At 68.0% G+C, this 421,106-nt stretch carries 383 protein-coding genes, 3 tRNA genes, 3 pseudogenes and 1 riboswitch (1 of these 390 running past the window's edge); of the genes and pseudogenes, 238 read left to right on the top strand and 151 right to left on the bottom strand.

The features are described from left to right. The 3 genes from NVU01S_RS08950 to NVU01S_RS08940 all read right to left on the bottom strand — a co-directional run. The coding region (locus tag NVU01S_RS08950; protein WP_156522221.1) for an ATP-dependent DNA helicase at nt 1-1,177 on the bottom strand (1,177 nt) is incomplete at its 3' end. A 55-nt stretch (nt 1,178-1,232) separates the two neighbouring features. Continuing rightward, nucleotides 1,233-1,799, bottom strand: a complete 567-nt coding sequence (gene pncA / locus NVU01S_RS08945; protein WP_043663566.1) for a pyrazinamidase PncA — start codon at nt 1,797-1,799, stop codon at nt 1,233-1,235. 122 nt (nt 1,800-1,921) lie between these two features. Next, nucleotides 1,922-3,274 (bottom strand): nicotinate phosphoribosyltransferase, encoded by a 1,353-nt coding sequence (locus tag NVU01S_RS08940; protein WP_043663567.1) that lies wholly within the window; start codon nt 3,272-3,274, stop codon nt 1,922-1,924. A gap of 94 nt (nt 3,275-3,368) precedes the next feature. Between NVU01S_RS08940 and clpS the strand changes: the two genes are divergently transcribed. The 10 genes from clpS (at nt 3,369) to rdgB (ending at nt 10,303) form a co-directional block, all read left to right on the top strand. Beyond that, entirely contained in the window at nt 3,369-3,719 is a 351-nt protein-coding gene (gene clpS / locus NVU01S_RS08935) for an ATP-dependent Clp protease adapter ClpS (RefSeq protein WP_014982109.1), read from the top strand. A gap of 22 nt (nt 3,720-3,741) precedes the next feature. Then, nucleotides 3,742-4,311 (top strand): oxidative stress transcriptional regulator AosR, encoded by a 570-nt coding sequence (aosR, locus tag NVU01S_RS08930; protein WP_043663000.1) that lies wholly within the window; start codon nt 3,742-3,744, stop codon nt 4,309-4,311. A 31-nt stretch (nt 4,312-4,342) separates the two neighbouring features. Further along, complete coding sequence (locus NVU01S_RS08925) at nt 4,343-5,410, top strand: P1 family peptidase (protein ID WP_043663003.1); 1,068 nt, start codon at nt 4,343-4,345, stop codon at nt 5,408-5,410. Between the two features lie 128 nt (nt 5,411-5,538). Then, complete coding sequence (locus NVU01S_RS08920) at nt 5,539-5,961, top strand: M67 family metallopeptidase (protein WP_029892194.1); 423 nt, start codon at nt 5,539-5,541, stop codon at nt 5,959-5,961. A 33-nt stretch (nt 5,962-5,994) separates the two neighbouring features. Beyond that, nucleotides 5,995-6,267: a MoaD/ThiS family protein gene (locus tag NVU01S_RS08915; RefSeq protein ID WP_029892195.1), complete on the top strand. Its 273-nt coding sequence runs from the start codon at nt 5,995-5,997 to the stop codon at nt 6,265-6,267. An 8-nt stretch (nt 6,268-6,275) separates the two neighbouring features. Further along, nucleotides 6,276-7,238 carry a PLP-dependent cysteine synthase family protein gene (locus NVU01S_RS08910; protein ID WP_043663007.1) on the top strand — a complete coding sequence of 321 codons (963 nt, stop codon included), beginning with the start codon at nt 6,276-6,278 and terminating at the stop codon, nt 7,236-7,238. Between the two features lie 79 nt (nt 7,239-7,317). Further along, complete coding sequence (locus NVU01S_RS08905; protein WP_175068874.1) at nt 7,318-8,043, top strand: rhomboid family intramembrane serine protease; 726 nt, start codon at nt 7,318-7,320, stop codon at nt 8,041-8,043. A 69-nt stretch (nt 8,044-8,112) separates the two neighbouring features. Next, nucleotides 8,113-8,877: a cyclic nucleotide-degrading phosphodiesterase gene (locus tag NVU01S_RS08900; RefSeq protein WP_081593905.1), complete on the top strand. Its 765-nt coding sequence runs from the start codon at nt 8,113-8,115 to the stop codon at nt 8,875-8,877. Nucleotides 8,878-8,924: 47 nt separating this feature from the next. Then, a complete protein-coding gene (rph, locus tag NVU01S_RS08895; protein ID WP_042261437.1) occupies nt 8,925-9,695 on the top strand; it encodes a ribonuclease PH in 771 nt (256 codons plus the stop codon). Continuing rightward, complete coding sequence (gene rdgB / locus NVU01S_RS08890) at nt 9,695-10,303, top strand: RdgB/HAM1 family non-canonical purine NTP pyrophosphatase (RefSeq protein WP_043663011.1); 609 nt, start codon at nt 9,695-9,697, stop codon at nt 10,301-10,303. The genes rph and rdgB overlap by 1 nt, the downstream gene beginning before the upstream one ends. A gap of 3 nt (nt 10,304-10,306) precedes the next feature. On the opposite strand, the gene NVU01S_RS08885 is transcribed toward rdgB, so the two are convergent. The 4 genes from NVU01S_RS08885 to NVU01S_RS08870 all read right to left on the bottom strand — a co-directional run bounded on the left by NVU01S_RS08885 (nt 10,307) and on the right by NVU01S_RS08870 (nt 13,812). After that, the gene (locus tag NVU01S_RS08885; protein ID WP_043663574.1) at nt 10,307-10,675 is read right to left on the bottom strand and encodes a DUF3817 domain-containing protein; all 369 of its coding nucleotides are present in this window, start codon (nt 10,673-10,675) and stop codon (nt 10,307-10,309) included. Between the two features lie 182 nt (nt 10,676-10,857). Continuing rightward, entirely contained in the window at nt 10,858-11,307 is a 450-nt protein-coding gene (locus tag NVU01S_RS08880) for a glucitol operon activator (RefSeq protein WP_043663014.1), read from the bottom strand. Between the two features lie 100 nt (nt 11,308-11,407). Next, the gene (locus NVU01S_RS08875; RefSeq protein ID WP_043663017.1) at nt 11,408-12,283 is read right to left on the bottom strand and encodes an oxidoreductase; all 876 of its coding nucleotides are present in this window, start codon (nt 12,281-12,283) and stop codon (nt 11,408-11,410) included. A gap of 146 nt (nt 12,284-12,429) precedes the next feature. Continuing rightward, nucleotides 12,430-13,812, bottom strand: a complete 1,383-nt coding sequence (locus tag NVU01S_RS08870) for a lipase family protein (protein WP_043663018.1) — start codon at nt 13,810-13,812, stop codon at nt 12,430-12,432. A 184-nt stretch (nt 13,813-13,996) separates the two neighbouring features. Between NVU01S_RS08870 and NVU01S_RS08865 the strand changes: the two genes are divergently transcribed. Next, nucleotides 13,997-14,641, top strand: coding sequence for a TetR/AcrR family transcriptional regulator (locus tag NVU01S_RS08865; protein WP_043663020.1), 645 nt, complete (start codon nt 13,997-13,999; stop codon nt 14,639-14,641). Here the strand turns inward: NVU01S_RS08865 and NVU01S_RS08860 are convergent. Continuing rightward, nucleotides 14,626-15,261, bottom strand: coding sequence for a TetR/AcrR family transcriptional regulator (locus tag NVU01S_RS08860; RefSeq protein ID WP_043663023.1), 636 nt, complete (start codon nt 15,259-15,261; stop codon nt 14,626-14,628). The two genes, NVU01S_RS08865 and NVU01S_RS08860, sit on opposite strands and share 16 nt — an antisense overlap. A 173-nt stretch (nt 15,262-15,434) precedes the next feature. Between NVU01S_RS08860 and NVU01S_RS08855 the strand changes: the two genes are divergently transcribed. The 8 genes from NVU01S_RS08855 to NVU01S_RS08820 all read left to right on the top strand — a co-directional run bounded on the left by NVU01S_RS08855 (nt 15,435) and on the right by NVU01S_RS08820 (nt 24,372). Further along, nucleotides 15,435-15,647, top strand: a complete 213-nt coding sequence (locus NVU01S_RS08855; protein ID WP_043663026.1) for a hypothetical protein — start codon at nt 15,435-15,437, stop codon at nt 15,645-15,647. 147 nt (nt 15,648-15,794) lie between these two features. Then, complete coding sequence (locus NVU01S_RS08850) at nt 15,795-16,745, top strand: sigma-70 family RNA polymerase sigma factor (protein ID WP_043663028.1); 951 nt, start codon at nt 15,795-15,797, stop codon at nt 16,743-16,745. 90 nt (nt 16,746-16,835) lie between these two features. Next, nucleotides 16,836-18,866 (top strand): MDR family MFS transporter, encoded by a 2,031-nt coding sequence (locus NVU01S_RS08845; RefSeq protein WP_373864188.1) that lies wholly within the window; start codon nt 16,836-16,838, stop codon nt 18,864-18,866. An 80-nt stretch (nt 18,867-18,946) separates the two neighbouring features. Then, nucleotides 18,947-19,600, top strand: coding sequence for a PadR family transcriptional regulator (locus tag NVU01S_RS08840; protein WP_043663031.1), 654 nt, complete (start codon nt 18,947-18,949; stop codon nt 19,598-19,600). A 181-nt stretch (nt 19,601-19,781) separates the two neighbouring features. Continuing rightward, nucleotides 19,782-20,987: an FAD-dependent monooxygenase gene (locus NVU01S_RS08835; protein WP_043663034.1), complete on the top strand. Its 1,206-nt coding sequence runs from the start codon at nt 19,782-19,784 to the stop codon at nt 20,985-20,987. A gap of 67 nt (nt 20,988-21,054) precedes the next feature. After that, on the top strand, nt 21,055-21,822 hold the full coding sequence (locus NVU01S_RS08830; protein WP_043663037.1) for an ABC transporter ATP-binding protein: 768 nt from the start codon (nt 21,055-21,057) through the stop codon (nt 21,820-21,822). After that, nucleotides 21,807-23,372 (top strand): hypothetical protein, encoded by a 1,566-nt coding sequence (locus tag NVU01S_RS08825; protein WP_043663041.1) that lies wholly within the window; start codon nt 21,807-21,809, stop codon nt 23,370-23,372. The genes NVU01S_RS08830 and NVU01S_RS08825 overlap by 16 nt, the downstream gene beginning before the upstream one ends. A 79-nt stretch (nt 23,373-23,451) precedes the next feature. Further along, complete coding sequence (locus NVU01S_RS08820; protein WP_043663044.1) at nt 23,452-24,372, top strand: LysR family transcriptional regulator; 921 nt, start codon at nt 23,452-23,454, stop codon at nt 24,370-24,372. A gap of 11 nt (nt 24,373-24,383) precedes the next feature. Here the strand turns inward: NVU01S_RS08820 and NVU01S_RS08815 are convergent, their stop codons facing one another. After that, nucleotides 24,384-25,187: a helix-turn-helix domain-containing protein gene (locus NVU01S_RS08815; protein ID WP_043663047.1), complete on the bottom strand. Its 804-nt coding sequence runs from the start codon at nt 25,185-25,187 to the stop codon at nt 24,384-24,386. A 130-nt stretch (nt 25,188-25,317) separates the two neighbouring features. Here NVU01S_RS08815 and NVU01S_RS08810 point away from each other — a divergent pair, with 130 nt between their 5' ends. Further along, nucleotides 25,318-25,764 (top strand): hypothetical protein, encoded by a 447-nt coding sequence (locus tag NVU01S_RS08810; protein WP_082031769.1) that lies wholly within the window; start codon nt 25,318-25,320, stop codon nt 25,762-25,764. A gap of 35 nt (nt 25,765-25,799) precedes the next feature. Here NVU01S_RS08810 and NVU01S_RS08805 read toward each other — a convergent pair whose 3' ends face one another. Continuing rightward, nucleotides 25,800-26,531 (bottom strand): HNH endonuclease family protein, encoded by a 732-nt coding sequence (locus NVU01S_RS08805; RefSeq protein WP_043663050.1) that lies wholly within the window; start codon nt 26,529-26,531, stop codon nt 25,800-25,802. Between the two features lie 582 nt (nt 26,532-27,113). On the opposite strand from NVU01S_RS08805, the gene NVU01S_RS08800 reads away from it, so the two are divergent. Then, the gene (locus tag NVU01S_RS08800; RefSeq protein WP_043663053.1) at nt 27,114-27,986 is read left to right on the top strand and encodes a haloalkane dehalogenase; all 873 of its coding nucleotides are present in this window, start codon (nt 27,114-27,116) and stop codon (nt 27,984-27,986) included. Between the two features lie 84 nt (nt 27,987-28,070). Then, nucleotides 28,071-28,934, top strand: coding sequence for an RNA polymerase sigma factor (locus NVU01S_RS08795; RefSeq protein WP_043663056.1), 864 nt, complete (start codon nt 28,071-28,073; stop codon nt 28,932-28,934). On the opposite strand, the gene NVU01S_RS08790 is transcribed toward NVU01S_RS08795, so the two are convergent. Beyond that, nucleotides 28,888-30,081, bottom strand: coding sequence for a TDT family transporter (locus NVU01S_RS08790; protein ID WP_043663059.1), 1,194 nt, complete (start codon nt 30,079-30,081; stop codon nt 28,888-28,890). The genes NVU01S_RS08795 and NVU01S_RS08790 overlap by 47 nt on opposite strands. Nucleotides 30,082-30,151: 70 nt before the next feature. Here NVU01S_RS08790 and NVU01S_RS08785 point away from each other — a divergent pair, with 70 nt between their 5' ends. Further along, the gene (locus NVU01S_RS08785) at nt 30,152-31,060 is read left to right on the top strand and encodes a LysR family transcriptional regulator (RefSeq protein WP_043663063.1); all 909 of its coding nucleotides are present in this window, start codon (nt 30,152-30,154) and stop codon (nt 31,058-31,060) included. 18 nt (nt 31,061-31,078) lie between these two features. Here the strand turns inward: NVU01S_RS08785 and NVU01S_RS08780 are convergent, their stop codons facing one another. Next, nucleotides 31,079-31,744 carry a phosphate signaling complex PhoU family protein gene (locus NVU01S_RS08780; RefSeq protein WP_226887054.1) on the bottom strand — a complete coding sequence of 222 codons (666 nt, stop codon included), beginning with the start codon at nt 31,742-31,744 and terminating at the stop codon, nt 31,079-31,081. A gap of 142 nt (nt 31,745-31,886) precedes the next feature. On the opposite strand from NVU01S_RS08780, the gene NVU01S_RS08775 reads away from it, so the two are divergent. Further along, a complete protein-coding gene (locus NVU01S_RS08775) occupies nt 31,887-32,690 on the top strand; it encodes a transglutaminase-like domain-containing protein (protein ID WP_043663067.1) in 804 nt (267 codons plus the stop codon). Nucleotides 32,691-32,696: 6 nt separating this feature from the next. Here NVU01S_RS08775 and NVU01S_RS08770 read toward each other — a convergent pair whose 3' ends face one another. After that, nucleotides 32,697-33,842 (bottom strand): FG-GAP repeat domain-containing protein, encoded by a 1,146-nt coding sequence (locus NVU01S_RS08770; protein ID WP_167829337.1) that lies wholly within the window; start codon nt 33,840-33,842, stop codon nt 32,697-32,699. 255 nt (nt 33,843-34,097) lie between these two features. After that, nucleotides 34,098-35,177 carry a DUF4189 domain-containing protein gene (locus NVU01S_RS08765; protein ID WP_156161371.1) on the bottom strand — a complete coding sequence of 360 codons (1,080 nt, stop codon included), beginning with the start codon at nt 35,175-35,177 and terminating at the stop codon, nt 34,098-34,100. A gap of 242 nt (nt 35,178-35,419) precedes the next feature. Here NVU01S_RS08765 and NVU01S_RS08760 point away from each other — a divergent pair, with 242 nt between their 5' ends. The 13 genes from NVU01S_RS08760 (at nt 35,420) to NVU01S_RS08700 (ending at nt 47,701) form a co-directional block, all read left to right on the top strand. Next, nucleotides 35,420-35,827, top strand: a complete 408-nt coding sequence (locus NVU01S_RS08760) for a PPOX class F420-dependent oxidoreductase (RefSeq protein WP_043663075.1) — start codon at nt 35,420-35,422, stop codon at nt 35,825-35,827. A gap of 114 nt (nt 35,828-35,941) precedes the next feature. After that, a complete protein-coding gene (locus tag NVU01S_RS08755) occupies nt 35,942-37,033 on the top strand; it encodes a calcium:cation antiporter (protein ID WP_043663077.1) in 1,092 nt (363 codons plus the stop codon). Between the two features lie 450 nt (nt 37,034-37,483). Further along, the gene (locus NVU01S_RS08750; RefSeq protein WP_014982145.1) at nt 37,484-38,329 is read left to right on the top strand and encodes an ABC transporter permease; all 846 of its coding nucleotides are present in this window, start codon (nt 37,484-37,486) and stop codon (nt 38,327-38,329) included. A 3-nt stretch (nt 38,330-38,332) separates the two neighbouring features. After that, nucleotides 38,333-39,199, top strand: a complete 867-nt coding sequence (locus NVU01S_RS08745) for an ABC transporter permease (RefSeq protein ID WP_014982146.1) — start codon at nt 38,333-38,335, stop codon at nt 39,197-39,199. A 6-nt stretch (nt 39,200-39,205) separates the two neighbouring features. Beyond that, nucleotides 39,206-40,231: an MlaD family protein gene (locus tag NVU01S_RS08740; protein ID WP_043663082.1), complete on the top strand. Its 1,026-nt coding sequence runs from the start codon at nt 39,206-39,208 to the stop codon at nt 40,229-40,231. Next, a complete protein-coding gene (locus NVU01S_RS08735) occupies nt 40,228-41,229 on the top strand; it encodes an MlaD family protein (protein WP_043663084.1) in 1,002 nt (333 codons plus the stop codon). Before NVU01S_RS08740 ends, NVU01S_RS08735 begins: the two co-directional genes overlap by 4 nt. Continuing rightward, nucleotides 41,217-42,251 (top strand): MlaD family protein, encoded by a 1,035-nt coding sequence (locus NVU01S_RS08730; RefSeq protein WP_043663086.1) that lies wholly within the window; start codon nt 41,217-41,219, stop codon nt 42,249-42,251. Before NVU01S_RS08735 ends, NVU01S_RS08730 begins: the two co-directional genes overlap by 13 nt. Next, nucleotides 42,251-43,336 (top strand): MlaD family protein, encoded by a 1,086-nt coding sequence (locus NVU01S_RS08725; protein WP_043663586.1) that lies wholly within the window; start codon nt 42,251-42,253, stop codon nt 43,334-43,336. The genes NVU01S_RS08730 and NVU01S_RS08725 overlap by 1 nt, the downstream gene beginning before the upstream one ends. Further along, nucleotides 43,333-44,463 (top strand): MlaD family protein, encoded by a 1,131-nt coding sequence (locus NVU01S_RS08720; RefSeq protein ID WP_052280077.1) that lies wholly within the window; start codon nt 43,333-43,335, stop codon nt 44,461-44,463. The genes NVU01S_RS08725 and NVU01S_RS08720 overlap by 4 nt, the downstream gene beginning before the upstream one ends. Next, nucleotides 44,460-45,416 carry an MlaD family protein gene (locus tag NVU01S_RS08715; protein WP_043663088.1) on the top strand — a complete coding sequence of 319 codons (957 nt, stop codon included), beginning with the start codon at nt 44,460-44,462 and terminating at the stop codon, nt 45,414-45,416. The genes NVU01S_RS08720 and NVU01S_RS08715 overlap by 4 nt, the downstream gene beginning before the upstream one ends. A 14-nt stretch (nt 45,417-45,430) precedes the next feature. Continuing rightward, nucleotides 45,431-46,030: a hypothetical protein gene (locus tag NVU01S_RS08710; protein ID WP_043663090.1), complete on the top strand. Its 600-nt coding sequence runs from the start codon at nt 45,431-45,433 to the stop codon at nt 46,028-46,030. A 95-nt stretch (nt 46,031-46,125) separates the two neighbouring features. Further along, nucleotides 46,126-46,776 (top strand): hypothetical protein, encoded by a 651-nt coding sequence (locus tag NVU01S_RS43290; RefSeq protein WP_156161372.1) that lies wholly within the window; start codon nt 46,126-46,128, stop codon nt 46,774-46,776. Nucleotides 46,777-46,816: 40 nt separating this feature from the next. Then, the gene (locus NVU01S_RS08700; protein ID WP_043663092.1) at nt 46,817-47,701 is read left to right on the top strand and encodes an aminoglycoside phosphotransferase family protein; all 885 of its coding nucleotides are present in this window, start codon (nt 46,817-46,819) and stop codon (nt 47,699-47,701) included. Nucleotides 47,702-47,706: 5 nt separating this feature from the next. On the opposite strand, the gene NVU01S_RS08695 is transcribed toward NVU01S_RS08700, so the two are convergent. Then, complete coding sequence (locus NVU01S_RS08695; RefSeq protein WP_043663094.1) at nt 47,707-48,261, bottom strand: TetR/AcrR family transcriptional regulator; 555 nt, start codon at nt 48,259-48,261, stop codon at nt 47,707-47,709. A gap of 227 nt (nt 48,262-48,488) precedes the next feature. On the opposite strand from NVU01S_RS08695, the gene NVU01S_RS08690 reads away from it, so the two are divergent. Continuing rightward, the gene (locus NVU01S_RS08690; protein ID WP_043663096.1) at nt 48,489-49,718 is read left to right on the top strand and encodes a cytochrome P450; all 1,230 of its coding nucleotides are present in this window, start codon (nt 48,489-48,491) and stop codon (nt 49,716-49,718) included. A 4-nt stretch (nt 49,719-49,722) separates the two neighbouring features. On the opposite strand, the gene NVU01S_RS08685 is transcribed toward NVU01S_RS08690, so the two are convergent. Next, the gene (locus NVU01S_RS08685) at nt 49,723-50,103 is read right to left on the bottom strand and encodes a DUF5313 family protein (protein WP_043663099.1); all 381 of its coding nucleotides are present in this window, start codon (nt 50,101-50,103) and stop codon (nt 49,723-49,725) included. A 31-nt stretch (nt 50,104-50,134) separates the two neighbouring features. After that, on the bottom strand, nt 50,135-50,581 hold the full coding sequence (locus NVU01S_RS08680) for a MarR family winged helix-turn-helix transcriptional regulator (protein WP_043663102.1): 447 nt from the start codon (nt 50,579-50,581) through the stop codon (nt 50,135-50,137). A gap of 122 nt (nt 50,582-50,703) precedes the next feature. Between NVU01S_RS08680 and NVU01S_RS08675 the strand changes: the two genes are divergently transcribed. Then, entirely contained in the window at nt 50,704-51,702 is a 999-nt protein-coding gene (locus NVU01S_RS08675; protein WP_043663105.1) for a DUF418 domain-containing protein, read from the top strand. On the opposite strand, the gene NVU01S_RS08670 is transcribed toward NVU01S_RS08675, so the two are convergent. Further along, a complete protein-coding gene (locus NVU01S_RS08670) occupies nt 51,703-52,875 on the bottom strand; it encodes a cytochrome P450 (RefSeq protein WP_063775906.1) in 1,173 nt (390 codons plus the stop codon). Between the two features lie 150 nt (nt 52,876-53,025). On the opposite strand from NVU01S_RS08670, the gene NVU01S_RS08665 reads away from it, so the two are divergent. Beyond that, nucleotides 53,026-54,603 (top strand): Na+/H+ antiporter, encoded by a 1,578-nt coding sequence (locus tag NVU01S_RS08665; RefSeq protein ID WP_043663107.1) that lies wholly within the window; start codon nt 53,026-53,028, stop codon nt 54,601-54,603. Between the two features lie 43 nt (nt 54,604-54,646). Here NVU01S_RS08665 and NVU01S_RS08660 read toward each other — a convergent pair whose 3' ends face one another. Next, nucleotides 54,647-54,838 (bottom strand): cation transporter, encoded by a 192-nt coding sequence (locus NVU01S_RS08660; RefSeq protein ID WP_029892241.1) that lies wholly within the window; start codon nt 54,836-54,838, stop codon nt 54,647-54,649. A gap of 166 nt (nt 54,839-55,004) precedes the next feature. Here NVU01S_RS08660 and NVU01S_RS08655 point away from each other — a divergent pair, with 166 nt between their 5' ends. From NVU01S_RS08655 to NVU01S_RS42365, 3 genes are read left to right on the top strand one after another with little or no spacing between them, the layout of a single operon-like run. Continuing rightward, nucleotides 55,005-55,442, top strand: a complete 438-nt coding sequence (locus NVU01S_RS08655) for a hypothetical protein (RefSeq protein ID WP_156161374.1) — start codon at nt 55,005-55,007, stop codon at nt 55,440-55,442. Nucleotides 55,443-55,466: 24 nt separating this feature from the next. Next, entirely contained in the window at nt 55,467-55,622 is a 156-nt protein-coding gene (locus NVU01S_RS44155) for a DUF6131 family protein (RefSeq protein WP_014982167.1), read from the top strand. 9 nt (nt 55,623-55,631) lie between these two features. Then, nucleotides 55,632-55,805, top strand: coding sequence for a CsbD family protein (locus NVU01S_RS42365; RefSeq protein ID WP_082031774.1), 174 nt, complete (start codon nt 55,632-55,634; stop codon nt 55,803-55,805). A gap of 62 nt (nt 55,806-55,867) precedes the next feature. Here NVU01S_RS42365 and NVU01S_RS08650 read toward each other — a convergent pair whose 3' ends face one another. Beyond that, nucleotides 55,868-56,494: a TetR/AcrR family transcriptional regulator gene (locus NVU01S_RS08650; protein WP_043663109.1), complete on the bottom strand. Its 627-nt coding sequence runs from the start codon at nt 56,492-56,494 to the stop codon at nt 55,868-55,870. A 109-nt stretch (nt 56,495-56,603) separates the two neighbouring features. Here NVU01S_RS08650 and NVU01S_RS08645 point away from each other — a divergent pair, with 109 nt between their 5' ends. Continuing rightward, nucleotides 56,604-57,806, top strand: coding sequence for an alpha/beta hydrolase family protein (locus tag NVU01S_RS08645; protein WP_043663112.1), 1,203 nt, complete (start codon nt 56,604-56,606; stop codon nt 57,804-57,806). Between the two features lie 54 nt (nt 57,807-57,860). On the opposite strand, the gene NVU01S_RS08640 is transcribed toward NVU01S_RS08645, so the two are convergent. Both NVU01S_RS08640 and NVU01S_RS08635 read right to left on the bottom strand, forming a co-directional pair. Further along, the gene (locus NVU01S_RS08640; protein WP_043663116.1) at nt 57,861-58,586 is read right to left on the bottom strand and encodes a VIT1/CCC1 transporter family protein; all 726 of its coding nucleotides are present in this window, start codon (nt 58,584-58,586) and stop codon (nt 57,861-57,863) included. Nucleotides 58,587-58,623: 37 nt separating this feature from the next. Beyond that, nucleotides 58,624-59,112 carry a YdcF family protein gene (locus NVU01S_RS08635; RefSeq protein ID WP_043663597.1) on the bottom strand — a complete coding sequence of 163 codons (489 nt, stop codon included), beginning with the start codon at nt 59,110-59,112 and terminating at the stop codon, nt 58,624-58,626. 129 nt (nt 59,113-59,241) lie between these two features. Between NVU01S_RS08635 and NVU01S_RS08630 the strand changes: the two genes are divergently transcribed. Next, on the top strand, nt 59,242-60,246 hold the full coding sequence (locus tag NVU01S_RS08630) for an RNA polymerase subunit sigma-70 (protein WP_052280080.1): 1,005 nt from the start codon (nt 59,242-59,244) through the stop codon (nt 60,244-60,246). Here the strand turns inward: NVU01S_RS08630 and NVU01S_RS08625 are convergent. Then, nucleotides 60,155-60,757: a TetR/AcrR family transcriptional regulator gene (locus tag NVU01S_RS08625; protein ID WP_063825202.1), complete on the bottom strand. Its 603-nt coding sequence runs from the start codon at nt 60,755-60,757 to the stop codon at nt 60,155-60,157. The two genes, NVU01S_RS08630 and NVU01S_RS08625, sit on opposite strands and share 92 nt — an antisense overlap. 71 nt (nt 60,758-60,828) lie before the next feature. On the opposite strand from NVU01S_RS08625, the gene NVU01S_RS08620 reads away from it, so the two are divergent. The 3 genes from NVU01S_RS08620 to NVU01S_RS08610 all read left to right on the top strand — a co-directional run bounded on the left by NVU01S_RS08620 (nt 60,829) and on the right by NVU01S_RS08610 (nt 65,089). Next, entirely contained in the window at nt 60,829-62,268 is a 1,440-nt protein-coding gene (locus NVU01S_RS08620; RefSeq protein ID WP_052280081.1) for an alpha/beta hydrolase, read from the top strand. 1,367 nt (nt 62,269-63,635) lie between these two features. Then, complete coding sequence (locus tag NVU01S_RS08615; protein ID WP_043663122.1) at nt 63,636-64,094, top strand: MarR family winged helix-turn-helix transcriptional regulator; 459 nt, start codon at nt 63,636-63,638, stop codon at nt 64,092-64,094. 5 nt (nt 64,095-64,099) lie between these two features. After that, the gene (locus NVU01S_RS08610) at nt 64,100-65,089 is read left to right on the top strand and encodes a zinc-binding alcohol dehydrogenase family protein (RefSeq protein WP_209444742.1); all 990 of its coding nucleotides are present in this window, start codon (nt 64,100-64,102) and stop codon (nt 65,087-65,089) included. A gap of 246 nt (nt 65,090-65,335) precedes the next feature. On the opposite strand, the gene NVU01S_RS08605 is transcribed toward NVU01S_RS08610, so the two are convergent. Continuing rightward, nucleotides 65,336-68,296: an AfsR/SARP family transcriptional regulator gene (locus NVU01S_RS08605; RefSeq protein ID WP_052280082.1), complete on the bottom strand. Its 2,961-nt coding sequence runs from the start codon at nt 68,294-68,296 to the stop codon at nt 65,336-65,338. 142 nt (nt 68,297-68,438) lie between these two features. Then, the gene (locus tag NVU01S_RS08600) at nt 68,439-69,869 is read right to left on the bottom strand and encodes an MFS transporter (protein ID WP_244467072.1); all 1,431 of its coding nucleotides are present in this window, start codon (nt 69,867-69,869) and stop codon (nt 68,439-68,441) included. A 126-nt stretch (nt 69,870-69,995) separates the two neighbouring features. On the opposite strand from NVU01S_RS08600, the gene NVU01S_RS08595 reads away from it, so the two are divergent. Next, nucleotides 69,996-70,565, top strand: a complete 570-nt coding sequence (locus tag NVU01S_RS08595) for a TetR/AcrR family transcriptional regulator (RefSeq protein ID WP_043663125.1) — start codon at nt 69,996-69,998, stop codon at nt 70,563-70,565. A 20-nt stretch (nt 70,566-70,585) separates the two neighbouring features. On the opposite strand, the gene NVU01S_RS08590 is transcribed toward NVU01S_RS08595, so the two are convergent. Next, nucleotides 70,586-71,662 (bottom strand): AraC family transcriptional regulator, encoded by a 1,077-nt coding sequence (locus NVU01S_RS08590; RefSeq protein WP_244467073.1) that lies wholly within the window; start codon nt 71,660-71,662, stop codon nt 70,586-70,588. A 9-nt stretch (nt 71,663-71,671) separates the two neighbouring features. Here NVU01S_RS08590 and NVU01S_RS08585 point away from each other — a divergent pair, with 9 nt between their 5' ends. Both NVU01S_RS08585 and NVU01S_RS08580 read left to right on the top strand, forming a co-directional pair. Continuing rightward, nucleotides 71,672-73,183 carry a flavin-containing monooxygenase gene (locus NVU01S_RS08585; protein WP_043663128.1) on the top strand — a complete coding sequence of 504 codons (1,512 nt, stop codon included), beginning with the start codon at nt 71,672-71,674 and terminating at the stop codon, nt 73,181-73,183. A gap of 43 nt (nt 73,184-73,226) precedes the next feature. Further along, complete coding sequence (locus tag NVU01S_RS08580; RefSeq protein WP_244467074.1) at nt 73,227-73,715, top strand: shikimate kinase; 489 nt, start codon at nt 73,227-73,229, stop codon at nt 73,713-73,715. Between the two features lie 44 nt (nt 73,716-73,759). Here the strand turns inward: NVU01S_RS08580 and NVU01S_RS08575 are convergent, their stop codons facing one another. Beyond that, nucleotides 73,760-74,704, bottom strand: coding sequence for an alpha/beta hydrolase (locus NVU01S_RS08575; RefSeq protein WP_043663131.1), 945 nt, complete (start codon nt 74,702-74,704; stop codon nt 73,760-73,762). A gap of 202 nt (nt 74,705-74,906) precedes the next feature. Between NVU01S_RS08575 and NVU01S_RS08570 the strand changes: the two genes are divergently transcribed. The 7 genes from NVU01S_RS08570 (at nt 74,907) to NVU01S_RS08540 (ending at nt 82,429) form a co-directional block, all read left to right on the top strand. Next, nucleotides 74,907-75,503: an NAD(P)H-dependent oxidoreductase gene (locus tag NVU01S_RS08570; RefSeq protein ID WP_043663134.1), complete on the top strand. Its 597-nt coding sequence runs from the start codon at nt 74,907-74,909 to the stop codon at nt 75,501-75,503. A 175-nt stretch (nt 75,504-75,678) separates the two neighbouring features. Continuing rightward, nucleotides 75,679-76,755 carry a sugar ABC transporter substrate-binding protein gene (locus NVU01S_RS08565; RefSeq protein ID WP_042261546.1) on the top strand — a complete coding sequence of 359 codons (1,077 nt, stop codon included), beginning with the start codon at nt 75,679-75,681 and terminating at the stop codon, nt 76,753-76,755. A 110-nt stretch (nt 76,756-76,865) separates the two neighbouring features. Beyond that, on the top strand, nt 76,866-77,648 hold the full coding sequence (locus tag NVU01S_RS08560; RefSeq protein ID WP_043663138.1) for an ATP-binding cassette domain-containing protein: 783 nt from the start codon (nt 76,866-76,868) through the stop codon (nt 77,646-77,648). Next, nucleotides 77,645-78,880 (top strand): sugar ABC transporter permease, encoded by a 1,236-nt coding sequence (locus tag NVU01S_RS08555; RefSeq protein WP_043663141.1) that lies wholly within the window; start codon nt 77,645-77,647, stop codon nt 78,878-78,880. The genes NVU01S_RS08560 and NVU01S_RS08555 overlap by 4 nt, the downstream gene beginning before the upstream one ends. A 43-nt stretch (nt 78,881-78,923) precedes the next feature. Beyond that, nucleotides 78,924-80,132 carry an ROK family protein gene (locus NVU01S_RS08550; RefSeq protein ID WP_043663615.1) on the top strand — a complete coding sequence of 403 codons (1,209 nt, stop codon included), beginning with the start codon at nt 78,924-78,926 and terminating at the stop codon, nt 80,130-80,132. 162 nt (nt 80,133-80,294) lie between these two features. Beyond that, complete coding sequence (locus NVU01S_RS08545; RefSeq protein ID WP_043663142.1) at nt 80,295-81,104, top strand: SAM-dependent methyltransferase; 810 nt, start codon at nt 80,295-80,297, stop codon at nt 81,102-81,104. Between the two features lie 53 nt (nt 81,105-81,157). After that, on the top strand, nt 81,158-82,429 hold the full coding sequence (locus tag NVU01S_RS08540; protein WP_082031779.1) for a sensor domain-containing diguanylate cyclase: 1,272 nt from the start codon (nt 81,158-81,160) through the stop codon (nt 82,427-82,429). 7 nt (nt 82,430-82,436) lie between these two features. On the opposite strand, the gene NVU01S_RS08535 is transcribed toward NVU01S_RS08540, so the two are convergent. The 4 genes and pseudogenes from NVU01S_RS08535 to NVU01S_RS08520 form a co-directional block, all read right to left on the bottom strand. Then, a complete protein-coding gene (locus tag NVU01S_RS08535; RefSeq protein ID WP_043663147.1) occupies nt 82,437-82,757 on the bottom strand; it encodes a DUF4873 domain-containing protein in 321 nt (106 codons plus the stop codon). 7 nt (nt 82,758-82,764) lie between these two features. Further along, nucleotides 82,765-83,849, bottom strand: a pseudogene (locus tag NVU01S_RS08530) (2Fe-2S iron-sulfur cluster-binding protein). A gap of 2 nt (nt 83,850-83,851) precedes the next feature. Continuing rightward, nucleotides 83,852-84,841, bottom strand: coding sequence for an AurF N-oxygenase family protein (locus NVU01S_RS08525; RefSeq protein WP_043663617.1), 990 nt, complete (start codon nt 84,839-84,841; stop codon nt 83,852-83,854). Then, nucleotides 84,838-85,830 carry a diiron oxygenase gene (locus NVU01S_RS08520; RefSeq protein WP_052280083.1) on the bottom strand — a complete coding sequence of 331 codons (993 nt, stop codon included), beginning with the start codon at nt 85,828-85,830 and terminating at the stop codon, nt 84,838-84,840. The genes NVU01S_RS08525 and NVU01S_RS08520 overlap by 4 nt, the downstream gene beginning before the upstream one ends. 178 nt (nt 85,831-86,008) lie before the next feature. On the opposite strand from NVU01S_RS08520, the gene NVU01S_RS08515 reads away from it, so the two are divergent. From NVU01S_RS08515 to NVU01S_RS08505, 3 genes are all read left to right on the top strand, one after another. Further along, complete coding sequence (locus tag NVU01S_RS08515) at nt 86,009-86,329, top strand: DUF4873 domain-containing protein (protein ID WP_043663149.1); 321 nt, start codon at nt 86,009-86,011, stop codon at nt 86,327-86,329. Nucleotides 86,330-86,360: 31 nt separating this feature from the next. After that, on the top strand, nt 86,361-87,086 hold the full coding sequence (locus NVU01S_RS42075; protein ID WP_043663152.1) for an NIPSNAP family protein: 726 nt from the start codon (nt 86,361-86,363) through the stop codon (nt 87,084-87,086). 157 nt (nt 87,087-87,243) lie between these two features. Next, nucleotides 87,244-88,338 (top strand): CSLREA domain-containing protein, encoded by a 1,095-nt coding sequence (locus NVU01S_RS08505; protein WP_052280084.1) that lies wholly within the window; start codon nt 87,244-87,246, stop codon nt 88,336-88,338. A 137-nt stretch (nt 88,339-88,475) separates the two neighbouring features. On the opposite strand, the gene NVU01S_RS08500 is transcribed toward NVU01S_RS08505, so the two are convergent. From NVU01S_RS08500 to NVU01S_RS08490, 4 genes are all read right to left on the bottom strand, one after another. Then, nucleotides 88,476-89,381, bottom strand: a complete 906-nt coding sequence (locus tag NVU01S_RS08500; RefSeq protein WP_082031781.1) for an AfsR/SARP family transcriptional regulator — start codon at nt 89,379-89,381, stop codon at nt 88,476-88,478. 206 nt (nt 89,382-89,587) lie between these two features. Further along, nucleotides 89,588-90,895, bottom strand: a complete 1,308-nt coding sequence (locus NVU01S_RS08495; RefSeq protein WP_082031782.1) for a phthiocerol/phthiodiolone dimycocerosyl transferase family protein — start codon at nt 90,893-90,895, stop codon at nt 89,588-89,590. Nucleotides 90,896-91,035: 140 nt separating this feature from the next. Continuing rightward, nucleotides 91,036-91,170 carry a cytochrome P450 gene (locus NVU01S_RS44565; protein ID WP_218023626.1) on the bottom strand — a complete coding sequence of 45 codons (135 nt, stop codon included), beginning with the start codon at nt 91,168-91,170 and terminating at the stop codon, nt 91,036-91,038. Between the two features lie 7 nt (nt 91,171-91,177). Then, nucleotides 91,178-92,428 carry a phthiocerol/phthiodiolone dimycocerosyl transferase family protein gene (locus NVU01S_RS08490; protein WP_052280087.1) on the bottom strand — a complete coding sequence of 417 codons (1,251 nt, stop codon included), beginning with the start codon at nt 92,426-92,428 and terminating at the stop codon, nt 91,178-91,180. 275 nt (nt 92,429-92,703) lie between these two features. Here NVU01S_RS08490 and NVU01S_RS08485 point away from each other — a divergent pair, with 275 nt between their 5' ends. After that, nucleotides 92,704-93,204 (top strand): CGNR zinc finger domain-containing protein, encoded by a 501-nt coding sequence (locus NVU01S_RS08485; protein WP_043663155.1) that lies wholly within the window; start codon nt 92,704-92,706, stop codon nt 93,202-93,204. 580 nt (nt 93,205-93,784) lie between these two features. Here NVU01S_RS08485 and NVU01S_RS08480 read toward each other — a convergent pair. After that, nucleotides 93,785-95,128 (bottom strand): DUF2252 domain-containing protein, encoded by a 1,344-nt coding sequence (locus tag NVU01S_RS08480; protein ID WP_043663157.1) that lies wholly within the window; start codon nt 95,126-95,128, stop codon nt 93,785-93,787. A gap of 186 nt (nt 95,129-95,314) precedes the next feature. Here NVU01S_RS08480 and NVU01S_RS08475 point away from each other — a divergent pair, with 186 nt between their 5' ends. From NVU01S_RS08475 to NVU01S_RS08450, 6 genes are all read left to right on the top strand, one after another. Continuing rightward, complete coding sequence (locus NVU01S_RS08475; RefSeq protein ID WP_043663637.1) at nt 95,315-96,649, top strand: flavin monoamine oxidase family protein; 1,335 nt, start codon at nt 95,315-95,317, stop codon at nt 96,647-96,649. Between the two features lie 238 nt (nt 96,650-96,887). Then, nucleotides 96,888-97,223: a hypothetical protein gene (locus NVU01S_RS08470; protein WP_244467075.1), complete on the top strand. Its 336-nt coding sequence runs from the start codon at nt 96,888-96,890 to the stop codon at nt 97,221-97,223. A gap of 118 nt (nt 97,224-97,341) precedes the next feature. After that, nucleotides 97,342-102,252, top strand: a complete 4,911-nt coding sequence (locus NVU01S_RS08465; protein WP_156161376.1) for an MnhB domain-containing protein — start codon at nt 97,342-97,344, stop codon at nt 102,250-102,252. 46 nt (nt 102,253-102,298) lie between these two features. After that, entirely contained in the window at nt 102,299-102,829 is a 531-nt protein-coding gene (locus tag NVU01S_RS08460) for a hypothetical protein (protein ID WP_043663163.1), read from the top strand. A gap of 34 nt (nt 102,830-102,863) precedes the next feature. Beyond that, on the top strand, nt 102,864-103,148 hold the full coding sequence (locus NVU01S_RS08455; RefSeq protein WP_042264180.1) for a hypothetical protein: 285 nt from the start codon (nt 102,864-102,866) through the stop codon (nt 103,146-103,148). Next, the gene (locus NVU01S_RS08450) at nt 103,138-103,725 is read left to right on the top strand and encodes a hypothetical protein (RefSeq protein ID WP_043663167.1); all 588 of its coding nucleotides are present in this window, start codon (nt 103,138-103,140) and stop codon (nt 103,723-103,725) included. The genes NVU01S_RS08455 and NVU01S_RS08450 overlap by 11 nt, the downstream gene beginning before the upstream one ends. A 4-nt stretch (nt 103,726-103,729) precedes the next feature. Here the strand turns inward: NVU01S_RS08450 and NVU01S_RS08445 are convergent, their stop codons facing one another. Continuing rightward, nucleotides 103,730-104,905 (bottom strand): ROK family transcriptional regulator, encoded by a 1,176-nt coding sequence (locus NVU01S_RS08445; protein ID WP_043663169.1) that lies wholly within the window; start codon nt 104,903-104,905, stop codon nt 103,730-103,732. 168 nt (nt 104,906-105,073) lie between these two features. Here NVU01S_RS08445 and NVU01S_RS08440 point away from each other — a divergent pair, with 168 nt between their 5' ends. The 5 genes from NVU01S_RS08440 to NVU01S_RS08420 all read left to right on the top strand — a co-directional run bounded on the left by NVU01S_RS08440 (nt 105,074) and on the right by NVU01S_RS08420 (nt 110,560). Further along, nucleotides 105,074-106,156, top strand: coding sequence for a sugar ABC transporter substrate-binding protein (locus NVU01S_RS08440; protein WP_043663172.1), 1,083 nt, complete (start codon nt 105,074-105,076; stop codon nt 106,154-106,156). Beyond that, nucleotides 106,153-106,890 carry an ATP-binding cassette domain-containing protein gene (locus NVU01S_RS08435; RefSeq protein ID WP_052280089.1) on the top strand — a complete coding sequence of 246 codons (738 nt, stop codon included), beginning with the start codon at nt 106,153-106,155 and terminating at the stop codon, nt 106,888-106,890. Before NVU01S_RS08440 ends, NVU01S_RS08435 begins: the two co-directional genes overlap by 4 nt. A 58-nt stretch (nt 106,891-106,948) precedes the next feature. Then, nucleotides 106,949-108,148, top strand: a complete 1,200-nt coding sequence (locus tag NVU01S_RS08430; protein ID WP_244467076.1) for a sugar ABC transporter permease — start codon at nt 106,949-106,951, stop codon at nt 108,146-108,148. 217 nt (nt 108,149-108,365) lie between these two features. Next, a complete protein-coding gene (locus NVU01S_RS08425; protein ID WP_373864187.1) occupies nt 108,366-109,418 on the top strand; it encodes an alpha/beta hydrolase in 1,053 nt (350 codons plus the stop codon). Between the two features lie 122 nt (nt 109,419-109,540). Continuing rightward, a complete protein-coding gene (locus NVU01S_RS08420) occupies nt 109,541-110,560 on the top strand; it encodes a cation diffusion facilitator family transporter (RefSeq protein ID WP_373864191.1) in 1,020 nt (339 codons plus the stop codon). Here the strand turns inward: NVU01S_RS08420 and NVU01S_RS08415 are convergent. Next, nucleotides 110,557-111,966: an amidase gene (locus NVU01S_RS08415; RefSeq protein ID WP_043663178.1), complete on the bottom strand. Its 1,410-nt coding sequence runs from the start codon at nt 111,964-111,966 to the stop codon at nt 110,557-110,559. The two genes, NVU01S_RS08420 and NVU01S_RS08415, sit on opposite strands and share 4 nt — an antisense overlap. A gap of 110 nt (nt 111,967-112,076) precedes the next feature. Between NVU01S_RS08415 and NVU01S_RS08410 the strand changes: the two genes are divergently transcribed. Beyond that, nucleotides 112,077-113,735, top strand: a complete 1,659-nt coding sequence (locus NVU01S_RS08410; RefSeq protein ID WP_043663181.1) for an FUSC family protein — start codon at nt 112,077-112,079, stop codon at nt 113,733-113,735. A 31-nt stretch (nt 113,736-113,766) separates the two neighbouring features. Continuing rightward, the gene (locus NVU01S_RS08405) at nt 113,767-114,219 is read left to right on the top strand and encodes an SRPBCC family protein (protein WP_014982225.1); all 453 of its coding nucleotides are present in this window, start codon (nt 113,767-113,769) and stop codon (nt 114,217-114,219) included. 1 nt (nt 114,220) lies between these two features. Here NVU01S_RS08405 and NVU01S_RS08400 read toward each other — a convergent pair whose 3' ends face one another. After that, nucleotides 114,221-115,747 (bottom strand): LCP family protein, encoded by a 1,527-nt coding sequence (locus NVU01S_RS08400; protein WP_043663643.1) that lies wholly within the window; start codon nt 115,745-115,747, stop codon nt 114,221-114,223. Between the two features lie 728 nt (nt 115,748-116,475). On the opposite strand from NVU01S_RS08400, the gene NVU01S_RS08395 reads away from it, so the two are divergent. Further along, entirely contained in the window at nt 116,476-117,129 is a 654-nt protein-coding gene (locus NVU01S_RS08395; protein ID WP_043663185.1) for an SDR family NAD(P)-dependent oxidoreductase, read from the top strand. A gap of 234 nt (nt 117,130-117,363) precedes the next feature. Here the strand turns inward: NVU01S_RS08395 and NVU01S_RS08390 are convergent, their stop codons facing one another. Further along, nucleotides 117,364-118,614: a cytochrome P450 gene (locus tag NVU01S_RS08390; RefSeq protein ID WP_043663189.1), complete on the bottom strand. Its 1,251-nt coding sequence runs from the start codon at nt 118,612-118,614 to the stop codon at nt 117,364-117,366. Between the two features lie 130 nt (nt 118,615-118,744). Here NVU01S_RS08390 and NVU01S_RS08385 point away from each other — a divergent pair, with 130 nt between their 5' ends. Next, the gene (locus NVU01S_RS08385) at nt 118,745-119,215 is read left to right on the top strand and encodes a winged helix-turn-helix transcriptional regulator (protein WP_043663192.1); all 471 of its coding nucleotides are present in this window, start codon (nt 118,745-118,747) and stop codon (nt 119,213-119,215) included. Nucleotides 119,216-119,218: 3 nt separating this feature from the next. On the opposite strand, the gene NVU01S_RS08380 is transcribed toward NVU01S_RS08385, so the two are convergent. From NVU01S_RS08380 to NVU01S_RS08370, 3 genes are all read right to left on the bottom strand, one after another. Further along, nucleotides 119,219-120,610: a pyridoxal phosphate-dependent decarboxylase family protein gene (locus NVU01S_RS08380; protein WP_043663195.1), complete on the bottom strand. Its 1,392-nt coding sequence runs from the start codon at nt 120,608-120,610 to the stop codon at nt 119,219-119,221. Nucleotides 120,611-120,699: 89 nt separating this feature from the next. After that, on the bottom strand, nt 120,700-121,914 hold the full coding sequence (locus NVU01S_RS08375) for a L,D-transpeptidase (RefSeq protein ID WP_043663647.1): 1,215 nt from the start codon (nt 121,912-121,914) through the stop codon (nt 120,700-120,702). Between the two features lie 370 nt (nt 121,915-122,284). Next, entirely contained in the window at nt 122,285-123,247 is a 963-nt protein-coding gene (locus NVU01S_RS08370; RefSeq protein ID WP_043663198.1) for a GlxA family transcriptional regulator, read from the bottom strand. Between the two features lie 98 nt (nt 123,248-123,345). Here NVU01S_RS08370 and NVU01S_RS44150 point away from each other — a divergent pair, with 98 nt between their 5' ends. From NVU01S_RS44150 to NVU01S_RS08355, 3 genes are all read left to right on the top strand, one after another. Then, nucleotides 123,346-123,906: a nuclear transport factor 2 family protein gene (locus NVU01S_RS44150; protein ID WP_043663201.1), complete on the top strand. Its 561-nt coding sequence runs from the start codon at nt 123,346-123,348 to the stop codon at nt 123,904-123,906. Nucleotides 123,907-123,974: 68 nt separating this feature from the next. Continuing rightward, entirely contained in the window at nt 123,975-124,424 is a 450-nt protein-coding gene (locus tag NVU01S_RS44145) for an SRPBCC family protein (RefSeq protein ID WP_043663204.1), read from the top strand. 9 nt (nt 124,425-124,433) lie between these two features. Beyond that, on the top strand, nt 124,434-125,216 hold the full coding sequence (locus NVU01S_RS08355) for an SDR family oxidoreductase (RefSeq protein WP_043663207.1): 783 nt from the start codon (nt 124,434-124,436) through the stop codon (nt 125,214-125,216). Nucleotides 125,217-125,224: 8 nt separating this feature from the next. Here NVU01S_RS08355 and NVU01S_RS08350 read toward each other — a convergent pair whose 3' ends face one another. Continuing rightward, nucleotides 125,225-125,938, bottom strand: a complete 714-nt coding sequence (locus tag NVU01S_RS08350; RefSeq protein ID WP_043663210.1) for a M24 family metallopeptidase — start codon at nt 125,936-125,938, stop codon at nt 125,225-125,227. Between the two features lie 170 nt (nt 125,939-126,108). On the opposite strand from NVU01S_RS08350, the gene NVU01S_RS43285 reads away from it, so the two are divergent. Then, nucleotides 126,109-126,273, top strand: a complete 165-nt coding sequence (locus tag NVU01S_RS43285; protein ID WP_156161378.1) for a hypothetical protein — start codon at nt 126,109-126,111, stop codon at nt 126,271-126,273. Here NVU01S_RS43285 and NVU01S_RS08345 read toward each other — a convergent pair. After that, a complete protein-coding gene (locus NVU01S_RS08345) occupies nt 126,270-126,920 on the bottom strand; it encodes an SAM-dependent methyltransferase (RefSeq protein ID WP_043663213.1) in 651 nt (216 codons plus the stop codon). The genes NVU01S_RS43285 and NVU01S_RS08345 overlap by 4 nt on opposite strands. A gap of 89 nt (nt 126,921-127,009) precedes the next feature. Between NVU01S_RS08345 and NVU01S_RS08340 the strand changes: the two genes are divergently transcribed. Then, complete coding sequence (locus NVU01S_RS08340) at nt 127,010-127,894, top strand: class I SAM-dependent methyltransferase (RefSeq protein WP_043663217.1); 885 nt, start codon at nt 127,010-127,012, stop codon at nt 127,892-127,894. Between the two features lie 76 nt (nt 127,895-127,970). On the opposite strand, the gene glpD is transcribed toward NVU01S_RS08340, so the two are convergent. From glpD to NVU01S_RS08325, 3 genes are read right to left on the bottom strand one after another with little or no spacing between them, the layout of a single operon-like run. Further along, a complete protein-coding gene (gene glpD, locus NVU01S_RS08335; RefSeq protein WP_043663221.1) occupies nt 127,971-129,650 on the bottom strand; it encodes a glycerol-3-phosphate dehydrogenase in 1,680 nt (559 codons plus the stop codon). Between the two features lie 43 nt (nt 129,651-129,693). Next, a complete protein-coding gene (gene glpK / locus NVU01S_RS08330) occupies nt 129,694-131,214 on the bottom strand; it encodes a glycerol kinase GlpK (RefSeq protein ID WP_043663224.1) in 1,521 nt (506 codons plus the stop codon). A gap of 41 nt (nt 131,215-131,255) precedes the next feature. Beyond that, nucleotides 131,256-132,077 (bottom strand): MIP/aquaporin family protein, encoded by an 822-nt coding sequence (locus tag NVU01S_RS08325; RefSeq protein ID WP_043663228.1) that lies wholly within the window; start codon nt 132,075-132,077, stop codon nt 131,256-131,258. 251 nt (nt 132,078-132,328) lie between these two features. Between NVU01S_RS08325 and NVU01S_RS08320 the strand changes: the two genes are divergently transcribed. The 8 genes from NVU01S_RS08320 (at nt 132,329) to NVU01S_RS08285 (ending at nt 140,820) form a co-directional block, all read left to right on the top strand. After that, nucleotides 132,329-133,093, top strand: coding sequence for an IclR family transcriptional regulator (locus NVU01S_RS08320; protein WP_042264222.1), 765 nt, complete (start codon nt 132,329-132,331; stop codon nt 133,091-133,093). Nucleotides 133,094-133,123: 30 nt separating this feature from the next. After that, nucleotides 133,124-134,656 carry a glycerol kinase GlpK gene (gene glpK, locus NVU01S_RS08315; protein WP_043663232.1) on the top strand — a complete coding sequence of 511 codons (1,533 nt, stop codon included), beginning with the start codon at nt 133,124-133,126 and terminating at the stop codon, nt 134,654-134,656. 491 nt (nt 134,657-135,147) lie between these two features. Then, a complete protein-coding gene (locus NVU01S_RS08310; RefSeq protein WP_043663235.1) occupies nt 135,148-136,335 on the top strand; it encodes a lipid-transfer protein in 1,188 nt (395 codons plus the stop codon). A 4-nt stretch (nt 136,336-136,339) separates the two neighbouring features. Continuing rightward, a complete protein-coding gene (locus NVU01S_RS08305; protein WP_043663238.1) occupies nt 136,340-136,801 on the top strand; it encodes a MaoC family dehydratase N-terminal domain-containing protein in 462 nt (153 codons plus the stop codon). Further along, complete coding sequence (locus tag NVU01S_RS08300) at nt 136,798-137,208, top strand: MaoC/PaaZ C-terminal domain-containing protein (RefSeq protein WP_043663241.1); 411 nt, start codon at nt 136,798-136,800, stop codon at nt 137,206-137,208. The genes NVU01S_RS08305 and NVU01S_RS08300 overlap by 4 nt, the downstream gene beginning before the upstream one ends. A 15-nt stretch (nt 137,209-137,223) precedes the next feature. Continuing rightward, nucleotides 137,224-138,054 carry an SDR family NAD(P)-dependent oxidoreductase gene (locus NVU01S_RS08295; protein ID WP_043663244.1) on the top strand — a complete coding sequence of 277 codons (831 nt, stop codon included), beginning with the start codon at nt 137,224-137,226 and terminating at the stop codon, nt 138,052-138,054. Between the two features lie 7 nt (nt 138,055-138,061). Then, nucleotides 138,062-139,609 carry a long-chain-fatty-acid--CoA ligase gene (locus tag NVU01S_RS08290; RefSeq protein WP_043663246.1) on the top strand — a complete coding sequence of 516 codons (1,548 nt, stop codon included), beginning with the start codon at nt 138,062-138,064 and terminating at the stop codon, nt 139,607-139,609. 14 nt (nt 139,610-139,623) lie between these two features. Further along, nucleotides 139,624-140,820 carry a TetR/AcrR family transcriptional regulator gene (locus tag NVU01S_RS08285; protein WP_043663248.1) on the top strand — a complete coding sequence of 399 codons (1,197 nt, stop codon included), beginning with the start codon at nt 139,624-139,626 and terminating at the stop codon, nt 140,818-140,820. A gap of 421 nt (nt 140,821-141,241) precedes the next feature. Here NVU01S_RS08285 and NVU01S_RS08280 read toward each other — a convergent pair whose 3' ends face one another. Further along, nucleotides 141,242-141,664 (bottom strand): PPOX class F420-dependent oxidoreductase, encoded by a 423-nt coding sequence (locus NVU01S_RS08280; protein WP_014982251.1) that lies wholly within the window; start codon nt 141,662-141,664, stop codon nt 141,242-141,244. 59 nt (nt 141,665-141,723) lie between these two features. Here NVU01S_RS08280 and NVU01S_RS08275 point away from each other — a divergent pair, with 59 nt between their 5' ends. Beyond that, nucleotides 141,724-142,563, top strand: a complete 840-nt coding sequence (locus tag NVU01S_RS08275) for a DUF72 domain-containing protein (protein WP_043663251.1) — start codon at nt 141,724-141,726, stop codon at nt 142,561-142,563. A 49-nt stretch (nt 142,564-142,612) separates the two neighbouring features. Further along, on the top strand, nt 142,613-142,768 hold the full coding sequence (locus tag NVU01S_RS08270; RefSeq protein WP_156161380.1) for a hypothetical protein: 156 nt from the start codon (nt 142,613-142,615) through the stop codon (nt 142,766-142,768). 59 nt (nt 142,769-142,827) lie between these two features. Here the strand turns inward: NVU01S_RS08270 and NVU01S_RS08265 are convergent, their stop codons facing one another. Together NVU01S_RS08265 and NVU01S_RS08260 are read right to left on the bottom strand one after the other, a co-directional pair. Further along, nucleotides 142,828-143,319: a DUF4254 domain-containing protein gene (locus NVU01S_RS08265; protein ID WP_373864190.1), complete on the bottom strand. Its 492-nt coding sequence runs from the start codon at nt 143,317-143,319 to the stop codon at nt 142,828-142,830. 419 nt (nt 143,320-143,738) lie between these two features. Beyond that, the gene (locus NVU01S_RS08260) at nt 143,739-144,683 is read right to left on the bottom strand and encodes a glycoside hydrolase family protein (protein WP_052280131.1); all 945 of its coding nucleotides are present in this window, start codon (nt 144,681-144,683) and stop codon (nt 143,739-143,741) included. A 1,020-nt stretch (nt 144,684-145,703) separates the two neighbouring features. On the opposite strand from NVU01S_RS08260, the gene NVU01S_RS08255 reads away from it, so the two are divergent. Next, nucleotides 145,704-146,192, top strand: coding sequence for a hypothetical protein (locus tag NVU01S_RS08255; RefSeq protein ID WP_156161382.1), 489 nt, complete (start codon nt 145,704-145,706; stop codon nt 146,190-146,192). A gap of 82 nt (nt 146,193-146,274) precedes the next feature. Continuing rightward, complete coding sequence (locus NVU01S_RS08250; RefSeq protein ID WP_043663256.1) at nt 146,275-147,606, top strand: family 1 glycosylhydrolase; 1,332 nt, start codon at nt 146,275-146,277, stop codon at nt 147,604-147,606. Between the two features lie 6 nt (nt 147,607-147,612). Here the strand turns inward: NVU01S_RS08250 and NVU01S_RS08245 are convergent, their stop codons facing one another. From NVU01S_RS08245 to NVU01S_RS08235, 3 genes are all read right to left on the bottom strand, one after another. Continuing rightward, entirely contained in the window at nt 147,613-147,984 is a 372-nt protein-coding gene (locus NVU01S_RS08245; RefSeq protein WP_043663260.1) for a DUF1304 domain-containing protein, read from the bottom strand. A gap of 105 nt (nt 147,985-148,089) precedes the next feature. Continuing rightward, nucleotides 148,090-148,608: a L,D-transpeptidase gene (locus NVU01S_RS08240; RefSeq protein WP_228833295.1), complete on the bottom strand. Its 519-nt coding sequence runs from the start codon at nt 148,606-148,608 to the stop codon at nt 148,090-148,092. A gap of 168 nt (nt 148,609-148,776) precedes the next feature. Beyond that, nucleotides 148,777-150,201, bottom strand: coding sequence for an AIM24 family protein (locus NVU01S_RS08235; protein ID WP_043663266.1), 1,425 nt, complete (start codon nt 150,199-150,201; stop codon nt 148,777-148,779). A gap of 138 nt (nt 150,202-150,339) precedes the next feature. Between NVU01S_RS08235 and NVU01S_RS08230 the strand changes: the two genes are divergently transcribed. The 4 genes from NVU01S_RS08230 to NVU01S_RS08215 all read left to right on the top strand — a co-directional run bounded on the left by NVU01S_RS08230 (nt 150,340) and on the right by NVU01S_RS08215 (nt 154,900). Continuing rightward, entirely contained in the window at nt 150,340-152,085 is a 1,746-nt protein-coding gene (locus NVU01S_RS08230) for an N-acyl-D-amino-acid deacylase family protein (RefSeq protein ID WP_043663270.1), read from the top strand. Beyond that, complete coding sequence (locus NVU01S_RS08225) at nt 152,082-152,729, top strand: TetR/AcrR family transcriptional regulator (RefSeq protein WP_043663273.1); 648 nt, start codon at nt 152,082-152,084, stop codon at nt 152,727-152,729. Before NVU01S_RS08230 ends, NVU01S_RS08225 begins: the two co-directional genes overlap by 4 nt. A gap of 134 nt (nt 152,730-152,863) precedes the next feature. Further along, nucleotides 152,864-154,075 (top strand): phthiocerol/phthiodiolone dimycocerosyl transferase family protein, encoded by a 1,212-nt coding sequence (locus NVU01S_RS08220; protein WP_082031785.1) that lies wholly within the window; start codon nt 152,864-152,866, stop codon nt 154,073-154,075. Between the two features lie 42 nt (nt 154,076-154,117). After that, nucleotides 154,118-154,900 (top strand): crotonase/enoyl-CoA hydratase family protein, encoded by a 783-nt coding sequence (locus tag NVU01S_RS08215; protein ID WP_014982261.1) that lies wholly within the window; start codon nt 154,118-154,120, stop codon nt 154,898-154,900. Here the strand turns inward: NVU01S_RS08215 and NVU01S_RS08210 are convergent. From NVU01S_RS08210 to NVU01S_RS08200, 3 genes are all read right to left on the bottom strand, one after another. Continuing rightward, on the bottom strand, nt 154,887-155,852 hold the full coding sequence (locus NVU01S_RS08210; RefSeq protein WP_043663657.1) for an anti-sigma factor RsbA family regulatory protein: 966 nt from the start codon (nt 155,850-155,852) through the stop codon (nt 154,887-154,889). The genes NVU01S_RS08215 and NVU01S_RS08210 overlap by 14 nt on opposite strands. A gap of 103 nt (nt 155,853-155,955) precedes the next feature. After that, the gene (locus tag NVU01S_RS08205) at nt 155,956-156,600 is read right to left on the bottom strand and encodes a TetR/AcrR family transcriptional regulator (protein ID WP_043663277.1); all 645 of its coding nucleotides are present in this window, start codon (nt 156,598-156,600) and stop codon (nt 155,956-155,958) included. A gap of 52 nt (nt 156,601-156,652) precedes the next feature. Continuing rightward, entirely contained in the window at nt 156,653-157,123 is a 471-nt protein-coding gene (locus NVU01S_RS08200; protein WP_052280092.1) for a hypothetical protein, read from the bottom strand. 137 nt (nt 157,124-157,260) lie between these two features. On the opposite strand from NVU01S_RS08200, the gene NVU01S_RS08195 reads away from it, so the two are divergent. Continuing rightward, complete coding sequence (locus NVU01S_RS08195; protein WP_043663280.1) at nt 157,261-158,676, top strand: cytochrome P450; 1,416 nt, start codon at nt 157,261-157,263, stop codon at nt 158,674-158,676. A 2-nt stretch (nt 158,677-158,678) separates the two neighbouring features. On the opposite strand, the gene NVU01S_RS08190 is transcribed toward NVU01S_RS08195, so the two are convergent. Then, a complete protein-coding gene (locus tag NVU01S_RS08190; protein WP_029901418.1) occupies nt 158,679-159,083 on the bottom strand; it encodes an aggregation-promoting factor C-terminal-like domain-containing protein in 405 nt (134 codons plus the stop codon). 342 nt (nt 159,084-159,425) lie between these two features. Between NVU01S_RS08190 and NVU01S_RS08185 the strand changes: the two genes are divergently transcribed. Beyond that, nucleotides 159,426-160,397 (top strand): G1 family glutamic endopeptidase, encoded by a 972-nt coding sequence (locus NVU01S_RS08185; RefSeq protein WP_156161383.1) that lies wholly within the window; start codon nt 159,426-159,428, stop codon nt 160,395-160,397. Nucleotides 160,398-160,444: 47 nt separating this feature from the next. Here NVU01S_RS08185 and NVU01S_RS08180 read toward each other — a convergent pair whose 3' ends face one another. Continuing rightward, nucleotides 160,445-160,918, bottom strand: coding sequence for an NUDIX hydrolase (locus tag NVU01S_RS08180; RefSeq protein ID WP_014982268.1), 474 nt, complete (start codon nt 160,916-160,918; stop codon nt 160,445-160,447). Nucleotides 160,919-161,155: 237 nt separating this feature from the next. On the opposite strand from NVU01S_RS08180, the gene NVU01S_RS08175 reads away from it, so the two are divergent. The 3 genes from NVU01S_RS08175 to NVU01S_RS08165 all read left to right on the top strand — a co-directional run bounded on the left by NVU01S_RS08175 (nt 161,156) and on the right by NVU01S_RS08165 (nt 163,450). Next, a complete protein-coding gene (locus tag NVU01S_RS08175; RefSeq protein WP_052280093.1) occupies nt 161,156-161,695 on the top strand; it encodes a C40 family peptidase in 540 nt (179 codons plus the stop codon). A gap of 243 nt (nt 161,696-161,938) precedes the next feature. Further along, on the top strand, nt 161,939-162,496 hold the full coding sequence (locus NVU01S_RS08170) for a TerD family protein (RefSeq protein WP_043663289.1): 558 nt from the start codon (nt 161,939-161,941) through the stop codon (nt 162,494-162,496). Nucleotides 162,497-162,523: 27 nt separating this feature from the next. After that, entirely contained in the window at nt 162,524-163,450 is a 927-nt protein-coding gene (locus NVU01S_RS08165) for a carbon-nitrogen hydrolase family protein (protein ID WP_043663292.1), read from the top strand. Between the two features lie 10 nt (nt 163,451-163,460). On the opposite strand, the gene NVU01S_RS08160 is transcribed toward NVU01S_RS08165, so the two are convergent. The 5 genes from NVU01S_RS08160 to NVU01S_RS08140 form a co-directional block, all read right to left on the bottom strand. Continuing rightward, nucleotides 163,461-164,180 (bottom strand): S1 family peptidase, encoded by a 720-nt coding sequence (locus NVU01S_RS08160; RefSeq protein WP_043663666.1) that lies wholly within the window; start codon nt 164,178-164,180, stop codon nt 163,461-163,463. Nucleotides 164,181-164,285: 105 nt separating this feature from the next. Then, nucleotides 164,286-165,182: an alpha/beta fold hydrolase gene (locus NVU01S_RS08155; protein ID WP_043663295.1), complete on the bottom strand. Its 897-nt coding sequence runs from the start codon at nt 165,180-165,182 to the stop codon at nt 164,286-164,288. A gap of 70 nt (nt 165,183-165,252) precedes the next feature. Next, the gene (locus NVU01S_RS08150; RefSeq protein WP_244467078.1) at nt 165,253-166,101 is read right to left on the bottom strand and encodes a GNAT family N-acetyltransferase; all 849 of its coding nucleotides are present in this window, start codon (nt 166,099-166,101) and stop codon (nt 165,253-165,255) included. A gap of 76 nt (nt 166,102-166,177) precedes the next feature. Beyond that, nucleotides 166,178-168,229 carry a M3 family metallopeptidase gene (locus tag NVU01S_RS08145; protein WP_043663298.1) on the bottom strand — a complete coding sequence of 684 codons (2,052 nt, stop codon included), beginning with the start codon at nt 168,227-168,229 and terminating at the stop codon, nt 166,178-166,180. 26 nt (nt 168,230-168,255) lie between these two features. Next, the gene (locus NVU01S_RS08140; RefSeq protein ID WP_052280095.1) at nt 168,256-168,792 is read right to left on the bottom strand and encodes a TetR/AcrR family transcriptional regulator; all 537 of its coding nucleotides are present in this window, start codon (nt 168,790-168,792) and stop codon (nt 168,256-168,258) included. Between the two features lie 155 nt (nt 168,793-168,947). On the opposite strand from NVU01S_RS08140, the gene NVU01S_RS08135 reads away from it, so the two are divergent. Beyond that, nucleotides 168,948-169,907, top strand: a complete 960-nt coding sequence (locus NVU01S_RS08135) for an alpha/beta fold hydrolase (protein ID WP_052280096.1) — start codon at nt 168,948-168,950, stop codon at nt 169,905-169,907. 11 nt (nt 169,908-169,918) lie between these two features. Here the strand turns inward: NVU01S_RS08135 and NVU01S_RS08130 are convergent, their stop codons facing one another. From NVU01S_RS08130 to NVU01S_RS08110, 5 genes are all read right to left on the bottom strand, one after another. Beyond that, the gene (locus tag NVU01S_RS08130; protein WP_043663307.1) at nt 169,919-171,118 is read right to left on the bottom strand and encodes a cation:proton antiporter; all 1,200 of its coding nucleotides are present in this window, start codon (nt 171,116-171,118) and stop codon (nt 169,919-169,921) included. Between the two features lie 4 nt (nt 171,119-171,122). Further along, complete coding sequence (locus NVU01S_RS08125) at nt 171,123-171,605, bottom strand: cation:proton antiporter regulatory subunit (protein ID WP_043663310.1); 483 nt, start codon at nt 171,603-171,605, stop codon at nt 171,123-171,125. A gap of 90 nt (nt 171,606-171,695) precedes the next feature. Beyond that, on the bottom strand, nt 171,696-172,094 hold the full coding sequence (locus NVU01S_RS08120) for a hypothetical protein (protein ID WP_052280097.1): 399 nt from the start codon (nt 172,092-172,094) through the stop codon (nt 171,696-171,698). 69 nt (nt 172,095-172,163) lie between these two features. Then, a complete protein-coding gene (locus NVU01S_RS08115; RefSeq protein WP_063775897.1) occupies nt 172,164-174,329 on the bottom strand; it encodes a hypothetical protein in 2,166 nt (721 codons plus the stop codon). 129 nt (nt 174,330-174,458) lie between these two features. After that, nucleotides 174,459-176,123: a lytic transglycosylase domain-containing protein gene (locus tag NVU01S_RS08110; protein WP_063048084.1), complete on the bottom strand. Its 1,665-nt coding sequence runs from the start codon at nt 176,121-176,123 to the stop codon at nt 174,459-174,461. A 464-nt stretch (nt 176,124-176,587) separates the two neighbouring features. Between NVU01S_RS08110 and NVU01S_RS08105 the strand changes: the two genes are divergently transcribed. The 5 genes from NVU01S_RS08105 (at nt 176,588) to NVU01S_RS08085 (ending at nt 182,853) form a co-directional block, all read left to right on the top strand. Continuing rightward, entirely contained in the window at nt 176,588-178,174 is a 1,587-nt protein-coding gene (locus NVU01S_RS08105; RefSeq protein ID WP_043663317.1) for a beta-N-acetylhexosaminidase, read from the top strand. A 24-nt stretch (nt 178,175-178,198) separates the two neighbouring features. Beyond that, nucleotides 178,199-179,344, top strand: a complete 1,146-nt coding sequence (locus NVU01S_RS08100) for a hypothetical protein (protein WP_043663320.1) — start codon at nt 178,199-178,201, stop codon at nt 179,342-179,344. A gap of 162 nt (nt 179,345-179,506) precedes the next feature. After that, a complete protein-coding gene (locus tag NVU01S_RS08095) occupies nt 179,507-179,965 on the top strand; it encodes a helix-turn-helix transcriptional regulator (RefSeq protein WP_043663323.1) in 459 nt (152 codons plus the stop codon). A gap of 5 nt (nt 179,966-179,970) precedes the next feature. Then, nucleotides 179,971-180,381 carry a VOC family protein gene (locus NVU01S_RS08090; RefSeq protein ID WP_043663679.1) on the top strand — a complete coding sequence of 137 codons (411 nt, stop codon included), beginning with the start codon at nt 179,971-179,973 and terminating at the stop codon, nt 180,379-180,381. 78 nt (nt 180,382-180,459) lie between these two features. Then, entirely contained in the window at nt 180,460-182,853 is a 2,394-nt protein-coding gene (locus tag NVU01S_RS08085; protein WP_043663325.1) for an ATP-binding cassette domain-containing protein, read from the top strand. Nucleotides 182,854-182,965: 112 nt separating this feature from the next. Here the strand turns inward: NVU01S_RS08085 and NVU01S_RS08080 are convergent, their stop codons facing one another. Next, nucleotides 182,966-183,997 carry an alpha/beta hydrolase gene (locus NVU01S_RS08080; RefSeq protein ID WP_175068873.1) on the bottom strand — a complete coding sequence of 344 codons (1,032 nt, stop codon included), beginning with the start codon at nt 183,995-183,997 and terminating at the stop codon, nt 182,966-182,968. A gap of 810 nt (nt 183,998-184,807) precedes the next feature. Here NVU01S_RS08080 and NVU01S_RS08075 point away from each other — a divergent pair. Then, nucleotides 184,808-191,515 (top strand): non-ribosomal peptide synthetase, encoded by a 6,708-nt coding sequence (locus NVU01S_RS08075; protein WP_244467086.1) that lies wholly within the window; start codon nt 184,808-184,810, stop codon nt 191,513-191,515. A gap of 606 nt (nt 191,516-192,121) precedes the next feature. Here NVU01S_RS08075 and NVU01S_RS08070 read toward each other — a convergent pair. Then, nucleotides 192,122-192,856 (bottom strand): MerR family transcriptional regulator, encoded by a 735-nt coding sequence (locus NVU01S_RS08070; RefSeq protein WP_043663331.1) that lies wholly within the window; start codon nt 192,854-192,856, stop codon nt 192,122-192,124. 98 nt (nt 192,857-192,954) lie between these two features. Between NVU01S_RS08070 and NVU01S_RS08065 the strand changes: the two genes are divergently transcribed. Then, on the top strand, nt 192,955-194,871 hold the full coding sequence (locus NVU01S_RS08065) for a S9 family peptidase (RefSeq protein WP_043663334.1): 1,917 nt from the start codon (nt 192,955-192,957) through the stop codon (nt 194,869-194,871). A gap of 1 nt (nt 194,872) precedes the next feature. Here NVU01S_RS08065 and NVU01S_RS08060 read toward each other — a convergent pair whose 3' ends face one another. Next, a complete protein-coding gene (locus tag NVU01S_RS08060) occupies nt 194,873-197,086 on the bottom strand; it encodes an MMPL family transporter (protein ID WP_052280100.1) in 2,214 nt (737 codons plus the stop codon). A 73-nt stretch (nt 197,087-197,159) separates the two neighbouring features. On the opposite strand from NVU01S_RS08060, the gene NVU01S_RS08055 reads away from it, so the two are divergent. Then, the gene (locus NVU01S_RS08055; protein WP_063775898.1) at nt 197,160-198,149 is read left to right on the top strand and encodes a sigma-70 family RNA polymerase sigma factor; all 990 of its coding nucleotides are present in this window, start codon (nt 197,160-197,162) and stop codon (nt 198,147-198,149) included. 69 nt (nt 198,150-198,218) lie between these two features. On the opposite strand, the gene NVU01S_RS08050 is transcribed toward NVU01S_RS08055, so the two are convergent. From NVU01S_RS08050 to idi, 5 genes are all read right to left on the bottom strand, one after another. Next, a complete protein-coding gene (locus tag NVU01S_RS08050; protein ID WP_043663337.1) occupies nt 198,219-199,559 on the bottom strand; it encodes a cytochrome P450 in 1,341 nt (446 codons plus the stop codon). Nucleotides 199,560-199,580: 21 nt separating this feature from the next. After that, nucleotides 199,581-200,504: a UbiA family prenyltransferase gene (locus NVU01S_RS08045; protein WP_156161385.1), complete on the bottom strand. Its 924-nt coding sequence runs from the start codon at nt 200,502-200,504 to the stop codon at nt 199,581-199,583. 132 nt (nt 200,505-200,636) lie between these two features. Further along, nucleotides 200,637-201,446: a TauD/TfdA dioxygenase family protein gene (locus NVU01S_RS08040; RefSeq protein ID WP_052280101.1), complete on the bottom strand. Its 810-nt coding sequence runs from the start codon at nt 201,444-201,446 to the stop codon at nt 200,637-200,639. Further along, on the bottom strand, nt 201,443-202,474 hold the full coding sequence (locus tag NVU01S_RS08035; protein WP_043663343.1) for an L-tyrosine/L-tryptophan isonitrile synthase family protein: 1,032 nt from the start codon (nt 202,472-202,474) through the stop codon (nt 201,443-201,445). The genes NVU01S_RS08040 and NVU01S_RS08035 overlap by 4 nt, the downstream gene beginning before the upstream one ends. Next, the gene (gene idi / locus NVU01S_RS08030) at nt 202,474-203,097 is read right to left on the bottom strand and encodes an isopentenyl-diphosphate Delta-isomerase (protein ID WP_043663346.1); all 624 of its coding nucleotides are present in this window, start codon (nt 203,095-203,097) and stop codon (nt 202,474-202,476) included. The genes NVU01S_RS08035 and idi overlap by 1 nt, the downstream gene beginning before the upstream one ends. A gap of 530 nt (nt 203,098-203,627) precedes the next feature. Between idi and NVU01S_RS08025 the strand changes: the two genes are divergently transcribed. The 3 genes from NVU01S_RS08025 to NVU01S_RS08015 all read left to right on the top strand — a co-directional run bounded on the left by NVU01S_RS08025 (nt 203,628) and on the right by NVU01S_RS08015 (nt 209,053). Next, entirely contained in the window at nt 203,628-205,313 is a 1,686-nt protein-coding gene (locus tag NVU01S_RS08025; protein ID WP_043663349.1) for an MFS transporter, read from the top strand. Between the two features lie 41 nt (nt 205,314-205,354). Next, nucleotides 205,355-207,517 (top strand): winged helix-turn-helix domain-containing protein, encoded by a 2,163-nt coding sequence (locus NVU01S_RS08020; RefSeq protein ID WP_043663352.1) that lies wholly within the window; start codon nt 205,355-205,357, stop codon nt 207,515-207,517. Between the two features lie 363 nt (nt 207,518-207,880). Further along, nucleotides 207,881-209,053, top strand: coding sequence for an IS701 family transposase (locus NVU01S_RS08015; protein ID WP_082031791.1), 1,173 nt, complete (start codon nt 207,881-207,883; stop codon nt 209,051-209,053). On the opposite strand, the gene NVU01S_RS08010 is transcribed toward NVU01S_RS08015, so the two are convergent. The 6 genes from NVU01S_RS08010 to NVU01S_RS07985 form a co-directional block, all read right to left on the bottom strand. Continuing rightward, entirely contained in the window at nt 209,054-210,034 is a 981-nt protein-coding gene (locus NVU01S_RS08010) for an acyltransferase domain-containing protein (RefSeq protein ID WP_052280103.1), read from the bottom strand. Then, nucleotides 210,027-211,079 carry a ketoacyl-ACP synthase III family protein gene (locus tag NVU01S_RS08005; RefSeq protein ID WP_043663355.1) on the bottom strand — a complete coding sequence of 351 codons (1,053 nt, stop codon included), beginning with the start codon at nt 211,077-211,079 and terminating at the stop codon, nt 210,027-210,029. Before NVU01S_RS08005 ends, NVU01S_RS08010 begins: the two co-directional genes overlap by 8 nt. Before the next feature lie 16 nt (nt 211,080-211,095). Next, nucleotides 211,096-212,091 (bottom strand): LLM class flavin-dependent oxidoreductase, encoded by a 996-nt coding sequence (locus NVU01S_RS08000; protein ID WP_043663358.1) that lies wholly within the window; start codon nt 212,089-212,091, stop codon nt 211,096-211,098. A gap of 66 nt (nt 212,092-212,157) precedes the next feature. Beyond that, nucleotides 212,158-213,162 (bottom strand): NAD-dependent epimerase/dehydratase family protein, encoded by a 1,005-nt coding sequence (locus NVU01S_RS07995; RefSeq protein WP_043663361.1) that lies wholly within the window; start codon nt 213,160-213,162, stop codon nt 212,158-212,160. Then, complete coding sequence (locus NVU01S_RS07990) at nt 213,153-213,770, bottom strand: dTDP-4-dehydrorhamnose 3,5-epimerase family protein (protein ID WP_043663364.1); 618 nt, start codon at nt 213,768-213,770, stop codon at nt 213,153-213,155. The genes NVU01S_RS07995 and NVU01S_RS07990 overlap by 10 nt, the downstream gene beginning before the upstream one ends. Then, on the bottom strand, nt 213,770-214,957 hold the full coding sequence (locus tag NVU01S_RS07985) for a nucleotide disphospho-sugar-binding domain-containing protein (RefSeq protein WP_043663365.1): 1,188 nt from the start codon (nt 214,955-214,957) through the stop codon (nt 213,770-213,772). The genes NVU01S_RS07990 and NVU01S_RS07985 overlap by 1 nt, the downstream gene beginning before the upstream one ends. Before the next feature lie 443 nt (nt 214,958-215,400). On the opposite strand from NVU01S_RS07985, the gene NVU01S_RS07980 reads away from it, so the two are divergent. Genes NVU01S_RS07980 through NVU01S_RS07920 form a run of 13 tightly spaced genes read left to right on the top strand, consistent with a single transcriptional unit; the run spans nt 215,401 to nt 228,012 of the window. After that, nucleotides 215,401-215,727, top strand: a complete 327-nt coding sequence (locus tag NVU01S_RS07980; protein WP_042264331.1) for a TcmI family type II polyketide cyclase — start codon at nt 215,401-215,403, stop codon at nt 215,725-215,727. Further along, nucleotides 215,724-216,995 carry a beta-ketoacyl-[acyl-carrier-protein] synthase family protein gene (locus NVU01S_RS07975; protein WP_043663370.1) on the top strand — a complete coding sequence of 424 codons (1,272 nt, stop codon included), beginning with the start codon at nt 215,724-215,726 and terminating at the stop codon, nt 216,993-216,995. The genes NVU01S_RS07980 and NVU01S_RS07975 overlap by 4 nt, the downstream gene beginning before the upstream one ends. Next, complete coding sequence (locus NVU01S_RS07970; protein ID WP_043663372.1) at nt 216,992-218,191, top strand: ketosynthase chain-length factor; 1,200 nt, start codon at nt 216,992-216,994, stop codon at nt 218,189-218,191. The genes NVU01S_RS07975 and NVU01S_RS07970 overlap by 4 nt, the downstream gene beginning before the upstream one ends. Nucleotides 218,192-218,203: 12 nt before the next feature. Continuing rightward, the gene (locus tag NVU01S_RS07965) at nt 218,204-218,461 is read left to right on the top strand and encodes an acyl carrier protein (RefSeq protein ID WP_014982309.1); all 258 of its coding nucleotides are present in this window, start codon (nt 218,204-218,206) and stop codon (nt 218,459-218,461) included. Nucleotides 218,462-218,473: 12 nt separating this feature from the next. After that, a complete protein-coding gene (fabG, locus tag NVU01S_RS07960) occupies nt 218,474-219,259 on the top strand; it encodes a 3-oxoacyl-ACP reductase FabG (protein WP_043663376.1) in 786 nt (261 codons plus the stop codon). A 21-nt stretch (nt 219,260-219,280) separates the two neighbouring features. Beyond that, nucleotides 219,281-220,225 carry an aromatase/cyclase gene (locus NVU01S_RS07955; protein ID WP_043663379.1) on the top strand — a complete coding sequence of 315 codons (945 nt, stop codon included), beginning with the start codon at nt 219,281-219,283 and terminating at the stop codon, nt 220,223-220,225. A 4-nt stretch (nt 220,226-220,229) separates the two neighbouring features. Then, entirely contained in the window at nt 220,230-221,684 is a 1,455-nt protein-coding gene (locus NVU01S_RS07950) for an FAD-dependent monooxygenase (RefSeq protein WP_043663381.1), read from the top strand. Between the two features lie 33 nt (nt 221,685-221,717). Then, the gene (locus NVU01S_RS07945; RefSeq protein ID WP_043663384.1) at nt 221,718-223,220 is read left to right on the top strand and encodes an FAD-dependent monooxygenase; all 1,503 of its coding nucleotides are present in this window, start codon (nt 221,718-221,720) and stop codon (nt 223,218-223,220) included. Next, complete coding sequence (locus NVU01S_RS07940; protein ID WP_052280104.1) at nt 223,217-224,128, top strand: alpha/beta hydrolase; 912 nt, start codon at nt 223,217-223,219, stop codon at nt 224,126-224,128. Before NVU01S_RS07945 ends, NVU01S_RS07940 begins: the two co-directional genes overlap by 4 nt. A 31-nt stretch (nt 224,129-224,159) precedes the next feature. After that, entirely contained in the window at nt 224,160-225,029 is an 870-nt protein-coding gene (rfbA, locus tag NVU01S_RS07935; protein ID WP_043663704.1) for a glucose-1-phosphate thymidylyltransferase RfbA, read from the top strand. 58 nt (nt 225,030-225,087) lie between these two features. Continuing rightward, the gene (locus NVU01S_RS07930; protein WP_043663387.1) at nt 225,088-226,209 is read left to right on the top strand and encodes a DegT/DnrJ/EryC1/StrS family aminotransferase; all 1,122 of its coding nucleotides are present in this window, start codon (nt 225,088-225,090) and stop codon (nt 226,207-226,209) included. Further along, nucleotides 226,206-227,588 (top strand): NDP-hexose 2,3-dehydratase family protein, encoded by a 1,383-nt coding sequence (locus NVU01S_RS07925; protein WP_043663390.1) that lies wholly within the window; start codon nt 226,206-226,208, stop codon nt 227,586-227,588. Before NVU01S_RS07930 ends, NVU01S_RS07925 begins: the two co-directional genes overlap by 4 nt. Continuing rightward, entirely contained in the window at nt 227,581-228,012 is a 432-nt protein-coding gene (locus NVU01S_RS07920) for a nuclear transport factor 2 family protein (protein ID WP_043663393.1), read from the top strand. Before NVU01S_RS07925 ends, NVU01S_RS07920 begins: the two co-directional genes overlap by 8 nt. A gap of 5 nt (nt 228,013-228,017) precedes the next feature. Here the strand turns inward: NVU01S_RS07920 and NVU01S_RS07915 are convergent, their stop codons facing one another. Continuing rightward, nucleotides 228,018-228,749: a response regulator transcription factor gene (locus tag NVU01S_RS07915; protein ID WP_043663396.1), complete on the bottom strand. Its 732-nt coding sequence runs from the start codon at nt 228,747-228,749 to the stop codon at nt 228,018-228,020. A 676-nt stretch (nt 228,750-229,425) separates the two neighbouring features. On the opposite strand from NVU01S_RS07915, the gene NVU01S_RS07910 reads away from it, so the two are divergent. Then, complete coding sequence (locus NVU01S_RS07910) at nt 229,426-230,139, top strand: response regulator transcription factor (RefSeq protein ID WP_081593917.1); 714 nt, start codon at nt 229,426-229,428, stop codon at nt 230,137-230,139. Nucleotides 230,140-230,172: 33 nt separating this feature from the next. On the opposite strand, the gene NVU01S_RS07905 is transcribed toward NVU01S_RS07910, so the two are convergent. Continuing rightward, complete coding sequence (locus tag NVU01S_RS07905; RefSeq protein WP_043663399.1) at nt 230,173-230,856, bottom strand: NAD(P)-dependent oxidoreductase; 684 nt, start codon at nt 230,854-230,856, stop codon at nt 230,173-230,175. Between the two features lie 26 nt (nt 230,857-230,882). Beyond that, nucleotides 230,883-231,527, bottom strand: coding sequence for a TetR-like C-terminal domain-containing protein (locus NVU01S_RS07900; RefSeq protein ID WP_052280105.1), 645 nt, complete (start codon nt 231,525-231,527; stop codon nt 230,883-230,885). Nucleotides 231,528-231,637: 110 nt separating this feature from the next. On the opposite strand from NVU01S_RS07900, the gene NVU01S_RS07895 reads away from it, so the two are divergent. The 6 genes from NVU01S_RS07895 to NVU01S_RS07870 all read left to right on the top strand — a co-directional run bounded on the left by NVU01S_RS07895 (nt 231,638) and on the right by NVU01S_RS07870 (nt 242,466). Continuing rightward, complete coding sequence (locus tag NVU01S_RS07895; RefSeq protein ID WP_209444743.1) at nt 231,638-233,086, top strand: FAD-binding oxidoreductase; 1,449 nt, start codon at nt 231,638-231,640, stop codon at nt 233,084-233,086. Between the two features lie 91 nt (nt 233,087-233,177). Further along, nucleotides 233,178-234,149 carry a pyridoxamine 5'-phosphate oxidase family protein gene (locus tag NVU01S_RS07890; RefSeq protein WP_052280133.1) on the top strand — a complete coding sequence of 324 codons (972 nt, stop codon included), beginning with the start codon at nt 233,178-233,180 and terminating at the stop codon, nt 234,147-234,149. Nucleotides 234,150-234,270: 121 nt separating this feature from the next. Next, nucleotides 234,271-237,291, top strand: coding sequence for an alpha-mannosidase (locus tag NVU01S_RS07885; RefSeq protein ID WP_043663716.1), 3,021 nt, complete (start codon nt 234,271-234,273; stop codon nt 237,289-237,291). 154 nt (nt 237,292-237,445) lie between these two features. Continuing rightward, nucleotides 237,446-237,631, top strand: a riboswitch (cobalamin riboswitch). Between the two features lie 16 nt (nt 237,632-237,647). Continuing rightward, complete coding sequence (locus NVU01S_RS07880; RefSeq protein WP_043663718.1) at nt 237,648-239,234, top strand: ABC transporter substrate-binding protein; 1,587 nt, start codon at nt 237,648-237,650, stop codon at nt 239,232-239,234. Between the two features lie 5 nt (nt 239,235-239,239). Beyond that, entirely contained in the window at nt 239,240-240,211 is a 972-nt protein-coding gene (locus NVU01S_RS07875) for an ABC transporter permease (protein WP_244467079.1), read from the top strand. Then, nucleotides 240,208-242,466 (top strand): ABC transporter ATP-binding protein/permease, encoded by a 2,259-nt coding sequence (locus NVU01S_RS07870; RefSeq protein ID WP_052280106.1) that lies wholly within the window; start codon nt 240,208-240,210, stop codon nt 242,464-242,466. The genes NVU01S_RS07875 and NVU01S_RS07870 overlap by 4 nt, the downstream gene beginning before the upstream one ends. A 4-nt stretch (nt 242,467-242,470) precedes the next feature. On the opposite strand, the gene NVU01S_RS07865 is transcribed toward NVU01S_RS07870, so the two are convergent. Both NVU01S_RS07865 and NVU01S_RS07860 read right to left on the bottom strand, forming a co-directional pair. After that, entirely contained in the window at nt 242,471-243,241 is a 771-nt protein-coding gene (locus tag NVU01S_RS07865) for a MerR family transcriptional regulator (RefSeq protein WP_043663405.1), read from the bottom strand. A 34-nt stretch (nt 243,242-243,275) separates the two neighbouring features. Next, nucleotides 243,276-244,409 (bottom strand): serine hydrolase domain-containing protein, encoded by a 1,134-nt coding sequence (locus tag NVU01S_RS07860; protein ID WP_043663407.1) that lies wholly within the window; start codon nt 244,407-244,409, stop codon nt 243,276-243,278. Nucleotides 244,410-244,568: 159 nt separating this feature from the next. On the opposite strand from NVU01S_RS07860, the gene NVU01S_RS07855 reads away from it, so the two are divergent. Continuing rightward, on the top strand, nt 244,569-244,961 hold the full coding sequence (locus NVU01S_RS07855) for a HEAT repeat domain-containing protein (protein WP_052280107.1): 393 nt from the start codon (nt 244,569-244,571) through the stop codon (nt 244,959-244,961). Between the two features lie 85 nt (nt 244,962-245,046). Then, on the top strand, nt 245,047-246,198 hold the full coding sequence (locus NVU01S_RS07850) for a serine hydrolase domain-containing protein (protein ID WP_043663410.1): 1,152 nt from the start codon (nt 245,047-245,049) through the stop codon (nt 246,196-246,198). A 9-nt stretch (nt 246,199-246,207) separates the two neighbouring features. Here NVU01S_RS07850 and NVU01S_RS07845 read toward each other — a convergent pair whose 3' ends face one another. From NVU01S_RS07845 to NVU01S_RS07830, 4 genes are all read right to left on the bottom strand, one after another. After that, nucleotides 246,208-246,873 carry a dioxygenase family protein gene (locus tag NVU01S_RS07845; protein ID WP_043663413.1) on the bottom strand — a complete coding sequence of 222 codons (666 nt, stop codon included), beginning with the start codon at nt 246,871-246,873 and terminating at the stop codon, nt 246,208-246,210. A 476-nt stretch (nt 246,874-247,349) separates the two neighbouring features. Further along, nucleotides 247,350-247,718: a putative quinol monooxygenase gene (locus NVU01S_RS07840; protein ID WP_043663416.1), complete on the bottom strand. Its 369-nt coding sequence runs from the start codon at nt 247,716-247,718 to the stop codon at nt 247,350-247,352. Next, nucleotides 247,715-249,475 (bottom strand): CocE/NonD family hydrolase, encoded by a 1,761-nt coding sequence (locus NVU01S_RS07835; protein ID WP_043663420.1) that lies wholly within the window; start codon nt 249,473-249,475, stop codon nt 247,715-247,717. The genes NVU01S_RS07840 and NVU01S_RS07835 overlap by 4 nt, the downstream gene beginning before the upstream one ends. Nucleotides 249,476-249,541: 66 nt before the next feature. Beyond that, nucleotides 249,542-250,435, bottom strand: a complete 894-nt coding sequence (locus NVU01S_RS07830; protein WP_043663424.1) for an NADP-dependent oxidoreductase — start codon at nt 250,433-250,435, stop codon at nt 249,542-249,544. A gap of 311 nt (nt 250,436-250,746) precedes the next feature. Here NVU01S_RS07830 and NVU01S_RS07825 point away from each other — a divergent pair, with 311 nt between their 5' ends. The 4 genes from NVU01S_RS07825 (at nt 250,747) to NVU01S_RS07810 (ending at nt 255,208) form a co-directional block, all read left to right on the top strand. Then, nucleotides 250,747-252,465: a serine/threonine-protein kinase gene (locus tag NVU01S_RS07825; protein WP_156161386.1), complete on the top strand. Its 1,719-nt coding sequence runs from the start codon at nt 250,747-250,749 to the stop codon at nt 252,463-252,465. A 61-nt stretch (nt 252,466-252,526) separates the two neighbouring features. Beyond that, nucleotides 252,527-253,351 (top strand): hypothetical protein, encoded by an 825-nt coding sequence (locus NVU01S_RS07820; RefSeq protein ID WP_209444744.1) that lies wholly within the window; start codon nt 252,527-252,529, stop codon nt 253,349-253,351. A 178-nt stretch (nt 253,352-253,529) separates the two neighbouring features. Beyond that, nucleotides 253,530-253,820, top strand: coding sequence for a hypothetical protein (locus NVU01S_RS07815; protein WP_043663430.1), 291 nt, complete (start codon nt 253,530-253,532; stop codon nt 253,818-253,820). Nucleotides 253,821-253,831: 11 nt separating this feature from the next. Continuing rightward, nucleotides 253,832-255,208, top strand: coding sequence for a hypothetical protein (locus NVU01S_RS07810; RefSeq protein ID WP_052280109.1), 1,377 nt, complete (start codon nt 253,832-253,834; stop codon nt 255,206-255,208). 242 nt (nt 255,209-255,450) lie between these two features. Here the strand turns inward: NVU01S_RS07810 and NVU01S_RS07805 are convergent. After that, nucleotides 255,451-255,837 (bottom strand): annotated as a pseudogene (locus NVU01S_RS07805) (YybH family protein); the annotation flags it as partial. 70 nt (nt 255,838-255,907) lie between these two features. After that, a complete protein-coding gene (locus NVU01S_RS07800) occupies nt 255,908-256,951 on the bottom strand; it encodes a sigma-70 family RNA polymerase sigma factor (protein WP_052280110.1) in 1,044 nt (347 codons plus the stop codon). Nucleotides 256,952-257,405: 454 nt separating this feature from the next. On the opposite strand from NVU01S_RS07800, the gene NVU01S_RS07795 reads away from it, so the two are divergent. Further along, complete coding sequence (locus NVU01S_RS07795; RefSeq protein ID WP_244467080.1) at nt 257,406-259,088, top strand: hypothetical protein; 1,683 nt, start codon at nt 257,406-257,408, stop codon at nt 259,086-259,088. Between the two features lie 83 nt (nt 259,089-259,171). Here NVU01S_RS07795 and NVU01S_RS42350 read toward each other — a convergent pair whose 3' ends face one another. Both NVU01S_RS42350 and NVU01S_RS07785 read right to left on the bottom strand, forming a co-directional pair. Then, the gene (locus NVU01S_RS42350) at nt 259,172-260,098 is read right to left on the bottom strand and encodes a helix-turn-helix domain-containing protein (protein ID WP_043663433.1); all 927 of its coding nucleotides are present in this window, start codon (nt 260,096-260,098) and stop codon (nt 259,172-259,174) included. A gap of 39 nt (nt 260,099-260,137) precedes the next feature. Continuing rightward, entirely contained in the window at nt 260,138-261,532 is a 1,395-nt protein-coding gene (locus NVU01S_RS07785; RefSeq protein ID WP_052280112.1) for a lipase family protein, read from the bottom strand. A 274-nt stretch (nt 261,533-261,806) separates the two neighbouring features. Between NVU01S_RS07785 and NVU01S_RS07780 the strand changes: the two genes are divergently transcribed. Continuing rightward, nucleotides 261,807-262,463: a TetR/AcrR family transcriptional regulator gene (locus tag NVU01S_RS07780; RefSeq protein WP_082031794.1), complete on the top strand. Its 657-nt coding sequence runs from the start codon at nt 261,807-261,809 to the stop codon at nt 262,461-262,463. Between the two features lie 52 nt (nt 262,464-262,515). Here NVU01S_RS07780 and NVU01S_RS07775 read toward each other — a convergent pair whose 3' ends face one another. Beyond that, nucleotides 262,516-263,517, bottom strand: coding sequence for a helix-turn-helix transcriptional regulator (locus tag NVU01S_RS07775; protein WP_043663435.1), 1,002 nt, complete (start codon nt 263,515-263,517; stop codon nt 262,516-262,518). Between the two features lie 96 nt (nt 263,518-263,613). Here NVU01S_RS07775 and NVU01S_RS07770 point away from each other — a divergent pair, with 96 nt between their 5' ends. Genes NVU01S_RS07770 through NVU01S_RS07760 form a run of 3 tightly spaced genes read left to right on the top strand, consistent with a single transcriptional unit; the run spans nt 263,614 to nt 265,284 of the window. Then, nucleotides 263,614-263,961 (top strand): TfoX/Sxy family protein, encoded by a 348-nt coding sequence (locus NVU01S_RS07770; RefSeq protein ID WP_043663437.1) that lies wholly within the window; start codon nt 263,614-263,616, stop codon nt 263,959-263,961. 35 nt (nt 263,962-263,996) lie between these two features. Beyond that, nucleotides 263,997-264,407: a VOC family protein gene (locus tag NVU01S_RS07765; protein WP_043663439.1), complete on the top strand. Its 411-nt coding sequence runs from the start codon at nt 263,997-263,999 to the stop codon at nt 264,405-264,407. A gap of 58 nt (nt 264,408-264,465) precedes the next feature. Next, nucleotides 264,466-265,284: an MBL fold metallo-hydrolase gene (locus NVU01S_RS07760; RefSeq protein WP_043663747.1), complete on the top strand. Its 819-nt coding sequence runs from the start codon at nt 264,466-264,468 to the stop codon at nt 265,282-265,284. Between the two features lie 70 nt (nt 265,285-265,354). Here NVU01S_RS07760 and NVU01S_RS07755 read toward each other — a convergent pair whose 3' ends face one another. Further along, complete coding sequence (locus NVU01S_RS07755) at nt 265,355-266,440, bottom strand: protein kinase family protein (protein WP_043663440.1); 1,086 nt, start codon at nt 266,438-266,440, stop codon at nt 265,355-265,357. A gap of 244 nt (nt 266,441-266,684) precedes the next feature. On the opposite strand from NVU01S_RS07755, the gene NVU01S_RS07750 reads away from it, so the two are divergent. After that, a complete protein-coding gene (locus NVU01S_RS07750) occupies nt 266,685-267,902 on the top strand; it encodes an FAD-dependent monooxygenase (RefSeq protein WP_052280135.1) in 1,218 nt (405 codons plus the stop codon). A gap of 18 nt (nt 267,903-267,920) precedes the next feature. Here the strand turns inward: NVU01S_RS07750 and NVU01S_RS07745 are convergent, their stop codons facing one another. The 5 genes from NVU01S_RS07745 to NVU01S_RS07725 all read right to left on the bottom strand — a co-directional run bounded on the left by NVU01S_RS07745 (nt 267,921) and on the right by NVU01S_RS07725 (nt 275,061). Continuing rightward, complete coding sequence (locus tag NVU01S_RS07745; protein ID WP_244467081.1) at nt 267,921-269,762, bottom strand: CocE/NonD family hydrolase; 1,842 nt, start codon at nt 269,760-269,762, stop codon at nt 267,921-267,923. Nucleotides 269,763-270,131: 369 nt separating this feature from the next. Next, nucleotides 270,132-271,583, bottom strand: coding sequence for an amidase (locus NVU01S_RS07740; protein WP_043663442.1), 1,452 nt, complete (start codon nt 271,581-271,583; stop codon nt 270,132-270,134). A 192-nt stretch (nt 271,584-271,775) separates the two neighbouring features. Further along, nucleotides 271,776-272,909, bottom strand: a complete 1,134-nt coding sequence (locus tag NVU01S_RS07735) for an NAD(P)/FAD-dependent oxidoreductase (protein WP_043663444.1) — start codon at nt 272,907-272,909, stop codon at nt 271,776-271,778. A gap of 135 nt (nt 272,910-273,044) precedes the next feature. Beyond that, nucleotides 273,045-273,722, bottom strand: a complete 678-nt coding sequence (locus NVU01S_RS43280; RefSeq protein ID WP_156161387.1) for a hypothetical protein — start codon at nt 273,720-273,722, stop codon at nt 273,045-273,047. Nucleotides 273,723-273,918: 196 nt separating this feature from the next. After that, nucleotides 273,919-275,061 carry an FAD-dependent monooxygenase gene (locus NVU01S_RS07725; RefSeq protein WP_043663447.1) on the bottom strand — a complete coding sequence of 381 codons (1,143 nt, stop codon included), beginning with the start codon at nt 275,059-275,061 and terminating at the stop codon, nt 273,919-273,921. Nucleotides 275,062-275,223: 162 nt separating this feature from the next. Between NVU01S_RS07725 and NVU01S_RS07720 the strand changes: the two genes are divergently transcribed. Then, entirely contained in the window at nt 275,224-275,547 is a 324-nt protein-coding gene (locus NVU01S_RS07720) for an ArsR/SmtB family transcription factor (RefSeq protein WP_043663450.1), read from the top strand. Between the two features lie 18 nt (nt 275,548-275,565). Here the strand turns inward: NVU01S_RS07720 and NVU01S_RS07715 are convergent, their stop codons facing one another. Further along, entirely contained in the window at nt 275,566-275,958 is a 393-nt protein-coding gene (locus NVU01S_RS07715; RefSeq protein ID WP_043663452.1) for a nuclear transport factor 2 family protein, read from the bottom strand. Between the two features lie 99 nt (nt 275,959-276,057). Between NVU01S_RS07715 and NVU01S_RS07710 the strand changes: the two genes are divergently transcribed. The 12 genes from NVU01S_RS07710 to NVU01S_RS07655 all read left to right on the top strand — a co-directional run bounded on the left by NVU01S_RS07710 (nt 276,058) and on the right by NVU01S_RS07655 (nt 289,393). Further along, nucleotides 276,058-276,501 carry a MarR family winged helix-turn-helix transcriptional regulator gene (locus NVU01S_RS07710; RefSeq protein ID WP_043663455.1) on the top strand — a complete coding sequence of 148 codons (444 nt, stop codon included), beginning with the start codon at nt 276,058-276,060 and terminating at the stop codon, nt 276,499-276,501. 802 nt (nt 276,502-277,303) lie between these two features. Continuing rightward, nucleotides 277,304-278,164, top strand: a complete 861-nt coding sequence (locus NVU01S_RS07705; RefSeq protein WP_043663753.1) for an SDR family NAD(P)-dependent oxidoreductase — start codon at nt 277,304-277,306, stop codon at nt 278,162-278,164. Continuing rightward, nucleotides 278,161-279,024, top strand: coding sequence for an SDR family NAD(P)-dependent oxidoreductase (locus NVU01S_RS07700; RefSeq protein ID WP_043663457.1), 864 nt, complete (start codon nt 278,161-278,163; stop codon nt 279,022-279,024). Before NVU01S_RS07705 ends, NVU01S_RS07700 begins: the two co-directional genes overlap by 4 nt. An 11-nt stretch (nt 279,025-279,035) precedes the next feature. Then, nucleotides 279,036-280,583 (top strand): flavin-containing monooxygenase, encoded by a 1,548-nt coding sequence (locus NVU01S_RS07695; protein ID WP_043663755.1) that lies wholly within the window; start codon nt 279,036-279,038, stop codon nt 280,581-280,583. Continuing rightward, nucleotides 280,580-281,554, top strand: a complete 975-nt coding sequence (locus NVU01S_RS07690; RefSeq protein ID WP_052280114.1) for an SDR family NAD(P)-dependent oxidoreductase — start codon at nt 280,580-280,582, stop codon at nt 281,552-281,554. Before NVU01S_RS07695 ends, NVU01S_RS07690 begins: the two co-directional genes overlap by 4 nt. Further along, a complete protein-coding gene (locus NVU01S_RS07685) occupies nt 281,544-283,115 on the top strand; it encodes a flavin-containing monooxygenase (RefSeq protein WP_043663459.1) in 1,572 nt (523 codons plus the stop codon). Before NVU01S_RS07690 ends, NVU01S_RS07685 begins: the two co-directional genes overlap by 11 nt. A gap of 99 nt (nt 283,116-283,214) precedes the next feature. Further along, nucleotides 283,215-284,051, top strand: coding sequence for a metal-dependent hydrolase (locus NVU01S_RS07680; RefSeq protein WP_052280136.1), 837 nt, complete (start codon nt 283,215-283,217; stop codon nt 284,049-284,051). Further along, entirely contained in the window at nt 284,048-285,304 is a 1,257-nt protein-coding gene (locus tag NVU01S_RS07675; protein ID WP_043663464.1) for a saccharopine dehydrogenase family protein, read from the top strand. Before NVU01S_RS07680 ends, NVU01S_RS07675 begins: the two co-directional genes overlap by 4 nt. Before the next feature lie 53 nt (nt 285,305-285,357). Next, complete coding sequence (locus NVU01S_RS07670; protein WP_043663466.1) at nt 285,358-286,413, top strand: alpha/beta hydrolase; 1,056 nt, start codon at nt 285,358-285,360, stop codon at nt 286,411-286,413. Nucleotides 286,414-286,474: 61 nt separating this feature from the next. After that, complete coding sequence (locus tag NVU01S_RS07665; protein WP_043663469.1) at nt 286,475-287,155, top strand: hypothetical protein; 681 nt, start codon at nt 286,475-286,477, stop codon at nt 287,153-287,155. A gap of 33 nt (nt 287,156-287,188) precedes the next feature. After that, nucleotides 287,189-287,767 carry an SRPBCC family protein gene (locus NVU01S_RS07660; RefSeq protein WP_052280115.1) on the top strand — a complete coding sequence of 193 codons (579 nt, stop codon included), beginning with the start codon at nt 287,189-287,191 and terminating at the stop codon, nt 287,765-287,767. Between the two features lie 48 nt (nt 287,768-287,815). Beyond that, nucleotides 287,816-289,393, top strand: coding sequence for a flavin-containing monooxygenase (locus NVU01S_RS07655; RefSeq protein WP_052280116.1), 1,578 nt, complete (start codon nt 287,816-287,818; stop codon nt 289,391-289,393). A 6-nt stretch (nt 289,394-289,399) separates the two neighbouring features. Here the strand turns inward: NVU01S_RS07655 and NVU01S_RS07650 are convergent, their stop codons facing one another. After that, nucleotides 289,400-290,023: a TetR/AcrR family transcriptional regulator gene (locus tag NVU01S_RS07650; RefSeq protein WP_043663471.1), complete on the bottom strand. Its 624-nt coding sequence runs from the start codon at nt 290,021-290,023 to the stop codon at nt 289,400-289,402. Between the two features lie 144 nt (nt 290,024-290,167). Between NVU01S_RS07650 and NVU01S_RS07645 the strand changes: the two genes are divergently transcribed. Further along, complete coding sequence (locus NVU01S_RS07645) at nt 290,168-291,544, top strand: ABC1 kinase family protein (protein WP_043663474.1); 1,377 nt, start codon at nt 290,168-290,170, stop codon at nt 291,542-291,544. Nucleotides 291,545-291,679: 135 nt separating this feature from the next. Next, a complete protein-coding gene (locus tag NVU01S_RS07640; protein WP_043663476.1) occupies nt 291,680-292,318 on the top strand; it encodes a TetR/AcrR family transcriptional regulator in 639 nt (212 codons plus the stop codon). On the opposite strand, the gene NVU01S_RS07635 is transcribed toward NVU01S_RS07640, so the two are convergent. Both NVU01S_RS07635 and NVU01S_RS07630 read right to left on the bottom strand, forming a co-directional pair. After that, nucleotides 292,311-292,877: a hypothetical protein gene (locus NVU01S_RS07635; RefSeq protein ID WP_052280118.1), complete on the bottom strand. Its 567-nt coding sequence runs from the start codon at nt 292,875-292,877 to the stop codon at nt 292,311-292,313. The two genes, NVU01S_RS07640 and NVU01S_RS07635, sit on opposite strands and share 8 nt — an antisense overlap. Further along, nucleotides 292,874-293,695, bottom strand: a complete 822-nt coding sequence (locus tag NVU01S_RS07630) for a methyltransferase domain-containing protein (protein ID WP_052280119.1) — start codon at nt 293,693-293,695, stop codon at nt 292,874-292,876. The genes NVU01S_RS07635 and NVU01S_RS07630 overlap by 4 nt, the downstream gene beginning before the upstream one ends. 197 nt (nt 293,696-293,892) lie before the next feature. On the opposite strand from NVU01S_RS07630, the gene NVU01S_RS07625 reads away from it, so the two are divergent. From NVU01S_RS07625 to NVU01S_RS07580, 10 genes are read left to right on the top strand one after another with little or no spacing between them, the layout of a single operon-like run. Continuing rightward, complete coding sequence (locus NVU01S_RS07625; RefSeq protein WP_043663479.1) at nt 293,893-295,290, top strand: ABC1 kinase family protein; 1,398 nt, start codon at nt 293,893-293,895, stop codon at nt 295,288-295,290. 34 nt (nt 295,291-295,324) lie between these two features. Then, nucleotides 295,325-295,675: a hypothetical protein gene (locus NVU01S_RS07620; RefSeq protein ID WP_156161388.1), complete on the top strand. Its 351-nt coding sequence runs from the start codon at nt 295,325-295,327 to the stop codon at nt 295,673-295,675. Continuing rightward, a complete protein-coding gene (locus NVU01S_RS07615) occupies nt 295,672-296,511 on the top strand; it encodes an MlaE family ABC transporter permease (protein ID WP_043663767.1) in 840 nt (279 codons plus the stop codon). The genes NVU01S_RS07620 and NVU01S_RS07615 overlap by 4 nt, the downstream gene beginning before the upstream one ends. After that, nucleotides 296,508-297,371 (top strand): ABC transporter permease, encoded by an 864-nt coding sequence (locus NVU01S_RS07610; protein WP_043663482.1) that lies wholly within the window; start codon nt 296,508-296,510, stop codon nt 297,369-297,371. The genes NVU01S_RS07615 and NVU01S_RS07610 overlap by 4 nt, the downstream gene beginning before the upstream one ends. After that, nucleotides 297,368-298,420: an MlaD family protein gene (locus NVU01S_RS07605; RefSeq protein ID WP_156161389.1), complete on the top strand. Its 1,053-nt coding sequence runs from the start codon at nt 297,368-297,370 to the stop codon at nt 298,418-298,420. The genes NVU01S_RS07610 and NVU01S_RS07605 overlap by 4 nt, the downstream gene beginning before the upstream one ends. Continuing rightward, a complete protein-coding gene (locus NVU01S_RS07600) occupies nt 298,417-299,433 on the top strand; it encodes an MlaD family protein (protein WP_063775901.1) in 1,017 nt (338 codons plus the stop codon). The genes NVU01S_RS07605 and NVU01S_RS07600 overlap by 4 nt, the downstream gene beginning before the upstream one ends. Continuing rightward, nucleotides 299,421-300,446 (top strand): MlaD family protein, encoded by a 1,026-nt coding sequence (locus NVU01S_RS07595; protein ID WP_082031797.1) that lies wholly within the window; start codon nt 299,421-299,423, stop codon nt 300,444-300,446. Before NVU01S_RS07600 ends, NVU01S_RS07595 begins: the two co-directional genes overlap by 13 nt. After that, the gene (locus NVU01S_RS07590; RefSeq protein ID WP_043663488.1) at nt 300,447-301,547 is read left to right on the top strand and encodes an MlaD family protein; all 1,101 of its coding nucleotides are present in this window, start codon (nt 300,447-300,449) and stop codon (nt 301,545-301,547) included. After that, complete coding sequence (locus tag NVU01S_RS07585) at nt 301,544-302,617, top strand: MlaD family protein (RefSeq protein WP_052280122.1); 1,074 nt, start codon at nt 301,544-301,546, stop codon at nt 302,615-302,617. The genes NVU01S_RS07590 and NVU01S_RS07585 overlap by 4 nt, the downstream gene beginning before the upstream one ends. Then, nucleotides 302,614-303,594: an MlaD family protein gene (locus tag NVU01S_RS07580; RefSeq protein WP_043663491.1), complete on the top strand. Its 981-nt coding sequence runs from the start codon at nt 302,614-302,616 to the stop codon at nt 303,592-303,594. The genes NVU01S_RS07585 and NVU01S_RS07580 overlap by 4 nt, the downstream gene beginning before the upstream one ends. Before the next feature lie 7 nt (nt 303,595-303,601). Here NVU01S_RS07580 and NVU01S_RS07575 read toward each other — a convergent pair whose 3' ends face one another. Continuing rightward, nucleotides 303,602-303,883, bottom strand: a complete 282-nt coding sequence (locus NVU01S_RS07575) for a hypothetical protein (RefSeq protein WP_043663494.1) — start codon at nt 303,881-303,883, stop codon at nt 303,602-303,604. Between the two features lie 142 nt (nt 303,884-304,025). On the opposite strand from NVU01S_RS07575, the gene NVU01S_RS07570 reads away from it, so the two are divergent. Then, nucleotides 304,026-305,066, top strand: coding sequence for a ferredoxin--NADP reductase (locus tag NVU01S_RS07570; RefSeq protein WP_043663498.1), 1,041 nt, complete (start codon nt 304,026-304,028; stop codon nt 305,064-305,066). A 451-nt stretch (nt 305,067-305,517) separates the two neighbouring features. Here the strand turns inward: NVU01S_RS07570 and NVU01S_RS07565 are convergent. Further along, nucleotides 305,518-305,602: transfer RNA gene (locus tag NVU01S_RS07565), tRNA-Leu, on the bottom strand. Nucleotides 305,603-305,988: 386 nt separating this feature from the next. Between NVU01S_RS07565 and NVU01S_RS07560 the strand changes: the two genes are divergently transcribed. Together NVU01S_RS07560 and acpS are read left to right on the top strand one after the other, a co-directional pair. Continuing rightward, a complete protein-coding gene (locus tag NVU01S_RS07560) occupies nt 305,989-315,366 on the top strand; it encodes a type I polyketide synthase (protein WP_043663500.1) in 9,378 nt (3,125 codons plus the stop codon). Nucleotides 315,367-315,377: 11 nt separating this feature from the next. After that, a complete protein-coding gene (gene acpS / locus NVU01S_RS07555) occupies nt 315,378-315,815 on the top strand; it encodes a holo-ACP synthase AcpS (protein ID WP_014982362.1) in 438 nt (145 codons plus the stop codon). Between the two features lie 3 nt (nt 315,816-315,818). Here acpS and NVU01S_RS07550 read toward each other — a convergent pair whose 3' ends face one another. Together NVU01S_RS07550 and NVU01S_RS07545 are read right to left on the bottom strand one after the other, a co-directional pair. Continuing rightward, nucleotides 315,819-316,973, bottom strand: coding sequence for a PucR family transcriptional regulator (locus NVU01S_RS07550; RefSeq protein ID WP_043663502.1), 1,155 nt, complete (start codon nt 316,971-316,973; stop codon nt 315,819-315,821). 130 nt (nt 316,974-317,103) lie between these two features. Continuing rightward, nucleotides 317,104-317,724 carry a TetR/AcrR family transcriptional regulator gene (locus NVU01S_RS07545; RefSeq protein WP_226887505.1) on the bottom strand — a complete coding sequence of 207 codons (621 nt, stop codon included), beginning with the start codon at nt 317,722-317,724 and terminating at the stop codon, nt 317,104-317,106. Nucleotides 317,725-317,964: 240 nt separating this feature from the next. Between NVU01S_RS07545 and NVU01S_RS07540 the strand changes: the two genes are divergently transcribed. Beyond that, nucleotides 317,965-319,242 carry a DUF7159 family protein gene (locus NVU01S_RS07540; RefSeq protein WP_156161390.1) on the top strand — a complete coding sequence of 426 codons (1,278 nt, stop codon included), beginning with the start codon at nt 317,965-317,967 and terminating at the stop codon, nt 319,240-319,242. Between the two features lie 70 nt (nt 319,243-319,312). On the opposite strand, the gene NVU01S_RS07535 is transcribed toward NVU01S_RS07540, so the two are convergent. Both NVU01S_RS07535 and NVU01S_RS07530 read right to left on the bottom strand, forming a co-directional pair. Continuing rightward, on the bottom strand, nt 319,313-320,071 hold the full coding sequence (locus NVU01S_RS07535) for an ABC transporter permease (RefSeq protein ID WP_043663772.1): 759 nt from the start codon (nt 320,069-320,071) through the stop codon (nt 319,313-319,315). 2 nt (nt 320,072-320,073) lie between these two features. Beyond that, on the bottom strand, nt 320,074-321,030 hold the full coding sequence (locus tag NVU01S_RS07530) for a daunorubicin resistance protein DrrA family ABC transporter ATP-binding protein (protein ID WP_043663508.1): 957 nt from the start codon (nt 321,028-321,030) through the stop codon (nt 320,074-320,076). Between the two features lie 100 nt (nt 321,031-321,130). Here NVU01S_RS07530 and NVU01S_RS07525 point away from each other — a divergent pair, with 100 nt between their 5' ends. Further along, a complete protein-coding gene (locus tag NVU01S_RS07525) occupies nt 321,131-321,874 on the top strand; it encodes a TetR/AcrR family transcriptional regulator (protein ID WP_082031798.1) in 744 nt (247 codons plus the stop codon). A gap of 62 nt (nt 321,875-321,936) precedes the next feature. On the opposite strand, the gene NVU01S_RS07520 is transcribed toward NVU01S_RS07525, so the two are convergent. Beyond that, nucleotides 321,937-322,374, bottom strand: coding sequence for a hypothetical protein (locus NVU01S_RS07520; protein ID WP_043663511.1), 438 nt, complete (start codon nt 322,372-322,374; stop codon nt 321,937-321,939). 9 nt (nt 322,375-322,383) lie between these two features. Next, the gene (bcp, locus tag NVU01S_RS07515) at nt 322,384-322,857 is read right to left on the bottom strand and encodes a thioredoxin-dependent thiol peroxidase (RefSeq protein WP_014982371.1); all 474 of its coding nucleotides are present in this window, start codon (nt 322,855-322,857) and stop codon (nt 322,384-322,386) included. Nucleotides 322,858-323,098: 241 nt separating this feature from the next. Between bcp and NVU01S_RS07510 the strand changes: the two genes are divergently transcribed. Beyond that, the gene (locus tag NVU01S_RS07510; RefSeq protein WP_014982372.1) at nt 323,099-323,320 is read left to right on the top strand and encodes a DUF3618 domain-containing protein; all 222 of its coding nucleotides are present in this window, start codon (nt 323,099-323,101) and stop codon (nt 323,318-323,320) included. Between the two features lie 68 nt (nt 323,321-323,388). On the opposite strand, the gene NVU01S_RS07505 is transcribed toward NVU01S_RS07510, so the two are convergent. Together NVU01S_RS07505 and NVU01S_RS07500 are read right to left on the bottom strand one after the other, a co-directional pair. Then, nucleotides 323,389-323,685 carry an excalibur calcium-binding domain-containing protein gene (locus NVU01S_RS07505; protein ID WP_014982373.1) on the bottom strand — a complete coding sequence of 99 codons (297 nt, stop codon included), beginning with the start codon at nt 323,683-323,685 and terminating at the stop codon, nt 323,389-323,391. 133 nt (nt 323,686-323,818) lie between these two features. After that, a complete protein-coding gene (locus NVU01S_RS07500) occupies nt 323,819-324,796 on the bottom strand; it encodes a pirin family protein (protein ID WP_043663514.1) in 978 nt (325 codons plus the stop codon). Nucleotides 324,797-324,855: 59 nt separating this feature from the next. Here NVU01S_RS07500 and NVU01S_RS07495 point away from each other — a divergent pair, with 59 nt between their 5' ends. Next, nucleotides 324,856-325,326: a MarR family winged helix-turn-helix transcriptional regulator gene (locus NVU01S_RS07495; RefSeq protein ID WP_043663515.1), complete on the top strand. Its 471-nt coding sequence runs from the start codon at nt 324,856-324,858 to the stop codon at nt 325,324-325,326. Here NVU01S_RS07495 and NVU01S_RS07490 read toward each other — a convergent pair. From NVU01S_RS07490 to NVU01S_RS07480, 3 genes are all read right to left on the bottom strand, one after another. After that, nucleotides 325,323-325,802, bottom strand: a complete 480-nt coding sequence (locus NVU01S_RS07490; RefSeq protein WP_043663518.1) for a DnaJ family domain-containing protein — start codon at nt 325,800-325,802, stop codon at nt 325,323-325,325. The two genes, NVU01S_RS07495 and NVU01S_RS07490, sit on opposite strands and share 4 nt — an antisense overlap. A 100-nt stretch (nt 325,803-325,902) precedes the next feature. Continuing rightward, nucleotides 325,903-326,217, bottom strand: a complete 315-nt coding sequence (locus NVU01S_RS07485) for a hypothetical protein (RefSeq protein WP_043663521.1) — start codon at nt 326,215-326,217, stop codon at nt 325,903-325,905. Nucleotides 326,218-326,323: 106 nt separating this feature from the next. Further along, complete coding sequence (locus NVU01S_RS07480) at nt 326,324-326,911, bottom strand: transglycosylase SLT domain-containing protein (RefSeq protein WP_043663524.1); 588 nt, start codon at nt 326,909-326,911, stop codon at nt 326,324-326,326. A 731-nt stretch (nt 326,912-327,642) separates the two neighbouring features. On the opposite strand from NVU01S_RS07480, the gene NVU01S_RS07475 reads away from it, so the two are divergent. Together NVU01S_RS07475 and NVU01S_RS07470 are read left to right on the top strand one after the other, a co-directional pair. Next, nucleotides 327,643-328,011, top strand: coding sequence for a chitin-binding domain-containing protein (locus tag NVU01S_RS07475; RefSeq protein ID WP_029894316.1), 369 nt, complete (start codon nt 327,643-327,645; stop codon nt 328,009-328,011). Nucleotides 328,012-328,155: 144 nt separating this feature from the next. Then, the gene (locus NVU01S_RS07470; RefSeq protein ID WP_043663527.1) at nt 328,156-328,920 is read left to right on the top strand and encodes a class I SAM-dependent methyltransferase; all 765 of its coding nucleotides are present in this window, start codon (nt 328,156-328,158) and stop codon (nt 328,918-328,920) included. Here NVU01S_RS07470 and NVU01S_RS07465 read toward each other — a convergent pair. Further along, nucleotides 328,894-329,700 carry a class I SAM-dependent methyltransferase gene (locus NVU01S_RS07465; RefSeq protein ID WP_244467087.1) on the bottom strand — a complete coding sequence of 269 codons (807 nt, stop codon included), beginning with the start codon at nt 329,698-329,700 and terminating at the stop codon, nt 328,894-328,896. The two genes, NVU01S_RS07470 and NVU01S_RS07465, sit on opposite strands and share 27 nt — an antisense overlap. A 161-nt stretch (nt 329,701-329,861) precedes the next feature. On the opposite strand from NVU01S_RS07465, the gene NVU01S_RS07460 reads away from it, so the two are divergent. Next, on the top strand, nt 329,862-330,473 hold the full coding sequence (locus NVU01S_RS07460) for a class I SAM-dependent methyltransferase (protein WP_052280139.1): 612 nt from the start codon (nt 329,862-329,864) through the stop codon (nt 330,471-330,473). A 123-nt stretch (nt 330,474-330,596) separates the two neighbouring features. Here the strand turns inward: NVU01S_RS07460 and NVU01S_RS07455 are convergent, their stop codons facing one another. Further along, nucleotides 330,597-331,055 (bottom strand): nitroreductase family deazaflavin-dependent oxidoreductase, encoded by a 459-nt coding sequence (locus NVU01S_RS07455; protein WP_043663532.1) that lies wholly within the window; start codon nt 331,053-331,055, stop codon nt 330,597-330,599. Nucleotides 331,056-331,074: 19 nt separating this feature from the next. Then, a complete protein-coding gene (locus tag NVU01S_RS07450; RefSeq protein WP_043663534.1) occupies nt 331,075-333,312 on the bottom strand; it encodes a hypothetical protein in 2,238 nt (745 codons plus the stop codon). Between the two features lie 150 nt (nt 333,313-333,462). Between NVU01S_RS07450 and NVU01S_RS07445 the strand changes: the two genes are divergently transcribed. From NVU01S_RS07445 to NVU01S_RS07415, 7 genes are all read left to right on the top strand, one after another. Beyond that, nucleotides 333,463-333,942 (top strand): MarR family winged helix-turn-helix transcriptional regulator, encoded by a 480-nt coding sequence (locus NVU01S_RS07445; RefSeq protein ID WP_043663537.1) that lies wholly within the window; start codon nt 333,463-333,465, stop codon nt 333,940-333,942. Between the two features lie 256 nt (nt 333,943-334,198). Then, entirely contained in the window at nt 334,199-334,636 is a 438-nt protein-coding gene (locus NVU01S_RS07440) for a hypothetical protein (protein ID WP_043663539.1), read from the top strand. A gap of 73 nt (nt 334,637-334,709) precedes the next feature. Then, on the top strand, nt 334,710-335,114 hold the full coding sequence (locus tag NVU01S_RS07435) for a hypothetical protein (protein ID WP_043663542.1): 405 nt from the start codon (nt 334,710-334,712) through the stop codon (nt 335,112-335,114). Between the two features lie 415 nt (nt 335,115-335,529). Continuing rightward, nucleotides 335,530-337,644, top strand: coding sequence for a CocE/NonD family hydrolase (locus tag NVU01S_RS07430; protein WP_082031799.1), 2,115 nt, complete (start codon nt 335,530-335,532; stop codon nt 337,642-337,644). 464 nt (nt 337,645-338,108) lie between these two features. Next, nucleotides 338,109-339,278, top strand: coding sequence for a ParB/RepB/Spo0J family partition protein (locus NVU01S_RS07425; protein ID WP_244467083.1), 1,170 nt, complete (start codon nt 338,109-338,111; stop codon nt 339,276-339,278). A 146-nt stretch (nt 339,279-339,424) separates the two neighbouring features. Continuing rightward, entirely contained in the window at nt 339,425-340,438 is a 1,014-nt protein-coding gene (locus NVU01S_RS07420) for a polyprenyl synthetase family protein (protein WP_043663548.1), read from the top strand. A gap of 18 nt (nt 340,439-340,456) precedes the next feature. Further along, nucleotides 340,457-341,545: a hypothetical protein gene (locus NVU01S_RS07415; RefSeq protein ID WP_043663549.1), complete on the top strand. Its 1,089-nt coding sequence runs from the start codon at nt 340,457-340,459 to the stop codon at nt 341,543-341,545. A gap of 5 nt (nt 341,546-341,550) precedes the next feature. Here NVU01S_RS07415 and NVU01S_RS07410 read toward each other — a convergent pair whose 3' ends face one another. Continuing rightward, a complete protein-coding gene (locus NVU01S_RS07410; RefSeq protein WP_052280123.1) occupies nt 341,551-342,294 on the bottom strand; it encodes a siderophore-interacting protein in 744 nt (247 codons plus the stop codon). Nucleotides 342,295-342,460: 166 nt separating this feature from the next. After that, the gene (locus NVU01S_RS07405; RefSeq protein ID WP_043663779.1) at nt 342,461-343,486 is read right to left on the bottom strand and encodes a ketoacyl-ACP synthase III family protein; all 1,026 of its coding nucleotides are present in this window, start codon (nt 343,484-343,486) and stop codon (nt 342,461-342,463) included. Between the two features lie 301 nt (nt 343,487-343,787). Between NVU01S_RS07405 and NVU01S_RS07400 the strand changes: the two genes are divergently transcribed. The 19 genes from NVU01S_RS07400 (at nt 343,788) to NVU01S_RS07310 (ending at nt 365,923) form a co-directional block, all read left to right on the top strand. Then, on the top strand, nt 343,788-344,117 hold the full coding sequence (locus NVU01S_RS07400) for a 4Fe-4S dicluster domain-containing protein (RefSeq protein WP_041562481.1): 330 nt from the start codon (nt 343,788-343,790) through the stop codon (nt 344,115-344,117). Then, entirely contained in the window at nt 344,117-346,042 is a 1,926-nt protein-coding gene (locus NVU01S_RS07395; protein ID WP_043663550.1) for a hypothetical protein, read from the top strand. Before NVU01S_RS07400 ends, NVU01S_RS07395 begins: the two co-directional genes overlap by 1 nt. Next, complete coding sequence (locus tag NVU01S_RS07390; RefSeq protein WP_063775903.1) at nt 346,039-347,223, top strand: 3-deoxy-7-phosphoheptulonate synthase; 1,185 nt, start codon at nt 346,039-346,041, stop codon at nt 347,221-347,223. Before NVU01S_RS07395 ends, NVU01S_RS07390 begins: the two co-directional genes overlap by 4 nt. Further along, nucleotides 347,220-348,887: a (2,3-dihydroxybenzoyl)adenylate synthase gene (locus NVU01S_RS07385; RefSeq protein ID WP_043663552.1), complete on the top strand. Its 1,668-nt coding sequence runs from the start codon at nt 347,220-347,222 to the stop codon at nt 348,885-348,887. The genes NVU01S_RS07390 and NVU01S_RS07385 overlap by 4 nt, the downstream gene beginning before the upstream one ends. Before the next feature lie 5 nt (nt 348,888-348,892). Next, nucleotides 348,893-349,141, top strand: coding sequence for a phosphopantetheine-binding protein (locus NVU01S_RS07380; RefSeq protein WP_043663554.1), 249 nt, complete (start codon nt 348,893-348,895; stop codon nt 349,139-349,141). Next, on the top strand, nt 349,138-351,336 hold the full coding sequence (locus NVU01S_RS07375; protein ID WP_063048080.1) for a penicillin acylase family protein: 2,199 nt from the start codon (nt 349,138-349,140) through the stop codon (nt 351,334-351,336). The genes NVU01S_RS07380 and NVU01S_RS07375 overlap by 4 nt, the downstream gene beginning before the upstream one ends. Further along, nucleotides 351,333-352,616, top strand: coding sequence for an adenylosuccinate lyase (gene purB / locus NVU01S_RS07370; RefSeq protein ID WP_082032025.1), 1,284 nt, complete (start codon nt 351,333-351,335; stop codon nt 352,614-352,616). The genes NVU01S_RS07375 and purB overlap by 4 nt, the downstream gene beginning before the upstream one ends. A gap of 24 nt (nt 352,617-352,640) precedes the next feature. Beyond that, the gene (locus NVU01S_RS07365) at nt 352,641-353,273 is read left to right on the top strand and encodes a GNAT family N-acetyltransferase (protein WP_043669886.1); all 633 of its coding nucleotides are present in this window, start codon (nt 352,641-352,643) and stop codon (nt 353,271-353,273) included. A 23-nt stretch (nt 353,274-353,296) separates the two neighbouring features. After that, nucleotides 353,297-354,280, top strand: coding sequence for a mevalonate kinase (gene mvk, locus NVU01S_RS07360; protein ID WP_052280548.1), 984 nt, complete (start codon nt 353,297-353,299; stop codon nt 354,278-354,280). After that, complete coding sequence (gene mvaD, locus NVU01S_RS07355; RefSeq protein WP_156161561.1) at nt 354,277-355,284, top strand: diphosphomevalonate decarboxylase; 1,008 nt, start codon at nt 354,277-354,279, stop codon at nt 355,282-355,284. Before mvk ends, mvaD begins: the two co-directional genes overlap by 4 nt. Beyond that, entirely contained in the window at nt 355,281-356,372 is a 1,092-nt protein-coding gene (locus NVU01S_RS07350; RefSeq protein WP_043669883.1) for a phosphomevalonate kinase, read from the top strand. Before mvaD ends, NVU01S_RS07350 begins: the two co-directional genes overlap by 4 nt. Continuing rightward, nucleotides 356,369-357,448: a type 2 isopentenyl-diphosphate Delta-isomerase gene (gene fni, locus NVU01S_RS07345; protein ID WP_043669880.1), complete on the top strand. Its 1,080-nt coding sequence runs from the start codon at nt 356,369-356,371 to the stop codon at nt 357,446-357,448. Before NVU01S_RS07350 ends, fni begins: the two co-directional genes overlap by 4 nt. 44 nt (nt 357,449-357,492) lie before the next feature. Continuing rightward, entirely contained in the window at nt 357,493-358,551 is a 1,059-nt protein-coding gene (locus NVU01S_RS07340) for a hydroxymethylglutaryl-coenzyme A reductase family protein (RefSeq protein ID WP_156161560.1), read from the top strand. A gap of 7 nt (nt 358,552-358,558) precedes the next feature. Then, entirely contained in the window at nt 358,559-359,749 is a 1,191-nt protein-coding gene (locus NVU01S_RS07335) for a hydroxymethylglutaryl-CoA synthase (RefSeq protein WP_043669878.1), read from the top strand. 217 nt (nt 359,750-359,966) lie between these two features. Then, on the top strand, nt 359,967-362,228 hold the full coding sequence (locus NVU01S_RS07330; RefSeq protein ID WP_052280558.1) for an MMPL family transporter: 2,262 nt from the start codon (nt 359,967-359,969) through the stop codon (nt 362,226-362,228). Between the two features lie 124 nt (nt 362,229-362,352). Further along, a complete protein-coding gene (locus NVU01S_RS07325; RefSeq protein ID WP_043669872.1) occupies nt 362,353-363,309 on the top strand; it encodes a UbiA family prenyltransferase in 957 nt (318 codons plus the stop codon). Between the two features lie 36 nt (nt 363,310-363,345). Further along, the gene (locus tag NVU01S_RS07320) at nt 363,346-364,029 is read left to right on the top strand and encodes an isochorismatase family protein (RefSeq protein ID WP_043669869.1); all 684 of its coding nucleotides are present in this window, start codon (nt 363,346-363,348) and stop codon (nt 364,027-364,029) included. Beyond that, nucleotides 364,017-365,123, top strand: coding sequence for an isochorismate synthase (locus NVU01S_RS07315; protein WP_043669864.1), 1,107 nt, complete (start codon nt 364,017-364,019; stop codon nt 365,121-365,123). The genes NVU01S_RS07320 and NVU01S_RS07315 overlap by 13 nt, the downstream gene beginning before the upstream one ends. Then, the gene (locus tag NVU01S_RS07310) at nt 365,120-365,923 is read left to right on the top strand and encodes an SDR family oxidoreductase (RefSeq protein ID WP_052280547.1); all 804 of its coding nucleotides are present in this window, start codon (nt 365,120-365,122) and stop codon (nt 365,921-365,923) included. The genes NVU01S_RS07315 and NVU01S_RS07310 overlap by 4 nt, the downstream gene beginning before the upstream one ends. Before the next feature lie 10 nt (nt 365,924-365,933). Here NVU01S_RS07310 and NVU01S_RS07305 read toward each other — a convergent pair whose 3' ends face one another. Next, nucleotides 365,934-366,527 (bottom strand): TetR/AcrR family transcriptional regulator, encoded by a 594-nt coding sequence (locus NVU01S_RS07305; protein ID WP_014982415.1) that lies wholly within the window; start codon nt 366,525-366,527, stop codon nt 365,934-365,936. Between the two features lie 76 nt (nt 366,528-366,603). Here NVU01S_RS07305 and NVU01S_RS07300 point away from each other — a divergent pair, with 76 nt between their 5' ends. Further along, a complete protein-coding gene (locus tag NVU01S_RS07300) occupies nt 366,604-367,047 on the top strand; it encodes a DUF1707 SHOCT-like domain-containing protein (protein WP_052280546.1) in 444 nt (147 codons plus the stop codon). Nucleotides 367,048-367,470: 423 nt separating this feature from the next. On the opposite strand, the gene NVU01S_RS07295 is transcribed toward NVU01S_RS07300, so the two are convergent. After that, nucleotides 367,471-369,411 (bottom strand): FAD/NAD(P)-binding protein, encoded by a 1,941-nt coding sequence (locus NVU01S_RS07295; protein WP_280140753.1) that lies wholly within the window; start codon nt 369,409-369,411, stop codon nt 367,471-367,473. Between the two features lie 209 nt (nt 369,412-369,620). Between NVU01S_RS07295 and NVU01S_RS07290 the strand changes: the two genes are divergently transcribed. After that, nucleotides 369,621-370,145 (top strand): hypothetical protein, encoded by a 525-nt coding sequence (locus tag NVU01S_RS07290; protein ID WP_043669861.1) that lies wholly within the window; start codon nt 369,621-369,623, stop codon nt 370,143-370,145. A gap of 74 nt (nt 370,146-370,219) precedes the next feature. Here the strand turns inward: NVU01S_RS07290 and NVU01S_RS07285 are convergent. Beyond that, nucleotides 370,220-370,292 (bottom strand) — tRNA-Lys (locus tag NVU01S_RS07285). Nucleotides 370,293-370,566: 274 nt separating this feature from the next. Here NVU01S_RS07285 and NVU01S_RS07280 point away from each other — a divergent pair. Next, the gene (locus NVU01S_RS07280) at nt 370,567-371,781 is read left to right on the top strand and encodes a L,D-transpeptidase (protein ID WP_043669858.1); all 1,215 of its coding nucleotides are present in this window, start codon (nt 370,567-370,569) and stop codon (nt 371,779-371,781) included. A gap of 46 nt (nt 371,782-371,827) precedes the next feature. Here the strand turns inward: NVU01S_RS07280 and NVU01S_RS07275 are convergent, their stop codons facing one another. Further along, on the bottom strand, nt 371,828-373,495 hold the full coding sequence (locus NVU01S_RS07275; RefSeq protein WP_043669856.1) for a bifunctional 3'-5' exonuclease/DNA polymerase: 1,668 nt from the start codon (nt 373,493-373,495) through the stop codon (nt 371,828-371,830). Between the two features lie 119 nt (nt 373,496-373,614). Between NVU01S_RS07275 and NVU01S_RS07270 the strand changes: the two genes are divergently transcribed. Further along, nucleotides 373,615-374,148, top strand: coding sequence for a GNAT family N-acetyltransferase (locus tag NVU01S_RS07270; RefSeq protein ID WP_043669853.1), 534 nt, complete (start codon nt 373,615-373,617; stop codon nt 374,146-374,148). A 222-nt stretch (nt 374,149-374,370) separates the two neighbouring features. Further along, entirely contained in the window at nt 374,371-375,219 is an 849-nt protein-coding gene (locus NVU01S_RS07265; protein ID WP_043669851.1) for a CoA transferase, read from the top strand. Nucleotides 375,220-376,595: 1,376 nt separating this feature from the next. On the opposite strand, the gene NVU01S_RS07260 is transcribed toward NVU01S_RS07265, so the two are convergent. Together NVU01S_RS07260 and orn are read right to left on the bottom strand one after the other, a co-directional pair. Next, nucleotides 376,596-376,668, bottom strand: a tRNA-His gene (locus tag NVU01S_RS07260). Nucleotides 376,669-376,724: 56 nt separating this feature from the next. Then, complete coding sequence (orn, locus tag NVU01S_RS07255) at nt 376,725-377,375, bottom strand: oligoribonuclease (RefSeq protein WP_043669848.1); 651 nt, start codon at nt 377,373-377,375, stop codon at nt 376,725-376,727. A gap of 247 nt (nt 377,376-377,622) precedes the next feature. On the opposite strand from orn, the gene NVU01S_RS07250 reads away from it, so the two are divergent. Next, entirely contained in the window at nt 377,623-379,413 is a 1,791-nt protein-coding gene (locus NVU01S_RS07250; RefSeq protein ID WP_043669951.1) for a helicase HerA-like domain-containing protein, read from the top strand. 50 nt (nt 379,414-379,463) lie between these two features. Here NVU01S_RS07250 and NVU01S_RS07245 read toward each other — a convergent pair whose 3' ends face one another. The 4 genes from NVU01S_RS07245 to NVU01S_RS07230 form a co-directional block, all read right to left on the bottom strand. Then, a complete protein-coding gene (locus NVU01S_RS07245) occupies nt 379,464-380,738 on the bottom strand; it encodes a diaminopimelate decarboxylase family protein (RefSeq protein WP_043669845.1) in 1,275 nt (424 codons plus the stop codon). Between the two features lie 193 nt (nt 380,739-380,931). After that, nucleotides 380,932-382,275 (bottom strand): diaminopimelate decarboxylase, encoded by a 1,344-nt coding sequence (lysA, locus tag NVU01S_RS07240; protein ID WP_043669842.1) that lies wholly within the window; start codon nt 382,273-382,275, stop codon nt 380,932-380,934. Between the two features lie 150 nt (nt 382,276-382,425). Then, nucleotides 382,426-383,229, bottom strand: coding sequence for a mycolate reductase (cmrA, locus tag NVU01S_RS07235; protein WP_014982429.1), 804 nt, complete (start codon nt 383,227-383,229; stop codon nt 382,426-382,428). A 58-nt stretch (nt 383,230-383,287) separates the two neighbouring features. Beyond that, on the bottom strand, nt 383,288-384,646 hold the full coding sequence (locus NVU01S_RS07230; protein WP_043669838.1) for an MFS transporter: 1,359 nt from the start codon (nt 384,644-384,646) through the stop codon (nt 383,288-383,290). Nucleotides 384,647-384,824: 178 nt separating this feature from the next. Between NVU01S_RS07230 and NVU01S_RS07225 the strand changes: the two genes are divergently transcribed. The 5 genes from NVU01S_RS07225 (at nt 384,825) to NVU01S_RS07205 (ending at nt 388,710) form a co-directional block, all read left to right on the top strand. Then, a complete protein-coding gene (locus tag NVU01S_RS07225; RefSeq protein ID WP_043669835.1) occupies nt 384,825-385,382 on the top strand; it encodes a PadR family transcriptional regulator in 558 nt (185 codons plus the stop codon). Between the two features lie 19 nt (nt 385,383-385,401). Continuing rightward, complete coding sequence (locus NVU01S_RS07220; RefSeq protein WP_043669833.1) at nt 385,402-387,432, top strand: NADPH-dependent 2,4-dienoyl-CoA reductase; 2,031 nt, start codon at nt 385,402-385,404, stop codon at nt 387,430-387,432. 115 nt (nt 387,433-387,547) lie between these two features. After that, on the top strand, nt 387,548-387,811 hold the full coding sequence (locus NVU01S_RS07215; protein ID WP_043669831.1) for a hypothetical protein: 264 nt from the start codon (nt 387,548-387,550) through the stop codon (nt 387,809-387,811). Between the two features lie 189 nt (nt 387,812-388,000). Continuing rightward, on the top strand, nt 388,001-388,474 hold the full coding sequence (locus tag NVU01S_RS07210) for a hypothetical protein (protein ID WP_156161558.1): 474 nt from the start codon (nt 388,001-388,003) through the stop codon (nt 388,472-388,474). Between the two features lie 26 nt (nt 388,475-388,500). Then, nucleotides 388,501-388,710, top strand: coding sequence for a hypothetical protein (locus NVU01S_RS07205; RefSeq protein ID WP_043669826.1), 210 nt, complete (start codon nt 388,501-388,503; stop codon nt 388,708-388,710). Nucleotides 388,711-388,735: 25 nt separating this feature from the next. On the opposite strand, the gene NVU01S_RS07200 is transcribed toward NVU01S_RS07205, so the two are convergent. Both NVU01S_RS07200 and NVU01S_RS07195 read right to left on the bottom strand, forming a co-directional pair. Continuing rightward, complete coding sequence (locus tag NVU01S_RS07200) at nt 388,736-389,071, bottom strand: YnfA family protein (protein WP_043669823.1); 336 nt, start codon at nt 389,069-389,071, stop codon at nt 388,736-388,738. A 63-nt stretch (nt 389,072-389,134) separates the two neighbouring features. Continuing rightward, nucleotides 389,135-389,512 carry a hypothetical protein gene (locus NVU01S_RS07195; protein ID WP_082032023.1) on the bottom strand — a complete coding sequence of 126 codons (378 nt, stop codon included), beginning with the start codon at nt 389,510-389,512 and terminating at the stop codon, nt 389,135-389,137. A 286-nt stretch (nt 389,513-389,798) separates the two neighbouring features. On the opposite strand from NVU01S_RS07195, the gene thrS reads away from it, so the two are divergent. From thrS to NVU01S_RS07180, 3 genes are all read left to right on the top strand, one after another. Continuing rightward, on the top strand, nt 389,799-391,016 hold the full coding sequence (thrS, locus tag NVU01S_RS07190; RefSeq protein ID WP_043669818.1) for a threonine--tRNA ligase: 1,218 nt from the start codon (nt 389,799-389,801) through the stop codon (nt 391,014-391,016). Between the two features lie 91 nt (nt 391,017-391,107). Then, nucleotides 391,108-391,752, top strand: a complete 645-nt coding sequence (locus NVU01S_RS07185) for a VOC family protein (protein WP_043669816.1) — start codon at nt 391,108-391,110, stop codon at nt 391,750-391,752. A gap of 158 nt (nt 391,753-391,910) precedes the next feature. Further along, nucleotides 391,911-392,756 (top strand): alkylmercury lyase family protein, encoded by an 846-nt coding sequence (locus NVU01S_RS07180; RefSeq protein ID WP_043669813.1) that lies wholly within the window; start codon nt 391,911-391,913, stop codon nt 392,754-392,756. 23 nt (nt 392,757-392,779) lie between these two features. On the opposite strand, the gene NVU01S_RS07175 is transcribed toward NVU01S_RS07180, so the two are convergent. Together NVU01S_RS07175 and NVU01S_RS07170 are read right to left on the bottom strand one after the other, a co-directional pair. Continuing rightward, nucleotides 392,780-393,379 (bottom strand): TetR family transcriptional regulator, encoded by a 600-nt coding sequence (locus NVU01S_RS07175; protein WP_043669811.1) that lies wholly within the window; start codon nt 393,377-393,379, stop codon nt 392,780-392,782. 36 nt (nt 393,380-393,415) lie between these two features. Further along, entirely contained in the window at nt 393,416-395,200 is a 1,785-nt protein-coding gene (locus NVU01S_RS07170) for an N-acyl-D-amino-acid deacylase family protein (protein ID WP_043669808.1), read from the bottom strand. A 110-nt stretch (nt 395,201-395,310) separates the two neighbouring features. Between NVU01S_RS07170 and NVU01S_RS07165 the strand changes: the two genes are divergently transcribed. Then, on the top strand, nt 395,311-395,838 hold the full coding sequence (locus tag NVU01S_RS07165; protein ID WP_043669804.1) for a DinB family protein: 528 nt from the start codon (nt 395,311-395,313) through the stop codon (nt 395,836-395,838). Nucleotides 395,839-395,854: 16 nt separating this feature from the next. Here the strand turns inward: NVU01S_RS07165 and NVU01S_RS07160 are convergent, their stop codons facing one another. Further along, complete coding sequence (locus NVU01S_RS07160) at nt 395,855-396,463, bottom strand: TetR/AcrR family transcriptional regulator (protein ID WP_043669801.1); 609 nt, start codon at nt 396,461-396,463, stop codon at nt 395,855-395,857. A 102-nt stretch (nt 396,464-396,565) separates the two neighbouring features. Here NVU01S_RS07160 and NVU01S_RS07155 point away from each other — a divergent pair, with 102 nt between their 5' ends. After that, nucleotides 396,566-396,961, top strand: coding sequence for a nuclear transport factor 2 family protein (locus NVU01S_RS07155; protein WP_043669799.1), 396 nt, complete (start codon nt 396,566-396,568; stop codon nt 396,959-396,961). Nucleotides 396,962-397,005: 44 nt separating this feature from the next. Here the strand turns inward: NVU01S_RS07155 and NVU01S_RS07150 are convergent. Beyond that, nucleotides 397,006-397,161 (bottom strand): annotated as a pseudogene (locus NVU01S_RS07150) (VOC family protein); the annotation flags it as partial. Between the two features lie 120 nt (nt 397,162-397,281). Between NVU01S_RS07150 and NVU01S_RS07145 the strand changes: the two are divergent. Beyond that, on the top strand, nt 397,282-399,024 hold the full coding sequence (locus NVU01S_RS07145; protein ID WP_043669796.1) for a flavin monoamine oxidase family protein: 1,743 nt from the start codon (nt 397,282-397,284) through the stop codon (nt 399,022-399,024). 16 nt (nt 399,025-399,040) lie between these two features. On the opposite strand, the gene NVU01S_RS07140 is transcribed toward NVU01S_RS07145, so the two are convergent. Both NVU01S_RS07140 and NVU01S_RS07135 read right to left on the bottom strand, forming a co-directional pair. Further along, nucleotides 399,041-399,460, bottom strand: a complete 420-nt coding sequence (locus NVU01S_RS07140) for a nitroreductase family deazaflavin-dependent oxidoreductase (RefSeq protein WP_043669793.1) — start codon at nt 399,458-399,460, stop codon at nt 399,041-399,043. A 160-nt stretch (nt 399,461-399,620) separates the two neighbouring features. After that, entirely contained in the window at nt 399,621-400,241 is a 621-nt protein-coding gene (locus NVU01S_RS07135) for a TetR family transcriptional regulator (protein WP_041563527.1), read from the bottom strand. Nucleotides 400,242-400,443: 202 nt separating this feature from the next. On the opposite strand from NVU01S_RS07135, the gene NVU01S_RS07130 reads away from it, so the two are divergent. From NVU01S_RS07130 to NVU01S_RS07120, 3 genes are read left to right on the top strand one after another with little or no spacing between them, the layout of a single operon-like run. Then, complete coding sequence (locus NVU01S_RS07130) at nt 400,444-401,559, top strand: ferredoxin reductase (RefSeq protein ID WP_043669790.1); 1,116 nt, start codon at nt 400,444-400,446, stop codon at nt 401,557-401,559. Nucleotides 401,560-401,579: 20 nt separating this feature from the next. Then, nucleotides 401,580-402,728, top strand: a complete 1,149-nt coding sequence (locus NVU01S_RS07125; protein WP_043669787.1) for a fatty acid desaturase family protein — start codon at nt 401,580-401,582, stop codon at nt 402,726-402,728. Then, entirely contained in the window at nt 402,729-403,058 is a 330-nt protein-coding gene (locus NVU01S_RS07120; protein WP_043669784.1) for a hypothetical protein, read from the top strand. 17 nt (nt 403,059-403,075) lie between these two features. Here the strand turns inward: NVU01S_RS07120 and NVU01S_RS07115 are convergent, their stop codons facing one another. Further along, entirely contained in the window at nt 403,076-403,600 is a 525-nt protein-coding gene (locus NVU01S_RS07115; protein ID WP_052280543.1) for a DUF4254 domain-containing protein, read from the bottom strand. A gap of 393 nt (nt 403,601-403,993) precedes the next feature. Here NVU01S_RS07115 and NVU01S_RS07110 point away from each other — a divergent pair, with 393 nt between their 5' ends. Further along, the gene (locus NVU01S_RS07110; RefSeq protein WP_029894591.1) at nt 403,994-404,314 is read left to right on the top strand and encodes a hypothetical protein; all 321 of its coding nucleotides are present in this window, start codon (nt 403,994-403,996) and stop codon (nt 404,312-404,314) included. On the opposite strand, the gene NVU01S_RS07105 is transcribed toward NVU01S_RS07110, so the two are convergent. Continuing rightward, entirely contained in the window at nt 404,311-404,976 is a 666-nt protein-coding gene (locus NVU01S_RS07105; protein ID WP_043669776.1) for a TetR/AcrR family transcriptional regulator, read from the bottom strand. The genes NVU01S_RS07110 and NVU01S_RS07105 overlap by 4 nt on opposite strands. 126 nt (nt 404,977-405,102) lie before the next feature. Between NVU01S_RS07105 and NVU01S_RS07100 the strand changes: the two genes are divergently transcribed. Beyond that, complete coding sequence (locus NVU01S_RS07100) at nt 405,103-407,166, top strand: CocE/NonD family hydrolase (protein ID WP_244467224.1); 2,064 nt, start codon at nt 405,103-405,105, stop codon at nt 407,164-407,166. A gap of 226 nt (nt 407,167-407,392) precedes the next feature. Further along, entirely contained in the window at nt 407,393-408,091 is a 699-nt protein-coding gene (locus NVU01S_RS07095; protein WP_052280554.1) for a DUF4389 domain-containing protein, read from the top strand. A gap of 36 nt (nt 408,092-408,127) precedes the next feature. On the opposite strand, the gene NVU01S_RS07090 is transcribed toward NVU01S_RS07095, so the two are convergent. Genes NVU01S_RS07090 through NVU01S_RS07080 form a run of 3 tightly spaced genes read right to left on the bottom strand, consistent with a single transcriptional unit; the run spans nt 408,128 to nt 410,790 of the window. Further along, nucleotides 408,128-409,117 (bottom strand): ABC transporter ATP-binding protein, encoded by a 990-nt coding sequence (locus tag NVU01S_RS07090; RefSeq protein ID WP_043669771.1) that lies wholly within the window; start codon nt 409,115-409,117, stop codon nt 408,128-408,130. Between the two features lies 1 nt (nt 409,118). Beyond that, nucleotides 409,119-409,943: an ABC transporter permease gene (locus tag NVU01S_RS07085; RefSeq protein ID WP_043669768.1), complete on the bottom strand. Its 825-nt coding sequence runs from the start codon at nt 409,941-409,943 to the stop codon at nt 409,119-409,121. Continuing rightward, nucleotides 409,936-410,790 (bottom strand): ABC transporter permease, encoded by an 855-nt coding sequence (locus NVU01S_RS07080; protein ID WP_082032022.1) that lies wholly within the window; start codon nt 410,788-410,790, stop codon nt 409,936-409,938. The genes NVU01S_RS07085 and NVU01S_RS07080 overlap by 8 nt, the downstream gene beginning before the upstream one ends. A 213-nt stretch (nt 410,791-411,003) precedes the next feature. Between NVU01S_RS07080 and NVU01S_RS07075 the strand changes: the two genes are divergently transcribed. The 5 genes from NVU01S_RS07075 to NVU01S_RS07055 all read left to right on the top strand — a co-directional run bounded on the left by NVU01S_RS07075 (nt 411,004) and on the right by NVU01S_RS07055 (nt 416,300). Beyond that, nucleotides 411,004-411,327 (top strand): hypothetical protein, encoded by a 324-nt coding sequence (locus NVU01S_RS07075; RefSeq protein WP_014982463.1) that lies wholly within the window; start codon nt 411,004-411,006, stop codon nt 411,325-411,327. Beyond that, nucleotides 411,324-412,703 (top strand): hypothetical protein, encoded by a 1,380-nt coding sequence (locus tag NVU01S_RS07070; protein WP_043669764.1) that lies wholly within the window; start codon nt 411,324-411,326, stop codon nt 412,701-412,703. Before NVU01S_RS07075 ends, NVU01S_RS07070 begins: the two co-directional genes overlap by 4 nt. After that, nucleotides 412,690-413,700 (top strand): DUF8176 domain-containing protein, encoded by a 1,011-nt coding sequence (locus tag NVU01S_RS07065; protein WP_156161556.1) that lies wholly within the window; start codon nt 412,690-412,692, stop codon nt 413,698-413,700. The genes NVU01S_RS07070 and NVU01S_RS07065 overlap by 14 nt, the downstream gene beginning before the upstream one ends. 354 nt (nt 413,701-414,054) lie before the next feature. Beyond that, the gene (locus NVU01S_RS07060) at nt 414,055-414,753 is read left to right on the top strand and encodes a respiratory nitrate reductase subunit gamma (protein ID WP_043669761.1); all 699 of its coding nucleotides are present in this window, start codon (nt 414,055-414,057) and stop codon (nt 414,751-414,753) included. Nucleotides 414,754-414,875: 122 nt separating this feature from the next. Then, on the top strand, nt 414,876-416,300 hold the full coding sequence (locus NVU01S_RS07055; RefSeq protein ID WP_043669758.1) for a purine-cytosine permease family protein: 1,425 nt from the start codon (nt 414,876-414,878) through the stop codon (nt 416,298-416,300). Between the two features lie 50 nt (nt 416,301-416,350). Here the strand turns inward: NVU01S_RS07055 and NVU01S_RS07050 are convergent, their stop codons facing one another. Beyond that, complete coding sequence (locus NVU01S_RS07050; protein WP_043669755.1) at nt 416,351-418,513, bottom strand: putative bifunctional diguanylate cyclase/phosphodiesterase; 2,163 nt, start codon at nt 418,511-418,513, stop codon at nt 416,351-416,353. Between the two features lie 129 nt (nt 418,514-418,642). Here NVU01S_RS07050 and NVU01S_RS07045 point away from each other — a divergent pair, with 129 nt between their 5' ends. Further along, complete coding sequence (locus tag NVU01S_RS07045; RefSeq protein ID WP_043669752.1) at nt 418,643-419,449, top strand: SAM-dependent methyltransferase; 807 nt, start codon at nt 418,643-418,645, stop codon at nt 419,447-419,449. A 7-nt stretch (nt 419,450-419,456) separates the two neighbouring features. Here NVU01S_RS07045 and NVU01S_RS07040 read toward each other — a convergent pair whose 3' ends face one another. Both NVU01S_RS07040 and NVU01S_RS07035 read right to left on the bottom strand, forming a co-directional pair. Further along, on the bottom strand, nt 419,457-419,996 hold the full coding sequence (locus NVU01S_RS07040; protein WP_043669749.1) for a hypothetical protein: 540 nt from the start codon (nt 419,994-419,996) through the stop codon (nt 419,457-419,459). A gap of 171 nt (nt 419,997-420,167) precedes the next feature. Continuing rightward, the gene (locus NVU01S_RS07035) at nt 420,168-421,007 is read right to left on the bottom strand and encodes a M15 family metallopeptidase (protein ID WP_063048079.1); all 840 of its coding nucleotides are present in this window, start codon (nt 421,005-421,007) and stop codon (nt 420,168-420,170) included. Between the two features lie 79 nt (nt 421,008-421,086). Between NVU01S_RS07035 and NVU01S_RS07030 the strand changes: the two genes are divergently transcribed. Then, nucleotides 421,087-421,106, top strand: partial view of a PAS and ANTAR domain-containing protein gene (locus NVU01S_RS07030; RefSeq protein ID WP_043669742.1) — the beginning only. The gene runs 664 nt beyond the window's last position; the window shows 20 of its 684 coding nt (coding positions 1-20); the start codon lies at nt 421,087-421,089; its stop codon lies beyond the right edge, outside the window.

Raw genomic sequence — 421,106 nt, 5'->3', positions numbered from 1 at the left:
CCATCCGCAGCGAGCGCCGGGTGACCCCGCGCATCTCGTCGGCGGACAACCAGATGACGTCGCGCCGGTTCGCCGGGTCGGGCTCGTCGAACGCGGTGAGCGCGCGCACGGCGCTGTCGTGCACCTCGTCGATGGCGGCCAGCGCCTGGGTGCGCGCGGCCGCGGACTCCGGGTCGCCCTGTTGGGTGGTGCCGCCCTGCGGCGCGAGCGCGGTGCGCGCGTTCCACGCCGCGTCCCGAACGAGCGCGAGCACCGGCGCGACGCCGCTGGGCAGCTGTTCCCAGCGGGCCGCGGGCAGTTCTTCGAGCACTTCGTGCCAGGCTTCGGCGGCGCCTTCGAGGCGGTCGACCTCTTGTTCGTCGATGAGTTTGGCGCAGCGGCGCGCGGCCGCGCTGATCGCGGTGGAGGCCAGCTCCGCGGTGGCCACGCCGGTGACCCGGTCGACCAGCTCGTGCGCCTCGTCGATGACCACGACGTCGTGTTCGGGCAGCACCTGGATGCCGCTGATCGCGTCGATGGCGAGCAGGGCGTGGTTGGTCACCACCACATCGGCCTGCGCCGACTCGGCCCTGGCTCGTTCGGCGAAACAGTCCTGCCCGAACGGGCAGCGCGATTTGCCGAGGCATTCGCGCGAGGAGACGCTCACCTGCCGCCAGGCGCGATCGGTGACGCCGGGCACCAGTTCGTCGCGGTCGCCGGTCTCGGTATCGGAGGCCCACTCGTTGAGTCGCTGCACCTCGCGCCCGAGGCGGGAGATCGCGAACGCGTCGAACAGCTCGGCCTCGGCGGGCTCGTCCGGGATCACACTGTTGATCTTGTTCAAGCACAGATAGTTGTTGCGGCCCTTGAGGATCGCGAACTTCGCCGCGCGCCCGAGCGGCTTGCTCAGCGCCTCGGACAGCCGCGGCAGGTCCCGGTCGACGAGCTGGCGCTGCAGCGCGATCGTCGCGGTCGACACCACCACCGTGCGCCCGGTGCGCACCGCGTGGCGCAGGCTCGGCACCAGGTAGGCCAGCGACTTGCCGGTGCCCGTGCCCGCCTGCACCGCGAGGTGCTCCTTGGTGTCGATGGCGTGGTCCACGGCGGTGGCCATGGTCAGCTGTCCGACACGCTCTTTTCCGCCGAGCGCCTGTACAGCGGTGGCCAAAAGTTCGGGTACGGGCGGCAGTTCGGGCACGCGAGCAGCCTACTGCGCGCCACCGACAGGGGGCGCGGGCCCAGCGGCGATCGCGCTACCCGCAGACGCTTCCTTCGAGGTCGACGCCCGCGGTGCGCATCCGATCCAGTGCGGCGTCGGTCGTGTCGCGCGCGACGCCCGCGGTCAGATCGAGCAGGACGCGGGTGTCGAAGCCCTCGATCCGGGCGTCCAGCGCGGTCGCGCGCACGCAGTGGTCGGTGGCGATGCCGACCACGTCGACCGCCTCGATGCCGCGCCCGCGCAGCCAGTCGGCCAGGACGGTGCCGTCTGCGGCTGTGCCTTCGAAACCCGAATACGCGGCCGAATACGCGCCCTTGGAGAAGATCTCCTCGACCGATTTCGTGTCCAGGTTCGGGTGGAAGTCGGCGCCCGGCGTCCCCGCGCGGCAGTGCGGCGGCCAGGAGTCGACGTAGTCGGGGTGCGCGGAGAAATGGTCACCGGGATCGATGTGGAAGTCGCGGGTGGCCACGACGGCGGTGTAGTCCGCGGACGTGAGGTGCTCGCTGATCCGGGACGCGACCGCCGCCCCGCCGGTGACGGCGAGCGATCCGCCCTCGCAGAAGTCGTTCTGCACGTCGACGATGATCAAGGCTCGGGTCACGGTGACCTCCCGCGGTATGAACTGTGTCCCTGTACTGCATTCTGCCGCTCGGTGCGCCACCTCGACCACGCGGGCACGACGCAATCGCGCTACGCGCCCACCGAATCGAACGGGTAGCCGGATCAGCTCGGGAAGCTGGTCGGGATCGCGGGTTCGCCCGCGGAGAGCTTCAACCCCTCCCACGGCAGGCTGATCAGGCCGCGGGCCACCTGGTCGCGGCTGTCGGAGAGGGTCGGCAGGTCCGTCACCGGTTTGCCGTCGCGCACCAGCGGGACGAGCAACTCCCTGGCCTCGAAGCCGTTCGCCGTCGGTGCCGGCCCGGCGGCCGGATACACGATCTCCTCGACGATCGTCCCGGTCGGCCGGGACAGCCGGATCGCCCGCTTGGTGCCGCCGCGCGACTCCTTGTGGCTGCTGCGCTTGGCGACCGGGACGCCCTCCACCTCGACCAGCTTGTAGACCATGCCCGCGGTCGGCGCGCCCGAGCCGGTGACCAGCGAGGTGCCGACACCGTAGACGTCGACCGGTTCGGCCCGCAGCGCGGCGATCGCGTACTCGTCCAGGTCTCCGGACACCACGATCCGGGTCTTGGTCGCGCCGAGACCGTCGAGCTGATCGCGCACCTGCCTGGCCAGCACGCCGAGATCGCCGGAGTCGATCCGGACGCCACCGAGTTCGGGCCCGGCCACCTCGATGGCGGTGGCCACGCCGCGGGTGATGTCGTAGGTGTCGACCAGCAGCGTGGTGCCGATGCCGAGGGCGGCGACCTGGCTGCGGAACGCCGCCGCCTCGTGTTCGCCGCTGCCGCCGGCCAGGCCGGTGTGCAGCAGCGTGAACGCGTGCGCGCTGGTGCCCGCGCCGGGCACGCCGTAGCGCCGCACCGCCTCCAGGTTGGAGGTGGCGTCGAAGCCGGCCAGATACGCGGCCCGGGAGCTGTCCGGCGCGGCGAGTTCGTGCGTGCGGCGCGAGCCCATCTCGATCATCCGCCGCCCGCCCGACGCGCTGACCATCCGCGCGGCCGCGGACGCGATCGCGCTGTCGTGGTTGAGGATCGACAGGATCAACGTCTCGAGCACGACGCATTCGGCAAAGGTGCCGCGCACCGAGAGGATAGGGGAGCCGGGGAAATACAGCTCACCTTCGGCGTAACCGTCGATCTCGCCGGTGAAGCGGTACGCGCGCAGCCAGTCCACGGTTTCGGCGGGCAGGAACCGCGCGATGACGGACAGTTCGGCCTCGCCGAAATGGAAGTGCTCCAGCGCGTCGAGTACCCGCGCGGTGCCCGCGACCACGCCGTAGCGGCGACCGTGCGGGAGCCGGCGCGCGAACACCTCGAAGGTGCAGCGGCGATGCGCCGACCCGTCGGCCAGCGCGGCCGCGAGCATGGTCAGTTCGTACTGGTCGGTCAGCAGAGCGGTGCTGGTGACGCCATCGCGGATGTCCACGCAGCCACTGTAGACAGCCAGGCCGCGCATCATAGGTCGGTGCCCGGCGGCTGACCTGGAAAATGCGCGAATCCGGGCAGATCGGGGTGTTGCTCATTCGGAGTCGAGTCGTACCCTTGACGTTATGGCCTTGTGCAACATAGTCCGAGGCGGCGTCGTGGTGGACGCCGTGGACGCGACACTGTCGGCGGCACAGGCGACCCCGGAGGCGGTCGAATACACCGAGATCTTGGAGGCGGAGGATCGCCCGTGGGTCACTGTGGTCTGGGACGACCCGGTCAACCTCATGCACTATGTCGCCTACATCTTTCAAAAGCTTTTCGGCTACAGCAAAGCGAAGGCGACCGAGCTGATGCTCCTGGTGCACAACGAGGGCAAAGCGGTGGTTTCCTCCGGTTCCCGGGACAAGATGGAACACGATGTCCAACGCCTGCACGCCGCCGGTCTCTGGGCGACCATGCAGCGGGACGACTGACCAGGACGACTACCCTGACGCCGTGCGGAAGTGGAGCAGGAAGAACTCGCTGAGCGGTCTCAAACTGCGATCCGAGATGGACGCACGCGAGGCCAACGTGCTGCGGTCGCTGGTCGGTGCGGTGTCCGGATTGCTGACCGAACGAGCCGATGCCGCGCCGGAGGACGACCTCGCCGCGTTGACCGGCCTGCGTACGGGTAATACCGCCGCACCGGAGGATCCCCGGTTGCGCCGGCTGCTGCCGGATTTCCATCGGCCCGAGCCCGGTTCACCCGACGCCGATCGCGCCGACCTGAACAGCGCGCTGCGTGGCCTGCACGAGCCGGAGATCATCGACGCCAAACTGGCCGCGGGTTCGGTGATCCTGGAAACGCTGCCCAGCGCGGGCGGCAAGATCGTGCTGACCCCCGAGCAGGCCGACGCGTGGCTGACCGCGCTGACCGATGTCCGGCTGGCCCTGGGCACGGTGCTCGGCATCGACGCGGACACCCCCGATCATCTGAGCCCCGACGATCCGCGCGCGCCGCACCTGGACGTCTACCACTGGCTCACCTGGATGCAGGACTCGTTGCTGCAGGCGCTCGCGCCCTGAGTCCGCCCCACCCCCGAGCAGGAGCCGACGTATGAATGCGCAAGCGGGCAAACGAAATTCGCTGACCGACGTGGCGGGCCTGCTCGTCGGGCAGCAGCACGTCATCGACGCGGACGCCACCCTCGGCACGGGCGCCGCGACCGGCACCACCGTCGTCTACGCGCCGAACGGCGCGGTCGCCGCCGTCGATGTGCGCGGCGCCGGACCGGGCACCCGCGAGACCGATCTGCTCGATCCGTCCAACACGGTCCGCCAGGCCAACGCGATCCTGCTCAGCGGCGGCAGCGCCTACGGGCTCGCCGCCGCCGACGGTGTGATGCGCTGGCTGGAGGAGCAGGGCCAGGGCATTCCGATGGATCCGACCGACGCGAGCCGGGTGGTCCCGATCGTGCCGGGCGCGGTGATCTTCGATCTTCCGGTGGGCGCGTGGAACATTCGGCCCACCGCCGACTTCGGTTACCGGGCCGCGGCGGCCGCGGCGCTCGAATTCGAGCGGGGCACGGTGGGTGCGGGCGTCGGCGCGCGGGCCGGTTCGATCAAGGGCGGCATCGGCACCGCGAGTGTGGTGATCGGCGCCGGCGCCGCGGCGGGTGCGACGGTGTCCGCGCTCGTCGTCGCCAATTGCGCGGGCTCGGTGATCGATCCGCGCACCGGGCTGCCGTGGGGCGTGGGCACCGACGGCCCGGAGTTCTTCGGCCTGCGGCCCGGTACGGCCGAGGAGATCGCGCAGGCGAACGCGTTGCCGGGCAAGCGGATGGCGCTCAACACGACCATCGGCGTGGTGGCCACCGACGCACCCCTGGGTCCCACCGCCTGCAAGCGCCTGGCCGTGGTCGCGCACGACGGACTGGCCCGTGCGGTCCGGCCCGCGCACTCGCCGTTCGACGGCGACACGCTCTTCGCGCTGGCCACCGGGACCTGGGTGCCGCCGGAGGGCATCGCGCTGCCGCCCGCGTTCCCGCCGGACGTGCAGCTCATCGACCAGCTCGGCACCGCCGCCGCGCTGTGCGTGGAGCGGGCCATCGTCGACGCCATTCTGTGTGCGACCTCGGTCGCGGGCGTGCCCGCGTATCGCGATCTCTTCCCGTCCGCGCGCTGATTCCGCGCACCTCGGACGCGCCGGGCCCGAGCGGGCGAACCCGACCGGCCGACCGGTCGCGGGGAATAGCCGAATATTGTGACTGGTTGTCGACTGCGATGGGTCGGCACAGCGGAAAGGTTTGACTCGTGCTGGTGATCAGGGCCGACCTCGTAGCGGCGATGGTGGCGCACGCGCGCGCCGACCACCCCGACGAGGCCTGCGGCGTCATCGCCGGACCGGAGGGCTCGGACCGCCCGGAGCGGTTCGTCGCCATGATCAACGCCGAGCGTTCGCCGACCTTCTACCGTTTCGATTCCGGCGAGCAGCTGCGCGTCTGGCGCGCCATGGACGACGCCGACGAGACGCCGGTGGTGATCTACCACTCGCACACCGCCACCGAGGCCTACCCGAGCCGCACCGATGTGTCCTACGCGTCCGAGCCCTATGCCCACTATGTGCTGATCTCCACCCGTGATCCGGAACAGCACGAGCTGCGCAGCTACCGCATCGTCGACGGCGAGGTCACCGAGGAACCGGTGCGCATCGTCGACGCCTATGAATCCGTCTGAACCGATGCCTGTTCGTGAAACCGAGGAGTTCTCATGCCGGTAACCGTGTCCATCCCGACCATCATGCGTGGCCTCACCGGAGGCGAGAAGCGCGTGCAGGCGCAGGGCGCGACCCTGTCCGCGCTGATCGATGACCTCGAGGCGAACCACCCCGGGCTCGCCGAGCGCCTGCTCAAGGACGGCAAACTGAACCGCTACGTCAACATCTACGTCGACGACGAGGACGTGCGTTTCGCGGGCGGCCTCGCGGCCGAGGTACCCGCCGACGCGAGCGTGACCATCCTGCCTGCCGTCGCCGGAGGCTGACCGACACCGTGGCGCGCTACGAATCGCTGATCGCGACGCTCGGCAACACCCCGCTGGTCGGGCTGCGCAGCCTGTCCCCGCAGTGGGACGGGGAGCACCACGTGCGGCTGTGGGCCAAGCTGGAAGATCGCAATCCCACCGGTTCCATCAAGGACCGGCCTGCCCTGCGGATGATCGAGCAGGCCGAACGGGACGGACTGTTGCGGCCCGGCTGCACCATCCTGGAACCCACCAGCGGCAATACCGGCATCTCGCTGGCGATGGCCGCCAAGCTCAAGGGGTATCAGCTGGTCTGTGTGATGCCGGAGAACACCTCGGTGGAGCGGCGGCAGCTGCTCACCATGTTCGGCGCGCAGATCATCGACTCCCCGGCCGCCGGCGGCTCGAATCAGGCGGTGGCCCGGGCCAAGCAGATCGCGGCCGAGCACCCCGACTGGGTGATGCTCTACCAGTACGGCAACCCGGCCAACGCGCTGGCGCACTACGAGACCACCGGTCCGGAGATCCTGGCCGACCTGCCCGAGATCACCCACTTCGTCGCGGGCCTGGGCACCACGGGCACGCTCATGGGCACCGGCCGATTCCTGCGCGAGAAGGTGCCGGGCATCGAGATCGTCGCCGCCGAGCCGCGCTACGGCGAGCTGGTCTACGGGCTGCGCAACATCGACGAGGGTTTCATCCCCGAGCTGTACGACGAATCGGTGCTGACCACCCGCTTCTCGGTGGGCCCGTTCGACGCGGTGAAACGCACCCGCGAACTGGTCTCGGAGGAAGGCATTTTCGCGGGCATCTCGACCGGTGCGATCCTGCACGCCGCGCTCGGGGTCGCCCGGAAGGCGGCGAAGGCGGGCACCCGCGCCGATATCGCGTTCGTGGTCGCCGACGGTGGCTGGAAGTACCTGTCGACCGGCGCGTACGACGGCACGCTGGAAGAGGCCGAGGAACGCCTCGACGGACAGCTCTGGGCCTGAGCCTTTCCCGCGGTAGCGCGCGGCGCCGGTCGGTACCCTCGAAGGAGCGGGCCGTCGCCCGCGTCCCGAGGAGGTGCCGATGACCGGCGTCGGTTCGTCGTTCGATCCGGATCGGATAGCGCGGATCCGCGCGCAGCCGGCCAAGCCGGGTGCCGCGGCGCCCCGGGTTCCGGGCACGCCTGCGACATCCACGAATTTCGCGGTGCTGCGGCAGCTGTGGTTGCGCGCCGGGATGCTGATCGCCGGATTCGTCGCGCTGCTGTACGGCATCGAGGGCGTCGACACCCTCGACAACAACCAGCTCGACAATGCCGGAATCCATCCTCGCGACGCCGACGGGCTGTGGGGGATCGTGTTCGCGCCGCTGCTGCACAGTGGCTGGCCGCATCTGGTCGGCAACACCCTGCCGGTGCTCCTGCTCGGATTTCTGGCATTGTGCGCGGGGATCGGGCGCGGACTGGTCGCCACCGCGATCATCTGGATCGTGGCCGGCCTCGGCACCTGGCTGACCGGGGCGACCGGCTCGGTACATCTGGGCGCGTCGGTTCTGGTGTTCGGCTGGTTGACATTCTTGATCTCACGCGGCTGGTTCGCCCGCAACGTCGGCCAGATCGTGCTCGGGCTGGTGGTGCTGGCGCTCTACGGGTCGCTGCTGTGGGGGGTATTGCCCGGTCAGCCCGGAATCTCTTGGCAGGGCCATCTTTTCGGGGCGGTGGGTGGATTGCTCGCCGGCTGGGTACTCTCTGGTGATGCACGTCGAAGTCGTCGCGGGGATCAGCAGGGAATCATTGCGTCGCCACGGTGAGCGTGCGGCCCTTCGAGAAATGTGGGGGATAGTTTCTTGAGCGCAGAATCGTCGTGGCAGCATGGGGGAATGCGCCTAACCGTCCTCGGGTGCTCGGGCAGTGTGTCCGGCCCGGACTCCCCAGCGTCGGGGTATTTGCTGACCGGCCCGGATATGCGGCCGGTGGTGATCGATTTCGGACCCGGCGTGCTCGGCGCGTTGCAGCGTTATGCCGACCCCGGTGAGGTCGACATCTTTCTCACCCACCTGCATGCCGACCACTGCCTGGATCTGCCCGGGCTGCTGGTCTGGCGGCGCTACCACCCCACACCCCCGGTCGGCCGGGCCATCGTGCGCGGACCGTCGGACAGCGCGCTGCGGATCGGCAACGCCTCGGCCGAGGTCGGCGGCGAATGCGACGACTGGTCCGACGTGATCGACCACCGCCCGTGGAACGTCGAGGAGACAGTGGAATTCGGGCCGGGGCACACGGTGTCGGCGTTCCGGATGTTCCATCCGCCGGAGTCCTACGGGCTGCGGATCGTCACCGCCGCCGGGCGCACGTTCGTCTACACCGGCGACACCGCGATGTGCGAGTCGGTGCGTGAACTCGCACGCGGCGCCGACATCCTGATGGCCGAGGCGTCCTGGACCCACGACCCCGCGAATCGGCCACCCGGCATTCATCTTTCGGGCACCGAGGCCGGGCAGATCGCGGCCGAGGCCGGCGTGAAAGAGTTGCTGCTCACCCACATCCCGCCGTGGACCTCGCGGGAAGACGTGATCGCGGAAGCCAAGGCACAGTTCACCGGACCGGTGCACGCGGTCGCGCCGGGCGAGACCTTCGATATCTGAGTACACCCACCCCGTCGGCTCCGTCTCCCACCCCTTAGGCTGTCCGCGTGTCTAGACGAGCCGATGGCAGGGCGGACGACGAACTCCGCGAGGTACGGATCACCCGGGGGTTCACCACCCATCCGGCGGGCTCGGTGCTGGTGGAGTTCGGGCAGACGCGAGTGATGTGCACGGCCAGCGTCACCGAGGGGGTGCCGCCGTGGCGGCGCGACTCCGGACTCGGTTGGCTCACCGCCGAATACGCGATGCTGCCCGCCGCGACGCACACCCGCAGCGGCCGTGAATCGGTGAAGGGTCGCGTCGGCGGCCGCACCCAGGAAATCAGCCGGTTGGTCGGCCGTTCGCTGCGCGCCTGCATCGACCTGGCCGCGATCGGCGAGAACACCATCGCGATCGACTGCGACGTGCTCCAGGCCGACGGCGGCACCAGAACCGCTGCGATCACCGGCGCGTACGTCGCGCTGTCCGACGCGGTCACCTACCTGGGGGCCGCGGGCGGTCTGGCCGACCCGCAGCCGATCTCCTGCGCGATCGCCGCCGTCAGCGTCGGCGTGGTGGACGGCCGGGTGCGACTCGACCTGCCCTACGAAGAGGATTCGCGCGCCGAGGTCGATATGAACGTGGTCGCCACCGACACCGGCACCCTGGTCGAGATCCAGGGCACGGGAGAGGGGGCGACCTTCCCGCGCTCCACCTTGGACAAGCTGCTCGACTCCGCGCTCGCCGGTTGCGAGCAACTGTTCGCCATCCAGAAAGAGGCGCTGGCCCTGCCGTATCCCGGTGTGCTGCCGGAGCCGTCCGAGTCGAAGAAGAAGTAATGACGCGTCGCGTGCTGGTCGCAAGCCGTAATGCCAAGAAGCTGAACGAACTGCGTCGCATCCTCGCCGAGGCGGGAATCGCGGGCATCGAGATCGTCGGGCTCGACGATGTCCCCGCCTACGACGAGGCGCCCGAGACCGGCGCGACGTTCGAGGAGAACGCGCTGGCCAAGGCCCGTGACGGCGCCGCGGCCACCGGATTGGCTTGTGTCGCAGACGATTCCGGGATCGAGGTGGACGCGCTCAACGGCATGCCCGGCGTGCTCTCGGCCCGCTGGGCGGGCAAGCACGGCGACGACGCGGCCAACAACGCGCTGCTGCTGGCGCAGCTCGGTGATGTGCCGGACGAGCGCCGCGGCGCCCGGTTCGTCTCCACCTGCGCGCTGGTCGTGCCGGACGGCGCGGAACTCGTGGTGCGCGGTGAATGGCCGGGCACGGTCGGCCGGAAACCGCTGGGCGAGGGCGGTTTCGGCTACGACCCGCTGTTCTTCCCGGACGGTGGCGACACCTCCGCGGCGCAGTTGACGCCGGCGCAGAAGGATGCGGTGTCGCACCGCGGCCGCGCGCTGACCCAGCTGCTGCCCGCGCTCACCGAGCTCGCCGGCTGAGCGTCAGACGCCGAAGTCCTGCTTGACCTTCTTCGCGTTGACGTGCTCGACGAAGAAGGACAGCAGCGGGATGGTGCCGGCGAGCAGCGTGCCGACGGTGCGCAGCACCGGCCAGCGCACCTTGACCGCGAGGTCGGCGGTGACCAGCAGATAGACGAAGTACACCCAGCCGTGCACGACGGCGATCCAGCTCGGGGTGTGCACGTCGAAGCCGTACTTGGCGATCATCTCGCCGGTGAGCAGCAGCAGCCAGAGACCGGTGACCCAGGCCAGGGTGCGGTAGCGCAGCAGCGCGGCCCGGATCTTCTCGGTCTTCTCCGAGCCGGTGGCGGGCGCGGCTTCCTGCTCCTGCGGCGCCTTGCCGCCGCGCAGCGCGGTGGCCAGCGTGCCGTCGGTCGTCGAGGCGACCGCGCGATCGGCCGAGGCCGCGGTGCGATCGGCGGCCGAATTCGCGGCCGAGTCGCCCGCGGTCGCCTCGACGCTGTCCGGCGTCTGCGACAGGTGGGTCTGCTCAGCCGAGCCCGAACCGCCCTCGGTGAAGTTCTCGCTGGTGGTCAACCGGCTTTCCTCTCGGTATCGCGGGCGCCCAGGCCCGCCTCGCGGACCTGATCATCGATGTCTCGAGCGTGCAATTCGGCCAGGTACCGGTTGTATTCGGCGAGCACCGGGTCCTCGTCGCGCACCGGCTGCGGCCGCTCCGGCAGGATTCCGGCCGGAATCTCGCGCGGCGCAACGGGTTTCGGGGTGGCCCCGGGGGCGTCGCCGGACTCGCCGTGCTCCTCGGCCTCCTGTTCCAGCCGGACGAACCGGAAGTAGGCGAACACCGCGAACGCCGCGAACAGCGGCCACTGCAACGCGTAGCCGAGATTCTGGCCGGTGCCGCTGCTCGATTCGAACCGCTGCCACTGCCACCAGGCCAGCGCGAGGCAGCCCAGTGCGGCGACGATCACCAGCACGATGAGGGCCGGGCGATTGTGTGCCGAGCGGCGGGGTGAAGCGGACACGGCTACTACGGTACCCCGTCTACTACACGGTACGTAGGACAGGTTCGACCAGGTGCCGCCCGCGGACTCGCCCACCGGTCGGTGGGCGAGTCGGTCGAGCTCAGAACTTGTAGGTGACGCCGGTCAGTCGCTCGGATTCGGTCCAGAGCCGCTGCCAGAGTTCCTTGTTCTTGGACAGCCGGGTGGACGGCGAGGATTCCACCGGGCCCTGCGTCTGGAAGAACCGGCGCGGACCCCAGTAGACCTCCGGGTCGGCGTCGGGCATGGTGGCCGCGAACAGCGTCGAATGCGCGGCCTTCTTCGGCGGGTGACCGATCAGCGCGACGAACGGTTTGATGATCCGGTCGATCGGCGTTTCGGTCCTGGCGAACAGCTCGGTGGCGGAAACCCCGGGATGCACCCCGTAGGAGCGTTTGCTCGAACCGGACTCGGCGAGGCGGCGTTGCAGTTCCCGCGCGAACATCAGATTCGACAGCTTGGCCTGCGCGTAGGCGAGGTTGCGCTGGTAGCGGCGGTGCTCGTAGTTGAGGTCGTCGACCCAGAGCTTCGGCGTCTGCTTGTGCGCGATGCTGGCCAGCGTGACCACCCGGTCGCCGATCCGGTCCAGCAGCAGGCCGGTCAGCGCGAAGTGCCCGAGATGGTTGACGCCCCACTGGGTTTCGAAGCCGTCCTTGGTGCGCGAGAACGGCACGTTCATCAGGCCGGCGTTGTTGATCAGCACGTCGAACTCGCCCTGCTGCTCGGCGAACGCGCGCACCGAGGACAGGTCGGACAGGTCGAGTTCGGCGACACGCACGTCGCCGGCGATGCCGTCGGCGACCTCCTTGGCCTTGGCCGCGTTGCGGCAGGCCATGACGACGGTCGCGCCTTTGCTCGCGAGGACTTCGGTGGTCACGGCGCCCAACCCGCCGTTCGCCCCGGTGATCACGAAGGTGCGCCCGGTCTGATCCGGGATTTCAGTAGGTTTCCACGCCATGAGCCAACCTTACTCTCGAGTAAGTTCCGAGGGAAGTGAATCGCCCGGATCGTACATCGAGTGTCTCAGACAGGAAGTGATCCCGGTCACTTTCCGGCCCGGCTTCAGTGTCGCCTAACAGGGATTTCAGCGGCGGCTAACGGCCGTCAGCGACCGCTGCCGATCGGTTGCTGGAACGCGGCGGCCAGCACGGTGCCGACCGTCTCGCCCCACACCTGCCAGGTGGCTTGGTCGAGCATCATCGAGCCGACGTCGGTGGTGTGCACGCCGGTCGCCACCGGCTTGCCCGCGAACCGGTCGGCCAGCCACAGCAGGGCCCGGGGCGCGGCGATCGGGTCGAGCGTCAGGTGCTCGCTGAAGTGGTCGCGGACGTACTCGACGCGGGCGTTCGGGTCCCCGGCGTAATAGTCGACGAGTTCGTTGACCGGTCCCACCGGGATCAGCCAGTCCGGGTTGGCCTGGTACATGAACATCGGCATGTCCGGGACGGCCTTGCCCATCTTGGTCTTGTCCAGCACCGCGGTCACCTTCGGATCGGTGAACGGATTCTTGGCGAGCATGCCGATGTTGTTCGCGAACGGGAAGAAGATCGACTGGTAGCTCGCGCAGAGCTGTTCCTTGGCCGCCATCATCAATTTGCCGAGGCCGTTCATGTTCTCGTCCAGGAAATCGCGCAGCTCCGGGTATTCGCGGGAGACGCCGAGCGCGCCGGCGAAGATCAGTCCGGCCGACAGGTTGCCGTTGGCCATCTGCAATGCGGCCGAGAGGTCGGCGGGGATGCCGCCTTCGGCCACGCCGACGACGTTGAGTTCGGGTGCGTAGCTCTGCTTCAGTTCGGCGGCGTGACCGGTGGCGATGGCGCCGCCGGAGTAGCCCATCAAACCGACTCGGGTCGCGGTGCCGGCCAACTGCATCGGGTCGAAGTGCTCCGCCGCGCGGATGCCGTCGAGGGTGATGCGACCCGCCAAAGGTCCTGCGGCATAGGCGGAATCAGGTCCCTGATGGTCTGGTACGACCACGGCCCAGCCCTGTGCCAGCGCTGCCTGCACCTCCAGGAACTGGGCGGCGACCAGCACCGATCCGGTGATCGTCGCCGGGATGGAACCCATCTGCAACTGGTAGGACGGCATGCAGTAGTTGCCGGTGGAGTCCTCCGCGATCTGGTACGAGAACAGCGGCCGATCGGCCACGTAGCCGCGCGGCTTCAGCACGGTGGCCACGGCGGCGATGGGTTCGCCGCGGGTGTTGGTCGAGCGGTACGACAGCTGCCAGGCGTCCACGTTGACCGGGATCAGCGACAGATTCGCCACATGCACCTGCCGGGCGGCGATGAGCTGACCGGGCGCGAGATCGGCGAACTTGTCCGGGGCCGGGCGATAGAACGTGGGATCGAAACCGGGCGGCATCGGCGGGATCGGGAACGGCAGGGCGGGCGCGACCGGGGGAGTGTCCGGTTCGGCGGCGACCTGCCCGGCAAGGGCGATCGGCAGCCCGGCCGCCAGCACGGCGAGGGCCGCGACCACCTTCATCGTGCGCGTGCGCGGAGTAACCACAGACCAACCTCTTTGTTGCTCGGAGTCATATGTGATCCCGATTGGTTTCAGAATGGTGTCGAGTATGCACAGTCATGACCCGGATCACAACCAGCGCGCTATGAGACCTTCCCCGCGCTGGTCACCGCTGGTCCGGTGCGGGCTCGGATACGGTGGCAGGGTGACCATCGTGGGTAGGCAGTACGGCGGACGCGCCGTCACGGAGCGCAAGGCGGAACGGCGTCAGCGCTTCCTCGACGCGGCGACGCGGATCTTCGCCGAACGCGGCTATGCGAACTGCTCGCTGGCCGACGTCTGCACCGCGGCGGCACTGTCCAAGCGGCAGTTCTACGAGGAGTTCCAGACCCGGGAAGACGTGCTGGTCGCCGCCTACGACCGGATTCAGGACGAGGCCGCCGTGGCGCTGCTCCCGGCGCTGGCCGAGCTCGATCCGGGCGCCGATCTGACCGCCGCGATGAACGCGGTGGTCTCGGCCTACCTGGGTTCGATCGGCTCCGACCCGTACCGCGCCAAGGTCGCCTTCATCGAGGTGGTCGGCGTCAGCGACCGGATGGAGCGGCACCGCAGGGAGCGGCGGCACGCGTGGGCCGACTTGCTCGAGGCCGCCGTCGTGCCGCGCGTGGCTCCGGGCGCTCGTATTCGCGGCGGGACCGCTTGGGGCGCAAGCGCGCTCATCGGCGCGATCAACGGTCTCGCCCACGAGTGGGTGCTCGCCGACCCGCGCCCCCCGGTCGGTGAACTGGTGGACGTGCTGGTGCCGATGGCCCTGGCCATGCTGGAGGGGCCGGATCAGCGCACCGCGTAGTCCGCTAGTGACGGCGTGAGCGTGTCGAACGCGATGCCGATGTATTCGAGGAGCGCCGCGGCGATCTCGTCGTTGGACTCCCCGGCGAGGGTGCGCCGCATGGTCTCGTCGAACAGCACCCGGTGCACCCCGCCCAGCTGGGCCGCCGCCACTCGGGGCGTGATATCCGTTGCGGCCACGCCGGTTTCGGCTGCCAAGGTGTCGGCGAGCGCCTGCTGCCGGTCGTCGTGGAATTCGCGGAGCCGGGCGAGCAGCGCCGGGCTGTCGGCGATCATGCCGGCGAACTCGGGGCCGGAGAAGCCCGCCACCGGGTCCTGTTCGGTCGCCGCCGTCAGGTAGGCGGCGCGCAGGGCCGCCAGGGCGGATTGGCCTGGCTCGCGCTCGCGGACGACGCGGGCGAGTTGGTCGACGAACACGTCGCGCAGGTCGAGGGCGAGGTCCTCCTTGCGCGGGAAGTAGTTGGTGACCGTCATCTTGGCGACCTGTGCGGCGGCCGCGACGTCGGCGATCGTGACCTTGTCGAAGCCGTGCTCGAGGAACAGTCTGGTCGCCTGATCGGAGATGTTCTCCCTGGTCTGTAGCTTTTTCCGGTCTCGAAGGCCCATCTGCTCTGTGGTCATGCAGACACCATAACTGATACCGACCAAAATTTATGCTTGACATATTTTTAGGTCTGTTCTAACTTTGTGCTCGTCAACGAGAACGAAGGAGCACCACCGCTGTGAACCATGGACTTGTCGTAGCGACCCCGGCCCGTACCAGCACCACCATCGACCGAAAGGGAACAGCCACCATGGCCGACAAGACCACCGCGCAGACCACCATCGAGGCCGTCCTCCGTCGCTTCGCGCCGACCGAAGCGGCCTCGGGCAAGACGCGAAAGAGCCAGCGCACCAACGGGTTCCCCGGCGCGGCTCGCCTCGACCGAAGGAGCGGACAGCCGCGGCACCAGAGCGCCTTCCGGGCGGCCCCGCAGCGTCCGCTGCGCATTCCCGGTCGCGGCTGAGCGTTCGCAGCACCGCAGGCCCGACTTACTTCGCTGGTTGAACGCCGGAATCGAGCCCCGCTCCGGGAAGTCTCGACTCGATTCCGGCGTTCGCATTGAGGCGGAACGCTCCGCCGACCAGGCACCGCTCCCTCGGAAGGACCCACCGTGACCACGTACTGCACCGCTCGCCCCGCTCCGTTCGGCGGCACCGTCTCCGAGGATCCGATCAAGGACTACCTGCGGCTCATCGGCCGCACCCCGCTGCTCACCGCGACGCAGGAGGTCGAGTTGGCCACCCGCATCGAGGCGGGTGTGCAGGCCGAGCAGCGCCTGGCCGAGCCGGACGAACTCGACGTCGCCGAACGCCGCATGTTGCAGCGCCGGGTGGCCGAGGGGCAGCGGGCCAAGGACCATATGGTCGAGGCGAACCTGCGCCTGGTCGTGTCCATCGCGAAGCGCTACCCGCTGCCCACCGGCCTGTCGCTGCTCGACCTGGTACAGGAGGGCACCCTCGGGATGATGCGCGCGGTGGAGAAGTTCGATCACCATCGCGGGCTCAAGTTCTCCACGTACGCGACCTGGTGGATCAAGCAGGGCATCGGCCGGGCGCTGGCCGACCAGGGCCGCACGATCCGGATTCCGGTGCACGTCGTCGAGGTGCTCAACCGGGTGACGCGGGCCCAGCGTGCGCTGACCCAGCAGCTCGGGCGCGCCGCCACCGCGGCCGAAATCGCGGCCGAGCTGGACTTGACCGAGGACAAGGTGCGTGAGGTGCTCGACCATGCGCGCGAGCCGATTTCGCTGCACACCCCGCTGGGCGACGACGCGGGCGAGTTCGGTGAGCTGATCGCGGACACCGCGCCGGACCCGGCCGAAGTGGCGTTGGCCACGTCGGTCCGCGGTCACCTCGACAAAGTGCTCGCGGGGCTGGCCGGGCGCGAAGCCGAGGTGCTCGCCCTGCGGTTCGGCCTGGACGGCGGCGATCCGAAGTCGCTCGACGAGATCGGCAAGGTCTACGGGGTCTCCCGCGAGCGGGCCCGGCAGATCGAGGCGAAGGGCCTGGCCAAGCTGCGGCAGGCGACCCGCGCGCGGGCACTGGAGGGACTGCTCGGCTGAGCCCCGGCACGCCCGGCGGGGCGAGTTCGCCGGGCGTCGCTGCCGTGTCGCTGGACGGACAGCAGCGGCGTCTCGCCCCATACTGAGGCAATGACCGGTGCAGTCGCTGTCGCCGAGAAAACCCCCGAGCCGATGAGCCGGGCGAAGATCAACCTCGTGTTCGCCACGATTGTGCTCGGCATGCTGCTGGCGGCACTGGATCAGACGATCGTCTCGACGGCGCTGCCGACGATCGTCGCCGACCTCGGCGAAGCCGGGCACATGGCCTGGGTGGTCACGGCCTATCTGCTCGCCGAGGCGGTCGCGACGGCCCTGGCGGGCAAGCTCGGCGACCTGTTCGGACGCAAGCTGATCTTCCAGCTCAGTGCGCTGATCTTCATCGCAGGCTCGATGATCGCGGGCTTGGCCAACGGGATGACCATGCTGATCGTGGCCCGCGGTATCCAGGGCTTCGGCGGCGGCGGGTTGATGGTCACCGCGATGGCCCTGATCGCCGACACCATCCCGCTGCGCCAGCGCGGCAAGTATCAGGGCGCGCTGGGCGCGGTGTTCGGCGTCACCACGGTGATCGGCCCGACCCTCGGCGGGTTGTTCACCGACCACGCGAGCTGGCGCTGGTGCTTCTACGTCAACGTGCCGGTCGCGATCATCATGATCGCGATGTCGGCGCGCACCATCCCGCGGGTGCGCGCCGCCGTCAAGCCGATCATCGACTACGCGGGCATCGGCCTGGTCGCCGTGGCGGTTTCGACGCTGATCCTCGGCTTGGAGTGGGGCGGGCAGGAATACCCGTGGGGCTCGCCGACCATCCTCGGCTTGTTCATCGCCTCGGCGGTGCTGTTTGCGGCGTTCGTGGCCGTCGAGCTGCGCGCGAAGGAACCGATGCTGCCCATGGGCTTGTTCCGCAGCCGGGTCTTCACCGTGTGTTCGATCCTGAGTTTCATCTGCGGCTTCGCCATGCTCGGCTCGATCACCTACCTGCCCGCGTATCTGCAATACGTGGACGGGGTTTCGGCCACCATGTCCGGCGTGCGCTCGTTGCCGCTGGTGGCCGGCCTGCTGGTGACCTCGATTCTGTCCGGGCAGGTGGTCGGCAAGACCGGGCACTATCGGTACTTCCCGATCGTCGGCACGCTGGTGATGGCGCTCGGGCTGTATCTGATGTCGACCATGGGCCGCGACACCGGCATCTGGGAAGAGTCGCTGTACATGATGGTGCTGGGCTTGGGCATCGGCCTGACCATGCAGGTGCTCACCATCGTCGTGCAGAACACCGTCCCGTACGCCCAGCTCGGCACCGCCACCTCCGGCGTCACCTTCTTCCGCACCCTCGGAAGTACTTTCGGCACAGCTATTTTCGGCACCCTGTACAGCAACGAGATCGGCCCGAATCTGCGCGCGGCGCTGCTCGAGGCCAAAGTGGTCCCGCCCGAGGTGGCCGCGAATCCGCAATCGCTGCAAGCGGTTCCGAAAGACGTGGCGGCGCCGATCATCGATGCCTACGCCGACACCATCGATCACGTCTTCGTGTGGGTGGTGCCGGTCGCGCTGGTCGGTTTCGTCGTCGCCTGGTTCCTCAAAGAAGTGCCGCTGCGCGACAGCGCCCGGGTGAGCGCGGGCGATGTGGGCGAAGGTTTTTCGGTGCCGGATTCGGCCGACCGCGTGGTGCAGCTGGAACGCGCGATCGCGGGCACCATGCGCAAGGGCGACGACCGGCCGATCGGGCCGCGGATTCTCGCGGACGCGGGCAGCACGCTGAGTCGCGGCGAGGCGTGGGCGCTCGGCCAGGTCTATCTGCGCGATCGTGCCGGGGGACCCGCCACGCTGGACGCGATCGCGCGGGCGCACAAACTACCCGACGACGTGCTCGAGCCGATCTATCGCAAGGTGGCCGAGCGCGGCTATCTGGTGGACGACGGTCGCGAACTGCGACTGACCGAGAACGGGCAGGCCGAGCTGAACCGGCTCAAAGCGGCTTGGCGCCGCTGGCTCGACACCCGGCTGGTCGACTGGAACAACGACGACCCCGCCGATCGCGCGCTGTTCGACCAGGCGTTGGACAACCTCGCGGGCAAGCTGCTCGAGCAGGAGGCGGCCGAGCACGAGCACACGCGCGCCTGAGCGCCGGCGAAGTCGAGGGGATAGCCTCTTGCCGGGCTAATGCTCGTACACGTATATTCGTAGACGAGTAAGGAGGTGCGATGGCCACGAAGCGCAAGGTGAACAACCTGCTCGCGCTCGCGGTGCTCTCGGTGATGATGGAGCGGCCGATGCACCGCTACGAGATCGCGCAGACGCTTCGCGAACACGGCAAAGACCAGGACATGGCGATCAAGTGGGGCTCGCTCTACACGGTCGTGCAGAGCCTGGAGAAGGCCGGCTTCCTGGAGATCGTCGGCAGCGAGCGCGACGGCGCACGACCGGAACGGGTGATCTATCGCATCACCGAGCCGGGCCGCACCGAACTCACCGACTGGACCCGAGAATTGGTCGCCGAGCCGGAGCCCGAGCAGCACCGGTTCGTCGCGGGTCTCTCCGTGCTCTCGGTGCTGCCCCCGGACGAGGTGGTCGAGTTGCTCGGTCGACGCATCGAAGCGCTCGAGCGCGCCATCGATGGCGTGCGCGGCGAACTCGACAAGCTCGCGACGAGCAAGCTGCCGCGGCTGTTCACCATCGAGACCGAATACGGCGTCGCGATGCTGGAAGCCGAAGTCGCCTGGGCGCGTTCGTTCCGCGACGAGATCCGGGACGGCACCTTCGACGGCGTGGACTGGTGGCGGCGGATCCACGCGGGCGGCTTCTCCGCCGCCGACACCATCGCCGCAGTAAAGGAGCAGCTGGACTGGCAGATCTGATTCCGAGACCGAGCTCGGCGGGGTGCGGCAACACCGCCGCCGAGCCCGATTGAACAGTCTCGAACCGCGCTCGCATGCGCGCACCCGGCTACAAGGCTGGCAACCACAGGATAACCGGGTGCGTGGTGCACGGGTCGGTTCGGGGATTCGAAAAATCCGCGACACAATCCTGGAGACACCCATGTCCGAAACACGAACCGCACTGGTCATCGGCGGCGGCATCGCCGGACCGGTCACCGCGACCGCGCTGCGCAAGGCGGGCATCGACGCCCGCGTCTACGAGGCCTATCCCGGTCCGTCCTACAACATCGGCAGCGGCCTCGCGCTCGCGCCGAACGGCATTGCCGCCCTGGACATCATCGGTGCGGCCGAGGCCGTCCGCGCCATTGCCTACCCCGTGACCGGGCAGAGCCTCTCGGTCGGCGGCAAGCTCTTCACCGTGCCGGGGATTCCCGGTATGGCGTTGCACGTGGTGGACCGCAGCGAGTTGCACCGCGTCCTGCACGATCACGCGGTCGACGCCGGCGTTCCGTTCGAATACAACAAACGTCTGGTCGACGTGGTCGAGGACGAGTCCGGCATCACGGCCCGCTTCACCGACGGCAGTACCGCCACCGCCGATGTGCTGATCGGTGCGGACGGCATCCGCTCGACGGTGCGCGGCCTGATCGATCCGAACGCGCCCGGGCCGGACTACACCGGCATGCTCGGGTTCGGCGCGATCACCGAGTGCAGCGCCGACATCGCACCGGACACGATGACCTTCGCGTTCGGCAAGCGGGCCTACTACCTGTACGGGAAGACACCGGACGGCCGCGTGATGTGGGGCGTCAATCTGCCGAGCAAGCAGTACATGTCGCTCACCGAGGCGCGTGCGCTGCCTGCGGCGCACTGGCTCGGCATCCTGCGCGACGTCTACGGCGACGACACGCCCGGCGGTGAACTTGCGCGCAACACCACCGAGGAACAGTTGGAGATCACCGGGGCGCTGCACATCATGCCGCCGGTGCCGCAGTGGTCGCGCGGCCGCATGGTGCTGGTCGGCGATTCGGTGCATGCGCCGTCCAACAGCTCGGGGCAGGGTGCGTCGCTGGCCATCGAGAGTGCGGTCCAGCTGGCTCGTTGCCTGCGTGACTTGCCCACGCCCAGAGCCGCTTTCGTCGCCTACGAGGAATTGCGCCGGGAACGGGTCGAGCGGATCACGGCGGCCGCGGCGAAGATCAACCACAGCAAGACGCCGGGGCCGGTGGGGCGCAAGATCATGAACCTGCTCATGCCGATCATGGTCCGGACCGTGATGAACCCGGAGAAGACCCAGGGGCTGAATTTCCGGTACCGGATCGACTGGGACGCGCCGGTGCAGCGGGAACTCGCCCCTGCGGCCTGAGCAATTCGAACCGCGCGGGCTGGTGGTCCGTACCCTGGGAAGCCACCGAAACGACCCTGGGGGACCCGTGCAACCTGACCATCAGCCCGCATTACATCTGGCCGGCCTGTGCAAACGCTTCGGCGGACCCTGGGTGGTCGACAACGTGAGTCTCGTGGTGCCGCCCGGTTCGTTCTTCGGCCTGGTCGGCCCCAACGGGGCGGGCAAGACGACGACGCTGTCGATGGCCTGCGGGCTGTTGCGGCCCGACGGCGGGCGGGCCGAGATCTTCGGCGCCGACGTCTGGGGCGACCCGGTGCGCGCGAAAAGCCTGGCCGGTGTGCTGCCGGACGGGCTCGCGCTGCCCGAACGGCTCACCGGGCGCGAATTGCTCACCTACACCGGCCTTTTGCGCGGGATGCCGGAGCGCATCGTCGCCGAGCGCGCCGACGAACTGCTCTCGGTGTTCGAATTGACCGGCGCCGAAGGCACTCTCGTCGTCGACTACTCCGCGGGTATGCGCAAGAAGATCGGGCTGGCCACCGCGCTGCTGCACGGGCCGAAACTGCTGGTACTCGACGAGCCGTTCGAAGCGGTGGATCCGGTGTCGGCGAGCACGATTCGCACGATCCTGCAACGCTTCGTCGGGGCGGGCGGCTCGGTGGTGCTGTCGAGTCACGTGATGGCGCTGGTGGAGAACATGTGCGACCGCGTCGCGGTGATCACCGGGGGACGGGTGGTCGCCGCGGGCACGCTGGACGAGGTGCGCGGCCAGAATACGTTGGAAGAGACCTTTGTTCGCCTGGTCGGCGGGCGGGTCGGGGGAGGGGACGGGCTGTCGTGGCTGGCGTCCTGATCCGGCTGCGGTTGCTGCTCACCAAGCGTTCGCTGAGCAACGGCTGGCAAGGCGTCACGTTCGTCATCGGCCTCGTGATCGGACTCTGCTTCGCGATCATCACCGCGGCCCTGATCGGGTTCGCGGTCCGCGATGGCGAGATCGACCGCGGGATCACCATCGCGGCAACACTTTTCGGGATATGGACGCTCGGCTGGCTGTGCGGGCCGGTGTTGTTCGGCAGCAGTGACGAGACGGTGCAGCCGGAGCATCTGCGCCTGCTGCCGCTCAGTCAGCGGCAACTGGCCACCGGCTTGCTCGCCGCCGCGTTCGCCGGGCCGGCGCCGTTGCTGAACCTCGTCGCGTTCGGTGGCCTCGTGCTGCTCGCGGCTCGAACCGGGGTCGCGGCAACGGTGGTCGCGGTGTTCGGGGTGGTGTTGCACCTCGTGTTCGTCGTGCTGCTGTCCCGGGTGGTGCTCGCCTGGGTCGGGGCCGCGATGCGGTCCCGGCGCGGCAAAGACCTCGGCGTGCTCGTCGCGGGGCTGCTCGGGCTGGCCTACTACCCGATGAGCTGGCTGCTGTCCCATGTCGGTGCGCTGCGCGACGTGCCGCCCGCGGTGGCCGACACGGTGCGCCTGCTTCCGTCGGGCTGGGCCGCCGTCGCGGTCGAGGGTGCGGCCCAAGGGAATTGGGTGCTCGCCGTGCTGCCGTTGCTCGGCCTCGTACTGGTCTCGCTCGGCCTGTGGCAGGCGTGGTCGATGCTGCTCGCGCGGCGGCTCGCCGCGCCGATGAACTCGGTCGGCGGGTCGGCGGGCGGTGGGTTGCTCGGCCGGGTTCGGCAGGGCGGACCCGTCGGCGCGGTGCTCGTGAAGGAACTGCGCGCCTGGTCCCGTGACAGCCGACGGCGCGCCACGCTGCTGCCGGTGCTGGTGGTCGGTGTCCTGATGCCGGTGTTTCCCGCGGTGCAGGGCAGCGGTGCCGGCGGCGTACCGTTCGCCGGCGTCACCTCGGCCGCGTTCGCCGCGCTGGCCGGCGCCAACCTCTACGGCTACGACGGCACCGCGCTGTGGCAGACCCTGATCACGCCCGGCGCGGTGCGGGCCGACGTGCGCGGCAGGTCGCTCGCGTTGCTCGTCGTGATCGGCGTCCCCACGCTGCTGCTCGCCCTCGTCCTGCCCGGTGCCCTCGGCCGCTGGGGCGTCTATCCGTGGGTGCTGTCGCTGTACGCGGCCGCGCTCGGCGTCGGCGTCTGCTCGGCCCTCGTCCTTTCCGTGCTCGCGCCGTACCCGCTGCCGCCCCGGACGGGTAACCCGTTCTCCGGCTCGGGCAATCCCGGTTGCGCGAAGATGCTCGTCCAGGTGGCCATGATCTTCGGCCAGTTCGTCGCCCTGCTGCCGGTGCTGGCCGTCCTGGTCATCGGCTATCTGACCGAGTGGAAACCGGTGGAATGGCTGGCGGTCCCCGTCGGCATCGCGACCGGCCTGGCCGCGATCTTCTTCGGTGCCCGTATCGCCGAGCATCGCCTGACCGCCCGCGGTCCGGAACTCCTCACCACGCTCCGCCCCCGCTGACGCACCCCTGCGGTGTCCCCGCACCGAGCGGGGCGGGACAATGCGGCGGCGCGCATCGGCTCGGCAATAGACTGTCCCGGTGAGCGATAGAGATCCCGATGGCAACTTGGATCTGAATCAGCTCCGCACGTTCCTCGCGGTGCATCGGGCGGGTTCGATCACCGCGGGCGCGCGGCTGGTGGGGTTGTCGCAGCCGACCGTGACCGCCCAGCTGCAGGCGCTGGAGAAGCGACTGGGGCAGCAGCTGTTCGAGCGGCTGCCGCGGGGCGTCGCACCGACCGCGGCGGCCGCCGAACTGGCCGCGCGCATCGCCGAGCCGATGGATGCGCTGACGACCGTCGCCGGGCCCGCCGACCCTGCGGCGTCCGCGCCGCAGCCTCCGGTCCGGCTGGCCGGGCCCGCGGAAATGCTTGCCGTGCAGGCCCTTCCGGCGCTGGCGCCGCTGGTCCAGCGCGGTGTCCGGCTGACCGTGACCGCCGGACTCTCCGACGAGCTGCTGACGGGGTTACGGGCCGGGCACTACGACCTGGTGGTCTCGACGGTCCGCCCGCGGGGGCGCACCGTCCTCGCCGAGCCGTTGATGGACGAGGAATTCCTCCTGGTCGCGGCCCCGGCGCTGGCCGCGCGCATAGATCTCGACCGGCTGCGCGCGGACGGCCCGGCCGCGCTGTCCGGTCTGCCGTTGGTCAGCTATGCCGCCGATCTGCCGATCCTGCGCCGCTATTGGCGGCACGTCTTCGGCCTCCGCCTGACCGCCGCGGCGGCGGTGGTCGTCGCCGACCTGCGTGCCGTCGCCGCCGCGGTCGCGGCGGGTGCGGGCATCAGCGTGCTGCCCCGTTATCTCTGTGCGGCACAACTGCATTCAGGAGCTCTGGTCCCGCTCCTGGAGCCGTCGGACCCGCCGATCAACACCGGCTTCCTCGTCCGGCGGCCGGGCAGCGCCCAGCCCCACGTCGACCTCGTACACACCCACCTTCGTCGCGCGGCCCGCACGTGGTGACCGCCCGGCGCTCAGCGCGGTCCGTACTCCTGGGCCGCGCGCTTGCGCAGGATCTGCGCCGTCTGCTCGTCGGCGGGGAGAAAGGCCTCCAGGTGTAGTTCGGCCAGGGTGATGTCGGTGGCCGTGGCGAACGAGGTCAGCGTGGTGATGAGCCGTAGCTCGCCGTCGGGGCTGCGCAGCCGCAGCGGGACCGCGAAGCCGAGGTGATCGGGGCCCGGTTCGGCCTGCGGGAGATAGCCTTCGAGCTCTTGGACGAGTTCTTCGAGCGCCGGGTCGGGGCTGCGGGCGAGGCGGCCGTTCAGTGCCTCGGTCACGTGTTTGCCCCATTCGGGCAGGTTCACCACGCGTCGCGCGAGCCCGTCGGGATGCAGCGCGAGCCGGAGCACGTTGACCGGCGGCTCCAGCAGTGCCGCCGCCGCGCCCTCGGTGAGCACGGCGAACGCGTCGTTGGCGGCGAGCAGGATGCCGTGCGGGCGCACGACCAGCGCCGGATAGGGCCGATGGCCGTCCAGGATCGTCTTCAGGGCCTCCCGGACCGGACCCAACTCCGGTGTGTCCAGGGCAGATTCGGGAAAGGCGGGCGCGTACCCGGCGGCGAGGAGCAGCGCGTTGCGTTCCCGCAGCGACAATTCCAGCGACTCGGCCAGCCGCACCACCATGGTGCGTCCCGGTCGCGACCGCCCCTGTTCCAGGAAGCTCAGGTGCCGTTGCGTGGTATCCGCCCGGATCGCCAGGTCCAGCTGGCTGACCCGGCGCAGGGTCCGCCAATGCTTCAGCTGCCGGGCGAAGCCCGGCGTCTCGATCGCCGTTGTCATGCGCACAGTCTGGTCTGCGCGCTGCGGGACCGCGATTCCGCGGAAGGTATGACGCGAGCACCTGAGCGAGGATTCGGCTATTCCCTGCCGGGAATCGCGCGGTATCGCCGCGACGGCAAAACTCGGTGCCATGAGCAAGCAGATGAACGAAAAAGAACTGGCTACCTTCGCCGAGCGGTTCGCCGCGCTGTGGAACGAGTCGGACCCCGAAGCCCGGGAGCAGCGCATCCGGGAATTCTTCGCGCCCACCGGAGTTCAGGTGCTGGTCGATCCGCCGATGGAGCTGCGCGAGCAGGTGGAGCGGTTGCAGTTCGCGCTGCCCGCGCTGGAGGTGCGCGGCTATGCGGCGTTGTCGCGCCGGGTGACTCGGGCCTACGAGCTGTTCATCGCGTCCGGTGACTACGAGTTCGCGGTGCCTGCCCCGGCGATCCCGTTGCCCGCCGGGCTGATCGGCGTCAGCTGGGTGATGGTGGCGAAGGCGGACGGCGCGATCGCGGGCGGCGGCTTCGATGTGCTCGGCCTGGACGCCGACGGCCGGATCCTGACCGACCACCAGTTCATCGAGGGCGTGCGATGAGCGGCACCACCGGCTGCGGCGTCGGCATGGCCTGATCAGGGGCAGGTGCCGAGTTCGCGTGTCATGGCGTCCTTCTCGGCCTGGGTCACCCAGAGCTGGTACGCCGCTTTGACCTGGATCTGCCTGGTCAAGTAGGCGCAGCGGTAGCCCTTGCTCGGCGGCAGCCAGCTGGCCGCGTCGGAGTCGCTCTTGGACTGGTTGGTCGGGCCGTCGACGGCCTGCAGGTTCAGCGGGTCGTTGGCCAGGTCGCGGCGGCGCTCGGCGGAAAGCTGTTGCGCGCCTTTCTGCCAGGCGTCCGAGAGGGCGATGATGTGGTCGATCTGCACGTCGTCGGAGGTCTTGGGCCCGCGCACGAATTTGATCGTCTTACCGGTGTAGAGATCGTTGAGGGTGCCGGTGGCCACGACGCAGCGCTTGGTGTCCTTGAAGGTGACATCGATGAGATCACGCTGCAGGATGTCGTCGCGGGTGCCGCAGCCGTTGTGTCCGCCGGGTACTGACACGTCATCGGACCAGGCGGGACCGAATTGTTCACGGGTGTAACCGGTTTTGGGGGCGCGTCCGGCGACGCGGACGGTGTCGAGCAGGGCGAGCGCGTCACGGCTCGGCATACTCGCCGGTGCATCGGCGCAGACCTGGGCGGATCCGGTATCGCACTGCGCGTTCGCCTTCGGCGGTTCCACCCGGTTCACGTAGTAGTAGGAGACTCCGATGAATGTCACGATCGCCAGGACGATCAGAGCGAGTCGCTGTGCTGTGAACTTCATCGAGCTTCCTAACGCCAACCACCTGAACTATAACGGCCGCCAACGTATCCGGCGGCTGAGGTGGTGTAAGTGATTGCCCTATATGACTTTCCGCACAGCGGGGCGGCTAAACAGAAAAAGCCACCCCCGAGTCGCCGTGCCGGCGCCGACTCGGGGGTGGCGGATCACGAGTCACTGCGACCGCGAAGCGCGGCGATGCGGAAGGATGTCCAGTCCCGATTCCGCACACACCGACACCACGGGGCTGATGAGGGAGGTCCCGAGGTGTCGAACCGCGCTGGGCGAGCTAGCTCGTGATGTTCAGGGGGTGTTCTACGTATTAGGACAGTAGATAACGCGGGTTGATCTTGGCAAGTCACGGGCGCTGATTCGGGACTATTCTCAGGATCATTTCAGCCTGGCTGTTATATCTACTGGACGTATACGGATGTGCCGCGCGATGAGCGGTGCGAGCTTCGGCGTGAACGCGGCTCGGGTCTGGCCACTCACGTGACGAGCGTCACTCCGATGCCGGTCACAGCGGGCGGTGTTCGGGTGTCCAACCGGGTGAAGGCAACTCAGCCGGACCCGAAAGGACAGCTCATGGCCACCGTCGACGTTCTCGATTCGTTCATCTCCTACCGCGATGCGGGCACCGGCTCGGTGCCGGTCGTGTTCCTGCACGGCAATCCCACCTCGTCGTATCTGTGGCGGAACGTGATTCCGCACGTCGGCGACCAAACCCGGACGCTGGCACCTGATCTCATCGGCATGGGTGCCTCCGGTAAGCCGGACATCGGTTACCGGTTCGTCGACCATGCGCGCTACCTCGAGGCCTGGTTCGACGCGCTGGAACTGGACCAGGTGGTGCTCGTCGGCCACGACTGGGGCGGCGCGCTCGGCTTGGACTGGGCCGCACGCCATCCCGGCCGGGTGCGCGGCGTCGCCGTGCTCGAGACCTTCCTGCGGCCGCTGCGCTGGTCCGAACTGCCCCCGCGGGGTGCGGAGATCTTCCGCGCCTACCGCGGGCCGGAAGGGGAGCGGATGGTGTTGGTGGAGAACATGTTCCTCGAGTTCAACCTGCCGAATCAGGCGCCGAGCCTGACCCCCGAGGACCACGACGTGTATCGCGCGCCGTACCCGACGCCCGAATCGCGCAGGCCGCTGCTGGCCTGGCCGCGGGAGTTGCCGCTGGACGGCGCGCCCGCCGACGTGGTGGCGATCATCGAGAACTACGGCCGCTGGGCCGCCGCGTCGCCCGAGGTGCCCAAGCTGATCATGGGCCTGGCGAACGGATCGGGCCTCGGCTCGCCCGAGGTGGTCGACTGGGCCGCGACCACCTTCGCGAATGCGGAGACCGCGGTGATTCCCCCGGCCGGACATCACGCGCCGGAGGATCGCCCGGACGAGATCGGGGCCGCGATCGCCGCCTGGCTCCGCCGTCACGCGCTGGTCGGCACGGCCGAGATCGCCTGAATCGCCGGGCATGTGGGTCTGCTCGGTCCCGCAGCCTGACGGGCAACGCTTGCGCAACCGCGCCGGTCATCGAAGGATGGCCGAATGGGTGTGCAGGAGCAGTCACAAGACGGTACGCGGGCCGCGGAGCAGCAACTGGTCGAGCGGGCCGTGGCCGGGGATCGGGACGCGATCACCGAAGTGGTGCGGTTGCTGCAGGATCCGCTGTATCGGCTCGCGCTGCGCATGGTGGGGCGGCCCGCCGAGGCCGAGGACGCGACGCAGGAGATCCTGCTGCGCGTCCTCGGTAACCTCGCGACCTGGCGGGCCGAGGCGGGGCTGCGAACCTGGGCCTACCGGGTCGGCGTGAACTATCTGCTGAACCTGCGGCGCCGGACGCCGCAGGAGGCAGCGCAGTTGAGCCTGGACACTTTTCGGGAGGGACTGGCCGACGGGCTGGCCGAGCAGGACTACCGCGGCCCCGAGGCCACGCTGCTGGTCACCGAACTGCGGCTCAACTGCTCACAGGCCATGCTGCAATGCCTGGCCAGGGACGAGCGGGTCGCCTTCGTCCTCGGCGACGTCTTCGAACTCGGCTCCGCCGAAGCCGCCTGGGTGCTCGACATCACTCCCGCCGCCTACCGAAAGCGTTTGGCGCGCGCCAAGAAACGCCTCGGCGCGTTTCTGTCCGCCAGCTGCGGCTGGGCCGACCCGGCGGCGTTCTGCCGGTGCACGCGCCGGGTGGAGCGCGCGGTCGCCCTGGGCCGGATCGACCCGAGCCGCCCGCACTTCGCCCGGCATCCGGTCACGCCCGGCGGCCGCACCGCAGACCAGGCCGAACAACAGATGATCCAGCTGCACGATGCCGCGGCCATACTCCGCGCCCACCCGGATTACGCTGCGCCGCAGGCGAAGATGGACGTCATCGGTGAGCTGCTCCGGTCCGGGCGGTATCCGCTGCTGCAGTGAGTACCGCGGGACGGAGCAGTGATCCGTCCAGCACGCCGCGGGCGGTGCGCGCCGCGACCACCGCCCACGCGGCGACCAGCACCAGATACAGCAGCACCGCGACGACCGCGAAAAGGTCCGCGCCGGTGTGGCTGTAGAGCACGGTGCTGCCGGTGACGCAGGTGCCGAGCGGGAAGGTGAAGCCCCACCAGGTCAGGTTGAAGGTCAATGCGCCTGCGCGATAGGTCTTTACCGTCACGGCGAGCGCCAGCGTCAGCCAGAGCATCGCGAAACCCCAGACGGCGAGACCGAAGATGACCGAGAACGCCAGCAGCCCTTTGGCGTAGAGGTCGGGCAGCGCGGTCGGGGCGGCGTTGGCGAGCAACCCTGCGGCGGTGACGGATTGGCCGAGCGGACCGAGCACGATCCAGAGGGTGGGCACCATCCCCGCGGCGGGGATGCCGTGGTGTACCAGCCGGGACCAGATCATGGTGATGGTGACCAGGGCGGCGATCAGGCTCAGTCCGAACAGGGTGACGCAGACCAGGATCATGGTCAGCCGCGGCTGACCCGCGGGAGTGTGCGGGACGAGCAAGGCGCCCATCGCCGCCGACACCATGGGCGGTACCACCGGCATCAGCCAGCCGCCGAACGCGGCGTCGGCCTCGACCCGGTGCCGGGTGAACATTCGATAGGGAATGGCCACGGCAGACAGCAGCCCGAGCACGGTGCCCGCGATCCACAGCACCCAGTCGATCGCCAGCGCCGCGGGTAGCCCGATCACGTCGCTGCCGAGCAGCAGGGTGCCGCCGCCGACGGTCAGCAGCGCCATCGGCGGCGCGCCGAAGAACTGCGACATCACCGGATGATCGCGGTGGTCGCGGGCGTTGTCGGGAAACCGCACCCGGTGGGCCAGCCATGCCACGCTCAGCAGCACGAGAAGTGCGGCGGACAGCGCCCACACGACCGTCGCGGCACCCCGCAGGCCGGGAAAACGCAGCGGCACCGTGGCCGCGGCGTTGGCGACGATGCCGGTCCCCATCACGGCGGCGAACCAGTTGGGGCCGAGTTGCCGCAGCGCGGACGGCTGCCGGAGGGACCGGCGCTGGTCGAGCTCGGCGACCACGTGCCGCGCGGCGGCGGGACGGACGGTCAGGGTGGCGGTCATGCCTCCAGACTGGTCGCCGGTTGTCCTGTCAGGTAGCTGCCGTGTTCCTATGCATGCATAGACTCGTTCTATGCCCCTGTCCCCGCGCGTACCCGACCTGGCCGCCCTCGACCTGCTGCTTTCGGTGATCGAGCTGGGCAGCCTCGGCCGCGCCGCGCAGCAGCACGGCATCAGCCAGCCGTCCGCCTCCTCGCGCATCCGGTATCTGGAGCAACTGGTCGGGGTGCCCGTGCTGGAGCGCAGCACGCTCGGTTCCCGGCCCACCCCGGCCGGCTCGCTGATCGCGGAATGGGCCAGGGCCGTGGTGCGCGCGGCCGAGCAACTCGATGCCGGGATCGGCACACTCCGCGCGGAACGTGCGTCGCACCTGCGCGTGGCGGCGAGCCAGACCATCGCCGAATATCTGTTTCCCGGCTGGCTCATGCAACTGCGGGCCGGTGCGCCCGATACCGCCATCGCGCTCGAATCCGGCAACTCGGTCGAGGTCGCGCAGCAGGTGCTCGACAGCAAGGCGGCCATCGGATTCGTCGAGAGCCCACAGAGTTTCCGCGGTCTGGAGTCGCACGCGGTCGCGACCGACCGGCTCGTCGTGGTGGTCGCGCCCGCCCATCGCTGGGCCCGGCGCGGCACGGTCGGCCTCGCCGAACTCGCCGAAACCCCACTGATCCAACGGGAAGCGGGCTCGGGCACCCGAAACTGGTTCGAGCACGCGGTAACTCGGCGGCTACCGGGCTGGACACCGGGCGTCGCCCTGGAGCTGTCGTCGACGACGGCCATCAAGACGGCCGTCGCCTCGGGTGCGGGCCCGGCGGTGCTCAGCACACTGGCCGTCGCCGCCGAACTCGGCGCGGGCACCCTGGTCTCGCCCACGGTCACCGACCTCGACCTGACCCGCACGCTGCGCGCGGTGTGGCCCACCGGCCACCGGCTCACCGGACCCGCACGCGAGCTCTACACGATCGCCCGCCGCAGCGGCTGAGCGCCGGTGCGCGGTAGCTCAGGCCGAGTCGGCGGGTTGGGCGGTCGGCGGCACGCCGGTGTCGAGAAAACGGATCAGCCGATCGATCCGGGCGGTGTGATCGACGCAGCGCTCGAGCTGGTTGGCGAGTAGCGCGAGGGTGATCGCCGAGGTGGTCGGCTGCGCCGACACCGGATCGGCCAGGGCCGTATGCAATTGCTGATGCAGTACTTCCATGGCTTGGCTGCCCGATTCCGGTTCGGTATCCGATTCCTGACGGCCGGTCGCGACGGCCGCGCCGCTCGCCGCGGTCCGGGCGGCCGCGAGCCTGCCCATCGCGGCGAGGATGTCCAGCACCGCTTGCGGCGCAACGTGTCCCGGATGGCTCTGATACACCTGATCGGCGACCTTGCTCACCAGGGTGCCGATGCCGGACAGCTCGGTCGCGATCTGAATGGCGGTGACCACGTGGCGCAGGTCGCGGGCGACCGGCGCCTGCAACGCGAGCAGCACGACGGTTCTCGCCTCGCACGCGCCGTACATCCCCTGTAGTTGTTCGTCGAGTGCGAACACCTCGTAGGTCGCGGTGAGATCGGCCCCGACGAGCGCATCGGTCATCCGCTCGGTAGCGTCGTGCGTGAGGCGGCACATGAGCGTCAGATCATTGGTCAAAGCGACGAGCTCGCGAGTGAACTGGGTTCGCACGCGCAAATTCTCGCCCATATCCACGCGCCGGGGCACATGAATCCCCTGTCGGCCACGAATTGACCGCCTATATGATGCCGACTCGGTACCCGCGGGTCGTGAATACGACCGAGTACTCGACCGCAGCTGGCAGGATTGAGCTGTGCATCGCGATGTGTCGGCTCATCTGGAGGTGGCGATCACCGCGCCGACGACCCTGGAATTCCAGATCGCCGCGGCCCGGCACCCGAATCTGGAATTGAACGAATCGCTGGTGTTCGAGCTCGACGGCCGACCGGTCACGCCGTGGGAGATTTTCGGGCCGCACGGCACCCGGATCCACAAATTCGCGGTCGGACCGGGCACCCTGCGCGCCCATTACACCGCGACCGTGCTCGGCACCGCGCTGCCGGACAGTCCTTCCGATTACGATCTCGCGCTGTATCTGCGTCCCAGCCGATTCGCCGAATCGGACAAGCTGCTCGGCTTCGCCAATACCGAATTCGGTTCGGCCACACCGAGCGCGCAACTGGCCGCCGAGGTGTCGGCATGGGTCGGCCGGCGGATCCGTTACGTCGCGGGCAGCAGCGACCCCATCGACGGTGCGGTGGAGACGCTGCTGTCCGGTGCGGGCGTGTGCCGTGATTTCGCGCATCTGGTGGTCGCGCTGTTACGCGCGGTCAAGGTGCCTGCCCGGGTGGTGTCGGTCTACGCGCCGGGCTGTGTGCCGATGGATTTCCATGCGGTCGCCGAGGCCTACGTCGACGGGACCTGGCGCGCCTTCGACGCCACCGGCCTGGCTCCGCGCTCCACGCTGGTGCGCATCGCCACCGGCCGCGACGCCTCCGATGTGGCCTTCCTCGACAATCACGGCGGCGAGATCGGGGTGAACAGTCTCCAGGTCAACGCGACCGTCGACGGCTTCCTCCCGTTCGACGACAACGTCACCCCGACCTCGGTCTGGTGAGCTCGCTCAGCTGATGTTCTTCAGGAACGACACGGCGTTCGCGCTGCCCGCGACCACGATGTCCAGCTTGCCGTCGCCGTCGTAGTCGGCGACCGCGGGTGTCTGCGGCTGTGACGTGACGTCGAATTCACCGGTCTTGCTGATGGATCCGCCGGTGCCGGCGAAGATCACCATCTTCGAGTTGAGCACCGCCGACATCGCAGCGTCGAGCTTGCCGTCCTTGTCGAAGTCGGCGACCGCGATGCTGGTCGGGCCGAGTCCCGACAGCGCGACCCGGTCGGTCTTCTTGAATCCGCCCTGACCGTTCGACAGCAGCAGCGTGGTGCTGAAGGAGAACGAGTCGGCGGAGATGACATCGTCGATACCGTCGCCGTCGAAGTCGCCGGCCCGGACGTCCTCGGTGATGAGGCCGGAGGTGCTCGCGTCGCGGCGGGCGAAGCTGCCGTCGCCGTTGCCGGTGAAGATCTGCACCTGCTGCAACACGGTGTTGTTGATCGCGATGTCTATCTTGTTGTCCGAGTTGAACTTTCCGACGGTGAAGGCCGACGGGGTGCCCAGGACCGAGCTGGTCGATCCGCCGTCGAGGGTGCCGTCGCCCTTGCCGATCCACGTCTTCACGCCGGTGGGCACCAGGCTGAGCACGTCGGCCTTGCCATCGCCGTTGGCATCGGCGACGATCACTTCCTGTTGTGCGCCTTCGAGTGTCGTGTACTTCTTGGCGGCGGCGAAGGTGCCGTTGCCGTTGTTCAGGAAGGTCGCGATGGTCGTCCAGGCCTGCGCGACGACATCGGGTTTCCCGTCCCCGTTCAGGTCGCCCGCCGCCACCGCGCCGAATCCGATGCCGACATCGCCCACTCTGGTGCCGCTGTTGAAGGTGCCGTCCCCCTTGCCGGTCATCAGGATCGGCCCCGCCCCTTGGAAATCGGCCGCGACGATATCGGCTTTGCCGTCGCCGTTGAAGTCGGCCGTGACCGTGCCGATCGGCGACGGGCCCGGCCCCCATGACGGAAACTGGCCGCCGGAAGGGGAATCCACTTTCGGCGCGAAGTTGATCGCTCCCGCGGCTTGGGCGGAAACGGGAAGGGCTAGGCAGAGTGCTGCTGCGGCCGCGGCGACGACGACGCCGCGCGGACGGAGGGATGCAGTAGGCATGAGATGTCCTGGTGTACTGAGAGTAATGCCGGGGACCAGGACTCTATGGCGCGTATCACAGTCGGAATGCCGCATTTTCGGCAATTCGTGGGATTGCCGGATCCGCGGGTGATCCTTTCCGGCACTGTGCCCAAACCGCTTTGCGCACAGTGCACTACCCGCGGTCGCCGGATCGGACACGATGCCCAATCGCCGTACTGCGTTCGCACACCCGCCGGTGCTACCGTCGCCGCCTGCGACCCGACCTGGACCAGCTCAGCCCGGGTCCTTGGTGCACTTCGACCAGAACTTGAACGGGCCCTGGATGTTCCAGGTGCTCTGCGCCCGGGCGACGGCTTTGTCCTGGGCCTCGTCGATGGTGACGCCCCAGTCCGAACCCCAGCCGTTGTTCTGGCCGAACGCGAACGCGACGCAGCCGTCCTTCGACCACACCGGCTCCTGGCAGGACGGGCCGCAGGCGAGCTGCGCCTTCGCGGCCGCGGCTTCCTGGCTGAGTGTGCTTGTGGCCCAATGCACCTCGCTGGACCCCTCGTTGTAGGTCGCGGCGATCCACGTGGTCGTGGCCTTGGGGGTGGTGGTCGGCGGTGCGGTGGTCGGCGGCGGCACCTTGGCGCTCGGCCGGGTGCTCGGTGTCCCGGACGAGTCGATCGAACCCGCGGCGGACTGGCTGGTGGTGGCGCTCGCGCTTCGCTCGTAGCGGTCTTGCTTCTCGTTGTTCTTCCACACCTTCAGCCCGATGATGCCGGCGATCACGAGCACGGTGAACAGCACCGAACCGATTGCGGCGAGAATCTTTCCGCCACCGCCACCACCGCCCGGCCCGGAACCGCCGGGCCCGTACTGCGGTGGGTATTGACCGGGCGGGGGGCCGGGCGGGAACCCGCCCTGCTGCGGCGCGAACTGCTGCGGCGCCTGCTGATACTGCGGCTGCTGGTATTGCGGGGCTTGCTGCTGGTACTGCGGCACCGACGGATACTGCTGTCCCTGCGGCCCGTAGGGCTGACCGTACTGCGGCTGGCCCATCGGGTTGAGCAGGGTGGGATCGGCGGGCGGCACCTGCTGGTAGGCGGGATCGGCCTGGCTGACGGGGTTCAGCAGGGTCGGATCCGACGGCGGCACCGGGTGGTAGCCGGGATCGGGCCGGCTCATCGGGTTGAGCAGCGTGGGATCTGCGGGTGGTACCTGCTGATATCCCGGACCGGAGTGATGCGCCGGATTCACCATCGTCGGATCCGAACGCTGCTGGTCAGGAGCCTGTTGTCCGCCCTCGGCCGGTTTCGGCTGAGCGTTCGGGTCGTAAGGCTGCCCGGGGTACTGGCCGGGTGGGTATGACATGAGCTCCCGCTGCTGGTCGTCTCGATCAAGGCGGAGCCAGGGTATCGGCTCGCCGCCAGGGAATCTGCCCCCGTCAATGGGGGCACGAATCCTCAGGCCGAGCTGAAAGTACCCGCTGCCGACCCGCGATGCGTAGACCTGGAATGAATGCGCGGGCGGCGCGGAAGAAATCGGTGTCCGCCGATGTCATACCCTCCGGTGACCTGAGCAGGTCGCGCAGACCGCACATGACTGGAGGGTGTATGACGACGTACGAGATCCCGGAGCAGGCCCGCGACCTGCTGGAACGCCCGATCTACGCGAGTCTGGGCACGACCCGGCCGGACGGCGCGCCGCAGGTGAACCCGATGTGGTTCGTGTGGGACGGCGAGTACATCTGGTTCACCCACACCAACTTTCGGCAGAAGTTCAAGAACCTGGCCCAGGAACCGCGCGTCTCGATCTCGATCTTCGACCCCGACAATCCCTACCGCTACATCGAGGTGCGCGGCGTGGTCGACCATGTCGACGACGATCCCGAAGGCGCCCTCTACAGCCGCCTGGCCGAACGCTACGGCCGCGGCCCGGTGGTCCCGCCGGACGCGAAGGACCGGGTGGCCATCGCGGTCCGGCCGACCGGTGCGAGCGGGTACGCCCTGCAGGACCACTGACCCCCGTACCCTCTCGGCCTCGCAGCGGGCCGGGAGGGTGTCGCGAAACCGGCAAATCGCCCACTGACACAGCTCTGACCTGTGTGCGGAGCGTTTGCTGCAACGATGGTTCTCATGATCCGTGTGTTGACCGAACGCTGGACCTTCGTCATTCCACTGCTCGCCGCCGTCGCCTTGGCACTGACCTGGGGGCGAAGTCTGTCCGGTGTGGCGGTGATCGTGGTGGCCGCCGCCCTCATCGGCGCGGTGCTCGCGGCGGTGTATCACGCGGAGGTGGTCGCGCACCGGGTCGGTGAACCGTTCGGGTCGCTGGTGCTCGCGGTCGCGGTGACCGTCATCGAGGTCGCGCTCATCGTCACGCTCATGATCTCCGGCGGCGACAAGGCCGCCTCGCTGGCCAGGGACACCGTGTTCGCCGCGGTGATGATCACCTGCAACGGCATCGTCGGTCTCGCGCTGCTGGTCGGTGCGCTGCGCCGACGGGTCGCGGTGTTCAACGCCGAAGGCACCGGCGCCGCGCTGGCCACCGTGGCGACGCTGGCCACGCTCAGCCTCGTGCTGCCGACCTTCACCACCAGCACGCCGGGGCCGGAGTTCTCCGCCGCGCAGCTGGCCTTCGCCGCGGTCGCCTCGCTCGCGCTGTACGGGTTGTTCGTCATGGTGCAGACGGTCCGGCACCCCGACGACTTCCTCCCGGTCGAGGGCGACGGCGTGGTGACCGACGACGACGCGCACGAAACGCGGCCGACCGCCAAGGCCGCGCTGCTCAGTCTCTTGCTGCTGTTCGTCGCGCTGGTGTGCGTGGTCGGGCTGGCCAAGGTCGTCTCCCCGTCCATCGAATCGGCCGTGGCCTCGGCCGGCCTGCCGCCCTCGGCGGTCGGTGTGGTCATCGCGCTGCTGGTGTTGCTGCCGGAGACGCTCGCCGCGTTCAACGCGGCCCGCCGGGATCGGGTGCAGATCAGCCTTAATCTCGCCCTCGGTTCGGCCATGGCCAGTATCGGCCTGACCATTCCGGTGATCGCGGTGGCGACGATCTGGCTGGACGGTCCGCTGGTGCTCGGACTGGGCGCCACCCAGATGGTGCTGCTCGGCTTGACTGTGGTCGTCGGCACGCTCACCGTGGTGCCCGGCCGGGCCACGCTGCTGCAGGGCGGGGTGCATCTGGCCCTGTTCTCGGCCTTCGTTTTCCTGGCCGCCAGCCCGTAGCGATGTGACTCGACTCACCCGCGGCCGGGCTGCCGCTGCCTCGGATCACCCCGTTCCGGGTTTCGGTCTTTCGCTTCGGGTGTGCTGACTGTTGTCCGACTCGGGCCATTCGGTCGAAGAACCAGACGTCCGGCTTGTCTTTTTCGCTGCACTTCCGGTTCTCGTGACCGTGTCGTGATCTTGCTTAGTGTTAGCTGAGCTAAGTGGCGTGGATCACCGTGATAGCCGATCTATGCTGATAACTCGTTTCAGAATGCGGATTTACTTCCAGGTTGAGCCTTTGACCTGCGGCTGGTGCTAGCTGCCAGCAAGCGTTTTAGAGGCGATGCTCACACCGTGACCGGCTTTACTGTTACCTATCGTCACCGATAGCTTCATGGTGGCAGTGACGCCCATCATGGAGAGTGCGATTTTGAAACTCGAGACACACCTGTTCGGCCGGGGCCCCGCGTGGCACCGGTGACCCGGGCTCGCTCGAGCGCCTCTGCCGTCCGCGTCGTCCGCAAGAACTTCTCCGACACGGTCGTCTCGTCACTGCGTACCTTCGGTCGCGCGGTGGATATCGCACGCGAATCGGCGACCGGCGCGGTCACCGGCATCGTGCGCGGTCAGTTCCAATGGCGGGAGGCGATCACGCAGGCGTGGCGCCTGGTGACCGTCACCGCGATTCCCGCGATCCTGATCGCGATCCCGTTCGGCGTCATCGTCTCGATCCAGGTCGGCAACCTCATCCACACCCTCGGCGCGGATTCGCTGCTCGGCGCGACCGGCGGGCTCGGCGTGATCAAACAGGGTGCGCCGCTGGCCACCGGCTTCCTGCTGGGCGGCGCGGGCGCCGCCGCGATCGCCGCGGACCTGGGCGCGCGCACGATCCGCGAGGAGATCGACGCGCTCAACACCATGGGCATCAGCCCGGTGCCGCGCCTGGTGATTCCGCGGCTGGTCGCGATGATCTTCGTCGCGCCGCTGCTGAACATCCTCATCATCTTCGTCGGCATCGTCGCGGGTTACGCCGTCGCGGTCGGCGGCCAGAACGTCACCCCGGGCAGCTACTGGGCGACCTTCGGCTCGTTCACCACCGTCGCCGACGTGTGGGTGTCGCTGCTCAAGGCGGCGCTGTTCGGCTTCCTGGTGGTGGTCATCGCCTGCCAGCGCGGGCTGGAGGCCAAGGGCGGACCGCGCGGCGTCGCCGACGCGGTGAACGCCGCGGTCGTGCTGTCGGTCGTCTCGATCGCGATCGTCAACCTGGGCGTCACCCAGGTCGTCGAGATGTTCCTGCCCACCAGGCTGGTCTGAGCCATGTCCGCATCGACCTATGTACCCAAGGGGCTGGGCAAACTCTCCCGGTTCTATCGCCGCCGCGGTCTGCTCCTGCGCCGGTTCGAGGCGCTCGGCTTCGTGCTGGCCTTCGTCTGGCAGGTGCTCTCCTCGATCCCCGCGACGCTGCGGCACTATCGCGACGAGACGCTGCGCATCATCTCCGATATGACCTGGGGCCGCGGCTCGGTCATCGTCGGCGGTGGCACGGTCCCGATGATGATCGTGCTCGGCCTGGTGATGGGTGCATCCGTCGCGGTCGAATCGTTCACCATGCTGAACATGCTGGGCATGGGCCCGGTCACCGGCATCGTCTCCGCCTACGCGACCACCCGCGAGCTCGCGCCGATCGCCGCGGCCATCGGCTTCGCCGCCCAGGCCGGCTGCCGGATCACCGCCGAGATCGGCTCCATGCGCATCTCCGAGGAGATCGACGCGCTGGAGGCGATGGGTCTGCGTTCGGTGCCCTTCGTGGTGACCACCCGGGTGATCGCGGGCGCGATCTCGATCGTGCCGACCTTCCTGATCGGGTTGATCCTGGCCTACCTGTCCTGCCGCGGGTTGATCACGCTGGTGCACGGCCAATCCGCGGGCGTGTACGACCACTACTTCTTCCAGTTCGTCTCCGGGTTCGACGTGGTCGCCGCGGTGATCAAGGTGGCCATCTTCGCCACCGTCGTGATCCTCATCCACAGCTACTACGGCTTCTTCGCCACCGGCGGGCCCGAGGGTGTCGGCATCGCGTCCGGGCGTGCGGTGCGCGCCTCGTCGGTGGCGATCGTGGCCATCGACATGGTCCTCACCATCATGCTGTGGGGCTTCAACGCGACGATCAGTTTCACGGGGTAGCGGCCGATGCCTAAGTACGGAATGCCCGGAGTGGCGGTCGACCAGCGCAGGACCCGGTTCCTCGGCGTGGTCGCCTTCGTGGTGCTCGTCGCCGTGCTCGCGGCCGTCGTGCTGTATCGAGAGCTGCGCTCCGACAACGGCTTACAGATCACGTTGCATACCGAGCAGATCGGTGACGGGGTGCTCGCGGGCACCCCGGTGCGGCTGGACGGCGTGCAGGTCGGCACGGTCGAGGCGATCGCGCCGGACGAGCGCGGCACGCAGCGGATCACGCTGCGGTTGAACAGCTCTCAGCTGCACGGCCTGGACGACAGCATGCTGGTCGACTATGCGCCGGCGAACCTGTTCGGCATCAGCGAGATCGGACTGCGGCGCGGGTCGGGCGGCTCGGCCCTGCGCGACGACAGCGTGATCGATCTGACCGGTGCACGGACCGACGCGGTGTTCGACGCGACCATGGGCAGCATGCTGCGCAGCCTGTCGCAGACCGGCGACTCGGTGCTCACCCCGCAGGTGGCCACGGTGATCGACCAGGTCTCGCGGGACATGAAGGCGTTCACCCCGCTCGCGCAGGCGATCATCCAGGTGGCCCAGATCGTCACCGATACCCAGCGGATGCCGCCCTCGCAGCTGGCCGGCGCGCTCGGTCCGGCGTTCTACGGCGCGGGCGATTTCGCGGGCGCCAACGAACTGATGGTGTACGTGCTGCGCAACAACCCACGGCTGCAAAGCAATCGGGAAGCCTTCGACGCGGGCGTGCGGATGCACACCGACCGGCTGCTGCCGGATATCGCGGGGCTCGGCGCGGCGGCGGGCGACGGCCTTTCCGGCGTCACCGACATGCTCGGTCCGGTGCTGGCGCTGCTCACGCAGATGGTCCCGCAGCCGACGCGGTCCGGTGCCGAACTCACCGAACTGCTGCGGCGGCTGCGTGCGGCGATGCCCGACACCCCGAACGGGCCGGTCCTGAACGCCGAGATCGATGTGAGCGGTATGCCGGTGCTGGCGCCGCTGCTGGGAGGTGCCCGATGAAGGTGGGTGCCGCCGCGTGGCGGCTCGGCGTATTCGCCGTGGTGATGATCGCGGTGCTCATCGTCGTCTGCACGGCGATCAAGCGCCCGGTCTCGGGCCCCACCGAACCGCACGCCGCGCTGTTCACCGACGCCAACGGCCTCAAGGTCGGCGACGACGTGCGCATGTACGGCGTGCAGGTGGGCAAGGTCGAGGGCATCGCGCTCACCGGCACGCAGGCCCGGGTCCAGTTGTCGCTGAAAACCGATGCGCCGCTTTACGACAACTCGAAGCTGGCCATCCGCTACCAGAATCTCACCGGCCAGCGCTATCTCGATCTGCAGCAGCAACCGCAACCGGGCAAGCGCCTGGCCAGCGGTGCCACCGTCGGCATCGATCACACGGTGCCCTCGTTCGACGTGACCAGCATGTTCAACGGCCTGAAACCGGTACTGGCGACCATCTCGCCGGAGGAGATCAACCAGTTCAGCGCGAGCATGGTCGCGCTGATCGAGGGGGACGGCAACGGGATCGGGCCCGCGCTCGAGGCGATCGACAAGCTCGCGGCGCATGTCAAGGATCGCCAGCAGGTGATCGACGTGGTGCTGCAGAATCTGTCCGACCTGCACGATGTCGCGGGCGGAAAGATGCACTACATGGTGCCGATCCTGGCCCGCCTCGCCGACATCATCTCCGGTCTGCAAACCAACATGAACGGACTGGCCGACTTCGCGGCGTCCGCGCCCTCGGTGCTGGGTCCGCTGAACAACCTGTTCAACGCGCTCGGTCTGCAGAGCCCCGACGATGTGAACGCGTTGATCCAGCAGATCTTTCCGGATCCGCAGCAGGCCCTCGAGGTGTTCGACAAACTCCCCGGCCTGCTCGCCGGTTTCGATGCGGCAATCCCGAAATCCGGTGCGGCGGGCTGGAAACCGCAGTGCTCCAAAGGACAGGCCGACGTGCCGCAGGTGCTCGGCGTCTTGATCGCAGGACAGCAGGTGGCGGTATGCGCTGGGTGAGCAGGCTTTTCCCGGCCCGCCGGGTGGTCGGCGAGGCGGAGACGACACGGCGCGAGATCCGGCTCGGGCTGATCGGGGTGGTGCTGGTCGCGATCCTCGCCGTCACGGTGGGCGTGCTGTACGTCGTCCCGTTCGGCAAGAAGACCTACACGGCTGATCTCGCCGAGGCGCAGTCGGTGCAGGTCGGTGACGACATCCGGGTCGCCGGGATCAGCGTCGGCACGGTGAAATCATTGGAGCTGCAGCCGGATCGGGTGACCATGCGGTTCACCGTCGACTCCGAGGTGTTCGTCGGCGACCAGTCCACGCTGGACGTGCGGATGCTGACCATCGTCGGCGGCAACTACGTGGCGCTGTTCCCGTCCGGCTCGAAACCGCTGGGCAGCAAGCATATTCCGACCGACCGGGTCCGGCTGCCGTACAGCCTGGTGCAGACCTTCCAGGACGCGGCCGAGCCGCTGCGCAAGATCGACGGCGATACCCTGCGGCGCAACCTGGCCGCGCTGGGCACCTCGGTCGCGCAGGCGCCCGACACCCTGCGTACCACGCTGGACAGCCTCAACAGCTTCGTCGACGACCTGAACCGCCAGCACGTGATGATCTCCAAGGCGATCGCGAACGCCGACGAGTACACGACCATGTACGACGGCGCCAAGAGCTCACTGGGCCGGCTGGTGCAGGCCACCAACCTCCTGGAGGACCTGGTGCTGTCCAAGCGCGCCGAGCTGAGCGAAGCCATCCGCCTGTTGAACCAGGTGCTGGGCAAGGCCGCGGCGATCGCGCCTGCCTACGCGGCGGCGAAGCCGAAGTTGCAGGAGCTCTTCGACGTGCTGCCGCGGATGGAGGAGCTGTTGAACCGGCTGGATCCGGTCGTCGGCTCCGTGCAGGACATGCAGCAGAAGGTGTCCGCGCTGGCCATCCCGGAGGACGGCCTGCGGGTCGATCAGTCCGGTCAGACGATCACCGCGCCCGCGGACGCGCTCGCGCGGGTGTGCGTGCCGGTGCCGGGGAAGGACTGCTGATGCTGCACAAGATCCTCGGCTCCCGCGCGTTCATGTCGGTCTCCGGTGCGGCCGTCGCGGTGCTCCTCGTCGTGGTCGCCTATTTCGTCGCCTTCGATCCGCTGAAGAAGACCGAGAGCTACTGCGCGATCATGCCGGACACCGTCGGCCTGTACACCGGTAACCAGGTGACCATGCGCGGCATCCCGGTCGGCACGGTGACATCGATTGTCCCGCAGGGCAAAGCGATGCGGGTGGAGTTCGCGGTCGAGGCCGACAAGCCGGTCTACGCCGACGCGGGCGCCACCACGCTGGCCGACAGCATCGTCGCCGCGCGGCAGCTGGCCGTGGTGTCCAGCGGAAAGGACACTGCGCGCTGGAATCCCGGGCAGTGCATCACCAAAACGATGACGCCCAAGAGCGTCACCGAGACGCTGAACGCGGTCGCGAAGCTGTCCGCCGAGATCTCGGGCCCGGATGCCAAGACGCCGGACGCGCTGGCCAACGGCTTGGCGCAACTGAACGCGGCCACCGCGGGAACCGGGCCGCAGGTCAACGCGATCATCAAGCAGCTGAGCGGCGCCATGGCCTCGCCCGATGCCGATATCGCGCACCTGGTCGGTGTTTTCGACGCCTTCTCCTCGGTCGGTAAGAAGGTCGAAGAGCATTGGGGCGATATCGAATCCATGTTCACCCGGTTGGCGCCGGTGCTCGTCATCGCGCGCACGACCCTGCTGGAGCCGGGCGCCGAAGTGGTGGACGGTCTGGCGGCGCTGCTTCCGGTGTTGAACGACCTCACCATGGCCTTCGGCGGTCCGCTGACGAAGGCGCTCGATTTCACGGTGCCGCTGGTGAAGTTCCTGCGGGCCCGGGTCGGCTCGCTGGCCCAGGTCGTGTCGATGATGCCGGTGCTGACCGACGCGTTCCGCGCGGTGGGCAACTCCGGAATCGCTTACGCCCCACCGAAGGTCGCCATTCCGCAGGAGCACGCGGATCAGGTCTGCGCCGCGGTGAACGCGCTGGCGCCGGGGCAGTGCACGGCCGACGGCGGTCTGGCGAAGCTCGACCTGGCGGCCCTGGTATTCGGATCGGCGGGTGTGCGATGAAGCTTCGGCGCGACGAAACAGGCCGGTGGGCCCTGTCCTTCCCGCGTGGCGGCCACGAAAGCCGCAGGCGTGGAGCGCGTTTCGCGACCGGTGTCGCCGCGGTGCTCGCGGTGGCGCTGCCCGCCTCGGGCTGCGCCTTCGACCCCTCGTCGGTGCCCGTGCCGGGCGCCGAGGTGTCCGGCCCGACCTACCAGATCCGGATCCAGTTCGAGAACGTGCTGAATCTGCCTGCCCGGGCCAAGATCATGGCCAACGGCGCGCAGGTCGGCACGGTTTCCGGAGTGTCGGTGGTGGATTCGGCCAAGGCGGGCGGCCGCGGCGGCTATGTGGTGGTCGACGCCCGGATCTCTAAGTCCGTGCGGCTGCCCGAGGCGACGCGGGCCGAGCTGCGGCAGAACACGGTGCTCGGCGATATCCACCTCGCGCTGCTCACCCCGACGAACGGTTTCGACAAGCTGCTGCCCGAGGGCGGCACCATCGGGCTGGCGCAGACCAAACCGCCGGTGCAACTGGAGGACACGATGGCCGCGCTGGCCACGTTCACCCAGGGCGGGGCGGTGCAGCAGGTGCAGGACACCATCAAGCAGCTCAACGATGTGCTGCCCAAGGACACCGCCCGCACCGCACAGATCGGCAAGACCATGGCGGACGACGCCGTCGACCTGGGTAATCATCTGGACGAACTCGATTCGCTGCTCGACGGCATCGACAACAATTCGACTGTCCTGCACAAGATCCGGCCCGAACTCGCCGAATTGCTGTCCCAGGAGTCGGTGGATCAGCTCACCGGCATCGCGCCCTCCATCGTCGGCGTGACGAAGATCTTCAAAGAGCTCGGTCCGATCGGCACCTCGCTCACCTGGCTGGCTCCGCTGCTGAACAATGCCGACGGCACGGTACAGGCGTTCCTGCCCCTGCTGGCCTCGGCCCGGCCACTGGACCTGAGTCAGCCGTCGAATCTGCAAGCGCTGGTTTCGCTGTTGCGCGACAAGGTCATCCCGTTCGTCGAGCGCGGCCCGAAGGTGAACATCGTCGGGGTGAAAACCGAAGGCGCGAACGTGGTTTCGGCCCAAGACCAGACGGACCGGATCATCCAGACGCTACGCATGATCGGAGTCGTCCGATGAAACTCGGGCCGCTTGCCTCCCTGGGCGGCATCGCCGCCATCGTCGTGCTCGGCGCGGGCTACCTGACCTTCGGTGTGGTGCAGGTCGATCCGCTGGCCGACTACACGAAGGCGACGATGGTGCTGAAGAATTCCGGTGGGCTCGCCGTCGGATCGCCGGTGCTGCTCACCGGCATGGAGGTGGGCCGCGTCGAGTCGGTGACCAACAGCATCGGCGGCGTCGAGGTGGGGCTGAAGCTCGTCGCCGAGCGCCGGGTGCCCACCGACAGCACGGTCACCATCGAACACCTCTCCGCGCTCGGTGAGCCCTACGTCGAGTTCCGTCCGAATTCCGAAGGCGGACCGTACATCCGGGACGGCCAGCAGCTGCAGACCACCACTGTGCAGACGCCGCTGTCGATTCCGGAGGTCGCCCGGCTGGCCACCCGAACCCTGAACCAGCTCGATCCCAAGGTGGTCAGCTCGCTGGTGAGCACGGCCGAGCAGTCGCTGGTCGGCACCGACAGCGCGATTCCCAATCTGGCCCGCTCCGGCGATCTGCTCGCCGCGGCCGTCATGAGCCGCAACCCGCAAATCGTCTCGCTGCTCAACAGTTTGCAGAGCACGGCGACCAATATGGACTGGGTCGGCCCGTCGTTCAGCGCCGCCGCGCCCGAGTGGCTGAAGTTCGCCGAGGCGGTGAGCAACTTGGTCGACCACGTCGGCACCATGGTCGACAGTCAGCCGATCGACCAGTACACCACCGGCAACGGGGTCGCACCGTTCACCGAGAAGACCATCGCCACGTTGCGGGAGTTGCAGCCGGAGTTGAGCTCGCTGGCTCCGGTGCTGCGTCCCCTGGTCGATGCGATCGTCGCGGCCGCGCCGCGGATCGATATCTCAGCCCTGATCTCCCAGGCCCTCGCCGATGTCGACGCCGACGGCGCCGTCAAGGTGCGGGTCGCGATCAAATAGGAAAGGAGGCCGCGATGTCGAACGACGTTGTGACCGAACCGAAGCCGGCAACCGAGGACAAGGACACCGCGGCTGCACCGGTCAAGGACGCGCGGACCGTCTCGATCCGCCTGTCCACCATCGCGACCGGCGCCGCGCTGGTGGGGCTCGGCGCCGCGACCGTCGTGTTCGCCTCGCTGTGGTTCTCCGCGCGCGGCGATCTCAGTGATCGCGACGCCGCGGCCGCGGCGGACCAGCACGCCGAACAGGTCGCCACCGACTACGCGGTCGGCGCCTCCAACATCAACTTCCAGGACGTGAACTCCTGGGTCGCCAAGCTCAAGACCAACACCACTCCGCAGCTGGCCAACAAATTCGACGCGACCGCGCCGAAGCTGCAGGACATCCTGGTGCCGCTGAAGTGGACCTCGACCTCGACCCCGATCACCGCCAAGGTGATGAATACCGACAACGGGATCTACAAGGTCAACGTCTTCCTGAACGTCACCTCGACCAGCGCCCAGACCCCCGACGGCGCGCAGACCACCGTCACCTACACGGTGAACGTCGACCCGAACAACGGGTGGAAGGTCGCCGACGTCGGCGGAGTGGCGGGCGCGCTGCCCAAGCAGTAATGCTGATTCATTCAGCAAATCTCGGGTAACCTCCCGTTCGGATCAGCTGTGCATTCGTACCGGTATTTCCTGTCCCAGCAGTGAAGGCGGTTTCGATGGCGACACCTGAAGGCGGGCGCGGCGACAACTCCCGCATGCTGGCCATCGCGGCCGTGATCGCCGCGGCGCTCGCTCTGGTGGTCGCGGTCGGTCTGCTGGTGCGATCGAACGGGGACGCCGAGAATCACAAGCCGGGTGCGACGACGGCCCGGACGTCCACGAAGACGAGCCCGACGCCGACCATCACGGTGAGCCGGCTGCCCGCTACCTTGCAGTCACCGAGCCCGCCGCCGGTGGTGCCGCAACCGGCGCGCCGGATCGGCGACGACTGTTCCGCCGGCGGCATCGTCGCACAGTGGGATCTGCGCGAGGGGCAGTGGATGTGCGTCCCGCAGGGACAGGGTCGTGACCCGCACCGGGTAGGCGACGACTGTTCCCACGACGGGATCGTCGCGCAGTGGGGACTGGGTCCCGACGGGCGCTGGATCTGTATCCCGCAGGGACAAGGCGACGATCCGGCGCCGCCACCGGTGCCCGCTCCGCCGGTTGTCCCCGCCCCGCCGGTCGTGCCTGCCCCGCCGCCTGCGCCGGAGCCGCCGCCTGCGCCGGAACCACCGCCCGCGCCCGAGCCGCCCGCTCCGGCTCCGCTTTTCCCGCCACTGCCGGGATTTCCGCCCCCGCCACCCCCGGTTCCTGCCGTGCGCTGACGTGCCGAAAATCAATCGACACAGCTGAGATGCTCGACGGGTGACTGTCGTCCCCGAATTCTTCGCCACTCGCCTCGCCGGGCAGGAGGGTGCGCCCGCGCGTGCCTGGCTCGATGCCCTGCCCGATCTCGCCGCGCGCTACCTCGACCGCTGGCAGCTCACCGTCGACGGACCGTCGATGCACGGTTACGGTGCGCTGGTGCTGCCGGTCCGGCGTGCCGACGGTGCCGCGGCCGTGCTCAAACTCGCCTACCTGACGCCGGAGACCAGGGACGAGCCGGTCGCGCTCGCCGCCTGGGGCGGTGACGGGGCGGTCCTGCTGCTCGACGGCGCGGCCGACGACGGCGTGCTCCTGCTCGAACGATTGACCGCGGACCGGTCCCTCGAAACCGAGCCCATCGACGATGCGGTGCGGATCACCGCCGAACTCATGCGCAGGCTTGCTGTGCCAGCGCCCCAAGGCATTTCGCGTGATCTGCGGGTGGAAGCGGCGGGGTGGGCCGAAGAGCTGCCCCGCGAGTGGGCGCGTCTCGGCGCGCCGTATTCGCGCAAACTGCTCGACGCCGCCGTCGAGGCGTGCACCCAGCTGGGCCCCACCGCGGACCGGCTGCTCGTGAACGAGGACCTGCACTTCGAGAATGTCCTTGCCGCGCAACGGGAACCGTGGCTCGTCATCGATCCGCAGCCGCTGGTGGGCGATCTGGAGTTCAGCACGCTCTCCCTGCTGTGGAGCCGCCGCACCGAATCCACCCTCGACGACCGCTTCGCCGCTTTGGTCGACCTCGCAGGCCTCGACCCCGAACGCGCCCGCGCCTGGACCCTCGTGCAGTGCGCCCGCAACTGGCTCTGGTTCGCCGAGGAAGAAGCCTGCACCGACCCCGGCTACCCCTCGGTCCAAGCCATCGCCCCCTGGGCCCTGCGCTGAGGCGGCTATGGGGCGAAGAGGGGCACGACGAAGCGTTCGACCAGCGCACGTTCCGTGGCGGCAGGGTGGGCGGGCCAGAACAACAGTGACAGCACCACCCGCACGATCCACTGGCCGGCGGCGGGGTCGGCGGCCGCCGCGCCGGTGACCGTCGTCGCGGCGGTGGCCAGGCGTGGATTGTTCGCCAGGAAGCGGTCGACCTCGCGTGGGTCGGCGGTGCGCAGGAAGGCCGCGGCCACGGGGTCGGCGCGTACCGCGGTCAAAGCGGTGAGGATTGCTTCGGTGACGCGCTCGGCGCCGGTCAGCGCCGCCACCGACTGCTCGATGGTGTGCGCGATGCGCGCGGTGGCCGCGGCGAGCACGGCCTCGCGCAGGGCGGATTTGCCGCCCACGTACCGATAGACCGTCGCGCGCGAACAGCCCGCCTGGGCGGCGACGTGGTCGATGGTCAACCGTTGCATGCCGTCGCGGGCGATCAGGGTCGTCGCGGCGGCATGAATGCGGGCCACGGCGAGTTCGCGACGCTCGCCGCCGGCGAGCCAGTCCGGTTGTCCGGTCATCGGAAACCCCCGATTCGGTCGAGATACGGTCGAACAATTTTGTCTCACCATGCGACGAATCCACCTGTTTTGCTCGATAAACCGCTGCTCATCGCGTCCGTTGAGACATCGGACGGACCTGGATGGACCTGGGTCGTCTCACTTTCCCGGAACGGTTGACTTCGCCGGTGACAGCGCGAAATCTGTTGTGCGGAAACAATTGTCGGCGATTGGAAGGGGCGGCGCAGATGCCGGACACGACGGATCGGCTGGACTTCTTCGATCCAGCGCTGGTGAACGACCCGTACCCGCTCTACGCCGCCTTGCGCGCGGGGCCGCCCGTGCATTGGCTCGCCGATACCGGGTTCGCGCTGGTGAGCCGGTCCGATCTGGTGGTCGAGGCCGCAACCCGGACCGCCGAGTTCTCCTCGCACCTGACCGCCGCCCTGGTGCGTGCGCCGGACGGTAACCCGGCGGTCTTCGATCTCGACGGCGGCGGTAACGCCGTGCACGTGCTCGCCACCGGTGACGAGCCGGCGCATCAGCGGCACCGCAAACTGGTGCTGCCGACGTTGGTGGCGAAACGGATCCGCGCCCTGGAGCCCGCCGTCGCGGCCGCCATGGCGCGGCTGTGGGAGCGCGGTTTTCGCGACGGGCGGATCGAATGGGCCGGCGCGGTGGCCGATCGCCTGCCGATGACTCTGGTCGCGGCGCTGATCGGGTTGCCGGACAACGACATCGCGCAACTGGTCCGCTGGGGCTATGCCAGCACCGAACTGCTCGGCGGCCTGATGGCACCGGATCAGCTCGGCGCGACCGTGACCGCCTCCGTCGAACTCGCGGGCTACCTGCACGAGCAGTTCGTCCGCGCGCGGTCCGAGCCGGGCGACGACCTCCTCGGTGATCTGGTTCGTGCTTGCGCCGCAGGCGAATTGACCTCGTCGGTCGCGGTACTGATCCTGGTCCAGCTGGTCGGCGCGGGCGGTGAATCCAGTGCCGGTCTGATCGGTAACGCGGCGCGGCTGCTGGCTACGAATCCTGCTCTCCAGCAGCAGGTTCGGGATGAACCGCGGCTGCTGGAGCCGTTCCTGGAGGAGGCGCTGCGGCTGGAGTCCCCGTTCCGGGCGCATCACCGGCATGTGGTCGCCGATACCACGCTGGGCGGGGCCGAGTTGCCCGCGGGCAGCCATGTGCTGCTGCTGTGGGGTGCCGCCAATCGTGATCCGGCGGTGTTCGACGCGCCGGACGAGATCCGGCTGCACCGTGCTGCCCCGCGCAGTCATCTCGCGTTCGGCAAGGGCATGCACTTCTGTGTCGGTGCGGCGCTGGCCCGATCGGAGGCGCGGATCGCCCTCGGGACTTTGCTGGAGCGCACCGAATCCTTCGAACTGTGCCCGGAAAACGTTGCAGCGCAATGGTTTCCGAGTATCTTCGTGCGCCGGCAGCAGCGTCTCGAGCTGAGCTGCGCAGCGCCGTGAGCGCTCAGTGCGGATGCTGGGCGGTGTATCGCGCGCGTTCCTCGGCGCGGCGACGGGCTCGTTCCGGGTTCTCCAGATCGGCCGGTAATCCGTGCTTGGCCAACCGGTGTGCGCGGTTCATCGGCATGAAGGCCACCGTGTAGAACAGCGCCAGCAGCAGCGCGAGCAGCACCATCGACCCGCGCAGCCACAGTTCCCCGGGGAAGAGCAGGAAGACCGCGAACAGCGGGGTGAACGGGATCAGCCCACGCACCAGATGCCGGGCGACCGCGTGCTTTCCGGTGAGGTCACGGCGCACCCAGTCGATCATCGAATCGGGCAGTCGGCGCCCGAAGGCATAGCCGAGCCACTGAATCGGGTTGGGCCGTCGCTGTTCTCGGGACATGCGCGAACTCCTCGCAGGCGGTCGGGGCGAACTAGGCGGGCACGGCGCGACGGGCCGCGGCGTTGACACGGTGGAGTACGTCACGCAGTTCCTCGAGATCGGTCAGGGTCACGCCGAGCCGCTCGACGACGGCGGGCGGAATTTGCAGGGCCTGCTCGCGCAGGGCGACCCCGGCCGGGGTGAGGTTCACGACGAGGTTGCGCTCGTCGCGGCTGTCTCGTTCCCGGCTGATCAGCCCGGCGCTCTCCAGCCGCTTGAGCAGTGGCGACAGGGTCGGTGAATCCAACTGGATCGCCTCGGCGATCGCTTTGACCGACATCGGCGCCTCGCCCCACAGCGCGAGCATCACCAGGTATTGCGGATGGGTGAGCCCGAGCGGTTCGAGCAGCGGCCGGTAAACGGCGAGCACCGCGCGATTGGCCACGGCCAGCGCGAAGCAGACCTGCCGATCGAGCTGCAGTGGATCCTCGATCTCCATCTGTCCTCCTTGTGGGCTCGTGCCTAAGATTAACGCACAAACAGTTAGTGCATGAAGTATGTGGGCGACATCTCGTCCGCAGATGCACGGTTCCCGCGGGTGCGGTGGTTAATTTGAGACGCATGCACAACGACCCCGGCCGATTACGTATCCACGAACTCGATGCCGTGCGCGGATTCGCCCTGTGCGGGATCCTGGTCGTCAATATCTGGCAGCTCACCGACATGACCGCGGTGAAGGCGCCCGGCGAGATGGTGCCGCTGCGGCACGTCCTCTCGATCCTGTTCGAAGGACGGTTCTTTCCGATCTTCTCGTTCCTGTTCGGACTCAGCTTCGCGCTGTTCCTGGAGAGCGCCGCGGCGCGCACCGATCGTCCTCGACTGGTGCTGATCCGTCGCCTGCTCGCCCTCGGCGTGCTCGGGTTCGTCCATCACCAATTCCAACCCGGCGAGGCCCTGGTGCCTTACGCGATCGTCGGGCTGGTCATCCTGCTGCCCGCCGCGAGCCTGCCGGATTGGCTGGTGCTGCTGCTCGGACTGGTGGCGGTGGGGGTCGCGGTGGCGCTCGGCGGCGGGTTCGGTCTGGTGCCGGGTCTGTTCCTGCTCGGCCTCGCCACCGCCCGCTACGGGGTCGCCGACACACTCGACGAGCGCGGCGGGCAGCTCGCGGTGGCGTTCGCGCTGGCCCTGCCCGCCGCCGTGGCGACGGCGGTGTGGGAGTTCCGTATTCCGTATCTGGACCTGCTGGCCAGCAACATCCCGTCGGTCGCGGGCTTGTGCGGCGCGCTCGCGTATCTGACCGGGTTGCTGCTCGTGCTGCGCACCGAGCTCGGCGAGGTCGTCTCGGAGGTGCTCGAACCCCTCGGCCGGATGGCGCTCACCAACTATGTGTCCGCGACGGCGCTGGTGCTGCTGATCGCACCACGCATCGGACTGACCGGGTCGAACCGGTACGCCCTGCTGCTGGGCCTGGCGGTCGCGATCATCGCGGTCCAGGCGGCATTCAGCTGGGGTTGGCTGAAACTGTTCCGCTACGGCCCGCTGGAATGGTTGTGGCGCTGCGTGACCTGGTGGGAGCTGGTGCCGGCGCGGCGCAAGCCCGAGCCGAGCCGGCGGTGGTGATCAGCCCAGACGCACCGGCAGCGTGAGCGGGCCGCGATGCCGGAAACCGGAGCGCCACGGGATCTCTCGCGCGTCGACCGTCAGCGTGGTGTCCGGCCAGCGGGTGAACAGCTGGTCGAGTGTGGCCGCGCCCAGCGTGCGTACCAGCGCGTTGCCCAGACACGCGTGCGCGCCGTAACCGAGGGCGAGTTGCGCGTGCGGGGCCCGGGTGAGGTCCAATTCGTCCGGGCGGCCGAATGTTTCGGGGTCGCGGTTGGCCGAAGCGAGGCAGAGCAGCACGGTCTGTCCGGCGCGGATGGTCTGCGCGCCGATGGTGAGTTCGGTGGTCGCGTACCGCGGGGCGGCGAGTACCTGCGGCGACAGGTAGCGCAGTAGTTCGTCCACGGCCGAGTGCTTTTCCCGAGTGTCGCGGAGCAGACGTGCCTGATCGGGGAATTCCAGCAAGGCCAGGGTAGCTCCGGTCACCAGATCGACCAGCACTTCGTACCAGACGAAGAGCAGATAGAACAGCAGCCCACCCAGTTCGTCCGCGCTCAACGTCCCCGCCGTGGTGTGCGCGGCGACGAGCCTGCCCAGCAACGAGTCGCCGGGCTCGGCGCGGGCCCGGTCCATCGTGGCTTCGATGATCGCGACCATGGTGCTCAGCGTGTCTCTGGCGCGCGGGGGAGTGGCCGAGGGCAACAGGGTGGCCTCGGCCCAACCGAGCATCGCCGCACGCTCGGAGGCACCCAATCCGAGCAGTTCGCCCAGCACCGCGGCGGGCAGCGGCACGGCCAGTTGCGCGACGAGATCGAGCTCGGCTCCTGAATCCACCTCGCGCAGAAAGGAATCGACCAGCTCGGGGGCCAGTTCCGTCCACTGGGCGAGGCGGCGTGGTGAAAGCTCGCCGGTCACGATCCGGCGTAGGCGCGCATGGTCGGCGGGTTCGGCGTGCTGGTAGGTGTCCAGTGGCCGGGGCAGGGTGAAGCCGCGGTACTCGCCGTCGCCCGCGTGCCGGACGTTCATCGCCAGCCGCTCGTCGAGCAGCCCCGCGCGCACGTCCGCGTACCTGGTCACCAGCCACGCGGGCGGGCCGTCCGGTGTCGTGATCCGGTGTACGCCGCCCGTGTCGCGTAGTCGTGCCAACGTCGCCCACGGGTACGCCGCGAACCCGGCCCCGAACAAGTCCGTCACGGCGTCATCCTCTCGCACTGTGTGGCAGCGCTTCTCGGTGGCCGGGCGGGGTCGGCAGTCGGCAGACGAGGCCATGCGCCGACAGCGGGATCGCGCCGGTACGGCGCGCCGGACCGGCAACCCGTCCGGCGCGCCGCAGACTGGACGGTCATGGACCAGCTGGTGTTGATATTGGTCATCCTGTTCGCCGCGATCCTCGCCGAGCCGCTGGCCAACCGGATCGGCGTCGCCTCGGCCGTGCTGATGACGGTGTTCGGCTGTGTGGTGGCGCTGTTGCCGTTCGCACCCCGGGTCGACGTCGCGCCCGATCTGATCCTGCCGCTGGTGTTGCCGCCGCTGCTGTACGCCGCGGCGCGGCGAACCTCGTGGCGGCAGTTCGCGGAGAACTGGGGACCGATCGCATTGCGCGCCATCGGTCTGGTGATCGCGACCGCGGCGGCGGTGGCCGCGGTCTTCCACGCGTGGTATCCGGGCCTGCCGATCGCGGCCGCCTTCGCATTGGGAGCGCTTGTCGCACCGCCTGATCCGGTCGCCGCGACCGCGCTGGCGGGCAGCCTCGGCCTGCCCCGGCGTCTGGTGGTGGTGCTCGGCGGCGAAGGACTCTTCAACGACGTCACCGCGATCGTGCTCTACGGTGTCGCGATCCAGGCGGTGGTCAGCGGGCATTTCTCCGCACCGCGGGCAGCGGCGGAATTCGTTGTCTCGGCGGTGGTCGCCGTCCTCGTCGGCCTGGTGCTCGGCGTCGCGGGCAGCAAGCTGACCGACTACCTCGGCGAGGCGACATGGCGGGTGGCGCTGAGCCTGCTGTTGCCGTTCGCGGCCTACGGGCTCGCCGAGCAGCTGCACGGTTCCGGCGTGCTCGCCGTGCTGGTCTGCGCGCTGTATCTGACCGACGCGGTCACCGAATTCGGCGATCCGGACTATCGGATGGTCGGCGACTCGTTCTGGGACATCGCCGAAATGCTGTTGAGCGGCTTCGCCTTCGGGCTCATCGGACTGGAACTCGGCGCGGTGCTGGAGGCCACCGGCGACGACTGGCCGCGGTTGCTCGGCGGCGCGGCCGCCGTGGTCGCGGTCGTCGTCGGGCTCCGGCTGGTCTGGCTCTTGACCACGTGGGCCCTCGGACGCACCTGGTGGCGCAAGACCGACGCCGACGAGCCCTACACCTGGCGCGAGACGATCGTGACCTGGTGGGCCGGAATGCGCGGAGTGGCGACCGTGGCACTGGCGCTGGCGATTCCGATCGTCACCGACGACGGCGCCGACTTCCCCGGCCGGACCGAGATACTGTTCACCGCGTTCGTGGTCGTCCTGTTCACCCTGCTGCTCCAGGGCCCGACCCTGCCGTTGGTGGTCCGCCTGACCGGGGTGCACGCCGACACCAAGCGGGAACGTGAACTCGAACGCCAACTGTGGGAGCGAGTCGTCAAAGCGCAACTGTCCCGCTTGAAAGAGATTGCGGCAGAACAGCATCTCCCCGAAGAGTATTACGAGCGATTCCGCGACAGCCTGCGCCAGCGGATGGCGCGCGCCGACCCGCAGGCCGCGGACGCCGATGCCAAAGCCGAGACAGAGCGAAACATGAAGGTGGCCAAGAAATTACGAGCTATCCGCGACGATGTCGTGGAGGCCGGCCGACGCGAGGCGCTCGCCGCGCGCCGGGAGCCCGGGATGCCGCCGGATCTGGTCGACCGGGTGACCAGGCGTCTCGATCTCGGCGGGCGTTGAACGAGGGGTCTCCCTTACGCCGGCAGCAGGCGCCAAGATCGAATCAGCTTGCCGCGACGCCGGTCTGGCGGATCGCGTCGAGTACTTCGCCGTAGGTGAGGGAGGAGTTCACGAGGGCGGTCTCCGACGGAACGTCGATATCGACGGAGTCGACACCGTTGACGCCGCGCAGCTGGGATTCGATGGCCGAAGCGGACTCGCGTGTAACGTTGTGCAGGGTGATCGTGTAGGTCATGTCCTCCGAATAGACCGAATCGAGGCGTGCAAACGCCGTCGAGCGGTCGAGTTCGATTTCCTACGTTTGGTTGTCGCGGCCCCGGGAATAGCCGGTTTGTCAAACAACTCGACGCAACAGGATTGTCATGATCATCATCATAGGGCTCGTCGTCCTGATTGCCGCGGTGGCTGTCGGCGTCGCCGGTGTGGTGGCGAACAGCGGCGAAGGTCATTTACTGCCAGATGATTTCGCGGTTTTCGACTTCCACTTCCACGGCTCCAGCGGTTTGCTGTTCGGCTACGGCATCGTTCTCGGCGCTATCGGGACGATCGGACTAGCCCTGGTACTGACGGGTGCTTGGCGGGTTTCCCGCCGGAGCATGGTGGCGCGACGCGAGCTGAAGCAGTCTCGGCGTGAAATCGCGGCGGTGCGGCGCGATCTCGGCAACACCACGGCACCGGCTCGTAAGGAGCCCCTCGTGCGTCCGTCCACCGAACCCGCGACGCAACCGCCTCGCGAGTCGGTCTGGGGCCGGTTCACTCGTCGACCTGCCACAGCTCCGTCCGGTGACGCAGTACATGCCGGCAGCGCGCCCCGCGCGCAGGCGCCGACGTCGAAATAATCATAGAGAAAAGGAAATACGACAATGATTATTCTCGGACTCATCCTCCTCATCGCCGGGTGGCTGCTCGGAATCGGATTGCTCACCACCGCCGGAATCATCATCCTCATCGTCGGCCTGGTGCTGATGGTCGCGGGTTCGGTGGGCCGCCCCGTCGGTGGTCGTCGCTGGTATTACTAGGGACCGACCATGAAGTTCGAAGACCGGATCGCGCACCAGGTGCAGGCCGCCCGGGGCAACGTCAAGAAAATCTATGGCCGGGCCACGGGAAACCGGCGCCTGGAAGGCGAAGGTCGCCGAGAACAGGCCCGGGGCAACCTGAAACGGGCCGCGGACAAATTCCGGGACGCGTTCAAGCGCTGACCTGAGCACCGACGAAGGCCGAGGGGCGCACCGTACCCCTCGGCCTTCGTCGTGTTTCGCTGTCAAGACTTCTTGTCGGTGGCGCCCGCTCCGGTGAATGCGGTGATGAGTGTGTGCACCAGCTTGTCCAGATAGTCGTCGCCGGTCGGATTGCCGCCCAACAGCTTTCGCCAGAAGAGCGGAGCGATGCACAGGTCCAGGGCGAGTTCGAGATCCAGATCCGCCGGCAGTTCGCCGCGATCGATGGCGCGGTGCAGCAACTCGGCGACCTTCGCCCGGCGACTGTGGCCGACCGACTGCAAGCTTTCGGCGATGGTGGGCGTGCGAACGCCTTCCGCGAGCAGGTCGGGGATGATCCGGGCCGCCAGCGGATGACTGAATCCGCTTGCCGTCGTGGCGAGGAACGCGCGTAGATCGCCGCGCAGCGATCCGGTGTCGGGGACGTCGGCGGCGGCCACCGCGACCCGTTCGACGAGTGCGAGCACCATTTGCTCCTTGGTCGGCCACCTCCGGTACAGCGTCGGCTTGCTGACGCCTGCGCGCCGCGCGACTCCCTCCATCGTCAGCTTCCCGTACCCGAGCTCGGCCAGCTCGGTGAACGCCGCCCGGGTGATCGCGGCGGTGACCTGTGGCTGCATCACCGCGGCGCCGGCCGGGGCGCGTTTGCGGTCGGTCGTCGGCTCCGTCATCGGCTCAGCATAGCAACGACGACACGGTTGCGTTTCGTCGTAGTTCGCCGTACCGTGACGCTTGCACGACGAAACGCAATCGTATCGACGCAAATGCCGAGGTAGAGCCATGAAATTCCTGTTCGACAATGAATCGTTCGACTTCGAGACGCTGCGCTCGGCGGGTTTCGCCCGCCACGACGGCGCCGAGCTCGGCGAGGTGCTGGCGACCGCGCGCCGGATCGACGACGGTGACGAGGCGGCCTGGCTGCGCGAGTGGCGCGCCACCGCCGAGCGGGTGCACGCGATCGGCTCGGACTGCCTGGCCAAGGGACACCGGGTGAGCGCGCGCGAGTCCCTGCTTCGGGCCTCGAACTATTACCGCACCGCCGAGTTCTACCTGCGGGACAACCCGGCCGGTGATGCGGTGGCGCAGGAGCTTTCCCGGCGCTCGCGCGAAACCTTCGCGCAGGCAGCCGAATTGTTCGAGACGCCGGTGCGGCGGGTGGCGATTCCGTTCCAGGACACCGAACTTCCCGGCTACCTCTACCTGGCCGATGATTCCGCCGAGCCGCGGCCGACGGTGATCTTCAACAGCGGCTTCGACTCCACGCTGGAGGAGTCCTGGTTCGTGCTCGCCGCCGCGGCGGTGGCGCGCGGCTACCACGTGCTCGCCTTCGACGGTCCCGGACAGGGACAGGTGATTCGTGAACAGGGCCTGCCGTTCCGGCACGATTGGGAGGCGGTGATCACGCCGGTGGTGGACTTCGCGCGGACTGTGCCCACGATCGACCCGGACCGAATCGCGTTGTACGGCTACAGCTTGGGCGGATATCTGGTCGCGCGCGCCGCGGCGTTCGAACATCGCCTCGCGGCGCTCGTGCTCAATGACGGACTCTTCGACTACCACGGGTCGAACGTGCGCATGATGCCCCCGTTCCTGACCGAGTGGATCGAATCGAATCAGGATGCCGAAGCACTCGCGGTCGCCGGGCTGATGATGGCCTACGACACCACCGTGCGCTGGGCGCTGCGCAACGGCATCTGGACCTTCGGCGCGGAATCGGCGGCCGACTACATCCGCAAGACCAAGCCGTACACGCTGGTCGGGATCGTGCACCGCATCGAATGTCCCACACTGGTGCTCGACGCCGAGAACGATCTGTTCTTCCGTGGCGAGCCGCAGCGCGTCTACAAGGCGCTCGCCTGCCCGAAGGAATTGATCGTCGGCACCGAGGCCGAGGGTGCGGGCGCGCACTGCCACATGGGCGCGACGACGCTCACCAACCAGCGCATCTTCGACTGGCTCGACACCACGCTCGCCGCGCACTGACGGCTCGTCTGCCTGCTGTCTCGCACCGGAACAGCCTGCGCGACAGCAGGGATATCAGATGCCCGCGACGTCCGCCAGCTGACCGATACCGTAGGTGACGGCCATCGCCAGCACACCGCCGAGCACCACGCGCAGCACCGCGCGACCGGGCGCGCTGCCGCCGAGGCGTGCGCTGACCGAGCCGGTGAGCGCCAGCGCGACGATCACCGCGGCGAAGGTCACCGGTATGCGCACCGAGACCGGCGGCAGCAGGATCGCCAGCAGCGGCAGCAGTGCGCCCACGGTGAACGACACCGCCGAGGACAGCGCCGCGTGCCAGGGATTCGTCAGTTCGGTGGGGTCCAGGCCGAGTTCGACTTCGGCGTGCGCGGTGAACGCGTCGTGCGCGGTGAGCTCCGCGGCGACCTGGCGGGCCGTCTCCGGGGACAGGCCCTTGGCCTCGTAGATCCCGGCCAGCTCCGCCAGTTCGTACTCGGGTTCCTCGCGCAGTTCCCGCTGCTCTTTGGCGAGCAGTGCCCGTTCGGAATCGCGTTGCGTGCTGACCGATACGTATTCGCCGACCGCCATCGAGATCGCGCCCGCCGACAGGCCCGCGATGCCCGCGGTGAAGATCGCGCCGGTGCTGGTGGTCGCCGCCGCGACGCCGACCACCAGGCCCGCGGTGGAGACGATCCCGTCGTTTGCGCCGAGCACCCCGGCGCGCAACCAGTTCAGCTTGGACGCCAGCCCTTCAGCGTGGGGTTCGTGCGGGTGTGGTCCCGCGGCGGCGGATTCGGCCATGTGTCGAAGACTAGCCGCGCGCGGGCCGAAATCCGGTTCAGCAACCCGGTGACAGGAACGCCCGCAGGTACCCCGCCGACTGCCGCAGGTACATCCAGGCCCAGAAGCGCAGCCCCGAAGCGCTCGGACTGGCCACCATGGTCACCTCGCCGTCGAAGCACTTCTGCACGATGTAGCGGGCCCGGGAGACGTGCGGCGTGTAGGTCACCACGATGATGTGCCGCCAGCCGAATTGCCGTGCGCGCCGCCGGATCTCCTGCGCCTCGCCCTCGGTCGTCCACGGATCCGGAATGAAGCAGCTGACGGTGAATTCGAAACGGCCCGCGCAGTATTTGTCCATCTCGTGATCGTCCGGGCCGGTAGAGCGCGAGATCAACAGCGTGGGCGCGTATCCGCGCTCGGCCAGCTCCAGCCCGAGATCGAAACGTTCGTACGCGGTGCCGCCGAGCACCACGATGGCATCGGCGCGCCGCAGCGGGTCGAGCTGCGGACGGACGTACACCGGCCACCCCGCGGCCCCGATCATTACCACCAGGGCGAGCAGGGCACCGAAGAAGATCCCCGCTCGTCGCAGGCCGGCCACATCCGCAGACGATACCCAACCCCACGCCCCTGCCGATTTCACGCAGGTGGGAAGGCATACACCCGTTCCGGTGTGATCCGCACGATCAACCGCTCGGCAGCCGGCTCGGTGCACGACGCGGAGGATCTCGTCCGAGAGACGTATCTGCGGGCGTGGCGGTCGTTCGGCACGTTCGAAGGACGGTCCTCGGTGCGTACCTGGCTGTATCGGATCGCCACCAACGCCTGCCTGACCGCATTGGCGGCGGGTGCCCACCGTGTGCTGCCCGCCGGGCTCGGCGCCGCGAGCGACGACCCCTACGCCGAGCCGGCCCTGGCGGCGTCCTGGATCGGCTGGGTGCAGCCGCTGCCCGACGCGCTCGTCACCGACGACGCTGCGGATCCGGCGAGCGTGGCCGTCAGCCGGGACAGTCTGCGGCTCGCACTCATCCACTGTCTGCAATCGCTGACCGAGAACCAGCGTGCGGTGCTGCTGCTCCGCGACGTGCTCGGCATGTCCGCCGCGGAAGTCGCGACGATCCTGGACACCAGCACCGCCGCCGTCAAGAGCACCCTGCCGCGCGCCCGCGCGCGGCTCGACCGAACCGCTGCCGGGGCAGAACACGTCGTGCCGCCGACCGAACCCGCTCAACGCGCGCTCCTGGACGAGTACATCGCCGCATTCGAGCGCTCCGATGCGGTCGCGCTGGAACGGCTGCTGCATCGCGACGCCGTGCTCGAGATGCCGCCCGCGCGGACCTGGTTCCGCGGCAAACACACCTGCATGGCGTATCTCGCGGCCCGGGCGCTCGGTGTGCCGGGGGACTGGGTGCTGTATCCGACCGCCGCGAACGGACAGCCCGCCGCGGTGGCGTATCGGCGCGAAAGCCCGGGGTACTACCGGGCTTTCGGCGTTGCCGTCTTGACGACCACGCCCGACGTCATCCGTCGGATCGTCGCCTTCGGTGACCCTACGCTGGTCCCCGCCTTCGGCTTTCCCGCGGAGCTCAGCGGCACAGTTGATCGAGGTGCTCGCGGAGCAGCGCCCGAACACGTTCCGGGGGAACCTTTTCCGGGCGGATCAGGGCTTGCACGGTGAGGCCGTCGACGAAGACATAGAGCCGTTGGGCTTCCCGTTCGAGATCGAGGCCGGCGCGCAGGACTCCGCTCGCGGCGAGTTCGTCGAGCACCCACGCGACGAGTTCCGCTGTGGCATCGTACAGTTCGTCGCTGCTCTGCCGCAAGGCGGGCTCGGTCAGCACGCGGCCCAGGAAGGCCAGCCAGACCTTGGTCACCGTATGTTGCCGCGGGCCGGTCGGCAGTAGGCCGGTGAGCAGGATCTGCGCCGCTCGGTCGACCGGGTCGGCGGCCAGGTCCAGCTGCCGGATCCGGTCCATCATGCCCTCGCCGACCATGCCGAGCGAGAACGCGAGCAACTCGGACTGGGTGGAGAAGTAGTGCCGCAGGCTGCCCATCGACACCCCGGCCTCGGTGGCGACCTTGCGTACCGAGGCGTGTTCGAGTCCGTCGCGCTGGATCACCCGCCACGCGGCTTCGGCGATCGCGTGCCGTCGCTGCTGGTGCGCCTGCTGGTCCACGGTTCGAGCCACCTCGTATTTGTAACACAACTGTGCTAGCTTTCATTACCAATACAGTCGTGCTGAGAAAGCGGAGAACGGTGATGCGGTGGTTCGGGGCGGTACTCGCGGTCGTGGCGCTCGCCGCCGGGGCCTGTTCGGCAGCGCCGTCCGGCCCGGCCGGGCCCGCGTGGTCGCCGTGTCCGGGCGTCGCGGACGACGGACGGCAGTGGGAATGCACGACGATCGCCGCCGCCCGGGACTATCGCGATCCCGGTGCGGGCACGATCGAGCTCGCGCTGATCCGCACCCGCAGCGCCGATCCGGCGAAGCGGCTCGGCTCGTTGGTCTACAACCCCGGCGGACCCGGCGGTTCCGGCCTGGAAACCGTTGGGGGCGTAGCCACCCGGTTCTCCGCCCTGCTCGACCGGTACGACCTGGTGTCCTGGGATCCGCGCGGGGCGGGTCGCAGCACCCCGGTCGTCTGCACGGAAACCGCACTGCCCGAACGCGTTCCGCGCACAGACGCGGAGTGGGACGCGATCGACGCGAGCAGCAGGCAATTCGCCGACTCGTGCGTTGCTGGTTCCGGGGACCTGCTGCCGCACGTCGGATTGTTCGACTCCGCGCGCGATCTCGATCTCGTCCGGGCCGCGGTGAATGACGACCGGCTCAACTACCTCGGCGTCTCCTACGGCGGGCAGCTCGGTGCCGCGTACGCCACGCTCTTCCCGGAGCGGGTCGGACGCATGCTGCTCGACGCGCCCGGCACCCCGCTGCGCACCTTTCGGCAGAGCTTGCTAGATCAGTCCGCGGGCAGTGAGACAGCACTGCGCGACTTCCTCGCTTTCTGTGTCGCCCAGGGGAATTGCCCACTCGGCGCAACCGTGGCGGAGGCGCTGGACCGGGTCGACGACTTCCTCGCCCGCACGGAGATGTCGCCGCTGCCCACCGGGCGCGGTACACCGCTCACCCGATCGGTCGCGACCGCCGGACTGGGTCTCGGTGCCGCCGCGCCCGAGGCCTGGCCGCACCTGATCACTGCCCTCGCCCAAGCCATCTCCGGCAGCGGCGACGAACTCGTCGGCTACGCCGACCTTTTCGCCGGCCTGCGCCCCGACGGCACCCGCTCCAACTTCGCCGCCATCAACACCGCCGCGAACTGCGCCGACTACCCGGACGTCTATTCCGTCGCCCACGTCCGCGCCCTACTGCCCGAGTTCGCGGCGACAGCACCACGTTTCGGCGAACTGACCGCCCTCCGCCTAGCCGAATGCACCTACTGGCCGGTCCACGGCGTCGGCCGCGCCCCACTGGGCGCCGCAGGCGCACCCCCCATCCTCTTGATCGGCAACACCGGCGACCCAGAAGCCCCCCTCGCCTGGGTAACCGAACTAGCCCAAGCCCTCCCCTCCGCCCTCCTCCTCACCTACCACGGCGTCGGCCACGGCGCCTACGGCGGAGTAGACGCCTGCGTCGACCGAACAGTGAACGCCTACCTGCGCGACGGAGTCGTGCCAGACCGCAGAACAACCTGCCCGTAAGCCCGTCCCCGCAGCCGGGCGGCTCGGTCCAAGCGCGACTGTCCGTGGTGGTGCCCCGCCCCAGGTTCACAGGCCGGACAGGTCTGCTGAGTTCAGCTGGGCCGTAGGGGTTTAGGCGTGATGGCTGCCCGTGATGGTGTGCCCGTCCCAGGCTCTCGCGCGGACTTGGTGTGTCGAGTCTGGTTGGGTGGTGGCAGTTTTGGGCGTGAAGACTACCCGTGAAGGCGTAGCCCGTACCAGGTGTGCGCGTCGGACTTGGCGTGCTGAGTTTGACTGGGCGGTGCGGGTTTTGGGCGTGGCGACTACCCGTGATGTGTAGCCCGTCCCAGGTTTGCACCGGATTATGCTGGGCGCGTCGTGTGCCGTACCCGGCTGTAGGTGCAGGTCAGGTGCGCGGTGTCTGGTTCCGGCGTGGTCATCTGGCTGTGGTTGCGTCTCGAGCGGCTTGGGAAAGGGAGGGTGGTCGGGTTTGTCTGGACCAAGCGGCAGATAGGTGGGTGGGTTCACAGAGTTTCGATGCGGTTCACAGGGGGTGCAGCTGCTGTGAACCGTAGAGACGGTCTGTGGAGCCCCCGGCTGCGCTATCGCGCGCAGCCGATCGCGCCGGAAACCCGCCCCAGGTCGCTGTGTACCAAGCGACAAGTAGTAGGGGTTCACAGAGTTTCCATGCGGTTCACAGGGGGTGCAGCTGCTGTGAACCGTAGAGACGGTCTGTGAAGCCCCCGGCCGCACTATCACGCGCAGCTGATCACGTCAGAAGCCCCGGGTCGGCATGTACCAAGCGACAGCTTGGTGCGTGTCGACACGCGGAAACCCCACAGCTGCACCAATTCTCGGGATCTACACCCTTTCTGGACGCCCACAACCGGTGCAAGTCCCGAGAACTGGTGCAGATCCCAAAGCGCCCGCACACCATCCGCCCGCCCCCGAAAAGAAGCGCTCGAGAACGGCACCACAGCCAGGCGACCACGCCGGGACGCGACACCGCGCACCCGGCGCGCGCCTACAGCCGGGAACGGCACCCGACGCGCCCAGCACTATCCGTGTAACTCCCGCGGCAGGAACACCTGACTGTGCCCGGCGAACTTCGGGAGCCAGCCAACAAGCCCAAACGCAACTTTCTCTCCAGAACCTAACCACCCCGAACGCAACATTCTCTCCGGAACCCCACCACCCCAAACGCAACTCTCTCCAGAACCCCACCCTCGCCTGACGACGCGAGGAACAAACGACACCCCTCTCACGTTCCATTCCATGGAAACAATATCTGCGGAGTCGACGCGGGGTAATCCCGGTAGATCCCATCCGGAGCTGCAAAACCCACAGCCCGAACAGGCAAAGCAACGTGACAGGGAATGGAGTGTCGAATGCCGGAAGCGCGTCTGGTCGAACTGTTCGACCAGCTGGTGCGGGTCGAGATCCTGCTGTGGAACGCCGTGGAGCGTCGGTTGCGGGCCGAGCACGAGCTTCCGGTGCCGTGGTTCGAGATGATGCGCGTCGCGGATCGGCTCGGTGGGGCGCGGGTGCGGGACGTCGCCGAGGCGTTGACGATCACCGAGGGTGGTGCCAGCAAAATCGTGGATCGGGTGCAGGCGGCCGGTTATGCCGAACGTACCCGGGATCCGGCGGACGGCCGATCGCCGCGAATCACGTTGACGCCCAGCGGTACCCGCATGCTTCGCGCCGCCACCGCGACCGCCGAGGCAGAACTCGCCGAACGGGTCGGAGCCGTTCTCGGCCCCGACTCGCTGGAGCGGCTCGACGCCACGTTGCGCCTGCTCCGTTCCGCCAACTCCGCCGCTGCGGCGGAGAACTACAAGGAGTGATTCGAATGTCCGTTGTTCCCGACACCATGCGCGCCGTCGTGCTCGATGGCCCCGGCCCGGTCGAGGCCCTGCACGTGCGGCAGCTGCCGGTTCCTGCGCCCCGGCCGGGTGAGGTGCTGATCCAGGTGAAAGCGTTCGGGCTCAACCGGTCCGAGCTGCACACCAGACTGGGTCTGGCGGAAGGAGTGACGTTTCCGCGGGTGCCGGGCATCGAGGCGACCGGCGTCGTCGCCGCCTGTCCCGGCGGCGAATTCGCGGTCGGCAGTCAGGTGATGGCGATGATGGGCGGTATGGGCCGCACCTTCGACGGTGGGTACGCCGAATACACCTGTGTCCCGGCCGGTCAGGTGCTTTCGTTCACCAGCTCGCTGGCCTGGCCCACCCTCGGCGCGGTCCCGGAGATGCTGCAAACCGCCTACGGTTCTTTGACCATCGGCCTCGATGGTCGGCCGGGGCAGTCGATCCTGATCCGGGGCGGCAGTTCCTCGGTCGGCGCGGCCACCGCCGTGCTGGCCGCTCAGCGCGGCATGACGGTCCTGGCCACCACCCGGAATCCGGCGAAAGCCGAAGCGCTGCACCAGTTCGGCGTCGATCATGTGCTGATCGATGACGGCGCGGTCGCCGCTCGGGTCCGCGAGCTGTTCCCCGACGGCGTCGATACCGCACTCGAACTGGTGGGCACGCCGACACTGCCGGATACCTTGCGCGCCACCAAGGTCCACGGCGTCGTCTGCTTCACCGGGATGCTGTCCAACGAATGGATAGTCGAGAACTTCTATCCCATCGGTTATCTGCCGCAGGGCGTGCGACTCACCGCCTACGGCGGCGACGCGAGCGACCTCCCGGCAGACATCCTGCAGGGTTTCCTCGATGCGGTGGCGGCCGGCCGCAGCACCGTTCCGGTGGATCGCGTTTTCTCGCTCGAGCAGATCCGAGAAGCCCACGCCTACCTGGAATCCGGCGCAGCGACCGGCAAATTGGTTGTCGCGCTGTGAGTTCCGCCTGGAACAGGGAGAAGGGTGGTGGACAGGGGTCGAGTAACGGGCACGCGCTGCGCCTCGCGCACCCCTCGAACGCGAGTGGACGCGGTCCCGGCCCCGCCCTCCCGGTCTCGGTTTCCGGGCGGTCCCAGTTCCGCACGGATCATCCCTGTCCACCACTGGCGATGGTGTGGTCACATCGATAAAGCAGAATGCCAGCTGTTGTTCAGCAACCGATAAATATCGAATAAACGTTCGTTATTATTCGCCCGCCGACTCGGGGTTCTGCCCGCCGGTGCCGAACAGCCGATCGATGGTCGGCGCCGAGAGTCCGGCGCGACGGAAGATCTCGGCCGCCTCGCGGAACTCCTGCTCGGCGCGCGCCCGCCTGCCCTGTGCCGCGAGCGCGGCCGCGTGCAAGGCCATCGCGCGAGCCCGATCGATCGGATCGGCGGCTTTGGTCAGCAGGTGCAGCGCGTCCGCCGCGTTCGCCTGCGCCTCGGCCACATTGCCCGCCCGCAGCTGGATCTGGGCCAGCCTGGTGCGGGCCCAGCCCTCCCACAGGCGTACCCCGTTGCGCTGCGCCGCGTGCACCGCATCGGTGCCGAGCTCGATGGCGCGACCGTGCTCGCCGCGCATCGACAGCGTCGCGGCGAGCTCATGGGTGGCCCAGCCGAGTGCCACCGGGTTCGACGATTCCCGCGCCAGCGCGATCGCCCGGCCCGCCATCCGCACCGCTTCCTCGTATTGCCCTGCCTCGCAGTAGGTCCGGGTGACCAGGGCCAGGCACCACGCCTCCATCGACCGATCGCCGAGCGCGCGCGTGAGTTCGGTCGCGTGCTCGAAATGCCGATGCGACGCGTCGGCATCGCCGAGCCGCCGGGCGGCGACGCCGAGCAATACCGAGGCGAGCACCGAGAGCCTGCGCTCGACATCGCTCGTCGTCGGGCCCGAGACCGCACGCAGATGCGGCAGGCTCGCCTCGACCTCCCCGAGGCCCACCTGGAGCAGCGCGCCGAGCGCCGTCCTGATCCGTCGTTCGGCGCCGTGATTGTCCTCGACAATGGCGGTGTCCAGCAACGACTCCAGCGCGCGGGACAGCTCCCGGGCGCGGGTGCCCGCGTCCATCAGTTCGGCCATCACCCAGGCGAGATCGGCCGCCACCTCCAGCGCGCGTCCACCGATGCGGGCCGCCTGCTGATGCAGCGCGATCACGACGGGGCGCTCGATGTCGTTCCACGCCTGGCCATCCGAGCCGCCGCAGAACGCGCGACCCGCCGCGGTGGTCGGGACGAGCAGGCGGGCCGTGTTGCTGTAGTCGATCGCGCTGAGCAGATTGCGCGCACTCGCGAGGTGGTAGTCGAGCACGCGGACGAGCACGGCCGATTCGTCCTCGTCGGCCAGCCCGCACGCGAAAAGGCGCAGCAGATCATGGAATCGGTAGCGGCCGGGCGTGGTGGTCTCCAAAAGACTGAGATCGACCAGTGATTCGCACACCTGCTCGGCCTCGGGTTCGGTGAGGCCGAGGATCGCCGCGATGCCGTCGACCGAGAGGTCGGGCACCTGCGCGAGCGCCAGCGTGCGAAATGCCTTGGCCTGGCGCTCGGTGAGCTGACCGTAGCCGAGATGGAACGCGGCCTCCACCGCGAGTTCACCGGTCTTGAGCACGTCCAGCCGGTTCTTCTCGTCGGCCAGCCGCGCCGCGAACGACGCGATCGTCCACTGCGGCCGGACCGCGAGCCGAGCCCCGACGATGCGCACCGCCAGCGGCAGGAACCCGCACTGGGCCACCACCTCCCGCGCCGACTCCGCCTCGGCGGCGACCCGATCCGCGCCGAGAATGTGCACGAGCAGCGTCGTCGCCTCCGCCTCGTCGAGCACGTCGAGCCGGGTGCGGGTCACCGCGGGTAGTTCGGTAAGCGCGGATCGGCTGGTGATCAGCACCGCGGACCCGGCGAGCAGCGGCGCCACCTGGCTGTAGTCCCTGGCATTGTCGAGCACCATCAGGATTCGCTTGCCGGACAGCCTGGTTCGCAGCTCGGCGGCACGCTCGTCCACCGTCGAGGGGATATCGCCCTCGGCGACGCCGAGCGCCCGCAGGAAGCCGCCGAGCGCGGCGCCCGGGGGAGTGGGTACCGGGTCGACACCGTGCAGGTTGGCGTACAGCTGCCCGTCCGGGAACCGATCCCGCACCCGATGTGCCACGTGCAGTGCGAGTGTCGTCTTGCCGACCCCGCCCATGCCGCCGACCGCCGAGATCGCCACGGCGCTACCCGCACCGGTCAACTGGTCGGCCAGTTCGGCGACGAGTTGCTCGCGTCCGGTGAAATCGGCGATATCGGGCGGCAATTGCGCGGGTACGGGATCGAGCCCGCGTTCGATGCCCGCACCCGATCGGGTCGTCGATTCGAACGCGGCGGTCCCGCTGGACGAGTCGGACGGCGCGTCGGAGCCGCCGCTCGCGGCGATCGGCGGCATCGCCCCGCGCAGGATCCGCTCGTGCACCACTGACAATTCCGGCCCCGGCTCTACCCCGACCCCGTCGACCAGGGCCCGTCGAGCCTGGGCGTACGCGTGCAGTGCGTCGGACTGCCGTCCGCAGTGATACAGCGCGGTCATCAGCAGCGCCCGGAAGCGTTCGCGCAGTGGGTATTCCTCGATCAGCGGGCCTAGTTCGGCAACGGCGGCCGAGCTGTGACCGGTCTCGATATCGAGGGCGAGCCGATCCTCCAGGATGGCCAGCCGCCACTGCTCGAGCCGGATCCGTTGCCGTTCCGCGAACGGTCCCGGCAGTCCACTCAGCGCATTGCCCTGCCATTTGCTCAGGGCGGCAACCAGTTTCGCGCGGGCCGCGGCGGGATCGCGGTCCCGGACCTGCCCGGCCGCCGCGACGAGCCGTTCCACCTCCGCCACATCGGTGGCCTGGGGCGCGATGCGCAGCGCGTAGCCGTCGCCGACCGAGACCAGCACGGTCGAGGGCGCCCGGGCCGCGCGGCCGGGCTCGAGTGCGCGGCGCAGCTGCGCGACGTGGGTCCGCAGCGCCGCGATCGCGCGCGGCACCGGCCGCTCGCCCCAGATCCCCTCGACCAACTCGGCCGCGGTCACCGCGTTTCCGGCACGCAGCAGCAGGGCCGCGAGCACGGCCCTGCGCTGCGGAGGTCCCAGGTGCAGCGGCGCCTCCCCGCGCCACCCCTTGACCTCGCCCAACACCTCGAAATGCACCAACCGACCTCCCGAACGCTGGGAGTTTACGTGGCGCCGTGGCGCGTTGTCCGGTTCATGCGATCAGTCGCCGCGTGTCCCGTCCGCGCGGGAGGCCGCGGCGGCCGTCGCGGTGTTCTCCTCGGCGCGGTATCCGGCGAGGTCAGGCGGCGAATCGGGTGCTGCGGAAGGTCAGTGCCACGAGGAAGGTCAGGGCGGCTATACCGCACGCCGCGGCGAACGCCGTGGTGATCCCGCTGACCAGAACCTCGTGCGCCGAGCCCGACGCCTCGCGGACCGCGGTGCCGAAGACGGTCACCAGAATCGCCAGGCCGAGCGCCGATCCGGTCTGCTGCAGGGTCTGCATCGCGCCGCCCGCCGCGCCGGCGTCCTCGCCCGGCACGTTGGCCATGATGATCACGCCCAGCGGCGAGAAGGCCAGGCCGATACCGAGTCCCATCAAAACCATCGCGGCGAACAGGAGCGGGAAGTACCCGGATTCGGCGGTCAGCTGGGTGAGCAGGACCAGTCCGGACAGCATCAGCGCCGAACCGAGCATGGTCACCGGCTTCGGGCCGAACCGCGGCAGCAGCCGGGGGATCAGCCTGATCATCGTGAACATCAGCACCGCGGTCGGCAAGAACGCGAAACCTGTTGCCAGCGCGCTCAACCCGCGCACCTCCTGGAGGTATTGAGTGAGGAAGAAGAACATCGACATGCCCGCCATCGGGCCGAAGAAGATATTGGCGTAACCGGCCGCCCGATCGCGGTCCAGGAACAGCCGCAGCGGCAGCAGGGGTTGCGCGGTGCGCAGTTCGATGACCAGGAACGCGGCGAGCAGTAGCAAGCCCGCCGCCAGGGCGATATCGGTGGTCTCGCTGCCCCAGCCGTTGGCCGCGGCGCTGATGAACCCGTAGACCAGCACCGCGACACCGGCGGTCGCCGTCACCGCGCCCGGCAGGTCGAGGCGCGCGGGCCTGCGCGGCGCATCGGGCAGGTACCGCAGCGCGAACACCACGACGGCAAGCCCGAACGGCACGTTGATGAACAGGGCCGAGCGCCAGCTCAGCCATTCGGTGAGCAGCCCGCCGACGATGAGGCCGATCGCGAAGCCCGCGCTCGACATCCCCGAGAACAGTGCGAGCACACGCATCCTGGCCTTCGGTTCGCTGAAGGTGGTGGTGAGCAGCGCGAGGGTGTTCGGCCCCGCCATCGCGGCCCCGATGCCCTGCACGACACGCGCGCCGATCAGCCACGCGGCCGAGGGCGCCAGCCCGCCGGCGAGGGAGGCCACCGTGAACAGGGCCGTCCCGATGATGAACAGCTTGCGCCTGCCGAACAGGTCGCCGGCGCGGCCGCCGAGCAGCAGCAGCCCGCCGAAGGTGAGGGCGTAGACGTTGATGACCCAGGACAACCCGGTCGCGCTGAACTCCAGATCGGTGCGAATGCGCGGCAGCGCGACGTTCATGACGGTGATGTCGAGGACGATCATCAGCTGGCAGGTCAGCAGGGTGACCAGCACCGATCCCGATCGGAACGGCTTGGTTCCGGCGATGGACGCGGGTGTTCCCGCGGTAAGGGTGTTCGTGGACAAAGAATGCTCCGTCGAGTCGTGAGCTAAACGGAGATAGTCTCCGCTTCCGACGGGGCTATCATATGGAGAGTTTCTCCGTTTATGCAAGACTAAGCGGAGAGTCCATCCGTTTCTACTGGAGGGTTCATGGGCGCACCGACGGCGGCACGGCCGATGCGGGCCGATGCGCGGCGCAACTATGAACGGATCATCGAGTGCGCCCGCGAGGCGTTCGCGGCGCACGGTCCGCAGGCACCGCTGGACGACATCGCGCGCCAAGCTCAGGTCGGTCCCGGGACGCTGTACCGGCATTTCCCGAATCGGGACGCGCTGATCGAGGCCGTCTACCGCTCCAGCCTCGAGGGGCTGAGCCGACGCGCCTACGAGCTGCTCGAAAAACACTCTCCCGCCGATGCTTTGGCGCAGTGGATGCAAGCCCTGGTGGAGTACGTGATGGACCGGCACAACCTCGTCACGACCCTGAAAGCGGTGATGGACCACGAGTCGGAGGTCTTCACCCTGTGTCGCGCGACGATCACCGACGCGGCCGCCGCCCTGCTGCAGCCCGCGCAGGCCGCGGGCGCGATCCGCGCCGACGTCGAACCGCGCGATCTACTGCGCTTCGGGCACGGTATCGGCGCCGCGTGCGAGAAAACACCCGAAGCCGCTCCGCGGATGCTCGCGGTCACCTTGGATGGTCTGCGCACGGCGCGATAGTTGTTGCCGGACAGCCGTGTTCACGCGCGAACCACCGAGTGGTCGCGCCGGACCGCGGTCGGCGTCGTGCCCCACCAGCGCCGGCAGCAACGGGTGAAGGTCGCCTGCTCCGAGAGGCCGATCAGCGAGGCGACCTGACTCATCGGCATGTCGGTGGTGGTGAGGTAGCGGCGGGCCTCGGCGCGGCGCACGTCGTCCAGGATCGCGGCGAACGAGGTGTGCTCGGCCGCGAGCCTGCGTTGCAGAGTTCGCGGATGCATGTTGAGAAGTTTTGCGACGGAGCCGATTTCGGGCGGCAGGGTGCCGAGCAGCTGCTGTACCGCGGCATGGACCTGCGGCACCGCGGAGGCGCCGACCCCGCCCGCCTGCTCGGCCAGGAACGCCATCGCCAGCCGGTGCAGCTTCTCGTCCCCGCCGCTCAGTGGCCGGGTCGGCAGATCGCGGGGGACGCGCAGCGCCGCGTAGGGCCGTTTGATCCGCACCGGCGCACCGAAGAACTCTTCGTAGCGGGCGAGTGGCGCCGCGGGCTGATACGGCAACTCGACCGAGCGCAGCCCGTAACTGCCGTCCACCAGGCGCTGAATCGTGCGGTGCACGAACGCGAGTCCCAGATCGGTGGCCTGGGTGGGAATCGCCAGGCCCGGTTGGACGCCGTAGCGCAGGGCGATCACGCCGCGGTCGCCGTACGGGTCCGACTCGCCGGTCAGGGTGAGTGCGCGCGCATGCAGGAACAGATAGCGTGCCGAGCATTCCAGCACGCCGGTCAATGAAGGGGAATTCCGGATGGCCAACGCGAGCGGGCCGAGCATGTCGAGGTCTTGGCGCAGCGAGATGCGCAGGCCGAGGTCGGGGCAGTCCAGCCGGCGCGCCGCCAGTTCCAGCACCGAGGCGAGCGCGTGATCGGGGATGAGCAGGTCGTCGGCGTCGAGCGCGGCGACCGGCAACCCGCAGGCGGCGGCCAGTTGTTCGGCGTCGCCGCCCAGCTCTGCGACGGTCGCGCGGAATCCGCGCAGTCCGGCGGAACGGATGACCGACATGTCGTACAGAATCAAATAGTTGTCGCGCAAAGTCAAGAATGCGGTGTCGCGCCGCAGCACACTGGAACCATGAGTGAGCGCGGCAAGGCCCCGGAACACCTCGATGTCGTCATCGTCGGGGCCGGACTGTCCGGCATCGGCGCGGCGTACCGGTTGCAGACCGAGTGCCCCGGCAAGACCTACGCCATTCTGGAGGCCCGGGCGGCGCTGGGCGGTACCTGGGACCTGTTCCGCTACCCCGGGATCCGCTCGGACTCCGACATGTTCACCCTCGGCTATCCGTTCAAGCCGTGGCGCGACGCGAAGTCGATCGCCGACGGGCCGTCGATCCTGCGCTACATCGACGAAACCGCGGCCGAGAACGGCATCGACCGGCACATCCGCTACGGGACAAAGGTGGTCGCCGCCGACTGGTCGAGCGAAACCGCCCGCTGGACATTGACTCTCGAACAGCGCGACGCCGCCGGTGACACCGTGCGGCGCGAATTGACCTGTGGTTTCCTCTACGCCTGTGCGGGCTACTACAACTACGACCACGGTTATACGCCCGAATTCGCCGGTCTCTCTTCGTTTTCCGGCCAGGTGGTGCACCCGCAGTTCTGGCCCGAGGAGCTCGACTACCGCGGTAAGCGCGTCGTCGTGATCGGCAGCGGCGCCACCGCGGTCACCCTCGTGCCCTCGATGGCCGATGCCGCCGAGCAGGTGACGATGTTGCAGCGCAGCCCGACCTGGATCAGTGCGGTGCCGCGCCGGGACAAGCGCGCGGACAAGATCCGCGAACTGCTGCCGCCGAAGCTGGCGCACCGGGTGATCCGGACCAAGAACATCCTGTTCAGCATCGGTTTCTATCAGTACTGCCGCCGGCGTCCCGAGTCGGCTCGAAACCTGTTGACCCGCTTGAATTTGCGCATTCTCGGGGACAAGCAGATGGTGGCCGAGCACTTCACCCCCAGCTACAACCCGTGGGACCAGCGGTTGTGCGCCGCCCCGAGCGCGGACTTCTTCCGGGCGCTCAAGAAGGGCAAGGCCGAGGTCGTCACCGACCACATCGACACCTTCGTGCCGGAGGGCATCCGGCTACGGTCCGGTCGCGTGCTGCCGGCCGATATCGTGGTCACCGCGACCGGCTTGCAGCTGCTCGCCTTCGGCGGCATCGCGCCCCGCGTCGACGGCGAAACCGTTGCGCTGGCAGATCAATTCGTCTGGCAGGGCACCATGGTGAGCGGTGTGCCCAACTTCGCCGTGTGCATCGGCTACACCAACGCCTCGTGGACGCTGCGAGCCGACCTCACCTCGCGGCTGGTGTGCAAGATCATCAACCACATGGATCGCCGCGGCTCGGCCGCCGTCGTCCCGAAGCCGGACAGTGACCTGGTCGAACAGCCGCTGCTGGAATTGACCTCCGGCTACATCCAGCGCGCGATCGGGGCCTTCCCCCGGCAAGGTGATCGTCGTCCGTGGAAGGTCCGGCAGAACTATCTGCTCGACTCGGTTTTCACGCTGCGCACCGATCTGGACAAGACCCTCGCGGCCACCCCGAAATCGGCGGTGCGGTCTGCTGATCTGGTCACCGCGCCCTGAGCGACGAAACATCCGCCGCCGAATCGGGCTCTAGGCTGAACCGGTGGCGGTGATATTGGTGACGGGGATGTCGGGCACCGGAAAATCGACGGTGCTGCGCGAGCTGGCGGGCCGCGGCTACCAGGTGGTCGACACCGATTACGGCCCGTGGATCGAGGAGCTGCCGCTGCCCGACGGTACCGGCACCGAACGGCAGTGGCGCGAAGACCTGATCGATGCCCTGATCTCCGACCACGAGCGCACCGGCACCCCGCTGTTCCTCGCGGGCACCGTCTACAACCAGGACACCTTCTACCCGCGCTGCGTCGAGGTGGTCCTGTTGACCGCTGCGCTCCCGGTGCTCCTCGACCGCATCGCCACCCGCGCCACCAACCCCTTCGGCAAGACCCCCGAGGAACGGGCCCGCATCGAAGCCGACACCGCCGAAATCGAGCCTCTCCTACGCTCGTCCGCGACCCTTGTGATCGACACGGACAAGCCCCTCGGCGAGGTGGTCGATCAACTCGCCGCCTTGGCCGGTCCCGTCAGCTGATCCCGGCCGACGGGTTGCTGCCGCACGTCGCCTGAGGTGTTCGGTCAGGCGCCGATCGAGGAGAGCAGCATCGGCAGGGCGTTCTGCATCTGCACCTGCCAGGCATCCCAATTGTGGCCCTGGGACGCCACATAGCGCTCGTCTACCTGAGCGCCGACACGCTGGAGTTCGTCGACGAAACGGTAATTCTGTTCGTAGGCGCGCGCTTCGACGGGATCGGCCTTGCCGTACGAGATGAACAGGGGGATGCCGGTGAGCTTCGCGGCCTGGCTGTACGGGTTGTTGGCGACCCAGATCTTGCGCTCCTCGGCGTCGCGGTAGTCACCCCAGACCCGCTCCCACTCGGCGGCACATCCTTGGCCCGGCTTGTCCGGCTCACCTGGCGCGCCCGAGGCGTGCAACGGGTCGACGTTACCGCTGAACGAGGCGGCGGACTTGAACCAACCCTGGTGGGCCGCAGCAAATTTCATCGAGCCGAGCCCGCCCATCGAGTTGCCCGCGACGGCGCGCGTGGTGTTGGCGTGGTAGGTCTGCTCCAGAATGGTGCGGACATCCCCGAGCAGGTACTTCTCCCATGCGGGCGGTCCGCCGCGGCGGTCGTTGTACCAGTCGGAATAGGCGCTGCACCAGCTGGTTTCGGGCAGGACGAAGATCGCGTTCCGGCCCGCCGTCAATGCTTCCAGGTTGCCCTTGGCGGTCCAGGATTTGTGGTCGTCGAAGCCGCCGTGCAGTACCCAGACCGTCGGCCACTTCTTGGTGGTCTCCTTGGTCCAGCCGGGCGGCAGCAGCAGGCGAACGACTTTGACCGACCAGTCCGGGCCTTCGAGATTCGGCGAGGAGATGCCGAGATCGAGAATGCGGTCGCTGACCCGGGTTTCCCAGCGAACCGTGCCCGCCGCGGCCTGCGCCGGTGCGCTGACCACGAAAGGCGCTGTGAGACTTGCGATGACGGTGGCGACAGCCACGAGGAGCCTGCTGAGTCGAGGCATCGGATGTCCTTCCCGCGGGGTCGTCGAACGGTGCGATCCCGTGCCCGAATCTAGAGCAGCCCCGCAACTTCACGAATAGTGTTGTTCGTAAATGCCAGTTTCTTGCTATCCGCCGGGTGTGCCGAATCGCCCTGTTCGCCTGGGCGTCTCGCAGGCATCCACCCATGGTTGACCGGTGCGGGCGCTGCGGCAGAGTTGCCCCATGCGTATTGCGGTGTACCTGGCACATCCCCGGGCCGACGGTTTCAACGGGGCGCTCTTCGACGCGGTGGTCGACGAGCTACGGCAGCGTGGAGTAACGGTCCTCGCGCACGATCTGTACGCCGAGGGCTTCGATCCACTGCTGACCGCGGCGGAGACCGGAACGCTCGTGGGTGCGGTCCCGGGCGATGATCTGGTGCGCCGGCATCAGGAAGAGCTGGCCGAAGTCGATGCGCTGGTCTTCGTGCACCCGAATTGGTGGGGGATGCCGCCCGCCATCCTGACCGGATGGGTGCAGCGCGTGCTCACGCCCGCTGTGGCCTACAAGCTCGACACCGCGGCGGGTGCGCCGGTCGGCCTGCTCCGGGCGCGCCGGGCACTGGTCCTCAACACCTCCGACACCACGGTGGAGCGCGAGCGGGACGTGTTCGGCGATCCGTTGCAACAGATCTGGGCGGCCTGCGTGCTGCCCTACATCGGCGTCGACGATATTCGCCGCAAGGTCTTCCGGACGGTGACCGATTCGACCGCGGATCTCCGCTCCGCCTGGCTGGGCGAGGCGCGCGAGCTGGCCGCGGCGTTGGTGGCCGAGGGCTGAGGCGGGCTGGGGTGAGCGGATGCTCTCGTGTCCTGATTGTTATCTCAAACAACAAAATGGTCGCTCGAGTGGGTTGTGCGCTGGGTCACAGTCGAATATGTTGCAGCGAACAACATTCGCTCGACCTCGACCGCCCAGGCCTTTCCGGGGCGGTGGTTCCACGAAAGGCCCCCTCATGCGTAAGGGCATTCTCGGCGTCGCGGCCGTCTCGGTCGCCTTGCTCACTTCGCTGACTGCTTGCGGCGACGACTCGAAGGATTCAGGGGGTGGGGCCAAGATCGGGGTGATCCTGCCGGACAGCAAGACCTCCGCGCGGTGGGAGACGGCGGACCGCAAGTACCTGCAGCAGGCGTTCGACTCGGCCGGGGTCAAGGCCGACATCCAGAACGCGCAGGGTGACAAGAACGCCTTCCAGACGATCGCCGATCAGATGATGACCAACGGCGCGTCGGTGCTGCTGATGACGAACCTGGACAGCGGCACCGGCAAAGCGGTGATCCAGAAGGCGAAGGCGCAGGGCGTCACGGTGATCGACTACGACCGGCTGACGCTGGGCGGCGGGGCCCAGTTCTACGTGTCCTTCGACAATGTGAAAGTCGGCAGCCTGCTCGGCTCGGGCGTGGAGAAGTGCCTGAGCGACAAGAAGGCGGTCAATCCCGTGGTCGCTTACCTGAACGGCGGCCCGACCGACAACAACGCCACGCTGCTGAAGCAGGGTTACGACTCGGTGCTCAAGCCGAAGTTCGACGCGGGCCAGTTCGTGAAGGGGCCGGATCAGGCTGTGCCGGAATGGGATAACACCCAGGCGGGCACCATTTTCGAGCAGATGCTCACCGGCACGCCGAATATCGGCGGGGTGGTCGCGGCCAACGACGGACTGGCCAACGCCGCGATCGCGGTGCTGAAGAAGCAGAAGCTGAACGGGCAGGTCCCGGTCAGCGGCCAGGACGCCACGGTGCAGGGCCTGCAGAACGTGCTCAAGGGCGATCAGTGCCTGACCGTCTACAAGGCGATCAAGAAGGAAGCCGAGGCCGCGGCCGAGCTGGCCATCGCGCTGACCAAGGGCCAGCAGGGACAGGCGAACGGCTCGGTGAAGGATCCGGAGTCCAAGTCCGACGTGCCCTCGGTGCTGTTGGAGCCCAAGCCGATCTACGCGGCCAACGTCAAGGATGTCGTCGCCGACGGCTACGTCACCAAGGACGAGCTGTGCACCGGTGAGTTCGCGAAACTCTGCGCGGACAACGGCATCTGATCCCGCCACGCCCCTTCCGCCGTTTCGATGAGGGGACGGCGGACGGGGCACCCCTAGGAGCAGTAAATGAGTGAAGCATCGCGCGGCGATTCGATCCGGGTGGTGGTCCGGTGACCGGCGGGAACGGTACGCCGGTAGTCGAATTACGCGGCCTGCAAAAGAGTTTCGGACCGGTGCATGTCCTGCACGACGTGGCCTTTTCCGCCTACGCGGGTGAGGTGACCGCGCTCGTCGGCGACAACGGCGCCGGCAAGTCCACACTCGTCAAATGCATCGGCGGCACGCATCCGATCGATGCGGGGGAATTCCTGTTCGAGGGCAATCCCGTTCAGGTGCACAGCCCGCGCGACGCCGCCGCGCTCGGCATCGAGATCGTGTACCAGGACCTGGCGCTCTGCGACAACCTCGACATCGTGCAGAACATGTTCCTCGGCCGGGAGAAGAAGACCGGCATCGTGCTCGACGAGTACGCGATGGAGGAACTGGCCGGAAAGACGTTGGCCAGCCTGTCCGTTCGCACGGTCAAGAGCGTGCGGCAGCAGGTGTCGAGCCTGTCCGGCGGGCAGCGGCAGACGGTGGCGATCGCCAAAGCCGTGCTGTGGAACAGCAAGGTGGTGATCCTGGACGAGCCGACCGCCGCGCTGGGCGTCGCGCAGACCCAGCAGGTGCTCGAACTGGTGCGCCGACTGGCCGACCGCGGTCTCGCGGTGGTGCTCATCTCACACAACATGAACGACGTTTTCGCGGTATCGGATCGGATCGCGGCGCTGTACCTGGGCCGGATGGCGGCGCAGGTGCGGACCTCCGACGTGACGCACGGCCAAGTCGTGGAACTCATTACGGCAGGGCGCAGCGGCGATCTCGGCCTGGACGCGAACGGAGCCAACCGATGAGCCTGTTGGAGAAGGAAAAGCCCGCCACCGCACCGGTTTCCGAGCTCGTGAACGAGTATGTCGGGCGGGTCCGCAGCGGCGACATGGGCGCGCTGCCGTCGGTGCTCGCGCTGGTGATCCTGTCCTGTGTCTTCTGGGTCGCGCGCCCGGTCTTCATGTCCGAGGCCAACTTCGCGAACCTGTTCACCCAGGGCGCGGCGATTGCGGTGATCGCGATGGGCCTGATCTTCGTGCTGCTGCTCGGCGAGATCGATCTCTCGGCCGGATTCACCAGCGGCGTCTGCGCCGCGGTGCTCGCGGTGCTGCTCACCGATCGCGGCTGGCCCTGGTATGTGGCGGTGCTGGTCTCGCTGCTCACCGGCGTGGTGATCGGCCTGACGATCGGCACCATCGTGGTCAAGATCGGCATTCCGTCGTTCGTGGTGACGCTCGCGGCTTTCCTTGCGCTGCAAGGTGTCGCGCTGAAGATCATGGACAACGGCCGCAATATCTCCATCCGCGACGACACCATCCTGGCCATCGCGAACAAGAACGTCCCGCCGCTGCTCGGCTGGCTGATGTACGTGCTCCTGGTCGCCGGGTTCGCGGTGCTCCAGTATCGAAAACTGCGGGCCCGCAACAAACTCGGGCTGACCGGCGAGACCATGCCGGTGATCGTGGCGCGGATCGTCGCGGTGGCGGTGGTGCTCGGCATCGCGGTGCTGGTGCTCAACGGGGAACGCAGCCGCAACCCGGAGTTGCACTCGCTCAAGGGCATGCCGATCGTCGTTCCGCTGATCGCGGTTCTGTTGCTGCTGTGGACCTTCGTGCTCAACCGCACGTCGTTCGGCAGGCATATCTACGCGGTCGGCGGGAACGCCGAAGCGGCCCGGCGCGCCGGTATCACGGTGGACCGGGTGAAGATCACCGCATTCGTGCTGTGTTCGACGATGGCCGCGGTCGGCGGTCTGGTCGCGGCGTCGCGTGCCAATTCGGTCGACCCCAACACCGGCGGTAGCAGCGTGCTGCTGCTCGCGGTCGGCGCCGCGGTCATCGGCGGTACCAGCCTGTTCGGCGGGCGGGGCCGGATGCTGGACGCGGTACTCGGCGCCGCGGTGGTAGCCGTGATCGACAACGGCATGGGCTTGATGGGCTACAGCGCGGGCACGAAATTCGTTGTGACAGGATTTGTGCTGCTCTTGGCGGCCGGCGTGGACGCGTTGTCGCGCAAACGCACCCGCCTCGGCGGTTAGCTGCCCGGGTACCGAGGACACCAGACGCGGAGAGGCGGTGACCATGCGACCGGCTTCTTCGCCGGAGGAGATCCGCAGGCGGAATCTGGCCGTGCTGCTGCGGCACGTGCACCGGGACGGCCAGGTCTCGCGTGCCACGCTCGCCGAGCGAATGGGGTTGAACCGCAGCACCATCCTGGCCTTGACGGCCGATCTCGCCGCCGCCGGTCTGATCAGGGAGGAACTTCCCGGTCAGACCGGCAAGGCGGGACGCCCGTCGCTGGTGGTGCGCCCGGAGTCGGACCGGGTCTATGTCGTCGCGCTCGATGTCGGCGCCGATCGGCTGGCCGCGGCTCGGGTGGGATTGGGCGGCTCGGTGCTCGATCAGGTCGAAACCGTGCGCCCGACAGGGACTTTCGACCCGGATGACGTGATCGATACGTTGGCGTCGATGGCGCGCGGCTTGATCGGCGGGGCGGCGGGCGAGGCTCGATGCGTCGGTGTCGGGGTGGCGTTCTGCGGCATGGTGCGCGAGGAGGACGGCGTCGTCCGTTACGGCCCGAACATCGGCTGGGTCGATGTCCCCTTCGGGGAGCAGCTGACTCGGCAACTCGATCTCGGCCTGCGGGTGGTGGTCGGCAACAACGCCAATCTCGGCGCACTCGCCGAATGCGAGCGCGGCGTCGGCGCCGGTCTGTCCGATCTGATCTATCTGCACGGTGACGTCGGCATCGGCGGCGGCATCATCATGGGGGGCCAGCTGCTCGGCGGCGAGGGCGGCTACGCGGGCGAGGTCGGCCACATGGTGGTCAACCGGGACGGGCGGCCCTGCGCCTGCGGATCCCGCGGCTGCTTGGAGGCCGAGGCGGGCGAGCTGGGCCTGATCGCGGCCGCGGGCCGCACCGATCCGCCGGGCCGCGCCGCGGTGGAGGCGATCGTGGAGGCCGCGGCCCGCGGCGATTCGACGGCCCGGGACGCGCTGCATCAGGTAGGGGACTGGCTCGGATACGGCGTCGCGAACCTGGTGAACATCTTCAACCCGTCGATGGTCGTCTTCGGCGGGGTGCTGCGGGAGATCTATCTCGCCTCGGCGGCGCAGGTGCGCAGCCGGGTGGCGGTCGAGAGCCTGCTCGCGGTCCGGGAGCGGGTGCGCCTGCGCACCTCGTCCCTGGGCGGTGATGCGACCCTGATCGGCGCGGCCGAGCTGGCCTTCGCCGACGTGCTCACCGACCCGGTGCAGACGCTGGCCCGGATCTCCGCCGCGGGCGCATGAAATCGGGTGTGCGCCAACCCCCGTCGCTTCCGATCTACCCGCAGGCCACCGAACCCGACTATCATTCGCACAGCACTGTCCGGGTGATCAGGCACACGACGCCCGGGTGGGTAGGCCGGTCTGGTGCGGCGAGTTCGATCGTGAGCAAATAAAGGGGTTTCGATGGATAGGCCGGCGTGGGCACCCGAGGGCGTGGATATGCAGCAGGCGAGCCCGGCGCGTATGTACGACGCGTTGCTCGGGGGTTCGCACAATTTCGAGATCGACCGCAAAGCCGCGGAGATGGGCAAGACGCTGGTGCCCGATTTGCCCAGGTTGGCGCTGAGCAACCGGGCATTCCTGCGGCGTGCGGTGCGTTTCCTGGCCGATTCCGGAATTCGCCAATTCCTCGATATCGGGTCGGGGATTCCGACAGCCGGAAATGTGCACGAGGTGGTGCAGAGTATTGACCCCGATATTCGCGTCCTCTATGCGGATATCGATCCGGTGGCGGTGGCGCATTCGCGGGCGATCCTGCGCGGCAACGACCGGGCGGGCGCGATCGAGGCGGATCTGCGTAAGCCGGCCGAACTGCTCGCCAAGGCGGGCGATACCGGGCTGATCGACTTCGACCAACCGGTCGGTTTGCTGCTGGTCGCGGTGCTGCACCTGCTCGCCGACAGTGACGAGCCGATCGCGAAGGTGGCGCAGCTGCGCGCCGCGGTCCAGCCGGGTAGCTACGTGGCGATCTCGCATCTGACCTCCGAGCTGCGGCCCGAGGACGCGAGCAAACTCGGCGACAACGCGACGAACAAGGAACGAATCGGTATCCATTTTCGCGATCGCCGAGGGATCGTCGCTATGTTCGAAGGATGGGAGCTGGTCGAGCCCGGCGTGGTGGAGTTGCCGGTCTGGCGCCCGGAGTCGGACCGCGATCTGCACGAGACGCCGGGCCGTTCGCTCGGTCTGGCCGGCGTCGGCCGAAAGGCCTGAAGCCCGACCACGAGCCGGCAGGGGGTCCCTGAGTGGGGTCGCAGGAGCTAGCGGTGCGGTGGGCCGACGCGCTCGACGGCGCGGTGGCTCCCACGCTCACGCGATCCCAGATCGAAGCCATGCTGGCCGGACTGGCCGAAGCCCTGGCGGCGGTGGTGCTCGGCACGGCTGAACTCGCCGTCGCCAGGGAAGCGGCGGCGGTGCTGATCGCGGCGAACTATCGCGACGCGGTGGCGGTCAGCCGCTCGGTGGTGGTGATCTGCCGGGATCTGGTAAACGACCTGTGCGCGGCGCACAGTGGACCGGAGTACGAGCGGATCCGGGACCGGGCCGTGCTCGCCGCCGCCGAGTTCGCGGCGGGCTGTACCGCGGCCCTGCGCTCGGCGGCGCTGGCCGAGCAGGAGGCGACCCTGGTCGCGACCTTGGCCGCGGCCCAGGAGGCCGAGGCGAAGCGGCAGCTCTCGGAGGCCAGGTTCGCCGCGGTCTTCGCGGGCGCGTCGGTCGGCATCGGCACCATCGACGTGATGGGCAACGTGCTCGACTCGAACGCGGCGATGGCCGACATGCTCGGTCTCCCGGTGGAGGTGATGCCGGGGCGTTCGGTCGCCGAACTGCTCGGACCCGCGAATATCGGCTACGCCTTCGACGAACTGCAGCGGCTGCTCAGCGGCGCGGCGGACCGCTTCCGGCTGGAGACCGATCATCTGCGGCCCGACGGCACCGTCACCACCATCGACCTGTCGATGTCGGCCGTGCGCGACAACACCGGCCAGGTGCGGTTCCTGATCGGCGTCGCGGTCGACGTCACCGAACGCAAGCAACTGGCCGACCGGCTGTGGCACGACGCCAATCATGACAGCCTCACCGGGCTGCCCAACCGCACGTTGTTCTTCGACCGGCTGGCGAACGCCGATCCGCCGATCGGCGTGTGCTACCTGGATCTGGACGGTTTCAAGGAGATCAACGACGTCTGGGGACACACCGTGGGCGACAAGGTGTTACGCGTCGTCGGGGAGCGACTACAGGGCGCCGTGGTGCCGTTCGGCGGATTGGTCGCGCGGCTCGGCGGCGACGAATTCATCGTATTGGTCGAAAAGTGCTCGTGTGCAGAGCAATTGGCAAAGGTTTCGGCTGCACTGGCGCAGTCGCTGGTGCAGCCGATAGCCGTGCAGAATCATCTGGTGACCGTCGGCGCCAGCATCGGCACCGTCTTCCTCGACGAAGTACCCGCCGCCCCCGACGAACTCATGCATGCGGCCGATACCGCCATGTACCGCAACAAGGCCGCCCAGGGGGCCCGGCCGCTGCGGTTCCGGGAACGCTGAGCCGAACTCACCCGCTCGGCGCCGAATCGTCCAGATCGGCCAAGCTTTTCGGCACGAAGAACGGCGGGGTGCTGCGCCCCGAGACGCGGTAGCGGTCCCAGAAATCGAGGTCGCCGAACACGGCCGCCGCAGTGCCGAACGCGGTCTCGACCGTCCCCTCCGCGCGGTCGCCCACCGCGGCGGCGAGTTCCGGATTCGGCCGGATCCGCCCGTACCAGCGATAGATTCCGTCGATGCCCTGGAAGTGCCCGCGCAGCACCAGCTCTACCGCGATGCCCTGGCCGCCCACGGTGACGGTCGCGGGGCCCACGTAGTCGTAGTCGTCCATCGGGGCACTATTGGTCGAAGGCGATGTCGACGTGCTCGGTCAGCGGGACCGACTGGCAGGCCAGCGTGAGGCCGAGCGCGAGATCGGCATCGACCAGTGTGTCGTTGCGGAGCATGCGGACCTCGCCCGAGCGCACCGTGCAGGCACAGGCGCTGCACGCGCCCTCCCGGCAGGAGTAGGGCGCGTCGTGACCGGCGGCCAGCAGCACCTCGAGCAACGGTGTGTGCCGAGGCCAGGCCAGCTCGAGCCGCCTGCCGTCGAGGTGCACCGTCGCGGTGGCCGGTGTTTCGGCGTCGTCCGCGGCGAGCACGATATCGGCGAAGGGATCGCCGGTCAGCGATTGATAGATCTCGGTGTGCACGTGCCGTTCGGTCATGCCCGCCGCGAGCATGGCCGCCCGTGCTGTCCGCATGAAAGCCGCAGGCCCGCAGAGGAAGGCGTCGAATCCGGTATACGGCCAGAGCCGTTCGGTGAGTGCCGCGGCGGTGGGCAGGCCCATGCTCGACACCAGCCAGTGGTCGACGATCAGGCGGTCCGGATACTCCGTCATCATCCCGGCCAGCTCGGTGCCGAAGATGACCGAGCCCGCGTCGCGGTTGGCATAGAACAGGTAGGTCGTTCCGGTGCCCGCGAGCAAGGCCGACTTGATGATCGACATGATCGGGGTGATCCCGCTGCCCGCGGCGATCATCAGCAGGTCGGCGTCCAGCGATCTCGGTGTGAAGACACCGGACGGGGACAGCATCGTCACGCGCAGGCCGGGAACAGCGTTGTCACACAGCCAGTTCGAGGCGTAGCCGCCTCGGTCCGTTTGACGGTGATGATCAGATCGTCGTCGAGGTGCGGTGAACTCGACAACGAGTAGCAGCGCGCCACCGAGCCGGCCCGGGCACTCGGGATCCGCAAGGTTAGGAATTGCCCTGGGCGGTAACGGAATCGAGGGACGAGCAGATCGGGCACCTCGAAGACGAGCGAGACGGTGTCCGGCGTCTCACGGATCACCTCCACGATCGTCAGTTCGTGCACATGGGTATTCGCGGTAGCGGTGGGCGCCTGCCCGGTCCGCGGCGGCGCGACATCCGGTTCGGTCATCGTCACGCCGCCCGCGACAGCTCGGCGAGCACGTCGTCGGGCAGGGCACGGGCCAGGCGCAGGATGCGGGTGGTGACCGCGCCGCGCACCATGCCGACCTCGTATCCGTAGCGCAGCAACATCTCTCCGGCGAACTTCGCGTTCTCCTGATAGTGCGGATTGAGTAGTGCCACGACCAGTCCGTGCAGCGGATGGATGCCCACCGAGCGATAGACCCGCGGCGTCACGATGGCGGGCTGGATACCGAACACCATGATGGCGAACGCGAGTCGGTGCGCCGCGTTCACCAGCTTGCCGCGCGCGGCGATCTGGCGGACCAGTTCTTCCCGGGCGTAGGTGATGTGCCTGGCCTCCTCCAGTACATGAATCTTGTTGAGCTGGCGCATATGTGGCTGGATCTGCGGATCGTCCATGTTCTCCCGCTGCAGCCGATCGAGGGTTTCCTCGACCAGCAGCAGTCCGGCCAGCGTCGCCGGGCCCATCGGAACCAGCCCGACCAGCCGCACCGCTTTGAGCAGTGGCTTGGGAATGAACGGTTGGTACGCGCGCAGTCCCGATTTGTTGATCATCCGGCTGAACATGGTGGAATGCCTGGTCTCCTCGCCGACTTCGGCCAGCGCGTACCGGCTGTGCTCGTCGCCGGGATTCTGGTATTCGATCACCTGCCGCAGCAGAAACGTGGACAGCGCGGTCTCGGCGAGGATGCCGAAACTCAGCGCGCTGACCGCCTCGTGCATGCCGAGGGTGCCGCGCTGCTCGTCGGTGAGCCGGTCCCACAGGTAGGTGCCGTACAGGGTCTGCCGGTGGTCGAGCATCCATCGCTTGCCCGGCTCGAGCGGCGCGTCCCAATTGATGTCCACCTCACCGTCATAGGCGCGATCGGCAGCCGAACGCAGCAGCCGCTGCGCGGTCTTCTGCCGATCGCCGACGTTCTTGGCGCGGGTGGTCGACATGCCCGCCGTGCTGACGGCATGTTTGGTGGGGGTGCTCATCGGTGCCTCCTCGATGTGGAACCGGGCCACACGCGACCCAGCCGGAGAATGGTCGTGGTTACCGGTCCGTCGAACAGTCCGGCCTGAATACCTTGTCGCACAAAGGATTCAGTTAATGCCCGGGCGGATTCCGCGTAGTGCCGGCTCAGATAGGCGGCGAGGAGCGCGTGCCTACGCGGTACTCCCGCCGCCCGATAGGGGCGCGGTGCGATGAGCGCCGGGTAGAGCGCAGCTGTCGCGGCGGCGGCCCACAGCGCGGCGACTGTGTTGGAAACCGTGCCGTGCTCCTCGATTTCGGCGCGCAGTTGGTCTTGCGCATAGGCCAGGTTGCGGCTGGCGGCAGCCTGATGGATCTTCATCAGCTGACGCAGATGTGGCTGGATTTCCGGGTCGTTCGCGATCGTGTCGGCCACGTCGTGCATCGCCTGTTGGATCAGCAGCGTCACCGCCGCGGCCGCGGTGTTCTTCGGCGTGAGCAGAATGAGTCGCGAGACTGTCTGGGCGAGTACGGGTCGCCGGTAAGGGGCGAGCCCGCTCTTGTGCACCATGCGGCCGAACATGGCCATCGTGCGGCTGTCGGCGTGGATGGCGGCGAGTGCGGCGCGGGTGCGGTCGTCCGCGGGCCCGGACGCCTCGATGATGTCGCGGAACAGCAGCATGGACCGGGCGGCGTCGGCGTAGATGGCGAGCGTGAGCAGGTTGGCCAGCTCGTACCTGGCCAGCGTCGCACGCTGCTCCGCGCTCATCCGGCGCCACACCCAGGTGTCGTGAATAGTGCCGAGATGCTGGGGCAGCCAATGCTTTCCGGGGTCGATCGGCGCCGCCCAATCGATGTCGAGATCGCCGTCGTAGGTCTCCTCGGCCGCGTCGAGCAGCAACCGGCGCGCACTGAGGTCGCGGTCGGTTACGGTGCGGCGGCGCCGCACCGGGCCGCCTGAGCTGGTGTCCGGCCGAGGGAATTCGCTCGGGTCGGGAATCGGGGTTGCCATCGGGATCGGCTCCCTTCGGGTCGCGCACGGGTGTCCTCGGCGTCGACCCGCAACGGCGCACGATCGTGACATGCTTTATCCGGTACCGCTGGTACCGATCTCCCTTGAGTCTGGAACTCGCGGTGCGTATTGTCAAGATTGTCTGAGACACGGTTTCGTCAGCTTCCAGGAGGTCGCCATGACTGAACGTGGTGCAGCCGACGGCAGTCCGCACGACCGCGCCGACTATTTCGGGGCGGCGACCCTCGTGGTGCGCGGCGTGGAAGTGCCGGTGCGCGTGGAGTTGCGGGGATATCCCGAGCCCACCGACGGCGTGTACCGGTGGGTCGGCCGGGTCGACGCCGACGACGCGCTCACCGAGGTGCTCGGCGACGAACAACGCACGCCGTGCGTGGTGCGGACCGACGCCGCGGCACGGCCCGCGGTGATCGGCGACCGGGACCTGTGGAATCGGTACCGAATCATGGGTAAGAGCACCCCGCCCTATCCGTTGGCGTGAAACTGTCGGCGTGCGATGGCACAGTTGTCCGATGACCGAAACTGTTTGGCCCGTGGTCGAACTCAGGCAGTACACGCTGCATCCCGGTACCCGGGACACCATGATCGACCTGTTCGATCGGGAACTCGTCGAAACGCAGGAGGCCGTCGGCATGCGCATCGTCGGCCAGTTCCGCGACGAAGACGATCCGGATCGGTTCGTCTGGATTCGCGCGTTCCCCGATATGGCGTCCCGGGATGCCGCGCTCAACGCCTTCTATGTAGAGGGTGCAGCCTGGCGGACGCATGCCCCCGCCGCGCGCGCGACCATGGTCGACACGTCCAATGCATTGCTGCTGCAGCCTGTTTCAACGCAGCACGCACTGCGGCTCACGGGCACGCGCGCCGGTGTGGCGGTCACGGATCTGCCGGACTCGCGGCTGCTCGTCACGATCTTCTACCCCGACACCCCGCTCGCGGAGTTCGCGCCGTTCTTCAACGAGCGGGTGCGCCGCGCGTTGCTACTGACGGGGGGCACGCTGACCGGACTGTACGTCACCGATCCCACACCGAATACCTTTGCGCCGCTGCCGGTGCGCGATGAGCGGGCCGTCGTGGTGTTCTCGTTGTTCGAGAGCGCGGCGTGGCGCGAGGCGCATCTGCGCGCGCTGGCCGAACCCACCTGGACCGAGCGGGTGCTGCCGGAGTTGGGCAAGTGGGTGTCGCGCCCGATCGAGCGACTGCGGCTGGCGCCGACCGCCCGTTCACTGCTGCGCTGAGGGTTCCTGTCGATCTGCCCAGCAGAATTGTGCATTCGTGAAGGAAGTGTCCGACACGCCCCGGCGTGACTTTCGGGTCTGTTAGAACCGAAGCACCGAGACAGCGCAGCGAAAGCTGTCTCATCCCGCAGCAGTCGCGCCGAGAGTGGTTGGTCGGATGAAGATCTCGTCATTGTCGATGATCGGTGTGGTGGTACTCGGCGCGCTGTACAGCGCGCCGATCCCTGCCGTGGCCGAGACCGGCTCGGCCGCCGGACCCGGCAGCTACACCGTCACGACCACCGCGGACGGCGCGGTCGCGAACCCGTTCGACGGTGTGTGTCGTACGGACGCGGGGGAGTGCACCCTGCGCGCGGCGATCCAGGCCGCGAATGTGCGGCCGGGCAGCACGATTCGGGTGCCCGAGGGCCGCTACGAGCTCACCATTGCGCCGAACTTCTGGAACACCAACGGCCCCTTCATCGATCCGGCCACCGGTGACCTCGATGTCACGGCGGACACCACCATCGAGGGCGCCGGCCAGGACCGCACGGTCATCGACGCGGGTCATCGGGACCGGGTCATGCTCACCACCGCGCACGTGTCGCTGTCCGGACTGACCATCACCGGCGGCAACGCCACAGAGCACGAGATTCCGCTGTTCGAGACCGGCGGCGGCGGAATCGCCAACTCCGGCAAGCTGGTTCTCGATCACGTGACGGTGGTCGGGAACGCGGCCGACTACGGCGGCGGTATCTTCAACATCCCCGTCGCGGATATGCGGATGACCGACAGCATCGTCACCGCCAACGCGGCGGGTGAGGCAGGCGGTGTGCGCTGCGACAACACCTGCACCTTCACTCGCACCGCGATCACCGACAATCGCGTCGTCAACCCGCGCGTCAAGTGGTATCGGTTCGGCGGATTCGCCGGGCGCGGTGGCGGTCTCGATATCCGGGGCGTCGGTGAGGTGGTGCTCATCGACTCCGTCGTGACGGGGAACAGCGCGGACGAAGGCGGCGGCGGGATCAATATCGCGCCCGCGTATCTCGATACGTTGCCCTACCAGTTCACCGATGTGTTCAATCCCGGTATGGGGCATTTGATCCTGCGCGGCTCGACCATTGCGCAGAACACCGCGGGCCTCGGCGAACAGAACTGTAAGAAGGTGTTCGCCACCATCCTGTCCACCGGCGGCAACCTCAGCAATGACCACTCCTGCGATCTGACGGCCGCCGGCGATGCCGTGCGACCGGACGCGGGTCTGCGCTGAGGTTCGAAATACACACGAGCAGAAGGAAATCCGCGATGGGTTCGTTCAACGTAGGCGACTGGATGACGGCACTCGGCCAGGGCTTCGCCTGGGTGATGTCGATGCTGGTGTCCGGTGCGACCGCCGGATCGTCCTGATCAGCTGGCCTGCTGCCCGGCCGGGTAGGCGCGGAAGCCACGCACCAGCGGGCTGGTAGCCGGGCTGCCGGTGGTGGCGCGGACCGGCTGCTGGGGTAAGAGCAATCCCTGGTCATGGTCCAGCAGCCGGCGCTCCAGGTCGCGCAGTGCGGGGCCGGGTTCGACGCCGATCTCTTCGCGCAGCAGCTGCCGCACCGTGCGCAGCTGTGCCAGCGCCTCGGCCTGCCTGCCGCCGCGGAACAGGCCGAGCGCCAGCAGTTCCCATCGTCGTTCGCGGTACGGCGTCTGGATGACCGCTTCGCTCAACGCCGCGACGGCGCCCGCGGTATCGCCGCACGCCAGCCGGGCAGCCTGTAACTCTTCGACGGCGAGCTCCCGGAGTTCGCTCAACTTCGTTCGGGCACCGAGCAATTCGGGCGAGTCGCCGAGTTCGGTCCACGGTTGTCCGCGCCACAGCGCGAGACCCTCGGCCAGGGTGGTCACGGCCTTTTCGGCGTGACCGTCCAGCAGTGCGCGCACGCCCGCGCCGACCAGCACGCCGAACTGCCCCTGATCGGTGCACTCCGGCGGTAGTGCGAGCCGGTAGCCGCACCGATCGAGCACGAGGACCCGGCCGGCCTGCGGTCCGAGGGCGGCACGTAAGCGATGGACCACGACGCGCACGTTGGGGCTGGGCCGACCGTGCGGGGTGCGACCCCACAGGTGCCCGGCCAGCACGTCGTTCGGCACCGAGGCGCCGCCGGCGAACGAGAGCGCGGCCAACAGCTGACGCGGCCGTGGGCCGGGCAGGTCGACCGGTACCCCGTCGACGTCGATCTCGACCGGTCCGAGAACCCGGCACACGACCGGGCCCCGGTGACCGAGCGTGCCGACCACCCCGCGATCAACGCTCTCCAGGCTGTCCAAGGTTCCTCCGCACGGTGCGCCATCCAGGTGACAGCTCTCCAGTTAAGTCCGGACTACCTGCGGAAACATCCCCCTGCGTGCCGATGTTTTTCCCCGCCCCCTCGGTTAAAATAGAGAAGGACAAACGGTGATAGCCGGGTCGGCCGCGTCAGGTGTCGCCCGAAATGGGCGCACGGTTGGTCCGGCGCGGGGGCTGCGCGCTCGGCTCAGCTGTTGCTCGCGCCGGACCTGTTGGCGTGGTGAGGATTTGGTGTCCAGGAGAGGACGCTACGCAGTTTCGCCGCGTAGGTGTCGACGCGGTGCCGCTCCTGCGCGATGCGTTCCTTCGAGTGATGGGTCTCGATGCTGAGGCGGCCGCCGAACGTGCTCACGATGGCCGCACCACCCTCCGGCTGCTCCGGCGGCGGGGGCGTGCCCGCGGGAGGAGCGGCCGTGACGGTCGAGCGAAAATCGGTGATACGCAACCCATCCGGGGCGGCGAGCGCGGGCACTCGACCCCAGTTGGAGACGATCATCATGCCGGGCAGCTGCGGCGGCCCCGCGGCGATCTGGTCGGGGATATGCAGCGGTGTCTGCTGCACGGTCCCGTCGGCGAGGGCGGTGTGCAAGGCCGCGCAGATGTCCTCGGCGAGCTCGACCAGGTCGGTGGTGTCCCCGGTGGGGTGGTAGTCGGCGAACCCGAGCAGGTTGGTGCCGTCGGTTCGGCCCACCGTCGGCGTGAGCCTGGTACGCAGATCGACCGGGTAGACGTAGACGATCTCGTTCAACGGCAGGCCGCGAATTTCGGCCTCGGTCAACAGGATTGCCGCCGAGACCAGGCCGTTGATCGTCACCCCGGTCCGGTGTCCCAGCTCGATCAGAGCCGTGGTCTCCGCCTCGGACAGCAGGCACCGCGACGAATCCGGCACGGTCTGCCGGTTCTCTCCCGCCGCCGGCTCGGTGGCGGACGGCGCGGGATGCGGTTCGGTGGGCGTGCCGGTCTGATCGTCAGGGGCCGGCAGCTCCCGCTTCTCGATGCCGCGCGCGGCGAGCACCTCTTCGATGGAAACCGGATAGGCGTGGACGGGCCGTGCCGGTGTCTGCCCGGACACCAATTCTGTGTAGCACGACCACAATTCGGCCAGCACGGCCAGCGAGTGATACGCGTCCGCGATGCTGTGATGGGTCAGCAAGGTCACGCTCGCGGTGTCGCCGGCGCGGGTCACGCACACCGCGCTCAACGTCTCGCCCTGATCGAGTTTCTGGTCGGTGAGCAGGCGGTCCGGATCGTCGTCGACGACCGAGATCGCCGGAGCGGCTCCGGTCCCGGCGACCAGCGAGTAGCCGCCGTCGCCGGTCGGCGCCAGCCGTGCCCCGAGCACCGGATAGGCCCGCACCACCGCCGCGTAGGCCGCGGACAATTTCGTGAGATCCAGCCGTCCCGTCACCTGCACCGCGTACCCCACGTAGACACCGATCCATGCGAACATCTGCTCGCTCGGCGCCAGTGGACGAACAACCGTAGACGTGGTCATAGAGCTCCCCTTCACCTAGACGACTAGCGTGCCCAACGGACGATCAAAGCCCCCACACGCACGCCGGAGCAACCAGTTTTCCGGCCGTCGCCCACCCTCCCCGAGCCGCGTTTCAACCGCGTCTCAGCGGTGTTTCGCAGTCAGGAAACCAGCTGCACCGGCAGGCTGAGCAGGCCGTGCGAGCGCCAGGACTGCCGGTAGATCAGCTCCGCCCGCGGCACCGCGAGCCGCACCTCGGGGTAGCGATGAAACAACGCGGAAGCCGGTTTCGGCATCGCTGCGTCAGGCGAACTCGATCTGGGACTGCATGCTCAGGTGTCTGCCGAGGAGGTGGACGCGTAGTCGTTGTTCCGCGGTGGTTTCCTCGGGGTGGTGGATCTCGATGCTCAGCCGGTCGTCGAAGGTGCTGATGATGATCGTGCCGCTGGGCTGCTGTAATCGATGCCCGGTCTTGTCCGGCTTCGCTACCATGAGGGTGCGGAAGTCGTTGACGTACAAGCCTTCTGGCAGAATTGGTCGCTCTATGCGGCCCCAATTGGTGGCCAGTACGATGCCGGGGGATCGAGGCGCGGGCCCGGACGCGATATCGGGGATATGCAGCGGGGTCTGCTGTACGAGTCCGGTGGCGAGTCCGGCGTGCAGGGCATCGCTGATCGCGCGCGCCAGGTCGACCATGGTGCTCGCGCCGGCCGGGGGGACGAAATCGGCGAAGCCGAGCACATTGGAGCCTTCGGTGCTGCCGATGCTGGGAGTGACGCGGCTGCGCAGGTCGACGGAGTAGGTGTAGGTGAGTTCGCGCAGCGGCAGCCCGCGTATCTCGGCCTCGGTGAGCAGAATCGCGGCGGAGGCCAGGCCGTTGATCGTGGTGCCTGCACGGTGCGCGAGGTCGGCGAGTGCGGCGGTGTCGGGTGTCGACAGGCGGCAACGGGCCGTCAAGGGAATCAGATAGGGGGCGTCGTCCACCGGGAGTACGACGCTGTGCGCGGTGTCGCGCACGAACGGCCGTACCGGTGCGGACGGGTCCGAGAACTTCTCGATGCCCCGGCACAGCAGCAGATCCTCGACCGCCTCCGGATAGCCGTGCATCGGCAGCTCGGGTTCGCGTCCGTGGCACGCCTCGGTGTAGCAGGACCACAGATCAGCGAGCACGGCGAGGGAATGGCAGGCGTCCGCGATGCTGTGGTGCGTCACCAGTGTCACGCCCGCCCGATCACCGTCCAGGACGACGCACAGCGCGGCCAGTGCACTGCGCTGATCCAGCTGCGCACCGGTGAGCAGGAGTTCCGGATCTCCCTGAGAAACGGTCAATTGTGTTGTGTTACCTAATGATTCGACCAGAATATGGCGTTTGCCGTCCGGCTCCAGACGTGCTCCGAGCGCGGGGTACGCGCGGAGCACGGTGTCGAAGGCTACCGACAGTGCGGTTAGATTCAACCGACCGGAAAGCCGCATCGAATAGCCGACGACGACTTCACTGCTCGCGAAGATCTCTTCACTCGGTGCCAACGGCCGGATGACGGTAGCCGTGGTCATGTCGAAATCCCTCCACAGGAGACTGCCCCATCGAGGCTAGCTCTAAGGCCGGGCACACCACGGTCTTTCGGAATCATCGCCTCTGTGATGTATCGCCCGTACCGAACATGCTGTTTCCGGTTGTAGCCACAACGAGACCTGCATCGATGATCAGCCACTGCCCGCACACACAGCGCAGGTAGCGGACGGTGCCGTGCGACGACACCAGTGTGGGTGCCGGCCAGGAACATGCGGGGCAGGTTACGTCCATGAGCCCAGCCTGATGTAATGGTCTAGTGCATTTCAACCCTTACGGCGGCGCGGCCGCCGAGCTGGCGGCGCGGCTGGTGAACGCAGGCCCGGACCAAGATCTGCGGCAGTTGCTGGCCGACGCGGATTACAAACCGCTCGGCTCGGTGACCGCCGCGCAGACCGCGGAACTGCGCCGATGGATCCATGAACTCGATGCGATGTTCGATCACCCCACCGTGCGCCGGCTCAACGCCCTACTCGCCAAAACCACAAGTCAGCCCTATATTTCGACGCACGACGACCGCCCGCCGCACCTGCATTTCGCGCAGGAGACCGCTCCGGTCGACGAGCGGGTCAAGGCCTACACTGCGGTCGGTCTCGCCGCGCTGTTCTGCGACGATCCGACGCGGATCGGCCGCTGTGCCCGCGCGGGCTGCGACAAGGTCTTCGTCGATACCTCCCGCAACGGCAGGCGGCGCTTCTGCTCTACCCGCTGCTCGACCCGGGTGCACGTGGCCGAGCATCGCTCCCGCCGGGCCGGCTGAGATCCTGCTGGCCTCGGCTTTTACCGCCGCGTGGCGGGCAGGTCGCGCGAGTGCGGACGTCTCGTCGCCAACTTCTGCACTTGCAGATGTCTGTGCGGACGCGAACCGAACGGTCTGAGTACGGGTGCGGGCGTGGGGTTTTCCGCGCGCCGAGGGCGGAGCCGAGAGTTCGTTCCGGAATGTGATCACGCGGGCTGCCGCCTCGTTTGTGACGACATTCGTCGCAGCACTTTGTACTTGCAGATGTCGCTTGCATTTCCCGATCTGCGCGAAACCGAGTGCTTGTGGCGGAAAAGAGATCTCGTAATTGTTCGCCAATTGTCAACAGCCCTTTACCGATGTGACCGTTCGCGCCGCCTTTTTCTTCCGATGGGACCACCGTTCCGGTGCGTCGCCCGTCACTCTCAACGGCCGGATTCGGCGTCGGTTTCAACCCTGGCGAGCGACTAGAATGACAGTAGAACCTAGGTCCGGTGCCCGTCCGAGGCAGTGTCCGGCGATCATGTCGACGCGGTGTCGCCACATTCTGTACTTGCAAACGTCGGTCTCGCCAGGGCTGGTGCGCTGCGACCTCCGCGGCTCAGTAGGCCTTGTCCGCCGCTACTATTCGGCCGGATTCTATTGCGGCAAGCAATGTTTGGTGATCGGCGGCGGTTTGGTCGGCGTAGGCCAGGGCGAAGTCGATCATGGCGCGGTCGAAGGCATCGCTGGTGCCGAGGTATGCGGCGATCGCGACTCGATCGCCGGAGCGGGCGTGCGCCCGGGCGAGGGTATGGCCACAGAGCGCAGAGTAGTCGCGCAGATATCGGCGCGACATCTCCTCGATCGTCGCCGAACCCTTCATGTCGCGGAGCTGGCGGCAGTAATAGTGCCTGCCGTCCAATCCGGCTGCCCAGCCGAGGAAGATGTCGCTCGCGGCCTGAGTGAGCCGCTGCCCGTGCACCACTCGGTGCCCTTGGTTACGGAACTTGCTCGGCGCGGTGTGCCGCGCGAGCACCGACTCCTGCGCCTCCTTCACCTGCAGGAACAGCGGACTGCGGCTTTCTCGCCCGGCCAGCAACGCGACGAAGCAACGGGTGCCGACGCTGCCCACACCGACGACTTTGACTGCCACGTCCAGCATTTCGTGCCGGTCGAGCAGGACCCGTCGCTCCTCCGCCAGGGTGCGCCGGAAGTCCGCGAACACCCGCCGCACCGTGTCGGCGTCGACCTGCTCGATCGGGGTCAACAGCGGTGGCCGATGCCGGATACGCGGCACGCCGTCGGCGTCGGGTTCGGTCAGCTTTTCCAGGGCCTGGAGGTTGGTACGGGCCCGTGCGTCGGCGAGCGCCTGCTCAACTCCCTTGCGCCGCTTCGGTTTCTGGGCGAGCGCGGCCAGCTTGTCGGCGTCGATCATCTCGTACCAGACCGCCAGTTCGCCGAGTCCGGCCAAGCGACCCATCGTCGCCCGGTAAGCCGAAGCCGCTGCCCCGACCGAGGTTTCGGCATCGGTGTCGGCAAAGCCGTTGGCGCGAGCCGCCACCGCGATACTCGCGGACAGCCTTTTCACGTCCCATTCGAAGGGGCCGGGCAGCGTCTCGTCGAAGTCGTTCAGGTCGAAGACCAGTGCGCGTTCCGGTGACGCGAACAGACCGAAATTCGACAGATGCGCGTCGCCGCACAGTTGCACGGTCAGCCCGGTATCCGGCGCGGCCGCCAGATCCGCCGCCATGATCGCGGGCGCGCCACGCAGAAACGGAAACCGCCCGGCCGCCATGCGCGCATACCGGATAGGCACCAACTCCGGCACGCGGGAGGCGGCCTGCCGCTCCAGAACCGCGACCGGATCCGCTCGATCCGCGGGCGCCGCCCACTCGCCCAGCGCCCGCCGTCCCACTCGCTTGCGCGCCTGCCGCCCCGCCGCACCCGCCAACGACTCCGCCATTCCCGCAGTCTCTCACCCCAACCGCAAACTTCCAGGCAACCCACGCCGCATCCGATTTCCCCTTCTCCGTCCGGCCCGGCGGGTCCAAGGCGGTATCCACCAGCGCCGCACCGTTTTCGGTTGCGCATCCGGCGTGGGTGATCAACAGTGGGGGTGTCCGAGTGGATCTGGCGACGGGAGGCCGGCATGGACCGCGTGGACGTGGTGGTGGTCGGTGCCGGATACGCGGGGCTCAGTGCGGCAAGGGCGCTGCGGGCGGCGGGTCGAACCGTCGTCGTGCTGGAGGCGAGTGACCGCGCGGGCGGTCGGGCGCTGAGTGCCCGGATCGACGGCGGTTGGGCGGTGGACCTCGGGGCGCAGTGGATCTCCGGCGGGCACACTCGATTGGCGGCGCTCGCGCAGGAGTACGGGGCCGAGACCTATCCCTCCCCGTCCGTCGGGGCGAATCTGCTGGTGGAAGGCGCGGTGCGCCGCCCGTTTCGAGGTACGCGTCCACCCCTGTCGCCGCTCGTGCTGCTCGTGCTGGGCCAGGCCATGTGGCGGATCGAGCGGCTCGCCGCCCGGATCGACCTCGCGCACCCGTGGACCACCCCGGGCGCCGACCGGCTCGACGCGATGACCGCGGCGACCTGGTTGCGCCGCAATCTGCCCGAACGACGGGCCAGGCAACTCGCCGAGGTGATGATCGGCGAGGAACTGTGCGTCGACGTCGGCAGCGTCTCGATGCTCGCGCTGCTGACCACCATTCGCGCGGCCGGCGGTGTCGAAGCGGGCGTGACGGCGGAAACGGTCACCCGACTCTTCGTCGAAGGCGCGGACGGTCCCGCCCTGTCGATGGCGGCCGAATTGGGCGACGCGCTCCGGCTCCGTTCCGCGGTGACGTCGATTCAGCAAGGGGCGCAGGGTGTTTCGGTACGAGGCGAATTCGGGGCGGTGGCGGCCGGGCACGTGATCGTCGCCCTGCCGCCGGTGCTGGCCGGTCGCATCGCCTACGACCCACCGCTGCCCGCCGCGCGCGACCATCTGACGCAACGCATGCCGATGGGTTCGGTGTTGAAGGCGTTCGCCGTCTACGACCGCCCGTTCTGGCGCGACGAGTTCCTCACCGGCCAGGCCTTGAATCTGCACGACCCGGTTCCGGTCACATTCGACGCCACCCGCCCCGGTGGACCCGGCTGCCTCGGTGCGCTCGTGCCCGGCCGGGCCGCGCATCGTCTCGCCGCATTGTCGCCGCCGGAGCGGCGCGGCATGATCGTCGGCTCCCTGGTGCGGGCTTTCGGGCATCGGGCCCGCGATCCGATCGGCTGGCACGAGAAAGTCTGGGCCGATGATCCCTTCGTCCGCGGCGGCTACGGCGCTTTCTTCCCGCCCGGTGTGCTGACCACCGTGGGATCGGGCGTGCGGCATCCGGTCGGTGCGATCCACTGGGCGGGTAGTGAGACGGCTACCGAGTGGTCGGGCTATATCGAAGGGGCCATTCGCTCTGGTGAGCGCGCCGCCGCGGAGATATCCGCGCACTGATGGTAATAATTCGGGCAATAACACCGAAATGCCCGAAAGCCGCTGCGTCAAGGGTTAAACGTCGGTATTTGAGATTCGAATCGTAGACCGCTGACCGGCTCCGGTACAGACTTATTTGCACAACGTTTATGTATCGCGGGCCTTTGCGGCGAATAAATGCGTTCCGAGCGGGGGAAAGGGCGGAACGTGATCTGCGTTATGTTGACTGAGATTCTGCCAACGGCGAACCATGGACCGCATGACGCAGCTAGCAAATCTTCAGCAAAGGGGAGTTGCCCGCAAGAACTCACCCGCGCTCGGGGCCGTGCTGCTGATGCTGTTCTCCGTCCTGGCGGCCGGTTGGGCCGGCGGGCCGGGAACAGCGGCCGCGGAGCCGACCGGGTGCACCACCGACACCTCGGTGACCAATGAGCTGACACTCCGGTGCGAACCCGGGGCGGGAGCAGGCGAACACGCCTTCATCCGCTGCCGCGACCTGCTCGGCATGCCGCACACCCATATCGGTCCGGCCATCGGTACCGAGGGTGGCTGGTCCACGGCTGTATGCGCCCCGTACGAAAACGGTCCGATCTGACCAAGCGGGAGTTCCCGCAACACTTTTCGCGTCGATTGCCCGTGTACCGCTCGACCAGGGCCAGGACGCGTCTGACCAGGCACGCCCCTAGGGCGCGTTCACGAGAGGCTTCAAGCTGATGCGTGTAGTCACGAAGGAACGTTCACGAGAGACCAAGGCATCCGGACGGCACCGAAAGGTCGTCCAACGCTCCAGACGCGGCATGTACGCCGCCGCCACCTTCGCCTCGATGGCGACCGTCATGCTCGGCACCGGCCAGGCCGCCGCCGACGACTTCGGGATTCCGGGACTGCCGCCGGGCATCGATCCCGGCGACCTCCAAGGCACGCTGCCTGCCGTGGGCGGCGAAATGGCAAGCCAGATGCTCGATCCCGGGCAGCAGGCCGCGCTGAACGATGCCATCGGCGTCGCGGGCACGGTCGGCGGCTACACGCCGGCGGCGGGCGACATCAACGCGGCCATCGACGCGTTCCGCGGTGGCGGTGCGCCGCAACCCCTCTACTTCGGCCCCGGCATCGTGCCCGCGGTGGCGCCCGCCGGAGCCGAAAGCGCCCCGGGCGCAGTAGCGTCACCGATCGCCGATCTCGCCGCCACCGTCGCCCAGATCACCGGTGGCGGCATGCCACTCGAACACCTCGCCTCCTGGGCGGACCAGACCTTCCCCACCGGCCCGCTGCGCGGCCCGGTCGATGACCTGCTCGTCTTCGTCGAACAGGCCACACAGATGGCGGGCACGCGCCGCAATACCGCGACACCGGCCATCGACGATCTGATCAGCCAGGCCAAAACGCTGTTCGGCTTCCCCAAAGACGGGCCCGACCCGGTCCAGGGACTCCGTGACCTGCTGACCGGAACCACTGCTGGACAACAGGATCCGTCCGCTCAGCAGCTACCGCCCGGACTGCTCGCCGTCGCCGCACCGCTGCTCGGCCTGTTCGCACCGCAGCTCGGCGGTATGACACCGGCCCTCGCGCTCATCGTGCCGCTGCTGGCCATGGCGTCGAATCCGGCCGCCGCGATCGGGGTGGTCTTCACCCAGCTGCGCGACGCCGTGCGCGGGATGGTCTCCGATGCCCGGCATCCGGCCGCGCTCGGGCTGCTCGCGCTGCCCGCGATCGCGCTGCTCGCCGTCGTGCCGCTGGCCATCGTCGGCGGACTCGGCTTGGCCGCCGTGCTCACCCTGGGTGCGGTGGTACTCGGCGCGATCCTGCTCGCGCCCTTGGTGATCGGTGCGCTGATCGTGGGCGCGATCGTGCTCGCGGTCCTGGCGATACCGGTACTGATCGTGCTCGCGGTGATCGCGATACCGGTGCTGCTCATCGCGATTCCGGTCGCCATCGTCGCGTTCACCGTGCTCGCGCCGGTCATGCTGGTGGGTGGCATCGCCGCGATCGCGGTCGCCGCCGTCGTCGGAATCGTGCTCGCCGTACTCGCTTTGGCCGCGGGTCTGGTGTTCACCCTCGTCGGCTTCGTGGTGCTGACCGCCGCGGCGCTGCTCGCCTCGATCTTCGTGCCGTTCCTCGGCCTGATCGTGGCGCCCGTGCTGTTCACGGCCGCGCTCGCCTTCCTCGTCGTCGGCTTGATCGGGACGGCGGCGGCGTTCTTCGGCGTGCTCGGGATCGCCGGATTGATCACTGCCGCACTGTTTGTCGGCGTGGGGCTGCTCTCGCTGCTCACGCCGTTCGGGCTCATCGCGCTGCCGATCCTGGCCGTGCTCGCGGTCGTCGCCGTGGTGCTGTTCGGCGCGGTCGCTGTGGCCGGTGGCGCGATCCTGGCGGTGGTTGCGCTGGCCGGGCTGCTGGTGCTCTCGGTGGCGGGCGGGGCCGCGGTGATCGTGCTGCTCGCACTCGCTGTGGTGGCGACTGCCTTGCAGCTCGTGGCGGCGGCGCTGGTCTGGGCCGGACTCGCCGCCGCGGCAATCGCTTTCGCCGCGCTCGGTGCCGTCGGCGTGGCGCTCGCGGTGGTCGGCGGATTGCTCGCCACGATCGCACTCGTGATCGCCGTGCCGATCCTCGGGCCGCTGCTGGCTCCGCTGCTGTTCCTCGGTCTGGTCGCGATTCCGGCGGCGATCGGGTTGACGATGCTGTTCGCCGGCTTCGGCCTGCTCGCGTTCGCGACGTTCGCCGTCACCGCGGTGGCGCTGCTCGCGATCGCCGGTCTGGCGGCGTTCACCTTGCTCGCGACCGTGGTGTTCATGGTCACCATGCCGTATGCGATCCCGTTCATTCTGCTCGGCGCACTGGCCTTTTCGATCATCACGGGCGCGGGTATCGGCGTCGTCGCCGCGGCGTTCGTGGTGGCCACCTGGATCGGTGGCGGTGCGATCGTGCTCGGGCTGCTCGCCTTCGCCCTCGCGGTGGTGGCGACCGTGTTCGCCGGGGGGCTCGTGGTCTCGGCGCTGTCGTTCGCGTTGCTCGCGCTCGGGGCACTGGCGCTGATCGTGATCAATCCGCCGCTGGCGCTGATCGCGCTGCCGCTGCTCTTCGGCGGCGTGCTGCTCGGCACGCTCGCGACTCTCGGCACCGTGGCCGTGGTGAGCACGCTGCTCGGCGGGTTCGTCGCGGCACTCGGACTAGGGCTGGTCGCCGCCTGGATGTTCTTCGGCGTGCTGGCGCTGGGCACCTTCGTCGCGGTTTCGGCGCTGTTCCCGCCGCTGCTGCTGATCTCGGTTCCGCTCGCGGCCGCGGCCTTCGTGGTGATGGCGGTGCTCGCGTTCGCGACCTTGCTGGTCGGCGGTGCCGGGCTGGGCGCGATCCTGTTGGCGGGCAATCTGATTGCCGCTGTACTGGCGGTGGCCGCGGTGCTGGCCACCGGTGCGGTGGGGCTGGCCGGGTTCGTCCTGGCCGCGGTGCTCACGCTGCCGTTCCTGATCTTCGGCCCGTTCGCGGTGGTGGTTTCCACGGCGTTGTCGCCGGTCCTCGCGCTGGCGCTGTTGGCGGTGTGGTCGCCGATCCTGGTGGCAGGGTTGGCGATCGCGGCACTCGGTGTCGGCCTCGGTCTGTTCGGCCTCGTCGGGTTGCCGGTGCTGGCGCTGGTGATCGGGGCGGCGCTGGTGGCCGTCACGACGGCGCTCGCGGTCACCCTGGTCGCCATCAGCCTCGTGCTCGACTTCGCCACCCTCGGTGTCGCCGCCGCAGTGCTCGCGCCTTTGGTCGCCTTGGCGGGCCTCGGCGCACTTGCGCTGCTTGCGCTTCCGGTGCTGGCGCTGCTGGCGGTGCCGGTGCTCGGGATGGCGGGTTTCGGTGCGCTTGCGTTGCTTGCGCTTCCGGTGCTGGCCTTGTTGGCGCTTCCGGTGCTCGGCTTGGCCGCACTGGGCGCGCTTGCACTGGTGGCTCTGCCGGTCCTGGCGGTGGTGGCGGTGCTGGCCTTGGCGGCGCTCGGAGTGCTTGCCGCCGTGGCGGTTCCGGTGATCGCCGTGCTCGCGCTTCCGGTGCTCGCACTGCTCGCGCTCGTCGCGTTGCCACTACTCGCCATGGCCGGACTGGCCGCGCTCGGCGCGACCTTCGTGGCCGGCGCGGTGGCGGGCGCGACCGCCCTCGCCGTCGCCGTGCTCGGCGCACTCGCGCTCGGTGCTCCGGTGGCGGCGCTGGCCATCGTTGCGGTGCTGGCCCTCGCGGCCGTCGGCGCACTCGCGCTGCTCGCCCTGCCGGTCCTGCTGATCGGCGGCGCGCTCACCGCGGCGATCGGCATCCCGCTGGCAGTAGTGGGTGCGCTCGCCCTACTGGCACTGCCCGCGGTTCTGATCGGCGGCGCGCTGGCCGGTCTGGCCGCGCTGATCGGCATCCCGTTGGCGGCACTGGGCGCAGTCGTCCTCCCGGTGCTGCTGGTCGGCGGTGCGCTGCTCGGTGTGGCCGCGGTGGTGGGCCTCCCGCTGGCGCTGGGCGCGGCCGCACTGCTCGCCGTGCCCCTCTTGATCGGCGGCGCCTTGGCCGCCTTGATCGGCGTGCCGGTGGCGGCCGTGGGCGCACTCGCGCTGGCCGCATTGATCGGCGTGCCCCTTGCCGTCGTCGGTGCGCTTGCGCTGGCGGGTGGTGCACTCGCCGCAGCGGTCGGTATCCCGTTGGCGCTCACCGCCCTCGCAGTTCTCGGCCTCCCGGTCCTGGTCATCGGCGGCGGACTCGTCGCCCTCGCGGCAGTGGGTGCGCTTGCCCTGCTTGCCCTTCCGGTGCTGCTGGCCGGTGGCGCACTCGCGGGCCTGGTGGCGCTGGTCGGTGTCCCGCTTGCCGTGGTGGGCGCGCTTGCGTTGCTCGCGCTTCCGGTCTTGTTGGCCGGCGGTGCCCTCGCAGGCTTGGCAGCGTTGATCGGAATTCCGCTTGCCGCAGTGGGTGCGCTCGCGCTGCTTGCGCTTCCGGTCTTGCTGGCCGGCGGCGCACTCGCTGGTTTGGTTGCGCTGGTGGGTGCGCCCCTCGCTGCAGTGGGCGCGCTTGCGCTGCTTGCCCTTCCGGTGCTGTTGGCCGGGGGTGCGGTGGCGGCGCTGGTGGGGGTTCCGTTGGCCGCGTTCGGGTTGTTCGCGCTGATCGAGATTCCGAAGCTGCTGCTCGGTGGTGCGATCGCGGCCGCGGTGGCCGCGGCGCTGGCTCCGGCCGCCGCCGTCGGTGTGGCCGCGTTCGTCGCCGCGCCGCTGATCGCGCTCGCCGCGCTGGTCGGCACACCGCTGGCCGCGCTCGGGGTCGTGACCGCAGCGGCGCTGGCGCTGGCGCTCGCCGTGCTGCTCACGCCCGGCGCGCGGGTCGGCATCATCTCCGGTATCCGGGCCGCGCTGGATCGCAATGGGCCGCTCGGGGCTTCGGGTGGCGGCGCGGCCGCGGCCGGCAGTCAGTTCCTCGACGACATCCCCGACGACCCGTCCCTGGAGCAGCTGGCCGCTTCGCTGCAAAAACTGCTCGCCCCGCTGCCGAGCCAACCGCAGGCAGCTCCGAAACCCGCGGCCGCGCCGGTCGCCTACGCCGATCTGCCCTACTCCGGAAAGGGGGCTGCCGAAGCGGTGGCGCGGGACCGCGCGCCGCACCTCGTCAGCGTTTCGCTGTGACGAACCCTGCATTGTCCCAACGCATTCAGCACAAGGAGAGTCAGACATGACGCACACAACGGAAACCCTGCACCTGGAATACCTCTACGGCCCGCGCTGGCAGGACGCCGTCCGCATCATCGAACGGTCCGGCCAGTTGACCGCGGCCGAACGCGAGAAGCTCAACGCGGCCGCGAAACAGATGGTGCAGGACAAGGTTTCGTCGCTGTCCAACGGCACCGGTCTCGGCCTGGAAGGCGGCCTGGCCGGCTTGCTGGCGGGGCTGGGCCAAGGCACGAACGCCGCCGCGCCGGGTATGCCGATCAATATCGCCACCGCCACGGCGAAGGCGTTCGGCCGCTCGCGCAACGTACAGGTCGCGGGAATGATCGCGGGCCAAGCCGTCGCGCCCAATGCGGCGGCGGGCCCGGGCGATCTGACCGGCCTGCTCGAATCGTTCGGTTCGATCGGCGTGGTGACCGTGGTCGGGCAGGCGGTGACCGCGGCGGTGCTGAGCGACCTTGTCGGACAAGGGGAATTCACCCAGGACGTCTATGACGAGCTGATGCGTCCGTGGAGTACCAGCATCGACGGGTGAGCGCGGCGACGAGTAGCGGGAAGAGGTCGGCATCATGTTCGATTCGCGAAACATCGGCTCGGGTGGGCTCACCACCGACGCCCTCGGTGGCCTGCTCGACGTGCGATCCGCACCGGTCACGTTCGGCTACTACGAGCAGAACGAGGCCACCGCGGACGCCGGTGTCGAGTGGAACACCCGGTCCCGGACCGCCCCGATCGGGTGGTGGAATCGGCACCGGCACGCGCAGACCGGCTTCGGGCTGGCGTTGATCACGACGCTCGCCTTCGTGCCTGCCGTGCAGAACGCGATCCTCACGGTGCTGACCCATGCCGGGTAGCGGGCGGCCGTCGCGTCGAGGGACGACCTTCCTCGCCGCGACGGCCGTCGCCGTCCTCTTCCTGCTCGTCGCGGGATTGCTCGGGGCGTGCTCCGACAACGGGTCGGCCGCTGCACAGCCCAAGGTGACCGATTCGGGCACCGCGGATTGCGCGGCGGGCGGGCAGGCCGTCGCGGGCTTGCGCGACACCTTCCGCGGGCTGTCCGATCAGCTCAACGGCCTCGGCCCCGCCGCGCAACGTGGCGACCTGACCGACGTGAAATCCCGTGTGGCCCAGGGCATACGCTTGTCCGACCAAGTCACCGCGACGATCCAGCCAGCGGTCGAGCGCATGGGTTCACCCCTCATCGGCAGCACCTATCGCGACGTCGCCACGGCGGGCGGCGGATTGCGTTCCGCGCTGGCCGAGTTCGCCGCCGCGCTCGATGCCGATCAGCAGGCCCAACCGGCCGCCGATGCCGTGAGCACCGCCCTGACCTCGCTCAACACCGCCATGGACCGCATGCGCCGCGCCTGCCCCACCGTCTTCCCGGACCAGCCGAGCCCGACCTACGGTCCCGCCGTTCATTACCGATAGCGGATCACGCGCCCGCAGAACGCCTTTCGAAGAGCCGGTCGCGGGCGACGGCGAGCGCCCGGGAGACGGCGCCGGTGAGGACGCCGTCGTCGCCGAGCGTGCTGGCGACGATGCGGGGGCGTAGCGGACCGAGTTCGCTCATCCGGCGGCTGATCGCGCTGCCGAGCAGCTCGAGATTGTTGCCGATACCGCCGGTGAGCACGACGAGTTCGGGATCGAGGATGGCGGCGACCGCGGTGATGAGCGCGCCGATGCGGCGGCCCTCTGCTTCGACCACCGCGATCGCGCGGGCATCGCCGCCGGCCGCGGCGCTGAAGATCTCCTTCGCGGAAGCGCCCGCCAGACCGGCCTGTTCGGCCGCCCGCGCGACACCGCCTGCCGCGGCGACGGTTTCGGTCATGCCGCGTTCGCGGGCGTCGAGCGGGGGAGCGTCGACCTCGGTCGCGGGCAGGAACGAGACCTCACCGGCCGCACCGGTGTTGCCGACGTAGAGTTCGCCGTTGATCACGATGCCCATGCCGACACCGGTGCCGATCGAGATGAGCACGAAATTGCGCACGCCGGCCCCGGCGCCGAAGGTCAATTCGCCGACGGCCGCGAGGTTGATGTCGTTCTCGATGCTCGACTCGACCTCGAGCGCGGCACGCAGCTGCCCCACCAGCCCGGCCCGGCCCCACCCGGGCAGGTTCTGCGCGTAGTCGAGTCGCCCGGTGCTCGGATTCAACACGCCGGGACTGCCGATCACCGCGTAATGCACTGCGGCCCAGTCGATCCCCGCGTCGGCGGCGACCTCGTCGGCCAGGCTGCGCACCCGGCGTACCAGGTCCGCGGCCGAGCGGGCGGAATTGCGCACATCGCGGCGTCCGATGAAATCGCCGCGCAGGTCGGCGATGGCGAGCCGGATCCAGTTCCGGCCGATATCGACTCCGGCCACCACCCCGGCGCGCACGTTCACGTCGTACAGCGCGGTGGTCGGTCCCGGCCGGCCGCTCAGCGAGCCGACCAGCTGTACCAGCCCGGACTTTTCCAGACCCGAAAGTGCCGCTGACACGGTAGGTTTGGACAATCCGCTGGCTTTGGCGAGTTCGCCGCGCGAGGCGGGCCCGCTGACCCGCAGATAGTCGAGCAGCAGCCGTTCGTTCATCGTCCGGAGCAGTTGGGGATTACCGACCCTGCTCATGACGTCGCCTCGACGGCGCTCGGCGTCGTCACGCGCGGGCACGCCGCGACACGATTCGCTCGCTCATGAATCCTCCTGCTCGCACCACTGGACACCTCGTTGTTAGTAAACTACCTTTCTTACCAACGCTCAACCGGGCGCTCTCACTCCACTCGGCACGGTGACCTCATGCGTCGAATTCAGCTCTTCACCGCGGCGGCGGCCGCACTCGTCCTGGCGGCAGGCTGTAGCTCCGGCGACAGCGCCACAGACGCGAAATCGGGCGGCGACACCCCGACGATCGCGCTGCTGCTGCCCGAATCCAAGACCACCCGTTACGAGGCCTTCGACCGCCCGCTGTTCGAGGCGAAGGTCAGGCAGCTCTGCGACAAGTGCAAGGTGCTCTACTTCAACGCCGACCAGGATGCGGCCAAGCAGCAGGGCCAGTTCGAGTCCGCGCTCACCCAGGGCGCCGACGTCATCGTGTTCGACGCGGTCAACGCCGATGCCGTTGCCCCGCAGGTGAATACCGCCCAGCAGAAGAAGATCCCGGTGATCGCCTACGACCGGTTGATCTCCGGCATCGCCTACGACTACTACGTGTCCTTCGACAACGTGAAGGTCGGCAAGGTGCAGGGCGACGCGCTGCTGGCCGAACTGAGCAAGCGCGGCACCACCGACAAGGGCCAGGTCGTGGTGATCAACGGCTCGCCGACCGACCCCAGCGCGGGCGACTACAAGAAGGGCGCGCACGAGGCCCTGGACGGAAAAGTGAAGGTGGGCCGGGAGTTCGACACCCCGGACTGGTCGCCGGACAAGGCGCAGCAGCAGATGGAACAGGCCATCACCGCCCTCGGCAAGGACGCGATCGTCGGCGTGTACTCGGCCAACGACGGCATGGCGGGTGGCGCGATCGCGGCGCTGAAGCGGGCCGGCTACGCCACCCTGCCCCCGCTGACCGGGCAGGACGCGGAACTGGCAGGCGTGCAACGGATCCTGACGGGCGAGCAGACCATGACCATCTACCTGGACTATCGGGCCCAGGCGGAGAAGGCGGCCGAACTCGCGGTCGCGCTCACCAAGGGCGAAAAGCCCACGGCCCCCGCGAAGACGAACAACGGTGCCACCGATATCCCGTCCTTCCTGCTCGACGCGATCGCGGTGGGCAAGGACAACATCAAGGACACCATCGTCAAGGACGGTCTCTATTCCGTCGCCGATATCTGCACGCCCGATGTCGCGGCGGCATGCCAGGCCGCGGGTATCAAATGACAGCTCCTGCAGCGGTTCTCTCGGCCCGGGGCCTGACCAAACGCTATGGCGCGGTGCAGGCGCTGGCGGGCGCGGATCTCGAGGTGCGCGCCGGTGAGGTGGTGGCCCTGGTCGGCGACAACGGCGCGGGCAAATCGACACTGGTGAAAGCGATTTCGGGAGTGACCGTCGCCGATGAGGGCGAAATCGTCTTCGCCGGTGCGCCGGTGCGGATCGCGCGCCCGCAGGATGCGCAGGCGCTGGGCATCACCACGGTGTTCCAGGATCTCGCGCTGTGCGACAACCTCGATGTCGTCGCCAACCTGCATCTCGGCGCGGAGACCAGGATCTGCTCGGTGCTCGACGAGATCGAAATGGAGCGCAGCGCACGCGATCTGCTCGCCTCGCTGGACGTGCGGATCAAGGACGTGCGGGCGCCGGTCTCCGCGCTGTCCGGTGGTCAGCGTCAGTCGGTCGCCATCGCGCGGGCCCTGCTCGGGCGGCCGCGGATGGTGATTCTGGACGAGCCCACCGCCGCGCTCGGCGTCGAACAGACCGCGCAGGTGCTCGCGTTGATCGGCCGGCTGCGCGAGCGCGGGCTCGCGGTGCTGCTGATTTCGCACAATCTGGTGGACGTGCGCTCGGTCAGCGACCGCGTCGTGGTGCTGCGGCTGGGCCGCAATGCTGGTGAGTTCGAGACCGCTAAGGCGACTCAAGCAGATATCGTGGCAGCGATCACGGGAGCGGCCGCATGAAAGAACGCAGTGAGCGACCGAGCCGAGCACGGCGAGGTAGGTCATGAGTGAAGCTGTTATGAAAAGACCTGTGTTACAGGGAGATCGGGGTCGTGGGCTGCTCGATGCCGCAGTGGACCGGCTGCGCCGCGGCGAAGTCGGATCGGTGCCGGTGGCGATCGGTCTGGTCATCATCGCCACGGTGTTCTATCGGCTCAACGCGCACTTCCTGTCCGCGGAGAATCTGACCAACCTCGCGTTGCAGATGGCGGCGACCGGGACCATCGCGCTCGGCATCGTGCTGGTGCTGCTGCTCGGCGAGATCGACCTGTCCGCGGGCTCGGTCAGCGGCCTGACCGCCGTGGTGATGACGCTGCTGTACGTGCAGCACGGGTGGAATCCGATCTTCTCGGTGCTCGCCGCGGTGGCGGTCGGCGCGGCCATCGGACTGCTGCACGGCCTGATGCGGACGATGCTGAGCATGCCGTCGTTCGTGGTGACGCTGGCCGGGTTGATCGGCTGGCAGGGGCTGATGCTGTATCTGCTCGGTAAGGACGGCACGGTGAACCTGCCGTTCGATCGTGGCATCGCCACGATCAGCGATACCTGGCTCTCGCCGCTGCTCGGCTGGATTCTCGTGGTGCTGCTCGCGGGCGGTCATCTCGTGGCGAGCCTGATCACCCGGCACCAGCGGGTGCACGCCGAACTCGACGCTTCGGCGCCGGTGTGGATCGTGCTGCGCTCCGCGGCGCTCGCGGCCCTGCTCGGCGCCACCGTGCTGGTGCTGAATTCCGATCGCGGCGTGCCGCTGACCCTGGTGATCTTCGGCGGACTGGTTCTCGGCCTCGACTTGATCTTGCGCAGAACGGTTTTCGGCCGGCGGATGTACGCCGTCGGCGGCAATGCCGAGGCGGCGCGGCGCGCGGGCATCAACGTCACCTGGATCCGGATCTCCGCGTTCATCGGGTGTTCGGTGCTGGCCACCCTCGGCGGCATCCTGGCCGCGTCCCGGCTGGTCGCGGTCAACCAGAGTTCCGGCGGCAGCGACATCCTGCTCAACGCCATCGCGGCCGCGGTGATCGGCGGAACCAGCCTGTTCGGTGGTCGCGGGCGCGCCTATGCCGCGCTGCTCGGCATTCTCGTCATCCAGTCCATCACCAACGGCATGCTGCTGCTCAATGTGGACTCCTCGGTGCGCTTCATGGTCACCGGCGCCGTCCTCGCGGTCTCCGTCGCTATAGATTCGGTGGCCCGCCGCGGCGCCGAGGGAGCGCGCTGAGTCACGGGCGAAACTGGGTCGCCCGCCGGAGGGGCGCCTGAACGCGGAGGGGTTGTCTCGCGTTCAGGCGGTTCCTCGCCCGGCCTCTGTGTTGATCGAACAACTGTGTCCGATCGAACAACCCGATCAGGTAACGCCGCTGAACACCCGACCGACACGCTGGGGGAGTTGTGCATGAGTTCGAAGCCGTGTGGGTCGGGGTTTTGGGAGTGTGTTCGTGGATCGCAGATCGACCTGGGTGGTTCGAGCTCGGGCAGTAGTACTGGCGGCGTCACTGTGTCTCGGACTCGGTATCGCGGCCGGCGCGCCCGCACAGGCGAGCGTGCCGCGTGACTGGGTGTCCACGCCCGCCGCGCCCGACGGGTCGGTGATCGCGCGGGTCGAGGAACCCGACGGACGCAACATCCGGATCTGGGTGCGTTCCACCGCGATGCAGGGCGCGACCTTCCCGGTCGATATCCAGCGACCCGCCGACGACACGCAGCCGCGGCCGACGCTGTACCTGCTGAACGGCGCGGGCGGCGGCGTCGACGACGCCAGCTGGCAACTGCGCACCAACGTGCTCGACTTCCTGGCGGACAAGAACATCAACGTGGTCCAGCCGGTGGGCGGGCAGTTCAGCTACTACACCGACTGGATCAAGGACGACCCGGTCCTCGGTCCGAACAAATGGAAGACCTATCTCACCGAGGAACTGCCCCCGCTGATCGACGCGGCCCTGAACACCAACAAGGTGAACGCGATCGCGGGTCTGTCCATGGCGGGCACCTCGGTGCTCGCGCTGGCCGAGGCGAACCCGGAGCTGTATCGCAGCGTCGCCTCCTACAGCGGGTGCGCGCAGACCAGCGACCCGATCGGCCAGGCCTTCGTGCAGATGACGGTGGAACGCGGGCACGGCACGATCGACAACATGTGGGGCCCGCCCGGCGACCCGCTGTGGGCGGCCAACGATCCGCTGGTGCACGCGGACCGGCTGCGCGGCGTCAACCTGTTCGTCTCCAGCGGTAGCGGGCTGCCCGGTCCGCACGACACCCTAGACGGACCGTTCCAGATCAAGCCCGGCGTCCCGCAGTGGGCCGATCAGCTGGTGGTCGGCGGCGCGATCGAGGCCGGTATCCGGATGTGCTCGCAGAACCTGCAGAACCGGCTGAACGAGCTGGGCATCCCCGCGACCTTCGATTTCACCCTGACCGGTACCCATTCGTGGGGCTACTGGCAGGACGCTTTCATCGCGTCCTGGCCGGTGCTCGCCCGCGGTCTCTACAGCTGATGAAGGTCGGCCGCGGCGTGTGACCCAGGTCATCCGAGGTAGCACGCCGCGGTCGGCATAGGGTCGGCTAAGGTGGGTACGACCGATGCAGATATGCGCATACATCGCGGTGAGGCGGGCGGCTGATGGGACACGAACACGAGCACGGACACGGCCATGGGAGTGGCGGCCACACGCATTCCCACGGGGTGTCCGGCGATGCCGATCGCCGCTGGCTGACGGTCGCGCTGGCGTTGATCGGCGGCTTCATGATGATCGAGGTCGTCGTCGGCTTGCTGGCGAACTCGCTGGCCCTGCTCTCCGACGCGGCGCACATGCTGACCGACGCGGCCTCGATCGTACTGGCGCTGACCGCGATTCGGCTGGCCGCCAGGCCGGCCCGCGGCAAATACACCTACGGCTTCAAACGTGCCGAGATCCTGTCCGCGCAGGCCAACGGCATCACGCTGCTGGTGCTGGCGGGCTGGCTGACCTACGAGGCGATCCGGCGCCTGCTCGAGCCGCCGGAGGTGACCGGTGGGCTGGTCGTGATCACCGCGCTGTTCGGCATCGTCGTCAATATCGCCGCGGCCTGGGCGATCAGCAAGGCGAACCGATCGAGCCTGAATGTCGAAGGCGCGTTCCAGCACGTGCTCAACGACCTGTACGGGTTCATCGCGACCGCGGTGGCCGGTGTCGTCGTGCTGCTCACCGGCTTCGCCCGCGCCGACGCGATCGCCACCCTGGTCGTCGTCGCCCTCATGGTCAAGGCGGGCCTGGGCCTGGTCCGGGAGTCCGGCCGCATCTTCCTCGAAGCCGCGCCCGCGGGTCTGGACCCCGACGCGCTCGGCCGCAGGCTCGTCGAGATGCCCGGCATCGACGAGGTGCACGATCTGCACGTCTGGCAGATCACCTCGGGCAATGTGGCGTTGTCGGCGCATGTCCTGGTCCAGCCCGGCGCGGACTGCCACGGCCTGCGCCAGCAGATCGAGCGGCTACTCGACCACGACTACGAGATCACCCACACCACCCTGCAGGTGGACCACTCCCAATTGGTCTCCGCCGCAGCGACATCCGACACCGGACGGCTGCTCCCGGTGCTGGCGGAACACTGCGACGACGCGCACGGCCCGGTGCACCGCGAAACCCACCCGCGCCACTAGGCGTCCAAGCGCCGGAACGGTTGTTCGGCTTCGATGAGGTAGGCGAGTTCGAGCAGGGTGCGTTCGGTGCCCATGGTGCCTGCGAACTGCACACCGATGGGCAGCCCGGCGCCGGTGTAGCCGCCGGGCACGGTGATCGCGGGCGTGCCGGTGATGTTGTTGATCGGGGTGAAGGCCACATAGGTGCGCAGGCGCTCGATCAGCACCTCGAAAGGGACTGTCGGACTGAGGAAACCGAGCTCGGGAGTTTCGTGTCCGAGGGTGGGAAGCAGCGCCGCGTCGTAGGGGTCGAAGGCGCGCCGATAGGTCGCGGCCGCCGCGCGTAGTCGATACAACGTCAATGGTGTGCGCCATGCGTCGCGGAGAAAGAGGCGGCGCAGGCCGATCGTCAGATCGTCGAGCTTGCCCGTGTCGAAGCGGCGGTCGCCGAGTTTGCCGGTCGAGGCGATCACCGCGGCGAGCAGGCCCCAATAGTGCACGAACGCGTTCTCCAGCGCGGCATCGAACGGCAGCGCGACCGGCTCCACCCGATGCCCGTGCGATTCCAGTGTGGCAGCGACGTTTTCGACGGCGTCGCGAATCGGGCCCGGCGGCACCGGTCCGCCGATGCCCTCCAGGATGAGCGCGATACGCAGTGGTTTCGATCCCGGCCCCTCGACCCGGCCGATCGGCGGCAGTGCCGGATTGTGCCAATATTCTTCCGCCGCGGCGGTATACGCCGCGGTGTCGCGCACGGTTCTGGTCAGCACGCCCTCGCTGACGATCCGGACCGGCAGCTTCCGCGACATCGGGGCGTCGATATGCCGTCCCCGACTCGGTTTCAGCCCGACCAATCCGGCGCACGCCGCCGGAATCCGGATCGATCCGCCGCCATCGTTGCCGTGCGCGATCGGCACCACCCCGGCGGCGACCAGGGCGGCCGTGCCGCCGGACGATCCACCCACCGAATAGCCGGTGTGCCAAGGATTCCGGGTCGGCGGCGCGAACGGCGGCTCGGTGGTCGCGTTGAAGCCGAACTCCGGCAGTGTGCTCTTGCCGAGCACCGTCATTCCGGCACTGCGGAATTGGCTGGTGTAGTCGCCGTCCTTGCGAGCGGTCCGGGCGCGAAAGGCCGCGCTGCCGTGGTTGGTCGGCATTCCCGCCACATCGATGTTGTCCTTGATGAACGTGGGGACGCCGTAGAGGCGGCCGCCCGGCTCGGACGGGGCCAGCGGTTGCGAATACGTCGCATAGGCGACGGCCGCGAGTTCTTCGACCTGCTCCGCCCGTCGCACCGCTGCCGCGGCCAGCTCGCCGGGGCTGCGTTCGCCGCGCCGCACCAGCTCGGCCAGTGCGACCGCGTCATGCGCACCGAGCGCGTCGTCGGTGAACGAATGCAAACGGGTGGGCGGAGCGTCAGCGGTCACATGTCGAACTTAGCGGCCGATCGGGCCGCCGGAGGCGGTTGTTCGTGGCACAACGACCGGCGCTTACGGTGGAACGGCAGGTCACTCTCAGCTATCTCGGAAGGAAGTAGATGGTTTCGCCGGTCTCCGACCCGTTGCCGCCGCAGGTGCGGATCGGTTCACTGCTGTTCGCGCTGCCTCCGGCGGGACGGCGATGGAGTCCGGCGTTGCGCTCCGCGCTCGCATTCCTGCTGCCCGCCGCGGTGGTGGTCGCGCTGGGGTATCCGGGGTACGCGCTGTTCGTGTTGTTCGGCGCGCTCGCCGTCATGTACGGGGAGCGCCGGGCCTATCTCCTGCGGGCCGGCGTGGTGCTCACCGCGGGCCTGGCGTTGCTGATGTCGTGTGCCGTGGGCGCGTTGCTCGGCGAGGTGCTCTCCGGTGGGCTCGGTGCTGCGCTGCTCACGGTGGCGTTGCTGACGGCGGTCGCGGCGGTCGCCGTCTACGTGATCGACGCGATGCGGCTCGGGCCGCCGGGTGCGCTGCTGTTCGTGATCGTGTGCGGTGGCTCGATGATGGCCACCGAGGCGGGGATCTCGGCCGCGGTGTTGCTGGCTTGCACGGCGTTCGGTGTGGCGGTGTCGGTTCTCGTCTCGATGGCGGGGGTGCTGCGTGATCGGCGCAAGCCCGAGCGGGTCGCCGTCGAAGCCGCCGATCACGCCGTCGACGCCTACTTGGCGGCGCGCGCGACCGGTCGACCCGCCATCGACCTGCGCCATCAGGCGGGTGGCGCGATCGCGGAGGCGTGGGCCGCGGTCTACGACGCGCGGCTGCCGACCCGGATGCCGGATTCCGAGCTGCTGAGCACCCTGGTCGCGGCCCGGAACCGGCTGGCCGGACCGGCCTACGACGACACCGACGATGTGGTCGTCGATCCGCTCATCTCGTTCGTCCGGCCCGGTGTCGGGTTCCGGCTGCGGCGCTCGCTGTCGTTCGACTCGCACGCGATGATCAGCGCGTACCGGGTCGGACTCGCCTGCCTGGTCGCCGGCGGTCTCAGCGCCGTGCTCGGTCAGGACCGGCCGCACTGGGCGGTGTTCACGGCCGTGATGGTGTTGCAGATCGGCCCCGACCGTGTCCGCGGCAAGGTCCGCGGCATTCACCGGTTCGCCGGAACTGTCGTCGGGCTGGCGCTTTTCGCGGGCATCCAGCAACTCGCGCCGACCGGTTACGCGCTCGCCGCGCTGGTGGCCGGGCTGATTTTCTTCATGGAGTTGTACGTTCCGCGCAACTACGCGATCGCGGCAGTCTTCATCACGCCGATCGCGCTGCTCGCGGTCGGCGCGTCGCCGCAGGTGGCGGTCGGGCCGCTGATCCGGGATCGGTTCGTGGAAACCGTGCTCGGCGTGGCGATCGCGATGCTCGCACCGCATGTCGTCACGCCGCGCGCACACCGGCGCACCTTCCGCTGGATCGAGTTGCGGGTTCGGGCCGCCGCGCATGCGTTGGTCGAATTGCTCCGTGCCGAACCGGCCGGCGCCGAAGCCGTGGTGCTGGTCCAGCAGTTGCAGTTCGAGCTGGTCGGCGTGGCCCGGACCGGTCTGGACTCGGCCACCGAGGAACCGAAATGGACCGCCGCGCACTGGCCGGTGCACGCCGCCATCGCCCATCTCGGTTACGACCTGCTCGCCGCCTGCTGGGCGTTGCCGCCCGGCGCGCTGCTGGACGATCCGGACTCCTGGGACACCGCGTTCGACGCGGTGCTGCCGCATGCGCCACGCGCGCAGGGGTAGCGAAAAACCTTAGGCCTGCTAGCGTTCGGGCATGCAGGACAGTGTGACGGTGCGGATGGCCGCGCCCGCCGAAACCATCTGGGAACTGGTCAGCGATATCACCAACACCGGCCGGTTCAGTCCGGAGACCTTCGCCGCCGAGTGGCTCGGCGGCGCCACCGGCCCGGCGGTCGGGGTGAAATTCCGCGGACACGTCAACCGCAACGGCTGGGGTCTGAAGTACTGGACCGTGTGCCGGATCATCGCCAGCGAGCCCGGCCGTGAGTTCGCGTTCACCGTGCTCGGGCCCGGCGGCATGGCGATCAACACCTGGACCTATCGCTTCGAACCGGTCGCGGGTGGCACCGACGTCACCGAGTCGTTCCAGTTGCACGCCAGCCCGCCGATCCGGCTGTACTGGCTGCTGGCCGGGCGGGCCAGGCGCAAGACGAACGTCGAGGGGATGCGCGAGACGCTGGAGCGGATCAAAGCCGTCGTCGAGTAGGTCAGTTCACGCAGGGGATCGTGTTGCCGATCGTCGTGGTGACCGGTTTGCCCGCGTCCGGCGCGGGCTCGGCCGGTGTGGTCGTTGTGGTGGTCGGCGCGGTCGAGGTCGATGTGCTCGCGGTCAGCTCGGTGGGCATGGTGAAGTCGCCGCCGAGAACTACCAGGACGTGTCCCGGCGCGACGCTCGTCGACGCGGTGGGGGTGAGACCGCCGAGGGTTTCGCCCAACTGGTTCGCGTCCGCCTCGGCGCCGGCACCGTAGGTGATCGACGTCGAGACCGCGCCGCTCGCCGTACTCCGATTCCCGAGGGTGCCCTCCCGGTAACCGCGCGCGGTCAGCGCGGCGGACAGGGTGGCCGCCGCGCCGGACACCGTGCCCGCGTTCTGGATATCGACCGTGCTCGTCGGCGGTTGCGCCGCGGCGGTGGGCGGCTGCACCCCGAACGCGGTCCGGACCTCTTTCTTGATCGCCGCCGGATCGATGATGTTGACGTCCTGGCCGTTGATCGTCTCGTAGCGCAGCACGGGCAGGGTCCGGAATTCGATCGCGATCGACCCGGCGGCGCCCAGATCGCTCGCGAAGTCGATCAGGTTCCAGTTGTCCGAGAGCACCACGTCGCGGTGGGCCACGTCCATCAGCGCGGAGAGCTTGCTCAGATTGGTCAGCGTCCCGGATTCCTTGAGCGACTTGGCCACCGAGGTGAGAAACGCCTGCTGCCGGTGCGTCCGGTCCAGATCGCCGTTCTCCAGTTCGTGCCGTTGCCGCACGAACGCCAGCGCCTCGGAACCGTTCAGATGTTGCGGTCCCGCCGGGAACTTGGCGCCCGAGTAGTAGCTGTCGTCGACCGCCTTGTTCAGGCACACGTCGACGCCGCCGAGCGCGGTGGCCAAGTCGTAGAACCCGGCGAGCGAAATCTCGGCGAACCGGTCGATCGGGACACCCACCAGGTTGCGCACCGTGGACACGATCGACGCGCGACCGGCCTCGCGACCTTTCCGCTCCAAGGTGACCGGGTCCTTCTCGCCGGCCGCGACGAGCTTGTCCTGCGCGGCCGCCTTTTTCAGGCCGTACGCTTCCTTGATCTTGGCTCGGTCATAGCCGGGGATACCGGTGACCGGCACGTAGTCGTCACGCGGGATGGAAAACGCGACGATCTTCTTCATGTCCGCCGGAATATGCATCAGGATCAGCGAATTCGCGTTGTAACCGCCGTCGTCGCCGTCGCCCGCGTGCAGTTGGTCGAGGATCTCTTTCGGTAAGTCCTTGCCGTTCAGGTCTTTCCGAGTGTCCAAGCCGATCAGCAGGATGTTCAGATCGCCGCCGAGCGAGTGCGGCGCGTCCTCGCCGATCGCGTCGGTGCGGGTGAACCCGTGATCGAATTCGAGCTTCGCCGACCAGGCGAAACCGGTGCCGGAGACCACGGCCAGGGCGGTGAGGGCCACCACTGCGCGGACAGCGTTCTTCGCCACCTTGGTCGCGCGACGTGGGGGCTGCTCGCGCGGTGCGGGAGCGCGCCGGGTTGCCACCCGGCGCGGTTTCGCCGCCCTGCGATGCCGCGCCCGGCCACTGGTCTCGTCGCCGATCTTGGCGAACTCGACGGTGTCGTCGTCCAGCATCGCGGCAGGTTCCGTGCCCGGCTTCCTCTTCGGCACTCGCTCCACCGGATCATCCTCGTCGTCAGTTCTACGCGCTTTCCCATCGAGAGTACGGATGTTGCGCTGGCTACGCCGGGGCAACCATCGGCAGGGGTCTGACCATCTCTTTCGGCGCAGCCGCTGCGGGGCCGGTATCCGGTCTGTTCCAACGGCAACGTTCCAACGTGACCGTTCCAGTGTTGACACGTCGTAAGTCGTTGGGGGTCAAAGTTTTTCGTCGGTGGGCTGGACTAGGGTAATGGGACCTCCACCTCGAGGGACGGTGCGGCAGTTGGTCCAGGCCGCATCGTGCCGAGGAAGGAGGTGGTGGGTATGGCGAAACATCGCCGGAAAAAGCGAGAGGCTCCGGTCGATTACGGCATCCTCTTGAGCGGAGCTGCTGTAATCGCCGGAGCACTCGTCTTGGTCCGCTGGCTGCGGGCTGAGTAACCCACCAGGCGGGGCGTCGACTAGCCCTCGGCGTCCCGCCACCCAGCATCACTAGGTGACGCTCACAACTCTACACGTCCCTGTATGTATTGTTGCGGCGAAATCGGTGCACAGCCTGCGTCAACCGGGGGTTTCGCCGGGACCACCGGGGCGGCCGTAGGCTCGGGTCCATGTCTGCTCCCGTTCTTCTCGTGCTCGGCGCCGGCCCCGGCGTCGGATTGGCCGTCGCCCGACTCTTCGCCCGTGACGGATACGCGGTGGTGCTGGCCTGTCGGTGGGCCGAAGAGGCGGAGCCGCTGGTCGCCGAATTGCACGAGGAAGGGTTCGACGCCGACGGGGTGGGTGTCGATCTGTCCGATCCCGCCGATGTGACCCGGGTGGTCGCCGGGGTGGGGGAGCGGCACGGCCGGATCGACGTGCTGCACTTCAACCCGAGCATGTTCCGCCAGTCCGATCCGCTCCAGTTGACCGTGCCGGAGTTGATCGAGGACTTCACCATCGGCGCCGCCGCGCTGCTGCCCGCCGTCCAGTCCGCCCTGCCGTTCTTCGCCGCAGGCGCCCGCGTGCTGGTTACCGGCAGCGCCGCGGCGGACAAGCCGTGGAATCAGGCCGCCTCACTCGGCGTGCAGAAGGCGGCCGTCCGCAACCTGGTCACCAGCCTGGACACCACCTTGGCCCCCAAGGGTTTCCGTGCCGTAGCAGTCCAGATCAACGGCGTCCTCGGCGAGGGCGCCTTCACCCGAGACCGGGTCGCCGCCGCCCTGCACGCCGCCGCCACCCGCCCCCTCACCGACTGGACTCCCCACACTTCCTACAACGGCTGATCCGGCGCACCTTTCAGCATCCCGCGCACTAATTCGTCGACAAAACAGTGCGCGGCAAGACAATTCGTGCGCAGCAGGATGATTCGCACGCCGTGCGCGGGCTGCCGTCTGGCGGGTGATTTGTGTGCGGTGCGAATTCGTGCGCGGGAGGGTGAGTCGCGCGGCGGGTTGCCTGGTGCGTGGCGACCTGGTGCGTGGCATCCAGTGGGTTTGTTCGATGCCGGCTCTGCGTCCCTAGCGGGGCAGGATTTCGGGAACCTCTATCGGTAGGTGGGCGGGGCCGCGGAGGTTCACGTGTTCGCGGTAGGGCGGGGGGTCTACGCGGAGGCGGGGGTGCGGCAGGCGTTGGGCGAAGCGGGTCAGGGCTATTCGGGCTTCCAGGCGGGCCAGGGGAGCGCCGAGGCAGAAGTGGGCGCCGAGGCCGAAGGTGAGGTGACGGCTTTCGCGGGTGGGGTCGAAGCGGTCGGGGTCGGGGTAAACGGCGGGGTCGCGTTGCGCGGCGGCGGTCAGCATGACCAACAGGTCGCCGCGTGCGATGTCCATGCCGCCGACGGTGAACGCATCGGCGGCGATCCGCGGCATCAACTGCACGGGCGGGTCGAACCGCAGCGTCTCCTCGACGATCCCTTGGGCGCGTTCGGGATTCGCTCGCAGGGCAGCGAGCTCGTCCGGGCGGCGTAACAGGGCCAGTGTCGCGTTCGAGATGAGGTTGACCGTGGTCTCGTGTCCGGCGATGAGCAGCAGCGCGCAGGTGGAGATCAGCTCCTGGTGCGAGAGCATGTCGCCCGCGTCTTCGGCCGCGATGAGCTGCGAGAGCAGATCGGGCCCCGGTGTGGCGCGGCGGCGTTCGGCGAGTTCCTCGAAGTAGTTGCTGAGTTCGGTGCCCGCACGTTCCAATTCCGCCGGGTCGGCCTGGAATTCGGCGGCGCGCCGGGAGGTCGGGTCGAGTGTGCGGGCCAGCAGCCCGGACCAATGGCTGAGTTGTGCTTCGTCTTCGAGTGGCACGCCGAGCAATTCACAGATGACAGTGACCGGCAAGGGGTACGCGAAGTCGGCGACACCGTCGAATGCCCCTGCTGCCGAACGCTTGTCGAGCAGATCATCGACGATTTCGGTGATCCGCGGCTCCAGTTGCTGCACCACCCGGGGCGTGAACGCCTTCGACACCAGCCGTCGCAGCCGGGTGTGGTCGGGTGGATCGAGAAACAGGAACGACGGCTTCACTTGTTCCGCAGGGGTTTTCGACGAGGTGTACAGCGGCATCGGGCCCATGTGCAACGTCGCGAGCGAGCGGTCCACGCTCACCCGTGGGTCGCGCAGCACTGCCGTGCAGTCGGCATGGCTGGAGAACACCACGACCGGCGCGGTGCCGATCCGGAACGGTCCGGCCGCGCGTATCCGTGCGAACAGGGGATAGGGGTCCGGCCTGAGCGCGGGATCGAGCAGGCGCACGTAGTCGGCGGTCGGTTCTTGGGCTGTCGTCATGAGGCTCCCACCTGATGCGCCGCACCGTTGCGGGTCGGCATCTGATCGCCCGGCGGTGACCGGTTGTTAGTATTATTGCGATACTGGTGGTAGGAATGCAATACCGTCACCGCATGCGAGGATGTGCCCCATGACCATCCGACGTCCGCCTGATGATTCGGTGACCCGCGTCGTCGAGTTGCTCGGCGACCGGTGGACGATCCTGCTCATCGCCGAGGCGTTCTTCGGCGTGCGGCGGTTCAGCGATTTCGCCCGCAATATCGGCATCACCAACCGCAATCTGCTCACCAGCCGGTTGCGCATGTTGATCGACGCGGAGATCTTCGCCCGCACCGACGAGGGCGGTGGCCGAGTCGATTACCATCTCACCGCCGCCGGTCGCGAGCTGTACCCGATCATCATCGCGATGATGGCCTGGGGCGATCGTCACCTCGCCGACCCGGACGGCCCGCCGCTCGTGCTCGAGCACCGCACCTGCGGGCACACGATCACCCCGGTCATGGTGTGTGATCACTGCCGGACCGAGCTCGACCCGCGCGAGGTCGAGGCGCGGCCGGGCCCAGGCTTCCATTCCTCGCCCATCACCGAGGCGACCGGCTGAGCGTCAGCCGAGTGCGCGCGCCGCGGCGGTGATGGCCGCGGCCGCACGGTCCACATCGTCGGCGGTGGTCCGCCAGTTGCTGAACGCTGCGCGCAGCGCGGGCATCCCCTCGTAAACCGTTGGGGTGACGAAGGTTTCGCCGCTCCCCGCGATCGATGCGGTGAGCGCGGCGATCCGCTCCGGTGTCGGCCGGTCGGCGAGGGTGAAGCAGACGACGTTGAGCCGCACCGGCGCGGCGAGCCGCAGCAACCCGTCGGCGGTGAGCAGCTCGCCGAGGCGATTCGCGCAGGCTATGTTGCGCCGCACGATGTCTCGATGGCCGTCACGGCCGTAAGCGGTCAGTGAGAACCACGCGGGCAAGGCGCGCAGCCGACGAGAGTTCTCCGGCACCAGGTGCCCGAAATCCGGTGTGCCGGTGGGCGCGGACAGGTACGCGGCGGAATTCAGGAAGACCCGCAGTTGGAGCTCGCGGTGCTTGCTGAACTGGACCGCGGCGTCATAGGGCACGTTGAGCCACTTGTGCAGATCGACGCACACCGAATCCGCCTCAGCCAGTCCGTCGACCAACTCGGCGTGCTCGGGGTCCAGTGCCGCGAACGCGCCGAACGCGCCGTCGACGTGCAACCAGAACGGATACCGTTGGCGCAGTGCGGCAATCGCGCGCAGATCGTCGAAATCGACCGTGTTCACCGTGCCCGCGTTCGCCACCACGATGGCGGGGTGGCCGTCGAGCGCGTCGAGCGCCTCGGCGAGCCTGCGCACGTCGACGGCTTCGCGCCCGGGCCGGGTCGGCACGTATTTCAGGCTGTCCCGGCCGATTCCGAGCATGGACAGCGATTTGACGATGCTGGAGTGCGGTGTGCCCGAGAGCACGGGCACCGGGCCGAGCGCCCCGACACCGGCCTGCGCCACCGAGACGCCGAGCTGTTCGCCGAGCCACTCCCGCGCCATGGCCAGGCCGACGAAGTTCGACATGGTCGCGCCGCTGACGAAAGCGCCGGTGTGCCCGGTCAATCCGAACAGCTGCCCGATCCACTCGACCGTTCGACGCTCCAGTTCGGCCGCCGAGGAGTCCTCGCCCGACATGGCGTTCTGGTCGAGGGTGGCGGTGAGCCAGTCACCCGCGACTGCGGCGGGCGTGGCGCCACCGGTGACGAAGCCGAAGTACCGCGGACCAGCGCTGGCCGAGAACTGCGGCTCCCAGCGTTCCCGGAACAGCGCGAGCGCGGCCCGCAAGCCGCTGCCCTGTTCCGGAAGCGGCTCCGGCCCACCTTCTTTCGCCGGTCGCGCGACCGGACGTGCGGCGAGGCCGGTCAGCAGCTCGGTCGCCGATTCGCGCACCGCGTCCAGCAGCGCGGGCAGTTCGGCGAGGTCGCCGGCAAGGTTCTGATCCACAGCTCGACGCTACGAGCCGCGCCCCGGCGTGTCCGGAGCCAGTCGAAAAGTGCTGGCCTTACTCGAAAAGCGACCTTGCTCGAACGGCCTCAGCGCAGCGCACTGCCCTGCTGCCACTGGTCCCAGGGCACGCCCCAGTCGCCGTTCTGCCAGACCTCGAGCGGCGCGCCACCGGTGTTGCGGACCTCGACCACGTCACCGGGAACCGCGAAATCGTAGAACCAGCGCGCATTGTCCGGGCTCAGATTCAGGCAGCCGTGCGAGGTGTTGGTGTTGCCCTGCGCCCACATGGTGGAGGCCAATTCGTGCAGGTAGATGCCGTCGGTGCTGATCCGGGTGGCCCAGTTGATGGTTTCCTTGTAGCCGAGCCGGGAGTTGACCGGCAGGCCGAAGGTGGAGGAATCCATGATCACCGGGTTGGCCTTGCTCATCACGGTGTAGGTGCCGGGTTGGGTCCAGAAGGTGATGGTCTTGCCCCCGACGTTCTCGCTCCCGCCCATACCCATCGAGGTGGGCATGGTGCGGATCAGCCTGCCGTCCTCGAAGACCTGCACCTGTTTGGTGTTGTCGTCGGCGATCGACACGTGCGACGCGCCGACGGTGAACGAGGCCTTGCTGTCCTCTTGGCCGTAGAGTCCGCCGCCGAGGTCGACCGCGTAGATGTTGGCGGCGACGTTCACCTTCGTGCCCGGCGTGTAGTAATCCTTGGGCCGCCAGTGCAGGTGCCGGTTGTCGAGCCAGTACCAGGAACCTTCGACCGGCGGGTTCGTGGTGACCGAGAGCCTTTTCTCGGCCAGCGCGCGGTCGGGGACGTCTTCGTCGAAATGCGCGGCGATGACGGCGCCGACCCCGAAGGTGCCGCCGTCGAGCAGGCCGCCGCCGGTGGTCTCGAAATACACCTTGGTCTGATTGTTCGGCGTCAGCGTGGCGAACGTCGAGGTCAGCGGTCCGCTGCGGCCGGTGATGGTGAGGCCCTCGGCGGTGATCGTGTAGGTGTGGCCGTAGCCGAGCGCGTCGGCGGGCTTCCACGCGGTCTTGTCCGGCGTGAAAATGCCCTCGATCTGCTTGCCCGCCTCGTTGGTCATGGTCACCGAGGTCAGCACGCCGTCACCCGCGCTCACCTGAACGGGGGTGGTGGGGTCGACGCCCTTCGCGCCGGGGGCGGGGGTGATGGCGATCGCCGCGGGTGCCGGGTCCTTCGATACCGGTGCCTTCGAATCCGACCCTGAACAACCGGCAACCACCAGCGCTACGACCAGGACGGCGATCCCGGCGGCGCTGGATCGGAAGCGGCGACTCGACATGATTTCTCCTGTGCTCGCCGTGCGCTTCCCGCGGCGCACCCTCGACTTTCGATCCCGCCCCGCGAGTTTACCGGCCCGCGGCGGGTGCCTTGGTCGAGGCGGAACTCAGTTGTCGGGGCCGATCCGGAATTGGGTCGCCAAGCCGCGTGCGACCTCGTCGCCGAGAAACGGCTGCAGGAGGAGGAAAAGAATCATGGACATCGGCACAGCCCCGATCGTGTAATGCGGTACTACCAGGCCTCGGCGCCGCAGGCACTTCGCTCGACGGCGCAGCGTGACCTTGCACACTGTCCATTTCAGGCTAAGGGTGCCGTTGACGCCGGGCAACCCGTCGGCGTGAATCTGGTCGACTGTCGAATTACCCGGCGTGTCACCGCGACACGCTCGCGGGATCGCCGAATGCCTTGCGGTAGTTGCGCGGTGCGGTGCCCACCAACCGGGTGAAGTGGTGGCGCAGCGAGGCCACCGAACCGAAGCCGGCTTGCTCGGCGACGCGGTCGATCGGCAGATCGGTGGTTTCCAGCAAACGCTGAGCACGGCGGATGCGGGCGTGCAGAATCCAGTGCAACGCGGTGGTGCCGAGCTGGGTTTCGAAGCGGCGCTGCACCGTTCGAACGCTCAGACCTGCGTGTTCGGCGATATCTGCCAGGGTGAGCTGCTGGGTGATGTGGGCTTCGATCCAGTCGAGCAAGGGGTGCAGTGCGGTGGCGTCCTGTGCCGGGTCGGGGCGGGTGATGAATTGTGCTTGGCCGCCGTCGCGTTGCAGTGGCAGCACCATCTGCCGTGCGGTGTCGCCTGCGATCGCCGAGCCGTAGTCGCGGCGCACCACGTGCAGGCACAGATCCAGGCCCGCGCCCGAACCGGCCGAGGTGAGGATCTGTCCGTTGTCGATGAACAGCACCGAGGGGTCGACCTCGACCCGCGGATATCGCGCGGCGAACAGGTCGGTCAGCCGCCAGTGGGTGGTGGCGCGCAGCCCGTCGAGCAGGCCGGATTCGGCGAGCAGGAAGGCTCCGGTGCAGATGGAAGCGATGATCGCGCCGCGCGCCGCCGCGGCGCGCAGGGCGTCGCTCAGCCGCGGATCGGGGGTGAGCATGCTCTCGGCGCCGGGCACGATCACCACATCCGCCTGTGCCGCGGTCTCGAGCGGCCAGAGCGTGCCGAGTGCGAACAGTTGCTGACCGGCCGCGAGTGCCGTGGTCGCGTCGCCGCACATGCGCACGTCGTAGGCCGGGCGATAGTCGGGCAGCAAGGAGGACGCGAAGACCTGGCCGCCCAGGACGAGGTCGAAGGCGTTCACACCGGCCGGTACGAGGATGGCGACCATCCGCATGTCGCGATCTTAGCGAAAGCTGGCATTGACGCCACTTGTTTGCTGATGGTTTGCTGTAATCATTGAGCGATCAACCGGCGGGACAGGAAGGGCTTGTGATGACCGACATGACAACCGCTCCGCAGGACCGGAGGCGCGCGGCTGTCCGAAGCGATCGCTCCGTCGCGGACCTGCTCGCCGCGGCCGATGAATGTGCGGTGGTCGAACGCTTCTACGAACTCATCTTCTTGCAGGACCACGCGCAGGCGATGGCGCTGGTCACCGCCGACGTGCGATTCCACGCGCCGTGGCAACTGCCCGGCCTGCCCGATATGGTGGTGAGCCGCGACGAACTGCGGGACAGTCTCGACTCCTGGGGCGCCGAACTCTGGCACGCGGGCAACCTCGCCCGCATCACCGTCCGGCCGTTCGCGACGCCGCACCTGTGGTTCGCGACCATCGAGGGCGAATGGACCGCGCGCGAAAGCGAACGCCGATATCACGCCGTCTTCCTCAGCGAGGTCCGTTTCCGGGACGGCCGGATCGCCGGGGTGCAGCAGTATCACAACGCGCTGCACGAGGTCATCGCGTTGGGTGCGGACGTGCCGGGGATCAACGTTCCCGGCTATGGAGTCGGCTCGTACCGGGCCGATGGGACGGATCAGCACGACGCGGCCTGAGCTGCCCGCTACGGTGTTGCCTTAGTCCGGGCCGAACACGGTCCGCGGTCCGAGGAGGCGTTGTGTCGATGATCACGGTTACCCGCGAGGTCGCCGCTACCCCCGACCGGGTCTGGGCGGTGATCACCGATCTGGCACGCACCGCCGAGGTGATTCGCGGCATCACCCGCTTGGAGCGCCTCGACAACGGAGCCGGATTCACCGTCGGCACCAAGTGGCGGGAAACCCGGGTCATGTTCGGTAAAGAAGCCACCGAGACCCTGACGGTCACCGCCCTGGTGCCGGGCCAGACCTACACCACCGAGGCCGATTCGCACGGCACCCACTACCGCTCCATCTTCACGCTCACGGCACAAGGCCAGAACACCCTGCTGGCCATGGGTTTCGAAGGTAAGCCGCACGGCAAGGTCACGCGCACAGCCGCTTTCATCGGTAGGCTCTTCGAAGGTCCCACCCGCCGCATGCTGCAGCGTGATCTCGACGATATCGCCAAGGCCGCGGAGTCCGCTGCCGACTGAGGGAATGCGATGCCGCACACAGGTTTTGCCGGTCGCCGATATGTGATCACCGGGTCCGCTTCCGGTATCGGCGCGGCGACCGCCGCCTTGCTGCGGGAGCGCGATGCGATCGTCATCGGCTGCGATCTGGACAACGCCGAGATCCAGGCCGACCTGTCCACCCCTGCCGGTAGGCAGTCACTGATCGAGCAAGTGCGCGGGCCGATCGACGCTGTTCTGGCCATCGCAGGCGGCGGCAAAACCGGTCTGCTGGAAACGAATTACTTCGGGGCGGTGGCGACCTTGGCCGGGCTGCGGCCGTTGCTGGCGCAGAGTCCGGCACCCCGCGCGGTGGCCGTGTCGTCGACCGCCTCGCTCGCCCCGGCCGACGAACGCATCGTGCAGGCCTGCCTCGACGGCGACGAGGCCGCCGCGGTCGCCTGTCTCGCCGCTGATCCCGCCGCCGGCGGTGTGACCGGCGGCTACGGGATCGCGAAGCGTGCATTGAACCGCTGGGTGCGCAGAGTTGCCCCGACGCGGGAGTGGGCCGGTTCCGGTATCGCCCTCAACGTCGTCGCACCCGGCGTCGTCGACACGCCTGCTGCCGCTTATATTCTCGCCGACCCCGCGATCCGCGCCGCCGTCGAAACCGCTGCGCCGCAACCGTTCGGCGGCTTCCCCGGCCGGCCCGAATGGGTCGCCGACCTCATCTGCTGGCTGGCCGGCGCCGACAATAGATTCGTCACCGGCCAGATCGTCTTCGCCGACGGCGGTTCCGAGGTATCCGCCCTCGGTGATCACCACTGGCGTTGAGCCACCGGTCAATTCGCCGGCGGGCGCAGGTCGAGCAGCTGCTCGAAGAAGCCCCCGATGTTGTTCGCCTGGTCGATCAGGTGGATTTCGAGGATCCAGTGGCAGTGCCGATCTTTGGGGTCGAGGCGGCGCATCGGCAGGGTGGAGCCGGGGGCCACATACGAGGTGACCTGGGTGCCGGAGATCTGTTTGTGCGGGAATTCGCCGACCAGGTGGCCCGCGATCTCGGCGGTGAAGGCCCAGCCCTGGGTGGCGGCCTGGTCGACGACGAACTGGTAGAGCTGGTCGCCGGTGATATCGGGGTGCGCTTCGAAGTAGGCGCGGCCCTGCTCCCACAGCGGTTCGAGCGCGTCGCGCAGGGCCAGTTTCGCCGGGTCGTCACCGAGTACGTAGGTGCGGCCGAAATCGGCTTCCCATTCCTCGAAGATGGGGCCGAAGTCGAGGAAGCAGATGTCGTCGGCTTCGATGACCCGGTTCGGCGGTTTGGCGCTGTACGGCTCGAGCGTGTTCACCCCGGAACGCACGATGCGCTTGTGCCAGAACCGCCGTGTCCCGAACATCTCGTTCGCGAGGTCGCGTACCGCGTCGCTGACTTCCGCCTCGGTCGCGCCCGCCGCGATGATCCCCCGCGCCACCACTTCATCGAACAAAGCCACCGCATTGGCCTCGGCCGCCAGCAGGGCCGAAACCCGCGCCGCCTCGTCCACACCCACCGTCTCCATAATTCGACCCTAACCCGTCGCGCACCGTCCGGTCTGTACGCAGCGGGCACACGCACGAAACGTGCTTCACCTGCCACCGCCACGCACAAAATATGCTTCGGTGGCCGTCTCGGCGCACCATGCGCTCAGGCGATGAGCGTCGCGGTGCCGGAATCGGGTATGCGGCGGGTATGAGCGGACCAGAGATGGATCGAGCGACGGCCGAATCGAAGCTGGAAGAGGCGGATTTCGCCGACGAGCACAGCAAGGCGACCCACGCCGACGAGCACCCGTCCGGCGCCGACTTGGAGACCGACGAATCGACACCGGACGGACACGCGGGAATGGACGGTTAGCGCCGGCGGAACCTGGCCTGCCAGGCGGCGAGTTCGACGGCGGTGCCCGCGGGCAGGTCGAAGCCGGTGTCCTGGCCGAGTACCGACGCGGTCACCGTGCCGTGGTACTTCGAGGGCTGCAGATCCTCCAATGCCCAGCCCTCGCTGAAGGATTCACGGATGAGGGTGTCACTGATCCGCGGCCCGAAGCCGGGCTCGACGTCCGAGAGCGCCAGGATGTGGACCGTTCCGCCCGGCTTGCACAGCGCGTGCAGACTGCGCACGTAGGCGGCGCGGTTCTCCGGTTCGGTACCGAAGATGTGGAACAGCGCGCTGTCCACGATGGTGTCGTAGGTCGGCGCCGCCTGTGTGCCGCCCAGCGCGAGCAGATCCGCCGCCTCGAAGCGCGCGGTCGGAACCCCTTGCGCGGCAGCATTTCTCCGGGCGTATTCGATCGCGCTGGGTGACAGGTCCATGCCGACCACGTCGTACCCGAGCTTGGTCAGCAGGATGGTGTGCTCACCCGCGCCGCACCCGGGATCGAGCACCCGCCCGCGCACCCATCCCGCCCGCTCCAATTCCACGATCGCGGGCTGCGGACGTCCGATCAACCACGGTGCCGCATCCTCGTCGTACACCGCATTCCATTGCTCGACAGATTGAGTCATGTCCCCACTATCGGACCTCAACCGCACTCGAGGTCAACGGCCGAAAATCACTGGAGCGGGGGCGAAATGGTTTTGTACCGTGACCCGCTATGGGCTACGAACATCCGCTGGCGTACCTGCTCGGCCTCGAAGGCATCGCGTTGTTGCGATCGTTCACCGGTGCGCACGATCGGGACTTCGTGGCCGCCCGGATCGCCGAGGTGCGCGAACTGCTGGCCGACGAGACATTGATCGATGCCGCTGTCGAGGTCGAGCAGGTGGACACGGTGGCGGGGTACCGGATCTGGTCGGCGCGTTACGACGAGCCGGGGAACGCGGCTTTCGATATCGACACCCCGGTGGTGCAGCGGCTCGTCGACGCGCTGCCGGTCGGCGCGGTCCTCGATGCCGCGTGCGGGACCGGGCGGCATGCCCGATGGCTGGTCGAGCGCGGTCATCAGGTGGTCGGGGTGGACAGCTCACCCGAGATGCTCGGCAAGGCTCGGGCCCGAGTGCCGCAGGCCGAGTTTCGAACGGGAGATCTGCACGACCTGCCGGTCCACGACGACGCGGTCGATCTGATCGTGTGTGCCCTTGCGCTGAACCATAATTCGGCGTTGGAGCCGATCCTCGCCGAGTTCGCCAGGGTGCTGCGCCCGGGCGGGCATCTGGTGATCGCCGATACGCATCCCGATGCCGTCGCATTCGGCTCGGTACCCACGGTGCGTGACAGCGCCGGACAACCTGGGCGCCTTCCGGTCTACCGCTACCTCGTCGGCGACTACCTGCGTGCCGCACTGCCGCTCGGTTTTCGGCTGCGGCATTGCGAAGAACCGGAGCTGCCGATCGGACCCACGCCGGCGCCGGCCGAAGACCTCGGCCCCTGGGATGTTTGGCCGTGGTCCTTGGCCGCCATGGTGCCCGAGGCCGCGCAGGCGGCTCGAGCGGGCGTGCCCGCCCTGCTCATCTGGGATTTCCAGCTGAGCAGGGACTGACCGGCGGGCTCGGCGGCGTGGTGCGGTGCGAAACCGCAAGCCGGACCGGCACTTCGAGCCCGCCGGGAGCGTCTGGTCAGGCGACGGCGACCAGGCGGGCGGCGTTCGCGGCCTCGTCGTCGGCCGCCTGGTTGGCGGTCAGTTCGGCTTGGACGCGATCCCGGTACCTGGTGAGTTCCCGCTCGGCGTCCGCGGTGTCCCAGCCGAGGTGCGGGCCGATCAGGAGCGCGACCTCGGGCGCCGCGAGCAATCCGCGGTCGGACGCCTCGATCGAGATCCGGGTACGCCGGGTGAGCACATCATCGAGATGCAGTGCGCCCTCGTGGGTTACGGCGTACACCACCTCGGCGGCCAGGTACTGCTCGGCGCCGGGCAGTGATTCGGCCAGGGCCCGATCCGCCGCGATCAACTCGAACAGGTCGTGCGCACCGGAACCGTACCGGCCGAGCAGGTGCTCGACCGTGGCCTTGGGCAGGCCGACGCGCTGCGCCAGGCTGTCCAGATCGGCCAGCATCTCTTGGTAGCCCACCGCACCGAGGATCGGCAGCTTGTCGGTGACCGACGGTGCGACGGCGCGGCCGAGGCCCTTGACCGCGGCGTCGACGACGTCGGCGGCCATCACCCGGTAGGTGGTGTACTTGCCGCCCGCGATCACGAACAGACCCGGAACCGGTTCGGCGACTGCGTGTTCCCGCGAGAGCGTGGAGGTGTCGCTGGACGCGCCGGACAGCAGCGGACGCAGCCCGGCGTAGGTGCCGACGATGTCGTCCCGGGTCAGCGGCTCGCGCAGCACCGCGTTCACGTGGTCGAGAATGTATTGCACGTCGGCATTGCTCGCGGCCGGATGATCCTTGTCCAGCGACCAATCGGTGTCGGTGGTGCCGATGATCCAGTGGTTGTGCCACGGGATCACGAACAGCACGCTCTTCTCGGTGCGCATGATCAGGCCGGTGTCCAGGTCGAGCCGCTCGCGCGGCACCAGGATGTGCACGCCCTTGGACATCCGCACGTGGAACGGGAATTCGACGCCCGTCATGCGGTTCATCTCATCGGTCCACACGCCGGTCGCGCTGATCACGCGACGGGCTCGCACGGTGTGTTCGCGGCCGGTCTCCAGATCGGTCACCTGCGCGCCGATCACCCGCTCGCCGTCGCGCAGCAGCCCGGTGACCTTGGTGCGGGTCAGCACCGTGGCGCCGTGCTGGGCCGCGGTGCGCGCGATCATCATGGTGTGGCGCGCGTCGTCGACCTGCGCGTCGAAGTAGCGGATCGCGCCGGTCATCGAATCCTCGCGCAGCGCGGGCGCCAATTCCAGTGCGCGCGTGCGGCTCAGGTGCCGGTGCATGGGCAGCGCCCGCGCACCGCCGATGGTGTCGTACAGCGCGACGCCCGCACCGATGTAGGCCCGCTCCCAGACCCGGTGCTGCAGCGGCAGCAGGAACGACACCGGGCGGACCAGGTGCGGGGCCAGCTTGTTCAGCAGCAGGCCCCGCTCCTTCAACGCCTCACGCACCAACCAGAAGTCGAGCTGTTCGAGATAGCGCAGGCCGCCGTGGATGAGCTTGCTGGAACGGCTCGAGGTGCCCGCGGCGAAATCCCTGGCCTCCACCAGGGTGACGCTCAGGCCGCGGGACGCGGCGTCGAGCGCGGCACCGGCGCCGACCACGCCGCCGCCGATCACCAGCACATCGATGTCGTTGTCGCCCAGGGCATCAACCGCGCGGGCGCGGTAGCTCGGATCCAATCTCGCGGACATTGCATTCTCCTTCTTCGGTGATAAGTCGCCAAGCGCCGACGAGCTACTCGTCGACGTCGATCCAGTCGAGGGTGCGCGCCACGGCCTTCTTCCAGCGGGCGTAGCCGCGTTCGCGCTGCTCCTCGGTCCCGGTGGGGTTCCAGCGCTTGTCCTCGTGCCAGTTCTGCACGAGTTCGTCTGTGCTGCTCCAGAATCCGACCGCGAGTCCGGCCGCGTAGGCGGCGCCGAGCGCGGTGGTCTCCGCGACCACCGGGCGTGACACCGGGACGCCGAGGAAGTCGGCTTGCAGCTGCATGCACAGCTCGTTGGCGGTGACGCCGCCGTCCACCCGCAGCACGTCGAGCTGCACGCCGGAGTCGGCCTGCATGGCTTCGACGACGTCACGGGTCTGGTAGCAAATGGATTCCAGCGTCGCCCGCGCCAGGTGGGCGTTGGTGCTGAACCGGGAGAGCCCGACGATCGCGCCGCGCGCGTCGGAACGCCAATACGGTGCGAACAGCCCGGAGAACGCGGGCACGAAGTACACTCCGCCGTTGTCCTCGACCTGCCGGGCCAGCGATTCGCTTTGCGACGCACCGGAAATGATGCCCAGCTGGTCGCGCAGCCACTGCACCGCCGAACCGGTCACCGCGATCGAGCCCTCCAGCGCGTACACCGGCTTGTCGTCGCCGAGCCGGTAGGCCACCGTGGTGAGCAGGCCGTGCTCGGAGCGCACGATATCGGTGCCGGTGTTGAGCAGCAGGAAGTTTCCGGTGCCGTAGGTGTTCTTCGCCTCGCCCGGCCGGAAACACACCTGGCCGACCGTGGCCGCCTGCTGATCGCCCAGCACGCCCGCCAGCGGCACCTCGCCACCGAACGGGCCGTCGGCCCTGGTCTTTCCGAACAGTTCGGGGTTCGACGACGGGGCGATGGTGGGCAGCATCGAGCGCGGAATCCCGAAGATGGACAACAGTTCGTCGTCCCAGTCCAGGGTCTCCAGGTTCATCAGCATGGTGCGGCTGGCGTTGGTCGGATCCGTGACGTGCACGCCGCCGTCGACCCCGCCGGTCAGGTTCCACAGCAGCCAGCTGTCGGTGGTGCCGAAGATCGCCTCGCCGCGTTCGGCCGCCTCGGCGACACCGGCGACGTTGTCCAGGATCCAGCGCAGCTTGCCGCCGGAAAAGTAAGTGGCAGGCGGCAATCCGGCCTTGTGCCGGATTGTGTCGCCGTGGCCGGCCCGCTCCAGTTCCGCCGCGATGCGATCGGTACGGGTGTCCTGCCAGACGATGGCGTTGCAGTACGGGCGGCCGGTGCGGCGGTTCCACACGACGGTGGTCTCGCGCTGGTTGGTGACGCCGACCGCGGCCAGATCGCTCGCCTGCAGATCGGCCTTGGTGAGCGTGCTCTGGATGACCGCGCGGGTGCGCTCCCAGATCTCGGTCGGGTCGTGTTCCACCCAGCCGGCCTGCGGCAGGATCTGCTGATGTTCGAGCTGGTGGCGGGCGATCTCGTTGCCGCTGTGATCGAACACCATGAAGCGGGTGCTCGTGGTGCCCTGGTCGATGGCGCCGACATACTGGGTCATCGGTGGTCCTTTCGGGGAAAGCTGTGGAAAGAGAAAGGTATTCAGAAAAGGACCTGTGCGGCCAGACCCGCGAGCACGCCGCCGAGCAGCGGGCCGACGATGGGCACCCAGGCATAACCCCAGTCGGAGTTCTTGCGGCCCGGCAGATCGGTGGGGCCTGGATCGGCCCGGAGCTCGGCCGCGCCGCCGCCGACGGTGGCGGGCTCGCGCACCGGCCGGACGGCGGCGCCCTTGCTCACCGGCAGCAGCGCGTGCGCCAGCCGTGGGCCGAGGTCGCGCGCCGGGTTGATGGCGTAGCCGGTGGGCCCGCCGAGCGAGGCGCCGATGCCGACCACCAGCAGCGCGGCGGCGAGCGGGCCGAGGCCGGTGGCGGTGTGGCCCATGGCCAGCAGCACCAGCACGAGCGCGAAGGTGGCGATCACCTCGGTGGCGAAGTTCCAGGACAGCCCGCGGATCGCGGGGCCGGTGGCGAAGACGCCCAGCTTCTTCTCGTCGTCGGTTTCCTCGTCGAAGTGCCGCTTGTACGCGACGTAGGCGAGGTTCGCGCCGACGAAGGCGCCGACCAACTGACCGAGAATGTAGGCGAGCGTGGTGGCGACGGTGATCTCGACGCCGGCGGTGTACTCGTCCGCGCCGCTGGCCAGCACGCCGATCGTGTACGCAGGGTTCAGGTGACCGCCCGTTTTGTAGGCGACGTAGACACCGGCGAGCACGCCCAGACCCCACCCGAAGTTGATCAACAGCCAGCCGCCGTCGAAGCCCTTGGATTTGGTCAGCAATACGTTCGCGACTACGCCGACACCGAGTAAGACCAGCATCCCTGTGCCGAGTGCCTCACTCAGGAAGATCGAGCCGAAGTTCATCGTTGAGTCTCCGTTCGCCCGTGGTCGCCCCACGCGACCCTGCGCATCGAGACGTTACGACCCGGCCGCGAACCCGGACATAGTGCGCGTTCGACAATGCCGAACGGTGCGCCTGGCTGCCCCCAGCTGCTGCCGCTAGTGTCGGGCGGCCGAGGAAGCGGGCATGACGCACGTCACACTGAGCGCCGGGAGTGTTGCTGTTTGTTCACCGTATGTTCGACATTGTCGAATCCGGCCGCTAGTTTCGGGGCATGCCCGGACCGATCCAGTCGATCGAGCGAGCGGCGGCCATCCTGCGCCTGCTCGCCCGCGGCGCAGGCCGGCTCGGCGTCGGCGAAATCGCGGGCGCGCTCGGTCTCGCCAAACCCACCGCGCACGGCATCCTGCGCACGCTGCAAGGTGTCGGTTTCGTCGAGCAGGATCCGGCGACCGGTAAATACCAGCTCGGTGCGGCCCTCGTGCACCTCGGCACCAGCTACCTGGATGCCAACGAGCTACGTTCGCGCGCTATCAATTGGGCGGACGCCCTCGCGGCGCGCACCGGCGAAGCCGTGCGCATCGGCGCACCGGTCGATGGCAGCGTGGTGGTGGTGCACCACGTCTTTCGCCCCGACAACTCCGAACAGGCGCTCGAACTGGGCGAACTGCTCCCGCCGCACGCGACCGCCCTGGGCAAGGTGCTGCTCGCCTACGACGCCGATCTCCTGGCGGACATGCGCGGCACCGACCTGCCCTCGCTCACCAGGCGCACGATCATCGACCGCACGGTCCTCACCCGGACGCTCGCCGCGGTCCGGCAGGCGGGCTGGGCGGGCGATACCGAGGAATACCGGCCGGGCGAGGCGGGCATCGCGGCGCCGATCCGCGCGCACGGCGGGCTCGTGGTGGGCGCCATCGGCATCAGCGGACCGGTCGACCGGCTCTGCGACGCGCAATTACGACACCGGGCCGCCCTGGTCGGGCAGGTACGCGACGCCGCGCACGCGGTCTCGCGGGATCTGGGCGGCGGACACTGACGTACTGACCCATCGCAGGAGAGGACGCGGATGACCCAACGTTTCGTGCTGGCGATCGATCAGGGCACCACCTCCACCAGGTGCATCCTGTTCGATCAGCGCGCGCGCCTGGTGGGCGTCGCGCAACGCGAGCACAAGCAGCACTATCCGCGGCCCGGCTGGATCGAGCAGGACGCGATGGAGATCTGGCGCAATGTCGACCGGATCGTGCCGCAGGCCCTGCGGGACTCCGGCACCGCCGCCGAACAGGTGGCGGCCCTCGGCATCGCGAATCAGCGCGAGACCACGGTGGTGTGGGACCGCCGCACCGGCGCACCGATCCGGCGCGCCATCGTCTGGCAGGACGTGCGCACCGAGGATCTGGTCCGCGAGTACGAGGAAAAGCCTGGCGCACACCGCATCCGGGAGCTGTGCGGGCTACCGCTGGCCACCTACTTCGCGGCGCCGCGGCTGCGCTGGCTGCTCGATTCCATTCCCGGACTGCAGGAACGGGCCGAGCGCGGTGAGGTGCTGTTCGGCACCATGGAGACCTGGCTGATCTGGAATCTCACCGGCGGCGTCGACGGCGGCCTGCACCTGACCGATGTCACCAACGCCAGCCGCACCCTGCTGATGAACCTCACGACGCTCACCTGGGATCCGGAGCTGCTGGGCTTCTTCGGTATTCCCGCCGCCATGCTGCCGCGGATCCAGCCCTCGACCGCGTCCTACGGGACCACCCGCCGCGTCGTGCCCGGGATCCCGATCGCCGCCGCGCTCGGTGATCAGCATGCCGCGCTGTTCGGTCAAACCTGTTTCGCGCGTGGGGAAACCAAGTGCACCTACGGCACGGGTGGGTTCCTCATGATGAACACCGGCCGCGAACTGGTGCAGTCCTCGCACGGTCTGCTCACCACCATCGGCTACCAGATCGGCGACGAGAAGCCGGTGTACGCGCTGGAGGGGCCGATCGCGGTGACCGGCTCGCTGGTGCAGTGGGTACGCGACAACATCGGCCTGGTCACCAGTGCCCCGGAGATCGAAACCCTCGCCCGCACAGTGCAGGACAACGGTGGCTGCTACATCGTGCCCGCCTTCTCCGGGCTGTATGCGCCGCACTGGCGCAGTGACGCGCGTGGTCTCATCGCCGGTCTCACGTCCTATATCACCAAGGGTCACATCGCGCGGGCCGTGCTGGAGGCGACGGCGTGGCAGACCCGTGAGGTGGTCGACGCGATGAACGCCGACTCCGGTTTACAAGCCCGCGCCTTGCGCGTCGACGGCGGCATGACCTCGGACAACCTGCTCATGCAGATCGTGGCCGACGTGCTGGATCTGCCCGTCATGCGCCCGTTCGTCGCCGAAACCGTTTCGCTCGGAGCGGCTTACGCCGCCGGTCTGGCCGTCGGCTACTGGCCGGACCTGGAGGGCCTGCGCAACAACTGGCGCCTGGCCGCCCAGTGGGTACCCCAAATGGACCCGCTGCACCGCGCCGACGAGTACGAGAACTGGCAGCGCGCAGTGCAATTGACTTTCGGCTGGCTCCGCTCGAAGCGCCGCCGCGACGAAGCGCGAACGCGTTGAGTACCGGGGAGCCGGAACAGAATTTCGACACCACGGTGGGGATCATGCGAGGTTCTGGGCGTGGAGAGGGTTGAATAGAGGGGATCGGCTATTGGCGGCCGATCGGAGGAGGCTCGACGAATGAGTCAGGAAAGCGGGCAAGGGTCGGGGCTGTTCAGCCACGACACCATTCCCATCCAGGTGTATAAGCCTGCCGAGAGCAGTGAAGTACATCATCAGCCGGTGTTCAGTAGGGCCGAGGACGGCTCCGGTTCTGTTGTCGGGGAGGTCGCTCCGCCGCACGCCTGACGCCGGACATGACGCGCGAGCCCCCGCATCTCGAGGAGATGCGGGGGCTCGAGCCGTTCCCGGGGCCGTATCTTTCGGCCTAAGTGAATCATCGATAGCGTACATGGTGCTCTTGACCAGGAATTTTCGCGATTTCCAAGATGCTCATCGCATTGTGCTGTTCAATAAGTGAACATTCGCTAGTCAATGTTGATGGGACGGGCATGAGCAGACGTGCAGTCGTGGCGGGCGTGGGGATGATCCCGTTCACCACCCCGAGCCGCAGCGAGACCTACGACGTCATGGGCACCAGAGCGGCGCGGGCCGCACTGCTCGACGCCGACCTCGACTACTCCCGTATCCAGCAGGCCTACGCCGGCTACGTCTACGGCGATTCGACCTGCGGGCAGGCGGTGATCTACGGGCTCGGCCAGACCGGTATCCCGGTGATCAACGTCAACAACAACTGCTCGACGGGTTCGTCGGCGTTGTTCCTCGCCCGCCAGGCGGTCGAGTCCGGCGCGGCGGACGCGGTGCTGGCGGTGGGCTTCGAGCAGATGCAGCGCGGTGCGCTCGCGCGCGGTTACGCCGACCGGCCGAGCCCGTTCGCCCGCTTCGACGAGGTGATGGACGAGATCCAGGAACGCGATGAATCTCCTTTCGCCGCACAGATGTTCGGCGGTGCGGGGCGGACCTATGCCGAGCGCTACGGCACCGCGCCGGAGACCTTCGCGAAGATCTCGGTGAAATCGCGCAGGCATGCGGCGAACAATCCGTTCGCGGTCTTCCGCGACCCGCTGACGGTCGGTGAAGTGCTCGCCTCCCCGCACATCTACGGTCCACTGACCCGATTGCAATGCTGTCCGCCCACCTGTGGCGCCGCCGCGGCGGTGCTCGTCAGCGCAGAGTTCGCCGAAGCCAACGGCATCGATCGCTCGGTCGTGATCCGGGCGCAGGCGATGACCACCGATTTCCCGTCCACCTTCGAGCAGAAGGACATGACGAAGATCGTCGGCTACGACATGACCAAGGCTGCGGCACACCAGGTTTACGAAGCCTCCGGTGTCGCGCCGACCGATATCCGGGTGGTCGAACTGCACGACTGCTTCACCGCCAACGAGCTGCTCACCTACGAGGCGCTCGGCCTCACGCCGGAGGGGACCGCGGAGCAGTTCGTCAACGACGGCGACAACACCTACGGCGGACGGGTGGTCACCAATCCCTCGGGCGGCCTGCTGTCCAAGGGACATCCGCTCGGTGCGACCGGACTCGCGCAATGCGCCGAGCTGGTCTGGCAATTGCGCGGCGAGGCCGAAGGCCGTCAGGTCGCCGACGACCTGAAAATCGCGCTGCAGCACAACATCGGCCTCGGCGGCGCGGCCGTGGTGACCCTGTACGAGAAGGTGAGTTGAGCGCATGCCCGTGGACCCGAACGTGATCGGCACACAACTGCCGCCGAGCAGCCTGACGGTGGAGGCGGGGCGACTGCGCTTCTTCGCCAAGGCGATCGGCGAGACCAACCCGATCTACACCGACCTCGCCGCCGCGCAGGCGGCGGGCTATCCGAATCTGCCGGTGCCGCCGACCTTTCTGTTCGGCATCGAGCTGGACAGCCCGGATTCGTTCGGCTGGCTCGGCGATCTCGGCGTCGACCTGCGCCGGGTGCTGCACGGCGAGCAGTCGTTCGTCTATCACAGCACCGCGGTGGCGGGTGACGTGCTGACCGCGACGCCGACCATCGGCAATGTGTACAGCAAGAAGGGCGGCGCGCTGGAGTTCATCGAGAAGACCTCCACCGTGACGCGCGCCGACGGCACCCTGGTCGCCGAGCTGAAATCCGTGATCGTCGTCCGCAACCCGGAGGTCACCGCGCCATGACTGGTCTCGCGTCCATCGAAGTCGGCACCGAGTTGGCGCCGCTGCGCCTCGCGCCGATCACCCGAACCACCTTGGCGCTGTTCGCCGGTGCCTCCGGCGACCACAACCCGATCCACATCGACCTCGACGTGGCGAAGTCCGCCGGGCTCGACGACGTCTTCGCGCACGGCATGTTGTCGATGGCCTATCTGGGCAGGCTGGTCTCGGATCGGTTCGGCCCGCGGGCGATCCGCGCGTATCGGGTGCGCTTCGCCGCGATCACGCCGGTGCATGCCCAGCCGACCGCGACCGGCAAGGTCGTCGCGATCGATGAGGTGGACGGCGAGCGCCGCGCCACCCTGGACCTGGCCGTCGTCCTCGCCGACGGCACGGTCACCCTCCTCGGCGACGCCGTCGTCGCACTCTGAAAGGATTTGCAGCACATGGGAACTCTGGATGGCAAGGTCGCCATTGTGTCCGGCTCCGGTCGCGGGATCGGCCGGGAGATCGCGCTGAAGCTCGCCGCGGAGGGCGCGCGGGTGGTGGTGAACGACCTCGATCCGGAACCGGCGAAGCAAACCCTCGCGGCTATCGAAGCCGCGGGCGGACAGGCGGTTTCGTGTGTCGGCAGTGTCACCGAAGAGGGCTTCGCCGAGCGGTTCGTGCAGACCGCGGTGGACGAGTTCGGCGGACTGGACATCATCGTCAACAATGCCGGCTACACCTGGGATTCGGTGATCCAGAAGATGACCGACGAGCAGTGGGACGCCATCCTCGACGTGCATCTCAAGGCCCCGTTCCGGATCCTGCGGGCCGCGCAGCCGGTGATCGCCGCGGCCGCGAAGCGGGCCAAGGAGGCGGGCGAGCCGGTGCCGTGCCGCAAGGTGGTCAATATTTCCTCGCTGGCCGGCACGGGCGGCAATGCGGGACAGGCGAACTACTCCTCGGGCAAGGCCGGGATCATCGGTCTCACCAAAGCCATGTCCAAAGAATGGGGCCGCTACAACGTGACCGTGAACGCGGTCGCGTTCGGCTTGATCAAGACCCGGCTCACCGAGGCGCCGGCGGGCACCGGCGGCACGATCGACGTGGCGGGCAAGGAGATCAAGGTCGGCGTCAACCCGAACCTGCTCGCCGCGATGGAGCAGATGGTGCCGCTCGGGCGCGGCGGGACGCCGGAAGAGGCGGCGGGTGCGGTCTACCTGTTCTGCATTCCGGAATCGGATTACGTCAGCGGGCAGACCCTGGTCTGCGGCGGCGGCTTCAACATCTAGGACGACGATGTATCTGACCCAATCGCTGCACCGCACGCTGCAGCAGCATCCGGACCGCGTGCTCACGGTTTTCGGCGACCGCGTGCGCACCGTTGCCGAATCCGCCGATCGCATCGCGCGATTCGCGGGCGCACTGGCCGAACTAGGTGTCCGGCGCGGCGATCGGGTCGGCATCCTCGCGCTGAACTCCGACCGCTACTACGAATACCTCTACGCGGTGCCTTGGCTCGGGGCCGCGGTCAACCCGGTGAACATTCGCTGGAGCCCGGCGGAGATCAGCTACTCGCTGCGCGAATCCGACACCAGGGTGCTGCTCGTCGACGACGCGTTCGCGGCCCTGATTCCGCAACTGCGGCACGAATTTCCGGGCCTCACGACGGTGATCTTCTGCGGTGACGGCCCGACGCCCGACGCCGCGCTGTACTACGAGGCACTGGTCGCCGACCACGATCCCGTCGCGGACACCAGAACCGGCGGCGACGAGCTGGCCGGTGTCTTCTACACCGGCGGCACCACCGGGCACCCGAAGGGGGTCATGCTCAGCCACGACAACATGATCATCTCCGCGCTCGGCAGCTGTGCCGTAGGGGATTTCGTCACCCCGTACGGCACGGTGCTGCACGTCGCGCCGATGTTTCATCTCGCGGATATCGCCATGTGGGTCGCGGGCAATCTGGTGAGCGCGTCGCACGTCTTCGTCCCGATGTTCACCCCGGGCGGCGTGCTGCAGGCGATCAGTACGCACGGCGTCACCAATATGCTGTTGGTGCCGACCATGATTCAGCTGCTGGTCGACGATCCGGCCGTCGCGGATTTCGATCTCAGCGGTGTGCGCACGGTCACCTATGGCGCTTCGCCGATCTCGGAGGCGGTACTCGGCCGCGCCCGCAAGGTCTTTCCGATGGCGGGCTTCACCCAGGCGTACGGCATGACCGAGTTGGCCCCCGTCGCGACGTTGCTGGGGCCGGCCGAGCACGACGACCCGGTGCTGCGGCGCTCGGCGGGCCGGGCGACGCCGCACGTCGAGGTCCGCATCGTCGATGCCGACGACAACGAGGTGCCGCGCGGCGAGGTCGGCGAGGTGGTCGTGCGCGGCGACAACGTCATGCTCGGCTACTGGAATCGGCCCGAGGACACCGCGGCCGCGGTCCGGGACGGCTGGATGCACACCGGCGACGGCGGCCGGATGGACGAGCACGGCTACGTCTTCATCGTGGACCGGCTCAAGGACATGATCATCACCGGCGGGGAGAACGTCTACTCCGCCGAGGTCGAGAACGCCTTGGCCGCGCACGCCGCGGTCGCCTCGTGTGCGGTGATCGGCGTGCCGGACGACGAGTGGGGCGAGCGGGTGCATGCCGTCGTCGTGCTGCTGCCCGGGGCGCAGGCGGCGGAAGAGGAGTTGCGCGCGCACTGCAAATCGCTGATCGCGGGCTACAAGGCGCCACGCACCGTGGAGTTCGCCGAGGCTTTGCCGGTCTCGGGTGCCGGTAAGATCCTCAAGCGCGAACTGCGCAGGAAGTATTGGGATCCGGACGCGAGTCAAGTGTCCTGAGGGAGCGAAATCGTATGGTGAGCGGGCCGGACCTGGTCCGTCCGGCCCGTGGCACCAGGCCGGCGAACCGGCGTGCACTGATCGTCGCCGCTGCCGCGGATCTGTTCTGCCGCAACGGATATGCCGATGTCGGGATGGGCGACGTGGCCGCGGCCGTGGCGATCGGGCCGTCCGCGCTGTACCGGCATTTCCGCGGTAAACAAAGCCTGCTGGCCACCGTGGTGGGGGAGGCGCTGACCGCGTTCGCCGAGGCGGTCGACGCCGCGGCGGCACAGCCGGACGAGATCGGCGCCACGCTCGCGGCCACCATGCTGGCCCGACGCGATGTCGGCGTGCTGTGGCGCCGCGAGGCGCGCCACCTGTCCGTCGACGATCGAGCCGAATTCCGGGCCACCGCACGCCGGATCGGGGCACGCCTCGCCGGGCTCATCGCCGCCCGCCGCCCCGACCTGACCCCGGCGGCCGCGGATCTGCTCGCCTGGTCCGCGCTCGCGGTCGCGAACAGCGTCTCGTTCCACAGTCTTTCGCTGCCCGAGCCCGAATTCGGCACGCTGCTCGGCGAACTCGTCGACTCGGTGGTCGGTGCCCCGCAGCCGGTATTCGGCGAGCTTCGCGATCGCGAGCGGGCCCCCGCGCCGCTCGCTGCGCTGGACCGCCGGGAAGCGATTCTCACCGAGGCGACGAAGCTGTTCGCGGCACGCGGTTTCGCGAGCGTCCGGATGGACGAGATCGGCGCCGCCGTCGGCATCGCGGGTCCCAGTGTCTACAACCATTTTCCGGGCAAGGCCGATATTCTGCTCGCGGCCATCGTGCGCGGGGACGAATGGCTGCGTCGCGACCTGCACCGGGCGCTGGCGCAGGCCGCCGGTCCGCGCGACGCGCTCGAACGACTGCTCGCGAGCTACAGCGCTTTCGTTTTCGAGAACCCGCATCTGATGCAGACGCTCGTCTCGGAGGCCCGGCATCTGCCCGAGGCCGATCGCAGGCGCGCGAAGGCGGCGCAGCGGGCCTACATCGCCGAGTGGGTGCATCTGCTCCGTCGGTTGCGGCCGGAGTGGGAGCCGATTCCCGCCCGCATCAGGGTGCAAGCCGCCCAGTCGATGCTGAACGATCTGGCCTCGACCCGGCAGGTGCGGGCCTATCGCGATGTCGACGCGGTGGCGGCGACGATTGCCGCCGAGGTCCTCGGCCTGCCCGGCCCCGACCGCTGATTCAGCGTCCGCGAGCCGCGGTGCGCGGACCCGCACCGGGTTGCATGACCTGTGCCCACCAGGAGGCCAGTGGGCTCGGATCCGGCCATACGACAGTGGAATCGGTGTCGTCGGCGATATCGACGGATGCTTGGTTGGCGCGTGTCGTGTTGTCTTGGCGGAACACGGTCGACGATCTCCTTGGAGTCGGTACGTGCACGGGCACCCCGCGAACGCGGGGTGCCCGTAACGGCGTTGTCGAAACGCCGGGGGACCCAAGGTTGACGTTCCGTCCGAGCAGCTACCGGACCGCTGAGTGCCCGGGCATCCGCGATCCACTACTCACGACACGAAACCCTCTGCCACACTGCATAATTCGAGGGGTCGGCGAGTTAATTGCCACTATAGCAATATTTTGCCGGTGCGGTGGCGTAAGTGCTCGTCAGGATGCCCAGGGACCGATACCGCCGACCTTCTCGATGCGGATCCGGGTGAGCAGGCCGGGCGGCGCGTCGGCGGGCGGGAAGTCGACGCCGGGATCGGCCAGCGTCGCCGCCAGCTCCTTCAGCAGTTCCGGCGCGCCGCCCTCGACGATCCGGGCAGTGCCGGTGATCGACAGATAGGGCCGCATGAGCTCGCCGCGTTCGGCGGCCTGAATGGTCACCGCGACCCGGCCGTCGCGGCGGACATTGCGCACCTTCTTGTATTCGCCGAGATGGGCGGTGACCAGTTCGTCGCCGTCCGGAGTCGACTGCAGCGCCACCCAGACCAGGCTGACCTGCGGGCTGCCGTCGGGATTGAGGGTGACCAGGGTGGCGTCGGCGCCGGCACCGATGAGCGCGCGAGCGGAGTCGTCGAGTTTCATGTGTTGTCCTACCTCGGGGCCGTCTCTTTCATTCCCGGCGCTGTACTACCGTCGCTGGCATGCGGCTTCACGTGGGATGTGCGATGTGGACGCACGCGAATTGGCAGGACTGGCAGCCTGCCTCGGGGGACCGGCTCGCGGCGTACGCGCAGCGGTGCAACGCGGTGGAGGGCAATACGACCTTCTATGCCATACCGGCGCAGCGCACGGTGGAGTCCTGGGCCAGGCAGACCGCACCGGATTTCCGGTTCGTGGTGAAGGTGCACAAGTCGATCACCCACGAGCGCAGGCTGACCGAGGCCGATGCCGAGCTGCGCACCTTCCTCGCGGCGATCGAACCGCTGGGCTCGCGCGTGCACGCGCTGTGGATCCAGTTGCCCGCCTCGTTCGCTCCGACCGACCTCGGCACGCTGGCCGGATTCCTGCGGGAGCTGCCGGGCGGGTACCGCCCGGCCGTGGAGGTCCGCCACCGCGCCTTCTTCGAGAACGAGCACGCCGCGACGCACCTCGAGCGCGTCCTCGGTCGCTTCGGCGCCGAATGGGTGACCTTCGACACCACCACGCTGTTCGACGGGCAACCGATCGGACCCACCGAACAGGAGGCCTGGTCGAAGAAGCCGCGGGTGCCGCGCCGGACCCGCGCGCTCACCGAACATCCGATCGTCCGGTATCACGGTCGCGCCGCAATCGAACGCACCGTCGAGGGGTGGCAGCCCTGGCTCGGCACGGTCGTGGAATGGCTGCGCGAAGGTCGTTCACCCACCGTGTTCATCCACACTCCGGACAACGCCGACGCGGTGTCGCTGGCCCGTCGCTTCCACGAGGAGGTCGCGTCGCGGATGCCGGAATTGGCACCGCTGCCGCAGCCCGTGCCGGTCGAGCCGATGACCCTTTTCTGATCGTTTGCTGGATGTGTTTGCCCGGTCCGTCGCCGGGCATAACCCGCTCATGAAACCGGAGGAAGCCGCGAGCCGACTGCTGGAGGAAATTTTGGCGCGGTACGAGTCGATCGAAGAATTCATCGGATTGCTCCGGGTCGATCCGCTCGTCGACACCGCAGAACTGCCCGCGTTGTCCGAATATTTCTGGAGCCTCCCGACGTAGTCTGCCGAGGGTTTCCTCGCGGCAACGTAATTCGCGCTGCGCCTATCCGCGTTCGATGCCTATCCGCGGTCGATCGGGCGGGTCCGGCGCGCGTCGACTTCGCGAACCAGGTCCGTCCACTCGTTCGCCAGCGCGGCCAGCCGCGACCAGGCCACGTGCACGCGCTGCTCGGCGACGTTCTCGGCGGTCATCAGCAGGTGGTCGGCGAGAATCTGGGCGGCGGCCATCCGGTCGACCGCGCCGCCGAGCGAGGCGGGCGCCCGGTCTCGGGGCTGCCGGGGCGCGAGTTGCTTGGCCACCCAACCGTCGATCACCGTGACGATGTCACTTCGGCGACGGTCGATTTCGGCGGCCCGCTCGGGCTGGGCGCGGCGGGTGTGGTGCAACTGTGCCAACGCGCGGGCCAGCTGGGTGACCAGGTGGTCGCCCGGCCGATCGCCGATCTGCAACCGCAGTGCCGCCGACAGTTCGTGCCAGTCCGGCAGGATCGGGCGGAGCTCGCCGCCCTCGATCGGCAGGAGGCGCGATCGCGGTCCGTCGGCGGTCTGCACGGTCAACGGAGGGGGTCGCGCCGACGCCGGGCGTGCCGGTGGCAAACGCCACCTGCTCGAGCCTCGCCGCATAGTGGTTGCCGCGACGAACTGGTGCGGCGGTAGGTGTCGGGCAGCTCTCGGATGTCCGATGGCGTGGGCAAGGTGGGCCTTCCCTGGCGACGGTCGAGGTGCACCCGACGCCGGCGACCAGCCATGTCCTCGAAGCTCGGCCGGTCGTTCTGCGCGTACCCGAGATAAGGGAGCAGAGCGCCCGGCGTCGGATGCGAATACCAGTTTCGTCCGCCGCGCGGCCCGCCGGAAGTCTGATTCGGGTCAGAATGCACCCGGTTTGGCCGCTTCGGTTATGCCTCCGCAATCGGTCCGGCGCCATGCGGCGAAAGGTGGTGCGCGGCGAAAGGCGGTGCGCGGCAGGTCGTTCAGCCGGACTCGGTGCCGTACTCGGGCAGCACTGTGAAATGCCGGACGGTGCCGGACAGGCCCGGCAGCTCCTGGGGTTCGGTCCAGGTGGCGAAGGCGTCGTGGCAGTCGCTGTAGAAGTATTTGCCGTCGTCGTAGGAGTCGAAGAAGATCCGCCAGCCGCCATCGGGGAGCGCAACCACGCATTGGCCTTCCCGCGGGCTGCCCCAGCCGGCCCAATCACCGGTCTCGATCAGGGTGTACGGCCCGTGCGGCTCGGCGCCGACGGCCAGTTCGACGTATTTGGTGGTCTCGTTCTTGGTGAACGCGTAGTAGCGGTGGTCGCGCCGCACGACGGTGGTGTCGATATAGCCGTAGAGCGAACAGGGTTTTCCATCCGGCCCCGGTGTATCGACGGGGGCCGGTTCGTCCGGTGGCGGCAGGATGGACACCGGGGTGAGGTCGGTCCAGGTGCGCAGCGATCGGTCGGTGGCGGTCATCAGATGCGGGGTGAACGAGCAGCCGTCGGACAGCGATACGAGGATGTGCACCCGCCGCTGCGCGTCGATCAGCCATTCCGGCGCCCAGGTGGAGGTCACGCCCGGTAGCGGAACAGTGAAGTCGTACAGGTGATTCCAGGTACGCCGATCGGTGCTGCGCGCGAAGCCGATGGTCTGGCCCTCCCACGCGGTGGTGTAGGCGAGGTAGTAGGCGCGGTCGACATGCCGGAAGACGGACGGGTCGCGCAGGAGCCCGGTGGGTGGTCGATAGGCGGGCCCGCGCAGCAGTTCGAAGTGCAGCGCGTCGGCGGATTCGTAGACATACAAATCGGATTCGCTCGCATCGGTGAAAGCGGTCATCGTGTACCGCACGATCGGTCCGGCCGCCGCGGCCCGATGCGGCGCGTACAGGCCGATCGGCACGGCCGCCGCCAGGGCCAGCGCGGATCTGCGACTCATCGGCACGTCTGCCACCAGAGGAATTATCCAGCGCCGAGCGCGTCGCACTTGTCGACACGCCGCAGGTCGCGTCGCCCACCGACCTGCCGGGACCCGGAAATCTGTGGAGACCAGCGGATATATGAATTACACAAGTGTCCAGTATTGGTCGATGGGATATTTCGACCGTGGGTTCATACCACAATGCGGGGTGTATTCCGAATGCAATAGTGCGTTTTCCCGCATATGCGGGGTCAGGGGATCATTCCATCCGGAATCGCCCCATAACCTCGAAAATGTGGGTAATCTGGTCTGGTCCCACGCAGTTCGGGACAGCTCCGCAGAGTGAGTCGTGGTCGCCCCTGCGGCTCACTATCGCTGTACACAGTCCGATGAGGCCCGGGTAATCCCCGGGCCTCATTGGTGTGTATTCGATGGTGGACATTTGCCGCGCCACTCTCGCGTATGCCGGTGATTTATCTGACGCAGGGCTATTTCCTGCGAAATTCTTTCTGGCCGAACCGGCAGCGGGCTCGAATGCCCGCTCGGTCCGGGCCGGTGCTGTGTATCGAATTCGCAACAATAGGGCGATTACTCGTGTTTCGCAAACGGCGGTCGGCTCTTGGGTCGGAGCGTCTGTGAACCTGCCAGGGCCGCGGACCGAGTCGATGCGGCACACGGGGTCTTCGTAGCCCAACTACGTTCGGATGGAAAGAATTTCAGGCGATCACCGGGCGGCTGACGTCGGTCGATGTGGTCCGTGACGCTCGGTTCGTGCGGCGCGTCCGGCGCGTCGGCTCAGGCGTTTTGTCCCGAGTGGGACTGGTGCGCTAGCCTTTCTTCCGGTCCTTCATGTTGTTCGCGTTCGGCAAATGACATCGATATGTTTCCGTCACATTCAAGACGGAATATCCCTTTTTCACGTTGTTTCCCTTGCGGCTGGTCCGGGGTGGCGGTGGTGGCCATCCCGGACCGGCGTCCGACTGTCGACCGAGGAGGTTCGTTGATGACGCAGTGGTCCGTGGCACCGGCGCAGGGCGGGTCCCGTTGGTAGGCAAGGTCATTCCATTGCTTTCCGGCGGTGCCGGCGCGACCGCGCTGCTCGAGCCGGACATCACCCGTGACCTGCTCGCGCAGGCGAAGGCCAGGGCGGACAGCGCGGCGAACCGGGCCGGCGCCGCGAGCGGGCGGGCGGTGAACCGGGAAAAGGTGCTCGAGCACGTCGGGTCCGCGCACGGCGCCGCGCGTGCGGTGGCCACGGCGACCAGTGCCCGGGACGCCGCCTGGCATGCCTACGTCACGGCGAACCATGCTCTGAAGGTCAGCTGCTACGCGGTGGCCGCCGCCGAGGCCGTGACCAGGGTGCAACTGGCGGCCGCGCGGGCGCTCGAGGCGGCGAAGGCGGCCGCCTTCGCCCCGGACGATGTGGCGGTCGCCGATCTGGCCGCGGCCGCCGAGGAAGCCGCGGCGGCGGCCAGCAACGGCGCATACGGTGCCCCGCACCTCGTGTCGATCGCCCGCATCGATCGCAGCTAGCCGCTCCACGCGGGTGGGCGAACTCGCCGTGCGAAGCGCACTTACGGCGAGTTCAGCTATTTCCCGGTTATATTCACGGTTTATGCGTACTTGGACTCGGCGGGCAGCGAGCGCGGTCGCGGCCTCGCTGGTGGCGCTGCTGGTGCCCGGCGTGGCGGTGGCCGTTCCGCCGGGGCCCGCGGCAGGCGTACCCGCGCTCGGACCGGATTTCCTGTGGGGCGTTGCCGCGTCCGGCTTTCAATCCGAAGGCCATGTACCGAACAGCAACTGGACCAACTACATCGACGACGAGGGCCTGGATCCGTACGGGAACTCGATCGACTTCTTCGACCGGTACGCCGCCGACATCGATCTCGCGAAATCGCTCGGCGTCAAGGTGTTCCGCATCGGTATCGAGTGGGCGCGGCTGCAACCGAGCGGCCCGGACCAGTGGGACGCCGACGGTTTCGCGTTCTACGACAAGGTGGTCGCCAAGATCGTCGCGGCGGGCATGCGGCCGATGATCACCCTCGATCACTGGGTGTATCCGGGCTGGGCTTTCGACGAGGGCGGCTGGGACTCCGACGGCATGGTCGAACACTGGCTGGCCAACATGAAGAAGGTGGTCGACCGGTACGACCGGCGAGATCCCCTGTGGGTCACCATCAACGAGCCGGTCGCCTACATCATGCACGAGGTGCACAAGAACGAGACCGACCAGCGGGTGATGGAGGACCGGGTCGTCGAGGCGCACAACGCGATCTACGACTACATCCACCAGAAGCGTCGTACTGCGAAGGTCACCAGCAACTTCGGCTATGTCGCGGGCGAGGACGAGCAGGCCAACGGCCAGATCATCGAAAAGATGCGGGACCGGCTCGATTACGTGGGCGTCGACTACTACTTCGCGCGCGGCGCCGCCCCGTCCAGCGTGTCCGCGCCGGCCCGGGCGATCGCGGACGCGCAGTCCATCGGCATGTGGCAGCTCCCGTTGCGCACCGAGGGCATCTACTATGCGCTGCAACGGTATTCGCGTCTGTTCCCCGGGAAGCCGCTCTACGTCGTGGAGAACGGCATGCCCACCGAGGACGGCACGCCTCGTCTGGATGGCTACACCCGCAGCGACCATCTGCGCGACACCATCTACTGGCTACAGCGGGCCAAGGCCGACGGCATGAATTTGATCGGCTACAACTACTGGAGCATCACCGACAATTACGAATGGGGTAGCTACACACCACGGTTCGGGCTCTACCAGGTGGATGTCGCGGCCGACCCCGGCCTGGCCCGCAAGCCGACGGACGCCGTCGCCACCTACACCGCGATCATCGGCGACGGCGGCGTCCCCGCCGACTACCAACCGACCCGTGAGCCCGCCCCCTGTCACGTCGTCGACTGGTACAACGGCTGCACCGACCCCGGGCCGGTGCCGTAGCGCCGACTACCCGTTGCTGCCCGCGACGAGCACGGCGACGAGCGCGATCGCGCCCGGCAACGCCTGTACCAGCAGAATTCGGCGACTCGCGGTGGCCGCGCCGTAGATTCCCGCGACGACCACGCAGGCGGTGAAGAAGATCATCGCCGCATGCCCGACCGGATCGGCGGCGAGCAATCCCCAGATCAGACCCGCGGCGAGAAAACCGTTGTACAGGCCCTGGTTCGCCGCGAGCACCTTTGTCTGCTCGGCGAATTCGGCGGAACTGCCGAACGCCGCCCGCACCCGCGGCGTGGTCCACAGGAACATTTCCATCACCAGGATGTAGACGTGCAGGGCCGCGACCAGCCCGACCAGGATCTCCGCTGCTATGCGCACGTTCGACTCGCTTCCTCGAATGGGCCGGGGCCGGTTGGCCGGGGGAAAGAAAACGGGATGTCCGTGCTGGACATCCCGTTTCGGGTCATGAATGGTGCTGGGTGGTTATTCCACGACCTGGACGATGTCGCCCGGCTCGAGGTGGCGGTACGTCGCCTCGGCGGCGTCGGGGTTCATTCGGATACAGCCGTGGGACATCGAATCGAGCGGGCCGATGTGGGTGGCGATGTCACCGTCGAAGAAGACGGCGAATTCCATCGGAGCATTGTGCATCGTGCTCCAGAAGTGTTCCCGCTTGAAATCGACGTCGAAGATGCCGACGTGCGATTCGTAGCCCGGCCTGCCGATCTCGATCGGCTTGGGACCGTAGATGGTCTTGCCGTCCTCCATCAGCCAGACTTCCTTGGTGGACAGCCGCATGCACGCGCGGGTCTTCGGCGCGGTGCACGGCGCGTAGACCGGCGGGGGCGGCGGTGGCTGGATGATCGCCGGAGTGCCGATATCGGGGCCGCCGGGCCATAGCGGTTCGGCCTGCGCGGTGGCCGTCATGGCGAATCCGGCCGCCACGACCCCGGCCACCGCCACGGATCTGACCGCCCAATTCCGAAAACGCTTACTGCTCATCAAATTTCCGACCTCTCTTCGCCTTGCCGCCACACTGCGTGCCGAATGCCAGGGTGATAGGAGTACCTCGTCGCAAAAGCTCCAGAAATCCGAGGTGCTGAGATCATCGCGGACGGTGCGCACGTGGTCAATCGCGGCGCGCGAATTGTTAGCCGAACTATCCCGCTATTAGCCGAACAATCCCCCCAATGCGCCGCCGCTCTGCCCGGCCTGCTGGCCGCCGCCGGTCCCGCCGAGCAGGCCGCCCGGCGGCAATTCCGAGGGCTGCACGATGACGAAGCCGCGGCCCGAGAACGACAGCGTCAAACCCTCGCCGGTGCTGCGGCCGATCAACCTGCCGAGACCGAACGAGTCGTTGCGCTTGATCCCGGTCTGCAAGCTCGACGACCAGGCGACCGCGGCCTGCGGATCGGCGTAGGTCGGCTGATCGACATTGAGCACCACCGGCGAGCCGTGCGTGGTGATGGCGATCCGGCCGCGGCCGGTGAAGACACAGTTGAACAGGCCCGCGTTGCTGGCGACGCCGGCCGCGCCCTGCACCCGCTGGATGTTGTAGGACAGCGAGGTATCGAACGCGAGCACGTTGGAGCCGTTGATGGTGAGCCCGTCGGAGCCGTCGAGATCGATGAGGTGCACGTCGGCGGCGCTGTCGGCGAGGAACAGATCGCCCCGGCCGGACACGTTCATCAGCGGCACGCCCTCACCGGTGAGGCGCTGCTGGATGGCGCGGCCGATGCCGCCCGAGCCGAGCGCCTTGAACTGCATGTCGCCCTGGTAGGCGACCATCGAGCCGGCCCGCGCCATGACCTCGCCGTTGACGGCGACCTTGATCATCTTGCTGCCCTGCTTCTGGATACCGACGCCGTTGACTTCGGCGTGGCTGGGGTCGAACAGATCGCTCTGCATCGGCAGTGCTCCTTGCTGAGGTGCGGGCGCGGCGGGCGGCGGGTAGGCGGGCGCCGCGGGGTACTGGGGTGCGGCCGGTTGCTGGGGCGGCGCGGAATATCGGGGCGGTGCGGCATACTGCGGTGGCGTCGCGGGCGGTGCCTGTCCGTAACCGGGCGCGGCGGCGGGCGGACTCGGTGGCGGCGCGGGCTCGTCATCGATGTTCACGCCGAACGCGGTCGCGATACCGGCCAAGCCGTTGTCGTAGCCCTGGCCGACCGCGCGCACCTTCCATGCGCCGCCGCGCCGATAGATCTCCACGCAGACCACGGCCGTCTCGGTGGTGAGTCCGTCCAGCGGGAAAGTCAGTGCCCCGGAATCGGATCCGATGGTGGACAGCAGCGTGCCCGCGCCCGCGAAGGTGGCCGGTCCGCTGCCGTCCAGGCTCGCGGTGACGACGACCTTGTCCACATCGGCCGGCAGGGCGCTGGTCTGCACGTCCACCATGTCGCCGCGGCCGCTGCCGTGCCGGTAGGTGACGCCGGGACCGACCGGCTGGTTGAAGAACACGAAGTCGGCGTCGGAACGGACCCGTCCGTCCGTGCCGAGCAACAGCGCCGACACGTCCACCCCGGCGGCGCAGGCGACGGTGACCGTCATCCGGTCGGCGGGCGCGGGCCGGTTCTCCCCGCGCGCCAGGGCCGTCATCGCGACCCGCCCGGGTCGAATGCCATCCGATTCACGGCATCAAGTGTGTCCCGAGTTCGTCCTGCGCGCTACCACCCGCGCCGGAGCGCCGAGCGTCCGGGCATTGACAGTTAGTGACCGATCGGTTGCAATGTTGGAGTGAGCTACGACACCATCATCAAGGGCGGCCGCTGGTTCGACGGGGCAGGCTCCGCCTCCGCTCTGCGCCATCTCGGACTCCGCGGCGACCGCGTGGTCACCGTCTCGGCCGACCCGCTCGACGAGACCGGCTGCGCGCGGGTCCTCGACGCCGCGGGCAAGTGGGTGGTGCCCGGGATGATCGACATCCACACGCACTACGACGTCGAGGTGCTGAAGACGCCCGCCCTGTCGGAGTCGGTGCGCCACGGCATCACCACGGTGCTGCTCGGGTCGTGCTCGCTGTCCACCGTGCACGTCGGCGCCACCGACGCGGGCGACCTGTTCGGCCGCGTCGAGGCCATCCCGCGCCGGCACGTCATCGAGGCGGTCGAGCAGACCAAGACCTGGCGCTCGGCGCGCGAATACATCGCCGCGCTGGAGGAGCTGCCGCTCGGGCCGAATATCGCCGCGATGCTGGGACATTCCGATATCCGCACCGCATTGCTGGGGCTGGACCGGGCCACCCGCGATGACGTGCGCCCGACCGAGGCCGAACTCGCCGCGATGGAAGCGGCCTTGACCGAAGCGCTCGATGCCGGGTTCGTCGGAATGTCGGCCCAGCAATTGCTGTTCGACAAGCTCGACGGTGACACCTGCCGGTCCCGGACGCTGCCCTCGACCTATGCCAAGGCGCGAGAACGCCGTCGGCTCAACGCGATTCTGCGCAAGCGCGGGCGAATCCTGCAGGCGGGCCCCGATATCGCCTCGGTGCGCAGCATCGCCGCGATGACACTGAGCACCTTGGGTATTTTCCGTAAGCAGTTGAAGACCACGCTGCTCTCGGCCGCGGACATCAAGGCGAACCCGGCCCTGGTGCACATCATGGGACCGCTCGCGCGCGCGTTGAACGCGCTGGGCGGCGATTTCCGCTGGCAGCACCTGCCGGTGCCGTTCGAGGTCTATGCCGACGGCATCGATCTGGTGATCTTCGAGGAATTCGGTTCCGGCGCAGCGGCATTGCACCTCGCCGATCAGGTCGAGCGCAACGCGCTGCTGCAGGACGAGACCTATCGGCGGCAGTTCCGTAAGGACTACGACGCGAAATTCGGCATGCGGGTGTGGCATCGCGACTTCTTCGACGCCGAAATCGTCGCCTGCCCGGACGATTCGGTGATCGGCAAGACCTTCGGGCAGGTGGGGGTCGAGCGCGGTGGCCTGCACCCTGTCGACGCGTTCCTCGACCTGGTGCTCGAGCACGGCACCAAAGTGCGCTGGCGGACCACCATTTCCAATCACCGGCCGGAGTTCCTCGCCAAGCTGGGCGCGGATCCCGGTGTGCAGCTGGGCTTCTCGGATGCGGGCGCGCACCTGCGGAACATGGCGTTCTACAACTTCGGGCTGCGCTTCCTGCGCCGGGTGCACGAGGCGGAGCAGGCGGGCCGACCGTTCCTGTCGCTCGAGCACGCGGTGTACCGGATGACCGGTGAACTCGCGGACTGGTACGGCATCGACGCGGGCCACCTGCGCGAGGGTGATCGCGCCGACCTGGTGGTGATCGACCCGGCGCACCTGGACGCCACGCTGGACGAGTACGCGGAAAGCCCGGTCGCGCAGTATGACAACCTGTCCCGCATGGTGAATCGCAATGACGGCGCGGTCTCGGCCGTCTTCATCGGCGGCGAGTACGTCTTCGGCGACGGCACGGCCGCGCCTGTCCTCGGTGCCGAGCGCACGGGTCGTTTCCTCAGGTCACTGGCCCGGTGAGCGAACAGCAGCGACGACCACCGGCGCTGCGCCGGACCCAGGCCGAACGGCGCGCCTCGACCATCGCCAAGCTGGTCGAGGCGACCATCGAGACCATCGCCGAAATCGGTTACCACAACGCCTCGCTCGGCGAGATCAGCCGGCGCGCGGGTGTCTCCAAGGGCGGTATCTTCCGGCACTTCGACTCGCGTATCGACCTGGTCGTGGCGGCCGCGGAGGAGGTCGGTCGCCGGCACATGCGCGCGTTCGACAACATCCGGGACCGCGAGCATGCCGATCGCCCACTGGATGTGACGCATGTGCTGCACCGGGCGCGCAATCAGATCCGGCAGGAAACCAACACGGTCTGGTTCGAGCTGCTGGTGGCCGCGCGCACCGAACCGGAGCTGCGCGCCCGCCTCGCCCCCGTGACCAAGGCGCTGATCGATGATGTCGAACGCGTCGCGGTCGCCGCGCTGACGCCCGCGGTGCCCGCGGAGATCGCCCGCCTGCTGGTCACCTCGATCGTGCACATGTTCGACGGTGAAGCGATCTTGCGTGCCGCCTATCCACGGCCGGAACTCGAAGACGCGCGCATCGAATACTTCTCCGGCGTTTTCCAGTATCTGATCGCCGAGCACGGGCGCATCGAACCGAATTCCTGAGGCCGCCGCTCGGGGCGCTGATCAGCGCTTTGTGAGCCTGAGCACAAGACTGTACGACCGATCGGTCAGATTGTAGCGTTGCGGTAGGCCGGTGACGTGCCGGTGACCGTTCCAGCGACTCCGAGAGGTCGGGCATGACGGCTACACAAGCGATTCGACAGTTGGCGCCGACCGAGGCGGTACACGTCGGCACGGGATTGTTCGTCGGGTATTCGGTGCGAGTCCGCGGTGCACTCGATCTCGAAGCGCTCGCCGCCGCTTTCGATGCGGTGCGCCACACGTTTCCGGTCGGTCGAGCGCGGCTCGCGGTGGACGGAGCGGCGGTCGCCCTGGTCGACGCGCCGCCTGCGCCCGCGGCGATGAAGGTGTTCGACGGCGCGGTCGATACCGTGCTGCACGACCCGGGTGTGGACCAGCATCGTGTCCTGTGCGAATTGCATGTGGTGCGTGCGGGCGAGCGGGCCAATGTGACTCTGCTGCTTCATCACAGCGTTGCCGACGGCCACCACGCACTGGCGGTGCTGGCCGAATTGTGGTCGCTCTACACCGATTTCGCGCAAGGGGCGGTAGTCGCGCCGCCCGAGCCGCATGGTTACCCGATCGCGGTGGAGACGATGCTGGCCGAGCGAGGTTTCGAGCTCGCCGACCCCTTGCCGGTGGCGGGCGACGTTTCCGCGGCCGACGGTGGCTGGTGGCTGCTGACCGGGTTGCGCTGCGGGCTCGACGAAGCGGGGACACGAGCGCTGGCCGACTATGGCCATCGGCACAGCGTGACGATCAACGGGTTGGTGTCGGCGGCGATCGTGCTCGCCCTCGCCGAGGTGTTCGAGGTGTCGAATGCCGAAGTGCTGTACCTGTTTCCGGTCGATCTGCGGTCGCGGGTCATGCCGTCTGTCGGCTTCACGGAAGTCACGAATGCGCTGGGGCCGGTGTTCTACCGACCCGACGACGGTGCGGTCGAACTGGTGGATATCGCCCGTTCGATCAACGCGCGACTCGCGGCCGACCTGGCCGAGCGGACGGTACACCGCCGGGCCGGGGAGTTCGCCGGTTTCGGCTTCGTCCGCGAACTGCAACAGGCGCAGGCCTCGGCCTTGGGCACGAACTGGGGCCGGGTGCCTGCGTTGCGGCATCCGGCGGACGTCGAACTGACGGACTTCTGGCCGATGTTCCAGTACAACCCGGTGGTCGACGTCCAGCCGGCCGAGTCGGGGCTGCCGCTCAACTTCGTGATCACGAGCTTCGGCGGGCGCCTGAACGTCGACCTGATGTTGCCCACCGAACCGGACGACCGCGCCCGCGCCATCGTGGCCGCGGTGTACCGCCGGCTTTCCGGCGTTCGATAAGGACTATGGACTACACCATAATTCTGCGGTTGACTGGAGCCCATGGCCGACACAGTCACCGTCGAACGCGACGGACACGTCCTGCTCATCGGGCTCAATCGTCCGGACAAGCGCAACGCCTTCACGCTGGAGATGCTCGCCGAGCTGTCCCGGGCCTACGCCCTGCTCGAACGCGACGACGACCTGCGCGCCGGTGTCCTGTTCGCGCACGGTGACCATTTCACCGCGGGGCTCGATCTGGTCGATGTCGCGCCGGCGCTCGCCTCCGGCGCGATCACCTATCCCGAGGACGGTCTCGACCCGTGGCGATTGGACTATCGCTGGACCAAGCCGGTGGTCGCGGTCGCGCAGGGACGCTGCCTGACGCTGGGCATCGAACTGCTCCTGGCCGCGGATATCCGGATCGCCGCCGCGGACGCTCGATTCAGTCAGTTGGAAGTGCGCCGCGGCATCTACCCGTTCGGCGGTGCGACGCTGCGGTTCTGGCGGGAGGCGGGCTGGGGCAACGCGATGCGCTGGGTGTTGACCGGGGCCGAATTCGATGCCGCGGAAGCCTTGCGCATCGGGCTGGTGCAGCAGGTCGCGCCCGACGCGGCCGCCGCGCTCGCCGCCGCACGGGCGCTGGCCACCGAGATCGCCGAGGACTCGGCGCCGTTGGGCGTGCGCGCCATCCTCGCCTCCGCGCATCGCGCCCGGGCGGAGGGCGATGCCGCGGCCGCCGAACATCTCGTCGGCGACGTCACCGCGCTGTTCGCCACCGCGGACGGCGCCGAAGGGATTCAGTCGTTCGTCGAGCGGCGGAAGGCGAACTTCATCGGCCGCTGACCGGGTCGCCGAGCTGCAGATCCACCTGCAACGTGGTGCCCTGCATATCGGTGTGCATGCGGACCAGGTCGGCGAGCTGGTTGACCAGCAGCAGTCCGCGGCCGCCGAATTGGAACGGTTGCGGCGGCACGCGGCCGGCGAGCGGGTTGCCGATATGTCCCGCGTCGCGGATCTGGCAGCGCATCTGCGTGCCTTCCACCCACAGGGCGAGCGTGCCGCAACCTCCGCCGTGCACCACCGAATTGGTGGTGGTCTCCCCGATCAGCAGCTCGAGATCCACGAGGCGGTCCTCTGTCATGCCCGTGCGCCGGGCGAACTCGACCGCGCGGTGCCGGGTGCCGGTGAGTGCTGCGGCGTCGAAGGCGATGACCGGCACGGCCGCGGGGGGAGCGGGCAGCGGTTCGTTGTATCGGCTGACGATGTGGTCGGGATCGTAAGCGGCACTGGCGCGTTCGCCGTCGCCGTCGATCAGCGTGGGATGCGTCGCGGTGGCGTCCGCGAGCACCGTCGCGTCGAGGGCGGTGGTGTCGTACGGACACAGGATGCTGACCTCGCGCCCGGCGAACGCGGCATTGATCAACGCCTCGTGTTGCGCGCACGCCGGGTATTCCCGCGCGGAGCGGCCCGCCCAGATGGGTTCGCCGACGATCCGTACCCGCCCGGTCGGGTGGCGATCGGCGAAGGCGCACAGCACGCCGGGAATGATGCGGCCGGGGTTGCGGCCCTCGACGGTCATGTCCATGAGTTGGACCGCGGCCGCGTCCGGGCCGAGCGCGTCCCGGATCAGCGCGAGATTGGGGCCCGGGACCGAGACGGCCACCGGCTCGTCCTCGGCGAGCCCCGCTCGAATGAAGCCGATGGTGCCCGCCAGGTACTCCTCGGCGTCGCGATAGAACAGCGCCGGATGGATGAACTGCCGGGTGTTCGGCGGTCCGGCGGCGGTGCTGGTCATCGGTGGTTCTACCTTGATCTCGGGCAGGAGGCCGATGCGGCTCATCAGACTCTGCCAGTCCAGTGTCCAGGGTGCGGGGCACGTTGTCAGCCCCGGCCCCGGCTCAGGACTCCGGCAGCAGTGCCGGGTCCGTGCACAGCGCCCGCAGGCGCGACAGGACCGCGGCGCGCGACTGCGCGAACGCGGACTCGAAATCGAGCAGGCGCGAGCGCGGGACCGCGCCGGCGCCGAGGGCGTCGAGTTCGAAGGCGAGCAGTCCCGGGTCGGTCTCGGGCCGGAGCTCGCCGGACTCGATCGCGTCGCGAATGATCGACTGCGCGAACGCATCCCATTCGCGGGCCAGTTCGGCCAGGCGATCGTGCACCGGCCCGGGCCGGTCGTCGAACTCGGCTTGGATGGCGACGAAGAAGCAGCCGCCGGGCAGCTTCTTTTCGGTATAGAACCGCAGCCGCGCTTCGTGTAGCGCCCACAATTGCCGCACGCCGGCCGGGGCGCGCAGGGCGGGCGCCGCGACCAGCTCCGCCCATTGCCGCCGCGCGCGCTCGATGGCCGCCAGTTGTAGTTCTTCTTTGTCTCGCCAGAGGGAGAACAGCCCGGATTTGCTCACGCCCGCGGCGGCGGCGACGTGGCCCATGCTCAATCCGTCCAATCCCTCGACGGAGGCCAGTTCGACGACGGCGTCCAAGACGACGGTCCGTGCGCGATCGCCGCGGGCCCGACGTCCGTCGCTCGGAGTGCTCTGCGCCATCGGTCCAGTTTATCGCAATACGTCCGACCGATCGGTCGGTGGCGCGGCGGGCTCAGCTCGGCAGCTGAATAGTGTTGGCGCACACCGCATCGCGCAACTGACGTGGACCCACGTTCGGCGGAATGTCGTACCAGAGATCCAATTCCAGGCGATTGCCCGCGCCGAGGGTGAGCTCGGTCGGCTGCCGTTTGATCGCCATCGCATCCACGCTCGGCGGATGGGCCGCGTCCGCGGTGTCGTCGAGCTGGTAGTCGGCCGGTCGCGTGGTGTGAAAAGTGTTGTCGGTGTTGACGATAGCCACCCGGATGCGGATGAACTGTCCCTTGGGCAGCCATTCGGCGTGCGTGCCGAGGATGTAGCCGATGCCCGGCTCGACGGTCGACGCGGTGACGGTCAGTTTCGCGCAATCCTGCGGGGTGCGGACGTATGCGGTCGGGGCGGGCGGTGGTGGCGGCGCGGCGGGCGGCGCCTCGGTACCGCAGGCGGTGGGCAGGACGAGCAAGAGCAGGAGCAGCCGACGCACGCGCTCCAGCGTAGAAGCAAAAGCCCCGCGACCATTGACATTCGGCGTGACCGGCCACAAACTGGTGGCAGGTGCGGACAATGGTGTCATGCGACACCAATTGGGGCGAGCCCGGTCCGCGCGACTCAGGAGACCTGATGGCTACCACCACGTCCGCCCCGCGGCCGAAGACCTCGGCCCGCACCGGCACGCTCACCGCGACGATCGAGGCGCTGACCATCGGCCTGGACTACGAAGGCGGGATGATCGGCCGGACGAAGGGTCACGACATCCTTCGATTCCGCGCGGGCACAAGGCGTTTCGTCGCCTTCACGCACCCCGACTACGTGGACCACGTGCTGCACGCCGGGCGGTTGAAGTACCACAAGTCCTTCGAATACGAGATCCTGCGGGCGCTGCTCGGGGTCAGCCTGTTCACCGACGAGGACGAGTCCTGGCAGCGCCACCGGACGATGCTCACGCCGATGTTCGCCAAACGGCACCTGCACGGGCTGATCGACCTGATGCTCGAGCCGATCGAGGCGAGCGTCGGCCGGATCGACGCGCAGCCCGGCCGGGTCGAGATCGACATGGTCGGCGAAATGGTCGAACTCACCCTCAACGTCGTCGGCAACGCGCTGTTCGGCCAGCAGTTCGGCCGGATCGCGGTGGGGATGTCGCCGCTGGTCACCGACGGTCTGCGGTTCGCGGAGCGTTTGGAGCGGCTGTTCATCGTGGCGGCGCCGCCCAAACAGGCTTGGCGCGCGGTCGCCGGGGTGGCACTGACGCCGATCCCGTTGCCGCCGCCGTTCCGTCGCATCCAGCGGATCGCGCGGACGCTGGACCGGGAGGTCTGGCAGGTCGTCGACGACCGCCGTGCGCATCCCACCGACAGCCCGGATCTGCTCAATCACCTGCTGCATGCCGCCGACGAACAGGGCAGCCTGCCGGTGCGCCGGGTCCGCGACGAAGCGCTCACCTTCATGCTGGCCGGGCACGAGACCACGGCGAACGCACTGTCGTGGATGTGGTACCTGCTCGCGCTGAACCCCACGGCCAGAACGCGTTTGCTCGACGAGGTCGACTCGGTGCTGGGCGGGCGCCGTCCGACGGCCGCTGATCTGCCCCGATTGCCTTGGACGGCAGCCTGTTTCCAGGAGGCGATGCGCTATTTCTCACCCGCATGGGCCATTCCGCGGGTGGCGATCGCGGACGACGTGATCGACGGGCATCACATCCGCAAGGGCACCACCGTGGTGATCCCCACCCATCACATCCACCACGACGCGCGGTGGTGGCCCAATCCCGAGGAGTTCGATCCGGCGCGCTTCCTGCCCGGCGCGGGCCGCGAGCGGGCGCGTTCGGCCTACCTGCCCTTCGGCGGCGGTAAGCGCATCTGTATCGGTTCGAGTTTCGCCGTGATGGAGTCGGTGTTGATCACCGCGGCGATGAGTCAGCGCTTCGTCTTCGATCTGGTGCCCGGGCATCCGGTCGCGCCGGAGGCCACGTTGACGCTGCGGCCGCGGCACGGTCTGCGAATGATCGCCCGGCGCAGGGATATTCCGGTCGGTTGAGCTCAGTACCAGTGGTTCGCCTGCCAGAAGTCCCAGGCGGCGATCGGGCTGCCGTAGCGCTTGTTCATGTAGTCGTAGGTCCAGCGGATCTGGGTGACCGGGTTGAACTGCCAGTCCGGGCCGTGGGTGCCCATCTTTTCCGGCGGCAACGCCTGGCCGAGACCGTAGGCGCCGCTTTCCGGATTCACCGCGAAAACATTCCAGCCGCTTTCCCGGGTGATGATGTTGTCGAATGCCCAGAAATGGTGCGGCGGCACCATGGTCATCGCCAAGGCTTTCACCGCGGCGCGCGGCATCGACAGGACGGAACCGGCCGGATGTAATTGGCCGCCTTTCGAGGGGGTCGCACAGATCGCCGGCGCGTCGGCGGCCGCGCAGTCGGTGGCCACGGCGTGTGCCGGGGCCATACCTAGGAAAAGCGCACATACGGCTGCTGCGAGAGTGGGAATGACGTACCGCATCGTCGGTCCTTTCGCCTTCAATGGTTGAAGCTCGAAGTCCGTGCTGCGAATTCAGCAAATCACTGGTGACCGACGCGGGGCCGCAGCCACTCCGGAGTGTCCGGGTATCGAATGGGAAATTTCGGGCGCGTCGCCCGCCGTCGACGCGCGGACGACACGCCGGTCCGCGGAATCGCCGGGGAACCAGGTCAGCTCCGTTCGCGTTCCTGTGAAACCCCCTGCGACCTGCCAAAATACTGCCGCGCGGCAGCGCGCGACAGTGATGTCTATGAGCTATTGTCCCTGTTCATGATGAGTAGCCCGGGTCGGACGCGAATTCGAAGCCGTCTCACCGCCTCGGTGGTGGGGGTGATCGTCGCGGCGTTGCTCTCGCCGCCGGTGGCCTCGGCGGACCGGGCACCGGCGCCTGCCTCTCCGACCTCGGTGCCCGCCGCACCGGACGAACCGCCGGGCGGCTCGCCGCCGCGCATTCGCGGCACGAACTGGGCCGGGTACGTGGTGACGGGCAACTTCAAGAGCGTCTCCGCCGAATGGGTCGAGCCGGAGGTGTCGTGCACCGACACCGGTGTCATCCAGCGGGTCGTGCCCTGGGTCGGCTTGAACGGGACCGTGGTCGACGGTAAGCAGGCCCTGCCGCTCATGCAGACCGGTGCCGAAGCCATCTGCGTCAGCGTGGCGGGTGCGATCGCCTCGCTGCCCGGCTTGGCCATCGTGAACCTGGCCAGCGCGACCATCGCGAACAACCCCACCTGGTTCCGCAACGCGGTCCGGGCCGCCGAGGGCGTGAACACCCAGCTGGGACAGGCGGCAGTGGGCGCGTGCCAGACCGCGGGCAGCGGTTCGGCGTCGGGCGCGGCGGTCTGTGCTCAGCAGACGTATCGGATGGCCCTGTGGGAGGCGTATCCGGCGAACCCGGTGATCTATCCCGACGTGACCATGGCCCCCGGCGACAAGATGCAGGCCTCGGTGACCTTCGACGGCTCGGCCTACACGATGACCGTCGCGAACCTGACCCAGAATTGGTCGCGGACCACCGTCGCGCATTCCACCGCCCCCGCGCAGACCGCGGAAATCATTGTCGAAGGCCAGCTCAACAGTGCCCTGCCGGATTTCAGCCCGATCAATTTCACCAACGTGAAGATCGATGGCAAGCCGCTCTCGGCGTTCGCACCGGTGAGTTATTCCATCGGTGCGACCAACGGGGAGCTCAGCCCCGGCCCGATCGCCAAGAGCGGTACCGCGTTCACCATCGCGCGCTAGCGCGGCACGGATTTCGCCCCGCCCCGGCGCGCCCGGGGCGGGGTTTTTCATGGCGCCGGTTCGAACCAGGCCGGGCCGTCGGACAGTGCGTGTGCGAGGCGCAGCGATTCGTGCTCGGGCAGTTCCGGTAGCGCCGCGAGCTCGAACCAGCCGACCTCGAGTGATTCGTCGTCGTTGACCTGTGCGGTGCCGCCGACTGCCCGGCAGCGCATCGTGATGTCCATGAACTGGCAGATATCGCCGTTCGGGTAGGTGTGCGGCGGCATCGCGCGCACCGCGACGAGCCGTTCGGCGACGCAGTGCACGGCGGTCTCTTCGTAGACCTCGCGGACCGCGCATGCGGCCGGATCCTCGCCGGGCTCGGGCATGCCCGCGATGATCGCCCACCGTCCGCTGTCGGCGCGTCGCCCCAGCAGTACCCGGCCCTGGTCGTCGAACACCACCGCGCTCACCCCGGGCAACCAGAGCAGCTGGGTGCCCGCGTCGGCACGGATGGTTCGGATGAAGTCAGGAGTCGCCATGGCACGACAGTAGGGCAGGTCAGGCGGGAGATTGCTATGAGATTTTCCTGTGATTGCACAGAGATCTGTTCGGTGATTGATTCGTTATAGGTCGCGTGTCGGGCTTGGCGTTTTATCCGAAGAGGCGGAATATGGCATTCGGATCCGATGGAATCACAAACACCAGGGTGTTCTCGAAATCCATTCAGGGCCGGTGGTTCTCCCGCCGGTCGTCGACGGAGATCGGAGGAACGCACGATGAAATCCATCGATATCGCGCGAGTCGACCGGGGCGGACGCCGCCTCGTGGTGACCGTGCTGATCGCTACCGCCGCCGTGGGTTCGCTGTTCGGTACCGGTGCGCCGGCGCAGGCCAGGCCGCAGTCCGGCGAGTCCGGTGCGGTCGAGGAGCCGACCGAGAACAAGCTTGCGGCGGGACACGGGATCGCGCCGAGCGCGATCGCGGAACGGGCCTTCGCCGCCGCATGGACCAAACTCGGTTCACCTTACCGCTGGGGCGGCACCGGACCTGACGCCTTCGATTGCTCCGGCCTGGTGGTGTGGGCCTACCGCCTGGCCGGCCGCGAAGTACCGCGCACCAGTGGCGATCAGCTGGCCGCGGGCACCCCGGTCGCGCAGGCCGACCTGCGCCTCGGTGATCTCGTATCCTTCAACGGCGGAGGACATTCCGGGCTCTACGCGGGTGACGGCAACGTCATTCACGCGGGCACCGAGAGCACCGGCGTCACGATCGCGCCGATCTCCTCCATGCCCTTCGCCGGTGCGCGGCGCTTCTGATTCGAGACTGGTCGTTCGGTGATTGAAGACGCAGGACCGGGGTATGTCGCCGTTGGCGGGCCGCTTCGGCGGTCGGACAGGTTGGTTCCTGACCTCGTCAACGGCGACGAGCCGCTCAACGGCGAGTGGGTGGTTCGGGAGCGCACCGGTCCGGACGACGGCGGGCTCGCTGGGTAGATATCGAGATAGATCGGCGTTGCGGTAGTTGGTTGCCGTGGTCGCCCCTGCGAAAGGGGACACCCGGTGTCCATTGCTCTGGTCGACTCCGCGGGCCTGCCGCTGGAGCACGTCGGCGTCTCGCTGGGGTGGGACCCCGCCGAGGTCTGGGTCGATGTCGACGGCTCGGTGACCGCGGACAACAGGATCGACGTGAATTCGGCCGCGCTGGTGTTCAGCGCAGAGGCGTTGGTGGACACCGTTTATCACGAACAGCTGGCCTCGCGGGACGGCGCGATCACACACAGCGGGGACGATCCGACGGGGGCCGGCGCGGGCGACAACGAGGTGATCACCGTGGACCTGACGCTGGTCGCGCCGCAGGTGACCACGGTGCTGTTCGTCGCGACGTCCTACTCGGGACAGAGTTTCGCTCGCATCGAGAACGCGTATTGCCGGGTGCTGGATACCACCTCGGGCGTCGAGCTCACCCGCTACCTGTTGAGCGGTGGTCAGCACACCGGCTTGGTGATCGGCAAACTCGTTCGGACCCAACAGTGTTGGTATTACGTCGGCATCGGCGCGGGCATCTACGCGAACCATCTGGCAGACGCGGTGCCGCAGGCCGTCGCGTACCTGCGCTAGTTCTGTGCGCCATTTACCATCGGGGCTATGCGGATTGCTGCGGCGCAGGCCCGTCCGGCCTGGCTCGACCCGACGGCGGGCACGAAGATCGTGGTGGACTGGCTGACCAAGGCCGCGGCGGCGGGTGCGGAGCTGGTGGCCTTTCCGGAGACGTTCCTGTCCGGCTATCCGATCTGGCTGGCCCGGACCGGCGGCGCCCGCTTCGACAATCCGGCCCAAAAGGCTGCTTACGCCTACTATTTGGATGCTGCCGTGACCTTGGACGGCCCGCAGCTGGGTACGGTGCGCGCGGCCGCCGGCGACTTGGGCGTGTTCTGCTACCTCGGCATCACCGAGCGTGTCCGGGGCACCGTGTACTGCACGTTGGTCGCGATCGATCCGGACCGCGGCATCGTGGGCGCGCACCGCAAGCTGATGCCGACGCACGAGGAGCGGATGGTCTGGGGTATCGGCGACGGAAACGGTCTGCGCGCACACGATTTCGGTGGGTTCCGGGTCAGCGGCCTGTCCTGCTGGGAGAACTGGATGCCGCAGGCGCGGCACGCGCTCTACGCCGACGGCACGACGCTGCACGTCTCCACCTGGCCCGGCTCGATTCGCAACACCAAGGACATCACCCGCTTCATCGCGCTGGAGGGGCGGGTGTACTCCCTGGCGGTCGGCGCCGTCCTCGACTACGCCGATGTGCCCACCGATTTCCCGCTGTACGAGGAACTTTCGGCCCTGGACAAACCGGCGGGCTACGACGGCGGCTCAGCCGTCGCCGCCCCCGACGGTACCTGGCTGGTGGAGCCGGTCGTCGGCACCGAACACCTGATCCTCGCCGACCTGGACCCCACCGAAGTAGCGAAGGAACGCCAAAACTTCGACCCCACGGGCCACTACGCCCGACCCGACATCTTCTCCGTCACCGTAAACCGCACCCGCCGCACCCCCGCCGCCTTCGTCGACTAGCGGCGTGGGGTCAGAAGGGGACCGGCCGATACCCGGCACCGATGTCGTTGCGCGCGTTCAGGTCGGCCATGATGGCGCTGATCGTGGTGCCGACTTCGGGCCCGAAGCAACCGACGGCGAAATAGGCGTTGACCATGCCGACCAGGGTGCTGCCGAGGACGACAGGCGCACCGGAATCGCCACGCAGGACACACATCTGGGTCCAGGTCTCGGTGTTGGTGGCCCGGACATCACCCCAGGTGACGCCGCAGCTCGTGCCGCTGGTGGAGCCGCGCTTGCAGACGATCGCGGGAAACTGTGCCGGTGCGCCGAGTTCGGTGATGGTGGTGCCGCCGATCCGGTTCACCGGGTTGACGCGATGACGGTCGAATTCGATGACGGCGTAATCCAGTACCGGATCGGAGTGGACGAACCGGCCGATCACCCCGGAGTCCGGATCGGCGTCGGCCACGACGGTCGCACCGGCCTTCCCGCAATGTCCGGCGGTCAGCCCGACCAGCCGATCCGCGCTGTCGCGTCCGATGGTCGTCAACGTGCACACCGCGCGTCCGTCGACGACGATGCCCGAGCCGCCGCCGATCGCCGGGCCGGAGTTCGCGCCGACGGTGGAATCTGCCGGGGCAGGCGCCGAATCGGGGTGCGCGACAGCGGGCGCGGCGTGGGCGGCAGCGGGCGCCGCGCCCAGTACGGCTGCGGCGGCGAGAGCGAGGGCGGTTCGGGTCACGAGCAGGACTCCTCTTGGTCGGACTTCCGGCGCCGTATCACCGGGTGTTCGCGGCATTCCCGGGTCGACCGATTCCAAACAGAGTATGGCGCAGTCGAATTCGCCCTACGCTCAGGGGCGGATGATCGGGTGCTCGCGGCTGATGTCGATGCCGAGCAGCCGGCGCGCCGCGGTGGCATACGCTTCGGGGTCCTCGAGCTGCGGATAGTGGCCCAGGCCAGGCAGTTCGATCACCGGCGCGGAGGGGCGCAGTGCGCGTAGCCCTTTGAGGACCGCGACCGTCGCGACCGGATCCGCGGTGCCCCAGAGCAAGCCGATCGGCTTGCCCCAGTCCCGGATCGCGCCGTGCCAGCGCTCGGCGTGTGTCACGCGTTCGTCCAGGTAGGCGGTGAGCAGGTGGGCGATCCGGTGGCCGTCGGCGTGCGCGAGCAGTTCCCACTGCGCGGCGGCCTCGCGCTCGGTCAGCGGGTGGGCCTTCGAGAACACCGCGCCGAACTCGCGGGTGAACATCGCCCGATTCGCCAGGCGTGCCGCGATCGGCCCGAGCCTGCCGCGCAGGATCTTCTGAATCGGCCGCAGCGTCGCCTTTTCCAGAATGATGCTGCCGTTGCCGAGCACGGCCCGCTCCAGCGAGAAGGGGAGCGTGCCGTCGAGGTCCCTGGCGATCAGCTCGGTGGCGACGGAGGTCCCCATGTCGTGCGCGAGCAACACGACCGGGCCCGGATCGAGTGCGGCGACCACGTCTTCGACGGTATCGGCGTGCTCGAACAGGCTGTAGCGGTGCGGCCGGGGTTTCTCCGAGAGCCCGAAGCCGAGGCAGTCGAGGGCCAGCCAGCCACGCCCGCCGAGCCGGTCGACCACGCCGCGGAAGTCGAACGAACTGGACGGGTATCCGTGCAGCAGAAGGACGGTCGGTCCGTCACCGGGCGCGGAGCGGACGAACACCGAGCCCGCTCGGGTACGCACCTGTTGCCCGCCATCGCGCCATATGTGGACCAGATTCGGCATCACAAATGCGACATTACGGCCTATCCGCCCATCGCGGGGCCACTCCGGTACCCAGACGTACCGCGAGCACTCAGAGGAACGCGCCGTTGATCAGATAGGGCCTCGGCTCGGTCATTCCGCGTAACGCCAGATAGCCCTCCTGGAACAGGTCGAGGCGGGCCGCGAGCCCGGCATCGATCGCCCACTCGTTGGCCGTGGTGATCGAATTGACCATGATCGGGCCCGGTGCGGTAGCGAGAGCCTCCCACAACAGTTTTCGCGCGGTGTCCGGATGCGCGGCGGCCAGGAGCTTCGTGTTGCCGTGCGCATCGAGGTAGACATAACCGGGTTCGGCGCGCGAGACGACGAGCCGGTTGGCGCCCAGCAGGTAGCCGTGATCGGGTCCGTGCCCCACGCCCCGCAACTGCTGGTCGAGTCGATCCATCCAGTCGAAGTCTTCGGCGGTGCCCTCGGCCAGGCCGGTAACAGCAGGTAGCGCCGAACGATCGACTGTGCCGACCATGCGCATCTGCGGGTGCAGCGTGAACCCGGCCAGCCGATAGCGCCGGGTCGCGCCCGGGTGCCCGGATGCCGAGATCATCCCCGCGCGATCGCCCGCGTGCGCGAGCACGGCGTCCATCAGCCGTTTGCCGATGCCGGTGCCCTGCTGGCCCGGCAGCACGGCGTAAGACGCCAGATACCAGAGCTGTTCCCGATTCTGCGACACCGCGAGGCCGACCACCTCGTCGTCACGCGTGGCCACCCAGCAGCCCGCCGGATCCGCGGTCAGGAAATAGCGCAGCCGATCCGACCACTGCTTCGCGTCGGCCTCCGATCGCGGTTCCGGTTCCGGCTCGTTGACTCGCCGATAGCGCCGGTCCACTTCGAGAAATCCGAGGCCGGAAGCCCGTTCCGCCCCCGGCACGTCCGTTGTGCGCATGAGTCTGACCGCAACGGAGTCCATGGCGGTCACGCTACCGATCGGCGGAAAACGGGGACACCGAATTTCCGCGCGCTCAGTCGGTGAGCCCTCGCCGGACCAGCAGCGGCTCGATCTCGGGCGCCCGGCCGCGGAACGCCGCGAAGGCGGCCAGCGGATCGACCGAACCGCCGCGCGCGAGCAATTCGCGCCGGAACACCTCGCCCTTGTCGCGGATGGAGGCGGCGCCGTCGGTGAACCATTCGACCGTGTCCGCGTCCAGGACTTCGCTCCAGATGTAGGAGTAGTAGCCCGCCGCGTAGCCGCCGGAGAAGATGTGCGCGAAATACGCGGTGCGGTACCGCGGCGGAATCGTCGCCATGGCCAGCCCCGCCCGTCGCAAGGCCGCCGTTTCGAACGCTTCGGCGTCGGTGCCCGCCAGCGCGTCGGCGTCCGGCACCCGATGCCACGCCCAATCCAGCAGTGCCGCACCGAGATACTCCACGGTGCGGAAGCCGGTGCCGAAACGCTCGGCCGCTGCCATCCGCTCGATCAGAGCGGCGGGCATCGGCTCGCCGGTCTCGAGATGGCGCGCGTAGTTCGCCAGGATCTCCGGCCTGGCCATCCACATCTCGTTGACCTGAGACGGGAATTCCACGAAATCCCGGGGTACCTCGGTGCCGGCGAAGAACGGAAAGTGCACGTCGGAGAACAGGCCGTGCAGCGCGTGCCCGAACTCGTGGAACAGTGTCCGGACGTTGTCCCAGGTCAGCAGGGCGGGCTCGCCACTGGGCGGTTTCGCGATATTGAGGTTGTTGACCACCACCGGGCGCTGGTCGAGCAGGTGCGATTGGCTGACCAATTCGTTCATCCAGGCCCCGCCGCGCTTCGAGGGCCGGGCGAAGAAGTCGCCGAGGAACAACCCGAGCGGGGCGCCGTCGGCGTCGAAGACCTCGAAGATCCGCACTTCCGGGTGGTAACCGACGAGGTCCTCGCGTTCGACAAGGGTTATCCCGTAGGCCTTTTCGGCGGCGAAGAAGACGCCGTCGCGCAGCACGCGGTTCAGTTCGAAGTACGGGCGCAGCGCCTCACCGTCGACCGAGAACTGTTCGGCCCGGACCTTTTCCGACCAGAACTGCCAATCCCACGAGTGGAGTTCGTCGTTCGGCGCACCGTTCGCCGCGCGCATCGTCGCCGCCAGCTCGGCCGCCTCGCGTTCGGCGTTGGCGACCGCGGGCGGCACCAGCTTTCCGAGCATCTCTTCCACCGCCGCAACGGTTTTCGCGGTCTGATCGGCCACCGCGTACGCGGCGTGATCCGGGTAGCCGAGCAGCGCGGCCCGCTCGGCGCGCAGGGCGGCGATCCGGACGGCGAGCGCGTGATTGGGCTCGTCGGCACCGAATCCGCGGCCCAGCGAGGCGGTCATCACGCGCTGCCGGACGTCGCGGTTCTCCAGTTCGGCGAGCACGGGCTGATTGGAGACGTTCTGCAGGCGCAGCGCCCATGCGCCGGTGTGGCCGAGCGCCTGGGCGTTCTCGGCGGCGGCGGTGACGGCGGCGGGGGCGAGCCCGGCCAGTTCCTCGGTCCGGTCGAGCACCAGTGCGGCGGCGTTCGTCGAGGCGAGGATGTTCTGCCCGAATTCGGTTGCGGTGGTGGCCAGCTCGCTGTTCAGCTCGCGCAGTCGCGCTTGCTCGGTAGGGCCGAGGCGAGCGCCGGCCCGGACGAATCGGGTGTGGTACTCGGTCAGCAGCCGGGATTCCTCGGCGGTCGATTCGAGTTCGGCCGCGCGCTCGTGCAGCGATTCGATCCGCGCGAAGAGGGCCGGATCGAGATAGATGGCGTCCCGGTGCGCGGCCAGGCGCGGCGAGATCTCGGCTTCGATCGCGTCGGTGCCGGGGGTGGAATCCGAGGAGGTGATGTTGAAGAAGACGTTGGCCACCCGGGTCAGCAGCCTGCCGGAACGTTCCAGCGCCACAATGGTATCGGCGAAGGTGGGCACCGTGTCGAGGGCGGTGATGGCGGCGATCTCCGCGAGCTGCTCGGCCATGCCGCGATCGAACGCCGGCAGGTAGTGCTCCTCGCGGATCAGGGCGAACGGAGGCAACTGGTAGGGCAGCGTGCTGCGCTCGAAAAACGGGTTGCTCGTCATGGACCGACTCTATGCCGCCGCGCGCACTACCTGGTTTCGTCGGCGGCGGACCGACGGGTAGCGACGCCGCCGAGAAAAGTGCGGATGGCGTTGTCGGCGATCACGTGCTTGGGCACATTCGCCTGCTGGGCCGTGGTGGCGGCGACGTAGAGGTGCGCGTTGAAGATGCCTTCGACCCATTCGGTGGGCAGGTCCGGATCGAGTGCGCCGTCGGCCTGCGCGGCGGCGATGAGGGCGCGCAGTGACGCGTCGCTGGTATCGCCCCAGTGCGGGTTGCCGCTGAAGCGGCCGGGATCGGTGAAGAGGAAGACCACGTGGTCGGCGACTTCGACGAAGGAGCGCAGCAGATAGATGAGGTGGTCCAGGGGCGGGCGGGTGCCGTCGTTCGCGGCGCGGGCGATCGTGTCGATGGTCTGCAACGAGTCGAGCAGGACGGCGTCGACGAGATCCTGCCGCTCGGGGAAGTAGCGGTGCAGCGTGCTGCGGGACACCTCGGCGCGCTCGGCGATATCGCTCAGTGCGGCGGTGAAATCACGCGCCCAGACCGTGAGGGCCGCGGTCATGATGGCGGTCCGGGTGCGGGTGCGTGGGCCGCTCGACGCTATCGATCGCGCGTCTGCCGTCCCGCTCCTGACCATGGCGGAACAGTAGCATCCAGATCGGCTGGATGGGACATAAGACATTGTTTATGAGACATCGATGTCCTATTTTGATAGTCATGCGACGTAAAAGACTCCTGATGTTCGCGGGCGCGACGGTCTCGCTCGGCCTACTTGCCTGGCTCGCGCTGCGCGACACCGCCCCGGTCGGCCACTTCACCTCGGCCGCGGGCCGGGATCGGTTCTTCACCGCGTATGACCGGGCGATGCGTGATCTGCCCACGCCGAACGCCACCTTGGATTTGCGCACCGAGTTCGGCGTGGTCCGGATGTACCGTTTCGACGGCGCGAACCCGTCCGAGCCGCCGCTCGTGCTGCTGCCCGGCCATGCCGCGTCCACGCCGATGTGGGCCGCCAATCTGCCCTCGCTGCGGAAGCTGCGCACGGTCTACACCGTCGACCTGCTCGGCGAACCGGGTGCCAGCATCCAGGACCGGCCGATCGAAAGTCATCGCGACCAAGCCCGCTGGCTGCATCAGGCCTTGGCGGGACTGCCCGAGCCGAAGGTGTACCTGTTCGGTGTCTCGATCGGCGGGTGGACCGCGACGAATCTCGCGATCCACCAGCCGGAGAAGATCGCCGGGGTGATCGCGCTGGATCCGGCGATGACCTTCGCGCCCATGCCGATCGAGACGATCCTGCGTTCGATTCCCGCGTCCGTGCGCTGGTTTCCGAAGAGCTGGCGCGACTCCTTCAACAGTTGGACCGCCGGCGGTGCGCCGGTCGAGGATGTCGCGGTCGCCGACCTCATCGAGTCGGGTATGCGGCACTACGCCATGAAACTGCCCACGCCCGAGCAGTTCACCGACGACCGATTGCGCAGTCTGACGATGCCGTTCCTGGTCATCCTCGCGGGCCGGTCGGTCATCCACGACGCCGCCGCGGCGGCGCGGCAAGCCGAGGCCACGCTGAGCCACGCGACGGTGCGTCGCTACGACCAGGCCAGCCACGCGATCAATGGCGAATACCCGGACGAGATCGCCGCCGACACCGCCGCGTTCCTCGACGCGCACCGGTGATCCGGCGCGGCCTACTCGGCCGCGAGATCGGCCTGCGGTCGTGGCGGCCGGATGACGAATCGCCGTACCACCGGCTCGACGATGCGCGCGCCGATGGGTCCGAGGATCGCCATCAGCAGCACGTAAGTGGTGGCCAGGGCGGCGAATTCGGCGGGCAGCGCACCGGCGGCCACCGCCAGGCCTGCGATGACGATGGAGAACTCGCCGCGGGCGACGAGCGCGGTCCCGGCGCGGGCGCGGCCGAGGGTGGTGGCACCGGCCCGCTTGGCGGCCCACCAGCCGGTGGCGATTTTCGTCGCGGTCGTCACCACCGCGAGCAACACGGCCCAGCCGAGCACCGGCGGAATGCTCGCCGGATCGGTCGACAGGCCGAAGAGCACGAAGAACATCGCGGCGAACAGGTCACGCAGCGGTTCGAGAATCTTGGTCGCGCTGTGCGCGGTGGAATCCGAGATGGCGATGCCGAGCAGGAAGGCGCCGACCGCCGCGGACACCTGCACCGCCGAGGCGATGCCCGCCACCAGCAGCGCCGCGCCGAGCAGCTTGAGCAGGAACACTTCCCGGTCGTCGCTGGCGACGACGGCGGAGACGTACTTCCCGTAGCGCAGCGCGATGACGAGCACGATGGTCACCGCGATGAGCGCGATGCCGAGCGTTTTCAGGCCCGCGAGCAGGCCGACGCCCGCCAGCACCGCCGTGAGCACCGGCAGATACGCGGCCATCGCGAGATCTTCGAACACCAGGATCGACAGGATGACCGGTGTCTCCCGGTTGCCGAGGCGGCCGAGGTCGTTCAACACCTTCGCGACGATGCCCGAGGACGAGATATAGGTGACCCCGGCCATCGCGATCGCTCCGGTCAAACCCAGGCCGAGGCCGAGCGCGACGATCACCCCGGGGGTGGCGTTGAGCGCGATATCGAGCAGTCCGGCCGGCCAGGATCTTCGCATCCCGGTCACCAGCTCGGCCGCGGTGTACTCCAAGCCGAGCAGCAGCAACAGCAGCACGACGCCGATCTCGCTGGCGAGATGGATGAACTCGTCCACCTGATGCAACTCGACCAGGCCGCCGGTGCCGAACACCAGTCCGCCGAGCAGGTACAGCGGAATCGGCGACAGGCCGATCCGGGCCGCGATCCGGCCGAGCACGCCGAGCCCGAAGAAGACTGCGCCCAGCTGGATGAGCGCCATTGCGGTTCCCTCGATCACCATCGGCTCACCCGTCCGTCAGGATCTCGGCGGCGGCGTCGAGGCCCTCGTCGGTGCCGACGACAACGAGCAGATCGCCCGCGGTGAACGTGAAATCCGGCCCGGGGGAGGGCTGCACCTGACCGGCGCGCATCACGGCGACGGTGGAAGCCGTTGTCCGGCTGCGCATCTCGGTCTCGCCGAGGGTGCGTCCGTCGTACGGTGAGCCGCCGATGATCGGCATCGTCCTGGTCTGCACCCCGGCGATGCCGCGGTGTTCCTTCAGGAGCTGGGACACCAGTTGCGGGGCGCCGAGCAGGTTGGCGAGGACGCCCGCTTCCTTGGCGGTCAGCGGTATCTGGACGGTGGTCTCCGGATCGCCGAGTTTGGTGTAGATCAGGTCGATGGTGCCGTCACGGTGTTCGACGACGCCGATGCGACGGCCCAATTTCGTCAGCGGAAACTCTTTTCGCACACCGATTCCCGGCAGCGATGTCACCTCTATGTTCACTGCAAACCCCATCCGATCCTGACCGGTACCTTACCTTTTCTTTACCTTTGGTACCAAACGGGACGACTGGGGCGGGCCGCTTCCGCGGATTCACTCGGCGGCGGGAACCGCGGTCTCGTGCACCGAGCGCCACAGATAGCCGTGGTCCGCGACGAACAGGATGGCGGTGACCAAGCGGCGGGTGCGCAGCTCGGCCAGACTGTTCTCCGCGACGAAGCGGACGGTGACGATCTTGCCGCTGTGTGCGAGCTCCTCGAGGTCGGTGACCTCGATTTCCAGGCCGGGCTGGCTGTTCTTCGCCGACCACACACCGGCGAGCAGGGTGTCCCGGTCGACGACCTGGCCGACCGTGGTCACCGCGGAGAACTTGTCGTGCAGCGCGTTGGCGAACCGGTCGAACACCTTGGGCGGTGCGTTCGAACTCATCCATTCGGCGAGATCGAAGTGCAGGGCGGCGACCACGTCGGCCAGGTGGGGATGTGCGGACATCAGCGGCGGATCTCGATCTCGGTAGCGCGGTCGGGTTCGCTCCGAAGATCATATCCAGCGCGGTCGGTCCTAGGTGTCCGCGCCGACCAGTGCGGTGGCCGGCGCCTGCGCCGGTGTCTCCGGCGGGGTGTCCAGGTCGCGGCGGCGCGTGCGGTAGTACTGGAGCACGCCGATCCCGGCGAGGCCGAGCAAGGCTGTCCCGATGCTGATCTGCCACCCTGGCGGGCGCCAGGTGATGGTCAGTTCGGCGTTGCGGGTGCCTGCCGGGAGGTCCGCGGCGAGGAAGGTCTTCGCGACGGCGGCGGTCGGAACCTCCTTGCCGTTCAAGGTGATTCGATAGCCCGGCCAGGCGAGCCGGGCGAACACGACCCGGCCGCCGTTCGCGGAACTCACCGTGGCCCGGCTGGTGTAGTCGCCGTCGGTGATCGAAGTGGCGCGCACGCCGGCCGCGGTCGCGGCGATCGCACCGTTGCGTGCGGGCTGCGCACCGGGCATGCGTTCGAGGACCGAGATGTAGCGCTCGTGGCCCGGGTAGTCGACCCACCGCCAGCCGTTGGGCGCGGGCGAGTTACGCGCGTCCGGGTACTGGGCCCGGTGCAGCACAACGCGATCGACCTGCATGAGGTCGACAATCGTGGTGCCGGTACTCGGTTCGGTCTCGAAGGCGCGCCGGAACGCGTCCGGACAGGTGCTGCCGTCCCAGGCCATGCACAGCACGCCGGCGAACGGCGCGTGGCCGATGGGGGTGTACCCGTTGACGTAGCGGGACTGCAGATTCTTCGCGTAGTTGCCGATCGCGAGCGAACCGTATGCACCGGCGAGCGAGCGGTCCTGCGGGCCGAGCACCGCGCGATCGGCGAGTTGCAGTGTGAGACCGTCGAAATCGGGGAAGGCCGCGGTCATCTCGGACCGCCGCTCGGGGAAGTTGTAGGACATCGGCGTCTCGGGTGCGCTGCGCACCTGGGCGTAGGCGATCGGGAACATCACGAAGATGGCCAGCGCACACGCCAGTGCCGGCCCGCGGTTGCGCAGTAGCCACAGTGTCGCGGCGCCGACCGCGAGCACCACCGCGGCCGCGAGCAGATGCCGCAGCACCAGCGCGGGTGCCGCCGAGAACGAGCGCACGAACAGCAGCGCGACCAGCACGGCGGCGGCGACGCCGCGCCGCCGCCAGGACGTGAAAGTGCCGTGGCGGCTGAGCAATACGCAGACCAGCACGAGCAGCGCGATGGCGAGCATGGGCAGCACGCGCGCGGGCCAGCGCAGCGGCCCGACCGCACCGGGCCCGGCCGTCCACATCAGCATGGCCGCGGCGAAGATCGCGATTCCGCTGAACTCGCGCGCGGAACGCGCCGCGGCGTGCCAGCCGATGAAGGCCAGCGCGGGAATCAGGAACCACGCGATATAGACCATCGGCAACGGCTGCACGTGCCCCCACCACGCGGTGAACGCCGGCGTCGTGCTCGGCAGGCTCGCGTTCAACGACTCCGACCAGGGCACGGTCAGGAACGGATCGTTGTGGATCTTGGCGTTGCCCCGCCAGGTCACCTGCGAGGAGAGGATGCCGGGCAGGTTGGCCGCCATGGCCGCCAGCGCGGCGCACCCCGCCGCCGCCATCAGCCGCAGCGACGGTCCCCAGCGGCGCTGGTGGATGACCTCGCCGACCACGACGGCGGCGATCATCAACCCGGCTTCGACTGCGGGAAAGGCGTATTGGACGGTCAGGGTCAGGTACAGGAAGGCGAAGACCGGGATCGGACCGCTGCGTCCGCGCGCGTAGTACACCGCCGAGGCCCAGGCGTGCACGAGCCACGCGGTGGCGGTGTGCGAGGTCATCCAGCTGGCCTGGTCGAAGAACAGGAACCAGCCACTCAGTGGGAAGGCCACACCGGCCAGCGCCGCCCACGGGGCGTGCGCACCGTAGGCGCGGCAGATCCGGAACACGCCGAGCGCGGCGATGATCGAGAAGATCAGCTTCACCGCCGTGGCGTACACGGCCAGGTTGTCCATCGAGGGCGCGAGCAGGTGCACGAGCAGTTGGGGCGGGTTGTAGAGGCCGGCTTCCTCCAGGGAGTAGTTGCCCGCCATCCATTCCCAGGGCACCAGCGCGGGGAAACGTCCCTCCCGCAGGTGCGTGCCGAGGGCCACCCACATCGGCGCGTACTGCGCCTCGGTGTCGTCGGTGTAGTAGTGCCGAGCGTCGGCCAGCAGGACCGCCGCATACCCGGCGATCACTCCGACTACGGTTACCGCTCCCCAGATTCGCGTGTCTTTCCGCGACGCGTCCACCGCAGTTGCTCCCACGAGCGCCAGATCGTATTCGCACGGAGTGAACGGGGCAAGAATCCGGACAAAAGCGGCCGTTTATCGGGTGGGGGGCGGCGTGGTGGTGGGTACCGGTTTGGCCGGAGTCGGCGCGGGTTTCGCCGGCGTCGGCTTCGGTTCGGCAGTGGTCGGTGCGGGCTGCTTGGTCGCGGGTGGCGCCGCAGGGGGCTGTACTGCCTGCGGCTGCTGGGCCGGTTGTGACTGCGCGGCCGGCGGTTGCTGCGGTGCGGGTGCGGACTGCGGTGTCGAGGGCGCGGACTGCGGTGCCGAGGGTGCCGCGGCGGGCGGTGGCGCTACGGCTGGTGCGGGTGGCGGCGGCGTCGCGGTCGAGGTCGGCGCGGGCCGGGCCGGGCTCGAACCCGGTGCCGTGGACGGTGTTCGCTGCGACTTCGGCTCGACGACGGTCGGCGCGGTGGTGGTGGGAGAGGTGGTCGGCGTGGTGGTGCGCGGCGTCGTCACCGGCGGCGGTGTGCTGGTGGTCGGCGCCGGGGTGGTGGTCGTGGCCGGGGCGGAGGTCTTCGGGGGTACCGGCACCGTCGTGGTCGGCCGCTTGTTGTCCGGCAACCCGGGGATCGTCAGCGGCATCGACGGCGGCGGTCCGGGCAGACGCAGCGGGCCGGGTTTGGGCGCCGGTGTGCCGGGCGCGGGGGGCGTGCAGAAAATCCCGCACGGGATCTGCCCGCGGCCGGGCACCGTGATCAAGACCTGGATTTGCAACGTCAACGTGCCGTTGGGGGTCGCGGTACCGGTGGGCTCCACCGTGGTCGTCGGCGCGGGCGTGGTGGACGGCGTCTCGGTCGTCGTGGGCGCCGCCGGATCGGCCGGCGGATCAGCGGGCGGATCGGCGGGCGGGGCGAGCGCGGCCGGATCGTCCACCACCATGCTCGAGCCGGTGCCCTCGGGCATGCTGCCGTCGGGCATGCTGTCCGGCACGGCGGCCGAGATCTCCACCGGCGTCGCACCGCCGGTCTTGTAGGCGTTGGCCCAGCTCAGCACGAGCGTCGCGTAGTCGCGGGAATTGTTGTAGCGCAACACCGCTCGCATCTCCTGCTGCGGATCGCGCAGGTCCAGCCCACCCGAGCAGAGGTATTTGCCCGCGGCCAGCGTGGCATCGAAGACGTTGTTCGGGTCGGTGTTGCCGTCACCGTCGCCGTCGGCGGCGTAGATCGCCCAGGTGCCCGGCAGGAACTGCATCGGGCCGACGGCGCGCACGAAACTGCCGTCGCTGGCCTTGATGATCTCGTTGCCGGGCAGGGTGCCGTCCAGCGCAGGGCCGAAAATGGTGCCCTTGGTGGTGCCCTTCTCGTCGATCCGCCCGTTGGCCGCGTGATTGGACTCCACCTTGCCGATACCGGCCAGCAGATACCAGGGCAGGCCGCATTTCGGCATCGATGATTCCGCGGACAGTTCGGCGTTGCGGTAGGCGGCGAGCAGCGGCTCCGGGATGCCGCGGGTGCCGTCCTGCGGCACCTCGACGTCCTGCAGGTCCAACGGGCCGTTGATCAGCGAATCACCCTCGGACAGCGGAGTTTCCGTCGACGAGTCACCGAGTTGTTCGGTGCCGGTGGGGGTGACGCTCGCCGACTGGTCGGTGACCGGGTAGGTCTGGTCGGTGGAGGTGGTCGCGGCCGCGAGCGTGCTGTCGGGTGCGTGTGCGGGCGGCGCGGTGTGCGCGGCCGAGCCGGTCATCAGCAACCCGGTCATTGCCAGCGCGGATACGGTAAATGGACCGGACATTCGCATCGGCACACCAATCTCTCGTACGTCTACAGCGCGGGCGGCGACTTGCGCGGCACCACCACGATTTCCGAAAGTTCGTCATCGACGCAAAGCACGCACGCGAATATCTACCGGGACATCCGCATTTCGCTGACCACCACAATTCACCCCGAAGGTGTCGACGGGTGTAATCGAGAAGTGTTGTACGAGTGGATGTCTCAGTAGGCGCCGGTACTCCTGTCGTGCGGTTGGCGAACAAGCGGCGCAATCATGACACGAAATGCGCCGGATCGGATTCCCCAGTCCCACTGGGGAGGACGCCGAATACCCTCCGGCGCCCCGAATTACGGTCCGACCGGCAGGTATCCCCAGTTCTGCGGTCCCCAGTCGGAACTCGGGCGCTGACCCATACTGCTGTGTGCACCCTGCTGTTCATTCGGAGGTCCGCAATGCGGAAGTTGTTTTTCCCCTACGTTTTCGGCGCGGTAATCGCGCTCATCGCACTTGTGCTACCCGGCCTGACCGCCACCGCCACGGCGGACCAGCCGCCGGCTACCGAGCGTGGCGTGACCGATATCGTTCCGGTGCCCGTTCAGGCGCGGCCGGACACCAAGGCGAATTTCAAGCTCGCCGCCGACAGCGTCATTCGCGCCGAACACCAGGCCAAGCCGGTCGCCGAATATCTGGCCGCATTGTTGCGGCCCGCCACCGGTTTTCGGTTGCCGGTGGTCGAGCGCCACGATCTGGCCAAGTCCGGGATCACCCTGCAACTCGGCGACGCCGGCCCGCGCGTGGGCGACCAGGGCTATCAGCTCTCGGTGACCAAACGCGGTGTCACGCTGCGGGCGAACACCACCGCGGGCCTGTTCGGCGGCGTGCAGTCGCTGCGCCAGCTCTTCCCCGCCTCGATCAACAAAACCACTGTGCAGAAACAGGATTGGATTGTCTCCGGTGGTGAAGTAGTCGACTACCCCCGGTTCGCGCACCGCGCAGCGATGCTCGATGTGGCCCGGCACTTCTTCAAGCCCGACCAGGTAAAGCGCTATATCGACCAGATCGCGCAGTACAAGATCAACACGCTGCACCTGCACCTGACCGATGATCAGGGCTGGCGGATCGAGATCAAGAGCTGGCCCAAGCTCGCCGAGATCGGCGGCCAGACCGCCGTGGGCGGTGACCCGGGTGGGTATTACACCCAGGAGCAGTACCGCGACATCGTCGCTTACGCCGCGTCGCGACACATCACGGTGATCCCCGAGGTCGACATGCCCGGCCACACCAACGCCGCGCAGGCCTCCTACGGCGAATTGAACTGTGACGGAAAGCCCGTGCCGCCGCGTACCGATATCGAGGTCGGCTACAGCTCGCTGTGCATCGGCAAGCCGATCACCTACAAGTTCGTCGAGGACGTCATCCGCGAGCTCGCCGCCATGACCCCCGGCCCGTACCTGCACATCGGCGGCGACGAGGCGCACTCCACCTCGCCCGCGGACTACCAGACCTTCTACGACAAGGTCTCGCCGATGCTGGCCACCTACGACAAGAAGGCCATCGGCTGGCACAACATCGTCGTCACCAACCCGCCGACCTCGACCATCGCGCAGTACTGGGATCCGGCCAACACCAACGCCGATGTCGCCGCCGCGGCGGCCCGGGGCAACAAGGTCCTGATGTCGCCGGCCAACAAGTCCTACCTGGACATGAAGTACAACCCCAACACCCCGCTCGGCCTGCACTGGGCCGGTTATGTCGAGGTGAAGGACGCCTACAACTGGGATCCGGCGACCTTCCTGCAGGGCGTCTCGGAGAAGCAGGTCATCGGCATCGAGGCCCCGCTGTGGTCGGAGACCCTGCGGACCAGCGCCGACATCGAGTTCATGGCCTTCCCCCGCTTGGCGGGCGCGGCCGAGATCGGCTGGTCCCCGGCCGCGACGCACAACTGGGACAGCTACCGCGCGCGACTGGCCAAGCAAGGACTGATCTGGGCCGCGCAGGGCATCAACTTCTACCGCTCGCCGCAGGTGGATTGGAAATAGCCGGATACTCGAAAGGAGTTCGAAGTGTCGCTTTACAGATCAGCTCTCGTCGCTTGCTTCGCCCTACTGTCCGCCTTGGGCACGGTCACCGTCCCGACCGCACTCGCCGAGTCACAGGCGCAGGCGCCCGCTGTGGACACCGACGGTGACGGACTCAGCGACGAATGGGAGACGAAGGGTTACGACGCCAACGGTGACGGGAAGATCGATGTGGATCTTCCGGCCATGGGCGCGGATCCCAAGCACAAGGATCTCTTCGTCGAGATGGACTACATGAACGGTCGCCTGCCGACCACCGCCGCGCTCGATCGGGTCGTCGCGGTGTTCGCCACCTCGCCGGTGACCAACCCGGACGGGCGCAACGGCATCAAGATCCACCTGGACGCGGGCAATGCCCGGGGCGCTGCCTACAACCTCGGCGGCGGCAACCAGGTGCCCTACGACAACAACCTGTCGCCGGTGGACAGCCAGGTGGCGGCCATCAAGCGAACCAACTTCGCCGCCAATCGGTCGCGCATCTTCCACTACATGATCTGGGCCGACTCGTACGACAACGGGTGCAGCAGCGGTATCTCGCTGGGTATCCCGGCCGACACCTTCATCGTGGCACTCGGCCCGAAGTGCAACTGGACGCCCGACGACAACGAGAACGTGGGCACGTTCATCCACGAGCTGGGCCACAACCTGGGGCTCAAGCACGGCGGTGTGGACCACACCAACTACAAGCCGAACTACCTCAGCGTGATGAACTACAGCTTCCAGTTCGGCGGCGTGCCGAAGACCGACGGCTCGTCGTATTTCGGCTACTCCAGCGTGAATCCGCCTGCGCTGGACGAAACCGCGCTGCAAGAGCGGCAAGGCATGGGCCCGGTGTCCGCGGGTTGGCGCACGGTCTACTTCTGCCCCGACGGCTCCCGTAAGCGGACCGGCGCGGCCGATCAGCCGATCGACTGGAACTGCAACGGTTCCATCGCCTCCGGTTCGGTGCGCAGCAGCATCAACAACGACGGCAGCTACAACACCTTGCGGGCCCAGAACAATTGGGCATCAGTGGTATTCGACGGCGGCAGCATCGGCACCGTCGGTCCCGAATCGCGCAGGCTGCCCGAGCGTTCCCCCGACGAGATGACCAAGGAGCAGTACGACCAGATGAAGAACGTCCGCGACTGACCCCCGCAGCCGTCCCGTATGGATTCCCGGTGACGGGGCCCGCGCTGGCCCCGCACCGGGAATCGCCCTGTGTGTCGCATGGCCGAAAGACGCCATAGCAATGATTTGCCACGGCACTACCCGCACGGGTCGGTCCTAGGTCGGCGGTCCCGCCGATGTGCGATGATCACGCAGGTGAGCAGTACATCCGAGGCGGACCGCCTGCGTGATCTCGCCCGGTTGCGGCGAGTCCGCGATCGCATCGACCGGGAGTACGCACAGCCGCTCGACGTCGAGGCGCTCGCCCGCGACGCGCACATGTCGGCCGGGCATCTCAGTCGCCAGTTCCGGATCGCCTACGGCGAGTCGCCGTACTCCTACCTGATGACGCGCCGGATCGAACGGGCGATGGCGTTGCTGCGCCGGGGCGACCTCAGCGTCACCGAGATCTGCTTCGCGGTCGGCTGCTCCTCGCTGGGCACCTTCAGCACCCGCTTCACCGAGTTGGTCGGCCTGTCGCCGAGCGCGTACCGGAAAGCGATCGCCGACCAGACCACGGAGATGCCGACCTTCATCACCAAACAGGTCACCAGACCGATCAGGAATCGAGAAGCGTCGACCCGGCAGCCGGATCTAGCGTGAATGCCATGGACATCAGCATTCTTTCCAGCTTTCTCCCGCAAGACGACCCGGAGGCCGCGATCGCGTTCTACCGCGACACGCTCGGCTTCGAGGTGCGCAAGGACGTCGGGTTCAACGGCATGCGGTGGATCACCGTCGGCCCGCCCGACCAGCCCGGCACCTCCATCGTGCTGCATCCGCCCGCCGCGGATCCCGGCATCACCGACGAAGAGCGCCGCGTCGTCACCGAGATGATGGCCAAGGGCACCTACGGCGCGCTGCTGCTGGCGACCAAGAACGTCGACGACACCTTCGAGAAGGTGCAGGCCGGCGACGCCGAGGTGGTGCAGGAGCCGACCGATCAGCCCTACGGCGTGCGCGACTGTGCCTTCCGCGATCCCGCGGGCAACTTGATCCGTATTCAGGAAGTGCGCTGAGCGATTCGGCGATCGGGGTCGCGCCGGGCACACCGGCACCGTGCCCACGCGGCCCCGCCTAACCAAGATGGAGACAGGATGAGCAGCGCCACCAGGGCGAACTCGAAGCAGGCCGCACGCCACGCCGCGGACAGTCACGACGCGATCCGGGTGGTCGGCGCGCGCGTGAACAACCTGAAGGACGTCAGCATCGAGCTACCGAAGCGCAGGCTGACGGTGTTCACCGGTGTTTCCGGCTCGGGCAAGAGCTCTCTGGTGTTCAGCACCATCGCCGCGGAGTCGCAGCGGCTGATCAACGAAACCTACAGCAGTTTCGTGCAGGGTTTCATGCCGACGCTGGCCCGGCCCGAGGTCGACGTGCTCGACGGGCTGACCACCGTGATCACCGTCGACCAGCAGCGGATGGGCTCGGATCCGCGCTCCACGGTCGGCACCGCCACCGACGCCAACGCCATGTTGCGCATCCTGTTCAGCAGGCTCGGCAAGCCGCATATCGGCTCGCCGCAGGCGTACTCCTTCAACGTCGCCTCGATCAGCGGCGCGGGTGCGGTCAACATCGAGCGGGCCGGGCGCACCATCCGGGAGCGGCGCAGCTTCAGCATCACCGGCGGCATGTGCCCGCGCTGCGAAGGGCGCGGCTCGGTCTCCGATATCGATCTCACCCAGCTCTACGACGACTCGAAGTCGCTGGCCGAGGGCGCGTTCACCATCCCAGGCTGGAAGTCGGACAGCTTCTGGACGGTGCGCGTCTACGCCGAGTCGGGCTTCGTCGATCCGAACAAGCCGATCCGCAAGTACACCAAGCGGGAACTCAACGATTTCCTCTACAAGGAACCGGTGAAGGTCAAGGTCGACGGCGTCAACCTCACCTACGAGGGGCTCATCCCCAAGATCCAGAAATCGTTCCTGTCCAAGGACAAGGAGTCGATGCAGCCGCATATCCGCGCGTTCGTCGAGCGCGCGGTCACCTTCACCACCTGTCCGGACTGCGCGGGCACTCGGCTCAGCGAAGAGGCCAGGTCGTCGAAGATCAAGCGCAAGAACATCGCCGACCTGTGCGCGATGGAGATCCGCGATCTGGTCGAGTGGGTGCGCGCACTGAAAGAGCCGTCGGTGCAGCCGCTGCTCGATTCGCTGGTGGCCACCCTCGACTCGTTCGTCGAGATCGGGCTCGGCTATCTCTCGCTGGAGCGGCCGTCGGGCACGTTGTCGGGCGGAGAAGCCCAGCGGGTCAAGATGATTCGCCACCTCGGCTCGGCGCTCACCGACGTCACCTACGTTTTCGACGAGCCCACCATCGGCCTGCACCCGCACGATATCCAGCGGATGAACGACCTGCTGCGGCAATTGCGGGACAAGGGCAACACGGTGCTCGTCGTTGAGCACAAGCCGGAGACGATCGCGATCGCCGACCACGTCGTCGATCTCGGTCCCGGCGCGGGTTCCGGCGGCGGCACCATCTGTTACGAGGGCTCGGTCGAGGGTCTGCGGGCCAGCGGCACCATCACCGGACGGCATTTCGACGACCGGGCTGCGCTGAAGGAGTCGGTGCGTAAACCCACTGGCGCACTGGAGATCCGGAATGCCACGCGGCACAACCTCCGGGGCGTCGACGTCGACATTCCGCTCGGGGTGCTGTGTGTCGTCACCGGTGTCGCGGGATCCGGCAAGAGCTCGCTCGTGCACGGCTCGATTCCGGCGTCCGAAGGCGTGGTCGCCGTGGACCAGACGCCGATCCGCGGTTCCCGGCGCAGCAACCCGGCCACCTACACCGGCCTGCTCGAACCGATCCGTAAGGCGTTCGCGAAGGCCAACGGCGTCAAACCCGCACTGTTCAGCGCGAATTCGGAAGGCGCGTGCCCGAACTGCAACGGCGCGGGCGTGATCTACACCGACCTCGGGATGATGGCGGGCACCGCGAGCACCTGTGATGTGTGCGAGGGCAAGCGATTCGACGCCTCGGTGCTGGATTATCATCTCGGCGGCCGCGACATCAGCGAGGTGCTCGCCATGTCGGTGCGCGAGGCGGAGGAGTTCTTCGGCTCGGGCGAAGCGCGCATCCCCGCCGCGCACGCCATCCTGGTACGGCTCGTCGATGTCGGGCTCGGCTACCTCACCATCGGGCAGCCGCTCACCACGCTGTCCGGCGGCGAACGGCAACGGCTCAAGCTGGCCACCCACATGGCCGACAAGGGCGGGGTCTACGTCCTCGACGAGCCGACCACCGGTCTGCACCTCGCCGACGTGGAGAACCTGCTCAACCTGCTCGACCGCCTGGTCGAGTCCGGTAAGTCGGTCATCGTCATCGAGCACCACCAGGCCGTGATGGCGCACGCCGACTGGATCATCGACCTGGGGCCGGGCGCGGGTCACGACGGCGGCAAGATCGTCTTCGAAGGCACGCCCGCCGAACTCGTCGCGGCGCGGTCCACGCTCACCGGGGAACATCTGGCCGATTACGTCGGCGCCTGAGCGAGGGCGCACCGCAGACAAAGACCGACGCCGTACGGCCCCCGAGGGTTGGGCCGTACGGCGTCGATCTTCGGTTCTGCTGAATTCGCTTGTGCCGCTTGATCGGAGCCGATCAGCGCGGCAGGCCCATACCCTCGGCCAGTAGCGGCCAGGAATTGTGCAGGGCCTCTTCCCAATACGGCCAGTAGTGCGTGCCGACCGGATTGAACTGGTAGGTGGCCGGGATCTGCAGCGAGTCCAGGCGGTTCTTCAGATTTGCCGTGCACCCGTTGACGGCGGCCTCGATGATCACCCCGAGGCCGAGGTTCACCGCACCCGTCGGGCCCGGCGCCTTGCCGAGGTAGTAGTTGACGTCCTCCAGCACCGGGATGCCGCTCCCGCTGGAGATGTAAAGCAGTGTGCCGCGCAACTTTTCGGCATTGAGCACCGGATCGTTCGCGGCCCACAGCGGGCTGTCGGCGGGGCCGTACATGTTGTCGGTGCTACCGCCGGACCACGTCTCGACCGCGAACTTGACGAACTGCCGGCCCGCGGGATCGGCCAACTGCGCGCAACCGCTGTAGGCGGCGACCGCTTTCCAGAGGCCCGGTTTGGCCTCTGCCAGCTGCAACACCGAGGTGCCGGAGGTCGACAGGCCGGTCAACGCGTTGCGACCGGTGGACTGCAAGGCCTTGTCCAGCAGTGGCGGCAGTTCCTCGGTGAAGAACGTCCGCCACTTGTTGAGCCCGAGCACCGGGTCGCGCTGCTGCCAGTCGGTGTAGTAACTCGCGCGGCCGCCGATCGGCTGGATCACGTTGACCGGCTTGTCGGCCAGCCATTCGAGCGCCTTGGTCTGGGCCTGCCAGCTGGCCGTGCCCTCGCCGCCGTCGAGGCCGTTGAGCATGTAGAGGTTCGGTGCGGGCACCGACTCGTTCGCCGGGCGCTGCACATCGACCGCGATCTCGGTGTCCATCGCCGCCGAGTACACCTTCAGGTGCCACAGCCGCCCCTCTTTCGTGAGGGTGGTGATGGCCGAGGCCCGCTGCGGTTCGGCCGAGGCGGTCCCACCGAGCAGGCTCACCGACAGCATCGCCGCGAGTGCCACGACGGTGGTACGCACCGCGACCCCGGCCCGCGACGATCGTCTCTTCAGTCGAACATGCATCTGTTTGCGTACTCCCTTTGCTTGCGGTGCGCCGAGCGGAACCACGGATACCCGCCCGGTTATGTCTGTTCCGACGGGAAAACTGTTACACGGCAGCGTTGTTCGGCTGCGCGCGCAGCCCGCTGCCGATGCTCGATCCGCCCCCGGCGCGCCGCGGGCCGCGTCGTCGAATTCATCTCATTCATGCCAGCTACATCGAATGAAGCTGCTGCTCATTATTTCGAGTAAAGAGTTAGGACTTTCGTCTCGGCGCTGCGTTCGGAGACGGTTCCGACTCGTCTTGCAATAAATCTCATGAACCCCTAATAATGCCCCTATCGCATATGTGGCATGGGTCACCGATCGGCGTGAGTTCGCTTGTGCCGCAAACGGCAGGCAATGGGTAATCCGGTGTCGTGTTCAGATTATCGATTCTTATTGTTAACCGCCTGTACCCGGTGCAAGCCTCAGGTTACCCGCGAGGCAACCTTTCGATACCGACCGCGCGGTAGCCTCGGATGGAAGCTATCTGGCAGCAACTTTCAAGTGAAAACCTCGATCGGGAGTGGGAAGGTGCGGTTCATGATAAAAATCCGGCGAGCGATCGGCGGCCGTGCTGTCGACGTAGGGAAATCCGACATGTCACGAACTGGTCAAGTGACCAATCGTGACGGCAGCCGCTGAGCAAGCTGCTGGACAAAGAAATGTGCAGGGGAGATCGAAGTGCGGGATAGCGCATCCGTTGCGGCTGGGCCGACGCGGGAACCGGGCCGTGCGCGACGGGCGCGCGCGCCGCGGTCCGGGGGCGCCACGCTGCCGCGATTGCTGGCGGTGGCGGTGGAAGCCGATCCGGACGGGACCGCGGTCGCGTTCCGGGGCACCGCGTTGCGCTATCGCGAACTGGACGATCTGTCCTCGCGCTTGGCGCGCCTGCTGATCGGGCGGGGGATCGGCCCCGGAGATCTGGTCGCGGTCGCGATCGAATCCGCGGTCGAGGCGGTGCTCGTGATGTGGGCGGTGGCGAAGACCGGCGCGGGCTTTCTCGTGCTCGACCCGCACGAGTCCGAGCGGCGGGAGCGGTTGGTGACGGCCGCGGGGCCGGTCATCGGCTGTACCGCGGCGGCGACCGGCGCGGATACGCCCTACGGGCTCGACTGGCTGGTGGTCGATGACCCCGGTGTGCGGCGTGAACTCGCCCAGTTGTCCAGTGAGCCAGTGACTTACGCGGATCGGCTACGCCCCGTGGAAGGTGCTGACATCGCCTATCTGTCCGGATCGTGCATTGCGGACAGCGAAGTCGTGCCCGTGACACAGGCCGAGGTGGCGGCGATCGAACCGCTCCTGGAGCGCGGACAGGTGCCGGGCCAGCTGGGCGTCTTCTTCGGCACCGTCTTCCCCCGCACGGCGTATCCGAGCCCGGACAAAACGTTGGCCAGCTCGTTCGACGAGGTGGTCCGGGCGTTCCCGGATGCCACCGCGGTGACCTGCGGTCCCGCGGCACTGACCTATCGCGAACTCGACGTGCGGTCGAACAGGCTGGCGCGCAGGCTGATCGCGCGCGGGATCGGTCCCGAGCATGTGGTGGCGGTGGCCCTGCCGCGCTCGGTGGATCTGGTGGTTGCCCTCCTGGCGATCATCAAGGCGGGCGGCGCGTATCTGCCGATCGATCCGGCCTATCCGGCCGACCGGATCGCCTATCTGCTGGCCGACGCCGCACCGGCGTGTGTGCTGACCCGTGCCGGAATCACGCTGCCCGGCACGACACCCACGATCGATGTGGGCCGGGTGGTCGACCTCAACGGCGCGCCGATCGATGACGACGAGCGTGTGCTGGCCTTGCGTCCGGAGAACCTTGCGTACGTGATCTACACCTCGGGATCCACCGGGCGCCCCAAAGGTGTGCAGGTCCCGCATCGCAACGTGCTCGCGTTGTTCGCGAACACCCGGGCGCAGTTCGGCTTCGACCAGCGGGACGTGTGGACGATGTTCCACTCGTACGCCTTCGACTTCGCGGTGTGGGAGCTGTGGGGGGCATTGCTGCACGGCGGCAAGTTGGTCGTCGTGGACTACGAAACCTCCCGTGCCCCTGACCAATTCCTGGAATTGCTGCGTGCCGAGCGAGTTACCGTGCTGAATCAGACACCGTCGGCGTTTTATCAGCTTGCCGAGGTGGACCGCGCGGTGTCGTCGGACGACGCGGTCCATGCGCCATTGTCTTTGCGGTACATCGTATTCGGCGGTGAAGCGCTCGATTTCCGCCGGGTGGACGCGTGGCAGCACCGGCACGGTCCCGGCGTCCGGTTGGTGAATATGTACGGCATCACCGAGACCACGGTGCATACCACTTTTCATTCCGTTGTCATCGGCGAGCGCAGCGTAATCGGCACTGCGGTAACCGGATTGCAAATTCTGGTGCTCGACGACCGGATGCGTCCGGTCCCCGCGGGCGTGCCGGGGGAGATCTATGTCGCGGGCGTGCAGCTGGCGCGCGGTTATCTCGGCCGGGCCGGCCTGACCGCGGGCCGGTTCGTGGCGAACCCGTTCGCCCCCAACGGTTCCCGTCTCTACCGGTCCGGCGATCTGGCCGCTTGGCAGGCCGACGGCAAGCTCGTATACCTCGGCCGCGCCGATGACCAGGTGAAGATACGCGGGTTCCGCGTCGAACTCGGTGAGATCGAGACCGCGCTGCTCGCCGTGGCATCGGTACGACAGGCCGCCGTGGTCGTCCGCGAGGACACCCCGGGTGTTCGGCGGATCGTCGCGTACGTGGTCGGAGCGGTGCCGCCCGCGGCGGTGCGCGCCGCGGCGGCCAAGCTACTGCCAGAGCATATGGTGCCGTCGGCGATCGTTCGCATCGACGCACTGCCGCTGACCCCGCACGGCAAACTGGACCGTAAGGCGTTGCCCGCGCCGGTCATCGAGACCGCGGTATTCCGTGCGCCGACGCAGCCCCTCGAACGGACCGTCGCCGAGGTGTTCGCCGCAATTCTCGGCGATGTCCGAATCGGTGTGGACGACAACTTCTTCGCGCTCGGCGGCAACTCGCTGCTGGCCGCGCAGGCCGCGGCCCGGCTCGGCGCCGCCCTGGATGCGCGGGTGCCCGCGCGGCTGCTCTTCCACGCGCCCACGGTCGCGGATCTGGCCGTCGAGGTCGGCAGACATCTGGGCACGGGGGCGCGCCGGCCGCTCGTGGCCGGACCGCGCCCGGAGCGCATCCCGCTCTCGATGGCCCAGCAGCGCATGTGGTTCATCAATCAGTTCGACCCCGCCTCGGCCGTCTACAACATCCCGGTCGCGGTGCGGTTGACCGGCGAACTCGACCCGGTCGCGCTGCGCCTGGCGGTCGGCGATGTGATCGCGCGGCACGAAACGTTGCGCACCTGCTACCCCCAGTCCGATGGCGTTGCCTACCAGTCGATCCTGGAACCGGCGCAGGCGGCGTTCGATCTCACCGTGGAAACGATCGACGCGGCCGCTGTGCTGCCCCGCGTCGTCGCGGTGGCGACCACCGGATTCGATGTGGCAGTGCAGGTTCCGTTGCGCGTCGAGCTGTTCCGGATCGCCGCCGGGGCCGCCCCGAGCACCGAGCACGTGCTGGTCCTCGTCGCGCATCACATCTGCAGCGACGGGTGGTCGATGCTGCCGTTGACCCGAGATGTGATGGTGGCCTATGCGGCTCGCTCGACCGGCGTCGCGCCCGAGTGGACGCCGCTCCCGGTGCAGTACGCCGATTTCAGTGTCTGGCAGCGGGCGACCCTCGGTGCCGAAACCGATCCGGGCAGCTTGCTCGCCGGCCAGGCGCGGTTCTGGCGCGCCGAACTGGCCGATGCGCCCGACGAATTCGACCTGCCGTTCGATCGGCCGCGGCCCGCGACGCGCTCGTTCGCCGGAGGGCACGTGGCCTTTTCGATCGACGGCGCGGTGTATAGCGGACTGACGGAACTGTCCCGCGACCACAACGCGACGCTGTTCATGGTGGTGCATGCCGCTTTCGCGGTGTTGCTGTCCCGGTGGTCGGGTACCGACGATGTCGTCGTCGGCACGGCGGTGGCGGGGCGGGGTGAACCCGAACTCGACGATCTCATCGGCATGTTCGTCAATACGCTGGTCCTGCGCACGCAAGTGCGGGCTCAGGAGAACTTCGAGGAACTCCTCACGCGGGTCCGAGACAGCGACCTGCAGGCGTTCGCGCACGCCGATCTTCCGTTCGAGCGGCTGGTCGAACTGCTCGAGCCGGACCGCTCGACCGCGCGAAATCCCTTGTTCCAGGTCGGTTTAGCGTTCCAGAATCTCCCGGCGGCGGCCTTCGAACTACCCGGGCTGTCGGTCACCGCGGTCGATGTCGAGAACGCTGTCGAGAAATGTGATCTGTCCTTGGTGATCGGCGAGAACGATGCGGGGCTGGCGGGCCGGTTCTCCTACGCTCGGGACCTGTTCGACGAGGCCACGATTCGGCACGCCACCGAGCGGTTCGCGCGGTTGCTCGCGGCGATCGTCGCTCAGCCGCGCCGACCGGTGGGGGATCTGCCATTGCTCGCGGCCGACGAGTACACCGCGCTCACCCGGCACCATCCCGCGACGATGCCGCGGGGGGTGCCGATGCCGGACCTGCTGCTGCGGGGCATGGCGCATGGGCGCGACCGCATCGCGGTCCGCGAGGACGGCCGCTCGATCAGCTACGGCGAACTCGACGAGCACTCTTCGCGATTGGCCCGGGTGCTGATCGATCACGGCGTTGGCCCGGAGCGACTTGTCGTCGTGGCACTGCCGCGCGGGTACGCGATGCTCGCCGCGGTGCTGGCGGTGGGCAAAGCCGGGGGCGCCTACGTTCCGGTCGACCCGGCGTATCCGGTGGATCGGGTGCGTCACATGGTGATCGACTCGGCGGCGGTACTCGGTGTCACCACCACCGAACACCTGGAGCGGTTGCCCGACGAGGTGACCTGGCTCGAGCTCGATCATCCCGACGTCGCCGCACGCTGCGCTCGCCGCTCGGCAGCGCCGGTCACCGATGTCGATCGGAGCACGGCACTGCACCTGCACAATCCGGCATATCTGATCTACACCTCCGGGTCGACAGGTGTGCCGAAGGGGGTCGTGGTGACGCACGCTGGACTGGCCGGGGTGGTCGAGCATGCCGTGGACATCATGGGCATCGGTTCGGAACATATTCTGCTGCACTCGATTTCGCCGAGTTTCGATCCCGCCGCGCTGGAGTGGCTGTGCGCGTTGTCGGTCGGGGCGACCTTGGTGATGCTGCCGCCCACCGTGTTCGGCGGCCCCGAGTTCGCCGCGGTGCTGCGGGACGAGCGGGTGACGCATTGCAGCGTCACTCCGGCGATGCTCAGCACCGTCGATCCGGCCGAGGTGCCGACCCGTACGTTCCTGGTGGGCGGCGATGTCACCCCGCCCGATCTGGTGGCGAAGTGGGAACCCGGCCGCCGCTACGTCAACGCCTACGGTCCGACCGAGGTCACCATCGCCGCGACCTTCGGTGCCCAGCACGCGGGGCGCGAGGTCACCATCGGCGGACCGGTGCGCGGGGTGACCGCGATGGTGCTGGACGCTCGGCTGCATCCGGTGCCGCCTGGCGTGACCGGCGAATTGTATTTAGCGGGTGCTACGTTGGCCCGCGGCTACCATGACCGCGCCGCGCTCACGGCGCACCGGTTCGTCGCCAACCCCTGGGGTGAACCGGGGGAGCGGATGTTCCGGACCGGTGATCTGGTGCGCTGGTGTGCGTCGGCCGACGGGCAGTCGCCTTGTGCGCTGAAGTACCTGGGGCGCTCCGATTTCCAGGTGAAGATCCGTGGGTTCCGGATCGAACTCGGTGAGATCGACGCGGTGCTGGGCGCACCCGACGATGTCGGGTTCGCGGTCACTGTCGGGCACGAGACACCCACGGGGGAAACGGTTCTGGTCGGCTACGTGCGCGCGGAACCGGGACGTACGCTCGACCCGGACCGGCTTCGCACGGCAGCCGAGCGCATCCTGCCACGGCACATGGTGCCCGCCGCGATCGTCGTGCTCGACGAGGTACCGCTGACCCCGGTCGGCAAGCTCGATCGAAAAGCGTTGCCCGCACCCAGTTTCGGTGCCGCGACGTTCCGTGCGCCGGCCACGCCGACCGAGGAGATCGTGGCCGCGGTCTTCGCGGAGGTACTCGAGCTCGAACAGGTCGGGGCCGACGACGACTTCTTCGCGCGCGGCGGCACCTCCCTGCGCACGCTCACCCTGCAACACGCGCTGGCGGCGCACGGCATCGAGTTGCCCGCCGCGGCGGTCTTCGGCGCGTCCACCGTGCGTGCGCTCGCCGCGCGCATCGCGGGTCAGGAAGCCGCACTGCACGATCCGGCGGTGGTCGCGGCCGATGCGGTGCTCGGGCCGGACATCTCGGTCGACGGTCGCACGCCGAGTCACCGCGGTGGTGCCCGCGACGTGCTGTTGACCGGAGCGACCGGGTTCGTCGGTGCGTACCTGTTGCGCGAACTGCTGGACCGCACCGACGCCGTGGTGTGGTGTCTGGTGCGGGCCGAGAATGCTGGGGCGGGTCGTGCGCGAATCCAGGAGGCCCTGGCGCGGTATCAGCTGTGGGACGATGCGTTGGAGACCCGGATCGTCCCGGTACCAGGCGATCTCGCACAGCCCGCGTTCGGTCTGTCCGATACCGAACATGCCTGGCTCGCCGACCGGATCGACGTCATCTATCACAACGGTGCCCGCGTCAATCACCTCGAGCACTATGCGCGGTTGCGTGCCGCCAATGTCGAGGGAACACGGGAAGTGTTGCGGCTGGCCACTACTCGCCGGCTCAAACCCGTGCACTTCGTTTCGACCGTCAACACCGTGATCTCGACCGAGCCGGGCGCGTCCGTGTACGAGAACACCCGGATCAGGGCGGACGAGCTACCGGCCCAGGGATACATCTCGTCCAAATGGGCTGCCGAGCAACTGATCCTGCAAGCGGCCGAGCGCGGCGTGCCCGCGCGGGTCTATCGCCCGGGACTGGTGTCCGGGGATCTTCAGGTCGGCATCAACAGCCCCGACGACTCGTTCTGGAACATGGTCCGTGCGGCGGTGATCCTCGGCGTCGCCCCCGACGTCGGCGCGGCGAGCATCGCACTGGTGCCGGTGACCTACGTGGCGCGGGCCATCGTCGAGATCTCGCTGAGCCCCGCCACCGCCACCGCCTACCATCTGGTGAACGACGAGCCGGTGGCCGTCCGCACCCTCTTCGACTGTCTGCGTCGCCGCGGATTCCCCATCGAGACAGCGATATTCGACGACGTCCGCCGCCGCCTCACCGAACAAGCGCACACCCGCTTCCAGACCGGCGACGACTCCCTGGTCCGCGCCGCCCTGCTCGGCGGCAATTTCGCCACCACCCCGCTCGACCGGGTCATCGACGCCACCAACACCGCGCGCGCCCTCGCCGACAGCGCGATCACCTGCCACCCCATCGACGACCACGCCCTGGACACCTACATCACCGCCTTCCTCCGCACCGGCTTCTTCCCCGCCCGTAGCGGTTCCGGCTAGCGTGCGCACAGATCTCTACGGAAGTTGCCGTGTCGCTTCGGAATCGGTTGTGGCGTCTACGGTGGTCGGCTGCCGGGACATGACGTGTCGTCGTAGGTTTGTGTTCGGGTTGTCGGCGGCAGGGGCATGACGTGTCGTCGTAGGTTTGTGTTCGGGGTTGTCGGTGGCCGGGCAGCGTTGGTCTTGTGTTGTTGCGTTTGGGCTTGTTGGCTGGCTCCCGAAGTTCGCCAGCCCAGTCAGGTGTTCCTGCCGCGGGAGTTACACGGATAGTGCTGGGCGCGTCGGGTGCCGTTCCCGGCTGTAGGCGCAGGTCAGGTGCGCGGTGGCTTGTTCCGGCGTGGTCGTCTGGCTGTGGTGCCGTTCTCGAGCGCTTCTTTTCGGGGGCGGGCGGATGGTGTGTGGGTGCTTTGGGATCTGCACCAGTTCTCGGGACTTGCACTGGTTGTGGGCGTCCAGAAAGGGTGTTGATCCCGAGAAGTGGTGCAGCTGTGGGGATTCCGCGTGTCGACACGCACCAAGCTGTCGCTTGGTACACGCCATGCGGGGCTCACCGAGGTCGTTCCGGGCGTAGGGCGGGTGCCCTTGGGATGTAACAGAATTCGCCGTCTAGTCCGCGGCAGGGCGCTCGAGTAGCCGACTCACTCGGGCAAGAACGTCGAGTTGCGCAGGGTTGTACAGATCATCGATGGCGGTCCCGATGGCCTCGGCGGCGAAGTGGCGGCCGCGGGGGGCGTCGTCGGTGCTGGAGAGTAGTCCTGGGTGGGCGGCGACGAGGGCGCGGATCAGGGGGACGGTGCGTTCGGCGAGATGCTGTTTGGTGTGGTCGTCGGCGTCGGCGGGGAGTCGATCGAATTCGAGGGCTTCGGGTTCGGTGTGATAGTCCCGGAAGAGTTCGATGTAGGTTTCGATGCCTGCGGGGCCGAGGACACGCGACAGCACCACGATGAAAGCCCGGTCGGTTTCGGAGAGTTCGACGTGGGCGGAGGCGGCGGCCAGCGCGGGCGGGAGATCGGTCGGCGTGCCCAGCGTCATGGTGGTGGCGAGTTCGGTGCGGACCCGTTGCAGGCGTTCGATGTTCGCGGCCAGCTCGGCGTCCAAGGTGCGCAACGCTTGTTCCGGCGGGACGTCGGCCGTGCCCATGGCAGCGATCTGGGCCAGCGAGAACCCTAGTTCGGTCAGGCGTTTGATGCGCAGCAGCCGCACCAGGTGGGCGACGCCGTAGCTCTTGTAGCCGTTGGGGCGGCGTTCGGGCTCGGCGAGCAACCCGACCTCGTGGTAGTGCCGGACCGCTCGCAAAGTGGTGCCTGCCAGCTCGGCGAGCTGGCTGGTGCTCCACGCCATGGGCTGTCCCTCCTCCGTGTCCTCGCGCACATTCGGCTTGAGTGTGCCGCAACGGCACGGTGTCTGCTGGCACCGGAGTACCGAGCGAAAGGACAGTCATGGCATTACCAGCAGTCATCCCCGTCGAGGAACTGTTCGGTTCACCGGCGCGCGCCGCCGCGACGATCTCGCCGGACGGCACGCGCATCGCCTATTTGGCACCGTGGCAGCACCGTTTGAACGTGTGGGTGCAGCGTCTCGACGGGGCCGAGCCCGCCCGCTGCGTCACCGCGGACGACAACCGCAGCGTGTTCCACTACCGCTGGACCGACGATGCGCGGTGGCTGCTCTACCTCCAGGACGACAACGGCGACGAGAACTGGCATCTCTACCGCGTCGATCCGGAGAACGCGGACGCCGCGGCCGTCGATCTGACGCCGTTTCCCGGCGTGCGGCTGCTCGGTTTCGAGTTACCGCTCGGCAAGCCGGGTACCGCGATCGTGCAGCTGAACAAGCGGACGCCGGCGGCGTTCGACGCGTATGAACTCGACCTCGGCACCGGCGAACTCACTCTGCTCGCGGAGAGCCAAGGCGCGACGTACAACTGGCTGAGCAGCCACGCCGGTGACCTGTTCGCGATGGCGCTCACCGCCGACGGCGACGTCGAATTGCGCCGCTGGGACACCGCCACGAAGACACTGCACCCCGTCGCAGTCTGGGACGGCGCCGACTACCCGATGGGGATCAATCCGCTGCAGATCACGCCCGACGGCACGGGGGTGTGGCTCGGTTCCAACCGGGGCACCGACCGGACCCGCCTGGCCCGGCTCGACCTGGCGACCGGACAGGAGACCGAGGTCGACAGCCACCCCACCTTCGATCTCGATGCCGGGATCACCGCATTCGCCGAGCCGCTCATCGTCAGCAGGCGCACCGGCGAGCTGATCGGGGCCCGCTACTCCGGCGAACGACAGGTGATCCACGCGCTGGACCCGCAGTTCGCCGAGGTGCTGCCGAAGCTGACCGGCCTGTCCGACGGCGACCTGCACACCCTGTCCTCGGATCTGAGCGGTCAACGCTGGGTGGTCACCTTCACCCACGACCGCGACCCCGGCGTCACCTACTTTTACGACCACGGTTCAGGCGAGAGCCGCCCGCTGTTCCGCGCCTACCCACGCCTGAACCCCGTGGATCTGGCCCCGATGCGACCGGTGACCATCACCGCGCGCGACGGACTGGCCCTGCCGTCGTATCTGACGCTGCCGGTCGGCGTGCCGCCCAACCGACTGCCGCTGGTGTTGCTGGTGCACGGCGGCCCGTGGACGCGGGACGCCTGGGGGTACGACCCGGCCGTGCAACTGCTGGCGAACCGCGGATACGCGGTGCTGCAGGTCAACTTTCGTGGTTCGACCGGCTACGGGAAAGCCCATGTCAAAGCGGCCATCGGTGAGTTCTCCGGCAAGATGCACGACGACCTCATCGACAGCGTCGACTGGGCGGTGGCGCAGGGCTACGCCGATCCGGCGCGGGTGGCGATCTTCGGCGGTTCCTACGGTGGCTACGCGGCGCTGGTCGGTGTCACCTGCACCCCGGATGTCTTCGCCGCCGCCATCGACTACTGCGGCATCTCGAGCCTCGCGAACTTCATGCGGACCATGCCGCCGTTCACCCGGCCGATGATGGCCAACAACTGGTACCTGTTCGTCGGCGATCCGGACGACCCGGCCCAGGAGGCCGACATGCTGGCGCGCTCGCCCATCACCCACGTGGACCGAATCCGCACACCCCTGCTGGTAGTCCAGGGCGCCAACGATGTCCGGGTAGTCCAAGCCGAGTCCGACAACCTGGTCACCGCCCTGCGCGCCCGCGGCGTCGAGGTCGAATACCTGGTCAAGGACAACGAAGGCCACGGCTTCGTGAACCACGAGAACGAAATAGAAATGTTCCACCTCGTCGACCGCTTCCTGGCCCACCACCTGCACGGCCGGCAAGGCCCGCTCAACAAACCGAGATCCCCATCGGTACAAGCACTTTGAGCTATCTCGCGGCCGAGCGCACCGGCACATCGGGCTCGGCCGCGTGGTGCAGGCGGGTCCGCTCGAAGATGCCACGCAGGAAAGGCGGTGCCCACCAAGCGGCCTTTCCGCAGAGTCGCATCGTTGCGGGCAGCAGGGCGCCGCGCACCAGGGTGGCATCCATCAGCACCGCCAGCGGCAAGCCGATGCCGAACGCCTTCGACAGCGATATCCCGGACACCGTAAAGGCCAGGAAGACCACCGAGATGACCAGTGCGGCCGCGGTGACGATCCGCCCGGTGCGTTCCAGCCCGACCGCGACGGCGACCGTGCCGTCACCGGACCTGTCGTATTCCTCTCGAATGCGCGCGAGCAGGAAGACCTGGTAGTCCATCGCGAGCCCGAAGGAGAGTCCGAAGAGCATCGCCGGAACCGAAGCGGACAGGGTGCCGGTCGGGGTGAAATCACCGAGCAGCCAAGCCAGATGCCCGTCCTGGAAGATCCACACCAGCGCACCGAAGGTGGCGGTCAGGCTCAGCACGCTGAGGATCAGCGAAAGGAAGGGGACGAGCACGCTGCCGGTCACCAGGAACAACAACACGACCATCAGAACCGCCACCGAACCGAGTGCGTACGGCAACCGGTCGATGATGGCACGGGTCGCGTCGTAGTTGACGGCGGCGATGCCGGTCACCAGGGTTCGGAACGGCGCTTCGGTCTCCCGCACCGATTGCACCAGCGCGGTGGAATCGCTCACGCCCGCCGGTGTGGGAAGCACGGAGAAATAGGTCGCGGACCCGTTGGTGAATCCGGCGCTTTGCGGGCCGGCGGCCGCTGTCCGCTGCCCCGACGCGAACGTGCCGGTGGCCGTGTCCACCTGTGCGACGGCGGGCAACTCCGAAAGCCGGGTGGCGAATTCGGTGATCGCCGCCGGATCAGTGTTCGCTTCGGGGGCGACGATCAGCAGGCTGTTCTGACCGCTGGTGTCGAAGTCGCTGCGGATGGTGTCGGCGACCTGCCGTGCCATCGTCGACGTCGGCAGGATCCGCTCGTCCGGCATACCCAATTTCATGCCGAGCGCCGGTGCGCCGAGCAGCAGCAGGACCGCGGTCACCAGGACGGCCACCGGGATCGGCCGCCGCATCACGGCCGAGGCCAGCCGATGCCAGAACCCTTCGGTCACATCGGTTTCGACCGCGGCGGGCCGATGCCGGAGCACCCGCCACTTCTCGATCCGCGGTCCGAGCGCGACGAGCAGCGCGGGCAGCACGGTGACCGCGGTGGCGCCCGCGGTCAACCCGGTCAGCACGCCGACGTAGCCCATCGAGCGGATCGCGTCCAGCGGGAACCAGATCAATCCGGTCAAGGCGATGGCGACGGTGATCGCGGAGAAGATCACCGTGCGTCCCGCCGAGCCCATCGTGATCCGGATGGCGTCCGGAACGTCGCGCCCCGCGCGCAGTTCCTCGCGGTAGCGGTTGACGAACAGCAGGCTGTAGTCGATCGCCAGGCCGAGCCCGAGCAGCGTCACGACACTGATGGCCAGTGACGACAGGGTGGTGACGGACAGCAGGACCCACATGAGCCCCATGCAGATCAGCATTGCCACGATCGCCACCGCGAGCGGCGTCAACGCCGCGACGACGCTGCCGAAGATGAGCACGAGCAGGACCAGGGTGATCGGGAAGGCCAGCGACTCGCCTTTCGTCGCGTCCTTCTGGCCCTGCACATTCATCTCGTGCTGGAACAGGGCGTTGCCGCCGACCTTGACCCGCAGGCTGCCGAAGTCCTTCTGGTACTCCCGCTGGATATCGGTGATCCGCTGCTCGACCGCCGTTTCGTCGCCCGCGATGGTTCCTAGGACAAGTGCCTGCTCACCGTCGCGGCTACGCAGCTGCGGTGCCTGCCCGCTGGTCCAATACGAGCTGACACCGACGACCTCCGGTTCGATGGCCAGCCGCTGCGCCAGGGCCTGCCCGTCCCGGACGGCGTCGGGAGCGTCGACTCCGTCCGGGCCGGACACCAGCAGGGTCAGATTCGAGGCATGCCGGCCGAACTCCGACTGCAGCAGCTCCGCACCGCGTGCCGAATCCGAATCCGCCACCGCGAAGCCACCCGCCGACAGCTTCGGGTAGAGCGCGGAACCCGCTGCGCCACCGGCGAATACGAGCACAACAGCGAGGATCAGAAAGCTTCGCGATCGGCGCACGATCAGCGCTGAAAGCCGCTCCAACATGACTTTCCTCCCGTCATAGGGTTCAGGTACCTGTAGGAGATTTGGCGAACCGGAAGTGTGACATCATGATTGGGTGGTTCATGTCACACCGGGCGATGCGACGGTCTCGGCGGCGCTGGACGAGGCCACCACAGCGTTCGAACCGCATCGGCACCTGATTTTCGCGGTCAGCTACAACCTGCTCGGCTCGGTGGCCGAGGCGGAGGACGTCGTCCAGGAGACCTGGCTGGCTTGGGCCGCGGTCCGCCGGGCCGACATCGTCAACGTGCGGGCCTACCTGGTCCGGATCGGGGTCAACGACGCGCTCGCCCGGCTGCACCGCGCCCGCCGTGAGCGGGAGACCTACCCTGGCCTGTGGCTGCCCGAACCGTTGCCGACCGACGTGGACGGCGAGGTGAACGCGATGCAATCCGAAGCGATCTCGTTCGCCATGATGGTCGTGCTGGAATCGCTGACCCCGCTGGAACGCGCCGTTTTCGTGCTGAACGAGGCATTCGGTTACAGCTATCGGGAGATCGCCGAGGTCATCGAACGCAGCCCGGATTCCGTCCGTCAGGTGGGTCATCGCGCCCAGCAGCACATTCGCCAACGGCGCGGACGCTATCCGGCCGACCCCGAGGTGCGACGGGCGGTGACCGCACGGTTCCTGGTCGCCTCGCAGGGCGGCGATCTCACTGCGCTGCTGGAGTTGCTCGCCCCCGACGTGGCGATGTGGACCGACAGCGGCGGCTTCGCCAAGACCGCCCGGCGCGTCATCCTCGGACGCGACAAGGTGCTGCGCCTACGCGACGGCGCCGCGGCACTACTGCTGGACCACCTCACGCCGTCCCTGGTGCACGCCAACGGCGGACCCGCCATCCTGCTCTCCCGCGACAACACCCCCTTCGCCCTCGTCGCACTCGACCTGAACCCGGACACGCACACCATCCGCGGCATCTACTCCGTGGTCAGCCCGATCAAACTACGTACCCTCGCTCGCGTGGCCCCGCGACATCCGCACTGGTGCACGCCGAGTTGTCATTTGGCTGCCATGGTGAAATCTACGCCAGCACAAGCACTTTGAGTTGAAGCGCGTTGGCCGCCCGCGGGCAGTGATGCCGAAATTCGCGGGCGGCCAAGGGGATGCGGAGGGTCAAGGGGTGGCGGCGAGGTGGGGGGTTGGGTGGGCGGAGGGGGTGCGGAGGCGGACGGGGACGCGGTCGTAGCCGCGGAGGACGGCTAGGCCGCGGAGTTCGGGGGTGCCGTCCAGGGCGAGGTCAGGGAAGCGTTCGAACAGCTTGCGCAGGCCGATGGTGCCTTCGAGGCGGGCCAGGCGGGCGCCGAGGCAGGTGTGGATGCCTTGGCCGAAAGCGATGTGCTCACGCACTCTTTCGCGGCCGATGTCGAAGGTCGCCGGTTCGGTGAAGCGTTCGGGATCGCGGTTGGCGCCGCCGAGCAGCAGCATCACCACCTCGCCCGCGCGGATCCGGTGCCCGGCGACCTCGACGTCCTCGTGCGCGGTGCGCATGGTCATCTGCGCGGGGCTCTCGATGCGCAGGATCTCTTCCACGGCGCTCGCCCACTGCTCCGGGTCTGCCTGGAGTTTGGCGAGTTGGCCGGGATTGCGCAGCAGCAGCACGATACCGCTGCCGAGCATGTTCATCGCCGTCTCGAACCCGGCGCCCATGATGATCGACGCGGTGGCCATCAGTTCGTGCTGCGCCAGCCCGCTCGTCGCCACGACGTGACCGAAGATGCTGGGGCCCGGCTGGATTCGCAACCGGTCGACGTGGTCGCTGAAGTACTGTTGTGCGTCGGTGAGGCCCTCGATGCCGGTGCGGTAGCCCTCGTGGCGTACCCCGATGTCGAACAGTGGCGCCCCGCTGTTGCCCCATTCGAGCAGCTTCGGATGATCCTGCTCCGGGACGCCGAGCAGGTGCGCGATGATCGCGACCGGCAGTTTGGCCGCGAAATCGGCGATCAGGTCGGCGTGCGAGCGCGGTTCCAGCTCGTCGAGCAGTTGATCGGCCACCACGCCGATGCGATCGGTCATGTCCCGCATGGCCGCGGCGGTGAAGGCGGCGACGACGGGACGGCGCAAGCGACTGTGGTCCGGTGGGTCCAGGGCGATCAGCGCGGGCGGATCGGTGGGGTTGGGCAGGTCCCCTCCGGTGTGCTCCAACATCCAGCGCACCGGTTTCGGCATGCTCATGTGGCTGGGCTTGGTGGCCCCGAATCGACTGTCCCGCATGATGGTCCGGCAGACCTCGAGGTCGACGGTGAGGTTGAGCAACGGGGTCGGCACGATCCGGCCCGCGGCGCGGATTCGTTCCATGTCGGGGTAGGGATCGATGCCGCGCCCCGGCCCGACCAGCAGGGTGGCGAACGGGTCGCCGCGGCGCGCCATCATCCGCAGCATGACGCCCGCCGCGCCGTGCAGCACCAGCCAGCGAACCCAGATCTTGCTGCGCCGTGTGGTTTTCGAGATGTTCATCAGTGTCCTTTCGCTGCGAGCTCAGTTCGCCAGGAACAGGTTGCCGATGGCCATCAACACCGCGCCGGTCCAGGCGAGCCGGCGACCGAGTAGCCGCCCGACGAGCGGATTGCGCTTGATCGCGCCGAGCCGGAACTGGACGAACCGCAGCGCGAACACCGGGCACAGCAGCAAGCCGAAGGCGAGCGGCAACTCGTCGACGGCGATCAGCGCGAACACCACGATGATGTCGGCGACCGCGAGCACGCCGAGCAGGTTGATGTAGGTGCGTTCGCCGGTCATGGTGGCCACATTGATCCGGCCGACGCCGCGATCGGTTTCGATATCGCGCAGGTTGGAGTACCAGGACACCATCATCAGCCAGAACGCGAACAGCCCGCCCTCGATCATGCTGCGCGTGGTGACGCCGCCGGTCAGTGCCCAGAACGGCACGAAGACCAGCTGCATCGTGAACAGGAACAGCACCAGTTCCTGAAAACCGATGTGGCTCAACTTCAATCCGTAGGAGTACTGCACCGAGATGCATGCGCCGACGACGGCGAGCACGATCAGCCACAGCGGATGATAGGGGGCGATGAGCAGCCCCACCACGAGCAGGGCCAGCCCGGACAGCAGGCAGATCCAGGAGAACCGCAGCGCCTGCGGCAGCCGGAGTTCCCCGGTTACCAAGGGTTTCCAGTGCGCGCGCCGCAGGGCGCTCGGGTTGTCGCGATAGTTCTTGGCGTCGCTGCCGTCCCGGAATCCGGTGATGTCGTCGAACGCGATGAGCGCGCAGTGCACCAGGAAGTATCCGGCGATGATCACCCCGAACGCGGCCCAGGTGCGGCCTTCGCGCACGACCGCGGCGGGCAGCAACGTCGCCACCATCGGATAGGCGAGGTTGTAGTCGAGGAAATAGAGATTGGCGAGCCGCCCGTACGCTCGCACAGACTTAACGGGTGTCATGACATCGACCACGACTGGTAATCCAATCTTGTTGTGTTGCAAGGTTCGACGCGGCGCTCGGCAGCGGACGGCAGAACTCCGGCGCCCGCATCGCGAGCGCCGTCGTTGTCTGGCGTCGAAGGTCGGGAGGGGCTAGATGATCTGGATCCGCTGCATGTGCCGGGCGGTCGAGCCGAGGAATCGGTTGCGCCCGTGCAGCAGTGCGTGGTTCTCGGCGACGACGATGTCGCCGGTCTGCCAGGCGTGGTCGTAGCAGTAGCGCGGGTCGTGCAACCGGTCGCGCAGGTCGTCCATCACCTGTACCGCGTCGTCGGCGCCGAGCCCTTCGACGGTGAGGAACAACGGATTCCGGTAGCGGGCCGGGTCGAGCGGCTCGGCGTAGCGGATGGTCGTCTCACCGGTGGTCGGGTGGGTGTCGAGCAGTGGCTGGGTCATGGTGCCGCCGTAGTGGGCGAGCCGATCGGTGCGGTAGGTCACCGAGGTGCGGGCCCACAGCTCGCGCAGTTCTTCGGGCGCTTCGCGATAGACCTGGGTCGAATCGCAGAACACCGTTTCCCCGCCCGCGCCGGGCGCGCAACCCTGCACGCACTGGAACAGGAAGAAGCGCGGGGCCCGTTCCGACCAGGCGCCGTCCCAGTGGAACGGGACGTCTCCGGAGTCGAACAGGTAGTTCTGCGGGTTCTCCTGGACGACCAGGTCGAGGATGGTGCCGAATTCCCACTGGACCAGCTCGCCCGCGGCCATGCAGTAGGCCTCCAGGTCGGTCTTGTCGAGCAGGTCGAAGCCGCGCAGCACCAGGACCTTGGCCGCGAGGGTGGTCGCCAGCAACTGATCGATCGGTACGTCGGCCAGCGTGCGGCCGCCCGCGTCCGCGGTCACCACGCGCCCGAACGGCGCCAGGTCGGTGCCGTCGAGCAGGGTCTGCTGAAGTTGGTCGCTCACAACTCTCCTCCGGAAATAACCAGTGCTGATGCGGTGTGGTCATCGACCGGTTCGTCGATGACGAAATGACTCGGCCTGCTGTTGCGCCACACCAGGCGCCCGCCCAATTCCTCTGCGCGCGCCCGCTTCACGAGGACGTGGCGCACACCGTCGTCGAGCACGACGCCGTGCCACGGGGTGAGCCAGCCGTCGACGGTGCGCAACAGGTGGAAGCCGATCTTGCTGCTGTGGTGGTCCTGCGGATGAATGGACAGGCGGACGGCGGCGGGGAAGACCTCGCCGACGAGGCGGCTCCAGGCCTGGCTGCGCTGCACCACCTCGTAGGCGGTCTGCTTGGCCTGATTTCGCCTGCGCGTGGCACTGAGCTCGGCGTAGAGCACCGCGTCGTCCTCGGTGACGAAGCGGTGGATCCCGTTGAACATGCGTCGCGCGGCAGGGTCGGTGCGCACCGTCTCCCTGATCTCGGCGATGGACTCGGAGTACTCGGCGAGCAGCCGCGCCCGGCGCTCGTCCCAGGACAGGTCCGGCATCGCGTCGCGCAGCCCGTACAGGCCGATCGCGCCACCGCCGATGGACCGGATCATCCGCATCAGCTCGTGCCCGTAGTCGTCGATGTGCTCGTCGGGGATGCCGAGCACATCGCTGAACACGTGCCCGTCCGAGCAGACCGTCACTACCGCACCGGGCTTGTACACCGCCGAGACCTGTTCGCAGAAGCCCTGCACGGATTCGAGTGCGATCTGCTCGCCCAGGTCCGGCAGCCGCCCGATGGTCTTGCGGCGGTTGCGCGATTTCGCCGGGAAGGCGGGAATGACGAAGTGGATCGGCTTGTTCGCCGCGATGAACTGGCCGACCGTTTCCAGGTGCGGCGCAAAACAATCGGGGCACGGCTTCGTCGCACAGGGATCGGCGGGTTCGGCGGTGCGGCGCCGGCGAAAGACAATTCGCAGAATCCGTTCGGCGACAGCGTGGTCGGCGGGCGAGAGCGTGGTCTCGCGCAGGGCGCCGGCGGCGGTAGTGGTGGTCATTACCCTTCCTTTCCGGAAGTGGTCGCGGCGGCAGCGGGCACGCCGAGTGGCTCGCGCCATCGTCGCGGCAGTAAGTCGGAGGTCAGGATCGGCCACTGCGCCGGGTCGGCGGGCAGGGTGGCCAGCTCGGCCAGTTGCAGTCGGCTCCACGGCGAGATCTGCAGCGCCTCGGTGCGCACCAGCGCGTTGAAGCCGGACCAGTCGATCCAGGCGTAGTCGTCCACCTCTGCGGGGTTCGGGACCGGGTCGCCGTCCACGAAAGCCACGAAGACAGGGCAGATTTCGTTCTCGACGATGCCGTCGTCCATGACGGCGCGATAGCGGAAGTCCGGCAGTGCCATCCCCCAGCGCCGCGGTGTCAGGCCGAGCTCGTCGGACAGTCTGCGCAGCATGGCGTCGGCCATCTGCTCGCCGGGCTGCGGGTGACCGCAGCAGGAGTTCGTCCAGACGCCCGGCCAGGTGCGCTTGGTAGTGGCGCGGCGAGTGACCAGGAAATGACCCTGCGGCCCGAATACATAACAGGAGAATGCCAGGTGCAACGGCGTTTGGTGGTCGTGAATCGAGGCTTTATCCGCCGACCCGAGCGGAATACCGGATTCATCGACCAGTATTACATATTCCATGAAAAACTCTCATATCATGATATCGACGGCATTATCTGCACGTCTTTTCGAGACCTCCCGGTACCGAAGATACCGCACCCCCCAGGTGGGCGCAATCACATACAACTAAAGCGGCAGAGTGCGAGATGACAAATTATCGATTTGACATATTCTCGAGTCGGCAAAGGTGGAGCTGACAAATTATCCGAGCCGGTCGCGTGACGGACGTAACAACCTATCGGACCTGACAAACTATGTCGCGGATTGTGGGGATTCGGCGGTGTGCGCGACTGCGACGATGGCCGGTCGATAGGCCAAGGATAGTCGAGATCTGCTGTGCGGCAAGCGCTTACGGTCCGCGCAAGCGCTGATCCTGCCGTGCGTCCAATGGCAGGTTACTGCTACGGAAGGAGCATTGCGATCGCTGTCCCGGTCTGTAGCATTCTGTCTGTTCACGGCGAGGTTGCGTTGCGTTCGGCAAGTTGATCAGGTGGGCACGAAAGTCAGCGTGGCGTCGTCGATCGTCTCATTCGAGCGAAATCAGGAGAGTCGTGGCACAGGACCTCGAGTACGCGCATATCGACCGGTCGACGCCACCCGATGGCGACCCGGTAACCGTCGATCCGCGCCGTTGGATCACGTTCGCGATCGTGCTGGCGGCCGGCTTCATGGATTTGCTGGATGTCACGATCGTCAATGTCGCGGTGCCGAGTATCCAGGGCGACCTCCGTGCGCAGTATTCGCAGATCGAATGGATTGTCGCGGCCTACGTGCTCGCCTTCGCGGCGACGCTCATCACCGGTGGGCGACTCGGTGACCTGTACGGGCGCAAGCGCGTCTTCCTCATCGGCATGGCGTGCTTCACGCTGGCTTCCGCGGCGTGCGGCCTGAGTTCCGGACCCACCGCGCTGATCGTCGCGCGCTTCCTGCAGGGTGCGGCCGCCGGTCTGATGGTGCCGCAGATCCTCGCCATCCTGCGCATCACCTTTCCGGTCAAGGAGCGGGCCAAGGCGATCGCGGTCTACAGCGGCGTCTGCGGGTCGGCGACGGCGGTCGGGCTCGCGCTGGGCGCGCTGCTGGTGGAATGGAATCTGTTCGATCTGAGCTGGCGGCCGATCTTCCTGGTGAACATCCCCTTCGGCATCGCGACGGTGATCGCGGGCGCGCTGGTGATGAAGGAATCGCGCTCCGCGGCCGCGTCGCGGCTGGACCCGGTGGGCGTCGTCCTGATCGTCGCCGCGATCCTGCTGCTCACCTACCCGCTTACGGAGGGACGCCGACTGGGCTGGCCCGCTTGGACTTTCGCCATGATCGCGGCCTCGGTGGCGGTGTTGCTGGTGTTCATCGGGTACGAGCGCAGGCGCCGCGTCACCGTCGGTTCACCCCTGATCGACCTCAGCCTGTTCCGGCTGCGGCCGTTCGCGCTCGGCCTGACGAGCTGGCTGCTGTTCTGGATCTGCTTCGGCGGGTTCTTCCTGGTGTGGACGCTGGTCATGCAGGTGGGCCTGGGCTGGTCGCCGATGCGGGCCGGACTCACCTCGCTGTTCTTCGCGGTGGCCACCGGCGTCGGTGCGGCTGCCTCGGCGGGTGTGCTCGCGCCGCGCTTCGGCCGGAAGGTACTGATTGCGGGCGGTGTGGTCACCGGCCTCGGCCTCGGGCTCTATGGCTGGTTCGTCGCCCACTACGGGCCGGACACCACGCCGTGGCACATGATGACGCCGCTGCTCGTGATCGGCCTCGGGTTCGGCCTGGTGGTGGCGCCGACCATCGATCTCGTGCTCAGTCAGGTGCGGACCGAGGATGCCGGGGCGGCCTCCGGTCTGCTCAACACCGGACAGCAACTCGGCATCGCGCTCGGTGTCGCGCTGGTCGGCATCGTGTTCTTCAATCAGCTCGATCACGATTCCGCGCGCGGCGTCGACGAGACGACGGCGTCGATCCGCACCGAACTCGGCGCGGCCGGTCTGCCCGCACCCGCCCAGGAACAGATCCTCGCGAATTTCCGGGCCTGCGTACAGGATCGGTCGGCGCAGGTGGACCCGTCCGAGGTGCCGCACAGCTGTCAGCAGAACGGGCCGGCCGACGAGGTGGTCACGCGGGTGCTGACCGACGCGGGGGCGCACGCCAACGCGATCAACTTCGCGCACACGTTCCGCTACACCCTCGCCTACGGCATCGGCATCATGATCCTCATATCCCTGGGGTTCTTCGCATTGCCGCGCACCGCCAAGCTCTGAGGGCAGGGCGGCGCCGCCGGAACGCGAGCAAGGGGCTCGAGATGAAGTTCGCGGGGCGGCGGGCGCCGGTGTTGCTGCATCGCACGGAGGAACTCGCCGAACTGGCCGGGCTGCTGGCCGATCGACGGGTCCGGCTGCTCGCGCTCACCGGCACCGCCGGTGTCGGGAAGAGCAGCCTGGCTCGGGCGGCCTTGCAATCCGGGGCTTTTCACGAGAGCCGGGTCGTGCCGGTGGATCTCGCGTCGGCGGCCGATCGTCCGGGCGCGCTGGCCTGCGTGCTGGATCAGCTGAGCGGAGCGGGACCGGACCGCCCGAGCGAGCCCACCGAACTGCTCAGGAGTATCGCGGCCGCGTTCGCCACCGGTCCGGCTGTGCTGCTGCTGGACAATTGTGACCCTGTCGCAGCGGCGATTTCGTGCGATATCGCGCAGTTGCTCGACCGGTGTCCGCGGCTGCGGATCGTGGTGACCACCCGCGTGCCGCTCGGCCTGCGCAACGAATGTGTGTTGTGCGTGTCCGCGTTGCCGGCCGGGCCGCCGACCGAGCACGGCGCCTTCTCGCCTGCGGCCCAGCTCCTGCTCGGCGGTCTCGGCGGCCACTACGACGAGGCCGATACTCTTGCCGAACAGGCTGTGCTGGAAAGCATTTCGCGTGCGGTGGGCGGTGTGCCGCTGGCGCTCGAGCTGGCCGCCGCCGAAATCGTGCGCGTCGGCGCGGCCGAGACGCTGCGCCGGATCGAGGCGGGCGGTGATCTGGTGTCCGCGCAGTTCGAGGACACGCCCGTGCGGCACCGAACGCTGTGCGCCGCCATCGACTGGGGCCTGACCGATCTCGATCCGGTGCTGCTCGAGCTGCTGCTTCGACTGGCACAGTGCACCGGCGCGGTGGACCGCGGCGCGGTGCTGTTGCTCGGTGGCCTGGACGGTGAGCTGACCACCGCCGGTCTGGCCGAGCTGGAGGATCGCAGCCTGCTGCACGGCAGGCTGGCTGCGCAGGGCGACGTGAGTTACGAACTCACTGCGACAGTACGGATCTGGTGCCGTCGGCGACTGGCGGCCGATCCGCAGCTTGCCGCACGGTTGCGTGCCGAGCATCTCGATCGACTGTGCCGGCTGGCCGAATCCCTCGGGCGCGGAATGGATCCCGACCGGGCCGTGCCCGCCTGCGCCGACGTGCACGCCCGGGACTTCCTGACGGCGATCAGCGAACTGTGCATCGCCCGTCGGGTGGACGAAGCCCTGCGCATTGCGGCAGATCTGCAAGACGTATGGATCCGATGCGGCCATCTGGACGACGTGGAACGGCGGCTCTCGGCCGGTCTGGCCCAGGACCTACCCGGCGCGGCGCGGTGGGGCGGGGCGCGGTTGCTCGGCCGGTGGGCGTTGTCCGCGGGCCGTTTTCCGCGCGCGGTGGCGTTACTGAGCGAGGCTGCGGCGCTGCGGCAGTTCGGCGACCAGGCCGATACCGATGCCGATACAGATCCGCTCGAGCTCGCCCGCGCCGCGCTCGCCCCGCTCGCGCCGGTGACCGCCGAGTGGGCCGAGCTGCGACAGCGGATTCAGCGGATCGCGCCGGCGGACGGCGGCCTCGCGGTGCGTAATGCGTTGGCGAGCAACAGGCTCTGCACCGCCGATCGGGCGCTGCTGATCTATCGGGAGGTGCTCGAGCATCCCCAGGTGCACGGATACCCGCTCGAAGCGATCTGTGCCATCGAGGGTTGCGGCGCGGCCTACGCGCTGTGCGGCGCCGAATACGCGGCGGCAGCGGCGACCTTGGTGCTCGCCGGTGCGCGGCTGCGCGCCGGTCACGGGATCCCGGCGCTCGACACCGACGGCGAGCTCTTCGATTGGCCGAAGCGGTTGGGGGAGCGACTGTTCGCGGACACCGTGCGGCTCGTGTCGACGATGAACCTGGCAGCGGCGATCGACTTCGCGCGGTCGGTGCGCTCCGAGCACGGCCGTTGCGGGCTGTACACGCTCACGCCACGCCAGCGGGAGATCGCCGAGTTGGTGGCGACCGGCAAGACGAACCGGATGATCGCCGGCGAGCTCGGGTTGTCGGAGTGGACGGTCGTCAACCATCTGCGGCGGGTGATGGTGAAGCTCGGTTGTCCCTCGCGGCTGCATATCGCACTACTGGTGCAGCGCGGCGCGAAAACGGCGACGATCATCGGCCCGGGCAAGTGGATTGGCGAGAATCCGTAATTAATTGGCGATCCATCCGGTTCCGCGCCGCGGCGTTGTCGGCTAGCGTTCGCGGGTGATCAACGTCCAGCTCGTCAGAACCGTACTGACCTGGGCGTTTTCGTGTGTCCGGCCCCGGTGCCGGTACCCCGTCCCGGCATCGCGCCGACTCGATGTCAGATCTTTGTCAGACCCGAAACCCGGTACCTCTAATGGTGTGGTGTGGCTATGTCAAATCTTTGTCAAATGCGATGAGGGGAGCTATGCAGATTATGTCACCTGTGTAGAGTAATGAGCGTCGGACGCCGCACTCGCAAGTTGGTCTAACAATTTCCGGGCTGTCTGGAATCTCCGCGGTTCAAAGCAATATTGGGGAGCATTCGTATGTTCGAAGATTTTGAAGAGGCTGCCGAGCTGTGCAATGTTCTGTTCTCTTCGTTGCCGCGTAAAGATCAACGTAGTCGAGCGGCGCAATATTTGAAAGGGCTGTTGGACTCGCCCGGTCGCAAATCGGTGCGGAATATCGCCCGGTCACTCGACGGCGCCGTCACCGATCAAAGCCTGCACCATTTCATCAGCGCCTCGAACTGGGACTGGACCCCGGTTCGCCTCGCGCTTGCCGAATACCTGTTCCGCAGGCAGGAGATCGAGTCGCTGGTGGTGCACTCGATGGCGATCAAGAAGTCGGGCCAGCATTCGGTGGGTGTCGAGCGGCGCTTCCTGCCCACCGCGGGCCGGGTGGTGAATGTGCAACAGGCGACCGCGATCTGGGCGCTGTCGCCGGAACTCAGCGCACCCGTCGACTGGCGCCTGCACCTGCCGCGCGGCTGGCTCGACGACCAGCATCGGCGCTCGTCCGCGGCGATTCCGCCGGATCTGCTGCCCCAGCTGCGCGAGGACCTGATCGTCGAGCTGTGCCTGCGACTGAAGCACGACTGGCGCCTGCCGGTGCGGCCGGTGGTGCTCGACGCCCGTGAGCTCGATATCCGCGCGGTGGTGCCGCGGCTGCACGCGCACGGTATTCCGTCGCTGTCGCGCATCGATCACGCGACGAAATTGCATGTTGCCGATGAAATGCTGACCGGTCATCGCGCCGACTGCCTGATTCCCGCGGGCGACATCATGAAAGCCGCCAAGGGAAGTCGGCGGCGCATGCTGTTGCCGTCGCACGGTGAGCTGCCGGGTAAATTGCGCGCACCCCGGGCCGCCGCGGTGACGGTCGGTTTCGCGCCGCGCACGCGCAATTCTGTCGGCGGACCCGCGGCGGAACTGGCGCTGCTGGAAATTCCCGCGCAGACCGGCTCGGCCGCGCGGACGCTGTGGCTGACGGATCTGCCGACGGAGCGGGCCGGTGAACTGGTCCGGCTGGCAGCGGCGCTGACCCGGGTCGAGCGGGACAGCGCCGAGGTCGCCGACAAGGCCGGTGTCCGGGACTATTCCGGTCGCAGCTACGGCGGCTGGCATCGGCACGTGACGCTGGCCTCGGTGGCACACGCGGTGCTGATGCGGCTGGCGGCCGATCGGGAGAAGCTGGCACCGATGGAGGCGGCCGGGTGATCACGACCGCGATGCGCACACCGAGGTGAGGGTGGCGAAGGCCGCGGCCGCGGCCTGCCAGTCCGCGCCGCCGGCGCGGGCCGGTGCGACCGACACGACCGCGCCGCGGCCCTCGCGCATGGCCGGATGCCTGCGCGCGACGGTCGACAATCCTTGTCCGGGACCGGCTTCGACACACACGATGCGCTCGTGGGAGCCGACGAGCGCGTCCAGGGTGGGCCAGAAGCGCACGGTCGCCACGGGGTGGTGCGCCCAGTACGCCGGATCGGCGATCGTCGGCTGGTCCAGTGGCCGGGTGGTGTAGCAGGAGTAGACCGGGATACGCGGCATCCGCGGGGTGAGCGTGGCCAGGTATTCCAGACTGCCGGTGGCCGCGGGCAGCAGCAGCGGGCTGTGAAACGCGCTGAGCGACGGCACCGTTCGGCAGGTGCGTCCCGCCGCGCGCAGTTCGGCGGACACCGTGGCGAGTGCGGTGTCGGATCCGGCCAGGATCGTCTGGCGGGGCGCGTTGATCGCCGCGAGCGCCACCTCCGGTGACAGGTACGGCTCGAGTTCGTCGACGGTCGCGGCCACCGCGAGCATGCCGCCCGCGGGCGCGGCGGCGATCCGGTGCACCCGGTCGAGCACCACCTCCGCCGCCTCGGGCAGCGACAGGATGTCGGTATAGGCCGCCGCGGCCAATTCGCCGATGCTGTGCCCGATGACGAGGTCGGGGGCGAAACCCCAGTTGGTCACCATCCGGGCCATGGCGTAGTCGATGGCGAACAGCAGCGGCTGGGCCCGCGTGACGTGGTCGATCGGCACGACGGGCGTCGTGGCCAGCCAATCGTCGCGCAGCGGTGCGCCTTGCGCACCGAAGGCCGCGAAGACCTCGTCCATCGCCTTGGTGAAGGTGGGCTCCGCCCGATAGAGCCCGGCGGCCATGCGCGGGTATTGCGAACCTTGGCCGGGGAACATCATCGCCAGGGTCGGCTCACTCATGGGAATTCCCCTCGGCAGTGGCCACCCACGAAGGGCGGCTGAGGATTTCGACGACCGCGCAGGACCAGCTGAACCCGGCGCCGACGCTGGCCAGCAGGCACAGATCGCCCGGGCCGACCGCGCCCGTGCCGACCAGGTGGTCCAGCCCGGCGATGGGATCGCCCGCACCGAGGTGACCGATGGTCCGGCTCCACGACCAGGTGGTGCGCGCCGGATCGATGTCGAACTGGGACAGGAAGCCGGCCTTGACCCGCCGCCACCCCATGTGCGGCAACGATATTCGCGCGATGTCCGCGAGCTCGACACCTGCCGCGGCGAGCGCGCCGTGCAGCGCGGCCTTCTGACCCGCGGCCACGCGTGCGGCGCTGTACTGCCGGCCGCGCGCGGCGACGTATTCGCGTTTGTGCGCGTCGAGGTCGACCGGAGACGGAGTGGTCAGCGACGGCGCACCGTAGGAGTCGCCGCCGCGGTGCATCCCTTCCAGCTCCGGGTCCGAAACCGTATGCAGCGCACGGAGAACGGCGAAACCGGTCCGCCGCGACACCAGCAGCGCCGTGCCGCCGTCGGCATAGACCGTGCCGGGATCGCTGCGCCAGCGGTCGAACTCGGGTGGGTGCATCCGGTCACCGCTGGTGATGAGTACGCAATCCCGGTCGGCGGACGCCGAGAGATAGGCGCCCGCCAGTTCGAGGGCGGCCATGCCGCCGTTCGAGACCTGCCGGATTTCCATTGCCGGGCACCGGTTTCCGACCGCGACACGTTGAATGTACGACGCGGGCGACCACAGGTGATGGCCCTGGAAGTACAGGCTGGCGTGCAGGATGAGGTCGATCCGGTCGGGCCCGATACCGGTCCGGTCCAGCACCGCGGTAGCGGCGTTGGCGGCCATCTCCGGCCCGGATTCCTTCTCCGCCACGGTGACCGAGGCCATGCCGGTCATCGTCGCCAGCTTCTCGTCGCAGTCGCCCGCTGCCACCGCCTGGCCGGTCGACACGGTCGGTGGCAGCCAGGTGGCGCATCCGGCGAGGTAGAGCTCGCCGCTCATGCGCGTCTCCGGGTGCTCATCGGGCGGTACCCGCCACGTCGAGTTCTTTGGCCAGCAGCGGGGGCAGGTGCTCGCTCACCAGCTCGATATTGCGCGCCACCAGGTCGTCCGGCATGCCGGCGATATCGGCCCAGAAGATCAAGTGCCGCACCGGCAATCCCGCGATGCGGGCCTTGATCCGGATCGCGGCCTGCTCGGGTGTCAGGATCTCCAGGTGCCCCCAGGATCCGTCCAACGGCCGTACGCGCAGGTCGTCCGGCCCGAGCAGCGGCGGGGCCGGGCGGTCGGTGCCCTCGACGGAGGAGCTGCGGTAGGTGTTCTTCTGATGCGCCAGATAGGGGGTGACGCGGGCCCACGCCGCTTCCGGGTCGTCGGCCAGCAGAATCGGCACCAGATCCGCGACCCGCGCCGACGCGGGATCGTGACCGCCCTCGACCAATCCCACTTGATAGTGCGCGAACATCTCGTGCGAGATGTGCATCAGGCCGATGCCGAGCCGGCCGGCCAGCCGCGCGCCGCGCGGGCGATAGAAGCCGCCCCACATCGGTACCGGCTGCTGCACGGGCCTCGGCGTGACACCGCCGGTCTCCCACAGGCGGCGGACCTCTTCGATCGTCGCGCCGGTGCGGGCGAACCGCTTGTTGAAATCGGCGTCGAACAACTGGTATTCGGGCACGCGATAGCCGGCGCCGAGGCCGAGTTCGAGGCGTCCGCCGCTGATCAGATCGACGACCGCGGCCTCCTCGGCGAGCTGCGCGGGCTTGCGCAGCGCCGGTAGCACGACGGCCGTGCCGATCCGGACGTGCCGGGTGCGCGCCGCCGCGGCGGCCGCGAAGGTCAGCGGCTGCGGCAGATAGCCGTCCTCGAAGAGGTGGTGCTCGGTGAACCAGATGGCACCGGCGCCCCGCCGGTCGGCCTCCTCACAGAACTCCAGGGTGCGTGCGTAGTGGTCGGCCCACGGCCGCTGCCACTGCCGGGGGTTGCGGAGATCGAAGACGAGTCCGACGTCCATGTGTGCTCCATTCTTCGGCGGTGCCACCGTGACTCGCGCGAGCCACGGTGGCGTCGAGGCGCCGGCTCAGCCGGCCGTCGATTCGGTGATGACCCGCTCGGCCGCGCAGACCTCGATGGTCCGGCGCAGTGCGGTTTCCAGGGGAACGGTCGGCTGCCAGCCGGTGACGGCGCGAAAAGCCGAGGAGTCGATGGTGATGTGCACCAGATCGCCGGCCTCGGCATGGGCGGGCGGCGGCACCGAGACGACGGGGGCGCGGCTGCCGGTGTGCGCGGCGACCAGGTCCGCGATGGTGCCGAACAACTGCCCGAGCGGAATGCCGTGGCCGGAACCGAGTACCCAGGCGCGCCCGGCGAGTTCGGCGGTGTGCTCGGTCGCGGCCACCAGCGCCCGGGCGATGTCCTCGACGTAGACCACGTCGCGCTTGACGGTGCCGTCGTGCCACATGGTGAGCGGGTCACCGGCCAGCGCGCGCCGGATCATCATCGAGACCACGCCCTTGTCCCGCGCGGTCGACTGGGGCCCGCTGCCGAAGACTGTCGGCAGCCGGACCGACACCGCCCGGTGCGGCCCTGCCGCCAGCGAGTCGAGTAGCAGCCGTTCCGCGCGCAGCTTCTGCCGGTCGTATTCGCCTGAGGGAGCGTCGATCTCGGTGCCGTCGATCACTTCACCCGCACCCTTGCCGACCTGGGAGACGGCACCGGCGAAGACCACGCCGACCGGGTCGGTGCGCTGCTCGAGCGCGGCGACCAGGTCGGCGACGATGCCGACGTTCACTCGTTCTGCGGCGTCGTCGCCCTCGGCGATCCGCCAGGTCGACGGGCCGTCGTTGATGTAGGCGACACAGTGCACGACGATGTCCGCGTCCGCGACCACGCGGGCCACCACGCCGGGCGCGGTGAGGTCCGCGGTGCACACCTCGATGGTGGCGCGCGCGTCCGGCGGGATCGGTGCGGGATGCCGCGCGACGACGCGCAGGCGGATCGGGCGCGCGGCGAGTTCGCGCAGCACCGCCGAACCGACGAAACCGGTGGCGCCGAGCAGGGTGACCAGAGGTGGTGTCAGTGCCACAGTTTCGCCTCCAGCTCGAGGCAGGTCGCGTAGTCGGGAAGCAGGCCGCGTTCGCCCGCGGCTGCGAGAGTCAGTGCGGCGCGGTCTCTTTCGGACTGTTCCGGACGGGGGATCCGGGGGATCGGCAGCCCGATCTCCGGGTCCAGCGGGGAGATGGCCAATTCGTTGGCCGCCTCGTATCCCTCCGACATCACGTAGACCACGATCGAATCGTCCTGCTGCGAGAGGAAAGCGTGGCCGACACCCATGGGGATGAACAATGCCTTGGCCGTGGCGCCGTCGCCGCCCAATTCCGTTTGGTCCCAACGGCCGAAGGTCGGTGAGCCGACGCGGAGGTCGACCAGGTAGTCGGTGACGCGGCCGTGCGGGACGTACACGTACTTCGAGCGCCCGGGCGGGGTGGTCGTGTAGTGGATGCCGCGCAGTACCCCGCGAGCCGAGACGTTGTGGCTGATGTCGCGGACCGGGAACAGGCCGTGGCCGAGCGCCGCGTCGAACGCATCGATCTGGAACGGGCTGGTGAAAAGCCCACGGCTGTCCCGGTATACCGGGACGGAGAACTCCACCGCACCCTCGATAGCGAGCTTTCTGACCTCGACCGCGCTCATCACGCACCCGCCTTCGTCGCGGTGATCGCGGCCGCGATCCGGTCGATTACCGTGCTGGGAGCAGGCATGTCGTGCATCTCCTGGGCTACTTCGGTGCAAGCGTCGCGATGGCTCTCGGAGTCGAGCAGCTTGCCGAGCGACTGTTCGATGGTGCTCGCGCCGATCTCGCCGGCGTCGAGGCGCAGGGCCACGCCGCGGGTCACCGCGATCTGGGCGTTGGTATCGCTGTCGGTGCCGCGGTCGGGCAGCACCAGCTGGGGGACGCCGGCGTCCAGGGCCGCGTACATGCTGCCCGCGCCGCCGTGATGGACTACGGCCGCACAGGATTCCAGCACCGCGCGCAACGGCAGCCACGGCACCGGGCGCACGTACTCGGGCAACGGGCCGGGCAAGGCGGCGTCGCCGGTCATCAGGATGATCTCGACGTCCAGCTCCGCGGCGCCCTTGATGATGTGCCGCAGCAGCGTGCCGTCGCCGTAGGTCGCGGTCAAGGAGCCGAGAGTGGCCGCGACTCGGCGGCGCCCGGTGCGCGGCGCGCGCACCCAGGCGGGCAGTTCCCCACCGCCGTTGTAGGGGAGGTAGCGCATGCCCTCGATGCGGCTCGCGTAGGTCTGCGTCGGCGCGGGCGTGGTCCGATGATGGATGGCCTCGAGCGAGGGCGGGCTGACGTCGATCTCGATATCCGCCTCGACCGCCTCGGTGACGCCGAGATCCGTTGCAGCGCTGTGCAGATGGGCGAGCGCGGGGCCGTAGGTCGGCCACCGGGTGCCGAGACCGTGCACGATGGCGGTCGTGCCCGTCGCGCGCGCGGCCACCAGGCCGGCCACCGCCATTGGGGTGTACACCACGGCGTCGGCCTGCCATTCCCGCACGGCCTCGACCAACCCGCCGAGCATGAGATTGCCGGTCTCGCCGAACGCGGCCGCGAATTCCGCGTGCATCTGCGCGGGCGACATCGTCTCGGTCATGTCGGTCTCGCCGATCCGGCGCACGATCTCCTCGTACGGGCGGGCCGAGGCGCCGTCGTCCACGGCCAGCGCGTGCAACCCGGCCGCCACTGCGGCGGGCAGCGCCGGACCGGTGCAGGCCACGCGCACCTCGTGCCCGGCGGCGAGCGCCGCCTGCGCGAACGGCACCAGCGGCAACAGGTGCGATGTGCCGGGCAAGGTGGTGAGCAGGAATCGCATTGCGATCGGTACCTCCGGATATGTCGTGGTCTGGCTGGCCGGCAGCTGTCGCGAGCGCGTCCGGCGAATGAGCCGTCCGGCTGGATATTCAATAATTTCCAGTCCGCCGATGAATAGGCAATACGGGGTTTTGCATATTTGTGTCAATTCTTGGTCAAGTTCGAATCGTTGCTCGCCGGTCGGCGCCCGTGGCGAGTTGACAGTTCGCTGACACTCGGTGTTCTCGCAGGATTTCGGGGGTGCGAAGCGGAATCAAAAGTTTGACAATGTCCTGACCGATTCGAATCTTGTTTATTGTCGATTCCTTCAAGATCATGGAACCCGGGGTCGAAATCGCTACCCGCTGCGTGGAGTAAAGAATCCTCGCCAGTGCAGTCCGCTCGCCGATGTGGGCGATCTTCTGGGATTGCGAGCGTCGAATCTAGTAGAAGGAGACAACTCCGATGCACAGCACATTGATTGTGGCGCGGATGGATCCCGGATCGCACCCACAGGTCGCGGACCTGTTCGCCGAGTTCGACGGCACCGAGATGCCGCACCGCATGGGTACCCGGCGCAGGCAGCTGTTCTATTACCGCGGACTCTATTTCCACCTGCAGGACTTCGATTCCGCGGACGGTGGTGAACGGATCGAGCAGGCCAAGACCGATCCGCGCTTCGTCGGCATCAGCGCCGATCTGAAGCCGTTCATCGAGGCCTACGACCCGCAGTGGCGTACGCCCTCGGACGCCATGGCCACCCGGTTCTACAGCTGGGCAGCCGAATCGTGAACGAGCGCAGAGTCGTCGTCACCGGCATGGAGGTGCTCGCACCCGGCGGCGTCGGTCGCGACGCGTTCTGGGAGCTGCTGAGCGCCGGCCGTACCGCGACCCGCGGCATCACCTTCTTCGATCCGGCGCCGTTCCGGTCCAAGATCGCCGCCGAGGTCGACTTCGATCCCGAGGCGGGCGGTCTCAGTCCGCAAGAGGTCCGGCGGATGGATCGGGCGGCACAGTTCGTCGCGGTCGCCGCGCGAAACGCGGTGGCCGACAGCGGCATCGACATCGAGGCCTACGACCCGTACCGGGTCGGTGTCACGATCGGCACCGCGGTGGGCGCGGCCACCAGCTTGGACTGGGAATACCGCGTGGTCAGTGACGCCGGGCGGCTGCACCTGGTCGACCACGAGTACGCCGTACCGCATCTGTACAGCTGCCTGGTGCCGAGCTCGTTCGCCGCGGAGGTGGCCGAGCTGGTCGGGGCGCGCGGGGCGACCACGGTGATCTCGACCGGCTGCACCTCGGGCATCGACTCCGTCGGCTACGCGGTCGAGCTGATCCGCGAGGGCACCGCGGATGTGATGGTGGCGGGCGCCACCGACGCGCCCATCTCGCCGATCACCGTGGCCAGCTTCGACGCGATCAAGGCGACCTCGCCGCGCAACGACGAGCCGGGCACCGCGTCGCGCCCGTTCGACGGCACCCGCAACGGCTTCGTGCTGGGCGAGGGCGCCGCGGTGTTCGTGCTGGAGGAACTCGAATCCGCCAAGCGGCGCGGCGCGCGCATCTACGCCGAGATCGCGGGCTACGCGACCCGCAGCAACGCCTATCACATGACCGGCCTGCGGCCCGACGGCATCGAGATGGCCGAGGCCATCCGGGTGGCGCTGCACGAAGCCGCGATGAACCCGGACGAGATCGACTACATCAACGCGCACGGTTCGGGCACCAAGCAGAACGACCGGCACGAGACCGCGGCGTTCAAGCGCAGCCTGGGGCAGCGGGCCTACGAGATCCCGGTGAGCTCGATCAAGTCGATGGTCGGGCATTCGCTCGGCGCGATCGGCTCGATCGAGATCGCGGCGTCGATCCTGGCGATGACGCACAACACCGTCCCGCCGACGGCCAACCTGCACACCCCGGACCCGGAATGCGATCTGGACTACGTGCCGCTGACCGCGCGCGAGCACGTGACCGACGCGGTGCTGACCGTGGGCAGCGGTTTCGGCGGCTTCCAGAGCGCGATGGTGCTCGCCCGCGCCGAACGGAGCGCGGCATGACGACGGCGGTGGTCACCGGATTCGGCGTGGCGGCGCCGAACGGTCTTGGCGCGGAACAGTATTGGGACGCTACCGTGGCCGGCAAGTCGGGCATCGCCCGGGTCTCCCGATTCGATCCGAGCGGCTATCCGGCCCAGCTCGCGGGCGAGGTGCCGGGCTTCGAGGCCGCCGATCACCTGCCGGGCAGGCTGCTTCCGCAGACCGACCGGATGACCCAGCTGGCCTTGGCCGCGACGGACTGGGCGTTCGCCGACGCCGGGCTGACGCCGAGCCGGCTGCCCGAATTCGACATCGGCGTGATCACCGCCAGCTCGGCCGGCGGTTTCGAATTCGGCCAGCGCGAATTGCAGAACCTCTGGCACCGGGGCAGTCAGTACGTCAGCGCGTACCAGTCCTTCGCCTGGTTCTATGCCGTGAACAGCGGCCAGATCGCGATTCGCAACGGCATGAAGGGTCCGGCCAGCGTGCTGGTCGGTGACCAAGCAGGCGGCCTGGATGCCGTAGCCGCCGCGCGGCGCGCGATTCGCAAGGGCACCAGCACCATTGTCACGGGCGCGATCGACTCGTCACTGTGCCCCTGGGGCTGGATCGGGCAGCAGGCGAGCGGGCGACTGAGCACCAGCGACGACCCGGCGGACGCGTATCTGCCCTTCGATGCCCGCGCGAACGGGCATGTGCCCGGCGAGGGCGGCGCGATCCTGGTCGTCGAGTCCGACGGGCAGGCGCGAGCTCGTGGCGCCCGGACCTACGGCGAGATCGCCGGTTACGCAGCCACTTTCGACCCGAACGGGCCAGGGCTGCGCAAAGCGATCGAACTGGCGCTGGCCGATGCCGGGCGGACACCGGCCGACATCGACGTGGTGTTCGCCGACGCGGCGGGCCTGCCCGAGCTCGATCGCATGGAAGCGCAGGCCATTTCGGCGGTGTTCGGCGCCGGTGGGGTGCCGGTCACCGTGCCGAAGACGATGACCGGCCGGCTGTATTCGGGCGCCGGGCCGCTCGATCTCGTCGCCGCGCTGCTGGCCATGCGGCACAGCCTGATTCCGCCGACCGTGCATGTCGAGCCCGATCCCGAGGCGCAGCTGGATCTGGTGGTGGGCCAGGCCCGCCCGGCCCCCGTGCGCACCGCGCTGGTCTTGGCGCGCGGCTACGGCGGATTCAACTCGGCGCTCGTGCTGACCAACGAAAACTCATGAAGGAGAAGGACAATGGCTGACCGATTCACACTCACCGACCTGGGCCGGATCATGCTCGAAGCCGCGGGCGACGAGGGCATCGACTTCGCCGAACCCGTGCTCGACGTGCTCTTCGACGACCTCGGTTACGACTCGCTCGCGCTGCTGGAAGCCAGCGGCCGGATCGAGCGCGAGTTCGAGATCTCCCTGGACGAGGACACCCTGCTGTCGGCCACCACGCCGCGGGCCCTGATCGGCGCCGTCAACGCGCGTCTCGTGAACGCGGCCTGAGGGGGAACGCAGATGTCGAATGTCGAAGCGCCGGTGGCCCTGGTGACCGGGGCGACCAGCGGTATCGGACTGGCCGTCGCCCGCCTGCTCGGCGGCTCGGGACACCGGGTGTTCATCGGCGCGCGCACCGCGGAGAACGTGACCGCCACGGTGAAGCAGTTGCGCTCGGAGGACCTGACGGTGGACGGCGCCGCCGTGGACGTCCGCTCGGACACGGAGGTGCAGCATTTCGTCCAGGCCGCCGTCGACGCGTTCGGGTCGATCGATGTGCTGGTCAACAACGCCGGGCGCAGCGGCGGCGGCGTCACCGCCGATATCACCGCCGAGCTGTGGAACGACGTCATCGAGACCAATCTGACCAGCGTTTTCCGCTTGACCCGCGAGGTGCTCAACACCGGCGGCATGCGCACCAAGGATCGCGGCCGGATCATCAACATCGCCTCCACCGCGGGCAAGCAGGGTGTGGTGCTCGGGGCGCCGTACTCGGCGTCCAAGCACGGCGTCGTCGGATTCACCAAGGCGCTCGGCAATGAGCTGGCCCCCACCGGCATCACGGTCAACGCCGTGTGCCCCGGCTACGTCGAGACGCCGATGGCGGCGCGGGTCCGGCAGGGCTACGCGAGCGCCTACGGCAAGAGCGAGGCGGAAATCCTGGAGAAGTTCCAGGCCAAGATCCCGCTCGGGCGCTACTCGACCCCGGAGGAGGTGGCCGGACTGGTCGGCTACCTGGCCTCCGACACCGCCGCATCCATCACGGCGCAAGCGTTGAACGTCTGCGGCGGACTGGGCAATTTCTGAGCTCGAGGAACAGGTATTTCGATGACTACCAGCACTATGCGCGAGGTCGAGCACGAGATCGAGATCGCCGCACCCGCGGACACGGTGTACGCGCTGATCGCCGATGTCGGCAGTTGGCCACGCATCTTCGGGCCGACGATCTACGTGGAGCAGCTCGAGCAGACCGAGGGCGCCGAGCGGATCCGGATCTGGGCGACGGCCAACGGCACCGCCAAGAACTGGACCTCGCGCCGCACGCTCGATCCGGCGGCCCGGAAAATCACCTTCCAGCAAGAGATTTCGGCACCCCCGGTGGCGTTCATGAGCGGCGCGTGGCTGATCGAGGCCCGGTCCGACCACACCGCACTGGTCCGGCTGCAGCACAGTTACCGTGCGGTGGACGACGATCCGGACGGTCTGGCCTGGATCGACCAGGCGGTGGACCGCAATTCGCGCAGTGAGCTCGAGGGCCTGCGAACCGAACTCGAATTCGCCTACGCGGCCGCGGATTCCACCTTCTCGTTCGAGGACTCCGTGCAGATCGCGGGCTCGGCCGTGCAGGCCTACGAATTCATCGATCAGGCGCAGCTGTGGACCGAACGGCTGCCGCACGTCGCCGCCGCACGGCTGGAAGAACCCTCGCCCGGCCTGCAGACGCTCGAGATGGACACCAAGACGCGCGACGGCTCGGTGCACACCACCAAGTCCTATCGGGTCACCTACCCGCACCATTCGATCGTCTACAAGCAGGTGACCCTGCCCGCGCTGATGTCGCTGCACACCGGACGGTGGACCTTCGCCGAGAACACCGACGGCGTGCTGGCCACCTCGCAGCACACGGTCACCATCGCCACCGACCGGATCGCCGACATCCTCGGCGCGGACAAGACGCTCGAGGATGCCAAGGACTTCGTGCGAAACGCGTTGAGCACCAACAGCATGACCACCCTGCAGCACGCGAAGTCCTTCGCCGAGCGACGCGACTGACCCGATGATCGAACAAACGCAGGTGATCGTCGTCGGCGCGGGCCCGGTCGGGCTGATGCTGGCGGGTGAGTTGCGCCTCGGGGGCGTCGAGGTCGTCGTGCTGGAGTCGCGGGAGACGCCGTCGACGGAGTCCAGGGCCTCGACCTTGCACGCGCGAACCATGGAGATCTTCGACGCTCGTGGCCTGATCGGCGAACTCGGCCCCGTGCCGAACGAGCCGCGCGGCCACTTCGGCGGCATCCCCTTGGATCTCACCCTGCCCAGCCGGTATCCCGGTCAGTGGAAGGTGCCGCAGACCACCACCGTGGCATTGCTGCACGAGTGGGCGGTGGCGCTCGGCGCCGAGGTCCGGCGTGGTTGGCGGGTATCGGCGGTGCACGACGACGGCGCCGGCGTCGAGGTTTCGGCGCAGACCGGCACCGGAATACGGCGGCTGCGTGCGGCATTCGTGGTCGGCTGTGACGGCGCGGACAGCACGGTGCGCGAGTGCGCGGGGGTGGAGTTCGCGGGCCGCTCGGCCACCCGCGAACTGTTGCGTGCGGATGTGGCGGGCTTGGCGATCGAGGACCGGCGGTTCGAGCGGTACGAGCACGGATTCGCCACGGCGGCACGAAATCCCGCCGGGATCATCAGGGTCATGGTGCACCGCTTCGGCGCCGACGGTGCCGGGCGGGCAAGCGATCCCGCCTTCGACGAGGTCGTGGCGGCGTGGCAGCAGGTCACCGGGGAAGCCATCGGGCACGGAAAGCCGTTGTGGGTGAACGTCTTCGACGACACCAGCAGGCAGGTGCGGGAATACCGCAAGGGCCGCGTGCTCTTCGCGGGCGATGCCGCGCATCAGCAGATGCCCAGCGGCGGCCAAGCGCTGAACCTCGGTCTCCAGGACGCCGTGAACCTGGGCTGGAAGCTGGCCGCCACCCTGCACGGGGCGGCGGATCAGCTGCTCGACACCTATCACTCGGAACGCAGTGCGGTCGGCGCGCGGATCCTGTCGAACATCCGGGTCCAGACCGAATTGCTGCTCGGCGGACCAGAAGTCGAGTCGTTGCGGACCATGCTGCGCGAGTTGATCGCGGCGGAATCGGTGCGGGTGCACCTGGCCGGGATGATCAGCGGATTGGATGTGCGCTATCCGGCCGAGCCGGGGGAGCACCGTTGGCTCGGCGTCCGGCTGCCTGAGCTGGCGCTGCGCGCGCCCACCGGGACCAGCACCGCGGCGCTGCGCACCGGGCGCGGTCTCGTGCTCGGGTGCGGGCGGTCGCAGGTCGACGCGCTGGAAAAGGTGGTGGCGCCCTGGGCCCAGCGGGTCGGGGTGGCCGAGGTCGTGGCCGGCGACGAGATCGGTACCGAGGCCGTGCTGGTCCGGCCGGACGGCTACGTGAGCTGGGTGGGTTCCGCGGATGCCGACCTGGACGGCCGCTTGCGGCACTGGTTCGGCCCGCCCGGGTCCGTTGACTGACCGCGAGCCCGTGCGCAGACAAGGAGAGCAAACGTGGACACCGATGTGATTGTGGTCGGCGCCGGGCCGACCGGCCTGCTGCTCGCCGGCGAATTGCGGCTGGCCGGCGCCGAAGTCGTGGTGCTGGAACAACTGCCGGAATCGACGGGGCAGTCCCGCGGACTCGGCTTCACCGCTCGCGCGATGGAGACCTTCGATCAGCGTGGCCTGCTCGCGGCCGTCGGCGGGCTGGAGCAGAGCCCGATGGGTCACTTCGGCGGGCTGCTGTTCGACTACACGGTGCTCGAGGACTGTCATTTCGGCGCGCGCGGCGTGCCGCAATCGCAGACCGAGGCGGCGCTGGAACAGTGGGCCCGCGAGTTGGGCGCGGACGTCCGGCGCGGCTGGACGGTGCGCGGACTGCACGACGACGGCGACGGGGTTTCGGTCACGGCAGAAGTCGCCGGCGACGAAAGGACCTTGCGCGCGACCTATCTGGTCGGCTGCGACGGCGGGCACAGCGTCGTACGCAAGCTCGCCGGTTTCGAGTTTCCCGGCACCGCAGGCACTCTCGGCATGTATCTGGCCGATGTGGTCGGCTGCGACATCGCGCCGCGGCCGTTCGGTGAAAGGCTCCCGGGCGGCATGATCATGGCCATGCCACTGGCGCCGGGTGTCGACCGGGTCGTGGTGTGCGAGCACGAAACACCCGTGGTGCAGCGCGGAACCGAGATCGGCTTCGCCGAACTGGCCGCGGCGTGGGAACGGATCACCGGGGACTCGATCGCCCACGGTCGCGCGGACTGGGCCAGCTCGTTCTCCGATGCCACCCGCCAGGCTTCGGAATACCGCAGAGGCCGGGTGTTCCTGGCGGGCGACGCGGCGCATATCCATCTTCCCGCCGGTGGTCAGGGGCTGAGCACCGGCGTCCAGGACGCGGCCAACCTCGGATGGAAACTCGGTGCCGTGGTGCGTGGTTCGGCCGGGCCGGAACTGCTCGACACCTATCACGCGGAACGCCATCCGGTCGGTGCCCGGCTGCTGGACAACACCCGGGTACAGGGGATGCTCTACATCACCGGCGCCGAGGCGGATCCGCTGCGCGAGCTGTTCACGGAGTTGATCGCCTACGACGACACCAAGCGCTACCTCGCGGGCACGGTGAGCGGGCTCGACATCCGGTATTCGCCCGAGTCTGCGGCACATCCGTTGCAGGGCAGACGGATTCCGCCGCGACCGCTGCGTACCGCGGCCGGCGCGACCACGACCACCGAACTGCTGCATCCGGCCCGCGGCGTGCTGCTGGACCTGGCCGCCGACGGTGCACTGCAAGCCGCGGCCGATCCGTGGCGGGACCGGGTCACCGTCGTCGAAGCCGAACTGCAGGAGCGTCGCGGCCTCGAAGACGTGACAGCCGTGCTGATCCGCCCCGACGGCTATGTGGCGTGGGCGGCCGCTGAGCGGCGCGACCGTACGGCGCTGACCGCGGCCCTGCGCCGCTGGTTCGGTCCGGCGGACGCCGTCTCCCGCAGCGTGGCAGCCGAGGCGCAGCGGTGACCACGGCGGCGCTCGCGCGCTCCACCGGCGTCCGTTCGGTCATGCTGGACGGTGCCGGAATCACCCTGTCCGCGTTGCTGAATCGGCCCGACGAAGCACCACGCGCGACGATCGTGGCGCTGCACGGGGCCGGGATGAACGCGAGCTACTTCGACGGGCAGGCGACGGCCGAGGTGTCGTTGCTGACCCTCGGTGCCCGCCTCGGCTATGCGGTGCTCGCGGTGGACCGGCCGGGCTACGGGCGGTCCACCGCGCAACTGCCCGACGGACAGACACAGGCGGCGCAGGTGCGCACACTGCGGCACGCGCTCACCGGATTCGCGGCCGAGCACGACATCGGCGCTGGCTTCTTCCTGCTCGCGCATTCCTTCGGCGGCATGGTCGCGCTGCGCCTCGCCACCGAGACGTTCGGCTCGGCCCGGCTGCTCGGGGTGGACATCTCCGGCTGCGGCCATCGGTACGCCTCGCGCCTGTTCCAGCTCGGTGACGCGCGCAGGCGGGCGCTGCGGGGCTGGGGACCGCCGCGGCTGTACCCGCCCGCGACCTTCCGAACCAGCTCGACCGTCGTCGCGCCGACGCCCACGCTGGAGCTGGCCGAGGCGGCCCGCTGGCCGGTGGTGTTCCCGCGCCTGGCGGCCCGGGTCGCGGTGCCGGTCCGGTGCACCTTCGCCGAACACGAGGCGCTGTGGCGGCACGACCCGAATACGGTGCGGGATATGGCCGCTCGCTTCACCGGCGCGCCGAGTGTGGCGGTGGAGCGGCAATCCGGGGCGGGCCACAACATCAGCCTGAGCTGGGCCGCCCGCTCCTACCATCTGCGCGCACTCGGCTTCCTCGAGGACTGCCTGCACCCCGTCGATGCGCCGGCGGCGGACCGGCCGATGCAGTCGACATCTTCCGAACTATGAAGCCGCACAAGCGATCCTGGAGGAGACGGCCGTGAAGGGGATAATCCTCGCCGGTGGCAGCGGCACCCGGCTGCAACCGGTCACGCTGGCGGTGTCGAAGCAGCTGCTACCGGTCTATGACAAGCCGATGATCTACTACCCGCTCTCGGTGCTGATGCTCGCCGGCATCACCGATATCGAGATCATCGCCACCCCGGACGATCTGCCGCGCTTCCGGCAGCTGCTGGGCGACGGGTCGGCGCTCGGATTGTGCCTGACCTACGCCGAGCAGGACAAGCCGCGCGGGCTCGCGGACGCGTTCCTGGTCTCCGAACGGCACATCGGCGCCGATTCGGTGGCATTGGTACTGGGGGACAACATCTTTCACGGTCCAGGATTTGTCGAGGTGCTACAGCAGAGTAGTCAGGACGTCGACGGCTGCGTTCTGTTCGGTTACCCGGTGCTCGACCCGCAACGCTACGGGGTCGCCGAGCTGGACGCCGAGGGCCGCCTGCTCGACCTGGTGGAGAAGCCGGCCCGGCCGCGGTCGAATCTCGCGGTCACCGGGCTGTACTTCTATCACAACGACGTCGTCGCGATCGCGAAGGATCTGCAGCCCTCCGCGCGCGGCGAATTGGAGATCACCGACGTCAACCGCACTTTCCTGGCGCAGGACCGGGCCCGCCTCGTGCCGCTCGGCCGCGGCTTCGTCTGGCTCGACGCGGGCACCCACGAGGCGCTGCTCGAAGCGGGTCAGTACGTCGAGATCATGGAGCGGCGCCAAGGCGTACGGATCGCCTGCATCGAGGAGATCGCGCTGCGCATGGGCTTCATCGATCAGGAGTCCTGCCACCGGCTCGGCAGGCAACTCGCGAAATCGCCGTACGGCCAATACGTCATGGACATCGCGGCCGCCGTGTGAGCGCGCCCGATCTCGCGATGTCCGTTCCGATCACCCGAACTACCAAGGGAGCAAACTCATGACCACCCGTGTATGGGACTACCTGCCCGAGTACGAAAAGGAGCGCGAGGACATCCTCGACGCGGTGCAGACCGTGTTCGGATCGGGTCAGCTGATCCTCGGCGAGAGCGTGCGCGGTTTCGAACGGGAATTCGCGGCTTACCACGGGCTCGCGCACTGCACCGGTGTCGACAACGGCACCAACGCACTGAAACTCGGCCTGGAAGCCCTCGGTGTCGGACCCGGTGACGAGGTGATCACCGTGTCGAACACCGCGGCGCCCACCGTCGTCGCGATCGTCGGCGCCGGTGCGACACCGGTTTTCGTCGACGTGCGGGCCGAAGACTTCCTGATGGACACCGATCAGGTGGCGGCCGCGATCACGCCGCGCACGAAAGCTATTGTGCCCGTGCATCTTTACGGACAGTGCGTGGACATGACGCCGCTGCGGCGGCTGGCCGCCGAACACGGGCTGCAGATCCTGGAGGACTGTGCCCAGGCACACGGCGCCCGGCAGGGGGAGCAGTTGGCGGGCACCATGTCCGATGCCGCGGCGTTCTCCTTCTATCCGACCAAGGTGCTCGGCGCCTACGGCGACGGTGGCGCGGTGGTCACCCCCGATGCGAACATTCAGCGAAATCTGCAGCAGCTGCGCTATTACGGCATGGACAAGGTCTATTACGTGATGCGCACGCCGGGCCACAACTCCCGGCTCGACGAGGTGCAGGCCGAGATTCTGCGCCGCAAGCTCGGCCGGCTCGACGACTACATCGCGGGCCGCAACACCGTGGCGCGGCGGTACGAGCAGGGGCTCGGCGATCTCGCCGACTCGCACGGATTGCTGCTGCCTGCCACGAATCCCGGCAATACCCACGTCTACTACGTCTACGTCGTGCGACACCCGAAGCGCGACGCGATCATCGAGGCGATGCGCGAGCACGACATCCTGCTCAACATCAGCTACCCGTGGCCGGTGCACACCATGACCGGATTCGAGCATCTGGGTTGGCGCGCCGGGCAACTGCCGGTCACCGAAGGGCTTGCGCAGGAGATCTTCTCGCTGCCGATGTATCCGGCGCTGAACGAGGCCGAGCAGGACCGCGTCATCGAGGTGCTGCGCACCGTCGTGGCGGGGCTGTGAGCGTGCGCTCCGTCCGGACCCGCTCCGACGAGGACCTGTCGGAGCGGCTCGCGTTGTCGGCCGCGGCCACCGGGGCCGGTGCGTGGCTGCGCACGGCGGACTTTCCGGCGTGGCTGGCGGGGCGGGCGGCCGCCAACCGATTCGAGGTGCGCCGCATACCGTTTCGCGAGATGGACGCCTGGTCCTTCGCGCCCGACACCGGGAACATGCGGCACCGCACCGGAAAGTTCTTCAGCGTCGAGGGGCTCTCGGTGCAGGTGGACGAAGGGGCGGTGCGGTCGTGGCAGCAGCCGATCATCCTGCAGCCCGAGGTCGGGATACTCGGCATCCTGGCCAAGGAATTCGACGGTGTGCTGCACTTTCTCATGCAGGCGAAGATGGAGCCGGGCAACCGGAATCTGCTCCAGCTCTCGCCGACGGTGCAGGCCACGCGCAGCAATTACACCGGCGTGCATCGCGGGAGCAACGTCCGATACCTGTCCTACTTCGCCGATCTCGGCGCCGGGCGGGTGCTCGCCGACGTGCTCCAGTCCGAACACGGCGCCTGGTTCTATCGCAAGTCGAACCGGAACATGCTGGTGGAGACCACCGATGACGTCCCGGTGCATCCGGACTTCTGCTGGCTGACCCTCGGCCAGATCGGCGCACTGCTGCAGGCCGACAACGTGGTGAACATGGACTCGCGCACCGTGATCGCGACCTTCCCGATGAACGGAACCAGTGCTGTCGCACTGCGTTCGGATGCCGAGCTGCAATCGTGGTTCACCGTCGAGCGCGCCCGGCACGACGTGGAGATCTCGCTGATGCCGCTGGCCGACGTCGGCGGCTGGCACCGGGGCGAAACCCATATCGGCCGCGCCGACGACCGATTCTTCCGGCTCATCGCGGTCGAGGTGGAGGCGGGCAGCCGGGAGGTCACCTCCTGGACCCAGCCGCTGTTCGAGCCGCACGGCCAAGGCATCGCGGCCTTCGTGTTCCGCCGGATCGACGGCCTGCCACACCTTTTGGTGCAGGCGAAGGTCGAGGCAGGCTTCCTCGACACGGTCGAGCTGGCGCCGACCGTACAGTGCGTGCCTGCCAACTGGGACCAGCGACCGCCGTTCCTGGATGTGGTCCGCGACGCGGGTCCGGACCAGATCCGTTACGACGTAGTGCATTCCGAGGAAGGGGGGCGGTTTCTCAACGCGGAAAGCCGCTACATGTTCGTCGAGGCGGACCTGCCGCTGGAAGTGCCGCGCAACTACTGCTGGGCCACCCCCGCGCAGTTGAATTGGCTCGCGGGCCACGGTCATTACCTCAACGTGCAGGCCAGGACGCTGCTGTCCTGCCTCAACGCGGGGGCCGTTTCGCTGAATCAGGATTTCGCACACCATGGTTGATGTTCAACAGCGTCTGCACGCTTTCCTCGACAAGGCCGAGCTGGTCGAGCTCTTCGACCGCTACGTGCACCACCTCGACTTCGACCGGGACAACGACGCATGGCTCGATGCGGTGTTCACCGACGATGCCGAACTCGTCTTTCCCCAGGGCACGTTTCGCGGCATGGCCGAGCTGCGCGAGTTCCAGCGCATGGCGTACGAGAAGTTTCCGCGGTCGCACCACCTCGGCGGCAACCACCGGGTGGTGTGCGACGGCGACACCGCCACGGTGACGGCACATCTCACCGCGGTGCACATCGGGGCCGCCGCGGGCCCGGCCGGGCACACCTCGTTCGGCGGATTCGGCACGGCCGCCGCGGTGCGCACCGCGGCGGGGTGGCGGATGCGCCGCTTCACCTTCACTTCCGCATGGAGCCGGCCGTAGCCGGGCTATGCGTGCTGTGCGTCGTATCGGTGTCCGATGAAGCGGAAGCCGATACCACGCACGGTGACGATCCACTCGCTCGTGCCCAGCTTCTTGCGGAGGCTGTTGATATGGGTGTCCACGGTCCGGCTCGACAGCGTGCCGTCCCAGATCTCCTCGGTGATGGTGCTGCGCTCGATGACCTTGTCCGGATTGGAGGCGAGCAGGTACAGCAGGTCGAATTCCTTTCTCGTCGTCTTGACGAGATCGCCGGCCAATTCGACGCGTCGGGCATCGGCGTCGACGGACAGCGGACCGTGCCGGATCGAGGTCGCGGTGACCGGCGTGGGCGCCATACATTCATCGGGCACGAATCGGCGCAAGACCGCTTGGATCCGCGCGATCAATTCTCGCGCGCCGTACGGTTTGGTGATGTAGTCGTCGGCGCCGGAACGCAATCCGAGCACGCGATCGAGGACCGAATCCCGGGCCGTCACGATGATGATCGGGACGGCGCTGGTGTCCCGGATGGCGCGGCAGACCTCGATACCGTCGAGATCGGACAGATCGACATCGAGCAGCACCAGATCGGCATTGTGGTAACACTCCAGCGCGCTGCCCGCGGTATCGACCGCGGTCACCGTATAACCGTGCCGAACCAGTCGCTCGGTCAGCGACCGCCGTTCTGCCTCATTGCTTTCCACCAAGAGAATGTGGTGGTTCGCCGACCGGTCGGCGTCGAAACATTGTAGCTCCATAATCCCCCGATACATCACAGCTCGTACTGCAGATTGCGGTGGGTGAGCGCATTGCTCCGACGGACGCGCCGTCGGGCTCGGCTGCACAGTTCTTGTGGAATTACTTGTCGCGCTGGCCTTTCCTGGCCGGGTGGCACGCCGCGTGCTCCGTGGCCGGAATGTAATACGCGATAGCCGGGCTGCTCGACGCTGGGCAGCTGGGCTGGGGTAGGCTGGGGAAAGGTCGAATTACGTTGTGGCAGTGTTGATTTGGCAGTGCCCTCCGTTCGCTCTATGATGCCCGGAGATCCTATCAGATGGGATGATCCGAGGTCTTCGTATTGTCATGTGACGCAACGTATGTCGATATACGCGCCGGATTCCCGCGCGTCGCGGATAGTAGATGACAAGCTATTGGTCCAGCTTTCGAACAATACGAACTAAACTTGTCAGTCCGCGTATCTCGTAGTGATGCCCACACTTTCGTGGTCAGGCTCGGGCCTAACCCCTGTGGTACTGTCGGCCTTGCCGTCGGACGGCGACCTCCGGTCCGACGGGCGTCCCAGGTGGGGCGCGGTTTTATCGGTCGCCGTGCTCCAATGCGGGAAAGTTTGGGGGGTATTTCGACGTGCAGTCCGGACAACGGAAGTCGACACAGGGTCCGATTACTCACCAGGGTGAGCGAAGTACGGGCGCGATGACGAGGTGGTCTGTTGGGCAACGAATCCTGATTGTCGACGGTAACCCGGCATCGCGGGCGGAACTTGCCAAATATATGACCCGGCATGGCTACGAAGTTGCGGAGGCCGATTCCGGTCTGGCGGCGGTGGACGCGTGTACCGCTTATGACCTGGTTATCGTGAGTCTCGAACTGCCGGATATGGATGGTCTTTATGTATGCCGGAGTGTCGCCGAGTGCGGCGTACCGATAATCGTCACCGCGGAACGGAAGTCGGAACTGGATTGCGTGCTCGCATTGCAGGCCGGAGCCGACGACTACATCGCCAAGCCCTATCACTTCCGTGAACTCGCGGCCCGGGTCGAGGCGCTGATGTGGCGCCGGTCGGCCCGGGTGCGCCGAGCCGAGCCCGCGCTCGAGCACGGACCGCTGCGCATCGACGCGCTGGCCCGCGAGGTCACCGTGTTCGGCCGCCGGATCGCGCTCACCCGCAAGGAGTTCGACCTGCTGGTCCTGCTGGCGGAGAACAGCGGGCGGGTGGTGCCGCGGGCCGAGATCATGCGCGCGGTCTGGGGCCACAACTGGTCGCGCCGCACCGCCGATACGCATGTCAGCAGCCTGCGCGCCAAGCTCGGCGCCAGTGAATGGATCATCTCGGTGCGCGGTGTCGGTTTCAAACTCGTCAGCGACGCCTACCCTGCCGCGCACCACCCGATGGTCGATACGGGCTGACGGTGCGCTGCCTCGCCGGATCATCGGGGGCGGTTACTTCTGCCCGCGCTTGAAGCTGTCGGTCAGGCGTGGGACGCCCTCGGTGGTGACCACGTCGACCGACGCTTTGACGTTCCGGTTCTCCATCACCTCGCGCAACAGCGCGTCCGCCAGGTCGGCGCGTGCGGTGTAGCGGCCGGGGATCCCGGACGGGCCGATCGTGTAGTCGGTGACCCGGTCGGCGTCGAACAGGCCCGAGGCGCGCACGATCGTCCAGTCCAGGCCGCTGTTCTCGACGATGTCCTCCATCCGGCCCATGTCGAAGTAGGCGGTGCGGCCCAGGGTGAGCAGGATGGGCAGCAGGACCGTGCGGAAGAGGAACGTCTCGCCCGGCGCGGCCTTACCCGCGACGCAGACGGAGCTGACGCACACCAGGCGGCGGACACCATGGGTCCGCATGGCGGGCAAGATATTTCCCAGACCTTCGGAGAATATCGATACCGGCTTCATCGTGTATTTACCGCCGAGAATGGATATCACCGCATCCTGGCCCGCGACCGCGTTCTTCACCGATTCGGCCTCGAGCGCGTCCACCTGGACGACTCGCAAATTCGGTGCGGTGAGCGGGAATTCGCCGGGGCGGCGGACCGCTGCGGTCACTTCATAGCCCTTGTCTATTGCCTGCTGGATGACCTGTAGTCCGGTCGGCCCACTGGCACCGAATACAACAAACCTCATCTTGCTTCTCCCACCGGCTGATACAGCTATTTGTCAGTTTTCTCGGTCGCGCCTTGCGGTCGCGCGCCCGCATATCCCGTGAGCAGCGGAATGACCAGGGAATCGATCACCCGCTCGAAATATGCGCCCTCCATTGGTTCTTCCTTGTCGAGCAGGCGATAGAAGATCATCGCGGGCACGACGTCGGCGATGAGTTCGGTATCGGCTCCCGCCGCGATCTCGCCGCGTTCACACGCCCGATGCACGATGGCGGCATAGGCTGCCCGGCGCGGTTGCGAGATAACGCGTTCGACGGTTTCGCGCAATTGCTGATCGCGTTTGATCGCCGAAGCGATCGCGGACAGGATCGAATCCCGCTGACTGCTCGGGTCGAGATACATGGCGCCCACGGCGATCAGATCCGAACGCAGGCTGCCGGTGTCGGGCAGCGGCTCGTCCCAGCTCAGCGCCTGGATCGCGTCGCGGACCAGTTCCGACTTGTCCTTCCAGCGTCGATACACGGTGGCCCGCCCCGCGCCGGCCCGGGCCGCGACGGCGTCCATGGTCAGCCGGTCGTAGCCGACCTCGGGCAGGATCTCGCTGACGGCGGCCAGCAGTGCGCGATCGCGATCCGGATCCCGGGGCCTACCACCGGGTTTCGCTTTGGGCTCGCCGCTCTGTTGTGTCGACACACCGACAGCGTAGCGGCGCGGGAGTTACGAAACAAGCGTGTTCTGTATCGCATCTCCAATTATGAAACGAGTGCGTATCGTTTCGTAATGAACCTCGTGGAAGGAATGGAATGAGTGCAGGTCAGGACGGTAAGGGTGGGTCGTTCGAGCTGAGCCGCCGCCGCTTGCTGGTGGTCGGCAGCGGGCTCGCGGTAGCGGCGTGCACGACCGATGGCTCCGGTACGGAGGCGGCCCCCGGAGATGATTCGAAGCTGCGATCCGCCGTGCGCGGGCGAGTGCTGCTGCCCGGCGACGAGGGGTTCGACCTCGCTCGTAAGCCGTGGAATCTGACGGTCGACCAGTCGGTGCGCGCCGTCGTCGAACTCGCCGACGCCGAGGATGCCACCGCGCTTGTGCGGTATGCCAAAAATGCTGGCAGTACCTTGGCAGTCCAGCCGAACGGACACAATCCCTCGCCGGCGGTGAACGGAACGATTCTGGTACGCACCAAGCGGCTGAACGAGATCCGCGTCGATCCGGTCGCGCGCACCGCCCGGGTCGGCGCCGGCGTCTCCTGGGGGCAGGTGCAGGAGATCGCGAGCTCGCACGGATTGACCGGGGTGGCGGGCAGCGCGCCGGGCGTCGGCATCACCGGGTACACCCTCGGCGGCGGATTGAGCTGGTTCGCACGCAAATTCGGCTGGGCCGCCGAGAGCGTCACCGCGTTCGAGATCATCGACGCCGACGGACGCACCCGGCGGGTGACGGCCGCGACGGAGCCGGATCTGTTCTGGGCCCTGCGCGGTGGCGGTGGCGACTATGCGCTGGTCACCACGATCGAGTTCGGGTTGCACCCGGCTCCCGCCCTGTACGGCGGCAAGGTGCTGTGGTCCGCCGACCGGGCGCCGCAGGTGATGGCCGCCTTCCGCGAGGTGACCGCCACGGCTCCGGACGAGCTGACGCTCTGGTGGAGCCTGCTCCAATTCGACGGCGCCCCACCGATGGTCGGCCTCGACGTCACCTATCTCGGCGACGAGGCGGCCGGGCAGGCGCTGCTGCGTCCGTTCGACGGTATCGACGGCAAGATGCGCGATACCCGCAGAGTGCTGCCGATCGCCGAATTGGGCACCATCACCGGGGAACCCGCCGAGCCCAGTCCGATCCGCTCGCAGATCGAACTGCTGAACGGGCTCACCGACGCCGACGTCGCCGGCCTGCTGGGCAAGCCGATGGCGCCGGTCGCCGCGGTGCAGGTCCGCCATCTCGGCGGCCGCCTCGCGCGCGCGTCCGACACTCCGGCCGGCGCCGTCGCCGCCCCGTACTACATCGGCCTGATCGCGCCCGAGGTCACCCCGGATATGGCCGCCGCCAACGAGACTCGGATGGCGGACTACCTCACCGCCCTCGGTTCGTCCCGCAGCCGTCGGACGCCGCTGACCCTGCTGGGTCCCGGCCAGACCGCCGCGGACGCCTTCACTCCCGACACGCTGGCCCGGCTGCGCGATATCAAGCGCAGCGCGGACCCGCACGGTGTGTTCCGCAGCAACTTCCCGGTCCTCGACCCGAAGTCCGGCCGCTGAACCACCGACCGAACGTGGCCGCAGCCGCGGCTGCGGCCACGCCGGTTCTCGATGTCAGTACGAAATGCCGTTCGAAAAGGGGGATTACGTCATGTCGCATGCTCTCGACATCAATGGTCGCGCTCGGGGCGGGTCGGTGACCTGGCCGGACGAGATCGATGACATCCTCGCCGGCGATCTCACCGCCGGCCTCGTCTATTCCACCCCGGCCGCGGGCGCGGTGGTCACCGCGGTCTCGCCCATCGGTTTGCGTGATCGGGCAACGGGGACAATCGGTTTCACCACCTCGCTCGGCATGGGCCGCAAACTGGACCGGATCGAGCGCGAGCCCAAAGTGGCCCTGGCCTTTCACAGCCGCGCGCACGGTCTCGGCGATCCTGCCAACCGGCGCTACGTGCTCGTGCAAGGCACGGCCCGTTTCGATCCCGAACCCGATCGGGCGGTGCTCGACGAGATCGGCGCCCAGTCCGCGCCGTTCATGGGCGAGCGGCGTCGCGGCGCCTTCTGGGACCGCTGGCTTAGCGCCTATTACGACGATCGCGTGCTCGTCGAGGTCACGGTGACCCGGATCGTGTGCTGGCCCGACCTGCACGCCGCCGAGCGGCCGGTGGTCTACGGCGCGCCGCTACCGGTTGAGCAGGTGCCCCCGCAGATCCGTCCGGCGAAGGGCATCGTGCCCCGGGTGGACGTGCTGAAATCCGCGAATCAGATTGCGCGACTGCCCTATCGGTTGCTCGGCTACCGGGATGCCGACGGCTACCCGATGGTGCTTCCGGTCGAGGTGACCGGCCGCGGCGAAGCAGGTATCGAGCTGTTCGTGCCGGGCGGTCTGCCATCCGGCGGTCGCCGGGCGGGCCTGCTCGCCCACTCGTACAACCCCAAGCTCGTCGGCGTGGAGATCGGTCAGTACACCGGCTGGCTGGAGGCCGACGACACCGCGGCCAGGTACGCGCCGCACACTCGCTCGGTCATCAAAGCGCCGGCGAGCGGCACGATCATGATGCTGGTGTTCGGATTCCTGGCCCGGCGCAGGTTGAAGGCGCGCAGACGACGACAGTCGTAGCCGGTCCGGTCCGCCCGCGCCGCCGAACCGCCGTTTCCCGGGAATTCACGGCGGGCACAGGACCATCACGGAGAATGGGGCAGATCGATGATCAGCGCCTGATCCGATGGGAGCCACCGCCATGCACGACGACCGTCGATTGATCGAAGATCGCCTCGGGCGAGTACTCGGCGAACGGATCACACCCGCGATCTACGGCGCATCGGTGCCGATGCAGGTGTCCATCTGGGTTGCACCGGACGAGCCGGTACCGGTGGCCGAGGGTCTGGCCGCGCCGCGGACGCCGACCGCGCCGGGTGCGGCCTGGGGTGCGCCGTGGGGCACCAGCTGGCTGACGGTGGAGGGCACCGTGCCGGCGGCGTGGGCGGGCAAGACCGTCGAGGCGATCATCGACGTCGGTTTCGACCGGAACATGCCCGGTTTCCAGTGCGAGGGCCTGGTGTATCTGCCGGACGGGTCGCCGGTGAAGGGGCTGCACCCGCGCAACCAGTGGGTGCGGGTGGGGTCTCCCGCGGTGGGTGGCGAGCATGTGCTGCTGCATGTCGAAGCGGCGTCGAACCCGATCATCCCGTTTTTCGGGCCGACGCCGCTGGGCGACAAGTCCACCGCGGGCACCGAGCCGCAATACCGGCTCGGCCGAATGGATCTCGCGGTCTTCCACGACGACGTCTGGCACCTGGTGCAGGACCTCGAGGTGCTCGGCGAACTGATGCACGAGATGCCCGAGGATCCCGCCCGCCGCTACGACATCGTGCGCGCGATCGAGCGCGCGCTGGACGCCATCGATCTGCAGGACGTGCCCGCCACCGCCGCCGCGGCGCGCGCCTGCCTGGCCGAGGCGCTGGCGCAGCCCGCGATTGCGTCGGCTCATCGAATCTCGGCGGTGGGGCACGCGCATATCGACTCGGCCTGGCTGTGGCCGCTGCGCGAGACCGTCCGCAAGGTGGCTCGGACCACCGCGAACATGACGGCGCTGCTGGCCGAGGACCCCGAGTTCGTCTACACGATGTCGCAGGCGGCGCAGTACGACTTCGTCAAACAGCAACGCCCCGAGGTCTATGCGAAAGTCAAAGCGGCCGTGGCCGAAGGGCGGTTCGTGCCCGCGGGCGGGATGTGGGTCGAGGCGGATACCAACATGCCGGGCTCCGAGGCGATGGCGCGCCAGTTCGTGCACGGCAAACGATTCTTCCTGGCGGAATTCGGGATCGAGAACGAAGAGGCGTGGTTACCGGACACCTTCGGCTTCGCGGCCGGGCTGCCGCAGATCATCAAGGCAGCTGGCTCGAAATGGCTACTGACGCAGAAGATTTCCTGGAGTCAGATCAACAAGTTCCCGCATCACACCTTCCTGTGGGAGGGCATCGACGGCACCCGTATCTTCACCCACTTCCCGCCCGTCGATACCTACAACTGCTCCATGGCCGGGCGCGAGATCGCGCACGCCGCAAGAAATTTCAAAGACAAGGGCCGGGCGTCGATGTCGCTCGCGCCGACCGGCTGGGGTGACGGCGGCGGCGGGACGACGCGCGAGATGATCGCCAAGGCGGCCCGGATGAAGGACCTCGAAGGTTCGCCGAAGGTGCTGTGGGACAAGCCCGCCGACTTTTTCGCCCGAGCCGAGGCGGAGTACCGGAATCCGCCGGTGTGGGTGGGGGAGCTGTACCTCGAGCTGCACCGTGCCACCCTCACCAGCCAGGCGAAGACCAAGCAGGGCAACCGGCGCAACGAACACCTGCTGCGCGAGGCGGAGTTGTGGGCCGCGACGGCGACGGTGCGCAAGCGCGCCGCATACCCCTACGAGGCACTGGACCGGCTCTGGAAGACGGTGCTGCTGCACCAGTTCCACGACATCCTGCCCGGTTCGTCGATCGCCTGGGTGCATCGAGAGGCGGAGCGCACGCACGCGGCGGTGACCACGGAACTGACCGCGCTCATCGATCAGGCGCACCGGCAGCTCGGCGGCGATCAGGCGGGACCGAATGTCTTCAACCCCGCGCCACACGCCTGGCGCGCGGTGCCCGCGGGCGGCGCCGGACCGCAGCAGTCGGAGGCGCCGTGCACGGTGGCCGAGCGGGCCGGCGGCGGGTTTGTGCTCGACAATGCCCTGCTGCGGGTGGAGATCGACGCGCGCGGTCTGGTGGTGTCGGTGTTCGACCTCGCCCAGCAGCGCGAGGCACTGCCGCCGCAGACCCCTGCGAACCTGCTGCAGTTGCATCCGGACCTGCCCAACTCGTGGGATGCCTGGGATGTCGATCTGTTCTACCGGAATCGGGTCACCGATCTCACCGACGCGGATTTCGTGGTGGCGGAAACGGATTCGCCGATCGACGCGGTGGTGCGGGTGGGCCGCTCGTTCGGTTCGTCCAAGATCGAGCAGACGCTCACGCTGCGCGCTGGCGCGCGCAGTCTCGACATCGACACCCGCGTCGACTGGTACGAGACCGAGAAGTTCCTCAAACTGGCCTTCCCCCTGGACATCCACGCCGACCGCTACGCGTCCGAAACCCAGTTCGGGCATCTGTACCGGCCCACGCACACGAATACCAGTTGGGAATACGCGAAGTTCGAAGCCTGCAATCATCGTTTCGTGCACTTCGCCGAACCCGGTTGGGGTGTCGGGCTGGTCAATGACTCCACCTACGGCCACGACGTCACCCGGACGGTCCGGCCCGACGGCGGAACGACGACAACGGTGCGGGCCTCGCTGTTGCGCGCGCCGCGGTTCCCCGATCCGGAGACCGATCACGGCACCCACGACTTCCGGCACGCCCTGTTGCCGGGCGCCTCGATCGGGGACGCGGTCGCCGCGGGCTATCGGATCAATCTCGCTCGCCCGACCGCCGGCGTCGCCGACCCGGTCGCGCCCCTGTTCACCGTCGACAACGACGCGGTGGTGACCAGCGCGGTCAAGCTGGCCGACGACGGCAGCGGCGATGTCGTCCTTCGCCTCTACGAAGCGCACGGCGGTCGTGCCACCGCCCTGATCACCCCGGATTTCGAGACCACCGGCCAGCAGGTGTGCGATCTGCTGGAACGACCGTTGTCCGGCGCAGTCCCGGTGCTCGTGGAATCCGGCGGAGTTCGCGTGCGACTGCGGCCTTTCCAACTCGTCACGCTGCGTTTCACGCGCCCCGCGGCGTAGGCAAGGGGCCGAGGGTGGCCCCGCGCCGGGGTGTAGCGGCGCGGGGCCATCGTGGCTGCCGGTACACGCTCCGGCACTGTCTACGGTAACCCCAAATTATTTATCAGGGAAGCCGAACTCGCCGAGTCGTGGCGAAACCCGAGGTGAAGGTGTGGTTTCGCGGCTGGAGCCTTGTAACGTTCTGATCGGCGTAGGGAACACCGGTGCGAATCCGGGGCTGTCCCGCAACTGTCACCGAGGAGCAAACCGCCAGTTCATGGCCACGACCTGCCCAGGTTGGAAGGCCGGCGGTGCGCGTCGAATCGGGAGCCAGGATACCTGCGCCGCGGTAAGGGACGAACACCACGAGGATGGCGATGCACAACTCCACATCGACCGCGCCCGCATTCGGGCGGCGGCGGTTACTGCTCGGTGCGACCGCACTGGCCGCGTTCGGCGGCGCGTGGGCGCTGAGCGGCTGCGGTACCGACGCGAACCCCGGTAACACACCCGATGGCCCACCCCGGCCCGGCGGGCGGTTGCGCACGGCGATCGCGGGCCGGTCGGCCACCGCCGATGTTCTCGACCCCCATCAGGCGGGCAGTTCGGCGGGCGGCGCGGTCTCGAAGAACGTGTGGGACAAGCTCGTCGCCTACAACAACGACCTCACCCTGCGGTACCGCTTGGCGGAATCGTTGCAGCCCAATGCCGACGGCAGCGAGTGGCGGATCACTCTGCGTCCCGGCGTGCTCTTCAGCGACGGCACACCCCTCACCTCCCGGGACGTGCTGTGGAGTTTCACGCGCATGCTGGACCCGGCCCGCAAGTCCTCCGGTGACCTCGCCATGGTCGACATGGCCCGGACCCGCGCCGATGGCGATCTCGGCGTGGTGGTGGCGATGAAAACGCCGCTCGCGGACTTCGGTTCGGTGCTCGCGGGCTGGTACTGCTACATCGTCAAGGACGGCACGACCACCTTCGACGAGCGCACCCTGCCGGTGGGCACCGGACCCTTCGCGCTGGTGCGGTGGTCGCCCGGGGACCGAACGCTGTTGCGGCGCAACGAGCGACACTGGGACGGGCCGGCCCTGCTGGACGAGGTGGAGATCATCCAGATCGCCGAGACCGAAGCCCGGGTGAACGCCTTCCTCTCCGATCAGGCCGATGTGGTGCACGAGGTGTCGTATCTGCAGGCCAGCAATCTGTCCGGCGATCCGGACGTCTCGGTGATCGTGCCGCCCGCCGGGTTGATGGGCGCCTTCCAGATGCGGGTGGACATCCCGCCGTTCGACGACGTGCGGGTGCGGCAGGCGATGCGGCTGGCGGTGGACCGGCAGGCGATGGTCGACTCGGTGTACTACGGCTACGGCGAGGTCGGCAACGACGTGTACGGCAAAGGCGCGCCCTACTACGCCGATTCGCTGCCGCAACGCACCTATGATCCGCAGCGGGCCCGTGAGCTGCTGCGCGCGGCGGGGAAGGAAAACCTCACGGTCGCACTGCAAACCGCCGACGGTATGCCGGGCATGCTCGAATCCGCCACCCTCTACGCCGAGCAGGCGAAGGCGGCGGGGATCACCATCCGGCTCGAATCCGTGCCGGCCGATACCTACTTCTCCCAGGTCAGCGGAAAGTACCCGCTGACCCACATCGGTTGGTGGAACTACAGTCTCGACTACTTCTACGGCCAGACCATGACCAGCACGTCGCCGAGCAACGGCACCGGCTGGCAGCGCCCTGAGTGGGACGCGAAGTTCGCGGCGGCGCGCGCGGCGATGGACCCGCAGCGCCGCCGTCAGCTCTACCTCGAACTGCAGCAATCGCTCTGGGACGAGGGCGGCTACATCCTGCACAGCTTCGCGAAACGACCGGATGCGGCAAGGCCGTTCGTGCGCGGGGTGCGCAACGGAGTGCCCGGCACGGACGACTGGGCGAACTACGCCACGACCTGGCTGGCTCGCTGACGGTCGTGCTTCGCTATGTCGCACTTCGAGTGTGCGCGGGCATCGCCGTGCTGCTCGGCGTCGCCCTGATCGTGTTCGGTCTGTTCGAGACGCTGGATTCCGATGCGGCCACCGTCATCCTGTCCCGGGAAGGCGGTGGCGATCCGGCGCCCGCGCAAGTGGCCGCGCTGCGCGCGCAATTGGGTCTGGACCGGCCCGCGCCGGTCCGATTCGCGGAGTGGGCGGGCGATTTCGCGCGGGGCGACTTCGGCAATTCGCTGATTTCCGGGCGCCCGGTGCGCGAGGTGCTGCTCGGCAGGTTCGCCAACAGCGCGACACTGGCGCTGCTCACCGCGGCGTTGCTGGTGCCACTGGCGATCGGGTTCGGCTTGGCGGCCGGCGCACGGGCCGGTTCGCGGACCGATCGGGTGATCAGCGTCGCCGCGCTCACCGCGGAGTCGGTGCCGTCCTTCGTGTCCGGTGTGCTGCTGGTGGCGACCGTCTCGCTGACCCTGCAGCTGCTGCCCGCCGTCTCGCTGCTGCCGACCGGCACCAGCGTCTGGGACCGACCGGAGATCCTCGTGCTGCCCGTGACCTGTCTGCTGATCGGGTTGTCACCACACCCGGTGCGCATGGTGCGCGCCCAGACCGCCGAGGTCATGGCCAGCGAGTACATTCTGACCGCGCGGCTCAACGGAATCAGGGGTGCGCGCTTGTTCTTGCGGCACGTCGCGCCCAACGCGATCTCGGCGTCGATCCATCCGCTGGCCGGTTCGGTGGTCGGGTTGATCGGTGGTGTGGCCGTGGTGGAGACGCTGTTCGTCTATCCGGGCCTGTCCCAGGAGTTGTTGCGCGCCATCTCCGCTCGTGATTTTCCGTTCGTCCAGTCGACGGCCGTCCTGCTGGCGGCCTTCGGCATCGGGGTCCACCTGCTCGCCGACCTGCTCGCGCTGCTGGTGAGTCCGCTTGCGCGGCAACAGATCGTGGCGGGCCGATGAGGCGGCGGCTGCGGACACCGTGGACGGTGAGCGCCCTCGCCGTGCTGCTGGTGGCGCTTGCCGGTCCGCTCTGCGCGCCGTACCCACCGACCGCCGCGCACGGCCGGCCGTTCCAGCCGCCGAGCGCGCGCCATCTGCTCGGCACCGACGTGGTCGGGCGCGACGTGCTGTCCCGGGTCCTGCACGGCGGTCTGTCGCTGGTCGCGACCGCCGGGCTGGCGCTGCTCGTCGCCTACGGACTCGGCCTCGGGCTCGGCCTGGTCGCGGGGCTGCGCCGCGGCGCCGACCGCTGGATCATGCGGCCGGTCGACGCGATCGTCGTCGTACCGTGGTTCCTGCTGCTCGCGGTGCTCGCGACGGCGATCGGCGCGGGGCCCGCCGCGATCGTCGCGGCGAGCACCCTGGCGTCGGTGCCGTGGATCATCCGCATCGTGCGCACCGCGGTGCTGGAACTCGCGGGTACCGGCTACGTCGAATCCGCGCGCGCCCGAGGCGAACCCCTGTGGCGGCTCGCGCTGGTCGAAGTGCTGCCGAATCTGCGGTCGGTGGTGCTGGCCGATGCGGGTGTGCGGATGTCGATGACCATCTCGATGGTCGCGGTGAGCGGCTTCCTCGGCCTCGGGCTGCGCCCGCCCGCACCGGACTGGGCGCTGATGATCACCGAGAACCGGCCCGGGTTCGGGCGCCAGCCATGGGCGGTGCTCGCACCGGCGTTACTGATCATGGTGCTCGTGGTGTCGATCAACCTGGTCGTGGACCGTGTGCTGGGCGCGCAGCGCGCGACGCGGGGCAAGACGGTATCGCCCAGCCGGACCGGCGCTGCCGGAGTGCGGGTGGAGCGGCTCACGGTGCGGGATCGCGCGGACAACCTTTTGCTGCAGGATGTTTCGGTTCAGCTGCGCACCGGCCGCGGTGTAGCCGTGGTCGGCCCGTCCGGCGCGGGCAAGACGACGTTCGCCCGCGCGGTGCTCGGTGCTCTGCCCGCCGGGCTGCAGGCCGAAGGGATGATCGAAGTCGGTGCGGCACAGGGGGAACGGCGGACCACCGGCTACGTACCCCAGGACCCGGCGTCCGGGCTCAATCCGTCGTTGCGGATCGGCACCGCGATCCGCGAGATCGCCCGGCTGCACGGCGATTCCGGCGATGGTGTCGGGCAGGCCTTGCGCCGCGTCGGCCTACCGGACGACCGCCGCTTCCGGCGCCGGTTCCCGCACCAGCTCTCCGGCGGCCAGCAGCAACGGGTGCTGCTGGCGATGGCGCTGCTCGGCGAGCCCGCGCTGCTCGTGCTCGATGAGCCGACCACCGGGCTCGACGCGCAGACCCGTGATGAGCTGGTGGCTACGTTGCGCCGGATCAGGCATGACAGCACGATCACCCTGCTGGTGATCACGCACGAGGTCGCGACCCTGGCCGAGCTGATCGATGACGTGCTCGAATTCGATCAGGGCCGAGTTCGCTCGTTCGCGCCGCCTCGCGAGGAAACGCCTTGTGACACAGCGGGTTCCCGGTCATTCACCAAGAAAGACACGGTCCCTCCGGTGCTTCGCGTCGAGCAGCTGACGGCCGGGCACGGGCACCGCAGGCACTTTCGGGCGGTCGCCACCGACCTGTCTTTCACGCTGCATCCCGGCGAATGTCTTGCCCTGAGCGGACGTTCGGGTGCGGGCAAGACCACCGTGGCCCGCGTGCTCGCCGGCCTGCACCGGCCCGCGCACGGCCTGCTCGAACTCGACGGCGCCCGCTTGGCGCCCGACGTGGATCGGCGGACCACCGCGCAGCGGCGCGCGATTCAGCTGATCTATCAGAACCCCGCGACCTCGCTGAACCCGCACTACCGCATCGGCTTTCAGATCAGCAGGCCGCTGCGTCTGCTGCGCGGGATGACGCCCGAGGCCGCTGCCCGTGAGACCGTCCGACTGCTGGAATCCGTTCGGCTCGAACCGAACCTGGCCGCCCGCCGCCCCGGTGAGCTGTCCGGCGGGCAACAGCAGCGAGTCGCCATCGCCCGCGCGCTCGCCGCCGATCCGAGCATCCTGATCTGCGACGAGATAACGTCCGCCCTGGACGCCAGGGCCCGGGAAACCGTCCTCGACCTGCTCGCCGAGTTGCGCCGAGATGGCCTGTCCCTCATAGTGATCAGCCACCAGCGCGCCGTACTCGATCGCCTCGCCGACACGACCCTCACGCTGACCGCATCGAGCGCCGACCTCGATACTCGGGCGGGTCGGTCCTTGCCCGTCGGGAGCCGGACCTGAGCCGCTAACGGTGGGGGATCGGCAGGCCTGCGGCGCGCAGTTCGGCCTCGACCAGCGCGGTGAGCCGGGCCGAGACCGGGGAATCGCGATGGTTGTTGATCAGCCTGTACTGGGTGGCCGCGTTGGTCCAGGCGTTCAGGTCGGTGACTTTCGCGGGTGACGCGGTGTCGGCGAGATAGTGCTCGGCCATGGCGGTGGCGAGTTCTGCGATCCTCGGATCGTCGGGATCCCAGCTTTCCGCGGCCCAGCCGCGTTTGGCCAGGTCGATGTGCCCAGGATCGCTGAATCGGTGTTCGAGCTGGGCCAGGAAACCGTCGAAACCGTTGGGCACCAGGGCTCGCGTCAACACCAGGGCCTCGCGTTGCACGGCCACATAGCCGGGGTCGAAACCGAGTTCTGCCATTCGGTCGAGCAGCGCGCAGGCGCGGTCGGGCAGCAGGGCGCGGTCGCCGTCGGCGAGCCGGTGCAGGGTATCGCGCCGGGCGACCAGGTCCGCGATCCGTTCGTTCAGCAGGCGTTCGGCCTCGGCCAGGGCGGTGGCGAACTGCGCGGCGTCGGCGTCGAGCAGCGGCCCGATCTCGGCCAGCGGGATGCCGGCCGAGGCCAGGGCCCGGACCTGGACGAGCCGCAGCAGCTCGTCCGATCCGTAGCGGCGATAGCCCGAGCTGTCGCGCGCGGGTTCCTCGATCAACCCGTGCTTGTGATAGTGCCGCACGGTTTTGACCGTGACACCGGCGAAGGCCGCCGCCTGTCCGATCGTGACGCCGTTCATCATTCGTCCAGCTTGCCTGGTGCGCGGGCAGGTCGGTCTACTCGGCCTGCGCGCCGCCGAACACCGCCGCGACGAGCCGCTGCATGCCCTGCTGGAACGCGCCGGACAGGGACAGGTCGGCGTCGTCCACCGAATTCAGCGTCGCGGTCAGGGTCTTGCGGCCGTCGAGCGAGCTGTACATCAGCGCCCCGTGACCGCCGATACCGCCGTTGTGGGTGATGAGGGTACCGCCGCCGTTCGGCGCCTCCTGCACGAAAACCCCCAGGCCGTAACCGAATTCGGGATGCGGGGTGAACATCTGCGCGAGCAGTTCGGCGGGCAGGAGTGCGCCGCCCACCAGTGCGGCGATGAAGGTGTGCAGATCCCGGGTGGTCGAGATCATGTCCCCGCCGCTGGAGATCCAGGACGGATTCTGCCGGGTGACATCAACCGTGTGTGCCACCCCGGCCGCGTCCTCGTACCGGTAGTAGGCGTGGGCGTGCGGTTCGGCGATCTCCGGCTCGACCGTCGGGGCCACGGTGTCGGTCAATCCCAGCGGTCCCAAGATCAGCCGCTGCATCTCCGCGGCGTAGGGGCGGCCGCTCACCTTTTCGATCAGCAGCCTGGCCAGCACGTAGTTGGTGTTGGAGTAGCTCCAGCCCGCGCCCGGCTCGAACCGGGTCGGGTTGGTCGACGCCAGCTGGACCAGTTCCTCGGGACGGTAGGTCTTGAACCGGTTCTCCACCCACTCCTGGCCGGACCAGGCGATCCCGCGGACCATCCAGCCGTCGTTCCACGGCACAGCCGCTGCGTTCTCGCGTTCGGTGTAGAACTCGCCGGTGAAGTTGAAGATTCCGCTGGTGTGCTGCAGCACCATGCGCACCGTGATCCGCGAATCCAGCTCGAACTCGGGCAGGTAGCCGATCAGCGGTGCGTCCAGGTCGATCTTGCCCTCGGCCACCAGCTGCAACACCACGGTCGCGATGAAAGTCTTTGTGTTGCTGCCGATCCGGACGTGCCCCTCGATCGGAGGTGCGGCCGTCTCGCCCAGCTTGCACAGTCCCGCACTCCCGGTCCATTCGCCGCGCTCGTCGTGCACGCGCAGGGTGACGCCCAGAAAACCCGAATCGACCATGCTCTGGATGGCCTGTTGCAGTTCCGGGCGTTCCAGAACGACGGTATCGGTGCTCATGGTGGTACTCCTTCAACTCTGTTCCGTGCGGCGCATTCCGTGCCGCTGGAACGAGCGTCCACCCTGACCTCGGGTCAACCTCAACAGTGATCTGGCTCACTGCATCTTCGGCGCTCACGGAGCCCTCCGACGCTGCATCGGATTCGGCAGGTACGCCAGGTGACAGGGTGGCGATACCGCCCTGACGCACACGGACGTCGGCCCTGCGCCTGCCCGGCGTGCCTGGGGCGTGGCGAATACAAGGCGGCGGACCTGCGCCGCCGGTACCCGGTCGAAGGCCCCGAGCCTACGAAACCACAACTGCTGCACCAACTGCGGCACGCGAACGATGATGACGACCTGGTCGATGCGCTGTGGGGTCTGAGCCGGCGCAGTCGCGGTGCTGTTGGCGATATCGCGCACCTGATCGAGCACGCCAACCCCGACGTGCGGTACGCGCTCGCGGTGGCATTGCGCAGCTATCGGGGGAGCGCGGCCCGTCGACTGCTGGCGGGCTTGGCCACCGACCCGGATCCCGAGGTGCGCGAGGTGGCGGTCGGTACCACGGGGTGAGAAGGGCGTGGCGTTGCGCTACCCGAGGGTGATCTCGGTGGGTGGATGGCGCGGATAGATTTTCGCGGACTCGGAAGGGGACGCGATGCGATACACGACGGTAGCTGCGGCGGTGGCCGCGGTCCTGGTGGTCAGTGGCTGTGGCGAAACGACCGGCGCTGATCCCTTACAGCGCGATGTCGATGCGATCGTGGCGGTGGGCACCACCGGCGTGCAGGCCAGAACGGTGGACACCGCAGCCGGTGTCGACCGCGTAGCCGTGGGCGGCCGCGCGGATATCGCTGTCGCGGAATCGGTTTCGCCGGACGGATACTTCAGGATCGGTAGCCTGACGAAGACGATGGTGGCGACCGTGGTGCTCATGCTGGTCGGGGAAGGACGGCTCGGCCTCGACGACGCCGTGCCTCGATGGTTGCCGGATCTGTTGCACGGCAACGGCTATGACGGAAATCGGATCACCGTGCGGCAACTGCTCCAGCACACCAGCGGTATTCGCGACGCTCCGCTGGAAATGCACACCGCCGAGGACTATCACCGCCTCCGCTACCAGACCCGCACCCCGCAGCAGGTGGTGGCGTCCGCCATGGAACAGGCGCCCGATTTCGCACCGGGCGCCGGTTGGTCGTACTCCAACACCGGCTACGTCTTGCTGGGTCTGATCATCGAACAGGTGACCAAGCGTCCGTGGTACACCGAGATCGGCACGCGCATCCTCGAACCGCTGGGGCTGCGTGACACCCGGTGGCCCGGCGACCAGCCGACGCTACCCGCCCCACATGCGAAGGGCTATCAGCAATTCGAGGTCGACGGACCGATGGTCGAGGTCACCGAACTGATCGACGCCGACGCGTCCGGCGGTTACCTGTCCACCACGGCGGATATCGGTACCTTCTATCGAAAATTATTGGACGGCAGCCTGTTACGTCCCGAAGAACTCGCCCAGATGCGCGCCACGGTCCCGGTCGACGGCGTCACCGCGAAAGCGTGGCCGGGCGCACGCTACGGGCTCGGACTGTTCTCGGTCCCGTTGTCCTGCGGCGGTACCTACTGGATGCACAACGGCGGCCAGACGGGCTACCTCAGCAACGCCGGTGTGACCGAGAACGGAGCCCGCAGCGTCGTCGTCTCCCTCACCGGCACGCTCGCCGTGGGTGGCGAAGACATCACGCGCAGTGCGGGATTCGCCCAACTGCAGGCGGCCGACGAACTGACCGATCACGCACTCTGCGCGGCTTAGCCGGCGTGGTCAGCGGAAGTTCAGGATGAAGTCGAAGGTGCCCTCCTTCCCGGTGGGCACCGTCCGCACCGTCATCAGCAGCCGCCGGTCGAAGATGGAATCGGTGTTGTTGCGCGGCTCGCCGGGGAAATACAGCTGGGTGGTGAGTATCCGCTGGTTGGGCGCCTGCACCTTCACATGGATGTGCCGGGTGCGGCCGGGGTAGAGGCCGGGCACGATGGTCGACAGGCTGAATCGGCCGTTCGCGTCGGTGAACTGATGCCCGCGCCAGTTGTAGCCCGAATTGTCGTAGGCTCCGGCGTTGTCGGCCTGCCAGAAGTCCAGCAGAGCTTGGGCCACCGGGCGGCAAGAGCGCGTGAACACATAGCCGCTGACCGTCAGTCGGGTACCCGGCGCGCCCGGGAGCACCAGGTCGCTGCGCCGAGGCGAATTCGGTTTGAAATAGGGGCCTTCGGTCTGCGCGATGGTGGCCGCGTCGCCGTCGTGGCAGGCCGGGGTGGGTTCGAGGTCGTCCGGCACCGCCTGTGGCGGACTGGCGTTTCCGCTGGTAGCCGCAGTGGCGGCGGTCATGGCCGCCGCGGCCGGTACCGCCAGCAGGCCCATCTGCAGGAGGCGTTTGCGGGTGATCGCCTGGGGGATGTCGGCGTCGTCGTCGGACAGGGGTCGATCGGTCATGATTGTTCATCTCCTCGCGGGACTGGATTGCCGAAGTGCGCGGGCTTCGACTCCGGCGGCGCCGACAGCTCTGATCATTGCGCGACGCGCAACCTGAGTGCGCGTGCGGCGGCTTGGCTGGTGATCAAAGATCTTGTCGGCGAGGGTATTTCAAATTTGAACGCGAGAAGAACGATAAGTCGGTCGCTGTGGGGCGGACAAGAAGTGCAGTCTGAAATGTGCGCCGGGTTACCTGGTCGCTTATCGAAACACTCTGGGCTGCAATGGGATTCGCCGCACAGTTCTGGTTCATCCCGCGATGTCCCCAGTGCGCCCCAGTTGTCGAATCGACTATGCGCAGGCAACCGCCGTGGCTGGCCGGATCAAGGGTCTTCCGTAACATGTTGCAAAATAATTATTTTCGCGCATCGCGAACAGGCCGGACGGGATGCCCGTCCGGCCCGGTGAGATCGGCCGCGAAGCCGTCGACTGTCGCGTTAAACGGTCAACCGCGCCGCATCGACCGCGCTGACCTCGACCGTCAACGGTGCCGGGTGCAGTTCGATCGTGTGTGGTGCGGGATCGACCAGGTCGAGCAGCCGCGGCAGATACTCGGTCAGCACACCGCTGTCGTGCGCCGCCTGATCGGCGCGCGTGGCGTACTTTTCGATCACGGTGACGCGGAGCGGGTCGGTGTCGGGTTCGACGTAGAAGGCATAACGCTGCAGCTGCGGTTCGGTGTGCAGGACCCGCGGGGCCAGTTCGGACAGCAACGCGAGCAGGTCCGCGCCGCGTCCGGCTTTGGCCTGCAGACTGGCGATGACGACGATTTCGGACAAGGCGAACTCCTGTGGGTCGATGGTCATGCGGCGAGCATCGGCAGGCGCAGCGTGGAGGGCGCTGCCGGGTGGTGGTGCACGGTGTGCTGAGCGGGCACGGCCTCGTCGAGGGTGCCGAACTCGGGCACGGTGCGGGTGTGCAGGTTGCGGCTGAACCGGGGGAAATCGAACCCGGCGATCTGCACACGAATGCGGTGGCCGACACCGAACCGGTGCGCCACGTCGTGCAGGGTGACGGTGACGCGGCTGGGTTCCTCGGCATCGAGCCAGTCGGTGTCACCGCCGTCGCGGTAGCGGGCACGTTGCGCGCCGTCGGCGACATTGCGGGCGAAACCATCCGGTTCGACGTCGACCAGGGTGACGCACACGTCCGCGTCGGGGGCGCTGCTGGTGAGGAAGGTGACCAGCTCGGGTTGTCCGGCGATCGTCACCTCCTCGGTCAGCGGCTCGCTGGTGTAGACGAGCAGGTCGTAGCGCCGGTCGACGGCGCGCTGGTCCTGGATGCCCTGTGGCGCCGCCGCCGGGTCTCGTTCCAGCAGGACCGCGCCGCCGTGGGTCGGGAAGGGATCGTGCGGGTCGGCGGTGAAGGTATCGGAAAGCGCAGTCGCCGCTGCGTTTTCCGTGCCTGAACGGATCAAGTGGCCGTTGCCGTCCGCGGTGCGCGCGTCACCGCCCGAGCCGAGTGCCCACTCCGCGATGGTCGACGCGGGCGGCCAGACGGACGCGGAGGCCCAGGTGTCCGAGCCGCCGACGAAGTACGTCACCCGGCCGGGTCCGGAAAGATACCGGTCGGCACCCGGGTGGTCCGCGCCGTCACCGCCGCGCAGATGTCGGTCGAAGAACGCGGCGAGCACCGGATTCCAGGTGGGCACGCCGGCGGCCGCGTCGGCGAGCACGCGGGCGCCGACCTGCCCGGACGGGGTGTAAGTGCCGAAATGCGTCCAGGGTCCGGCGACGAGGCGGGCGTGCTCGTTGTCGGCGAGCGCGGTGGCCAGCCGGAACTGGGTGGGGCTGGTGAAGTCCTGGTAGCCCGTCACCTGCAGGAACGGGATGGTGACGCGTTCGGGTTCGGTGAGCAGGGTCGGTCGCTGCCAGAACGGGTCGTTGGGCGAGCGCAGCCAGTCGGCCCAGAACGGCGCTACCCGGTCGTCGTCGAGCGGGCCGATACCGGTGAGCGGCAGCCTGCGCACGGTGGCGAGCGGGTCGGCGAAGGCTTCGGCGAGTTGTTTGCGCACCTGTTCCTGCTCGTCCGCGTCCAGCGAGCTGTGGTCGAGACCTTCGAGGCAGAGCACGAGACCGTAGGTGGTGAGGAAGCCGAGCTCGAACACGCCACCCGGCCGGGCGGTGTGGCGCATATCGGCGGTAGCGACCAGGGCGACCGCCGCTTTGAGATGTGGATTGCGGGCCGCGACGGCTTGCAGGACGGCCATGCCCAGATAGGACGAGCCGTAGATGCCGACATTGCCGTCGCTCCAGGATTGCGTTGCGGCCCAATCGATCGCGTCGTAGGAGTCGTTGTATTCCTGTGTGATGAAATCGAATTCGCCACCGGACTGGAATCGGCCGCGGGTGTCCTGGACGAGCACCGCGAAGCCCTGCCTGGCGAGCCACAGCGGGTCGGCGACGATTCCGGACACCCGGAAGGAATCCCTGCGGTTGTACGGGGTGCGATGCAGCAGCACCGGCCATCGGCCCTCCTCGGCCGGGCGGTACAGATCGGCGGTGAGGGTGACGCCGTCTCTGGTCGTCATCTCGACATCGGCGTCGATGCGGGGTCGGTACACGGTTGTCTCCTCTGGGGTCGACGGGCGACCGGGGTGGATGCTCCGGCCGGAGCGGGGCGCACGCGCTCAGACGAGCAGGACCCGGCGTCCACGGGTGTGCCCGGCTTGGCTGTCGGTGTGTGCGGTCGCCGCGTCTGCGAGCGAATATGACTGGGCGACAGGGATATACAACTTTTCGCGGGAGATCAGATCGACGGTCTCGGCGAGCGCTTCGGTCATGCTGCCGCCCACACCGGCGAATCGGATGCCGAGCATCGGCGCCTCGAGGTCGGCGATGGTGACGACCTTGTCCGGGTCTCCGGTCAGGTCGAGCAGACCTCGGATGACGCCGGCACCGTTCAGATCCAGCGCGGCATCGACAGTGCCGAGTTCGCGGACCCGCTCGACCCAGCCTTCGCCGTAGGTGGTGGCCGCGGCGCCGAGGCTGCGCACATAATCCAGATTCGCGGCCCCGGCGGTGCCGATCACCTTGATGCCGCGTTCCCGGGCGATCTGCAGCGCCGCGGAACCGACACCGCCGGCCGCACCGCTGACCAGCAGTGTTTGCCCGGGCTGGACATCGACCAGGCGCAGGATTCGTAATGCGGTCTCGACTACAGACGGGTACCCGGCCGCCTCGGCGAAGGTGAGACCGCGAGGCAGCCGGGCCCACGACGACAGCACAGCGAACTCGGCGTACGTGCCCGCACCGCGGCCGAGCACGTACGCGCCGACCTCGATATCGCTCACACCCGCGCCGACTTCGTCCACCACGCCCGCAGCGTCCTGGCCGAGGCCCGTCGGCAGTTCGATCGGGCGGATCCGCCGGAACTGGCCCTCGCGAACCCGCCAATCGTGCGGATTCACACCGGCCGCGCGCACGGCGATGCGTATCTGCCCCGGCCCCGGGTGAGGTTCGGGCACTTCGGTCAGTTCCAGGACTTCGGGGCCGCCGTACTCGGCGAAGCGGACTGCTCTCATGCTCAGAACATAACGCTACCCGTTAGTGTTTTGCAATGGGTAGTTTTTAGGTACAGATGTTGGTTCGTATCTGATAGCGTCACAGGTCGAGGTGCTCGCGCGAACGGCATGGGCGTCCCGGCATCCACGCGAGGACCGCCGGAGAACTGGCTGACCAGTTCGCCGCCGCGACTGGAACCCCAAGGCGGGCTGGTCGATTCGCAGAGCGTGAAGGCGGCCAACACGTCGTGCACAAGAAAGGCGAAGGCGCCCAGTGTGGTGAATCGTTCGGGTCGAGTCTTTGTGGGCGGGCTACACTTTCGCTGCGGGACGTGAGCCGAATCGAGGACGGGCGCATGGCGAGCGACGGTGACTGCATCGCGGATCGTTACACGTTGCGGGAAATGTTCACGTTGGGTGGCGAAGGGCTGGTCTGGCGGGCCACCGACGAGGTGCTCGGCCGGGACGTGGTGCTGAAATGTCCACGTACCGGCGATGCGGAGGGCGCGCAGGTGCTGCGTGTCGCGGCACGCAACGCCGCAGGCCTGCGGCATCCGAATATCGTCGGCGTGCTCGATATCTTCGAGTGCGACGGCGTGCTGTGGTTGGTCACCGAATATGTCCCGGGCGCCTCGCTCGCCGAAAATGCGCGCCAGCAAAGGAAATTGGGGATTTCCCAGACCGTGGCCGTCGGCGCGCAGATCGCGAGCGCGCTCGCGCACTGTCACGACAACGGCATCCTGCACTGTGATGTCTCGCCGGAGAACATCATCCTCACCCCCGACGGCGAGGCCAGGCTCACCGATTTCGGCAGCTCGCTGGATCTGCGGGCAGCCGGTACCGGCGAGCGTCCGAAAGCCGATGCCGCGCGCGGAAAGTGGCGCTATGCCGCGCCCGAGATCGGACAAGGCGGGCTCCCCGGCCCTAAAGCCGATGTGTACGCGCTCGCCGCGTCCTTGCTCGCGGTGTCGGGCCCGCGGCGCGAGACCGGCGCCCTCGACGTGTTGCTGACCCAGCTGACGCTGACGAATCCGGGCCTGCGCCCCTCCGCCGCCGCGGCCGCCGCCTCGTTCGCGCGCCTGGAACAGGCGCCGCGCGATCTGGACCGCACGCTGCTGCGCCGGGTGGTACTCGGTGCGGCCCTGCTGTGTGCGGTAGCGCTGACCGTCGCGGCCGGGGTGGCCATGCCCGCAGACGGGCCTGCCGACCCGCTCGGTGATCCGCGGACCGCCGACCCGTGTGCGCTGCTGGACCCGGCGGTGCTCGCGGACTTCGGGCGCATCGACATGGCTACGGACCAGGGCAATTTCGATACCTGCGATATGCGGGTCCGGCTGCCCGGCGAGGACTTTCATCCCGAGGTCGGCCGGGTCCGGCTGACCCTGTCCGGCGCCCCGCCGCCCGAGCCGAACTCGCAGGCCACGGTGACCCGGGTCGGTGACCTCGCCATTGTGTCCGAGCCGGCGGGGAACACCAGATGCACTCGGGCCCTGATACTTTCGGGCAATGCGAGGATCGAGATCCTCGGTCAGCGCAAGCCGGGTGGGCCGGATCCGTGCGCGATGGCCGATGCGGTGACCGGTCATGTGCGAGAGATGTTGGCACGTGGGCCGATTCCGCGACGATCAGGGGAGTTCCCCGCAGACTCGCTGGCCCGCCACGACGCCTGCGCGCAACTGGACGTGCCGACGCTCAGCAAGGTCCCGGGATTGGACGCGCTGCGTCCGGTGCCCGGCTTCGGCAACTGGTCCTGTCGCTGGAACAGCACCATCGATAGCCACGTGACGGTGCGCTACGACCGCGACCCACCGAAAACGGCCGTGGACGGGCAACCACTCGTGCTCGCCGGACTCCCCAGCTTCCGGCGCGCCGGAGTGACCAATACCGACGAGTGCACCGTGCAGATCCAGTACCGGGACTTCACCGGGGTTTCCGGTGACGAACTCGCCGAGATCGCCGTCGTCCGGTTCGGAGGCGCGCCGACGCCGGAATTGCGTTGCGCGACCGCCACCGAACTCGCCACCACCGTCGCCGCCAGCCTGGTCCGGTGACCGTGCGGACCGGTCCGGCGGGTGGCGTGCGAGGCTCGAACACCGAGTCGAGGAGGCCGAAGTGTCGCAACAAGCAGGGGAGCGCAGGCGAAACGGACTGACCGCGTTGGCCCCGTCCACGCAGGGATTGGCGGGCGGGGTCGGTGGTGTGCCGCCGGGCACCATCTCGGTCCAGTCGACGGTCGGCGGGGTGAGCGGACGTCCCGAGGAGGGCAATGTCATCGAGTTCGGCCGCAATCTGCGACAGGTCGATGTCGGGGTCGGGCCGGACGATCTGCGGATCAGCCGAGTACACGGGACGCTTACCTATCACCGGGCCGGTTGGGCACTGAGCAATACCGGCACCGTGCCCATCCGGCTACCGGAAGCCCGGCTGTTGTTTTCGCGGGAGGAGCCGTTTCCGCTGTACACCGGCTACACCCCGATGTTCATCCGCGGATCGCACCACCGTGAGCATCTACTGGAGGTCTACGTCACCGGCGACGACGGTGACGTGCGGGCACCTCGGCACGAGCATGTCACCGACGTGGCGCCGCCGTGGCCGTTGCGGCCGGACGAGAAACTGGTGCTGGTCGCGCTCGGGCAGTCGTATCTGTTCCATGAACGCTGGCCGCAGCCGTGGACCTGGAAGGAAACCGCCACGCTGCTGGCCACGGTGCAGCCCGAAGCGGGGTGGACCGACCGGGTGGTCGCCGAGCTGGTCGGCCGGGTGCGGGCCAAACTCTCGGACGAGAAGTACGCGCGGGCCTGCGGGCGGGCGCCGGTCCCCGGGCTGACCAGGGACCAGCTGACCGAGCCGATCGGGAACATGCTGAACCACAACTTGATTCAAGAGCTGATCCAGTCGTCGACCCTCGTGCCACGGGATCTCGACCTGCTCGACTAGGCGCACCTCCGATGCCGCGACAGCAGCGTATTGCGCTGTCGCGCCCTTTGCTGTGCGAAACCCATTCTGGCTCAGTGCATTCAACCCCGGACCGGTCCGGAGAGGGTCGCGCGAATATCTGATCGCGGAGTTCGATCGGGGCCCGCAGCATCTGATACCTGAACGAAGGGCAATTCTCATGGCACACAACAGCATCCGCTATTCGTTGGCGGCGGCAGTGGTCGGTACGGCGCTGTGTTCGGCAGCTGTACCTGCCACCGCGGCCGCATACGAACCGTCGACACTGGTGCCGAACGCGTCGCGATCCGAGGCGCGCACCATTGTCGGCCAGGTCGCGTCCGGGTCGGCGGGCCGTTACCAGCTGCCCGATCCGGGCCCCTATCCGAACCGCGAGGAGTGCGAGAAGGCGCGCGCGAAGTATTACGACCCTTCGCAATTGGAGTGCGTCCCCGTGCGAACCGGTCACTGATCGTGCATGCCATGCGGCGGCCCGGCCGGATCTGGGTAGCGATCGGCAACGCGTCGCTGCTCGGGCTCGGCTACCTGATGGTGCGGCGGTGGCGGTCGGCCCTCGTCACGACTGCGGTGACGGTCTGTGTCGTCGTCGTGCAGACGGTATTCGTGCGAGCGATGTGGCTCGATCTCGTCGTGCTGCTGTGGTGGGCAGCGCTGATCGTGCACGGCAGCCGCGTGGCGGCGACCGTCGCCGAACCCGCGGGCGGGGTGCGGGTTCGGCGGGCGGTCGCGCTCGCCGTGACCCTTCTGGTGGTGGGTGTCGTCGTGGTGCTGCGGATGGAGGCCGTGCACATCGACCGCCAGATCGCCGAAGCCAGGCGCGGCGGCGATTGCGTGCAGGGCCGTCTTGCCGCCGCTCGGCTGTGGATCGGTGATCGGGTGGCGGCGGCGCCCCGCGCCGCGCGTATCGAACGTACCGATCGAGCATGCGCGCTCCTGCGTCGCGCCGCAGACGAGTTCAGCCTGGCGCTGACCGGCGACACGTCTTCCCTAGCAAGAGGATTCGCGCTGCTGGACACGGTGTTGACCGAGTTGCCCGGTCACGGGGCGATGGCGCGGCGAGTTCTCGACGATCTGCTCCAGCGGCTGCCCGACGGCAGCGAGGACTGTGCGGCTGCCGCCGTCACCGATTGGCTCGTGGAGCATCCCTTCGACGACGACGTCCGTCGGCGCGCTACAGACGCAGTGCCTGCCATCGCCCCTTGGGCGCTGTTCGGCTGCGCCGCAGATCTGATGACGGTCGGCAACTGGGCCGGCGCCAGGGACCGCTACCAGCACCTGCTCGACCAGTATCCGTGGCACCCGCTTTTCGATCAGGCAAAAGCGGGACTGCGCAAAGCCGTTCAGGCGATCGAACTGGCGACGGTGCGCGGGCTGTTGCAGCCGCAGACGCCCGGTGCACAGCCCGCGTACTGCCGCGCACCGCAGCCATACAGCGCTGCGGCGCCGTACCGCAGCGCAAACCCCAACCGCGCCTTGCTGTTCGGGAACGACTTCGACACCGCCGCGTTCCCGGCCGAGTGGCGGGCCGGCGATGCCGCGGACGCGGTGATCGTGATCTGCGCCGGACCGACCGAATTCGGTGACGTCGTCGAAACATGCACTTACCGTTCGGAACTCACCCACCGTCTGTCGGACGTGCCGTTCCACAAGAAGGCGATACCGTTGCGTGTCTTCGAGGTACGCACCGGAAAGCCGGTGCTCGACACTCGCATCCAGATCACCGGCGCGACCTGCCCGCCCACGCTGTTCTCGACCGCTGACGACCGTGTCGGTGCGAAGTACGTCCAGTCCGCCGACACCGACGTCCGCACCGCCTTCGACGCCGTGATCAATCCCTGACCGAGAGGTGAATCGGCAGCACCGGCAACTTCGGCCGTCAGGGCTATCCCACGATCGCCGTGACCTGGACCTCCACCGGCCCGACCACCGCCACCGTCACCCTCACCCCGCGCTGAGGGATGGCGCTGCTACCGACCTCAGCGATTGCTTTCCTGGATGTGGGGAGCCGGGCTGTGGGGGAGGTCGAAGTCCTGCTCTGCGGCGACGTCGGCTTGCTCGGTCTCAGGGCTGTCCGTGTCGAGCGGGAAGGAATGGTGCTCGTGCGCGACGACCCATCGACCGTCCTGTTTGCGCAGGCCGAAGGTCAACCGCAGTCGGTTGTCGGGATTGCGGAGAAAGTTGTGCTCGGTTCCGCACCGCAGCAGGGCGTGGGCGAAGGCGACGTCGGCACCGGCGGTGATGTCGAGTGACTCGATGTCGAAGGCGGCGCCCTGGGCCTGCCATTGGAAGAACGGCGGCCAAGTGTCGCGGTAGGCGTCGAGGCCGCGCACGCCCTGCTGCGGTGGCGGTACGTCGAACATCACGATGTCCTCGGCATGGTCGGCGAGGACCGCGGGGAGGTCGCCGTGGTGCACCGACTCGGCCCAATGCTCGATCAGTGCGCGGATCTGCTTCTCGTCTGTGGACATGGTCTGCTCGGTCCTTCCGGGTTGTTATGTCAGCACTACAACCCGGGCCGTCCGGCAAACTCATCGCCGTTTACAGATCTTTTTCTCTCAGCTGTGGCGGCAGACCGAAGGACGGGAAGTCGGCGTCGAGGAACGAGACCACTTCCGCCACCTGCCGATCGCGTACCAGCAGCAAATCCAGGCCGGACGGGACGTACACGCCCTGTTCTGTCTCCCACCGGTAGGTTCCGAACGCGATCTGCCCGTTCGCCCGCACCGGCCGGAACCGCCAGCGATGCCGCAAGGCGGTATCGACCAGGAACTCGCGTACCCCGTCGCGCCCCTCGTACCAGATGTGCAGCGGTGGCATCGAGTACCGGACGTCGTCGGTCAGCATCGCCACGATCGTGTCCACGTCGCCCGCCTCCCACGCGAGCAGGTACTTCTTTGCCAGGTCCCGCTGAGCGACCTCGCCCAGCGCGTCGAGCGTCCGGTGTTGCGTGGTCGCCGGAAGCAGGTCGGCCTGCACCTTGCGTGCCCGCTGCAGTGCGCTGTTCACCGCAGGCACCGTGGTGTCCAGGAGTGCGGCGACCTCGCCCGCGGCGAAGCCGAGCACATCGCGTAGGAGGAGCACGGCGCGTTGTAGAGCCGAAAGGTGTTGCAGCGCAGCGACGAACGCCAACTCCACGGTTTCTCGTGCGATGACTCGAGCTTCCGGGCTCAACTGCGCCGTCCAGCCCATCAGGTGATCCGGATAGGGTTCCAGCCACGTCGCCTCGGCTCGCGGGGTAGCGTCCGCAGCCAAATCGGTGGGCAGCTCACGTCGCCCGCGACGCTCGATGATCGTCAGCGACCGGTTCGTTGCGATCTTGTACAGCCACGGTCGGATCGACCCCCGATCCTCGAAGTTCTGCAGGCTGCGCCAGGCGCGATCCAGGGTTTCCTGGACTGCGTCCTCGGCATCATGAACAGACCCCAGCATTCGATAGCAGTGGGCACGCAACTCATCGCGAAACGGCCCGACCAGCCGTCCGAACGCATCGCCGTCACCCGAACGTGCCGCTACCAAAAGACTTGTGGCAGCGGACTCATCGGTCTGCCGTGAATCGCTCACCCGGTTGGAGCCATCGCCCATGACCGTCACGGTACCTCGGCTTCACCTCGTCTCCGGGGCTGGCAGGGCTCCCGAGTCGACTCTTGAAAAAATCGGATCAGCCGCGGCACCACGTCCCGGCCTTGCCCGCCCAGAGCTCTTCCACGAGCAGAGCATCGCGCTGGGCAGCCGCCGAGCTTTTCGAAACCTGGGGCGTCCGTCCGCAAAATTTCGCGGAGTGGGCGGCCGTGCACCGCGACGACTTCGGTCGCTGACCCGAGCCGGGCGGCACGAATTCTGTTGCGGGAGTCTGCTGAAACCGTCGGGTGGACGTGGCCCTTGCAGTTGAACAACGCATTCTGGAAAACACTAGTGATTTGCCAGTAGTTCGGCCGCGGGCACCGCTGGAAGGCTCCTCCGCATGGACAGTGTGGTTTGGTCGGCGGCGCGCCGACGGGGGGTCACCGCTCTCATGGCAGCCGCGGTGGTGGCATCGATGACACAGGCCGGGGTGGCGGGGGCCGACCCGGAGCCGGTGAGTGCGGCGAGCGATCGGCAGGAACAGGTGCTGTCGACGCGGGACGGGGTCATTACGTCGTACGTCAGCTATCTGCTGCCGTTGCCCGCGGACGCGCCCGCACATCCGGCGGCCTGCGATCGGGTCGGGTATCTGCGGTATCGATCCGTGGACGGGCCCGCCGCGTCGGCGGACGCGGCGCACATCGCGATCCAGGAGCAGGGGCTCGGTGGTGGCGCGCAGAACTCCGACAGCGTCGCGTTCAATACCGTGCATTCGGCGCGGGCCATGGGGCAGCAGATCGAATTCTGGGCGCTGGGACGGCGCAGCGCGTGCCTCGACGAGACCGAGGGTTTCGACTACGCGCTGCGCAGCGGCGACTACCTCGACGCGGTCGACTACTACTTCAACGGAAAACCGTTGGACGGCAAGGTGTTCCCGGGAATCAAGACTTCGGCCGAACTGCCGGTGCTCGATTTCATGGGTCTCGAACGCGTGGTGCGGGACCAATACGAGGTGATGCTGGCGGAGGTGCCCGAGCAGGCCGAGCGGCAGCGGCGGTTCGTCTGCACCGGAATCTCGTTGGGCGGCCTGGTGACCGGCTTCTTCGCCGACTGGGACTTCGACGGGCGTCCGGGCGCGGATCAGTGTGCGGCCTTTGCCGCGCAGGACTCGATCATCTCCTCCGATCCGGTCGCCATCCAGAACACCCCGTTGCTGCACGACATCACCAATGCGCTTGTCTCGCCTGCGGAGACGGTGGTGCAGAACGGATTCCGGGCGGGGCTGCTGCCGCGCACCTTCGGTCCGTTGCCGGTGATCGGCACCAAGGGATTCCTGCTGCTGCGGCTGGCTGGGTTGGCCGCGCATCTGGATCCCGACGGGGAGAGCAGCCTGCTCGCGCATATCCCGCACGACCTGGAGATGGACACGACGCTCAACTACCTGTTCGCCCGCAGTTGGAGTGCCTTCGCCACCAACGGCGCCGACGGCACCGGCACCATGCGCGACTACCGATTCACCAATTCCGCCCTGCTCGGCGTGTTGATCGACAACAACTCCTCCAATTTCACGCTTTTCCAGCAGGGACTGGGCGCGCTGGCCGGCGGACCGGTCGAGGAGAAGACCTTCCCGAATCCAGGATCCGTCACGCAGATACCGCTGCTCGGCAACTACCTCAGGTTGGGCGCCGGCCCGCAGACGCGCGTCGCGCCGACCGACCGCGGTGCGCTCTACACCTGGCGCAACTACGACGACGTCCTGGGCATCGGGTACACCGCGCCTGCGCATGAGACCGCCGATATCCGTGATGCCGCAAGGCAACTCGCGATGGGCTCGCCATACGCATACTGGGAGACCTACTTTCCGCTGCGCGTGGTGGTGGATATCGGTGCGGGCTACGGCGGTGCGCGCAGCGGTGAGCTGAACGGACTGCGCTACCACGGCATGAGCCGCACCAAACCCAATTACGCCGCCTTCGCGCAGGACAGCGTCGTGCAAGCCGCGGTCGGTGCGCTCTTCCCGACGCCGCCGTCGTCGACCGTCGTCACCCTGCCCGGCTACAACCACGTCGACACCATCGGCGCCGCCGCGGTGCAGAACGACGGAAGCCCGGACTACAGCGGGGAAACCCTCGCCCGTTTCATCCGGACGCTCGGCTAGACAACCCTGCTCCTCGAACGCTGAGAACGGTGCGCTCGGTGTGCTCGATCGCGAGATCGGCACGCCGAGCGCACCTTCGGTCCTCAGCGCGGGAGGTCACCGGTGCTGCGTTGCTCCGCTCGCTGCCAAGCCGCATGTATCGCGTCCGCGGTCGTCTCGTAGAGCGTTGCCAGGTGCTGGGCTCGTTCCTCGGACAATCGGGTTCTGCCGCGCTCGATTTGGGCGAAGGCATCGGTGCGCATCCCCAGTGTCCAGGCGACCTGGGACTGGATCAGGCCGGCCAGCCAACGGTATTCGGCCAGTGACCGGGTGTTGATCGGCAGGTCGAGAATCTCGTCCATCCCGACCTCGAGCACGGCGGCGACCCGGTGCAGGAGATGGACCTGTGGTCGGCTGATGCCGGTACACCAGCCGTAGACCGTGGTCACCCCGACGCCGCTGTGCCGGGCGAGGTCGGCGATCGAGAAGCCCTGCCGGCGTCGAATCGCGTCGAAGCGTTCGGCGTCGAAGCCGCGCACGATATGTCCATTCATTGCGGGAACTTCTCGATCGTCGGGTCGCTCGTGCGAATCGGGTGTGGCTTCGGAGATTTGGAGCAGGGCGGCGAGGGTGGACAGGCGTTTGATGGATTCGCTGGACAACGCGGCCGAGGCGCGAACCAACCGCCGTAGCGCGGTATCGGACAGTTTCGCGGCGAGAGCTTCGTTCCAGTGGCTGGAACCGAGCTCGGGGCCTTCGGTGAAATAGTCGTCCTCGACTTCGAAAAACGTTGCCAGCGTAGTGATGACCTTCGCGGAGGGCTCGGTGCGGATGCCCCGGCGCAGTTGCGACAGATAGGGCGAGGAGATGCGGCAGCCGCGACGGTCGAGTTCTCGGCGGAGTTGTTCATTGCTCAGTGTCTTGCTGTGCTGTTCTTGCCATCGGTCGATCAGGGCGTTGAGCTTTGCCGCGAACGCACCGGGTGATTCGCGGTTCGGGGTCGGCTCGTAGCGCTCGGGCGCTGGTTGCATCGTCGGCTCCTTCAACAGACCAGTGGTCTCGCGGCGGAGTCAGCGGCCGGGTGTGCGTCCGACCTGCTGTCCGGTGAGCAGTCCGGCCAGGGCGGGCCATTTCTGGACGAGCAAGTCGACGACGTCGCCCTCGGCGAGGGTGCTGAATTGTTTGTTGGTCCGGCAACCGGGTTGGGCGGGACGGTCTTCGAGGCGGTCGACGACGAAGTCATAGGCGCGGGGGATCCAGGTGAGCAGCCCGGAAATGTGTTCGGCGAAGTATTCGCTGTCGTAGGTGATGGATTGGCCGGGGTCGTCGCAGTACCAGTCGATCAGTCGGTCGGTGCCTGCGTAGGGGATCAGCTCGTCGCTCTGCGCGTGGTAGACGTACATCGGCACGGTGGGTCGTTGCTTACCCAGTGCGTTGTCGTTGATCGCGTCGACAATGGCGGGTTCGGCCAGGATGCCGCCGGGCTCGGGGCCGGTGTAGCCACCGAGGTAGTTCCAGAACGGGAAAGTGGCCGAACCGTAAGGGCTGTGGCACAGAAAGCTTTTCACGGTCATGGTGAACCGGGTGAACCAGTCGGTCCTGGTCTCCAGTACCTGTTTCACGCCGGGGTATTCGGTGGCGAAGCCCGAGAAGGCGCCACCGATCAGTCCGGCGCCGATGTTGAAGTTGTTCTGCCGGATGACCGCGGGCAAGTCGGCCATGGCGACACCGCCGAGGCCGATACCCACGATATTCAGTTCTGGGGCATAGTCTTTGGCGTGTTCCGTGAGCCAGCCGGTAGGGATGGAGCCGCCCGAGTAGCCGAGCGCGGCGATGCGCGTGTCATTCCCGGCGGACAGTTCCAAAGGGGTGAACTTTATCGCCGCGCGCATGGCGTCCAGCGTTGCTTGCCCGCCGATGACGGCGGCGCCGAAAGCCGAGTTCGGGCCCTGGTAGTCAGGCATGGACAGGGCGTAGCCGTTCGATACCGCTTCCAGGACAGCGAGATTCGCTTCGCCCATGTTCACGAAGTCGGAGAAGATCGGGATGCTGCCCTGCTGGATGCCGTAGGACGGCGCGCAGTACATCGCGGTGGAGTCTTCGGCCACCTGGTAGGACAACAGCTTTCGCCCGCCTTCGGGAGCGGGCCCGCGCGGCTTGATCAAAGTGGTCACGGTGGCGATGGCTTGGCCGTGGCTGTCGTTGGTGCGATACAGCACCTGCCAGGCGTCCACGTTCATGGGGATCACGTTCAACGCGGCCGGGGTGATCAAGCGCGCCTTCAGGATATCCCCGGGCGCGGCGGCCTCGATCGCACTCGCCGGCGCTCGGTAGAACGGATCGAGTTCTGGGGGGAGTACCGCGACCGGTAACGGATCGATCGGCACCTCGGCCTTGGTCTCCGGCGCGGCCGCGGCCATGCCGCCGGTCAGTTGCACCGCCAACACCGTGATGGCGGAAAGCATTACCGCCCGAACCCGGTGTCGTTGCCACCTCGTTGTGGATACCCGCATTCGTTTCCTCGCTCTCGGAGACAACCTCTGGTGCGGATCTGTACCGTTTCTGTTCCGTTGCCGGAGGGGCACGGGGAAGTCCGAATGAAAGCCCTTCGACCTGTGCCCAGTGCTTCGTATCCTTTGCAGTCTATGGGAGACTGTATAGTCTCCAGAAGCATCCTGCAACATGCTGGCTATAATTTGTAGACGGACTGGTTTCCCGGAGACGAGGTAATCTACCGCAGTGGCCCCTTTGACCTCGCTCAATATCTCGCGCGACCGCCTTCCTAGCGGGAAACACCGTTTCACCAGGGAGGATGTCGTTTCTTCGCAGCGTGGCAGGATTCATCTGGGCTTGTTCGAAGCCCTCCATGCCAAGGGCTATGCCGCGACTACGATCACCGACATCGCCGATCGCTCCGGGGTATCGCGGCGTACCTTTTATCAGCAATTCACTGGCAAAGAGGACTGCTACCTCGCCGCCTTCGATGCGGTGCTGCCCGTGGTGATCAGCGCGATCGACGACGGTATCGAACGGTCCGCGGGGGACTGGCGGGCCAGGATCGACGCCTCCCTGCGTGCCTTCATCGATGTTCTGGTGGCCGAACCCGCGGCGGCCTGGGCGCTACTGGTGGAATCCCTGGGCGCGGGTCCGCTCATCTCGACCCGGCGCACGCAGATGCTCGCGGCGTTCGCCGGGCGCGTTCGCGGTGCGTATCACCTTGCGCGGCAAGACGACCCGGCGTTACCCGAGCTGCCGCCGGAAATGTTCGACCTGCTCGTCGGCGGTTACGACGACCGTGTCCGCCACTGCATGACCACCCGGAGCATCAGCGAATTACCCAGCGTGACACCGCTTCTCGTGTCCGCCACCCGACGGCTGTTCGGCGATCCCGAGTAGCTCCGCGCCACGATCGCGAAGTCGACTGACGGCAGTGTCTCGGCGTATGACCTCAGGTGTCGCGTTCATGCTCGGTGGCGAGCTGTCGAGCGATGCCGAGCAAGAAGTGCCCTAGTTGTTCGAGATGTGGTGCGAGGTCGGGGGTTCCGGTGACCGTGTCGGCGTCGGGCGCCAGGCCGAGGAGTTGTGCGGCGATGTCGCGGGGGTGATCGGCGGACAGGTCGAGGCGGCTGTTGCCGTCATCGATGTGATGGGCTCGGTCGGGGAGGGCGTAGGCGCGGGTAGCGGCGATATCGGCCGGCATGGGGACAGTGATGTGCACCTGGTATCGGGTGGGTGCGGCAGCCAGGCGGGTGGTGACATACGTGGCAGGGTCGGCGGCTGGGAGTTCGCGGGGTGTGGTGTGCCGACCGGTCGGAGCAGGGTCGGTGAGGCGGTCGGCACGGTGGATGCGCCAGTCGCCGTGGCGGGCGTCGTAGGCGAGCAGATACCAGTGGCTGGTGGCGAAGACCAGGCTGTGCGGTTCGACCCGCCGCCGCTCGGTGCTGCCGTGCCGGGTTCGATAGTCGAACTCGAGGATCTCCTGGTCCCGGCAGGCGGCCGCGAGCGTGGCCAGCACCGTGGGATCGGCGGAGGGTTCCGCGGGCGCCCACGAGAGTGGTCCGATCGGATGCGTGACGGTGCCGAAAGCGGTGATCCGGTGGCGCAAGCGTTTCGGCAGTACCTGCTCGAGTTTGGTCAGTGCCCGCAGTGCCGTGTCCGGTAGGCCGGTGACGCCGCTGGAGGCGGTGCGCAGCGCGACGGCGACGGCGACGGCTTCGTCGTCGTCGAGTAGCAGCGGCGGCATGGCCGCACCGGACGCGAGCCGGTAACCCCCGGCGTGACCGGGGGCGGATTCGACCGGGTAGCCCATCGCACGCAGCCGCTCGATGTCGCGGCGCACCGTGCGAAGGGTGACCCCGAGGCGTTCGGCCAGCTCGCTGCCACCCCACGAGCGGCGGGTTTGCAGCAGCGACAGCAGGCGCAGCATGCGGGCGGGCAGGTCATAGGTCATGGCCCCAGATTGCCAAGGTTCGGTGACAACTTCTGTCCTCAAAGGGTTCTATCGTCGATTCCGGCTCACCTTTCCGAAGCAGAAAGCGAGGACGTGATGGCCTACGACGAGGTACTCGCCGACCGCATCAGCGAGCGGCTGGCGCCACGCGGGGTGACCGCGAAGAAGATGTTCGCCGGCCTGACCTTCCTGTGGCAGGGCAACGCCATGGCGAATCTGTACGACGAGGGCCTGATGGTGCGCGTCGGCGGGGACGGGATGGACGACGCCCTGGCGCGTCCCGGCGCGCGCCCGTTGCTGTTCCGCGGCAAACCCCAGAACGGCTGGGTGCTACTCGACGAGGAAACCCTCGACGACGCCGCGCTGGATTCCTGGCTCGAGTGGGCCTGGGAGTGCACCGCGGAACTGCCCCCGAAGAAGCCTGGCGCGAAGACGAAGAAATAGCCTCTCGCGCAAGCAAATTCACGATTGGAGACCCCGTGATCACCGGAATCAACACTGCCGTCGCCTGGGTGCTCGACCAGGACGCGGCCAAGAAGTTCTGCACCGACACCCTCGGTCTGCAGGTGCGCGCCGACGTCGAGATGGGACCAGGCGCGCGCTGGCTGGCCGTGGGGGCTCCCGGCCAGCCCGACGTGCAACTGGCTCTGTTGATGCCGGGCCCGCCCGCTCTGGATCCCGAATCCGCCGGGCAACTCGAGGCGCTGCTCGTCAAAGGCGTGCTGGCCGGCTGCACCTTCACCGTCGACGATTGCGCCGCCGTCTACGCGGAACTCTCCGCCCGCGGTGTGCAGTTCCTCCGCGAACCGGAGCCCCTGCCCTGGGGACTGTCCGCGATCCTCACCGACGGCACCGGTAGCAGCTACGAAATCCTGCAACCCACCCGCTGACCTCATCACGGCAACCCTTAGTCTTCCATCGCAAGACATGTTGGACGCCGGAGGTTCCATGCGTTTGATCTCGAGTGGCCGTCACCATGCCACCTTCGAATTCGGCGAGCTGCAAGTGATTTCGTTGCGGGACGGGTACATCGATATGCCGCCGACCCGGCTGCGCGGCGAGGACGGGTGCCCACTCGAGGCGCTGCCCGCTTCCGTGCCGCTGGTCGACACGAACCTGCGGCTGGCGGTCAACGCCTTCTTCGTCACCGACGGCACCCGATCGGTGCTGATCGACACCGGCGGGTCCGATGTCTGGCACGACCCCACCATGGGCCTGATCTACGACGCGCTCACCGAAGCGGGTATCGATCGCGCGCAGATCACCGACGTGGCCATCACGCATAGACACGAAGACCACGTGAGCGGGTTGGTCATGCCGGACGGTACAGAGGCGTTTCCTGAACTCGAACGCGTGTGGATCGGCGCGGGCGACACCTCGGTGTGCACCGGAAGACTCGCGCCGCTGCGCGACCGCGTCGTCCCCGTATCGGACCAAGTCGCGCTCACCGACTGGGTCACCGCGATCCCGACACCGGGCCACACCCCCGGCCACACCGTCTACGACGTCCGCAGCAGCGCCGGTCACCTGCTCGTCTGGGGCGACACCGTGCACGTCCCCACCCTCCAATTCGAGCGCCCGAACATCGCCTGGGAGTTCGACCGCGACCAAACCCAGGCCCGCGCCGTACGAGCATCGCTCCTCGAGCAACTGACCCGACCAAACCACTACGTAGCCGGCGCCCACCTCGACTCACCCGGCATCGCCCGCGTCACCCCCTCCGGCCCCGGCTATTCCCTGGAATACCTGGCCCCACCGATCGGCTGACGGAGCATACCGAGCTGCCGCGTGAGCGGAAAGCGTGCTCACGTCCAGGCAGTCGAAGCGCAACGTGCCCCTATTCGCTCAGTAGGCGGCGGATCTCCTGGTCCGGATATCGAGCGCTGCGGCTCTCCTGCTGGAACGCGCGCATGAACGCCGACATTGCCGCTGCGGTGGGTGCGTGCCGCGTGAGGATTGCTGCGGCTTGCGCCGGAATTCCCTCCGGCGCTTCGCCTTCGGCGAAGGCGCGCACCAGCTCGGACCGCGCCTGCCGGTCCGTCGGCCGCAGCCCGTACAGGGCGACGATCAGCCAGTTCACGAGGTAGGTGGCGGTGTAGCCGCGGTCGTAACTTTGATGCTGGTCGAAGAACGTGACTTCCTCGGGCGAGAGGTCGAATCCGCGGGCGAGCGCGAGGCCGTAGTCGCCGAAGTAGAGGCGCCGACCGTCGGTCAGGATGTTCTCGAAGTGCGCGTCGAGGTGTAGCAGCCCGCGGCTGTTCATGAAGTGCGTGCCGACGGCCAGTTCGCGTTCCACCATGACGCAGGCTCTGTCGGCAGCCTCGTCGCCCGCCTCGATCTGGGCGTTCAGCCATTCGTGCAGGTTCTGTGGGAGGTACTCCAGGAACAGCGCGATGCTCGCCGACGCATCCCGGATGGCCTCGATCCGGTGGCGCATCTGCGGTCGGTTGCCCCAGTACGCGACGGCGTGGTCGATGTCGGCGAGTTCCTCCGGCAACGATGTCGTGTCCGGCAGTACCCGCCAGTGATACATGAGCGGGAAGCCTTCGTGTTCGGCGGCGAGCACCCAGTTCGTCGTCATGACGTGCACGGCGAGTTCGCGCCAGGCCCCGAAGCCGGGACCGCCGAGGAGCCCGACGCCGTACTGGCAGAACGACGGCAGGTCGAACAGGTTCGCCGTGGACCGGACGTGTTCCGGCTGCCGTTCCAGGTCGGTGAGGGGCACTCGCTTCACGAAGACCCGGGTTCCGGCGACCTCCAGCAGCGCCGACTTCCCGCCGATACCGGTACCGATCGGCGCGGCCCCGTCCACGAGTTCGCGCAACGTGTAGTCGCTGTGCAGTGCCAAGGCGGTGGAGACGGCGCTGTGCGCGTGCAGTCGCGCCCGGTGCGACAGGTCGGGAGTCGTCGCGTGAGGGGACATTGCTACTACCCTGCTTCCCGGCCTGTTGCTTGACCGATCTTCTGCTGTCGGGTTAGCTGTTCGCTGGTTTCATGATCGTTGAGTTCGAGGGAGTGACGTCCATGCCTACGCGCCCGCAGGGGCCGTTGCGCACTGCCGGGGTGGGTTTTCAGCTCTAGCCCGCACTGATCGCTGGTGTCAGCGGCCTATGTCTTCGTACATGTGGTTCGTATTTGTCTGCACCAGTGAAGGATTCACTCTCATCATGTTCGATCATTCTTTGCGCTCGCCCGAGCGCGCGTTGCGCGACCTCAACGTGCTCATCTGTGGCGGGAGTGTCGCCGGCTCGGCGCTGGCGTATTGGCTCGGCCGGTACGGCTGCCGGCCCACGGTGGTGGAGGCCGCGCCCTCGCGCCGCGACAGCGGTTTCGCGGTTGACTTCCGCGGCGCGGCGCATCTGACCGTCCTGGAACGGATGGGGATTCTGGACGACGTACGCGGGCTGCAGACCGGCGGAGTTCCGACGACGGTCGTCGACAGTGCCGGTCGCCGGCTCGCGGAGGTACCGATCGAGTGGGGCGGCGGTCAGATCGAGATCATGCTCGGCGATCTGACGCGCGTGCTGCACGAGCACACGCGCGATGCCGCCGAGTATCTCTTCGGGGATCCGGTCGTCGCCTTGGAGGAAACCGAAGATGCTGTGCGCGTTGACTTTCGGCGGTCGCCATCGCGCACGTTCGACCTCGTCGTCGGTGCCGACGGGCTGCATTCGACCGTGCGGCGCTCGGTCTTCGGTCCGGAGTCGTGGTTCGTCAGCCATCTGGGCTATTGCGTCGCCGCTTGGACGGCGGCCAACCGGGTCGGGATCGACCGCACCGCGTTGATGTACAACGTCCCCGGCAAGATGATCATGGCCGTGCCCCGCCCCGGCGGTTCCGCGACGATCGACGTCTACGCCCTCTTCGCCGCCGACACGATCGGTAATGATCGTGATCCGTTCCGGCAGAAGAAGATCCTGGCCGAGACGTTCGGTGGCATCGGCTGGGAAACGACCACGCTGCTGGACGGTTTAGCGGAGACGCCGACGCTGTATTTCGATTCCATCAGTCGCGTCGACGTCGACTCCTGGTCCAGCGGGCGGACGGTCCTGCTGGGCGATGCGGCCGCCGGTGCCACTCTGGGCGGCAAGGGCACCGGGTCGGCGATGATCGCCGCGTACGTCCTCGCCGGAGAACTCGCCATCGCGCAAGGCGACCACCGAAATGCGTTCCACGCGTACGAGTCCCGTCTGCGCGACTACCTCACCGCCTGCCAGGAAGGCGGCCAGGCGACCGCACAGTTCCTGGCACCGCCGACCACCGAAGCGCTCGATGCCCGCAACCGCCTGCTCAACGCGGAAAGCGCGATGGACGAACAGCTCGAGGACAGCCGCGAGACCGCGGCCGCCATCGAACTCGCGGACTACGCGGAGGCGATGAGGTAGCGGACGCCGCCTGAAGCCTCACCAAGGTGCGCCGCTCACCGGCACGTTGACGAAACTCGGTTCGTCTGGGTTCAGTTCGACGTGCTGGGGGCGGAGTTGACTGTCGATGAGGAAGGGGGTGAGGGCCATTCCTTTGGGGAGGTTGCTCGCGTACACATCGATCCGCAGTCGGTGGCCCGGTTGCAGGACTGCGTCGGTCGGAGTCAACCCGATGTCGACGGTGGTGGCTCGACCGGGAACCAAGGGCTCGCGGCTTTCCATGGTGAGCTTCGGATATGGGACGGTGAGATCTCCGTTGGGCGAGTATTGATTTCGGCCCGGGTCAAGGGCGCGCAGTGAGGCGGTGAGCTGCCCGGTGGCGAGCACGGTGGAACGGCCGTCCGGTGCGACATCGTTGAGCGTGGCGCTCCAATAGCCGTCGGTGGCGTCGAGGACGGTGTTCAGGTGCACGGCGCTCGGGCCGGAGACGAGGGTGGGTTCGAATACCGGGCCCGTGGTGAAGCTCAGGCCGTTGAGTTCCTGCGGCCGTGCGTCTTTGGTGCACCCGGATAGCAATATCGACACACCCGCCGTACCGACCGCGGTGTCGTTCGAGCACAGGCTGGTGATGCCCGGCGCGATGGTGACTCGTTGCGGCGCAGTGCTGTTCGTGGGTGCCAGGGATCCGTCGTACATGCTGGTGGCGCTCGTCCCGCTCGGCGTGCCGTTCAAATAGAGGCGCCGGTGTTCGACACCGGAGCGGGGGTAGGTATCGGTGGTGGACCAAGCACCGCCGAGCTGTTCGGAGGTGATCGGTCCGTAGGTGTCGATGCCGTTGTCGATTCCCTTGAGCCATTTGTCGAACCAGGCGCGCTGCAGGACGTCCAGGCGTGGTGGATTGCCCGGCCGGCCGAAGTCGATACCCGGATTGAGATGGTAGGTGTTGCCCATCAGCAGCTGCTTCTGCCCCGGCGGCACCGAAATGCGTTGGTATATCGATGGTTCGCTGTTGGTGAAGACGTCGTGCCAGCCGCCGGTGACGAAGGCCGGGATCTGGATTCGCTCGGGTTCGCCGCGCATCCCTTGGCGCAGTGAGCTGTTCTCGTCGAGTACCGCCGCCGTGTTCGGCGGCAGCGACCCGGCATCGGTGCTGGTGAGCGCGCCGATCAGCAGGTCGAAGAAGGTGAACGGGTTGGCGACCCGGTCCGCCAGCCACTTCCAGTCGAATCTGCCCTGTGCGATCGAAACCAGATCAGGCAATAGTTTGGCGATATTCACACTTGTCAGCCACCCGGGAGTGAATACGACGTTCAAACCGCCACCGGGGGCCAGAATGTCACGCATCAGGTCACTACCGGGTTCGACCGGGAAGATCGCTTTCAGCGCGGGTGGTTGTTTCTCGGCGGCTTGGATCTGATTGACCGCCGAATACGACACCCCGGTCATTCCGACCTTCCCGTCCGACCACGGTTGCCTTGCCGCCCAATCGATCACCTCGACGGTGTCCTGTTGTTCGCGCGCACCGAAGAACGACAGGACACCCTGCGAGAATCCCGTCCCGCGCACATCGACCACGATCTGGGTGTATCCGGACTGGATGAGCGGGCGATCGACCGCGAAGTTGCGCGGCAGCCCGCCGCCGAGCATCTTCGTCAGGTCCGTGACACCGTCCAGCGGAGTGCCTGAAAGATCGAACCGGCGAAACAGGTCGATCACCGCGTCCGAGAGCACAGGTATCGACAGCGCCGAATCCACCAGCATGGAAGCGAGTTTTGTATAGGGCGTCAGGTTGACCAGCGTCGGAGTCGGTGTGTCGACTGGGCGCCCCATCTCGTCCGCCGGACGATAGATGTTGGCTTTCAACACTGTCCCGTCGCTCATCGTCAGCGGCACGTCCCAGTCGATGTGTACGTGCGGGTAGAGCGGTGGCGCCGAATAGGTGGCTGTCCATTCGGCACCTAGTTCACCGGCGTCCGGGTTCGCGTGCGCCGATGCACTATACGAGAACGGCAGGGCGAGACCGAGAACCGCAGCTATCGCAGTGATCTGTAACGCGACGCGGGAAAGCCTCTGCCACAGGGTAATACGAACGCGACTGGTCAATGGAATCCTCCCGAACCGGGCGACGGAGCGGCACGCACGGACGTGACACCGATCACGTTAGAAACGATCCATGACTCGAACCATGACCGAGTCGGTCACGTTCCATGACAACTCCGCCCACCCCCGAATCGGTTTGCCCAGCGCGCCCTATCGCGGCGCTCGGAAGCCGCCGATGCTCTGCTCGAGCAGTTCGGCCAGCCGCAGCGGGGTGTGGTCCTCGAACGCCGGGCCGATGAGCTGGACGCCGACCGGCAGGCCGGCGGGGGACAAGCCTGCCGGTATGGCCGTGGCAGGCAGCCCGGGCATGGTGGCCAGACCGGCCCAGACCAGCTGGTCGAAGAAGGGGTATTCGACGCGGTCGATGTCGATCCGGCAGTCCAGCAGCTCGGGGTTGTGGTCGTGCGGGAACGCGGGGGTCGGCGTGATCGGGCACAACACCGCATCGAATTCGGCGAAGAACTGCCGCCAGCCGTGCCGGTGGAGTTCGCGACGGTCGTTCGCCGCCATCCAGTCGCGGTGACTGAACAGCATCCCGCGCAGCCGCGACGCGTCGAGACTCTGGTCGTCCGCGCGCAATTCGGCGGCGCGAATCCGCAACTGCTCCTCGGCTTCGATGGGAAAACGCGCGACGGAGCCCGAGAACAGCAACTGGGTGTAGAGCGTTGCCGCTTCGGAAAGATCGGGGAGCAGTGGACTGTGCCGTTCGACGCGGGCACCGCCGGCGACCAGCGCATCGGCCACCCGGTGCACCGCCGCCCGCACCGCGGACCCGGTCGGAATGAACGGATGCTCGTCGAGGACCAGGACCCGGAAGTCGCTCAGCCGCTCGTGGCGCGCGGGCGGCAGGACCAGCTTGTGCGCCACGCCGCGCGTCAGCGGATCCGGCCCGGCCATGACATCGAGCAGGAGCGCGAGGTCGCGGGCGGTGCGCGCCATCGGGCCGACGACCGCGAGGTCCAGGTCGACCGGCAACGCCGGTGCGAGCGGTGCGACCATCCCGCGGTTCGCCACCAACCCGAGGGTCGGCTTGTGTCCGTACACACCGCAGAAATGTGCGGGGGTGCGCAACGAACCGGCGATGTCGGAGCCGATGGACAGCGCGCCGAAGCCGGCCGCCAGGGCCGCTGCCGATCCGCCGGAGGACCCGCCCGGGGTACGTGCGTGATCCCATGGGTTGTTGGTGGTGCCGTAGATCTCGTTGTAGCTCTGTAGCCCTTGCAGTCCCGGCGGCACGTTGGTCTTCCCGAGCAGCACCGCACCGGCCGCCTTCAGCCGCGACACCTGCACCGCGTCCTCGGCCGGGTGGTAGTTCCGGTGTTCCGGCAAACCCCAGTTGGTAGGCAGCCCGGCGACGTTGTAGCACTCCTTGACCGTCACCGGAATACCGAGCAACGGCAGATCCGCGCCGCGGGCGCGCGCCTCGTCGGCATGGCGCGCGGCGTCGCGCGCACGGTCGAAATCCGCGACGCAGATCGCGTTGATCGTCTTGTCCTCGCGTTCGATACGGGCGATCGCCTCGTCGGTCAATTCCACCGAGGTCACCGCACCGGCACGCAAAGCAGTCGAAAGTTCTTCGGCCGAGAGAAAGTTCCACTCCATGCCGCCGAAGCTAGAGGCCCGCCGAGTAAGCCACGAAATATTATTTCGCGCAATCGAAAAGCCGGACGGGCCGCCCATCTCGTGCCACCGAAGACAGCTCACCCCAGGTCAGGGCGTCGATCGCGGGCCGACTCCACCGGTGCAGGGCATGTGCTGCTGCGTCGTGCAACGGGATGGATGTCTCATTTCTCGCTATCGGCCGATCGGCCAGGACCAGTTGTAGCGCAGCGGCCCGAAGTGGCCGAAACCCAATGTGGCGCTGCAGATCTGTTCCTTCACGGTGGCGGCCGCGCGACCGGTCAGCACCGGGCGGCGCGGCCGGTCGGCCAGGTCGGAGGTCTGGATCAGGGCGTTGCGCCGACCCAGGCTCATCGCCTGACCGACGTACTTGCGGCGCACCGGTTTGGGCTCGCGGCCATCGATCAATGCGAGTACGGTGTCGGCGGCGTGCACCCCGGTCGGGTTGGCGGCCTGGGCGCTCATCCGCAGTGGCCGGGCCGCGAAAGCGCAGCCGTCACCGGCGCCGACGATGGTCGAAGCGCTGGTGCTGACGAGGGTTTCGGAGACCTCCAGAGCACCGGTCGCCGTGGTGGCCAGCCCACTGCCGGCGGCCAGCTCCGGTGCCTGGAAAGCCGTTGTCACCAGGGTGAGTTCGCTGCCGAGGTGACGGCCGTCGTCGAGGACGAGCTTGTTGTCGAAGATCTCGACGACCCGGGTGTTCTCGATGACGAGCACCCCGGCCTCGCGGAAGTATTGCCGTAACCGGTTCTGCGCGTGGGTGTTCAGTGTGGCGCCCAGCGCACCGGCGCTGATCAGCCGTACCGCGAAGCGATCCAGTTCGTTGAGTTCGGCCGCGGTTTCGATACCGGTCAACCCGCCGCCGACCACGGTGACCGTCGCACCGTCCGGTAGCGCGTCCAACCGCCGGCGGGCCGCGACCGCATCCTCCCAAGTGGACACCGACACTGCCGATTCGGCGGCACCGGGGATCCCGGTGCGGCCCGCCCGGCTACCCACGGCATAGACCAGATAGTCGTATTCGAGGGCCCCGGAATCGAGCAGCTCGACCCTACGGGCCTGCGCATCGATGACTTCGGCGGTGTCGTGCCGGAATTCGACCGTTTCGGGCAGATGGTTCCGCATCGGCGACACCGCGGCGTGATTGCCCGCAACGTACTGGTGCAACCGAATCCGCTCGACGAATTCGTTACGCGGATTGACCAGCGTCACCGCGGTATTCGCCCGGGCCAGCCGAGTGGCGGCCGCGACACCCGCGTAGCCTCCGCCGAGCACGACCACCTTCGCCTGTTTCGACGAAACCCTCATCACCACAACCCCTCCGTTGAACCAACCCGCGGCCGGATGGCGCCAGCACGGCCGCGACCGATGGTAGTTGCTGAGTTGCGTGGTCGAGTAGCGCTACGCCGCAACCAGGGGATTCGGTAACACGGTGCGGTCGGCTCAGGTCGATATCTGCTTCACGTCGCTGATCAGCCATCGGCTGTCGGGTTGCTCTTCCGCGGTGACCACCATCGCGGTAAGGGAGACGGACTGTTCGGCCGCCGTGTCGTTCGTCGTGGCCAGCTTGACGTAGCCGACGCCGAGTGCGCTGCCGCCGGTGATGGCGCGCAGGCCGCAGTTGAAGTCCAAGACCTGACTACGGCGATTGGTGGCAAGCAGGTATTCCCGAGTCGCATGTTGAGTGTCGATCAGGTGCTTGCGGTGCGCTCCGGTACTCGAATCTATTGCGCCGGTGAAGTATTCGTCCAGTGAATGCGGTGCATAGGTGGAGATGTGGTTCATGTAATTGTGAATCGCATGGAGAGCGGCAATATGACGACTTCCGATACGCGATATCTCGGGTGCGAGGTCGGCTGCAGGGGCGGCCTGTGTCGTGAGGGTGCTGGCCGTCGTCGGCGTCGGACTGGCGGTAGCCGGGCCGGGAACGGCGGCGGACGAGACGTTTTCACTGTTCCGGCCCTGCATCAGGGCGCCGATCCCGATGGCGCCCAACGGAAGAGCGCCGGCGAGGGCGGCAATTCTTCGCCGGGACACGGTTTTCCTGATCGGCCGTGCGTCCGGGAACGGCGGTGGCTCTGCCGGTCGAAAGGACAGCGATTCATCTTCGGATGGAGTCACGATGATCCTCGGGTTTGACGGCGTGCTGGGGACTGGCAGGAGCGGCCGACGCACGATGCTACCGAGCGCACCGTGGTTCAGCGGCAGATTCGCAGGGACAGATCTGGTGTACGGCAATTGTCGGAATTGGGCGAAAGTGATCACTGCGAAAATCCCGTGCTTTATTGAGCCGCAGTCGCTTTGAGGCCGTAAACCGTTACCGGTCGGCTGTTTCGCGCGGGGCGATCCGGCTGGTGCGACCGGCCGCGCGGGCCACCGTGTTGCGCAGCACGAGGCCAGGCTGGGTGCGGGGCACCAGGAGCCGGGAGACCAGGCCGACACGTCGCTGCCGTGGGCCTACTTCCCGGCGCAGTCGCGACTCGTAGGCAGCGAAGGCGCGGGCGTGATCATCTGGATGGGCGGCGAGCTCGTCCGCGAGGGCGTACGCGCCCGCCATCGCCATGCTGGATCCGTCGCCCAGCAGGGCTGTCGCCGCCGCCGCGTCCCCGAGTAGTACGACCCGCCCGCGGGACCACGTGGGCATTCGGACGGTGGTGAGAGGGTCGAAGAACGGCGCCGGGTCGTCAAGGTACGTCGCCACGAATTCCGATGTCCGCCAGCGCATGTCGGCGTACGCATCGGCCACGGTCTGCTTGTGCAGTGCGATGTTCTTGCGATCGTGGGGTGCCGGCTGTGGTGCCCGGAAGGTGAAGATCGCGAGCGGGGTGGTTCGCGCGGGGTGCACGACCAGCATCCGGTTCGGCGCGGTCAGCATCGTCATCTCGGTCGGGTCCTCGATGGCGTCGGGTGCCAACGGGACGGTCGCGCCGTACAGGCCCAGATCGCGCACGAACTGTCGCTCGGGTCCGAATACCAGTCTCCTTACCGTGGAATGCATTCCGTCCGCACCGACCACCAGGTCGAAACGTCGTGGCGCGGATCGCCGGAAGGTGACATCGACCCCGCCTCCGTCCTGGTCGAGAGCGGTGACCGTGTCGTCGAACAGGAACTCGGCCGCAGGCTGCGCCGACCGGTGGAGCACCTCGGACAGGTCGGCTCGGGTCACCTCGACCGTCGGTGCCTCGTCCGAGGTGAGCGGGAGTCGCAGGATTCGCCTGCCGTCGGGGTCGAGCAGGGTCAGCGACCGGTTGCGCGTGGCGAGTTCCCGCAGCTGCGGAAGGATGCCCATGCGTTCGGCGACCGGGATCGCGGGCCCCTGCACGACGACCGCGCTACCGCCGGAGCGCAACTGCCGGGCCTGTTCGACGACCGTCAGCCGAAATCCATGCTGGGAGAGCCGGTATGCGAGGGCGGGTCCCGCGATTCCGGCGCCGACTATCAGCACTTCGCGCTTCTGCATGACGATGACCTCTCGGAGTGTCGATGACCCGGCCCCCGGCGAGTACTGGGCCGGGTCTCGGCGACACAGCGCAGTGCAACCGAGTCAAGGTACGATCAATTTCGTACCTTAGTGAACACCCCCTTGAGGTACGATGCAAGTCGTACCTGAAAGGAAGGTTGCGTGGTCGCGAGGAACCGGATCGGGCCGGAAGCTGATGCGCTGGATCTGGGCGCGGTGTTTCGCGCCCTCGCCGACGAACATCGTCGTGCGGTGATGACGGAGTTGGCCGCAGACCGCAGCGACAGCGAACGGGGCTGCAACTCGTTCGATCTTCCGATCTCGAAACAGACTCAGACCCACCACTTCCGGGTCCTGCGCGAGGCGGGCCTCATCGACGAGATCGACTACGGCAACCGCAAGGGCATCCGGCTACGCCGCGCGGACGTCGAGAAGAGGTTTCCTGGCCTGCTCGCACTCCTGAAAGCGGAGCTCGAGGTGAAATGATCGGCGTGCGCTGAACCTTCAGCGGGCGCTGCCGATGTTTCGGTCCGCTTCGGAACCGTGGAGCATGAGCGTGGTTTCCTCGATGCGGCTGAAGCGACCGTCAGGGGCGAACTCGCCGAAGACGTAGACCTCGGTGCGTACGGTCGATCCGTCCGTCTTGGTGATCTCGACGGTGTGGCGGTCGGCGTAGCGGGGGCCGTCGTACAGCTCGTCATGGACCTCGACAGATCCTGCGGCCACGATCGTGCGCAGATGGGCGATGTGCTCGACGAACCCCTCGCGGTCGGCCCATTCGCCGTCGGTGCGCTGGCGGTAGTCGGGCGCGAAGTGCCGGTCGGCGGCCTCGCGCAGGTCGAGGTCAGGGGTGAACAGCAGATCGGTGAGGGCGGCACGGATATCGGTCTGGCTCATGGGAGTCCTTTCACGACTACAAGCGATGTGCGTGCGCCACGCACGCACTACCGCGAAACTAGCACACGATGCGTGCGCGGCGCACGGTAGTCTGTGGAAATGCACGATGAGGTAGGTGGCGAGATCGCCGACGCACTGGGTGTGTTGCTCAGGCGCGCTACGCGGGTCCAGCTGTACCAGACCCTGACCGCCGACATGGGCGAAGCGCTGGACGAATGGACCTACCCGGTCCTGAGCGCGGTCGCCAGGATCGGCCCCCGAAGCGCGGCTGACCTGGCCTCGGAGGTGGGGCTCGATCGCTCCGGCGTCACCCGCCGCGCCTCCAGACTGGAACAGGCCGGCCTGCTCTCCCGCGAACCCGACCCCCGCGACCGGCGCGCAACCCTGCTGGTCCTCACCGAGCAGGGTGAACGCGCGGTGGACGAGCTACGCCGCCGTTTGGCCGCTCACATCACCGCAAGCCTTACGGGCTGGCCGCCAGGCGAAGCGGAGGCGTTCGCCCGCGGGTTGAGCCGGTTCATCACCGAAGGTCCATTTGCGTGACGGCGACGCCAGCCTCGATGCGGCCGGCCGAGTCGGGGTCCGCCGGAGCCGCAGCCACGCCACCCTCTGGACGGTAGGCGCTGCCCGTCATCGATTACTTCAGTTGGTATTTGATTGAATCTGCATTCGAACAATGGCGCGAATAAATTGAAGGCGTGCGTAGATTCGGTTCGCTGGCGGATTTTGGAGTACCTTCGGCGCTGATTGACCTTAGGCGGTACCGATCGGAATGCATTCTGGGGTAGCTCGAAGGCTGTAAGACGTGCCGCGCCACCAGGTTTCGTCTCGGATGGGCTGTGGGCAACACAATTCGGGGCGTGTGGCGCAATGATGCGTCTTCGTAGGCTCGGGGCGTTGTCATCCCTGTTTCGAGGAGAATCAAATGCCCCGATCCCGATTCACTGCCCGCGGAATTCTGCTCGGCGGCCTGGTCGGCGCTGCCGTTTTGATGTGCGGTGGCCCGGCAGTTGCGGACTCGATTCCGCTGGAGCCGCCCGCTGTGGGTTCCGTGCCCTGGCTCAACGCTGCCGAAGCGGCGTTCGGGCCAGGTGTGAGGTGTCGTGAAACCTGCACGGCTGGGGGCGTTTACGCCGATGAGTGCTTGCGGGGGCGGGTCTGAGATCGGTGCGGGGCAGCCCGTGTGGGCGTGGGTGGCGCGACGGTCGATTCTGAATAAAGGTGATTTTGGGATTGCTATGCAATCCGAATATGGCTACTATTCGAGAAAGTGAGGTCGAACACCGACAAGGGAGTCGAGCATGTCCGAGACGTACGGATCCGCCGCGGAGTGCGGGAGGTCGGCATGGGTGCGGTGACCGTGGTGACGGGTGCGGGCAGCGGTATCGGCCGTGCGACCGCGCGCCGGTTCGCGCGGCGCGGCTCGACGGTGATCGTGGCCGATATCAATGAGACGACCGGTGCGGAGACCGTCGATCTCATCCACGCGACGGGTGGGAAGGCGGCGTTCCGCCGGCTCGATGTCGCCGATGTCGAGGACTGGGAGCGGTTTGTCACGTGGGTCTGCGCGGACTTCGGCGTCCCCGATGTCGTGGTGAACAACGCCGGGATCCTGATCGGCGGCGGGTTCCTGGAGCAGTCCGGTGCCGACTGGCGACGGATGATCCAGATCAACATGATGAGCCCGATCGTCGGGTCGCGGTTGTTCGTCGAGCGGATGGTCGACGCGGGCCGCAAGGGGCACATCGTGAATGTCGCCTCGGTGGGCGCGTTTCTGCCGACGGCCGTCGCGCCCTCGTATGTCACGGCCAAGGCCGGGGTGTGGTTCGGTACGCAGGCGCTGCGCGCGGAGTTCGGCGGCAAGGGTATCGGGGTCAGTGCGATATGCCCCGGTTTGATCCGTACCAGTTTGGCGGCCAATGGTTCTCGGGCCGGCGTCGATGAGGGTGCCAGCGCGGAGTGGACCACCAAGCTCGCGGCGGGGCATCGCTATATCGGCCGTTCGCCGGATCGGGTGGCCGCCGCCGTGGAGCGGGCCGTCCGATGGAATCTGTCGACGGTTCCGGTCGGCGTCGAGGCGTGGGCGGGATGGTATGCCTACCGTCTGTCGCCCTCGCTGGTGCGCGGGCTGTCCGGGCTGGTCAACATGTCGGTGGCGGACTTCGGGGCGACCGTGTCCGGCAAGGTGTTCGGGGGTGCGCGATGAAGACGGCCATCATCACCGGCTCCGGGGCGGGAATCGGGCGGGAAACGGCGAAGGTGTTCGCGGGCAGGGGATATCGGGTGATTGTCGCCGACATCGACGAGCCGGCCGCGGCGGCGACCGTGGCCGAGATCAAAGCCGCCGACGGGCACGCGGTGCCGTACCGGCTCGATGTGAGCAGCGAATCGGAGTGGGACGATTTCGGGCGGTGGGTGCGCGCGGCGTTCGGACCGGCCGATGTGCTGGTCAACAATGCGGGCGTGATGGATCTCGGCGGTTTCGTCGAGACCACGATTCCGCAGTGGCAGCGGATGGTCGACATCGATCTGATGAGCGTCGTCTACGGCTCGAAGGTGTTCGCGCAGCAGATGATCGACGGCGGCGTCCGCGGACACATCGTCAACATCTCCTCGGCCGCGGCCTTCGTGCCCATGGAACTCGAACCCGCCTACGGTGTCGCCAAGTCGGCGGTGCTGATGGCCACACAGTCGCTGCGGATCGAGTTGAGCCGCTACGGCATCGGTGTCACCGCCATCTGCCCGGGCGTCATCGGCACCGATCTGCTGGCGCACGGTGAGCGCAACGGCATCACCGACGAACAACAGGCCGAATGGCGCGACCAGATGAGCAAGGTGCAAACCGGCTTCGCCTACGCCGGACCGGACAAGGTCGCGCGCATCATCGAGCGTTCGGTGCGCCGCAATTGGGCTGTCGTGCCGGTCAATCCGGAGGCGTGGTTCGGCTACGCCGTCTTCCGGCTCTCGCCCAGTCTGGTGCGCGGGGTGCTCTCGATCGCTTCGTTCGACCGTGCCGAGCAGCTGCTCACGCTGGCTCGTCCCCTGATCAACCGCCTCGCCCAGTGAAAGGCGATCCCATGACCTATCAGATCGATCACGAAGTCCTCATCATCGGTGCGGGTTTCGGCGGCATCGGCGCCGGCGTCGAACTCCGTAAGGCGGGCATCGACGACTTCCTCATCATCGACAAGAACGACGGTATCGGCGGCACCTGGCACGCCAACACCTATCCCGGTGTGGCCGTGGACATTCCGTCGATCTACTACAGCTTCTCCTACGAACCGCCCAAGACCTGGACCCGGATGTTCGCCCCGGGCGCGGAGGTCAAAAAGTACGCCGAGCAAGTCGTCGACAGCTACGACCTGCGCTCCCGAATCCGGCTGAACACCGCGGTCACGAGCGGGGAATGGGACGAGTCCGCGCATGTGTGGCGAGTCCAGCTGGCTTCGGGGCAGACACTGGTCGCCCGCTATGTGATCGGCGCGATCGGTGCGCTCGAGGTGCCGCAGCTGCCCGATATCGCCGGATTCGATTCCTACACCGGCAAAATCGTGCACACCTCGCGCTGGGACCACGATTTCGACTACCGCGGCAAACGCATCGCGGTGATCGGTACCGGCGCGACGGCGTTGCAGCTCATTCCCGAACTCGCCGATGTCGCAGGACATCTGACGGTGTTCCAGCGCACCCCGATCTGGGTGGCGCCCAAGCCCGATTTCGCGATCCCGCGACCGGTGAGTGCGGCCCTGCTCAAGCTGCCGATGCTTCGCCGCCCGATCCGCGCTGCGGTCACTGTCGCCATCGATTTCGGGATCACCGGCATCGGCGTCTTCCACGAGCGCGTGCCGTTCCTGGCGGAGGCACTCGAACGTGGTGGCGCGGCGGGCTATCGGGCCTGGCTGCGCGGCAACCCCGAACTGGCCCAGCAACTCACGCCCGACTACGCGCCGGGGTGCAAACGCCCGTCGGTGTCCAACCGGTACCTCAAGACCTTCACCCAGCCGCATGTCGCGCTCATCACCGATCCGATCGAGCGCATCACCGACAACGGCGTCGTGACCGCCGACGGTACGCACCATGAGATCGATGTCCTGGTGTGCGCCACCGGGTTCAAGGTCATGGCCAAGGGGGGCACACCGCCGTTCCCCCTGCGAGGAGTAGACGGGGTGGACCTCAACGAGTTCTGGGACGAGCACCATTTCCAGGCCTATCAAGGTGTCTCGGTCCCGCAATTCCCCAACAGCTTCCTCATCACCGGCCCCTACGGATTCGCGGCGGGCTCCTATATCGCGATGATCGAGTGCACCAGCCGGCACGCGGCCCGCGCGATCGCGGAGTCGCGGCGCCGGGGCGCCACTCGGATCGAGATCAGACAGGACGCGCACGACGCGTACTACCGCAAGTATCGGCGTCGCGCGCAGCAGACCATGTGGCTGTCCTCGGCGTGCGCGGGCTCCAACACCTACTACGTCAACTATCAGGGTGACGCGGCCGCGATCCGGCCGAGCACCCATCTCGAGATGTGGTGGGGCAACAAGCATTTCCCGTTCGACCACTACCGGTACGCGACTCGGGTCGCGGTGCCGAACCGGGAATTTGCCGAGGCGGGGAAGGCGCTGTCATGAAGCTCAACGACTTGCGACCCGAGCTGGTGGTCGTCACCGGCGCGGGCAGCGGCATCGGGCGCGCGATCGCGATTCGTTTCGCGGATCGTGGTGCGCACGTGATTGTTTCGGATATCGACCGGCACACCGCCGACCAGACCGTGGCGCTCATCCGGGCGCGGGGCCGGCGCGCGAGTGCCGAACTGCTCGACGTCACCGACGCTGAGGCCTGGGAACGGTGCGCCGACCAGGTCCGCGCGGAATTCGGGATCGCCGACGTCCTGGTCAACAACGCGGGTTTCGTGCTGGCGGGCGCGTTCCTGGACACGACCGCCGCATCGTGGGAACGCCAGCTCGGCCCGAATCTGCTGGGTGTGGTGCACGGCAGCCGGATTTTCGGACGGCAGATGGCCGAGCGCGGTCGCGGGCATATCGTCAACATCGCTTCGGCGGCCTCCTATACGCCGGTGCCGGGCACCTCCGCATACAACGTGGCCAAGGCCGGGGTGCGAATGCTCACCGACTGTCTGCGGGTGGAACTCGGTCCGAAGGGGGTCGGCGCGAGCTCCATCTGTCCCGGTCTGATCAACACCAACCTGGGACAGCATGCCGAGACCGTGGGCGTGGATCCCGACCTGTTCCGGCGCGGGGTCGGCCTCGTCGGCCGGCTCCAGGCCTTCGCGGAGCAACTGCCGGTGTCGCCGTTGAGCCCGGACCTGGTCGCGCGAGCAGCGGTGCGCGCGGTCCGCTTCGACCTCGATGTGGTGCCGGTGCGCACCGAGGCATGGCTGTCCTACGCGCTGTATCGCGTCGCGCCGTCGCTCACTCGCGGTGTGCTGCGCAACTTTCCGGTCGAGCGCCTGGAGTCCGCGGGCGAACGCCTGCTCGAGCTGCTGGATCGCGTCACCGGAACTGCGCCCGCGCTCGGTACGGCCGCACCGGCCGGTGTCCTCGATCACCAGCCACAGGAGGCGATCAGCGTTGACCACTGAGACCGTTCAGCCGCAGTACGAAGTAGCCGTCATCGGCGCGGGCCCGGCGGGCATCGCCGCCGGGGTCAAGCTCCGAGCCGCCGGCCTCGACGACTTCCTGATCCTCGACCGCGCCGACGACGTCGGCGGTAGCTGGCACGAGAACCATTACCCCGGCCTCGGCGTGGACGTCCCGGGTCTGGCCTATCAGTACTCCTTCGCCCGCAACCCGCGCTGGAGCCGGATCTTCCCCAAAGGCGCGGAGGTCAAGCAGTACCACGTCGAGGTGGCGCGGCGCTTCGACCTGTATCCGCGAATTCGGTTCGACGTCAACGTCGAACGTGAGGTGTGGGACGACGAAAGGCGCTGCTGGACGCTGCATCTCGACGACGGTTCCACCGTCACCGCACGGTTTCTGATCAGTGCGGTCGGCGCGTTCGTGCGTCCGAAGGAAGATATCGGCATCGCGGGTGCGAAGTCGTTCAAGGGCAAGGTGTTACGCCCCAGCTCCTGGGACGAGGGCTACGACCTCGACGGCAAGACCGTCGGCATCATCGGCACCGGCGCCAGCGCGGTGCAGATCATTCCCACCATCGCGCCGCAGGTGCGAAAGCTCACCGTCTTTCAGCGCACACCGGTGTGGTCGCTGCCCAAGCCGGACTTCGCGGTGCCGCGGATCATGCAGCGCGCGTTCGCGATTCCCGGCGTCACCAAGACCCTGCACGGCGGCGTGCTGGTCGCGATGGACCTGCTGTTCCGCGCTATCGTCGTGCCACCGACGGCCGTCCTGCACCCGGCGATGAACAAGTTCGATGCGTGGTCGATCGCCGGATACCGGCGCTACATCCGCAGTGTCGTCGGCGACGAGACAACCGCGGCCAAGCTCACCCCCGACTTCGGGATTCTGGCCAAACGCCCGACGATCTCGAGCGCCTATCTGCGGGCCTACAACCGCGACAATGTCGCGCTGATCACCGAGCCGATCGGCAAGATCACTCCTACGGGCGTCAAGACGCGGGACGGCGTGCTGCACAAGCTCGACGCACTCATCCTCGCGACCGGTTACGAGGTTTTCTCCGACCCGGAGACCTACCGTCCCGGAACCATCTTGGGGCGCAACGGTTTCGACCTCGCCAAGTTCTACCACGAGGAAGGGCTGCAGGCCTACGAGAGCGTGTCCGTGCCCGGCCTGCCCAACCGTTGGACGCTGTGCGGACCCTATTCCTGGACCGGCTCCGGCTGGCATTCGTTCGTCGAAATGACCGCCGATCACGCCGTGCGTGCCATCACCGAGACCCGTCGACGCGGCGCGCAGGTGTGTGAGATCCGCCAGGACATCGCCGACGCCTATCACCGGCGGATGTACGCGAAGGGCGAGTCCATGCGCTACTACCTCGCCGACTTGAACGGGCACGTCCCGACCTACTACCGGAACTCGCAGGGCGACACCACCTATCTGCGTCCGGCGGGCTTCTTCGAAGCCAGCCGCGGCAACCGGCGCTTCCCGCTAGAGCACTACCGCTACGAGCAGGTTTTGCCCGCGCCCGCGCCAGCCGTGGCGCCGGCTTCCGCTCTCGCCTGAGAGAAAGGCACGCTCATGACGATCATCTCGACTCTGCGGCAGCGAATTTCGATCCAGACGCCGCCGTCCAAGGACACGACCCCGCCCAAGGTGCGCCGCATGCGGTTCCGCTTCGGCGAACCCGAACCCATGCAGCACATATTCGCGAACAGTATCCCGCTCCGTCACGGGCTCGCGATCGGGAACGCGGTCATCCCGCTCGGCGAGGAAACGATGCTGCGGGCCGTGAAAAAGTTTCAGCGCGACATTCAAGACCCGGTGCTGAAGAAGCGGGTCGCCGGTTTCGTGGGGCAGGAACTCGTGCACAGCCAGGAACACGACCGCCTCAACGGCGAGCACCTGGCCAACCTGCGTTACCCACTCGCGAACATCGGGATGACGATCCTGCGCGAGGGAACTGTCAGTTACAGGGCGGTCGTCAAGCTCGAGGACTTGATCGGAGTCCGCTTCCATATGGGCTTTACGGCGATGCTCGAGCACATCACGGCAACCCTCGGTCGGCGTATGCTCGCCCATCCGGAACTACACGCCATGCCCGACGCCGATCCCGAGACCCTCAAGCTGCTCACCTGGCACGCGTTGGAGGAACTCGAGCACAAGTCCGTGATGTTCGACGCCTACAAGTATGTCGGCGGTTCGGAATTCGCGCGGATCGGCAGTATGGCGGCGCTGCTCGTTCTGCTTTCCACGGGCGCCGTGCCTTTGGTCTTGGTGTCGATCCTGCTCGATCCCGAGGACAGGAAGCATCCGATTACCGTCCTGCGCGAGACGATTCAGCTGCTGCGCGGACCACTGCTGAAGGGATTCCTGACCGAACTCGCCGAGTTCATGCGCCCCGGCTTCCACCCCGATGACATCGATACCGAAGCCCTGGTTCAGGACTGGCAGCTCAAGCTGTTCGGCGCCAACGGCGACCTGGTCGACCGGCTCCGATGACCAGCGACACCGCCGCCCGCGAATTCGACCTCGTCGTGTTCGGCGCCACCGGCTTCACCGGCGGCTTCATCGCGCGCTACCTCGCCGACCACGCTCCTGCGCAGGTGTCGATCGCGTTGGCGGGCCGCGATCTCATCAAGCTCGCGAAGGTCCGGGATGCGCTGCCGCCCAGAGCGTCCCGGTGGACGCTCGTGCAGGCCGACGTCGAATCGCCGGCCAGTCTGGACGCGATGGCGGCCCGGACGCGGGTCGTCGTCACCAGTGTCGGGCCGTGGCTGCGGTACGGGGAGAATCTGGTGGCGGCGGCGGTGAACGCTGGCTGTCACTACCTCGACCTCACGGCGGAGCCGCCGTTCGTGCGGTGGTCCATCGACAATTTCCACGACCAGGCCGTCGCCAACGGATGTCGCATCGTGCATTCGGCCGGATTCGATTCCATCCCTTCGGATCTGCCGGTCTACCTGCTGCACAGGACGGTCGCGGCAGCCGGCGAGGGCACCCTGACCGACACCACGATGGTGGTTCGGAAGTTCGTCATGTGGGCGTCCGGCGGTTCCGTCGACACGGGCCGCGTCCTGGCCGAACATGCCTTCCGCAAAGGCGTTCTGCGCCTGCTGCTGGACCGGGATTCGCTCACCGCGAATCCGGGGGAGACACCACCGAGCACCGCTCAGCCATCCGACCTGCGAATCGTTCGAGCGGCCACAGTCGATCCGGCGCTGCGGGGTACGCTCGCGCCCTTCGCGGCCGCCTTCTACAACACCCGGGTCGTCCGCAGATCCAACGCATTGCTCGGGGATGCCTACGGCCCCGGCTTCCGCTACAGCGAAACCCTCGGCGTCACAGAGCTTCCGATCATCTCGACGGTCGCAGCGGGTGCCGTGCTGGCCGGATATGCCGTCGCGGCCACCGCGCTGGCCGTGCCGCCGATACGGCGGATACTGGACCGGCTCCTCCCCGCAGCGGGTCACGGACCGTCCGAAACCATCAGGGACAAAGGCGTTCTCGACATCGAGACGTACACGCGAACCACCACCGGAGCGCGGTATGTCGCCCACTACCACGCCGACGGCGATCCCGGATACGAGGTCTCGGCACTGATGATCGGCCAGGCCGCGCTGGCATTGGTCCAAGACGGCGACCGGCTACCCGAGATCAGCGGCGTCCTCACCACCGCCGCGGCCTTCGGCGACGTCCTGATCGATCGGCTGCGCGCGGCAGGACTCACCCTCGACTGCCGGCGCCTGGCCTGAACGGCTGGGCACCGGTCTCGTTCACATCAACGACGATGCAGAGGAATTCGACAATGACCGCACCGGCCCTCGCCACCGTTTCCCCCTTACATCCGGCCGTCGTCGCGGAGTTGCCGCGCCGCGCCAGCCTGCGCCTGCGCGCCGCCCACGCGGTGCTGCACGCCACGGTCCGCCAGTTCTTCGAACTCGCCGTGTGGGTGGACCGCAACCGGCTGCTGACGCCGAGTCAGATGCTGGCCATCACTACGCGCGTGGATCCGCTGCTGATGCCGCTGCGCCCGCAGCGCGGCACCGGACTGCGGGCGGTGTCCTTCCCGGATTTCCGCGCGGAATGGGTGTGGGGCAAGGGCATTCCCGACCCCGACCAGCAGCGCGACACCGCGATCCTGTACTTCCACGGTGGCGGGCTGCTGTCCTGCGGGCTGCACACCCATCGCCGCTTGGTCGGCCGCATCTCCAATGCCGTGGGGGCGCCGGTGTTCAACGTCGACTACCGCCAGATTCCGCGAGCGCACGTGACCGAGACCGTGCAGGACTGCCTGACCGCCTACCGTCACCTGCTCGACAACGGATTCCCGGCGGACCGGATCATTTTCGCCGGCGACTCAGCCGGTGGCGGCCTGACCTTCTCGCTGGCGCTGGCCGCCCGTGACCACGGCTTGCCGATGCCCGCGGCGCTCGTCGCGATCGCGCCCTGGGCGAACTATGACTCGACCGTCAAACGCGCCCACCCCAATACGGCCACCGACGCGATCCTGTCCGCGGACGCCTATGCGCTGCCGGCGAAATGGGGCGTCGCGGTCGACGGTTGTTTCGATCCGGCCTGGTCACCGGTCAACCACAACCTGACCGGATTGCCACCGACCCTTGTTCAGGTGGGCTCGACCGAGACCCTGCTCGCCGACAGCGAACAACTGGCCGCGCGCTGCGCCGAAGCCGCAGTGCCGCTCACGCTGCAGATCTGGGACAACGCCATTCACGTCTTCCAGGCCGGCGCGGACCTGCTGCCCGATGCTCGCGACGCCATCGCCGAGATCGGCCGGTTCGCGCGCGCGGCCCTCGAAGCGGCGTCGACGCGAACCACCGCCTCGGTGCGAACGCCTGCCTGACAAGTCTTCTCCACCGCACCACCATGTCCGGCCGGAGCTGGACCGAACCACGAGGACAGCCATGTCGAGTCCCTTCCGCGATCCCGCTATCGCCGACGGCGAGAAATCCACCTACTCCGTCCGGCTCGCCGACAGCAAGTCCGAGGGCCGCATCACCAGCGTCGTGGAGCACGGTGACGACGCGTACGTGTCGTATCTGGAGTCGGGCTCCGAGGACTCCTACAGCATGAAAGTCGAACAACGGATCCGCCGTGAGTCGGGGACCATGGTGGCCGAAAGCTACCAGGCGGCGTCCTACTTCAAAGGACGGTTGGTCTCGCGCGAAGAGGGCTATTTCGTCGACACCGAGCACATGCAGTTCGGCGGCACGCTGGCACCGTTCCCTCGCGGAGTCATGCCGCTGCTCGGCGGACTGACCCTGCTGCGCGGCCTGGACTTCCAACGCGGCGTGAAGTCCAAACACGATCTCTGGCTGGCTTTCTCGATCCACTGGCCACTCGAATTGAAGGTCGAGAAGCGGATGGTGGTGGACGTGCCCGCCGGATCCTTCGACGTGTGGCAGGTGCACATCCGGCCCAGCTTCAGCCACATGAACGGCCTGCTGGACAAGGTGATCGCCGGTTTCCTCCCACCGTTCATCGGTCATTTCGAGGTGGCGAGCCCACATCGCATGGTGCGCTTCAGCTTTCCCAGCGGCCCGCTGCCCTGGCATCCCCGCGGCACGCTCGAACTGACCGCCTGACACCACGCTCCGGCACCCGACAGAGGAACTCTCATGGCTTTGCTCTCAGTCCTGCAACGTGATTGGCCGACCGAGCCCGTCGACGATTCGACCTTCGGCACCGCACCGATCGTCTTCACCACCGAGGTGGTCTTCGACGCTCCGATCACGGCGGTCTGGGCGGTGTTCGACGGCGACCAGGCCTGGGAGTGGTTGCCGTTCTCCTGGCTTCGGCTCTGCGGTGCGGGCGTCCGCTACCCGACGCCGCATCGTGGTGTGGACGTCGTCCGCGAAATGGGCACCGTGCACGGCATCTGGCGCGTGTTCTGGATCGAGCACGAGAAATTCTGGCGATACGAGCCCCGCAAACGCGTCTCCTACGGTGTCGCCTCCAGCAATTGGATGCAGCACCTGTTCGTGCGGCAGTACGCCGAACACCTGTGGTTCGACGAAACCGGCGACGGTCGCACGCTCGTCACCTGGCAGATCGCTCTGCGGCTGCGCGGGCCGTTCCGGATCGGGCACCTCTGTACGCCGATGTTCAGATCCGTCTATCGATTCGCACTGGCGCAGGCGCGCGGGCAGATCGCCACCCGCACCGCTGAATCAACGGTGCAGTCCACCGCGAATTGACCCTTCCTGCCGGGCCGTGCCCGGCACATTCTTCGAAAGCGAAACCCTATGACGCAGACCACAGCTCCCGAATCCGCCGAGGCGGCGGCGTCGGTGACCCCGCAGCACGAAGTGCTGATCATCGGCGCCGGGATCGGCGGCATCTGCGCCGGAATCAAGTTGCAGGAGATCGGTGTGCACGACTTCCTGATCGTGGACCGCAACGCCGGGGCGGGCGGTGTCTGGTTCTCGCACGACTATCCGGACGCGGGCTGCGATCTGCCGTCGATGTCCTACCAGTACTCCTTCGCCCCCAAGCCCGATTGGGACCGCTTCTTCGCCAAGCGCGACCAGATCCTGGCGTATATCCAGGAGGTCGCCGACGACCACGGGCTGGGTGCGAAGATGCGTTTCGGCGTCGAGGTCGTCAAGGAAGCCTGGGACGACGACCTGCACCTGTGGCGCGTACAGCTGGCCCACGGCGCGGAGATCACCGCCCGCTTCGTGATCAGCGCGGTCGGCATCTATATCAACGCCAAGGACAAGCCCGACATCCCCGGGCTCGACTCCTTCCAGGGCAAGATCATGCACACGGCGCACTGGGACCACGACTACGACTTCACCGGGAAACGAGTCGCCATGATCGGCGTCGGCGCGAGCACGATGCAGATCGCGCCGCAGCTCAGCCCGAAGGCGCGCAGCCTCGATCTCTACCAGCGCACTCCGCAGATCTATCTACCCAAGCCCGACTTCCGGATGCCGCGCTGGGGCCAGAAACTGCTTGCCACACCGGGATTGGTGCCCGGTGTGCTGCGTGCGGTCTACGCCGTCGCCGATATCGCGATCGGATTCGCCGTGCATGCACCGGAATCGCTGTGGCGCAGGAGCGCGGCGGTCATCGACTTCGCCGGGCACCGCGCCTACAACGCGTGGCTGTGGGCGAATGTCCGGGACAAGGCGACCCGGGACAAGCTGCGGTTCCGGTTCGGTGTCGTCTGTGTCCGTGGCGGTTTGGCCGGACGGTACCTGAGCAACCTCAATCGGGAGAACGTCGATCTGATCACCACCCCGATCGCGCAGGTGACTCCGGAGGGCATCCGCACCGCCGACGGCGCCGAGCGCACCATCGACGCACTGGTATTGGCGACCGGCTACGAGGTGTTCTCCGATCCTGAAAGTTACCGGCCCGGCGTCGTCACCGGCCGCGACGGTTTCGACCTCGGCGAGTTCTTCGCCAAGGAATCGCTCAAGGCGTACATGAGCACTTCGGTGGCGGGCCTGCCCAACCGGTTCATCATGGTCGGGCCGTACTCGTGGACCGGCGGCGCGTCGTTCTTCGCGGTGCTCGAAACGGCGGTCGCCCATATCGTGGCGGTCATCGATGAAACACGCAGTCGCGGAGCGAATGTCGTCGAAGCGCGGGCAGCGGCGCAGGAACGCTTCCATCAGGACATGCTGACCAGCGGCCGCAATCTCAGCTACTACCTCGTGACGCGGTGCAGCGGGTCCAACACCTATTTCGTCAACTCGCAGAACGAGTCTCCGTACGTCCGGCCTTGGACCTTCCGCCGGGCGAACCGGCAAGCGACGCGATTCGACCGCGAGGACTACGAATACCGGACCGAAACGCCGCGCACCGCGGGTTGATCGGCGCTACTCCGTCAGGGCCAGCCGACTCAGCCACAGCCGCAGGGTGTCGGCGAGCAGTTCGGTGGCATCCTCGAGCGAAACAGCCTGTGCGGCTTGACCGATGGCCAGTCCTGCGCCCGTCGCGACCACGGCGCGCACGGCAGTGTCGAGCAGCGGGCTCGACGGGTGCACCTCGGCGGGCAGGAAGTCCTCGAGCAGCGCCCGGCCCGAGGCGATGATGCGGTCGAGCCGGTCGGCCGCGATCGACCGCTGATCGGCGTCGCGGATGATCGTCACCAGGTACTCCCCGGCCAGGGTGATCATCGCCGTGTCCACCGATACCTTGGCCCACCACGTCGGCAGGATGGCCAGCCGTGCCTCGACCTCGTCGGGCGCGGCGGCGATGACGGCGACCAGTTTCGCGCCCTCGACGGCCACTCGCTGCCGGATCACCTCGTAGCAGAGCGATTCTTTGTTCTCGAAGTTGCTGTAGACGGCCCCGACCGTGCGGCCGGCCTCGGCGGCGATGGCCGCGATCGAGGTCGCGTGATACCCCTCGGCCAGGAACAGCCGTTCGGCGGCCGCCACCAGATCCGCCCGGGTCTGGGCCTGGCTTTCCGCGCGCGTCAGGAGCTTTCGAACCGCCACTGGGGTAGCACCTCCATAATATTGACGCCCTCTCCTATCTGGATAATACTTCAATGTGGATAGCGGTCACATTCGAACTTGTTTGTCTGTGGTGCGCCCGAGTCCGGGCACCGAGGTCGTTGTCGAGTCGGTTGGAGGAACCGCATGGGTGAGCGCATCGCCAAAGGGCGGATAGCGCGCGGTCGTAAGCTCGGGATGCTGGCCGCCGGGCAAGCCGCCCGTGGCGCGTCGACCCGCCTGAGCATGGTCGGCCGCTCCGAACATGCGCGGGCGGTGCTGGCACAGCGCTCGACGATGGACGCCGCCGAGCAGATGGTCGACGTGCTGGGCAATCTCAAGGGCGCGGCCATGAAACTCGGGCAGATGCTGTCGCTGCTGGATCTGGATCTGGTGCCCGCGTCGCATCGCGAACGGTTCCGGCAGAAGCTGGCGGTGTTGTGCGCGCAAGCCCCTACGACACCGTTCGACATCATGCGCACCACCCTCGACCAGGACTACGGGTCGGTGTCGGCGGTGTTCCGCGACTTCGACGAGGCGCCGATCGCGGCCGCCTCGATCGGGCAGGTGTACCGCGCCGTGCTGCGGGACGGGCGCGAGGTGGCCGTCAAGATCCAATACCCCGGCATCGACCTCGCCGTGCAGGCCGACCTGCGCAATCTGCGACTGTTCGCCAAAATGTGGAAGTCCATGTGGCCCACGCTCGAAGGCGGCGCGCTGGTCGACGAGGTGGCGAACAATATCGCGAGCGAACTGGACTATCCCCGGGAGGCGCGCACCCAGCACGAAGTAGCGGCGCACTACCGCGGGCACCCCTTCATCGCGGTACCCGACGCGGTCCTCGAGCACTGCACCGCCCGCGTGCTGGTGACCGAGTACTTTCCGGCCCAGCCTTTCGACGTGATGCGCGGGCTGCCGGACGAACAACGTGACCACATCGGCGAGCTGATCTACCGCTTCTATGTGGGTTCGCTGTTCCAGCACAACGAGTTCTGCGGCGACCCGCATCCCGGCAATGTGCTGCTCGCGCCCGACGGCCGGGTGGGGTTCATCGACTTCGGCCTCTACAACCGGATGAATCCGCAGGATGTCGACTTCGAGCGGACGCTGGCGCGCCTGGCCGCCGAACGCCGGGCGCAGGACCTCTACGCGCTGATGGTGTGCCGCGGCATCATCGACCCGTCCTCGGGCGTCACCGCGCAGGAGTGTCTCGACTATGTGTGGGCGGCATCGGAAATCTCGCTGACCGACGAATCGATCACCGTCACACCGGAACTCGCCACCAGCGCGCTGCTGCTCGCGATCGATCCGCGAGCGGCTCAGTTCGGTGGCATGCGTCATCAGCAACTGCCGCCCGAGCACGTCTTCTCCCGGCGCGCCGACTTCCTCACGTTCGGCGTGCTCGGCCAGCTGCAGGCGACCCGCAACTGGCATCGGATCGCCCGGGAATGGATGTACGGTGACCCTCCGGTCACCGAGATCGGCCGGGTGCTGGCCGAACGGTCTCGGTCCGCGACCCGCTGACTCTTTCGCGACACCTCGACGGCCGCGGGCGAGCAGCTGGTCACATGCACTAATCTGGATAATGTCAGTACCTGGAATATGTGCATGTGCTGGCCTTGCCTACCAATCCGTCGGATGAACAGTGGAGGATCTGCCGTGGCTGCTCGCAGAGTGTTGACGCGTGCGGAGAGTCAAGCGCAGACGCGAGACGAACTGATCGAGGCCGCGCAGACGTTGTTCTACGCCGACGGCTACTTCACGACCTCGCTCGCGGCGATCGCCGCCGAGGCCGGTCGCACGATCGGCGCGGTGTACAGCAACTTCGAGAACAAGGGCATGTTGTGCACCGAGGTGCTGCGCAGCTGGGCGACCGGACGGCTAGGACGGCTGACCGCCCTGATCGCCGGCACCGACGGCTCCCTCGAAGCGCGCAAGCAGGCCATCGCCACCTGGTGGAACGAGGGCATGGAACAACGCGCGCCCATGGTCTTGGCCGCCGAATACGCGATCAGCGTGATTCGCGAGCCGGGTCAGACGGCCGCCGCTGTCGAGATGTGTGAGCGCTTCGTAGAATCCGGACGCGAACTGCTGCTCGAACATCTGCCCGAGCATGCCGCCGAGAACACCGCGCTGCTCCAGGACGCGGTGCGCGGAATCCTGGCCACCGGAGTGGGATTGGCGGTCGGCAGTGTCGCCGACGTGGTCGGACCCGGGGAATCCAGCGCGATTCTCACCACGACCATCGAGTTCTGGCTGCAGCGCGTCGGCGAATCCCTTCCGTCGCAACCTATTTGACCGGCAGTGCGCCGTCCATGCCGCCGACGTCGGTGATCTTCCAGTCGGCGTTGCGATCGACCGAGACGTTGTAGGTGACCGTGGTCTGCACGCCGTTGGGATCTTGGGCGTTGGTCGAGGTGACGTTCACGAACACGTTCACCTTGTACACGCCCGCGGATTCCGAAATGACCTTCGCGGTAACGGGTGTCGCGGTGGAGGTCCATTTCAGCGGCGTCAGGATCTGCTGAAGTTTGGGTGCGGTGGTCTCGAATTTGGTGGCCAGCGCGGGAGTCGTGTTCGCCTTCAGCTTGCCGACCCAGGAATTGAAATCGGCGAAGTTGACCGTCGCCGCGCCGACCGCGTAGTCGGTGGCGATCTGTTCGGCGTGCTTGTCGTCGGCGGCGGCCGAGTCACGCGCGCCGAGCTCGGCGCGGGCGGAGATCAGGAAACCGCCGAGAACGAGCGCGAGCACGGCGAGCGACGCGGTCACCACGGTCCAGCTCATCGTCGGCACGCTGATCGAGACCGACCGCGTCGTGGTGGTCTCGGGTGCGGGCGCTTCGGCTTCGGTGCTCATCGGTTGTCGTCCAATCTCGTCGGCGGGTTCGAAGTTTTGGTCGCCCACACGGTTTGGGCCAGCCCGGCGGTCACCTGGTCGATATCGGTGAAGCCATGGCCCCGCAGACATCCGGTGATCTCGTCCCGGTCGAACATGCGCATGGTGGACAGTGTTTCCAGCAGGCGAACGTGGGGGCGGTCGCGGCGGCCACCGGGAGCCAGACTGGTCAGCAAGACGATTCGGCCGCCGGGGCGGAGCACCCGGGCCATCTCGCCGATCGCGCCGAACGGATCGTTGATCAGGTACAGCGCGGCCAGGCAGCTGACCGCGTCGGCGCCCTCGTCCTGGAAGGGAAGTCGTTCCGCCGCGCCGTAGAGGTAGCGCACCGACGGCGCCGAATTGTCGGCGACCGCGCGGGTGAGCATGGAGGTCGAGGCGTCCAAGCCGACCGCCAGGCCGCCCGCGCCCACGACGGAGCCGTAGTAGCCGGTGAAATTGCCTGGGCCGCAAGCGATGTCGAGCACCGTTCGGCCGGGGGCGAGGTTGAGCCGGGCCGCGATGCGGGCGCGGTCGGCATCGCGGCCGGGCGCTTCGAGCGCGCTGGCTATGCGCATGCCCAACGGGCGGCCCAGCTGATAGACCGTCGCGTAGAAGCGAGTGCGCATCAGCTGCTGCCCCAGCCCCTGCGCCGAGGGGATATCGGTGCCCGCGAGCTCCAGATAGCCGGTGGGATTTTCGGTGACCGCGCGGCAGCGTGCTGGATCGAGGATGGACCGGAGCCGTTCGGTCACCGGATCGACTGGTGCGCGGTCCGCGGTCACGGGCGTCTCGGTCATTGTTTCTCCACATCATCGTCGATGCACGCACAGTGTGAATAGCGGTAGTTTGTGGATAGTATCGCTATGTGAGAGGGTGTGGCAATGCCCGAAGCGTAGCCGGGTTTTCTGCAAATGTGGATTGCAACACTATCCACATATCGCTACTATCCATTTCACGGCTTCGGTGACGAAGCGTCCCCCTCAGGAGCGCAGGCATGCCCCAAGACAACAACCTCCCCACCTCCCGCGTGGTGCGCACCGCCATGCTGGGGCGGGTGGTCGCCGGACAGGCCGTGCGGCACGTGGGCACGAAGGTGGCGATCGCCGGGCGCGACGCGGACTACCGCAGCGCGAAACTCGAAAAACGGCAGGCCGAGGCGGTCCGGGCGATCGTCACCGGCCTCGGCACGATGCGCGGCGCGGCCATGAAGCTGGGACAGATGCTCGCGCTCGTCGACATCGGCCTGTTTCCCGAGGAGATCCGCGAGGATATGCAGCGGGCGATGGTCAAACTGCTACATTCCGCGCCGACGGTGCCGTTCGACAAGATGCGCAAGGTGATCGAAGGCGATCTGGGCGGCAAGCTGTCGAAGTTCTTCAGCGAGTTCGACGAGACCCCGCTGGCCGCCGCCTCGATCGGCCAGGTCTATCGCGCGCGCCTGCACGACGGCCGCCGAGTCGCGGTGAAAGTCCAATACCCGGGGATCGACAAGGCGATTCGCGCTGATCTGCGCAACCTCGCCCTGATTCTCAAGGCGGGCAAAGTAATAGCGCCCAATGTCGACTGGACCGCACTGTCGACCGAGTTGCGCGAACGCATGGAAGAGGAACTCGACTACGGCGTCGAGGCGCAGAATCATCGGCGCGTGGCGCGACTGTACCGGGGGCATCCGTTCATCACCGTGCCGGAGGTGATCGGCGAGCTCTGCGGCGCGCACGTGCTGGTGACCGAGTTCTTCGACGGCCGGCGTTTCGAGGAAATTCGAGATCGGACGGCCGCCGCGGAACGAAACCGGGTCGCCGAGATCATGTTTCGCTTCCACATGGGCAGCCTGTATCTGCATCGGCAGTTCTCGCCCGATCCGCATCCGGGCAACTTCCTCGTCGGCGCCGACGGGCGAGTCGCGTTCCTGGACTTCGGCATCTACAAGCACCTCGACCGTGCCGAAGCCGAGAACCAACGCGCACTGATGCGGGCGGTTCTGTCCGACTCGCCGAGCCGGATCCATGCCGAGCTGAGCCGAGGCGGCATCATCGCCGACGGCGACGGCGTACCCGATCAGGAAGCGTACGACTTCATCCACACGCTGTTCTGGTGGGCGAGCACGCCCGGCGAGGTGACCTTGGCGCCGGACGTGATCAACGACGCCGTACTGGTCACCATCAATCCGGCCGCGGCGCATTTCGACCTGGCGCGCAAGCAATCCATGCCCGCCGACCAGGCGGTGGTGCTGCGCATGATGCTGATGGTCATCGCCACCGCGGGACAGCTACGGGCCACCTGCGACTGGCATCAGATCCTGCGCGAATGGCTCGACAACGCGGCGCCGGTCGGCGAACTCGGCCGCGCCGACGCCGAATTCCGGGGTGTCACCGTCGACACCGCGGTATGAGCAGAACTCGGCCGAGATGGACAAGGAGGTCCCGATGAGCTTCGCGGAGCACGCTTTCGGCGCGACAGTGAAACTGGTCAACACCGTGCTGGAGCATCCGGCTGCCGCCGATGCCCTGCAGCGCACCGGTGAACTGCGGGAGACCGTGCTCGCGGTGCAAGAAGCGGTGCTCGGGGTGTTGAACCTGCCGACCGCCGCCGATGTGTCCCGGCTCGATGCCCGGCTGCGGTCCGCGTCGCAACGGCTGGAGCACATCGAAGACGCACTCGAAGACCTGGGCGGGCAGCTCGGTTCGCTGCCGGCGTTGCTGCGCGGGCTCGAAGCCAGGGTGGTGTCCGCGACGGCCGACGCCGATGCCGCGGTGGAGCGCGCGTGGCGACCATGAAGGCCGCCGCGGTTGCGCGTCCTTCGGCGGCGGCGGTCCTGCGCGCCAACATCTTTCGCACGATCAGCGCTAGTGTCGAAACCTTGGGACGGCTGGTCGCGCTGGCGATCGAAGCGGTTCGCGGCGCGATCGGCGACCTGATCAGGGGTCACTTCCAAGGGCGGGAGACCGTGCAGCAGGCGTGGTATCTGATCACGGTCACCGCGCTGCCCGCGGTGCTGATGGCGGTGCCGTTCGGTGTCGTGGTCTCGGTGCAGGTCGGCAACCTGATTCATCAGCTGGGGGCCGATTCGCTGCTCGGTGCGGCGGGCGGGCTGGGCGTCATCCAGCAGGGCGCGCCGCTGGCGACCGGACTGCTGCTCGGCGGGGCGGGCACCGCCACCATTGCCGCCGACCTCGGCGCCCGCACGATCCGGGAGGAAATCGACGCGTTGCGGACCATGGGGATCAGCCCCGTGCATCGCCTCGTCATCCCGCGGCTGGTCGCCATGCTGTTCGTCGCGCCGCTGCTCAACATCCTGATCATTTTCGTCGGCGTGCTGGCCGGATACGCGGTGGCGACCGGCGCGCAGGGCGTGACGCCGGGTAGCTACTGGGCCACCTTCGGGGCCTTCTCCACTCTCACCGATGTGGCGATCTCGATCGGCAAGGCAGTGGTTTTCGGCTTTCTGGTGGTCATCATCGGTTGTCAGCGCGGACTGGAGGCCAAGGGCGGGCCACGCGGCGTCGCCGACGGCGTCAACGCCTCGGTCGTGCTTTCGGTGGTCGCCATCGCGGTGGTCAACGTCGGTATGACACAGCTACTTTCGATGTTCTATCCGACAAAGGTGGCATGATGGCCACCCCCTACGTGCCCTTCGGACTCGGTGTGCTGCGCCGGGCCGCGCGACGGTTGTGCGCGGCGACGCCGGTCGAGGCCATCGGTTTCGCGGTGGCCTTCGTCTACGCGACGTTCGTGTCGGTTCCCATTGCGCTGCACCGGTATCGGGCCCAAACCATGCGGATGATCACCGACCTGACCTGGGGTCGCGGTTCGGTGCTCGTCGGCGGCGGCACGGTCCCGGTGCTGGTGATCCTCGGTATCGCCATCGGTGGCGGCGTCGGCATCCAGGGATACATGGCGCTGAACCTCGTCGGGCTCGGTCCGATGACGGGCGTGATCTCCGCCTTCGCCAACACCCGCGAACTGGCCCCGATCGCCGCGGCGGTGGGCTTCGCGGCCCAGGCCGGCTGCCGGATGACGGCCGAGATCGGCTCCATGCGCATCTCGGAGGAGATCGACGCGCTCGAATCCCTCGGCCTGCGCTCGATTCCGTTCGTGGTCACCACCCGGGTGCTGGCCGGTGCGATCACGGTGGTGCCCACCTTCCTGGTCGCTTTGCTGTTGAGCTACCTGTCCTGCTCGGCGGTCGTCCTGGTGGTGCACGGTCAATCCACCGGCATCTACAACCACTATTTCGACCAGTTCGTCAACCTGCACGATATCGTCGCCGCAGTGGTCAAGATGCTGGTGTTCAGCGTCGTGGTGATCCTGATCCATTGCTACCAAGGGTTTTTCGCGACCGGTGGTCCCGAGGGCGTCGGCATCGCCAGCGGCCGCGCGGTTCGGGCCAGCTTCATCGCCATCATCACCCTCGACATGATGCTGACCATCGTGCTGTGGGGAATCAACGCACCGATCACCTTCTCGGGGTGAGCCCAGTGCCTGCGTATGGATTGCCCGGGGTGCGCACGACGCGCCGCTCCGCGTTCACGGTCGGGACCCTCACCGTGGTCGCGATGGTGCTGGCCGCGTTCGCGTGGCATGGTTCGGCCACCCAGCGTGAGCCGGGGGAGTGGCGAATCCACCTGCGCACCAATCGAACCGGTGATGGCATCGGCCCTGGCGCCGGGGTGCGGTTCAACGGCGTCCAAGTGGGGCGGATCGCCACCGTCGACCGCACGCCGGGCGGTGCCCAGTCGATCACGCTGGAGTTGGACCGGACCCAGCTGATCGGGCTCGGTGACGGCCTGCGGGTGGAGTACGCGCCCGCCAACCTGTTCGGTATCAGCGAGGTGGTGCTGCGGGGCGGCGACGGCGGGGCACCGCTGCACGACGGCAGCATGGTGGACCTCACGGCCGCGGGCCGGGTCACGGACGCGACCATGGGCACCCTGTTGCGCGCACTGTCGCAGACGACGCTGACGGTGCTCACGCCGCAACTGACCGAGGTCTTGCACCAGATCGGTTCCGATGTCGAAGCTTTCGCGCCGCTCATCGAGGCGATGGTCGGGGTGAGCCGCGCCATCGCCGACACCCAGCGATACCCCTCGTCGTTCCTGATCGCCCAGTACGCCGCCCTCTTCGACGGCGTCGCCGCATTCGGTAACGGCTTCGTCAAACTGATCGCCAACATCTATCACATCGATGTGCTGCGCAATGACCGCGCACATTTCGACACCGGCGTCGAGCTGGTCGTCGACCAGCTGTTTCCTCTCATCAGCCGCGTTCTCGGTACTGCCGACGGCTATTTCGGCGGCTACGCCGACAGCGCGACGACGGTGCTGACCCAAGTGGCGCGCACGGTCCCCGACCCGGACCGCTCCCACGCCGAGCTGACCGAACTACTCGCCCGCCTCGACCGCACGTTCCGCGACACCCCGGACGGTCCGCAGGTCGGGCTCGACATCCTGGTGCGCGGTATGCCGGGAATCGCGGTGCCGCTGCTGGGTAGCGCTGGGCCGACCACGGGGGGAGACCGTTGAAGAAGAGCAAGAGCATCCGGGCGGTGCTGGTGCGGCTGGTCGCGTTCACCGCGCTGATCGCCGCACTGCTCGCCGGGATCTGCATCGCCATCCAGCGACCCGTCGACGGGGATACCGGCACGTTCGAGGCGGTGTTCACCGACGCGAGCGGCCTGCGCGTCAACAGCGACGTGCGCATGTTCGGTGTCGCCGTCGGCAAGGTGCGCGCCATTGATCTGCAGGACAACCGAGCGCGGGTGCGCTTCACCCTCCAGCGCAACCGCCCGCTCTACGACACCAGCACGCTCGCCATCCGATACCAGAACCTCACCGGGCAGCGGTATCTCGACATCAAGCAACCCGACAAGGCCGGCGCCCGGCTCGGGGCGGGCACCAGCATCGGGACCGCGCACACGATCCCGTCCTTCGACATCACCGCGCTGTTCAACGGGATGGAACCGGTCCTCACCCAGTTCTCGCCGGAAGCACTGAATCACTTCCTGCGCAACGCGATCGCGGTGATCGAAGGTGACGGAACCGCGGTCGGAGCGACGCTCGACGCGATCGGGAAGCTGTCGGCCTATGTCTCCGATCGCCAGGCCGTCATCTCGCTGCTGCTGCGCAACTTCGAGCAGGTGTCCCAGCAGCTGGGCGGCAAGGCGCCGGAAACGGCGACCCTGATCAAGGGCATCTCGGAGGTGTTCGTGAACCTGCAGAAGCAGTTCGAAGGGCTGATGGACTTCGTCGATATCGCGCCGTCGGTGCTGGGGCCGCTCAACAGCCTGCTCGCTCGCCTCGGGTTCACCGAGCCCGGCAACCCCGACCTCCAACAGGATCTGCGGCTGCTCTTTCCCGATCCGCAGACCACGGTGGACCTGCTCAACCAAGTGCCGGGGCTGTTGCAATCGATGATCGCGCTGCTGCCGGACGGCACCGCGGGCACGCCGCCGACGTGCAGCAAAGGCGGTGCCGACCTACCCGCCCCGCTCGCGATACTCGTCGCCGGACAAAGGATTTCGGTATGCAAAGGCTGACCGCGCCGTGGCGGCTGCTGCGCGAGCTGAACTACGGCACCGACACCGACCCGAGAATCCAGCGACTGCTCGGCGTGGTCGGGGTGGTCGTGGTGGTGCTGCTGCTGGCGGTCAGTGCCGTGGTCTACCTCGTGCCCTTCGGTCACCGCACCGTCACCGCCATGCTCAGCGACGGAGGGTCGGTGCGCGTCGGCGACGATGTGCGCATCGCGGGCATCTCCGTGGGATCGGTGCGCTCGCTGGCCCTCACCGACGACGCGGTGCGCATGAGCTTCACCGTCGACAACTCGGTGCGGCTCGGCGCCGACACCACCCTCGACATTCGGATGCTCACCCCGATCGGCGGCCACTATGTTGCCCTCGAGCCGGCCGGTGCGGCACCCCTGGGATCGAAAACGATTGCCGCGGACAAGGTCCGGCTGCCTTACAACCTGGTACAGGCCATGCAGGACGCGCAACGACCGGTGGCGGGCGTCGACGGCGACACCCTACGCCGCAATCTGGCCGACCTCACCGCCTCGCTGCGCGAGAGCCCCGGCTCCGTGCGCACCCTGACCGACGCGCTCTCGACCATGGTCACGACGCTCGACGCCCAGCAGGAGGACGTGAGCCGTGCGCTGGCGGTGGCCGACGAATACGTGAGCATGCTCGCCGACTCCCGCACGATCGTCGGGGCCATGCTCACCAAGATCGGCCTGATGGAGACGCAGATCCTCGACCGCAGAGCCGATGTCACCGAGGCGCTGCGCGTCGCCACCGAGCTGTTCTCGCGCCTGGCTGCGATCGAACCGGCCTGGCGTCAGCAGCTCGAGCCGCTCGCCGAGCGAATCCTCGCGGCCGCCCCGCAACTCGACCAGCTCGGTCAACGCCTCGGCTCGGTCGCCGATCAACTCGCCCGCGCCGGCGACCGGCTGCGCGCGCTCATCACCCCGCAAGGCTTCGCGATCGATCAGTCCCACCAGATCGTCACCGCCGCACCGATCTGCGTTCCGGTCCCAGGAAGGGGGTGCTGAATGGTGCACCGCCTCTTCGCTTCTCGGGGCTTCGTCTCCGCGCTCGGCGGCCTGCTGGTCGTGGCGCTCGCGCTCGTGGCCGGTATCGTGCTGCTGCAACCGACCAAAGCGCGCATCGGGTATTGCGCGATCCTGCCCGACGCCATCGGCCTCTACGTCGGCAACGATGTCACCCTGCGCGGCATCAAGGTCGGCACCGTCACCGCGATCACCAATGAGAATGCCGCTGTCCGAGTCGATTTCCGCATCGACGCGCAGCACCCACTGCGCGGGGACCCGACCGCGACAACGGTGTCCGACACCATCGTCGCCGATCGGCGGCTCGCGGTGCACAGCAGTGCCGGGCCGGACTGGCAACCGCGGGCCTGTCTGACCAGAACGGCGACGCCCAAGAGCATCACCCAGACCCTGGACGCGCTGTCCACACTCGCCGATCAACTCGACGGCGGCAGCGACCCGGCCCACCGGGACTCCCTCAGCAACGCGGTCACCGAATTCGACCGCGCCACCACCGGGACCGGACCGACGCTGAACACGATCATCACCCGGCTGGCGTCGGTGCTGCGCAGCCCCGACGCCTCGATCGCGCACATCGGATCGCTGCTCGACGCGCTCACCGCGCTGTCCCACAGCGTTGCCAACGGCTGGGGTGACCTGCGTCAGATGCTGACCGGACTGTCCCCGATCCTGCAATTGGTCAACAGCGTCTGGGATCAGGTGGTCCAGATCGTGAATTCGATCGTGGTGCTGCTGCCGTGGATCAACGACATCACCACCGAATACGGCGGACGGATCCTGGGACTGCTGGACACCACGGTGCCCTTCCTGGGTCTGGCGGCCGCGCACGCCGGTTCGCTGCGGCAACTGCTGGACCTGATTCCTGTCGTGGACAAAGGGTTTCGTACCGTGGCCGACCCGAACACCGGACGTTTGGCCCTCGCCTATCGAGGACCGAAGGTGACACTGGACCAGCCGGGGGCCGATCAGGTCTGTGCGGCATTGAACGCACTGCTGCCGGGCCGCTGCACGAACTCTGGCGCCGGCTTGGCCACTACCGACCTGACGACGGTGGTCCTCGGCGTGATCGGACGCGCACAATGAACAACCGCAACGGTTTACGCCGCATCTGTGCCGCCATGCTGGCGTGCACGGCGCTGACTCTGGTCGCGGGTTGCCGGCCCGACCCCGCGAATCTGACCCTGCCGGGTTCGGGTGCGCAAGGACCGACCTATTCGATCCGCATCCAATTCGCCAACGCGCTGAACCTGCCCGCACATGCGCGCGTGATGGCCGACGGCGTCCAGATCGGCGCCCTGTCCTCGGTCAGCGTCGTCGACCCGACGGCGGACGCGAGCGGCTCGGTCATCTCCGAGGTCGCCATCCGTGCCGCGGTGCAGGTGCCTGCTGCCGCGAAAGCCCAACTGCGCCAAGACACCATCCTCGGCGACGTGTACATCGGCCTCGACCTCCCCGCCGCCTCGACCGGCCCCTATCTCGCGCCGAACGCGTTGCTGCCGATCACCCAGACCGAACCCGCGCTACAGATCGAGGACGTACTCGCGGGGCTGGCGACCTTCGTTTCCGGTGGCGCACTGCGTTCGGCGCAGGACACCGTCAACGACATCAATGCCGCACTGCCCGCGGATCCGGCCGATACGCGCCGGCTCGCCGACGTGCTGAAGCGCGACCTGATCGACGTCGCCGCCCACACCGCGGACGTCGGTGCCTTCTTGGACTCCGTGGATGTCAATGCTCGTCTGCTGCTGGACAATCGCGCGCAGTTCGACGAAATCCTCACAGCGCAGGGCGTTGTCGACATCACCGAGATCGCGCAAAGCCTGATCCACGTGATCGGCGTCATCGGCGCACTCGGTGGCATCGCGCACGCACTGGCCTGGCTGGCGCCGCTGCTGACCGCCGGTGACGCGACGGCCCGAGCGTTCGTGCCGATGGTGCTGAATACCGGTCGGCCGCTGAACCTGTCGGCTCCCTCGAATCTCAATCGACTGGTGGAGTTCTTGCGCGACAAGCTGATTCCGTGGGTGCAACGCCCGACGGTGAACGTTTTCGGCGTCGAGGTGACCGGCACCGAGTCGGCCGCACAGCCCTCGGCCGGCGATCAGGCCGATCGTATCGTGGCCACCCTGCGCATGATCGGAATGGTGCGTTGAGACGACCTCGGCCCGCTTCGGTGTTCTCCCTGGCCGCCATCGCGCTGGTGGCGGTGGTCGGCTCGGTGTATCTGGTGTTCGGCGTGGCCGATGTCGATCGGTTCGACGATCGGCTCAGCGCCACCATGGTCATTCCGGACGCCGCGAATCTGGTGCCGCGTTCGCCGATTCTGCTGTCGGGAGTAAAGGTCGGCCAGGTGACCTCGGTGCGCAACACCGCCGAGGGCGTGGAGGTTCGGTTCTCCCTCGACCCGGATCGGCGCCTGCCCGCCGACAGCACTGTTGCCATCGAATCCCTGTCCGCACTGGGCGAGCCGTACGTCGACTTCCGATCGTCCACCGGTAAACCACCGTATGTCGTTGACGGGCAACGCATCCGCACAGAGTTGGTGCGCACCCCCCGTTCGATTCCGGACGTCGCCCGCACGGTGACATCGCTGCTGCGGCAACTCGATCCGCAGGCCCTCGCCGGTCTCGTCGCCACCTTCTCGCGAGCTCTGACCGGTACCGACGTGGTCATTCCCGACCTCACCCGGGCCGCGGACCTGCTGGCGTCCACGCTGCTCGCGCGGCTCCCGAACCTGCGCGAGCTGCTCACCAATCTCCAGGTACCCGGCCCCGACGTCGCGCGGGCCGGAGTCGACATGGCCGATGGCGGACCACAACTCGATCAGTTCGGTGTCAAGGTGCAAGGTGTGGTCGACTCGCTCCAGCAGCTCCTCAACGCCCGTCCCGTACCCGAGGCCTACGCCACCGGCACCGGTCTCCTGCCGTTCCTGTCGAAGGTGGACGACTACCTGAATCGCATCGGGCCCGACGCACAGCGGCTGTATCCGGTACTCGGCCCGCTGCTGGATCACGGCGCGGGATCGGTGCGCGGCCTGGACTTGTCCGCACTGATCACGCAGGCGGTGAACTCGGTCAGCCCGGATGGGGTGGTACAGCTACAGCTCACCCCTTTGCCGCCCACCCGCTGACAAACGCTCAGACGTACCAGTGCGCCGTACGGGCCGCGTCGTAGACCCGAGTGCTGCACCGGTTGTGCCATTGCAGGTGGGAGACAATGCGTTCCGGGGACAGGCCCAGCCGTTCGCCCGCCCACCGAACTGCTCCGTTGTGTACGCGGGTGTGGATCGCCTCGAGCAGCGCCAGTCCGCCATCGGCGGCGTAGTGCACACCGTCGACCAGCGACCACAGCACGGGAATCGGCTGCGGCAGCCCGGCCGCGCGTTCGGTGATCCTGCGCCGGAATTCGGGTTGGGGCATCGTTGTCATCCTTTCCGCCGCTGCCGCCGCGGTCGACTCAGCAGTCTTTTGCATTGCCTCATTATTCACATGTGTCCTATATTTGAATAGTGACAATATTTGTGGTCTGGCTGGATCGAGCCCGAGCAGTGGGGAGCCGGAGATGAACCGCCGTGCGCACGACGTCCGTGTCTACGACGTTGTCCAGGAGACCCCCGAGGCGGTCTCGATCGTGCTGGGGCTCGCACCGGAGCTGCGGGAACGATTCGCGTACACGTGCGGGCAGTTCCTCACGGTCCGTGTTCCGAGCGAGCAGACCGGGTCCGTGGCGCGGTGCTACTCGTTGTCGGGCAATCCGCATCGTGACGAGGTGCTGACCGTGACCGTCAAGCGGGTAGCGGGCGGATACGCGTCGAATTGGTTGTGCGACAACATTGTTCCCGGATCGACCCTGACCGTGCTCGAGCCTTCCGGGACGTTCGGGCCCGACGGTACGAACGGGGACCTGCTGCTGCTGGCGGCGGGCAGTGGGATCACGCCGGTCATGTCGATCATCAAAACGGTGCTGGCGTGCGGCACGGGAGACGTCGTTCTGATCTACGCCAACCGTGACCCGGAGTCCACGATCTTCGCCGGCCAGCTCGAACAGCTCACGCGTGAGCATCCGGACCGCTTCCAGGTCCGGCACTGGTTCGAAACGGATCGGGGAGTGCCGGACGCGGCTGCCTTTACCCCGCTGGTCGCACCGTTCGCGGCGCGTGCGACCTACCTCTGCGGGCCTGCCGGGTTCATGGCCGTGGCCGCGGCCGCGCTGGCAGGTCTGGGCGTACCCGCCTCCCGGATGCACCGGGAGGAGTACCGCTCGCTGACCGAGAACCCCTTCGAACAGCCCGAACCGACGTCGTCGCCCGGGTCGCCCGGCGCCGACGGTGCGACCCTCGAGGTCGAGATCGACGGTGACCGCCACACGCTGACCTGGCCCCGACAGGAGAAGCTGCTCGATGTGCTGCTCGAACAAGGCATCGACGTGCCCTACGTCTGCCGTGAATCGATCTGCGGCACCTGCGTGTGCTCGGTCCGCAAAGGCCGAACCCGCATGGTGCTGAACGATTCTCTCCCCGAGAAAGACGTGCAGCAGGGCCTGACCCTCGCCTGCCAGTCCCTCCCGGAAACCGACGAAATCTTCATCGCCTTCGACCAATAGCCCTGCCTTGCCCTCGCGCGTCGGACGCAGCGGTCAGGTCTTCGAACCGAACATCGGCTTACGACCGGTCGCTGCCGTTGAGTGCTACAGCGTTGCGGTGGTGTGCCGGGGCCGGGTTGGGGCTTCGGGGAGCGTGGTCGGGGGCTCATACACCTTGGTTGCTGGGTTGGCATCGATTCGGGGAAACGTGGCAGGGGAGACACGCCGACGTGGTGCGGCTTCGTCAGTTCTGGACCAGCGACCGGCCCGTTATCCCGAAGAGGCCAGCCGGTCGGGTACGCGGCTGGTTCCTGACTCCGCCGAGCAAATCTCTCGCGTGTGTCGCAATCACGTGCGTGCGCGGGCCGACGCGCGGCGCGAGCGGGGGAATGTTTGAAAGAGCGCTGGTGAGGGCATATGTGTCGGGTTCAGGAGCGGGGTGGCTCCAAAACCCGACGCGGGTGTCACCGAATGGTGCGCGAGAGGGGACTTGAACCCCTACGTCCGTGGACACCAGAACCTAAATCTGGCGCGTCTGCCAATTTCGCCACTCGCGCGTGATGGTACGACCGTCCAAACTCTACCGGGCTTGACCGAGTTCGCGAAGCTCCGGGCGGGCGTGGCGTACTGGTCGGTAACCCTACCAGGGATTATAACGATTTGATAAATCTCAACATGAGGAGCACTCATGTTTCCTACGTGTTGGTAACCGGGTAGACCAGCGCGTTCAAACATGAGGAGGGGTCATGTTTGTCGCGATTCTGGTACGGAAGTACCGAAATACTCGAGGGTAGCGCCGTCGCCGGCGAGCAAACGTGAGGATTTCCTCATGATTCTGTGGAATCCTCGCCGTTATCAGGCCCCAACGCTGAGGATCACCTGCGCCCGGAGGAAGCGGCGTGTCTCGGAGGGCATGTCGCCAGGAGAAGGAAGTCGAGCTGCCTTGACGATCAACGAGAGCACCGAGGCCGGTACCGGACAGAGCGCGAAGGTCGGTGGAGCCACCCGCGCGGGAGGTACGCGGTCGCCGCTGCTGGACCACCTGTTGAACGGGACGCCGTATGCGCTCGCGTTCGGTGGGCAGGGCGCGCAGTGGCTCGACGAGCTCGCCGACATCAGCCGCGACAGCGCGCTGGAGCCGGAACTCACCGCTCTGGTGAACGAGGCGGAGGCGATGCTGGAGCCGGTGTCGGCGCAGCTGCTCGTGGTGCGCCCGGTCGGCTTCGATCCGGTGGGCTGGATGCTGGAAGACGATCTGGTCGACACCGAGCTGGGTGAGGTCTCGGCCGCGCCGCCGGCGCAGGTGCTGCGTTCGGCCGCGGTCTCGATGCCGGGTGTGTTGCTCTCCCAGGTGGCCGCGATGCGCGCGCTGCGGCTGCAGGGTCTCGACCCGGCCGCACACGCGCCGGTGGCGATCGTGGGGCACTCGCAGGGCAGGTTGGCGGCGACGGCCGTGGAGGCCGGCGGTCAGCGCGACGCCGAGATCCTCGCGCTGGCCCAATTGATCGGTGCCGCCGCGGGTCTGGTGGCGCGCCGGCGCGGGCTGATGCCCGTCGGTGAGCGCTCGCCGATGGTCGCGGTGTCCAACGTTGACCCCGAGCAGCTGCGCGCCGTGGTGGCCGAGGTGTCCGAGGGTGTCGACCCGGCGGCGGCCGCGGTGGTGTCGATCCGGAACGGACGCCGGCGCGCGGTGCTGTCCGGCGCTCCCGCGCAACTGGAGCGGGTGCGCCAGCGCTGCGCCCAGATCCATGACAAGCAGGCCGCCGAGCGCGAGGGCAAGGTGCGCGGTGGCGCGATCTTCGCGCCGGTGTTCGAGGACGTGGCCGTCGATGTCGCGTTCCACCACCCGGCCCTGGCCGACACCGTCGATCTGGTGACCTCGTGGGCCACCCAGTGCGGGCTGGACGCGGCGCTGGCCGGCGCGCTCGCGCAGGAGATCCTGGTCGACCCGATCGACTGGGTGGAGATCGTCGACGGTGTGGTCGCCGCCGGCGCGCAATGGATTCTGGACCTCGGCCCCGGCGACCTGCTGTCCCGGCTGACCGGTGGTTCGCTGAAGGGCACCGGCGTCGGCATCGTGGCCGCCGCAACCCGCGCCGGACAGCGCAGCCTGCTCACCCCGGGCGCCGCGCCGGAAACCGCCGCCGCGTGGACGGAGTTCGCGCCGCGCCCCGTGCGCCTGCCGAACGGCCGCATCGTGGTGGAGACCGCGTTCACCAAACTCACCGGTCGCTCGCCGATCCTGCTCGCGGGCATGACCCCGACCACTGTCGACGCGAAAATCGTTGCGGCGGCGGCGAACGCGGGCCACTGGGCCGAACTCGCCGGTGGCGGTCAGGTGACCGAGCAGATCTTCGCCGACCGGGTGGCCGAGCTGAAGACGCTGTTGCAGCCGGGTCGCGCGGTGCAGTTCAACTCGCTGTTCCTCGACCCCTACCTGTGGAAGCTGCAGCTGGGCGGGAAGCGCCTGGTGCAGAAGGCCCGCACCGCGGGCGCGCCGTTCGACGGCGTCATCGTCACCGCCGGTATTCCCGAGCTCGAGGAAGCCGTCGCACTGATCAACGAGCTCACCGAGGTCGGCATCTCGCATGTCGCGTTCAAGCCGGGCACGGTCGCGCAGATCCGGGCCGTGCTGCGGATCGCCGACGAGGTGCCGGACTACCCGGTGATCATGCACATCGAGGGCGGCAAGGCCGGCGGGCACCACTCCTGGGAAGACCTGGACGACCTGCTGCTGGAGACCTACGCCGAGCTGCGCAGCCGGGACAACGTGGTGGTCTGCGTCGGCGGCGGCATCGGAACCCCGGAGCGCGCAACGGAATACCTCACCGGCGCGTGGGCGAGCGCCCACGGCTACCCGGTGATGCCGCTGGACGGCGTGCTGATCGGCACGGCCGCGATGGCGACGCTGGAGGCGACGACCGCCCCCGAGGTGAAGCAGCTGCTGGTGGACACCCCCGGCACCCCCGACTGGGTCGGTGCGGGCACCGCGTCCGGCGGGATGGCCTCGGGCCGTAGCCAATTGGGCGCCGACATCCACGAGATCGACAACGCCGCCTCGCGCACCGGCCGGCTGCTGGACGAGGTCGCCGGGGACGCCGACGCCGTCGCCGCGCGCCGAGACGAGATCATCGCGGCGCTGAACGGCACGGCCAAGCCGTATTTCGGTGACGTCGCCACGATGACCTACCAGGATTGGTTGCAGCGCTACGTCGAGCTCGCGGTCGGCCTGGACCGCCGCAAGGACTTCGACTGCGGCAGCGATATCGGTGACGCGATCGCCGACGCCACCCGCTCGCTGTGGCTCGACATCAGCTGGCGCGATCGTTTCGCGGAAATGATGCGCCGCACCGAATCCCGGCTGCATCCGGCCGACCGCGGCGAGATCCCGACGCTGTTCCCGACCGACGACGCCTTCGAGAACCCGGTCGCGGCGCTGTGCGCGCTGCAGGAGCGGTACCCGGCGGCCGCGCACACCCAGCTGCACCCGGCCGATGTGCCGTTCTTCGTCGCGCTGTGCAAGACCCCCGGCAAGCCGGTGAACTTCGTGCCCGTCGTCGACGGTGACGTGCGCCGCTGGTGGCGCTCGGATTCGCTGTGGCAGGCCCATGATCCGCGCTACTCCGCCGATCAGGTGTGCATCATCCCGGGCACCGTCGCGGTCGCCGGGATCACCCGGGTCGACGAGCCGGTGGGCGAGCTGCTCGACCGCTTCGAGCAGGACACGGCCTACTCGCTGGTGCGGGCCGGTGTGGTGCCGGTCGCGATCGACGCGCGCCGCGTCGCGGGCGTGACGACCGGAGCGATCGACACCGTGCTGGCCGCGCCCGACCTCGAATGGTCCGGGCGCACCACGGTCAACCCGGTGCACCGGCTCGGTGAGCTGTCGGAGTGGACCGTCGACGGCAAGGGTGCGGTGCACCCGCCGAGCGGCGCCACACTTACCGAGACCACCGGTCCGGTCGCTGAGCACGCGTACGTCGAGCTGACCGTTCCGCTGTTGGGCAGCAACGTGGTTCGCATCCGGATCACCGTGCCGACCGCCGTCTACAACGGTGGCGCGCCGGTGGTCACCGAGGCCGACGCCACCGCGGCGATGTCGGCGCTGCTCGCCGTGGCCGCCGGGCAGGACCTGCCCGAGGTGAAGGGCAAGGTCGCCCACCTCAACATCGCGTGGACCCCCGATCTCATCGCCGATCACGCGGGCGTGACCGGTTCGGGTCTGCCGTCGGCGCTGAGCACGCTCGGGCGCACCGTCCCCGACGTGCTGGTCGGGGCCTGCTGGCCCGCCGTGTTCGCGGTGCTCGGCGCGGCCCGTGCCGCCGATGGCACCAGCGTCATCGAGGGGATGCTCGATCTCGTTCACCTCGATCACCAGATTCACCTGGTGGGCGAACTGCCCACCAGCCCAAGCGTTCTCGCGGTCCGCGCGGAGGCGGGGGAGACCCTCGACACCGATCTCGGCCGCGTGGTCGAGGTGCGGGTGCGGATCGCGGGTCTGCTGGATCGGCCGGAAACCGGGCTGTCCATGCCGACGGTCGCCACGCTCACCGAGCGGTTCGCCATCCGCGGCCGCAACGGCGCGGGCGAGCTGACCGATCCGCCGCGTGCGGCGGGTACGGTCGCCGACACCGCGACCGACACCCCGCGCCGGCGTCGCCGTGACGTGACCATGGTCGCGCCGCGCACCATGCACGCCTTCGCCGCGGTCTCCGGCGATCACAACCCCATCCACACCAGCGATGCCGCGGCCAAGCTGGCCGGCCTGGGCAGCCCGATCGTGCACGGCATGTGGCTCTCGGCCGCGGCCCAGCACGCGGTGTCGGCGGTCGACCCGGACAGCACGGTTCCGGCCCGGACCCTGACCGCCTGGACCACCCGGTTCCTCGGCATGGTTCGCCCCGGCGCGGAAATCGACGTGCGGGTCGAGCGCGTCGCGGTGGACGCGGGCAGCGAGATCATCGAGGTGTCCTGCCGTGCCGCAGGCGATCTCGTGATGACCGCGACCGGTCGCACCGCTACGCCGCGGACCGTCTACGCGTTCCCGGGCCAGGGCATCCAGCGCAAGGGCATGGGTCTGGACGCGCGCACCCGGTCCAAGGCCGCGAAGGCCATCTGGGACCGTGCCGACAAGCACACCCGCGACGCGCTCGGCTTCTCGATTCTCGCTGTGGTGCGTGACAATCCGACCTATCTCAAGGCGCGCGGTGTCGAACACCGGCACCCGGACGGCGTGCTGCACCTGACCCAGTTCACCCAGGTCGCGATGGCGGTACTCGGTGTCGCCCAGGTGGCCGAACTGCGGGAGGCCGGTGCGTTCATCGAGGGCGCGATGCTGGCCGGGCATTCGGTCGGTGAGTACAACGCGCTCGCCGCCGTGGCCGGTGTGCTGCCGCTGGAGGCGGTGCTCGAGGTGGTGTTCCAGCGCGGCTCGGCGATGCACGAGCTGGTGCCGCGGGATGACAAGGGCCGCAGCGACTATCGGATGGCCGCCATCCGGCCCTCGCAGATGGGGCTGCCCGACGACGAGGTGATCGACTTCGTCGCCGGCATCGGCGCCCAGGTCGGCGAGTTCCTCGAGGTGGTCAACCTGAATCTGCGCGGTTCGCAGTATGCGATCGCGGGCACGGTGGCCGGACTCGAAGCGCTGGAGGCCGAGATCGACCGTCGCCGTACCGAATTCGGCGGCAAGCGGGCCTACATCCTGGTGCCCGGCATCGATGTTCCGTTCCACTCCACCGTGCTGCGCAAGGGCGTGCCGGAGTTCCGGCACAAGCTCGAGCAGCTGCTGCCCGCCGACCTGCATCCGGAGGTCCTGGTCGGCCGCTACATCCCGAACCTGGTGCCGCGTCCGTTCTCGCTGGAGCGCGAATTCGTCCAGGAGATCGCGGATCTGGTGCCGTCCGAGCCGCTCGCCGCGGTGCTGGCGGACTTCGAGGGCTGGGCCGCGCGCCCGACCGAGCTGTGCCGCGTGGTGCTCGTCGAGCTGCTCGCCTGGCAGTTCGCCAGCCCGGTGCGCTGGATCGAGACCCAGGATCTGCTGTTCACCGATATCGCCTCGGGCGGTCTCGGCGTGGAGCGCTTCGTCGAAATCGGTTTGGGCGCAACCCCGACCGTGGCGAACCTGGCCAGTCAGACCCTGAAGCTGCCCGCGTTCAGCGGCACCACGGTCGAGGTGCTCAACATCGAGCGCGAGGCCGGGATCGTCTACTCGACCGACACCGATCCGGCGCCGGTCGACGAGCCTGCCGACGAGGTCGCCGAAACCCCCACGGCCGCAGCGTCCGTCGCGACGGCGGCGCCTGTCGCCGCACCGGCGCCGAGCTCCGGCGGCCCCCGCCCGGACGACATCGTCTTCACCGCCGCCGACGCCACCCGGGTGCTCATCGCGCTGTGGACGAAGCTGCGGCTGGATCAGATCGGCCCGGTCGACACCATCGAGGGCCTGTGCGACGGTGTGTCCTCGCGCCGCAACCAGCTGCTGGTCGACCTCGGTTCGGAACTCTCGCTCGGCGCCATCGACGGCGCGGCGGACGCGGACATGGGTGCGCTCGCCGCGACCGTGGAGCGGCTCGCCCGCACCTACAAGCCGTTCGGCTCGGTACTGACCGACTCGATCGGCGATCACCTGCGCAAGGTGTTCGGTCCGTCGGGCAAGCGCCCGGCCGCGATCGCCGAACGGGTGAAGAAGGTCTGGGAACTCGGTGACGGCTGGGCCAGCCACGTCACCGCCGAGGTTTCGCTCGGCACCCGCGAGGGCGCGAGTGTCCGCGGCGGCGAACTCGGTGGCCTGGTCAGCGGTTCGCTGGGGGACGGTGCCGCGGTGGACGCCGCCGTCGACGCCGCCGTGCAGGCGGTCGCCGCGCGTCGCGGTGTCGCGGTGTCGTTGCCCTCGGCCGGTGGCGGCGGCGGTGCCACCGTCGACGCGGCCGCGCTCGGCGAGTTCACCGAGCAGATCACCGGACGTGACGGCGTGCTCGCCACGGCCGCCCGGGTGGTGCTCGATCAGCTCGGCCTGACCGAGCAGGTGTCCGCGCCGGAGGCGACCGACACCTCGCTGGTCGATCTGGTCTCGGCCGAATTGGGTTCGGACTGGCCGCGTTTGGTCGCGCCCGCGTTCGACGCGCGCAAGGCCGTGCTGCTCGACGACCGGTGGGCCACGGCCCGTGAAGATCTGGCCCGGCTGTGGCTCGGCGACGACGCCGAGACCGCGGCACTGCCGGTGACCGGTTACCTCGGCGCGGGTGACGCCGTTGCCGCGCAGGCGAACTGGTGGCGCGAGCGGGCCAAGCACGAGGCCCGTTCGGTGCTGGCCGGGGTCTACGCGCAGATCGCCGAGGCCGCGCTGAGCACCGATGATCGCGGCATCTGGTCCGCCGATATCGCGGTGATCACCGGCGCGAGCAAGGGTTCCATCGCGGCCGCGGTGACCGGGCGACTGCTCGGCGGCGGCGCCACCGTCGTGGTGACCACCTCGGGTCTCGACGACAACCGGCTCGCCTTCTACCGCAAGCTCTACCGCGACAACGCCCGGCACGGCGCGGCGCTGTGGGTCGTGCCCGCCAACATGGCGTCCTACCAGGACATCGATGCGCTCATCGAGTGGATCGGCACCGAGCAGGTGGACAACGCCGGCGGCGCGAAGATCAAGACCAAGGACGCGATGACGCCGACCATGCTGCTGCCGTTCGCGGCGCCGCGGGTGGCCGGTGACCTTTCCGACGCCGGTGCGCGCGCGGAAATGGAGATGCGCGTGCTGCTCTGGTCGGTCGAGCGGCTGATCGGCGGGCTGTCGGTGCTCGGCGCCGACCACGACGTCGACGCGAAACTGCATGTGGTGCTGCCGGGTTCGCCCAACCGCGGCATGTTCGGCGGCGACGGCGCGTACGGCGAGTCGAAGGCCGCGCTGGACGCGGTGGTGGCCAAGTGGCGGGCGGAGAAGTCGTGGTCCGCGCGGGTCACCCTGGTGCACGCGCTGATCGGCTGGGTGCGCGGCACCGGGCTGATGGGCCACAACGATCCGATGGTCGCCGCGGTGGAAGAGGCCGGCGTGCAGACCTGGTCGACCACCGAGATGGCCGACGAGCTGCTCAAGTGGTGCACCTCGCGGGCGCGCCAGGTCACCCTGGCCGGCCCGCAGCAGATCGACCTGACCGGCGGATTGGCCAGGGCCAAACTCGATCTGCCCGCACTGGCCAAGCAGGCCGCGGAGCAGGCGGCCGCCGAGACCGCGCAAGCCGATGCGGCCGCGACCATTTCGGCGCTGCCCGCACCGCCCGCGTTGACCTCGGCGCTGCCGGTGCCCGAATGGGGCACGGTCACCGCCGATCTCGCCGACATGGTGGTGATCGTCGGAGCCGGCGAGCTCGGCCCGTACGGCTCGGCGCGCACCCGGTTCGAGATGGAGGTCGAAGACCAGCTCTCGGCCGCGGGCGTGCTCGAACTCGCCTGGACCACCGGCCTGGTCACCTGGGAGAACGATCCCAAGCCGGGCTGGTACGACGCCGAAACCGGTGACTACGTGCCGGAGTCGGAACTGGCCGAGAAGTACCACGACGTGGTGATCGCGCGCTGCGGCGTGCGCCGCTACGGCGACGACGGCGCCATGGTCGACAACAGCGCGCCGCTGGTGACCTCGGTGTTCCTCGATCAGGACCTGACCTTCACGGTCGGCGGCGAGGCCGAGGCCCGCGCCTTCCACGAGGCCGACCCCGAGCACACGGTGATCGTGCCGGTGCCGGATTCGGGCGACTGGACGGTGATCCGTAAGGCGGGCACCGAGATTCGGGTGCCGCGCCGGGCCAAGCTGTCGCGCACCGTCGGCGGCCAGATCCCCACCGGCTGGGATCCGACCGTCTGGGGCATCTCCGCAGAGATGGTGAACTCCATCGACCGCGTCGCCCTGTGGAACGTCGTCTGCACCGTGGACGCGTTCATCAGCTCCGGCTTCAGTCCGGCCGAGCTGATGAGCTGGGTGCACCCGAGCCAGGTCGCCAACACCCAGGGCACCGGTATGGGCGGCATGTCCTCGATGCGCTCGCTGTACATCGACAACCTGCTCGGCGAGTCGCGGGCGAACGACATCTTGCAGGAGGCGCTGCCGAACGTGGCGCTCGCGCACGTGGTGCAGGCCTACGTCGGCAGCTACGGCGCGATGGTGCACCCGGTGGCGGCGTGCGCCACGGCCGCGGTGTCGGTCGAGGAGGGCGTCGACAAGATCCGCCTCGGCAAGGCCGACCTGGTGGTGGCCGGCGGCTTCGACGATCTCGGCATCGAGGGCATCGTCGGCTTCGGTGACATGTCCGCCACCGCGGACTCGGCGGCCATGAGCGCCAAGGGCATCAGCGATCGGTATTTCTCCCGCGCCAACGACCGTCGCCGCGGCGGCTTCGTGGAATCGCAGGGCGGCGGCACCGTGCTGCTCGCCCGCGGTGACGTGGCGGTGGAGATGGGCCTGCCGGTGCTCGGCGTGGTCGCGTTCGCGCAGTCCTTCGCCGACGGCGTGCACACCTCCATCCCGGCCCCCGGCCTCGGTGCGCTCGGCGCGGGCCGCGGCGGGCGCGAGTCCCGGATCGCCGCCGAACTGCGCAAGCTCGGCGTCACCCCGGACGACATCGCGGTGCTGTCCAAGCACGACACCTCGACCGCGGCGAACGACCCCAACGAGTCCGAGCTGCACACCCGCCTGGCCACGGCCATCGGGCGGTCCGCGGGCGCACCGCTGTTCGTCGTCTCGCAGAAGAGCCTGACCGGACACGCCAAGGGCGGCGCGGCCGCGTTCCAGCTGATCGGCCTGTGCCAGGTGCTGGAAAACGGTGTGGTGCCGCCGAACCGGAGCCTGGACTGTGTCGACGACAAGATGCAGGCCTACCCGCACCTGGTGTGGGCCCGGGAGCCGCTGCGCTTCGGCGAGCGCTTCCCGCTGAAGGCGGGCCTGCTGACCTCGCTCGGCTTCGGGCACGTCAACGGGTTGCTCGCGGTGGTGCATCCGGAGGCGTTCATCCAGGCGATCGAGCCGTCCCGGCGCGAGGCCTACCAGCGGCAGGCGCAGGAGCGTCAGCTCGCGGGCCGGCAGCGCTTCGCCGAGGCCATGTGCGGCGGCGCGCCGCTGTACGAGCGCCCGGCCGACCGTCGCCTCGGCGGCGACGGCACCCCGGCCAAGCAGTCGCGGCAGCTCGAGGCCGACGTGTTGTTGTCGACCGAGGCACGCCTCGGTGGGGACGGCGCGTACCGGGCCGACGGCTTCGCGTGCGGTGCGGCGGTATCGGATGCGCAACTCGCGGCGGATGGTTCGCGCGCGAGCGGCCAGAGCGCGTCGTAGGCTCCCGCTCTATGACGATCCTCGGTATCGGCTTGGACTTGGTGACTGTCTCCGAGTTCGCCGAACAGCTCGAACGTGCCGGAACCACCATGCTCCGGGAAAGTTTCACCGCGGGCGAGCGACGCTACTGTCAGAGCAAGGGGACCGATCCGGCACGCAGCTATGCGGCGCGGTGGGCGGCGAAGGAGGCGGTGCTCAAGGCGTGGGCATCGTCTCGGTTCGCCCGCCGCCCGCAGATCGGTGACAACCCGTACCCGCTGATCGAAGTGGTCAACGACGCGTGGGGCAGGCCGAGCATCAAGTTGCACGGCCTCGCCGCCGAATTCCTGCCGCGCGCACGGGTGCACCTGTCGCTCACGCACGACGGCGACATGGCCGCCGCGATGGTGGTGCTGGAGGACCCGGGCGAACTGGCGGATCTGATCGCGGGCCGCGAAGGCCAGGGCTGACGATCAGTCCCGGTGGGTGCGCCGCAGCCGCCTGCGCTGCAGCGCCCACCACGCTTCCAGGGCTCGGTCGGGATCGGTGAGATCGATCCCGACCAGATCCTGGAAGCGGCGCAGCCGGTAGCGGACCGTATTGGTGTGCAGGCCCATCTCTTTCGCGGTGTGGTCCACCCGCATGCCGTTGCTGAGGTAGTGCTGCGCGGTGTCGAGCAGCGTTGCCGCGCTTTCGCTTTCACCCAGCGGCAGCAGATAGCGCCGATCGAGTTCCTCGCCCACCTCGCTGTCGGCCAGCACCGCGGGCAGCAGCCCGAGGTCGGCCAGGGTGTGCACGCCGGTGAGCTCGAAGGCGTCGGCGGTCGCCATCGCACGGGTGGCGCGCAGGAACGACGGTTCCATCCGGTCCAGCCGGGCGGCCGGGCCGATCCCGACCGCGGTCGGGAGCTCGACGGTCGGTGCCGTGTCGACGATTCCGGCGATATCGCCGTCGATGACCGCGAACAGCGCGTGCGGCCGATCGCCCGCGGGCTCGAGCGCCCTGACCAACGCTTCGGCCGGCACGGCGGCGCTCGGCCGGGCACGCACCGCGTGGTAGACGCGGAACGAGTCGAGGCCGTAACGCTCTGCCTGAAACCGGATTTCGGCGGCGGCGAGGGTGCCGAACAGGATGCCGCGCACCAGATCGGACCGGTGTTGCTGGTCGTGCAGGGTCTGCTGGAATTCCACTTCCAGATGCCCGCGCGCCACCGCGAGGATCGCCGAATCGGTCACGGCGAGAATGTCATTGGCCAGGTCGAGCAACTGCCGGTCGGTCAGGCCGAGCTTACGGCCCATGGTGATGGTCTCGTCGGTCGCCACCCGCACCGCGAAGCGCCAGCCGTTGAACATCTCGTGCACCGGAATCCCTTGCCGAGCACGCGTTTTGCCGTGCTCGGTGAACAGGGCCAGTTCGGGCTCGGTCAGCTCGCTCTCGGCGGCCAGGGTGCGCAGCACCTGCTCGACGGTGCTCACCGCCGTGGGCAGGATCTGTTCGGTGTCCAGCCGCCCGTAGGAGGGCACCTCGACGCGCATCCGTTCGATCGCGGTGGTGGTCAGATCGGTGGCATGGGTGAGCAGCCGAGCCAGCAGGGCGCGGCGGTCCGCGGGGGTCGGACGAGTCGCCATTAACTGGAGGGTAACTCTCTTTCGGCCCGGCGACAAAGGGTGCGCCGATTTCCCGGCTTGATTGCGACAAACAGTACGATTGCGACGCGATCGCTCGTGCGCATCCGCGGCGCCGAGCGCGCCGCGGCGGTCAGCGCTGGCTGGCCGAGCGCGATTCCTTCTCCGCGACCAGCAGATAGGCCACCATCAGCCGCTTGAGCTCCGACACCGCCTCGGCATTGCTCTGCTCGTCTTGTACCGAGAAGTTCAGCATCGAGTAGACGACGTGCACCAGGACCTCGGCCATCATGGTGCGCCGCGCCCGCGGGGTGCGCGGCGTGAGGGGACGCAGCATCTGCGCGACGACCTCGGCGAACTCCTTCTCGTGGATCGCGCCGGTGGCCCGCGTCGACGGGGTGGACTGCATCGCGAGCCACACCTCGCGCCGGGACGGGTCGGTCATCCACAGATTCGCCATGTGGTCGACGAACTGGTTCATGTGCCGCAGCCAGTCCAGCGACGGGATCTCGCCGTGGAAGTCGGCGAGCTCGCGCGAAACGGCCACGAGATCCTGCCGATTCAGCTCACAGACGATCACGTACTTGTTGGCGAAGAACTGGTACAGGGTGCCGATCGGCACCTCGGCCCGGGCCGCCACCTCTTCACAGGTGAACGATTCGAATCCGACCTCTACCAGCAGTTCTCTGGACGCCTGCAAGAGCGCGTCGAACTTTCGCTTGCTGCGTTCCTGCGTCGGCCGGCGCCGCGGCATGAGCTCCTGTGGGTCGTCCTGCAGCTCCAACGCAGGGTCCAGCCGTTGCTTCGACCTGGCCTCCGCGCGTACTTCCACGTATCCAGGCTAACGGTAGGGACACTCCCACGACACGCGCCGGGCATCTGCGTGTTCCTCTTCTGTCCGAATTCACCACCCATCCAGATCGAATTCGGCGTCGAACACATACCGAGCGCGCGTGGCTGCAGACGCGCGAAAGGATCAGGAAGGCGCGATCTAGTGGTAGCTCGATCAGTGGTAACTCTCGGCGTCTCCACCGAACGTGGCGCCGTGCACGCGGTAGCTTTCGCCGACACCGGCTCCCGGCTACCCGAGCGCGTGCTGCTGCATCGGGTGCGGCGTACGCACAGCGACAGCAAGGCCGAACTGGCGGAAGCGGTCGAGACGGCGATGGACGAACTCGCCGCCGAACTCGGTCCCGAGCACGAGATCGCCGGCGCCGCGGTCACCTACCGGGACGCGGCCGAGCGGCGCGCGATCGTCACCAGGCTGGCGAGCGGGCGATGGCACACGGCCTCGCTGGTGTCGTCGAAATCGGCCCACCTCAGTGTGGCGGCCGTGATGACCTGGCTCGACGAGTTCGACGACCTGCTGATCTGTGAGGTCGTGCCGGGGTATCAGGCCTTCACGCTGGTCGATCGGGAGCGGCGCCGGATCGTCGCGGCGACCAGTCAGTCCGGCGGCGCGACCGCCGAGGCGATGGGCGCCGCGGTCACGGCGGCCTGGGACCAGTTCGAGGCGGCCGCGGTCCGGCCCGACGCGGTGGTGCTGATCGGCTCCGCCGCGGGCAAACCCGCGGTCGTCGCGGCCGTGGACGGCTTCGGCGCGCCGGTGATTCCGTGCAAGACCGCCTCGGCCGCGTCCGCCGCGGGTGCGGCGCTGTACGCGATGGCCGACCTGGACGAGTTCGGCCTCGCGCCGGAGAAGGTGCGGCGGGTGCGCGGCGGGACGGCGGTGTTCGCGGCGGCCAGCGTGCTCGCGGGCGGTCTCGTGGTAGGCGGGGTTTACGTCGCGGGCGGTTCGTCGCGGACGCTGCCCGGTGCGGTCGTGAAGGACGCGCACGTCACCGCCGAGTCCAAGATGGTCGCGGGCGGGCCGGGCGGCGCGACCGACGAGGATCGCGGGGGCGACGGCCCGGTGCTCGATCGGCGCGTGCCGGTCGCCGCGCACGCGCCGGATCTGACCGTGGTGACCATCGATCCGGCGGACCTCGGGCCGCAGTACTCCACGCAGCGGTGGGGCAGGGGGCTGGAGCATCCGGAGCCGCTGCTCGCCGACGAATCGGCGCACGAGGCCGAGACCAACGCGTCGGCGCCACTGACCTCGGGCTCGGGCACGCTCGCCGGCACCACCAAGGTCGGCGCGCCCAACGGCGCCCTGCTCTTCCCCGGTGAGACCGCGCCGCCCGCCGCCTTCACCCCGGAGTCCTACGCGTGGTGGGACAACCACTTCCGGATGATGCTCCAGTGGGCGGCCCAGCAGTTCTCGCCCGTTTAGCCTGACGACATCTCGAGACGAAAAGGTCCGGTGCCCGCCTCCAGCACCGGACCTTTTCGTCTCCGGAGTCTCAGTTCGTCGTACGGCGACGGAACAGTGCGCCCGCCGCGACATATCCCGCCAGTCCGATTCCCGCACACCAGAGCACCGCGAGTAGTGCGCTGTTCCCGATCGGGGTATCGAGCAGCAAGCCGCGCATGGTTTCGGTCACCGGGGTCACCGGTTGATGCTCGGCGAACCAGTGCAGCCAGCTCGGCATCGACTGCGGTGGCACGAACGCGCTGCTCACATAAGGCAGGAACATGAAGAAGAAGGTCGCCGCGTTCGCGGCCTCCGGATTCTTCGCCAGCGCGCCCAGTGCCGCCGCCACCCAGGACAGGGCGAGCACGAACAGCGCGATGATGCCGTAGGCGGCCAGCCAGCGCAGCGGGTCGGTGGTCGGCCGGAAACCGATCGCGACCGCCACCCCGATCACGATCGTCGTGGTGATCAGGTTGCGCAGCAGACTTTCCACGACATGCCCGGTGAGCACCGAGGAGCGGGCGATGGCCATGGTCCGGAAGCGATCGATGATGCCGTTGTCCAGATCGGTGGACAGGCTGACCGCCGTTGTCGCCGAACCGAATCCGGCGCACAGCAGGATGATCCCCGGCACGATGTAGTCGACATAGGCGGTGCCGACGTTCATCGCGCCGCCGAACACGTAGACGAACATCAGCAGGATCACGACGGGCAGCGCGATCGTCACGATCATCGAGTCGGGACTGCGCAGGGTATGGCGCAGATTGCGGCTCAGCATGGTGGCCGAATCCTGCGCGACGGTCGACATGGTCACAGCGCTACCGCCTGCTGCACAGTGGGATGCCCGGTGAGCGCGAAGAACACGTCATCGAGGTCGGGAGTGTGGATGGCGAGACCGTCGATGGTGATCGCCTGATCATCGAACCGATCGAGTAGCTCTTTGAGAGTGCCGACGCTGCCGTCCGAGGGCACCAGCAGCTTCAGCTGGTCGACCTCGATCTCGGCGTCCGGCACCGCCCGCGCGGCGGCGGCCAGCCCGGCCCGATCCGCGAACGACAGTTGGATGTGCCCGCCGGGCGCGAGCTGTTTCAGATCGGCCGCCGTGCCCTGCGCGACGATCTTTCCGTTGTGCAGCACCGCGATTCGGTCGGCGAGCTGATCGGCCTCCGCCAGATACTGGGTGGTGAGGAAGATCGTCACGCCGTCGGTGACCAGATCGCGGATCACCTGCCACAACTCGCGGCGGCTGCGTGGATCCAGGCCGGTGGTCGGCTCGTCCAGGAAGATGATCCGCGGTTGGCCCATCAGGCTCATCGCCAGGTCGAGCCGTCGGCGCATTCCGCCGGAATAGGTCGCGACGCGCGCGGCGCCTGCCTCGGTGAGATCGAACCGGGCGAGCAGCCTGGTCGTCCGGCGTGCGGATTCCTGGCTGCTCAGATGCAAGAGGCGGCCCATCAGGCGCAGGTTCTCCGCGCCGGTGAGCACCTCGTCCACGGCGGAGTACTGGCCGGTGACCCCGATGAGCCTGCGCACGGCGTCGGGTTCGCGGGCCAGATCGTGACCGGCGACGCGGATCTCGCCGCCATCGGCGCGGGCCAGCGTCGTGAGGATGCGGACCATGGTCGTCTTGCCCGCGCCGTTCGGGCCGAGCAGCGCGAAGACCGTGCCCGCCGCGACATCGAGGTCGATTCCGGCCAGCACCGCCCGGCTGCCGAAGGCTTTGGTCAACCCGCTGATGCTGACGGCGGGGATGGATGGAACTGTCATAGTGTTCCTCGGTTCGAAACTGTGTATGCGATAAACTTTGTTTAGATAGTACGCAGTTTTCGACGCGGGGCAAGAGGTGCTGCAGAGAAAGAGGTCGACAGTGACGGACACCCCGGACACGAGTGGCGCGGAGGTGCTGGCCAAATCGTTCGCCCTGCTGTGGGGAATGGACGAGCAGGGCACCCGCGGGCCGAAACGCGGGCTCAGCCTCGATCAGGTGGTCGATGCGGCGATCGAGGTGGCCGATGCCGAAGGGGTGGGCGCGCTATCGATGAGCCGGGTCGCGAAGCAACTCGGTTTCACCGCGATGTCGCTGTATCGCTATGTGGACAGCAAAGACACGCTGCTCGCGCTCGTCTCGGATCGGGTGCTCGGACAGCCGCCGGAGCTGCCGGTCGGCAAGGGTTGGCGGGCCGGCGTCGAGGCCTGGGCCTGGGCCGAGGTCGAGCAGATCCGGCGGCATCCGTGGTTCCTGAGTCTGCCCATGGCCACGCCACCGGTCGGACCGTGCAATATGGCCTGGCTCGACGCGGGCCTGGCGACCTTCGCCGACACCGCGGTGCCCGAGTCGACCAAACTGCAACTGGTCATGAATGTTTCGCTGTACGTGCTCGGGCGGCTGCGGGTGGCGCGCGAAATGGGCGGCGACGACGAAGACAACGACGAGTACCCGGCCATGCTCAGCCGGGTCCTCGACCCCGAACGCTTCCCCGCCCTCACCCGCGCCCTCACCGCCCAAGCCTTCGACGAGGTGGACGCCGACTGGGACGACGCCGACTTCGCCTTCGGCCTGGCCCGCCTCCTGGACGGCTACGAACAATTCATCCGCTCCGTCGAGGGGTAGACCGCCGCCGCTGACCAGCTCACGGTCTGGTCAGAGGCGTTCTTCGGTGGTGGCCGTGCCGGCTACCTCGTCTTGCCGTACTGATCGACGAGATAGCGATACGACTCGGCGTGCCTGGCGTAGTCGAAAATCGGCCGCAGGCCAACCGATACCGACCGATCGGCCGCCGTCGAATACCCGTCGGCGGCCAACCCGAGGTCGTCGGCGATGACCGGGAGCAGTGCGTCGATTTCGTCGTCCGTCGCGTACACGGTCACAGTGCATTCGAACGGGATCTGCGCCAGGTCGTAGTCCTCGCCCTGCAGCCGCACCGCCGCCTCGGCCAGCTCCGACACGGCACCGAACCCGGTGACACACGGAATGTGTTTCCCGACCTTGACCACGCTGCCCTCCAGCAGCAGCGCGATCGGATGAATGTCATCGCTCGACAGTGCCCCCGGCCCCTCCCGGTCCGGCTTCCCCACCCCCACCGCAACCTGCCAAAGCGAGCGATCGGTCATCGCGGTAGGTCAGACGGAGAGGTCGCGGCGGAGTTTGGCTACGTGGCCGGTGGCGCGGACGTTGTATTGGGCCACCTCGATTTTTCCTTGCTCGTCGACGAGGAAGGTGGAGCGGATGACGCCGGTGACGGTTTTGCCGTACATGGTCTTTTCGCCGAAGGCGCCCCAGGCGGTGAGCACGGACTTGTCCGGGTCCGACAGTAGGGGGAAGGTGAGCTGTTCGGCGTCGCGGAACTTGGCCAGCTTCGCCGGCTTGTCCGGCGAGATGCCGAGCACGGTGATACCCGCGCCGTCGAGTTCGGCGAGGTTGTCGCGGAAGTCGCAGGCCTGCTTGGTGCAGCCGGGGGTGCTCGCGGCCGGGTAGAAGTACACGATCACCTTGCGGCCGCGGTAGTCGGCGAGCGACACGTCCTTGCCGTCGGCGTCGGGCAGCGTGAAATCGGGGGCGGCATCGCCGGGGGAGAGTCGTTGGTTGTCGGTCACGTCCTGCACGGTAATCGAAGGCTCGGACAGTCCGGGGACAGACAGAACGACACTGGCGTTTACGACAGGCCCGCGCCCGCAGACCTGCGCGACACTTGTCGGGACCGACAGGGCACCGCGCGCTCGAGCGTATCGCGACCGGACCGATAGACTCGTCCGGGAGCTGAGGGTGACCCGCGACGGCCGAACACGCACCGCGATTCGAGCCCCGGCGCGCATATCAAATACAGGAGGCCGGAACGTGGCAAAGGACACCGAGCGGATCGAGCAGGAGATCGAGGCTGCGCGCACACGGTTGGCGAGCACGCTCGACGAGCTCGCGGTGCGTGCCGATCCGCAGCGGATCGCCAGCGACAGCAAGCAGATCGTGTTGCGAAAGCTGAACGAGCCCAAGGTGAAGTACAGCCTGCTCGGCGCGGCGGCGCTGGTCGTCGGGCTGGTGCTGCTCAAGATCTTCCGCTGATTCGGCACACCCCGAACAGCAGAACACCCGGTGTGTACGTCACACCGGGTGTTCGTTTTTCACGGGTATCAGACCGTGGGGCAGGCGAACCCGTCACCATCTGGATCCAGGTGCGGGCCGTAGCCCGGCTCGCCGCGAAAGAGCGGCGCCCGGCCGGCGGCCTTGGCGTCTTCGCAGTTGGCGAAAGCGCCACCCGCGGAACCGGTCTGCGTCAGACCGGCCGAACCGGTCGCGGCCGATCCGGTGTCGACGGCGGACGATCCGGTTCCGGAGGAACCCGAGGGAGGCTGCGCCCCTGCGGTCGGCGCCGCAAGTAGGGTCAGTCCCGCGACGGCAGCGCTGAAGGTAAGCCGGCGAACGTTCATGTATTCCTCTAAATAGTTGCTGCGATGGATAGGCGTCCGACCGGACGCCGCATCCACTGTTGTGACGGCTCGCCCTCTTGTCAACCGCGTCGCCCGAGAACTAGGGCATTAGGGGATCGGTCCGCAGCGGTGCTCACTCGCCGAGCCGATGGCCCGCCAGATGCTCTGCCGGGATGTTTCCCATGCGTCCGGCCTGGTAGTCGTCCATCGCCTGGATGATTTCGGCGCGAGTGTTCATCACGAACGGCCCGTATTGCACGACCGGTTCGTTGATCGGCCGGCCACCGAGCAGCAACACTTCCAATTCACCGCTCCGATTGTGTTGCGCCGCATCGGCACTCACCGTGATGGCGTCGCCCTGACCGAATACCGCCAGTTGACCCTCGCGCACCGGCCTGCGCTCCGCGCCGACGGTGCCGCTGCCGGACAGGATGTAGGCCATCGCCGTGAAGTGCTGCGGCCAAGGCGTTTCCAGCTGTCCGCCGGGGCTGATCGAGGCGTGCGCGTACGCGATCGGGGTGTAGGTGGAGCCGGGGCCGTCGAAACCGCCGACCGAACCCGCGATGAGCCGGACCAGCGCGCCGCCGTCGTGCGAGGTGACCAGCGTCAGTTCGCTGCCGCGCAGATCCTGATAGCGCGGCGCGGCGAATTTGAGTGCACGCGGCAGGTTCACCCACAGTTGGATGCCGTGGAACCAGCCGCCCGCGACGACCAGTTCTTCGGCGGGCAGTTCGTCGTGCAGGATGCCGGAGCCCGCGGTCATCCACTGGGTGTCGCCCTCGCCGATCACCCCGCCGCCGCCGTTGGAGTCGTGGTGCACCATGGTGCCGTCTATGACGTAGGTGACGGTCTCGAAGCCGCGGTGCGGATGCCACGGTGCGCCCTTGGCCTCGTGTGGTTCGTAGGCGACCGGACCCATCTGGTCGAGCAGGATGAACGGGTCGGCGGTGCGCAAGTCCATGCTCGGGAAGGGCCTGCGTACCTCGAAGCCCGCGCCTTCGCGCTGCTTGGGGGCGCTGACCACGCTGCGCACGGCTCGGTGGCGCATGGTCTCGGTGGGGCGGGGCAGGCGCGGCAGCACCATGATGTCGGGGACGGTGATGGCGGGCATCGTGACCTCCTGAGCGGGTTGGTGTCCATGTCAACCAACTGGGTCTAGACTTCATTCCCATGGAGTGGCTCAGTGATGAGGAGCAGGTGACGTGGACGGCGTACGTCCGCATGCGGCAGCGGCTGGACGCGGCGCTGGCCGCCGGTCTGGCCAAGGACGGCGTGTCCGCGGCGGACTACGAGCTGATGGTCGCGCTGTCGGCCGCGCCGGGTGACTGCTTACGGGCCAAGGATCTCGCGGCCGAGGTCTGCTGGGAGAAGAGCCGGCTGTCCAAGCATCTGGCGCGGATGGACGCGCGCGGACTCGTCGATCGGCAGCCGGTCGCCGAGGATGCGCGCGGTGTACTCGTCCAGCTGACTCCGGCAGGCCGCCGCCTGCTCGAACGCGCGGCCCCCAATCACGTTCGGTTGGTCCGCGAGATATTCATCGATTGCGTGGATCCCGCTGAGGCCGAAGCGATTCAGGCGCTCTCGGACAAGGTCGTCACCGCGGTCGAGGAATCCTCGGTCGGCACCCGCCAGGCGTCCTAGCGGCCGAAGAGCCGACGCCACCAGCTGACGCCGGACTGTGCGGGCGAGGACACCGGGGCGGGCGCCGGACGCTGCGGCTTGCGCCGTCCGGCGCGCCACTGCTCGACGATCTCCTCGGTGTCCACCGGCGCGACCTGCACGTACGGGCCGTGCGGCAGGCGCAGCCAGTCGACGACCCGCTTGTTGAGCTCGCGCACGGTCTCCCGGACGGCGCGCTCGGACTGCAGTTCGCGCACGGTCTCGGGCAGCCGTTCGATATCGCGGCGCAGCAGGATCGAAGGCGGCAACAGCGCGTCGCCGCTCACGCCCTCCTTGCGGAGATAGCCCTTCAGCCACCAGTTCTCGTCGTCGCTACCGCGCGGGATCGGCTTGCCCGCGCCGGGCAGGTTCCGGAATTCGCCGCGCTCGGTCGCCTCGCGGATCTGCTTGTCGATCCACGATTCGAAATCGAGGCTCGCGGGCTTGCGCTCGGTCATAGCGGTCTCCATCACGTCATCGTCGACGGCGGGTCTATGGCACCAGCGTACCGAATCTTCCGTCAGCGGTGCTGAAACCGCTGCTGTGCAAGGTTTTTCGCTACGACCACGGCATGATGGGCGGTTTCACCCAGAGCAGCTTCTCGTCGGTGTTCGTGCGTTGCGCGGCCGGATGGTCCGGATTCCGTGCGGCCCACTCGTCCTTGTCCGTCAGCAGTGCCGCGACGGTGCCCCAGGTCTCCTCGGTGCTCGGCGGGTTGGTCTCGGCGGCCCTGGCGAGTTTGCGCCGCGTCGCGGCCGGCATCGCGAGGAGTTCCGGTCCGGTGATGCCCCGCTGCCAGATATAACCTGCGAGGCGTTTGGCTTTTTCGGCGCGGCTCTTGGCGGCCGCGTCGCTGTGCGCGTAATCGGTCATCGCGGAAGTCCAAAAGGTCGGGTGATGAACGACCCTAGTCGCAGGTCGGCGCGGACGCGACGACGCCTCCCCGGGCGAGGCGCGGGGAGGCGTCGGGGTGCGTGGCTCAGTACGCGCCGTGCACGTTGTCCATCGAGCCGTAGGTGCGCGCCGCGTAGTTGCAGGCGGCGGCGATGTTGGCGACCGGGTCGTAGATGTCCCAGGAGGTGCCTTCGACGTGGTACGCGCGGAAGGTCGGATCGATCACCTGGAGCAGGCCCTTGGACGGGATGCCCGCGGCGGCGTTGGAGTCCCACAGATTGATCGCCTGCGGGTTTCCGGTGGACTCGCGCATCACGTTGCGGAGGATGCCGTCGTAGCTGCCTGGGATGTTGTTGGCCGCCATGATGTCGAGCGCCTGACGGATCCAGCCGTCCAGGTTGTCCGGGTAGGTGGGCGCGGGCATCGGCGCCGGGATCGGCTCGGGCTCGGGTGCGGGGAGCGGGGCGGGCATGGGCGCCGGGAGGGCCGCGGCGACGGGCTGGGCGGCCAGGTGCCGGTCGGCGACCAGCGCGATGCGAGACGGGACGCTGTCGTCGGCCACCGAGACGGCGGAGGAGGCGGCCACGGCGACGATGCCGGCTGCGGCGATCGCGATGGTGCAACCTTCGCGGAGCGACGAGCGGCGGAGCGGGAGAAAGCGTCTGTCAGGCATTGCGAAATCGGTTCCTTTGTCGGGGACTGGTTTCGATCCGGGCGTGCGCGGGCAGCACGGATCCGAGGCGGGCGCGCGGGTCGGCGCTCGCCGGGACGGGCTGATGTGCTTTTGTGGGGTTTTGTTGTGCGGGACGTCCTGGTCCCGAAAACGCGACGCGTTCAGTGCGGCGATGCCGGGGCGCTCACTGCGAGCCCGGCCGCGATGTCGCGGGGGACTCCGCATCCTCGATGCGGAGAAAGTGGCGGAAGGTTGGGTTCGCGGGTCCGTTGCCGGATCCCGATCCGCCGACCGCGGCGGGCATGGTGCCTACCGTTGCGGTCGTTTTCCGAATGTGGGTGAACAACTCCTCGGTGTAACCAAACTCCAGGTCGCTTCTTGACCTGATCGCAGAATGGTCACAGATAGTTAACACGGCATGAACGGTAGGCAAATGGAAGGTGCTACCGATCTTGGAAGGTGCCCCCGGTAGTTGCCGAACCGTTACCTACGCAGGGAGTTTGCTGCTAAACCGATTGTGCGACACGTCACAGAAGTTTTCGGCTAACGAATCCGTTTTCGGTTGCCGCATAGGGGTAATGGTCCGGATCGGGGCCCGTGGTAAACCAGCGGCATCGGTCGGTTCACCCGGTGTACGCCCCGGGGAAGTCCGATCCAGGGTGTGCGTGAAGCCGAATACAGGGGAGTAGCTAACCGTCGACACCTCGATACCGGGGTAGATAGGGACTGCCGTGAAGATCCGAACCGCCCCCGTGTGCCGTGCGGGTGTGCTCGTCGCCGGCGCCGCGACCGCCGCGCTGCCGTCTCTGGGTGTCGCATTGCTCACCCTGACGACCATGGCGGCGGTGGATCTGCCCGACGCGGCGGGCCGGGGCGCGGTGATCAGGCAGTACGCGGTCGTGCCGCTGGAGGCGGGCGTCGACTTCTGTCAGGACGCGAACAAGGACGAGGGGTATTACGCCGACCCCGACGACGACGCGGTGTTCTACCGCTGCCTCGATTCCGCGAACCGCCGCATGGCGACCCTGCACTTCCGCTGTCTCGATCAAGCCCGCTACGACGCGCAGCGTTCGGTCTGCGTGGTGCGCCGGCCGTACTGACTGGTCGCCCGTGAAATCTGCTGTGCCGCAACATGGACGACGGGTTGCGCGCGAATATTCGCTTTCCCCGGCGCGACCGCCGAGGCAGGATGCGTGGTGGTGGGCCGATCGGCTCGCCCGCGGCCGACCGGTGGGAGCGTGGTCATGGACTGGGTGCAACCGTTCTTCGAGACCGCGCCGCTCTGGTGGGGTCCACAGACGGTGCAGGAGAAAGACTTTCAGCGCGCCGATGCGATCGCCCGATTGGGTGGCCCCGGTGTGCGGCGAGTCCTGGAACTCGGCGCGGGCAGCGGCCTCACCGCGGCCGTCACGGCAGATCGCGGCTACTCGGTGGTCGCGGTCGAATTGAGTGCGACGCGTGCGCGGCAGGCCGCGGAACTGGTCGAGGGACGTGATCTGCGGGTGGTCGAAGGCGACTTCTACACCGTCGAGCTCGAGGGGCCGTTCGACTGCGTGGTCTATTGGAACGGTTTCGGTATCGGCACCGACGCCGAGCAGCGCACCCTGCTGCGCCGGGTCAGCGGGGAATGGCTCGCGCCCGGCGGCCGCATGATCGTCGACGTGTTCAGTCCGTGGAAATGGGCGCGGATCGCGGGTGAGCTCGAATACGACACCTACACCATCGATCTGGCCAATTCGAACGACTACGACCCGGTGGCCAGTCGTTTCAACGACCGCTGGTGGCCCACGGGCCGCGAAGCCGAAGCGCTCGATCAGTTCGGTCGCTGCTATACCCCCGCGGACCTGCTGCTGCTTCTGGAAGGAACCGGCTTGACCGCTGAGCGGATGGAGCTGGACGGCGTGGAAATCCTTGCCGATCAGCGGTATTCGGCGAAGCATCCGCTGTGGGAAGCCTGGGAGTATCGCGCGGTGCTGCGGCAGTCAGTCCCGGCCGACGGTCTCGAATAGATTGAGCCGGTAGGTCTTCACCGGTGTCGTCCAGCCGAAGACTTTGAGGCCGTAGCGGTATCGGGCCGGCCAGGTCCGGGCGACGGCGGGCTGGGGAGTGGCGAAGGTACGTGACTCGCGTAGCCGCAGACCGCACTGTTCGAGGTCCGCGGGGTCGTCGCAGATCCATTTCATCCGTGCGGGAACCGCTTTGAACACCGGATTGCGATCCTGGCTGTTCATCATCATGGTCCCGCCGGTGTCGAAGGCGAGCGGGCTTGCCGGGAACGTCTCGGCGAACCGCTTCAGCGTGGTGCGCACCTGCTCGTCGGGGAAGTAGAGCAGCACCGCCTCGCTCAGCAGGAAAACCGGCCCGGACCGCTCGGTGACCTGTGCGTACCAGTCCGTGTCGAAGATCGACCCGGCGATCATGGTGTAGCGCTCGCCGTCGTCGAAGAACGTGCGCCGCAACGCCATCGTGTCCGCGACGTCCAGATCGAACCAGCGAAGCCGGCCGTTGTCCAGGCGATCGAACCTGGTCGACAGGCCGCAGCCCAGGTCGACGACCGTGCCCTCGGGATGCTCGCGCAGGAACCCGCGCACGTACTCGTCGAAGATCGAGGCCCGCAGCACCGATCCGGCGAGCGAGGGTCCGCGGAACTTGGCGAAGTCGTAGTCGATCGACTCGACGAGTTCGATCGCCTTACGGTCCTGCAACACGCTCCGGCGCTGCCGGGCATCGATCGCCCGCCCGTACAGCGGGATCAGCAGCGTTTCCTGGACTTCGCCCAGCGACACCATTTCGGCCACGTGCGGAGCGTAACTTAGGATTACCTAACCGTCTAGTGCTTCGCTGCTGCGGCTCGGGTGTCATCGCCGGTTCGACTGTGGCGCAATGCAAGTGGAAGAAGTAAGGTGAACCTTATCGACTCCTTTGTGAGGTGCGTATGTCGACTACCTGGGTGGACACCCTGTTACGGCAAACACGACGACTAGGCGAGTTCCCCTACCCCCACCAGGCCGCGTTCCTGCTGGACAACCCGGTGCGCCGGTTCATCTCGAACCCGCGGTCGGTGATCGAACGGCTCGAGCTGGCCGGGACCGAGCAGGTCTTGGAACTCGGCCCCGGTCCTGGCTTCTACAGCCTCGAACTGGCCAGGGAACTCACCGGCGGCCGGCTCGAGCTCTTCGATATTCAGCCGCAGATGCTGGACAAGGTGCGCCGCAAACTCGACCGGGCGGGCTGCGCCGATGTGGGATTCCACAGTGGTGACGCGGGCGCCGGTCTGCCCTTCGCCGACGGGCAATTCGATCTCGCGTTCCTCGCGGCGGTGATCGGTGAGGTCCCGGACCGCGCCGCCTGCGTGCGCGCCCTCGCGCGCGTCATCAAACCCGGCGGCCAACTCGTCTTCTACGAGTACTTCCCCGATCCGGACCGCTTGAGCGCGGCAGAGTTGCGGAAACTCGCTGAGCCGGAGGGCTTTTCCTTCCGGGACGACCGCGGCGACCGATGGAGCGACCTCATTCGCTTCACCCGTGCCGCACCGCCCAGCACCGCTGCCGAGCCCGAATAAGGACCGCGCCCGCTGCCACCGCGACCCGGAACCCGGCGCCCGCGCCGTGCGCATCAATGATCCGCCTTGCGGCGGCGGGACCGATCGCGATGCCATGCGCTGCGGCTGTAGTCGAGTCCGGCGTCAGTGCGCCTGCAACGTCAGTTCGACCATGGGCAAGGTGCCGACGGGCGCTCCGGTGGCTCGTTCGATGGTGGCGCGCAGGTTCTTCCAAGCGCGGGGATGGTGTGCGCGGTAGCGCTCGAGTGCGGCGGCCGATTCCGCGTCGGTCATCGGCGTTGCGGTGGCGGGGACCGCGCGCTTCGTGCCCGTGGAGACGCGCACTCGGGGCTCGGCCTGAATGTTGCGGTACCACTGGGCTTTCGCGCCGAATCCGGAGACCACGATGTAGTGGTCGGCCGAGGGTCGATCGACGACCTCGAGCACCACGAATCGTGCTGCGCCGCTGCGGCGTCCGACATGCTGGAGCATCAGTAAGCGAGAGCCGAACAGGAATCCGAGACCCGCCCGGTAGAGCAGGATCGGCGCACGCACCGCCCATCGGGTCTGCAACAGACGGGCACCGAAATCGGCGATGGACATGGTTACTCCTCCGGGCTGGTCACGACACCGCGGTCAGTTCGCGGTCGGGCTCGTCGGGTGTCCGATGCGCCGGTGGCGCGGCACCGATGTCGAGCCGTCGCCGGCGCCGGTAGGCCCAATGCAGCCAGCACATTCCGGCGAGGCCCGCCAGTGCGGCGGCGAGACCGGCCTGCCAGGCCGAAGGCCGCCAGGTGAGGATCAGTTCGGCGTTCTCGGTACCCGCCGGAATATTCACCGACACAAAGGTTCCCGCGAGCTTGTCGACGGCTAGCTCACGCCCGCCGAGCGTCGCCTGGTAGCCGGGCCAAGCCAGCCGGGCGAAGACGACCCGTCCGCCGTGCACCGAGGAGACGCGAATACGACTGGTGACGCTGGTGCGTTCGGTCGAGATCGCGGTGGCGCCCTGCGCATCGGCGATCAAGCCGTTGCGGGTGGAGAGCAGTCCGTCGGTGCGTTCGAGCACCCAGATGTAGCGTTCGTGCCCCGGATAGTCGACCCACTGCCAGCCGGGCGGCGCAGGAGTGCGGCCGATCTCCGGATACTGCGCGCGTTGCAGGACCACACGATCGACCTTCATCAGATCGACAATCGTTCTGCCCGTGCCTGGTTCGACCGCGAACGCGCGCCGGTACGCGTCCGGACAGGTGCTCCCGTCCCAGCCCATGCACAGCAGCGCGCTGAACGCCGCGTGCCCGATCGGGGTGTAGGCGTTGACGTAATCCAGGTTCATGTTCTTGGCGTAGTTGCCGAAAGCCAGTGAGCTGTAGGCCCCGGCGAGCGACTTGTCCTCGGGCCGGAGCAGTCCGCGGTCGGCGAGTTGCAGTGTGACCCCGTCGAATCGGGGGAACGCCGCCTTCATGGCCGAGCGCCGTTCGGGAAATCCGTACGACAACGGGGTCGGCGGTGCGCCGCTCACCTGCCAGTAGGCGATCGGGAACATCGCGACGATGGCCAGCACACAGGCCATCGCCACACCCCTGGTGCGGATCAGCCAGACCGTCGCCGCCCCCAGCGCGGCGACGGCCACGGCCGCGACGAGATGCCACACGACCTGGTGTGGCCCCGCGGCGAACGACCGCACGAACAGCAGTCCGATCAGCACCGCGGCGGCGACCCCGCGGCGCCGCCACTGCTCGAACGTGCCGTAGCGGCTGAGCAATACGCACACCAGCACCAGCAGCGCGATCGCCACCATCGGCAGCACCCGCGCGGGCCAGCGCAGCGGGCCGATCTGCCCGGGCCCCGCGCACCACATCAGCACGGCGGTCGCGAAGAGCGCCGCCCCGCTCAGCTCGCGCGCGGCGGCCCGCGCCGCGCGCCAGTCGATGAACGCCAGGGCGGGAATGAGGAACCACGCGATGTAGACCATCGGCAGCGGTTGGACGTAACCCCACCAGCCGGTGAACGCCGGAACCGTGCTCGGCAGACTGGCATTGAGCGATTCCGACCACGGCACCGTGAGGAACGGATCGTTGAGGATGCGTTCGTCGCCGCGCCAGGTGATCGGCGAGGCGAGCACGCTCGGCAGATAGGTCGCGAGTCCGGCCAGTCCCGCGCAGCCCGCCGCGAGCAGCAACCTTGTCGCCGGGGCCCATCGTCGTTGGTAGAGCACCTCGCCCGCCGCCACCGCGACGATCATCAGGGCGGCTTCCACCGCGGGGAAAACGTACTGCACCGAAATCGCCAGGTACAGAAAGACAACGGTCGGTATCGGCCCGCTACGCCCACGCGCGTAGCGCACCGCGGACGCCCAGGCGTGCACCATCCAGGCCGTGCCGGTGAGCGAAGTGGCCCAACTGGATTCGTCGAAGAACAGGAACCAGCCGCTCAGCGGAAAGGCCACACCCGCCACCGCCGCCCACTGCGGCCGGGAACCGTAGGCGAGGCAGATCCGGAAGACACCGAGCGCGGCGATGATCGAGAAGACCAGTTTCACCGCGGTGGCATAGACGGCGAGATTGTCGAACGAGGGCGCGAGCACGTCGACCAGGAGTTGGGGCGGGTTGTAGATCCCCGCTTCCTCCAGCGAGTAGTTGCCCGACATCCACTCCCACGGCACCAGCGCCGGGAACCGGCCCTCCCGCAGGTAGCGGCCCATCATGACCCACATGGGCGCGTACTGGGCCTCGGTGTCGTCGGTGTAGAAGTGCCGCGGATTGCCCAGCAGCACAGCCGCGTAGCCCAGCGCCACGCCGAGCGTGGTCACCGCTGCCCAGGTGCGAACGTTCGCCCGCGATTCGACCGCCGCCTCTGACATCACGACTTCGAGACCTTACCGGATAGGGGCAGTGTGCAACAGTTGCCATGTGCAATATTTCTGCCGCGCCGACTCGGGATGTACCTCTCATTCGTCGCGCACCGGCCGCCGGATGGGAGAATCGACTCTTACTGCGATCAAAGGGAACCGATGAGCCGCCGAACCGAGGAATCGGTCGATGAGATCACCGAGGCGCTGCTGACGGCGTCGCGAGTGCTCGTCGCGCTGTCTGCCCGGTCGATCGCCTCCGTCGACGACACGATCACCATCCCGCAATTCCGGACGCTGGTCATCCTTTCCGCGCGCGGGCCCTCCAATGTGGCGGCGCTCGCAAGCATTCTCGGGGTGCGACCGTCCACCGCGACGCGCATGGTCGATCGCCTCGTCGCCGCGGAGCTGATCGATCGCAAGCCCAACCCGCATTCCCGTCGGGAGCTGATCGTCGAGTTGACCGCTCGCGGCCACGAGATCGTCGCCGCCGTCACCGAACGCCGCCGCGCGGAAATCGCCGTCGTGGTCGCCGAATTGCCCGAAGCCGACCGGCACGGGCTGGTGCACGCCCTCACCGCCTTCGCCGCGGCCGGCGGCGCCACCCACGGCATCGCCGACATCGAGAGCTATCAGCTGTGAACCGATAGGGGTTGCGGGGCAGCACTGTTCGTTCGCCTGCGCGGCTCGCCGGATCGGGCACGGAACGTCACGCTAGCCGCTGCGGTCGCGCCAATTGTGTTGAATTCGTGGAGATTTCGGGCAGGGTTGGCGGGCCGCGCAGCAGGTCCGTGGTGCCCCCGAAACAGGGGTATTGAACGCCTGGATGGGGTGCGGGACAGTTCGCAGTGTTCCCGAAATATTCCGGGAAATTCATTGTTGTAGAGGGGATTTCATCGTGTTCAAGAACAGACCGGTCGCCGTCGCGGCGATGATCGGCGCGCTGGCCACCGGTATTGCACTGGGCGCACCGCAGGCGGGCGCCACCGTCACCTATGTCGGGGTCGAACGCGGACAGAGTTTCGGTAGCTCCGAGCCCGCCCTGGGCGCCGGTTGCTCCTACTCGGTCATCGCGAAGACGGACCCGGGCCAGGAAGTGGTCTTCCTCGACGAGGCCGACGGTCGCATGGTCAGGGGAGCGTTCCAGCCGGCCGTCGTGGTCGCGGACGCTTCCGGCGTCGCACGCACCACGTGGATTCCGCCGCAGCGGGGTCAGCATCACATCTGGGTGGTCGAGTACCGGTCGGAGGAGGACTACGACGCGTACTCCCACGACAATCCGTTCCCGATCGGGACCGGTATCAGCGTCGGACCCGCGTGCGTCGTCCTGCCGTGATCCGCTGACGCCTCCGGCTACGCACGTTTTACCCACGGCAGTGTGGGAAGTCGCGTAGCGGAAGGAGGCAGCAATGACCGAATCGGGCAACACCTACGACCCTCCGCAGGACACCGGCGATCCGGACGCGGTCGAGACCGACCCGGCAGCGCTCAACAGTGCCGAGGATCTCGACGAGGATCGATTGCGGCTGGATCCGCAGGAGGCGGGGATGGATCCGCCTGAGCACTGGTCCGGTGCGACCAAGTACGGGATGACGCCCTGGGAGGAGAGCCACCCGCGACCATTGGGAGAACGGCTGGCCGAGGAACAGCCCGATGTCGCGCCGGATCCGGCACAGCCGGTCGAAGACGCCGAATCCGCCTCCGACGGTGCGGATCTCGAAGTTCGCGAGTACGAGGAAACCCTCGGCATCGCCGCCGACGTTGCCGGTGGCTCGCTGCCCGCCGGTATCCGGCAACCGTCGCCGCCGGAGTAAACCGAGCGCTACACCCGGCTCTGACGGGTGAGCGCACCGAACCGGATCAGCGCCGCAGGGGGTGCGAGCGCGGGACCGGCACCACACCGGCCCGCCCGCACCCTCGCGGCGAGTTCGGCGGCCACGGCGTCTACGTCCTGCGTCCGACCGGGATCGGGCCGGTGTCGTTCCGGTCGCCGATGCGCCGGGTGATCAGCTCGCGAAGTAAGCGGCCAGCCGCGATCTGATGATTGCTTGTCGTTCGCTGAAGGCGACGCCTCGGTCCGGCGAAGCGGGCGAGTGAGCGCGTCCTCGGGCGGTTCGGTCGACCTGCCGAAGGTGAGACGCCGGGATTATGCAGTTGCATAAACTGGGCGAGCGGACCCTATGCGTTTTCCAATGGTTCCGGCGCGGACCGCTGTGGGAAGTTTGCTGAATGACGAAGACGCGCCCGGTGCAGCGTGGCACCGGCTGGCATCGACGGAGCCGGGCCGATCGGCCGGGCCGCCGGCGGATGTCGCTGTCGGCCGCGGTGGTGGCGGGGATCATCGCGGTCGCCGTGCTGCCCGCGGCGCCGATGTCGGCCGCGCCGACCGTCGGGCTCGCGCAACCCGCGCCGCCGGGGTTCGGATTGCCGCCCGGTTACTCGCCGAGCCCGAGCCCGTACCAGACCGGCTACGACATCGTGCAGAACGTGCGCATGAGCGACGGCGTCGAGTTGCATGCCTCGATCCGCTATCCGCTGGACCCGGTGACCCACGAGCCCGCGAAAGGGCCCTTCCCCGTGGTGCTTTCGATGACGCCGTACGGGTCCTACAACGGTCTGCTGGTGTCGTTGTTCGGCGGCCTCTTCGAGGAGTACGACCTGCCGGTGCCCGGCGACCTCGGCGGGGTGATCAACTCGGTGCTGCAGGAGGTCAGCGCGCCGGTCGATCTGGTGAACCGCGGGTACATCAACGTCATCGCCGACGTGCGGGGCACCGGTGCGTCCAGCGGTCAATGGTCGCCGGTGAGTGATCGCAACGCCCAGGACGTGCAGGAACTCGTCGACTGGAGTTCCCGGCTGCCCAACGCCACTGGCAAGGTGGGCATGTTCGGCTACTCGTTCCCCGGCGTCGAAGCCATGCACGGTGCCACGAAAATCGGTGAGAACTCGCCGCTGAAGGCGATTTTCACGATGAACACCGATTACGACCTGCTGCAGGACGTGCTCGGCGACGGTCAGTGGGCGCCGCTGATCTCCGCGTTCGTCATCGTCTGGCCCGGGTTGTGGCTGCAGTACGCCAACCTGTGGGAGGCGGCGCTGGTCGAACCGCTGCGCGCGATCGGGCTCGTCGTCGATCGCCTGAAGGGGCTCATCGGCGACGACGGCCAAGGCGTCATCGGTCTGGCGGCGCGCCTGCTGACCCAGGGCATCAACGCCGACGATCCGGTCGTCGGCGCGCGGCTGCTGTCCGACGATATCGCCGAGATCGTCCGCAACGATGTCGCGGTCTACGCCGTCGGCGGTGATACCGACATCTTCCAGGGCGCCACGTTCAAACTGTATGCGGCGCTACAGAACGCGGCGGCCGGCCGCGATCCCTACGGCCCGATGGACCCGGCGCAGCGGCCGGACCCGCGCTACCAGATCCTGCAAGGTCCGTGGCCGCACGTCACCACCGGGTTCGCGCCGACCGGACGGATCAGGACCGAAGAGCACACGGCGGCGTGGTTCGACCACTGGCTCAAGGGCATCGACAACGGCATCGATCGAAACAACAAGCCGCTCAATGTGATCGACGCCAACGGCAACGCGATGAGCGTCGCCGCCTATCCGTTCGCCGAAACCACGCCGACGAGCTACTACCTCGACGGCAATCAGCTGTCCACGACTGCGCCGGCCGGCGAGCAGATTTCGGATCGCTGGGACTACTCGCTGGTGAACAACCCGTGCAATCGGGGAACCAGCAAAGCGACCGGCGGCATCCTCGAGTTCGTGGTCAACCTGCTCTCACTGGGTAACCTGCACGAGCCGTGCAGTCAGACCGCGGTCGGTCCGCAACACGGATTGACCTACACCACAGCGCCATTCGACGAAGCGATGACACTGGCGGGGCCGATCGTCGCCGATCTGTTCGCGGCCTCGACCACGACCGATGCCGCCTTCGATGTGGCCGTCGAAGACGTCGCCCCCGACGGTACGGTCCGCCAGCTCACCGAGGGGTCGCTCACGGCCCAGCGCCGCGCACTCGACGAGGACCGGTCGTGGCGAACCAGCGACGGCACTGTCTATGCCGCCGTCCACCAGAACACCTCGACGTCCCGGCAACCCCTCGTCCCCGGCCAGGTCACCGAATTCCAGGTCCGGGTCTTCCCGACCGCCCAGAAGATCGACGCCGGCCACCGTCTGCGCATCCGGATAGCCAGCGGCAACTTCCCGGCTTCGATGCCGCACCCGCTCGACCTGCCCGGATTGCTCGGTTCCGCCGTGACCCTCGAACACTCGGCTCGGTACCCGTCGAAAGTCGTTCTGCCCCTAGGGCGTGCTGCGGACAGCGGTTGGCGCTGATCGGTCGAGAGTGCCCGGGGCCTCTGTTTTGGGGGCTGTTCGGCGGTGCCGAGCTCGGATAGATTGCCGATACGTGGGGTCAAGGGGTGGGCCGACCCGCGATTGTCGGCGATCATTTCGATCGGCAGCGGTCCCCGCGAGGATTGGTTTCGGTGCCGTAACGGTACGTAAGATCAGAAGAACTGTCTGAGTCGAAAATCATGCACGGGGGTATGCAATCTCCGTGTGCGGAATAGCGACGAACAGTCTTGCCAATTCACACACGATGAGCTTGACTTGCGTCCGGGGTTATTCCGATGCCGAAGTAGCGTCTGGTGACCTGACGTGTGTGATGTACCCGGGGGGTGAACTCGATTTCGTGACCGAAATCTGTGGTAACAGTAATCTCGGCACCGGTACCGACCAGTTGGTCATTTTCGTCGGCGGTGGGGACGCCGACGCGGTGGTGCCGTACTTTACAACAAATGCTGCCGACCTCGTCGGAAGCAATATCATATATCACCCTGGGTGCTCGGGTAATGCAGGCCTTGGAGCGAAAACCCGGCTGCCGTGCGCGCAATGCGGCAGCGGGGATGCCAGGAGGGATAGTTATGGACCAGATTGCTGCGGTCCGACCGGAAGCGGATGCTGCGGGTCATGACGTACTCGAATTCGGGTCGGACTCGGGGGATTCGGAAATCGAACAAATTCCCATCGATGAGCTCAGCGTGCTCGATTCACCACGGATCGGCGGTGAGGATTTCACGCACGTGCGCGCGCTGGCGGAAGTGATCACCGCATTACCGCCCATTGTCGTGCACCGGCAGACGATGACGGTGGTCGATGGCGCGCACCGCTTGCGCGCGGCGCAGCGCAGCGGGGCCGAGGTCATCAATGCAGTGTATTTCGACGGTGACGTGCGGGAAGCATTCGTGATCGCCGTGCGTATGAACAGCGCGCACGGTCTGCCATTATCCCTGGCCGACCGAAAGGCCGCGGCTACACGCATACTCGGCGACTACCCGGAATGGTCGAACCGGCGGGTGGCCGATGTCGTGGGATTATCCGACAAAACAGTCGGTGCTATTCGCCGAGGGGCAGATGCGGAATATCCGCAGCAGCCCGACGCTCGAATGGGACGCGATGGCGTGATGTATCCGGTCGAGGCCGGGGAGCGGCGGCGGCGCGCGTTGGAGTTCTTGGCCGACAAACCCGGCGCGTCGGCAAAAGAGGTGGCATTGGCGACGGGCGTTTCGCTCACCACCGCCAAGAAAGCTCGCCGGGACGCCCGGGAAAGCCGGGCCGCCGTCGCGGGCCGGGACGAATCGGCCGTCGACACCGGTGCGGGCGGCGAACCGGGCGCCACGCCCTCGGCGGATCGGCAAGCCGGTGGCCGGCGCGGATCGCGAGATACCGGCGCGATTGTGCGGCGCCTGCGGGCGGATCCGTCGTTGCGCTTCACCGAGTACGGTCGAAAGCTGCTGCGGATGCTGGAGGCGCTGCCCGTGGAACCGGCGGCGTGGCAAATGATAGTCGACAGTATTCCGATGCATTGCGCGCCGACGGTGGCGGAATTGGCTCGGCGGCACGCCGTGGAATGGCAGAATCTCGCCGAGCGATTGGCGCGAAAGGCCGACCTCGACCGTATTTCCTGAAGTTTTTGCTAATATTCGAACAGTCACTCGATACAGACAATTATTTCGGAACCGACTACGAATCCTTCGGTTGATTCGGCCGCGTAGTCGCATCGAGTGCTGTTCTCAGGAGGGGTTCGGTGTATTCAGCCAACGAAGAACGACGCATGCGGAATATCCGGAAATATCTGGGTCGGTCGCGCGCGGAAGTCGAGCCGACCATGCGCGCGGCCGTGCATCAACTGCCCGAATCGATGCAGCGCATCGCGAGTTATCACCTCGGCTGGTCGGACGAGCACGGCGTGGCCACGGCCGGCAACGGTGGCAAGGCCATCCGGCCCGCGCTCGTGCTACTCGCTGCCCAGGTCGTCGGGGGTGCCGCGGCGGCGGCGCTGGTGCCCGCCGCCGCGCTAGAACTCGTGCACAACTACACCCTGATGCACGACGACGTGATGGACGGCGACCTCACCCGCAGGCATCGGGCTACGGCGTGGCAGGTCTTCGGCCGGTGGCCCGCGGTACTCGCCGGCGACGCGCTGCTGGCTCAGGCGCTGAACATGCTGGCGGCGGAGCCGCGCGCGGAAGCCGTCCGGGGCACGGCGGTGCTGGCCGGCGCGGTGCTGGCAGTGCACGAGGGCCAGTTTGCCGATCTGAGTCTCGAGGCCCGCAGCGTGGTGAGCCTGGACGAGGTGACGGCCATGGTGCACGGCAAGACCAGTGCGCTGTTCGGTTGCGCCTGCGAACTCGGCGCGTTGTACGGCGGCGGGACCGAGGAGCAGATCAAATCCCTGCGCAATTTCGGTGACCATATGGGTATGGCCTTCCAGTTGGTCGACGACATGCTGGGCATCTGGGGCAGGTACGAATCGACCGGAAAGCCGGTCTGCGCGGATATCGCGGCCAGAAAGAAATCGCTGCCGGTGACCGCCGCGCTGAACTCGGCGACGGCGGCGGGCGCGAAGTTGGCCGTGATCTACCGGAGCGAGCGCCGGCTCACCGACGAGGAATTGCGGAATACCGCCGATCTCATCGTGGCGGCGGGCGGGCGGGCCTGGGCGGAAGCACGTGCCGAAGAAGAGATCGCCGCCGCGCTCGGTTATCTCACCGAGGCCGCGGTTTCCGCCGATCACGCCGAGCGGCTCATCGATATCGCGCACCTGGTCACCCATCGAGATCTCTGATCCATCCGAAAGGTAGAAATGAAATCGCGTAAGAAGTATTCGCTGGCCCGTGTGGCTCTGTGCCTGCCCTTTGCCGCCGCGCTGCTGCTGTCGATGTCGGCGCCCGCGGGAGCACTGCGTGGCACCACGCCACCGACCCCGCTGCGTATCGCGACGCCCGCGGACATGATCGATACCTGGTATCCGATGAGCTATAACTGGCTCGCCGTGCAGAATCCGGCCGGAAAAGAGAAATTGCTGATCACCTTCGCGCTGCACAACTTTCCCGCACCACAATTGATCAGCATCATCACCGCACCGGACGGCAGTTATTACAATGCGCTCGACTACGCGCTCGATCCCTACGTCATCACCGCCGATCCGATCACGGTGCGCAACAGTCGATTCAGTTGGAGTTTCGCGCCGGAACGCGAGGCGTGGCATCTGGTCCTGAACGACCCGATGACCCAGATCGGTGTGCCGGGTGCGGTCGCGGACCTGTGGTTCTACGACACCAAGCCCGGCGCGGCCATGACCGACGTCGATTGGGACGGGCAGAAGGTGTTCTGGGCTTCGACGCTGGGCGCGGCGAAGGTCGACGGATGGATCAGATTCCCCGGGCAGGCCGAGCCGACGGTGGTGCAGGAGTGGGCGGGCGAGCAGGAGCGGATGGCGGGCTACTTCGACCTGGTGGCCGGCCACAAGGGGTACGAATACGCGCAGGCGAGCAACCCTGACGGATCGGCCGATCAACTCTTCGCCTTCCCGCAGAAGAACGGTGACGTGCGTGGCGTCCTCGCACATACCGGCGTCGACGGCTCGGTGACGATGTGCGAACCGGATCATGTCGAATTGGCCGATTGGACCACCGAATTCGGCATGGACCGCGGCGCCCCCGTTGCGCCCCTGGACTATCCGCGGACCATCCGTTCGTCGTGCACCAGCGGCGATGTCCACCTCGCCCGGACGTTCACCGTCACCGAACAGCACGTGCACCCGCTGCGCTTCGGCCCTACCGACTTCACCATGGCCTTGACGACGATGGCCGACGGCCACAGCGACGTGCCCGGGTCGGTCGCGACCATCCAGCATCTGCGCAACCTCGGTTGGGAACGGCAGCGCAACTAGCGGATTCACCAGTAGCCGCGGGCCGCCAGCGAGTTCCGGGCGAGGTGGAAGTCGTTGCGCAGCACGCTCGCCACCTTGCGGGTCGTCCAGCGGTCGCAGGCGACCCAGCCGAAATGGTCGGGAGCGGCAAAGGCGGCGGCGCGGACCTGGTGCACCAGTGCCGCGCCGCCGTGCTCGCGCGGCACCCAGGTGACCTCGGTGCGTGCGGTCGCCGCGACCGGCAGGTCGCGATCGTCCTCGTGCTGCCATTCCAGCCACACCGTGGCCGGTGCGTCGCCGATCGCGGCGAGCAAGGAGTTGATCGCGGGCAACGAGGCGGTATCGCCCACGACGAGGTACCCGGCGGGCGGCGGCTGCGGTATCGCGAATCGCGAGCCACGAATGGTGGCCATGATCGTGTCGCCGACGCGGGCGTTGCGGGCCCAATTGCTCGCCCGCCCCTCGTGCAGCGCGAACTCGATATCGAAGCGGTCACCCCTGGCATCAGGCTCGACGAGGGTGAATGCGCGCATGTGCAAGCGGCTTTCGTCCGGAAACCACATGCGGACCCACATCGTCGGGTGGATCGATCGCCCGCTGAGCAGGCCGCCGCCGTGGAAGCCGAGCCGCAGATAGTGCGGCGAGATCTCACGGCGGCCGGTCACCGTCAGCTCGAAATCGGCGACGCCCACCGCCTTCAGCAGCGCGCCGTGCAGGTCCCGGGACGAGTGTTTGGCGACCGTCGGCACCGCACCGACGAACCGCGACATGAGCGACTGGTCATCTGACAGTTCAGGCATAGTGGGGGACTCCATCAGAACGGTTTGCATCTGTCAATACAAAGTGTCTCATAGGTGGGCGTAGTGACTCATGCCCAAAAGGAAGCCGAGGGCTCCCCATCGGGCGCCCTCGGCTTCTTGACCAGTGCTGATACTGCTATGGTCGCGCGTCGATCTCGACCACGGCGGCCGCGGCCTCCATGCCCGGCCCGCCGGTGAACAGCAGCACGCGATCGCCGGGGCCGACCTGGCCGGTGCGCAGCAGGTACTCGAGCCCACGGATCTGATCGGCCGGCCCCGCGTGCCCGACGGTGCGGGTGTAATCCCAGATGCCGCGCTCGACCGGGACCCCGATGGGGTCGAGGAACAGGTCCTGCAGCGCCCAGAAGGTGAACCCGTCGTGCACCACCCGGGCGATCTCGTCCATCGAGGTGTCGGCCTCCTTCAGGGTGCGCTCCACCACTTCGATCACGACCGACCCGAAATCGCTCTCCGGACGCAGTACGCCCTCGTTCATCCGGCGCTGGAAGTGGCTGGTGCGCTCCTCGAAGTTCAACGCGCCGCCGACGGTGAGACTCGGCGGGAACATCGTTTCGCCGGAGCGGTGGCGCTCCTCCAGTTCCGGCGCCGATACCGAACCGAGCGCGAGCACCCTGGCGAATCCGCCGGTGCGCGACAGTACGACGGCGCCGCCGCCGTCCGCGAGCACGAACAGCTTGGACGCGTTCCATCGGTCGACAGTGGGTGTGCCGAAATTGTCCGCGCAGGTCAGCAGGGCGGCCGGGCGATCGGAGGCAGTGGTCAGATACATGGCCGCCAGCTGCAGCGTGGACAGGAAGCCGATGCAACCGTTGCGGATCTCCATCGAGGGCACCGGCTGGTTGATGGTGCGGCGGTTGATGTAGTGCTGCGCCGACCATCCCTCCGGCCCCTGCGGGTGCACGTTGGTGTGGAACACGACGCCGAAATCCGCGGGCTGCTGCCCCGAGGTCGCGATCGCGACCTGGGCCGCGGTGACGGCCAGGTCAGGAGCCGGGGTGGCGCCCGCGGTGGTGATCGACACCAGCTCGCTGCGGGCGCGTTCGTCGGCGTCGTACCAGCCGCGGGCAACGGCGTCGGCGGTCTCGAGCCGCGGGACAGGGGCCGTCCCGATCCCGGCGATAAAGATACTGCTGGTTTTCATCGGAATGTCCTCCAAAGGGTTGGTGCTGCCCCGAAAAGTTTGGGCATTTTCGAACGAGAAAAGACCGTTTACAAGAAATGCCGAAGGTCTTTCACCGAGTGGTCGACAGAGTGTCCAGAGCGGACCTACTGTATCCACTGAGCGGAAGCGTACACCTCGACACACTCTGTCTCATCATCTAAACTCGTTGTCGCCGAGGGGGTCTGAAGTTCAGTGCGGTGTGCACGGCCGGTCGTCGATCATGCGACCGGACGCATACGTGAGAAACAATCAGACGCGAAATCAATCTGTGTAGGTTGCTATGAATTTGCAAACCAATGGAAACAATACTGGATCGACCCGAGTCGATCGAGTTTCTACGCGATCGAGAAACAATTCCTGGCGCAAGCCGCCGCGGCGCATCGAGGCGTCCGAATGCATCACCTGTGATTCCTGTCTGCGCAGTTGTCCGCAGGAGTTCGGAGCGATTTTCAATCGCGGATTGGACGTCGTCATCGTGCCGGAGCTGTGCTCGGGCTGCCCGGCCTGCGTACTGGTCTGCCCGGTGGACTGCATCTATGTCGACGAGGACTGGGCGGCGACCGGCAACGAGCTCTGGAGCCAGATCGATCCGACCGTCCGGGGGGACTGATGGTGACCACGCCGCGGCGTGCGGCCATGGCCAAGGCGCGGTTGAGCCGCCGGCCGAGCCGCCTCGGGCTACCGGCCGGCTCGACGCCTGTCCCCGAGTACACGGACTACGACGGCGGACTGCCCGGACTGCTCGCTCGCCTCTGGGCGGAATGCACGCGCAGTACCGAGCATGCCGCCGCGCTCGAACTGTTGCTGACCCTCGGCGGCCGAGTGCCCGCCGCGGTCCGGCTCCGGGCGCTCGCCCCGGTCGAGGAGGCCGCCGTGGCGGCGCTGTCCGGCAGGTCATGGCGATCGGCTGCCGACGGAGACCGCGACGCCGACGACGACCGGGCGATGGTGTTCCTCGGTGAGATCGGCCTGACCACCGATGCGCGGATCGTGATCCGGACACCCTCCGATCCGCCACTGAGCAGCGAGCACGACCTGATCGACGGGGTGCGCCGAATCCCGTGGACGGCCGCGGCGGTCACGCACCACCAGCGCGTGCTCGCCGAAATCGACACTCGCCGAAGGGATTCCATCCGCGATTGCCGGCAGTGGCTGACCGGTCTCGGCGGTCGCGGCCGCGACGAGTCGCTCGACGAACTCACCGAGGCGGCACTGCGTACCGCGCCGTTCATCCTGTACGAGGGACCGCACCGGTACAGCAACTTCCGCGAGCCCAACAATCTCACCGGCAAGTCGCTGTGGCCCGGCCATCCCGACTGCGTGCTCAGCAGTCTGCGCGGCCTCCCGCTCGACCTGTGGTCCGACAGTCAGGTCGTGCTGGTGGTCTGCCTGCTGCTGCTGGTCCGTTCGGCGGGCCCGGCCCGGATCGAAGAGGCCAACGGCACGCAGCTGAGCATCGACCATGTCGCGGATCTGCTGGCCGAGATCCGGCTGCGCTACAACCTGCTCCGGCGGGGTCCCGCCATCGCGGCGCCGGCATCGAAATCGGTGTCTGCGCTGCTGGGACTGGCGGACGCGCTGCGGGCCAGACGGGCCGAATTGACCAGTGCCGTGCAGCTGTATCGCGAGATCCACGGCGCGCTGGTGCACAAGACCGAGCGGGTCGCGGGGCCGGTTGCCGAGCCGTGCGAGGGGATCGACCGCAGACTCAGCGCGCGGCTGACCGAACTGCTGCCGGTGTCGGGACGCTCGCTCGCCGAGCTGAGTGCGGCGGTGGCCGCCCACCCGGACTGGCTGGCCGCGCGGCACGGTGAGTTCGGTTCCGGACTGGAATCGCTGGTGTACGAGACGGTTTCGGCCGCCGTACGGGAGTTCGGGGCCGACTTCGCGATGAGCAGGGGGCTGCGGTCACTGCCGCGCCTGGTCGCGGCGCTGCGCGGCGCGGACTGGGCCGAGATCGTGCGCTGGGAGATCGCCGACTACTTCTGCTGCGTCGTGCCGGACCCGGCCGCCCGCGCGCATTTCGGCGGTTCGCCGGTGCGGCTGGCCGATATCGCGTGGTCGATGGCGGCGCGGATGCAGTACAACTCCTGGCATTTCCTCGCGGGGAACCTGCCCGGGACGCCGGTGGTGCGGGCGCGCGACCACTTCTTCCCGCCGAGGATCCCGGATATCTCGCACTTCTCGGATCTGCACCACCACGGCCACATCGCCGGCCATGTCCGGTTCACCATCCGTAGCCCGCAGCCGGTGCGGGTGCTGGACCGGGTCTTCCACGGGTTCGTCGACCTGCGGCTGCTGCGCTGTCTGGGCCCCGCGTTCGACGAGCAGGAACTCCTTGCCGCCCAGCGGGTTTCGGCGTTCATCGCGCGGGCGACCGAACAGGCCGCCGCGCTGGTCGCGAACGGGCGGCAGCTCGAGGTCGCCGCATTCGACACCGCGTGGCACTGGGCCACGATCGCGGGCTCGGCGCCCGAGCCGGATATCGAGCCGGTCGGGGCGCCGGTCACTCTGCACGAAGGACATCGGCTATGACATCGTCAGCGCAAACCCGAGCAGTGCCCGCCGCGGCGCAGCAACCACCGTGGGACGCGCACCCGGACATCGGGCCGGTCCGTCAGACGTTGACCGCGCTGCCGGAGCTGGTGCGGCCGTGGGAGATCCGGTCGCTGCTCGCCGCGCTGGCTCGCGTCGAACGCGGCGCCGCGCTGCTGCTGCACGTTGGTGAGTGCGCCGAATTGTTCAGCATGGCCAGCCCCACCCATATCGATCGCAGGTTGCTGCTGTACCGGCGACTGGCCGATCGGCTCGCCGAGCGCAGCGGCCGCGAGGTGGTCCTGCTGGCGCGGATGGCCGGGCAGCACGCGAAACCGCGCAGCCAGCCCTATGAAACGCTGCCCGACGGTAGCCGGGTGCTGACCTACCGCGGTGACGCGGTGAACGGTGCCGCCTGCTCCGCGGGCGAGCGCGCCCCGGAACCGGCCCGGCTGCTGGAGAGTTACGGCCGTTCGCATCGCACCCTGGACTACCTGCGCAGGCATCAATACCTGGGCCGCCCGCTGTTCGTCTCGCACGAGGCGTTGCTGCGCGACTACGAGGAGCCGCTGACCCGCGACCACGGCGTGCGGTACGCGGCGAGCGCGCACCTGGTGTGGATCGGGGACCGTACCCGCGGGGCGGTGGACTGGCATATCAACTGGGCCGCGTCGATCGCCAATCCCGTGGCGGTGAAACTCGGTCCGACGACCGAGGAGCACGAGCTGACCGAGATCGTCCGCGCACTGAACTGCCCGCCGGTGCCGGGCCGGCTCGGCCTGATCGCACGGATGGGCGCCGGGCACACCGACCGGCTGCGCGCCCTCGCCGGTGCGGTGTCCGCCCTCGACGCGGGCGCGCTGTGGGTGTGTGATCCGATGCACGGCAACACCATTCGGGCGGGCGAACGCAAGACCCGGCTGCTGCGCGATATGCGCGCCGAGATCACCGCGTTCGTGACGATCCTGACCGCGGCCGGTCTCCACCCCGCGGGTCTGCATCTCGAGGTCACCCCGGACCAGGTCCGCGAATGCGGCACCGACCAACCGGACGCCGATCCGGGCGACGCGCCGCCGTGCGATCCACGGCTGAATCCCGATCAGGCGACCACGATCATCGACCACTTCGCCGCGGAGCTGGCGGCTCGCGCGCTGACCACCGAGGAGAGGCGTTCATCATGACGCTCGACGGATTCACGCCCTGGCCATCGGATTTCGCCGCGCGGTACCGCCAACTCGGCTACTGGGGCACCGACACCCTGGCCGAGCTACCGCGATGCTGGGCCGAGACCTTCGGTACCGCAACGGCGTTGGTGCATTTCGGCACGGGCGTCCGGCTGGACTACGCGGAACTCGATCGGCGCATCGACCGGATGGCGGCCGGGTTCCGGGCCCACGGTGTCGAGGCGGGGGACCGGGTCGTGGTCCAGCTGCCCAATCATCCCGAGTTCGTGGTCACGGTGTTCGCCCTCATCCGGCGCGGCGCCATCCCGGTCTTCGCGCTGCTGGCGCACCGCGGCAACGAGATCCGGCATCTCTGCCGCAGCGTCGACGCCACCGGTTTCGTCACGCCGGCGCGCTACCGCGGCTTCGATCATCGGGAACTCGCGGTGGACGCGCTGAAGAACTGTCCGACCCTGCGTACGGTTTTCGTCGCAGCCGACGCAGCCGACGCACGCGACTCGGGCGACGCAGCCGACGGGGTCGAGGCCGCGGTGTCGGATCGGTTCGTCGCGCTGGCCGAGGTCGACGCGGCGCCCGCCGCCTTTCCCCCGCCGCACCCGTCGGAGGTGGCCTTCTTCCTGTTGTCCGGCGGGACGACGGCGATGCCCAAGCTGATCGGCCGCACCCACTACGACTACTGCTATCAGACCCGCGTTCTCGCGGATCTGGTGCAGCTGACCGCGGGGGACGTCTATTTGGCGGCGCTGCCGGTGGAATTCAACTTCACCTGGGGATCTCCGGGTGTGGTGGGCACGCTGTGCCGGGGCGGTACCGTGGTGCTGGTCGACGACCCGAACCCGGACGATTGCTTCGCCGCGATCGACCGGGAGCAGGTCACCGTCACCTCGCTGGTGCCCGCGATGGCGCAGCTGTGGCTGGAGATCGCGGAGCTGGAACCACCGCGGCTCTCGACGCTGCGCCTGCTGCAGATCGGTGGCGCGCCGCTGCAACGCAGTGTCGCCGAACGTGTTTCGCCCACCCTGGGGTGTGCGCTGCAGCAGGTGTTCGGTATGGCCGAGGGCTTGCTCAGTGTGACCCGGCTCGACGATCCCGTCGAGACCGTGCTCGGCACGCAGGGCCGGCCGATCTCGCCCGGTGACGAGATCCGCCTCGTCGACGACGCCGATGCCGACGTGCCGCTCGGGCACATCGGCGAGCTGCTCGCCCGCGGCCCGTACACGTTGCGCGGTTATTTCCAAGCGCCGGAACACAATCGGAACGCCTTCACGCCGGACGGCTTCTTCCGGACCGGCGATCTGGCGCGCCTGAGTGCTGCGGGGAATCTCGTGCTCGAGGGGCGCCGCAAGGACATCGTGATCCGCGGCGGCAACAAGATCTCGGCCACCGAACTGGAGGGGTACCTGCTCGCGCATCCCGCGGTCAGCCGGGCGGTCGTGGTGCCGGTGCCCGATGCCGATCTCGGCGAAGCGATCTGCGCGTGCGTGCAGCCGATCGCCGAGCCGCCCACGCTCGCGGACCTACGAGAGTTGTTGCAACGCAGCGGAGTAGCTGAATACAAATGGCCGGATCGGCTGGCGATCGTGCCCGCACTGCCGCTGACCGGCCTCGGCAAAGTCGACAAGGCGGCCCTGGTGCGGGCCGTGCTCGCGGTGGGGCGGTGAGTCGGGTGAGCACACCGGACCTGCCCACCCTCGCCGAGGTGCGGGCGCTCGTCGCGGACATGATCGGGACGACGCCCGAGGCGGTGCCGCTCGACGCCGATCTGCACGCGCTCGGTGTCACCTCGATCGGCATGATGCGCCTGGCCAACCGGTGGCGGCGCGCCGGTATCAAGATCGCGTACGCGGACCTGGTGGCCGACCGGCGGCTGATCGCCTGGCGGCGATATCTGGCGCCGGAACAGGAATCTCGATGAGCGGCACGGTATTCGAGGTCACCGGCCTGGCCGCGGCCGTGGACATTCTCATCGATCGCTGGGGCATCCCGCACATCTACGCGGCCACCGTCGACGACGTGTTCTTCGCCCAGGGGTTCAATGCCGCACGGGACCGCCTGTTCCAGATCGATCTCTGGCGGCGAAAAGCCCTGGGCCAGTTGGCCGAAGTGTTCGGCCCGGATTATGTCGACGACGATCGCGCGGCCCGCCTGCTGCTTTTTCGCGGCGAGATGGACGACGAGTGGCGGGCGTACGATCCGCGCACCCGTGGCACGGTCGAGCGATTCGTCGCGGGCATCAACGCCTACCTCGACTGGCTCGACGCGCATCCCGACCAGCTACCGCCCGAATTCGGCCTGGCCAGCTACCGGCCCGCGCGGTGGTCCGCCGCGGACGTGGTGCGACCACGCGGGCATGCGCCCGCCTACGGACTGCTCACGCAGCATCGCCGGGCACTGGTCACCGCGGCCGCGGGCGTCGAGGCCGATCTCGTCCGCCAGCCGCTCGCGCGCGGTCACCGACCGGTGGTCACCGCCGATACTGTCCTCGATATTCCGGAGACGGTGCTGCGCGACTACCTGCTGGCCACCGGCCGGCCCGGGCCGCTGCCGGGGACCGCGTCGGGCAGCAACTGCTGGGCGGTGGCGGCGAACCGGACCGGCACGGGACGCCCGGTGCTGGCCGCCGATCCGCATCGGGGCTACACCACCCCCGCCCTGCGCTACCTGGCGCACCTGTCTGCGCCGGGCCTCGACGTGATCGGCGCGGGTGAGCCACAGCTGCCGGGAATCACGCTCGGGCACAACGGTACCGCGGCGTTCGGTTTCACGGTCTGCCCGATGATCTCGGAGGAACTGCTGGTCTGCGCGCTCGATCAGGAGCCGATCAGCACGGTGTTCGAGACCATCGAGGTCCGCGACGAGCCGCCGCGCCGAGTCCCGCTGCGGTTCACCGCGCACGGGCCGGTACTGGACATCGATCCGCGGCGCGGCCGCTGCTACGTGCTGCGCACCACCTGGACCCAACCGGGCACCGCGCCGTATTTCGGCAGTCTGGCCTACCTCACGGCCACCAGCTGGACCGAGTTCGACAAGGCGCTCGAGTCGTGGCGGCTGCCCGGCGAGACCCATGTCTACGCCGACGTGGGCGGAACCATCGCGCGGCGCACCGCGGGGCTGATCCCACGGCGCGAGGCGGGCACCGGCCTGCTGCCCCGGCGCGCGCCCGCGGTCCCGGTGGCCGAAGGCTGGTTCGCCCCTGCGGATTTCGCGACGGCCGTGGATCCACCGGAGGGCTTTGTGGCGACCGCGAACCAGTGCAACGTGCCCGACGAACTGCCGCTGCCCACCTATGAGTGGCCCAGCGATGCGCGGTATCGCCGGATCGTCGAGGTGCTCTCGGCGCCCGGCGACCATACCCTCGACGACAGCGCGCGCCTGCAAACCGATCTGCTGTCGGTCACCGCCCGCGCGGTCGTCGCGTTGTTGCGCGAGTCGGATTTCCTCGCGCCCGACCGGGTGCTCGAAGCCGCGCTGCGGCTGCTGCGCGGGTGGGACGCCGTCGAATCGGCCGACTCGGCCGCCGCCGCGCTCTACGAGGTGTGGTGGAGCAACAAGCTCGGCCCGGCGTTCGTCGCCGCGTGCGTGCCCGCCGCGGCGGTCCCGGCGATTGCGCGCCCGCATGCCCAGGCGGTATTGGACTGGCTACTCGATCCGCCTGACGTTGCCGAGCGGGACCGCCTCGTCGCGGTCACGTTGCGTGAGGCCTGGGACGAGGTCGTGGATCTGCTGGGCGCCGACCCTGCCGCATGGGCCTGGGGTCTGCTGCATCGAAGCCCACAGCCGCACCTGTTCGAACATCTGGACTGTGCGCTCGGCGTCGAGCCGATGCCGGTCGGCGGCTCCGATTCGACCGTGGCGGCGGCCGCCTACGTGCCGCCGGATTTCAGCACGGAGATCGGTGCGTCGATCCGGCTGCTCATCGATGTGGGCGGGTGGGACAACTCCCGGTGCGTCAACACGCCGGGCCAGGCGGGTGATCCGGGCAGCCCGCACTATCGGGATCTGCACAATGCCTGGCGTACAGGCGATTACGTGCCGCTGCTGTATACCCGCGCCGCCGTGGAGCGTGCGACCGAGCATCGCATCCGGCTGGAGCCCGGGGGCCGGCCATGAGCCACCACTTCGCCCTCGCGGAGATGACCGCCCTGTGGACCGAGCAGGCGCGCTACGACACCTGGACCCGGGTCGAGATCCTGGTCGCCGAGGCGCAATCGGCGATCGGGCGCGTCCCGGCGGACGCCGTCGCGGACATCCGCCGCGCCTCGGCCCCGGCGGCGGCCCGGGTGCGCGCACTGATCGCCGAACGAGATCATGAGGTGCTGTCCTATCTCGCCGCGTTCTGCGATCCGATCCCGGCGGATTCGGCGCGCTGGGTGCACCTGGGGATGACCAGCTATGACCTGGTCGATACCGCACTGGGCCATACGCTCGCCCAGGCCACCGACCTGATCCTCGATCAGGCGCGTCGGCTACGTCGTGTCCTCGCAGACCTCGCCCGAGCGCAGTGGGAGACGCCCTGTGTCGGCCGTACCCATGGCATCCACGCCGAGCCGACGACTTTCGGGCACAAGCTGGCCGGATTCGTCTTCGCCGTGGACCGTTCGGTCCGGCGCCTGGTCGCGGCACGAGCGGCGGTGGCGGTCGGCACCATCTCCGGCGCGGTCGGCACGTACTCGTTGATCGATCCGGCCGTGGAACGAATTGTCTGCGAACGGCTTTCGCTGGGTGTCGAACCGGCGCCCAGCCAGGTCGTGGCCCGGGACCGGCACGCCGAGCTCGTACAGGCGGTGGCTCTGCTCGGGGCGTGCGTAGAGCAACTGGCGCTCGAGTTGCGGCTGTTGCAGCGCACCGAGATCCGCGAGGTCGAGGAGCGCCGGACCAGCGCCTACCAGGGGTCGAGCGCGATGCCGCACAAGCGCAATCCCACCGGCAGCGAGCGCCTGTGCGGGCTGGCCCGGGTGCTGCGCGGTCAGGTCACGCCGTTCCTGGAGAACGTCGCGCTGTGGCACGAACGGGATCTGGCGCACGCCGCCGTCGAACGGGTCCTGCTGCCCGAGATTCTCACCATCGGCCACTACCAGGCGGCGCTGGCCGCCGATCTGGTCGAAACCCTCGAGGTGCGCCCGGATCGGATGCGCACGGCGCTGGCTGCGACCCGCGGGCTGATCTACAGCTCGCCGGTACTGGCCGCCCTGCTGCGCGCCGGCATGGACCGCGAAAAGGCTTACCGGACCGTACAAGCCGCGGCCGACCGAGTGGCACGGGGCGAGCTGGACTTCGGCAGTGCACTGGCCGAGGCCGGTATCACCGCCGAAGTGCTGGAGCCCGAACGGTTTCCACTCGATCACGAGGTCGTCCTGCAGCGCCTGCGCGCCCTCGACCTCACCACCTGAACCACGGAAGAAGGTACCGGACCGATGACGATCACACTGCCCGCCGTCGCATGGCAGACCCCCGCGACCTTGACCGGCGAACTCGTACAACTGGAGCCGATCGACCTACCGCACGCCGCGGACCTGCTGGCGATCGCCGAAGACGAGGTGTTCGAGCATCTTTCGATCACCCGGCCGCAGGACCGCGACGCGGCCGATCGGATGGTGCGGGCGATCCTGGACAGCTGCGCCGCGGGCAACCGGGTGTGCTGGGTCCAGCGCGATATCCGGGACGGGCGCGCCGCGCCGGTGGCGGGGACCACCTCCTACTACGAGATCAGCCCGGTGAACCGCAGTGTGGCAATCGGATTCACCTGGCTGGGGCGGGCGTGGTGGGGGACCGGCATCAACGTCGAGTCGAAGCTGCTCCTGCTGCGGCGGGCCTTCGACGAACTCGGTGCCGTCCGCGTCGTCTGGCACACCGATATTCGCAATGTGCGGGCCCAGCGCGCGATCGAAGGACTCGGCGCGCAACGCGAAGGCGTACTGCGCAAACACAAGCGCCGCCCCGACGGCAGCTGGCGCGACACCGTCCAGTACGCGGTGACCGACGACGAGTGGCCCGCCGTCCGGCAGCGGCTCACCCGACGGCTGGGCGACACCGCGCCGGACCACTGAGCGTCTACAGGAAGGTCAGGAGGATGCACGAACATCCGATCGGTATCGGCTTCGCCCATGCGAAAGTCGTTCTCTTCGGTGAGCACGCCGTGCTGTACGGCGTTGCGGCGGCCGCGATCCCGGTCAAGCAGCTCACCATGCAGGTGACCGCCTCGCTGTCGGCGGCCGACGACGAATGCTGGGTCACCTTCGCCGGGCCCGGCGCCTTGCCCGCGGTCGATCCGCGCCGCCGGGCCGACGCGCCGATGCGGGTGCTCGTGTCGAATACGCTTGCGGCGCTCGGCAGCCGGCACCGTGGCGTGAATCTCGTGGTGGACTGCGGCATTCCGCAGGCACGGGGACTCGGCTCCAGTGCGGCGGGCGCGCGGGCGGTCGTGCTGGCACTGGCGGATCTGCTCGATCGCCATATCGAGCCGCAGGTCTGCCACTATCTGATCCAGGCGTCCGAGCAAGCGGTGCACGGAAAGTCGAGCGGTGTCGACGCGGCCGCCGTCGCGGCGACCCGGCCGATCCTGTTCCGCGACGGGGTCGCGACCGACCTCGCGTGGGGCGTCGACGCGCTCGTCGTGATCGCCGACAGCGGCATCGCGGCCAGTACCCAGGACGCGGTCGGGCAGCTACGCCGCCGGTTCGCGCAGCACCCCGGCCGGCAGGCGGAGTTCGTGGACCGGGCGCTCCGGATCGTGCGCACGGCCACGGACGAGCTCGCGCGTGGCGATCTCGACGCCGCGGGCCGGGCCTTCACCCGCAACCATGAGCTGTTGCGCGACGTCGAGCTGAGCAGTGCGGCGTTGGACGCTCTGGTCGACAGCGCGGTGGCCGCGGGCAGCCCGGGCGCCAAACTCACCGGCGGCGGACTGGGCGGATGTGTGCTCGCGCTGGCGCGAGATCTGCCGCAGGCGAGCGAGATCGCCACGGCGTTCCGGCGCGCCGGTGCGACGGCGACCTGGACGGTAGCGCCCGGCCGAGTGCTGAGTCTGCCCGAATTCGACGGGAGCCGACCGTGACTCGCGCTGTGTCGGCCACGGCCGTCGCGCACCCGAATATCGCGTTGATCAAGTACTGGGGCAAGCGCGACGAGGAGTTGATGCTCCCCGCGACCGACAGCCTCTCGATGACCTTGGACATCTATCCCACGACCACGACGGTGCGGGTGCTGCCCACGGCGGACCGCGATGACATAAACCTCGACGGGCAGCCGGCAGCCGGCGCGGCGGCGGCCCGGGTCGTGCGGTTCCTCGATGTCCTGCGCGCGGCGGCGGGCCGTTCGGATCGCCTCCGCGTCGATTCGCGCAACACCGTGCCGACCAGTGCCGGATTGGCCTCTTCGGCTGCCGGATTCGCCGCGCTGGCCCTGGCCGGTGCCGCGGTCTTCGGCCTCGACCCGGACCCCACCGCGGTGTCCCGGCTGGCCCGGCGTGGGTCCGGTTCCGCCAGCCGGTCGCTGTTCGGCGGCTTCGCCCTCTGGTATGCGGGGGAGGGCGACGGCGCGGCCGGGGATCGGTCCTCGTACGCCGTGGCGCTCGACGGCGGTGCGCTCGACCCGGCTCTGGTCGTGGCCCTGGTCGACACGGGGCCGAAGGTGATCTCGAGCCGGGAGGCGATGCGCCGGACAGTCGATACCTCGCCGCTGTATCCGGCGTGGGTCGACGCGAGCAAACCGGACCTGGTCGAGATGCGCGAAGCCATTGCGGCAGGCGATCTGCCGGTGGTCGGCGAGATCGCGGAACGCAACGCGCTGGGCATGCACGCGGTCATGCAGAGTGCGCGGCCCGCGGTGCGGTATCTCACCGCCGCGTCGTGGACCGTCATCGATCGCGTCGAAACGCTGCGCCGCCGCGGCGTCTGCGCGCACGTCACGATCGACGCCGGGCCGAATGTCAAAGTGCTCTGCGCCCGCGCGGACGCCGCCCAGGTAGCGCGGGCCCTCACCGAACTCGGTTGCACCAGAACCGTTGCCGTCGCCGGGCCCGGCCCGGGCGCGCGGCTGATCGCCGGAGGACAGCCGTGATCGTCCACCGTGCGCCCGGAAAGCTGTTCGTGGCGGGAGAATTCGCGGTCGTGGAGCCGGGACGGTCCGCGGTGCTGGTCGCCGTGGACCGGTACGTCGAGGTCGCGGTCGCGCCGGGCACGGATCCGGCCGCGGAAGTCACTGTCCGCAGCGATCTCTCGGTGACGGCACGGTTGCGGCGGGTGGGCGGGCGATTGGTCGCCCTCGACAGTTCCGCCGCGGAACTCGGCCACGTGATCACGGCGATCGAGACGGTCGAGCAGTTCGCCGGCGAACTCGGTCGCGCTCCGGTGGCCGTCGAGCTGACCATCGCCAGCACCATGCACGAGCACGGCACCAAGTTCGGGCTCGGCTCCAGCGGCGCCGTGACCGCGGCGGTGGTCGCGGCGTTGTCGGAGTTCCTCGGCATCGAACTCACCGCGGCGCAGCGGTTCCGGCTCGCGTTGCTCGCATCCGTCCGGCTCGATCGGCGCCCGTCCGGCGCGGACCTCGCGGTGAGCACCTGGGGTGGCTGGCTGGCTTACCGTGCGCCCGATCGCGAAGCGGTACACATCCTTTCGGCCCGGCACGGGCTCCGGCACGCGATGCACGCCGACTGGCCCGGGCTGTCGATCCGCCCGTTGCGCGCGCCGCCCGATGTCGACCTCCTGGTCGGCTGGACCGGTACCCCCGCTTCGACCGGCGCGCAACTCGCCAAGGTGTACGGCGGAGATGTCCGAGCCAGTGCGGCCTACCGGACCTTCCTGCGGGAAAGCGGCACGTGCGTCGCGGCACTCGAATCCGCAGTGCGGGAAGGCGATTCGGCATGGCTGCTGCGTGGCGTGCGCCGGTTTCACGCAATCCTGCGCGCTTTCGACAGCGCGGCTCGGCTCGGCATTTTCACGGAGCGGCTGACCGCGCTGTGCGCGACGGCCGAGGCCGCGGGTGGCGCGGCGAAACCGTCCGGCGCGGGCGGCGGCGACTGCGGTATCGCGCTACTCCACGGCGACGCGCGCACCGCCGCGGCGGCACTGAGCGAGCAATGGCAGGCACAGGGCATCCGGCCCCTGCCCGTCGCGATTTCCACTTCGGCAGGAGCAGCGCGATGATCGGCAACCGCAAGGACGACCACGTCAGATTGGCTGCCGCACAGCAACAGTCGCCAAGGCGAACGAACGACTTCGACCATGTCCGATTCGTGCACCACGCGCTGGGTGCCGTCGATCGGTCCGACGTCGAGCTCCGCACGGGCTTCGCGGGCGGGACGTGGCAGGCACCGCTCTATGTCAACGCGATGACCGGTGGGTCCGTCGCCACGGGACGGATCAACCGGGATCTCGCCATCGCCGCGCGGGAGACGGGTCTTGCGATGGCGACCGGTTCGCTCAGCGCCTATCTCAAAGATCCGGCGACCGCTGACACGTATCGAGTTGTGCGCCAGGAGAACCCGAAAGGCTTTCTGATGGCGAACGTCAACGCGACCGTGTCCGTGGACGACGCGCGCCGCGCGATCGACCTGCTCGAGGCGGACGCGTTGCAGATCCATCTGAACACCGTGCAGGAAATCGTGATGCCCGAAGGGGACCGCGAGTTCGCCTACTGGGCCGCGCGGATCGAGCAGGTCGTGCGCGGTGTCGACGTGCCGGTGATCGTGAAGGAGGTCGGCTGCGGGCTCAGCCGGGAAACCGTCGCGCTGCTGCGTGATCTGGGTGTCTACGCCGCCGACGTGGCGGGTCGTGGCGGCACCGATTTCGCGTCGATCGAGAACAGCAGGCGCACCGCGGGCGAGTACGCGTTCTTCGCCGGCTGGGGACAGTCCGCACCGGCCTGCCTGCTCGACGCCGCGGCGGTGGGGGTGCCGTTGCTCGCCTCCGGTGGCGTCCGTCATCCCCTCGATGTCGCGCGCGGCTTGGCGTTGGGCGCGGTGGCGGTCGGCGTTTCCGGACGCTTCCTCGGCGTCCTCGTCGAGCACGGTGTCGACCGGCTGATCGAGGAAATCCGTTTGTGGCTGGATCAATTGACCGCGGTGATGACTGTGCTGGGCGCCGCCACCCCCACTTTACTGACGCAATGCGCGCTGGTGATTTCCGGCGAGCTGCGCGAATTCTGCGCGGTCCGAGGCCTTCCGGTCGGCCACCTGGCGAACCGGTACCCGTCCGCGGCCCGGCATCCGAGGCGGGCATGACGGGTGACGATCAGCGGCGTGGCCGCACGAAGAGAGGAACAGGGATGCACGATACGGCGGATTCGGCGGCCAGGGTGCCGATGAAATGGGTGGGACCGCTGCGTATCTCGGGGAATATCGCCGAGACCGAGACCGAGGTCCCGCTGGCCACCTACGAATCACCGCTGTGGCCGTCGGTCGCCCGGGGCGCGCGGGTGTCGATGGCCGCCGATCGGGGCATCGTCGCCACGTTGACCGACGAACGCATGACCCGGTCGATCCTGCTACGTGCCGACGACGCGGCAACCGCGTACGCCGCCGCTCAGCAGCTGCACAAGGAACTGGGCCTGCTCCAAGGGATCGTCGAGGCGGGCAGCCGATACGCCCGGCTGATCGGCTTCCGGCACGAGATCGTCGCCGATCTGCTGTACCTGCGCTTCGAATTCAGCACAGGCGACGCGGCGGGCCACAACATGGTCACCTTGGCCGCCGACCAGCTGATGGGCGCCATCCTGGCGCGGATCCCCGGTCTCGCCTACGAATCCATCTCCGGCAACTACTGCACCGACAAGAAGGTCTCGGCGGTGAACGGCATTCTGGGGCGCGGGAAGAACGTGGTCACCGAGCTGCTGGTGCCGCGTGCTGTCGTGACGAACGCGCTGCACACGAGCGCCGCGGCGATCGCCGGGCTCAACCTGCGCAAGAACCTGATCGGCAGCATCCTCGCGGGCGGAATACGTTCGGCGAACGCACATTACGCCAACATGCTGCTCGGCTTCTATCTCGCCACCGGGCAGGACGCGGCCAATATCGTCGAGGGTTCCCAGGGCGTGACGGTGGCCGAGGACCGGGACGGCGATCTCTATTTCTCGTGCACTCTGCCGAACGTCGTCGTCGGCACGGTCGGCAACGGCAAGCGCCTCGATTTCGTCGAGGCGAACCTCCGCCGGCTCGGCTGCCGCGACGACCGCGAAACCGGCTCCAATGCAAGACGTTTGGCCGTGATCGCGGCCGCCACGGTGCTCTGCGGGGAGCTCTCGCTGCTCGCTGCCCAGACCAATCCGGGCGAACTCATGTACGCGCACGTGCAACTGGAGCGCGGCGCCGACCTCTCTAGGAAGTGATCCTGAAATGACAGAAGTACCAGTGGGAATCCACGATCTGGCCTTCGCCACTGCGCACTACGTGCTGAGCCACGCTCGCCTGGCGGAGCACACCGGGGCGGATATCGGTAAGTACCACCACGGCATCGGGCAGGAGGCGATGAGCGTCCCGGCCCGTGACGAAGACATCGTCACCATGGCGGCGACGGCCGCGCGGGCCATTGTGCACCGGCATCCCGACGCCGATATCCGCACGGTGGTGCTGGCCACCGAGACGTCGATCGACCAGTCGAAATCCGCGGGCATCTATGTGAGTTCGTTGCTCGGGCTGCCCTCGTCGATTCGCGTGGTCGAGCTGAAACAGGCGTGTTACGCGGGGACGGCGGGCCTGCAGTTCGCGTGCTCGCTGGTCGCCGCCGCGCCCGAACAGAGCGTGCTCGTGATCGCCAGCGATATCGCGAAATACGAGCTGGACAGTCCCGGCGAGGCGACCCAGGGCGCCGGTGCGGCGGCGATGCTGGTCAGTGCCCACCCCGCGATCCTGCGGGTGGAACGACCCGCCGGGCTGTACACCGCCGACATCATGGATTTCTGGCGGCCCAATTACCGCGACGCCGCACTCGTCGACGGTCAGGCGTCGGTCGTCGCCTACTTGCAGGCGGTCGAGAGCGCCTGGAAGGACTACCGCGAGCAGGGCGGTCGGCCGTTGGGGGACTTCGTGGCGTTCTGCTATCACCAGCCGTTCACCAAGATGGCTTACAAGGCCCACCGGCACCTGCTGACCTGCTCGGACACCGATGTCACCGAGGACGAGATGCACGCGATGATCGCACCGACCACGGTGTACAACCGGGCGATCGGCAACAGCTACACCGCGTCGCTGTACATCGGGCTGGCCTCGTTGCTCGATCACGGGGGCGACCTCACCGGAAAGTCCATCGCGTTGCTGAGCTACGGGTCCGGCTGCGTCGCCGAATTCTTCGGTGGCACGGTGGTTCCCGGGTATCGCGCGCACTTGCGGACCGCGGCGAACGCGGCCGTCCTGGCCCGCCGCGAGGCCATCGACTACCGCAGATATCGCGCGCTGCGGGTGCACGAACTGCCGACCGACGGCGGCGACCACGAGTTGCCGCGACAGACCGGTGCGCCGTTCCGGCTCGCCGGTATCACCGAGCACCGCCGCATCTATCAGCCACGGCCTGCGGCGGTGGCGGACTGACCCACCAGGCCTTTCGCATTGGTCAGGTGAGCTGCTCGAGCCGCCTCGTCCGACCAGGGGGCGGGCGGCGCGGTACGTGTCGATCATCGATACAGTTCGATTCGATATGGACAAAGTGTCTCATCAGTTCTATGGTGAATTCCCAAGGGGGACGCGACGGCAGGGGAGCCGCGCCCCCCGTACAGGAGCGATGACCGCCGAGCGAACCGGAGTGCTCATGAGTATCGGGTCCACCCAGCGTCCTACCGTCGACGAGCCGCGGGCGCGCGGCCGCTGGCCCAAGCCGGTCGTGGCGGTGATCGCGCTAGCCGTGCTGGCCTTCCTGGTGGGCGGGTTCGGTGGTTCATATCAATCGAAGCTGTCCGAGGTGATCCGCAACGACAACAAGGCCTTCCTGCCGAGTTCCGCCGAATCCACCGCGGCCAACAGCGAGGTCACGAAGTTCTCTGCGGCCCAGACGATTCCGGCCGTGGTGGTGTTCCACCGCGACGGTGCGCTCACCGCAGGCGACAAAGACCGGATCGGCCGCGCCGCCGTCGCGATGGCGCAGGTCGCGGGCGTGGACAAGGACGGGGTGCGTGGGCCGCGGTACGCGGCGGACGGTACGGCCGCCGCCGTGTTCGCGCCGCTGATCTCGGCGGCGCCCGACGGCTCTACCAGAACCGGCGACCAGCTCTCGGCCGCCGTAGCAGACCTGCTCGAGGTGGCTCGGCAAACGGCGGGCGGCGACGGACTCGAGGTGTCGCCCGCCGGGCCGGGCGGCTTGCTGGTCTCGCTCATCGAGTCGTTCAAGGGGCTCGACAGCACACTGCTGCTGGCCGCCCTCGCGGTGGTCGTCGTCATCCTGCTCTTGGTCTACCGATCACCCGTATTGTGGGTGTTCCCTCTGCTTTCGGCGCTGATCTCGCTCGGCCTGGCCTCGCTGGCGATCTACTATCTGGCCAAGCACGACGTGCTCACCTTGAACGGGCAGGCCCAAGGCATCCTGTTCGTGCTGGTGATCGGCGCGGGCACGGATTATGCCCTCCTACTCACCGCGCGATATCGGGAGGAGTTGCACGCCAAGGACAATCGGTTCGACGCGATGATCGCGGCGTGGCGCAAATCCGTGGCCGCCATCATCGCCTCGGCGGCGACCGTCGTGATCGGTGTGCTCTGTTTGATGTTCGCCGAACTGGATTCGACCGGCAGCATGGGCCCGGTCGCCGCGATCGGTGTCGGGTGCACCGTGCTCGTCATGCTGACGGTCTTCCCCTGTCTGCTGGCGCTTGCCGGACGCTGGGTGTTCTGGCCGCGGCTGGCCCGGGTGGATCACCTCAGTGATCTGTCGGCGCACGGGATCTGGGGCCGGATCGCCGGCTGGATCGCCGCCCGGCACCGCGTGGTGTGGGTCGGCACGACCGTGCTGCTGATCATCGGGGCCTGCGGGATCGGCATGCTCGACGCACGCGGTATTCCGATGCAGGAGGCGTTCACCAACGACCCGGAAGCCGTTGCGGGCCAGGAGATCTACAACGCGAAGTTCGACAAGGGCGCGGGCGCACCGGCATTCATCGTCGTGAACAGCGGCGCGGTCGATCAGGTGATCGCGGCCGGTGCGCAGGTGCCCGGCATCTCCGATCGGCCGGGCTCGATCTGCGTCCGTGTGGATCCGGCGAAGCTGGCGGCGCTTCCCGAAAGTCAGCGTGGGTCCGCGGTCGGGTGCCCGCCACCGGCACTCCAGGCGCAACCGGTGAACGGCCGCACCGTGCTCGACGCGACGCTGGCCGATCCCTACGACACCACCGCGGCACTGGACGCGGTCGACCGGCTGCGGGAAACGTTGCACGCCATACCCGGCGCCGACGCGCTGGTCGGCGGACAGTCGGCCGAGGCACTCGATGTGCGGGAGGCGGCGGTCCGGGACCGTACCGTCATCATCCCGATTGTGCTGGTCGTGATCTTCCTGGTGCTGGCTTTGTTGCTGCGCGCGCTGGTCGTGCCGATCCTGCTGATCGGTTCGGTGGTGCTGTCCTTCGCGACCGCGCTCGGCGTCAGCGGCTTCGTGTTCGACAAGATATTCGGCTTCCCCGGACAGGATCCCTCCTTCCCGCTGTTCGTTTTCGTCTTCCTCATCGCATTGGGCATCGACTACAACATCTTCTTGATGACCCGGGTCCGCGAAGAATCCCAGACCTTCGGCACACGGGTCGGAATCATTCGGGGACTCACGGTGACCGGTGGCGTGATCACCTCCGCGGGCGTCGTGCTGGCTGCGACTTTCGCGGTACTCGGCGTGGTTCCGCTGGTGAATACGGCCGAGATCGGTTTCGCGGTGGCGTTCGGCGTGCTGCTGGACACCGTGATCGTGCGCAGCCTGCTGGTGCCGGCGCTCGCCTACGATATCGGCAGGCGTATCTGGCTGCCCTCCGGCCTTGCCGCCGTGCGGGATTCGGGCACGGACCACGTTGACGCGGCGCGAACGCCCGTGAAATCCTGACTGCTGTCGGGAGCGCCGCGTATCCGAATTTCTTCGGATGAATATCTGAAGCCTTCTTTCGATAACTCCAGCAGATATCGGGTGGGTGCGCGATGAGCCACACTCACTCTGTTCTGGAGAAACGATGAACGCAGCACAATCGGTCAGCTCGCCCCTCGTCACGACAGGGCAGAAATTCCGGTACGCACTACGTATCAGGCGGCTGGAATTTCTGCCCGTCCACCTGTCGGTCATACTCACCGCGGCTTTTCTCGGGGCGGCCTCGGCCGATCAACTCATCTCCGGCAAGACACTGGCCGTTGTGGTCGCCTTCCTCCTGGGCCTGCACGCCGGGAACATGGCGAACTGCGTCGCGGACCGGGAGTTGGACCTGATCTACAAGGGCAGGCTGGCCGAGGCGGTCGACGGTTTGGGCAAGCGCAACATCGTGATCCAGATCGTCACCCACATCGTCCTCGTGCTGTTGCTCGGCGCGTATGTGACGGCGTCGAGCGGGCACTGGGAGATCGCGGTGCTGGGCGTTGTCTGGATCGTCGTCGGATTCGAGTATTCGTTGCCGCCGCTGCGGCTCAAGGGCGCCGGCGTGTTCCAGTCCGTGACGCTCGCGTCGACCATCGCACTGCTGCCCGGCATCATGATGATCCGGGCCATCGGCACCGTCCCGGAATGGGCAGCGTTCGTCGCGTTTCTCGGATACACCACCGCGATGACAATGGTCAATTTGATCAACCAGACCGAAGACATCCCAGAGGACGCGAAATTCGGCATCATGACCAGCGCCCGCGCGTTGGGACTCACCGGAACCGTGACGACCGCATTGGTTCTGGTGGTGATCGGCGCGACGACCTTTCTCGCGGCAGCGGTATCGCTCGGGGCCTACTGGTGGGCCGTCGGGTTGTATGCGGTCGCTGCCCTCTTCACGCTGCGATTCATCTCCGGAATACTTCGTGGTGTCCGCGGTAAATCGCTGGACGACGCGATTCTGATCGCACGGAAGAACACCCGGCGGCTGCCGCTGTACGGCGCGGTAATGGGTTGGGGGAGCGTTGCTCTCGCGGCGGCGGTATTCGCCGCGCGCTGATGCCGCCGGGTGCAGCCGGAAAGGATTCCAATAGTCATGCCTTTGCCCGAGTCGATATCCTATGCGCTGCCGGAGGCGCTGCCGCCGAATATTGTGAAGTGGACGGTGGATCCGCGCCGCGCGGTGGTGCTGATCCACGATATGCAGCGCTATTTCATCCGGCGGTTCGACGGCTCCGCCGAACCGATCGCCGCCGTCGTACGGAACATCGCGCGCATCAAACGTGCCGCCGTGCAGTCGGGCTGTCCGGTGATCTACACGGCCCAGCCGGGGGATCAGGAGCCGGCGACCCGCGCGTTGCTCGCGGACTTCTGGGGGCCGGGCCTGTCCGGCGCCGCAGAGGACACCTCGGTGATCACCGAGCTGACGCCGGACCGGCGCGACGTCACGCTGACGAAGTGGCGCTACAGTGCCTTCTCGCGCACCGATCTGCTCCGGCGGCTGAGCGCCGCCGACCGGGACCAGTTGATCATCACCGGCGTCTACGCGCATATCGGCTGTCTGGCAACGGCTTTGGACGCTTTCATGCACGACGTCCAGGCCTTCCTGGTCGCGGACGCGGTGGCCGACTTTTCGCGGTCGCATCACGAGCAGGCACTCGACTACATCGCCGCCCGCTGCGGCGCGGTGGTCCGCACCGCCGACACCGTCGAGCATCTCGGCCGCGCCGGTACCGAGCCGGCGTCCTCGATCCTGCTGGAGCGGCAATGGGTGGGGTAGACCGCGCGGCGGCGTGCGTGCTCACCGGTCCGGACGGCAGTCTCGTCGGCACCGGTGTCCGGCAGAGTTATACCGATCTCGACACCGCGGCGAAGGCGCTGCGCAACGACGACGCATCAATCCTCCTGGGCGCCTTGCCGTTCGACCCGGCCGCGCCTGCCGCCCTGATCGACCCGATCGCTTTCCGGCGCGCGCCGGACCGGTGGCGGCACGGCCGAAACGCCGAATCGTGGCGGCCCCGCCTGCGGTCCATCGAACCGGATCCATCGGCCGCCGAGCATCAGCGGCGGATCGAATCGGCGCTCGACTCGATCGCCGCCGGACGGCTCGACAAGGTGGTGCTGGCGCGCCGGATGCGCCTGACCACCGAGCGGCCGATCGATGGGGTGGCGATGCTGCGCGCCCTGGTCGCGCGTGACCCGCGTGCGAATGGGTTCTATCTGGATCTCACCGCCTTCCGTGGTCACGGCGCGGCTCTGGTCGGCGCCAGTCCCGAACTGCTGGTACGGCGCACCGGCTCGCAGGTGTACGCCTGCCCGCTCGCCGGTTCGGCACCACGGCGCGGGGCGATGGATACGGCCCGCACCGCGGCCACGTTGCTGGCCTCGGAGAAGGACCGGCGCGAGCATCGCTTCGTCGTCGACTTCATCGTGTCCGCCCTGACGCCGCTGTGTTCCGCGCTGCACTGGTCCGAGGAACCCGAGATCTTCGGTACCCCCGATCTCGTGCACCTGGGCACCCCGATACGCGGCACCCTCGCCGATCCCGACTGCACCTCCCTGGACCTGGCACGCATCCTGCAGCCCACGCCCGCGCTGGGCGGCACACCGCGCGGCGAGGCGATGCGGCTGATCGAGGAGATCGAGGGCGACCGCGGCTTCTACGGCGGTGCGGTCGGATGGTGCGACCGGTCGGGCGACGGGGCCTGGAGCGTCTGTATTCGATGCGCGGATATCGCGCCCGGCGGCCACGTCGCCACCGCATTCGCCGGCGGTGGGATCGTCGCGGGCTCGGAACCGGTGGCCGAGGTCGAGGAGACCATGGCCAAGTTCCGGGCGATCCTGAGCGTCTTCGATGACGAGCCTGCCGCATGAATACCACTGAGCAGCAAAATGATTCGGACTGTGCGCTGGTTGTCGGCGCCGCGGGCGGGATCGGCGGCGCCGTCGCCGAGCGGCTGGCCGCGGCGGGGCGCGACCTTGCTCTACTCGACCGCGACGGCGCGGCACTCGCCGTGGTGGGCAAGCAGATCCGGGCGAACCACGGCGCGGACCGTCGAGTCACCACCCATGTGGCGGATATCGGCTGTCGCGCCGAGGTGGAGTGCGCCATCGACGAGATCGAGCGGCAGCACGGCCCGGTCGGCGCGCTGGCCTGTGCCGCCGGCGTGCTGCACAGCGGCCCGCTCACCGATATCGATGCCGACGCCGTGCAGCGCATGATCGATGTGAATGTCGTTGGGGTACTGCATCTTCTGGCGGCCGTCGGCGGCCGGATGAAGCAGCGTCACCGCGGGTCGATCGTCGTGATCGGGTCGAACGCCGCGGCGGTACCGCGGCTGCGCATCGGTGTGTACGGCGCGACGAAGGCGGCCGCCGCGCTGCTCACCCGCGTGGCCGCGCTGGAGCTGGCGCCCTACGGGGTGCGGGCCAATGTCGTGGCACCGGGCTCCACCGATACCCCGATGCTGCGGGCGCTGTACTCGAGCGAGGACGAGATGGTCCGGCACGCCGTCGGCGGCAGCTCGGCGGACTTCCGCTTGGGCATACCGCTGGGGCGGCTCGCGCAGGCGTCCGATATCGCTGCGGCGGTGCACTTTCTGCTCTCGGACGCGGCGCGTCACATCACCATGCAGACGCTGTACGTCGACGGCGGGGCGACGCTGCACGACTGAACCGAACAGCTCAGTCCTGGTAGCGCAGTCCGGTGAGCGTCAAGGAGACGAGCCGCTGCACCGCGGCCTTGCTTTCCAGGCTGTTCGCGCCGGTGATCGCGAACAGGCAGTAGTTGGCCAGCTCGAAGGGGTTGATGTCGTCGCGAATCCGCCCCGCCGCCGCGGCGTCGGCGATCACGCCCTGCAGCAGGCCGTGCAGCTGCCGCTGCGACTCGGCCACGCGCTCGTTCGTGTGCATGAGCGATTCGACCTGGGCGCCGTGCATCTCCCGGCGTTGGTTCTCGGCGCGGCGCAGGTGGATCTCGGCGTAGGCCTCCAGCACCGCGCAGAGCCGCTTACCCGGGTCGGTCTTGCTGTCGCGCACCGTGGACAGATGCTCGAGGTGCCGATTGATCTGCCGCTCGTGCCAGGCCGCGAGAATCGTTGCGATATCAGGGAAGTACCGATACAGGGTCGCGCGGCCGATGCCGACCTTCTCGGCAACCTCCGACATCGTCGTCGACGCGGGTCCGTGTTCGAGGGCGAGCGCCCACGTGGTGTCCAGGATCGCCTCGCGGACATCGCGGCGATGCGATTCGACAGTGGCGGCCCAAGGTCTCGACATCAGCGAAGTATAGCGCGGTATCCCAGGTAGGTCATTTCGTATCGACACGGACAGAATGTCCGATAGAATGGGACGCATGGACGAGTCGGCTGATCTCCGGGTTGGTAATCCCGAGCGAGAGCAAGCGCTGAGCGACCTTTCGGCACATCTCGGGGCGGGGCGGCTCAGCGTCGCCGAATTCGACGAGCGCAGCGCGCAGTTGGTGCGTGCCACGACCCGGCGGGACATCGCGGCGGTATTCACCGACCTCCCCGCACTGGCGCCCGCGCAGGCGGAAGTCGCCGAGCAGGTCGAGCGGGATCCGGCGTACCGGCGCGTCATGGTGCTGGCGCCAGCCGCGCTCGTCACGGCGGCGCTGACCGTCGGTCAGCTCAGCTGGCTGTGGTTCCTGCTGCTGATCCCCGCAGTTCGGCGGGTCCTCGTGCGGCGGCCGGACCCGCATCATCCGCCGCACCGCGGACACCCGGCCGCGCGCCTGCACGAACTGCGCACCAAATCGCGCGCGGCGATTCATCGGTAAGGGTGCGCGGGTCGGCCCCGTGCAAGTCCGCCCCTGAAGGGGCGCAGCATCACGAGCCGATCGAGGTCGACCTCCCGATCGGGCAGATCGCCGAGCGCTTGGATCGCCGCCGGCGACCCCGACCGGTTGCCCAATCAAGCCCTGTCATCACAGAGTTTTCATGCACTTCACAGCAGCTGTAAGTGCTGTGAAGTGTGTGGATCGTCTGTGAGCCAGCGAGTTTCGCGCCTGACAGTGCTCGGACGGTCCTGCTGCCGGTGGTCGGCGGCGGGGTCGTTTGGCGCGCGGGTCAGGCCTGCGAACGTGCCGTGGGTCGGCCCGCGGGTCGGCCCGTGCGGTACGTGGTCGGCGAACCGGGTCGTCCGCCGCGGGTAGTCCAGTTGCCGCGGCGGCGGTCCCGGGTGACCCAACCGGCGTCCGGGATCATCGTTCGACTCCTAGGGCCGCGCGGGCGATGGCGTCAGTGTCGGCGAGGGTGACCGAGTTGACGCCCGGGCGGGCGCCTGCGGCGGTGACCCAGCGCACCGACTCGGTGGGTACGCCGCAGGCGAATCGGCGGGGATGGCTGCGTCCCTTTCGGTCCAGCACCGCGTGCGAACCCGCCATGACGTCCAGGCCGCCGGTCGGGTAGTCGTCGCGGTCCGGATCGAACACCGTATGGCGGCGCACCTCATCGCGTTGAAAAAGGTTGCGCAGCAGTGGGTCTCCGGTGCGGGGTAGATCGGGTGCGGGCAGAAACGCATCGATCAGCGTGCGCGCGGATGTCGTCGAGCCGGCGACGCTCGGCGAATCGGTGACGAAACAGCCGAGCGCCGGATCGACCCGGACCCGCATACCCGGGCCGACGACGCGGACGATGCCGGCGCGGATGAGCGCTGCCAGCTCGGCGATCCGATGCGCGGGCGGTCCGATGGACAGGAAGGCGTTCAGCGGCGTGTACCACCGATCGAGGTCGTCGCGGTAGGAACTGCCGGTGATGCCGCCGTAGTCGACGATCAGCCGGACCTCGTTGCGCAGATCCCGCAGCACATCCAGCGCCGCCTTGACCGGGCCGTGGACGTTGCCGAGTTGGGCATGTCGGACGTCCGCGTCCAGGTAGCCGAGCAGCCACGATCGGAAATCCGCGGGATCGCCGAAGTGGCGACCGCCGGTGGGGTCGGCGATGGTCGCCCAGTCCCATCGGTGGTCGCGGGGGACGTGAAACCGGTCCAGTACATCGGCGGCGTCCGGTGCGGTGGGCGCGTGCAGATAGCGGTGTCGGAAGTCGCGGAGTTCGCGGGCACTGACCCGGTCGGCGATCGACGCGGTGTAGTACACCGATTCGACCTCGCGAGCGATCAGCGGCCAGACGTCGCGGCGAAACGACAGGTCAGCGAATTGCTGTGCCCTGGTGCGGAGTTCGGCGATGCGCGGAGCATCGAGTAACTGTGGTTCGTAGCGGCCGTCGACCCCCTTCTGGTTCTCGCCACGGGCATGGTGGGGTACACCGCGCCGGCATCCCGCGATGATGAACGGCTCACTGCCGGACGGGATGTACTCCAGCGGTCCGCGGGTCTGTTTGAAACAGCCGCCGCGTCCCGAGGTCAGCAGGGTCAGGTAGTCGAAGAAGGTGAGGCCGAGGCCGCGCACGAGCACGGGTTCGCGGGCCGGGATCGAGTCGACGTCGACATCGGACGCGTTGGCAGGCGCGAAATAGGTCAGGCCCGAAGTTCGTGCGGCGTGCGCTATTTCGGGGCTGTTCGTCCCGGCCAGCGGCAGGTGGCCCTGCGTGAGTACGACGGCGTGCAAGCCGCGCAGGTGTTCGCCGTTGCTCAGCCGGAGCTCCTGGAGTCCGGCGGGTTCGTCGCGCAGATCCAGCGCGGTAGCGGTGATTTCCTGCGCGTGCGCGACACGGCGGTATCGGTCCCGGATCTGCTCGTAACTCCAGCGCAGATAATATCCGTAACCGGCTCGGGTGGGATAAGTATCCGGGCCGAGCGCGCGGAGTCGCGTGTAGATATTCTGCGGTAACTCGGCGAAATTGCCGACTTTGTCCAGGAAACTCGCCCATTCGTAGAGGCTGGGACCGGGCTCGACCGGTCCCGCCATCTCCACCGAGACGTCGGTGAACACGGTGACCTGCGAGGCAACCGTGTTCATCAGCAGCTCGCCGGGCTGATCCGTGCGCCAGACCGTCCCCGTGCCGACCCTGGTCGAATCGATGAGAAATACTTCGATGTCCCCCGATGCACCCGAGGCCCGGGCATTGGCGCAGATTCGCTCGAAAACGCTCAACCCGCGCGGTCCGACCCCGACTATCGCAATTCGAAGGACCGGTCCCGATCTGTCGGCGTGCGAATAATCTGGAGTCGCCGGTGAAATCAATGCTCCGCCCCCCCGGAACAAACAAAGTCGATGTCGCGCAATTGGGCGACGAATTCGATGCTATTCAGCGCGCGCACGAAGCGTCAACGGGGCAGCGACCGGGCCGGCCGTTACCGAACGCGAATCGGCGCAGCGTGGAGCAGTGCCCTTGCCCGGCCCGGCACGGTAAGTGGCCGAACGCGCTATCCTCCTGTGTACGAGGAGGTTTCATGACGCCGGCGGCCCAAATTTTCTCGAAGCCGCAGCACAAGGCGGGTCGGTACGCCGACCTCTGCAGCGCGCTGTTGCTCTGCGCGGGCGCCTTCCTCTTCGGAATGTGCCTGTCGTTCATGGTCGGCATGCTCGGTGCGCCCGGTGGGCACGCCGGCGAGTGCACGGGCACCTGCCGCACCTACGCCGACGCGGGCGTCTACCTGATGGGTTACGGGACATGCGTTCTGGAGCTGGTGGTACTCGCGCTGATGGTCCGGAGTTGGCGGCGTGGTCGCCTCGTCTCGGCATGGCCGATGTGGTCGTTTCCGGCCCTGGTCGTCCTGGCCGCCGTCAGCGTCTTCCTCGTCTTCTTCGGCCCGGCCTTCCCCGGCGACTTCCTGCCCGCGACCCCCGACTACCTGCCCTCCCTGAGCAGAAGTCCCGCACCCACCCCGCCACGCACGCACCGGCGCCGCCACACGAACGAGCCGCCGCCACGCGAACGGGCGGTGAACCAACTGGAGGAGGAGGCAAGACGATGAACCTGGTGGCAGCGGAAACAGTGCTACCAAAAGATCAAGGCCCCGGCAGTCTTGCTACCAAGGCCTTGTGTATGTGCGCCATCAGGGACTCGAACCCCGAACCCGCTGATTAAGAGTCAGCTGCTCTGCCAATTGAGCTAATGGCGCTTGCTCCGTGTTCCGGTGCGTGAGAAACCTTAACAGGCCGAGGGTGCAGATGTGAAATCGCGCCCTGACCGGCGCGGATGGGTGCGTCGGTTGCCGTGTTAACAACGGAGGGGGCGGTTCGGATCTATCCCGTGTAACACCACTGTGTCGACGCGGGATTTGCGTTGGTGCGAGCCCTTCGGACTGGCAGAATGTCCGAATGTGGTCTCGACCGTTCCGCAGACACGGCGGGTTGAGCTGTAGCGGGCGGGATCGACTTGAAACGGGGTTGAAGATGAGCGTTGGACGAGGTCGGCGTCGGTGGATACGACATATCAGCGGGCCTGTTGCCGTGCTGGCGGTGGCGGCGTTGGCCCTGTCGGGTTGCTCCTCGTCCAGTACGACGGACTCGTCCGCGGTCATGATCGACCGTAATCCGCTGCTGGAGTTGATCAAGCCGAAGTTGATGTCCCCGGTCAAGGACGGCGATGTCGGAGTGTCGCCGGGCGTGCCGCTTGCCTTCCACGTCGAAGACGGCCGGTTCACGAATGTGACGTTGGTCAACGCGCAGGACAAGCCGGTGGCGGGCAGGCTGGCCGCGGACGGCCGATCGTGGGAGACCACCGAGGTGCTCGGCTACGGCAAGACCTACCGGTTGAAGGCGGACGCGATCGGTCTCGGCGGCGCCAATTCGGCGACGTTGAGTTTCACGACCAGTTCCCCGGACAGTCAGACCAAGCCGTATCTGCTGCCCGGCGAGGGCGAGGTCGTCGGCATCGGCCAGCCGGTCGCGGTCCAGTTCGACGAGAACATTCCCGACCGCAAAGCCGCCCAGGATGCGATCAAAATCACCACCGAACCCGCGGTGGAGGGCGCGTTCTACTGGGTGAACAATCGTGAGGTCCGGTGGCGGCCGGAGAATTTCTGGGCACCGGGGACCAAGGTCACCATCAACGTGAACGTCTATGGGCGTGACCTCGGCAACGGCCTGTTCGGGCAGGACAACATCCAGTCATTCTTCACCATCGGCGATGCCACGATCTTCACCGCCGACGACAACACCAAGCAGGTGGTGGTCGAGCAGAACGGCCAGGTGATCAAGACCATGCCGACCTCTATGGGCAAGAACAGCACGCCCACCGACAACGGCGTCTACATCGTCGGCGACCGGTTCGACAAGATGATCATGGACTCGTCGACCTACGGCGTGGCGGTGAACTCGCCGGACGGATACAAGACGCCGGTCGACTACGCGACCCGAATCTCCTACAGCGGCATCTTCTTCCACTCCGCGCCGTGGTCGGTCGGGCAGCAGGGCTACAGCAACACCAGTCACGGCTGCCTGAACCTCAGCCCCGCGAACGCGCAGTGGGTGTACCAGAACGCCAAGCGCGGCGACATCACCATCGTCAAGAACACGGTCGGCGGAACGCTGTCCGGCACCGACGGACTCGGGGACTGGAACATCCCGTGGCCGGTGTGGAAGGCGGGCAACGCAGACCGCGGTTAGCCACCACGTTCGGGCGGGCCATCGGTGGGAACCGGTGGCCCGCTCGCTATTTGGCGTCGAAGTAGCACTCGACGATCGCCGTGGTGAACGGAAAGCGGACCGGCGTGGGGCCGAACGTGATGTGCCCCGCGTTCTCGGCGGCGGTGGTGATCGCGGCGGCGACCGTCTCGGCTTCCTCGGCCGGGCAGTGCACGATGACCTCGTCGTGCTGAAAGAAGACGAGTTCGGCGCGGAGCCCGGCGTGCGACATCGCGTGGCGTAGACCGGCCAGTAGCAGCAGGGCCCAGTCGGCGGCGCTGCCCTGCACGACGAAGTTCCTGGTGAAGCGCCCGCGGGCGCGGGCCGCGGAGGTGCCGAACCCGCGGAACTCCTCTTCGTCGTGAGTCGGCTCGACCTCGGGCGCGGTGACCGGCGGACAGGTGCGGCCCAGCCAGGTACGCACCAGACGACCCTCCTCGCCGGCGTGGGCGGCGTCGTCGACATAGGCCATGGCCGCCGGATAGCGGCGACGGAGTTCGGCCACGTGTGCGAGCGCGTCACCGGAGGTCTGGCCATACATCGCGCCCAGCATGGCGATCTTGGCCTGGTCGCGTTCGCCGCCGAACGCGTGGGCCGCCAGATCCGCGTACAGGTCGTCGCCGCGACCGGCGAGTTCCATCAGCCCGGGATCGCGTGACACCGCGGCGAGCACGCGCGGCTCCATCTGGGCGGCGTCGGCGACCACCAGCCGCCAGCCCGGATCCGCGCGAATGGCTTGGCGGATCACCTTCGGAATCTGCAACGCGCCACCGCCGTTGGTGGTCCACCGGCCGGAAACCGTGCCGCCGGGCAGGTATTCGGGCCGGAACCGGCCGTCGTGCACCCACTGTTCCAGCCAGGACCAGCCGTTCGCGGTGTGCAGCCGATAGAGCGACTTGTACGCCAGCAGCGGCGCCACCGCGGGATGATCGATCCGCTGCAGTTCCCATTTCCGCGTGGACGACAGTGAAATCCCCACGCGGGCAAAAGCTCTGATGATGTCCTGGGGCAGGTCCGGGCGCACCCGCACACCGTTGCCGAACGCGCGGGACACCTCGTCGGCCAGTTCCGCCATCCGCCGCGGCTCCAGCCCGCCCGGAAAGCGTTCGCCCAGTAGGTTGTCCAGCAACTCGCGGTGGACGTCCGCGCGCCAGGGGATGCCCGCCAGGTTGAGCTCCGTGGCCACCAGCATGCCCGCCGATTCGGCGGCGAGCAGCAGGCGCATGCGGTCCGGGTGTTCGGTTTTCGCGGTCCTGGCCACCTGTGCCGCGTAAACCTCCAGCAGTGCGGTGAATTCGTCGACGCCGGGCGGCAGTGGCGCCGGGCCGGAATCGAACAGGGACGGCTGGGTCTCGGCGGCCCGGATCGGCGCGTCCGGCGGGACGGGCAGGTTGTGCAGGCGGGCCCACGCGGCCGCGAGCGAGCGGGCCTGGCCCGATTGGCCTTCCTCGTGGCCGATCAGCAAGGACTCGGCGGCCTGCACGTCGTAGCAGCGTTCCACGCGCACGCCCGCCGCCAGCAGCGGACGGTAGATGTCGGTCGTGCTGCGCCAGACCCACCGTTCGACCTCGGGCCGGGACCGCACGGCCGCCGCGAGCGACGGCTCGTCCACCACCGGGCCTGCCGGTCTGCCCTCCTGGTCGAGTGGGCACAGCCGGGCGCCGCCGTCGCCTGTTTCCGCCACCGCCCACCGCATGCCCAGAGTCTGGCAGCAGGGACCGACAATCCGGTGCAGTGCTCGCCCGGGCGAGGTGCGCGGTCCGGACACCGCAAAATGAGGTGCCGAATCGCGGTCCGGTGCGGTGAACTCGACCCATGAGGATCAGACGGGGAACCGGGTCGGACGCGGAGTCCGTCGCGGCACTGCACACGCACAGCTGGCAGACCGCCTACGCGGGCATCATGCCCGACGCATATCTGCACGGATCGTTGCTCGAGGACCGGCTCACTCTCTGGCGGAACCGACTCGACGGCTCACCGTCGGACGGCGCGCTTTTCATCGCCGACGACGCCGACGAATTGCTCGGCTTCGCCTATCTCGTCCCGCGTCCCGACGGCCGCCTCCTGATCGACAACCTGCACGTCCAGCCGCAGCTGAAACGTTCCGGTATCGGCGGGCGACTGCTGCAGCACGTCCTCGCCTGGGCCGCCGCCGAACACCCCGGCACCACCGTCTACCTCGAGGTCCTGAAAGACAACGCCCCCGCGATCGCCTTCTACGAACGCAACGGCGCCACCCGCACCGACGAACGCACCGCCCACTTCGAGCAGGGCTTCGACCTACCCGAACTCGAATACACCTGGCTCCCAGGGGATCTGCCCGGACCGGAGTCGCTCTGGAACCGCTGACTGTCAGCGTGGCACTCGCCCCGCGCCACCGCGATCGGCACAGTCGGCGATCTCGAGCAGACTCCGCTTCCCGCCGGCGCGGGCCCACCACGTAGTCGACTACCGCCAGGGTGACTCGGGCCTGCGAGAGGTGCGAGTAGAGCGCTACGTGCCACGTGCGGGGCGATCGTGCCTTGGGTGTGAGATATCGGTTACGGTGCAGGTAACTTGGAGACGATACAAATGTATCGTCGCGGTATGGAGAACACCGCAGTGCAGCCGTTGTCCGGGGTCCGGGTTGTTTCCCTGGCCGTGAACCTGCCCGGACCGCTCGCGGCCGCGCGTCTCGCGGAACTCGGAGCGCACGTGATCAAGGTGGAGCCGCCGGGTGGGGATCCGCTCGCGGCCGCCGCGCCGGACTGGTATCGCGCGCTGATCGAAAATCAGGAGATCGCCTCGCTCGATTTGAAGCAGGACGCGGACCGACGCAAACTCGACGACCTGCTGCAGCCCGCGGATCTGCTCATCACCTCGATGCGGCCCAGCGCGCTCGTGCGATTGAATCTCGCCCAACCGCAGGAGCGTTTCCCGCGACTGTCGCTGATCGAGATCGTCGGCCACGCCGATGACCCGGAGTTGCCCGGCCACGACCTGAACTATCAAGCCGTACACGGCACGCTCGTCCCGCCACAGATGCCGACGGTGCCGATCGCCGACATGCTCGGCGCCGAACGAACCGTCTCCACGGCGCTGGCCGCGCTGGTCCGCCGCGCGGAAACCGGTGCGGGACAGCCGTATCGCGTGGCATTGGAAGAGGCCGCCGCCCGCGCCGGCGATGCGGTCCGCTATCGGCTGATGGGCACCGACGCCATCCTCGGTGGCGCGTTCCCAGGCTACGGCATCTACCGATGCGCCGACGGCTACGTCGCGCTCGGCGCCGTCGAACCCCACTTCTTCATGCGCACACTGGCCACCTTCGGCGCCGACGGCAGCCACGAAAGCCTGCGTACCGCCTTCGCCGACAAATCCACCGCCGAACTGGAAGCCATCGCCGCCGCCAACGACCTCCCCCTGAACGCCGTCCGCCCCTAGCCCCACCCTTCCCACACCACTTCCGTCTCCCCGCACCCCTTCTGCCATGCCCCAGCGAGTGCGAAGCATCAGGAGGAGTGCGGGAACCTGTCCCGCGAAGCATCGGCGGTCAGCGTTAGCGCGTACGGCGCGCACCTTTCGCCGCCCCGCGCGCGTGTTTGCACGCTGACACGCGCGCGGCGTACTAAAAAGTGCGCGGCGGCCGCTCGACCGCGTGGTGGCTGCCTGCTCTCTGCCCCCTCTGCCATGCCACAGCGAGTGTGAAGCATCAGCAAGGAGTGCGGGAGCACGCCGTCGGAGCGTCGGTTGCGCCGCGCTCCCGCGCCCAGCGTTGGTCAAACACCTCCACGCTGCGCCGCCTTTGGCGCAGAGGCGCTCCCGACACTCGGGACATAAACGTGGCACGACGCGCACCTTTTGCCGTCCCGCGCGCGTGTTTGCATGCAGACACGCGCGCGGCGTAATGGAAAGTGCGCGGCAGCTCACCTGACCGCGTAGTGGTGGCGGCCCGCCAGGTTCGGGCCATGCGGGCTCGTACTGGCGCGCACGTTTCACCTTCCGGCGCGCGTGTCAGCGTGCAGACATGCGCGCGGCGTGATGAAAGGTGCGCGGTGGCTCGCTCTTTGCCCCTTTCCCCGCACCACTTCTGAGTCCTCGCACCCCCTCTGCCATGCCACAGCGAGTGCGAAGCATCAGAAAGAGTGCGGGAGTATGCCTGCGCCGCGTCGGCTGCGCCGCGCTCCCGCGCCCGGCGTTCGCTTGGTTCCCGAGTGCCGAGCGACTCTGCGCCGAAGGCGGCCGCAGGGCGGAGGTGCTCGACTGGCACGGCGCGCACGTTTCGTCTTCCCGCGCGCGTGTCAGCGTGCAGACACGCGCGCGGCGTGATGGAAAGTGCGCGGCGGCCCGACCAGGTGGTGTCGCCCGCAAGGTTCGGATCTTGCGGCGCTTGGGTCGCCGACGCGCACGTTTCGTCGTCCCGCGCGCGTGTCAGCAAGGCAGACACGCGCGTGGCGTAATGAAAGGTGCGCGGCAGCTCACCTGATCGTGCATGGACGCCGAGCAGGTTCGGCCAGCACTTGGCTCGTCGACGCTCTGGGCCGCGGGTAAACAGGAACTAGGCGGCCAGGGGCCTCGGCGAATTCGTCTCTTCAGGACGCAGACACATCAGGTCGACGCGGACACATCAGGTCGACGCGGACACATCAGGCCGACGCGGACACATCAGGCCGACGCGGACACATCAGGTCGACGCGGACACGTCAGGCCGACGCAGACACCAGGCCGACGCAGACGCACCAGGCCGACGCAGACACAGCCACCCACAACCTCGCCCAACCAAAAGGGCCAGGTCAGGAAAACCTGACCTGGCCCGTGAGGGTGACCGACGGGACTCGAACCCGCGACAGCCAGGATCACAACCTGGTGCTCTACCAACTGAACTACGGTCACCATTGCCGGGATGAATACCGGCGCCGTCGATATTAGCGTGTCAACCCTTCGAGTCCCTAATCGGTTTCCGGCACGCCGCTGACCTGGGCTGATTCGACGGCCGATGCGGCGGCGCCGATCTCGGCGGCGACGGCGGCGATCTCGGCGGTGTTCGGGCCGGGGGGCGCGACGAACGCTGTGCGCCGGTAGTACTCGAGTTCGCGGATCGATTCCTTGATGTCGGCGAGCGCGCGATGGGTCAGGCCTTTTTCCGGCTGGCCGAAGTAGATGCGCGGGTACCAGCGCCGGCACAGTTCCTTGATGGAGCTCACGTCGATCATGCGGTAGTGCAGGTGTGCGTCGAGCGCGGGCATGTCGCGGGCGATGAAGCCGCGGTCGGTGGCGATCGAGTTGCCCGCCAGCGGAACGGTCCGCGGCGTCGGCACGTATTGGCGGATGTAGTCGAGCACCTGCTCTTCGGCTTCGGCCATGGTGACGGTGGAGCGGCGTACCTCTTCGGTGAGCCCGGAGCGCGCGTGCATGTCGACGACCACCGGGGGCATCGCGGCCAGCGCCGCGTCGTCGGCGTGGATCACGATGTCCACGCCGTCACCGAGGATGTTGAGGTCGCTGTCGGTGACGAGCGCGGCCACCTCGATCAGCTTGTCGCTGTCCAGGCGCAGGCCCGTCATCTCGCAATCCATCCACACCACATATTTGTCCGACACGGCAGCAACATTAGCTCTGTCCGATTTGCGGCGCCGTCGCGCCGCGTGTTCGCGGCGGGGTGTCTCGGCGGGTTTACGGGTGTGGCGACAATCTCGGCGGGGCGTGCCGCTGCTGTTCGGGCGTTGCGGGGATACAGTTTCGGGCAGATCGGCACAGGCGTTTTCGGTACGACAGCAAACACTGCGTTAGCAGTTCGAGTCAGACCAGACGGAGGACGTGATGGAGCCTGGATCGCGCAGCGATTCGATGGGGGGCGGTCGGGAGGCGGGTGGGCCTACGCCCCAGGAGAAGGCGGCCGCGGCGCGTAAGGCTGCCGAGGAGGCGGCGCGGGTAGCGGCGGAGGCGGCGGCTGCCGCGGAGGAAGCGGAGCGCGAGCTCGCCGAGCAGGAGGCGGGGGCGAGTAAAGCGAAGGCGCAGAGTGCGGCCGCGAAGGCCGACGAAACCGCCGCTGCCGCCGAGGCGGCCGCGGCGAAAGCCGACAAGAAGGAAGCCGCGGCCGCGAACGACGCCACGGGCTCGGCGGCCGCGCAGGAGATCGCCGCCGGCTACGCCTTCGACGGGGTGGCGTTGGAGCTCGGCACCGTGGTGGTCGACGGCGAGGTGGATACCACGGCGCGCGTGCGCATCCCGATGCGCACGATGAACCGGCACGGCCTGGTGGCGGGCGCGACGGGCACCGGTAAGACGAAGACTTTGCAGGGCATCGCCGAACAGCTCTCGCGCGCAGGCGTTCCCGTGGTCCTCGCGGATATCAAGGGCGATCTGTCCGGTCTCTCGCAGCCGGGTCAGGCCAACGACAAACTCAGTGCCAGGGCGGCCGAAACGGGTGCGCAGGACTGGGCGCCGACGGGGTATCCCACCGAGTTCGTCTCGCTCGGCACCAACGGCATCGGGGTGCCGATCCGCGCGACGATCACCTCGTTCGGCCCGGTGTTGCTCAGTAAAGTGCTGGGGCTCAACGAAACTCAGGAATCGACGCTGGGTCTGATCTTCCACTGGGCGGACAAGAACGGTCTCGCCCTGCTCGACCTGAAGGATCTGCGTGCCGTCATCACGCATCTCACCAGCCCCGAGGGCAAGGAGGACCTCAAGGGCATCGGCGGCGTCTCGGCGGCCACCGCGGGCGTGATCCTGCGCGCGCTGGTGAACCTCGAGGCCGACGGCGGCGACACGTTCTTCGGTGAGCCGGAACTGGATCCGAGCGATCTGGTGCGGGTCGCGGGCGGCCAGGGCGTCATCACGCTGTTCGAGCTCGGCGCCCAGGCGGCGCGGCCGGTGATGTTCTCCACCTTCCTGATGTGGGTGCTCGCCGACCTGTTCCAGACGTTGCCCGAGGTGGGCGATATCGACAAGCCGAAGCTGGTGTTCATCTTCGACGAGGCGCACCTGCTGTTCGCGGACGCCTCCAAGGCTTTCCTGGATCAGGTGGAGCAGACCGTCAAGCTGATCCGCTCCAAGGGCGTCGGCGTGTTCTTCTGCACGCAGCTGCCCACCGATATCCCGAACCCCGTGCTGTCGCAGCTGGGCGCGCGCATCCAGCATGCGTTGCGCGCCTTCACCCCCGACGATCAGAAGGCGCTGTCGAAGACGGTGCGCACCTACCCGAAGACCAGCACCTACGATCTGGAGAAGGCGCTCACCTCGCTCGGCACGGGTGAGGCCGTCGTGACGGTGCTTTCGGAGAAGGGCGCGCCGACCCCGGTGGCGTGGACCAGGATTCAGCCGCCGCGCTCGCTGATGGACACCATCGGTGACGACGCGATCAAGTCGCGCGCGCTGTCGAGTTCGTTGCAGGGCAAGTACGGTCAAACTGTCGACCGGGAGTCGGCTTACGAGATCCTGGCCGCGAAAGTGCAGGCAGCAGAACAGAATCCGGAGGTCGCCGCACCTGCACCGGGACGCTCCGCGAAGGGTGACGACGAGTCGACCGCCGAGCGCATCATGAAAAACCCTGCGGTGAAAAGCTTCCTGCGTTCCGCCGCCACCGCTGCGGGCCGGGAGATCAGTCGCAGCATCTTCGGCACGCGCAAGCGCTGACCGGTTCCCCCCGACTCGGCCTGCCGGATCGGGGGGTCCTGTAGCTGTTCTCAGCTCGCGTCGCGATCCAGCAGGTGCGGTTCACGGCGGAGCAGTTCCGTGCATCGGCCACCCCGTACGCCGATCACCGACATCGCGGGCCCGCGATGGTATGCACCGGTGCACGGCACGGCCAGTATTTCGCCGGGGCGTAGGTCGGCGGGCAACCGTACGTCGGCCGCGAGGATGACGTCGCCCGCGCGCCCCGCGACGGTGGCGCTGGACAGCGGCCCGGACGGCCGCCGATTCGCCACCACCGTGCCCGCGTAGGCGCTGTTGCCGCCGCGCTCCTCGCTATCGATGACGACCGAAATGCGGCCGCCGTCATTGTGTTTCACCGACAGCACGCGGTACAGCGTGACACCTGCCCGCGCGACGATGCCGCGCCCCGGCTCCAGCGCGATGTTCGGCCGGGGGAAATGCTGTCGCGCACAGGCGGCGTCGAGTGCGTCCTCGATGATCGCGGCGAGCTCGGTGAGGTTCATCTCGGCGTCGCCGTTGCGATACGCGATGGCGTGACCGCCACCCAGGTCCAGATCGGTGAGCAGGCGCTCGTGGTCGCGGCGGACCTGCGCCATCTCGGCGACCAGTCGCCGGATCGCCTCGCCGTAGTGGTCCGGGTTGTAGATCTGCGAACCGAGATGGCAGTGGAAGCCGATCAGTTCGAGCGTCGGCGTGCCCAGTACCCGGGCCACCGCGGTGGCGATGTCACCGAGCGCGAAGCCGGGGGCGTCGGCGTCGTCCCAGGTCGGGTAGCCGTCGCGGCCGATCCCCGGCGCGACGCGCAGCAGCACGCGCTGCGGTCGGGTGGCGATCGAGGCGAGCACGCCGATCTCGTCCAACGATCCGACCACGATCCGGCCGACCCGGCGGGCCACCGCGGTCTCCAGCGTGGCGCGCGGAGTCCGGTTGGCATGCAAGATGATTCGCTTCGGATCGACGCCCGCGGCGAAGGCTGCGGTCAAGTCCGCCGCCGTGCCCGCGACCACCGAGAGCCCCTCGGCGGTGACCCAGTTCGCGATGCCGCGCACCAGCAAGGCCGTTGCGGCGTAGCCGATCTCGGCCTCGGCGAAGGTCTTGCGGTATACCCGGCAGCGCTGTCTGACCTCGCGCTCGTCGACCACCCGCAGCGCGGTGCCGTAGTTGTCGGCGATCTCGGTGAGCGCCACGCCGGCGAGCACGATCCGGCCCCCGGCATCGTAGGTGGCGCCGGCGGGCCACACCGCGGAATCCAGCAGTGTGGCCGCACCCGGCCGAGGTGGCGACAAGAAGTCCACTAGCGTCACGGCTGCTCTCCTGATCCGCTCCCCGCTTTCGCTGTGCTGCGGGGCCTACCAACTACTACGCCCTTGCGTAGACCCGGGGCGGGTCGCTTAGCGCAACCTTGACCACCGGCCCCGCGATCTTGACGAATCACTGACACGCGCCGATCCCGGAGCGCGCACCGGCCTGGCGCATGGACAGACCGGTGCGAACCGCTCAGTACCCGACGTCGCGGCTCAGCAGATCCGCGGTGGTCTCCCGGCGTACCAGCTCCCGGCACTGTCCGTGGCGCACCGCGACGATCGGCGGACGGCCCACGCTGTTGTAGGACGAGGCGAGGCTGTGGTGGTAGGCGCCGGTGCTGGGCACCGCGAGCACCTCGCCGGGGCGCAGGTCGACCGGGAGTTGCACGTCGGTGGCCAGGATGTCACCCGCCTCGCAGAACCGTCCCGCGACCGTCGCGGTCATGCTCGCGCAGGTGGGGTGCCGGTTCGCGACGACGACGCTGTAGCGCGCCCCGTACAGCGCGACGCGCGGGTTGTCGCTCATGCCGCCGTCCACGGTCACGTAGGTGTGCCCGCCTTCGATGTGCTTGACCGAGAGCACCCGGTACAGCGTGACGCCCGCGTGCGCGACGATCGCGCGGCCCGGTTCCAGCGAGATGGTCGGGCGCGGGAAGTGCTGGCGCGCGCAGGCCGCGTCGAGCGCGTCCTCGATGATGGCGGCCAGGTCGGCGAGGTCCATCGCGATATCACCGGTGCGGTAGGCCACCGCGTGCCCGCCGCCGAGGTCGAGTTCGGTAAGCAGGTGGCCGTGGTCGGCGCGCACCCGCGCCATCTCGGCGACCATCCGGCGTACCGCCTCGCCGTAGTAGTCCGGATCGTGGATCTGCGAGCCGAGGTGGCAGTGGAAGCCCACCAGGTTCAGCTTGGGCTGGCGCAGGATGCGCGCGACCGCCTCGGCCGCGGTGTCGCCGCCGAGCGGGAAGCCGAACTTCTGATCGGTGACACCGGTTTTCACCGCGGGATGTCCGTGCACGTCGATGCCGGGGGAGAGGCGGAGCAGGACATTCTGCGAATCGGTGACCAGCGCCGAGAGCAGGGTGATCTCGGCCAGCGAGTCGACCACGATGCGGCCGACCCCGGCCTGCACCGCGGCGGTCAGTTCGTCGAAGGATTTGCCGTTGCCGTGCATGATGATCCGGCGCGGTGCGACGCCGGCGGCGAGTGCGATGGCCAGCTCCCCGGCGGAGCACACGTCCACCGACAGTCCCTCCTGGGAAACCCAGTTGGCGACCGCGCGGATCATCAAAGCCTTACCGGCATAGATGATCTCGGCCTCGGGGAAGGCCTTGCGGTAGGCCCGGCAGCGTTCCCGGACCTCGCGCTCGTCCAGGACGTAGGTCGGAGTGCCGTACTGGTCCGCGATATCGGCTAGGGCGACCCCGCCGATCGTTATGCGGCCCGCGTCGTCGTAATGCGTGTCCTGCGGCCATACCGCCGAGTCGAGGCGCGAGGGCATTCCCGACTTCAGCGACGGGAAAATTTCGAGCAGCGTCACGGTGTCTCCTGTGTGCGCCCCCGCTATTCCGTATGCGGGGCCGTTGTCAGGACTACGCCGATTCCCCCTGGGCAAACGTCCAGCTTACGGGTGCTTGACGAGCCGAGCCCCGATCTTGACGGAACCTTGACCAGGTCCGTGACCGCAGTCTCAGCCGCCAAGTTTGCGGTAGAAGGCGCCCGCGATGGGTGCGGTGACGGCGCGCGGCCCGTACTGCCCCGCGACGCTCATGCCCTTGCTGATCAAGCCCGGCACGACGCGCATCTTGTTGCGGGCCAGCGCGTCGATGGACACCTTCGCGGTGTACTCCGAGGAGACCCACATGAAATCGGGCACCAGCCGGTCCACGATCGACGCCTCGGCGGGATCGGGCGTCTCGGTGCGCACCGGGCCGGGCGCGAGCAAGGTGACGTGCACGCCGGAATCCTTCAGCTCGCCGCGCAGTGACTCGCAGAAGGTGTTGGCGAAGGCCTTGCTCGCGGCGTAGGTCGCGTTGTTCGGGATCGGCATGTTCCCCGCGGCCGAGCCGCTGATCAGGATGCCGCCGGCGCCGCGCGCGATCATGCCGGGCAGTACCGCGAGCGTGAGGTCGTGCACCGCAACGGCATTCAGTTCCATCTGCGCCCGCTCGTAGGCGAGATCGAGCTCGGCGACCGCGCCGAAGGTGGCGATCCCGGCGTTGTTGCACAGGATCGCGATGTCGCGGGCGCCGAGTTCCTCGACCAGGGCGCCGCGCTGGGTGCGGTCGGACAGATCGACCGCGCGCACCTCGGCGGTGATGCCGTGCGCCAGCGTCAGCCGCTGCGCGAGCTCGGTGAGCACCTCACCACGGCGGGCGACCAGGATCAGCGAATAGCCGCGGGCGGCGAGGTCGGCGGCCAGCGCGGTGCCGATGCCGGAGGAGGCGCCGGTGACCACGGCGCGGTTCTCGGAGGTGGGGGAGGGCAAGCTCACGCCAGGAGCCTAAGCGATGTTTCGGGACGACGAGGCGGGCGGTCTGCCGAGACCTCGGCTAGTGGGCCGGATTGTCCAGCGGAGCTGTCTGCACGTCCGTCGGCGCGGGCGAGCGGACCGGCAGCAGGGCGCCGAGCCCGAGCGCGAGCACGAGGACGAGCCCGACGATGCCCGCTCGATCGGTGTCGAACAGAATCGTGAACAGGGCGAACGAGAGCGGCGCGAGGAACGACACCGCGCGTCCGGTGGTGGTGTAGAGGCCGAAGATCTGACCTTCCCGTCCCGGCGGAGCCAGGCGGGCGAGGAAGGAGCGGGACGCGGACTGCGCCGGCCCGACGAACACGGTGAGCAGCAGCCCGAAGATCCAGAACATCAGCGGGCCCGACACCACCAGCAGCGCGAGGCCGCACACGATCATCGATACCAGCGAGACCACGATGACGCGTTTCGGCCCGCCCCGGTCGTCGAGCCGTCCCGCGACGATCGCGCCCAGTGCCGCAACCACATTGGCCGCGATGCCGAACAGCAGCACATCGGCCTCGGCGATGTCGTACACCCGGACCGCGAGCACCGCGCCGAAGGTGAAGACGCCCGCCAGCCCGTCGCGGAAGACCGCGCTGGCCAACAGGAACCAGACGATGCGCTGATCGACGCGCCACAGCTCACCCAGATCCCGGAACAGCACCTTGTACGACGCGAAGAACCCGGCGTTCGCGGCGCCGGGATCGGCGTCGGTGCGCGGTAATTCGGGGACGCTGAACAGTACCGGCAGCGCGAACGCCGCGAACCAGACCGCCGCGACGACGGCGACCAACCGGATGTTGAGTCCGTCGTCGGTGGGGATGCCGAGCAGCCCGCGGTTGTCGCCGTCACCGGAGATGAAACCGAAGTAGCAGATCAGCAGCAGGAAGATGCCGCCGAAATAGCCCATGGCCCAGCCGAATCCGGAGACCCGCCCGACGTTGTCCGGGGTGGACACCTGGCGCAGCATGGCGTTGTAGGGCACGCTGGCCAGCTCGAAGAAGGCGGAGCCGAGTCCGAGCAGCAGCAGGCCGTACCCGAGATAGTGGTAGTCGTCGTGCACGAAGAACAGCAGCGTCATCGACGCGATGCAGAGCCCGGTCAAGAAGGCAAGGGAGCGTTTGCGTTTCGCCGACGCGTCGAATCGCTGCCCGAAGATCGGCGCGGTCAGCGCCACCAACAGCCCGGCGGCACCGAGGGTCAAGCCCAGCCAGGTACTCGAGGAGAAGGGGCCCGGCAGATCGTCACCGACCTTGTCGGTCAGGTACACGGAGAAGACGAAGGTGAGGATCACGGCGTTGAAGGCGGACGATCCCCAGTCCCAGAATCCCCACGCCACCACCTGTGCGCGCCCGGCGGCCTGTCCGACAGTCGCTCGCGCGTTCACCTCGGTCATGCCGCGCAGCCTATCCGCCGCGGGCCCCGCCGGTGGCCGACAAAGCGGCCTGCGCGCCGATTTGATACCGGGGTGCTACGCGCGCAGCGCAGGTCTCGTTCCGGCGAGTTACCGGCACGGTAGCCGAACGTTATGCACTCAGTTGCATAGTACTGTGTGTTACGGCTAATCTGACGCCATGGCCCTCGAGCATGCGCTGCTGGTATCGCTGACCGAGCGGGCCGGCTCGGGGTACGAGCTGGCGCGCCGCTTCGAGAAGTCCATCGGCTACTTCTGGAGCGCCACCCATCAGCAGATCTACCGGGTGCTCAAGCGCATGGAAGAGTCCGGCTGGCTGAACAGCGAGTCGGTGGTTCAGGAGGGCAGGCCGGACAAGAAGGTGTACTCGGTCAGCCCGGCCGGCCGCACCGAGCTGGCTCGCTGGATCGCCGAACCCTCCGACGCCGGCACCCCGCGCAACGAGCTCGCGATCAAGATCCGCGCCGCCGCCTACGGTGACATCACCGCGCTGTGTGCCGAGGTCGCCCGCCACCGTGACCAGCACGCCCAGCGCCTAGAGGTGTACCGCCTCATCGAAAAACGCGACTTTCCGGTCCCGGATCAACTCTCCGGGACGGCTCTGCACCAGTTCCTCGTCTTGCGCGCGGGCATCCGCGTGGAGGCGGGGTTCATCGAATGGTGCGACGAAGTTCTGCAAGCCCTGCGCCCGAGTGCGACAGCCCCGCACCCGGATTGACCGAAAGCGAGACGCGCCGATGAGTTCCTTCCCGCATCTTTTCGAGCCCCTGGACCTCGGCTTCACCACCTTGCGCAATCGCGTGGTGATGGGGTCGATGCACACCGGCCTGGAGGACCGTGCCTGGGACACCAACAAGCTGGCCGCCTACTTCGCCGAACGCGCCCGCGGCGGTGTCGGCCTGATCATCACCGGCGGATACGCGCCCAACCGCACCGGGTGGCTGCTGCCCTTCGGCTCCAAGCTGACCAACAAGACCGAGGCCTACCGGCATCGGGTGATCACCAAGGCGGTGCACAAGGAAGGCGGCAAGATCGCCATCCAGATCCTGCACGCGGGCCGCTACTCCTATGTGCCGGGCAGCGTTTCCGCGTCCTCGATCAAAGCGCCGATCAATCCGTTCCGTCCGCGCAAGCTGTCGTCCAAGGGTGTCGAGAGCACCATCGACGACTATGTGCGCTGCGCGCGGCTGGCCCAGTTCGCGGGCTACGACGGCTGCGAAATCATGGGCGGTGAAGGCTATTTCATCAATCAATTCCTCGCGCCGCGCACCAACAAGCGCACCGACAAGTGGGGCGGTTCGGCCGAGAACCGCCGCCGGATCGCGGTGGAGATCGTGCGCCGCACCCGTGCCGCGGTCGGCCCGAAGTTCATCATCGTGTTCCGGCTCTCGATGGCCGAGCTGGTCGAGAAGGGGCAGACCTTCGACGAGATCGTCGCGCTGGCCAAGGAACTGGAGGCGGCGGGCGCGAACATCCTCAACACCGATATCGGCTGGCACGAGGCGCGGGTGCCGACCATCGTGACCTCGGTGCCGCGGGCGGCCTTCGTCGAGTTCACCGCGAAGATCACCAAGCAGGTCGACATTCCGGTCTGCGCGTCGAACCGGATCAACATGCCCGAGATCGCCGAGGAAATCCTCACTCGCGGTGACGCGCAACTGGTTTCGCTGGCCCGCCCGTTCCTCACCGATCCGGAGTGGGTGAACAAGGCCAAGCAGGACCGGATCGACGAGATCAACACCTGCATCGCCTGCAACCAGGCCTGCCTCGACCACGCGTTCCAGCGCAAGACCGTGTCCTGCCTGTTGAACCCGCGGGCGGGTCACGAGACCGAGCTTCAGCTGCTGCCCACCCGTCGCACCAAGCGGATCGCGGTGGTCGGCGCCGGACCGGCCGGGCTGTCCGCCGCGGTCAACCTGGCCGAGCGCGGTCATCGCGTCGACCTGTTCGAAGCCGACGACAAGATCGGCGGACAGTTCGACATCGCTCGCCGCATCCCCGGCAAGGAAGAGTTCGACGAGTCCATCCGCTACTACCGGCGCAAGCTCGAAGTCACCGGCGTGACAGTGCATTTGAACAAGCGCGTGAGCGCGGCCGAACTCATCGCGGGCCGCTACGACGAGGTGGTGCTCGCCACCGGCGTCAAGCCGCGCATCCCGAACATCCCGGGTATCGACCATCCGATGGTGCTGTCCTATGCCGAGCTGGTCCGGGAGGAGCGGCCGGTCGGCAAGCGCGTCGCGGTGATCGGCGCGGGCGGTATCGGTTACGACGTCAGCGAATTCCTCACCGTCGAAGGCCATCCCACGCTCAAGCTCGACGAGTGGAAGGAAGAGTGGGGCGTCGACGCCGACAACGAGCAGGCCCCCGGCCAGCTCACCAGGCCCAAGCCGGCGCCGGCCGCGCGTGAGGTCGTGCTCCTGCAACGCAAGTCGACACCGTTCGGCAAGGACCTGGGTAAGACCACCGGGTGGGTGCATCGCGCGGCGCTGAAAGCCAAGGGCGTCGATCACATCGGCGGGGTCAACTACGAGCGCATCGACGACCACGGCCTGCACATCAGCTTCGGTGAGAAGCGGCAACGTCCCCAGCTGATCCCGGTCGACAACGTCATCGTCTGCGCGGGCCAGGAATCCGTGCGCGACCTGGAGGACGAGCTGCGCGCCGCAGGCGTGAACCTGCACCTCATCGGCGGTGCCGAACTCGCCGCCGAGCTGGACGCCAAGCGGGCCATCGATCAGGGCACGCGGCTGGCGGCTCGCCTCTGAATCGACGCCGGGTCTCGAATGTGACGTAGCTCATATTTGTTCGGCCGTGGAACCGGACGTGCCGTCGCGCGTCTAAAGCCATGACAGGACAACAGCATTCGAGACAGGAATTGATATGAGGCTGCTGCGTACGGCCAGTGTCTTGGTTTTCGCCGCGATCATGGGGTCGGGGCTGCTCGCCGCCGGCTCGGCGACGGCAAACCCCATCGGGCTCGGCGGATTCGGTTCGGTACAGGGCGCCACGCCGCCCGAGGGGTGCGTGCCCCCGCCGCTGGGTTCGGACGGTAAGCCGTTGCCGCCGCCGGTCGGCTCCGACGGCAAGCCGTTGCCGCCGCCGTCCGATCTCAACGGTAAGCCCTGCCCGCCGCCCAACCGGTAACCGAATAACTGGAACGTGTTTCATCTCTGACCGTCGAATGCCCACGGGGACAACGCAAGCGTGTTTACGATCGGGGGGTTATCGCATACGGGAGGGGAAGTCAGGCGTCGTGCGGCGACGTTCGCCATCGCACTGTTATCGCTCACCGGCGCTGCATTTGTGCCGCAACCAGTTGCGTCCGCTGCGCCGGTGAGCACCGCGAGTTGTTTCGTCGCGGGGGCCGAGCGGGCGCTTCCGCCGGGTCTTGGCTTGACGCCGTCGCAGCAGCAGGTCCGCAACCGGGGGCTCACGATCGTCTGCGCCGGACGGCTCGCCGGTCGCGAACTGGATCCGTTCCGGGCGGGTGTATTCGACGCCGACGTCACCACCGGCACCCGGCCCGGCCTGGGTAGTACCGGCACCTGCCTCACCGACGGCGGCGACGGGCACGTCACGGTGCGGCTGCCGACCATGGACGGCGGGACGCTGCAACTCGACGGGCCCGCCACCTACGTGAGCGTCGGCGCCGAGAACTTCATGGAGGGCTATCTCGGCCCGTACCACTATGTTTCGTTCGTCCAGTCGATGCCGGATCTGAACCATCTGGACGAGAACTGCGTCACGAAGCCGGTTCAGCACTGGATCAGCGCGGGCCCGATCGTGCTCTTCGACGCGGCCGAGTGAGCGCCGGTCCGGATTACTGTGGGGGCGTGGGGTTCTCCGATTACGCGCCAGGTGACGTCGTCTACTTCCCGGAGGGGCCGTTCAGCGGTGTCTGCGCGGTCGTCCGGGAGGTGGACGTGCGGCGGTCGACGTTGCGCATCGACTTCGGTGAGGGGCTCGCGCACCGGGAAGGCGGCGTGCTGCGGGATCGGCGGCACCGGCTCACCGTGGGATTCGACGAAGTCGAGTTGGGCTAGGCCCGGTCCAGCCGTTCGCGGCGGGTCAGGCGCCGCGGGGCGCGTACATGATGACAGCGACGCCCAGCAGGCAGAGGAGGGCGCCGGTGAGATCCCAGCGGTCCGGCTCGAATCCGTCCAGCGCCATCCCCCACAGCAGCGAGCCCGCGACGAAGACGCCGCCGTACGCGGCGAGAATGCGGCCGAAGTTGGCGTCGGGTTGCAGGGTCGCGACAAATCCGTAGAGACCGAGGGCGAGCACCCCGGCGCCCATCCACGCCAGGCCGCGGTGTTCGCGGACGCCTTGCCAGACCAGCCACGCCCCGCCGATCTCGGCCACGGCGGCCAACGCGAAGAGCAGGATCGAACGCAAGACGGTCATAGGCACGCAGCGTAGAAGATCAACCCGCGCCGTCCGGGCCTGCACCGTGACCTCGCCTGCCGGTCACCGCGTGGTGTCGGAGCCGCTCGCTTCGATCGCCTGGGCGGCGAGACCGTCAAACACGGCAACCTGCGCGGCGGGGACCTCGATGTCCATCCACACCGTGTCCGGATCCCGAGGCGTGAACTCGAAGGTGAAGAACGAGCAGCACCCGGATTCGCGGGCGGCGAGGTCCCGCGCCGTCTGCTCCGCACCAGCGGCCACCGCCAGCCGCAGCAGGTACGGCGAAGGCCGCTGCACGGTCCGCACCGCCGCGGCGAACAGTGCGGCGAACTCGGCCTCGCGTACCGGCTGCGCGGCGGTGGGCAGCGTGCACCCCTGCACCGGAGCCCAGCGCACCCGCACGGGCCCATCGCCTCGTTCGACTGGTTGTGCGGTCATCGCCTACCTCCCACACCGAAAGCGCCGATCAGCGCCGCGTAATTCGATGCTAAGCCCGTACCGGGTATCGGATACAAGCTCGAATTCGACCGGGCGGCAAGCGGGCAGCGCCGGAAATCCCGTTGTTCCCCATGCGTGGCGGGTGTACCGTCTCGCGCATGCAGCGCGCACAGTGCATCACGACGCCGGACGACGTCCCGGCGCGCTGACTCTTGTTCTGACAAAGCCCCGGGCGGATGCCCGGGGCTTTGCCGTGTGGTCATCCGCCCCATTCGGAGGAGACCTCATGTACGACCATCGCAAACTGGGCCGGGAACTCGGCTTGTTCGACACCGACCCGTTGATCGGGGCCGGGCTCCCGTACTGGTTGCCCGACGGCGCGATCGTGCGCCAGTGCCTGGAGGATTACATCCGCGGCGTGGAACGCCAGGCGGGCTATCAGCACGTGTATTCCCCGGTCCTGGGCAAGCGCGAGCTGTACGAAATATCCGGGCACTGGGCGCATTACCACGAAGACATGTATCCGCCGATGGATCTCGGCGGTGAACAGGTCGTGTTACGCCCGAGCCTGTGTCCGCATCACGCGTTGATCTACCGATCCCGCTCGCACAGCTATCGCGAACTGCCGCTGCGCATGGCCGAACTCGGTGCGATGTATCGCTCCGAATTGTCCGGCGTGCTGGGCGGTTTGACCAGGGTGCGGTGTATCCAGCTCAACGACGCGCATATCTTCTGCACCCTCGATCAGGTCGCCGACGAGGCCGCGAACGCCCTCGCGCTGATCGGGGCCGCGTATCGCGCGATGGGTCTCAGCGCGGTGCGCTACCGGTTGTCGCTGCCCGGCCCCGGCGGCAAATACGTTGCGGCACCGGATATGTGGCTGCGGGCGAGCAAGATTCTGAGTGAGGTGCTCGACCGGGTGGGGGTGCCGTACGACGCAGTCGAGGGCGAAGCCGCGTTCTACGGGCCGAAGATCGACGTCCAGGTGCACGACCACGCGGGCCGGGAGTCGACCCTGTCGACCGTACAGGTCGACTTCTATCAGCCCGATCAGTTCGATCTGCACTACGTCGGGCCCGACGGCGCGAAGCATCGCCCGGTCATGGTGCACCGCAGCATCATCGGCAGCGTCGAGCGCGCTGTCGCCCAGCTGATCGAAGAGCACGGTGGCGCGTTCCCGGCCTGGCTGGCCCCGAAACAGGTTGCCGTGCTGCCGATCTCGACCGCCGACGCAGCCGCTGCCGTCGAGCTGCGCGATCGGTGTGCGCGGGCCGGTCTGCGTGCCGAGGTCTTCGGGGCCGAATCGGGCAGCCTGGCCGCACGGGTGCGGGAAAGCCGCTCGGCGCCTTATCAATTCGTGCTCGGACCGGCCGAGATCGCGAACGACGCGGTCGCGGTACGGCTCCGGGACGGACGAAGGCTGCCTGCGCAGTCGGCGGACGACGCGATCGCGCGTATCCGCGCGCTGGTGGACCGCCACGACACCCGACTGTGGGCTGACTGATCGCCCGGCGGCGGGCCGGTGGCCGGCGGCCGCGCGAACCGATCAGGAATCGAGAAGCGCTGGTCACCGGCCCGCACCTAGCGTTATCGACATGAACATCACCACTGACCAGATCACCATCGACGCCGTCACCCTCGAGGTGGCCGACCCCGCCGCGGCGGCGGAGTTCTACGCGGCCGCGTTCGGCCTCGGCGACAAGCTGCGGGTACGCGCCTCGGACGCGCCGACCAGCGGATTCCGCGGTTTCATCCTCTCGCTGGTCGTCTCGCAGCCCAGCACCGTCGACAGCCTCGTCGGCAGCGCCGTGCAGGCGGGCGCGACGATCGTCAAGCCCGCGAAGAAGAGCTTCTGGGGCTACGGCGCGGTCGTGCAGGCCCCGGACGGTGCGATCTGGAAGATCGCGACCTCGGCGAAGAAGGACACCGGCCCGGCCACCCGGGAGATCGACGACTTCGTCGTGCTGTTCGGTGTGGACAACGTGAAGGCGACCAAACAGTTCTACGCCGATCGCGGTCTGTCGGTCGGCAAGAGTTTCGGCAGCAAGTACGCCGAGTTCGAGGCGCCGGCCGCGGCGATCAAACTGGCGCTGTACGGGCGCAAGGCGGCGGCCAAGGACGCCGGCGTGGCCCCGGAAGGTTCCGGCTCGCACCGCATCGTCCTCGCGAGTGGCCTGGGCGCTTTCGCCGACCCCGACGGCTTCGAATGGGAGCCGACCCCGGCCGCCGCCGACCGTTGAGCGTCTACCATCGGCGGCCCGCGACTACGGCTTCCTCGCGCACCTTCGCGAAGCTCGTGCTCATTGACTTTCCGGATCCGTCGGCCCATCATAATGTGAACAGTGATCGCAATGCGGTCATTGATTGCATTACGACGAGGCGTTTCTCGGAGGCAGGAATGGCAGAGCTCACCGACCGTGCCCGCGATATCCGGCAGCGGATCATGACGCAGGTCCGGCGGGAGGGAACGGCGCCGACGATTGCCGAGCTCAGGGCCGAGTTCGTGCTCTCGGAGGCGGATCTTTCCGCGGACCTGCGCGACCTGGAAGGCGCCATCTGCGTGGCACGGCAAGACCAGGAACACGCGGACAGTCCGGTGTTCCAGGACGAGCCGCTGGCGCGGCCGCAACCCGCGGTGGGGGAGATCGTCTACGCGCGTCCGTTCGCGACGTTCGAGAACCACTATCGGATCACCGTCGACGGCGTGCAGCGCTGGTTCGCCGAATGCGCCGTCGAGGCCTGCGCGATCTCCGGGCAGTTCCCCGGCGCGGAGGTCGTCGTCGAGTCGGTGTGCAGGCAGACCGGGCAGCCGGTGCGTCTGGTCGGACGCGACGGGGTGCTACTGGACTACGCGCCCCGCACACTGCGGGTGCATCTGGGGTACCCGCTGCGTGAGATGCCGCATCGGGTGGTCGGATGGTGCGACTACAACAGCTTTTTCGCGTCCGAGGAGGCCGCCGAGCAGTGGCGCCGGGCGCATCCCGAGATCAAGGGTGTCACCCGTGCCCCCGAACAGATGGGCCGTCTCATCACCGAACTGCTCGGCAAGGGCAGGCTGGACTACGACTACCAGCCGGTGTTCCCGCTGCTGCCGCTCGCCCGCAAGCTGCGTCGGTTCGGGCTCGTCGGCTGGTCGCCACGCGGCTTCCCGCGCCTCGAAACCTTCTGGCTCCCAACCCTTCCGATGCTGCGTGCGTGGCGGCGTCGTGGTCTGGGATTCTTCCTGCGGTTCCGGCTGCGCTGACGCGGTAACGGGTGCGCGGTGTATCAGCGAGTCGGTCGGAGCGCGTCGATCATGGTGGTGAGCAACTGGATTCGGCGCTCGGTCAGTTCCGGGTAGGGCCGGACGTGCCGGAACAAGTGCTCGGCGTCGAACATATCGCTGATCATGAACACCACCGTGGCGAAATCCGCCGGATCGATGGCCGGGTCGGGGTCCGTGGTCTCGAGGGCGAGTTGCAGAATGCGCACGCCGTAGGCGAACAGCGCCGGTTGCAATCCCTCGCGCAACTTCTCGTCGGTGCGCGCCGCCAGCTGCAATTCGTAGATCGCGGTGTTGACGGAGTTGCCCGCCAGCTCGTACTGCAGCCGCAACACCGTTTCCACGCCGCGTTCCGTGGCCGGAATGGCGGCGAACCGTGTCTCGAACGCATCGAGCTGGCGCCGGAACGCCTCTTCGGCAGTGGCGACCATGAAATCCGCCATGGTCTCGAAGTGCCGGAACAGCGCACCGTAGGAGAGCCCGGCCCGGGACGCGATGGTCTTGACCGAGGCGCGCGCATAGCCCTTCTCGCTGATCGTCGCGATGCTCGCGTCGAGCAGCTTGGCGATGGTGGACTCGCGCCGTTCGCGCTGGGTGCGGCTCATGTGCGCGATCGTAAGGGCACGGTGCGCCGCCGCTGCTCAGGAGCCGACGGAATGCCGGATCTCGACGTGTGCGCGTGCGGGCCGGCCGACGCGCAAGAACTGGCCGGTGCCCCAGTCGGTGCCGAAGCCGGCCGCGAATTGTCCTTCGCGATAGACGGTTACGCCGTTGACGACGGTGGCCGTCACCGCGCCGTCGTTGCGATTGACCATGCGGTTGAGACCGAACTCGGGCATCGGGCGCTCGTGCAGGCCGTGCACGGACTGGTCCAGCCCGGCGGGGTCGAGCACGACGAGATCGGCGCGATCCCCGACGCGCAGGTGACCGGCGTCGAGGCCGTACCAGTCGGCGAGCTCGCCGGTCAGCCGGTGGATGGCCTGCTCGGTCCGCATGAGGGGCTTGCGGCGGCCCTGCGCGGCCTGCACCCGTTCGAGCAGCCGCAGGTGGTAGTTGTAGAACGCCATGTTGCGCAGGTGCGCGCCCGCGTCGCCGAACCCCATCTGCACACCCGGGTTGGTGGCGAGCTTGTCCAGGTACTTGCGCCGATGGTTGGCCACGGTGGTCCGCCACCGCAACCGGGTGCCGTATTCGACGACCAGGTCGAGGTAGGCGTCGACCGGGTGCAACCCGCGATCCTTGCCGACCTGCCCGATGGTCTTGCCGATCACGCTCTCGTCCGGGCAGGCCACGATGGTGGCGTCGAAGAAGTCCCGGTGCCAGATCCGGGGACTGAACTTGTTGTCGTAGTCCTTGCGGAACCAGCGACGATATTCCTTGTCCTGCAACAGTTCATTGCGTTCGACCTCGTCCTTGAGATGCAGTGCCGCGGCGCCTGCGCCGAACTCCTCGAACACCACCAGGTCGATGCCGTCGGCGTAGACGGTGAACGGCACCGGCAGGTGCTGCCATCGGAAGTCGGTGCGCGCGAACCGGTTCAGCAGCGGCGCGGCGTACATCATGAAGAACACGATCGGCGGATACGCCTTCGAGTCGGCCGCCGACAGCAGGGAGGTCCGCAAAGCCTTGCGCCCGAACAACCCCGAGCTGGCCGCGAAGAACTTCCAGATATTCGGCGTGAAGTTGATGGTCGGCGCGCTCTGCAGGATGCGGCCGCGGCGGCGCAGTACGGCGTTGAGCGCCCGGAACTCCCGGCCGCGGGCGTAGGTCGAGGGCAGCGAGCGGGAACGGTAGATCTCGCCGTCGATCTTGTCCAGGGTGTTGGTCATCGAGGACAAGCCGAGGAAGCCCGCGTCGATGGCCTGCTCCAGCAGCGTCTGCATGCGCGCGAGTTCCGCCGCGCTCGGCCGGGTGTCCCGGGTGACGGCGCGGTCGAGACCGAGCACATGGGTCCGCAGATCCGAATGGCCGAGGAACGCGGCAACGTTGGGGCCCAATCGAAGTCGCTCCAGCGCTGCGGCGTATTCGGCGGGAGTTCGCCAGTCGCGGTGCGCCTCCAGCACGTCGTGCACGGCCGCGCGGGGCACCGCCTCGACCCTGCTGAAGAAGTCCGCGCAGTCCGCGTTCGAGGCCAGGATGGTGGACAGCGAACAGTTGCCGATGAACACCGTCGTGACACCGTGCCGTACCGACTCCGAAAGTGCCGGACGCGCAAGGAGTTCGGCATCGTAATGGGTGTGCACATCGACGAAACCCGGTGCGACCCATTTGCCTTCGGCCTCGATCACCTCGGTGTCCGGACCGCTGGGCAGTCGCTGCGCCGAGATCGCCGCCACGATCCCGTTCCGGATGCCGAGGTCGCGGCGTTGCGGCGGCGCACCCGTTCCGTCGAACCAGAGTCCGTCTCGCACGATCATGTCGAACATCGCATGCCTCCTGGCCGTTTCGCTTGACGGTAACATAAATGGTGATCGATCACTATCTAAGTTCGGCAAACCAATTGCCCTGGTCAGGTGGGGTAGGCATGATTCGACCCATGGATTTGTCGTCGTCTACCGTGCTGCGCTGGCAATTCGACCTGGTCTGGGCGCTGTTCGAATTCCACCTCGAGCGGTTGACCGAGGCCGAGGTCCGCTGGGAGCCCGCAGACCTGTGCTGGACGCTGCGGACCGGAGCCGACGGGAGCTGGGTGCCGGACTGGGCCGACGTCGAGCCTGATCCGATCCCGGTGCCGACCATCGCCTGGCTCAGCTGGCATATCGGCTGGTGGTGGAGTGTGGCCATGGATCATCTGGCCGGTCGGGCACCCCGGGGGCGGCACGAGATCGAGTGGCCGGGTGACCACGCCGTCGTCGCATGGCTGCGCGGCTTGCGGGCTGAATGGTCGTGTGTGTTGGATCGGATCTCCGACGCGGATCTCGTTGCCCCGGCGGCGTTTCCGTGGTCCGGCGAGGACGGCAAGTCCGTAGCGCACACCATCGCCTGGGTGAACGCCGAACTGATGAAGAACGCCGCCGAGATCGGGCAGTTGCGGCTGCTGCACGCGGCGCGCAACGGTCAGTGAGGCAGGCGGTTTCGGCTCAACCGTTGATCGTGAGGCCGGTGATCAACTGCTCGATCACCGCGCGGACGGCGGCGGTGTCTTCGGTGGATTCGGCTGAGTGCGCGAGGATTTGGGCCGCCTCGTCCAGGGCGCCGACGATGATCAATGCCAGGGGGCGCACGGGTTGGCGGCGGATACGTCCCGCCGCGATGGCGCCCGCCAGGGCGTTTTCCACCCGGCCGATCGTGTGCCGCAACTCGATCTCGCGCCAGAGGTGCCAACCCAGCACCGCGGGGCCGTCCAACAGTGCGATGCGCCGCACCTCGGGCGCGGTCGACGCGTCCAACCAGGCCAGGCAGCCGACGATCAAGCCGGCGATCGGATCGTCGGACCGGGCCTCGGCCACCGCCGTGCCGATCACCTCGACCAGGCTGCGCTCGAGGTCCTCGAACACCGCCTCGAACAGCTCGCGCTTCTCGCTGAACTGGTGATAGAGCGCACCGCGACTGACGCCCGCCGCCTCGGCCACCGCGACGGTGCTCACCGCGCCATATCCGAACCGGCCGAACAGTTCTCGCGCGGCACGGATCACCGCGGCGCGGGTGGCGGCCGACCGTTCGGCCTGGGTTCGTCGATCAGCGTTCATGGCGACGTAGCAGTCTATCCACGCCGCCGCACCCCTTGACCGCGGCGGCCACCTTCGTGGAACATACAGTCATCCTGTTTGTATCTTAGAAGGATTCGGATCATGTCCGTTGGCACCAAGGATCTGTTCGAGCGCTACCACGCCTGCTGGGCTGATCGCGATCCCGACCGCATCGTCGAATTGCACACGCCCGACTCGATTTTCCATCTGCACTCCGGGGGTGCGCCCGCGCACGGCCGGGCCGAGATCCGCGCGGCCGCCGCGGAAACCTTCGCCTTGGTCCCGGACCTGACCTTCCACCTGGTCAATCTGCGCGTCGGCGACGATTTCTGGGCGGTCCAGTGGAAGTTGTCGGGCACCTCGGTCACCGGCGCCGCCGTCGATGTGGACATCGCCGACGTGGTCTTCGTCGAAGATGGCGCGGTGCGCGAGAAGCACACCTACGTCGACGGCGTGGCGATGCAGGCCGCACTGGCCACCCCGGCCGACATCGCCTGACGAGCCCGAAAACCCAACCGCCGGAACATGTCCGGCGGTTGTGGTCAGACTGACGGGTAGACGGCGATCTCGATGAGGTTTCCGTCCGGATCGCGGCAGTAGTGCGAGATCATCTCGCCCCGCGCACCGACCGGCCGCAGATTCAGCTTCTGGTCGCCGAACCGCAGGGCGGTCCGCGCGCTGGGCCCGAACGTCGGGCGAATCGCCCGCGCTACCGGCCGCGGCCGCGGGATCCGCTGGGCGCCGCACGGTTTCGGGTACCGTCTGCGGCCGTCATGGCGAAGCCGGGGCGGTGCCCCTCGCACGGGGGAGGATCGGGGATGTCGAACGGCAGCGGGGTGTCCCGACGTGGTCTGCTGGGTACCGCGCTGGCCGCGGGTGCGCTGGTGACGACGGCGTGCGTGCCCGCCGCCAGCGTCGGCGCCAGTTCGCGCAGCGAATGGCTGGCCAGGCAGCTGCTCGGCGTCGGCGCGAACGGCACCGATCTCACGTTGACGTATTTGACGGCCCTCGTCGACACCGGTCTTCCCGCCACGGATCGGCGCAAGCGCATCATCGTCGTCGGCGCGGGCCCGGCGGGGTTGAGTGCCGCGAACCTGCTCGCCGCGGCCGGACATCAGGTGACGGTGTTGGAGGCCAACCGAAATCGGGTCGGCGGCCGGGTCAAGACGTTTCGCGGTGTTTTCACCGATCCTGCCCTCTACGCCGAGGGCGGAGCGATGCGGCTGTCCAGCGCGCAGCCGTTGGCGCTGGCGCTGGCCGACAAGTTCGGCTTGCCGCGCAGGCCGTTCTACAGCGCCGACGTGCATCCGGACACCCCTACGCCTGCCACGCCGCCGGTCGTCTACCGCTCCTTCACCGGTGAGGAGTGGTCCAACGGTCCCGTAATGCGTTACGTGCCACCGGATCCGGCGGGCCGCGGGCTGATCAAGGTGAACGGACGCGTCGTGTCGCGCGGCGACTACGCCGCGAACCCCGGCGCGGTGCACGCGGGTTTCGGCTGTGCGCTGTCCACGGCCAGCAACGTCGCGCTCGATGCCGAACTGCGCAAAGACGCTGTGCGGCAGAGTGGTTCGATCGAGCGGCAGGTCGAAAGCTGGACCCGCCTACTGCACACCTACGAAAACCATTCCCTGCGTGACTATCTGCGCGAGCAGGGCTGGCCCAAAGCGCGGATCGATGCGGTCGGCACCTTGGAGAACCTGACCGCTCGGCTGGGGTACAGCGTTGTCTTCCCGCTGGTCGACCACACCCTGATCCCGGCAGGCGCCACCTACTGGGAACTGGCGGGCGGCATGTCGACGCTCACCGACGCGCTGGCCCGGCAGCTGGGACCGGCGCTCCTGCTGGGCAAGCGCATGACCGGGCTGGAGCAGACCGAGCACGGCGTGCGCATCCGGACCACCGCGGAAGCAGGCGACGAGACCTCCGACGGCCGGCCGATCGATCCGGTCGAGTCGTTCGAGGCGGACTACGCGATCGTGGCGATCCCGTTCACCGCGGCGCGCTTCTGCACGTTCGATCCGCCGTTGAGTTACGCCAAGCGCCGGGCGATCATCGAACTGCAGCACGACTCGGCGACAAAAGTGTTGCTGGAGTTCAAGAGTCGCTTCTGGGAGCAGGGACCGGCCGGCTTCCGCGGCGGGCGCTGCGTCAGTGATTCGCCGAATCGGTGCACGTATTTCCCCTCGCACGTCACGGATTCCGACGGCGGTGTGGTGCTGGCCGCCTACACCTTCGCCGACGACGCGATGCGCTGGGACGCACTCACCGAGGGGGAGCGCATCCACTTCGCCCTGGCCGGCCTGCGCGAACTGTTCGGCGCGCGGGTCGACGCCGAATTCACCGGCGTCGGCATCACCCAGAGCTGGGCGCGGGCCCGCTACGCGCTCGGCGAAGCGGCCATCCCGGCGCCCGGCCAGTTGCACGAGCATCATCTCGCCACCCGATCGGTCGAGGGCCGAGTGCATTTCGCCGGTGACCACACCAGCCTGAACACCGCGTGGATCGAAGGCGCGTTGGAAAGCGGTGTCCGCAGCGCCCTCGAGGTCCACCAGCGCTGAGCCGCAACCGGTTTCGTCAGCTCGGCGCGATATCGGCGACGAACAGCCGCAGCCGCTTGCCCGTGATCGCGTGGACGAGCCCGGTCTCCGTGCGCGGCACCAGCGGCAATCGCGCGACGGTATCGCTGTCGACGATGCGCGGGTTGACGAGCCGGATCGACCGGCCGCGGCGGCGCAACCGCGCGTCGCCCGCGGCGAGTACGTTGCGCGCCCAGTCGGTGGTTCCGTGCCCGAGCACGATGCCCAGTCCGCTGTCGACGCTGAACGTGTTGACCGGCGTCTCATAGGGTTTGCCCGACTTGCGTCCCCGGTGTTCGATCACCGCGAACGTCGGGAGGTAGCGCGATAGGCGACGGGCGACCGGGTTCATGTACCGGCTCTGCCAGCGGCCGAACCAGGTGGGAAAGAACTGCGGGCCACGATCTGCCTGGGTCATGCGTCCTCCGTGTACATTCGGCCGCGAACGAACGGTGTGCGGGCACACCGTCGCAGACAGCTTAGAAAGCGCGTGGCCGCGCCGCATCCGACTCAGGGCGGACCCGGGTGAAGCTGGGGTGACCTCGTCTGATTCCGCATGCCGGGCGTGCGCGCCCGGTTCAGCGTTCCTTCGGTGGCCACCAGGCGCCCATGCCGAGGGCGATCAGGCGCATCTGTTGCACGGTGCGGTCGACGAGCAGTTCTTGTTCGCGCGCCGGTGCCGAGATGTAGGCGGCGATGCCGTCCGAGACCGTGGCGACCAGCAGGTCGGCGGCGATCTCCAGATCCGCGGGGGACCAGGAGTCCAGCGCGCGGATGCGGGAGAGGTCGGCGACCAGTTCCCGCACGATCAACTGGATCTCCAGCGCAATGGATTTGCGCAGCGCAGCCGATCCGCCGTGGCGCTCCCTGGTGAGAAAACCGAACAGTTCCCGTTTCGGGTCGACCTGCGCGAACACGAAGCGCACGGTGTCGGCGAGGCTGGCCTCGGGATTGCGCCGCACCTCACGCAGCGCGAGCCGCAGGGCGGTGATGCCGTCGTCGACCAAGGTCGCGCCGAGATCGTCGAGCGAGGCGAAGTGCCGGTAGAAGGCGGTCGGCACGATGCCCGCGGAACGGGCGATCTCACGCAGGCTGAGCGCGGCGAAGCCGCGGTCGGCGGCCAACGCCAGGGTGCCGTCCATGAGGGCCTGTCGCGTGCGCTCCTTGCGCTCGCCTCGGGTTGCTGACTGCTCGCTCATCACGGTGAGCATACATCCGTTCACCATTCCACTCATCCAAAGATGTTGTTCGGGTCACATGTTTTGCCGGTTGACACCCGACCCCTGCCATCGGTCACACTAGTTGAGTGTACAGACGTGCACTGAAATTGGAACGCAACGTCGCGGGACCTGCGCCACACAGCCCGGCAGTAGGACCCCGACGCAGAGGTACGGAGAACGAATGGTGGATCTCATCAATCTGGTGCAGACCCTGACCACGCCGCATCCGCTGGACCGGTACCTGGAACTGGTGCGTCCCACGCTGACCGCGCGGGAGATGCGCGCCGAGATCGTCCACGTCGACCGGTCGGTGCCCGGCTCGGTGACGCTCACCCTGCGCCCGACCCGCCAGTGGCAGGGGCATGCCGCGGGTCAGTACGTGCAGATCGGCGTCGTGATCAACGGCGTCCGGCACACCCGCTGCTACTCGCCGGTCGGCCCGGCGGGCGGCCGGGGCAAGCAGGTGCAGCTCACCGTGAAGGCCCATCCCGAAGGTTTGGTGTCGCAGTATCTGCACCGCAACGCCCGGCCCGGACTGGTGGTCGACCTCGAGCCCGCCGCGGGGACGTTCCGGCTGCCCGACCGGCGACCCGACCGGGTGCTGCTGATCAGTGGCGGCAGCGGTATCACCCCGGTGCTGTCGATGCTGCGCACCTTGGCCGCGGAGGACTATCCGGGCGAGGTGGTGTTCCTGCACTACGCGAAGTCGCCCGAGGTGGTACCGCATCGCGCCGAACTCGACGCGATCGCCCAGCGGCACAAGAACTTCCGCATCGAACTGCGGCATCCGTGGCGGTCCGACACGAGCAATGTGAACCGCAAGGCCCCGTGGGTCGATGTGGCCACCGCGGCCGCCAGTGGGTATTTCGACTACGACGAACTGGAACGGGTGGCGCCGTGGTTCGCCGACGCGGAAACCTTTGTCTGCGGCCCGCAGTCGCTGATGGACGCGGTGCGCAAGATCTACCAGGCCGAGCAGCTCGACCAGCGGCTGCACAGCGAGGAATTCACGGTTTCCCTCGCTCCGGTGGACGCCGAAGATGCCTACGGCACAGTGAGTTTCGCCGCCACCGGCGTCACCGCGGACAACAACGGCGCCACCCTGCTGGAGCAGGCCGAGGCGGCGGGTCTCACCCCCGAATACGGCTGCCGGATGGGAATCTGCTTCTCCTGCACGGCCGTTCGCCGTTCCGGTGGCACCCGCAACCTGCGCACCGGCGAGACCGACAGCGACCCGGATCAGCCCATCCAGCTCTGCATCAACGCCCCCGTGGGCGACGTCGAGATCGACATCTGACCGAACAAGAGGAGCAATCGATGACCATCCTCACCGAAACCAAAGACGGACCCCTGGTACTGAGCCCCGATCAGGTCGAGGAGCTCGGCCGGGCGCTGGACGAGCTGCGCGCCAAGGTGGTGGCCGACCTGGGCGAGCGCGACCGCGAATACCTGTACTCGATCATCAAGGCGCAGCGCGGTTTCGAGATCGCGGGCCGCGGCCTGATGTATCTCGGCTTCCTGCCGCCGTTCTGGCTGGCCGCCGTCGCCGCGCTGAGTGTGTCGAAGATCCTGGACAACATGGAGATCGGCCACAACGTCATGCACGGCCAGTACGACTGGATGCGCGAACCCGGCGTGAATTCCCGTGTCTTCGAATGGGATACCGTCTGCCCGGCGGACCAGTGGAAGCATTCGCACAACTACCTGCACCACACCTACACCAACATCCACAACAAGGACCGCGACATCGGCTACAGCATCCTGCGGATGGACGAGGCCCAGTCGTGGAACGTGCTGCGCCTGGGGCAGCCGCTGTACGCCTTCGCGCTGATGGTGCTGTTCGAGTGGGGCGTGATGGGCCACGACCTCGAGGTCGAGAACATCATCGCGGGCAAGCGGAAGTGGTCCGACATCAAGAAATTGGTGAAGGGGCAGTGGCGCAAGGCCGGCAAGCAGGTGCTCAAGGACTACGTGATCTTCCCGGCGCTGAGCGGCCCGCTGTTCGTCAGCACGCTCGCGGGCAACGTGACCGCCAACCTGGTGCGCAACCTGTGGGCCTTCTCGATCATCTTCTGCGGCCATTTCCCCACCGGCGTACAGACGTTCACCGAGGAGGAGACCGCCGACGAGACCCGCGGCGAGTGGTACGTCCGGCAGATGCTCGGCTCCGCCAACATCACCGGCAGCAAACTGTTCCACATCATGTCCGGCAACCTGTCGCACCAGATCGAACACCACCTGTTCCCGGACCTGCCCGCCGCCCGCTATCCGGAGATGGCGCCGGAGGTCCGGGCATTGTGTGAAAAGTACGGATTGCCGTACAACACCGGCTCGCTCGGCAAGCAGATCGGCTCGGTGTGGCTGAAAATTTTCAAGCTCGCACTGCCGCCCGGCTTGGTCAAGAGCGAGCCCTCTCCCGGTGTTATCGTGATGCGTCAGCGAAAGGCAAGCGAAGTGGGCGTGTGAATGATTGGGAAATTCGAAAGCAACAAGGACCTCATTCAAGAATTGACGTCCTCGGGTGCGAAGCATGTCGGCAATATCGCGAGCATCATCGCGGGCACGGTCGCGGAGGTCACCAAGGAGATCGGTGAGTGGATCACCGACGGGATCGAGATGCGGGAGGCCGCTGCGGCCGCGCGCCGGGACGCGGCGGCACAGCGCGATCTCGATCTCGATCTCGACGATGATCTCGCGCCGCCGGCGACCGAGCCGGTGGTGAAAGAGCCGGTGGCGACCGAGGCGCCCTATGTGGACGCCGAGGTGGTCGAGCCGGAGCCCGGCGAGCCGCGCTGATCAACCCGTCGCGCTGATCACCACACCGGCAGCCTGCGCCGGTGCTCGGTGACGTCGGTGATCAGGTCGCGGTATCCGTCGGTCAGCTCGGCGAGCCGGCACCACTGCAGGTGGGCTTCCCCGTCCACCTGCACGCGGTGTGCCTGCTGCGGCGCCTTTCGCAAAGCCTGTTGTGCTGCAATCCATTTCGCCGCCAGTCGATCGATGACCGCGCCGAGGGTCTCGGTGTGCAGCGAGGCGCCGCCGCGGTGCTCGACGTTGCCCGCGACCCAGCTGTCGATGCGTCCGACGAGCTCGGCCCGGTGGCTGTCGATGTCCTCGATCAGCTGACCGCACGCCACCACGCGGCCGGTGGTGACCCCCGGTGCGTGCGCGGCCTCGAGCGCATTGCGCCGTCGCTCATGGCATTCGACGAGTTCGCGGGCGGCGGTGAGCACGCTGTGCTTGCGGTGATTCGGCTCGTTTCGGAAGGCGCGCAACAACTCCGCGGGTGGTGGCAACTCTTCGATGCCGATACGGACGCCTGCGTATTCGGTAGGCATGTGCACACCCCTGCGGTCACGATCCAATTCTGGATGCGCCAGGGCCGAGGGGGATTTCGGGGAGGGGCACCCCTCGGCTCCGGCGCAGCCCCGCGCTCGGACGCCACCCCCAACAGTCCACCAGCACGGCAAAGAAACCGGGAAATCCGCGACGATGCGATGAGGAAGACGGCCCGAGAAATCGGGACTCTTTCAGGAAAGCGCGGTTGTCGAATCCGCGCAATAGTATGGTGTACAAATCTATCCGGCGCCGATGAATCGTTATGATCCGTCACGGAGCGGTCACATGCGGATACCGTCGCAGTTTCCGACATCGTATCGTCAGTTCATGGGCAGCAACCGGTTCGGCGCGGCGGCTGCGGGCCGCCGTGCGATCGGCTAGCCTCGATATTCGTGCCTGCCTACGTGTCATCGCCCGAGCTCACCTTCGGGTTCATGTTCGCGCTGGAAGACCCGGAGCGAATCGGCGAGGTGGTGCGCACCCTCATCGTGCGCAAGACCGTTTCGGTGTTCCGGCTCGCCCGCCTCTCCGACGACGACGGTCCGCCGGAGCGCTACGTGGTGAACTGGGCCGCGATACCGCAGATCTCGATCACCACCGAGGCCCCTGACCCGGACGAACTGCAGGCGCAGCGCATGATGCTGGTGAACGCCTTCCTCAGCGAGGACGGCGAAGTGAGCCTCTATTCGGCGCAGGGCACCGGGCCCGGCTAGTCCTGGCTCCAGTCCGGTACGCCGAACAGGGCCATGGTGATCTGGTACAGATGTGCACCGAGGTCCGGTAGTGCCTGCGCCCCAGGGCCGTCCAGGCAATCGCGGATGCGGTCGTCCACGGCGCCGATGAGCGCCTCGAAGATCTCGGGCGGAATATCCACCGGGATATCGCCCGCGGTGCGGCCGATCCGGAAGGCGGCATGCATACGGTTGGCGAGCAGCGTTTTCATCGCCCGCCGCTGCTGCGCGACGATCGGCCCGGCCACCAGACACTCGATGTGCAGCGCCCGGGCGTAGACGCCGTTTTCGGCCAGCACGCGCAGGTAGGTGTCCAGCGTCCGGCGGATCAGGACCCGCCATTCCGAGCGCGGCGTGGCCTGCACGCTGGTGTCGAGTTCGCCGAGCACCAGATCCACCGCGGCCTCGAAGGCTTCGGTGAAGCAGTCGTCGCGGCCGCGGAACAGCTCGTAGAAGGTGCGCCGGGAAACGCTGGCGCGGGCCACGATATCGCCGACTGTCGTTGCGGCATAGCCGCGTTCGGCCACCGCCTCGAGCACGCCGAGATACATCCGCATGCGCTGCGAGTGCGCGACCGCCTCCGGTGCCATGCCGTGGGTGCCGCGCGGTAGGCGGCCGCGGTCGACGCCGGCTTCGAGTCCCATCCTCTGAGGATAGTCACCTTCGCGATAGTGATCCGTCTCATACTTGCCCGTCGGATGTGGTCCCGGTTACTCTCACATCCCAGTTGGGTACGGCGATGTTTTTAAGCGGGTCTGCCAGGAGGTTCGATGACGATGAGGACAGTTCGCCGTGCCGGGGCACGTGCCGGAGTCATGGTGGTGGCGGCCGCCATGGCCGCACTGTGGGTCGTGCCGAGCACGGCTGTGGCCGAGACGCCGCCCGACGGTGGCGCGCTCGCCGCGGCGTGGCTCGCGGCGCACGATGGCCCGCCGAAATACCCCGGGCCCGTGCACATCGACTTCGATGTGCCGGTCACCATGAGCGACGGGACGGTGCTGAAGGCCAACATCTACCGTCCGGTGGATGCGGCGGGCCGGATTGTCGACGAACCGCTGCCGACTATCGTCAACCTGACCCCGTACACGAAATTCGTGTCCCTGATCGCCGATCTCGCGCTGAACATCCCGGTGCTCTCGGATGCGCTGATCGAGCTGGTGAACCGATTCGACTTCGGTGGCACGCCGTTCGACTCGATCACCGATCTCACCAGGGCGCTCAGCGGCGGCGCCGCACGGACTTTCGGCGCGGATCGCAAGCTGGTGCAACAGGGCTACACCTACATCGTGGCCGACGTACGCGGTACCGGTTATTCCCAGGGCGACTGGAAGTTCTTCCAGAGCAGGGAGACTCAGGACACCGTCGAACTGATCGACTGGGCGAGCAAGCAGCCGTGGTCGGACGGCAATATCGGTATGTCCGGTATCTCGTACTCCGGCATCAATCAATTCAAGGCGGCCGAACAGAATCCGCCCGCACTCGAGGCCATCTTCCCGGTCGAGGGCAGTACCGATACGCTCACAGATGTCGCGTTTCCCGGCGGCGGAGTGGGGCTGTTCGGCCCGCTCTACATCGCCGCGATCGACGTGATCTCCAATTTCCCCGACCCGGTGGGCATCGCTCTAGGCCATCTGGATATGAAATGGCTGATGGACCGGGTCCAGACGCCGCTGGAGTTCTTCGACTACATTCTGATGGCGTTGTCGCTCTCGGTGGATTCGGTGCCCGAGCCGCTGAAGCAGCAGCTGTTGCCCGGTAGTCCGCTGCGCAGCGCGTGGACCGACAACCACCCGGAGGATATCCGGGTGCCGACCTTCGCCTACGGCGGCTGGCAGGACATCTTCGCCTCGTCGAGTGCGCGCTCGTTCGGTGACATTCCGCTGCCGCCGGAGCGCAAGAAGCTGATCATGGGCGACACCTACCACATCAATCCCGGCTCCGGACTGGGCAATCCGGGGCGGCCGCCGCGGCTGGACGTCCTGCAGATGGCGTGGTTCGACAAGTGGCTCAAGGGAATCGACAACGGGATCGATGAGTACGGGCCGGTCGCACTGTGGCAGCAGGGCGGTGGCTGGACCACCGCGTCGGCCTTCCCGCGGCCCGGTATGGAATATCAGCGCATGTACCTCTCGCCGGTCCGCAGCGGCACCGCGAACAGCATCTACGACGGTTCGCTGAGCGCGCAGACGCCGCAGGACGCGGTCCGGCTGACGGTATCGCCGGTCACCGGGATCACCTCGCTGTGCTCGCGCGACTCGGCGGTCGAATCCACCGGTGTGCTCAGCATTTTCAACTTCTGCGGCCGTGACGATCGGATCCACGAGACGGGCGGGCTGACCTTCACCGGCGCCCCGGTGACCGAGCCGACCGTGCTGTCCGGCCCGATCACGGTGCACCTGAACACGATGTACGACAACGTCGAGGGCTACTGGGCGGTCAGCGTGAACGACGTTGCGCCGGACGGGCAGTCGACGGTGCTGGCCAGCGGACAGCTGGCGGCGTCGCTGCGCGCGGTCGACGACGGCAAGAGCGAGAAGGACGCCGACGGCGACTACACCCACACCGTGTACAAGCTGACGCTGGCCGACCGTCAGCCGCTGGTGCCCGGTCAGCCGACCGCCCTGGACGTCGCGGTGAATCCGCTCGACGCCGTGCTGAAGCCGGGACATCGGTTGCGCGTCAACGTCTTCGCCAGCAATTTCCCGCGCGGCTTCCTGCCGCCGCCGCTGTTGTTCGACGGCGGCATCCGCAACGCGCTGACCCCGCAGCACCTGGTGCTCGATCCGGCGGCGCCGAGCTTCGTCAACGTACCGCTGAGCCGGGCGATGGATTAGCTCGGTACCGGGTGCCACCGGTGGATGTACCGGTGGCACCCGCGTGTCGCCAGAGGTGCGAATCGGGCGATTAAGGCGGGCGAAGCGCACCGGCCGGCTGCGCACATCTATTCGTCGGCGTGTCGATATCAGATCGTGGCGTTCGCGCACTTCGGGTACGTGACAATCGATGCAAGTCGCGTTTGTTCGCGGCGTGGATCGAAAGCATCTGAAAGGGGCGTCGATCATGGAACCCGAAAATCCCGAGATTGCCGCGAAAGCGGTCGACGCGGTCGCTCCGATTCGTGTGCGCGGTGATCTGGATCCGGCACTGTCACGCTGGATGTGGTTGGTGAAATGGCTTCTCGCCATTCCGCATTACATCGTGCTGTTCTTCCTGCACATCGGTTATATCGTGCTCACGATAGTCGCGTTCTTCGCGATTCTGTTCACCGCCAAGTATCCGAAGGCGCTGTTCGACTTCAATGTCGGTGTCATGCGCTGGACGTGGCGAGTGGAGTTCTACGCGCTGTCGGTGCTCGGCACCGACAAGTACCCGCCGTTCAGCCTGCAACCGAACGCGGAGTACCCGGCCGATCTCGAGGTCGACTACCCCGAGCGGCTCAGTCGTGGCCTGGTGCTGGTGAAGTGGTGGCTGCTGGCCATTCCGCACTATCTGATCCTGGCCGCGATGATGGCCGGTGGGGCGGCGTTCGCGATGGGCGACGACGACTCCTGGGCCGGCAGCGCGAGTATTTCGCTGACCAGCATCCTGGTGCTGGTGGCGGTGATCGGGCTGCTGTTCACCGCCCGGTACCCGCAGGGTGTGTACGACTTCCTGCTCGGCATCAGCCGCTGGAGCATCCGGGTGCAGGCCTACGCCACCCTGATGCGCGACGAGTACCCGCCGTTCCGGCTCGATCAGGGCGCCCGCGAAACCCGCTGACGCCCAAGCTCCTCGGCACCGGATCCGCCCGCTGATTCAGCGGGCGGATTCGTATATCCGCCGGACCACGTCTTCGATCTCGGGCTCCTCGATGGACAGGTCCCGCACCTCGGCGCGCTCGGAGACCAGCGCGAGCAGCTGCGCGGCGGTGGTCTGTTCCGGATCGAAGGCCAGCCGCTGACGCATGCCGCCGCCTTCGGATTCGAGCAGTTGCGCGCACGGGAGATCGTCGAGATCCGGTGCCGGCTCGGCCAGATCGACGACGAGGACGCGCCGCGCCCCCACCGTCGCGGCCAGCCCGGTCAGCGACCCGTCGTAGACCAGGTGTCCGTGATCCACCACGAGCACTCGGCCGCACAGTCTTTCGATGTCGCCCATGTCGTGGGTGGTGAGCAGCAGCGTGGTGCCGCGCTCGGCGCGCTCGGCCCGCAGGAACTCGCGCAGGCGTTGCTTCGACAGCACGTCGAGTCCGATCGTCGGTTCGTCCAGAATCACCAGTTCGGGCGAATGCAGCAGGGCCGCGGCCACTTCCGCGCGCATGCGCTGGCCCAGCGAGAGCTGGCGCACCGGCGTGTCCAGCGTCTCGGCCATCTCCAGCTGCTCGACCAGCTCGTGCTCGCGTTTGCGCGCGGCATCGGGCTCCAGCCGATGGATGGCCGCGAGGATCGAAAACGATTCGCGCAGTGGCAGATCCCACCAGAGCTGGGAGCGCTGCCCGAACACGACGCCGATCCGGGCGGCCAGTTCGCGCCGCTGCCGGACCGGTTCCAGCCCGCAGGTGCGCACGCGGCCCGCGGTGGGCACCAGGATGCCGGTGAGCATTTTGATGGTGGTGGATTTGCCCGCGCCGTTGGCGCCGATATAGCCGACCGCGGCGCCGCGCTCGATCCGGAAAGTCATCCGGTCCACCGCGGTCAAGGTCTCGCGCCGCCGCCGCCATCGGCGGCCGTCCTTGCGCGTCAGGGTGAATTCTCTGGTCAGGTTCTCGATATCGATGATGGCTTCTGCCGCACCGGAATTCGCCATGTCAGCCGCCCCCTCCTTGGTAATGCCGGGTACCGAAGCGCCAGAGCACCAGTGCCAGCAGCCACACCCACAGCACAGCGAGCGGGACGAACCAGGCCAGCCAGGCCGGCAGCAGCGGCGGGCCGGGCAGGTCGAGCAGCGCGATGGTGGGTAGGTAGGCCGTGAACGACACCGGAATCGCGAAGCCGAACAGCACCCGCAGCGGCATCGGGAACACCGTGGCCGGTTGGACCGCGGCGAACGAACCGCCGTAGGTGAAACTGTTGGTGAGCTCGGCTCCGTCGATCAAATAGAACTGTAATCCCGCCGCGCACACGAAGATCCCGCCGAACAGGGCGACGCCGCTCACCAGGGTTAATGCGATCAGGGCGAGAGTCGCTGGGCCCCAATCGATATCGTTGCGCCACAGTCCGACGCCGAGCACCACGATCGCGACCGCCGCCCTGGCGAAGCGGCGCAACGAGATATCGCTCGTGACGAGTTGCAGCAGCAGCGGCTGCGGGCGCAGATGGTAGGCATCGAGCTGGCCCATCCGGATCAGCGTCGGCAGCGTGTCCAGATGCCCGAACAGGACCTGGGCCAAGGCGAAGGTCGATTGCCCGAAGCCGAAGAGCAGCAGCGCGGCGTTCAGATCCAGTCCGCCGAGCACCCGGACGTTGTGGAAGATCACCCACACCTCGGCGAATTCCACGAGACCGATCAGGAACGCGCCGAAAACCTCACTGGCGAAAGACAACCGATAGGACCGCTGCGCGCGGATCCGCGAGCGCAGCACCGCCGCGTACGGGGTGAACCAGGTGCCCGCGGCGGCGGCCGACTCAGCCACCCTGCACCTCCAGCTTGCGCCGTCCCGCAGCCAGCAGCAGCCGCCCGGCCAGGCCGATCAGGAGCACCCAGAACACTTGAACCGCCAGCACCCCCACCGCCGCCGTGCCGGTCGTCCGGCCGGACAGCACGTCGATCGGGGCTTGCAGGATGGACGGGAACGGTGTCGCCTGCGCGATCGTGCGCAGCCAGAGCGGGAACATGTGCACCGGCACGAAGAGCCCGGCCAGGAACGTGCCGCAGATCTGGTACACCACCCGGATGCCGCGGGTCTCGACCACCCAGAATCCGATCAGCGCCACCACGAACAGGCAGAGGAACGAGAGGGCAACGGCGAGCAGCACACTCATCGTCCCCAGCAGGTAGGGGCCCGGCGTGGTCGGCATCGCCAGGCCGAAGGTCAGCACGCCGATCAACACGCTCGGCACGCCGCGCGGCAGGATCGTGCACGCCGCGCGTCCGATATCGCCGGCCAGATAGCCGAGCTGGATGTCGACCGGACGCAGGAAATCGATCGCGATGTCGCCGTTGCGCACTCGATCCGAAAGGTCGAGCGGCGGTCCCATGAACTGCAGCGCTCCGAGCAGCCCCTGAGACAACCAGACGTAGGCGCCGATGGAACCTTCGGTGTAGCCGCCGAAGTCGCCCGCCACCCGCACGGCGGCCAGCATCACCGCCGCCCGGACGAAGCCGAACACGCAATTGGTGAACAGTCCGGCGAACATCGCCAGCTTGTACTGGGACTGCCGCCGGAACCCGGCCCGCGCCAACTGGGCGTATACCGCGATGACCCGCCAAGGGTGCCCGGTCGCAGCGACTTGCCCGCCCCCCTCCACACTGCCGCGCACAAAGAGTCAAGCCTAGTGCCTAGGACAACCCGAGGTAACCCCTCGGGAATCAATTCGACGAAGTGCCGGGCCAGCGCATGACAGCGCGTACGTTGATTGCCATACTCAGCGGAGCGACAAGCGAAGATCTGACGCAGGTGTCCAGGTCGCACAGTAGGCTTGTCTTCGAATCATGTCGCGGTAGCGAAGGACTGGTAACCCGGGAGGGGAACGGTGGACACGCTGAAGCTCGACCCGGCGGCGGTAGCCGCATACACCGCGATCGCGGACGCGGTCTCCCAGCAACTCGCCTCGGCGTCGGCCGTAGCGTCCGGCGCGGTGAATCAAGACCAGCTCGCCGCCGACCTCGGACTGATCGGCGCCGATTTCGCGGCGCGCTTCGCCACGGCGGTCTCCGAACACGCGCAGGCGCTCTCGACCGCGGGCCAGTTGGTCGGCACCTATGGGCAGGTCCTGCGCGACTACACCGCGAATATGCAGGGTGTCGACGGCGACACCGCGGGCGCCATCACCCGGACAGGGGAGACGCTGACATGAGAAGCCTTTCCGGACTACGCAGACGGCCCGCGGCCGCGCCGGCGCGCACCGACAACGCCGTGCCCGCAACGACCTATCTCGACCCGAATGTCGATCCCCCCATCGTCGCCGCGCTGGTGCGGCCGCTGCTGCAACTGCGGTCCACGCTCGGTTCGGGGGTCGCCGTGCCGAATCAGACCGCGACCGCAGCGCTGTCCGCCGCGAGCACCCAGGCCGCCGACACCGAGGGCCCGCACCGCGACGGCCTGCACGCACTGGAGTCGACCTGGACCTCGCGTGGCGCCGATGCGGCGGTGCCCGCGCTGCGCACCACACAGACCGAGATCGGCGAAATCTCCGATCGCGGACCGGCTTACCTGAGCGTGCTCGGTGACGCGCACGCCACCAGCGCGCGCGCCGCGCGCACGGTCGATCAGATCATCGCCGACTTCCGCAGCGACGCCCGCCAGATTCTCGGCAACGCGACCGCCGCGCCCGACACCGACGCGGTGATCGCGCGGGCCACCCAGGCCCTGCGGGACGCGCTGACCACGGTCAACGCCGCGCAGACCGAAATGGACGATCACAGCAGGCGGCTCGACGCGATGGGCCCGCTCACGGTCACGCAGCCGTCCGGGGTCACCACAGCGCAGCCCTACTCGTCCGGGCCTTACTCTTCGGGCACCTACCCGCCCGGCGTAACGAGCCAATACGTGCCGGGCACGACCGCCAACGGGCAGCCGATGGATCCGGCACTGGCCGCGCAACTCCAGTTGCAGCAGCAGTTGATCTCGGCGGGGGTGCAGGTCGGCACCGCGGCGATCAACGCGGGCGTCGACATCGGCACGAACATCATCGACAAGATCGCCGGCGTCGGCACCCACATCATCGACAAGGTCGCCGAGGTCGGCACGCACGCCATCGATACGGTGGCGGCCGGCGCGGACAAGGCCGTGACCGAGGCGATCCGGCCCGGCAGCACCACCGGCGACGGGCCGAACGGCTCGTCGAATTCGAGTGCCTCGCCGAAGCTGTTCGATTTCGGCGCGGGCGCGCGTACTCCGGCACCGAGTGGTCCCAGCGGTCCGAGCAGTGTGATTCCGCCGTCCGGGCCGGGCTCCGCGCCGACCGCGAACGAGGCACCGCCGAAACCGGAGTCGAAGCCGGCCCCCGCGCCGGCCCCGGCGCCACCGGTGGTGGACGACGCGCCGTCGCGTTCCGCCGCGCCGGACCAGCCGCACCCGCCGGGCACCACCGGCGGCGTCGCGTTGCCGCCCTCGCCGCCGCCGGACGATCGGGAGCACAAGCCCCGCGAAGGCCAGCTCGGCGTGACCGTGCCGACCGCAGTGGTCGCCGTGACACCGGTGCTCGGCGACTACGACGATGACACCCTCTGACCCGAATTCTCCGGGTCGGCAAGAGGGGCAGGGCAATCCGTTCGATACCGGACTGCCCATGGTGCGCACGCCCGTCGGCAAGACGCGCAAGCGGCGGCGTCCGTCCGGTCGCCGGTCGCCGGTGCGCCGCCGAGATCCGGAGGTCTACGTGCCCGAGCCGAACCCGGACGCACCGGCCGCCCGGCCGCGGCGCACCGGTGACTGGGAGCAATGGCTGGACCCGCCGCCGCGTACGGCCGAGCAGGGACCGGAGCCGTCGGTGGCGCCGGAGCGGCGGCGCGTGCCCGTCGCGGACGAGGACGATCGCGCCGCCGGCTACGACGACAATGTCGCGCCGCCGCCCGCGATCATCAACCGGTCCGGCATCCATCCGGGCGTCCCGCTGCGCCATCCGACCCGCCAGCGCAGCAGGCAGTCCAACGGCAATCGGATCCTCGCTGTACTGATCGTGCTCGGCGTCGGGATCGCGGTGGTCTCGATCCTGTACACCGCGATCAACGGTCTGGGTGGCGACGACAAGCCCGCCGCGGCCAGTTCGACGGTGCGCGCCCCCGGCGCGGTGACGACCGCGGCGACCAGTACGGCACCGCCCGCACAGGCTTCGGCGATCGCGACGCAGGGGTGCGAGCAGCGGCGTACTCCTGACATCGTGTCCGGCACCGATCCCGGCGGCACCGCCACCGGCCCGGACGCCATCCTCGCCTTCGAATACGCCTACTACGTGGAGCGTTCCGGATATCGGGCGCGTGCGGTGGTCGCGGACAATGCGATCGTCTCGCCCGCCGACCAGATCCAGCGCGGGATCAACCAGACTCCCGTCGGCACCCGCTATTGCGTCCTGGTCACCCGGGCCAAGGACGGCGACGACGGACTCGCGCACTGGGAGGTGAAACTCACCGAGCAGTACCCCGGCGAACAGCCGCGCACCTTCACCCAGCTCATCACGACCCGCACGCTCGCCTCCCGCACGCTCATCACCGCGATCGCCTCCGGCTGACCGGGCGCGCGGGTAACGCCGATTCCCGGGGCAGGAAAAGTGCTGTCTGGGAACGCCGTTCGCGGGTGGATACCGTTCGTTCGACAGGGAGTTGGCGACGAGGTGTGCGGTGCACAGTTGGGGTCGGGATATGCGTATTTCCAAGCGGACGGTGGCCGAAACCGCGGCGGTGGTGGCCTTCATTCTGTCTGCCGTGGTGGCCGCGCCGCCGGCCGACTCGGCCTCGGCGCCGCACCCCGGATCCACTGTCGTTCAAAGGTAGTACACGCTGGGTAACGGGGCTTTCGATGCTTGCCTGGTGACTCGCGGTCTGCGAAAGTAGTGCACCGGATAGTTTCGTTTTCGATTAGCTCGATGCAGAAGGCGAGTCGGCAGATGATGTCGATGCTGTGGATCACGCTTCCCTACAGTGCGTTTCTGTCGTTCGTCCTCGGCCATGTGTGGCGTTATCGGCACGATCGGTTCAGTTGGTTCGGCAATCGCGAGGAGACCGACCCCGGTCAGCGGTTCGGCACGACCGCGCTGCGCGTCGGCATCGGTGTGCTGATCGCGGCGCGGGTGACCGAGTTGCTGGTCTCGGGGCCGCACGGCCACCCGGACGGGCCGCTCTACGTGGCCCTCGCCGTCGTCGAGATCGGTGCGCTGGTCGCCGCCGCCGTCGGCGCGGTATTGCTGTTCGTCCCCGACATCATCGGCGGGTCGGCCCGACCGGTGATCAGCCCGTTCGACCGCATCACCTTTCCGTTGATGGTGACCGCGCTGCTGTCCTGGGTGGCGATCAAGTTCGACCCGAACTCCACCGAGGGTGGATATCGCACCGCCGAAACGCTTTTCGTCTGGTTCCGGTCGCTGTTCAGTCTCCATCCGCAGCCCGATGTCATGGTGCACGCACCGCTCATCTATCAGGCCCGGGGCCTGATCCTGGTGGTGTTCATCGCGATCTGGCCCTACACCCGGCTGGCCGGTGTGATGGCGGATCCGATCTGCCGCGCGCTGCTGCGGATCAAGACCGAACCCGCGCCGGAATCGCCGCGGATGCTCGCGGCCGGGTAGCCGCGCGGTCCACGGAACCGGCTGCGCCGCAACGCCGTACAAGACCGTCCGGTATCCGGCATACTGCTGCTCCGGGGCATCGCCGTTTCGCTGATCGTGCCTCGTGGACGAAAGGCGGACCCATGGCGCAGGACGAGCGCATCGACGCGACGGGGCCGATCGAGCGGCGCACCATCGAGGTGATCCCCGACGCCGAACGGCACGGCACGCCGCGCAGCCAGTTCACCCTCTGGTTCGGGGCGAACATGCAGATCACCGCGATCGTCGACGGCGCGCTGGCGGTGGTGTTCGGGGCCGACGCGCTGTGGGCGATCTTCGGCCTGCTGATCGGCAACATCCTAGGCGGCATCGTGATGGCCCTGCATTCGGCGCAGGGACCGCGCCTCGGGTTGCCGCAGATGATCTCCAGCCGAGCACAATTCGGGGTGTTCGGGGCCGTACTGCCGCTGCTGCTCGTCGTCGTCATGTACCTCGGGTTCGCCGCGACCGGTACGGTGCTGGCGGGTCAGGCGGTGAACAAGATCCTGCGCATCGAGGATGCGACGGTCGGGATCCTCGTGTTCGGTGCGCTCACCGCCGTGGTCGCGGTGACCGGGTACCGGCTCATCCACGTGGTGGGCCGGATCGCCACGGTGGTCGGCATCGTGGGCTTCGGCTATCTCGCGATCCGGCTCGCCGCCGACTACGACGTGCGCGCGCTGCTCGGGGCGGAGCCGTTCGATGCGGCCACGTTCGTGCTGGCCATCTCGCTCGGCGCGGGGTGGCAGCTCACCTTCGGGCCGTACGTGGCGGACTATTCGCGCTACCTGCCCCGCTCGACCAGCGACCGCACCACCTTCTGGGCGACCTTCGCGGGGAGTGTGCTGGGCTCGCAGTGGTCGATGACGTTCGGCGCGATCGTCGCGGCCGCGGCGGGAAAAGCCTTCCTGGGCAACCAGGTCGGCTTTCTCGGTGAGCTGGCGGGGCCGTTCGTGCTCGGCGTGCTGATCTATCTGGTGATCGTGGTCGGCAAGCTGACCGTCAACTGCCTCAACGCCTACGGCGGCTTCATGTGCATCCTGACCTCGGTGACCGCGTTCACCGGGCAATCGCGCGCCACGCCGATCGTCCGTGCCGCCTACATCGTCGGGTTCACGGTGGTGTCGATGCTGATCGCGATCGCGGCCAGCGCCGACTTCCTGAACAATTTCAAGAATTTCGTACTCACGCTGCTCATGGTGTTCACGCCGTGGAGCGCGATCAACCTGATCGACTACTACCTGATCTCCCGCGAGCGGATCGACATTCCGGCCCTCTACGACCCGAACGGTCGCTACGGTCGCTGGAACGTCACCGCGCTGGCCTGTTACGCGCTCGGCATTCTCGCGCAGATCCCGTTCCTGGCCCAGCAGCTCTACACCGGCCCGCTCACCGAAAAGCTCGGCGGCGCAGATATTTCCTGGATCGTCGGCATCGTCTTCACCGCCGCGATCTACTACCCCCTCGCCCGCCGCACCAGCAACCCACCGAACCAGATGATCTACCCACCGGGCACCACCGACGACTGAGCGCTGAACATGTCACGGCTGCCCCGATATCTATCGCCGGGCGGCCGGAATTATTTGTCGCCGGGAGGTTTTCGTCTGGCCGGATCGGTGTTGGCGCCGGTCGTGCTGCCGAGCAGGGTCGTCACCTGGTCGGCGGGCATCGGATAGTGGAAGTGCCAGCCCTGGGCGGTGTCGCAGCCGAGGTCGCGGAGTTGGTCGGCCTGGTGGCGGGTTTCGACGCATTCGGCGGTGACGGTGAAGCCGAGGGCGTGCGTGAGATCGATGATCGTCTCGAGCAGTAGCAGGTCGGTCGGGCTCGCGGTGTCCGGCGTGCGGATGCGCTGGACGAACGGGCCCGCGAGCTTCACCACGTGCAGCGGAAGTTGCCCGAGGTAGGCGAGATTCGAGTAGCCGGTGCCGAAATCGTCGATGGCGATCCGCACGCCCGACTCGGCCAGCGTGTGCAATGCCCGCAGCGGCCGGCCGGTGGTCTGCATGAACGCGCGCTCGGTCAGTTCCAGTTGCAGCAGGCCCGCCTCGATGCCGGTTTCCGCGATCACCTGCTGCACGTGATCGAGCCAGGCCGGATCGGCCACCTCGGCGGCCGAGACGTTCACGCTGATGGTCGGGGTATGCGGGTACCGGGTATGCCATTCCCGGCTGTCCAGGCAGGCGCGTTCGAGCACCACCGCGCCCAGCGCGCCGATATGGCCGTTGTCCTCGGCCAGGTCGACGAACCGGGCCGGGCTGAGCACACCGAGATCGGGATGGCGCCAGCGCACCAGCGCCTCGACAGCGACGGTCTGCCCATCCGCGAGCGAGACGATCGGCTGATAGTCGAGGAAGAACTCGCCGTGCCGGATGGCCGAGGGCATCGCCGCGGACAGTTCGGCACTGGTGTGTTCGCGCCGGCCGCGATCGGCGTCGAAGATCGCGTAGCGGGCGCGGCCCGCGGCCTTGGCCCAGTACATGCTGGTGTCGGCGGCCTGCAGGAAATCACCGGTGGACGAGCGATCCGCGCGCTCCTCCATCACGCCTATGCTCGCGGTGATCGCCAGATGGTGCTCGTGCACATAGAACGGCTGAGACAGCGCGTGCAACACCGTGCGCGCCACCGCGGCCATCTCCTCGACGCCGCTGGAATGCGGTACGAGCACCACGAACTCGTCGCCGCCCATCCGGGCCACGAGCTGATCGGCGCGCGTGGTGCAGGCACTGAGCCGGGCGGCGGCCTGGGCGAGCAGTTCGTCGCCGACCGCGTGCCCGTAGGTGTCGTTGACGGTCTTGAAATGGTCCAGATCGACGTAGCAGAGCCCGACCCTGGTGCAGTCGGCGAAAGCCGCCGTGAGCGCGTCGAAGAAGCGCGATCGGTTCGGCAGGCCGGTCAGCTGGTCGTGGTGCGCGCGGTACTGCAACCGTTCGCGCAGCGCCCGTCGCTCGGACACGTCCTCCACCAGCACCAGCGTGTACTGCGGTTGTCCCTGCTCGTCCCGGATGAGCGAGACGTTGATATGGGTCCACACCGTGCCGCCGTCCCGATGCCGGTACGCCTTCTCCAGCTGCACGTTGTCGTATTTGCCCGCGAGCACCCCGGCGTACTTCTGCCACATGTCGGGGCCGTCGTCGGGGTGGGTCAGATCGGTCACCGAGAGCCGGCACATCTCCTCGGGCCGGTAGCCGAGCATGTTCGCGAAGGCGTTGTTGACCTCGATGATGCGCCCGGTCATATCGGAGAGACCGGTGCCGATGCCGGCCTGGGAGAACACCGCCCGCAGCCGGGCCTCGCTGGAGCGCAACTGCTGCTCGACCATCCGGCGGGCGGCGATCTCGGCGGTGCGCACGCTCTCCTGCTCGGCGAGTAGCCAGGCCCGGAACGCGCGCAGGTAGCCGGTCGCGAACGCGCCGACCAATTCGGCCACGCGCCCGGCGGGGACGCCGCTGGCCTCGGTGAGGTAGGTGTTCAGCACGGCCAGGGTGCGCCCGAGCACCTCGTCGCCGACGAAGTGCGATTCCGCCAGCCGCGCGCCCAGTTCCGCGACCTGTTCGGCGGGCGCGCCGGTTTCGGCGGCGATCGCGAATTCCTCGGCCAGCGTGGTGAGCAGCAACCGGGATTCGGCCGAACTCATGGGCACGACATGATCGCGCGGTCCGCCACCGAGCGCGGCCGCCCATTGCTCGGCCAGTTCGGCGTGCGGTCCGCCAGGATCTGAACCCCTCCCGGCATCCCACGCCATAAGCTCTGATCGTAGTCCGGTTTGCTGGCGCTCGCCCAACTGCGGGCGACGGACGAACCCGGCTACGATGACGAAGCTTTCGCCGCGTCGATCGTGAGCTGGCGATATTTCTAGGAGGGTTCGGGATCGATGACCAGACCGAGTTGGGCGCCCGAGGGAATCGATCTGGATCGGCCCAGCGCCTCCAGGGTCTACGACTACTTCGTCGGCGGCATGCACAACTTCGAGATCGACCGGACCTTGGCCAGGCAGATCGAGGCGTTCACGCCCAACGTGGCCGAAACCATGCGGGCCAACCGGGATTTGCTGCGCCGATGCGTACGGTTCCTGATCGATGAGGGCATCACCCAGTTCCTCGACATCGGCTCCGGCATCCCCACCGTCGGCAATGTGCACGAGGTCGCCCAGGGCCGAAACCCTTCGGCGCGAGTCGTTTACGTCGATATCGACCCGGTCGCGGTGGCGCACAGCCGGGCGATTCTGGACGGCAATCCGGCCGCGGCGGTGGTGCGCGCGGATATCGGTGACCCCGAAGCCATCCTGGCCGATCCGGCCGTGGCGGAGCTGATCGATTTCGAGCAGCCGGTGGCGGTGCTCGCGCTCGGTGTGCTGCACTTCGTCGGCGACGACGCCGACCCGGCGGGCTGCGTGGCCCGGCTGCGCGACGCGGTCGTGCCCGGCAGCTACCTGGCCATCACCCACGCCACGGCCGACGGACAGCCCGAGGAGGTGCTCGAGGCCCAGAAACTGTCCGGGCGCACCTCGACCGAGATCGTGCTGCGCAGCCGGCCGGAGATCGCCGAATTCTTCGTGGGCTGGGACCTGCTCGACCCGGGGCTCGTGCACCTGCCGCTCTGGCGGCCGGAGAACGCCGCGGATATCGGCGAGTTCCCGGAGCGTTCCGGGGCGTACGGCGGCGTCGCCCGCAAACCCTGATCGGCCCTCAGGCGCTCGCGGTGCGCAGCGCGAACCAGCCGGTGCTCGGGTCGGCGAAGCCGTGATACATGAGCCGGACGCGCTGGTCGACCTCGAAATGCCGGTAGACGGTGGCCATCGCGCGGCGCATGGCCGCCTCGCGGAAGTCCGCGGTGCGGCGAAAACCGATGGGGTGCTCGGGAAGTAGCGCCAGCCGGGTCAGCTCGGCGGGATCGTCGAGATCGAGGCCGACCGGTGCGGTGGCGCTGATCTGATGGTCGTGCAGAATGGTCCCGACCTGTCCGGGTTCGGGCAGGCCCGCCAGAAACGCGCGGAACTCGGTGTGCAACAGGGCCGTTCGATCGGCGTCGGCCGATTCGGCCTGCACCCGGTCGATCAGGTCGGCGTCGGGGGTCGGCTCGGTGGCCGCGGTCAGGGGCGCTTGTTCGAGCAGATGCAGGATGCTGCCGCCGGGCAGCAGCGGTTCGGGCGCGAGGAACACGGTGATGCTGGGGCAGCGGCAATCCTGCCCGAACAGACAGACCTTGACGTGTGATGGATCGGGCATGGCGCCTCTTCCATGGAACGGGCCGGGCAACGCGACCGGCGAGCGGGATCAGGACTTCGATGGATGCCGATCGCCGAATGCGGGCCGCTCCGACGTCTCGACCGTGCCGCAGGTTCTCAGTGTAGAAGCCCGCGCGTCCGCTGTGCACCCCTGCGGCACGGCCGATCGCGCTCAGCGCACCGGGAAGTCGAAAAAGGTCTTGGGGAAGGGCTCGTCTTTCAGGGTGAAATGCCACCACTCTTCGGGCAGATTGGTGAAGCCGTGATCGTCCATCAGTTCGGTCAGCAGCGTCCGCACGGCGCGCTGGTTGCCGCCGGTGGCGGGGTTGGCGGTGTGCGCGGCGGGGTCGAAGCAGTCGTAACCGGTGCCGAAGTCGAGGATGTTGTCGTGGAATCGCTGCTCGGCGGGCAGGAAGCAGGCGCGCAGCGGATCACCGGCGCGGTACGGCTCGGGGTCGGCGGCGGGCAACGCGACGATGGCCAGATCCACTGTGCTGCCGCGACTGTGCCCGGATTTCTCGGCGATGTAGCCGTCGCGGAACAGATTCGCCTTCTCCACGGTGGGGTAGAACTCCTGCTTCATCTTCACGTCGCCGAGATCTTTGGCCCACGCCACGAAATGGTCGACCGCGCGCTGCGGCCGATAGCAGTCGTAGGTCTTGAGCGTGAGGTTCATCGGCCGCAACTCCGCTTGCACCTGGGCCAACGCGGTCGCCGCCGGCTTGGTCAGCAGGCATTTCGGCGCCTCGTAGCCGTTGACCCGGGTGCCGAGGAAGTTGTGTTCCCCGTAGTACCGGGCCTCGACCAGGATCGTCGGATCGACCTCGGTGATGGAGACGAAGGCGGATTCGTCGGCCGGCGCCGCGGTGATGGTTTCGGCGGCTGGCGCCGCGGTGGCGGATTCGGCGGCCGGCGGATCGGTGCGGCGCTCCGCGCAGGCGGTGAGCGCCAGCAGAAAGGCCCCGGCCACCGCCAGGATGCCGAGCCGTCGGACGGACAGCACAGTTCTCATGGTTCTCCTCGTGGGTCAGCTGTTGCCACAATGACGGGCCGCCTCGCGGTGCGCGCAGGTTTCGGCGGATACTGGACGCGTGAGTTTGGGCGACGAGGT

The organism is Nocardia vulneris (genome assembly GCF_001613425.1).
Lineage (GTDB): Bacteria > Actinomycetota > Actinomycetes > Mycobacteriales > Mycobacteriaceae > Nocardia > Nocardia vulneris.
The sequence above is the reverse complement of the archived record's forward strand: the minus strand, read 5'-3'. Positions and strand labels throughout refer to the sequence as shown.

Coding starts and splice junctions, on each gene's coding strand:
- NVU01S_RS08940 (WP_043663567.1), bottom strand. CDS start 3,274: ATGCGCGGCCTGGCTGTCTACAGTGGCTGCGTGGACATCCGCGATGGC.
- clpS (WP_014982109.1), top strand. CDS start 3,369: ATGGCCTTGTGCAACATAGTCCGAGGCGGCGTCGTGGTGGACGCCGTG.
- NVU01S_RS08925 (WP_043663003.1), top strand. CDS start 4,343: ATGAATGCGCAAGCGGGCAAACGAAATTCGCTGACCGACGTGGCGGGC.
- NVU01S_RS08915 (WP_029892195.1), top strand. CDS start 5,995: ATGCCGGTAACCGTGTCCATCCCGACCATCATGCGTGGCCTCACCGGA.
- NVU01S_RS08905 (WP_175068874.1), top strand. CDS start 7,318: ATGACCGGCGTCGGTTCGTCGTTCGATCCGGATCGGATAGCGCGGATC.
- NVU01S_RS08900 (WP_081593905.1), top strand. CDS start 8,113: ATGCGCCTAACCGTCCTCGGGTGCTCGGGCAGTGTGTCCGGCCCGGAC.
- rdgB (WP_043663011.1), top strand. CDS start 9,695: ATGACGCGTCGCGTGCTGGTCGCAAGCCGTAATGCCAAGAAGCTGAAC.
- NVU01S_RS08875 (WP_043663017.1), bottom strand. CDS start 12,283: ATGGCGTGGAAACCTACTGAAATCCCGGATCAGACCGGGCGCACCTTC.
- NVU01S_RS08870 (WP_043663018.1), bottom strand. CDS start 13,812: ATGAAGGTGGTCGCGGCCCTCGCCGTGCTGGCGGCCGGGCTGCCGATC.
- NVU01S_RS08860 (WP_043663023.1), bottom strand. CDS start 15,261: ATGACCACAGAGCAGATGGGCCTTCGAGACCGGAAAAAGCTACAGACC.
- NVU01S_RS08855 (WP_043663026.1), top strand. CDS start 15,435: ATGGCCGACAAGACCACCGCGCAGACCACCATCGAGGCCGTCCTCCGT.
- NVU01S_RS08845 (WP_373864188.1), top strand. CDS start 16,836: ATGACCGGTGCAGTCGCTGTCGCCGAGAAAACCCCCGAGCCGATGAGC.
- NVU01S_RS08840 (WP_043663031.1), top strand. CDS start 18,947: ATGGCCACGAAGCGCAAGGTGAACAACCTGCTCGCGCTCGCGGTGCTC.
- NVU01S_RS08835 (WP_043663034.1), top strand. CDS start 19,782: ATGTCCGAAACACGAACCGCACTGGTCATCGGCGGCGGCATCGCCGGA.
- NVU01S_RS08815 (WP_043663047.1), bottom strand. CDS start 25,187: ATGACAACGGCGATCGAGACGCCGGGCTTCGCCCGGCAGCTGAAGCAT.
- NVU01S_RS08810 (WP_082031769.1), top strand. CDS start 25,318: ATGAGCAAGCAGATGAACGAAAAAGAACTGGCTACCTTCGCCGAGCGG.
- NVU01S_RS08805 (WP_043663050.1), bottom strand. CDS start 26,531: ATGAAGTTCACAGCACAGCGACTCGCTCTGATCGTCCTGGCGATCGTG.
- NVU01S_RS08800 (WP_043663053.1), top strand. CDS start 27,114: ATGGCCACCGTCGACGTTCTCGATTCGTTCATCTCCTACCGCGATGCG.
- NVU01S_RS08795 (WP_043663056.1), top strand. CDS start 28,071: ATGGGTGTGCAGGAGCAGTCACAAGACGGTACGCGGGCCGCGGAGCAG.
- NVU01S_RS08790 (WP_043663059.1), bottom strand. CDS start 30,081: ATGACCGCCACCCTGACCGTCCGTCCCGCCGCCGCGCGGCACGTGGTC.
- NVU01S_RS08785 (WP_043663063.1), top strand. CDS start 30,152: ATGCCCCTGTCCCCGCGCGTACCCGACCTGGCCGCCCTCGACCTGCTG.
- NVU01S_RS08770 (WP_167829337.1), bottom strand. CDS start 33,842: ATGCCTACTGCATCCCTCCGTCCGCGCGGCGTCGTCGTCGCCGCGGCC.
- NVU01S_RS08765 (WP_156161371.1), bottom strand. CDS start 35,177: ATGTCATACCCACCCGGCCAGTACCCCGGGCAGCCTTACGACCCGAAC.
- NVU01S_RS08760 (WP_043663075.1), top strand. CDS start 35,420: ATGACGACGTACGAGATCCCGGAGCAGGCCCGCGACCTGCTGGAACGC.
- NVU01S_RS08755 (WP_043663077.1), top strand. CDS start 35,942: ATGATCCGTGTGTTGACCGAACGCTGGACCTTCGTCATTCCACTGCTC.
- NVU01S_RS08745 (WP_014982146.1), top strand. CDS start 38,333: ATGTCCGCATCGACCTATGTACCCAAGGGGCTGGGCAAACTCTCCCGG.
- NVU01S_RS08740 (WP_043663082.1), top strand. CDS start 39,206: ATGCCTAAGTACGGAATGCCCGGAGTGGCGGTCGACCAGCGCAGGACC.
- NVU01S_RS08735 (WP_043663084.1), top strand. CDS start 40,228: ATGAAGGTGGGTGCCGCCGCGTGGCGGCTCGGCGTATTCGCCGTGGTG.
- NVU01S_RS08730 (WP_043663086.1), top strand. CDS start 41,217: ATGCGCTGGGTGAGCAGGCTTTTCCCGGCCCGCCGGGTGGTCGGCGAG.
- NVU01S_RS08725 (WP_043663586.1), top strand. CDS start 42,251: ATGCTGCACAAGATCCTCGGCTCCCGCGCGTTCATGTCGGTCTCCGGT.
- NVU01S_RS08720 (WP_052280077.1), top strand. CDS start 43,333: ATGAAGCTTCGGCGCGACGAAACAGGCCGGTGGGCCCTGTCCTTCCCG.
- NVU01S_RS08715 (WP_043663088.1), top strand. CDS start 44,460: ATGAAACTCGGGCCGCTTGCCTCCCTGGGCGGCATCGCCGCCATCGTC.
- NVU01S_RS08710 (WP_043663090.1), top strand. CDS start 45,431: ATGTCGAACGACGTTGTGACCGAACCGAAGCCGGCAACCGAGGACAAG.
- NVU01S_RS43290 (WP_156161372.1), top strand. CDS start 46,126: ATGGCGACACCTGAAGGCGGGCGCGGCGACAACTCCCGCATGCTGGCC.
- NVU01S_RS08695 (WP_043663094.1), bottom strand. CDS start 48,261: ATGACCGGACAACCGGACTGGCTCGCCGGCGGCGAGCGTCGCGAACTC.
- NVU01S_RS08690 (WP_043663096.1), top strand. CDS start 48,489: ATGCCGGACACGACGGATCGGCTGGACTTCTTCGATCCAGCGCTGGTG.
- NVU01S_RS08685 (WP_043663099.1), bottom strand. CDS start 50,103: ATGTCCCGAGAACAGCGACGGCCCAACCCGATTCAGTGGCTCGGCTAT.
- NVU01S_RS08680 (WP_043663102.1), bottom strand. CDS start 50,581: ATGGAGATCGAGGATCCACTGCAGCTCGATCGGCAGGTCTGCTTCGCG.
- NVU01S_RS08675 (WP_043663105.1), top strand. CDS start 50,704: ATGCACAACGACCCCGGCCGATTACGTATCCACGAACTCGATGCCGTG.
- NVU01S_RS08665 (WP_043663107.1), top strand. CDS start 53,026: ATGGACCAGCTGGTGTTGATATTGGTCATCCTGTTCGCCGCGATCCTC.
- NVU01S_RS08660 (WP_029892241.1), bottom strand. CDS start 54,838: ATGACCTACACGATCACCCTGCACAACGTTACACGCGAGTCCGCTTCG.
- NVU01S_RS44155 (WP_014982167.1), top strand. CDS start 55,467: ATGATTATTCTCGGACTCATCCTCCTCATCGCCGGGTGGCTGCTCGGA.
- NVU01S_RS42365 (WP_082031774.1), top strand. CDS start 55,632: ATGAAGTTCGAAGACCGGATCGCGCACCAGGTGCAGGCCGCCCGGGGC.
- NVU01S_RS08650 (WP_043663109.1), bottom strand. CDS start 56,494: ATGACGGAGCCGACGACCGACCGCAAACGCGCCCCGGCCGGCGCCGCG.
- NVU01S_RS08645 (WP_043663112.1), top strand. CDS start 56,604: ATGAAATTCCTGTTCGACAATGAATCGTTCGACTTCGAGACGCTGCGC.
- NVU01S_RS08640 (WP_043663116.1), bottom strand. CDS start 58,586: ATGGCCGAATCCGCCGCCGCGGGACCACACCCGCACGAACCCCACGCT.
- NVU01S_RS08635 (WP_043663597.1), bottom strand. CDS start 59,112: ATGATCGGGGCCGCGGGGTGGCCGGTGTACGTCCGTCCGCAGCTCGAC.
- NVU01S_RS08620 (WP_052280081.1), top strand. CDS start 60,829: ATGCGGTGGTTCGGGGCGGTACTCGCGGTCGTGGCGCTCGCCGCCGGG.
- NVU01S_RS08615 (WP_043663122.1), top strand. CDS start 63,636: ATGCCGGAAGCGCGTCTGGTCGAACTGTTCGACCAGCTGGTGCGGGTC.
- NVU01S_RS08610 (WP_209444742.1), top strand. CDS start 64,100: ATGTCCGTTGTTCCCGACACCATGCGCGCCGTCGTGCTCGATGGCCCC.
- NVU01S_RS08595 (WP_043663125.1), top strand. CDS start 69,996: ATGGGCGCACCGACGGCGGCACGGCCGATGCGGGCCGATGCGCGGCGC.
- NVU01S_RS08585 (WP_043663128.1), top strand. CDS start 71,672: ATGAGTGAGCGCGGCAAGGCCCCGGAACACCTCGATGTCGTCATCGTC.
- NVU01S_RS08575 (WP_043663131.1), bottom strand. CDS start 74,704: ATGCCTCGACTCAGCAGGCTCCTCGTGGCTGTCGCCACCGTCATCGCA.
- NVU01S_RS08570 (WP_043663134.1), top strand. CDS start 74,907: ATGCGTATTGCGGTGTACCTGGCACATCCCCGGGCCGACGGTTTCAAC.
- NVU01S_RS08565 (WP_042261546.1), top strand. CDS start 75,679: ATGCGTAAGGGCATTCTCGGCGTCGCGGCCGTCTCGGTCGCCTTGCTC.
- NVU01S_RS08555 (WP_043663141.1), top strand. CDS start 77,645: ATGAGCCTGTTGGAGAAGGAAAAGCCCGCCACCGCACCGGTTTCCGAG.
- NVU01S_RS08550 (WP_043663615.1), top strand. CDS start 78,924: ATGCGACCGGCTTCTTCGCCGGAGGAGATCCGCAGGCGGAATCTGGCC.
- NVU01S_RS08545 (WP_043663142.1), top strand. CDS start 80,295: ATGGATAGGCCGGCGTGGGCACCCGAGGGCGTGGATATGCAGCAGGCG.
- NVU01S_RS08535 (WP_043663147.1), bottom strand. CDS start 82,757: ATGGACGACTACGACTACGTGGGCCCCGCGACCGTCACCGTGGGCGGC.
- NVU01S_RS08525 (WP_043663617.1), bottom strand. CDS start 84,841: ATGAGCACCCCCACCAAACATGCCGTCAGCACGGCGGGCATGTCGACC.
- NVU01S_RS08520 (WP_052280083.1), bottom strand. CDS start 85,830: ATGGCAACCCCGATTCCCGACCCGAGCGAATTCCCTCGGCCGGACACC.
- NVU01S_RS08515 (WP_043663149.1), top strand. CDS start 86,009: ATGACTGAACGTGGTGCAGCCGACGGCAGTCCGCACGACCGCGCCGAC.
- NVU01S_RS42075 (WP_043663152.1), top strand. CDS start 86,361: ATGACCGAAACTGTTTGGCCCGTGGTCGAACTCAGGCAGTACACGCTG.
- NVU01S_RS08505 (WP_052280084.1), top strand. CDS start 87,244: ATGAAGATCTCGTCATTGTCGATGATCGGTGTGGTGGTACTCGGCGCG.
- NVU01S_RS08495 (WP_082031782.1), bottom strand. CDS start 90,895: ATGACCACGTCTACGGTTGTTCGTCCACTGGCGCCGAGCGAGCAGATG.
- NVU01S_RS44565 (WP_218023626.1), bottom strand. CDS start 91,170: ATGCCGAAACCGGCTTCCGCGTTGTTTCATCGCTACCCCGAGGTGCGG.
- NVU01S_RS08490 (WP_052280087.1), bottom strand. CDS start 92,428: ATGACCACGGCTACCGTCATCCGGCCGTTGGCACCGAGTGAAGAGATC.
- NVU01S_RS08480 (WP_043663157.1), bottom strand. CDS start 95,128: ATGGCGGAGTCGTTGGCGGGTGCGGCGGGGCGGCAGGCGCGCAAGCGA.
- NVU01S_RS08475 (WP_043663637.1), top strand. CDS start 95,315: ATGGACCGCGTGGACGTGGTGGTGGTCGGTGCCGGATACGCGGGGCTC.
- NVU01S_RS08470 (WP_244467075.1), top strand. CDS start 96,888: ATGACGCAGCTAGCAAATCTTCAGCAAAGGGGAGTTGCCCGCAAGAAC.
- NVU01S_RS08465 (WP_156161376.1), top strand. CDS start 97,342: ATGCGTGTAGTCACGAAGGAACGTTCACGAGAGACCAAGGCATCCGGA.
- NVU01S_RS08460 (WP_043663163.1), top strand. CDS start 102,299: ATGACGCACACAACGGAAACCCTGCACCTGGAATACCTCTACGGCCCG.
- NVU01S_RS08455 (WP_042264180.1), top strand. CDS start 102,864: ATGTTCGATTCGCGAAACATCGGCTCGGGTGGGCTCACCACCGACGCC.
- NVU01S_RS08450 (WP_043663167.1), top strand. CDS start 103,138: ATGCCGGGTAGCGGGCGGCCGTCGCGTCGAGGGACGACCTTCCTCGCC.
- NVU01S_RS08445 (WP_043663169.1), bottom strand. CDS start 104,905: ATGAGCAGGGTCGGTAATCCCCAACTGCTCCGGACGATGAACGAACGG.
- NVU01S_RS08440 (WP_043663172.1), top strand. CDS start 105,074: ATGCGTCGAATTCAGCTCTTCACCGCGGCGGCGGCCGCACTCGTCCTG.
- NVU01S_RS08435 (WP_052280089.1), top strand. CDS start 106,153: ATGACAGCTCCTGCAGCGGTTCTCTCGGCCCGGGGCCTGACCAAACGC.
- NVU01S_RS08430 (WP_244467076.1), top strand. CDS start 106,949: ATGAAAAGACCTGTGTTACAGGGAGATCGGGGTCGTGGGCTGCTCGAT.
- NVU01S_RS08410 (WP_043663181.1), top strand. CDS start 112,077: ATGGTTTCGCCGGTCTCCGACCCGTTGCCGCCGCAGGTGCGGATCGGT.
- NVU01S_RS08405 (WP_014982225.1), top strand. CDS start 113,767: ATGCAGGACAGTGTGACGGTGCGGATGGCCGCGCCCGCCGAAACCATC.
- NVU01S_RS08395 (WP_043663185.1), top strand. CDS start 116,476: ATGTCTGCTCCCGTTCTTCTCGTGCTCGGCGCCGGCCCCGGCGTCGGA.
- NVU01S_RS08390 (WP_043663189.1), bottom strand. CDS start 118,614: ATGACGACAGCCCAAGAACCGACCGCCGACTACGTGCGCCTGCTCGAT.
- NVU01S_RS08385 (WP_043663192.1), top strand. CDS start 118,745: ATGACCATCCGACGTCCGCCTGATGATTCGGTGACCCGCGTCGTCGAG.
- NVU01S_RS08375 (WP_043663647.1), bottom strand. CDS start 121,914: ATGTCGAGTCGCCGCTTCCGATCCAGCGCCGCCGGGATCGCCGTCCTG.
- NVU01S_RS08370 (WP_043663198.1), bottom strand. CDS start 123,247: ATGCGGATGGTCGCCATCCTCGTACCGGCCGGTGTGAACGCCTTCGAC.
- NVU01S_RS44150 (WP_043663201.1), top strand. CDS start 123,346: ATGACCGACATGACAACCGCTCCGCAGGACCGGAGGCGCGCGGCTGTC.
- NVU01S_RS44145 (WP_043663204.1), top strand. CDS start 123,975: ATGATCACGGTTACCCGCGAGGTCGCCGCTACCCCCGACCGGGTCTGG.
- NVU01S_RS08355 (WP_043663207.1), top strand. CDS start 124,434: ATGCCGCACACAGGTTTTGCCGGTCGCCGATATGTGATCACCGGGTCC.
- NVU01S_RS08350 (WP_043663210.1), bottom strand. CDS start 125,938: ATGGAGACGGTGGGTGTGGACGAGGCGGCGCGGGTTTCGGCCCTGCTG.
- NVU01S_RS43285 (WP_156161378.1), top strand. CDS start 126,109: ATGAGCGGACCAGAGATGGATCGAGCGACGGCCGAATCGAAGCTGGAA.
- NVU01S_RS08345 (WP_043663213.1), bottom strand. CDS start 126,920: ATGACTCAATCTGTCGAGCAATGGAATGCGGTGTACGACGAGGATGCG.
- NVU01S_RS08340 (WP_043663217.1), top strand. CDS start 127,010: ATGGGCTACGAACATCCGCTGGCGTACCTGCTCGGCCTCGAAGGCATC.
- glpD (WP_043663221.1), bottom strand. CDS start 129,650: ATGTCCGCGAGATTGGATCCGAGCTACCGCGCCCGCGCGGTTGATGCC.
- glpK (WP_043663224.1), bottom strand. CDS start 131,214: ATGACCCAGTATGTCGGCGCCATCGACCAGGGCACCACGAGCACCCGC.
- NVU01S_RS08325 (WP_043663228.1), bottom strand. CDS start 132,077: ATGAACTTCGGCTCGATCTTCCTGAGTGAGGCACTCGGCACAGGGATG.
- NVU01S_RS08320 (WP_042264222.1), top strand. CDS start 132,329: ATGCCCGGACCGATCCAGTCGATCGAGCGAGCGGCGGCCATCCTGCGC.
- glpK (WP_043663232.1), top strand. CDS start 133,124: ATGACCCAACGTTTCGTGCTGGCGATCGATCAGGGCACCACCTCCACC.
- NVU01S_RS08310 (WP_043663235.1), top strand. CDS start 135,148: ATGAGCAGACGTGCAGTCGTGGCGGGCGTGGGGATGATCCCGTTCACC.
- NVU01S_RS08305 (WP_043663238.1), top strand. CDS start 136,340: ATGCCCGTGGACCCGAACGTGATCGGCACACAACTGCCGCCGAGCAGC.
- NVU01S_RS08300 (WP_043663241.1), top strand. CDS start 136,798: ATGACTGGTCTCGCGTCCATCGAAGTCGGCACCGAGTTGGCGCCGCTG.
- NVU01S_RS08295 (WP_043663244.1), top strand. CDS start 137,224: ATGGGAACTCTGGATGGCAAGGTCGCCATTGTGTCCGGCTCCGGTCGC.
- NVU01S_RS08290 (WP_043663246.1), top strand. CDS start 138,062: ATGTATCTGACCCAATCGCTGCACCGCACGCTGCAGCAGCATCCGGAC.
- NVU01S_RS08285 (WP_043663248.1), top strand. CDS start 139,624: ATGGTGAGCGGGCCGGACCTGGTCCGTCCGGCCCGTGGCACCAGGCCG.
- NVU01S_RS08280 (WP_014982251.1), bottom strand. CDS start 141,664: ATGAAACTCGACGACTCCGCTCGCGCGCTCATCGGTGCCGGCGCCGAC.
- NVU01S_RS08275 (WP_043663251.1), top strand. CDS start 141,724: ATGCGGCTTCACGTGGGATGTGCGATGTGGACGCACGCGAATTGGCAG.
- NVU01S_RS08270 (WP_156161380.1), top strand. CDS start 142,613: ATGAAACCGGAGGAAGCCGCGAGCCGACTGCTGGAGGAAATTTTGGCG.
- NVU01S_RS08250 (WP_043663256.1), top strand. CDS start 146,275: ATGCGTACTTGGACTCGGCGGGCAGCGAGCGCGGTCGCGGCCTCGCTG.
- NVU01S_RS08240 (WP_228833295.1), bottom strand. CDS start 148,608: ATGAGCAGTAAGCGTTTTCGGAATTGGGCGGTCAGATCCGTGGCGGTG.
- NVU01S_RS08235 (WP_043663266.1), bottom strand. CDS start 150,201: ATGACGGCCCTGGCGCGCGGGGAGAACCGGCCCGCGCCCGCCGACCGG.
- NVU01S_RS08220 (WP_082031785.1), top strand. CDS start 152,864: ATGACGGCTACACAAGCGATTCGACAGTTGGCGCCGACCGAGGCGGTA.
- NVU01S_RS08215 (WP_014982261.1), top strand. CDS start 154,118: ATGGCCGACACAGTCACCGTCGAACGCGACGGACACGTCCTGCTCATC.
- NVU01S_RS08210 (WP_043663657.1), bottom strand. CDS start 155,852: ATGACCAGCACCGCCGCCGGACCGCCGAACACCCGGCAGTTCATCCAT.
- NVU01S_RS08205 (WP_043663277.1), bottom strand. CDS start 156,600: ATGGCGCAGAGCACTCCGAGCGACGGACGTCGGGCCCGCGGCGATCGC.
- NVU01S_RS08195 (WP_043663280.1), top strand. CDS start 157,261: ATGGCTACCACCACGTCCGCCCCGCGGCCGAAGACCTCGGCCCGCACC.
- NVU01S_RS08190 (WP_029901418.1), bottom strand. CDS start 159,083: ATGGCCCCGGCACACGCCGTGGCCACCGACTGCGCGGCCGCCGACGCG.
- NVU01S_RS08185 (WP_156161383.1), top strand. CDS start 159,426: ATGATGAGTAGCCCGGGTCGGACGCGAATTCGAAGCCGTCTCACCGCC.
- NVU01S_RS08180 (WP_014982268.1), bottom strand. CDS start 160,918: ATGGCGACTCCTGACTTCATCCGAACCATCCGTGCCGACGCGGGCACC.
- NVU01S_RS08175 (WP_052280093.1), top strand. CDS start 161,156: ATGAAATCCATCGATATCGCGCGAGTCGACCGGGGCGGACGCCGCCTC.
- NVU01S_RS08165 (WP_043663292.1), top strand. CDS start 162,524: ATGCGGATTGCTGCGGCGCAGGCCCGTCCGGCCTGGCTCGACCCGACG.
- NVU01S_RS08155 (WP_043663295.1), bottom strand. CDS start 165,182: ATGCCGAATCTGGTCCACATATGGCGCGATGGCGGGCAACAGGTGCGT.
- NVU01S_RS08150 (WP_244467078.1), bottom strand. CDS start 166,101: ATGCGCACAACGGACGTGCCGGGGGCGGAACGGGCTTCCGGCCTCGGA.
- NVU01S_RS08145 (WP_043663298.1), bottom strand. CDS start 168,229: ATGACGAGCAACCCGTTTTTCGAGCGCAGCACGCTGCCCTACCAGTTG.
- NVU01S_RS08140 (WP_052280095.1), bottom strand. CDS start 168,792: ATGACCGCGGCCCTCACGGTCTGGGCGCGTGATTTCACCGCCGCACTG.
- NVU01S_RS08135 (WP_052280096.1), top strand. CDS start 168,948: ATGCGACGTAAAAGACTCCTGATGTTCGCGGGCGCGACGGTCTCGCTC.
- NVU01S_RS08130 (WP_043663307.1), bottom strand. CDS start 171,118: ATGGTGATCGAGGGAACCGCAATGGCGCTCATCCAGCTGGGCGCAGTC.
- NVU01S_RS08120 (WP_052280097.1), bottom strand. CDS start 172,094: ATGTCCGCACATCCCCACCTGGCCGACGTGGTCGCCGCCCTGCACTTC.
- NVU01S_RS08110 (WP_063048084.1), bottom strand. CDS start 176,123: ATGACCGGGTTGCTGATGACCGGCTCGGCCGCGCACACCGCGCCGCCC.
- NVU01S_RS08105 (WP_043663317.1), top strand. CDS start 176,588: ATGCGGAAGTTGTTTTTCCCCTACGTTTTCGGCGCGGTAATCGCGCTC.
- NVU01S_RS08095 (WP_043663323.1), top strand. CDS start 179,507: ATGATCACGCAGGTGAGCAGTACATCCGAGGCGGACCGCCTGCGTGAT.
- NVU01S_RS08090 (WP_043663679.1), top strand. CDS start 179,971: ATGGACATCAGCATTCTTTCCAGCTTTCTCCCGCAAGACGACCCGGAG.
- NVU01S_RS08085 (WP_043663325.1), top strand. CDS start 180,460: ATGAGCAGCGCCACCAGGGCGAACTCGAAGCAGGCCGCACGCCACGCC.
- NVU01S_RS08080 (WP_175068873.1), bottom strand. CDS start 183,997: ATGCATGTTCGACTGAAGAGACGATCGTCGCGGGCCGGGGTCGCGGTG.
- NVU01S_RS08070 (WP_043663331.1), bottom strand. CDS start 192,856: ATGGCGTGGAGCACCAGCCAGCTCGCCGAGCTGGCAGGCACCACTTTG.
- NVU01S_RS08065 (WP_043663334.1), top strand. CDS start 192,955: ATGGCATTACCAGCAGTCATCCCCGTCGAGGAACTGTTCGGTTCACCG.
- NVU01S_RS08060 (WP_052280100.1), bottom strand. CDS start 197,086: ATGTTGGAGCGGCTTTCAGCGCTGATCGTGCGCCGATCGCGAAGCTTT.
- NVU01S_RS08050 (WP_043663337.1), bottom strand. CDS start 199,559: ATGAACATCTCGAAAACCACACGGCGCAGCAAGATCTGGGTTCGCTGG.
- NVU01S_RS08045 (WP_156161385.1), bottom strand. CDS start 200,504: ATGACACCCGTTAAGTCTGTGCGAGCGTACGGGCGGCTCGCCAATCTC.
- NVU01S_RS08035 (WP_043663343.1), bottom strand. CDS start 202,474: ATGACCACCACTACCGCCGCCGGCGCCCTGCGCGAGACCACGCTCTCG.
- idi (WP_043663346.1), bottom strand. CDS start 203,097: ATGGAATATGTAATACTGGTCGATGAATCCGGTATTCCGCTCGGGTCG.
- NVU01S_RS08020 (WP_043663352.1), top strand. CDS start 205,355: ATGAAGTTCGCGGGGCGGCGGGCGCCGGTGTTGCTGCATCGCACGGAG.
- NVU01S_RS08015 (WP_082031791.1), top strand. CDS start 207,881: ATGTTCGAAGATTTTGAAGAGGCTGCCGAGCTGTGCAATGTTCTGTTC.
- NVU01S_RS08010 (WP_052280103.1), bottom strand. CDS start 210,034: ATGAGTGAGCCGACCCTGGCGATGATGTTCCCCGGCCAAGGTTCGCAA.
- NVU01S_RS08005 (WP_043663355.1), bottom strand. CDS start 211,079: ATGAGCGGCGAGCTCTACCTCGCCGGATGCGCCACCTGGCTGCCACCG.
- NVU01S_RS08000 (WP_043663358.1), bottom strand. CDS start 212,091: ATGGACGTCGGACTCGTCTTCGATCTCCGCAACCCCCGGCAGTGGCAG.
- NVU01S_RS07990 (WP_043663364.1), bottom strand. CDS start 213,770: ATGAGCGCGGTCGAGGTCAGAAAGCTCGCTATCGAGGGTGCGGTGGAG.
- NVU01S_RS07985 (WP_043663365.1), bottom strand. CDS start 214,957: ATGCGATTCCTGCTCACCACCTTGCCCGGCACATCGCACCTGTTGCCG.
- NVU01S_RS07980 (WP_042264331.1), top strand. CDS start 215,401: ATGCACAGCACATTGATTGTGGCGCGGATGGATCCCGGATCGCACCCA.
- NVU01S_RS07970 (WP_043663372.1), top strand. CDS start 216,992: ATGACGACGGCGGTGGTCACCGGATTCGGCGTGGCGGCGCCGAACGGT.
- NVU01S_RS07965 (WP_014982309.1), top strand. CDS start 218,204: ATGGCTGACCGATTCACACTCACCGACCTGGGCCGGATCATGCTCGAA.
- fabG (WP_043663376.1), top strand. CDS start 218,474: ATGTCGAATGTCGAAGCGCCGGTGGCCCTGGTGACCGGGGCGACCAGC.
- NVU01S_RS07955 (WP_043663379.1), top strand. CDS start 219,281: ATGACTACCAGCACTATGCGCGAGGTCGAGCACGAGATCGAGATCGCC.
- NVU01S_RS07950 (WP_043663381.1), top strand. CDS start 220,230: ATGATCGAACAAACGCAGGTGATCGTCGTCGGCGCGGGCCCGGTCGGG.
- NVU01S_RS07930 (WP_043663387.1), top strand. CDS start 225,088: ATGACCACCCGTGTATGGGACTACCTGCCCGAGTACGAAAAGGAGCGC.
- NVU01S_RS07920 (WP_043663393.1), top strand. CDS start 227,581: ATGGTTGATGTTCAACAGCGTCTGCACGCTTTCCTCGACAAGGCCGAG.
- NVU01S_RS07915 (WP_043663396.1), bottom strand. CDS start 228,749: ATGGAGCTACAATGTTTCGACGCCGACCGGTCGGCGAACCACCACATT.
- NVU01S_RS07910 (WP_081593917.1), top strand. CDS start 229,426: ATGACGAGGTGGTCTGTTGGGCAACGAATCCTGATTGTCGACGGTAAC.
- NVU01S_RS07905 (WP_043663399.1), bottom strand. CDS start 230,856: ATGAGGTTTGTTGTATTCGGTGCCAGTGGGCCGACCGGACTACAGGTC.
- NVU01S_RS07895 (WP_209444743.1), top strand. CDS start 231,638: ATGAGTGCAGGTCAGGACGGTAAGGGTGGGTCGTTCGAGCTGAGCCGC.
- NVU01S_RS07890 (WP_052280133.1), top strand. CDS start 233,178: ATGTCGCATGCTCTCGACATCAATGGTCGCGCTCGGGGCGGGTCGGTG.
- NVU01S_RS07885 (WP_043663716.1), top strand. CDS start 234,271: ATGCACGACGACCGTCGATTGATCGAAGATCGCCTCGGGCGAGTACTC.
- NVU01S_RS07880 (WP_043663718.1), top strand. CDS start 237,648: ATGCACAACTCCACATCGACCGCGCCCGCATTCGGGCGGCGGCGGTTA.
- NVU01S_RS07870 (WP_052280106.1), top strand. CDS start 240,208: ATGAGGCGGCGGCTGCGGACACCGTGGACGGTGAGCGCCCTCGCCGTG.
- NVU01S_RS07865 (WP_043663405.1), bottom strand. CDS start 243,241: ATGATGAACGGCGTCACGATCGGACAGGCGGCGGCCTTCGCCGGTGTC.
- NVU01S_RS07860 (WP_043663407.1), bottom strand. CDS start 244,409: ATGAGCACCGATACCGTCGTTCTGGAACGCCCGGAACTGCAACAGGCC.
- NVU01S_RS07850 (WP_043663410.1), top strand. CDS start 245,047: ATGCGATACACGACGGTAGCTGCGGCGGTGGCCGCGGTCCTGGTGGTC.
- NVU01S_RS07845 (WP_043663413.1), bottom strand. CDS start 246,873: ATGACCGATCGACCCCTGTCCGACGACGACGCCGACATCCCCCAGGCG.
- NVU01S_RS07840 (WP_043663416.1), bottom strand. CDS start 247,718: ATGACCATCGACCCACAGGAGTTCGCCTTGTCCGAAATCGTCGTCATC.
- NVU01S_RS07830 (WP_043663424.1), bottom strand. CDS start 250,435: ATGAGAGCAGTCCGCTTCGCCGAGTACGGCGGCCCCGAAGTCCTGGAA.
- NVU01S_RS07815 (WP_043663430.1), top strand. CDS start 253,530: ATGGCACACAACAGCATCCGCTATTCGTTGGCGGCGGCAGTGGTCGGT.
- NVU01S_RS07810 (WP_052280109.1), top strand. CDS start 253,832: ATGCGGCGGCCCGGCCGGATCTGGGTAGCGATCGGCAACGCGTCGCTG.
- NVU01S_RS07800 (WP_052280110.1), bottom strand. CDS start 256,951: ATGGGCGATGGCTCCAACCGGGTGAGCGATTCACGGCAGACCGATGAG.
- NVU01S_RS07795 (WP_244467080.1), top strand. CDS start 257,406: ATGACACAGGCCGGGGTGGCGGGGGCCGACCCGGAGCCGGTGAGTGCG.
- NVU01S_RS42350 (WP_043663433.1), bottom strand. CDS start 260,098: ATGCAACCAGCGCCCGAGCGCTACGAGCCGACCCCGAACCGCGAATCA.
- NVU01S_RS07785 (WP_052280112.1), bottom strand. CDS start 261,532: ATGCTTTCCGCCATCACGGTGTTGGCGGTGCAACTGACCGGCGGCATG.
- NVU01S_RS07775 (WP_043663435.1), bottom strand. CDS start 263,517: ATGACCTATGACCTGCCCGCCCGCATGCTGCGCCTGCTGTCGCTGCTG.
- NVU01S_RS07770 (WP_043663437.1), top strand. CDS start 263,614: ATGGCCTACGACGAGGTACTCGCCGACCGCATCAGCGAGCGGCTGGCG.
- NVU01S_RS07760 (WP_043663747.1), top strand. CDS start 264,466: ATGCGTTTGATCTCGAGTGGCCGTCACCATGCCACCTTCGAATTCGGC.
- NVU01S_RS07755 (WP_043663440.1), bottom strand. CDS start 266,440: ATGTCCCCTCACGCGACGACTCCCGACCTGTCGCACCGGGCGCGACTG.
- NVU01S_RS07750 (WP_052280135.1), top strand. CDS start 266,685: ATGTTCGATCATTCTTTGCGCTCGCCCGAGCGCGCGTTGCGCGACCTC.
- NVU01S_RS07745 (WP_244467081.1), bottom strand. CDS start 269,762: ATGAGCGACGGGACAGTGTTGAAAGCCAACATCTATCGTCCGGCGGAC.
- NVU01S_RS07740 (WP_043663442.1), bottom strand. CDS start 271,583: ATGGAGTGGAACTTTCTCTCGGCCGAAGAACTTTCGACTGCTTTGCGT.
- NVU01S_RS07735 (WP_043663444.1), bottom strand. CDS start 272,909: ATGAGGGTTTCGTCGAAACAGGCGAAGGTGGTCGTGCTCGGCGGAGGC.
- NVU01S_RS07725 (WP_043663447.1), bottom strand. CDS start 275,061: ATGCAGAAGCGCGAAGTGCTGATAGTCGGCGCCGGAATCGCGGGACCC.
- NVU01S_RS07715 (WP_043663452.1), bottom strand. CDS start 275,958: ATGAGCCAGACCGATATCCGTGCCGCCCTCACCGATCTGCTGTTCACC.
- NVU01S_RS07710 (WP_043663455.1), top strand. CDS start 276,058: ATGCACGATGAGGTAGGTGGCGAGATCGCCGACGCACTGGGTGTGTTG.
- NVU01S_RS07705 (WP_043663753.1), top strand. CDS start 277,304: ATGGGTGCGGTGACCGTGGTGACGGGTGCGGGCAGCGGTATCGGCCGT.
- NVU01S_RS07700 (WP_043663457.1), top strand. CDS start 278,161: ATGAAGACGGCCATCATCACCGGCTCCGGGGCGGGAATCGGGCGGGAA.
- NVU01S_RS07695 (WP_043663755.1), top strand. CDS start 279,036: ATGACCTATCAGATCGATCACGAAGTCCTCATCATCGGTGCGGGTTTC.
- NVU01S_RS07690 (WP_052280114.1), top strand. CDS start 280,580: ATGAAGCTCAACGACTTGCGACCCGAGCTGGTGGTCGTCACCGGCGCG.
- NVU01S_RS07680 (WP_052280136.1), top strand. CDS start 283,215: ATGCGGTTCCGCTTCGGCGAACCCGAACCCATGCAGCACATATTCGCG.
- NVU01S_RS07675 (WP_043663464.1), top strand. CDS start 284,048: ATGACCAGCGACACCGCCGCCCGCGAATTCGACCTCGTCGTGTTCGGC.
- NVU01S_RS07670 (WP_043663466.1), top strand. CDS start 285,358: ATGACCGCACCGGCCCTCGCCACCGTTTCCCCCTTACATCCGGCCGTC.
- NVU01S_RS07665 (WP_043663469.1), top strand. CDS start 286,475: ATGTCGAGTCCCTTCCGCGATCCCGCTATCGCCGACGGCGAGAAATCC.
- NVU01S_RS07660 (WP_052280115.1), top strand. CDS start 287,189: ATGGCTTTGCTCTCAGTCCTGCAACGTGATTGGCCGACCGAGCCCGTC.
- NVU01S_RS07655 (WP_052280116.1), top strand. CDS start 287,816: ATGACGCAGACCACAGCTCCCGAATCCGCCGAGGCGGCGGCGTCGGTG.
- NVU01S_RS07645 (WP_043663474.1), top strand. CDS start 290,168: ATGGGTGAGCGCATCGCCAAAGGGCGGATAGCGCGCGGTCGTAAGCTC.
- NVU01S_RS07635 (WP_052280118.1), bottom strand. CDS start 292,877: ATGAGCACCGAAGCCGAAGCGCCCGCACCCGAGACCACCACGACGCGG.
- NVU01S_RS07630 (WP_052280119.1), bottom strand. CDS start 293,695: ATGACCGAGACGCCCGTGACCGCGGACCGCGCACCAGTCGATCCGGTG.
- NVU01S_RS07625 (WP_043663479.1), top strand. CDS start 293,893: ATGCCCCAAGACAACAACCTCCCCACCTCCCGCGTGGTGCGCACCGCC.
- NVU01S_RS07620 (WP_156161388.1), top strand. CDS start 295,325: ATGAGCTTCGCGGAGCACGCTTTCGGCGCGACAGTGAAACTGGTCAAC.
- NVU01S_RS07615 (WP_043663767.1), top strand. CDS start 295,672: ATGAAGGCCGCCGCGGTTGCGCGTCCTTCGGCGGCGGCGGTCCTGCGC.
- NVU01S_RS07610 (WP_043663482.1), top strand. CDS start 296,508: ATGATGGCCACCCCCTACGTGCCCTTCGGACTCGGTGTGCTGCGCCGG.
- NVU01S_RS07595 (WP_082031797.1), top strand. CDS start 299,421: ATGCAAAGGCTGACCGCGCCGTGGCGGCTGCTGCGCGAGCTGAACTAC.
- NVU01S_RS07590 (WP_043663488.1), top strand. CDS start 300,447: ATGGTGCACCGCCTCTTCGCTTCTCGGGGCTTCGTCTCCGCGCTCGGC.
- NVU01S_RS07585 (WP_052280122.1), top strand. CDS start 301,544: ATGAACAACCGCAACGGTTTACGCCGCATCTGTGCCGCCATGCTGGCG.
- NVU01S_RS07575 (WP_043663494.1), bottom strand. CDS start 303,883: ATGCCCCAACCCGAATTCCGGCGCAGGATCACCGAACGCGCGGCCGGG.
- NVU01S_RS07570 (WP_043663498.1), top strand. CDS start 304,026: ATGAACCGCCGTGCGCACGACGTCCGTGTCTACGACGTTGTCCAGGAG.
- acpS (WP_014982362.1), top strand. CDS start 315,378: ATGACGATCCTCGGTATCGGCTTGGACTTGGTGACTGTCTCCGAGTTC.
- NVU01S_RS07550 (WP_043663502.1), bottom strand. CDS start 316,973: ATGGCGACTCGTCCGACCCCCGCGGACCGCCGCGCCCTGCTGGCTCGG.
- NVU01S_RS07545 (WP_226887505.1), bottom strand. CDS start 317,724: ATGCCGCGGCGCCGGCCGACGCAGGAACGCAGCAAGCGAAAGTTCGAC.
- NVU01S_RS07535 (WP_043663772.1), bottom strand. CDS start 320,071: ATGTCGACCGTCGCGCAGGATTCGGCCACCATGCTGAGCCGCAATCTG.
- NVU01S_RS07530 (WP_043663508.1), bottom strand. CDS start 321,030: ATGACAGTTCCATCCATCCCCGCCGTCAGCATCAGCGGGTTGACCAAA.
- NVU01S_RS07520 (WP_043663511.1), bottom strand. CDS start 322,374: ATGACCGATCGCTCGCTTTGGCAGGTTGCGGTGGGGGTGGGGAAGCCG.
- NVU01S_RS07505 (WP_014982373.1), bottom strand. CDS start 323,685: ATGAACGTTCGCCGGCTTACCTTCAGCGCTGCCGTCGCGGGACTGACC.
- NVU01S_RS07500 (WP_043663514.1), bottom strand. CDS start 324,796: ATGCCCGCCATCACCGTCCCCGACATCATGGTGCTGCCGCGCCTGCCC.
- NVU01S_RS07495 (WP_043663515.1), top strand. CDS start 324,856: ATGGAGTGGCTCAGTGATGAGGAGCAGGTGACGTGGACGGCGTACGTC.
- NVU01S_RS07490 (WP_043663518.1), bottom strand. CDS start 325,802: ATGACCGAGCGCAAGCCCGCGAGCCTCGATTTCGAATCGTGGATCGAC.
- NVU01S_RS07485 (WP_043663521.1), bottom strand. CDS start 326,217: ATGACCGATTACGCGCACAGCGACGCGGCCGCCAAGAGCCGCGCCGAA.
- NVU01S_RS07480 (WP_043663524.1), bottom strand. CDS start 326,911: ATGCCTGACAGACGCTTTCTCCCGCTCCGCCGCTCGTCGCTCCGCGAA.
- NVU01S_RS07470 (WP_043663527.1), top strand. CDS start 328,156: ATGGACTGGGTGCAACCGTTCTTCGAGACCGCGCCGCTCTGGTGGGGT.
- NVU01S_RS07465 (WP_244467087.1), bottom strand. CDS start 329,700: ATGGTGTCGCTGGGCGAAGTCCAGGAAACGCTGCTGATCCCGCTGTAC.
- NVU01S_RS07455 (WP_043663532.1), bottom strand. CDS start 331,055: ATGTCCATCGCCGATTTCGGTGCCCGTCTGTTGCAGACCCGATGGGCG.
- NVU01S_RS07450 (WP_043663534.1), bottom strand. CDS start 333,312: ATGTCAGAGGCGGCGGTCGAATCGCGGGCGAACGTTCGCACCTGGGCA.
- NVU01S_RS07445 (WP_043663537.1), top strand. CDS start 333,463: ATGAGCCGCCGAACCGAGGAATCGGTCGATGAGATCACCGAGGCGCTG.
- NVU01S_RS07435 (WP_043663542.1), top strand. CDS start 334,710: ATGACCGAATCGGGCAACACCTACGACCCTCCGCAGGACACCGGCGAT.
- NVU01S_RS07430 (WP_082031799.1), top strand. CDS start 335,530: ATGACGAAGACGCGCCCGGTGCAGCGTGGCACCGGCTGGCATCGACGG.
- NVU01S_RS07425 (WP_244467083.1), top strand. CDS start 338,109: ATGCTGCCGACCTCGTCGGAAGCAATATCATATATCACCCTGGGTGCT.
- NVU01S_RS07420 (WP_043663548.1), top strand. CDS start 339,425: ATGCGGAATATCCGGAAATATCTGGGTCGGTCGCGCGCGGAAGTCGAG.
- NVU01S_RS07415 (WP_043663549.1), top strand. CDS start 340,457: ATGAAATCGCGTAAGAAGTATTCGCTGGCCCGTGTGGCTCTGTGCCTG.
- NVU01S_RS07410 (WP_052280123.1), bottom strand. CDS start 342,294: ATGTCGCGGTTCGTCGGTGCGGTGCCGACGGTCGCCAAACACTCGTCC.
- NVU01S_RS07405 (WP_043663779.1), bottom strand. CDS start 343,486: ATGAAAACCAGCAGTATCTTTATCGCCGGGATCGGGACGGCCCCTGTC.
- NVU01S_RS07400 (WP_041562481.1), top strand. CDS start 343,788: ATGAATTTGCAAACCAATGGAAACAATACTGGATCGACCCGAGTCGAT.
- NVU01S_RS07395 (WP_043663550.1), top strand. CDS start 344,117: ATGGTGACCACGCCGCGGCGTGCGGCCATGGCCAAGGCGCGGTTGAGC.
- NVU01S_RS07390 (WP_063775903.1), top strand. CDS start 346,039: ATGACATCGTCAGCGCAAACCCGAGCAGTGCCCGCCGCGGCGCAGCAA.
- NVU01S_RS07385 (WP_043663552.1), top strand. CDS start 347,220: ATGACGCTCGACGGATTCACGCCCTGGCCATCGGATTTCGCCGCGCGG.
- NVU01S_RS07375 (WP_063048080.1), top strand. CDS start 349,138: ATGAGCGGCACGGTATTCGAGGTCACCGGCCTGGCCGCGGCCGTGGAC.
- purB (WP_082032025.1), top strand. CDS start 351,333: ATGAGCCACCACTTCGCCCTCGCGGAGATGACCGCCCTGTGGACCGAG.
- NVU01S_RS07365 (WP_043669886.1), top strand. CDS start 352,641: ATGACGATCACACTGCCCGCCGTCGCATGGCAGACCCCCGCGACCTTG.
- mvk (WP_052280548.1), top strand. CDS start 353,297: ATGCACGAACATCCGATCGGTATCGGCTTCGCCCATGCGAAAGTCGTT.
- fni (WP_043669880.1), top strand. CDS start 356,369: ATGATCGGCAACCGCAAGGACGACCACGTCAGATTGGCTGCCGCACAG.
- NVU01S_RS07340 (WP_156161560.1), top strand. CDS start 357,493: ATGCACGATACGGCGGATTCGGCGGCCAGGGTGCCGATGAAATGGGTG.
- NVU01S_RS07335 (WP_043669878.1), top strand. CDS start 358,559: ATGACAGAAGTACCAGTGGGAATCCACGATCTGGCCTTCGCCACTGCG.
- NVU01S_RS07330 (WP_052280558.1), top strand. CDS start 359,967: ATGAGTATCGGGTCCACCCAGCGTCCTACCGTCGACGAGCCGCGGGCG.
- NVU01S_RS07325 (WP_043669872.1), top strand. CDS start 362,353: ATGAACGCAGCACAATCGGTCAGCTCGCCCCTCGTCACGACAGGGCAG.
- NVU01S_RS07320 (WP_043669869.1), top strand. CDS start 363,346: ATGCCTTTGCCCGAGTCGATATCCTATGCGCTGCCGGAGGCGCTGCCG.
- NVU01S_RS07315 (WP_043669864.1), top strand. CDS start 364,017: ATGGGTGGGGTAGACCGCGCGGCGGCGTGCGTGCTCACCGGTCCGGAC.
- NVU01S_RS07310 (WP_052280547.1), top strand. CDS start 365,120: ATGAATACCACTGAGCAGCAAAATGATTCGGACTGTGCGCTGGTTGTC.
- NVU01S_RS07305 (WP_014982415.1), bottom strand. CDS start 366,527: ATGTCGAGACCTTGGGCCGCCACTGTCGAATCGCATCGCCGCGATGTC.
- NVU01S_RS07300 (WP_052280546.1), top strand. CDS start 366,604: ATGGACGAGTCGGCTGATCTCCGGGTTGGTAATCCCGAGCGAGAGCAA.
- NVU01S_RS07290 (WP_043669861.1), top strand. CDS start 369,621: ATGACGCCGGCGGCCCAAATTTTCTCGAAGCCGCAGCACAAGGCGGGT.
- NVU01S_RS07280 (WP_043669858.1), top strand. CDS start 370,567: ATGAGCGTTGGACGAGGTCGGCGTCGGTGGATACGACATATCAGCGGG.
- NVU01S_RS07275 (WP_043669856.1), bottom strand. CDS start 373,495: ATGCGGTGGGCGGTGGCGGAAACAGGCGACGGCGGCGCCCGGCTGTGC.
- NVU01S_RS07270 (WP_043669853.1), top strand. CDS start 373,615: ATGAGGATCAGACGGGGAACCGGGTCGGACGCGGAGTCCGTCGCGGCA.
- NVU01S_RS07265 (WP_043669851.1), top strand. CDS start 374,371: ATGTATCGTCGCGGTATGGAGAACACCGCAGTGCAGCCGTTGTCCGGG.
- NVU01S_RS07250 (WP_043669951.1), top strand. CDS start 377,623: ATGGGGGGCGGTCGGGAGGCGGGTGGGCCTACGCCCCAGGAGAAGGCG.
- NVU01S_RS07230 (WP_043669838.1), bottom strand. CDS start 384,646: ATGACCGAGGTGAACGCGCGAGCGACTGTCGGACAGGCCGCCGGGCGC.
- NVU01S_RS07225 (WP_043669835.1), top strand. CDS start 384,825: ATGGCCCTCGAGCATGCGCTGCTGGTATCGCTGACCGAGCGGGCCGGC.
- NVU01S_RS07220 (WP_043669833.1), top strand. CDS start 385,402: ATGAGTTCCTTCCCGCATCTTTTCGAGCCCCTGGACCTCGGCTTCACC.
- NVU01S_RS07215 (WP_043669831.1), top strand. CDS start 387,548: ATGAGGCTGCTGCGTACGGCCAGTGTCTTGGTTTTCGCCGCGATCATG.
- NVU01S_RS07200 (WP_043669823.1), bottom strand. CDS start 389,071: ATGACCGTCTTGCGTTCGATCCTGCTCTTCGCGTTGGCCGCCGTGGCC.
- NVU01S_RS07195 (WP_082032023.1), bottom strand. CDS start 389,512: ATGACCGCACAACCAGTCGAACGAGGCGATGGGCCCGTGCGGGTGCGC.
- thrS (WP_043669818.1), top strand. CDS start 389,799: ATGTACGACCATCGCAAACTGGGCCGGGAACTCGGCTTGTTCGACACC.
- NVU01S_RS07185 (WP_043669816.1), top strand. CDS start 391,108: ATGAACATCACCACTGACCAGATCACCATCGACGCCGTCACCCTCGAG.
- NVU01S_RS07180 (WP_043669813.1), top strand. CDS start 391,911: ATGGCAGAGCTCACCGACCGTGCCCGCGATATCCGGCAGCGGATCATG.
- NVU01S_RS07175 (WP_043669811.1), bottom strand. CDS start 393,379: ATGAGCCGCACCCAGCGCGAACGGCGCGAGTCCACCATCGCCAAGCTG.
- NVU01S_RS07170 (WP_043669808.1), bottom strand. CDS start 395,200: ATGTTCGACATGATCGTGCGAGACGGACTCTGGTTCGACGGAACGGGT.
- NVU01S_RS07165 (WP_043669804.1), top strand. CDS start 395,311: ATGGATTTGTCGTCGTCTACCGTGCTGCGCTGGCAATTCGACCTGGTC.
- NVU01S_RS07160 (WP_043669801.1), bottom strand. CDS start 396,463: ATGAACGCTGATCGACGAACCCAGGCCGAACGGTCGGCCGCCACCCGC.
- NVU01S_RS07155 (WP_043669799.1), top strand. CDS start 396,566: ATGTCCGTTGGCACCAAGGATCTGTTCGAGCGCTACCACGCCTGCTGG.
- NVU01S_RS07145 (WP_043669796.1), top strand. CDS start 397,282: ATGTCGAACGGCAGCGGGGTGTCCCGACGTGGTCTGCTGGGTACCGCG.
- NVU01S_RS07140 (WP_043669793.1), bottom strand. CDS start 399,460: ATGACCCAGGCAGATCGTGGCCCGCAGTTCTTTCCCACCTGGTTCGGC.
- NVU01S_RS07135 (WP_041563527.1), bottom strand. CDS start 400,241: ATGAGCGAGCAGTCAGCAACCCGAGGCGAGCGCAAGGAGCGCACGCGA.
- NVU01S_RS07130 (WP_043669790.1), top strand. CDS start 400,444: ATGGTGGATCTCATCAATCTGGTGCAGACCCTGACCACGCCGCATCCG.
- NVU01S_RS07125 (WP_043669787.1), top strand. CDS start 401,580: ATGACCATCCTCACCGAAACCAAAGACGGACCCCTGGTACTGAGCCCC.
- NVU01S_RS07120 (WP_043669784.1), top strand. CDS start 402,729: ATGATTGGGAAATTCGAAAGCAACAAGGACCTCATTCAAGAATTGACG.
- NVU01S_RS07115 (WP_052280543.1), bottom strand. CDS start 403,600: ATGCCTACCGAATACGCAGGCGTCCGTATCGGCATCGAAGAGTTGCCA.
- NVU01S_RS07105 (WP_043669776.1), bottom strand. CDS start 404,976: ATGGGACTCGAAGCCGGCGTCGACCGCGGCCGCCTACCGCGCGGCACC.
- NVU01S_RS07100 (WP_244467224.1), top strand. CDS start 405,103: ATGACGATGAGGACAGTTCGCCGTGCCGGGGCACGTGCCGGAGTCATG.
- NVU01S_RS07095 (WP_052280554.1), top strand. CDS start 407,393: ATGGAACCCGAAAATCCCGAGATTGCCGCGAAAGCGGTCGACGCGGTC.
- NVU01S_RS07090 (WP_043669771.1), bottom strand. CDS start 409,117: ATGGCGAATTCCGGTGCGGCAGAAGCCATCATCGATATCGAGAACCTG.
- NVU01S_RS07070 (WP_043669764.1), top strand. CDS start 411,324: ATGAGAAGCCTTTCCGGACTACGCAGACGGCCCGCGGCCGCGCCGGCG.
- NVU01S_RS07065 (WP_156161556.1), top strand. CDS start 412,690: ATGACACCCTCTGACCCGAATTCTCCGGGTCGGCAAGAGGGGCAGGGC.
- NVU01S_RS07060 (WP_043669761.1), top strand. CDS start 414,055: ATGCAGAAGGCGAGTCGGCAGATGATGTCGATGCTGTGGATCACGCTT.
- NVU01S_RS07055 (WP_043669758.1), top strand. CDS start 414,876: ATGGCGCAGGACGAGCGCATCGACGCGACGGGGCCGATCGAGCGGCGC.
- NVU01S_RS07050 (WP_043669755.1), bottom strand. CDS start 418,513: ATGGCGTGGGATGCCGGGAGGGGTTCAGATCCTGGCGGACCGCACGCC.
- NVU01S_RS07045 (WP_043669752.1), top strand. CDS start 418,643: ATGACCAGACCGAGTTGGGCGCCCGAGGGAATCGATCTGGATCGGCCC.
- NVU01S_RS07040 (WP_043669749.1), bottom strand. CDS start 419,996: ATGCCCGATCCATCACACGTCAAGGTCTGTCTGTTCGGGCAGGATTGC.
- NVU01S_RS07035 (WP_063048079.1), bottom strand. CDS start 421,007: ATGAGAACTGTGCTGTCCGTCCGACGGCTCGGCATCCTGGCGGTGGCC.